379 protein-coding genes, 1 tRNA gene, 8 pseudogenes and 2 riboswitches are annotated in these 403528 nt (G+C 43.1%); of the genes and pseudogenes, 320 read left to right on the top strand and 68 right to left on the bottom strand.

Annotation, left to right across the window (positions count from 1 at the left end; translation table 11 throughout):
- The 9 genes and pseudogenes from PGY05_RS01935 to PGY05_RS01895 form a co-directional block, all read left to right on the top strand.
- Positions 1-1200, top strand: a 1200-nt coding sequence (locus PGY05_RS01935) for an ROK family protein (RefSeq protein ID WP_330672916.1), incomplete at its 5' end; no start/stop codon positions are given.
- Between the two features lie 388 nt (positions 1201-1588).
- A complete protein-coding gene (locus PGY05_RS01930) occupies positions 1589-2617 on the top strand; it encodes a zinc-dependent alcohol dehydrogenase (protein ID WP_270475230.1) in 1029 nt (342 codons plus the stop codon).
- 9 nt (positions 2618-2626) lie between these two features.
- A pseudogene (locus PGY05_RS16635) lies at positions 2627-3018 on the top strand (VOC family protein).
- A gap of 18 nt (positions 3019-3036) precedes the next feature.
- Positions 3037-4401 carry an MFS transporter gene (locus tag PGY05_RS01920; RefSeq protein WP_118219730.1) on the top strand — a complete coding sequence of 455 codons (1365 nt, stop codon included), beginning with the start codon at positions 3037-3039 and terminating at the stop codon, positions 4399-4401.
- On the top strand, positions 4385-5365 hold the full coding sequence (locus PGY05_RS01915; protein ID WP_270475229.1) for a carbohydrate kinase family protein: 981 nt from the start codon (positions 4385-4387) through the stop codon (positions 5363-5365). The genes PGY05_RS01920 and PGY05_RS01915 overlap by 17 nt, the downstream gene beginning before the upstream one ends.
- 263 nt (positions 5366-5628) lie before the next feature.
- Positions 5629-5802, top strand: coding sequence for a hypothetical protein (locus PGY05_RS01910; RefSeq protein ID WP_021739259.1), 174 nt, complete (start codon positions 5629-5631; stop codon positions 5800-5802).
- 218 nt (positions 5803-6020) lie between these two features.
- The gene (locus tag PGY05_RS01905; protein WP_270475228.1) at positions 6021-7019 is read left to right on the top strand and encodes an aldo/keto reductase; all 999 of its coding nucleotides are present in this window, start codon (positions 6021-6023) and stop codon (positions 7017-7019) included.
- Between the two features lie 84 nt (positions 7020-7103).
- Positions 7104-8051, top strand: coding sequence for a hypothetical protein (locus tag PGY05_RS01900; RefSeq protein WP_270475227.1), 948 nt, complete (start codon positions 7104-7106; stop codon positions 8049-8051).
- A 30-nt stretch (positions 8052-8081) separates the two neighbouring features.
- Positions 8082-9404: an MATE family efflux transporter gene (locus PGY05_RS01895; protein WP_117823773.1), complete on the top strand. Its 1323-nt coding sequence runs from the start codon at positions 8082-8084 to the stop codon at positions 9402-9404.
- 40 nt (positions 9405-9444) lie between these two features.
- On the opposite strand, the gene PGY05_RS01890 is transcribed toward PGY05_RS01895, so the two are convergent.
- Positions 9445-10335 (bottom strand): AraC family transcriptional regulator, encoded by an 891-nt coding sequence (locus PGY05_RS01890; RefSeq protein WP_270475226.1) that lies wholly within the window; start codon positions 10333-10335, stop codon positions 9445-9447.
- Positions 10336-10493: 158 nt separating this feature from the next.
- On the opposite strand from PGY05_RS01890, the gene PGY05_RS01885 reads away from it, so the two are divergent.
- Complete coding sequence (locus PGY05_RS01885; RefSeq protein ID WP_270475225.1) at positions 10494-12179, top strand: alpha-glucosidase; 1686 nt, start codon at positions 10494-10496, stop codon at positions 12177-12179.
- Here the strand turns inward: PGY05_RS01885 and PGY05_RS01880 are convergent, their stop codons facing one another.
- Positions 12180-12461, bottom strand: a complete 282-nt coding sequence (locus tag PGY05_RS01880; protein WP_270475224.1) for a hypothetical protein — start codon at positions 12459-12461, stop codon at positions 12180-12182. It abuts the gene before it with no gap.
- A 267-nt stretch (positions 12462-12728) separates the two neighbouring features.
- Between PGY05_RS01880 and PGY05_RS01875 the strand changes: the two genes are divergently transcribed.
- The 10 genes from PGY05_RS01875 to PGY05_RS01825 all read left to right on the top strand — a co-directional run bounded on the left by PGY05_RS01875 (position 12729) and on the right by PGY05_RS01825 (position 24017).
- Positions 12729-13718, top strand: coding sequence for a guanosine polyphosphate pyrophosphohydrolase (locus PGY05_RS01875; RefSeq protein ID WP_118199213.1), 990 nt, complete (start codon positions 12729-12731; stop codon positions 13716-13718).
- A gap of 134 nt (positions 13719-13852) precedes the next feature.
- Positions 13853-15016, top strand: a complete 1164-nt coding sequence (gene rlmD, locus PGY05_RS01870) for a 23S rRNA (uracil(1939)-C(5))-methyltransferase RlmD (protein WP_117556469.1) — start codon at positions 13853-13855, stop codon at positions 15014-15016.
- A 309-nt stretch (positions 15017-15325) separates the two neighbouring features.
- Positions 15326-17248: an ABC transporter substrate-binding protein gene (locus PGY05_RS01865; RefSeq protein WP_270205943.1), complete on the top strand. Its 1923-nt coding sequence runs from the start codon at positions 15326-15328 to the stop codon at positions 17246-17248.
- A gap of 204 nt (positions 17249-17452) precedes the next feature.
- The gene (locus tag PGY05_RS01860; RefSeq protein ID WP_008369366.1) at positions 17453-18433 is read left to right on the top strand and encodes an ABC transporter permease; all 981 of its coding nucleotides are present in this window, start codon (positions 17453-17455) and stop codon (positions 18431-18433) included.
- Between the two features lie 11 nt (positions 18434-18444).
- Positions 18445-20202 (top strand): ABC transporter permease subunit, encoded by a 1758-nt coding sequence (locus PGY05_RS01855; protein ID WP_270205944.1) that lies wholly within the window; start codon positions 18445-18447, stop codon positions 20200-20202.
- Positions 20203-20210: 8 nt separating this feature from the next.
- The gene (locus PGY05_RS01850; protein ID WP_117556475.1) at positions 20211-21206 is read left to right on the top strand and encodes an ABC transporter ATP-binding protein; all 996 of its coding nucleotides are present in this window, start codon (positions 20211-20213) and stop codon (positions 21204-21206) included.
- Complete coding sequence (locus tag PGY05_RS16540; RefSeq protein ID WP_117823777.1) at positions 21196-22668, top strand: ABC transporter ATP-binding protein; 1473 nt, start codon at positions 21196-21198, stop codon at positions 22666-22668. Before PGY05_RS01850 ends, PGY05_RS16540 begins: the two co-directional genes overlap by 11 nt.
- A gap of 18 nt (positions 22669-22686) precedes the next feature.
- Positions 22687-22899, top strand: a complete 213-nt coding sequence (locus PGY05_RS01835) for a hypothetical protein (protein WP_008369357.1) — start codon at positions 22687-22689, stop codon at positions 22897-22899.
- A 31-nt stretch (positions 22900-22930) separates the two neighbouring features.
- Positions 22931-23608: a GntR family transcriptional regulator gene (locus tag PGY05_RS01830; RefSeq protein WP_117556479.1), complete on the top strand. Its 678-nt coding sequence runs from the start codon at positions 22931-22933 to the stop codon at positions 23606-23608.
- A 166-nt stretch (positions 23609-23774) separates the two neighbouring features.
- Positions 23775-24017, top strand: a complete 243-nt coding sequence (locus tag PGY05_RS01825; RefSeq protein ID WP_008369354.1) for a hypothetical protein — start codon at positions 23775-23777, stop codon at positions 24015-24017.
- A gap of 194 nt (positions 24018-24211) precedes the next feature.
- Here the strand turns inward: PGY05_RS01825 and PGY05_RS01820 are convergent, their stop codons facing one another.
- Entirely contained in the window at positions 24212-24835 is a 624-nt protein-coding gene (locus PGY05_RS01820) for an HAD family hydrolase (protein ID WP_270205945.1), read from the bottom strand.
- A 53-nt stretch (positions 24836-24888) separates the two neighbouring features.
- On the opposite strand from PGY05_RS01820, the gene PGY05_RS01815 reads away from it, so the two are divergent.
- The 5 genes from PGY05_RS01815 to PGY05_RS01795 all read left to right on the top strand — a co-directional run bounded on the left by PGY05_RS01815 (position 24889) and on the right by PGY05_RS01795 (position 28985).
- A complete protein-coding gene (locus PGY05_RS01815) occupies positions 24889-25074 on the top strand; it encodes a hypothetical protein (RefSeq protein ID WP_147339256.1) in 186 nt (61 codons plus the stop codon).
- Positions 25032-26009: a LacI family DNA-binding transcriptional regulator gene (locus PGY05_RS01810; protein WP_270205946.1), complete on the top strand. Its 978-nt coding sequence runs from the start codon at positions 25032-25034 to the stop codon at positions 26007-26009. The genes PGY05_RS01815 and PGY05_RS01810 overlap by 43 nt, the downstream gene beginning before the upstream one ends.
- Positions 26010-26121: 112 nt before the next feature.
- Entirely contained in the window at positions 26122-26622 is a 501-nt protein-coding gene (ilvN, locus tag PGY05_RS01805; protein ID WP_008369341.1) for an acetolactate synthase small subunit, read from the top strand.
- A 137-nt stretch (positions 26623-26759) separates the two neighbouring features.
- Complete coding sequence (gene ilvC / locus PGY05_RS01800) at positions 26760-27779, top strand: ketol-acid reductoisomerase (protein ID WP_118199207.1); 1020 nt, start codon at positions 26760-26762, stop codon at positions 27777-27779.
- Between the two features lie 564 nt (positions 27780-28343).
- The gene (locus PGY05_RS01795; RefSeq protein WP_008369334.1) at positions 28344-28985 is read left to right on the top strand and encodes an orotate phosphoribosyltransferase; all 642 of its coding nucleotides are present in this window, start codon (positions 28344-28346) and stop codon (positions 28983-28985) included.
- Positions 28986-29134: 149 nt separating this feature from the next.
- Here the strand turns inward: PGY05_RS01795 and rpsT are convergent, their stop codons facing one another.
- Positions 29135-29398: a 30S ribosomal protein S20 gene (gene rpsT / locus PGY05_RS01790; RefSeq protein WP_173688486.1), complete on the bottom strand. Its 264-nt coding sequence runs from the start codon at positions 29396-29398 to the stop codon at positions 29135-29137.
- Between the two features lie 193 nt (positions 29399-29591).
- On the opposite strand from rpsT, the gene gpr reads away from it, so the two are divergent.
- The 106 genes from gpr to greA all read left to right on the top strand — a co-directional run bounded on the left by gpr (position 29592) and on the right by greA (position 138205).
- Positions 29592-30554 (top strand): GPR endopeptidase, encoded by a 963-nt coding sequence (gene gpr, locus PGY05_RS01785; RefSeq protein WP_117823782.1) that lies wholly within the window; start codon positions 29592-29594, stop codon positions 30552-30554.
- 119 nt (positions 30555-30673) lie between these two features.
- Positions 30674-31852 carry a stage II sporulation protein P gene (locus PGY05_RS01780; protein ID WP_270205947.1) on the top strand — a complete coding sequence of 393 codons (1179 nt, stop codon included), beginning with the start codon at positions 30674-30676 and terminating at the stop codon, positions 31850-31852.
- A 228-nt stretch (positions 31853-32080) separates the two neighbouring features.
- Positions 32081-34000, top strand: a complete 1920-nt coding sequence (locus PGY05_RS01775; RefSeq protein ID WP_022220261.1) for a DNA gyrase/topoisomerase IV subunit B — start codon at positions 32081-32083, stop codon at positions 33998-34000.
- 80 nt (positions 34001-34080) lie between these two features.
- Positions 34081-36321: a DNA gyrase/topoisomerase IV subunit A gene (locus PGY05_RS01770; RefSeq protein WP_270205948.1), complete on the top strand. Its 2241-nt coding sequence runs from the start codon at positions 34081-34083 to the stop codon at positions 36319-36321.
- A 9-nt stretch (positions 36322-36330) separates the two neighbouring features.
- Positions 36331-38082 (top strand): molecular chaperone HscC, encoded by a 1752-nt coding sequence (locus PGY05_RS01765; protein ID WP_270475223.1) that lies wholly within the window; start codon positions 36331-36333, stop codon positions 38080-38082.
- Positions 38082-39071, top strand: a complete 990-nt coding sequence (locus tag PGY05_RS01760) for a DnaJ domain-containing protein (protein ID WP_270475222.1) — start codon at positions 38082-38084, stop codon at positions 39069-39071. Before PGY05_RS01765 ends, PGY05_RS01760 begins: the two co-directional genes overlap by 1 nt.
- A gap of 12 nt (positions 39072-39083) precedes the next feature.
- Positions 39084-39644: a hypothetical protein gene (locus PGY05_RS01755; protein WP_008369317.1), complete on the top strand. Its 561-nt coding sequence runs from the start codon at positions 39084-39086 to the stop codon at positions 39642-39644.
- A 129-nt stretch (positions 39645-39773) separates the two neighbouring features.
- A complete protein-coding gene (rimP, locus tag PGY05_RS01750) occupies positions 39774-40241 on the top strand; it encodes a ribosome maturation factor RimP (protein WP_008369315.1) in 468 nt (155 codons plus the stop codon).
- Positions 40242-40260: 19 nt separating this feature from the next.
- Positions 40261-41442: a transcription termination factor NusA gene (gene nusA / locus PGY05_RS01745; protein WP_008369313.1), complete on the top strand. Its 1182-nt coding sequence runs from the start codon at positions 40261-40263 to the stop codon at positions 41440-41442.
- A 38-nt stretch (positions 41443-41480) separates the two neighbouring features.
- Positions 41481-41735: an RNase P modulator RnpM gene (gene rnpM, locus PGY05_RS01740; RefSeq protein WP_334294126.1), complete on the top strand. Its 255-nt coding sequence runs from the start codon at positions 41481-41483 to the stop codon at positions 41733-41735.
- Between the two features lie 10 nt (positions 41736-41745).
- Complete coding sequence (locus PGY05_RS01735; protein WP_117823784.1) at positions 41746-42036, top strand: L7Ae/L30e/S12e/Gadd45 family ribosomal protein; 291 nt, start codon at positions 41746-41748, stop codon at positions 42034-42036.
- 27 nt (positions 42037-42063) lie between these two features.
- Positions 42064-44697 (top strand): translation initiation factor IF-2, encoded by a 2634-nt coding sequence (gene infB / locus PGY05_RS01730; protein WP_270475221.1) that lies wholly within the window; start codon positions 42064-42066, stop codon positions 44695-44697.
- A gap of 13 nt (positions 44698-44710) precedes the next feature.
- Positions 44711-45082, top strand: coding sequence for a 30S ribosome-binding factor RbfA (gene rbfA / locus PGY05_RS01725; protein ID WP_008369305.1), 372 nt, complete (start codon positions 44711-44713; stop codon positions 45080-45082).
- 1 nt (position 45083) lies between these two features.
- Positions 45084-46046 carry a DHH family phosphoesterase gene (locus tag PGY05_RS01720; protein WP_270475220.1) on the top strand — a complete coding sequence of 321 codons (963 nt, stop codon included), beginning with the start codon at positions 45084-45086 and terminating at the stop codon, positions 46044-46046.
- Positions 46043-46969, top strand: a complete 927-nt coding sequence (truB, locus tag PGY05_RS01715) for a tRNA pseudouridine(55) synthase TruB (RefSeq protein ID WP_117556507.1) — start codon at positions 46043-46045, stop codon at positions 46967-46969. The genes PGY05_RS01720 and truB overlap by 4 nt, the downstream gene beginning before the upstream one ends.
- Positions 46970-46985: 16 nt before the next feature.
- The gene (locus PGY05_RS01710; RefSeq protein ID WP_117556509.1) at positions 46986-47918 is read left to right on the top strand and encodes a bifunctional riboflavin kinase/FAD synthetase; all 933 of its coding nucleotides are present in this window, start codon (positions 46986-46988) and stop codon (positions 47916-47918) included.
- Between the two features lie 220 nt (positions 47919-48138).
- Entirely contained in the window at positions 48139-48405 is a 267-nt protein-coding gene (rpsO, locus tag PGY05_RS01705; protein WP_008369295.1) for a 30S ribosomal protein S15, read from the top strand.
- A 329-nt stretch (positions 48406-48734) separates the two neighbouring features.
- A complete protein-coding gene (locus PGY05_RS01700) occupies positions 48735-50822 on the top strand; it encodes a polyribonucleotide nucleotidyltransferase (RefSeq protein WP_008369294.1) in 2088 nt (695 codons plus the stop codon).
- A gap of 104 nt (positions 50823-50926) precedes the next feature.
- On the top strand, positions 50927-51844 hold the full coding sequence (gene spoIIIAA, locus PGY05_RS01695) for a stage III sporulation protein AA (RefSeq protein WP_195249969.1): 918 nt from the start codon (positions 50927-50929) through the stop codon (positions 51842-51844).
- On the top strand, positions 51835-52353 hold the full coding sequence (locus PGY05_RS01690) for a stage III sporulation protein AB (protein ID WP_117823786.1): 519 nt from the start codon (positions 51835-51837) through the stop codon (positions 52351-52353). The genes spoIIIAA and PGY05_RS01690 overlap by 10 nt, the downstream gene beginning before the upstream one ends.
- 13 nt (positions 52354-52366) lie before the next feature.
- Entirely contained in the window at positions 52367-52561 is a 195-nt protein-coding gene (gene spoIIIAC / locus PGY05_RS01685) for a stage III sporulation protein AC (protein ID WP_008369289.1), read from the top strand.
- Between the two features lie 12 nt (positions 52562-52573).
- Positions 52574-52957: a SpoIIIAC/SpoIIIAD family protein gene (locus PGY05_RS01680; protein ID WP_195249970.1), complete on the top strand. Its 384-nt coding sequence runs from the start codon at positions 52574-52576 to the stop codon at positions 52955-52957.
- Positions 52958-52972: 15 nt separating this feature from the next.
- Entirely contained in the window at positions 52973-54187 is a 1215-nt protein-coding gene (locus PGY05_RS01675) for a stage III sporulation protein AE (protein WP_270475219.1), read from the top strand.
- Positions 54188-54197: 10 nt separating this feature from the next.
- On the top strand, positions 54198-54467 hold the full coding sequence (locus tag PGY05_RS01670; protein ID WP_270475218.1) for a stage III sporulation protein AF: 270 nt from the start codon (positions 54198-54200) through the stop codon (positions 54465-54467).
- Positions 54464-55000, top strand: a complete 537-nt coding sequence (locus tag PGY05_RS01665) for a stage III sporulation protein AG (protein WP_270475217.1) — start codon at positions 54464-54466, stop codon at positions 54998-55000. The genes PGY05_RS01670 and PGY05_RS01665 overlap by 4 nt, the downstream gene beginning before the upstream one ends.
- Positions 55001-55026: 26 nt before the next feature.
- Positions 55027-55662, top strand: coding sequence for a SpoIIIAH-like family protein (locus PGY05_RS01660; RefSeq protein WP_008369281.1), 636 nt, complete (start codon positions 55027-55029; stop codon positions 55660-55662).
- Between the two features lie 68 nt (positions 55663-55730).
- Positions 55731-57323 (top strand): peptide chain release factor 3, encoded by a 1593-nt coding sequence (locus tag PGY05_RS01655; RefSeq protein ID WP_270475216.1) that lies wholly within the window; start codon positions 55731-55733, stop codon positions 57321-57323.
- A 113-nt stretch (positions 57324-57436) separates the two neighbouring features.
- Positions 57437-57652 carry a hypothetical protein gene (locus PGY05_RS01650; protein WP_270475215.1) on the top strand — a complete coding sequence of 72 codons (216 nt, stop codon included), beginning with the start codon at positions 57437-57439 and terminating at the stop codon, positions 57650-57652.
- Complete coding sequence (locus tag PGY05_RS01645) at positions 57645-58028, top strand: Asp23/Gls24 family envelope stress response protein (protein ID WP_008369274.1); 384 nt, start codon at positions 57645-57647, stop codon at positions 58026-58028. The genes PGY05_RS01650 and PGY05_RS01645 overlap by 8 nt, the downstream gene beginning before the upstream one ends.
- A 13-nt stretch (positions 58029-58041) precedes the next feature.
- Complete coding sequence (nusB, locus tag PGY05_RS01640) at positions 58042-58434, top strand: transcription antitermination factor NusB (protein ID WP_270475214.1); 393 nt, start codon at positions 58042-58044, stop codon at positions 58432-58434.
- A 12-nt stretch (positions 58435-58446) separates the two neighbouring features.
- On the top strand, positions 58447-59709 hold the full coding sequence (gene xseA, locus PGY05_RS01635; RefSeq protein WP_022220253.1) for an exodeoxyribonuclease VII large subunit: 1263 nt from the start codon (positions 58447-58449) through the stop codon (positions 59707-59709).
- 4 nt (positions 59710-59713) lie between these two features.
- A complete protein-coding gene (gene xseB, locus PGY05_RS01630; RefSeq protein ID WP_008369268.1) occupies positions 59714-59950 on the top strand; it encodes an exodeoxyribonuclease VII small subunit in 237 nt (78 codons plus the stop codon).
- Positions 59940-60830 carry a polyprenyl synthetase family protein gene (locus PGY05_RS01625; RefSeq protein WP_055155885.1) on the top strand — a complete coding sequence of 297 codons (891 nt, stop codon included), beginning with the start codon at positions 59940-59942 and terminating at the stop codon, positions 60828-60830. The genes xseB and PGY05_RS01625 overlap by 11 nt, the downstream gene beginning before the upstream one ends.
- 14 nt (positions 60831-60844) lie before the next feature.
- Positions 60845-62725, top strand: coding sequence for a 1-deoxy-D-xylulose-5-phosphate synthase (gene dxs, locus PGY05_RS01620; protein WP_270475294.1), 1881 nt, complete (start codon positions 60845-60847; stop codon positions 62723-62725).
- A gap of 6 nt (positions 62726-62731) precedes the next feature.
- Positions 62732-63565, top strand: coding sequence for a TlyA family RNA methyltransferase (locus tag PGY05_RS01615; RefSeq protein WP_008369262.1), 834 nt, complete (start codon positions 62732-62734; stop codon positions 63563-63565).
- Between the two features lie 6 nt (positions 63566-63571).
- Positions 63572-64408 (top strand): NAD(+)/NADH kinase, encoded by an 837-nt coding sequence (locus PGY05_RS01610; protein WP_055260777.1) that lies wholly within the window; start codon positions 63572-63574, stop codon positions 64406-64408.
- Between the two features lie 3 nt (positions 64409-64411).
- On the top strand, positions 64412-64864 hold the full coding sequence (argR, locus tag PGY05_RS01605) for an arginine repressor (RefSeq protein WP_008369259.1): 453 nt from the start codon (positions 64412-64414) through the stop codon (positions 64862-64864).
- A gap of 12 nt (positions 64865-64876) precedes the next feature.
- Positions 64877-66553 (top strand): DNA repair protein RecN, encoded by a 1677-nt coding sequence (gene recN / locus PGY05_RS01600; protein ID WP_270475213.1) that lies wholly within the window; start codon positions 64877-64879, stop codon positions 66551-66553.
- A gap of 80 nt (positions 66554-66633) precedes the next feature.
- Positions 66634-67704, top strand: coding sequence for a SpoIVB peptidase (gene spoIVB, locus PGY05_RS01595; RefSeq protein WP_270475212.1), 1071 nt, complete (start codon positions 66634-66636; stop codon positions 67702-67704).
- Between the two features lie 117 nt (positions 67705-67821).
- On the top strand, positions 67822-68607 hold the full coding sequence (spo0A, locus tag PGY05_RS01590; protein ID WP_022220247.1) for a sporulation transcription factor Spo0A: 786 nt from the start codon (positions 67822-67824) through the stop codon (positions 68605-68607).
- A 66-nt stretch (positions 68608-68673) separates the two neighbouring features.
- On the top strand, positions 68674-70110 hold the full coding sequence (glgA, locus tag PGY05_RS01585; protein ID WP_270475211.1) for a glycogen synthase GlgA: 1437 nt from the start codon (positions 68674-68676) through the stop codon (positions 70108-70110).
- Positions 70111-70183: 73 nt separating this feature from the next.
- Positions 70184-71050 (top strand): methylenetetrahydrofolate reductase [NAD(P)H], encoded by an 867-nt coding sequence (gene metF, locus PGY05_RS01580; protein WP_008369248.1) that lies wholly within the window; start codon positions 70184-70186, stop codon positions 71048-71050.
- Positions 71051-71065: 15 nt separating this feature from the next.
- A complete protein-coding gene (locus PGY05_RS01575) occupies positions 71066-71713 on the top strand; it encodes a vitamin B12 dependent-methionine synthase activation domain-containing protein (protein WP_055247079.1) in 648 nt (215 codons plus the stop codon).
- 12 nt (positions 71714-71725) lie between these two features.
- Complete coding sequence (locus PGY05_RS01570) at positions 71726-74152, top strand: homocysteine S-methyltransferase family protein (RefSeq protein ID WP_270475209.1); 2427 nt, start codon at positions 71726-71728, stop codon at positions 74150-74152.
- Positions 74153-74286: 134 nt separating this feature from the next.
- Positions 74287-74418 carry a vanadium nitrogenase gene (locus PGY05_RS01565; RefSeq protein WP_195249974.1) on the top strand — a complete coding sequence of 44 codons (132 nt, stop codon included), beginning with the start codon at positions 74287-74289 and terminating at the stop codon, positions 74416-74418.
- A 118-nt stretch (positions 74419-74536) separates the two neighbouring features.
- Positions 74537-77176, top strand: a complete 2640-nt coding sequence (gene alaS / locus PGY05_RS01560; protein WP_270475208.1) for an alanine--tRNA ligase — start codon at positions 74537-74539, stop codon at positions 77174-77176.
- Between the two features lie 158 nt (positions 77177-77334).
- Positions 77335-77511 carry a 30S ribosomal protein S21 gene (rpsU, locus tag PGY05_RS01555; RefSeq protein WP_004054229.1) on the top strand — a complete coding sequence of 59 codons (177 nt, stop codon included), beginning with the start codon at positions 77335-77337 and terminating at the stop codon, positions 77509-77511.
- A 64-nt stretch (positions 77512-77575) separates the two neighbouring features.
- Positions 77576-78190, top strand: coding sequence for a putative ABC transporter permease (locus PGY05_RS01550; RefSeq protein ID WP_270475207.1), 615 nt, complete (start codon positions 77576-77578; stop codon positions 78188-78190).
- 220 nt (positions 78191-78410) lie between these two features.
- Positions 78411-79652 (top strand): aspartate aminotransferase family protein, encoded by a 1242-nt coding sequence (locus PGY05_RS01545; RefSeq protein WP_055155892.1) that lies wholly within the window; start codon positions 78411-78413, stop codon positions 79650-79652.
- A gap of 98 nt (positions 79653-79750) precedes the next feature.
- On the top strand, positions 79751-80035 hold the full coding sequence (locus PGY05_RS01540; protein ID WP_022219906.1) for a hypothetical protein: 285 nt from the start codon (positions 79751-79753) through the stop codon (positions 80033-80035).
- Positions 80036-80106: 71 nt separating this feature from the next.
- Positions 80107-81363, top strand: a complete 1257-nt coding sequence (locus PGY05_RS01535) for a D-alanyl-D-alanine carboxypeptidase family protein (RefSeq protein WP_022219907.1) — start codon at positions 80107-80109, stop codon at positions 81361-81363.
- 15 nt (positions 81364-81378) lie between these two features.
- Positions 81379-82272: a metallophosphoesterase gene (locus tag PGY05_RS01530; protein WP_270475206.1), complete on the top strand. Its 894-nt coding sequence runs from the start codon at positions 81379-81381 to the stop codon at positions 82270-82272.
- A 32-nt stretch (positions 82273-82304) separates the two neighbouring features.
- Complete coding sequence (locus PGY05_RS01525) at positions 82305-83072, top strand: segregation and condensation protein A (RefSeq protein ID WP_173685147.1); 768 nt, start codon at positions 82305-82307, stop codon at positions 83070-83072.
- 6 nt (positions 83073-83078) lie between these two features.
- Positions 83079-83648, top strand: coding sequence for an SMC-Scp complex subunit ScpB (gene scpB / locus PGY05_RS01520; protein ID WP_055155895.1), 570 nt, complete (start codon positions 83079-83081; stop codon positions 83646-83648).
- A gap of 76 nt (positions 83649-83724) precedes the next feature.
- On the top strand, positions 83725-85125 hold the full coding sequence (locus PGY05_RS01515) for a D-alanyl-D-alanine carboxypeptidase family protein (RefSeq protein ID WP_055260793.1): 1401 nt from the start codon (positions 83725-83727) through the stop codon (positions 85123-85125).
- Positions 85126-85364: 239 nt separating this feature from the next.
- Positions 85365-87353, top strand: coding sequence for a 2-isopropylmalate synthase (locus PGY05_RS01510; protein WP_008369222.1), 1989 nt, complete (start codon positions 85365-85367; stop codon positions 87351-87353).
- A 276-nt stretch (positions 87354-87629) separates the two neighbouring features.
- Positions 87630-89117 (top strand): peptide MFS transporter, encoded by a 1488-nt coding sequence (locus tag PGY05_RS01505; RefSeq protein ID WP_211133453.1) that lies wholly within the window; start codon positions 87630-87632, stop codon positions 89115-89117.
- Positions 89118-89160: 43 nt separating this feature from the next.
- Complete coding sequence (locus PGY05_RS01500; RefSeq protein WP_270475205.1) at positions 89161-90264, top strand: hypothetical protein; 1104 nt, start codon at positions 89161-89163, stop codon at positions 90262-90264.
- Positions 90265-90275: 11 nt separating this feature from the next.
- Positions 90276-91355, top strand: coding sequence for a M24 family metallopeptidase (locus tag PGY05_RS01495; protein WP_270475204.1), 1080 nt, complete (start codon positions 90276-90278; stop codon positions 91353-91355).
- Between the two features lie 489 nt (positions 91356-91844).
- Positions 91845-93083 carry an amidohydrolase family protein gene (locus PGY05_RS01490; protein WP_270475203.1) on the top strand — a complete coding sequence of 413 codons (1239 nt, stop codon included), beginning with the start codon at positions 91845-91847 and terminating at the stop codon, positions 93081-93083.
- Between the two features lie 178 nt (positions 93084-93261).
- Positions 93262-94698 carry an acyl-CoA carboxylase subunit beta gene (locus PGY05_RS01485; protein WP_173685144.1) on the top strand — a complete coding sequence of 479 codons (1437 nt, stop codon included), beginning with the start codon at positions 93262-93264 and terminating at the stop codon, positions 94696-94698.
- A 14-nt stretch (positions 94699-94712) separates the two neighbouring features.
- Entirely contained in the window at positions 94713-95492 is a 780-nt protein-coding gene (locus tag PGY05_RS01480; RefSeq protein ID WP_195255094.1) for an OadG family transporter subunit, read from the top strand.
- Positions 95493-95519: 27 nt separating this feature from the next.
- A complete protein-coding gene (locus PGY05_RS01475) occupies positions 95520-95885 on the top strand; it encodes a biotin/lipoyl-containing protein (RefSeq protein ID WP_008369209.1) in 366 nt (121 codons plus the stop codon).
- A gap of 36 nt (positions 95886-95921) precedes the next feature.
- Positions 95922-97073 carry a sodium ion-translocating decarboxylase subunit beta gene (locus PGY05_RS01470; protein WP_008369207.1) on the top strand — a complete coding sequence of 384 codons (1152 nt, stop codon included), beginning with the start codon at positions 95922-95924 and terminating at the stop codon, positions 97071-97073.
- Positions 97074-97255: 182 nt separating this feature from the next.
- The gene (locus PGY05_RS01465; RefSeq protein WP_175305809.1) at positions 97256-98665 is read left to right on the top strand and encodes an oxaloacetate decarboxylase subunit alpha; all 1410 of its coding nucleotides are present in this window, start codon (positions 97256-97258) and stop codon (positions 98663-98665) included.
- A gap of 183 nt (positions 98666-98848) precedes the next feature.
- Positions 98849-99748 carry a MurR/RpiR family transcriptional regulator gene (locus PGY05_RS01460; RefSeq protein WP_270475202.1) on the top strand — a complete coding sequence of 300 codons (900 nt, stop codon included), beginning with the start codon at positions 98849-98851 and terminating at the stop codon, positions 99746-99748.
- Positions 99745-100977 (top strand): NAD(P)/FAD-dependent oxidoreductase, encoded by a 1233-nt coding sequence (locus PGY05_RS01455; protein WP_118199717.1) that lies wholly within the window; start codon positions 99745-99747, stop codon positions 100975-100977. The genes PGY05_RS01460 and PGY05_RS01455 overlap by 4 nt, the downstream gene beginning before the upstream one ends.
- A 79-nt stretch (positions 100978-101056) precedes the next feature.
- Positions 101057-101713, top strand: coding sequence for a (d)CMP kinase (gene cmk, locus PGY05_RS01450; protein WP_055247106.1), 657 nt, complete (start codon positions 101057-101059; stop codon positions 101711-101713).
- 282 nt (positions 101714-101995) lie between these two features.
- Complete coding sequence (locus tag PGY05_RS01445) at positions 101996-103417, top strand: sugar transferase (protein WP_270475201.1); 1422 nt, start codon at positions 101996-101998, stop codon at positions 103415-103417.
- A gap of 142 nt (positions 103418-103559) precedes the next feature.
- Positions 103560-104690: a glycosyltransferase family 4 protein gene (locus PGY05_RS01440; protein WP_118199407.1), complete on the top strand. Its 1131-nt coding sequence runs from the start codon at positions 103560-103562 to the stop codon at positions 104688-104690.
- Between the two features lie 292 nt (positions 104691-104982).
- On the top strand, positions 104983-106005 hold the full coding sequence (locus PGY05_RS01435) for an acyltransferase family protein (protein ID WP_270475200.1): 1023 nt from the start codon (positions 104983-104985) through the stop codon (positions 106003-106005).
- Between the two features lie 52 nt (positions 106006-106057).
- Positions 106058-107257 carry a glycosyltransferase gene (locus PGY05_RS01430; protein ID WP_270475199.1) on the top strand — a complete coding sequence of 400 codons (1200 nt, stop codon included), beginning with the start codon at positions 106058-106060 and terminating at the stop codon, positions 107255-107257.
- Between the two features lie 25 nt (positions 107258-107282).
- Positions 107283-108473, top strand: coding sequence for a radical SAM protein (locus PGY05_RS01425; RefSeq protein ID WP_270475198.1), 1191 nt, complete (start codon positions 107283-107285; stop codon positions 108471-108473).
- Positions 108474-108487: 14 nt separating this feature from the next.
- The gene (locus PGY05_RS01420; RefSeq protein ID WP_270475197.1) at positions 108488-109369 is read left to right on the top strand and encodes a glycosyltransferase family 2 protein; all 882 of its coding nucleotides are present in this window, start codon (positions 108488-108490) and stop codon (positions 109367-109369) included.
- A 55-nt stretch (positions 109370-109424) separates the two neighbouring features.
- Positions 109425-110537, top strand: coding sequence for a glycosyltransferase (locus PGY05_RS01415; protein WP_270475196.1), 1113 nt, complete (start codon positions 109425-109427; stop codon positions 110535-110537).
- A complete protein-coding gene (locus PGY05_RS01410; RefSeq protein ID WP_270475195.1) occupies positions 110524-111528 on the top strand; it encodes an acyltransferase family protein in 1005 nt (334 codons plus the stop codon). Before PGY05_RS01415 ends, PGY05_RS01410 begins: the two co-directional genes overlap by 14 nt.
- A gap of 4 nt (positions 111529-111532) precedes the next feature.
- Positions 111533-112750: a glycosyltransferase family 4 protein gene (locus tag PGY05_RS01405; protein ID WP_270475194.1), complete on the top strand. Its 1218-nt coding sequence runs from the start codon at positions 111533-111535 to the stop codon at positions 112748-112750.
- Between the two features lie 15 nt (positions 112751-112765).
- Positions 112766-113971: a hypothetical protein gene (locus PGY05_RS01400; protein ID WP_270475192.1), complete on the top strand. Its 1206-nt coding sequence runs from the start codon at positions 112766-112768 to the stop codon at positions 113969-113971.
- Positions 113971-115374 carry an oligosaccharide flippase family protein gene (locus tag PGY05_RS01395; protein WP_270475191.1) on the top strand — a complete coding sequence of 468 codons (1404 nt, stop codon included), beginning with the start codon at positions 113971-113973 and terminating at the stop codon, positions 115372-115374. The genes PGY05_RS01400 and PGY05_RS01395 overlap by 1 nt, the downstream gene beginning before the upstream one ends.
- Before the next feature lie 15 nt (positions 115375-115389).
- Positions 115390-116298, top strand: coding sequence for a capsular polysaccharide synthesis protein (locus tag PGY05_RS01390; protein WP_270475190.1), 909 nt, complete (start codon positions 115390-115392; stop codon positions 116296-116298).
- Complete coding sequence (locus PGY05_RS01385; protein WP_270475189.1) at positions 116295-117197, top strand: sugar phosphate nucleotidyltransferase; 903 nt, start codon at positions 116295-116297, stop codon at positions 117195-117197. The genes PGY05_RS01390 and PGY05_RS01385 overlap by 4 nt, the downstream gene beginning before the upstream one ends.
- 6 nt (positions 117198-117203) lie before the next feature.
- Positions 117204-117815 carry a VanZ family protein gene (locus PGY05_RS01380; RefSeq protein ID WP_270475188.1) on the top strand — a complete coding sequence of 204 codons (612 nt, stop codon included), beginning with the start codon at positions 117204-117206 and terminating at the stop codon, positions 117813-117815.
- Positions 117816-117923: 108 nt separating this feature from the next.
- Positions 117924-118253, top strand: a complete 330-nt coding sequence (locus PGY05_RS01375) for a hypothetical protein (protein WP_270475187.1) — start codon at positions 117924-117926, stop codon at positions 118251-118253.
- A gap of 135 nt (positions 118254-118388) precedes the next feature.
- Positions 118389-118772 carry an SMU1112c/YaeR family gloxylase I-like metalloprotein gene (gloA2, locus tag PGY05_RS01370; RefSeq protein ID WP_117556620.1) on the top strand — a complete coding sequence of 128 codons (384 nt, stop codon included), beginning with the start codon at positions 118389-118391 and terminating at the stop codon, positions 118770-118772.
- Between the two features lie 2 nt (positions 118773-118774).
- Positions 118775-119563, top strand: coding sequence for a hypothetical protein (locus tag PGY05_RS01365; RefSeq protein ID WP_270475186.1), 789 nt, complete (start codon positions 118775-118777; stop codon positions 119561-119563).
- A 51-nt stretch (positions 119564-119614) separates the two neighbouring features.
- On the top strand, positions 119615-119947 hold the full coding sequence (locus PGY05_RS16630; RefSeq protein WP_227120242.1) for a DUF234 domain-containing protein: 333 nt from the start codon (positions 119615-119617) through the stop codon (positions 119945-119947).
- Between the two features lie 401 nt (positions 119948-120348).
- Positions 120349-121011 carry a hypothetical protein gene (locus PGY05_RS01355; RefSeq protein WP_270475185.1) on the top strand — a complete coding sequence of 221 codons (663 nt, stop codon included), beginning with the start codon at positions 120349-120351 and terminating at the stop codon, positions 121009-121011.
- A 29-nt stretch (positions 121012-121040) separates the two neighbouring features.
- Entirely contained in the window at positions 121041-121961 is a 921-nt protein-coding gene (locus tag PGY05_RS01350) for a glycoside hydrolase family 25 protein (RefSeq protein WP_270475184.1), read from the top strand.
- Positions 121962-122058: 97 nt separating this feature from the next.
- Positions 122059-123576 carry a Y-family DNA polymerase gene (locus PGY05_RS01345; protein ID WP_270475183.1) on the top strand — a complete coding sequence of 506 codons (1518 nt, stop codon included), beginning with the start codon at positions 122059-122061 and terminating at the stop codon, positions 123574-123576.
- Positions 123573-123992, top strand: a complete 420-nt coding sequence (locus PGY05_RS01340) for a hypothetical protein (protein WP_270475182.1) — start codon at positions 123573-123575, stop codon at positions 123990-123992. Before PGY05_RS01345 ends, PGY05_RS01340 begins: the two co-directional genes overlap by 4 nt.
- A 73-nt stretch (positions 123993-124065) precedes the next feature.
- On the top strand, positions 124066-125112 hold the full coding sequence (hydE, locus tag PGY05_RS01335; RefSeq protein ID WP_270475181.1) for a [FeFe] hydrogenase H-cluster radical SAM maturase HydE: 1047 nt from the start codon (positions 124066-124068) through the stop codon (positions 125110-125112).
- Between the two features lie 653 nt (positions 125113-125765).
- Positions 125766-127196, top strand: coding sequence for a DUF512 domain-containing protein (locus tag PGY05_RS01330; protein WP_055296706.1), 1431 nt, complete (start codon positions 125766-125768; stop codon positions 127194-127196).
- A 1-nt stretch (position 127197) separates the two neighbouring features.
- The gene (locus PGY05_RS01325; RefSeq protein WP_022220568.1) at positions 127198-127872 is read left to right on the top strand and encodes a YoaK family protein; all 675 of its coding nucleotides are present in this window, start codon (positions 127198-127200) and stop codon (positions 127870-127872) included.
- Positions 127863-128537 (top strand): tRNA (N6-threonylcarbamoyladenosine(37)-N6)-methyltransferase TrmO, encoded by a 675-nt coding sequence (gene tsaA / locus PGY05_RS01320; protein WP_175306051.1) that lies wholly within the window; start codon positions 127863-127865, stop codon positions 128535-128537. The genes PGY05_RS01325 and tsaA overlap by 10 nt, the downstream gene beginning before the upstream one ends.
- Positions 128534-129469 (top strand): tRNA dihydrouridine synthase, encoded by a 936-nt coding sequence (locus tag PGY05_RS01315; protein ID WP_270475179.1) that lies wholly within the window; start codon positions 128534-128536, stop codon positions 129467-129469. Before tsaA ends, PGY05_RS01315 begins: the two co-directional genes overlap by 4 nt.
- 265 nt (positions 129470-129734) lie before the next feature.
- Positions 129735-130256, top strand: a complete 522-nt coding sequence (locus PGY05_RS01310; RefSeq protein WP_008372373.1) for a CarD family transcriptional regulator — start codon at positions 129735-129737, stop codon at positions 130254-130256.
- Positions 130257-130298: 42 nt separating this feature from the next.
- Complete coding sequence (locus PGY05_RS01305) at positions 130299-130430, top strand: hypothetical protein (protein WP_256170983.1); 132 nt, start codon at positions 130299-130301, stop codon at positions 130428-130430.
- A 2-nt stretch (positions 130431-130432) separates the two neighbouring features.
- The gene (locus tag PGY05_RS01300; protein WP_008372369.1) at positions 130433-131161 is read left to right on the top strand and encodes an amino acid kinase family protein; all 729 of its coding nucleotides are present in this window, start codon (positions 130433-130435) and stop codon (positions 131159-131161) included.
- Positions 131162-131172: 11 nt separating this feature from the next.
- Positions 131173-132093 (top strand): DMT family transporter, encoded by a 921-nt coding sequence (locus PGY05_RS01295; RefSeq protein ID WP_270475178.1) that lies wholly within the window; start codon positions 131173-131175, stop codon positions 132091-132093.
- A gap of 419 nt (positions 132094-132512) precedes the next feature.
- Positions 132513-133208, top strand: coding sequence for a UMP kinase (gene pyrH, locus PGY05_RS01290; RefSeq protein ID WP_022220574.1), 696 nt, complete (start codon positions 132513-132515; stop codon positions 133206-133208).
- A 27-nt stretch (positions 133209-133235) separates the two neighbouring features.
- Positions 133236-133787: a ribosome recycling factor gene (gene frr, locus PGY05_RS01285; protein WP_008372365.1), complete on the top strand. Its 552-nt coding sequence runs from the start codon at positions 133236-133238 to the stop codon at positions 133785-133787.
- Positions 133788-133877: 90 nt separating this feature from the next.
- Positions 133878-134597: an isoprenyl transferase gene (locus PGY05_RS01280; RefSeq protein WP_022220575.1), complete on the top strand. Its 720-nt coding sequence runs from the start codon at positions 133878-133880 to the stop codon at positions 134595-134597.
- The gene (locus PGY05_RS01275; RefSeq protein WP_008372362.1) at positions 134590-135387 is read left to right on the top strand and encodes a phosphatidate cytidylyltransferase; all 798 of its coding nucleotides are present in this window, start codon (positions 134590-134592) and stop codon (positions 135385-135387) included. Before PGY05_RS01280 ends, PGY05_RS01275 begins: the two co-directional genes overlap by 8 nt.
- Before the next feature lie 18 nt (positions 135388-135405).
- Positions 135406-136551: a 1-deoxy-D-xylulose-5-phosphate reductoisomerase gene (gene dxr / locus PGY05_RS01270; RefSeq protein WP_022220576.1), complete on the top strand. Its 1146-nt coding sequence runs from the start codon at positions 135406-135408 to the stop codon at positions 136549-136551.
- Between the two features lie 3 nt (positions 136552-136554).
- Positions 136555-137583 (top strand): RIP metalloprotease RseP, encoded by a 1029-nt coding sequence (gene rseP, locus PGY05_RS01265; RefSeq protein ID WP_173685966.1) that lies wholly within the window; start codon positions 136555-136557, stop codon positions 137581-137583.
- Positions 137584-137701: 118 nt separating this feature from the next.
- Positions 137702-138205: a transcription elongation factor GreA gene (greA, locus tag PGY05_RS01260; RefSeq protein WP_008372359.1), complete on the top strand. Its 504-nt coding sequence runs from the start codon at positions 137702-137704 to the stop codon at positions 138203-138205.
- Between the two features lie 57 nt (positions 138206-138262).
- On the opposite strand, the gene PGY05_RS01255 is transcribed toward greA, so the two are convergent.
- Positions 138263-138985, bottom strand: coding sequence for a hypothetical protein (locus PGY05_RS01255; protein WP_270475177.1), 723 nt, complete (start codon positions 138983-138985; stop codon positions 138263-138265).
- A gap of 387 nt (positions 138986-139372) precedes the next feature.
- On the opposite strand from PGY05_RS01255, the gene PGY05_RS01250 reads away from it, so the two are divergent.
- The 15 genes from PGY05_RS01250 to PGY05_RS01180 all read left to right on the top strand — a co-directional run bounded on the left by PGY05_RS01250 (position 139373) and on the right by PGY05_RS01180 (position 153637).
- Positions 139373-140128: a nucleotide-binding protein gene (locus tag PGY05_RS01250; protein ID WP_022220578.1), complete on the top strand. Its 756-nt coding sequence runs from the start codon at positions 139373-139375 to the stop codon at positions 140126-140128.
- 5 nt (positions 140129-140133) lie between these two features.
- Positions 140134-141414, top strand: coding sequence for a nitrogenase component 1 (locus PGY05_RS01245; protein ID WP_270475176.1), 1281 nt, complete (start codon positions 140134-140136; stop codon positions 141412-141414).
- Between the two features lies 1 nt (position 141415).
- The gene (locus PGY05_RS01240) at positions 141416-142456 is read left to right on the top strand and encodes a nitrogenase component 1 (protein WP_055156577.1); all 1041 of its coding nucleotides are present in this window, start codon (positions 141416-141418) and stop codon (positions 142454-142456) included.
- On the top strand, positions 142457-144787 hold the full coding sequence (gene hypF, locus PGY05_RS01235; RefSeq protein WP_195479025.1) for a carbamoyltransferase HypF: 2331 nt from the start codon (positions 142457-142459) through the stop codon (positions 144785-144787). It abuts the gene before it with no gap.
- Positions 144788-145190: 403 nt separating this feature from the next.
- Entirely contained in the window at positions 145191-145400 is a 210-nt protein-coding gene (locus PGY05_RS01230) for a HypC/HybG/HupF family hydrogenase formation chaperone (RefSeq protein ID WP_022220582.1), read from the top strand.
- Positions 145400-146452, top strand: a complete 1053-nt coding sequence (gene hypD, locus PGY05_RS01225) for a hydrogenase formation protein HypD (RefSeq protein WP_022220583.1) — start codon at positions 145400-145402, stop codon at positions 146450-146452. The genes PGY05_RS01230 and hypD overlap by 1 nt, the downstream gene beginning before the upstream one ends.
- Positions 146453-146739: 287 nt before the next feature.
- A complete protein-coding gene (locus PGY05_RS01220; protein WP_270475175.1) occupies positions 146740-146862 on the top strand; it encodes a hypothetical protein in 123 nt (40 codons plus the stop codon).
- Complete coding sequence (hypE, locus tag PGY05_RS01215; RefSeq protein WP_008372341.1) at positions 146852-147871, top strand: hydrogenase expression/formation protein HypE; 1020 nt, start codon at positions 146852-146854, stop codon at positions 147869-147871. Before PGY05_RS01220 ends, hypE begins: the two co-directional genes overlap by 11 nt.
- A 51-nt stretch (positions 147872-147922) precedes the next feature.
- The gene (locus PGY05_RS01210; protein ID WP_008372338.1) at positions 147923-148195 is read left to right on the top strand and encodes a TM1266 family iron-only hydrogenase system putative regulator; all 273 of its coding nucleotides are present in this window, start codon (positions 147923-147925) and stop codon (positions 148193-148195) included.
- Positions 148192-148959 (top strand): nucleotide-binding protein, encoded by a 768-nt coding sequence (locus tag PGY05_RS01205; RefSeq protein ID WP_008372336.1) that lies wholly within the window; start codon positions 148192-148194, stop codon positions 148957-148959. Before PGY05_RS01210 ends, PGY05_RS01205 begins: the two co-directional genes overlap by 4 nt.
- Positions 148953-150293: a nitrogenase component 1 gene (locus PGY05_RS01200; protein ID WP_175305717.1), complete on the top strand. Its 1341-nt coding sequence runs from the start codon at positions 148953-148955 to the stop codon at positions 150291-150293. The genes PGY05_RS01205 and PGY05_RS01200 overlap by 7 nt, the downstream gene beginning before the upstream one ends.
- Positions 150290-151483 carry a nitrogenase component 1 gene (locus tag PGY05_RS01195; RefSeq protein WP_270475174.1) on the top strand — a complete coding sequence of 398 codons (1194 nt, stop codon included), beginning with the start codon at positions 150290-150292 and terminating at the stop codon, positions 151481-151483. Before PGY05_RS01200 ends, PGY05_RS01195 begins: the two co-directional genes overlap by 4 nt.
- Before the next feature lie 228 nt (positions 151484-151711).
- Positions 151712-152404 (top strand): prepilin peptidase, encoded by a 693-nt coding sequence (locus tag PGY05_RS01190; protein WP_008372328.1) that lies wholly within the window; start codon positions 151712-151714, stop codon positions 152402-152404.
- A 67-nt stretch (positions 152405-152471) separates the two neighbouring features.
- A complete protein-coding gene (locus PGY05_RS01185; protein WP_270475173.1) occupies positions 152472-152945 on the top strand; it encodes a transposase in 474 nt (157 codons plus the stop codon).
- A complete protein-coding gene (locus tag PGY05_RS01180; protein ID WP_330672923.1) occupies positions 152924-153637 on the top strand; it encodes an IS3 family transposase in 714 nt (237 codons plus the stop codon). Before PGY05_RS01185 ends, PGY05_RS01180 begins: the two co-directional genes overlap by 22 nt.
- Positions 153638-153796: 159 nt before the next feature.
- On the opposite strand, the gene PGY05_RS01175 is transcribed toward PGY05_RS01180, so the two are convergent.
- Positions 153797-154603: an ABC transporter permease gene (locus PGY05_RS01175; protein WP_270475172.1), complete on the bottom strand. Its 807-nt coding sequence runs from the start codon at positions 154601-154603 to the stop codon at positions 153797-153799.
- Complete coding sequence (locus PGY05_RS01170) at positions 154596-155363, bottom strand: ABC transporter ATP-binding protein (RefSeq protein WP_270475171.1); 768 nt, start codon at positions 155361-155363, stop codon at positions 154596-154598. The genes PGY05_RS01175 and PGY05_RS01170 overlap by 8 nt, the downstream gene beginning before the upstream one ends.
- Before the next feature lie 188 nt (positions 155364-155551).
- Here PGY05_RS01170 and PGY05_RS01165 point away from each other — a divergent pair, with 188 nt between their 5' ends.
- The 12 genes from PGY05_RS01165 to PGY05_RS01110 all read left to right on the top strand — a co-directional run bounded on the left by PGY05_RS01165 (position 155552) and on the right by PGY05_RS01110 (position 169824).
- Complete coding sequence (locus PGY05_RS01165) at positions 155552-156214, top strand: epoxyqueuosine reductase QueH (RefSeq protein ID WP_248005100.1); 663 nt, start codon at positions 155552-155554, stop codon at positions 156212-156214.
- A 76-nt stretch (positions 156215-156290) separates the two neighbouring features.
- On the top strand, positions 156291-157670 hold the full coding sequence (gene argH, locus PGY05_RS01160) for an argininosuccinate lyase (protein WP_008372312.1): 1380 nt from the start codon (positions 156291-156293) through the stop codon (positions 157668-157670).
- A 183-nt stretch (positions 157671-157853) separates the two neighbouring features.
- Complete coding sequence (gene asd / locus PGY05_RS01155; RefSeq protein ID WP_270475170.1) at positions 157854-158939, top strand: aspartate-semialdehyde dehydrogenase; 1086 nt, start codon at positions 157854-157856, stop codon at positions 158937-158939.
- Between the two features lie 100 nt (positions 158940-159039).
- Complete coding sequence (gene ppk1, locus PGY05_RS01150) at positions 159040-161145, top strand: polyphosphate kinase 1 (protein WP_055248284.1); 2106 nt, start codon at positions 159040-159042, stop codon at positions 161143-161145.
- Positions 161146-161260: 115 nt separating this feature from the next.
- Positions 161261-163312, top strand: a complete 2052-nt coding sequence (locus tag PGY05_RS01145; protein ID WP_270475169.1) for a DNA topoisomerase — start codon at positions 161261-161263, stop codon at positions 163310-163312.
- Positions 163309-163980 carry an acyltransferase gene (locus PGY05_RS01140; protein ID WP_008372303.1) on the top strand — a complete coding sequence of 224 codons (672 nt, stop codon included), beginning with the start codon at positions 163309-163311 and terminating at the stop codon, positions 163978-163980. The genes PGY05_RS01145 and PGY05_RS01140 overlap by 4 nt, the downstream gene beginning before the upstream one ends.
- 6 nt (positions 163981-163986) lie before the next feature.
- On the top strand, positions 163987-164790 hold the full coding sequence (locus PGY05_RS01135) for an MBL fold metallo-hydrolase (protein WP_270475168.1): 804 nt from the start codon (positions 163987-163989) through the stop codon (positions 164788-164790).
- A gap of 392 nt (positions 164791-165182) precedes the next feature.
- Positions 165183-166253, top strand: coding sequence for a recombinase RecA (recA, locus tag PGY05_RS01130; protein ID WP_270475292.1), 1071 nt, complete (start codon positions 165183-165185; stop codon positions 166251-166253).
- An 8-nt stretch (positions 166254-166261) separates the two neighbouring features.
- The gene (locus PGY05_RS01125) at positions 166262-166873 is read left to right on the top strand and encodes a regulatory protein RecX (protein WP_055156726.1); all 612 of its coding nucleotides are present in this window, start codon (positions 166262-166264) and stop codon (positions 166871-166873) included.
- Positions 166874-166945: 72 nt separating this feature from the next.
- Positions 166946-168496, top strand: coding sequence for a ribonuclease Y (gene rny / locus PGY05_RS01120; RefSeq protein WP_008372294.1), 1551 nt, complete (start codon positions 166946-166948; stop codon positions 168494-168496).
- A gap of 180 nt (positions 168497-168676) precedes the next feature.
- A complete protein-coding gene (locus tag PGY05_RS01115; protein WP_055248287.1) occupies positions 168677-169216 on the top strand; it encodes an NUDIX hydrolase in 540 nt (179 codons plus the stop codon).
- A gap of 65 nt (positions 169217-169281) precedes the next feature.
- Positions 169282-169824: a hypothetical protein gene (locus tag PGY05_RS01110; protein WP_070101602.1), complete on the top strand. Its 543-nt coding sequence runs from the start codon at positions 169282-169284 to the stop codon at positions 169822-169824.
- 97 nt (positions 169825-169921) lie between these two features.
- Here the strand turns inward: PGY05_RS01110 and PGY05_RS01105 are convergent, their stop codons facing one another.
- The gene (locus tag PGY05_RS01105) at positions 169922-171229 is read right to left on the bottom strand and encodes an oligosaccharide flippase family protein (protein WP_270475167.1); all 1308 of its coding nucleotides are present in this window, start codon (positions 171227-171229) and stop codon (positions 169922-169924) included.
- A 137-nt stretch (positions 171230-171366) separates the two neighbouring features.
- Between PGY05_RS01105 and PGY05_RS01100 the strand changes: the two genes are divergently transcribed.
- The 10 genes from PGY05_RS01100 to PGY05_RS01055 all read left to right on the top strand — a co-directional run bounded on the left by PGY05_RS01100 (position 171367) and on the right by PGY05_RS01055 (position 182252).
- Complete coding sequence (locus tag PGY05_RS01100; protein WP_008372284.1) at positions 171367-171810, top strand: RrF2 family transcriptional regulator; 444 nt, start codon at positions 171367-171369, stop codon at positions 171808-171810.
- A complete protein-coding gene (nifS, locus tag PGY05_RS01095) occupies positions 171803-172987 on the top strand; it encodes a cysteine desulfurase NifS (RefSeq protein ID WP_022220116.1) in 1185 nt (394 codons plus the stop codon). The genes PGY05_RS01100 and nifS overlap by 8 nt, the downstream gene beginning before the upstream one ends.
- A 35-nt stretch (positions 172988-173022) precedes the next feature.
- Positions 173023-173466, top strand: coding sequence for a Fe-S cluster assembly scaffold protein NifU (gene nifU / locus PGY05_RS01090; protein WP_008372281.1), 444 nt, complete (start codon positions 173023-173025; stop codon positions 173464-173466).
- Positions 173467-173489: 23 nt separating this feature from the next.
- Positions 173490-174569: a tRNA 2-thiouridine(34) synthase MnmA gene (gene mnmA / locus PGY05_RS01085; protein WP_173686324.1), complete on the top strand. Its 1080-nt coding sequence runs from the start codon at positions 173490-173492 to the stop codon at positions 174567-174569.
- A gap of 110 nt (positions 174570-174679) precedes the next feature.
- Positions 174680-175483 carry a histidinol-phosphatase HisJ family protein gene (locus PGY05_RS01080; protein WP_055248292.1) on the top strand — a complete coding sequence of 268 codons (804 nt, stop codon included), beginning with the start codon at positions 174680-174682 and terminating at the stop codon, positions 175481-175483.
- Between the two features lie 137 nt (positions 175484-175620).
- Positions 175621-176634: a type I glyceraldehyde-3-phosphate dehydrogenase gene (gap, locus tag PGY05_RS01075; protein ID WP_008372277.1), complete on the top strand. Its 1014-nt coding sequence runs from the start codon at positions 175621-175623 to the stop codon at positions 176632-176634.
- 261 nt (positions 176635-176895) lie between these two features.
- Positions 176896-178089, top strand: coding sequence for a phosphoglycerate kinase (locus PGY05_RS01070; RefSeq protein ID WP_022220114.1), 1194 nt, complete (start codon positions 176896-176898; stop codon positions 178087-178089).
- Between the two features lie 41 nt (positions 178090-178130).
- A complete protein-coding gene (gene tpiA, locus PGY05_RS01065) occupies positions 178131-178880 on the top strand; it encodes a triose-phosphate isomerase (RefSeq protein ID WP_008372272.1) in 750 nt (249 codons plus the stop codon).
- A gap of 149 nt (positions 178881-179029) precedes the next feature.
- Entirely contained in the window at positions 179030-180568 is a 1539-nt protein-coding gene (gene gpmI / locus PGY05_RS01060; protein WP_173685369.1) for a 2,3-bisphosphoglycerate-independent phosphoglycerate mutase, read from the top strand.
- Between the two features lie 379 nt (positions 180569-180947).
- Entirely contained in the window at positions 180948-182252 is a 1305-nt protein-coding gene (locus PGY05_RS01055; RefSeq protein WP_055248298.1) for an aminotransferase, read from the top strand.
- A 585-nt stretch (positions 182253-182837) separates the two neighbouring features.
- Here PGY05_RS01055 and PGY05_RS01050 read toward each other — a convergent pair.
- On the bottom strand, positions 182838-187079 hold the full coding sequence (locus tag PGY05_RS01050; protein ID WP_270475166.1) for a 2-hydroxyacyl-CoA dehydratase: 4242 nt from the start codon (positions 187077-187079) through the stop codon (positions 182838-182840).
- 261 nt (positions 187080-187340) lie between these two features.
- Here PGY05_RS01050 and PGY05_RS01045 point away from each other — a divergent pair, with 261 nt between their 5' ends.
- The 10 genes from PGY05_RS01045 (at position 187341) to PGY05_RS01000 (ending at position 198024) form a co-directional block, all read left to right on the top strand.
- Complete coding sequence (locus PGY05_RS01045; protein ID WP_008372258.1) at positions 187341-188174, top strand: membrane protein; 834 nt, start codon at positions 187341-187343, stop codon at positions 188172-188174.
- A 43-nt stretch (positions 188175-188217) separates the two neighbouring features.
- Positions 188218-189654, top strand: coding sequence for a pyruvate kinase (pyk, locus tag PGY05_RS01040; protein WP_270475165.1), 1437 nt, complete (start codon positions 188218-188220; stop codon positions 189652-189654).
- Positions 189655-189674: 20 nt separating this feature from the next.
- Positions 189675-190976 (top strand): diaminopimelate decarboxylase, encoded by a 1302-nt coding sequence (locus PGY05_RS01035; RefSeq protein ID WP_117823898.1) that lies wholly within the window; start codon positions 189675-189677, stop codon positions 190974-190976.
- A gap of 93 nt (positions 190977-191069) precedes the next feature.
- Positions 191070-191152 (top strand) — tRNA-Leu (locus PGY05_RS01030).
- A gap of 245 nt (positions 191153-191397) precedes the next feature.
- Positions 191398-194022 carry a DNA polymerase I gene (gene polA, locus PGY05_RS01025; protein ID WP_270475291.1) on the top strand — a complete coding sequence of 875 codons (2625 nt, stop codon included), beginning with the start codon at positions 191398-191400 and terminating at the stop codon, positions 194020-194022.
- Between the two features lie 12 nt (positions 194023-194034).
- Entirely contained in the window at positions 194035-194625 is a 591-nt protein-coding gene (coaE, locus tag PGY05_RS01020; RefSeq protein WP_008372230.1) for a dephospho-CoA kinase, read from the top strand.
- A 20-nt stretch (positions 194626-194645) separates the two neighbouring features.
- Positions 194646-195443, top strand: coding sequence for an MBL fold metallo-hydrolase (locus tag PGY05_RS01015; RefSeq protein ID WP_022219875.1), 798 nt, complete (start codon positions 194646-194648; stop codon positions 195441-195443).
- A gap of 42 nt (positions 195444-195485) precedes the next feature.
- Positions 195486-195758, top strand: coding sequence for an ACT domain-containing protein (locus PGY05_RS01010; RefSeq protein WP_022219876.1), 273 nt, complete (start codon positions 195486-195488; stop codon positions 195756-195758).
- Positions 195759-195769: 11 nt separating this feature from the next.
- Positions 195770-197134 (top strand): PFL family protein, encoded by a 1365-nt coding sequence (locus PGY05_RS01005; protein WP_055248324.1) that lies wholly within the window; start codon positions 195770-195772, stop codon positions 197132-197134.
- A gap of 17 nt (positions 197135-197151) precedes the next feature.
- Entirely contained in the window at positions 197152-198024 is an 873-nt protein-coding gene (locus PGY05_RS01000) for a DegV family protein (RefSeq protein ID WP_008372222.1), read from the top strand.
- A gap of 76 nt (positions 198025-198100) precedes the next feature.
- Here the strand turns inward: PGY05_RS01000 and PGY05_RS00995 are convergent, their stop codons facing one another.
- Positions 198101-199399, bottom strand: a complete 1299-nt coding sequence (locus PGY05_RS00995) for a nucleotidyltransferase (RefSeq protein ID WP_215633650.1) — start codon at positions 199397-199399, stop codon at positions 198101-198103.
- A gap of 200 nt (positions 199400-199599) precedes the next feature.
- Here PGY05_RS00995 and PGY05_RS00990 point away from each other — a divergent pair, with 200 nt between their 5' ends.
- From PGY05_RS00990 to PGY05_RS00935, 12 genes are all read left to right on the top strand, one after another.
- Positions 199600-200787, top strand: coding sequence for an acetate kinase (locus tag PGY05_RS00990; RefSeq protein WP_008372212.1), 1188 nt, complete (start codon positions 199600-199602; stop codon positions 200785-200787).
- Positions 200788-200884: 97 nt separating this feature from the next.
- Positions 200885-201412: a YceD family protein gene (locus tag PGY05_RS00985; RefSeq protein WP_055156626.1), complete on the top strand. Its 528-nt coding sequence runs from the start codon at positions 200885-200887 to the stop codon at positions 201410-201412.
- A gap of 3 nt (positions 201413-201415) precedes the next feature.
- Entirely contained in the window at positions 201416-201598 is a 183-nt protein-coding gene (rpmF, locus tag PGY05_RS00980; protein ID WP_008372209.1) for a 50S ribosomal protein L32, read from the top strand.
- A 141-nt stretch (positions 201599-201739) separates the two neighbouring features.
- Positions 201740-202765, top strand: a complete 1026-nt coding sequence (gene plsX / locus PGY05_RS00975; RefSeq protein WP_022219879.1) for a phosphate acyltransferase PlsX — start codon at positions 201740-201742, stop codon at positions 202763-202765.
- Positions 202766-202786: 21 nt separating this feature from the next.
- On the top strand, positions 202787-203017 hold the full coding sequence (gene acpP, locus PGY05_RS00970) for an acyl carrier protein (RefSeq protein WP_008372189.1): 231 nt from the start codon (positions 202787-202789) through the stop codon (positions 203015-203017).
- A 67-nt stretch (positions 203018-203084) separates the two neighbouring features.
- On the top strand, positions 203085-203780 hold the full coding sequence (rnc, locus tag PGY05_RS00965) for a ribonuclease III (RefSeq protein WP_022219880.1): 696 nt from the start codon (positions 203085-203087) through the stop codon (positions 203778-203780).
- A gap of 7 nt (positions 203781-203787) precedes the next feature.
- Entirely contained in the window at positions 203788-207348 is a 3561-nt protein-coding gene (smc, locus tag PGY05_RS00960) for a chromosome segregation protein SMC (protein ID WP_215633648.1), read from the top strand.
- 16 nt (positions 207349-207364) lie between these two features.
- Positions 207365-208318, top strand: a complete 954-nt coding sequence (ftsY, locus tag PGY05_RS00955; protein ID WP_022219882.1) for a signal recognition particle-docking protein FtsY — start codon at positions 207365-207367, stop codon at positions 208316-208318.
- A 4-nt stretch (positions 208319-208322) separates the two neighbouring features.
- Positions 208323-209537, top strand: coding sequence for a threonine ammonia-lyase (gene ilvA / locus PGY05_RS00950; protein ID WP_008372180.1), 1215 nt, complete (start codon positions 208323-208325; stop codon positions 209535-209537).
- A gap of 476 nt (positions 209538-210013) precedes the next feature.
- Entirely contained in the window at positions 210014-211402 is a 1389-nt protein-coding gene (locus tag PGY05_RS00945) for a 2-isopropylmalate synthase (protein ID WP_195250009.1), read from the top strand.
- Between the two features lie 22 nt (positions 211403-211424).
- Positions 211425-212063: a GntR family transcriptional regulator gene (locus tag PGY05_RS00940; RefSeq protein ID WP_195368145.1), complete on the top strand. Its 639-nt coding sequence runs from the start codon at positions 211425-211427 to the stop codon at positions 212061-212063.
- Positions 212064-212082: 19 nt separating this feature from the next.
- Positions 212083-213279 (top strand): NADP-dependent isocitrate dehydrogenase, encoded by a 1197-nt coding sequence (locus PGY05_RS00935; protein WP_211133777.1) that lies wholly within the window; start codon positions 212083-212085, stop codon positions 213277-213279.
- 57 nt (positions 213280-213336) lie between these two features.
- Here PGY05_RS00935 and abc-f read toward each other — a convergent pair whose 3' ends face one another.
- Positions 213337-215244: a ribosomal protection-like ABC-F family protein gene (gene abc-f / locus PGY05_RS00930; RefSeq protein WP_270205072.1), complete on the bottom strand. Its 1908-nt coding sequence runs from the start codon at positions 215242-215244 to the stop codon at positions 213337-213339.
- 158 nt (positions 215245-215402) lie between these two features.
- On the opposite strand from abc-f, the gene PGY05_RS00925 reads away from it, so the two are divergent.
- The 28 genes from PGY05_RS00925 (at position 215403) to PGY05_RS00790 (ending at position 244577) form a co-directional block, all read left to right on the top strand.
- Positions 215403-216050 carry a redox-sensing transcriptional repressor Rex gene (locus tag PGY05_RS00925; protein WP_022219887.1) on the top strand — a complete coding sequence of 216 codons (648 nt, stop codon included), beginning with the start codon at positions 215403-215405 and terminating at the stop codon, positions 216048-216050.
- Between the two features lie 80 nt (positions 216051-216130).
- Positions 216131-217654: an NAD(P)H-hydrate dehydratase gene (locus tag PGY05_RS00920; RefSeq protein ID WP_117556712.1), complete on the top strand. Its 1524-nt coding sequence runs from the start codon at positions 216131-216133 to the stop codon at positions 217652-217654.
- The gene (gene alr, locus PGY05_RS00915) at positions 217651-218814 is read left to right on the top strand and encodes an alanine racemase (RefSeq protein ID WP_118199448.1); all 1164 of its coding nucleotides are present in this window, start codon (positions 217651-217653) and stop codon (positions 218812-218814) included. Before PGY05_RS00920 ends, alr begins: the two co-directional genes overlap by 4 nt.
- A gap of 90 nt (positions 218815-218904) precedes the next feature.
- Positions 218905-219252 (top strand): type II toxin-antitoxin system PemK/MazF family toxin, encoded by a 348-nt coding sequence (locus PGY05_RS00910; protein ID WP_022219890.1) that lies wholly within the window; start codon positions 218905-218907, stop codon positions 219250-219252.
- A 52-nt stretch (positions 219253-219304) separates the two neighbouring features.
- Positions 219305-220117, top strand: coding sequence for a hemolysin family protein (locus tag PGY05_RS00905; RefSeq protein WP_243872203.1), 813 nt, complete (start codon positions 219305-219307; stop codon positions 220115-220117).
- 51 nt (positions 220118-220168) lie between these two features.
- Positions 220169-220903, top strand: a complete 735-nt coding sequence (locus PGY05_RS00900; protein ID WP_022219892.1) for a YebC/PmpR family DNA-binding transcriptional regulator — start codon at positions 220169-220171, stop codon at positions 220901-220903.
- Between the two features lie 23 nt (positions 220904-220926).
- Positions 220927-221688, top strand: coding sequence for a CFI-box-CTERM domain-containing protein (locus PGY05_RS00895; protein WP_195502528.1), 762 nt, complete (start codon positions 220927-220929; stop codon positions 221686-221688).
- Positions 221689-221936: 248 nt separating this feature from the next.
- Positions 221937-222668, top strand: coding sequence for a ClpP family protease (locus PGY05_RS00890; protein WP_055260573.1), 732 nt, complete (start codon positions 221937-221939; stop codon positions 222666-222668).
- A gap of 143 nt (positions 222669-222811) precedes the next feature.
- Positions 222812-225466: an FtsK/SpoIIIE family DNA translocase gene (locus PGY05_RS00885; protein ID WP_195502527.1), complete on the top strand. Its 2655-nt coding sequence runs from the start codon at positions 222812-222814 to the stop codon at positions 225464-225466.
- A 32-nt stretch (positions 225467-225498) separates the two neighbouring features.
- Complete coding sequence (locus tag PGY05_RS00880) at positions 225499-227166, top strand: formate--tetrahydrofolate ligase (RefSeq protein ID WP_055156706.1); 1668 nt, start codon at positions 225499-225501, stop codon at positions 227164-227166.
- A gap of 33 nt (positions 227167-227199) precedes the next feature.
- Positions 227200-228573: a chitobiase/beta-hexosaminidase C-terminal domain-containing protein gene (locus tag PGY05_RS00875; RefSeq protein ID WP_270475163.1), complete on the top strand. Its 1374-nt coding sequence runs from the start codon at positions 227200-227202 to the stop codon at positions 228571-228573.
- Positions 228574-228866: 293 nt separating this feature from the next.
- Positions 228867-230048: an iron-containing alcohol dehydrogenase gene (locus PGY05_RS00870; protein WP_195502525.1), complete on the top strand. Its 1182-nt coding sequence runs from the start codon at positions 228867-228869 to the stop codon at positions 230046-230048.
- 294 nt (positions 230049-230342) lie between these two features.
- Positions 230343-231230, top strand: coding sequence for a sulfide/dihydroorotate dehydrogenase-like FAD/NAD-binding protein (locus tag PGY05_RS00865; RefSeq protein WP_055156711.1), 888 nt, complete (start codon positions 230343-230345; stop codon positions 231228-231230).
- Positions 231230-232615 carry an NADPH-dependent glutamate synthase gene (gltA, locus tag PGY05_RS00860; RefSeq protein WP_117556726.1) on the top strand — a complete coding sequence of 462 codons (1386 nt, stop codon included), beginning with the start codon at positions 231230-231232 and terminating at the stop codon, positions 232613-232615. The genes PGY05_RS00865 and gltA overlap by 1 nt, the downstream gene beginning before the upstream one ends.
- A 254-nt stretch (positions 232616-232869) precedes the next feature.
- Positions 232870-233544: an HAD family hydrolase gene (locus PGY05_RS00855; RefSeq protein WP_270475162.1), complete on the top strand. Its 675-nt coding sequence runs from the start codon at positions 232870-232872 to the stop codon at positions 233542-233544.
- A gap of 20 nt (positions 233545-233564) precedes the next feature.
- Positions 233565-235589 carry a HelD family protein gene (locus tag PGY05_RS00850; protein ID WP_442872491.1) on the top strand — a complete coding sequence of 675 codons (2025 nt, stop codon included), beginning with the start codon at positions 233565-233567 and terminating at the stop codon, positions 235587-235589.
- 39 nt (positions 235590-235628) lie between these two features.
- Positions 235629-236108, top strand: a complete 480-nt coding sequence (gene rlmH, locus PGY05_RS00845; protein WP_022219903.1) for a 23S rRNA (pseudouridine(1915)-N(3))-methyltransferase RlmH — start codon at positions 235629-235631, stop codon at positions 236106-236108.
- Between the two features lie 16 nt (positions 236109-236124).
- Positions 236125-236961: an MBL fold metallo-hydrolase gene (locus tag PGY05_RS00840; RefSeq protein ID WP_270475160.1), complete on the top strand. Its 837-nt coding sequence runs from the start codon at positions 236125-236127 to the stop codon at positions 236959-236961.
- 336 nt (positions 236962-237297) lie between these two features.
- Positions 237298-237513 carry a FeoA family protein gene (locus PGY05_RS00835; protein ID WP_008370804.1) on the top strand — a complete coding sequence of 72 codons (216 nt, stop codon included), beginning with the start codon at positions 237298-237300 and terminating at the stop codon, positions 237511-237513.
- Positions 237514-237702: 189 nt separating this feature from the next.
- A complete protein-coding gene (locus tag PGY05_RS00830; RefSeq protein ID WP_270475159.1) occupies positions 237703-238506 on the top strand; it encodes a hypothetical protein in 804 nt (267 codons plus the stop codon).
- A gap of 55 nt (positions 238507-238561) precedes the next feature.
- Complete coding sequence (yqfC, locus tag PGY05_RS00825) at positions 238562-238849, top strand: sporulation protein YqfC (protein WP_008370801.1); 288 nt, start codon at positions 238562-238564, stop codon at positions 238847-238849.
- 6 nt (positions 238850-238855) lie between these two features.
- Entirely contained in the window at positions 238856-240115 is a 1260-nt protein-coding gene (locus tag PGY05_RS00820; protein ID WP_270475158.1) for a sporulation protein YqfD, read from the top strand.
- A 3-nt stretch (positions 240116-240118) separates the two neighbouring features.
- Positions 240119-241126, top strand: coding sequence for a PhoH family protein (locus tag PGY05_RS00815; RefSeq protein WP_270475157.1), 1008 nt, complete (start codon positions 240119-240121; stop codon positions 241124-241126).
- Entirely contained in the window at positions 241123-241617 is a 495-nt protein-coding gene (gene ybeY, locus PGY05_RS00810; protein ID WP_008370797.1) for an rRNA maturation RNase YbeY, read from the top strand. The genes PGY05_RS00815 and ybeY overlap by 4 nt, the downstream gene beginning before the upstream one ends.
- Before the next feature lie 23 nt (positions 241618-241640).
- Positions 241641-243311 carry a putative polysaccharide biosynthesis protein gene (locus PGY05_RS00805; RefSeq protein WP_270475156.1) on the top strand — a complete coding sequence of 557 codons (1671 nt, stop codon included), beginning with the start codon at positions 241641-241643 and terminating at the stop codon, positions 243309-243311.
- A 95-nt stretch (positions 243312-243406) separates the two neighbouring features.
- Positions 243407-243769, top strand: coding sequence for a hypothetical protein (locus PGY05_RS00800; RefSeq protein ID WP_055296647.1), 363 nt, complete (start codon positions 243407-243409; stop codon positions 243767-243769).
- Between the two features lie 51 nt (positions 243770-243820).
- Entirely contained in the window at positions 243821-244042 is a 222-nt protein-coding gene (locus PGY05_RS00795) for a DUF896 domain-containing protein (RefSeq protein ID WP_055157151.1), read from the top strand.
- Complete coding sequence (locus tag PGY05_RS00790) at positions 244020-244577, top strand: 5-formyltetrahydrofolate cyclo-ligase (protein ID WP_173826136.1); 558 nt, start codon at positions 244020-244022, stop codon at positions 244575-244577. Before PGY05_RS00795 ends, PGY05_RS00790 begins: the two co-directional genes overlap by 23 nt.
- Before the next feature lie 127 nt (positions 244578-244704).
- Here PGY05_RS00790 and PGY05_RS00785 read toward each other — a convergent pair whose 3' ends face one another.
- Positions 244705-245184 carry an S-ribosylhomocysteine lyase gene (locus PGY05_RS00785; protein ID WP_270475155.1) on the bottom strand — a complete coding sequence of 160 codons (480 nt, stop codon included), beginning with the start codon at positions 245182-245184 and terminating at the stop codon, positions 244705-244707.
- A gap of 396 nt (positions 245185-245580) precedes the next feature.
- Between PGY05_RS00785 and PGY05_RS00780 the strand changes: the two genes are divergently transcribed.
- Positions 245581-246213, top strand: coding sequence for a histidine phosphatase family protein (locus tag PGY05_RS00780; RefSeq protein ID WP_118199164.1), 633 nt, complete (start codon positions 245581-245583; stop codon positions 246211-246213).
- A 153-nt stretch (positions 246214-246366) separates the two neighbouring features.
- Here PGY05_RS00780 and PGY05_RS00775 read toward each other — a convergent pair whose 3' ends face one another.
- On the bottom strand, positions 246367-247368 hold the full coding sequence (locus tag PGY05_RS00775; protein WP_270475154.1) for a LacI family DNA-binding transcriptional regulator: 1002 nt from the start codon (positions 247366-247368) through the stop codon (positions 246367-246369).
- 208 nt (positions 247369-247576) lie between these two features.
- Here PGY05_RS00775 and PGY05_RS00770 point away from each other — a divergent pair, with 208 nt between their 5' ends.
- Together PGY05_RS00770 and galT are read left to right on the top strand one after the other, a co-directional pair.
- Complete coding sequence (locus tag PGY05_RS00770) at positions 247577-248860, top strand: galactokinase (protein WP_022220631.1); 1284 nt, start codon at positions 247577-247579, stop codon at positions 248858-248860.
- A gap of 142 nt (positions 248861-249002) precedes the next feature.
- Positions 249003-250493 (top strand): UDP-glucose--hexose-1-phosphate uridylyltransferase, encoded by a 1491-nt coding sequence (gene galT / locus PGY05_RS00765; RefSeq protein ID WP_334304101.1) that lies wholly within the window; start codon positions 249003-249005, stop codon positions 250491-250493.
- 143 nt (positions 250494-250636) lie between these two features.
- Here galT and PGY05_RS00760 read toward each other — a convergent pair whose 3' ends face one another.
- The gene (locus PGY05_RS00760) at positions 250637-252277 is read right to left on the bottom strand and encodes an ABC-F family ATP-binding cassette domain-containing protein (RefSeq protein WP_117558663.1); all 1641 of its coding nucleotides are present in this window, start codon (positions 252275-252277) and stop codon (positions 250637-250639) included.
- Between the two features lie 177 nt (positions 252278-252454).
- Here PGY05_RS00760 and PGY05_RS00755 point away from each other — a divergent pair, with 177 nt between their 5' ends.
- Both PGY05_RS00755 and PGY05_RS00750 read left to right on the top strand, forming a co-directional pair.
- Entirely contained in the window at positions 252455-253312 is an 858-nt protein-coding gene (locus PGY05_RS00755; RefSeq protein ID WP_118219050.1) for a patatin-like phospholipase family protein, read from the top strand.
- Between the two features lie 12 nt (positions 253313-253324).
- Entirely contained in the window at positions 253325-253729 is a 405-nt protein-coding gene (locus PGY05_RS00750; protein ID WP_008370619.1) for a secondary thiamine-phosphate synthase enzyme YjbQ, read from the top strand.
- 1 nt (position 253730) lies between these two features.
- Here the strand turns inward: PGY05_RS00750 and PGY05_RS00745 are convergent, their stop codons facing one another.
- From PGY05_RS00745 to PGY05_RS00735, 3 genes are all read right to left on the bottom strand, one after another.
- Positions 253731-254465 (bottom strand): tRNA pseudouridine synthase A, encoded by a 735-nt coding sequence (locus PGY05_RS00745; RefSeq protein WP_270475152.1) that lies wholly within the window; start codon positions 254463-254465, stop codon positions 253731-253733.
- Positions 254466-254528: 63 nt separating this feature from the next.
- Complete coding sequence (locus PGY05_RS00740) at positions 254529-254831, bottom strand: hypothetical protein (protein WP_195368524.1); 303 nt, start codon at positions 254829-254831, stop codon at positions 254529-254531.
- A 2-nt stretch (positions 254832-254833) separates the two neighbouring features.
- On the bottom strand, positions 254834-254968 hold the full coding sequence (locus tag PGY05_RS00735; protein WP_270475151.1) for a hypothetical protein: 135 nt from the start codon (positions 254966-254968) through the stop codon (positions 254834-254836).
- A gap of 402 nt (positions 254969-255370) precedes the next feature.
- Between PGY05_RS00735 and PGY05_RS00730 the strand changes: the two genes are divergently transcribed.
- A complete protein-coding gene (locus PGY05_RS00730) occupies positions 255371-255502 on the top strand; it encodes a hypothetical protein (protein ID WP_270475150.1) in 132 nt (43 codons plus the stop codon).
- 66 nt (positions 255503-255568) lie between these two features.
- Here the strand turns inward: PGY05_RS00730 and PGY05_RS00725 are convergent, their stop codons facing one another.
- Positions 255569-255847: a hypothetical protein gene (locus tag PGY05_RS00725; RefSeq protein WP_022220624.1), complete on the bottom strand. Its 279-nt coding sequence runs from the start codon at positions 255845-255847 to the stop codon at positions 255569-255571.
- A gap of 135 nt (positions 255848-255982) precedes the next feature.
- Here PGY05_RS00725 and PGY05_RS00720 point away from each other — a divergent pair, with 135 nt between their 5' ends.
- The 18 genes from PGY05_RS00720 (at position 255983) to PGY05_RS00635 (ending at position 268102) form a co-directional block, all read left to right on the top strand.
- Positions 255983-256927, top strand: coding sequence for a S8 family peptidase (locus tag PGY05_RS00720; RefSeq protein WP_270475149.1), 945 nt, complete (start codon positions 255983-255985; stop codon positions 256925-256927).
- Positions 256927-257271 carry a YlxM family DNA-binding protein gene (gene ylxM, locus PGY05_RS00715; protein WP_008370603.1) on the top strand — a complete coding sequence of 115 codons (345 nt, stop codon included), beginning with the start codon at positions 256927-256929 and terminating at the stop codon, positions 257269-257271. The genes PGY05_RS00720 and ylxM overlap by 1 nt, the downstream gene beginning before the upstream one ends.
- Before the next feature lies 1 nt (position 257272).
- Complete coding sequence (gene ffh, locus PGY05_RS00710) at positions 257273-258637, top strand: signal recognition particle protein (RefSeq protein WP_008370602.1); 1365 nt, start codon at positions 257273-257275, stop codon at positions 258635-258637.
- A gap of 79 nt (positions 258638-258716) precedes the next feature.
- The gene (rpsP, locus tag PGY05_RS00705) at positions 258717-258962 is read left to right on the top strand and encodes a 30S ribosomal protein S16 (RefSeq protein ID WP_022220623.1); all 246 of its coding nucleotides are present in this window, start codon (positions 258717-258719) and stop codon (positions 258960-258962) included.
- Positions 258963-258985: 23 nt separating this feature from the next.
- Positions 258986-259216: a KH domain-containing protein gene (locus PGY05_RS00700; RefSeq protein ID WP_008370600.1), complete on the top strand. Its 231-nt coding sequence runs from the start codon at positions 258986-258988 to the stop codon at positions 259214-259216.
- A gap of 179 nt (positions 259217-259395) precedes the next feature.
- Complete coding sequence (gene rimM / locus PGY05_RS00695) at positions 259396-259908, top strand: ribosome maturation factor RimM (RefSeq protein WP_008370599.1); 513 nt, start codon at positions 259396-259398, stop codon at positions 259906-259908.
- A gap of 24 nt (positions 259909-259932) precedes the next feature.
- A complete protein-coding gene (gene trmD, locus PGY05_RS00690) occupies positions 259933-260703 on the top strand; it encodes a tRNA (guanosine(37)-N1)-methyltransferase TrmD (protein ID WP_055157163.1) in 771 nt (256 codons plus the stop codon).
- Between the two features lie 98 nt (positions 260704-260801).
- Positions 260802-261149 (top strand): 50S ribosomal protein L19, encoded by a 348-nt coding sequence (gene rplS / locus PGY05_RS00685; RefSeq protein WP_008370594.1) that lies wholly within the window; start codon positions 260802-260804, stop codon positions 261147-261149.
- 68 nt (positions 261150-261217) lie between these two features.
- Positions 261218-261811, top strand: coding sequence for a signal peptidase I (lepB, locus tag PGY05_RS00680; RefSeq protein WP_008370592.1), 594 nt, complete (start codon positions 261218-261220; stop codon positions 261809-261811).
- Positions 261812-261825: 14 nt separating this feature from the next.
- Positions 261826-262683 carry a ribosome biogenesis GTPase YlqF gene (gene ylqF, locus PGY05_RS00675; protein WP_008370590.1) on the top strand — a complete coding sequence of 286 codons (858 nt, stop codon included), beginning with the start codon at positions 261826-261828 and terminating at the stop codon, positions 262681-262683.
- Positions 262676-263251 (top strand): signal peptidase I, encoded by a 576-nt coding sequence (lepB, locus tag PGY05_RS00670; RefSeq protein WP_270475148.1) that lies wholly within the window; start codon positions 262676-262678, stop codon positions 263249-263251. The genes ylqF and lepB (PGY05_RS00670) overlap by 8 nt, the downstream gene beginning before the upstream one ends.
- Positions 263244-264005: a ribonuclease HII gene (locus tag PGY05_RS00665; RefSeq protein WP_118219058.1), complete on the top strand. Its 762-nt coding sequence runs from the start codon at positions 263244-263246 to the stop codon at positions 264003-264005. The genes lepB (PGY05_RS00670) and PGY05_RS00665 overlap by 8 nt, the downstream gene beginning before the upstream one ends.
- Before the next feature lie 41 nt (positions 264006-264046).
- Positions 264047-264424 (top strand): YraN family protein, encoded by a 378-nt coding sequence (locus PGY05_RS00660; protein WP_022220621.1) that lies wholly within the window; start codon positions 264047-264049, stop codon positions 264422-264424.
- A gap of 61 nt (positions 264425-264485) precedes the next feature.
- Positions 264486-265343, top strand: a complete 858-nt coding sequence (pgeF, locus tag PGY05_RS00655) for a peptidoglycan editing factor PgeF (protein ID WP_270475147.1) — start codon at positions 264486-264488, stop codon at positions 265341-265343.
- A gap of 3 nt (positions 265344-265346) precedes the next feature.
- The gene (locus PGY05_RS00650; RefSeq protein ID WP_195502718.1) at positions 265347-266246 is read left to right on the top strand and encodes a mechanosensitive ion channel family protein; all 900 of its coding nucleotides are present in this window, start codon (positions 265347-265349) and stop codon (positions 266244-266246) included.
- Between the two features lie 155 nt (positions 266247-266401).
- Positions 266402-266977, top strand: a complete 576-nt coding sequence (gene rsmD / locus PGY05_RS00645; protein WP_270223227.1) for a 16S rRNA (guanine(966)-N(2))-methyltransferase RsmD — start codon at positions 266402-266404, stop codon at positions 266975-266977.
- 4 nt (positions 266978-266981) lie between these two features.
- A complete protein-coding gene (coaD, locus tag PGY05_RS00640; protein WP_195502716.1) occupies positions 266982-267461 on the top strand; it encodes a pantetheine-phosphate adenylyltransferase in 480 nt (159 codons plus the stop codon).
- A gap of 29 nt (positions 267462-267490) precedes the next feature.
- A complete protein-coding gene (locus PGY05_RS00635; protein ID WP_008370579.1) occupies positions 267491-268102 on the top strand; it encodes a hypothetical protein in 612 nt (203 codons plus the stop codon).
- Between the two features lie 5 nt (positions 268103-268107).
- Here the strand turns inward: PGY05_RS00635 and PGY05_RS00630 are convergent, their stop codons facing one another.
- Positions 268108-269046 carry a nucleoside recognition domain-containing protein gene (locus PGY05_RS00630; protein ID WP_055248825.1) on the bottom strand — a complete coding sequence of 313 codons (939 nt, stop codon included), beginning with the start codon at positions 269044-269046 and terminating at the stop codon, positions 268108-268110.
- Positions 269047-269134: 88 nt separating this feature from the next.
- Here PGY05_RS00630 and PGY05_RS00625 point away from each other — a divergent pair, with 88 nt between their 5' ends.
- The 18 genes from PGY05_RS00625 (at position 269135) to PGY05_RS00540 (ending at position 289163) form a co-directional block, all read left to right on the top strand.
- Positions 269135-269260, top strand: a complete 126-nt coding sequence (locus PGY05_RS00625) for a hypothetical protein (protein WP_270475296.1) — start codon at positions 269135-269137, stop codon at positions 269258-269260.
- A complete protein-coding gene (locus tag PGY05_RS00620; RefSeq protein ID WP_195502738.1) occupies positions 269226-269984 on the top strand; it encodes a M23 family metallopeptidase in 759 nt (252 codons plus the stop codon). The genes PGY05_RS00625 and PGY05_RS00620 overlap by 35 nt, the downstream gene beginning before the upstream one ends.
- A 38-nt stretch (positions 269985-270022) precedes the next feature.
- Entirely contained in the window at positions 270023-271408 is a 1386-nt protein-coding gene (locus tag PGY05_RS00615; RefSeq protein WP_117824376.1) for an RsmF rRNA methyltransferase first C-terminal domain-containing protein, read from the top strand.
- On the top strand, positions 271405-272109 hold the full coding sequence (locus tag PGY05_RS00610) for a pseudouridine synthase (RefSeq protein WP_270475146.1): 705 nt from the start codon (positions 271405-271407) through the stop codon (positions 272107-272109). The genes PGY05_RS00615 and PGY05_RS00610 overlap by 4 nt, the downstream gene beginning before the upstream one ends.
- Positions 272103-272771 (top strand): HAD family hydrolase, encoded by a 669-nt coding sequence (locus tag PGY05_RS00605; protein WP_055157179.1) that lies wholly within the window; start codon positions 272103-272105, stop codon positions 272769-272771. The genes PGY05_RS00610 and PGY05_RS00605 overlap by 7 nt, the downstream gene beginning before the upstream one ends.
- Positions 272771-274822, top strand: a complete 2052-nt coding sequence (locus PGY05_RS00600) for a YgiQ family radical SAM protein (RefSeq protein WP_195479627.1) — start codon at positions 272771-272773, stop codon at positions 274820-274822. Before PGY05_RS00605 ends, PGY05_RS00600 begins: the two co-directional genes overlap by 1 nt.
- 24 nt (positions 274823-274846) lie before the next feature.
- Positions 274847-275626: an SDR family NAD(P)-dependent oxidoreductase gene (locus tag PGY05_RS00595; RefSeq protein WP_195502714.1), complete on the top strand. Its 780-nt coding sequence runs from the start codon at positions 274847-274849 to the stop codon at positions 275624-275626.
- 12 nt (positions 275627-275638) lie between these two features.
- The gene (locus tag PGY05_RS00590; protein ID WP_055296637.1) at positions 275639-276214 is read left to right on the top strand and encodes a hypothetical protein; all 576 of its coding nucleotides are present in this window, start codon (positions 275639-275641) and stop codon (positions 276212-276214) included.
- Positions 276215-276235: 21 nt separating this feature from the next.
- A complete protein-coding gene (locus PGY05_RS00585) occupies positions 276236-277261 on the top strand; it encodes an RluA family pseudouridine synthase (protein WP_195502712.1) in 1026 nt (341 codons plus the stop codon).
- The gene (locus PGY05_RS00580) at positions 277234-277773 is read left to right on the top strand and encodes a Holliday junction resolvase RecU (RefSeq protein WP_008370565.1); all 540 of its coding nucleotides are present in this window, start codon (positions 277234-277236) and stop codon (positions 277771-277773) included. The genes PGY05_RS00585 and PGY05_RS00580 overlap by 28 nt, the downstream gene beginning before the upstream one ends.
- Positions 277774-277921: 148 nt before the next feature.
- Positions 277922-279160 carry an ATP phosphoribosyltransferase regulatory subunit gene (gene hisZ / locus PGY05_RS00575; RefSeq protein WP_270475145.1) on the top strand — a complete coding sequence of 413 codons (1239 nt, stop codon included), beginning with the start codon at positions 277922-277924 and terminating at the stop codon, positions 279158-279160.
- A 10-nt stretch (positions 279161-279170) separates the two neighbouring features.
- Positions 279171-279827 carry an ATP phosphoribosyltransferase gene (gene hisG / locus PGY05_RS00570; protein ID WP_008370560.1) on the top strand — a complete coding sequence of 219 codons (657 nt, stop codon included), beginning with the start codon at positions 279171-279173 and terminating at the stop codon, positions 279825-279827.
- Positions 279828-279832: 5 nt separating this feature from the next.
- The gene (gene hisD / locus PGY05_RS00565; protein WP_022220613.1) at positions 279833-281131 is read left to right on the top strand and encodes a histidinol dehydrogenase; all 1299 of its coding nucleotides are present in this window, start codon (positions 279833-279835) and stop codon (positions 281129-281131) included.
- A gap of 3 nt (positions 281132-281134) precedes the next feature.
- Entirely contained in the window at positions 281135-281725 is a 591-nt protein-coding gene (gene hisB, locus PGY05_RS00560; protein WP_022220612.1) for an imidazoleglycerol-phosphate dehydratase HisB, read from the top strand.
- Positions 281726-281747: 22 nt separating this feature from the next.
- On the top strand, positions 281748-283031 hold the full coding sequence (gene hisIE / locus PGY05_RS00555; protein ID WP_270475144.1) for a bifunctional phosphoribosyl-AMP cyclohydrolase/phosphoribosyl-ATP diphosphatase HisIE: 1284 nt from the start codon (positions 281748-281750) through the stop codon (positions 283029-283031).
- Positions 283032-283254: 223 nt separating this feature from the next.
- Positions 283255-283554 carry a hypothetical protein gene (locus PGY05_RS00550; protein WP_008370556.1) on the top strand — a complete coding sequence of 100 codons (300 nt, stop codon included), beginning with the start codon at positions 283255-283257 and terminating at the stop codon, positions 283552-283554.
- Positions 283555-283941: 387 nt separating this feature from the next.
- Positions 283942-286569 (top strand): NlpC/P60 family protein, encoded by a 2628-nt coding sequence (locus PGY05_RS00545; RefSeq protein ID WP_270475143.1) that lies wholly within the window; start codon positions 283942-283944, stop codon positions 286567-286569.
- Between the two features lie 272 nt (positions 286570-286841).
- On the top strand, positions 286842-289163 hold the full coding sequence (locus PGY05_RS00540; RefSeq protein ID WP_270475142.1) for a C40 family peptidase: 2322 nt from the start codon (positions 286842-286844) through the stop codon (positions 289161-289163).
- 113 nt (positions 289164-289276) lie between these two features.
- On the opposite strand, the gene PGY05_RS00535 is transcribed toward PGY05_RS00540, so the two are convergent.
- Positions 289277-290158 (bottom strand): AraC family transcriptional regulator, encoded by an 882-nt coding sequence (locus PGY05_RS00535; protein WP_270475141.1) that lies wholly within the window; start codon positions 290156-290158, stop codon positions 289277-289279.
- Positions 290159-290481: 323 nt separating this feature from the next.
- On the opposite strand from PGY05_RS00535, the gene PGY05_RS00530 reads away from it, so the two are divergent.
- From PGY05_RS00530 to PGY05_RS16625, 9 genes and pseudogenes are all read left to right on the top strand, one after another.
- Positions 290482-292086 (top strand): ABC transporter substrate-binding protein, encoded by a 1605-nt coding sequence (locus PGY05_RS00530; RefSeq protein ID WP_270475140.1) that lies wholly within the window; start codon positions 290482-290484, stop codon positions 292084-292086.
- Between the two features lie 84 nt (positions 292087-292170).
- Positions 292171-293133 (top strand): ABC transporter permease, encoded by a 963-nt coding sequence (locus PGY05_RS00525; RefSeq protein ID WP_044998647.1) that lies wholly within the window; start codon positions 292171-292173, stop codon positions 293131-293133.
- Positions 293126-294025: an ABC transporter permease gene (locus tag PGY05_RS00520; protein ID WP_118199185.1), complete on the top strand. Its 900-nt coding sequence runs from the start codon at positions 293126-293128 to the stop codon at positions 294023-294025. The genes PGY05_RS00525 and PGY05_RS00520 overlap by 8 nt, the downstream gene beginning before the upstream one ends.
- A 16-nt stretch (positions 294026-294041) precedes the next feature.
- Positions 294042-295058 (top strand): ABC transporter ATP-binding protein, encoded by a 1017-nt coding sequence (locus PGY05_RS00515; RefSeq protein ID WP_270475139.1) that lies wholly within the window; start codon positions 294042-294044, stop codon positions 295056-295058.
- Positions 295055-296023 carry an ABC transporter ATP-binding protein gene (locus PGY05_RS00510; RefSeq protein WP_173690534.1) on the top strand — a complete coding sequence of 323 codons (969 nt, stop codon included), beginning with the start codon at positions 295055-295057 and terminating at the stop codon, positions 296021-296023. Before PGY05_RS00515 ends, PGY05_RS00510 begins: the two co-directional genes overlap by 4 nt.
- Positions 296024-296058: 35 nt before the next feature.
- Complete coding sequence (locus PGY05_RS00505; RefSeq protein ID WP_211134017.1) at positions 296059-297273, top strand: MalY/PatB family protein; 1215 nt, start codon at positions 296059-296061, stop codon at positions 297271-297273.
- 29 nt (positions 297274-297302) lie between these two features.
- The gene (locus PGY05_RS00500) at positions 297303-298451 is read left to right on the top strand and encodes a double-cubane-cluster-containing anaerobic reductase (RefSeq protein WP_055260543.1); all 1149 of its coding nucleotides are present in this window, start codon (positions 297303-297305) and stop codon (positions 298449-298451) included.
- A gap of 241 nt (positions 298452-298692) precedes the next feature.
- A complete protein-coding gene (locus PGY05_RS00495) occupies positions 298693-299085 on the top strand; it encodes a C-GCAxxG-C-C family protein (protein WP_227084578.1) in 393 nt (130 codons plus the stop codon).
- Between the two features lie 18 nt (positions 299086-299103).
- Positions 299104-299268, top strand: a pseudogene (locus PGY05_RS16625) (transposase); the annotation flags it as partial.
- A 15-nt stretch (positions 299269-299283) separates the two neighbouring features.
- On the opposite strand, the gene PGY05_RS00485 reads toward PGY05_RS16625, so the two are convergent.
- Positions 299284-299646: a transposase gene (locus PGY05_RS00485; RefSeq protein WP_270475138.1), complete on the bottom strand. Its 363-nt coding sequence runs from the start codon at positions 299644-299646 to the stop codon at positions 299284-299286.
- 426 nt (positions 299647-300072) lie between these two features.
- On the opposite strand from PGY05_RS00485, the pseudogene PGY05_RS00480 reads away from it, so the two are divergent.
- The 19 genes and pseudogenes from PGY05_RS00480 to rsfS all read left to right on the top strand — a co-directional run.
- Positions 300073-301011, top strand: a pseudogene (locus PGY05_RS00480) (ketopantoate reductase family protein); the annotation flags it as partial.
- Positions 301012-301014: 3 nt separating this feature from the next.
- Complete coding sequence (locus PGY05_RS16760; protein WP_442872490.1) at positions 301015-301509, top strand: peptidylprolyl isomerase; 495 nt, start codon at positions 301015-301017, stop codon at positions 301507-301509.
- An 86-nt stretch (positions 301510-301595) separates the two neighbouring features.
- Complete coding sequence (locus PGY05_RS00475) at positions 301596-302660, top strand: P1 family peptidase (RefSeq protein WP_008370519.1); 1065 nt, start codon at positions 301596-301598, stop codon at positions 302658-302660.
- A 109-nt stretch (positions 302661-302769) separates the two neighbouring features.
- Positions 302770-302940 carry a hypothetical protein gene (locus PGY05_RS00470; RefSeq protein WP_022220354.1) on the top strand — a complete coding sequence of 57 codons (171 nt, stop codon included), beginning with the start codon at positions 302770-302772 and terminating at the stop codon, positions 302938-302940.
- 409 nt (positions 302941-303349) lie between these two features.
- The gene (locus tag PGY05_RS00465; RefSeq protein WP_173686640.1) at positions 303350-304114 is read left to right on the top strand and encodes a tyrosine-type recombinase/integrase; all 765 of its coding nucleotides are present in this window, start codon (positions 303350-303352) and stop codon (positions 304112-304114) included.
- 522 nt (positions 304115-304636) lie between these two features.
- Positions 304637-306502 carry a TIGR03960 family B12-binding radical SAM protein gene (locus tag PGY05_RS00460; protein WP_270475136.1) on the top strand — a complete coding sequence of 622 codons (1866 nt, stop codon included), beginning with the start codon at positions 304637-304639 and terminating at the stop codon, positions 306500-306502.
- Positions 306486-307193, top strand: a complete 708-nt coding sequence (locus PGY05_RS00455) for a TIGR03936 family radical SAM-associated protein (protein WP_055157215.1) — start codon at positions 306486-306488, stop codon at positions 307191-307193. Before PGY05_RS00460 ends, PGY05_RS00455 begins: the two co-directional genes overlap by 17 nt.
- On the top strand, positions 307194-308384 hold the full coding sequence (locus PGY05_RS00450) for a ribonuclease E/G (RefSeq protein WP_270475135.1): 1191 nt from the start codon (positions 307194-307196) through the stop codon (positions 308382-308384). It abuts the gene before it with no gap.
- On the top strand, positions 308377-308859 hold the full coding sequence (gene ybaK / locus PGY05_RS00445) for a Cys-tRNA(Pro) deacylase (protein WP_008370496.1): 483 nt from the start codon (positions 308377-308379) through the stop codon (positions 308857-308859). Before PGY05_RS00450 ends, ybaK begins: the two co-directional genes overlap by 8 nt.
- A 205-nt stretch (positions 308860-309064) precedes the next feature.
- On the top strand, positions 309065-310384 hold the full coding sequence (locus tag PGY05_RS00440; protein ID WP_173685475.1) for an aspartate kinase: 1320 nt from the start codon (positions 309065-309067) through the stop codon (positions 310382-310384).
- Positions 310385-310473: 89 nt separating this feature from the next.
- Positions 310474-310887, top strand: a complete 414-nt coding sequence (locus tag PGY05_RS00435; protein ID WP_008370486.1) for a CBS domain-containing protein — start codon at positions 310474-310476, stop codon at positions 310885-310887.
- A gap of 118 nt (positions 310888-311005) precedes the next feature.
- On the top strand, positions 311006-311314 hold the full coding sequence (rplU, locus tag PGY05_RS00430) for a 50S ribosomal protein L21 (protein WP_008370484.1): 309 nt from the start codon (positions 311006-311008) through the stop codon (positions 311312-311314).
- 15 nt (positions 311315-311329) lie between these two features.
- The gene (locus tag PGY05_RS00425) at positions 311330-311662 is read left to right on the top strand and encodes a ribosomal-processing cysteine protease Prp (protein ID WP_008370483.1); all 333 of its coding nucleotides are present in this window, start codon (positions 311330-311332) and stop codon (positions 311660-311662) included.
- A 5-nt stretch (positions 311663-311667) separates the two neighbouring features.
- The gene (gene rpmA, locus PGY05_RS00420) at positions 311668-311952 is read left to right on the top strand and encodes a 50S ribosomal protein L27 (RefSeq protein ID WP_008370482.1); all 285 of its coding nucleotides are present in this window, start codon (positions 311668-311670) and stop codon (positions 311950-311952) included.
- Between the two features lie 73 nt (positions 311953-312025).
- Entirely contained in the window at positions 312026-313309 is a 1284-nt protein-coding gene (obgE, locus tag PGY05_RS00415) for a GTPase ObgE (RefSeq protein WP_173685476.1), read from the top strand.
- A gap of 32 nt (positions 313310-313341) precedes the next feature.
- Positions 313342-313632 (top strand): ribosome assembly RNA-binding protein YhbY, encoded by a 291-nt coding sequence (gene yhbY / locus PGY05_RS00410; RefSeq protein WP_008370480.1) that lies wholly within the window; start codon positions 313342-313344, stop codon positions 313630-313632.
- A 17-nt stretch (positions 313633-313649) separates the two neighbouring features.
- Positions 313650-314282 (top strand): nicotinate-nucleotide adenylyltransferase, encoded by a 633-nt coding sequence (nadD, locus tag PGY05_RS00405; RefSeq protein WP_022221033.1) that lies wholly within the window; start codon positions 313650-313652, stop codon positions 314280-314282.
- Entirely contained in the window at positions 314263-314865 is a 603-nt protein-coding gene (gene yqeK / locus PGY05_RS00400) for a bis(5'-nucleosyl)-tetraphosphatase (symmetrical) YqeK (RefSeq protein WP_270475134.1), read from the top strand. The genes nadD and yqeK overlap by 20 nt, the downstream gene beginning before the upstream one ends.
- 8 nt (positions 314866-314873) lie before the next feature.
- Positions 314874-315224, top strand: a complete 351-nt coding sequence (gene rsfS / locus PGY05_RS00395) for a ribosome silencing factor (RefSeq protein WP_270475289.1) — start codon at positions 314874-314876, stop codon at positions 315222-315224.
- A 103-nt stretch (positions 315225-315327) separates the two neighbouring features.
- Here rsfS and PGY05_RS16620 read toward each other — a convergent pair.
- From PGY05_RS16620 to nagB, 4 genes and pseudogenes are all read right to left on the bottom strand, one after another.
- A pseudogene (locus PGY05_RS16620) lies at positions 315328-316800 on the bottom strand (PTS transporter subunit EIIC).
- Positions 316801-316881: 81 nt separating this feature from the next.
- A complete protein-coding gene (locus tag PGY05_RS00385; RefSeq protein WP_055157019.1) occupies positions 316882-317361 on the bottom strand; it encodes a PTS sugar transporter subunit IIA in 480 nt (159 codons plus the stop codon).
- On the bottom strand, positions 317355-318485 hold the full coding sequence (gene nagA / locus PGY05_RS00380) for an N-acetylglucosamine-6-phosphate deacetylase (RefSeq protein ID WP_270475133.1): 1131 nt from the start codon (positions 318483-318485) through the stop codon (positions 317355-317357). Before nagA ends, PGY05_RS00385 begins: the two co-directional genes overlap by 7 nt.
- Positions 318486-318515: 30 nt before the next feature.
- Positions 318516-319247, bottom strand: coding sequence for a glucosamine-6-phosphate deaminase (gene nagB / locus PGY05_RS00375; protein ID WP_055157023.1), 732 nt, complete (start codon positions 319245-319247; stop codon positions 318516-318518).
- Positions 319248-319852: 605 nt separating this feature from the next.
- Here nagB and PGY05_RS00370 point away from each other — a divergent pair.
- The 20 genes and pseudogenes from PGY05_RS00370 (at position 319853) to PGY05_RS00275 (ending at position 346456) form a co-directional block, all read left to right on the top strand.
- Positions 319853-320155 carry a helix-turn-helix domain-containing protein gene (locus PGY05_RS00370; RefSeq protein WP_055248615.1) on the top strand — a complete coding sequence of 101 codons (303 nt, stop codon included), beginning with the start codon at positions 319853-319855 and terminating at the stop codon, positions 320153-320155.
- A 126-nt stretch (positions 320156-320281) separates the two neighbouring features.
- Entirely contained in the window at positions 320282-320797 is a 516-nt protein-coding gene (locus PGY05_RS00365; protein WP_055157119.1) for a hypothetical protein, read from the top strand.
- A 437-nt stretch (positions 320798-321234) separates the two neighbouring features.
- A complete protein-coding gene (locus PGY05_RS00360; protein ID WP_008370447.1) occupies positions 321235-321801 on the top strand; it encodes a TetR/AcrR family transcriptional regulator in 567 nt (188 codons plus the stop codon).
- A gap of 16 nt (positions 321802-321817) precedes the next feature.
- Positions 321818-323230, top strand: a complete 1413-nt coding sequence (locus tag PGY05_RS00355; RefSeq protein WP_055297584.1) for a glycoside-pentoside-hexuronide (GPH):cation symporter — start codon at positions 321818-321820, stop codon at positions 323228-323230.
- A 208-nt stretch (positions 323231-323438) separates the two neighbouring features.
- Positions 323439-324587 carry an ABC transporter ATP-binding protein gene (locus tag PGY05_RS00350; protein WP_055297583.1) on the top strand — a complete coding sequence of 383 codons (1149 nt, stop codon included), beginning with the start codon at positions 323439-323441 and terminating at the stop codon, positions 324585-324587.
- Between the two features lie 2 nt (positions 324588-324589).
- A complete protein-coding gene (locus tag PGY05_RS00345) occupies positions 324590-325453 on the top strand; it encodes a carbohydrate ABC transporter permease (RefSeq protein WP_055260551.1) in 864 nt (287 codons plus the stop codon).
- Positions 325453-326370 carry a carbohydrate ABC transporter permease gene (locus tag PGY05_RS00340; RefSeq protein WP_055248607.1) on the top strand — a complete coding sequence of 306 codons (918 nt, stop codon included), beginning with the start codon at positions 325453-325455 and terminating at the stop codon, positions 326368-326370. The genes PGY05_RS00345 and PGY05_RS00340 overlap by 1 nt, the downstream gene beginning before the upstream one ends.
- Positions 326371-326474: 104 nt before the next feature.
- Positions 326475-327863: an ABC transporter substrate-binding protein gene (locus tag PGY05_RS00335; protein ID WP_270475132.1), complete on the top strand. Its 1389-nt coding sequence runs from the start codon at positions 326475-326477 to the stop codon at positions 327861-327863.
- 21 nt (positions 327864-327884) lie between these two features.
- A complete protein-coding gene (locus PGY05_RS00330; protein WP_173686001.1) occupies positions 327885-328625 on the top strand; it encodes a glycerophosphodiester phosphodiesterase in 741 nt (246 codons plus the stop codon).
- A 4-nt stretch (positions 328626-328629) separates the two neighbouring features.
- Positions 328630-329433: an HAD-IIA family hydrolase gene (locus tag PGY05_RS00325; RefSeq protein WP_270475131.1), complete on the top strand. Its 804-nt coding sequence runs from the start codon at positions 328630-328632 to the stop codon at positions 329431-329433.
- A 150-nt stretch (positions 329434-329583) separates the two neighbouring features.
- A complete protein-coding gene (locus PGY05_RS00320; RefSeq protein ID WP_195413136.1) occupies positions 329584-331104 on the top strand; it encodes a putative DNA modification/repair radical SAM protein in 1521 nt (506 codons plus the stop codon).
- A 53-nt stretch (positions 331105-331157) separates the two neighbouring features.
- The gene (locus tag PGY05_RS00315) at positions 331158-331922 is read left to right on the top strand and encodes a TIGR03915 family putative DNA repair protein (protein ID WP_270475130.1); all 765 of its coding nucleotides are present in this window, start codon (positions 331158-331160) and stop codon (positions 331920-331922) included.
- 226 nt (positions 331923-332148) lie between these two features.
- A riboswitch (cyclic di-GMP riboswitch) is annotated at positions 332149-332224 on the top strand.
- Positions 332206-332463 (top strand): hypothetical protein, encoded by a 258-nt coding sequence (locus PGY05_RS00310; RefSeq protein WP_270475129.1) that lies wholly within the window; start codon positions 332206-332208, stop codon positions 332461-332463. (Overlaps the previous riboswitch by 19 nt.)
- A gap of 72 nt (positions 332464-332535) precedes the next feature.
- On the top strand, positions 332536-333585 hold the full coding sequence (locus PGY05_RS00305) for a GGDEF domain-containing protein (protein WP_270475128.1): 1050 nt from the start codon (positions 332536-332538) through the stop codon (positions 333583-333585).
- Positions 333586-333682: 97 nt separating this feature from the next.
- Positions 333683-335151 (top strand): annotated as a pseudogene (locus PGY05_RS16615) (HD-GYP domain-containing protein).
- Positions 335152-335154: 3 nt separating this feature from the next.
- The gene (locus PGY05_RS00295) at positions 335155-335427 is read left to right on the top strand and encodes a hypothetical protein (protein WP_270475127.1); all 273 of its coding nucleotides are present in this window, start codon (positions 335155-335157) and stop codon (positions 335425-335427) included.
- A 118-nt stretch (positions 335428-335545) separates the two neighbouring features.
- Positions 335546-338374, top strand: coding sequence for an ATP-binding protein (locus PGY05_RS00290; RefSeq protein ID WP_330672892.1), 2829 nt, complete (start codon positions 335546-335548; stop codon positions 338372-338374).
- A 95-nt stretch (positions 338375-338469) separates the two neighbouring features.
- A complete protein-coding gene (locus tag PGY05_RS00285) occupies positions 338470-340542 on the top strand; it encodes a hybrid sensor histidine kinase/response regulator (RefSeq protein WP_270475125.1) in 2073 nt (690 codons plus the stop codon).
- Between the two features lie 236 nt (positions 340543-340778).
- A riboswitch (cyclic di-GMP riboswitch) is annotated at positions 340779-340869 on the top strand.
- Positions 340870-341102: 233 nt separating this feature from the next.
- A complete protein-coding gene (locus PGY05_RS00280) occupies positions 341103-344309 on the top strand; it encodes a hybrid sensor histidine kinase/response regulator (protein ID WP_270475124.1) in 3207 nt (1068 codons plus the stop codon).
- Positions 344310-344533: 224 nt separating this feature from the next.
- Positions 344534-346456, top strand: a complete 1923-nt coding sequence (locus PGY05_RS00275; RefSeq protein ID WP_270475123.1) for a hybrid sensor histidine kinase/response regulator — start codon at positions 344534-344536, stop codon at positions 346454-346456.
- A 444-nt stretch (positions 346457-346900) separates the two neighbouring features.
- On the opposite strand, the gene PGY05_RS00270 is transcribed toward PGY05_RS00275, so the two are convergent.
- Positions 346901-348226 (bottom strand): hypothetical protein, encoded by a 1326-nt coding sequence (locus PGY05_RS00270; RefSeq protein ID WP_270475122.1) that lies wholly within the window; start codon positions 348224-348226, stop codon positions 346901-346903.
- Between the two features lie 155 nt (positions 348227-348381).
- On the opposite strand from PGY05_RS00270, the gene PGY05_RS00265 reads away from it, so the two are divergent.
- From PGY05_RS00265 to PGY05_RS00250, 4 genes are all read left to right on the top strand, one after another.
- On the top strand, positions 348382-349353 hold the full coding sequence (locus PGY05_RS00265; protein ID WP_270475121.1) for a helix-turn-helix transcriptional regulator: 972 nt from the start codon (positions 348382-348384) through the stop codon (positions 349351-349353).
- Positions 349354-349471: 118 nt separating this feature from the next.
- On the top strand, positions 349472-350938 hold the full coding sequence (locus tag PGY05_RS00260) for an RNA-binding domain-containing protein (RefSeq protein WP_270475120.1): 1467 nt from the start codon (positions 349472-349474) through the stop codon (positions 350936-350938).
- Between the two features lie 71 nt (positions 350939-351009).
- Positions 351010-352020, top strand: coding sequence for an O-acetyl-ADP-ribose deacetylase (locus tag PGY05_RS00255; protein WP_270475119.1), 1011 nt, complete (start codon positions 351010-351012; stop codon positions 352018-352020).
- A 161-nt stretch (positions 352021-352181) separates the two neighbouring features.
- Entirely contained in the window at positions 352182-352844 is a 663-nt protein-coding gene (locus PGY05_RS00250) for a vWA domain-containing protein (protein WP_270475118.1), read from the top strand.
- Between the two features lie 62 nt (positions 352845-352906).
- On the opposite strand, the gene PGY05_RS00245 is transcribed toward PGY05_RS00250, so the two are convergent.
- Positions 352907-354760, bottom strand: a complete 1854-nt coding sequence (locus PGY05_RS00245) for an ATP-binding response regulator (protein WP_270475117.1) — start codon at positions 354758-354760, stop codon at positions 352907-352909.
- A 157-nt stretch (positions 354761-354917) separates the two neighbouring features.
- On the opposite strand from PGY05_RS00245, the gene PGY05_RS00240 reads away from it, so the two are divergent.
- Positions 354918-355811, top strand: a complete 894-nt coding sequence (locus PGY05_RS00240) for a NifB/NifX family molybdenum-iron cluster-binding protein (protein WP_173686621.1) — start codon at positions 354918-354920, stop codon at positions 355809-355811.
- Positions 355812-355925: 114 nt separating this feature from the next.
- Positions 355926-357458 (top strand): hypothetical protein, encoded by a 1533-nt coding sequence (locus PGY05_RS00235; protein ID WP_270475116.1) that lies wholly within the window; start codon positions 355926-355928, stop codon positions 357456-357458.
- Positions 357459-357546: 88 nt separating this feature from the next.
- Here the strand turns inward: PGY05_RS00235 and PGY05_RS00230 are convergent, their stop codons facing one another.
- Positions 357547-358401 (bottom strand): LysR family transcriptional regulator, encoded by an 855-nt coding sequence (locus PGY05_RS00230; protein ID WP_022221020.1) that lies wholly within the window; start codon positions 358399-358401, stop codon positions 357547-357549.
- Positions 358402-358553: 152 nt separating this feature from the next.
- On the opposite strand from PGY05_RS00230, the gene PGY05_RS00225 reads away from it, so the two are divergent.
- On the top strand, positions 358554-359948 hold the full coding sequence (locus tag PGY05_RS00225) for an MATE family efflux transporter (protein WP_270475115.1): 1395 nt from the start codon (positions 358554-358556) through the stop codon (positions 359946-359948).
- 80 nt (positions 359949-360028) lie between these two features.
- Complete coding sequence (locus PGY05_RS00220; RefSeq protein ID WP_195369016.1) at positions 360029-360730, top strand: DNA alkylation repair protein; 702 nt, start codon at positions 360029-360031, stop codon at positions 360728-360730.
- A gap of 125 nt (positions 360731-360855) precedes the next feature.
- Here PGY05_RS00220 and PGY05_RS00215 read toward each other — a convergent pair whose 3' ends face one another.
- The 4 genes and pseudogenes from PGY05_RS00215 to PGY05_RS00200 all read right to left on the bottom strand — a co-directional run bounded on the left by PGY05_RS00215 (position 360856) and on the right by PGY05_RS00200 (position 365267).
- Positions 360856-361932 carry a tyrosine-type recombinase/integrase gene (locus PGY05_RS00215; RefSeq protein WP_055157081.1) on the bottom strand — a complete coding sequence of 359 codons (1077 nt, stop codon included), beginning with the start codon at positions 361930-361932 and terminating at the stop codon, positions 360856-360858.
- 175 nt (positions 361933-362107) lie between these two features.
- Positions 362108-363106 (bottom strand): annotated as a pseudogene (locus tag PGY05_RS16610) (Gfo/Idh/MocA family protein); the annotation flags it as partial.
- A gap of 27 nt (positions 363107-363133) precedes the next feature.
- Entirely contained in the window at positions 363134-364504 is a 1371-nt protein-coding gene (locus tag PGY05_RS00205) for a sodium-dependent transporter (protein ID WP_195369014.1), read from the bottom strand.
- A 343-nt stretch (positions 364505-364847) separates the two neighbouring features.
- Positions 364848-365267 (bottom strand): LysM peptidoglycan-binding domain-containing protein, encoded by a 420-nt coding sequence (locus tag PGY05_RS00200; RefSeq protein WP_270475114.1) that lies wholly within the window; start codon positions 365265-365267, stop codon positions 364848-364850.
- A 235-nt stretch (positions 365268-365502) separates the two neighbouring features.
- On the opposite strand from PGY05_RS00200, the gene lexA reads away from it, so the two are divergent.
- On the top strand, positions 365503-366123 hold the full coding sequence (gene lexA / locus PGY05_RS00195; RefSeq protein ID WP_055157087.1) for a transcriptional repressor LexA: 621 nt from the start codon (positions 365503-365505) through the stop codon (positions 366121-366123).
- Between the two features lie 271 nt (positions 366124-366394).
- Here lexA and pepV read toward each other — a convergent pair whose 3' ends face one another.
- The 10 genes from pepV to PGY05_RS00145 all read right to left on the bottom strand — a co-directional run bounded on the left by pepV (position 366395) and on the right by PGY05_RS00145 (position 375074).
- Positions 366395-367762: a dipeptidase PepV gene (gene pepV / locus PGY05_RS00190; protein ID WP_270475113.1), complete on the bottom strand. Its 1368-nt coding sequence runs from the start codon at positions 367760-367762 to the stop codon at positions 366395-366397.
- Between the two features lie 78 nt (positions 367763-367840).
- Positions 367841-368290 (bottom strand): D-aminoacyl-tRNA deacylase, encoded by a 450-nt coding sequence (gene dtd, locus PGY05_RS00185; RefSeq protein WP_055260960.1) that lies wholly within the window; start codon positions 368288-368290, stop codon positions 367841-367843.
- Positions 368291-368433: 143 nt separating this feature from the next.
- Positions 368434-369069, bottom strand: a complete 636-nt coding sequence (locus PGY05_RS00180; protein ID WP_022221014.1) for a cytidylate kinase-like family protein — start codon at positions 369067-369069, stop codon at positions 368434-368436.
- Positions 369070-369152: 83 nt separating this feature from the next.
- Entirely contained in the window at positions 369153-370070 is a 918-nt protein-coding gene (locus PGY05_RS00175; RefSeq protein ID WP_022221013.1) for an RluA family pseudouridine synthase, read from the bottom strand.
- Entirely contained in the window at positions 370060-370587 is a 528-nt protein-coding gene (gene lspA / locus PGY05_RS00170; protein WP_270203678.1) for a signal peptidase II, read from the bottom strand. The genes PGY05_RS00175 and lspA overlap by 11 nt, the downstream gene beginning before the upstream one ends.
- 25 nt (positions 370588-370612) lie before the next feature.
- On the bottom strand, positions 370613-371389 hold the full coding sequence (locus PGY05_RS00165) for a YlmH/Sll1252 family protein (protein WP_270475112.1): 777 nt from the start codon (positions 371387-371389) through the stop codon (positions 370613-370615).
- Between the two features lie 17 nt (positions 371390-371406).
- Positions 371407-371952, bottom strand: coding sequence for a cell division protein SepF (locus tag PGY05_RS00160; RefSeq protein ID WP_008370263.1), 546 nt, complete (start codon positions 371950-371952; stop codon positions 371407-371409).
- 28 nt (positions 371953-371980) lie between these two features.
- Positions 371981-372679 (bottom strand): YggS family pyridoxal phosphate-dependent enzyme, encoded by a 699-nt coding sequence (locus PGY05_RS00155; protein WP_270475111.1) that lies wholly within the window; start codon positions 372677-372679, stop codon positions 371981-371983.
- 17 nt (positions 372680-372696) lie between these two features.
- On the bottom strand, positions 372697-374112 hold the full coding sequence (locus tag PGY05_RS00150) for an HlyD family efflux transporter periplasmic adaptor subunit (protein WP_270475110.1): 1416 nt from the start codon (positions 374110-374112) through the stop codon (positions 372697-372699).
- Positions 374113-374129: 17 nt separating this feature from the next.
- Positions 374130-375074 carry a TIGR01212 family radical SAM protein gene (locus PGY05_RS00145; RefSeq protein WP_055248553.1) on the bottom strand — a complete coding sequence of 315 codons (945 nt, stop codon included), beginning with the start codon at positions 375072-375074 and terminating at the stop codon, positions 374130-374132.
- Positions 375075-375153: 79 nt separating this feature from the next.
- Here PGY05_RS00145 and PGY05_RS00140 point away from each other — a divergent pair, with 79 nt between their 5' ends.
- Positions 375154-375360, top strand: coding sequence for a DUF378 domain-containing protein (locus PGY05_RS00140; protein ID WP_022221010.1), 207 nt, complete (start codon positions 375154-375156; stop codon positions 375358-375360).
- Positions 375361-375482: 122 nt separating this feature from the next.
- Here the strand turns inward: PGY05_RS00140 and PGY05_RS00135 are convergent, their stop codons facing one another.
- The 23 genes and pseudogenes from PGY05_RS00135 to PGY05_RS00030 form a co-directional block, all read right to left on the bottom strand.
- Positions 375483-376469, bottom strand: coding sequence for a D-alanyl-D-alanine carboxypeptidase family protein (locus tag PGY05_RS00135; protein WP_055157101.1), 987 nt, complete (start codon positions 376467-376469; stop codon positions 375483-375485).
- Complete coding sequence (locus PGY05_RS00130) at positions 376453-376848, bottom strand: methylglyoxal synthase (protein ID WP_008370250.1); 396 nt, start codon at positions 376846-376848, stop codon at positions 376453-376455. Before PGY05_RS00130 ends, PGY05_RS00135 begins: the two co-directional genes overlap by 17 nt.
- A 14-nt stretch (positions 376849-376862) precedes the next feature.
- A complete protein-coding gene (locus tag PGY05_RS00125; RefSeq protein WP_195250629.1) occupies positions 376863-377987 on the bottom strand; it encodes an FtsW/RodA/SpoVE family cell cycle protein in 1125 nt (374 codons plus the stop codon).
- The gene (locus PGY05_RS00120) at positions 377984-378214 is read right to left on the bottom strand and encodes a cell division topological specificity factor MinE (RefSeq protein ID WP_022221008.1); all 231 of its coding nucleotides are present in this window, start codon (positions 378212-378214) and stop codon (positions 377984-377986) included. The genes PGY05_RS00125 and PGY05_RS00120 overlap by 4 nt, the downstream gene beginning before the upstream one ends.
- A gap of 11 nt (positions 378215-378225) precedes the next feature.
- Complete coding sequence (gene minD, locus PGY05_RS00115; protein ID WP_008370246.1) at positions 378226-379017, bottom strand: septum site-determining protein MinD; 792 nt, start codon at positions 379015-379017, stop codon at positions 378226-378228.
- A 13-nt stretch (positions 379018-379030) separates the two neighbouring features.
- On the bottom strand, positions 379031-379675 hold the full coding sequence (locus tag PGY05_RS00110; protein WP_022221007.1) for a septum site-determining protein MinC: 645 nt from the start codon (positions 379673-379675) through the stop codon (positions 379031-379033).
- A 19-nt stretch (positions 379676-379694) separates the two neighbouring features.
- On the bottom strand, positions 379695-382535 hold the full coding sequence (locus PGY05_RS00105; RefSeq protein WP_442872489.1) for a penicillin-binding transpeptidase domain-containing protein: 2841 nt from the start codon (positions 382533-382535) through the stop codon (positions 379695-379697).
- Positions 382536-382596: 61 nt separating this feature from the next.
- Positions 382597-383124 (bottom strand): rod shape-determining protein MreD, encoded by a 528-nt coding sequence (gene mreD, locus PGY05_RS00100; RefSeq protein ID WP_172676481.1) that lies wholly within the window; start codon positions 383122-383124, stop codon positions 382597-382599.
- A gap of 2 nt (positions 383125-383126) precedes the next feature.
- On the bottom strand, positions 383127-384014 hold the full coding sequence (mreC, locus tag PGY05_RS00095; protein ID WP_008370236.1) for a rod shape-determining protein MreC: 888 nt from the start codon (positions 384012-384014) through the stop codon (positions 383127-383129).
- The gene (locus PGY05_RS00090; protein WP_008370233.1) at positions 384015-385037 is read right to left on the bottom strand and encodes a rod shape-determining protein; all 1023 of its coding nucleotides are present in this window, start codon (positions 385035-385037) and stop codon (positions 384015-384017) included.
- Between the two features lie 21 nt (positions 385038-385058).
- On the bottom strand, positions 385059-385769 hold the full coding sequence (gene radC, locus PGY05_RS00085) for a RadC family protein (protein ID WP_008370231.1): 711 nt from the start codon (positions 385767-385769) through the stop codon (positions 385059-385061).
- Positions 385770-385835: 66 nt separating this feature from the next.
- Positions 385836-386096 carry a DUF4321 domain-containing protein gene (locus tag PGY05_RS00080; RefSeq protein WP_008370229.1) on the bottom strand — a complete coding sequence of 87 codons (261 nt, stop codon included), beginning with the start codon at positions 386094-386096 and terminating at the stop codon, positions 385836-385838.
- A 105-nt stretch (positions 386097-386201) separates the two neighbouring features.
- Positions 386202-387854 carry an NAD(P)/FAD-dependent oxidoreductase gene (locus PGY05_RS00075; RefSeq protein ID WP_270475108.1) on the bottom strand — a complete coding sequence of 551 codons (1653 nt, stop codon included), beginning with the start codon at positions 387852-387854 and terminating at the stop codon, positions 386202-386204.
- A complete protein-coding gene (locus tag PGY05_RS00070; RefSeq protein ID WP_195250626.1) occupies positions 387847-389082 on the bottom strand; it encodes an NAD(P)/FAD-dependent oxidoreductase in 1236 nt (411 codons plus the stop codon). The genes PGY05_RS00075 and PGY05_RS00070 overlap by 8 nt, the downstream gene beginning before the upstream one ends.
- 1 nt (position 389083) lies before the next feature.
- The gene (locus tag PGY05_RS00065) at positions 389084-390379 is read right to left on the bottom strand and encodes a methionine gamma-lyase family protein (RefSeq protein WP_270475107.1); all 1296 of its coding nucleotides are present in this window, start codon (positions 390377-390379) and stop codon (positions 389084-389086) included.
- Positions 390379-391344 (bottom strand): tRNA (adenosine(37)-N6)-dimethylallyltransferase MiaA, encoded by a 966-nt coding sequence (miaA, locus tag PGY05_RS00060; protein ID WP_270475106.1) that lies wholly within the window; start codon positions 391342-391344, stop codon positions 390379-390381. The genes PGY05_RS00065 and miaA overlap by 1 nt, the downstream gene beginning before the upstream one ends.
- A 9-nt stretch (positions 391345-391353) precedes the next feature.
- Positions 391354-393474 carry a DNA mismatch repair endonuclease MutL gene (mutL, locus tag PGY05_RS00055; RefSeq protein WP_270475105.1) on the bottom strand — a complete coding sequence of 707 codons (2121 nt, stop codon included), beginning with the start codon at positions 393472-393474 and terminating at the stop codon, positions 391354-391356.
- Positions 393475-393507: 33 nt separating this feature from the next.
- Positions 393508-396159: a DNA mismatch repair protein MutS gene (gene mutS / locus PGY05_RS00050; protein WP_330586456.1), complete on the bottom strand. Its 2652-nt coding sequence runs from the start codon at positions 396157-396159 to the stop codon at positions 393508-393510.
- A 17-nt stretch (positions 396160-396176) separates the two neighbouring features.
- Entirely contained in the window at positions 396177-396614 is a 438-nt protein-coding gene (locus PGY05_RS00045) for a tyrosine-type recombinase/integrase (protein ID WP_022221001.1), read from the bottom strand.
- Complete coding sequence (locus tag PGY05_RS00040; protein ID WP_256171318.1) at positions 396605-397336, bottom strand: tyrosine-type recombinase/integrase; 732 nt, start codon at positions 397334-397336, stop codon at positions 396605-396607. Before PGY05_RS00040 ends, PGY05_RS00045 begins: the two co-directional genes overlap by 10 nt.
- Positions 397337-397374: 38 nt before the next feature.
- Positions 397375-397533 carry a hypothetical protein gene (locus PGY05_RS00035; protein ID WP_195255662.1) on the bottom strand — a complete coding sequence of 53 codons (159 nt, stop codon included), beginning with the start codon at positions 397531-397533 and terminating at the stop codon, positions 397375-397377.
- Positions 397534-397645: 112 nt separating this feature from the next.
- Positions 397646-397753, bottom strand: a complete 108-nt coding sequence (locus PGY05_RS16755) for a hypothetical protein (RefSeq protein WP_368281639.1) — start codon at positions 397751-397753, stop codon at positions 397646-397648.
- Between the two features lie 40 nt (positions 397754-397793).
- Positions 397794-398348: pseudogene (locus PGY05_RS00030) on the bottom strand (recombinase family protein); the annotation flags it as partial.
- Between the two features lie 251 nt (positions 398349-398599).
- On the opposite strand from PGY05_RS00030, the gene PGY05_RS00025 reads away from it, so the two are divergent.
- Positions 398600-398905 carry a hypothetical protein gene (locus PGY05_RS00025; protein WP_270475104.1) on the top strand — a complete coding sequence of 102 codons (306 nt, stop codon included), beginning with the start codon at positions 398600-398602 and terminating at the stop codon, positions 398903-398905.
- Positions 398906-399752: 847 nt separating this feature from the next.
- Here PGY05_RS00025 and ftsH read toward each other — a convergent pair.
- From ftsH to PGY05_RS00010, 3 genes and pseudogenes are all read right to left on the bottom strand, one after another.
- Positions 399753-401567, bottom strand: coding sequence for an ATP-dependent zinc metalloprotease FtsH (ftsH, locus tag PGY05_RS00020; protein WP_055248541.1), 1815 nt, complete (start codon positions 401565-401567; stop codon positions 399753-399755).
- Positions 401568-401617: 50 nt separating this feature from the next.
- On the bottom strand, positions 401618-402607 hold the full coding sequence (gene bsh / locus PGY05_RS00015; RefSeq protein ID WP_270475103.1) for a choloylglycine hydrolase: 990 nt from the start codon (positions 402605-402607) through the stop codon (positions 401618-401620).
- Positions 402608-402628: 21 nt separating this feature from the next.
- A pseudogene (locus PGY05_RS00010) lies at positions 402629-402811 on the bottom strand (hypothetical protein); the annotation flags it as partial.
- A gap of 160 nt (positions 402812-402971) precedes the next feature.
- Here PGY05_RS00010 and PGY05_RS00005 point away from each other — a divergent pair.
- On the top strand, positions 402972-403310 hold the full coding sequence (locus PGY05_RS00005; protein WP_055248539.1) for a hypothetical protein: 339 nt from the start codon (positions 402972-402974) through the stop codon (positions 403308-403310).
- Positions 403311-403528: the final 218 nt, after the last annotated feature.

The raw sequence follows: 403528 nt of genomic DNA, 5'->3' as shown, positions 1-403528 counted from the left end.
ATTCTGTCGGAGATTTATTATAAAACATTACTTTACAAGAAGAATAAAAAAGCATATAATTCTTTTATAATATATTTAATAAAAGAGGGTAAGAAAACGGAAAATAAAGATAAAAAAAATATAACAAGAAAAAAAATAATTAATTATGTGCTAAACAATCATGTTACATCCAAGGCGGGAATCGCAAAAGAGTTAAACTTGAGTATGCCGACTGTGTTAGCAAATGTGAATGACTTGTTAGAAAAAAGGGTGTTGGAAGAAACTGGGGAATATGCTTCAACCGGTGGAAGGAAGGCAAAAAGTATAGGGATTAATAAGTCATACTGTCATGCAATGGGAATTTTGATTACAGCGAATCATATAGAAATGGTATTAGTAAATCTTGGAGATGAGATTATAAAAAAAGATCGCATCCGTTTAAAATTTACGGCAGAATTATCCTATTGTACAGAGGTGGCACAAAAGGTCAAAACTTTTCTTGAAGGCGAAGCAGCGAAGGATACACTACTTGGGATTGGAGTGGCGATTCCAGGAATTATTGATCAGAAAGAACGGATTGTTTTAAAATCCCATGCTTTAGGTATAGAGAATTATAGTCTGCGCTTTTTAGAGCAGGCGTTGGAAATTCCAGTATATTTTGAAAACGATGCTAATGCTGCAATGCTTGCAGAAAAAAAGCAAAAGTATCCAAATGCGATATATCTGTCTTTGAACCACACCTTAGGAGGTGCATTCTGCATAGATGGAAAGCTGTTTCGAGGGCAAAACCAGAAAGCAGGGGAGTTTGGTCACATGATACTCGTTCCCGGTGGAAGAAAGTGTTATTGTGGTAAATCAGGATGTGCAGATGCATATTGTGCTGCAAGTGTACTGACACAAGATAACAGGCAGTCACTGGATGCATTTATGGAAAAAATTGAAAGTGGTGATGAAAAAAATTTGCAGACATGGAATGAGTATCTGGATCATCTTGCTGTTTTGATATCAAATCTGCGGATGGCATATGATATGGATATCATACTAGGAGGTGATGTGGGAGGTGTATTGTCAGATTATATGATACCACTGGGAGAAAAAGTGATGGCATATAATGGCTTTGAGCATGATGTTTCATACTTGAAAAATTGTTCGTATAAGAAAGAAGCGTCGGCTGTTGGAGCCGCGAAATACTTTTTTACAAAACATATGGTAGAATTGTAAATTTTTTGAACGAAGATAAGCAGTACACCGCATCTGGTGCGTAGGGTAAGGGGATGTTTAGTCTGTTGGAGTTAAAAGCTCCCACTGACAGATTGCAAAGCGAATGCGGACGTTCGACTTGATATGTGTGAAAAACGAGAAGTTGTGTAAAATTAAAAAAAGATATTATAGTAAAAAACGGAAAGAAAACAGTAACTACGGTTTTCTTTCCGTTTTTTTGCGTGTTAATTGTGAAAAATATACAAAAAATGTGTTTTGAAATTATGAAATATATAAAAATATGAAAAAACATATTGACAAATCGTGTTTGCATGGTAATAATATAATTACTTTGATAAAACATTTTATAAAACACAAAATAAAACAACATGAAAAGGAGGAAACAATTATGTTACAGCAGGTAATGACAAATCCAGGAGAAATTATTTTCAGAGAGGTTCCGGTTCCGGAGGTAAAGGAAAATCAGGTGTTGGTAAAGATTATGAATATTGGTGTTTGTGGATCAGATATTCATGTTTATCATGGAAAACATCCGTTTACAAAATATCCGGTAACACAGGGACATGAGGTTTCCGGTGAGATTACAGAACTTGGAAAAAATGTCACAGAGTTTCATGTGGGACAGAAGGTGACGATAGAGCCTCAGGTATATTGTGGACATTGCTATCCATGTCGTCATGGAAAGTATAATCTCTGTGAGGAATTAAAAGTAATGGGATTTCAGACGACAGGAACAGCATCTGAGTATTTTGCAGTGGATGCATCTAAAGTAACACCTATTCCAGAAGATATGTCCTATGAAGAAGGAGCTATGATCGAACCTCTTGCTGTGGCAGTTCATGGTGTAAAACAGATAGGTGATGTGGCTGGCATGAATATTGCAGTCCTTGGAGCAGGACCGATTGGAAATCTCGTGGCACAGGCAGCAAAAGGAATGGGGGCAGCGAAAGTGATGATCACAGATATTAGTGATCTTAGACTGGAAAAGGCAAAAGAATGCGGAATTGATGTGTGTGTGAATACCCAAAATAAAGACTTCGGTGAGGCAATGATCGAAGCATTTGGACCGGATAAGGCGGATGTAATCTACGACTGTGCTGGAAACAATATCACAATGGGACAGGCAATTAAATATGCAAGAAAAGGAAGCACGATTGTACTGGTGGCTGTTTTTGCAGGAATGGCAGAAGTAGATCTTGCAGTGGCAAATGACCACGAACTTGACATTAAGAGCACGATGATGTACCGCCATGATGATTACATAGATGGAATCAGATTGGTAAATGAGGGCAAAGTTCATTTGAAACCGCTCATCTCAAAGACATTTGCTTTTAAAGATTATCTGAAAGCATACCAGTATATTGATGATAACCGTGAGACAACGATGAAAGTAATTATCAACGTCAGTGAAAAGTAAGGAGTACGTATGGAAAATAAATATGGAATTGTCGGAGTTGCCCATGTCGGGCTTCCGACAAACTATTTACAGAAAACAGTTGAGTTTTATAAGAGTCTTGGATTTGAAGTGATTATGCAGTCTTATAATGAAAAAGCAGGGGAAAAAGTGGCATTTTTTATATAAAAAATTACTGTATAGAGACTTTTGAAAATGGGCAGGCGGCAATGTCAGACGGTGCATACCAACATGTTGCACTTGATGTGGAAGACATCGAAAGTATGTATCAGAAAATCAGCAATGAAAAATACACAATTATTACAGACGGAATCGAAGAACTACCATTTTGGGAAAATGGTGTGAAATTTTTTATGATTAAGGGACCAAATGAGGAAAGAATAGAGTTCTGTCAGAAACTCTGATAAAAATAGGAGGGACATATGGGAAGCGAAAACAAAAATGGAAAAGTACCGCTGATCAGTAAGATTGCATATGGGTTTGGTGATGTTGGATGTAATTTCAGCTGGATGTTCGTCAGTAATTTTCTGATGATATTTTATACAGACGTGTTCGGAATCAGTATGGCGGCTGTGTCAGCACTTATGCTTTTTTCAAGATTCTGGGATGCAATCAATGATCCAATCGTCGGAGGACTTACGGATAAAACAAAATCGAGATGGGGACGGTACCGTCCATGGCTGTTAGTAGCGGCACCAATTACAGCGATTCTTCTTGTTATGACATTCTGGGCAAGACCCGACTGGCCGCAGAATGGAAAGATCATTTATATGGTAATTACATATTGTCTGCTGGTTTTGGGGTATACCTGTGTGAATATTCCATATGGAACCTTGTGTGGTGCTATGACACAGGATATTGATGAACGTGCAAAAATAAATACATCCCGTTCGGTTGCAGCGATGATTGCAATTGGTGTGTTAAATATTATCACAGTTCCACTGCTCAGCAAATTCGGCAGTCATAGTGCAAAGACAGGATATCTGACGGTTGCGGTTATATATGGATGTATTTTTACAGCCTGTCATTTCTTCTGCTTTGCGAAGACGAAAGAGGCAGTGATTACTCCGGAAAAAGAAAAAATTTCTGTAAAGATACAGTTGAAAGCAGTCATGCAGAACAGACCATATCTTCTTGCATTGGCAGGACAGATATTATTTGGATTTACATTGTATGGTAGAAACGCAGATATTCTGTATTACTTTACATATGTGGAAGGGAATGCCTCCTACTACACAACTTATTCGATGTGCATCATTATTCCTTCTATCATCGGGGCAGCCTGTTTTCAACCATTATTCCGCAAGTTGAATAACAAAGGAAGAACAGCATCTCTCTTTGCTTTATTTACAGGAATTTCCATGCTGTCTATGTTTTTCTTCAATGCCAAAGAATCACCGTCTATTTTTTATGCATTATCTGGTCTCACACAGTTTTTTTTCTCTGGATTTAATACCGCAATCTATGCAATTATTCCAGACTGTGTGGAATATGGGGAGTGGAAAACCGGACTTAGAAATGATGGTTTTCAGTATGCATTTATTTCACTTGGAAATAAAATCGGAATGGCAGTTGGAACAGCACTTTTAGCAGGATTACTTGGAAAATATGGTTATATTGCAAATCAGACACAAAATGCAATTGTACTTTCAATTATGAAACATGCATTTACGACGATTCCAGGTGCACTTTGGATTGTGACTGCGGTTGTATTATTTTTCTACCGGTTAAATAAAAAACGTTATAACGAGATTGTGGAGGAACTGAAAAATGGAAGAAAAAGTTGATATCGTGGCATTGGGTGAATTGTTGATTGATTTTACGGAAGCAGGACACAGTCAGGATGGGAGAAAATTGTTCGAACAGAATCCCGGCGGTGCTCCGGCAAATCTTCTAACCGTTGCAAGCCACTTTGGGTATCGCACATCTTTTATTGGAAAAGTTGGAAACGATATGCATGGTAAATTTTTAAAGAAGACATTGCAAAAGGAAGGAATCAATACAGATGCTATTGTTGAAGACCCGGGTTATTTTACAACGTTGGCATTTGTGGAAATCGGTGAAAATGGAGAACGGAATTTTTCTTTTGCAAGAAAACCGGGTGCAGATACACAGTTAAAAAAAGAAGAACTGGATCAGACATTAATTTCAGGTTGTAGAATTTTTCATTTTGGATCATTATCGTTGACAGATGAACCGGCAGAAAGTACAACGATTGAAGCGGTAAAAATGGCAAAAGCAGCGGGTGCACTTATTTCCTATGATCCAAATTATCGCCCGTCTCTTTGGAAGAACAAAGAGCATGCAGTGAAAAAAATGAGATCTGTCATAGAATTGGTAGATGTCATGAAGGTATCGGATGAAGAGAGTACTCTGTTGACAGAGGCGAAAAGTTATGAGCAGGCTGCAGATCAACTCCTTGCTATGGGACCAAAGCTGGTTGCCATTACATTGGGAGAACAGGGCGTTCTTATGGCAACAAAAAGCAGAAAAGAAATCATCAAAGCATTTCAGATACATACGGTCGACACGACTGGGGCAGGTGATTCATTTTGGGGAGGCGTATTATGCAGTCTCCTTTCTATGAATAAGAATGTTGAAAAAATGGAATGGGAAGAAATCAAAAAGTGTGCTGTTTTGGGAAATGCAGTTGCTGGATTATGTGTGCAAAAGAGAGGTGGAATTCCTGCGATTCCGACGAAAGAGGCAGTGTTTGAATTTATGTTCAAAAAGCTTATCAGATGTTTGTAGACAATCTGAAGAAAAGTGCAACAACAAGAGCGTGCATATTTGCAAGCTTTTTTGAAAACTGTCGTTTGGTAAAATCTATTCTATTTTTTAAAGCTTTGCGATAAAATATGTTCTGTGAATCATTCACAGTATTGTATTTTGAGGAGGCTTCATTCATGGTGAGTGAAGTCTCTTTTATTTTGCACTGTATAATGGAAAAAGTTTTGGTTGAACAGCAGTTGGAATAGTGAACGCATGCGTTCACATTTTATAACTAAGAAGTAATGGATTGGAAAGAAAATAATCAAGAACTTATTGTAGTATTATTAACCTTTGATACAGACGAAAAAGGTGGAGATGGTGGGGTCAATCCTAATGCTACATATACCAATTGGCAGTGGCATTTAGTGAAAACAAAAGATAAAAAGAATTGGGAAATAATCAGTTGGGGTTATTAATCGATTCCGGTTTGATGAATTCATGTGGCTTTTGAAATGGTAAAGTGATTTTATTTTACTTATTCCGGAGCGTGGTATATACTAATAGGTAGAGTAAGTAACGCACAGATGTGACAAAATTGTCTTTTTAAATATAGACAGCCTTGTGAGGGGAACGCTGTACGGTTAGGATACTGCATAAAAAGCAGGAAAGAATAACGAAAAACGGAGGAATTAAAATGAAATTTCAAAAGCTTGGCAACACGGACATCGATGTTTCTGTGGTTGCATTAGGTACTTGGGGGCTTGGCGGCGGAAGTGTCTGGACAGACGGAGATTCTACAGTTGAGGACGCGAAGCATCTGCTTGATATTTGTCATGAACATGGCGTGAATTACATCGATACCGCACCGGTGTATGGCACAGGAGTAAGTGAGGAACTGCTTGGTAAGGCACTGAAAGGCAGAAGAAATGATTTTGTTTTGCAGACCAAATGCTCTCTGAACTGGAGAAATGAGGGCGGTAATTTTCATTATGAACGAGACGGTTATACCGTTAACAATGACACCCGCGCATCAGCAGTGAAAAAGGACGTGGAAGACTCTCTGCGAAGAATGGGAACCGATTATCTGGATTCTGTTATCGTACATTATGTCTGCGGCAGCTTTCCGGTGGAGGAAACGGTTGGAGCTTTGGAGAATCTGGTTCGTGAAGGAAAGATTCGCACCTATGGACTTTCTAACAGTCAACCCGCAGATTTAGCTGCATATCAGGAAGCCGGCGGAAAAGTATCCGTTGTACAGGAATTTTTCAGTATTCTCTCTCCTTTCCATGGCAGAGATTATTTTGAACTGTGTAAAAAGTATAACACGGTATTTCAGACCTATGGTGTGTTGGAGGAAGGATTTTTAACTTCTCCTGCCTTTATGGACCGTGAATTTGCAAAAACCGATATCCGCTCCAGAATACCTTGGACAGATCCGGAGAAAAAAGAAGGACTTCGCAGGGCCTTTGAAATCTGGAAACCGCTTTGTGAGGAATATCATTGCAGTTTTGCAACGCTGGTAGAAGCCTGGGCACTATCTCAGTATGACCGAATGAGTCTTCTGGTTGGAATGCGAAAAACTTCCAGTGTGGAAGATACCGTAAAGTGTCTGGATATAAAGTTGCGTGCCGAGGATATCAAATGTATGGAGGAAGCAGTAAAGACAATTCAGGTTGCGGTTCTGGACAAATAGAAAACTGAAAAGGTGGAAGGGATCGGGAGCGTGTATCCGATCCTTTCTTTATCCGAGAATAGATAGCATGAAAGGAAAATAAGTATGAAAGAACCTATGATGGCAGACAGCCATGAAATCACAGTTAGAAACTATAAGCAACCGATGCGAAATCGTCTGATCATGATGCTGATCTGCATTGGAATTGCTCTTACATCATTTTTTGTTGTTTCCAAATGGGCAACTTCTGTCGAATCGTACCGTTGGGTTATCAAAACGCTGAATGGATTGCAGAAAAAAGCACTTGGGCTTTCCGGAACAGCAACCGCTCTTGCAACAGGTGCTGCAGCAATACCGGGAGAAGCCGCAACTCCGATCGCGAATAAGCTGGCAGATGTCGCAGGCTATATGGTGATCGTTTATGCAGTGATCATTGTTGAAAAATACTTACTGACTATCACCGGGTATATTGCATTTAAAATCTTATTTCCTATCGGATGCGTGCTTCTGGCAGCAGGCAACTTTTTGAAAAACGGATGGAAAGAATTTATCTACAGAATCGGAATCAAGAGTATCATTCTGGGTGTTCTTTTGTGGGGACTGGTTCCTACCAGTGCGTGGGTGACGAATATGGTAAATGAAACCTATGCAAAGTCCTATGAAGCTGATTTTACACTGGAAGATACGGAAGAATTATTAGATGAGGGAGATACCTCTGTAAACGCAGACAAGAAGGATGAAGCACAAAAAACGAAAGATAAAAAGTTTTCTTTCAGTGAATTTCTTAATGATGCGAAGGATAAGGTTGATGATGCGATTGATGCGGCAGGTGAAGTCGCTACAGAAAAACTCTCTGCTTTTGAGGATGGATTAAACAGAATTATAGAGGGCGTGGCAGTGCTTCTTGTGACAACCTGTGCCATTCCGGTTCTGGTCATGTTATCATTTACCTGGATTCTGAAGGGAATAATGGGTTTAAAAATTCCATCTATTACTCTTCAGTCAGTGCCAAGGGTTTCTGAAAGGAAAAGAAAGAAAACGGAAGAGAATTAATTTTAAATTTTACCGAAGGAGAGGAATGAGATGACAAAAGATCTGACAACTGGAAAAATCATGCCGATTCTTGTGAATTTCACTGTGCCGCTTGTTTTGGGAAATCTGTTTCAGCTGACTTATAATGCGGTGGACAGCATCATCGTAGGGCATTTTGTGGGGAAAGAAGCGCTGGCGGCAGTTGGTATCTGTAATCCGATCAGTACGCTTATGATACTGTTTTTAAATGGATTATGTATGGGGGCAAGTATCCTCATGGGAATTCAGTATGGGGCAAAGGATTATAAGACTTTGCACAGGCAGATCAGTACAACCATGTTGTCGGGAGTAGTTTTTTCTTTTTTTCTGACTTTATTTTGCGTGGTATTTGCTGTACCGATCCTGCATCTGCTGCAGGTAGATGCATCGATTATGGAGATGACGCGGCAGTATTTACGGATTATTTTTCTGGGATTAATGTTTACCTTTTTGTATAACTTTTTTTCCAGTACCTTAAGAGCTTTGGGAGACAGTGCATCGCCTTTGTATTTCTTAATTATCAGTGCAGTCCTGAATATATTCGGAGATCTGTTTTTTGTCATTGTACTAAAGGCAGGAAGCAATGGATGCGCCATTTCAACAGTGCTTAGTGAGGCGCTGTGCTGCCTGTTCTGTATTATTTATATACAGAAAAAAGTACCGATTCTTCGTCTGGGTAAGAAATGGCTGGTATTCGATTCACGTTTGCTGAAGAAAACAATTGCTTACGGATGGGCATCCGCCATGCAGCAGGCCACCGTGCAAATGGGAAAAATTGCGATCCAGGCGCTGGTTAATACTATGGGAGTTTCCGTGGCTGCAGCTTTTGCGGTGGTCAATCGGATTGATGACTTTGCAATTACACCGGAACAGAATATTGCCCATGCCATGACGGCACTTATGGCGCAGAATAAGGGAGCCGGAAAAAATGACCGCATGCGAGAGGGATTTCGTTGTGGGATGATTCTGGAAATTGTTTATGGAGCAGCTGTTATGGTGATCTGCCAGGTATTTGCCGGAGAACTAATGGCACTTTTCGTAAAAGATGAGGAAGTAATAGGACATGGTGTCATTTATCTGCATCTGATTGCTGTGATGTATATTCTTCCGGCCGTTACGAATGCAATTCAAGGATTCTTCCGTGGAATCGGAGACCTGAAGGTGACACTGATGAGCAGTTTTACCAATATGGCAGTCCGAGTCATTGCAGCAGCACCTATGATTTTGTTGTGGAACTTTGGAATTGAAGCGTTGCCGTATTCCTATCTGGCAGGCTGGGTTGCCATGCTTTTGGTAGAAACGCCTTTGATGATTCGGATTTATCGTAAAAAATAACAGGATTTAAAGAAAATATAAAATCGCTCAGGGAATGAGCTTATACAGAATCCAGTTCTAATCTTTTTATAAAAGTCAGTGGTGTCATATGGTATTTTGCTTTGAATGCTCTGTAAAAATAAGAAAGATTATGAAAGCCAACAGATAAAGACACCTCTAATATGGAGGTGTTACCGTGTTCAAATAACTCTACCGCTTTTTCCAGTCTGATATTGTTAATATACTGAATGCAGGTCATATTCATGTGTTTTTTGAAAAAGCGCATAAAATGATACTCGCTGAAATAACATAGCTTTGCAAGTTCAGGAACCGACAGAGCTTCTGCATAATGCAGATCAATATGATCAAGTACAATTTTTAATTTGTCGGAAGAGTCTGATTCCGTGGAGAATCTTGTGCTGCTGTACTGGAGCAGAAGAAAAAGTGTCTGCAGCAGATAAGATTTTATGGCGAGTTCATATCCAAACATCCGGGTATCGTAAAGGGAGGCAAGCTGTGCAAAAGACTTGCAAAGAGAATCATATGCAGGATGATCCGCGGTAATGAGACAGGGTAAAGATAATTCGTGGTTTACCATGGGCGTAAGGTAGCGGGTAGAACAGATGTCTGCAGTATTTCCTCCCAAAAGATTCATATGGAATACATAGGTTTCCGAACAGAAGTCCTGACTGCTTTTCAGGATAATGGAATGCAGCAGCAGGGGAGGAATAAACAGGATATCCCCGGTACTTGCCTCATATTCAATTAAATCGATCTGGTAGACACAGGAACCTTTTGTTATAAGGGTAAGCTCTGCTTCCTCGTGCCAGTGCATTGTTATGACAGGTGCTTCTTTTGTCAGCTTTGTAATATACTTCTGGATTGGAAAATAAACTTCTCCATGTTTGATATTTTCTTTTTGCTCCGGTATAAGTGAATGTGGCGTTTTCATTTTTTGTCCTCTCTATAATAGCAGTATTGTGTTATATAATGAAAAAATAATGCAAGATTTGTCAAGAATAAGATCTTATAATAGCAGTATAATACAGCTAAAGCAATAACGCAATGGCGAACAAATACTATGATTATATATGAAAGAGGTTGATAAAAATGGGAAAAAAGTGGTGGCATGACAAAGTAGCGTATCAGATTTACCCAAAGAGTTTTCTGGATACAAATGGAGACGGAATCGGAGATCTGAGAGGAATTATTTCTAAACTGGATTATCTGAAAAAATTAGGAATCGATATTATTTGGTTATCACCTATTTATAAATCACCATTTGTAGACCAGGGATATGATATTGCGGATTACTATGCAATTGCAGAAGAATTCGGAACAATGGAAGAATTTGATGAACTGCTGGCAGAAGCAAAAAAACGAGACATGCATATTATTATGGATCTGGTTATTAATCATTGCTCCGATAAACATGAGTGGTTTCAGAAAGCACTTGCTGATCCAGATGGAACGTTTGCGGATTATTTTTATTTCCGCAAGGGAAAAAACGGCAATCCACCGAGCAATTACCGTTCCTATTTTGGAGGAAGCTGTTGGGAAAAGGTACCGGGAACGGACAAATATTATTTTCACATGTTTGCAAAGGAACAGCCGGATCTGAATTGGGAAAATCCGAAGTTACGGCAGGAACTGTACAAAATGATCAACTGGTGGCTGGAAAAAGGTCTCTCCGGTTTTCGAATCGATGCGATCATAAACATTAAGAAGGATCTGAACTTTCCTGATTTTGCACCGGATGGGAAAGATGGTCTGGCAAGCTGCTGGAAGATGGTTGAAAGTGTAGACGGAGTAGGGGAGCTGTTGGAGGATCTGAAAAAATCAACTTTTGAAAAGTATGATGCCTTTACAGTCGGAGAAGTATTTAACATGAAACCGGATGAATTACCGGAATTTATTGGAGAAACCGGTCATTTTTCAACGATATTTGATTTTAGCGCCCATACGCTCACTGATGGAGAACATGGATGGTATGATGCTCCGAAGCTGGAATTTGCGAAATGGAGAGCTGCGATCATTCAGGCACAATTAGAAACACAGAAGTATGGCTTTAAGGCGAATATCATTGAAAATCACGATGAGCCAAGAGGGGCATCCAGATTTTTGCCATCTTATGCTCAGACACCGGACGGAATCAAGATGCTTGGTACCATAAGCCTTCTCCTCAGAGGAATTCCTTTCATTTACCAGGGGCAGGAAATCGGTATGAGAAATGCCAAATGGAACAGCATGGAGGAATTTGATGATATCAGTACAAAAGACCAGTATCATACTGCCCGTGAAGCGGGATTATCGGATCAGGAAGCATTGGAAGTATGCAGCCGTATGAGCCGTGACAATGCAAGAACACCAATGCAATGGACGAACGGGGAAAATGGCGGTTTTACAAAAGGAACTCCATGGTTAAAGGTAAATCCTTTATTTAAAGACGTGAATGTGGAAGCTCAGGAACAGGATCCGGATTCAGTTTTGAATTATTATCGCAAACTGGTTGCACTGCGTAAATCGGATGAACTGAAAGAAGTATTTACCTATGGAAAATTTCTTCCGGAATATGAAAATGTGGACGGAGTCATGGCATTTTACCGTAAAGATGAATCCAAGTGCATTCTTGTGGCTGCTAATTTCGGAAAGGATGCTGCAACAATCAAACTGAAGAGCGAAATCGAAAAAGTATGGTTATCGAACCGTATAGATGGAACGGTAGATTGTGAAAAGGATTCATTGAATTTACGGAGCTGTGAAGTGGTTGTTCTGGAGCTGGAAAACCACAAGTAACTAACTATATAACTCCCGGATCTCTTTTTGAATCAGACGTCCAGCTGCTTTTGAAAGCTGATCAATCTGGCGGATCCTGGTAAATTCTTTTCCGTAAATCTGTTTAGCATTTGTCACTTCGCCATCGTTTCCCATAAAGACGGCGGATACATGAATTCCGTTTTTGTGAAGCGCTCTTACCTCTGCTGCAGTATCCTTGATGGCAGCATGTTCTTCGTAAGCAGATCCGAAAGGAGCATTTGATGTCGGATATTTGATTTTTGATTTGATTGCCGCTATCATTATCTCCTTTGGATGCTACACTCCGGTAACACTATTCAGTAAAACAAAACCAAAAGTAGATTACTGATGATTCTGAAGACATGTGCGTATATGTGGATCATTGCTATGGGGCTTCAGCTTTTATTTTAGAAATATGATAAATCAGGGATTGACCTTGCTGGATTATATGCAGCAGATCAATCCCTGCTTCTATTTAACAAAACGGTATCCAATCCAGCCAGATTCTGCTATACTGTATAAGAAAATCAAATAGAAAGGGTGGAACGTATGATCACATTAAATGACTATTTATATTCAGGTGATACGATTTTTCGGATTTTAAGAAATTATACAGTGGATCTGAAGAAAGAAGCAAAGAAGAATCACAATGAAATAGATCTCATCCATTCCAATTTCCTGATCCAGTTCAGGGAACTGCTTGAACACAATGATTTCCTTACTGCACAGTCGCAGAAAATCAGGGATTTTTATAAATACATGGTACAGGAATATCCTCTGCTTGCTTTTACTTTTAAAGGAAGGATCAAGTCCCTGATCCGCGCAGAGGAAAAATTCAACGGGTATATTGTAGAATATATTTATGATTATTATGAAAAACATCATACCTATCCGCCGGTGCCTGACCTAAGGGAAAAACTGAGCTGTTTTCGGGATATTATCGCATACCGTCTGGTAATTTCTCTTCCAAAATGCCATATCAGGGATGACAAACTGCGAGAAGAAGAGGAAATCAAGTATTTATACAGGATCGCGAATGTTCTTCCGGGGTTTCTGGAGGAAAGAGGATTTACGGCAGAATCTGCAAAAGGGGTGCTTGAAAGTACATCTCCTTTTATGGATGAGGCGGTGAAACCTTATTATCGGGATTATATTTCCAATGGAAGCGGAGGCAGCTATCAATCACTCCACATCACGTTTTATGATAACTGTTCGAGAAGTTACATGGAAGTACAACTGCGGACAAAGAAGATGGATGATATAGCGGAGATTGGAGCGGCAAATCACCAGGCCTACGAGAAGGAACAGGAAAGAGTCAGGGCAAGAAGAGAAGCTATTCCGGAAGGAGAATGCATTTATTTTGATGAGGCATACGAAAGAGGAATGCGGCTTCTGGGGTTGGAACTGAAGGATCTGGAAGTCAATATGTTTGCTGCGGCAAATAATAGTCTCATCAATGACGGATGCGGATTATACAGGGGGAGACTGATCCTGCCGTATGAACATTTATCAAGATTCCAGACGGATCTGAATGATTAAAAGGATTATAATAAGAATGAATACATCAGATACAAAAAAAGCATATTACCATCTCCAGGTCAGAGAAGAGTTGTATCTGGATAATATGCCGGATCTCTTTTGAGAAAAGAATAAAAAAAGAAGAGAGGTAAAAAATGGAAGAAAAGAAAAAACAGACAGAACCGGAAGCCTGTAAAGTGGCAAAAAAATGCGGAGGATGCCAGTATCAGGGAGTGCCATATAAGGAGCAGCTGAAAAAGAAGCAGAAAATGGTGAACGCTCTGTTGTCAAAATACGGAAAAGTAGAACCGATCATCGGAATGGAGAATCCGTATTATTACAGAAATAAAGTACACGCCGTATTCGACAGAGACCGAAAGGGAAATATCGTATCCGGAACCTATGAAGCGAAGACACACCGGGTCGTTCCTGTTGAAAACTGTCTGATCGAAGACAAAAAGAGTCAGGAGATCATCCGGACGATCCGGGGACTTTTGAAATCTTTTAAGATCAAAACCTACGATGAAGATACAGGATATGGCCTGTTCCGTCATGTGCTGATCAGAAGAGGGTTTAAAAGCGGAGAGATTATGGTGGTTCTGGTGCTTGGATCACCAATCCTTCCATCGTCTAATAATTTCGTAAAAGCACTCAGAAAAGAGCATCCGGAGATTACAACGGTTGTCCTTAATATTAACGACAGAAAGACCAGTATGATCCTTGGGGAGAGAGAAAAAGTGTTATATGGGAAAGGATTTATCCGGGATGAACTCTGCGGGTGTACTTTCCGGATTTCACCAAAGTCCTTCTATCAAGTAAATCCGGTGCAGACGGAGATCCTTTATCAGAAAGCGATTGAATTTGCACATCTGACAGGGAAAGAAAGCGTGATCGATGCCTATTGCGGAATCGGAACGATCGGTCTGATCGCATCGGGACATGCAAAAGAAGTAGTCGGTGTGGAACTTAATAAGGATGCCGTGAAGGATGCAATATTAAATGCAAAAGAGAATCAGATCCGGAATGTGAGATTTTTCCAGGGAGATGCCGGGGAGTTTATGGAGGCGATGGCAGCAGAGGGAAATAGTATGGATGTGCTGTTTATGGATCCGCCGAGAGCCGGAAGTGATGAAAAATTTATGGCATCTGCAGTGAAGATGGGACCGGAGAAGATCGTGTACATTTCCTGCAATCCGGAGACACTGGCAAGAGATCTGAAGTATCTGACAAAAAAAGGATATCAGGTAAAAAAGATACAGCCGGTGGAAATGTTTGCGTTTACGGAGCACGTTGAAACCGTCGTACTCTTATCGCGATAACAAAAAGATTGATGAAAAAAGCGGAACAAACGTTCTGCTTTTTTGTTTTTGGTCAAATGTCAACATTTAACAATTTGTTAAAAATGCACAAATTGTAGACTGTTAACAATCTGAATGTGTGTGAATGAAAAACAGATATCGTCCATATATGTAGTAAAATCCGTCCATGAAAGACTTGTTTTTTTGTATACAATAAAAATACGTCGTATTTCACAAAAATGCACAAAAACGAAAACGATAATAGATGTTTAATTGGTAAAATGTTATAATTGTCTTAACACAAAGTTTACATTTATGGAGGAATGCAAAATGAAAAAGAGAATGATAGCCCTCATGCTGGCTGGTATCATGGTATTCTCGGTCACAGCCTGTGGCGGTGGAGGAGCTTCCAGCAAGAACCAGAATAATCAGGATGATGGTGAAAGCAAACAGGTTGGAGTTGAGGTAACCGAAGATATGCAGAGTGCACCGCCGGAAGATGCACCTGTAGGAGGACAGGTTGTAGTTGCAATTTCACCAGGTACCTTATCACCGGATATGTACGACGGATGGACAAATAGTGCAACGAACTCTGGATTTATCGAACTGATGAGTGGTTACGCCCTCGCTGATTACAATCGTGATTATGTTCTTGATTGGGACCCGGTTGTTGTTAAAGATCACGAAGTAATCGAAAACGATGACGGAAGCAAGACATACCGTTTTGAAATCAATGATAACCTGAAATGGAGTGACGGTTCTCCGATCACAGCAAAAGATTATGTATTCAGTCTTCTGCTTCATTCTTCTCCGGAATTTGCAGCCTGTGAAGGTGATGCAACATACGGATGGGCTTTAGTTGGATACAACGATCATGTACAGGGAACAACAAAAGAATTTGCAGGTGTTAACCTTCTTGGGGATTACGAATTTTCTATGACAATCAGTGCAGATCAGCTTCCGAACTACTATGAGATGGCAAATGTTGCCTATGGACCGGAACCGCTTGCAGCAATCGCTCCTGGATGCGACGTGAAAGATGATGGAAACGGAGCATACCTTACAGACGGATTTACAGAAGATCTCATCAGAGAAACCTTGCTGGATCCGGATAAAGGATTCCGTTACAAAGCACCGGTTGTATGCGGACCTTACAAATTAAAGAGTGTTGACCTTACAACTGAAACTGTTGAACTTGAAATCAACGAAGAATACCTTGGAACATATGATGGAACAAAACCACATATCCAGACAATTATTTCCAAACCGGTTGCAGATGAAACAATCCGTGACGAATTTGAAAAAGGAACAATTGATTTCTACTCAGCAGGTACAGGAGAAAAGATCGAAGCTGCTTTAACAAAAGTAGAAGAAGGAAAATTAGATGCAAACTATGGTCTTGTACCGGGAACACGTATCAACGAGATGCGTTATATGTGTGACTTTGGACCGACACAGTTTGAAGAAGTAAGACGTGCAATCGCTTATATCGTAGACCGTGATGAAATCAACAAACAGTTAACAGGCGGATACGGTACAGTGGTAGACTGTTATGCAACAGATGCTACAACAGATTTTGCAGCAATCAAAGATGATATTGAATCTGAACTGATTCACTACTCATATGACCTTGATAAAGCAAAACAGGAACTCATCGATGGTGGTTGGACACTGAACGAAAAAGGTGAAGAGTACAAAGAAGGTACAGACAAATACCGTTATAAAGAAGTAGATGGTGAATTGATGAAATTAAAAGTTGAAGTAGCATGCTGCGAAGATGACTACTCAAAACTTTACAACACAGTAATCCCACCGGAAGCAGAAAAGATCGGTATGGAATACAAATACACATCTATGGACTTTGCTCTTATGATCAACCATTTGAATCGCCAGGGTATCGATGAACCAGAATATAACATTTTCTACAGTAGTATCGGAATTCCGGAAATTCTCTTCTACTGGAACTGCTTCGATGACGATCCGAGTTTAATGGGAAGCTGGAATGTTAACTACATTTCCGATCCGGAATTAAAAGCAATCGGTAAAGAGATGCAGAAAGTTGATTCTGAAGACATTGACGGATTCAGAAAATTATATGGAGAATTCCAGCTGGCATACAACAAAAAACTTCCAAGTCTTCCAATGGGATCAGGAGTTTCTTATATGTTCTTCAATCCGAAGCTTAAGAATTTCGTTCCTAGAGCTCATGTGGGATGGGGAGCAATGGTATTAGATGCATACTTTGAAGAATAAGCATAAAGGATTCATCAGAATAGATCAATTCTATTAACTTTTGATATGCATGACAAAACAGGGAGGACAGAACAAAGGGAAATGTTCTGTCTTCCCGTATCTTTTCTTTATACGAAAACAAAATTATGGTAATGGTTCGGACAGAATCACATGTCATGAATAATTCAGGAATAACTATTTCATCCAGAAGGAGAAAACTACATTATGGCAAAATACATATTGAAAAGACTTGGTTATATTATTATAGTATTCTTCCTGCTTTCCATCTTACTGTTTGGTATTTTTAAAATGGTACCTGGTGACCCTGCCAGACTTATGGTCGAGGGACAAAAGCAGAGTGTTTCACCGGAACAGTATGAGATGCTTTATCAACAGGCAAGAGTACGTCTCGGACTTGATAAACCGATTCCGGTTCAGTATTTAAGCTGGATGGGAAATATCTTACAGGGAGATTTCGGTTACTCTACCGTATATCGTATTCCGGTTAAAGAACTGATCGGACCTCCGATGAAAAATACAATCGCCCTGAACGTTGTATATTATATTTTCCTTTTCGCAATCGGAATTCCGCTGGGAATCAAATGTGCGGTAAAAAAAGACACGGTGTTTGATACATCACTCCAGGTAGCAACTATGATCGGTATCAGTATTCCTTCATTTATTTCGGCGCTGATCTTTATCTACCTGTTTGCAATTAAAATTCCGATCTTTCCAATCAGTGGAATGGTCACAACGGGTGCAAATTTTACAGGCTTCCGTGCATTCTTAGATTATTTATATCATATGGCACTTCCTATTATTGTATGTCTGACAGGTATCGGTGGTCTGATCCGTTATGTCAGAGGAGCTCTTCTTGATGCATTATCTATGGATTATGTAAGAACAGCCCGTGCCAAAGGTCTGAAAGAAAAAACTGTTATTTACAAACATGCGTTCCGTAACGCGATGATCCCGATCACAGGCTGGATCGTAGGCTCTATCGTAGGTATCTTTGGTGGAGCGGTTATCATTGAGACTCTGTTCTCATGGAAAGGTGTCGGAAAACTTCTGATCGATTCCTTGAACCAGCATGACTATACAGTCGCACTGTCCATGCAGATGTTTTACATTTTGTTAGGACTTGCTGCAAACCTGATCACAGACTTATGTTACTGTATCGTTGATCCAAGAATTAAACTCGATTAGGAGGAAGACAAATGTTATTTGGAAAGAAGAAAGAAAAAGAGCAGCGTTCCGTTCTTGAAGAAGAACAGATGCAAAGTCCTTTTCGTACGATTATAAAAAATCTGCTGGAAAACAAACTGGCTATGGGAGGATTGATCGTATTTGTATCAATTTTTGCAATGTGCTTCATCCTTCCGATCTGGTTTCACCAGGATTTAAACTATCAGGATCCAACACAGAAAAATATCGCACCGGGATTTTCATTCCTTTCGGTTCCGTCAGATTTAAAAGATAATGCCGAAGTGATTGAATTTGGTCCGACATATGGTGTAGGAGTAGACAAAGACGGTTACGTTTATGAGTGGGGACAGTTAACGAAAAACCTGAAAAAAATTCCGGCTGATATGGGAAAAGTTGTTGATATCGCAGTTGGTCAGGACCACGTGCTAGCAATCAACGATAAAGGTAACTTATACACCTGGGGCTTCAACCGAATGGGTCTTAATGTGATTCCGACGGAACTGAAAGGCAAAAAGATTGCTGATATTGAAGCAGGATATCAGGTATCCGTTGTTGTAACAGAAGACGGAAAAGTTGTTTCATGGGGAAATACAAGTGCAGTTGATATTTCTACAGCTAATGTAAAGGACGAAAAAGTCAAAGAAGTAAAAGCAAATATTCAGACAGCCATTGCCCTTACAAAGGATGGAAAAGTCATCTCGCTTGCAAAGAAAGAAACTGCTTTAGATAATGTACCGGAAGAGATTCAGGGAAAAGTAGAAAAAATCGCTTTAACAGATAAAGCAGCAGCAGCTGTATTAAAAGATGGTACTGTAAAAGTCTGGGGAAACAACCACGACCATATTTTCTCCGTACCGGAAGAAGTGCAGGGCAAAGCAGTGGATATTTCAGGTGGACGTAACCATCTTGTTGTTGTGACAGAAGATGGAAACGCAGTAGCCTGGGGCGGAAATGAAAACAATCAGGCAAAGGTTCCTGCTAAGGCAACCAATATTGCAAAATTAGCTTCCGGCTATTATCAGAACTGTATTATCAAAGAAGACGGCTCTGTTGTGACATGGGGACTGAAAGGTTACTTACTTGGAACAGATAATCTTGGAAGAAACGTATTTTACCGTATCTTAAAGGGTGGACAGATGACTATGACAGTCGGATTCATCGCTGTTATCATCCAGTTCGCGATCGGTATCTTAGTAGGGGGTATTTCCGGATACTACGGTGGAACTGTGGATATCCTTCTTATGCGTCTGGCAGAGGTTGTCGGATCCCTTCCGTTTATCCCGCTGGCACTGATTCTTTCAGCTTTGATCGGAAATAAAGTATCTGATGTCGGAAGAATCATCATGATCATGTTGATCCTCGGTTTCCTCGGATGGACCGGTATCGCAGGTCTTGTCCGTGCACAGGTGCTTGCAGAACGTAACAAAGAATTCGTTGTCGCTGCAAAAGCACTGGGTGTAAGAGAAAAGAATATTATTTTCCGTCATATCGTACCGAACGTAATGACGATCATTATCGTACAGGCAACAATCTCATTTGCAACCTGTATGCTGACAGAATCCGGATTATCATTCTTAGGATTCGGTGTTGCAGAGCCAATTCCTTCATGGGGAAATATGCTGAACAACTGTCGTTCTTCAGAAGTTATCTCACAGTACTGGTGGAGATGGGTATTTCCGTCAGTTGTATTAGGACTTTGTACTGTAAGTATCAACTTGTTTGGTGACGGACTTCGTAGAGCAGTTGACCCGAAAGCAAATGAAAGGTAGGAATAACGATGGCATATTTATTGGAAGTAGATGATCTACATACATTTTTTAAGACAAAAAAAGGAATTGTAAAAGCGGTCAACGGTGTTTCCTATCGAGTAGAGTCTGGGAAAACATTAGGTATCGTAGGAGAATCCGGAAGTGGAAAGAGTGTATCGGCAATGAGTATCTTAAAACTTTTGGATGGAAACGGATATATCGACAGCGGTACAATTACTTTCAAGGGAAGAAATCTTGCGGAGTGTACAATCAATGATATGTACCAGATTCGTGGAAATGAGATTTCCGTTATTTTCCAGGAACCGATGACAAGTTTGAACCCGGTATATACGATCGAAAAACAGTTAAATGAAGTTTATTTAACCCATCAGAAAATCACAAAAAAAGAAGCAAGTGAGAAATCACTTGAAATGTTAAAAGCTGTTAAGATCCCGAATCCGGAATCTGTTATGAAACAGTTCCCGCATCAGCTGTCAGGTGGAATGCGTCAGAGAGTTATGATCGCCATGGCTCTTGCCTGCGAACCAAGTCTTCTGATCGCTGACGAACCGACTACTGCTTTGGACGTTACCATTCAGGCACAGATCTTAAAGCTGATGAATGAACTGAAAAAGGAAAAAGGGACCTCTATTCTGTTCATTACACATGACCTTGGAGTTATCAACCAGATGGCAGATGAAGTGGCAGTTATGTATTGTGGTCAGGTTGTGGAAATGTGTAAAGCAAGAACTATCTTTGCAAAAGAGACAACCTGTTCACATCCATATACGGAAGGACTTATGACTTCAATTCCACGTCTGGATACACCGGTCGGAGCAAGACTTGAGGCAATTCCGGGAGCAGTACCTCATCCGCTCAATCTTCCGAAGGGATGTAAATTTGCTCCGCGTTGTAAATATGCAACAGAGAAATGTATGAATGAAGAACCAAAATTAGAGTTGGCAGAAGACAATCACTTGATTCGTTGTTTCTACCCGGATAAGGAGGCACGCCATGCCAAATAATGATGAAAAGAAAGTGCTTTTGAAGGTCACGGATCTGAAACAGTGGTTTCCACTTAAGAAAACAAAGTTATTCCAGAAAGAGCAGGAGTATGTAAGAGCCAATGACGGAATTACTTTGAATATTTACGAAGGAGAAACAGTTGGTCTTGTTGGAGAATCCGGATGTGGAAAATCAACATTTGGAAGAACTTTACTTCAGATCTACAAACAGACAGAAGGTAAGACAATGTATTACGGCAGAACTCTTACCGATATGGCACCGCTTTATGTAGACGAAACAATCAAAAATATTTCTTCTGGTAAAAAGAAAATTGCCGAATTAGAAGCGAAGGCAGAAGCATTAAAAGCGGAATATGAAAAAATGGAAGATTCTGCGGAAAAATTCCAGAAACAGGCTGAATGTGAAAATATCCAGAAGAAATGTAATATGGAATTCCTGAATCTTGTTCAGATCATTGGTGGATTCTATAGCTTAGATGACACAAAAGAAGCAGAACAGTTACTGCTTGAAAAATTCAAAGTTGCCAGAGTGATCAGTGGTTTAAATGAAGAAAACCAGATGGAAGGTGTCGATAAGACAAAAGAAATCGCAGAGAAGAAAGTGGAACTTGAAAAAGCGGAGAAGAAGTTAGAAGAACTCCGCAGTAAATATAAAAACGATGAAGCTTTTACAAAATACGAAGCATACCGTGATAATGGAGTAGATCTTGCGAGACTGAAAACACAAGAAATGCGTTTCCTACGTAAAGATATGCAGATGATCTTCCAGGATCCATACTCATCACTGAATCCGCGTATGACAGTTGGACAGATCATCGGAGAAGGTCTTCTTGCACATGGCATTTTTAAGAAAAATGATGAAAAAATGCAGGCGTATGTTATGGAAGTCATGGAAAAATGTGGACTTGCACCATATATGATCCATCGTTATCCACATCAGTTCTCCGGTGGACAGAGACAGAGAATCGGTATTGCACGTGCACTTGCATTGAAACCAAGATTTGTAGTCTGCGATGAGGCGGTTTCCGCACTTGACGTTTCCATTCAGTCGCAGATCGTCAACCTTCTGAAAGATCTCGGAAGCGAAGACAATCTTGCATACTTATTTATTTCACATGGTTTGAGTGTTGTAAAATATATCAGTGACCGAATTGGTGTTATGTACCTTGGAAACATCGTAGAGCTTGCAGAGTCACAGGAAATGTTTGATCACCCTACACATCCATATACAGAAGCGCTGTTATCAGCAATTCCGACGACAGACGTAGATTCTAACAGAGAGATGATCCCGCTTGAAGGAGATATCCCAAGTCCGGTTCATCCGCCGAAAGGATGTAAGTTCCATACAAGATGTAAATACTGTACAGAAATCTGTAAGCATATTACACCGGAACTTGTGGAAATGAGACCTGGACATTTTGTAGCCTGTCATAATCCACTCGGAGTAGAAAAGGATTCATAAAATCAGAAAGGAATTAGCATGAGCTTTTTTGGAGGATACAGCAAACGAGGAAGACAGTTGGAAGAACAGGATAAAAAGTTCCTGGAATTTAAAAAGCAGATGAGTGACCAGAACATTGTTTTTGAAAAGGGAGATTATCTGGCAATGGTTTTGGGGGCATTCTGGGCACTCTGGCCGGCTCTGGCCATTACACTGGCAGTAATTGTGGGGATCAGCCTGTTCTTTTTATAAAAAAACTGCAAAAATCTGAAAGGAAGAATGAATGGATTATACCAGGAAGGCATCAATACAAAGAAAAACTCTTTGGCAGCAAATCGCTGATGTGTTAAGAGAAGACATCATTCGGGGGAAGATCAAACCGGGGGAACGAATTGTAGAAGAAGATATTGCGGAGAAGTTTCATGTAAGCCGGGGACCGGTCAGAGAAGCCCTGCGTCATATCGGGGAGGAAGGATTTGTTGTTTATGAGTCTCATAAAGGCAGTACAGTAAAGACGATTTCCTATGAAGAAATGCAGGAAAAATATCTTGTCCGCTCTACCCTGGAAGTTCTGGCAATCAGGATCATTGCCGGAAAACTTCCGGAAGAAATCGAACGGGAAATGGATGAGTGTCTGGACCAGATGGAAAAAGCTGCGAAAGAAAAAGATGTGTACCACATTATGTGTTATGATGAACAGTTTCATTCATGCATTGTTCGGGCAGCAAAGTGCGAAACCTTATATAAAATATGGGCAATGCTCCGGGAAAGCAATTTGTGCGGATATTATACAATGGGTGTTGAATCCATCATCCCCTTTGATGTACTTCGCTACAATCATGAGATCCTTTTAAAAGGAATAAAAGAATTGCCTGTTGAAAAGACAGCAAAATTGATTGAGGAGCATTATATGATCGTTCCGGAAGTTCTGCATGAAAAACAGTGTAAGAAATCCGAATAGAACGAAGGATAATGTGATTTCAGTTGTTTTAGATCAGGTGGCTAAAAAGACCACCTGACAGTGGCGTTCTACTTCAAAGCTTCGTCACAAAACAGTCTGTGTAAATACTTGCAATTACAAGAAAAAACGAATACAATATAGAAAAAGAGGCAGGTATCAAGCGGAAATGAGACAGATGGAATTTAAAATGGAGCGTCCGGGACTGGTTGAACCCGGACAGATTGTTGATGTGACAGAGGGCGTTGTAGCTGCGTATTTTTATTATACGATTGAGCCGGCTGTGGCAATGAGCGCCAATTATCGTTCATGGCAGAGACTTAAGTCAGGACAGGGAAAGGTGATTGACGTAAAGCAGACACCGCAGGGGTATTATGTGGTGTGTGAATTTGATGAAGAGGATGTGGAATAAAGAAAAGGAAAAATCCACTGGAAAGAATTCAATATAAAAAGATCAGAGAATGATAAAAAATGTGGTTATCAGACTCTGATCTTTTTATATTGTCATGTGTATGGAAGGAAACTACCGGTGGCAGACTCTGCTGATGCTGAATGATGGAAAAAACTGCTATATAATCCTGAACCAGGAACATAAACAGAGAAAATCTACAGTCCAAGAAGAGCAGGAAGTTCCCTGATTGCGCCAATCTGTCTTGGTGGATCCGGAATATCACCAAATCCATACGAAGCATAAATAAAAGGAACGTCTGCTTTCTGGCAGGCATCAAAATCACCTGAAGTATCTCCGACATAAACCACATCCTGCAGATGATTGCGCTCCATCAGAAGACGGATGGATTCATTTTTTGGAACCTGTGTCTGACCAAAGCATAAAAAATCTTTGATATATTTTCCGAGTCCCATCGTTTTTAGAAAAACTTCGATATATCCACACTGGCAGTTGCTGACGATATAAAGGTCGGTTTTCTGAGAAAGGCTTTCCAGTGTCCGCGCAACATCCGGGTAAAGAACACCGTGATCGGTTTCAAGCAGCCGATTTTCATAGTTAAAGCAAAGATAGCCGATCCGGTCACGTTCTTCTTTTGGGCAGGAAGGAAAGAGTGCAAGCGTGATCTCATCCATTGTTTTTCCAAAAAGTGACTTAAGCCAATCTGCTGTAAGTGAGAGGGAAAAATCTGTATTCTCCTCTATCGCCTGATTCCAGGATCTGGCAACTGCTTCGGTTGAGTCCCAGAGTGTGCCGTCTACGTCAAATATAATACCATCCATGATTCAATCTCCTGTATCTGAAAAATTATTTAACAGATTAAGGATAGCACAAGGTGGATATCCGGGCAATGATCTGTAAAATATTTTATCGAAAAGTTACAGGTGATGTCGAAAAAATGCGAATTAGTAAGAAAGAAGAAAAGAAGTGTAAGATAGTAGAAACAGAAAAAACAAAAGAAATAAGTGGGGGAAAGAAATGGCTGAGGGGAAAATCAGGATCAAAGATATTGCAAAAATAGCCGGAGTGAGTGCAACAACTGTATCGAATGTGATCCATGGAAGAACGGAAAAAGTATCAAGAAAGACAAGAAAAAGGATAGAGGAGATCCTGGATGAACAGAAATATGCTCCAAGCATGGGAGCACGTATCCTTTCCGGAAAATCTTCCGGGATGATTGCTGTAGTTGTTGGAAAAAAGCAGGAATGGGAGCAGGAGAGTGAAAAATTAGAAGAAATACTGCGTGAGATCGAGAAGAGTCTGGATGAGAGGGAATACTATATGCTGCTGCATTTTGTAAAAACAGCAGAAGAATTTGTACGATATGCGGCGGTATGGAAACTGGATGGGGTTATCTGTATCTGGCTCAATGAAGAGGAGTGTACAAGAATCCGGCAGATGTGTGCAGTTCCGGTGGCTGCGATATACAGAACAGACCGGATTTACGGAAAAGCCGGTGAGGAAGTCGCAAGATTTCTGTTTAAAAGAGAGAAACAGAGAATCTGGTTTCTGGATGGAACGGAAGAGTACGGAAAAGTGGTATGGCAGGGAATGCAGAAAATATTTTCAAAAAAAGGCTGCTGTCTTGAAGAAGAACAATATCTGGAAATTCCAAAAGACAGGGATCTGCGGAGAATGTTCTATAAAATCCGGCTGGCAGGGCTTGCTTTATCCGCAGATATGCTCGTATTTGCATCTGCCGTACAGGGAGCAGAGGCTGTCGGTTATCTGCATGATCTGGAAATCAAGGTGCCGGAGGAAATTGAAGTGATGGCAGTCGGAAAAGAAGAAACAGCACTCATTTGCCGCCCGCAGCTGACAACAGTCGAATTTGACAAAAAACGATTTGTCCGGCAGGTAATTGAAGAATTATATGTCCAGATGATAAAAGGATATATTTTGACAAAATCTGGAAAAATCAGTGTGAAAACGATAATTAGAGGTTCCTGTAATTGATAAAATCGAATTAAAGTGATAAAATTTTAGAAAGCTACTTGACAAAGGTGGTGTCAATTGCTACAATAAAAAAACAGAACGCACTCTGTTTTGTAAAGTAAAGGAGTATGTTATGAGAAAACAAGCTTATTCAATTTTGGTTTATAACAATCCGGGACTATTAAGCCGTATGGCAGGATTGTTCAGCAGACGGGGGTACAATATTGAAAGTATTACCGCAGGTACAACTGCAGATCCGAGATTTACAAGGATCACGATCGTAGCAAGTGGAGATGAACAGATTCTTTCACAGATCGAGAAGCAGGTTCGCAAGATGGAAGATGTGATCGAGATTAAGCCGTTAAATGACAGCAATTCAGTATGCAGAGAACTGGTTATGATCAAGGTTCGTGCAAATGCATCTGAAAGAGCAGAACTTATTTCACTGGCAGATATTTTCCGTGCGAAGATCGTTGATGTTGAAAAAGACTGTCTGATGATTGAACTGACGGGAACCGAATCAAAGCTGAAAGCGTTTATGGAGCTTCTGGACGGATATGAGATCCTGGAGCTGGCAAGAACCGGTATTACCGGACTGAAGCGCGGAAGCGATGATGTGATCATGTTTGATTAAAGCAGAGAGACGTTTTGAAAAGAGCGACGAGCTCGAAAGCGGCACCTTCAGGGATGCAGCAGTAGTTACATAAGAAAGCTAGGGGCATGGAGCCTTTAACTCTATAGAATTCAATAAGTCATAGGAGGAAATTAAAAATGGCAGCAAGAATTTTTTATCAGGAAGACTGTAATTTATCAGTATTAGAAGGACAGACAATCGCTATCATCGGATATGGTAGCCAGGGACATGCACATGCACTGAACCTGAAAGATTCAGGATGCAATGTCATTATCGGTCTTTACGAAGGAAGCAAATCATGGGCAAAAGCAGAAGCTCAGGGATTTGAAGTATATACAGCAGCAGAAGCTGCAAAGAAAGCTGATATCATCATGGTCCTTATCAACGATGAACTTCAGGCTGATATGTATAAGAAAGACATCGAACCAAACCTTGAGGAAGGTAACATGCTGATGTTCGCTCACGGATTCAACATCCACTTCGGATGCATCACACCTCCGGCATACGTAGATGTAACAATGATCGCTCCAAAAGCACCGGGACATACAGTAAGAAGCGAATACCAGGCAGGAAAAGGAACACCATGTCTGATCGCAGTAGAACAGGATTACACAGGAAAAGCCTGGGACAGAGCACTTGCTTACGGTCTTGCAATCGGTGGAGCAAGAGCAGGACTTCTTGAAACAACATACAGAGTAGAGACAGAAACAGACCTCTTCGGAGAACAGGCTGTACTTTGCGGTGGTGTATGTGCCCTTATGCAGACAGGTTTCGAAACACTTTGCGAAGCAGGATACGATCCAAGAAACGCATACTTCGAATGCATCCATGAAATGAAACTTATCGTAGACCTGATCTACCAGAGCGGATTCGCCGGAATGAGATACTCAATCTCCAACACAGCAGAATACGGTGATTACATCACAGGACCAAAGATCATCACAGAAGATACAAAGAAAGCAATGAAGAAGATCCTCTCAGACATCCAGGACGGAACATTCGCAAAAGAATTCCTTCTCGACATGTCACCAGCAGGACGTCAGGTACACTTCAAAGCAATGAGAAAGAAAGCCGCAGAACATCCATCAGAAGTAGTAGGAGAAGAAATCAGAAAACTCTACAGCTGGAATGGTGAAGACAAACTGATCAATAACTAAGCGATAGGCAACAAGCCGGTCAGCTAAGCGGAAATAGAAGGAGTCCCGGAAAAACATGCTCGCATGCTTTTCCGGGACTCCTTCTATTTCTGATTAGTTAGTTGGCGCCGCCAACGGTCGAACAAGCTCTGCTTGTGAGACTCTGACCGGCTTGTATGTAAATCATTCGACCCACAAACTCACAAACACACCCAGCGGAATCGCGCTATGCGCCAATTCCGCGTCCCCTCAAAACAAAAGTCCCGTCCTTCCACAAACACATCCCAGCCAAACCGCGCTATGCGCCAGTTTGGCGTCCCCCCAAAACAAAAGTCCCGTTCTTCTACAAACACATCCAGCCAAACCGCGCTATGCGCCAATTCCGCGTCCCCCCAAAACAAAAGTCCCGTCCTTCCACAAACACATCCCAGCCAAACCGCGCTATGCGCCAGTTTGGCGTCCCCTCTAAACACCCATCCCGTTCCTCCACCATACTCCCCCAATATACATATTGCACAACCCACCCCTCTGTGCTATACTAAAACCAGTCAAAACCACCAAAACAACTTAAAGGAGGAACTAGAAATGGATGAAAGACTGGAAGACCTTCGCTCCGCTAAAAACCCAAAGGCGCGAATTAAAATTTTAAAAGGACACTTTGCAACAAGTCATTCCCACATCAACACCTACATCGACATGTCAACGGTCAAATCCCGTCACAACAACGCCCGTGAAACTGCAAAAGTTCTTGCAGCAGCTTACCTTTCTAACACAACGGTAGATACCATCGTTTGCATGGAAGAGACAGAAGTGATCGGAACCTTCCTTGCCGAGCAGCTTGCCGATGAGAACCAGTACTCACTCAGCAAAGGAAACAACATTTCCATTATTACCCCGGAGATGTATCAGGACGGACAGATCCTGTTCCGTGACAACAAACAGAGAATGGTTGAGAACAAACAGGTTCTGATCCTTGCAGCGTCCATCACAACCGGTAAATCTGTCAAACAAGCAATCGAGTCTGTTCTCTACTACGGTGGAAGAGTCTGCGGAATCAGCGCAATTTTCAGTTCAGTCAACAAGATTGCAGGAATGGAAGTCAATACGATCTTCACAAGCAGTGATCTTCCGCATTACAGAGCATATTCTCCGGAAGATTGCCCGAAGTGCAGAGAAGGACAGCGGATCGAAGCTATCGTGAACAGCTACGGTTATTCTAAATTATAAGAGAAAATCAGAAGACAAAAAAAGTCTGTACCGAATACAAGCAGCATTTCAGTACAGACTCTTTTTTGAAAGATTTATGAAAACAAAAAAGACAGCCACTGACGGGATGGCTGCCTTTTTATCATTCATTATTTATCTCGAAACCGGAATTAAGCAATTTCGTTAACAGCTTTTGTTAAACGAGAGATCTTTCTTGCGCAAGTATTTTTGTGGTAAACACCCTTGCTTCCTGCTTTGTTGATTACAGAGATTGCTTCTTTTAATGCAGCCTTTGCAGCTTCAACGTCTTTCTTTTCAACAGCAGTTTCAACTTTCTTTACATAAGTTTTCACTTTAGATTTGATTGCTTTATTTCTAGCTGTCTTTGTCTCAGTTACTAAAATTCTCTTTTTTGCGGATTTAATATTAGCCATTTCCGACACCTCCAAATTATCATTTCATAAATTATATAATCATAATATTGAATTCGACGAAAAGTGACACGGAACATCCGTCGAACACACTTATTTATTTTAGGCGAAGAAAGATTGCTTGTCAATACATAATTCCAATTTTTTGCGAAAAACTAAGTGAATAAGACAGAAAATACAGAAATGGGAGAGGACTATGGTTGAAAAGTATAATATCAGGACGGATCTGGCGCTGGAAGAGAAGGAACGGTTTGAATCTGATCATGTTGAGGTCCAGGGTGTGATCTTGACGGAAGAGTATGATGAGGAAAATGAGATCCGCATCACGACCGTGAGGATTGAGACCGAAAACGGAGCAAAAGTGATGGGGAAACCGGTTGGCAGCTATATCACGATCGAGGCACCGGAAATGGCAGTTCCCGATGAAGGATATCATGAGGAGATTTCACAGCAGCTCCGGAAATTCATTGGAGAACTGCTTCCTAAAAGAAAGATGGAAAAGATCCTGGTGGTCGGTCTTGGCAACCGCCAGGTGACACCGGATGCACTTGGTCCTTATGTGGTAGACAACCTGCATATCACAAGGCATATCATTGAAGAGTACGGAAAGTATGCAACAGGGGAAGATGAGGTCTGGTCGGTCAGCGCGATCGTGCCGGGGGTTATGGGGCAGACCGGAATGGAGACTGTGGAGGTGATCCGGGGGGTGGTGGCAGAGACAAAACCGGATATCCTTCTGGTGATCGATGCGTTGGCAGCGAGAAATTCAAAAAGGCTGAACCGGACGATCCAGATTGCGGATACGGGAATCAATCCGGGATCCGGGGTGGGAAATCACCGAAATGCAATCACGGAAAAGACAGTCGGGATCCCGGTGATTGCAATCGGTGTGCCGACTGTAGTGGATGCGGCAACCATTGTAGGCGATACGATGGATAATCTGCTCAGTGCAGTGGAAGTATCTGAATCTTTAAAAGGCATGGCAAGTGTGATCAAAGGATACAGTCCGGCAGAAAAATATGAGCTGATTAAAGAACTGATCGCGCCACATTTAAATGGAATGTTTGTAACACCAAAAGATATTGATGAGACCGTCAGGCGAATCAGTTATACGATTTCGGAGGCACTGAATATGCTTTTTGCGGCTTCAGCGACATAATCAGGCAGTGAGCTGCATATATTATGTCAATATGACACAAAAGGTCCGGGGCAGGATCCAGTCTGGAAAGATATGGTTTTGCTACAGCGATCTTCAGAAACTGGCAGGGAGGCGCGCAGATGAAAAAAGAACAGAGAATTTGTGTGCTTCTTGCCATTATGATTTTGGGAATCTGGGGACTGGAAGCAAAAAGCAGCGGTTCACTGATCCCGAAGTCCTGGAAGATCAGGATGATCCAGAGCGTTCAGGAGAATGCGGAGCGGCTTTATATGCCGGGAGTTACATATACGGAAAAAAAACAAGGGGAAATCCGGGTGACGGAGGCTGTTGTCCACATGGCATCTGCCCTGATTCCTCTTGGCAATTATGTGACTGAACGGGAGGCGGCAGAGCTTCTGACAGAAGATGAGGCTACCTATGCGATTCTTGCAAAAAAGCAGGCAGAAGAAGAAAATTCGGTGGATGAAAATGGACAGCTTATCGGGAAAGACAAAAGTGAAGAGACAAGGCAGGCGTCCGTACCGACGATGGATCTTTCAATGGAGCGGCTAAATGATTTTGAATATCTTGTGAGCAATTTTTATACGGTGGACAGCGTGACTTATATCAATCCTTCGGAGTTGAACGCTTCGGAGCTGCTTGGAAAGGATTTGAGGATCGATCTGAGTACGGGCGGTTCGAAAATCCTGATCTATCACACCCATTCCCAGGAGACATTTGCAGATTCGGACAATGATCCGTCCACCTCAATTGTAGGGATCGGGCGTTATCTGACGGAGATTTTAAATAACAAATACAAGATTCCGACCATGCATCATGAGGGTGTATATGATCTGATCAATGGGAAACTGGACCGGAGCGAGGCCTATGAATTTGCCAAACCTGAGGTGGAACAGATCCTTGCGGAAAATCCGAGTATCGAAGTGGTGATCGATCTGCATAGAGACGGCGTGGCGGATACTACGCATCTGGTGACAGAGATAAATGGGAAACCGACGGCACAGATCATGTTTTTTAACGGACTGAGCCGGACGCGGGTAAACGGAGACCTTGTCGGAATGGCCAATCCATATTTGCAGGATAATCTTGCATTTTCCCTGCAGATGAAGATTGCGGCAGAAACAAAATATCCGGGATTTGCAAGGAGAAACTATCTTCGCGGCTATAAATACAATATGGATCTGATGCCGCGGATGCTTCTTATTGAGGCGGGCGCGCAGACCAACACGGTAGAGGAAATGCGAAATGCCATGGAGGTGCTGGCAGACCTTTTAAATAGTGTGCTGACCGGACGATAGAGGGAGTATTCTTATGACAGAATGGAAACTACAGAAGTTTAACGATATAAAATATGTTATAATGGCAGGGGAGGTCAATTTGGCTTGACAAGAGGATTGAAATTGAGATAGAATTTTTCTTACTGAATTGAAGAAACAGATCAGGGAATCCGGGAAATTGTAAGGAGGCTGCTGCCGCAGGATTTTACCTGGATATTTTAGGATAGATCATAAGAGGAGAGGAAGAAAATGGCAAAAAAGACTACATATGATGCGGAGAGTATTACCATTCTGGAAGGACTGGAAGCCGTCCGGAAAAGACCGGGAATGTATATTGGAAGCGTCAGTACCAAGGGGCTTAACCACCTGGTGTACGAAATTGTAGATAATGCGGTAGATGAGCATCTGGCAGGATTTTGTTCACAGATAGAGGTGACACTGGAAAAGGACGGTTCTGCAACGGTAACAGATAATGGACGCGGTGTGCCGGTAGGTATGCATGCAAAAGGAGTATCGGCGGCCAGAATCGTATATACCACCCTACATGCGGGAGGTAAGTTCGATGATTCGGCATACAAGACAAGTGGCGGTCTGCACGGAGTAGGTTCTTCGGTTGTTAATGCACTATCTACTTATATGGATGTAAAGATCAGTCGTGACGGTGCGGTCCACCACGACCGTTATGAGAGAGGAATTCCGGTGGTAGAACTGGAGGATGGGCTTCTTCCGGTGATCGGAAAGACCAAAAAGACCGGAACCTGTGTCAATTTTCTTCCAGATCCGACAATTTTCGAGAAGACGAGATTTAAAGAGGAAGAGATCAAGAGCCGACTGCATGAGACAGCCTACCTGAATCCGGAACTGACGATTATATTTACAGATAAAAGAAAGACACAGGAAGAGAGGATCGAGTATCATGAACCGGATGGGATCATTGGATTTATCAAGGATCTGAATTCCAAAAAAGAAGTGATCCACGATCCGGTTTACTATAAAGGAGAAGCAGAAGGTATCGAAGTGGAAGTTGCATTCCAGTATGTGAATGAATTTCATGAAAATGTATTAGGTTTCTGCAACAATATTTATAATGCGGAAGGGGGAACCCATCTGACCGGGTTCAAGACGACATTTACGACGATCATGAACCAGTATGCCCGTGAAATTGGTGTGTTAAAGGATAAGGATGCCAACTTTACCGGTGCGGATGTACGGAACGGAATGACGGCGATCGTATCGATCAAGCACCCGGATCCGAGATTTGAGGGACAGACCAAGACAAAGCTGGACAACCAGGATGCGGCAAAAGCGACCGGAAAGGTGACCAGTGATGAGATCCCGCGTTTCTTTGACCGGAATCTGGAGACACTGAAAAAGGTTCTTTCCTGTGCGGAAAAAGCAGCAAAGATCCGTAAGACCGAGGAAAAGGCAAAGACGAATCTTCTGACCAGGCAGAAATATTCTTTTGACAGTAACGGTAAGCTTGCCAACTGTGAGAGCAGGGATGCATCCAAATGTGAAATCTTCATCGTTGAGGGAGATTCTGCGGGAGGAAGCGCAAAGACTGCCCGTGACAGAATGTATCAGGCAATCCTGCCGATCCGTGGAAAGATTCTGAACGTGGAAAAAGCAAGCATCGATAAGGTTCTGGCAAATGCCGAGATCAAGACCATGATCAATGCATTCGGATGTGGATTTTCAGAGGGATACGGTAATGACTTTGATATCACAAAGCTGCGGTATGACAAGATTATCATCATGGCGGATGCGGATGTGGATGGAGCGCATATTTCCACACTGTTGCTGACCTTATTCTACCGGTTTATGCCGGAACTGATATACGAAGGTCATGTCTACGTGGCAATGCCGCCGCTTTATAAGGCAATGCCGAAAAAGGGAGAAGAAGAGTACCTTTACGATGATAAGGCACTGGAGAGATATAGAAAGACACATTCCGACTTTACCCTGCAGCGATACAAAGGTCTGGGTGAAATGGATGCAGAGCAGCTCTGGGAGACAACCCTCAACCCGGAAACTCGAATGATGAAACGGATCGAGATCGAGGATGCACGTATGGCATCCGGTGTAACAGAGATGCTGATGGGAACAGAAGTTCCGCCGCGCCGCGCATTTATTTATGAAAATGCGACAGAGGCAGAACTGGATATTTAAAAACAGATCGGAAAGGCATGGATTTTCAAAAGGGGAAAGTCTGTGCATCAGAAAACATAAACTAGAAGAGGTAAGAGAAAATGGAAGAGTCACAGATCATCCGGACGGAATATTCGGAGCTGATGAAAAAATCATATATTGACTATGCCATGAGTGTTATCATTTCCAGAGCCCTCCCGGATGTCAGGGATGGTTTGAAACCGGTACAGAGAAGAACACTCTATGACATGTATGAGCTGGGAATCCGTTATGACAGACCATATCGTAAATGTGCGCGTATTGTCGGGGATACCATGGGTAAATATCATCCACATGGAGACAGCTCGATCTATGAAGCGCTGGTTGTTATGGCACAGGAATTCAAAAAAGGAATGATCCTGGTAGATGGTCATGGAAACTTCGGCTCCATTGAAGGAGACGGGGCTGCAGCCATGCGTTATACTGAAGCAAGACTGGCGAAAATCACACAGGAGGCATATCTTGCCGATCTGGACAAAGATATCATTGATTTTGTACCGAATTTTGATGAGACAGAAAAAGAGCCGGCAGTTCTTCCGGTAAGAATTCCGAACCTTCTGCTGAACGGTGCGGAAGGAATCGCAGTTGGTATGGCAACCAGTATTCCGACACATAACCTGGGCGAGATTGTGGATGCGGTTAAGGCATACATGAAGAACAATGATATCACGACAAAACAGCTGATGAAGTATATCAAAGGACCGGATTTCCCGACAGGCGGGATCGTCGTCAATAAAGATGATCTGGCAGAAATTTATGAGACTGGAACCGGAAAGATCAAGATTCGTGGAAAAGTAGATGTGGAAGAGATAAAAGGCGGACGGAAGAAGATCGTCATTTCCGAAATCCCGTACACCATGATCGGAGCCGGAATCGGTAAATTTCTGAACGATGTCTGCAATCTGGTGGAGACAAAGAAGACCAGTGACATCGTAGACATTTCCAATCAGTCTTCCAAGGAAGGAATCCGTATTGTAATTGAAGTGAAGCGTGATGCAGATGTGGACAATCTGATCAACATGCTTTATAAAAAGACCAGACTGGAGGATACCTTTGGTGTCAATATGCTTGCGGTAGCCGATGGCAGACCGGAAGTACTGGGACTCAAACGTATCATCGAACATCATGTAGATTTCCAGTTTGAACTTGCAACCAGAAAATACAAGACGCTGCTGAAAAAAGAGCAGGATAAAAAAGAAATCCAGGAGGGTCTGATCAAGGCGTGTGACGTGATCGACCTGATCATTGAGATCCTGCGTGGAAGCTCGTCCATCAGGGATGCAAAAAAATGTCTGACAACAGGTGCGACGGAGAAGATCAAGTTTAAGTCGAAAAGATCTGAGAAGATGGCATCCATGCTCCGGTTTACCGACCGGCAGGCACAGGCAATTCTGGAGATGCGTCTGTACAAGCTGATCGGTCTGGAAATCGAGGCGCTGATGAAGGAGCATGAGACAACGCTTGCAAATATTGCAAAATATGAGGATATTCTGAATAATTATGATTCTATGGCGCAGGTGATCATTGATGATCTGGATGCGCTGAAAAAAGAATATGCCGTGAAGCGTAAAACGAAGATCGAGAATGCAGAAGAAGCTGTGTTTGAGGAAAATAAAGTACAGGAGCAGGAGGTTGTCCTTCTGATGGACCGCTTTGGTTATGCAAAGACGGTGGATGGATCCGTCTATGAACGTAACCGGGAAGCGGCAGATAAGGAGAATAAGTATATTCTGCGCTGTATGAATACCGGCAAGTTGTGTCTTTTTACATCGGATGGCAAGATGCATCAGATCAAAGTGATGGATCTCCCTTATGGAAAATTCAGGGACAAAGGATTTCCAATCGACAATGTAAGTAATTTTGACAGTACAAAAGAAGAAATCGTATATCTATGTGATGACAGAGAACTCTTTTTCTCAAAATTTCTGTTTGTCACGAAGCAGGGAATGATCAAAAAGGTGGCAGGAAGTGAATTCCAGGTAACTAAGCGGACAATCGCGGCAACGAAGCTGCAGGATGAAGATGCACTGGTAAGTATCCGGCCGATCCGGGATGCGCAGGATGTAGTTCTGATGACGGAGAATGGATTTGTGCTCCGTTTCCCGGCGGAAGAAGTTTCGGAGAAGAAAAAGGGTGCAGTTGGTGTGCGCGGTATGAAATTACAGAAAAATGACAGCGTGGAAGAGGTATATCTGTTTGAAGAAGGAACGGAGAGCAAGGTGATCTTCCATGAAAAAGAAGTGACACTGAACCGCTTGAAACGGGCGAAAAGAGATGGAACAGGAACACGAATGAGAAAGTAGGTCGGTCATATGGCAACGGTAGGAATTGATCTTGGAACAACAAACAGTCTGGTAAGCGTGTGGCAGGATGATAAATGCACGTTGATTCCAAATAATCTGGGAGAATATTTAACACCGTCGGTAGTAGGAATTGATGAGAACGGTGAGATGCTGGTAGGGAGAACGGCGAAAGAGCGTCTGATCTCCCATCCGGAAAGTACAGTGGCAAGTTTCAAGCGTTTTATGGGGACGGAGAAGACATTTATGCTTGGAAACAGGCGGTTTACAGCGGCAGATCTGTCGTCCATGGTCCTGCGGCAGCTGAAAGAAGATGCGGAAAAATACCTGGGTGAGCCGGTTGAAGAGGCAGTCATCAGTGTCCCGGCGTATTTTAATGATTTTCAGAGAAATGCGACGAAGATGGCAGGAGAGCTTGCCGGACTTACTGTGGAGCGTCTGGTCAATGAGCCGTCGGCGGCAGCACTTGCCTATCGCTTTGGAAAGACTAAGGAGGATCAGACCTTTCTGGTGTTTGATTTTGGCGGAGGAACTCTGGATATCTCGATCGTAGATGCATTTGACAGTGTGATCGAGATTGTGGCAGTTGCCGGAGACAATCATCTCGGTGGGGATGATGTGAACCGTGCAATTGCGGAAAAATTCCTAAGTGTCAATCGGATTGATGAAGGAAAGATCACTAATGAAGAAAGAGCCAGCCTGATCCGGGAGAGTGAGAAGCTGAAACGTACACTGACTGATGCGCCGGAGGGCGAGATGGAGGTTGTGATCAGCGGACAGATTTACCAGATGAAACTGGATGCGAAAGGACTTCTGGAGGTGTCTGCAAAGCTGCTGGAAGGAATCGGGATTCCGCTGAAACGGGCGATGAACGACAGTGGTTATGGATGGGAGGATATTGACGAGATCATTATGATCGGTGGATCCGGTAAGATGAAGATCGTGCAGAATTATCTGCAGTTTTTGAGTGGTAAAAGACCGCGGTGTGAGATCGATCCGGATGTTGCGGTTGCGGTCGGCGCCGGAATGTATGCCGGAATCAAGGAGCGGCAGCAGGCAGTGCGGGATGTACTTCTTACAGACATTTGTCCGTTTACACTTGGAACCGAGATCATTCATGGAGATACCAAGGGACCGGCGATCATGTCTCCGATCATTGAGCGGAATTCGGTACTTCCGATCAGCCGGGTGGAGCGATACTGGACGGTACATCAGTTCCAGGAATACTGTGATATCACGATTTTACAGGGCGAGCACCGCTATGCAGACCAGAATCTGGAGCTCGGACGGATCCGTGTGCCGGTGCCGCTGGCAAGAAGAGAGGATCAGAGGGAAGCGGTGGATGTCCGATTTACCTATGACATTAACGGAATTCTGGAAGTGGATGTGACCGTGGTGAGCACCAAGGAGCATTTCAGTAAGGTGATCGTCAACAAAAATATCCATCTGACACCAGAGCAGATTGAGGAAAGAAGAAAAGAGTTGCAGAAGATTAAGATCCATCCGAGAGAGCAGGAAAAGAACCGGCTTCTGCTGGAAAGAGGCGACCGTCTTTACGAAGAAAACACCGGAGAAATCCGAAAATATCTGGACAAGATCCTGGCAGATTTTTCAGTTGCATTAAATACACAGGATTTGCGGACGATCGAGAAGGCGTATACAAGGACAAGTGAGCTTCTGGATATTGTGGAGAATACACCGAAGAGATCGGTGCCGGTCAAGATAGAAGCTTATCTGTATGATGAGTGGAGGAGGCAGCAGTGATGAACTGTTTTACGGTACTTGGGATTGAACCAACAACGGAAAAGAAAACGATAAAGCGGGCGTATGCGGCGAAGTCCCGGGAGTTCCACCCGGAAGAACACCCGGAGGAATTCCAGAGGATCCACGATGCCTATGAAGAGGCGCTTGCGTGGGCGGAGCGCAATGCGGGAAGAGGGGAAGAGCCACAGATGCCGGAAGAGCCGCGGCGGATGGAGATGGGAGCAGCGGAGCAGGAAAAAACAGCGGAATCTGAAACATGGAATTATGCAGAGCCGGAGAGAAACCCGGAAGAGGATTACATGGAAAATCCTCAGAAAGAAGATGCACAGTCAGAAGAATCTTCTGCGCAGTATGAAGAACTTCCTGTGCATTCTGACGAAGATTCTGAGGAAAGTTTCCGGGAAGAAGAGGCAGGAGAGCCATCTGTACAGTTAGAGGAAGATTCCCGGACGTGGGACAGTGACTGGACCCGTCAGTTCCAGAATATGGCGGATGCTTCTGAGCGACAAGGCGCGGATGACCGTGAGGTCCGGAAAATCATGGAGCAGTGCATCAGTCTGTATTTGAATGAAAAGGAACGGAATAAGCTGTATCATTGGAAGGATATTCTGGAGGAACCGGCGTATAGAGAATATTTCCGAACAAAAACCTTTGTGGAATCCTGGTATCATTTTCTGGACACCCACCGGATGTTTGATGCGGCGATCTGGCAGTATTTTCAGTGGATCGATGGAAAATTATTTTCAGCTCTTGAAGCAGATGTGATGCCGTTTGCCTATCCGACACAAGAAGAAATCGAAAGAATGCCGCGGCAGGAGACACCGGAACAGACGCAGGAGAGGCGAACACCGGAGCCTGGTTCGGCACTTCCAAAGGTGAAAAAGGAGAAATCCAAAGCGGTGAAGGTACTCTTATATCTTGCGGCGCTTGCGGGAACCGGGATCGGCGGAATGATCCTTGGAATTATAGCAGGTACGATATTAGGGTAAGGAGGACGGAAGATGAAAAAGAAAAAATCCGGAAAAAGAATTTTTGCAATCGTTCTTCTTGTTGTGATTGGAATTGGCGGTTTTTACTTTGGATATGATATCGGAAGAATGGATCACGATGAGGAGAGGATTCGGGCAGAGCTGAAAAAGACGACTGCTGATTCAGAAATATCTATCCGCCCGGTTGCAAAGGGTGGTACTGGAAAAACGGAGATCGAAATCCTGACAGAATGTCTGGAGGATGCGAAGGACAGCCTGGAGAATCTGGAAAAATATAATGAACAGCTGCAGGCACTCGATGGAAAGACACCGGATACAGAAACCGTTGTTTTGATACAGGATCTGGATGATAAGAACGAAAAAGCATATGAAGTACTGAAAGATCTTACGGAAGACCCGGCGGGATACATCGCAGAAAAAGCGGCGGCGCGTGGCGAAGGTGATGAAGTCTGGGCAGATGACTGGGCAGCAGATATCCAGGTTGTAAAATGGCTGAAGGAGAACGACGGAAAGCGTCTTTACAAAGAGAATCAGGCATATATTTTAAAAATCCTTGCATTTCAGGAAAAGTAGTGCTATACTGTATGCAGTTACATAAGAAATCTGGCAGAAGAGTGGACGAAAGTTCACTCTTCTTTTTGCCAGTCATACAACCAAAATCGGACAGATTTTTGGAGCCTGATTAAGAAAGGAAGTTGCAGATTGTCAAAAAAAGAAGTATATGAACAGAAAACAGAAGAGATTCTGAACCCAATCGTGGAAAAGCATGGATTTGATCTCTGGGATGTAGAATATGTAAAAGAGGGCGGAAACTGGTACCTGCGTGCTTATATTGATAAGCCGGGAGGAATTATGGTCGATGACTGTGAGGTTGTAAGCCGGGAACTTTCAGACATTCTGGATGAGAAGGATTTTATCGATGAAGCGTATATTCTGGAAGTGAGTTCGCCGGGACTTGGCAGACCGCTGAAGAAAGAAAAAGACTTTGCAAGAAGCCTGGGAGAAGAAGTAGAGGTTCGTACTTACCGGGCAATCGACAGACAGAAAGAGTTTATTGGAATCTTAAAAGATTATGATAAAGATACAGTTACCATTGAATATGAAGACGGCGAGACGATGACATTTGATAAAGCAGACATCGCACTGATCCGTCTGGCGTTCGATTTCTAGTGACAGGAGGAAGAAGGAAATGAATACCGAATTATTAGAAGCACTTACAATTCTTGAAGAGGAAAAAGATATCAGCAGAGATACTCTGATGGATGCCATTGAGAATTCACTGATCAATGCATGTAAGAATCATTTCGGAAAAGCAGACAATATCAAAGTAATTATGGATAAGGAGACATGCGATTACACTCTGATCCAGGAGAAAACCGTTGTAGAAGAAGTAGAGGACAAAGTAGAACAGATCAGTCTTGCAGATGCGAAGATGATCGATCCTTCTTATGAGATCGGTGACATCGTACAGATCCCGGTTGAGTCCAAATCTTTCGGACGTATCGCAACACAGAATGCAAAGAACCTGATTCTTCAGAAGATCCGCGAAGAAGAAAGAAAAGTTGTATATGATCAGTACTTTGAAAAAGAAAAAGATATCGTGACAGGTGTGGTTCAGAGATATATTGGCAAGAATGTCAGTGTAAACCTTGGAAAAGCAGATGCGATCCTTACTGAGAATGAGCAGGTAAAAGGTGAGAAATTCGAGCCGACAGAGCGTATCAAACTTTACGTTGTAGAGGTGAAGAACACGACAAAAGGACCAAAGATCCTTGTATCAAGAACACATCCGGAACTGGTTAAGCGTCTTTTTGAGGCGGAAGTAACCGAGGTGCGTGATGGTATTGTAGAGATCAAGAGCATCGCAAGAGAAGCAGGTTCCCGTACCAAGATCGCAGTATGGTCTAACGACCCGGATGTAGATCCGGTTGGAGCATGCGTTGGTATGAACGGTGCCAGAGTCGGAGCCGTTGTAAATGAACTCCGCGGTGAAAAGATTGATATCATCAACTGGAGTGATAACCCGGCAATCCTGATCGAGAATGCACTCAGCCCGGCGAAGGTTATTTCTGTAATGGCTGATCCGGATGAGAGAACAGCAAGTGTAATTGTACCGGATTACCAGCTTTCACTTGCAATCGGTAAAGAAGGTCAGAATGCACGTCTTGCAGCAAGACTGACCGGATATAAGATCGATATCAAGAACGAAACACAGGCGATCGAGTCTGGCGAACTTCCGGCAGATTATATGAATATGGCTGAGAATTATGAAGATGATTATCAGGAGGAAGAGTATTCAGACGAAGAATATTCTGCTGATGAAGAATCAGAGGAAGAAGTAGCAGATGATCTTGATCTGTATGAAGAATAGACAGAGGTGATTATTTGAGTACGACCAAAAAGATCCCGATGCGTAAATGCGTGGGATGTCAGGAAATGAAGAATAAAAAAGAAATGCTGCGTGTTCTGAAAACAGCAGAAGGCGAATTCATTCTGGACGCAACCGGACGTAAGAACGGGCGCGGGGCATATCTGTGCTTTTCCGGAAAATGTTTGCAGGAAGCAATAAAGAATAAAGGACTGGAACGTTCTTTCAAACAGGCGATACCAAAAGAGATATACGAAAATCTGGAAAAGGAGCTGGAGCAGCTTGAACATAAATAGAGCATTATCGATGATCAGTCTGGCGACCAAAGCCGGCAAGACAAAGAGCGGGGAATTCATGACAGAAAAAGAAGTCAAGGAAGGACGCGCGCATCTGGTGATTGTGGCAGACGACGCATCGGACAATACAAAAAAGAAATTTCAGAACATGTGTGATTTTTATAAAGTGCCAATATACTTTTTTGAAGATAAAGATACCCTGGGCCATGCGATGGGAAAAGAGTTCCGCGCTTCGCTTGCAGTAACAGATGCAGGGTTTGCAAAAGGAATCAGAAAACATCTGGATATGGAAGAAGAATAATAGGAACTGTATACAGGAGGTAGATTTATGGCAAAATTAAGAGTATATGAACTGGCAGAACAGATGAATAAGACAAACAAAGAAATACTCTCTATATTAAAAGATAAAGGAATTGAGGTGGCAAGTCATATGAGTACACTTTCAGATGAACAGATTGATGCAGTAAAAAGTGAAAAATCTTCTGAAGATACCCCGAAGAAGAAAAATATCGTTCAGGTTTTCAGACCGCAGAACTCACAGGGCGGCGGAAGAGGCCGTAATGGTCAGGGACGCCCGCAGGGCAGTCGAAACGGACAGCGCCCGCAAGGCAATGGAAATGGACAGGGACGCTCACAGGGCAATGGAAACAGACAGGAACGTCCACAGAATGGTAACAGCCAGGGACGCCCGCAGGGTAATGGAAATGGCCAGGGACGTCCGCAGAACGGAAACAGACAGGAACGCCCGCAGGGTAATGGAAATGGCCAGGGACGTCCGCAGAACGGAAACAGACAGGATCGTCCGCAGGGAGAAAACCGTGATAACAGACAGCGCAGAAATCCAAACGGACCAAGAAACGGTCAGGATCAGAGACAGGGACGCCCGGGTGATGGAAGAAGAGATGGCGGATTCCAGAACCGCGGAGACAGAAGAGATAATCGAGATAACCGTGATAACAGAGACGGAAGAGAGATGCGTGATGGCGGACGCCGTGACGACAGAAGAAAATCTAGCCCGTCTATTCCGGCACCTGCAATCGCAGAACAGAAACCAAGCCGCAACAAACCAAAAGATGCGCACAAGAAGAAAGAATATAACAGAAATGAAGAGAACGAAGACAGACTGCAGAAAGGCAAAAAGGGCAAAAACAATAACGCTCAGCCGAAAATGGTAAAACCACAGCCGAAGAAAGAGGTTGTGGAGGAGCAGATCAAGCAAATCACAATTCCGGAAGTACTTACAATCCAGGAACTTGCAGATGCAATGAAGATCCAGCCATCCGTAATCGTTAAGAAACTCTTCATGCAGGGCAAGATTGTAACAGTCAACCAGGAAATTGATTACGAGACAGCTGAAGAAATCGCTCTGGAATTCGATGTGCTCTGTGAAAAAGAAGAAGTAGTCGATGTGATCGAAGAACTTCTGAAAGAAGACGAAGAAGACGAAAAGAAAATGAAGAAACGTCCGCCGGTAGTCTGCGTTATGGGACACGTTGACCACGGTAAAACCTCTCTTCTTGACAAGATCCGTGATACTCATGTCATCGCAGGAGAAGCAGGTGGAATCACACAGCATATCGGTGCTTCAGTTGTGGAAATCAACGGTGAGAAAATCACCTTCCTCGATACACCGGGACATGAAGCATTTACCGCAATGCGTATGCGTGGTGCAAATTCTACCGATATTGCAATCCTGGTTGTTGCAGCAGATGACGGTGTCATGCCGCAGACTGTAGAAGCGATCAACCATGCAAAGGCAGCAGGGATCGAGATCGTAGTTGCGATCAACAAGATCGACAAGCCAAGTGCCAATATCGACCGTGTAAAACAGGAACTGACCGAATATGAACTGATTCCGGAAGACTGGGGCGGAAGCACCATCTGTGTACCGGTATCTGCTCATACAGGAGAAGGAATCAAAGAGCTTCTGGAAATGGTTCTTCTTACCGCAGAAGTGATGGAACTGAAAGCAAATCCGAACCGCCGCGCAAGAGGTCTTGTAATTGAGGCTGAGCTTGACAAAGGAAAAGGACCGGTTGCAACCGTTCTTGTACAGAAGGGTACACTCCGTGTCGGAGATCCGATCGCAGCAGGTTCTGCATATGGTAAAGTACGTGCCATGATGGATGACCAGGGACGCCGTGTAAAAGAAGCAGGTCCTTCTATGCCGGTTGAGATCCTCGGTCTTAATGATGTGCCGAATGCAGGTGAAGTATTTGTTGGCTGCAAGAATGATAAAGATGCAAGAAGCTTTGCAGAGACATTCATCAGTCAGAACAAGATCAAGAAACTGGAAGAAACCAAGTCCAAGATGTCTCTGGATGATCTGTTCAACCAGATCCAGGAAGGCAACTTAAAAGAACTTGGAATCGTTGTAAAAGCAGACGTACAGGGATCTGTAGAAGCGATCAAGCAGAGCCTTGTCAAACTTTCCAATGAAGAAGTCGTTGTTAAGATCATCCATGGTGGTGTTGGTGCGATCAATGAATCTGACGTTACGCTTGCAGCAGCATCCAATGCGATCATTATCGGATTCAATGTACGTCCGGACGCAACTGCAAAGGAAACGGCAGAACGTGAAGGTGTTGATGTGAGACTGTACCGTGTCATCTACAATGCGATCGAAGACGTTGAAGCAGCCATGAAGGGTATGCTTGAGCCTGTATTTGAAGAAAAGGTACTTGGCCATGCCGAAGTACGTCAGACATTCAAGGCTTCCGGAGTCGGAACAATTGCAGGATCTTATGTCCTTGACGGTACATTTGAACGTGACTGCCAGGCAAGAATCGTTCGTGACGGCGTTGTGATCTATGATGGAAAGCTTGCTTCATTAAAGCGTTTCAAAGATGATGTGAAGGAAGTTAAAGCCGGATATGAATGTGGTTTCGTATTTGAACGTTTCAACGATGTCAAAGAAGGAGACCAGGTAGAAGCATTCAAGATGGTGGAAGTTCCTAGATAAAGAAGGGTAGAAAATGAGAAAAAACAGCATTAAGAATACAAGAGTAAACGCAGAGGTACAGCGTGAACTTAGTACTATTCTGCGTGGAGGGATCAAGGATCCGCGTGTTGCACCGATGACTTCGGTTGTAGCGGTAGAGGTTGCTCCGGATCTTAAAACCTGCAAAGCATATATCAGTGTCCTGGGCGATGAAAAAGCCCAGGCTGATACCCTGAAGGGATTACAGAGCGCAGAAGGCTATATCCGCCGCGAACTTGCTCATACACTGAATATGCGTAACACACCGGAGATCAAGTTCGTACTGGATCAGTCCATTGAATATGGTGTCCGGATGTCAAAGAAAATTGATGATGTAACAAGAGATTTACGGGAAGAGGATGATTAGTATGTTATTAGATGCAATTTCAAAAGCCGGGACGATCGCACTTGGCGGACATGTCCGCCCGGATGGGGACTGTGCTGGTTCCTGCATGGGATTGTATAACTATGTCAGAGAGAATTTTCCTGAAAAAGAGATCGATGTTTATCTGGAAGAGCTTCCGAATACACTGAAGTTCATGAAAAATACAGATAAGATCCGGCATGAAGTGACGGAAGAAAAAACCTATGATCTGTTTATCGCACTGGATTGTGGGGATATGGGAAGACTTGGATTTTCGGCAGTCCTTTTCAAAAAAGCGGCAGTAAGATTCTGTGTAGATCATCATGTGAGCAACCAGAGTTTTGCAGACCAGAACTATATCATGCCAGATGCAAGCTCGACAAGTGAGCTGATCTACGATCTGCTGGATTATGGGAAGATGTCTGTGGAGACTGCCGAGTGCCTTTACACAGGAATGGTGCATGATACCGGTGTGTTCCGTTATTCCTGTACCCATCCGTCGACCATGCGCGCAGCAGCAGCACTGATGGAAAAAGGGATCGATTTTACAAAAATAATTACAGAGACTTTTGATGAAAAGACCTATGCACAGAACCAGGTTCTGGGGCGTGCATTGTTGGAAAGCTTTCTTTTTATGGACGGAAGATGTATTGTATCTTACGTTACAAAAGAAGAGATGGATTTCTACCAGGTAAAAGCGAAACATCTGGATGGAATCGTAAGCCAGCTGAAACTCACAAAAGGTATCGATGTTGCAATTTTTATGTATGAGCTTGAACATGGAACTTTTAAGGTAAGTCTGCGATCCAATGAAAAGATAGATGTAAGTGTAGTTGCAAGCTATTTTGGCGGCGGCGGACACGCAAGGGCAGCCGGATTCTCCATGACTGCCACACCACATGATATCATCAACAATCTGGCAAGAAGACTGGAACTTCAGTTTAACAGTGGGAGCGAAGCGGAATGATACATGGCGTACTGAATGTATATAAAGAAAAAGGCTATACGTCCCATGATGTGGTTGCAAAGCTGCGCGGGATCGTAAAGCAGAAAAAGATCGGGCATACCGGAACCCTTGATCCGGATGCCGAAGGAGTACTTCCGGTCTGCTTTGGGAAAGCAACAAAGCTTTGTGACCTGCTGACAGATAAAGATAAAACCTATCAGGCGGTTCTTCTTCTCGGTCAGGTGACGGATACACAGGATACTTCCGGTCAGGTTCTGGAAAAACATAGCACAGAAGATCTGACCAATGAAAAAGTAGAAAATGTGATCCGCAGCTTTGAGGGAGAATACGATCAGATTCCGCCGATGTATTCGGCACTCAAAGTTAACGGGAAAAAGCTTTATGAGCTTGCCAGAGAGGGCCAAGAAGTAGAGCGGAAAGCACGAAGAATCACGATTCATGAGATCCGGATCCTGGAGATCAATCTTCCGGAGGTAAAACTGGAAGTGACCTGTTCAAAGGGAACGTATATCCGTACACTGTGTCATGATATCGGTCAGAAGCTTGGCTGTGGCGGATGCATGAAAGAGCTTTTGAGAACACGTGTAGAGCGGTTTGGACTTGAAGACAGTATCCGGCTCGGTGAAATTGCACAGCTTCAGAAAGAAGGGATTCTGGAGGAGAAGATCATCGCGATAGATGAAATGTTTCCAACGTATGCACAGGTCGTACTGCCACCGAAAACGGCCGCGGCAGTACGGAACGGGAATAGTTTCAGAAAAAGAGATATTTCACAGGAAACAGCATTAAAGGAGTATGAGAACGATGAGAGAGTCCGCGTGTACGATGAATCGCATCAGTTTATTGCGATTTACTGTTACTGCAGGAAAGACGATCTCTTCAAGATTGTAAAAATGTTTTTTGATGGAAATGAAAAAAAGTAATTAAAGAGGAAAGAACATGGACTATATCAGAGGGCTGGAAGCCTATCAGGATTCCAGAGAGGCAGCAATCACACTCGGCAAATTTGATGGAGTTCACAGAGGACATCAGAAGCTGATCAAAAAAGTATGTCAGCTGAAGGCGAAAAAAGGCGTTCGTTCTGTTGTGTTTGCATTTGATATGAATCCGCTTTATGAAAAGCTTGGAAAATCAAGAGAAGGGATCATGTCCAATGAGGAGCGCAGATGTCTTCTGGACGAGAAAGTAGATGTACTGCTGGAATGCCCGTTTTCCGAAGATGTCACAAGTATGTCGGCAGAGGATTTCATCCGGAAGATCCTGATTGAGAAAATTCATGCCCGGTATATTGTGATCGGAACGGATTTCCACTTTGGGCATGACAAGCGTGGTGATGCAAAAATGCTTGCAGAATATGCCGATGTGTATGGATATGAACTTTTTGTGATTGAAAAAGAGATGTACGGAAAACGGGAGATCAGCAGCAGCTATGTCAGGGAAGAGCTTCGGAAGGGAAATATGGAAGCTGTGAATGATATGCTGGGGTATGCATATACTGTACGGGGAAAAGTAGAGCATGGCAGGCAGCTGGGCAGAAAACTGGGATTTCCGACACTTAATGTACATCCGTCAAGGGATAAACTTCTTCCACCGAACGGAGTTTATCTGGATAGTGTGAGGATTGATGGGATCTGGTACAACGGAATCGGTAATGTCGGGTTTAAGCCAACGGTATCCGATGAGAACCGGATGCTGATCGAGAGCAATCTGCTGGATTACAGTGGTGATGCCTACGGAAAAGAGGTAGAGATCCAGCTTTATCATTTTAAGAGACCGGAGCAGAAGTTTGAATCGATAGAAATGATGAAGGCTCAGATCGATCAGGATATTGCTTACGCAAAAGAATTTTTCCGTTATCATCATAAGAAATAACAGAGCCGGTGAAAAAGCTCCGGAAATGCGGTTATTTACAGGCAGCCTGTGAACAGGAATATGAAAACCTGCCAGATGCGGGAAAGATAAAATCCTTCTTGACAGGATTCGGGGCATATGGTACACTAGGCAAGTATGAAAAACCGATGTTCGGCAGATGGAATCTCCAACCACTGCTTAATATCAGGCAATTAACAGTATATTTAGGAGGTAGTGACAAATGATCACAAAAGAAATGAAAGAACAGATTATCAAAGAATACGGAAGAACAGAAGGAGATACAGGATCTCCGGAAGTACAGGTAGCTCTTCTTACAGCAAGAATCAATGATCTTACAGATCACTTCAAAGCTAATCCGAAGGATCACCACTCAAGAAGAGGACTTCTTAAGATGGTTGGACAGAGAAGAGGACTTCTTGCATACCTTAAGAAGAATGACATTGAAAGATATCGTTCACTGATCGAAAGATTAGGTTTAAGAAAGTAAGACGTATTTTACAGGGAGCGAAAGGCATCAGCTGGATGTCTTCGCTCCCTGTTTGTTTACGCAAACAATGAGCCGAACCGGTACAACATGCATCATCCATGCCAATCAGCATAGTGATTGGCAAGGGAGTGACCAATAACCGTGTTTTGCCACATTTTAAAGTTAGTTATATAGAATCTTGCAAGAGATGTAAGGATATGATATAATACAAAAGATTGTGGGTAGAGATTGCGTCCGAGACCACTGAAAAGTATATTTTGAGAAGTGTATTTTTCAGTAGTTTCGGAGATTTTACCCGTCAGATAAACAGATAAAAAAGGAGAACATTTATGTACAAAAAGTTTGAAATGGAACTGGCAGGCCGTACACTCCGCGTAGATGTTGGAAGAGTTGCCAAACAGGCGAACGGCGCAGTACTTATGCATTATGGTGATACAGTTGTGCTTTCAACAGCAACTGCATCCGACAAACCAAGAGAAGGAATTGACTTCTTCCCGCTCAGCGTTGAATACAATGAGAAGCTTTATGCAGTAGGAAAGATCCCGGGAGGATTTAACAAGAGAGAAGGAAAAGCATCAGAAAATGCTGTTCTTACCTGCCGTGTGATCGACCGTCCGATGAGACCGCTTTTCCCGAAGGATTACAGAAATGATGTAACGTTGGAGAACCTGGTTCTCTCTGTTGAACAGGACTGCTCACCGGAGCTTACCGCTATGCTTGGATCAGCGATTGCAACTGCTATTTCTGATATCCCGTTCGATGGTCCGACAGCTTCTACCCAGGTAGGACTTGTTGACGGAGAACTGGTATTCAATCCAACCGCAGAGCAGAAAGAAAAGTCCGACCTTGCACTGACTGTTGCATCTACAAGAGAAAAGGTAATCATGATTGAAGCCGGAGCAAATGAAGTACCGGAAGCTAAGATGCTCGAAGCCATCTTCGCGGCGCATGAAGTGAATCAGAAAGTCATCGCATTCATCGACCAGATCGTTGCAGAATGTGGAAAACCAAAACATGATTATGTAAGCTTTGCAGTACCGGAAGAACTTTTTGAAGCGATTCAGAAGATCGTAACACCGGAAGAGATGGAAGTTGCAGTATTCACAGATGACAAGCAGACAAGAGAAGAAAATATCCGTAAGATCACAGAAAAGCTGGAAGAAGCTTTTGCTGATAACGAAGAATGGCTTGCCAAACTTGGTGAAGCTGTATATCAGTACCAGAAGAAGGTTGTCCGCAAGATGATCCTCAAAGACCACAAGCGTCCGGACGGTCGTGCAATCGAAGAAATCCGTCCACTTGCCGCAGAAATTGACCTGATCCCGAGAGTACATGGTTCTGCTATGTTTACACGTGGACAGACACAGATCTGTACCATCACCACACTGGCTCCGCTTTCAGAAGCACAGAAGGTAGACGGACTGGATGAATCTGAGACATCCAAGAGATATATGCATCACTATAACTTCCCGTCATACTCTGTAGGTGAGACAAGACCTTCCAGAGGACCGGGACGTCGTGAGATCGGACATGGAGCCCTTGCTGAGAGAGCACTGGTACCGGTACTTCCGTCAGAGGAAGAATTCCCGTATGCGATCCGTACCGTATCTGAGACATTTGAATCTAACGGTTCTACTTCTCAGGCAAGTGTATGTGCATCTTCTATGTCACTTATGGCAGCCGGTGTACCAATCAAATCTGCAGTTGCAGGTATCTCATGTGGTCTGGTAACAGGTGCTACTGACGATGATTATCTGGTACTTACAGATATCCAGGGACTGGAAGATTTCTTCGGAGATATGGACTTCAAGGTAGCAGGTACACATAAAGGTATCACAGCGATCCAGATGGATATTAAGATCCACGGACTGACAAGACCGATCATCGAAGAAGCAATTGCACGTACAAGAAAAGCAAGAGTTTACATTCTGGATGAAGTTATGGCTAAGACAATCGCTGAGCCAAGAGCACAGGTTGGCAAGTATGCACCGAAGATCATTCAGATGAATATTGATCCGGCTAAGATCGGTGAAGTTGTAGGTCAGAGAGGAAAGACCATCAACGCAATCATCGAAAAGACAGGCGTTAAGATTGATATCACAGATGAAGGAAGCGTATCTATCTGTGGCGTAGATGCAGACAGCATGGAACAGGCAAGAAAGATGATCGCTACCATCGTAACAGACTTCGAGGCAGGAATGGTTCTTGAAGGTGATGTTGTAAGCATCAAAGAATTCGGCGCATTCATCGAATTTGCACCGGGCAAAGAAGGAATGGTACACATTTCCAAAATCGCTAAGCAGAGAATCGACCATGTAGAAGATGTTCTTTCTATCGGAGATCACGTCAAAGTGGTTTGCCTTGGAAAAGACAAGATGGGACGTTTGAGCTTCAGCATCAAAGATGTTGCAGAATAAAGTTTTATAAAATCAGAAGGACTTTACCAGTATCGGTAGAGTCCTTTTTTAGTTCTATTTTTCTCCTGCCTTCCATATACATTCTTTAAAGAGAGGTGGACAAGATGAGAAGAGAGAAGAAAGATCAAATTCTGGCGGTGCTTCCGGAGAAAATCCGAGGGATTCTGTTGAATCATGGACTGGATTTTGAGAAGATCCAGGAGATCCGGCTTCGGGAAGAGCAGCCGCTTGTAGTGAAAAAAGAGGGAAAGGAAGAACTTTTTACCCATCGGGTGACAAAAGAAGAACTGCGTGAAACGATGGAATATGTATCCAATTATTCCCTGTATGCCTATGAAAATGAACTGCGCCAGGGGTTTCTGACGATTGAAGGAGGGCATCGGGTCGGAATTTCCGGGAAAATTATTTCGGAAAAGGAACAGATCCGGAATTTTCAGTATATTACATCGATCAATATCCGAATCTGCCATGAGATTACAGGTTGTGCGAATAAGCTGTTTCCTGTGATCCTTGAAAAAGGAAGACTTTGCCATACCATGATCATTTCCCCACCAGGTGGAGGAAAGACTACACTTTTGCGGGATCTGGTGCGGCAGATTTCGGATGGGAACCGCTGGGTGGAAGGAAGAAATGTGGGTGTGGTGGATGAACGTTCAGAGATTGGAGGATGCTACCGTGGCGTGCCACAGAACCAGCTTGGGATGCGGACGGATATTCTGGACAACTGCCCGAAAGCAGAAGGAATGATGATGCTGGTGCGGTCCATGGCGCCGGAGGTGATCGCGGCAGATGAGATCGGGACAGCGAAGGATGTAGAGGCGATTGAGTACGCCATGCACTGTGGGGCAACCATGCTGACGACGGTGCATGGTTCCGGTATGGATGAGATCCGTGAAAAGCCACTGGTCAGCAATCTGGTAAAGGAAAGATGCTTTGCCAGATATGTTGTGATGAAATCCGGGAAACATGTAGGAGAAATTGAAGGGATTTATAACGAACGGGGAGAAAAACTATGTATCTGAAAATGGTCGGATGCCTGGGAATTGTGGCGGCGACATCCGGCTATGGATACAGCAGGGGAATGGAATATCAGAGGCAGATCACGGATACCGGAGAGCTGCAAAGAGTGATAAGGCAGCTTGCGGGAGAAATGGAGTATACTTATGCACCACTCGCCCAGGTATGCGCTTCTGTTTCCCGAAGATGCAGTCAGAACTACAGGATCTGGTTGGAACATCTGGCAAAAGAATTGGAGATGCCGTCAAGAAGTCTTGCAATAATCTGGGAGAGGTGCTGCGAAAGTGATCTTGAATGTCTGCTCCTTGGCAGGGAGGAAAGGGTACGTCTGCATGAGCTTGGGAGGCAACTTGGCAGCCTGGATAAGAAGCAGGAAACGCAGATTTTCTTGCAGTATGCAGAATTTCTGGAAGAAAAAAGAGGCGGTCTTTTAAAAGAAATTCAGGAAAAACGGAGGCTTTGCAATCTGCTGGGTGTTACAGCAGGGCTTTTTCTGACAATTTTGATTCTGTAAATAGGAGCGAAACATGAGTGTAAATCTGATATTTAAAATTGCGGCAGTCGGGATTCTGGTTTCTGTCCTGGGACAGGTGCTGAAACACAGCGGAAGAGAAGAACAGGCATTTCTCACAAGCCTTGCAGGACTGCTCCTGGTTTTATTCTGGATCCTTCCTTATATTTCAGATCTGTTTGACGATATCAGACGGCTCTTTGCTCTGTAAAGGAGGGAAAAGATGAGTATCCTTAAGGCAGCCTGCATCGGTATTGCAGGAACTTTCCTGGCATTACAATTTCAAAATACCAGAAAAGAGTATGGGATCTATCTGGGGATTGCGGTCAGCATTTTCCTTTTTTTCGGAATGAGCCAGAATCTGTCGGTGATTCGGGAGACTCTGGAACTGGTTGGCAGCTTTGTAAAGATCGATGCAGTATATCTGACGGCAATGCTGAAAATTCTGGGGGTGACCTATCTGGCGGAATTTGCGGCAGCAATCTGCAAGGATGCCGGTTATCAGACGATCGCCGGGCAGATCGAGGTTTTTGCAAGACTCAGTATACTTGCAATTGGAATGCCGATATTAAAAGCACTGCTTCTTGCAATCCGTGAACTTGGATAGTAAAAGGGAAGAAAAATGAAACATTATTTTCAGAAATATGGCATAGCATACATGATCGGACTTGTAATCTTCGTACTGATACTGCCGGTACAGGTATTTGCGGCAGGGGAAGATTCCTCTTCGGAAAACAGCCGGACAGAAGATAATATGACAGAAACGGATCTGGAAAAAACGCAGGAGGAAACAGAGCAGAAAATCTGGGAGCTGACAGAGGTAAAGGATCTGGATACGGCAATCCGGAAACTGTTCCCGGAAGAAAAACTGCATTTTCAGGATCTTGTTGAGTCTGTGATCCGGCAGGATGAGAACCTGTCTGCTGGACAGATCAGAAACTTTGTGACGGATCAGTTTTTCTATGTGCTGAAGGTCAATAAACCGGTGCTTGCATCTATCATTTTTCTGGTGCTGATCGCAGCGGTTTTTTCCAACTTTTCGGAAGTGTTTCAGAACTGTCAGATCTCACAGACCGCCTTTTTTCTGGTATACCTGTCTGTGATTACAGTCGGCATACGGAATTTTCAGGCAGCAGCCGTAGAGGTACAGCATGGACTCGAAAATCTGATCCTCTTTATGCGAGTACTCTGTCCTGTCTACTTTGTCTGTATGGCAGTCGCAGTGGGAAGTATTTCTGCGATCGCATTTTATAATCTGGCACTTTTCCTGATTTTTCTTGTGGAACTTGTGATTTTGAAATGGATCGTTCCGTTGATCCAGATCGCACTTCTGATGGAAATCTTGAACAATCTGACGGAGGAGGAATTTCTTTCTAAGGCAGCGGAACTTTTGCGACTTGTAATCGGATGGAGTCTGAAAAGTCTGCTTGCCCTGGTGACGGGGATCGGGTTTATCGAGCGGATAATCAGTCCGGCGGCAGATCAGGTGAAAAGGAGTGTCTGGACAAAGGGCGTGGGAATAATTCCAGGAATCGGTGATGTAGTCAGCGGGACAAGCGAAGTCGTGCTTGGAAGTGCGGTTCTTTTAAAAAATGGAGTTGGAATTGCAGGGGCACTGCTTGTAACGGGAGTTGTGATGATCCCGGTCATCAATATGGGAATTCTGACGCTTCTTTACAAAGGAACGGCGGCACTTATCCAGCCGGTGTCTGATAAACGGATCGTGGAGGCCATCAGTTTTACCGGGGAAGGTTATCATATGCTGCTAAAGACGGTGCTTGCGACGGCGGTCCTGTTTCTGGTGACACTTGCAGTTGCGGCATCGGCAGCTTCGTAGGAGGGATAAAATGATACAGCTGGTTTACAGGTGGATGCAGAATCTCGCCGTTTATATGATTCTTGTAACCGCATTTTTGCAGGCACTTCCAGAGAATAGATACCGGAAATATGTTCGTTTTTTCTGCGGACTTCTTCTGACAGTTCTGCTTGCCCAGCCGGTTCTGGACCTTATGGGGGAAGCCGGACAGGTAACGGAGCTGTATCGGACGGCGGAGTATGAGCAGATGATAAAAGAGATGGAGTATGCGGCGGATTTGCTCGAAAAGGGCGGTGAATGAAGATGTTTGAAATCCGTAAAATAAAAAAAGACAAATGGCTGATCATATTGCTTGTCGGACTGCTTCTGGTTGTGATCGCGATGCCTGTTTCCGATATAAAATCAGACCAGACACAGGATGAACAGCAGGTGCAGAAGGCGGAAAATGCATCGGAGGATATTTATACAGATGCACTGGAAACACGGCTGGAAAATGCACTTGCAAAAGTAGAAGGAGTTGGAAATGTAAAGGTGATGATCACTCTGGCTTCTTCCTCGGAAAAGGTAGTGGAAAAGGATCGGGAGATGACAAGTGAGGTGCAGGAAGGGGAGAGCGGAGGAAAAAATACCAGTTCTTCAGAGACGGCAGTTTATGCAAACGGAAATGGAGAAGAAACGCCATATGTGAAACAGGAATTAAGTCCCCGGATAGAAGGTGTTCTCGTAATTGCAGATGGCGGAGATAACGCCATCGTGATTGAAAATATCACAGAGGCTGTGCAGGCATTATTCGGAGTAGACACGCATAAGATAAAAGTAATGAAGCATAACTAAAAAAGAATCTTATAGGAGGAAGGCTAGTGAAAAAAGTATTTAAGAAAAATCAGATTGTGATTGCGGTTCTTGCGGTGATGATCGCTGCGGCAGGATATCTGAACTATTCCGGAAAAATTTTTGGCTCGAAAAACAAAACAGCAGAGACGGGAAGCGAGATGGCAAATAAGGAACTTCTGGATATTTCGGATCAGGACACAGGAGGTGACAGCTCCCTCCAGACAGCGGATAACGATCAGGTGGACGGAAATCCGGGAGAGGCGGTGCTGACAAATGGATCGGTCAGTGCGCTTGTAGCACAGGCAAAAGTGAACCGGGAGCAGGTGCGGGCAAAAAACAAAGAAACCCTGCAGGCGATCATTGATAATGCAGATATCGCAGAAGACCAGAAAGCAGATGCAGTTGCGCAGATGGTGGAGATGACACAGCGCGCCGAACAGGAGGTCGCAATTGAGACTCTGCTTGCCAGCAAAGGCTTTCAGGATGCGGTGGTAAGTCTTACCGAAGAATCCGCAGATGTGGTCGTTGATGTGGCGGATCTGTCGGATGCAAAACGGGCACAGATCGAGGATATTGTCACACGCAAAGCAGAGGTAAATGCTGCAAATGTGGTGATCACACCGATCCATGAAAGTACAAATACGAGTGAATCAGGGGATTGATATTATAGCAAAAATACCATATAATAAGAATTTGAGTGACATTGAGAAAATAGTAGGAGTAGAATAACATGGCAGATTTTACGAATGAGATAAAGAAAAGAAGAACATTTGCGATCATTTCCCATCCGGATGCAGGTAAGACTACCCTGACAGAGAAGTTTCTGTTATATGGTGGGGCAATCAATCAGGCAGGTTCTGTAAAAGGAAAGGCAACAGCGAAACATGCGGTTTCAGACTGGATGGAGATTGAAAAAGAAAGAGGTATTTCGGTAACATCTTCTGTTCTGCAGTTCCAGTATGGCGGTTATTGCATCAATATTCTGGATACACCGGGACATCAGGATTTCTCGGAAGATACTTATCGTACTCTTATGGCGGCCGATTCGGCGGTTATGGTGATCGATGGATCAAAAGGTGTGGAGGCACAGACAAGAAAGCTGTTCAAAGTCTGCGTCATGCGTCATATTCCGATTTTTACATTTATCAATAAAATGGACCGTGAAGCGATGGATACCTTTGAATTACTGGATGATATTGAAAAGGAACTGGGGATCGCTACCTGTCCGATCAACTGGCCGATCGGTTCCGGAAAAGAATTCCGCGGCGTATTTGACCGGAACAGCAGAGAGCTGGAGATTTTCTCAGATACCAAGAAAGGAACCTCGATCGGGGAAGTTGAGAAGGTTTCCATCGACAGTGAGGAAGCAAAGAGCATCGTAAGTGAAGCACAGTTCGCACAGCTGGAAGAAGAGATTGAGCTTCTGGACGGAGCGAGTGCGGAATTTGACCAGGAGATGGTCAGCAAAGGAGAACTCTCTCCGGTATTTTTCGGATCAGCTCTGACCAACTTCGGTGTGGAGACCTTTCTTCAGCATTTCCTTAAAATGACGACTTCGCCGCTTCCGAGAATGTCCGACAAAGGATTGATCGATCCGATGAAAGAAGAAGATTTCTCCGCATTTGTGTTTAAGATCCAGGCAAATATGAATAAGGCACACCGGGACAGAATTGCATTTATGCGTATCTGTTCCGGTGAGTTCAAGGCAGGCATGGATGTCTTCCATATCCAGGGAGGCAGGAAAGTCCGTCTGTCACAGCCACAGCAGATGATGGCGAGTGAACGCCACATGATCGATACCGCTTATGGTGGAGACATCATCGGTGTATTTGATCCTGGTATCTTCTCCATTGGAGATACACTGACCAATTCAGCGGAAAAATTTGCATACGAAGGAATTCCGACTTTCGCACCGGAACATTTTGCCAGAGTACGCCAGGTGGATACGATGAAGAGAAAGCAGTTCATCAAGGGAATCAACGAGATCGCGCAGGAAGGCGCGATCCAGATTTTCCAGGAATTCAACACCGGTATGGAAGAGATCATCGTCGGTGTAGTCGGTGTCCTGCAATTTGATGTATTAAAATACCGTCTGGAAAATGAATATAACGTGGAGATCCGTCTGGAACCACTTCCATACGAACATATCCGCTGGATCGAGAATGAAGAAATCAATATGGACAAGCTGGTCGGCACATCCGATATGAAGAAGATCAAGGACCTGAAAGACAGACCGCTTCTTCTGTTTGTCAACAGCTGGAGCATCCGTATGGTGCTGGAACGAAACGAAGGACTGAAACTTTCCGAATTCGGACGTTCCTAAAAAACTTTCCAATAAGGATCTTTTATGTTACAATGAACGCATAGCGACGAGCGCAGGGAAGGGAAGAAAGTGATCGGCTGCTCGCAGACGAATCACTTTCAGCCCAGACCTATGTGAGTGCAACGAACATCGAGGAAGCGAAAGGTTCCGAGATGAGCGCGAGGAGCGTAAAAAAAGCGCAGTGCTGGGTGGAAAATGATCGGCTGCATGCAGACGAATCATTTTCAAGCCAGACCTATGTGAGTGCAACGAACATCGAGGAACCGAAAGGTTCCGAGATGAGCGCGAGGAGCGGAAGAACCGCAGACAGGAGGACTTATAATGAGTAAAGAAGAGAGAAATACCTATAAGATAGAATCAGATGAGAACCTCGGAGAAGTACAGATTGCTGATGAAGTAGTTGCAATTATCGCAGGACTTGCAGCGATGGAGGTAGAGGGGGTATCTTCCATGGCAGGAAATGCAACCAGAGAACTGATCGCAAAGCTTGGAATGAAGAGCCTTTCCAAAGGAGTAAAGGTAGACGTGCTGGAAGGTATCGTTACCGTATCCCTTGCCCTGAACCTCAAATATGGCAGCAGTATCAAAGATACTACTTTAAAGGTACAAGAAAAAGTAAAGGCAGCAATCGAGAATATGACAGGTCTTACCGTTGCAGACGTAAACATCCGTGTTGCAGGTGTGGACATGCCGGAAGAAGAATAATTGGAGAGAGAACATGCGAAGAAGTAAAGTCAGAGAACATATATTTAAAATGCTCTTCAGCATCGGATTTGATGCGGCTGATGCAGACGAACAGATCGAACTGTATCTGGAACAGTTAGAAGAAGCAAGTGAGGAAGAACGCGGATATATGCGCAAAAAGGTCAAAGATATCGCAGCACATGAAGAAGAAATCGATGCGATGATCAATGAACATACAACCGGTTGGAAAACCGGACGTATGAATAAAGTGGATCTTTCTATTCTTCGTCTTGCCGTATATGAGATGAAGTGGGATGACGAAGTGCCGGTCAAAGTAGCGATCAATGAAGCAGTTGAGCTGGCAAAGAATTTTTCAGGAGATGAGGGACCGGCATTTGTCAACGGTGTACTCGGAAAGCTTGCATAAGAATCAGAAATCATGCGAAATGTATATACTGTAAAACAGGTCAATGCGTACATTAAGAATATGTTTACGCAAGACTTTATGTTGAATCGAATTTATATCAAAGGGGAAGTGTCAAACTGTAAGTACCATACTTCAGGACATCTGTACTTTTCACTGAAAGATGAGTCCGGAACGATTGCCTGTGTTATGTTTGCCGGGCAGCGCAGCGGGCTTTCTTTTCGTATGCAGGAAGGGCAGCAGGTAATCGTGCTTGGAAGCGTCAGCGTCTATGAAAGAGATGGCAGATATCAGGTTTATGCAAAGGAGATCGTACTGGATGGTGCGGGACTTCTTTATGAAAAATTTATAAAGCTCAAAAAAGAGCTGGAAGAAATGGGAATGTTTGCGCCGGAATATAAAAAGCCGATTCCGAAATATGTGCGGACAGTTGGTGTTGTAACGGCACCAACCGGAGCGGCAGTGCGCGATATTATCAACATTACCAGGCGGAGAAATCCATATGTGCAGATTCTTCTGTATCCGGCACTGGTACAGGGGGATGGTGCGTCTGAAAGTGTGGTACGGGGAATCCGTGCACTGGAGGAAGCAAAGGTTGATGTGATGATCGTTGGCAGAGGCGGGGGGTCTATTGAAGATCTGTGGGCATTTAACGAGGAAAAGGTAGCGCGCGCAGTTTTTGAATGCAGTGTACCGGTTATTTCGGCAGTAGGACATGAGACGGACACGACGATCATAGATTATGTAGCGGATCTTCGTGCACCGACGCCTTCTGCTGCGGCAGAGCTTGCAATCTGTAATTACCGGGAACTTCTGGAAACGATCCGGACAGAACGGGAAAGGATGCACCGAAGTATGAGGAGAAAGCTGGAGGTTGCATCACTTCATACAGCGCGGTATGCAGAAAAATTCCGTTACTTAAGTCCGTCAGGGAAACTTAAGTCCATGCGCCAGCAGCTTGCAGACTATGAGGAGCAGATTCCAAAAGCCATGCATCAGCGGTTGGAACAGGAACAGGAGAGGACCCGGAAAGTGCAGGAGATGCTGCCGCTTCTGATGGAGCGGAATCTGCGGGAAAGCCGTCAGCAGCTTGCAATCCGGATCGAACGGATGAAGGGACTTTCTCCGCTTGCCAAGCTGAACCAGGGCTTTTCCTATGTACAGGGATCGGAAGGGACCGTAAAGAAAGTAGCGGATGTAAAAAAAGGAGACTGGCTTCGGATTTATGTGACAGACGGGCAGATCGAGGCACAGGTAACAGATACCAAGAAGGAGTAGGAAAATGGCAGATAAGAAAAACGAGATTGCAGAAGAAATGCCGGAAGAATCTCTGGAAGAGCTTTTTGCAAAGCTGGATCAGGTGGCAAAAGAGCTGGAATCGGGAGATACTTCGCTGGAAGAGTCCTTCGGACTGTATCAGAAGGGTATGGAAATGCTGAAGCTTTGTAATGAGAAGATTGATACAGTAGAGAAAAAAGTGCAGGTGCTGGAAGAGAATGGAGAAATACATGACTTTTAAAGAAGAAATGAAAGAAAGAACAGAAGTGATTGAAAAGCTTCTTGTAAAATATCTGCCGAAAGCAGAAGGTTACCAGAGCCAGATCATGGAGGCGATGGAGTACAGTGTGATGGCAGGCGGAAAGAGACTCCGCCCAATGCTGATGCAGGAGACATACCGCCTTTTCGGAGGAGAAGGAAAAGAAATCGAGCCGTTTATGGCAGCAATGGAGATGATCCATACTTATTCCCTGGTGCACGATGATCTGCCGGCAATGGACAATGACGAGTACCGTAGAGGAAGAAAGACAACGCATATTGTATACGGGGAAGCAATGGGAATTCTTGCCGGGGATGCACTTCTGAACTATGCGTTTGAGACGGCGGTAAAGGCATTTGAAATCGCACCTGAAAAGAGTCTTCTGATTGGAAAAGCTTTAAAAATCCTTGCAGAAAAAGCCGGTATTTACGGGATGATAGGCGGTCAGGTCGTGGATGTGGCTTCCTGCGGTGTGGGACTTGATGAAGGCATGCTGAACTTTATCTATGAACTGAAAACCGGAGCGCTGATCGAAAGTTCGATGATGATCGGAGCACTTCTTGCAGGTGCAGAGGATGCAGAGCTTGAGAAAGTGCAGAAGATCGCATCGGATGTGGGGATTGCTTTCCAGATCCAGGATGACATCCTGGATGTGACAAGTACTACAGAAGAGCTTGGCAAACCGGTCCACAGCGATGAAAAGAATGAAAAAACAACCTATGTTACATTAAAAGGTTTGGAAAAAGCAACCAGAGATGTGGAAGTTATTTCACAGGAAGCACTGGAGCTGCTTTCCGGACTGGACAGAGAAAATGCGTATCTGACACAGCTGATACGGGAACTGATACACAGGAAAAAATAAGCGGGGTGGATGAAGTGTATCTGGAGCAGATTCACGAAGCGAATGATATCAAAAAATTAAATGAACGGGAACTGGCAGGGCTTGCAGAAGAAATCCGTACCTTTCTTGTTGAGAAGATCAGCAAGACAGGAGGGCATCTTGCGTCCAATCTGGGTGTGGTAGAGCTTACCATGGCAATGCATCTCAGTTTTCAGCTTCCGGAGGATAAGATAATCTGGGATGTAGGGCATCAGTCTTATACGCATAAGATTCTGACCGGAAGGAAAGAAGGATTTGATGGTTTGAGAAAATACGGCGGTATGAGTGGTTTCCCGAAGAGGAAAGAAAGTGACTGTGATGCCTTTGATACCGGTCATAGCTCCACTTCGATTTCGGCCGGACTTGGATATGCCAGAGGGAGGGATATCCTGGGACAGGATTATTCTGTGATCTCTGTTATCGGTGATGGATCACTGACCGGAGGAATGGCTTATGAAGCACTGAATAATGCTGCGGAGATGAAGACGAATTTCATCATCGTACTCAACGATAACCATATGTCTATTTCCAAAAATGTCGGTGGAATGTCCAGTTATCTCGGGGAGCTGCGCACTGCCCAGGCCTATACCGACCTGAAGGATACCGTGGAAAATGTACTTGGCAGTATTCCGTTTGGCGGTGAAAAGATGGTGCGGCATATTAAGCGCACCAAGAGCAGCATCAAGCAGCTTTTGGTTCCGGGAATGTTCTTTGAAGATATGGGAATCAAGTATTTAGGACCGGTGGACGGGCATGACCTGAAGGCGCTGTGCCGTGCGTTTACCGAGGCAAAAAGGGTAAAAGGACCGGTGCTTGTCCATGTCCTGACGAAAAAGGGGAAAGGGTATCTCCCGGCAGAAGAAAACCCTTCCCGTTTCCATGGAACAGGTCCGTTTGATATCCAGACAGGAGAGCCGATTTCCAAAAGTGGAAAGGATTCCTGTACAGATGTGTTTTCCAAGGTTATGCTGGATCTGGCAAAAAAAGATGACAGACTGGTAGCAATCACGGCGGCAATGGAAGACGGTACCGGCCTGGCAGCATTTCACAGATACTATCCGGACCGCTTTTTTGATGTGGGGATCGCAGAGGGACATGGCGTGACCTTTGCGGCAGGACTTGCTGCGGCAGGACTGCATCCGGTATTTGCTGTATATTCTTCGTTTTTACAGAGAGGATTTGACCAGATGATCCATGATGTCTGTCTGCAGAAGCTTCCGGTCGTATTTGCTGTGGACAGGGCAGGACTTGTGGGAAGCGACGGGGAGACCCATCAGGGGATCTTTGATCTTTCTTATCTGTCAATGATTCCGAATATGACCGTCCTTTCTCCGAAAAATAAATGGGAACTGGCGGACATGGTGCGGTTTGCGGTGAGACTTGGAGCACCGGCAGCAGTGCGCTATCCAAGAGGCAGCGCATTTGACGGATTCCGTGAATACAGAGCACCGATCGAGTATGGAAAGAGTGAGCCGGTCTATGAAGAAGAGGATATTGCGATCATCAGTGTCGGACATATGTTTGAGCAGGCAGTTCAGGTTCGGAAGCGTTTGAAAGAGATTGGATATAACTGTACCCTGATCAATGCCCGGTTTGTAAAGCCGGTGGATGAGGAGATGCTCCGGAAACTGACGGTGGAACACCGGCTGATCGTGACACTGGAAGAAAATATCCGCAGAGGCGGATTCGGAGAATTTGTGACTGCTTATCTGGCAGGTCTTGAGACAGACGCAGAGGTTCTGAATCTGGCACTGCCGGATGACTATATCGAACACGGAAGTGTAGACCTACTTCGCAGTGAGGTGATGCTGGATATTGAATCCTGCGTGGCCAGGATTATCACTGCATATATAGCAGAAGAGAGCAGGAGGGATTGATAGAGAATGAAAGAACGGTTGGATGTATTACTTGTAAAGAGAAATCTGGCATCCTCCAGAGAAAAGGCAAAAGCGATCATCATGTCCGGCAATGTATTCGTGGACGGGCAGAGAGAGGATAAAGCGGGAACTTCCTTTTCGGAAGAGGTTCAGATCGAAGTCCGTGGACATGCACTTCCGTATGTCAGCCGCGGAGGACTTAAGCTGGAAAAGGCGATGAAGAATTTTGATGTATCCATGGAAGGAAAGGTATGTACCGATGTGGGATCTTCGACAGGAGGATTTACAGACTGCATGCTGCAAAATGGAGCAGTCAAGGTGTTTGCCATCGATGTGGGACATGGTCAGCTGGACTGGAAATTACGTCAGGATGAAAGAGTGGTCTGCATGGAAAAGACCAACATCCGTTATGTACAGCCGGAAGATCTGGGAGAACCGATTGATTTTTCATCGATTGATGTTTCTTTTATTTCGCTGACGAAGGTACTTCTCCCAATCCGCAATTACCTGAAAGAGAACGGAGAGATCGTTGCGTTGATCAAGCCACAGTTTGAAGCCGGACGTGAGAAGGTTGGGAAAAAAGGTGTGGTAAGGGAAAAGAGTACCCATATCGAGGTCATCGAAAAAGTAACCGATTATGCAGTATCGATCGGCTTTGAAGTAGCAGCACTTGAATTTTCACCGATCAAAGGACCGGAAGGGAATATCGAGTATCTGGTACATCTGAAAAAAAGGCCGGAGGAAGAGGCAAGGATTGTGGAGAGCGTAGACATTCGGGGGACTGTCGATGCTGCTTTTGACACACTTGCAAAAAAGGATCCGGCTGAGGAGAAGAAATAAAAAGACATGGAAAAGTTTTACATTATCACGAATGATATGAAGGATGCAAATCGGAAGATCACCGTGAAAATCAAAAAATGCATTGAATCCTACGGGAAGAAATGTTATCTGGAAGAGCAGCCGGAAGAAGGAAATTTTTCAAAGATCAAGATTCCAAAGGATATTGATTGTGTGTTGACGGTAGGCGGAGACGGAACCTTTATCCAGGCATCCAGACGTCTGTTCGGGCGGGATCTTCCGATGCTTGGAATCAATATGGGCACCCTTGGCTATCTGACCGAGGTAGAGGTGCAGAATGTAGAAGAGGCTGTAAAACAGCTCGTAGAGGGCAATTATACGATTGAAGAGAGAATGATGCTGTATGGATCCGCTGCATACCGCAATGTAAGGGATGTGGCACTCAATGATATTGTCATGACAAGATCCGGCAGCATGAAGATTGTTCATTTTAATCTCTATGTTAACGGAGAGTTTCTGAACTCCTATGATGCGGACGGATTGATCGTGTCCACACCAACGGGTTCTACTGCGTACAATCTGTCTGCAGGAGGACCGATCGTGGAGCCGACAGCGTCATTGATCGTTGTGACACCGATCTGCTCGCATGCACTCAATTCCCGCAGTATCGTTTTCGCGGACAAAGATGAGATCGTGATCGAGATTGGTGCAAAACGGGAAAATCAGATCGAGGAAGCAGTGATTGCATATGATGGTGCGGATGAAGTCACGCTTCATACCGGTGACCGGATCCGGATCAAAAAGGCATGGGAGACAGCGAAAATCGTAAAACTCAGCAAAGTGAGCTTTCTGGAAACATTACGTGAAAAGATGAAAGGAAACTAGAAGATGAAAGTAAACCGACATGCCAAAATTGTAGAATTGATCAACAAATATCAGATTGAGACACAGGATGAGCTTGCCGAGTATCTGAATGAAGCGGGATTTAAAGTGACGCAGGCAACGGTATCCAGAGACATCCGCGACTTAAAGCTCACCAAGGTTCCGGCAGAAAACGGCAGGCAGAAATATGCGGTACTCCAGAGTGCACAGAACGGAATGACTGAAAAATATGTGCGCATTTTGCGGGATGGATTCAGCTCTATGGATATGGCTCAGAACATTCTGGTACTGAAAACGGTATCCGGTATGGCGATGGCGGTGGCTGCGGCACTGGATGCGATGAACTGGAATGAGATCGTTGGCTGTATTGCCGGGGATGATACGATCATGTGCGCTGTGCGGACCGTGGATGATACGATTCTACTGATGGAAAAGATCAAGAAACTACTGGAACAATAGACAGGAGAAAGAATGTTACAAAATTTGCATGTAAAAAATCTGGCGCTGATCGATGAGGCGGAAGTGGATTTCTCTGGTGGACTCAATATCCTGACCGGGGAAACCGGTGCCGGAAAATCAATTATCCTGGGGAGTGTCAGTCTTGCCCTGGGCGGAAGATATTCAGCAGATATGCTTCGTAAGGGAGCCGATAAGGGACTTGTAGAACTGACCTTTTATGTGGAAAATCCGGAAACGGTACGGAAGCTGGAAGAGATGGATCTTTCGCCGGACGGAGGGCAGATCATTATCACCAGACGGTTTAACGGAAACCGAAGTGTGAGCCGGATCAATGGAGAGACTGTGACACTGGGGCGGCTAAAGGAAGCAGCCCAGGTTCTGATCGATATTCACGGACAGCATGAGCATCAGTCACTGTTATATAAAAAAAATCATCTGGCAATTCTGGATGCATTTGCAAAAGAAGCCGGAGAATGGAAGAAAAAAGTGGCGGATTCATACAGGGAATACCGCCGGCTGGAAAAAGAACTTAAGGAAGCCGATAAAGACGAGGCTGAGAGAACCAAAGAGATTTCTTTTCTTGAATTTGAGATTGATGAGATTGAAAATGCAGGAATCACTGCGGCAGAATGCCAGTCGGTAGAAGAAGATTACCGGCGGATGATGCAGGGGAAAAGAATCGCAGAGAATCTGGAAGAGGCGTATCTGTATACAGCAGGAGAAGGCGGTATAAGTGCGGCAGAAGCGATCGGACGGGCAGTACGTGCGGCGGCTGTGGCGGCAGAACATGATGACAAATCGGGAGAACTGTATGAACAGCTGGTCGAAGTGGAGAATCTGATCGGGGATTCCGGGCGCGAGCTTCGCTGTTATCTGGACAGTCTTTCCTTTGAACCGGAACAGTTCTATGAGACGGAGAGCCGGCTGAACCAGATCAATCATCTGAAGGTCAAATACGGAGATTCGGCAGAGGCGATCCTGCAGCATAAGGCGGATGACGAGGAGCGCCTCCTGATTTTAAAAAATTATGATGAATATTTAAATGAATTAAAGGGAAAACTGAAAAAATCAGAAGAACGTCTGCAAAAAGAATGCGAGGGTCTGTCGGAGATCCGTAAAAAAGAGGCAAAGCTTTTGCAGGCAAAGATCGCAGAAGGACTTCAGGATCTGAATTTCCTGGATGTCTGCTTTGAAATTCGGTTTTCAAAAACCTCCGGGTACACAGTAGAAGGAACGGATGAGGTGGAATTTATGATTTCCATGAATCCGGGTGAACCGACAAGACCGCTTGCAACTGTGGCATCCGGCGGTGAACTTTCCCGCATCATGCTTGCGATCAAGGCAGTCATGGCGGATAAAGATGAGATCGAGACACTGATCTTTGATGAGATCGATGTGGGGATCAGCGGTCGTACCGCACAGAAGGTTTCCGAGAAGATGTGCCTGATCGGCAGGAAACATCAGGTGATCTGCATTACGCATCTGGCACAGATTGCTGCAATGGCAGATACTCATTACCTGATTGAAAAACGGGTGGAAGATCAGATGACAAAGACCAAGATCCGGCAGCTTGACGGGGAAGAATCTGTGCAGGAGCTGGGAAGGATCCTTGGAGGCGCAAAGATTACGGATGCGGTGCTGGAAAACGCACGGGAGATGAAAATTCTGGCATCCGGTTTGAAAAAATAAGATTGAGCACATACTAGAGGCAGGAGAAAAAATCCTGCCTTATTTTTTGCGGAATTTTAGGGAGGAAAAAGGGGTGTGTAATGTCGGTTAGAAGTTATCGGAAAATGTTAAGTGTGTTATTAGCGGTAATTGTGGTTATAGGAGGCGGCTATTGCTGCAGGGAATGGCGGGCCAAGAAAGCGGAGAGGGAGGCTTCGGTCAGTGAACTTTCGGGAAACCTTCTGATTCCGGGAGGGATGCCGGTTGGGATCTATATGGAGACGGATGGCGTGATGGTGCTGGGGACGCAGGAAATTAAGGGAAAAGATGGGATCGGTGTGAATCCGGCGAAGCATCTGGTGAAGGAGGGAGATTATATTGTCGGAGTTGATTCTGACAGTATTTATAATAAATCTGAGCTTATCGAACGGGTTAAAAAATTATCGAATAAGTCCGTCATCTTACACATTCGTCGAAAAAAAGTGTATATTGATGTACAACTTCATCCGACAAAAGATGAAGGCGGGGCATATAAACTTGGAATCTGGGTGCGTGATAACGCGCAGGGACTCGGCACAATCACTTTTCTGAATGCGGATAGTGAATACGGTGCGTTGGGACATGGAATACATGATGTAGATACCGGCAAACTGATCGAAATGTCAACGGGAAGATTATATGATACCAGCATTCAGAATATTAAAAAAGGTGAGAACGGAAATCCCGGAGGGATGGAAGGGATCATTGTCTACAATCATTACAATATTTTAGGTTCGATTACTACAAACACAGAGACAGGGATTTATGGGAAATTAGACAGGATTGAGAGAATATTTGACAGCAAAGAAGCTTATCCGGCTGTGGCAAAGGAAGAAATTCAGGTTGGAAAGGCGTATATCCGCTGTGCAGTAAGCGGAAAGACAGAAGATTATACAGTCAGAATCACAAAAGTTGACCTGGATGCCAGGGAGGTGAACAAGGGGATTGAAATTCAGGTTACTGACAAACGGTTACTTAAACTGACCGGTGGGATTGTGCAGGGAATGAGTGGAAGCCCCATCATGCAGAATGGAAAGATTATAGGTGCAGTGACACATGTTTTCGTACAGGATGCGACAAAAGGATACGGAATATTTATCGAAAACATGCTGGAAAATCTGAAAAAAGATTGAAATGTGCGAACCTTGTCAGATTTCTGCGACACCATTTGCTTGTATTCGCAGAATACAGAAGGTTATAATAGGTTACATTCCAGTGCAAATTGTCACTTTAAGGAGGGGAAAGGCTTTATGGAAAAACTGAATGTAGCGATTGCTGACGATAACGAAAGAATGTTGAATTTACTAGGAGAAATTGTAGAAAGTGATAAAGATCTCAAACTGGTGGGAAAAGCCAGGAACGGAGAAGATATTTATCACATTATAAGAGATAAACAGCCTGACGTTGTACTTCTTGACCTGATCATGCCGAAAATGGATGGAATCAGTGTGATGGAAATGATAGGCGCAGATAAAACGGTAAAGAAACAGCCGAATTTTATTATTGTAACTGCGATTGGACAGGAGAGGATCACGGAAGATGCCTTCGAAAAAGGAGCAGCCTACTACATCCTGAAACCATTTCGCAATGAAACAATCCTTCAGCGGATCAAAAGCTCCGGACATGCGGAAAAGAGTGTAGCGCCTTACACAGATTATACCGTATATGCGGAACCTTCTGAGGAGGACCTGGAAACACAGGTGACAGAACTGCTCCATGAAATCGGAATCCCGGCACATATAAAAGGGTATCATTATCTGAGGGATTCCATTCTGATGGCGGTTGACGATATGGAAGTTTTAAATGCGATCACAAAGATCCTGTATCCGACAGTCGCGAAAAAGAACCAGACCACATCGAGCCGTGTTGAACGGGCGATCCGCCATGCGATCGAGGTTGCATGGAGCAGGGGAAAGCTGGATACCTTAGAAGCTCTTTTCGGTTACACAGTAAGTAACGGGAAAGGAAAACCGACCAATTCTGAATTTATTGCTCTGGTCGCAGACACGATCAGACTGAAATCAAAGCGCAGATAATTCTTTTCAAACGGATGAAATTGCGGTATAATTATAAATAAGCCGCGAGAGTAAGGAGGGTGTTAAATGAAAAAAGTATTATTTGTGTCATCTGAAGCAGTTCCGTTTATCAAAACAGGAGGATTAGCCGATGTAGTGGGATCACTACCAAAATATTTTGATAAGAACAAATACGATGTACGTGTTATGCTTCCAAAGTATATGTGCATGAAAGACGAATGGAAAGATAAACTTTCTTATAGACTTCATTTCTATATGGATCTGAACTGGAGACAGCAGTATGTAGGGCTTCTTGAACTTCAGTACGAAGGAATCACTTTTTATTTCATAGACAATGAATATTATTTTAATGGTTCGCAGCCATATGGTGATATTGCATACGATATTGAGAAGTTTGCATTCTTTTCAAAAGCAGCCTTAAGTGCACTGCCACTTCTGGATTTCAGACCGGATATCATTCACTGTCATGACTGGCAGACCGGGCTTGTTCCGATTTATCTGGATAATTTCCGCTATAACAATGAGTTTTTCCGTGGAATCAAGACTGTGATCACCATACATAACCTCAAATTCCAGGGTATCTGGGATAAAAAGACGGTTATGGATATCACCGGACTTCCGGCATACTATTTCTCACCGGATAAGCTGGAAGCATATGACGATGCCAACTATCTGAAAGGCGGAATTGTCTACGCTGACCGTGTGACAACGGTAAGCAGCAGTTACGCGGAAGAGATCAAGACACCGTTTTACGGGGAGAAGCTGGAAGGACTGATGCAGGCAAGATCAAACTGCCTGTCAGGAATTGTCAATGGTATTGATTACGGTGATTTTAATCCGGCAACAGATACCAACATTGCAAGAACTTACTCTGTCGAAAACTTCCGCAAGGAGAAAGTGAAAAATAAAATGGCGCTGCAGGAAGAACTCGGACTGGAGAGAGATCCGCACCGTATGATGATAGGTATCGTATCCAGACTGACCGACCAGAAGGGGTTTGACCTGATCGACTGTGTGATGGATGAACTTTGCCAGGATGCGGTTCAGATCGTCGTACTCGGTACCGGAGATGAGAGATACGAGAACATGTTCCGTCATTTCGCATGGAAGTATCCGGATAAGGTATCTGCACAGATCTATTATTCAGAGCCGATGTCTCACAAGATCTATGCATCCTGTGATGCATTCCTGATGCCGTCATTATTTGAACCATGTGGACTGAGCCAGCTGATGAGTCTGAGATATGGTACGGTGCCGATCGTAAGAGAGACAGGCGGACTCAAAGATACTGTAGAAGCTTACAATGAGTACGAGAAGACCGGAACCGGATTCAGCTTCACCAATTACAATGCGCATGAGATGCTTGCAACCGTAAGATATGCAGAACAGATTTACTATGACAAGAAGCGTGACTGGAACAAGATTGTAGAGCGTGGTATGGAAAAAGACTTCTCATGGAAGAATTCAGCCAAGCTTTACGAAGAACTTTACGAAAATATGTAAAATGCATTCTGGTAATTTACCGGAAAATATGGTATCATGAAATGAAAAATTTTACAGAGGAGAAACATTCATTATGAGGATTATAGACAAAATTAAAGCAGACGGAGTACATATTTCCTTTGAAGTGTTTCCACCGAAGACGGATGCGGGCTTTGAATCCGTGTTAAAAGCAACGGATGGGATCGCAGAACTTACCCCGTCATTTATCAGTGTTACCTATGGAGCCGGTGGTGGAACCAGTAAGAATACGGTTAAGATTGCAAGTCATATCAAGAATGACCTGAAGATTCCGGCACTTGCACATCTGACCTGTGTGTCCTCAACCAAGGAAGAGGTACATAAGGTTATCGGACAGCTTCAGAAAGAAGGGATTGAGAATATCCTTGCACTCAGAGGAGATATCCCGCAGGATGGACAGTTTCCGCTTCCGGGACAGTATTCTCATGCCTGTGAACTGATCGAAGACATCAAAAAAATGGGAGACTTCTGCATCGGAGCTGCATGCTATCCGGAAGGACATGTAGAGATGGAACACAAGAAAGATGATATCCGTTATCTCAAAGAAAAGGTAGATTGTGGAGTGGATTTTATTACCACACAGATGTTTTTCAATAATGATATTTTCTATAATTTCCTGTATCGTATCCGTGAACAGGGAATCATGATACCGGTGCTTCCGGGAATCATGCCGATCACAACGAAAAAGCAGCTCGCAAGAAGCTGTGCCCTTTCGGGAACTGCTGTTCCGCAGAGATTCCGTGCGATCGTAGATTATTTTGGAGATGATCCGGCAGCGATGAAGCAGGCGGGAATTGCATATGCGACCGACCAGATCATTGACCTGATCGCAAATGGAGTCCGCAATATCCACGTATATTCGATGAATAAACCGGAAGTAGCTGCTGCAATCATGCAGAACCTTTCAGAAATCGTAAAATAAAGGAACATAAGAAAGATGACAGATGCCAGAACGAAAGAAGCAATTCGTTATCTGGGATATGGAAGACATGCGGTAGATGAACAGACGCTTGCGCTGATCGATGTTTCCTTCGGGGAGCTCGATCAGACTACGCAGGCAAAATCCGTCTATCGCATTTTTGACTGTAAAGTTACAGGAGAAGACCAGGTGACGATCGGAAAAATGAATATTAAAAGCAGAAGTCTCGGAAAGAATCTCAGAGGCTGCAAAGAGGCAGTTGTATTTGGCGCAACACTCGGTACCAGTGTCGATATACTGATGAAACGTTATTCACTGACAGATATGGCGAAATCTGTCGTATTGCAGGCATGCGCAGCTGCATATCTGGAGGAGTACTGTGACGATCTGCAGCTTTCGATCGGAGAAGAGTTAAAAGCACAGAATAAATGGCTCAGACCGAGATTCAGTCCGGGATACGGTGATTTTGATATCCATCATCAGGACGATATCCTACGGATGCTGGATACGGCAAAGAAGATCGGACTTACCATGACAGACAGCTATATGCTCACACCGACAAAATCGGTGACTGCAATCATTGGGATCAGTGATACGCAGGAAAAATGCCACATCAAAGGCTGCGAAGCGTGTGAGAAGAAGGACTGCATTTACAGAAGAAATTAAGGAGCGTAGGGTATGAATATCAGAGAACGTTTGGGAAAAGAACTTTTATTTTTAGATGGAGGAATGGGAACTCTTCTGCAGGCAGAAGGACTTGCACCGGGAGAACTTCCGGAGACCTGGAACATTGAACATCCGGAAAAGGTGGAAGCGATTCACCGCAGATATTACGAAGCAGGAAGTGATGTGGTTCTTGCAAATACCTTTGGCGCTAATGTCTGCAAATTTCATGATGACAGATATACGGTTGAAGAAGTGATCCGTGCAGGGATTGCAAATGCAAAAAGAGCAGGGGAGCAGATTGGAAAAGAGACTTATGTGGCACTGGATATGGGACCGACCGGAAAGCTATTAAAACCAATGGGAGATCTGGATTTTGATGATGCTTATGAAGCATTTGCAGAAGCCGTCCGCTATGGAGAAAAGTACGGTGCAGACCTGATCCATATCGAGACCATGAGTGACACCTATGAAGTAAAGGCAGCCATTCTTGCAGCAAAAGAAAATTCTTCTCTTCCGGTATTTGTAACCATGATCTTTGATGAAAGAGGAAAGCTTCTGACAGGCGGGGATGTCCCTTCTGTTGTGGCAATGCTGGAAGGACTCCGCGTAGATGCACTGGGGCTGAACTGTGGACTTGGGCCGAAACAGATGCTTCCAATCCTGAACGATTTAAGAAGATATACCTCCCTTCCGATCATTGTGAAGCCAAATGCCGGACTTCCGAAGCAGAAGAACGGGGAAACGTATTACGATGTAGAGCCGGATGAGTTTGCCCGGATCATGCAGGAGGTTGTAAAAGGAGGAGCCTGTGTGATCGGCGGATGCTGCGGAACGACACCGGAGCATATTAAAAAGCTGGTAGAAGAATGCAAAGATCTTCCGCTGCGCGAGATCGAGAAAAAGCATGATACGATCGTATCTTCTTATGGACAGGCTGTGATCCTGGATGATATGCCGCGTATCATCGGAGAAAGAATCAACCCGACCGGAAAGAAAAAATTCAAAGAAGCACTGAAAAATGAAGATATGGACTACATTCTGAAAGAAGCGATCACGCAGCAGGATAAGGGCGCGCACATTCTGGATGTCAATGTAGGACTTCCGGATATTGACGAAGTTGCCATGATGGAAAAAGTTGTAAAAGAACTGCAGAGCGTGACCAGTCTTCCACTTCAGATTGACACGGTAGATGGAAAGGCTATGGAACGTGCAATGCGTATCTACAATGGAAAGCCGATGATCAACTCTGTAAACGGAAAGCAGGTTTCTATGGACGAAGTTTTTCCTCTGGTCCGGAAATATGGCGGTGTGGTTGTCGGACTGACCATTGATGAAGAGGGGATTCCGAAGGATGCAGAAGGTCGTGTGCGTGTTGCAGGTAGGATCATCAACGAAGCAGCCAAATACGGAATCGACAAGAAAGATATCGTGATCGATGTGCTGACCATGACCATCAGTTCGGAAAAGGACGGGGCAAAGGTTACCCTGGAAGCATTGAAGAGAGTACGGGAAGAATTCGGGGTCAGAACCGTTCTTGGAGTATCGAATATTTCTTTTGGACTTCCAAGGCGCCCGATCGTCAACAGCTATTTCTATGCGATGGCAATGCAGAACGGACTGACGGCAGGAATCATCAATCCATCCTCAGAAGATATGATGAAAGCTTATCGTTCTTATAATGCACTGATGGGCTTTGATGAAAATTGTACGAATTATATCAGTACTTATGCGGGAACCACAGAGACGGTGACAGTCCAGGCATCGCAGGCAGCTGCAACAGCCGGAAATGCACCAAAAGCTGCAGGCGTTGAGATGACACTCAAATATGCGATCGAGAGAGGGCTGAAAGAAGAGGCGCATCATATCACCCGTGACCTGATCGGTACGAGGGAACCGCTGGATATCATCCAGGAGGAACTGATCCCGGCACTCAATGTAGTCGGTGAAGGTTTTGAAAAGGGAACCGTCTTCCTTCCGCAGCTTCTGATGAGTGCGGATGCTGCGAAGATTGCCTTTGCGGTTATCAAGGATGTGCTTGCTTCATCCGGACAGGAAGAAGAAAAGAAGGAGAAGATCATCCTTGCCACCGTAAAAGGTGATATCCATGATATCGGAAAGAATATAGTGAAAGTTCTTCTTGAAAATTATGGTTTTGATGTGATCGATCTCGGAAAGGATGTGCCGCCGGAGGCAATCGTAGAAAAAGCAGTTGAGGAGAATGTCACTTTGGTAGGCCTAAGTGCGCTGATGACCACAACTGTAGTCAGCATGGAAGAGACGATCAAACTCTTAAGAGAGAAAAAACCGGACTGCAAAGTCATGGTAGGCGGGGCTGTTCTGAACCAGGATTACGCGGATATGATCGGGGCAGATTTCTATGGAAAAGATGCCATGCAGTCCGTACACTATGCGCAGAAATTTTTTGGCATGGTGGAGTAGGAATTGCAAGGCAGATACAAAAGGTCGAAATTGTATGTGAAAATGCTAAAAAAGTTTGGAAAATTTTTTTGTATATGCTATAATATGCATAAATCAAGGAGAAAAGAAAATGATAGCATGGGAGGCATGACAAGATGGCATTTTTTTCAACACTGATCTCTACGGTATTGAAGATGCTCTTTATCGGAGTGTTTGCAGTCGGAGGGGTTTTTGCAGGCAAGAAGCTTCGCGAAAGAAAAGACGCAAAGAATTCAGAGACTAAGTAGAATGGAAAAAAGAAGGAATCGCAGAAAATGCGGTTCCTTTTTAAATTCCATTATATTGACAAGCCATCAAAATCTCTTTATAATTAGAATTTAGCTGATAGAAGCGAGGAGGATAAAGATGAAAGCTTACGGAGTTAACGAACTTAGACGCATGTTTCTTGACTTTTTTGAGAGCAAAGGTCATTTAAAAATGAAAAGCTTTTCGCTGGTGCCGCACAATGATAACAGCCTTCTGCTGATCAATTCAGGAATGGCACCGCTGAAACCATATTTTACAGGACAGGAGATCCCACCGAGACGCCGTGTGACAACCTGTCAGAAATGTATCCGTACAGGAGATATCGAGAACGTAGGAAAGACTGCACGTCACGGTACTTTCTTTGAAATGCTTGGTAACTTCTCATTCGGTGATTACTTTAAGACAGAAGCGATCCACTGGTCATGGGAATTCCTGACAGAAGTGGTTGGACTGGATCCGGATCGTCTGTACCCGTCTGTATATGAAGACGATGATGAGGCATGGAAGATCTGGAACGAAGAGATTGGTATTGCACCGGAGAGAATTTTCCGTTTCGGAAAAGAAGACAACTTCTGGGAGCATGGATCAGGTCCGTGCGGTCCGTGTTCAGAGATTTACTATGACCGTGGAGAAAAATACGGATGCGGTAAACCGGGATGTACAGTAGGCTGCGAATGTGACCGTTATATGGAGATCTGGAACAACGTATTTTCACAGTTCGACAATGATGGACATGGAAACTACAGCGAACTGAAGCAGAAGAATATTGATACCGGTATGGGACTTGAGAGACTTGCATGTATCGTACAGGATGTAGACTCTATGTTCGATATTGATACTTTAAAAGCACTGCGTGACCAGGTATGTGAGATCGCAGGAGTATCTTATGGAGATAATGAAAGCACAGACGTATCTCTGCGTGTAATCACAGACCATGTGCGTTCTGTATCTTTCATGATCTCTGATGGTATTATGCCGTCTAATGAAGGAAGAGGATATGTTCTTCGCCGTCTTCTCCGCCGTGCATGCCGTCACGGAAGACTTCTGAACATTGCACCGGGATTCCTTACAGATCTTGCTGCAACTGTGATCGAAGGCTCTAAAGACGGATATCCGGAGCTGGAAGAAAAGAAAGACTTTATCATGAATGTCATCCGCAAGGAAGAAGAGCAGTTTGAGAAGACCATCGACCAGGGGCTTGTCATTCTGAATGAGATGAAAGAAAAGATGGCAGAAGAAGGAACAAAGACTCTGTCCGGAGAAGATGCGTTCAAATTATATGATACCTATGGATTCCCGATCGATCTTACCAAAGAGATCCTGGAAGAAGAAGGTATAGATATTGATGAAGAGGGATTTAAAGCCGCAATGGAAGTTCAGCGCCAGACTGCAAGAAAAGCACGTAAGGCAACGAACTACATGGGAGCAGATGCAACCGTATACGAATCCATTGATCCGTCTGTAACCTCTAAGTTTGTCGGATACGAGCATCTGGAATATGAATCGAAGATTACGGTACTTACCACAGAAGATGAGATCGTAGACGCTCTTTCTGACGGTGAGAGAGGAACCATCTTTGTAGATGAGACTCCGTTCTACGCAACAAGCGGTGGACAGGAGGCCGACCACGGTGTGATCAAATGCGGTGACGGTGAATTTGTTGTGGAAGATGTGAAGAAGATGCTTGGTGGCAAGATCGGTCATATCGGTTATATGGCAAAGGGTATGATGAAGGTTGGAGATCAGGTTACTCTGACCGTTAATTCGCAGAGACGTGTGCTTTGTGCAAGAAACCACAGTGCGACCCATCTGCTTCAGAAAGCACTCCGTACCGTGCTTGGTACACATGTAGAACAGTCCGGATCTTATGTAGACGACAAGAGACTTCGTTTCGACTTCTCTCATTTCTCGGCAATGACACCGGAAGAACTGCAGAAAGTAGAAGACATGGTAAATGAAAGCATTTCCAGATCTCTGCCGGTTGTCATTAAGAACATGCCGATCGAAGAAGCAAGAAAGACCGGAGCACAGGCTCTGTTCGGTGAGAAATACGGCGACATCGTCCGTGTTGTAAATATGGGAGATTACTCTATTGAGTTCTGCGGTGGTACACATGTTGCCAATACAAGCGAGATCGGAGCATTCAAGATCCTGTCTGAAAGTGGTGTGGCAGCAGGGGTACGCCGTATTGAAGCACTTACATCCAAAGGACTGATGGATTATTATGGAGAACTGGAACAGTTGCTTCATGAAGCAGCCAAGCTCCTGAAAGCAACTCCGGATACTGTATCTGAGAAGATCGCACACCTTCAGGCTGAGAACAAAGAACTTCACAGTGAAGTAGAAAGCCTGAAGAGCAAGCTTGCGAAAGATGCCATGGGTGATGTGATGGATCAGGTAGAAGAAGTAGCCGGCGTAAAAGTGATTGCTGTCAGCGTAGAAGATATGGACATGAACGGACTGCGTGACCTTGGAGACCAGCTCAAGGAGAAGCTCGGAGAAGGCGTGGTCGTGATCGCATCCAGCGCGAACGGCAAGGTAAGCCTGATGGCTACAGCAACAGATGAAGCAATGAAGAAGGGTGCTCACGCAGGCAACCTGATCAAGGCAATCGCTTCCTGTGTAGGTGGTGGCGGCGGTGGACGTCCGAACATGGCACAGGCTGGCGGAAAGAACCCGGCTGGAATCCCGGATGCCCTTGCAAAAGTCAAAGAGGTACTGGCAGAACAGATAAAATAATGCCGGAAAATGACAGATTTATGCATATTTTTCCTATTTTTCAAAAAATTCTTGACTGAGATGAAAAATATGATATAATCTAATGTAGTGCAATAAATATACCCGAACAGTCGTATGATGCACAATACCAGGCTGGAGGGGAGGTTAGGTGTGAGACTATGTCAAATGTAATCGTTAAAGAAAACGAAACGTTAGATAGTGCTTTACGCAGATTCAAAAGAAACTGTGCCAAAGCAGGAATTCAGCAGGAGATTCGCAAAAGAGAACATTACGAAAAACCAAGCGTTAGACGTAAAAAGAAATCTGAAGCTGCTAGAAAACGTAAATATAACTAATATGTGCAGAACAATAATGGAGGGTTTATGATTCATAAACCCTCCATTTTTACAGGAAAATTTTATGTGGTGGAATAGGATAATATTTGGAATAGATGGATATGAGGTTGTGATGTGGTTTCTAACTTACAGCATGATGGGATGGCTGGTGGAATCCATCTATATGTCATTTTGTAATCATAAGATTACGAACAGGGGATTTGCAAAAGGTCCGTTTTGCCCGATTTACGGGTTTGGTGCTCTTACGGTGTTTTTTATATTACGTCCGTATAGCGACAATAGTATACTGCTGTTTTTCCTGGGATCGTTTCTTGCAACGACGTTGGAATTTCTGACGGCACTTGTGATGAAGCGAATTTTCGGTGAGATCTGGTGGGATTACCATGAGAAGCCATTTAACTACAGGGGGATCATCTGTCTGGAGAGTTCGATCGCATGGGGATTCTATACGTTGTTCCTTTTTATGTTCCTGCAGAACATAGTTGCAGCGTTTGTTGCCATGATACCGGTTCGTGCAGGGCGTGTAATTGGCAATCTGATCCTGATTGGATACATTATGGATTTTTCTGCGACAATTTATCGTCAGAAGAAAGAAAATCTTCAGGAAAGCATGGATGAGGAACAAATACAGCAGATTGAACAAGCAAGAGACAAAATGAAAGATAATTTTTTGACATAATTGTTGTTGACAAAACCATAGACTGTGGTCTATACTGTGTCTTGTAAACGACAAGGACGTCATGTACAGTTAGTACATGGCGTCTTTTTGTTTAGCGGTAAATTCCGAAGGGATTTCCTGCTAAACAAAAGGCACATTCTTTTACACATTTTTATTCGAAGTCCGGAACGAATAGCATGAAGTAGTATATGATCAAAAGAAGGAAAGCGAGGAGATTCTTATGAAACTCAAAGACACAGGACTCACAGCAGAAGAATTAAAGGACATTGTAAAAAAATATATGGTAGAAACCTATGCAAGATATGATTTTATCGCAGAACGTGCAGAAGGTATGTATCTCTACGATGAAAAAGGGGTAGCTTACCTCGACTTTTATGGTGGAGTTGCCGTAAATACACCAGGTAACAGAAATCCGAAGGTTGTCGCAGCAGTAAAAGACCAGCTTGATGACATCATGCATACATTCAATTACCCATACACAATTCCACAGGCACTTCTCGCAAAGAAGATCTGTGACACGATCGGAATGGATAAGATTTTCTTCCAGAACTCAGGAACAGAAGCCAACGAATGTATGATCAAGATGGCAAGAAAATACGGCGTTGAAAAATATGGCCCGGAACATTACCATATCGTAACAGCAATCAATGGTTTCCACGGAAGAACATACGGAGCACTTTCCGCAACAGGACAGCCGGATAACGCATGCCAGCTTGGATTCAAACCGATGCTTCCGGGATTCTCTTACGCAGAATATAACAACCTTGAAGATTTCAAGTCAAAAGTAACAGATAACACGATCGCGATCATGATCGAGCCGGTACAGGGCGAAGGTGGTGTACATCCGGCAACACAGGAATTTATCGAAGGACTTCGTAAACTCTGTGATGAAAGAGGTATGCTTCTCCTTCTCGATGAAGTACAGACCGGATGGGGACGTACAGGATCTCCAATGGCATTCATGGGATATGGTGTAAAACCTGACTGTGTAACGATGGCAAAAGCTATGGGAGGCGGAATGCCGATCGGTGCATGCTGTGCAAGCGAAGAAGTAGCTGCAGTATTTACATCAGGAACACATGGCTCTACATACGGTGGACATCCACTTGCATGTGCCGCATCTCTTGCTTCCATTTCTGAAATCCTCGACAAAGATTTAAGTGGAAATGCAAAAGTAATGGGTGAATACATGAAAGAAAAACTTGCAGAGCTTCCACATGTAAAAGAAGCAAGAGGAAAAGGACTTCTGGTAGGATGCGAATACGATATTCCGATCGCTCTTGAAGTAAAATGGGCATGCTTCAGAAGAAGACTTCTGATCACAGCGATCGGCGACAGCGTAAACCGTATGATCCCGCCACTGATCCTTGCAAAAGAACATGTAGATCAGGCAATCGAGATCATGAGAGATGCAATCAACGAAGCTGCTGCAAAATATGAGGCAGATCAGAAGACTGCATAGTATAGACATTCCTCCGACTTATTGATATAATTGTATAAAAAATAGAGTACCGGCACAGAAATCCCCCAGTTTCTGTGCCGGTTTTTGAGGTGAAAAATATGTTAGAAAGAATGCAGCTTTTTCCGCTGAATTTTTATAAAAAAGCGAAATTTAACGGAAGTATGGGAAAAATGAACTATCGCCTGGCGAAAGAAGAAAAAAAGACCGATGAGGAAAATTCAGAAACGATTCTTGTCGGAAGTATCTGGGAAGGACCGTTTATTTATGATAAGATTCCACAGGAAAAGATCACAAAGAGAGAATTCCCATTTGCAGAAGAAGGAATCTGTCAGGCAATGGACTGGTTCAATGAGGAAGGCGAAAAAATGAACCGGGAAGTGTAAAGAAAGGTTCTATTTTCCTGTCAGAAGGCTTATTTATATAGTATCGATGGATGGAAAAAAGGAGTCTTATGATGCGCAAATTTCTGGCAGGTCTGCTTGGCATGGTTCTGTGCGTGCAGACCGTATATGGGATCCCGGTCCGGGCGGCAGATGTTTTCGAGCCGGGAGAAAGACCGAAAGCTATGCAGGATGTGATCCGGCAGGAGGATCCGGAGCAGACGAACAGAGACAATTCGGGCAATCTGACCGGTCTGGAACTATCTGCTGAGTCCGCAGTTATTATGGAAGCTTCCGGAGGTCAGGTTCTCTTAGAAAAAAATGCGGATGAGAAAAAGCCCCCGGCGAGTGTGACAAAGGTTATGACGCTGCTTCTGATCTTTGATGCACTGGCAGACGGAACAATCACGCCGGATACCGAAGTCACAACTTCTGAGTACGCTGCATCGATGGGCGGATCCCAGGTATTTCTGGAAGCTGGTGAGAAGCAGACTGTGGATACAATGATCAAGTGCATTGCTGTGGCAAGTGCCAATGATGCCTGCGTGGCGATGGCAGAAAAGATTGCCGGGAGTGAACCGGCTTTTGTGGAAAAGATGAATCAGAGATCGGCAGGACTTGGAATGACGAATACCCATTTTGTCAACTGTAATGGACTGGACACGGAAGGGCATCTGACGACAGCAAGAGACATTGCACTGATGTCACGGGAACTGATCACGAAGTATCCACAGATCGAGGACTACTCAACGATCTGGATGGAAAATATTACCCACACTACGGCAAAGGGCAGCAGTGAATTCGGACTGAGTAATACCAACAAACTGATCCGGCAGTATGAATACGCAACCGGACTGAAGACCGGATCCACAAGCGGTGCGAAGTTCTGCCTGTCTGCAACGGCAAGAAAAGACGGGGTCAATATGATTGCGGTTGTGATGGCAGAGCCGGATTCTAAGACACGGATAAAGGATGCCATTGCCATGTTAAACTATGGCTTTGGGAAATGCAGTATTTACCAGGATGAAAAGGCACTGGAAAAAATTGTGTATGCCGAAGTGAAACATGGAATGCAAGAGAAGGCAAAGGGAGAGACGCTGGAGGGCTTCCGGTATGTGGATACCAGTGGATCAGATCTGTCTGCCGTGGAAAAAGAGGTACAGATACAGAAACAGACTGCCCCGGTAAAGAAAGGCGACCAGATCGGAGAAGTCATTTACCGGCTGAATGAGAAAACCATCGGAAGCGTTCCGGTTTATGCGACAGAAGGTGTCGGGGAGTTGACATTTGGGGGCGCATTCCTTAAAATTCTGGAAGAAATGATGGTATAACGAAAGAGGGAAGAGATGAAGGTAACAGGGATTATCGTATTGATACTGGTGATTTTTGCAGCAGCAGTTCTTACAGAAGTATGGCGGGAGCTGCACTGCTTCAAGATTACAAGATACCGGATCAGAACCAGTAAAATAAAGGGAGATGCCGGAAAAGTACGGATTGCTTTCTTAAGTGATCTGCATAATCATGTCTATGGAAAAGAGAATGAGGAGCTGCTTTTGGCGATCAGGGAAGCAAAGCCGGATTTGATTTTGGCAGGCGGCGATATGCTGGTCGGGAAAGCCGGAAGAGACTGGACACCGGCAGCGGATTTGATGAAAAAACTTCCACAGATCGCACCGGTCTGGTGCTGTAATGGCAATCATGAGCAGAGAATGCATGAGCAGCAGGAGATTTACGGCAAAGAATATGGATATTATGAGAATGAACTGAAAAAGGCAGGGATTCATGTCCTGGTGAATGGATCAGAAGAGATCCCGGTAAACGGGATGAAGCTGCGCTTATATGGGATGGAGCTTCCATTTGGATGCTATAAAAAAGGATGGAAGGTGTGTCCGCTTACGACTGGCGAGATGGAAGAACGGATTGGCAGTGCAGAGACGGACGCATACTGCATTTTAATGGCACATCATCCGCTTTACGCAGAAACCTACTGGAAGTGGGGAGCAGACCTGGTGCTGTCCGGACATTTACATGGCGGGATTGCCAGACTTCCACTGCTTGGCGGTGTGATCAGTCCGCAGTTCCGTCTGTTTCCACGCTACAGCGGGGACTGTTATGAAAAAGACGGGAAATATATTGTGGTCAGCAAAGGGCTCGGAACCCACACGATCAATTTCCGCTTCTGGAATCCGGCAGAGTTAGTCGTACTTGATATCATCCCGGCTTTCCTGTATAATAAATAAGGTTATCGACAATTTGACTGGAAAGGATATCTATGGGAAAAGGAATACCGGTAAAGCTGCAGGTTTTTGAGGGACCTCTGGATCTGCTCTTACATTTGATCGATAAAAATAAAATAGACATCTACGATATTCCGATCGTAGAGATCACCAACCAGTATATGGAATATATCCAGGCGATGGACAGAGCAGACCTGAATGTCATGAGTGAATTTCTGGTTATGGCGGCGACACTTCTGGACATCAAATGCAAGATGCTTCTTCCAAAGGAAGTCAATGAAGAGGGCGAGGAAGAAGATCCGCGTCAGGAACTGGTAGAGCAGCTTTTGCAGTACAAGATGTACAAATACATGTCTTATGAACTGCGTGACCGCCAGGTGGACGGAGAAAAGCTGTTCTATAAGGGAGCGACCATTCCGGATGAAGTAAAGAAATACGAAGAACCGGTAGATCTGGATACGCTTCTTGACGGGCTGACCCTGACGAAGCTGAATGATATTTTTCAGGATATCCTGAAAAGACAGGCAGATAAGACGGATCCGATCCGAAGTAAGTTCGGCAAGATCGAGAAAGAAGAGGTTACGCTTCCGGAGAAACTGGAATATGTTTATGAGTATGCAAAGGTACATCACAGATTCAGTTTCCGGGATCTCCTGAAAAAGCAGGCATCCAAGGTACAGATCATTGTCACCTTCCTGGCGGTGCTGGAGCTGATGAAGACAGGAGAGATACAGGTATATCAGGAACATACGTTTGATGATATCATCATTACATCGGACGAGGGACTGCGGCAAGGAGTATAGAAGAAAATGAGAACAAAACAGTTGGAGAGTATCATAGAGGCAATCCTGTTCACTATGGGAGATTCGGTCGAGGTGAGTAAGATCGCATCCGCGATCGAGCAGGATGTGCCGACGACGGAGAAACTTATCCATAATATGATGGACAAGTATCAGAAAGAGGAGCGTGGCATCCGGATCATCGAACTGGATCATGCATATCAGCTCTGTAGCAAACCGGAGATGTATGAGTATCTGATCCGGATCGCAAAGCAGCCGAAAAAGTATGTCCTGACAGATGTCATGCTGGAGACGCTTTCAATTATTGCTTACCGTCAGCCGATCACCAAGCTGGAGATTGAGAAGATTCGCGGAGTCAAATCGGATCATGCGGTAAACAAGCTGATCGAGTACAATCTGGTCTGCGAGCTTGGGCGCCTTGATGCACCGGGACGTCCGCTGCTTTTTGGAACAACCGAAGAATTTCTGCGCAGATTCAGTGTGCAGTCTTTAGATGATCTCCCGGGCATTGAACCGGAGAAGCTGGAGACATTCAAAGAAGAAGCGGAAGATGAGGCACAGATCCGGCTGAATATTTAAAATAGAATCCATAGTATAAACGCCCGTCCCTGTTCATAAAATGGAACAGAAAAGAGCAGGAGGGAGACCGGGGCGCATGAAAAAGAAAGAAAAGAAGAGGAATGGAATACCGGCACGGACCAGAAGAGGGATTCTGGCAGCGTGCATGGTATTCTTTTTTAGTTTGCAGATTTTTCAAGGAAAGATGCTATGGAGAGAATCCACAGGAGAAAGTCCGGGTAAGGTCTTATCTGGGAAAGTGCCTGCGGAAGAAAATGAACGGACACAGATAATGGAGACTACGCAGCAAAAGGAACCGGTCTCGGATGCGCAGACTGCACAGGAAAAAGAAACCCGTGAGCAGGAAAGGGAGCAGCTTCTTACCCGGCTCTATGCCCGTTCCGCTGCGCTGGTGGATGCGGACAGCGGCAGGGTCCTGCTCGGAAAAGAAGAGCATGTAATGCGCCCGATGGCAAGTACAACGAAGATCATGACCTGCATTCTTGCGCTGGAAAAGGGAAATCCGAAGGACCTGGTGACAGCCTCTGCAAATGCGGTCGCACAGCCGAAGGTTCATCTGGGAATGCACGAAGGGGAAGCGTTTTATCTGGGGGATCTTCTATATTCCCTGATGCTGGAATCCCATAATGATTCTGCAGTGGCGATCGCGGAACACCTTGCAGGATCCGTTCCGCAATTTGCCGGGTGGATGAATGAAAAGGCAGAAGAGATCGGATGCACTGAGGCACATTTTGTTACGCCAAACGGATTGGATGGAGAGGATGTGGGCGGTGTGCACAGCATTTCAGCTGCAGATCTGGCAAAAATCATGAGCTACTGTGTCCTGCGTTCTCCCAAAGCTGCAGAATTTCTTGCAATCACGCAAATGCCGGTATACAGCTTTTCTGATGCTGAGGGAAAGGGAAATTTTAGCTGCAGCAACCACAATGCATTTCTTCAGATGATGGATGGCGCGATTTCCGGGAAAACAGGGTTTACCGGGGATGCCGGATACTGCTATGTAGGGGCTTTGCAGAGTGAGGGCCGCACATTTGTAGTGGCACTGCTTGCCTGTGGCTGGCCAAACAACAAGAATTATAAATGGACAGATACCAGAAAACTGATGGAGTACGGAATGGCACATTATCGTTATGCTGAGGTGTGGAAAATACCGGAGCTTTCGAAAATACCCGTGGAAAACAGTGTTTCCAAAAATGGTTTGTTTGGAAAAACAGCAGTGGAAGTGGAAATCAAAGGAAAAGAAAGTCCGGGTAAGATTCTGGTCGGAGATGATGATGTGGCAGAAGAAAAGACAGAAGTACCGGAAAAACTGGATGCGCCGGTGAAAAGCGGAACACCGGTCGGACAGATCACGTATCTCTTAAACGGGGAGAAATGGGGGAGCTGCCAGGCTGTTGTAAAAGAAACAGTCAGACGGAGAACATTTACCTGGATAGCCATGAAAATGTGTGAAATGTTTTATCAATTTAATTTTTAAAACACGAGAAGAATAAAATAGATCAAGAAAATTGCTTAAATTCATCAATGGACTTTCGCGATAAGATATGTTAGCATTAGCTAGACAACAAAATAAGACAAGAAAGTTGACGGATATTTGTGAAAAGTCAGGAATTAGGCAAATTGTGTGATTTTTATGAAAAATTTCTTGTTTTTTCATATGAACAGAAGAAAAAGCAGATGCCGCCCTTTCCAATTAAATAAAAGGAGAGAAACAAAATGGAAAATTGTAAAAAATACGAGAGACAATATTTTATGCCTCCGAAATTTGAATATGATTGGGTGAAAAAAGATTATGTAGACGCACCGCCGATCTGGTGCAGCGTTGACCTGCGTGATGGAAACCAGGCACTGATTGAGCCGATGAGTCTGGATGAAAAGCTGGAATTCTTCCAGTTATTGGTCGATGTGGGATTCAAAGAGATCGAAGTCGGATTCCCGGCAGCATCTGAGACAGAGTACCAGTTCATGCGTACCCTGATCGAAAAAGACATGATCCCGGATGACGTGACTGTCCAGGTACTGACACAGGCAAGAGAGCACATCATCAAACGTACCTTCGAAGCTGTACAGGGAGCACCACATGCTGTGATCCACGTGTACAACTCAACCTCTGTTGCACAGAGAGAACAGGTTTTCAAAAAAGACAAAGAACAGGTAAAACAAATCGCCATCGACGGAGCAAAGCTGTTGAAACAGCTTGCTGATCAGACAGAAGGAAATTTTACTTTCGAGTACAGTCCGGAAAGCTTTTCAGGAACAGAGGTGGACTATGCAGTGGATGTCTGCAATGCAGTACTGGATGTATGGCAGCCGACAAAAGACAAAAAAGTAATCATCAACATTCCGACAACCGTAGAAAACGCAATGCCGCATGTATTTGCAGGACAGGTAGAATATGTAGATAAGAATCTGAAATACCGTGATGGCGTGGTACTCAGCCTTCACCCACACAACGACCGTGGATGCGGCGTGGCAACTGCTGAAATGGGTATTCTTGCAGGTGCAGACCGTATCGAAGGAACCTTATTTGGAAATGGAGAACGTACCGGTAACGTGGATATCGTGACACTGGCACTCAATATGTTCTCGCAGGGTGTAGATCCGGGACTGGATTTCACTGACATTCCAAAGATCCGTGAAATCTACGAACGCCTGACCAGAATGCATGTCTATGAAAGACAGCCATATGCAGGAGATCTGGTATTTACCGCATTCTCCGGCTCCCATCAGGATGCCATCGCAAAAGGTATGGCATGGCGTGAAGCGGAAGAAAGAGATCACTGGACCGTACCGTATCTGCCAATCGATCCGAAGGACATCGGAAGAACTTACGATAAAGATGTTATCCGTATCAACAGCCAGTCAGGAAAAGGCGGTGTAAGCTACATTCTGAAGCAGAACTTTGGCATCAGCGTTCCGAAAGAAATGCGTGAAGAAGTCGGCTACATGGTAAAAGATGTATCCGATAAAGCACACAAGGAACTGACTCCGGACTGGGTATACCACATTTTTGAAGATCATTATGTAAATTACAAAGGAATCTTCTCTATCGATGAATGCCACTTCAAACAGGAAGATGGTATTATAGCAGATGCAACCATTTCCCATGCAAATGGAAAACGTGTGGTAACAGCAGGCGGTAACGGACGTCTTGACGCAGTCAGCAATGCGATCAAACAGTACTTTGGTATCAGCTATGAACTGAGCTTCTACGAAGAACATTCCCTGACACGTGGTTCTTCTTCCAAGGCATGTGCTTATGTAGGTGTCATCTGCAATGGAAAGACCTACTGGGGAGTCGGAATTGATGCCGATATCATTAAAGCTTCTATTGAGGCATTGACAGTTGCTGTCAATAAGATCGATGAACTGAAGAATGTGAATGAATGTAAAGATGAAAGAATGGTAGAGATCATGAACTATATCCAGGCAAATTATCTGGATGTATCTTTAGATGATCTGGCAGAAAAATTCTTCCTGTCCAAACCGTATCTTTCTAAATATATCAAAGAAAAATCCGGAATGACTTTCGGGGATATTGTCAAAAAAGTCAGAATGAAAAAGGCACGTGCCCTGTTAAAGAGCAGCAGCATGACCGTTGAAAATATTGCACTGACAGTTGGATATCAGAATGTAGAGCATTTCAACAGACTTTTCAAGAAGGCGTACAATATCACACCGGTACAGTTCCGCAACCAGAAATAAATAATACGAAAAAAGGGCGCAAAAAACGGAAAAAATACGTTTTTTGCGTTCTTTTTTTGTCAATGTTTATGAATGTGAACAAAATTTCATATTTACAGACGAAAATATTGACAAAGTGAACAAAAAAAAGTAAGATACTTGTATGTTCAAAATAAAAAACAAAAGTTAAAAATTATGAAACAAGGAGGAGTGAAGACATCTGAGGATGGGGAAAAATTAACGATTGTTTTTTGTTGAATGAATTGAATACAAAAGGTTATTTTGGAGGGAAAAATAATGAACGAACATGATGAGGCGTTAAGAAAACAAACCGCCTTTTTAGGACAGCCAAAGGGTGTGGGAACCCTGAGCTTTATGCAGCTTTGTAACTCTTTTGCAAACTATGCGATGAGTGCGGTACTGATTTACTACTTATACGCAAATGCACCGGAAGGACTTGGATTCAGCAAGGCAAATGCAGCACAGCTGATCTCTTTATATTCAACAGTTGTCGTACTGACAGGTATCGTCGGAAGCTTTGTCTGCGACCGTATCTTAGGATGCCGGAAGTCTTTATTTATAGCAAGATCACTTTCATTTATTGGATATGTATGCCTTGCATTACCACTTGGCGTTCCTGGCTATGGAATCGCTATGGGATGTCTGGCAATCGGACCGATGTTCGGTGGCAGATGTCTGGATGCTCTTCTTGGAAAATTCTATGATGAATCCGATGGAAGACGTGACAGCGCTTACACGATTTCTTACGTAATTTCCAACATTGGTGCAGCAGCTCCGGTACTTTCTGGTGCAATCGCAGCAGCACTCGGATACCATGCAGCATTCGCGGCATGTGCAGTCCTTGCATTCCTGGGTATCGTTGTATATGCAGTTACATACAAACCGTTCTTCGGTAATATCGGTATTGAACCGGATGATCCGCTTCCGGATGATAAGAAACGTTCTTTCATCACAAAGATGATCATTGTACTTGTTATCTGCGCAGTTGTTCTTGCAACGCTTTTTGCAACAGGAACATTAAGTATTTCTGTATTCTCAAATGTAATCAGTACTGTATCGATCATTATCCCGATCGTATACCTGGTAGTTATTTATAAAAGTAAAAAGACAGAGCCACATGAGAAGAAGAAAATCCTCTGCCTGGTTCCGCCGTTCATCTGTAACGCAGTTACCCTGCTGATCTGGACACAGACAATTTCAATCCTTGCAATCTTCTATGAAGAAAAGGTTAACCGTGTACTGTTCGGAATTGAAGTGCCTGCAGCATCTATGCAGACAATCCCAGCAGTATTTGCAGTTATCATCGGAAGTATCCTGACAGCAGTATGGACAAAACTTGGAAAGAAACAGCCATACGGAACCACAAAGATGGGTATCGGAACAATCTTCTGGGGACTTGGAGCTTTAATCATTGCACTCCTCTATGTAATCTATCCTGGAGATGCAAAAGTCAGTGCATGGTGGATCGTATTATTCTATGCAATCCTGATGCTTGGTGAAGGATTTACCTGCCCGATCGGTTACTCAATCACGGCTGTTGCAGCACCGAAGGCATTCATGACACAGATGATGACAATCTGGTCAATGTCACAGTCTACAGGAGCTGCTCTTAACACGCTGCTCACAAACTTCTACAAAGAAGGAAGCGAAATTCCGTTCTTCGTAGCAATCGGTTTGGGTGTATGTGCAGTCGGTGCGGTTGTAGCAATCTTCAGTAAAAAGCTTGCAGTTGGAATGGGACTGGACAAGAACGCAGAAGCATAAAAGATTAGGAAATAAGTTTATGTTTCAGGAGGATGAAAAATAAATGTCAGAGAATTGTAATTATGCACCGGTCGAAAAAGTCATTCTGATCGATGACAGAAGAATTGAGATTTATTGGGGCGAACAGATGCGCCGTGCTGATAATGAAAACGATTATCTGGTAAAATACAAAGGGGAAGTACAGGAACTGGTACACTGGACCAGTGATATGACATGGGATTATGGTACGGTATACCAGAAAGAATCCATGCGCACCACACTTTCCCTGGTTCATCCGGTTGATCCGGAATGTGCAGGAGAGGTTACCGTACAGGTTGTCGGAAAGCTGACTGATGTAAAAGACAGACCGGCAGACAATGAAAAGGTCTACCAGACCGTGTATCAGCCATATTATGTAGTCCGCAAAAAAGGAACCTCCGGCATTGTAGTAAAAGCCGGAGAAAAAACAACACAGGCTGTAGTGGATAAAGCACTTGCAATTATTGATATGATGCTTGAAAAGATCCCGGAAGTAGCAGAAGAGCTCGTCCGCAGAGGCGCAGAGGTATCTGTGTTCGGACTGCTTGAGAATGCATATGATGTCCCGGAACACAGAATGGGATATCTGCTTGCAACCCGCCACGTGGCAGGTTACGGCGGTGAGATGACGAATCCGGCATCCTCTATTTCAGAGGCAAATGTAATCCGTCTCAGAACCGGAAGATATGCAACCAGTTATCCAAATGAGATGATCCTTGTGCATGAATTCGGACATGCGATCCATCTGGTTGGAATGAATGGTCTGAAAGACCAGACGCTTGCAGACATGATCCGGAAAGTATATCAGCATGCCAGCGACAATGGTTTGTGGCCGGACACTTATGCGATCAGCAATTACGAAGAGTATTTTGCAACCTTAAGTACTGTCTGGTTCAATGTCATGCAGGAAGGTGTTGACGGACGATGGGATGGTATCCGCGGACCGGTCAACACAAGAGAGGAACTGAAGGTCTATGATCCGGAAGGATATGAGCTGATGAAGCACATTTATCCGGAGAAGACACTTCCGGAACCTTGGCATTATAATGTAAACATCTATGATATTGATGGAAAACCATACAAATCATATGATGAAAATATGAAATTCAACTTGGATTTCATTCAGTAGGAGATGGAACAATGAATACACGCATACAGAAAATTGTAGATGCTGTAAAGAAAAATGGTCATGACGGAATTGTGATCAGCAAAGGCAGCGACATCAAGTATCTGACCGGCTTTACCGGAGAATATGGAGTTGCAGTCCTGCTTCTGACAGAACAGAAAAACTATTTTGTAACCGACGGACGGTTTGAATTCCAGGCCGCACAGGAAACAGAAGGATTTGAAGTTGTTGTCTACGGTGAAGGACTGAATTACTTCAGCCAGACCGGTAAATTGGCGGCAGAAGCAGGGGTAAAACAGTGTGCAATCTGTGGAGCAGATCTTACGTTTGATGATTATCAGGATCTGGTAAGTCAGGCGCCTGATACCAAATTCGTTTCCGAAGGGTCTTATGTAGAACCTTTACGTGCGATCAAGACACCGGAAGAAATCGAGACGATCGAACAGGCATGCCGGATTTCAGAGAGATCTTTCTATGCACTGCTTGATGTGATCAAACCGGGAGTTACAGAGATCGATATTGCAAATGAACTGGAATATCAGTTCAGAAGCCGTGGCGGCTCCGGATTCTGCTTCGAGACGATCGTAGCATCTGGTCCGGATAATGGAGCAAACTGTCATGCGACAGCATCCGATAGAAAAATCCAGCTTGGTGATTTTGTGACGATTGATTTCGGGACTTATTATCACGGATACTGCTCGGATATTACCCGTACTGTTGCAGTAGGGAAAGCCAAAGATCCGGAGCTTTACAAGATGTTTGACGTAGTCAGAAAAGCAAAGGATGCTGGTCAGAACAGCCTGAAACCGGGAATGGTTATGGGCGAGCTCAGAGATATCATCGTGAAGGTAGTAGAAGATGCAGGCTATCATATTCCACATGGTCCGGGACACAACTTCGGACTGGATATTCATGAACAGCCGTATATCTGTACCGGCAGTAAAGTGACCCTTCAGCCGGGAATGGTTCATACGATCGAACCTGGAATTTACATTCCGGGAATCGGTGGCGTCCGTCAGGAAGATGATTTCCTGATCACAGAAGATGGATACCGCAGAATTACAAATATTACAGATGCTCTGATCACACTGTAATAAAAATGTTGTCATCCTAAAAAAGTATAAAGAATTGAGGAAATCCTTATCTGGTGGTTTGCCGGATAAGGGTTTTCTTTTTTTGCGGGGACGGTCTGCGAGGGAGAGGTAGTGGGGCAGATTTAGAAAAATATGGGGGTGAAGTCCATTGTGCAAAACATTGCGATGAGCCTCTGAAAGCGAAAATTGTGTCAGCAGAGGCTTCCACAATTTTTGAGTCTCATCTCCATTGCACAATAAGTGCCTTCACCCCTATATTTTTTTAAATCTGCCGCTGTAATCTTTGGACGCAGACCTGGAAATCGCAAAAATTTTAACAGATTTTAACAGATTTTGTTTGAAATGGTTGCGCCTTTTAGGAAAAACAAGTATAATACACTTCAAAATGGTTGCACTTTAAAATATTAAAGAATGAATGCGACGAGAGAGGGGCAGCATGAAATGGCTGCGTGTATTTGAAAAATAAAGGAATAAAAGAGGGACCAAGGGATGATTATCAGTACGAAATATCTGATTACAGGAGATGGAAAGACCGTTCTTACGGATAAGGCAGTCTATATTGGAGAGGACGGCAAGATCGGAAAAATCGCACCAAAAGAAGAGCTGCTGAAGGAATTTCCGCAGGAGGAAGTTAAGGAATATGGTGATGCGACACTTCTTCCGGGACTTATGGATATGCATGCGCATCTTGCATACGGCTATTCCCAGCCGGACAGCTTTAATTATGGGGCACAGCTGATCATGTTATATGCGTTGCAGCATGCGCAGGCTGCATTTGAAAGAGGGATCACCACGGTGCGGGATATGTCTTCAGCACATGGTGTATGCAAGAATCTGAAACTGGCAGAAAAGAAGGGATTTATCGTGATCCCGAGAATCGTGCATACGGATACCGGAATCTGCATGACGGGCGGACATGCCTGGGATGAAGTCGAGGAAGCGGACGGTCCGTGGGCAATCCGCAAAGAAATCCGTAAGCAGGTTCGCGACGGTGCGGAATGGGTGAAGATCCTGACCACCAACCGCGAACCGTATCCGGAGCTTACCCAGGAAGAACTGGATGCGGCGGTGGATGAGTGCCACAGAAGAGGAATCAAGTGTGGCGTGCATGCCGGAACCAATCCGGGGATCCAGATGTGCATTGATGCCGGATTTGACACGATCGAACATGGAACCTTTATGACGCTGGATCATGCAAAGCAGATGGCAGAAAAAGGTATTGCCTGGACACCGACTATCATGGCATATACTTATCTCTATGAACTGTGCAAGGAAAATATCGAGAAAAATGGCGATGCACCGGTCAGTGATTCGGTCATGCAAAAAGAGATGGCAAATTATGAATTCTTTGAACCGGCATACAAAGCGTACCGGGATCATTTTAAAGAATTTTATGATACGGGTGTGACGGTTCTTGCCGGTACCGATATGGTGATGTATCATTCTCCGCTCTTACCGCTTCCGAGAGAACTGCAATATATGGTGGAATACGGAATTACACCGGTGCAGGCAGTACAGGTGGCAACTTCCAATCCGGCAAAGGTTCTGGGTGTGGAAAAAGAACGCGGACTTGTTGCCGAAGGACTGGATGCAGATCTTCTGGTAGTTGGCGGTGACTTAAGCAAGGATATCACCAGATTAAAAGATGTAAAATTTGTTACACTTGGCGGAAAAAGAGTCTTTGAAGACGGCATCCGTTATGTCGGAACAGGGAATATGTTTATGTAAAAAAAAGGCTTCTGCGTTGCAGAGGCTTTTTTACACGTGAAAATTACTTGTCGAAAATTTAACAAAATAAGAGAAAACTTATCAAAAACAGTTGCGTATTGCATAGAAAGCAAGTATAATATACACGGCAGAAAATTTGATTTAATTATTAAATTTATAAAAATGGAGGGCTAGATTTATGAGCAACACAACATCATCAAACCCGGCGAGCTTAAGAATTGCCAATTTGCTCGATGAGGGAAGCTTTGTTGAAATCGGTGGACAGGTAACTGCAAGAGCAACAGATTTCAACATGCAGGAGAAAAAAGCTCCGACAGATGGCGTCATCACAGGTTACGGTGTAATCGATGGAAACCTGGTATATGTATACAGCCAGGACGCATCTGTACTGAACGGAACCATCGGTGAGATGCACGCAAAGAAGATTGCGAACATTTATGATATGGCAATGAAGATGGGCGCACCGGTGATCGGTCTGATTGACTGCGCAGGACTTCGTCTTCAGGAAGCAACTGACGCACTGAACGCATTCGGAAGCTTCTATTACAAACAGGCTATGGCTTCTGGCGTAATTCCACAGATCACAGCAGTATTCGGTAATTGCGGTGGTGGACTGGCAGCGGCAGCAGCGCTTTCTGATTTTACATTCATGGCAGAGAACGGAAAATTATTCGTAAACTCTCCGAACACCATTCCGGGCAACACCGCGGACAAATGCGATACAGCAAGCGCAAAATTCCAGAGTGAAGAATCCGGAATCGTTGACGGCGTAGGAAGCGAAGAAGAAATTCTTGGCGAGATCCGCTCACTCGCAGCAATTCTTCCGGCTAACAACGAAGACAACGATGCATATGATGAATGCACAGATGATCTGAACAGAGTATGTGCAGATCTTGAGAATGCAGCAGAAGATGCAGCACTTGCTCTTTCTATGATCTCTGACAATGGTGTATTCATTGAGACAAAGAAAGCTTATGCAAAAGATATGGTAACAGGATTCATCCGCCTGAACGGAATGACAGTAGGTGCTGTTGCCAACCGCTCAAAAGTATACGATGAAGAAGGCAACACAGCAGAAGAATTCGACGGCACACTCTCAGCAATGGGATGCAAGAAAGCAGCAGCTTTCGTTAAATTCTGTGATGCATTCGGAATTCCGGTACTCACACTTACAAACGTAAAGGGACTTAAGGCAACTGCATGCTCAGAAAAGAACCTTGCAAGAGAGATGGCAGCTCTCACTTATGCATTTGCAGATGCAACTGTACCAAAAGTCAATGTGATCACAGGTAAAGCATTCGGAAGCGCATATGTGACAATGAACAGCAAAGCAATCGGAGCAGACATGGTATACGCATGGCCGGAAGCTGAGATCGGAATGATGGCAGCAGACATGGCAGCGAAGATCATGTACACAGATGCAGATGCAGATACATTAAAAGCAAAGACAGAAGAATACAAAGCACTTCAGTCAAGCCCGCTTTCCGCAGCTGGAAGAGGATATGTAGATACCATCATCGAACCGGCAGATACCAGAAAATATGTGATCGGTGCATTTGAGATGTTATTTACAAAAAGGGAAGAAAGACCATCCAAAAAACACGGAACAATTTAGCGAGGTGAAGCAAAGTGAAGAAAAAGATTAGTTTAGTAGTCGCAGTTCTGGTACTTGTGCTCGGCCTTGCAGGCTGCGGGAATGCCAAGACCGTCAGCTATGACAAAGATACACTGATCCAGTCTTGTGATGCTGTTTTTGATATCATTGAGAGCGGATCCATCACAAGCGACCAGATCACAGAGATGTCAGACTGGAATCAGGGATATCTGATGGCACAGTTTGAAAACCAGACCGGTGTGCAGATGGAAGCAGACACTTTTGCAACTGCACTGGAAGGATGGAAAGCATCCCTGGAAGAATGCGGCGATTATGAAAGCCATAAAGACTATGAATTCGAGGCATCTTCTACAGGTGTTACGGTAACTGCACCGGCAACATTTTCTGACAGAAGTGCAGACCTGGAATTCGTATTCGATGAGAATATGACTCTGGAATCATTTACAGTCAATGCTCATTACGGCATGAGCGAAATCCTTGAAAAAGCGGGACTTAACACATTACTTGGTATGGGAACTGTATTCGTAATGCTTATTTTCATGAGCTTTATCATTTCCCTGATCAAATACGTTCCTGCATTACTTAACGGTACATCCAAGAAGAAAAAAGAAGAAGCTCCGAAGGCAGCACCGGCTCCGGCAGTGGCAGCAGCTGTAGAAGAAGCAGAAGAAATGGATGATACCGAACTTGTTGCAGTTATCGCAGCAGCGATCGCAGCAGCAGAAGGAACTACTACAGACGGATTTGTAGTACGTTCTATCAAGAGAAGAAAATCAAACAAATGGAATGCATAGTGCGAATAGAATCAGGAGGATTTAAAGATGAAAAACTATACAATCACAGTTAACGGCAACGTATATGATGTTACAGTAGAAGAAAACGGAAACGGAGCAGCTGCAGCACCAGTAGCAGCACCAAAGGCAGCTCCGAAAGCAGCACCGAAGGCAGCTCCAAAAGCAGCAGCCGGAGCTGGAAGCATCAAGGTAGAAGCAGGTGCAGCCGGAAAAGTATTTAAGATCGAAGCAAGCGTAGGACAGAAAGTATCCCGCGGTGATGCAGTTCTTATCGTAGAAGCAATGAAGATGGAAATTCCTGTTGTAGCTCCGGAAGACGGAACAGTTGCAAGTATCGATGTAGCAGTAGGTGATGCAGTAGAAGCAGGACAGACACTGGCTACATTGAACTAAGGAGCAACATCCTTTTGAAAAACAGGAGGTTATAACATGGAATATATCACTAACACACTGGGAAACCTCGTGCAGCAGACTGCGTTCCTCAACCTGACTTGGGGTAACTACATTATGATCGCAGTTGCATGTTTTTTCCTTTATCTTGCAATCAAGCATGGGTTTGAACCGCTTCTGCTTGTACCGATTGCATTTGGTATGCTCCTGGTAAATATTTACCCGGATATCATGCTTCATGCAGAAGATTCGGCTAACGGAACGGGCGGACTTTTGTATTACTTCTTCCAGCTGGATGAGTGGTCTATTCTCCCGTCACTTATTTTCATGGGTGTCGGTGCGATGACTGACTTCGGACCGCTCATTGCCAACCCGGCGAGCTTCCTCCTCGGTGCGGCAGCACAGTTTGGTATTTTCGCAGCTTATCTTGGTGCGATGGCTCTTGGTTTCTCTGATAAGGCAGCAGCTGCTATCTCCATCATCGGTGGAGCAGACGGACCGACATCCATCTTCCTTGCAGGTAAGCTCCAGCAGACGGCTCTGATGGGACCGATCGCCGTGGCGGCGTACTCGTACATGTCACTGGTTCCGATCATCCAGCCGCCGATCATGAAACTTCTCACAACAGAGAAGGAAAGAAAGATTAAAATGGGACAGCTTCGTCCGGTTACACAGCTTGAGAAAATTCTGTTCCCGATCATCGTAACCATCGTTGTATGTATGATTCTTCCGACAACAGCTCCTCTGGTAGGTATGCTGATGCTTGGTAATCTGTTCAAAGAATCCGGTGTTGTAAGACAGCTGACAGAGACCGCATCCAACGCAATGATGTACATCGTAGTTATCCTGCTTGGTACATCTGTAGGTGCTACTACAAGTGCAGAGGCATTCTTAAATGTCAGCACATTGAAGATCGTACTACTTGGTCTGATCGCATTCGCATTCGGTACCGCAGCAGGTGTCCTGTTTGGAAAACTGATGTGCGTAGCCACACATGGCAAGGTAAATCCGCTGATTGGTTCAGCCGGAGTATCTGCCGTACCTATGGCAGCCCGTGTATCTCAGAAAGTAGGAGCGGAAGCAGATCCGACCAACTTCCTTCTGATGCATGCAATGGGACCGAACGTAGCCGGAGTTATCGGAACAGCCGTAGCAGCCGGAACATTTATGGCTATTTTCGGAGTAATGTAGCAACAGGAAGCGATTTGCTTGCTTGCAAGGGCAAATCGCGGTTGCTATCGAAATGTCAGACTGTGCCATCAGGCACAGAAGGAAACCGTCAGGTTTCCTTAGCGCTGCGAGCAGCGCGTATCTGACAGTGAGATAACAATCCTGGAGCTTAATAAACCTTATAATAATTGGAGGAAGATATAATGGCAGCAATTGAAAAGAAACCGATTAAGATTACGGAAACAGTTCTGCGTGATGCGCATCAGTCCTTGATCGCAACAAGACTTACCACAGAACAGATGCTTCCGATCGTAGATAAAATGGACAAAGTCGGATACCATTCCGTAGAGTGCTGGGGCGGAGCTACATTTGATGCATCCCTTCGTTTCCTGCATGAAGATCCATGGTCAAGACTTCGTAAATTCCGTGACGGATTCAAGAACACCAAACTTCAGATGCTCTTCCGTGGACAGAACATCCTTGGATACCGTCCATACGCAGATGATGTAGTAGAATACTTCGTTAAAAAATCTGTTGCAAACGGAATCGATATCATTCGTATTTTTGACTGTCTGAATGACCTTAGAAACCTTCAGACAGCAGTAAAAGCAGCTAACGCTGAGAAAGCAGAAGCACAGATCGCGCTTTCTTACACACTTGGAGATGCTTACACATTGGATTACTGGGTAGACATCGCAAAGAGAATCGAAGATATGGGTGCAAACTCTATCTGTATCAAAGATATGGCAGGACTTCTTCTTCCGTACAAGGCAACAGAACTTGTCGGAGCATTAAAAGAAGCTGTTGATATCCCGATCCAGCTGCATACACATTACACATCAGGTGTTGCTTCAATGACATACTTAAAAGCAGTTGAAGCCGGTGTAGACGTGATCGATACCGCTATTTCACCGTTCGCACTTGGAACTTCTCAGCCGGCAACAGAAGTTATGGTTGAGACATTCAAGGGAACACCTTATGATACAGGATTTGACCAGAATCTTCTGGCTGAGATCGCTGATTACTTCCGTCCGATCCGTGACGAAGCACTTGACAGCGGACTTCTAAATCCGAAGAACCTTGGTGTTAACATCAAGACTCTTCTGTACCAGGTACCGGGTGGAATGCTTTCCAACCTTACTTCCCAGCTCAAAGAGCAGGGAGCAGAAGACAAGTTCTACGACGTACTCGAAGAAGTACCGAGAGTTCGTAAAGACCTTGGTGAACCACCGCTGGTTACTCCGTCATCACAGATCGTTGGTACACAGGCAGTATTCAATGTCCTGATGGGCGAACGCTACAAGATGGCAACAAAAGAGACGAAAGACATCCTGAGCGGAAAATACGGTGCAACTGTTAAACCGTTCAACCCGGATGTTGTTAAGAAAGTACTCGGAGACAATCCGGAAGTTATCACATGCCGTCCGGCAGACCTGATCCCGGATGAACTTGCTACTCTTGAAAAAGAGATGGAACAGTACAAAGAGCAGGATGAAGACGTACTCAGCTACGCACTCTTCCCGCAGGTAGCTACAGACTTCTTCAAATACCGCGAGGCACAGGAGAAGAAAGTAGATGCTACAATTGCAAAAGACGGAAGTTATCCGGTATAATAACGACGAACTGACGAAAGCTGTTACAGACAGTATTTTGTGAGCAAAACGTAACCTCAGGAGCCATAAAATTCGAGTTGAATTTTATGGCTCTTTTGCTTATAATAAAAAGGGTTGTGACCTTATTTATAATAGAAGTAAATGATTTTATAAAAAGGCACGTTTCTTATTTGGAGGCAAATTGTGAGCACAAAAAATGAGTTACTGATTAGAATTGATGAGAGATATCCGAAGTTCAGCAAAGGACAGAAGCGGCTTGCGGATTACATCAAAGAAAATTATGATAAAGCAGCCTTCCTGACGGCTGCAAAGATGGGAGAGGCAGTCGGTGTCAGCGAATCAACGGTTGTCCGTTTCGCAACACAGCTTGGATATAAAGGCTATCCCGAATTCCAGAAAGCACTGGGAGAACTGGTGCGTACCAAGCTGAATTCTATCCAGCGTATGGAAGTGACCTACGGACGGATCGACCGGAGCGAGATCCTGGCGACGGTCCTGCAGTCTGATATCGAGAAGATCAAGCAGACATTGGAATCTGTGGACAATCATGCATTTGAGCTGGCGGTGGATACGATCCTTGCGGCAAAAAAGGTTTATGTGATCGGAATCCGAAGCTGTGCACCGCTGGCAAAATTCCTGACTTTCTATCTGAATCTGATCTGTGAGGATGTGATAGAGGTCGATACCAACAGTTCCAGCGAGATTTTTGAGCAGCTGATCCGGATCGGGGAAGAAGATGTGATCATCGGGATCAGTTTTCCGCGATATTCCATGCGTACTTTAAAAGCACTGGAATTTGCCAGCAACCGGAAAGCAAAGGTAATAACCTTGACCGACAGTGTGAATTCACCGATGAATCTCTATTCCTCCTGCAATCTGATCGCCAAGAGTGATATGGCATCTATCGTAGATTCCCTGGTTGCACCGCTCAGTGTGATCAATGCACTGGTGGTTGCACTCTGTATGAAGAAGCAGGATGATGTTATTGAGACACTGGAGACACTGGAGGACATCTGGGACGAATATCAGGTTTATTCCAGAGATGAGCTGGAGCCTGTAGAAGATGAGGTAAGGATCAAATGAGTAAAGTACTGATCGTAGGGGGCGGAGCTGCCGGTATGTTCGCATCGATCTTTGCGGCGAAAAATGGCAATGAAGTCCACGTATTTGAGAAAAATGAAAAACTTGGAAAGAAGCTTTTCATCACGGGAAAAGGCAGATGCAATGTCACCAATGCCTGTGACGTGGATGAACTTTTCCAGAATATGGTATCCAATGAGAAGTTTATGTACAGCAGTTTTTACGGATTTACCAACCAGGATGTGATGGATTTCTTTGAAAATGCAGGATTGCGTCTGAAGACAGAGCGTGGCAACCGTGTATTTCCGCAGTCGGATCATTCTTCGGATGTTATCCGCACACTGGAGGTGGAAATGAAGCGAAATGGAGTACACATCCATCTTTATTCCAATGTAGAAAAGGTTGTGGCAGAGGATGGAAGATTTTCCTATCTTGTCATGGCAGATGGAAGCAAAGAAGAAGGGGATGCCTGCATTATCGCAACCGGTGGTGTCAGCTATCAGACAACAGGTTCCACCGGAGATGGCTATCGCTTTGCAGAAGCGATGGGACACAAGATCACCGAACCTGCACCTTCCCTGGTTCCGATGAATGTCAGAGAAGAGTACATTCCGGCACTGATGGGGCTTTCCCTCCGGAATGTCCAGGCAACGGTCTATGACGGAAAGAAAGAGCTGTACAGTGATTTCGGAGAAATGTTATTCACCCACTTTGGAGTAAGCGGACCACTGATCATCAGTGCGAGTGCCTATGTAGGTAAAATCCTGCAGAAAAAGCATGAGTTAAAGCTGGTCATCGACCTGAAGCCGGCACTTTCCGAAGAGCAGCTGGATGCGAGAGTGCTGCGGGAATTTGATGCAAACCATAATAAACAGTTTAAAAATGCAGTTACCGGACTGTTTCCGGCAAAATTACTTCCGGTCATGATCCACTTAAGTGGCATTGATCCGGAGAAGAAGGTCAATGTGATCACAAAAGAAGAGCGGATGAATTTCGTCCATCTGATCAAGCATTTTACTGTGACATTGACCGGGCTTCGAGATTTCAAAGAGGCAATTATTACACGGGGCGGCGTAAAAGTCAAAGAAGTCAATCCGTCTACGATGGAGTCAAAGCTGGTACAGGGACTGTATTTTGCAGGGGAAGTGCTGGATCTGGATGCACTGACCGGTGGATTCAATCTGCAGATCGCATGGTCGACTGCATATGCGGCAGGAAGTAATATCTGGTAGTTTTTGGATTATAGATATCGCACAGCAATCCAGAGATGGCGTAAACAGGAAAATGTGAGTGAAACAGGGAGGATATAAAATGGGATATAATATCGCAATTGACGGACCGGCAGGTGCCGGAAAGAGCACGATCGCAAAACTGGTTGCAAAGGAACTGGGATTTATCTATGTAGATACCGGGGCAATGTACCGCGGACTTGCCGTACATTTTCTGAAAAAGGGGATCGTACCGGGAGAAGTAGAGAAGATCGAGGCAGCATGCGAGGATGCAAAGGTAGAGCTTGGTTATGAAAATGGTGTGCAGCAGGTCTATTTGAATGGAGAAAACATCACTTCACAGCTTCGTGAGGAAGCGGTTGGAAATATGGCATCCGTAAGCTCTGCAGTACCGGCAGTCCGTGCAAAGCTTCTGGATCTGCAGAGGAATCTTGCAAAAGAAAAAGATGTCGTTATGGATGGAAGAGATATCGGAACCAATGTACTTCCGAATGCGGACGTTAAAGTGTATCTGACTGCAAGTGTAGAATGCCGCGCAATGCGCCGGTTCAAAGAACTGGAAGGAAAAGGAGAAGCCTGTGATTTTGAACAGATCAGGCAGGATATCCAGGAAAGAGACGAGCGCGATATGACAAGAGAGATCGCACCGCTTAAGCAGGCTGAAGATGCAACGCTGATCGACAGCTCTGAGATGGGAATTGACGATGTGGTGAAGGCAATTATTGCACTGACAAAGTAGAAAATCTGTCAGAAATCAGATTGCAGCAGCAAAAAAAGGTGATTGTTGTATGGAAAGGGTAAAAATCTATAATTGAAAATACAATAATCGATAAATAATTAAAAAGTCATTAGTTTTCAGGAAAAAGTAGATAAAACTAATGGCTTTTTTGTGCGGAAAGTCGATAAAATGTCGAAAAAGAGAATTGTACATGGAGATTGCTTTACCTTTTATACGAAATATGTTATAAATGTTAGAGAAGAAAAATTACGATAGTAATGTTTAAGAGGGTTGGGTTCACTTATGTACAGAAAGAAAACTTCCAGTTGGTTAAAACACTGGGATTTTATTTTGTTAGATTTAATATTGTTGGAATTATCTTATTTACTTGCTCACTGGTTATATCATGGGACTGCATATTACAGAGAAGCACCGCTTTATCGGAATGTGTTTTTTGCGATAGCGGCGATCGATCTGGTTGTGGGACTGATGATGGGAAGTTACAAGGGCATCTTAAGAAGAGGGTACTGGTTGGAGACTAAGGCAGTCGCAAAGCACGCAATCATCGTGACCGTGTGTGTGATTGCTTATTTGTTTGCAATGAAAGAGTCGAGCAATTACTCACGAGTTGTTATATTTGCATTCCCAATCATATCGATCTGCGTATTATATATAGGAAGGATTTTGTTGAAAAAATGGCTTTCCAAGCACAGAGGCCCTGCATCAGGGAAAAGAGCGATCCTTCTGATCGGTGGGAAAAAGAATTATAGAGAAATTGTGGAGGCATTTACCAGCAATCCCTACAGTGAGTTTCATGTAATGGGGATTGGAATTATTGATGCAAAAAAAAATGAAATTCCAAATTATCATGGATTCCCGGTATTTTGTGGAGAGAGTGCGATTGAAGATTTTGCACAGTTGAACTGGGTGGATGAAGCACTTTTCAGCATTCCGACAGAGCTTGCGCTTCCGGATAAAATGATCAAAAATTTCGGTATCATGGGAATTACCATACATATCAAGCTGGCAAGAGTTGCGGATGATTCTTCCAACCAGATTGTGGAAAAGCTGGAAGGATATACGGTGCTTTCGACCAGCATCAATATGGTAAGCGCCGGTCAGCTGATCTTCAAAAGGACGATGGATATCTGCGGAGGACTGGTTGGAATGCTACTGACAGGTATCATTTTTATCTTTGTAGCACCAATCATTTATATTAAGTCACCGGGACCGATCTTCTTTAAGCAGGTGCGAATCGGAAAAAATGGCAAAAAATTCAACATTTACAAATTCCGAAGCATGTATATGGATGCAGAAGAGCGGAAGAAAGAGCTGATGGCGCAGAACGATATCAAAGATGGTATGATGTTCAAGATGGATAACGATCCGCGTATCATCAAGGGGATCGGAAACTTTATCCGTGATTACTCTCTGGATGAATTCCCGCAGTTCTGGAATGTACTCATAGGTGATATGAGCCTTGTGGGAACCAGACCGCCAACAGTGGACGAGTGGGAAAAATACGAGATGCATCACCGCTCCAGACTGGCATTCAAGCCGGGACTTACCGGTATGTGGCAGGTCAGCGGAAGAAGTAATATCACAGACTTTGAAGAAGTTGTAAGACTGGATACCGAGTATATTAAAAAGTGGAGTCCGGGGTTGGATATTATGATTCTGTTTAAGACCGTGGCTGTTGTGCTGGGGAAGGTTGGATCGAAGTAGAATTGTTGTAAAAGGTCAATAAAAAGCATACGAAATGCTGAAAAGGCTACTTCTTTTAAGTATGTAGAGTGCAGGAATGTCTACTCAACAAAAGTACATAGATATAAAGGAGTAGAGGGGACAATATTGGTTGGAGAACATTATGAAAGATAAATTTGCAGTGTCCATGTTCGGACAAAAAAGACTGTCCCGTGAGGGCGGGATAGAGATTGTTGTAAAAGAACTGTGCACCAGAATGGCACGAGATGGATGTCGGGTTACCTGTTACAACAGATCTGGTCATCACGTGAGTGGTGCAGAGTATGACAATAAAATTGAATATGATGGAATCCGACAGAAATTTGTTCCAACTATTGAAGGAAAAGGTCTTGCAGCGGTGAGTTCCTCTTTCTTTGCGGCTCTGTACAGTGCTTTTGGAAAATATGATGTGGTACATATCCATGCAGAAGGTCCGGCTTTTTTTTCATGGCTTCCAAAGATGTTTGGAAAGAGGGTTGTGGTTACCATTCATGGTATAGACTGGCAACGGGAAAAATGGAAGTCAGGATTTGGCTCTAAATTCATCCGTCAGGGTGAAAAGAATGCTGTAAAATATGCAGATGAAATCATCGTTCTGAGTAAAGGTGTTCAGGATTATTTCAGAGATACCTATGGAAGGGAGACACATTTCGTTCCGAATGGAGTGAACAGACCAGAAACCCGAGAAGCTGGTTTAATAACAGAAAAATTTGGACTGACGAAAGATTCCTACATATTATTTCTTGGTCGACTGGTACCGGAAAAAGGTATCCGGTATTTGGTTGAAGCGTTCAAGGATGTCAAAACAGATAAAAAGCTGGTCATCGCAGGCGGTTCCAGTGATACAGATTCCTTTATGAAGGAATTGAAAGAACTGGCGAAGGGTGACGATCGGATTCTCTTTACCGGATTTGTGCAGGGAGCGATGCTGGATGAATTATACAGCAACGCTTACATCTATACGCTGCCGTCTGATCTGGAAGGAATGCCATTAAGTCTTCTGGAAGCCATGAGTTATGGAAATGCTTGTCTGGTATCTGATATACCGGAATGTACCGAGGTGGTAGAAGATAAAGCAATCATATTCCGAAAATCCAATATCAAGGACCTGACAGAAAAACTGCAGGACGCATGCGATGATATTCGGAAGGTAGGAAAGTTAAAAGAACAGGCAGCCGACTTTATCTGTGCAAAATACAACTGGGATGAAGTAGTGGACAAAACACTTGCATTGTATGGGGAGAAGAGCCGATGAGAGTATTAATAATAAATAATCTCCTCTAACCGAACGCAGGTAGTGAGATGTACATGGTGAAAACGCCGTAAAAATAGCGTATTTGCGGCACATTTTGAGAGATGGGTAGAGCTGCGAGAGCGGTTTTTATCTCGCTACCTAGGTTCAGTAACAGCAGATGATTTTATCATAAGAACTTTCAGTATCACTACCTGCGTTTGTATGGAGCACTCTGGTTTATGAACAACACATTGGAAGTGCTTCATCTGAACAGAGGTAGTGAAATAAAGTAGAGCACATAAGGAAAAATAACATGAGTAAACAAATTGCAGCAAGAACAAGAGAAAAATGGGTGGATGATGTAAAAGTAATCGCCTGTATATTGGTTGCGGTGGGGCATTTCTTTATGAGTATGGTGCAATCTGGCATTCTGCCAGATAGTAATCTACATGAATGGTTTATTACTACAATTTACTACTTCCATGTGCCGCTGTTCTTTATTTGTAGTGGATACCTTTATCAGAAGTATAGCAAGGTAGACAATGTGGAAAGTTGGCACAGAAATGTAGCTAAAAAAGCGCTGGCGCTCGGCGTACCGTATGCCACTTTTACAACTGCTACTTGGATATTGAAAAAGGTGTTTTCGAGTAGCATTAACAATCAAATTGGTGGTCTGGGAGATACATTGTTCCTTCACCCAACAGCACCGTACTGGTATCTGTACGCATTGTTCTTCATCTTTCTTGTTACGCCGACTTTTAACAGTGTGAAAGCAGTCGCAGTTGGATTGGTAGTTGCATTAGCTGCAAAAGGCCTAATTTTGACTGGGGGGGGGTACGGCGTTTACGCAGTATCAACAGTTCTCATAAACGAAATCTGGTTTGTGCTCGGTATGAGTATTTGTGCATTTAACGTGCAGCTGAAGGGCAGAAAAGTGCAAGGAACGATATGCGGATTGTTGTTTATGATTTTGAGTGTGGTGGTGTATAAGGCGGAAATTAGTGGTGGCGTGATTCCTTTCACAATGGGATTGCTGGCTTGTGTAGCTGTCATCTTGATGATAGCGGGAGTTGAAAGAAGATTTGGCAGAGGTATGGATTTTCTTGCAAAATACACAATGCCGATTTTTCTGATGCACACGATGTTTGCAGCATCGATGAGAGCGGTTTTATTGAAGTTGGGTATCGGAAGTTCTGTGATTCATGTGGTGCTGGGACTAGGAATTAGCTTTGTAGGTCCGATCGTTGTGGCTTGGATTATGAAGAAAACGAAGTGGTTGGAGTTCTTCCTGTATCCGAATAAATTTGTGAAGATAAGAAATTATCAAAAAGTGTGATAGAGGCAGACATGGAATTAAAGAAAATCTACAACAAGGAAAAGAGAGTAATATGCGTATTATCGAGATAAATAAATTTTTATTCAGAAACGGTGGATCAGAAACGTATATATTCAAATTGGGTGAGGCACTGGAGCAGCATGGACATGAGGTTCAGTACTTCGGAATGGAGCATGAAGGTCGCTGCGTGGGCAACCGTGTCAATGCTTATACATCTGATATGGACTTCCACGGCGGCAGTAAACTGAGCAAGCTGACTTACCCGATCAAGACCATCTACAGCAAGGAAGCAAGAGAAAAATTAAGACTGGTACTAGATGACTTTAAGCCGGATGTCTGTCACCTGAACAATTTTAATTACCAGCTGACACCTTCCATCATCCTAGAAATCGTGAAGTGGCGCAAGGAGACCGGAAGAGAGTGTAAGATCATCTTCACAGCACATGACTACCAGCTGGTCTGCCCGAATCACATGCTGAACAATCCGAACACCCACCAGAACTGTGAGAAGTGTCTCGGCGGTCATTTCGTGAACTGCATGAAAGGAAAGTGCATCCACGGTTCCACGGCAAAGTCTGCCATCGGCATGATGGAGGCTGAGTTCTGGAAGTGGAAAGGCACCTACAAGTATATTGACACCATGATCTGCTGCTCGGAGTTCATGAAGACCAAGATGGACAGCAACCCGCTGTTTGCAACGAAGACTGTGGCAATGCACAACTTCATCGATAAGGTGGAGTGGAAGGAAACGGAAAAGAAGGACTACGTCCTTTACTTCGGCCGCTTCTCGGAGGAGAAGGGTATCGGCACGCTCATCAAGGTCTGTAAGGAGCTGCCGGATGTGCAGTTCATCTTTGCCGGTACTGGTCCGCTGGAAGAGAGCATCAAGGGTGTAAGTAACATCAAGAATGTTGGTTTCCAGAAAGGCGAGGCACTGGAAAAGCTCATCCGTGAGGCACGGTTCTCCATCTACCCATCTGAGTGGTATGAGAACTGCCCGTTCTCTGTGATGGAATCCCAGATGTACGGCACGCCGGTGCTGGGAGCGAACATTGGTGGTATCCCGGAGCTGATTCGGGTTGGCAAGACCGGCGAGCTGTTTGAAAGCGGTAACGGGAAAGATTTGAAGAGAAAGATAGAGAAGCTCTGGGGTGATAAGAAGCTGTGTGCGGAGTACAGTGCGAACTGCAAGGACATCAGCTTCGATACCATTGATGAGTATTACGAGAAAATTATGAAAGTTTATAGATAAAAAGAGAGATAGAGGTATTAGAAAAATGGCTAACAATAACGAAAAGAAACTGAATGGTACGGTTATCGTCACTTACCGCTGCAATGCTCGTTGCTCCATGTGCAACCGTTATAAGGCACCTTCCAAGCCGGAAGAGGAAATCAGCATCGAAACCATCAAGAAGTTGCCGAAGATGTACTTTACGAACATCACCGGCGGCGAGCCGTTCATCCGCACCGACTTGAAAGATATCGTGCGTGAACTGTACAAGAAGTCTGATCGTATCGTTATTTCCACGAACGGTTTCTTCACAGATCGTATCGTTGATCTGTGTAAGGAGTTCCCTCAGATCGGTATTCGTATCTCTATCGAGGGTCTGGAGCAGACCAACAATGAGATTCGTGGCCTGCAGAACGGCTACCAGCGTGGTTACGGCACACTGAAGAAGCTGCGTGAAATGGGCATGAAGGATGTCGGCTTCGGTATGACTGTTCAGGACAAGAACGCTCCTGATCTGGTTCCGCTGTACAAGATTTCCAACGAGATGGGCATGGAGTTCGCAACAGCATCTTTACACAACAGCTTTTACTTCGTTGAGGCAAAGAACATCATCCATGACCGCCCTATGGTCGCAAAGAACTTTGAGAATCTGGTCAATGAACTGCTCCGCAGCAACAGCCCAAAGAAGTGGTTCCGCGCTTACTTTAACCATGGTCTGATCAACTACATCTATGGCCAGAAGCGTCTGCTGCCTTGCGACATGAGTTTTGACACCTTCTTCATCGATCCGTATGGCGATGTTATGCCTTGCAATGGCACCAAGGACAAAGAGGTTATGGGCAACCTGAACAACCAGACTTGGGACGAGCTGTGGAACAGCCCGGAAGCAGAGAAAGTTCGTGCAAAGGTTCGTTGCTGCGACCGTGACTGTTGGATGATAGGTAGTGTTTCTCCGGCGATGCATAAGTACATCTGGAAGCCTGCTACTTGGGTTCTGGTACACAAGTTCAAGGCGCTGTTTACCAAGCATCCGTACAGCATGTATGAGCTGAAGATTTGCCGTGATTACCGCGACGGCAAAGTTACTAAAGAGGATTTGGATAAGTGCAGCACCTGTGATATGAACTGCGTGATCAACAACGGTCTGAGTGAAGCTTCTAAGGAGCAGCTGAAGCATAAGACCGGTGAGGAAATCGTGGATGCTGATATCGCAGCACAGCAGATGGAGAATAAATAAGGAAAACAATAACTATGATGATAACAGTTTTAACCCCTACCTTTAATCGGGGGGGGCGATTACAAAGCCTCTGGGATTCACTGCAAAAGCAAACTGTAAAAGATTTTGAGTGGCTTGTAGTTGATGACGGAAGTACTGATGGTACAAAAAATCTAATTACTCAGTTACAAGAAAATAGTGATTTTCCAATACGATATATCTATAAGAGTAATGGAGGAAAACACACGGCTTTAAATGTAGGAATACAGACCATTTGCAGCGAACTTACCTTTATAGTTGATTCAGATGACTATGTGACAGATGATGCAGTTGAGTCGATACTGAAGATTCACAAGAAATACAGGTCACAAAACAATATCTGTGGATATGCATTTCTCAGAGCGTTCCCTGATGGTAAAGTCAATGGCAAGAAGTTTGATATCAATGAAAAAATAGGTTCCTATATCGATGTGCGCGTAAACGGTGATGACACTGGCGCAGATAAGGCAGAGGTGTTCAAAACACATTGCTTGAAAGAATTCCCTTTTCCCGAATATCCGAATGAGAAATTCCTTGGGGAAGATCTTGTTTGGGTTAGAATGGCTAGAAAATATGAGATGGTACATATTAATAAAGCCATTTACGTCGGAAATTATCTTGAAGATGGATTAACCAATAATCGGCGTAAGCATAATATTGCTTCGCCAGTTGGGTGTATGCATCGAGCAGAGGAATTCATGGAGTCCGACTTAAAGACAAGATATAGAATCAAGGGTGGACTACAGTATATTGTATATGGGAGATTTGCGGGAGTCAAGATTTGCGACTTGATTCGCAAATCAAGACATAAAGTTCTTGCAACAGCGTGCATCCCAGGTGGACTGTTCTTGCATTCACGATGGTGTAAAGCACAGTAATTCGATTGATTAAGTAACTAAATGTCTTCTGTCAGTAGATGATAGGAGATATTTAATGGAAGTACTTGTTATTAATCCGATTATGTATACATCGGAAACAAAAAATATAAAAAGAGCTGCATCAATAAAAGACACAATGATGTATGATTTTTGCTTGGCGTTCCATGAAATGGGTCATTCTGTAACGCTGGTTGGAGGAGAGCCGTTCAAGCCGATAAAAAGTGAAACATATCCATTTGAGGTACTGTGGTGGGAGTGCAAGTGTCAAAAAGTCTGCATGCCACACTGCTTGCCGTTTATGCCAGAGACGTATCAGTATGTAAAACAACATCGTACAGAATACGATTTGATTATTACAAGCGAAGTATTCTCACTGAATTCGTTGATGGCATATCGAGCAGCACCAGACAAGACAATTATCTGGCATGAACTTGCAAAGCATAATGCTATTATGAAGAAAATTCCCTCAAAGATCTGGTATGGGGTTATAGCAAGACTCTTCATGCGAAACGCAAAGGTTGTTGCGCGCTCAGTTGAGGCAAGGAACTTTGTGAAGAAATACTGCATGAACACGGATGTAAATGTAATCGATCATGGTGTCAACCTCGATAAGTTTAAAGCATCTACAGAGAAAGATAACAGTTTTGTGGTTTGTTCGCAACTGATTGAGCGAAAGAAAATCGGTGGAATCCTTGAAAAGTTTGCCAAGTATCTGGATCAGTACAATTCCACATGCCAGTTATTCATTATAGGCGAAGGGGAGTTGAAAGAAAAACTTCAGAGGATGGCACAGACTTTGGGAATTGCTCCGAATGTAATTTTCACAGGAAAGATGACACACGATGAACTACTCCCGATTTTGTCTAAGTCAAAGGCGTTGCTTGTTAATACGGTGAAAGACAACAATATGATTTCCATCGTAGAAGCGATTGCAGTTGGAACGCCTATTGTCACAACAGATGTTCCGCTAAATTCCACCTATATCAAAGATTATCAACTTGGCATTGCGAAGAAACAGTGGGATGAATCCGATTTGAATGATGTGGTTTCTAACAGTGAAATGTATATTGAAAACTGCATGAAATACAGATACAAACTTTCTACAAAACAAAGGGTAGAACAATTTTTAGAGATAGAAAGAGAAAGGCTTGACGATGGAAAAAAGTAAAAAACAATATTTTAATGAAATAAATATAATGCGTGGAATGGCTGTGCTTTGTGTCGTCATTGGACATTCTTTTAATCCGACAGAAATGCCGACTATTTTGGGCTTTATAAAAAGTTTTGTTTATTGTTTTCATATGCCAGCTTTTTTCTTTATTAGTGGATTTCTTGAAGGCGAGAAAAGACGTAGCATTAGCGAAAAGAAACAAGCAATCGTAAAAAAAGCTAAGCGGCTGATGGTGCCGTATTTCTTTTTAACAGTGGTCACAGCCGTTCTTAAGCTATTATTTGGTGCATTTGCAAGGAATCCGCTTAATTATTCTACTCTTGCGGTAGATGTTTTAATTGGAAGAAATAATCCGAACGGCGGTCTTTGGTTTCTGTACGCCCTGTTTGTTATTTCTATTTTTGGAATCCTATTTGATACTATAAATCGCACAACTTTAACGGGTACTATGTTTGTACTATATATGCTAAACACTGTTGTATTCAAACAGTCTGGATATGTTGTTGGTTTTTTCCTTAGTTACGCATGGATTTATTTTATGGGTGGTGCTGTGAGAAAGCATCTTTATGAAAAAATAAAGAATTCCGAACTACTGATGTCAGTAAAAGGAATAGTGATAATAGCGGTTGTTTCTGTAGGATATATGATGCTTGCGTTTGTTAGGATCTATAAGTCTCAGTCTTGGATTTTGGCAACCGCAGTAACCGTTATTGGTGTCTTTCTGCTTTTTGTTATTGCCGTGCAGATTGAACATTACCATTGTGGAGAAAAGGTATGGATGGTGCTAGGTGATTATGGAATGGATATATATATGATTGGGTATTATGTGCAGCAAGCGATATTTGTTGTATGTGGCAAAATCTTAGGATTTGATTATTTAGTATATGCTTGGATGATGCTGATTTTTGGATTGATTGCTCCAATTTTTCTGTCTAAATACGTCGTTAGAAAAAATCATATGCTTTCAACACTGATTCTTGGGAGGTGAAATGATGAATTATCTTATTTCTGCATATAGCGTGAATCCTTATAAGGGATCTGAGGATAGTATTGGCTGGAATTGGGTTTTACAGTATGAGAAAAACTATAAAAAAGGCGATAGAATAATCCTTCTTACCAAGAAATTCAACGAGAAGGACACGAGAAGAGGTCTCAAAGAATTTAATATACAACATGTTGAATTGGTTATTGTTGACGTCCCTAATGCACTTAACTGGTTCAGAGAAAAGCATTCCGCTTTTCATCATATGTATTATATTTTATGGCAGCATTGGGCATGGCTTTGGGTTAAACATTCAGAAATCCGTTTTGATGTAATTCATCATGTTACTATGAATGATTACAGGATTCCAAGTGAGATGTATAAAGCTAAAGGTGCAGAGGTGATTTGGGGACCAATGGGTGGTGCACAGGTCACACCTAAGCCATTGAAGGTCTATGAAAAAAATCAACTTGCTGCTGCATTTAGAGAATTTGTTAATAAAAGCTGTTCATGGAATCCATTTTATAGAAATGCCATCAAACAGTATAAGGCTATTTACTGTATTAATAAGGAAACACAAATTCAAATAGAAAAAATAGTTGGAAAAAGTGTTGAATTGCTGCCTGAATTGGCTCTGAGAGAAGAGTATAGAAATATTGATTATTTTAAACGAAATAATCAAACCTGCAAAATAGTTTTTGTTGGAAGGCTAATCGGAAAAAAAGGAATTGCATTTTTAGTCGATGCTTTAAGTTATATGCCAAATGATCTGTCTTGGGAATTGGATATATATGGAGATGGAGCAGATCGAGAAAGTATTGAAAAGAAAATAGAAAATAGTGTTGTTGCAAATCATATAAAACTATTGGGAAATAGACCTTTGAATCAAATTTCGGAAGCTTATAAGACAGCGGATATTTTTGTTCTTCCTAGTTTGAGAGAAACAAGTGGTAATGTATTACTGGAAGCAATGGCATATGCAGTTCCCATTGTAGCATTTGATACTAGCTTTAGCTCTATGTTAAAGGAACATGATTGTGGTATTTTTATAGATACAAACCAAAATATAGAAGAAATAAAGCGAGACTTTTGTTGTGCATTAACTAGACTGATTAAAGATGCTGGGTTGAGAGAACGCCTCGGGTTGAATGGAAAGGACTTTGCAAATGCAAACTTGACTTGGGAACAAAAATTCAAACATATATATATGCGAGATGAGACCAAGTAATAAAGGAGGGTGCGCATGAAAATATATAAAAGCACGGTTTTTCCATTAATAGTAATATTATCTTTAATATCTGCTGTATTTTTAGTAGACTATGTTCCAATTCTGCAATACGCAGATGAGCTTGTGACGATTCTACTGTTGCCATATATGGTCTTAGGAACAATTAAAAGATGCACATACATAGATAAGTGTATTCGAAATATATTTTTTCTTTTTGTATTAATAGGGCTGATCGGAATTGCTAGTACAGTCCTAAATAAAGTGCAGCCAGACAAGTTTGCAGTCTGTTTAGACATGCTTACCTTGTCGAAGATTATTATTTGTCCCGTAGGAATGTATTTTTTATTGAATGAACACAATAGTGAAGAGATAATTAGAATATTAACACCTATGGCAAAGTTCTTCCTTTGGAGTGGACTGGCTTGTGCAGTTATTTCGCAATTTATAAATATTGGAATGACAGAGTATGAGAGAAATGGCATCAAATCGTTTTACTTTATAGTTGGTTTTCAGCACTTGTTTTCAATTTTAGTTCTTTGCGCTTTGTTGATTATTTTGTCGAAAAAATACGATTTGAGGTATATTTTAATTGCAATAGTTCAAATGATACTCACCTTAAAAGGACCGTCAATTATATGGTCAGTATCTATTCTGTTTATATTATACTATTTTAAAAGGGACCGAGAAAAGATTGATAAATGGGTGTATGTTGTGCTACTGCTGTTTTGCATTATTTTCGGACAATTTCAGATACAAAACTATTTTTTAAATGACACAGCACCTAGACTTGTTCTTTTTAATTATGGTTTAAAAACAGCGTTAGCGTATTTTCCATTGGGTAGTGGTTTTGCGACGTATGGAAGTCCTGTTGCAGCAAGTTACTACTCGCCGTTATATCAGCTCTATGGGTTTAATAATAAGTATGGAATGAGTAAAACCGATACCTCTTTTTTAAATGATAATTATTGGCCTACTATAATTGGACAGTTCGGTTTTTTGGGCTTGATTATAGCACTTATAATATTTGTGAACTTTTTTTATTTTGTAATGAAATCGAATTTAAGGAAAGAATTAAAAGCAGTAACAATTTCTTGTTTGTTATTTATTGCAATTCATTCTTTGGGGTCATCTATTTTTACAACAAATGCGACGCTTATATTATTTATAATTATGGTTGTAATAATCAAAATGTATGATACAGAGGTAGAGGAAGGAAGATAATGTCGAAATATTTATATTTAATAAAAAATATAGGTGTATTAACCTTAAGTAACTTGGGGAGTAAGATCCTGGCTTTCCTATTAATTCCTCTGTATACGAGTGTTTTGTCTACAGAGCAATACGGTGTATTCGATTTAGCTCAAACAACTGTATCGCTTTGTATACCTATTTTGTCTATCAATATCAGCAGTGCAGCTTTGAGGTTTGCGTTGGATAAAGATAAAGATAAAAAGGATGTATTTAGCGTTGGTATTCTGTACATATTATTTGCTATTATCATATTTTCGAGCGCCTTTATCTGCAATAAATATGTGGGCGCTCTAAATATATTTGTCGACTATACTGGAATTATTATTTTAATGTTTTTAAGTAACATCATTTATGATTACTTGTCTCAGTATTGCAGAGGTATAGAAAAAATAACTGATATTGCGATTGCCGGCATTATAAGTTCTGTAACGTTATTGGGATCAAATATTATATTTCTTCTTCTCATCAAAGCAGGTTTAGAAGGATATATGTTTGCATATTGCTTGTCTAATATAATTCCATCCTTCTATTTGATTTTAAAACTGAAATTATGGAGTTATTGGAGAAATCCAAATAATAAAAGAAATCTTCAGAAGGAAATGACAGATTACAGTAAACCTCTAGTTGTTGATACGATTTCTTGGTGGATTAATAATGCTTCAGATAGATATATTGTAATGGCATTTTGTGGAGCATCGATAACTGGTATTTATTCTGTTTCATATAAAATACCTTCCTTACTAAATCTTTTTCAAAATATATTTAATCAAGCGTGGTTATTGTCAGCAGTAAAAGAGAATGATGAAACTAAGACTACAGATTTTTATGAAAATGTATATAAAATTTACAATACAGGTATGACTGTTGTTTGTTCGGGGTTACTTGTTTTTAATAAATTGATTGCGAAGATATTGTTTGCCAATGATTTTTATAATGCTTGGAAGTTTGCACCATTTCTAATGATTTCTGTGGTGTTCGGTGGAATGTGTGGTCTACTGGGGGGAATGTTTGCAGCAGTGAAGCAATCTAGAATTAATGCGATGTCTTCATTTTCAGGGGCATGTATCAATATTATGCTGAATATTCCACTAACATTTTCCTTTAATGCATTGGGCGCTTCATTTGCTACGCTAATGTCTTATTTTACAGTTTGGTTTATTAGACTTTATAAATCCTATAAACTGTTTGAATTTACTGTTGAAATAAAAAAAGACGCTCTCAACTATTTTGTACTATTACTGCAGGCGGTAGTGCAAATTGCTGGGCTAAGCTTGTTGAGAGAGACTTTCATTGAAATTATATTATTTGTATTAGTGTTATATTTTTCTAGGAATAATTTTATGTTACTGTTAAATAAACTGCTTAAAAAGTAAAAATGAGGTGTAGGTGTGGACAGTCGAAAAATAAAGAGAGCTCTACAGGAAGGAAATCTGAAATATAGGATAGTTACGGAAATTTTTAATTTATTCGGGTATTCGAACAGAAACATTGCAGGGCTTGAAATAAAAAATAAGGTCTATCAATATTTAGATAAGAACTATAGTTGTAAGATAGGTGAATTCTTATATAAAAAAGCGGAAGAATGTGACGCTAGTGGAGATAAATATATTTGGATTTGCTGGTTTCAAGGAATGGAAAATGCTCCGGAATTAGTTAAAAGATGTTATGCGTCGGTTAAACGGAATATGCCGGATAAAGAGATAATTGTCATCACAAAGGAAAACATGGATCAGTATGTTAACTTCCCGGATCATATTCTAAAAAAATGGAAGAGGGGATTAATTACAGATACGAAAATGTCGGATTTTCTTAGGATGGAGTTGCTGATTCGCTATGGCGGTCTTTGGATGGATAGCACCATTTTTCTATCTGGGCCAATTCCTGATTGGGTCTATGAAAAAGATATTTTCATGTATGCTATTGATGATTCTGAGGATATAACTAGAGTTTATAATAATTATTTTATATATTCCAAAAGAGATTATCCGATTCTTAAAACTTTGAGGGACATTAATTATTACTATTGGGAAAAAGAAAATAAAGTAAGAGACTATTTCCAATGGCACTTATTTACAACACTGGTAATTCCGTACTATAAAGATTTGTTTGAAGACATAGTGTTTATGCCAGATGCAATTTCGCACATGCTTGGAAAGGTCTTCTTTAAGAAATATGAAAAGGGCTATTGGGAAACACTGAAAAAAATAACTCCAATCCATAAGTTATCAAATAAATACCTTATTCCAAAAGATTACTCACAAACATATTATGAGATGTTTAAGGAGGGAAAATTATGAAAACAACATTACTTATCATGGCTGCTGGTATCGGTAGCCGCTTCGGAACAGGAATCAAGCAACTGGAGCCAGTGGATGATGCTGGACATATCATCATGGACTACTCAATCCATGATGCAATCGAGGCTGGCTTCAACCATGTAGTATTTATTATCCGTAAGGATATCGAGAAGGAATTCAAAGAGGTCATCGGAGACCGTATTGCCTCTATTTGCGCTTCTCATGGTGTAACTGTGGATTACGCTTTCCAGGATATCAACGACATCCCGGGAGCTCTGCCAGAAGGCCGGACAAAGCCGTGGGGGACTGGTCAGGCCGTCCTTGCAGCGAAAAATGTGATTGATACCCCGTTTATTGTCATTAATGCTGATGATTACTATGGCAAGGAAGGCTTCAAGGCTATCCATGAGTATCTGGTAAATGGCGGAAAGTCCTGTATGGCTGGCTTTGTGCTGAAGAATACGCTGTCTGATAACGGTGGTGTAACTCGTGGTATCTGCAAGATGGATGAGCAGAACAATCTGACTGAGGTTGTTGAGACAAAGAATATTGTGAAGACCGCAACTGGAGCAGAATCAGACGGAAAAGTGATTGATGTTGATTCTCTGGTATCCATGAATATGTGGGGATTAACTCCTGATTTTTTGGATGTACTGGAAGAAGGATTCAAAGAGTTTTTTGAGAAAGAAGTACCTAGCAATCCTCTGAAAGCAGAGTATCTGATTCCTATCTTTATTGGAGAATTACTGGAGCAGGGGAATATGTCCGTAAAGGTTCTGAAGACCAACGACACATGGTACGGCATGACCTACCATGAAGATGTCGCAGCCGTAAAGGAAAGCTTCAAGAAGATGCTTGAGAATGGCGTGTACAAGGCTGACCTGTTCAGTGATTTGTAAACAACGATGAAAGAAGCGATTGATTTACTCGGAAAGATCCTCACAAACATTCTAACTGCTCTCTATGAGCCGTTTGGATTTTCGCTCCTTCTTTCCTTCCTCGCCATGTTTTTCTACCTGTATGCGTATGAGCCAATACATGCTGGCAAAGGATGGAAGAGTGCAATAGTGACATGGTATCAGAAGTTCAAAGAGAGCGTGTTCTTTCGGAAACTGTTTTTCTTAGCTTTTGTGACTTCGATGATCTTATTCAGAACGCTACTGAACCGGAACTTGTGGATGAATCCGTTGTCCGATGTCATGGGTGGATGGGGCATCTGGGAGACCGTGAATGGCGAACAGAAGCTGACCACCGAGTGCATAGAGAACGTTATCATGATGATGCCGTTTAGTTCGGTAGCAATGTGGACATTCGGAGAGAAGATAGGAAACGGCTGGAAGAAGATACTGCGGGAAAGCGGAAAGATAGCGTTCATCTTCTCGATAAGCATTGAGATGTTGCAATTATTGCTTCGTTTGGGAACGTTTCAGCTATCAGACATCTTCTATAACACAGTCGGGGGAGTGCTAGGCGGGTTATTGTACTGTATAGCGATGAAGGCAAGAAAGCGTCTGTAAAAGAGTATAGTTTTGTGATATACTAAAAAAAGAGACTTTTATGTTGTTCTCATACCTACACAATACTTAATTTAAACGATTATAATTTTGGAAAGAGGTTTGTGTCCTATGCCCAGAACTAAAGGTAGTAAGAATAAGCCCAAAACTGTGACTGCAGATTTTGCAACACAGATTGCAGAAAAGCAGTCCGCAAAGGAAGCACTCACAGCCGAGATCTCATCCATTACCGCTAACATTGACACTTTGAAGGCTGACTTGAAAGAGAAAAAGACTGCTCTGAAGAAGGCCGAAAAAGAAATGGCATCCTTGGAAGCGAAGAAAGCAAAGGCAGATGCTAAGGCCGCAGAGGAAGCAAAGAAGGCTGAAGCAGAGGCTGTGCTGAAGAAGTTGCTGGCAAGCGGCATGAGTGCGGATGAGATCCTCGAAAAGCTGAAATAAACAAGAACCAAAAAAATAAATGCCGTGTGGACAAACTGAACTCCAGGAGTTCACACGGTATTTTTTGAAGGCTGCTGTATAGTTTATAACGAAAATAAAAGAAGAACAAAATTTAAAGAAATGGAGCGTGAGAAAATGAACTTATCAAAAATACATCATATTGCAATTATCGTATCTGACTACGAAGCCGCAAAGAATTTTTATGTGAACAAGCTGGGCTTCTCTGTTATCAGGGAAAACTATCGCCCGGAGCGTAAGGACTGGAAACTGGATCTGCGTGTCAATGAATACACAGAGCTGGAGATTTTCGCTGAGGAAAACCCGCCGAAGCGTGTGAACCGCCCGGAAGCATGTGGGCTGCGTCACCTTGCTTTCTGTGTAGAGAGTGTGGAGCAGACGGTGAATGAGCTGGCGGAGGTAGGTATTGAATGTGAGCCGATTCGTGTTGACGATTATACCGGCAAGAAGATGACTTTCTTCCATGATCCGGATGGTCTGCCGCTGGAGCTGCACGAATAAGCATGGGAAAGAAAAGAGCGTATAAATCTCGGAAGTCCGGTGGAGGCCGAAAGAAGCTGAAGCCAGAGTACGATGCCGGGAAAAATCTGAAAGAGCAGATGGAAAGTGCTGTGGCACTTTATGATTCTGAGATGTCCTTGCAGGCCATCGGCGAAGAACTGGGATTAAATCCAATCAAAGTAAGAAAGCTGCTCATCACGGCCGGTGTGTATGAATCTGAAGTGGCGGAGAAGGTGCAAGCTACCTTTCAAGAATACCGTGAAACACAAGACTACAAAACCTCCATACTCTCAACTGCAAACACTCTGAAACTTTCCAAAGCCTCCGTCACCTCGTATCTGCCATATCGGAAAGGTGTGTACTTCACAAGCACAGCAGAAAAAGGGAAGATCAGTGTCGGAGCAGAGCGGCAGCGGAGATACAGAACAATGAAGCGGTGGAGGGCCGATCCGACAGAAGAAAACTTTTGGGGAGTGGTTCTGGCCTATGCGGGTGTGAAATTCAAAACTTACTCCGGCTTGCCATTCTCTTACCAAATTAAAAAAGGCAGGAACGGCGAGTACACGAAAGAGCTGTGGATCGACCGCCGGGAGAACAGTAAAAGCCTGGCATGGAGTTCAGTGCTGCTGGCGCTGAAGAATATTAAAGGTGAAGTAGTAGAGAGACCCAAAGCTCTGGGCGATATTCGAGGCGTGACCTACATATACGGAATGTTCTATCGGTTCGGGCTAATCGATGTGCCGGATGAGGTAAAGGAGAAGATGGGTCATCCGAAAAACCGCAAAAAATAGGTTGCTATGTACAGAGGTGTGCGGTAATATGTGCCGTAACTGAGGATGTGAATCTTAGTTTGGAAGGATGGCAGCCTTCCTATTGAGCTGAGTGAAATCGGCCAGTGGTGGGGGACAGACCCGAAGAAGAAAAAGCAGATACAGATTGATATCGTCGGAACTCCTGTTGAGGGCAAAGACTATATCATCGGTTCATGCAAATACCGGAATGAGAAAATCGGTGTGGATGAACTCGATTTGATTCGGGATTATGCCTCAGTTTTTGGAAAGGGCAACAACTATCACTACTATATCTTCTCGAAAGGCGGATTCACAGATGGACTTCTTCAGGCACAAGAGCGAGGTGAAGTTCGGCTGATAACGTTGGAAGACCTTTACAAGTAAAAATTCTAATCAACTCTGCTGGTGAAAGCTGGCAGGGTATTTTTATATCCATTTTTAGTCTGTCTGCTCGGTGCAGATGGGCTTTTCTTATGCCTGCGAGGAGGTGGTTACGCAAATAGCATCCAGAATCCAGGGCATTCTCTGGACTTAAATCCAATCAAAATAAGAAAACTGCTCATCACGACAGGTGTGTACTTCCCAAGTACAGCAGCCAAATTATTCTGCTGTTCAAGCAAAGGTAAACGAACTTTTACATTAGTAACCTGATAGAAACAAAAGAGTGACAAACACATCAGAAAGCCTTACAATATAGGAAACACAGTTATCTTGGAACTATCAAAACAGTAATTTGGATTATAAATTACAGTATAATTAAAGATTATGGAGAATAATAAACAGCTATGTCGATTAAAGAACGAGAAGAGTTTTTATTTCAAAAATTAAGAGAAAAAGATGCCAGTATTGTAGCCGATGGAGTGATCTGCGAGCAGGAATTTTTAAATGCCAGATATAAGATCGTATATATCTTAAAAGAAGTAAATGGCGGAAAAAGCTGGGACCTGCGGGATTTTGTTTATGAGGGTGGAAGACCACAGACATGGGATAATATTGCACGCTGGACGGAAGGAATTCTGTCCTGGGAAAAAGAATTTCCGTGGTCTGAGATGGAGATGGACAATGAACAGAGACGCTTGAGGGAGTTGAAGAAAATAGCAGCGGTCAATTTGAAGAAAACTTCTGGTGGACATACTTCAAATAATGGTGAAATTTACAGGGCAGCAGTTGATCATCATGACATTATCAAGGAGCAGATTGATTTGTATAAAGCAGACTTTATTATTTGCTGTGGCACGGAGTATGCTTTTATGGATGCATGTTATAAGGACAGAGAGATTGACTGGAAAATGACTTCAAGGGGAATCTGGTATTTCAGAGATGGCAAATCTGTTGTCATCTCATTTTCGCATCCGGAAGCAAGAGTGAAAGATGCATATTTGTTTTATGCACTGACGGATGCGGTGAAGGAGATTATGCGTTGTGAAAAGTTTGAAGAACAACTATAAGGAGTATAAGAAAAAAGAAAAAGCCTTTTGTGGCGGTTTGGTGTGATAAAAGTGCCGGAAAATACAGTGAAGAAAATGGAGATCAGATGAGAAGAGGAAAATGGATTATTTTCGGAATGTTAGTGGTGCTGCTTGCGGGATGTTCTGGAAAGAAAACAGAAGAAATTTCTGCGGATGCAAAAAATGCGGAAAGTACAGATGAGAAAAATACGCTTGATTTTGTAGATGCACACGGAGAGTGTTATACGGTGGAAATCAATGAAGCAGTTGCGAAGAATCCGTATGATAAAGCACTTTTTGTAAAAAATGAAAATAAGATCAGCTATGAGGATAAGAAATATACTTCAAGGCTGGGCGTAGATGTATCTGTTTTTCAGGGAGATATTGACTGGGAGCAGGTGAAAGCAGCAGGTTATGAGTTCGCAATTTTGCGGATCGGATATCGTGGCTATGGTGAAGAAGGTACGTTAAATGCAGACGAGAAGTTTGAACAGAATATGGAAAATGCCCGAAAAGCTGGAATAGATGTGGGTGTTTATTTTTTCTCGCAGGCGGTAAATGAAGAAGAGGCAAAGGAAGAGGCTGATTTTGTTCTGGAACATTTGAAAGGGCAGGAGCTTCAGATGCCGGTTGTGTACGATCCAGAGCATATTCTGGAAGACGAAGCACGGACGGATGGTGTAACGGGAGAACAATTTACCCAAAATGCGAAGGTATTTTGTAAAGAAATAGAAAAAGCCGGTTATGATGCCATGATTTACAGCAATATGCTGTGGGAAGCGTATGAACTGGATCTGGAAAAGCTGTCGGATTATCCGGTCTGGTATGCCGATTATGAAGAACTTCCGCAGACTCCATATAAGTTCACTATGTGGCAGTATTCCAGCACCGGAAGTGTGGCGGGGATTGAAGGAAATGTGGATCTGAATATCCAACTGCTTAAAAAATAAAAAATTTATAGTTGTAATCTTGTGGTCGGCGAAAAAATATAGTATAATCGAAAAAAAGAACATATGTTCTCGTGAAAAGTGTTAGGAGGTGCGGCGAATGCCGGAGCAGACACGCAGTTATGTAGCAATTGATCTGAAATCTTTCTATGCTTCGGTGGAGTGCAAGGAACGGAATTTGGATCCGCTTACGACGAATCTGGTTGTAGCCGATCCGGAGAGGACAACGAAGACGATTTGTCTTGCTGTTTCTCCTGCGCTGAAAGCATATGGGATTCCGGGAAGGGCAAGACTTTTTGAGGTTGTCCGGAAGGTGAAGGAGATCAACGACGAGCGAAAGCGGAAAAATGGAGGACATGAATTTACCGGGCAATCCTGTGACACCGGGGAATTAAAGGCAGACCGAAGCTTTGCATTGGATTATATCACGGCGGTTCCGAGGATGGCACTCTATATGAAGTACAGCACCCGGATTTATGACATTTACCTGAAGTATGTTGCACCGGAAGACATACATGTCTATTCAATCGATGAGGTTTTTATGGATGTTACCGATTATCTGCATACTTACCGGCTGACACCGGAAGAACTTGCAGGAAAGATAATGCGGGAAATCTATGAGCAGACCGGGATTACGGCGACAGCTGGAATTGGTACGAATTTGTATCTGGCGAAGATTGCGATGGATATCATGGCAAAGCATAGCGAACCGGATGAGAATGGTTTTCGGTTTGCAAGTCTGGATGAGATGAGTTATCGCAGATCTTTGTGGAATCACAGACCGCTTACGGATTTTTGGCGTGTGGGAAGAGGCTATGCGAAAAAGCTGGAACAATGTGGATTGTATACCATGGGAGATATTGCCAGATGTTCGGTTGGAAAAGAGAATGAATTTTATAACGAAGAGCTTTTGTATAAAATGTTCGGTGTGAATGCAGAACTTCTGATCGATCATGCCTGGGGCTGGGAACCGTGTACGATTGCAGATGTAAAAGCGTATCAGCCGGAGCATAACAGTGTTGGTGCAGGACAAGTACTACATTGCCCGTATGATGCCCAAAAGGCGAAAATTGTGGTTAAAGAGATGTTGGATCTTTTGACGCTTGATCTTGTAGAAAAGCATCTGGTTACGGATCAGATCGTGCTGACTGTCGGATATGATATCGAGAATCTGACAAGTGGAAAAGGTTATACAGGGGAGGTGACAGTGGACCGGTATGGAAGAAAGATTCCAAAGCATGCACATGGAACAGCGAATCTACGAGAGTATACAGCTTCTGCGAGAATGATAACCGATGCGGTGATGAAACTGTATGATCGGATTGTGAATCCGCATTTGATGGTGCGGCGGATTTCGATGGCGGCGAATCACGTATTGGATGAAAAGAAAGCGGCAGATAAGACAGAATTCCGGCAACTGGATCTGTTTACTGATTTTACCAGAGGCAATGAAAAGAAGCAGCAGGATGAGAAGCTTGAACGGGAGAAGAAGATGCAGGAGGCAGTGCTTTCGATTAAGAAGAAGTATGGGAAGAATGCAATTCTGAAGGGACTTAATTTTCAGGAAGGAGCCACTACCAAAGAGCGGAATGAGCAGATCGGAGGGCATAAGGCATGACAGGATATGAGGATATCATTCATTTACCGCATCATGTATCGGTCAGACATCCGCAGATGTCAAGGGAGGACAGAGCGGCGCAGTTTGCCCCGTTTGCAGCGCTGACCGGACATAAAGATGCAATCAGGGAGACCGAAAGACTGACCGAGCGGAAACGCAGACTCAGTGAGGATTGCAGACAGATACTGGATCTGTATTTACGGGAAGTATGCCAGAGTCAGGAACCACGGGAAGTGGATTTTGAATATTTTGTACCGGATCAGAAAAAGGAAGGTGGCTCTTACCAGAAGAAGTCCGGTTGTATCCGGAGGATTGACACCTATCTGAATGAAATCGTATTACAGAGTGGAGACCGGATTCCGCTTGATGAAATCGTAGACATTGATGGAGTGATTGCCGCGGCTGACGAAGTGTGATAGAATAAATTTTATAATTTCATGGACAAATGCCCATAAATTCAGAAAAGATACAGAAAACCAGGCAGGGAGAATGGAAAGAATGAAACCAGTTTACGAAAGATTCATCGAAAATCCGGATTTTACGAAACCGGATTTTGTCGAATTGATAAAATGCGCAGAAGATCCGGAGGCAGTCCGGAGACTGAAAGAGGAAGCAGTCCGTATCCGGGAGATTTATTACGGGAAAAAGGTATTTACCAGAGGGCTGATCGAATATACCAATTATTGTAAGAATGACTGCTATTACTGCGGAATCCGCAAGAGTAATACGAATGTAAAGCGCTACCGCCTGACAGAGGATGAGATCATGGCATGCTGTGAGAATGGGTATGAGCTTGGATTCCGGACGTTTGTGCTACAGGGCGGAGAAGATGCTTATTATACGGATGACCGGATGGTAGCGATTATTAAAAAAATCAAGGAGGCATATCCGGAATGTGCGCTGACGCTGTCGATTGGTGAGAAGTCTTATGAGAGTTACAAGAGATTTCGGGAAGCTGGAGCAGATCGTTACCTGCTTCGTCATGAGACGGCGAATGAAGAGCATTACCGGAAGCTACATCCGGAGAAAATGAGTCTCGCAGTCCGGAAAAACTGTCTGTATGATCTGAAGAAGCTTGGTTATCAGGTGGGGGCGGGCATGATGGTTGGTTCACCTTATCAGACGACAGAGGATCTTGCAGAGGATCTGGTATTTCTGAAGGAATTGCAGCCGGAGATGGTGGGGATCGGACCGTTTATCCCACACCACGATACGCAGTTTGCAAAAGAACCGGCAGGAAGTGTGGAGATGACACTGTTTTTGCTCGCTGTGATCCGAATCCTGCTGCCGAAGGTACTTCTTCCGGCAACGACAGCACTTGGGACGATGGATCCGCTTGGAAGAGAGAAAGGGCTGCAGGCAGGAGCCAATGTCGTGATGCCGAACCTTTCTCCGGTGAAGAACCGGAAGCAGTATGAGCTTTATGACAACAAGATCTGTACCGGTGAAGAGGCAGCAGAATGTCGCGGATGTATGGGGAGACGAGTAGCAAGTGTTGGATATGAGCTGGTGACGGAGCGTGGGGATGCAGTGTAGAATCGAACGGATTTTCTGTAAAAAATCACTAAAATCCTGTTTCTGATTTTAAACAGATATTACAAAGAAGAAAATTTATTTTGAAAAATTAAAAGGAATTCGGAGAAAGAAAACATTTTTCGATACATTTCGGTGGATTTCGCAAGCTGTCAAACCGGTATTTTCAGTAGCAAAAGAATCTCCCTTTTTACCACTAGGAAAGCACACCGCAGATATGCTACTATATAGAAGTCGACAATACTTATACGCGTAAGAACAGGAGGAACTTGATTTAGCCGTTTCTAATAAAAGACCGCAAGCCTTTCTTGTAACATGCGGTATCAGAAATAGAATATTTTATTTTGAAGCATATGGAAATTGTATATAGATAACCATATATACAAACCGGACACCGGGGAATGGAACTGTAAAAGGTTTCGTTCCCCGGTGTTTTGTTGGAGAATGAAAGGTATCGTTTGAATTTATGGGTGAATTTTTGTTTCAGGCTTCTGAATTTTATCCCTACCGAAATTTACAGTTTTATGGTATGATGAAAAAGTATGTAATCATTGCAGGAAAAGTCGTTTATGATAAAAATATGAGGATTACATGAAAGAGGAAGCTAGCCTGGAAAAGGTCTTGTTTCCGATTCCGAATTTTGGGAGGAATATAATTTGAGTAAGAAAAATGAGTATCAGGGACATTTGATCCGTGAGGTTTACCCGGATTCAATTGCTGAGGCGATGGAGATCGAGCCGGGAGATGTCCTTCTACGAATAAACAACCAGAAAATAGAGGACGTTTTTGATTATCGTTACATGATCAAGGATGAGTATGTAGAAGTGCTGATCCGCAAGCCGGACGGGGAAGAATGGCTTCTGGAGATTGAGAAAGAGTATGATGATGACCTTGGCGTAGAATTTGAAAATGGTCTGATGAGTGACTACCGTTCCTGCAGCAACAAGTGTATTTTCTGTTTTATCGACCAGATGCCGCCGGGAATGCGTGAGACCTTGTATTTTAAAGATGATGATTCCCGTCTGTCTTTCCTGCAGGGCAACTATATTACCCTGACGAATATGAAGCAGAAAGATGTGGACCGTATTATCGAGATGCAGCTTGCGCCGATCAATATTTCTGTGCAGACAACGAACCCGGAGCTGCGCTGCAAGATGCTCCACAATCGTTTCGCCGGAGAAAAGCTGAAATTCCTGGATGATCTGTATGCCGGACATGTGGAGATGAATGGGCAGATCGTACTGTGCAAGGGAGTTAATGATAAGGATGAGCTGAAGCGTTCTATCGAAGATCTGATGAAGTATCTGCCGTTTATGCGGAGTGTGTCAGTGGTTCCGGCAGGACTTTCCAAATACAGGGAGGGACTTTATCCACTGGAGCTTTTTGATAAAGAAGAAGCGGAAGAGGTCATTGATCTGATCGAGAGCTATCAGAAGAAGGCGTATGACGAGTTTGGACTTCATTTTATCCATGCAAGTGACGAGTGGTATATCCTTGCAGAGCGGGATTTCCCAGAGGAAGGACGTTATGACGGATATATCCAGCTGGAAAATGGTGTTGGTATGATGCGGCTTCTACGGGATGAATTTTACCATGCCTTTGAAGAGCTTCAGGAAAGTGAAGAATATCCAAAGTTAAAAGAAGGGATCGCACGGACATTTACCATTGCGACTGCAAAGCTTGCGTATCCGACAATTCAGGAATTTGCGGACAGGATCACGGAAGCATTTCCAAAAGTAAAGATCACGGTTGCCTGCATCCGTAATGATTTCTTTGGTGAGACGATCACCGTATCCGGTCTGATTACCGGACAGGATCTGGTGGCACAGTTAAAAGAGAGAAAAGAAGCAGGAGAGGATCTGGGAGATACTCTGCAGATTCCAATCAATATGCTGCGAAGCGGAGAAGAGGTCTTTCTGGATGATCTGACGGTGCAGGACGTGGAAGCGGCACTTGGCATGACGGTGAAGGCAGTGGAGTCCGGTGGTAAGGATTTTCTTGACGCGGCACTGAATTTGGATTATCATACAGAACGAAACAATGAGAATTTTGTATACATTAAAGCATACGACAGAGAGGATGAGTAACTTGAAATTTTCAAAACAGATGTCAGAATCAATTAAACTTGGTGTGATCCTTGCGATTGCCGGTGGATTTATGGATGCCTATTCCTATATGTGCAGAGGAAAAGTATTTGCCAATGCACAAACCGGAAATATTCTGCTTCTTGGAATCAATATTTCAGAGAGAAACTGGCATATGGCACTCCACTATCTGGTTCCGGTGCTGGCATTTGCCATTGGAATCGCCCTTGCGGATCTGGTGAAAATACGGACGAAAGATCTGACACTTCTGCACTGGAGACAGATTTCGGTATTCTGTGAGGCAGTGATCCTACTGAGTGTCAGCTTTATCCCACAGGATTTTAATCTGGTGGCGAATGCACTCACGTCCCTTGCATGTGGGATTCAGGTGGAAAGCTTCCGCAAAATCCATGGAAACGGAATTGCAACCACCATGTGCATCGGAAACTTACGAAGTGCGACCCAGCATATGTGCAGTTATGCGAACACGAAGGATAAAGAGTATATCAAGAAAGGACTTTTGTACTATGGAATCATCTTCTTCTTTGTGATCGGTGCAGTTATCGGAAATGCCTGTGTGGAAATGTTTGCTGAAAAGGCACTTCTGATCGCTTCTGCAATTCTGGCAGTTGCTTTTGTGATGATGTTTGTTGATGGAGAAAAAGAACAATGCAAATAAAGCAGATCGCGTATATAAGATCTGATTTTGTGGAGAAATTCGGGATTCCGCGACAGAGTAATCTTGCGGATACCCGGGCAGAAATCCATTTTCTGCCGGAATATCAGAATGCGGATGCACTGCGGGAAATCGAGGCGTATGATTATCTGTGGCTGATCTGGGAATTTTCGGAATCTATCCGGGATACCTGGAGCCCGACAGTACGTCCACCGCGGCTTGGTGGTAACAGACGGGTGGGAGTTTTTGCCACCCGTTCTCCATTTCGCCCGAATCCGATCGGACTTTCTTCAGTAAAGCTTATTGGGGTAGAATTCCGGGAAAAAGAAGGTCCGGTGCTGATCGTGGAAGGTGCGGATCTTCTGGATATGACGCCGATCTACGATATCAAGCCCTACCTTCCATACGTGGATAGCCACCCGGAGGCAAAAGGCGGTTTCGCGGAAGAAAAGAAAGATTATAAATTGGATGTGAATTTCCCGGAAATGTATTTGGAACAGATTCCGGCTGAAAAAAGAGCAGCACTGATTCAGATCCTGGAGCAGGATCCGAGACCTTCTTATCAAAAGGATCCAGTCCGGATTTACGGCATGTCTTACGCGGGAATGGAAATTCATTTCCGGGTAGACAAAGAAACACTTTATGTGACGGAGGTAGAAAGGTCATGAAAATCTATCTGGCGCCAATGGAGGGCATTACAGGTGAGGTATACCGCAGGGCGTATCACACCTTTTTTGAACCAATGGATAAATATTTTACACCATTTTTAAATCCAAACCCGAAAGGCAAATTCAGCAGACAGGAATGGAATGAGATCCTTCCGGAAAATAATGAGGGCATGTATACCGTTCCGCAGATCCTGACCAACCGCGCCGAGGATTTCATCCGCCTGGCCCGGCAGTTGAAAGAATTCGGATATGAAGAAGTCAATCTGAATCTCGGCTGCCCCTCCAAAACAGTCGTCAACCGGAAAAGGGGATCCGGTTTTTTGTTTTATCCCGATGAACTGAATCATTTCCTTGCCGAAGTTTTCGATCAACTCGATATGAAAATCTCTATCAAAACAAGAAGCGGTAAATATGATCAGGAAGAGTTCGAAGAGCTTCTGGATATCTATAACCAATATCCTTTGGAAGAACTGATCCTTCACCCAAGAGTCCAGCAGGATTACTACAAAAACAAACCCGACTGGATTACTTTTGCCTACGCCTGCCGGAACAGCATAAATCCTCTGGTCTACAATGGAGACATTTTTTGTGCGGAAAATTACCAAATCTTCCATCAAAAATTTCCCGAAACAGAATGCATCATGCTCGGAAGAGGAATTCTGATGAACCCATTTCTTCCGGCAGTTATAAAAGGGAAATCTACATTTGATACCAAGAAGATTGCTACATTCTGCGATCATCTTCTTGATGCCTATATCGAAAAATCTCCAGAAGAAAAAAACGCAGTAGTCAAAATGAAAGAACTCTGGTGGTATCTTGGCAAAAACTTTAAAAACAGCGAAGAATATCTGACGCAAATCCGCAAAAGCCAGACCATCCGGGAATACCGGATGGCGGTTGAATGTTTATTGAAAGAGTGCCCATATGAATAAAGCGTATCTTCAAGAAACACCTTCCACTTGGAACAACGGTCAAGCGCCCCTTCCCCGGTTTTATCAATTTCTCGTACTGTGGCAGGACTCTTTTTGGGACGCATCTTGCGACAAAATCCCCCTATTTTCTAGTAAAATTGCATAAAACCACAGGCGTTAGCTTTGACTAAGATTCACAAAAATCTGAAAAACATTAGAATTTAAACTAATTTTCTGATAAAATAAAGAAGTAGAGATTCGGCAAGTTTAAGAAAGAAGGAAGAGAATGTACGAAGTAGGAGATTTGATTGTTTATGGCCGGACAGGAATTTGTGAAGTGACTGAAATTACGACGCTGAAAATGGATGGAGTGCCGAAGGACAAACTGTATTATATTCTGAGACCGGTACGTGAAAAGCGTGGAAAAGTATTTACACCGGTAGACAATGAAAAAATTGTCATGCGAAGAGTCATTTCCAAAGAAGAAGCAGAAGAATTGATCCGTGAGATTCCACAGATCGAAGGACTCTGGATCGGAAGCGAGAAGCAGAGAGAGGAAAAGTACAAGGAATGCATGAAAAGCTGCAAATGTGCAGAATGGGTGCGGATCATCAAGACCCTTTATCAGCGGAAGATGTCCCGCCTGAAGCAGGGAAAGAAGATCACGGCGACTGACGAGCGTTATCTGAGGATGGCAGAAGGCAACTTGTATTCGGAGCTTTCCATAGCACTTGGAATTCCGGAGAGCGGAATGGAAGACTATATCATGAATCAAATAAATGAGACAGAGGAACCGGTGCTTTGCTGATGCAAGGAACCGGTTCTTCCGGGTATAATGGATGTGAAAAAAATGGTGGTAGCAGCGAAAAAGGGTGATTTTACAGAACATTTGCCACTTCCTGTTTTTTGTGAAAAATGGGTTCTTCAAATAGAGATCATTCTATGCTATACTGTTTTAGATAAAACAAAAAATGAGGTGTAATCATGGATAAAGAATTAGAACTTGTGGAGCATAAAGCTTCAATCCTGATAGATGCATTACCATATATCAGAGACTTTAATCAGAAGACAGTAGTTATCGAGTACGGATGTGCCGAGTGGCTCAGCGGAGTGGAAGAGCAGAGACTGATGCAGGATATCGTTCTTTTAAAGAGCGTTGGTATGCGTCCGATCGTGGTACATGCTACCCGTATGGGACTGGACAAATTCCGTGAAAATAAGCGGATTGCCAAGCTCCTTGAACTCTGTGGAGTTAAAGCAATCGGTATCTGCGGCGTGGATACAGAGACGATTGGTCTGATGCTGGACAATGATTATATTCCGGTCATCGTGCCAAATGATATCGACAACGAAAGCGAATATATTGATCCAAGAGAGACTGCACTTGAGATTGCAGAGAAAATGCAGGCGGACAAGCTGGTTTATCTGTCAAAATATCCTGGAATCTACAAAGACGAAGAGAGAAAAGATATTTATTATAAGATTACCGTCCCGGAAGTAGAAAAACTGCGCAAAGAACGTAATTTCCCGAAAGAATTTGACGAGATCATCGGCTATGGTCTTCAGGCATCAAAAAATGGTGTCAACCGTGTACATATTCTGGACGGAAGAATCCGTCACGTTCTTCTGATCGAATTCTTCAGTGTAAACGGAGCCGGAACGATCTTCATTGAAACAGAAGCAAAATTATATCTTCACGAACTTGGCAAATAGGAAACGGCTCGATGAAGAAAATGACAGGAAAGAATACACTGATGCTCTTTTTGACCGCATTTATCTGGGGAACAGCTTTTGTAGCACAGAGCGTGGGGATGGATTATATCGGGCCCTTTACATTTACCTGTGTACGCTCTTTGATCGGTGGGATTTTTCTGATTCCATGTATCTGTTTTCTGGATAAATGGCGTGCGAAAAATGACGGAGTAGAAAGACAGAAAAAAGTAGATAGGAAAGAAGAAAAAAAGAATGTCATCCTGGGTGGAATCTGTTGTGGACTGGCACTTTGTGTGGCAAGTAACCTGCAGCAGATCGGAATACAGTACACAACGGTAGGAAAAGCCGGATTTATTACAGCACTTTATATCGTGCTTGTGCCGATCTTTGGAATTTTTTTGAAAAAGAAAGCCGGAGTGAGAATCTGGATAAGCGTGGCAATTTCTGTCGCAGGCTTGTATTTGCTGTGTATTACCGATAAGCTGGTACTTGCAAAAGGAGACATTCTGGTACTGCTATGTGCGGTTGTATTTACCATCCACATTCTGGTGATCGATTATTTTTCACCAAAAGCAGACGGTGTGCGGATCGCCTGCATCCAGTTCTTTATAACCGGAGTTTTGTCGGCAATTCCAATGTTTTTATTTGAAACACCACGGCTGTCAGATATTTTCGCAGCAGCAGTACCGATACTTTATGCCGGAGTTCTCTCAAGTGGTGTAGCCTATACCCTCCAGATCGTGGCACAAAAAGATGCCGATCCAACCGTGGCATCCCTGATCCTCAGTCTGGAGTCCGTATTCTCTGTCCTCGGAGGCTGGGTGATATTAGGTCAGAAACTAAGTATCCGAGAAATAGCAGGATGCATTCTGATGTTCAGCGCCATCATCCTCGCCCAGTTGCCAGGAAAGCCGGAAAATAAAGAAGCTTAGCTCTAATCAATTGTAGAAATTGTAGTGTCAAAGCAAAACCGATCAGTGAGCCAAAGCTACCGCTTTCCGTTCATTACATTGAGCACACGCCAAAACATTCAAATCAGGGAAAACCAGCAGAATGTACAAATGATTTTATTTCAATTCCAATTGTTGTGCAATGGAGAGAAGACTCAAAAATCATTGAAGCCATTGCTGAAAATGATTTTCGCTTTCAGAGGCTTCTCGGAATGGTTTGCACAACGGAAGTGAAATAAAATCATTTGTACATTCTGCGTCAATCCCTCAATCCATAAAATTTTTGCATTACATACCTCCAATGTAGTAAACTTAGAACTTCCATTTTAAACCCAGGTATGCTATACTAAACCCAGGTATGCGAAAGTATCTTAAAAACCAAGAGACAGGAGCAAAGACAGATGAAAAGAGTTCTTTTAAAATTAAGCGGAGAAGCACTTGCAGGAGACAAAAAGACAGGTTTTGATGAGGCAACATGCATTGGCGTTGCAAAGCAGGTAAAGCAGATCGTAGATCAGGGAATCCAGGTTGCAATCGTAACCGGAGGCGGTAATTTCTGGAGAGGAAGAACCAGTGAGACGATCGACCGTACCAAAGCTGACCAGATTGGAATGCTTGCAACGGTGATGAACTGCATCTATGTATCCGATATTTTCAGACATGTAGGCATGAAGACAGAGGTTTTCACTCCATTTGTCTGTGGAGCATTCACTTCCCTGTTTTCAAAAGATGCAGCAGTGGAAGCACTGAACGAAGGAAAAGTAATCTTTTTCGCAGGTGGCACAGGACATCCGTATTTTTCAACAGATACAGGAGCTGTTCTCCGTGCAATTGAGATTGAAGCAGATGCAATGCTTCTTGCAAAAGCAATTGACGGAATCTATGACAGCGATCCGAAGGTGAATCCGGAAGCGAAGAAGTATGATGAGATTTCTATTCAGGAAATCATCGATAAGAAGCTTATGGCAGTAGATCTGACCGCATCGATCATGTGCCTTGAGAATAAGATGCCGATGCTGGTATTCGGACTGAACGAAGAGAACAGTATCGTAGAGACAATGAGCGGTAATTTCAACGGAACAAAGGTGACTGTATAAGCAGCACCCATTAAGGGAGGATAACATATGAACGAAAAATTAAAAATATACGATGAAAAGATGCAGAAAACCATCCATGCACTGGATACAGAGCTTGCTTCTATCCGTGCAGGACGTGCAAACCCGAATATTCTGAACAAATTAACGGTAGAATATTATGGAACACCGACACCGATCCAGCAGGTAGCGAACATTTCTGTTCCGGAAGCACGTATGATCCAGATCCAGCCATGGGAAAAGAAGATCATCAAAGATATTGAGAAAGCAATCCTGATGTCTGATATCGGAATCAATCCAACAAACGATGGTACTGTTATCCGTCTGGTATTCCCGGAACTGACAGAGGAACGAAGAAAAGAACTGGTGAAAGATGTTAAGAAAAAAGGAGAAGCATCCAAGGTTGCAGTCCGTAACATCCGCCGTGATGGAAATGATGCATTCAAGAAGCTGAAAGGTACAGACGTTTCAGAGGATGAAATTCAGGATCTTGAAGATCAGATCCAGAAGCTGACTGACAAATACATCAAGGAAGTTGATGCAGCAGTCGATGCAAAGTCAAAAGAAGTTATGACAGTATAAGAAGGAAAGATAAGGGGCGGCGAGATGTTTGGCGCCTCTTTTCCTTTTTTATATCAGCAAATTTAGTATCAATCAAGAGAGGGTAAAAAGATGAATGTACCGCAGCATATAGCCATTATCCTTGACGGTAACGGACGATGGGCGAAAGCAAAGGGAATGCCGAGAAACTACGGGCATGTGCAGGGCAGCAAGAATGTGGAAAAGATCTGTGAGGCTGCTTATAAGATGGGTGTCAAATATCTGACGGTCTATGCGTTTTCCACAGAGAACTGGAGTCGGCCGAAGAGTGAAGTGGATGCACTGATGAAGCTTCTTCGTAACTATATGAAAACCTGTCTGAAGACGGCGGAAAAGAACCGGATGCGTGTCCGTGTGATCGGAGATAAGACAGGTCTGGATGAAGATATCCGTACCAGAATTAAGGAACTGGAAGAGGCATCAAAAAATAATGACGGACTGAATTTCCAGATTGCGATCAATTATGGAAGCAGAGATGAGATGATCCGTGCCATGCGAAAAATGACAAAAGACTGTGCAGATGGCAGATTTGCACCGGAAGAGATTACAGAAGAACTGTTTGAAGGATATCTGGATACACATGGGATTCCGGATCCGGATCTTCTGATCCGTACCAGCGGAGAACTCAGACTTTCCAATTATTTGTTATGGCAGCTTGCTTATACAGAATTTTATTTTACAGATGTTCCGTGGCCGGATTTTTCAAAAGAAGAATTAGAAAAAGCAATTGAGCAATATAATAGCAGAGACAGAAGATACGGCGGAATCAAGGAGGACGAAGAAAATGTTTAAGACAAGATTACTCAGCGGAATTGTACTGGTTATCATTGCATTTGCAACGATCTTCCTTGGTGGGGATGTATTGTTTGCAACACTTCTGATCATCAGTCTGATCGGAGTTTCCGAGCTTTACAAGGTTGTAAAGATTGAGAAAGCACCACTCGGAATCGTAGGTTATATAGGTGTAGTTGCATATTATTTTCTGATTCGTGCACAGAAAAAAGAAGATCTGATGATGTTTGCAATCATTTTGCTGATCCTTGTAATGGCAGTTTATGTATTTGCCTTTCCGAAATATGTGTCTGAACAGGTAATGACTGCGTACTTTGGCGTATTTTATGTGGCGATTATGTTATCCTATATTTATCAGACACGTCTGTTGAAAGACGGACTTTTCCTCGTGGGACTTGTATTTTTATGTTCCTGGGGATGTGATACCTGTGCGTACTGTGTGGGTGTACTGATCGGAAAGCATAAGATGGCACCGAAGCTCAGCCCAAAGAAATCTATAGAGGGCGGAATCGGTGGACTTGCAGGCGCAGCACTTCTCGGCGCGCTTTACGCTCTTGCAATCAATAAATGGGGTGGTGCTTCGGCAGGAGTCGGCGAATATGCGCTGATCTGTTTTGTTGGTGGAATCATTTCCATGATCGGGGATCTTGCAGCATCTGCGATCAAGAGAAATCATGAGATCAAGGATTACGGAAAACTGATTCCGGGACACGGTGGAATCCTGGACCGTTTCGACAGCGTGATCTTCACAGCTCCGGTGATTTATTATCTGGCAGTTGCACTGATGTAATCTGACAGGAGGTTTCAAATGAAAAAAATAGCAATATTAGGTTCAACAGGTTCGATCGGAACCCAGACACTTGAGGTGATCCGTGAGAACAAAGATATCGAAGTGACAGGGCTTGCGGCAGGAACAAATGTGGATCTTCTGGAAAAACAGATCCGGGAATTCCAACCAAAACTTGTGGCAATGTGGACAGAAGAGAAGGCAAAGGAACTGAAAAGCCGGATCCGGGATCTGGATGTAAAGGTTGTTTCCGGAATGGATGGACTTCTGGAGATTGCCACGATGGAGGAAAGTGAGATCCTTGTAACGGCGATCGTGGGTATGATCGGCATCCGTCCGACAATTGCAGCGATCAAAGCCGGAAAGGATATTGCCCTTGCAAATAAAGAGACACTGGTTACGGCAGGGCATATCATTATGCCGCTTGCAAAGGAATGTGGTGTAAAGATCCTTCCGGTAGACAGTGAACACAGTGCCATTTTCCAGTCTCTGCAGGGAAGCCATGGAAAGAATGAACTGAAGAAGATCCTGCTTACGGCATCCGGTGGCCCGTTCCGTGGAAAGAAGCAGGAGGATCTTCTGAATATCCGTGTGGAAGATGCTTTAAAGCATCCGAACTGGGCGATGGGACGTAAGATTACGATCGATTCTTCGACCATGGTCAATAAAGGACTGGAAGTGATGGAAGCCAGATGGCTTTTTAATGTGGATATTGATGATGTGCAGGTGGTTGTACAGCCGCAGAGTGTGATCCATTCTATGGTAGAGTATGTGGACGGAGCAGTGATCGCACAGCTTGGTACTCCGGATATGAAGCTGCCGATCCAGTATGCACTTTATTATCCGGAAAGAAGATTTCTTCCGGGAGAACGTGTGGATTTCTGGAGTATCGGACACCTTGATTTTGAAAAGCCGGATATGGATACCTTCTACGGGCTTGCACTTGCTTACGAGGCAGGGCGATGCGGTGGAACACTTCCAACGGTATTTAACGCAGCAAATGAACTTGCAGTCAGCCAGTTCCTGAACCGGGAGATTAAATATCTGGAAATTACAGAGATTATCGAAGACTGCATGAAAGCACATAAGACAATTGCGAATCCGACTGTGGAACAGATTCTGGACACAGAGCAGGAAACGTATGACAGAATCAGAAGCAGGAGGTAGCAAATGGGAATCGTACTGGCGATTTTACTTTTTGGATTCATCGTATTTTTCCATGAACTGGGACATTTTCTTCTGGCGAGGATTAATGGAATCAATGTGTATGAATTCTGGATCGGAATGGGACCGACACTGGCACACAAAAAGATCGGAAATACAGACTACTGTCTGAAAATACTGCCGATCGGCGGTGCGTGTGTGATGGGGGAAGATGAGAAAGAGGATCTGTCAGAGGGAAGCTTCAACAGCAAATCGCCGTGGCGCAGGATCTCGGTCATTGCCGCAGGTCCGGTATTTAACTTTATTCTTGCCTTTATTGGTGCATTCATTATTATCTGCTTTGTTGGTGTAGACAAACCGGTCATAGGAACGGTAAATGCAGGAACGCCTGCAGCTGAGGCAGGGCTTCAGGCAGGGGATGAGATTGTAAAGATCAATGATAAGAACATCCATATTTTCAAGGATATTTCTACTTACAATCAGTTTCATCAGGGACAGACGATGAAGATTGTATACAAAAGAAATGGCGAAAAGAATACGGTTTCCGTTACCCCGGAGAAGAATGACAGTGGATATTATCTGATTGGAATTACGAGCAGCAATTATGTTAAGACCAATGTATTTGAGACTGCTGCATACAGTGCGTATAATGTTAAATACTGGATCAATCTGACGATTGACAGTTTGAAACAGCTTGTGACAGGACGGATCGGAGTGGATCAGTTATCTGGACCGGTGGGCATTGTGAGCGCGGTGGATACCACGTATAAGGAAAGCAAATCTGGTGGAGCACTGTTGATTTTTCTGAATCTTCTGCAGATGACGATCCTGCTTTCAGCGAACCTTGGAGTGATGAATTTACTTCCGCTTCCGGCACTGGATGGAGGTCGTCTGGTATTTCTGATCGTGGAAGTGATCCGCGGAAAGCGGGTGCCTCCGGAAAAAGAAGGGTATGTACATCTGGCAGGAATGGCACTTTTTCTTTGCCTGATGGTATTTGTGATGTATAATGATATCCGGAGAATCTTCTTTTAGGGATATTGGAAAATTTGACGAAGCACTTCGATTGTCTACAATTGAGGTGCTTTGTGTTAGGTGCATTAGTGGATGCATATTTTGATGGAAATTATTTTACAGAAAGAAGGGTGGAAAGATGCGTGAGCAGCTTACAGAAAGTGATGTAAAGAAAATTGAAGAGGAAATCCAGCATCGCAAGCATGTGATCCGTAAGGAAGCCATTGAAGCGGTCAAGGAAGCGCGTGCGCAGGGAGATTTAAGTGAGAACTTTGAATACCATGCAGCAAAAAAATATAAGAACCAGAATGAAAGCCGGATCCGGTATCTGGAAAGAATGCTGAAAAATGCGGAGATTGTATCCGATACTTCCGAAGAAGGTGTTGCCGGAATCAATAACCGTGTGACCGTATATTTTCCGGAGGATGACGAGGAAGAAACCTATAAGCTGGTTACTTCGATTCGTGGGAATTCAATTCATAATTATATCAGTACCGAATCTCCGATCGGAAAGGCAATCTTCGGGCATAAAGCAGGAGAGACTGTGAAGGTGAAGGTTAGCGATGATTATTCGTATGAGCTTGTGATACGGAAGATTGAAGATACGACGGATGATGAGGAGGATAAGATCCGGGCGTTTTAGTTTGAAGGTGGGAGCAGAGTATGTGAGCAAGGGAGCAGAAATTTCCCAAAAGCAATGTCAATGAGAAGAATAAAAACGGATCATGAGATTCCAGGCTCCATACAAAATCCCAGCCCCTGATATAGTCGCAAGGATATAGACCAGAATTGCAGAATTATTTCCGTAGAGTTCACCAATTTTCACAAAGAAAATCTGTTCCATCCGGTAATCTGGATTGATGTAGAAAAGATTAATTTCACCAAAGGGATCCAGAATGTGGTTCAGGTATTCGGCAATGAGGACAAACAGAATATAGAGCAAAGTGATGCGGGAAAAAGAAGGCAGCAGACGGCGTGAAGAAGCGTCAGTCGGCTGTCTTTTAATATTTTTTGGACAGGAAAGAGGAGTCATTGGTACAGATTTCTGTACCAGAAGTATACCGGACAGGATTCCTGTGACAATTAGTAAAATATGCCAGAGATAGGAGTGAACTGTCAGGATCAGAAGCGGATAATGCATTCCACTGGTATCGAAAAAAACGGCAATTCCACCGAGAAGATTATAGGTGGAAAGGAAGCCAAGGATGGTATTTCTGGCAGGTTCTGTGTGAAAAAATGGGTAGAGAACCAGCAGATACATCGGGAGGCTGCAGAGCTGGAATGGGAAGTACCACAGGTTGTAGTGCCCATTATTTATGACGAAGGTCAGGAGTAATTGTTTCAGGATTTCGCTGGTAAGCAGAAAAATGCCGATGAAGAATAAAACTTTTTCTATATAGTGTAGTGAAAATTTTTTTATCATATGGGCTCCTCAAAATTTTGTTTTATAGGTGTAGTATACGCTGCAATAAAGTTTGTTACAAGATTTTATGGGGAATTTGACCAGTTATTCATAGAAAAGCCCTGAAAAAATATAGAAAAATACCATGATAAAACATAGTCAGAATTGACTAACCTATAGGCGTGGAGATATAATTAAAAATAATGATGCAGACGGAGTGGAAGATTCCTATCTGAATGCTGAATGGAGATAATTTTATACAAGAGACTTTGACGGCAAGGTAGATCCGAGCGGGAAACAGTTGGTGATATACGAAGATGTATAGTGGGACTCGTCTACCGTTTTGGGAGGCGGGTTTTTTGTGTATACGATAAATTGCCTGCTTGGTTATAGAAAGGAAAAAGGATTATGTTAAAGGTTGCAATTTATGGAAAGGGCGGTATTGGAAAGTCTACGATTACGTCCAACCTGGCGGCAGCATTTGCGGCGATGGGGAAGAAAGTAATCCAGATTGGATGTGATCCGAAGGCAGATTCTACGATCAATCTGCTTGGCGGCGAGCCGCTCAGACCGGTGATGAATTATATGAGAGAAGAGGATGAAGAACCGGAGGAGCTTTCAGATATTGCAAAAGAAGGCTATGGTGGTGTGCTCTGCATTGAAACAGGTGGACCGACACCGGGACTTGGATGCGCGGGGCGCGGGATTATTGCCACATTCCAGCTGTTAGAAGATTTGCAGTTATTTGAAACATATAAGCCGGATGTTGTACTTTATGACGTTCTTGGTGACGTGGTATGCGGTGGCTTTGCAGCACCGATCCGGGAAGGGTACGCCGAAAAGGTTCTGATCGTAACTTCCGGAGAAAAGATGGCACTTTATGCAGCAAATAATATTTCAAGTGCGGTGAGGAATTTTGAGGACAGAAGCTATGCCAGAGTTTTCGGTATTGTACTGAACCACAGGAATGTGGAAAATGAGACGGAAAAAGTACAGGCATTTTCCGAAAAAAGCGGGATCCCGATCGTCGGGGAAATCCCGAGAAGTGATGAGATCATCCGCTATGAGGATCAGGGAATGACGGTGATCGAAGGGGACAAAGATTCCGCGATCAGTAAGAGATTTTTTGATCTGGCAGAGTTATTACTGAAGAGTGAGGAATAGAAGGTATGGCAAAAGAAGCATATTATTGTACCGTAAAAGAATTAAATAAACTGGGAAGAGATGCGATTCCGGCACAGCTCCGGTCGAATACACACCTGATCTACAGCTCACCGGCAACGCTTGCATTTAACTCACCGGGAGCAGAAGGATTCGGAGTAAAAAGAGCGGGACTTGCTGTGCCGGATTCGATCATGCTGATCGTGGCACCGGGCTGCTGTGGACGAAATACTTCGCTTATCAGCTCCATGAGGGAATATGATAACCGTTTTTTCTATCTGATGATGGACGAGACCGATATCGTAACGGGACGTCATTTGAAAAAGATTCCGAAGGCAGTAGAAGAAATCTGCAATTGCTGTGAAAAGAGACCGTCCGTTGTGATGATTTGTATTACCTGTGTAGATGCTCTTCTTGGGACGGACATGGAGCGTGTGTGCAGAAAAGCGGAAGAAAGAGCCGGACTTCCGGTTCGACCATGTTACATGTACGCGCTGACAAGAGAAGGAAGAAAGCCGCCGATGGTGCATGTACGTCAGTCTTTATATTCCCTTCTGGAGCCAAAGAAGAAAAAAGGAAATGTGGTGAACCTGCTTGGATTTTTCTCGCCGCTGATCGATGAGTGTGAGCTGTATGATCTTTTGCACAGCGCAGGAGTTAAGACCATCCATGAAATCTCCAGATGCAAGGACTATGAGGAATATCAGACCATGTCTGAGGCAAATTTTAATCTGGTACTTCACCCGGAAGTCAGATTTGCGGCAGAGGATTTTCATAACCGTCTGCAGATTCCGTTTATTGAACTCAGGAGACTCTACCAGACAGACAAGATCGCCAGCCAGTATCAGGCATTTGGGAAAGTGCTTGGGGTGACATTTTCTGATGAAGTTTATCGTGAAAAAGCGGAAGAAACCGTGGCGAAATTCAAAGAGAAACGGCCGGATGCAAGCTTTGCGATCGGGGAATGCATGAACGGAGATCCATTTGAAATGGCACTTGCGATGATCAAATATGGATTTAAGGTGCCGGAAATCTATGGAACACTGACAGCAGAGAATTTTATTTACCTGAACCAGTTATCCCAGCTCAGCCCGGAGACGAAGGTATTTTCCAATATGGAACCGACCATGCTGTACTACGATCCGGAAAAGAGCGGCGTGAATATGACCATTGGAAAGGATGCGGGATACTATCATCCGGATCAGCCGAATGTGATCTGGAATCAGGACAGACAGCCTTATGGTTATGCAGGTGTGACACGGTTGTTTGAAACCCTTTTGGAGGTGTAGCATGAGAGGACTTAGAAAATATCTGACACCATTTGCACCGGATCAGTCGGGCGCAGTGTCTGTGTTATATGAACTTGGCGGAATCATCGTCATCTGCGACGCGGGAGGATGCACAGGAAATGTCTGCGGTTTTGACGAGCCGAGATGGTTTGAACGGAAAAGTGCAGTATTCAGCGCAGGACTTCGTGATATGGATGCAATCCTTGGAAGAGATGACCGTCTGGTCGCAAAGCTGGTCGATGCAGCTGATAAGATTGATGCGAATTTTGCGGCGATTGTCGGCACTCCGGTTCCGGCTGTGATCGGAACGGATTACCAGGCACTGAAAAGAATGTGTGAAAAAAAGACCGACCTTCCGATTCTTGCCATTGATACCGACGGAATGGAGCTTTACGATAAAGGGGAAGAAAAAGCGTATCTTGCATTATTTACTGCATTTGCAAAGGAAAAATATGAGGTATGCAAAGAAAAAGTCGGTATCCTTGGAATGACGCCACAGGATGTAAGCGATCTGAAAGCAGCAGATAAAGTAAGAGAGGAACTGAAAAAAGAAGGAAAAGAAGCCATTTGCTATGGAATGGGCGATGGGCTTGAGGCAGTAGAAAGGGCATCGGAAGTTGGCAAAAATATTGTTGTATCTGCGGCAGCACTGGAAGTAGCCAAATATTTGGAAAAGACCTTTGGTACGCCGTATGAGATCGGTTATCCGGCAGCAGGTGAGTTGGTTCCGAATCTGGACTATCAGGGAAAGAAAATCCTTGTGGTACACCAGCAGGTGATGGCGGAAGCAATCCGGCAGGAAATTCTTAAAAGAGAGAATTCGGCAGAGGTGCAGACAGCAACCTGGTTTATGAGGAAAAAAGAGCTTGCCTGTCCGCAGGATGTGTCGTTGCGTGAGGAAGATGATTATATCGATCTTGTGAAAAATGGTGGATTTGATATCATTTTCGCAGATGCATGTATGGAAAAAATGGTTCCGGATTTCCAGGGAATCTTCGTAAATACAAGACATTTTGCAGTGTCAGGGAGACTGTGTGAATAGATGAAAAATGAAGTGACAAAACAGATCCGCGTCTATGGGATTGTGCAAGGCGTAGGATTTCGTCCGACTGTGAGCAGACATGCGGCTACGCATCAGATCCGGGGCAGCGTGTCCAATAAAGGTCCGTATGTGGAAATCTTTGCGCAGGGACCGGAAGAGGCAGTGGATGGATTTATCTCAGATATTGAGAATAAGCCGCCGAAGCGGGCAGCAATTTTGAAAATGAATATTGAGCCGGTAGAAGAAGCAGAAGACTTTACGGAGTTTGCGATCATTGAAAGTGAAAAGACGAAAGGTGAGATTTTTGTCTCACCGGATATTGCAATTTGTGATGAATGCAAGGAAGAAATGTTTGATCCGAAGAACCGTAGATATCTGCATCCATTTATCAACTGTACCTGCTGTGGACCAAGACTTACGATCCTGGATGCCCTTCCGTATGACCGGGAGCGCACCAGCATGAAAGAATTTCCGATGTGTCCGGATTGCGCAAAAGAATATTATGATCCGGCAACCCGGAGATACGATGCACAGCCAGTCTGTTGTAACGAGTGTGGTCCGGAGGTCTACCTGATCGGCAGAGAAGAACGCGGAAGAGATGCGATCATTTACACCAGACGGACCATTGCAGAAGGCGGAATTGTGGCGATTAAGGGGATTGGAGGTTTCCACCTGTGCTGCGATGCGACTAATGAAGAGGCGGTGAAGCGCCTCAGAGAACTGAAAAAACGTCCGGCGAAACCATTTGCAGTTATGGCAAAAGATCTGGAATCTGTGAAAAGAGAATGCCTGGTCAGTGAAGAACAGGAAAAAATTCTGACCGGACATCAAAAACCGATCCTGCTTCTGGACAAAAAAGAAGATGGTGAAGAAACACTTTGCGAAAGTATTGCACCTGGTAATCCAAAGGTTGGAGTAATGTTGCCGTATGCACCGGTACAGCTTCTGCTCTTTACCTATGATGATGGAATCCGGATGCCGTCTTTTTTGGTTATGACCAGTGGAAATACATCCGGTGCACCGATCTGCAGGGAGGACAAAGAAGCGATTCAGGAACTTTCCCGTCTGTGCGACTGTATGCTTTCCCACAACCGGAAAATCCGGATCCGTGCCGATGATTCGGTGATGGATTTTTATAAAAATGAGCCATATATGATCCGCAGATCCAGAGGCTATGCGCCACTTCCGACCATGGTTCAGATGTCGTGGAAAGGGCAGGTACTTGCCACTGGAGGAGAACTGAAAAATACATTCTGTATCGGTGTGGACGGCAGATTTTACCCATCCCCTTATGTGGGAGATCTGGAAGATCTGCGCACCGTGGAAGCTTTAAAAGAAACGATCGGCAGAATGGAAACACTTCTGGAGGTAGAACCAAAGGTTGTGGCATGCGATCTGCATCCGAAATACAATGCGACAGTTGTTGCGGAAGAACTTGGACTTCCGGTTCTGAAGATACAGCACCATTTTGCACATATTCTGTCCTGTATGGCAGAAAATGACTGCGAAGATCCGGTGATCGGCGTTTCCTTTGACGGAACCGGCTATGGAACGGATGGGACCATCTGGGGTGGAGAAATTCTTCGTTGTGATTACAATGGATTTGAAAGACTTGGCAGCATTAAGCCATTCTGGCAGGTAGGTGGAGATCTTTCTGCAAAAGAAGGCTGGCGAATTGCCGGTTCTCTTCTCTATGAAGAATTGCAGGATAAAGAAAAAACGGTCGAATGGATGAAGAAACTGGAGCTTTGCACCGAACCGGAGGCAAAAGTACTGGTGACAATGACCGGACGACACCTGAATGCTGTTCGATCTACCAGTGCCGGCCGTCTCTTTGATGGAGTCAGTGCTATCCTCGGAATCCGGAAAAAATCCACTTTCGAGGGAGAAGCATCTACGGCATTAGAGTTTGCAGCAGAAGCTTACGAAAAAACAATGCAGCATCCATACGAACCCATCATGCTTAAGCCATTTACAGAAACGGCAGAAGACCGCCTGATTCTAAATACCGGCGAATTAGCCAAAAACCTCGCAAAAAAACGTCTTGCCGGGGAAGATACCGGACAACTTGCATACGAGTTCCACCAGGTACTTGCAAGACAGATCATATCCGCAGCCCTTACAGCAAGTCATCAGACCGGAATCCGGAAAGTTGCCCTAAGCGGCGGAGTTTTCCAGAACCGCTTACTACTACGGCTGGTAGAAGAAGGTCTGGTTAAGCAAGGTCTCATCACCCTGCACCATCACCTCATTCCACCAAATGACGGAGGATTGTCACTTGGTCAGGCAGCCTACGCAATGGCATATTTACAAAAGCATGAGATAAAATAAAACCAGACATAAAAATATTTTAAACAGAGTTAATCTAAAAACTATTACAAATTACAATAAAAGAGGAAAAGGACCACCAGGAACAAACAAATCAGGAATTGACAACAAGGCACTGCCTTGTCAATTCCCCCTTTGTCAACACGTTAAATTTTAGGAAGCGCCAGCAGGGAGAGAAAACAATTGGGACCGGCTGCATTTGCAGGAGCCCGAGCGTTCTCTTGGAAACTGCAGTGTTGCGTTATTTACAGAAATCCATCTGTTTGAGCGAAGCGAGTTATGGATTTCTGTAAATGCTCTTAGCAACACGAAGCCTTCCTAGAGAACACCGGACTCCGAAACCGCAGCCGGTCCCAATTGTTTTCTCTCCTTGCGTCCCTTCCCAAAAAAAGGAGGAATTACCCACATGTGTGTTGGATTATCAGCAAAAGTTGTAAAAATCAGTAACGGAACCGCCGTCGTTGACGCAGGCGGTGCAAAAAGAGAGGTTTCATCCAAGCTCTTGGAGAATCTGGAACCAGGTGATTACGTCATGGTCCACGCCGGAGTTGCGATCGCAAAGATCACCGATGAAGATGAAAGCGAGACCGATCAGCTTATGGAGGAACTGCTGTAATGGAAGAACAAAAGAAACGAACAGCCAGAGAGATCATAGAAAATTATGACGGACCGGCAGTGCGGATCATGGAAGTATGCGGAACCCATACCCATGAAATTTTCCGTCTGGGGATCCGAAAACTTTTGCCAAAGCAGGTAGAACTGATCTCAGGACCGGGATGCCCGGTCTGCGTAACACCGGTCAGCTTCATTGATGAAGCAATTTATCTGGCGTTGGAGAAGCAGGTGACGATCTGTACATTTGGTGATCTGGTCCGCGTACCGGGAAGTCAGATGAGCCTTGCCGGAGCAAGAGAAAAAGGAGCAAAGATCCATATCGTTTATTCACCGGCAGATGCGGAAAAATATGCGAAAGATCATCCGGAAGAACAGGTGACATTTTTATCCGTTGGGTTTGAGACAACGACACCTGCAGGATGCCTTTCGGTTAAACAGGCAAAGGAAGATGGAATTTCCAATTATTCTCTTCTGGTTGCCAATAAGACGATGCCGGGAGCCTACGAGGCACTCAAAGGCAGTGCGGATGTATTTTTATATCCGGGACACGTCAATGCAATCACGGGGACTGAACTTTGTGAGGAACTGGTAAAAGAAGGAGTCAGCGGTGTGGTAGCAGGATTTACGGCAAAAGAACTGCTCACAGCACTTGCGGTCGCACTGGTACGCTTCCAGGAAGGAAAGCCGTTCTTCGTAAACTGCTATCCGAGAGTTGTCACCAGAGAAGGAAGCCGTGAGGCACAGAGGCTGGTGAATGAACTGATGGAAGGATGCGACAGCGAGTGGAGAGGTCTTGGAATCATTCCGGGATCCGGTATGCAGCTGAGAGAAGAATGGGAAGCATACGATGCCAGAAAGAAATACAATATGCCAAAGATCGAAGGAAAAGCAAATCCGGCATGCCGCTGCGGAGATGTACTGCAGGGAAAATGCAAACCGTCCGACTGCAAGGTGTTTGGCAAGGTATGTACACCGCAGCACCCGGTAGGAGCCTGCATGGTATCCGGCGAGGGCGCATGCTCGGCTTACTATATGTATGATACCAGGGGATAAAAGTCAGAAGTCTGACGCAAGCTTGCTTGCAGGAAGACTTCTGACCTTTATCTCCGCCAAAACATGAGTAAGTAGCCATTTCGCGAAGAAAAATGAGCGGATTACGAATGTTTTGAGGATTGTGAGAGCACGTAAGTGCGGAACAATCCGGTATCAGGGAAACGAAGGAATGGAACACCGACGCAAGCTTGCTTGCAGGAAGACTTCTGACCTTTATCCCCGCCAAAACATGAGTAAGTAGCCATTTCGCGAAGAAAAATGAGCGGATTACGAATGTTTTGAGGATTGTGAGAGCACGTAAGTGCGGAACAATCCGGTATCAGGGAAACAAAAGAATGGAACACTGGAACAATCCGGTATCATATATACGGAAACGATTAGGAGAGAAGGAAGTTAAAAATGGAAAATAAAATGGACAACCAGACAGTAACTATGGCACACGGAGCCGGCGGAAAGCAGACTTCAGAGCTGATCGATAAAGTATTTGCAGCACATTTTGCCAATCCGGATCTGACTGCGGATGATGCGGCAGTTCTTACACCACCAGTCGGAAAGATGGCAGTATCTACGGATGGATTTATTGTATCTCCGGCATTCTTCCCAGGAGGAAATATCGGAAAGCTTTCCATCTGCGGAACAGTTAATGACCTTGCATGTATGGGAGCAAAACCACTTTATCTGACTTGTGCATTTGTAATTGAAGAAGGATTTCCGATGGAAAAACTGGAAGAGATCGCAGCAGCAATGGAGAAAACGGCAAAAGAAGCCGGTGTCCGTATTGTATCCGGAGATACCAAGGTAGCAGGAAAAGGACAGGTAGACGGTGTATTTATCACAACAACCGGAATGGGACAGATCGAGGACGGCGTAAAAGTCGGAGGAGAACTGGCACAGCCGGGAGACGCGATCATTGTGACCGGAGATGTGGGACGCCATGGTTGTACGATCCTTCTTGCAAGAGAAGACTTCGGAATCGAAGCGGATGTGACCAGTGACTGTGCACCACTATGGCATACTGTAGAAGAAGTGATAAATGCAACACATGATCTGCATGTCATCCGTGATGCGACAAGAGGTGGAGTTGGAACAGTACTTTATGAGATTGCGGGACAAAGTAATGTTGGAATCCGTCTGAATGCTGAAAAAGTTCCGGTTGCACCGGAAGTGAAGGGAGTCTGCGGAATGCTTGGACTGGAGCCACTTTACCTTGCATGTGAAGGAAGAATGGTCATTATGGCACCAAAAGCAGAGGCAGAAAAGATTGTAGAAGTACTGCACAAATGTCCGTATTCACAGAATGCGGCAATTATCGGAGAAGTAACTGCAGAGCAGCCGGGGAAAGTAGTCATGACTACAGAAATCGGAACGCAGGCACTTCTTCCACAGCCGGGCGGAGAATTGCTGCCACGTATCTGCTAAACAATCTGAAATGCGGAATCGGTGACATTTCAAAAAGAAAGGAGACTTTTCATGGACACCAGAGTAGCAGTCATTTCAATTATTGTGGAGAATCCTGCCGCGATTGAGGAACTGAACCATTACCTGCATGAAGCAGGAGAGTATATCATTGGAAGAATGGGAATTCCGTACCGGGAGAAGGGAATTAATATCATCAGCATCGCCATTGATGCACCGCAAGATATGATCAGTGCTTTGTCAGGGAAGATCGGGCGTCTGAATGGGGTATCCACAAAAACGGCGTACTCGAACGTCATTACGAAAGCGGAGGAAAAAGCGGAATGAAAAAGATAGCAGTGTACGGAAAAGGCGGGATCGGAAAATCCACAACTGTATCCAATCTTGCGGTGGCACTTGCCGAAAAAGGATACAAGGTCATGCAGATCGGCTGTGATCCGAAGGCGGATTCGACCATCCAGCTCCGACACGGAAAGGAGATTCCAACCGTACTGGAAATGTTCCAACAGAAGAAACAGAATCTAAAACTGGAAGATATGGTTACGGTTGGCTATGCAGGTGTGGTCTGTGTAGAAGCAGGTGGACCGACACCGGGACTTGGATGTGCAGGACGCGGGATTATCACCGCCCTTGAGAAGCTGGAAGAAACCGGTGCTTATGAGACCTACCAGCCGGATATCGTGTTATATGATGTACTTGGTGATGTAGTCTGCGGTGGCTTTTCCATGCCAATGCGAAAAGGCTATGCGGATCAGGTATTCATCATCACATCCGGTGAAAATATGGCGATCCATGCCGGGGCCAATATTGCAATGGCAGTAGAGAATTTCAGGAACCGGGGATATGCTTCCCTTGGCGGTATTATTTTAAATAAAAGAGAGGTTCCGAGAGAGGAAGAAAAGGTGCGGGAGCTTGCAGGGGATTTTCACACGCAGATCATTGGACAGCTTGACCGGAGCGAACTTGTGATGGAAGCAGAAGAAGCCGGTAAGGTTCTGCTGGAATACGCACCGGATTCTCAGATGGCAGAGGAATACCGGAAGCTGGCAGATCAGATCCTTGCAGTGTGCGGAGAGGAGAGACCATGTTAAAACGGGTAGGACATCCGGTGGATGAAAAAGGCGCGGCAGTAGCCATCAAGGATGCCACATTTCCGGTTCCATTTGCACCGGGGCTTGAATTTAACTCGCCGGTTCACGGCAACTGGAACATCGTACATACCGGAATGCTGATGCCGGAGGCAAGACAGATCTATGTCTGTGCAGATAACTGCATGCGAGGTGTGGTGCTGACAGCGGCGGAAATGAATGCGGCTGACCGGTTTTCCTTTGTGATCGTAAAAGAAGAGAATCTGTTAAATGGAAATCTGGAGGACATCACCATCGAAGGCGTGACGGATGTGCTGAATAAGTTGGAAGAAAAACCGAAAGCAGTTCTTTTATTTACCGTCTGTCTGCATCATTTTCTGGGATGCGATCTGGAACGGGTGTATCAGGAACTGGAAGAGAGGTTCCCAAAGATTACATTTATCCGCTGTTATATGGATCCGATCATGCAGAAGCATGGACCGACACCGGATCAGAAGCTGAGAAAAGCGATTTATGAGCCACTTCCAAAGCGAAAAGCAGATGAAAAAGCTGTGAGTTTTCTCGGCAGTGATTTCGTACTGGAAAAAAATGCAGATCTGAAACGAATCGTCCGGGCACATCAGGGAATCTTCCGGGAACTGCCGGGATGTAAAAGCTGGGAAGACTATCTGGCACTTTCCGAAGGGAAACTTTTTATATCTTCTTATCCACCATCTAAGTATGGTGCGGAAGCGCTTTCAGAGCGTCTGAAACGACCATACCTGTATCTGCCGGGCAGCTTTGATTATGAAGAGATCACAGCACAGCTGGAAAATTTTTGCCAGACAATGGGCTATGGAAAGCTGGAGGAAACGATTTCAGTAGAAGGGGAAATTGATGCCTGTGAAAAGGCACTGGAAAAGGCGCATGAGGTGATCGGAGACACTGCGGTTGCCATTGATTATCTGTACCATCCACGTCCACTGGGACTTGCAAAGCTTCTGCTTACTCATGGCTTCCGGGTAATACGGATCTATCTGGATTCCATCAGTCCGGAAGAAAAAGCAGAATTTGAGTGGCTGAAGGAGCATGCACCGGATCTGCAGTTGATTGCAACGATCCAGGTGAAAATGCGTGTGCTTCCGAGAACATCGGATGAAAAAATACTGGCGATCGGACAGAAGGCGGCATGGTTTACAGGAAGTCCGTATTTTGTCAATATGGTACAGGGCGGCGGCCTTTACGGATTTGACGGGATCCGCAGGACGGCAGAGCTTATGGCCGAAGCATTTACCGAAGAAAAAGACACGGAAGATCTGGTTGTGCGAAAAGGATGGGGGTGTGAAAGCTGTATATGAGACAATCTTATCGAATCATACCAATTTATACATCGGATGTATCCGGTGTGTGTTCTGCACTTTATGAGCTTGGCGGCATGACAGTTATGCACGACCCGTCCGGATGCAATTCGACCTACAACACTCACGATGAGATCCGCTGGTACGATCAGGACAGTCTGATCTATATTTCCGGTCTGACAGAAATTGATGCGATCATGGGAAATGATGAAAAATTTCTGGATGATATCAAAGAGGCAGCAAGGGAGCTGCATCCGAAATTTATTGCCCTTGCAGGATCCCCAATTCCGTATATGAATGGAACCGATTTTCCGGCACTGGCACAGGTACTGGAAGAAGAAACCGGGATTCCTGCATTTGCAGTACCTACGAACGGAATGCATGATTATGTGTATGGGGCAGGAATTGCATTAGAGGAGATCGCGAAAAGATTTACCGGGGAAAAGACAGGACGGATTCAGGCACGCACCGTCAATCTGCTTGGTGTGACACCACTGGACTTTGGATCGGTATCTCATGTAGAGGTGCTGAAAGAGAACCTGAAAGCCTGTGGATGGAAGGTGCTGTCTACCTGGGCAATGGGAGATGAACTGGATGCATTTTTGCAGGCAGGAGAAGCAGAGGTGAATCTGGTGGTATCTTCGGTCGGGCTTCGTGCGGCGAAAGTACTGGAAGAAAAGTTCGGAACCCCGTATGTGGTTGGAACGCCGATTGGCTCTTATACAGAGCGGATTGCGAAAGCACTGGAAGAAAAAGAGCAGATACCATATCGAAAGGATCGGATGCAGGGTGAAATTGAAGAAATCATGGAGCAGAAGGGAAACAGAAATCCGGCATCGGGAGAAGAAATAAAGAAGCCTGAAGTGGCAGGCAGACAAAAGAAAGTGACTCTGATCGGAGAACCGGTGACCATGGAATCTCTGGCAGCAGGGATCGAACAGAAATATGGCTGTCCGGTGGAAGTTCTCTGCCCGCTGGAAAAAACAGAAGGTCTGCTTTGCAGACAGGACAGATGGATCTGTGGGGAAGAAGAAATGGAAGAAGCATTGAAAGATGCAGAAATCATTGTAGCGGATCCATTGTATCAGCCAATCTGCCCGAAGTATTGTATGTTTTATGAACTGCCGCATATTGCATTTTCCGGAAGAATTTATCTGAAAAGGCTTCCGGTGCTGGGACAACTGATTTAGATGCGGTAAAAATGGATCAAATTCTCACAAAAGAGATTGATCCATTTTTTGTTTCCGTTTTTTCTATAACAGGAAATTGCATTTCCTGTTATTAAAAGGTCTCCGGCAGGTTTCAAAATATTGTCATGATCAATTTTGTGACAGAAAAATTAAATAAAGCATTAAAAACAGTACCTTTTTTGCGAAAAAACTGTTATAATTTATAACAAATCATTTAATTATGAGAGGATGTTTGTGGTTTTAGAAATCATATTATGGATAATAAGGTTCTTTTTCGGAGCTGGCATCTTCAGCTTCTTACATATTGTCATCGATAAATTAACATACGGGAAAAGCGCAATATGTGCAAAGAGCAAGAGGATTGCAAGATATTTCTTAGTGGAATTAACAGGTGGAGTATCCATGACCGGTTGTGCAATTGTATATGGTTGCGGGAAAATGGGTGTGATTTCACTAAGAGGCGCAGTTTTTTTTATATATTTGGGAATACTGTTTGTGATTGCCTTGGTTGACTGGCATATACAGATGATTTATGATCGATTTCATATTATGATCTTGATACTTGCGGTTTTGGACTTTATGCTTTATCCGGAGATGGGAATTGCTACAAGACTGACCGGTATGGGAATCATATCAGTGCCGATGCTGGTGCTGGCACTTGCAATTCCAGGGGCTTTCGGAGGCGGAGATATCAAGCTGATGTCGGTAAGCGGATTGCTTATTGGTGGCGCGTCAATGATATGTGCAATGTGTATTGGGATTATAACAGGAGGTGCTTATGTGACACTGATGCTGGTACGAAAGAGGCTGAATAAAACAGATCAGTTTGCGTTTGGACCATTTCTTGCGTTTGGACTTGCAACTGCAATTTTTCTGGGAGATAAGATGGCAGTGTGGTATCTGCAGTTTGGGGCGGTATAGGCAGAAAATGATATGCTACCCTCATATAGGACAATGAAATATAAAAGTCCTATCTGGGGGTATTTTCATGTTCAGAAAGAGTAAGATAGAACCAGTAGAAAAAGTAAAAATAGTCGAACGCTACCTTGCAGGAGAAATTGGCATACGGAAAGCAGGAAAAGAATTGGGAGTTGATCATCATAGTATTCGAAATTGGGTTTCTATTTATCAGTATGATGGATCAACTGGATTACTCAATCAACCGAAAAACAGATCTTATTCAAAAGATTTAAAAATATCTGCTATAAATGATTATCTTAACGGAGAAGGATCTCTTCAGGATATTTGCACAAAATACGGAATTCGTTCACACAGACAGCTTTCCGATTGGATTAAGGTGTATAATTCTGGTGGAATATTAAAAACCTCCACTGGAGGTGCTTACATGAAAAAAGCAAAGAACACTACACTTGATGAGAGATTAAAAATAGTAACAGATTGTCTTGCAAATGATAAGAATTATGGTACAATGGCACTCAAATATCTAAGCATTATCCCATAGATAGACTTTGTAAATATCTTAATGTTACACGTTCTGCGTATTACCGCTGGGTAAAATATCCGAAAAGTAATAATGAACTTCGAAACGAAAGACTATCCACTGAAATCCAAAGGATTCATAACCAGCATCCAGATATGGGATATCGAAGGATTCGTGATGAATTAGATGGACATAAAGGAATCAAAGGAATTCATGTGAATGATAAACGAGTACTTCGTATTTGTAGGAAATACGATATAAAATCAAATATTAAATGGAAACCTAAGAGTTGTACCAGAGGAGACAGAAATCCTGATCACATAGCAAAAAACTATTTACACCGTGAATTTCACGCCGAAAAACCGAATGAAAAGTGGCTTACAGATGTTTCTGAATTTAAATACTACAACGGAATAGAAGTTCATAAAGTTTATCTGAGTGCTATTTTAGATTTATATGATAGAAGGATTGTTTCCTTTAAAATCAGCGATCATAATGATAATCCATTAGTTATGGACACGTTTGATGAGGCTGTTCGTCAGGAGGCAGATGCACACCCATTAGTTCATTCTGATCGAGGCTTTCAATATACAAGCGCACAGTTTTATACTAGATTAAAAAAATATCATATGAAGCAGAGTATGTCTAAAGTTGCCCACTGTATTGACAATGGACCAATGAAATATCATGAGCAATATACAAAAGCAGCATAAAATATCGCCAGCCATAGCATGGCTGACGATACAAAAATTTATTATTTTTTATTGTCCTCTTGACGGGGAGCATACCAGAAATGATCTGAAAAGTATGGTTCCTTTTTGAAAAAGCGAGGGAGAAAGAAGAGACTTTCCCTGTGAAGTTTCTGATAAATATCAGGAAATCTTACATCGGCCCAGATACCATTTTTCAACCAGTCCGATCAGTGCGTACAGCAGCATGGCGATCACGCAGAGAATACAGATACTCATCAGCAGCCAGTCGAGCTTGAAGACCTGACTGCCGTAGATGATCATATAGCCAAGTCCTTCCCTGCCGCCGATAAATTCTCCGATGATCACGCCTACCAGACAAAGTCCGATATTGACCTTCATGGTGCTGATGATCGCCGGAATGCAGCTTGGGATCACTACCTTGGAGAGGGCATGGAGCCGGTTTCCGTGAAGAGTGTAGATGAGCATGATTTTATCTGGGTCTACTTCGGAAAATTCGGAATAGAGGTTCAGTATGCTCCCGAAGATTGCAACAGACATTCCGGCAATGATAATTGTTGTGCGGTTTGCGCCGAGCCAGACAATGAGAAGCGGAGCAAGGGCGGATTTTGGCAGACTGTTCAGGACGACCAGATAAGGCTCCAGGATTTCCGAAAGCTTCCGAAAGAGCCAGAGAAGGACGGTGACAAAAAGGCTGAAGAAGATTACCAGGATAAAACTGACCAGGGTTTCGTAAAGAGTCACTCCGATATGACGGAAAATACTGCCGTCACCGGTCATTTCCAGAAAACACAGGGCAATCCGGGAAGGACTGCTGAAAATGAAAGAGTCGATCAATCCTGTATTTGCCGAAAATTCCCAGAGAAAGAGGAATGTCAGCAAGATGGAGACTCTGGAAACAGCAATGATCCGTTTATGTCTGCGGTGCATATTCAGGTAATGCAGTTGGTTTTTTGAAAGTTCATTCATCCGGGTTCAGCTCCTTCCAGATCAGATTGAAATAAGTCTTAAATTCCGGGGCATTGCGGCGGGCAAGCGGGGAAAGTCCCGGATCAGAAAAGGAAACATTGACCGTCTGCCCAATGGTTGCCGGACGGCTTGTGAGAACAAGGATCCGATCAGCAAGACTGACCGCTTCGGCAAGGTCATGGGTGACAAGGATCGCTGTTTTTTTCTCTTTTTTGATAATCTGCCCGATATCATCACTGACATTTAACCGGGTCTGATAATCCAAGGCAGAAAAGGGTTCATCCAAAAGCATGATATCCGGCTTCAGGACCAGCGTGCGGATCAGCGCGGCTCTCTGGCGCATTCCTCCGGAAAGTTCGGATGGTTTTGCATTTGCAAAGGCATTCAGACCGTATTGTGTAAGAAGGGCTCTTGCCAGCGCGCGGGAACGGGCAGTCAGTGCATGCTGGATCTCGAGACCGAGAAGAACGTTCTGATAGATGGTACGCCACTCAAGAAGTTCATCCTTTTGCAGCATATATCCGATGCAGGAAGTATTGTCCGGATGATAGCTGCCGTTTATTTTGATGAGTCCTTTTTCCGGTGTAAGCAGGCCGGCGATCAGGTGGAGCAGCGTGGATTTTCCGCACCCGGAGGGACCGACCAGAGCAATAAATTCCCCTTCGCGGACCGAAAAGGTGATGTCTTTCAGGGCGTAGGTTTCTCCTTCCAGTGTATGGTAAGCATAATGAACGTTTTTCAGTTCCAGTGCATATTGCATGATAATCCTCCAGATACAGAAACGATCATAAGTCTTTTACTTACAGTTTATGAGAAATAAAAAAAAGCGTGTGTGCATCTGGCTGGAATGGAGCGGAAAAAGAAAAACAGAGCAGAAAAGATATTGTGCGAAGAGAACAGCTGCACTATAATAAGAAACAAATCTGCAATATGAGGAGAGATGAACAGATGCAGAAAAAGAATTACCAGAAAGAACTGGATAAAAAGATAGAACAGATCGTATCGGAAAAGAAGGTTCCACGTCTGTTCCTTCACAGCTGTTGTGCACCATGCAGCAGTTATGTGCTGGAATATCTGTCGGAATATTTTGAGATTACGGTCTTTTATTACAATCCGAATATTTTCCCGGAGGCGGAATTTGAAAAGCGAATCCATGAGCAGGAAAAACTGATCCGGGAGCTTCCGGCGAAGCATACGATCCATTTTCAGGCGGGAAATTATGACAGTGAAAAATTTTACGAGATGGCGAAGGGACTGGAGATGATTCCGGAAGGTGGAGAGCGGTGCTTCAGATGTTATGAGCTCAGACTCCGGGAAGCTGCGAGATTTGCAAAAGAAGGCAGATATGATTATTTCACCACAACCCTTTCCATCAGTCCGCTGAAAAATGCACAGAAGCTGAATGAGATTGGTGAGCGGCTTGCCGGGGAATATGGAGTGGCTTATCTGGTTTCAGATTTTAAAAAGAGAAATGGATATAAGCGTTCAACCGAGCTGTCAAAGATTTACGGACTTTACCGCCAGGACTATTGTGGCTGTATTTATTCCAAAAATCAGAGAGAACGGGAAAAGAAACTTCGGGAGGAAGAGGAAAGTTCTGTGAAAAGTTAAGAGGGGAACTTTACAGAATCCGACATTCTATGGTACACTAAAGCACAGAATTACGTTGAAGAAAAGAGGGAAAGCTATGGCACAGTTATGGGGAGGACGTTTTACGAAAGAAACCGACAAACTGGTTTATAATTTCAATGCGTCCATTTCATTTGATAAACGATTTTATGAGCAGGATATCCAGGGCAGCAAGGCGCATGTTATGATGCTTGCAAAGCAGGGGATCCTGACAGACGATGAGAAGCAGCAGATTCTGGATGGACTGGAAAGCATCCGCAGGGATGTAGAGAGCGGAAAGCTTGAGATTACAGAGGAATACGAAGATATCCACAGTTTTGTAGAGGCAAATCTGATCGACCGGATCGGGGATGCAGGAAAGAAGCTGCATACCGGAAGAAGCCGTAATGACCAGGTTGCACTGGATATGAAGCTTTATACAAGAAGTGAGATCACCGCACTGCAGGGACTGGTTGTGGATATGCTCCGCGAACTTCTTGCGATCATGAAGGACAACACCGAGACGATCATGCCTGGATTTACCCATCTGCAGAAAGCGCAGCCGATCACACTGGCACACCATATGGGTGCTTATTTTGAAATGTTCAAAAGAGACCATATGCGTCTGAAAGATATTTACAAAAGAATGAATACCTGTCCGCTTGGATCCGGAGCACTTGCAGGAACTACTTATGATCTGGACAGAGCATACACCGCAGAGCTTCTCGGATTTGACGGACCGACACTGAACAGTATGGATTCGGTATCGGACCGTGATTATCTGATCGAGCTGATGAGTGCTCTATCTACGATTATGATGCATTTAAGCCGCTTCTCAGAAGAAGTGATCATCTGGAATTCCAATGAATACCAGTTTGTCGATATCGATGACAGCTACAGCACCGGAAGCAGTATCATGCCACAGAAGAAGAATCCGGATATTGCGGAACTTGTTCGTGGAAAGACAGGACGTGTATACGGTGCACTGACTTCGATCCTGACTACAATGAAAGGAATTCCGCTTGCTTACAATAAAGATATGCAGGAGGACAAAGAGCTGGTATTTGATGCCATCGATACCGTGAAAGGATGCCTGGCTTTATTTACCGGAATGCTTGCAACCATGAAGTTCAACAAAGAACGTATGCTGGAAAGCTGCAGACATGGATTTACCAATGCAACAGATGCAGCTGACTATCTGGTAAATCACGGGGTACCGTTCCGTGATGCACATGGAATCGTAGGAAAGCTGGTACTTTATTGCATCGATAAGAAGATTGCGTTAGATGATATGTCACTGGAAGAATATAAGGAGATCTCTCCGGTATTTGAAGAAGATATTTATGATGCAATCAGCATGGAAACCTGTGTCAATAAGAGAAATACGATCGGTGCACCTGGACCGGAAGCTATGAAAAAGGTGATCGCGCTTCACGAAGCGTATCTGGAAGAGTGCTAATCGTTATAAGGAAAATGAGCATTGCTGGTCACAGGTACTGGGAACAGTAACATGAGCGTTAATAAGTAGACATAGTTTTTCAATTGTCAGGGTTGAAAAATGTCGGAAAATGCGCTATGATATACAAATCACGCGTACAAATGTGCGTATCAAAAAGACAAAACAGGAAATGAGGACATAAAAATGGATCAGAAATTAAGAGTAGGTATTCTTGGTGCAACAGGAATGGTAGGGCAGAGATTTATCTCTCTGCTGGAAAATCATCCGTGGTTTGAGGTAGTAACACTGGCTGCAAGCCCGCGTTCCGCAGGAAAGACATATGAAGAAGCAGTCGGAGACCGCTGGAAAATGGACACTCCGATGCCGGAAGCAGTCAAGAAGATCGTTGTACATAATGTCAACGAGGTAGAAGAAGTTGCAAAGACAGTTGACTTTGTATTCAGTGCAGTTGATATGTCAAAAGATGAGATTCGTGCGATCGAGGAAGCATACGCAAAGACAGAGACACCGGTTGTATCTAATAACAGTGCCCACAGATGGACACCGGATGTACCGATGGTAATCCCGGAAGTAAACCCGGAACATTTTGCGGTCATCGAAGACCAGAAAAAGCGTCTTGGAACTACAAGAGGATTTATCGCAGTAAAACCAAACTGTTCGATCCAGAGCTATGCGCCTTGCCTTGCAGCATGGAAAGAATTCGGACCGAAAGAACTGGTTGTTACAACCTACCAGGCAATTTCAGGTGCAGGAAAGACCTTTAAAGACTGGCCGGAAATGATAGAAAATATCATTCCATTCATTGGTGGAGAAGAAGAAAAGAGCGAGCAGGAACCGCTTCGTGTTCTCGGCAGAGTTGAAAATGGACAGATCGTAAAAGCAGATTCTCCGAAGATCACATGCCAGTGTGTACGTGTACCGGTTCTTAATGGACATACTGCTGCCGTATTTATCAATTTTGAAAAGAAACCAACCAAAGAGCAGCTGATCGAAAAACTGGAAAGTTTCAAAGGCTTCCCGCAGGAAGCAGAGCTTCCGAGTGCACCGAAGCAGTTCATCCGCTATATGACAGAAGACAACCGTCCGCAGGTGAAACTGGATGTAGATTATGAGAACGGAATGGGAATTTCTATCGGACGACTCAGAGAAGATTCCCTTTACGATTATAAATTTATCGGACTTTCCCACAATACAGTCCGCGGTGCGGCAGGAGGAGCTGTTCTCTGTGCTGAGACACTGACTGCAAAAGGTTTTATCACAAAGAAATAGCTTTTGCAGGAAAGTTTAAAAGAAGTTAACTTTTCTTTCTTCTGATTCAGTGGTAGAATGAAATTATACCAGTGTAAAGGAAGAGTGAAGGTGGGCTAATATGAAAAAAGAAATGCAGAACTATACACAGAACAGAGAACTGTCCTGGCTGAAGTTCAATCAGAGGGTACTGGAGGAAGCAAAGGATTCTTCAGTACCCCTTCTTGAAAGAATGAAGTTTGTATCTATTTTTACAAGCAACCTGGATGAATTTTTTATGATCCGCGTAGGAAGCCTGTATGATATGTCGCTTACGGATAACAGCACGATCGACAGCCGTTCGGGGATGAATCCGAAAGAGCAGCTGGATGCTATCTTTGCGGCTGTAGCACCATTGTATAAAGAGCGGGACAAGACTTACTCGGAGATCAAGAAGCTGCTGAATCCATACGGTGTCTGTGGACTATCGATAAAAGAGCTGGAGCAGCAGGAAAAGAAGTATGTGAAAAAGTACTTCAAAGACCAGATCCTACCGATCCTGTCTCCACAGATCGTGGATGCCAATCATCCATTCCCACATCTGCTCAATAAGGAACTGTATGTGATCGCAAGTCTGAAGCAGAATGGAACTTCCATGATTGGAATCGTACCGGTTCCACAGTTTGTGTCAGATATTTTATATCTTCCGGGCCATGATATCCGTTATATCCGTATGGAAAAGGTGATCATGGAATATCTGGATGTGGTGTTCGACAAATACGAGGTATCGAACAAGAATTATATCTGCGTGACAAGGAATGCAGATGTGTCGCCGGACGATGAGGCACTGGAGATCAATGATGATTTCCGCCTGCTGATGCAGGAAACCCTTCACAAGCGCCGCAGAATGGCAGTAGTCCGCATGGAGACAGCGGAGCCGCTGGATAAGGAACTGGAAAAGTATTTCTGTGACAAATTTAAGATCACACCGGCACAGATCTACCGGACCAAGATGCCGATGAAGCTGGATTATATTTTTTCGATTATGGATAAGGTTCCGGCATCGCTGAAACGTTCTCTGATCGACGAACCGTTTACTCCGCAGCCATCCCGCTATCTGACGGATGGAAAAGTGATTCCGCAGGTAAAGAAAAAAGATATACTTCTTTCTTATCCGTATGAGAGTATGGATCCGTTTCTGCGTATGATCAAGGAAGCGGCTTATGATCCGACCGTTCTAACGATCAGGATCACAATCTACCGTCTGGCAAAGAAGGCACGGCTGGTAGAGTACTTATGTGCAGCGGCCGAGAACGGCAAAGAGGTTACGGTTTTGATCGAGCTGAGAGCCAGATTCGATGAACAGAACAATATTGACTGGTCCGAACGTCTGGAAGAAGCAGGATGCCGTGTGATTTACGGATTTGAAGGTTATAAGGTGCATTCCAAGATCTGTCTGATCACTTACCGGAACCGCAACAATATTGAATATATTACGCAGGTGGGAACCGGAAACTACAATGAAAAGACAGCGACGATGTATACGGATGTGTCGCTGATCACAGCGGATAAGGGAATCGGAGAGGATGCAGCCGTCTTCTTTAAGAATATGTCCATTGGCAATCTCAATGGAAGCTATCAGCACATTATTGTTTCACCGACCAGTCTGAAACCAAAGGTGCTTTCACTGATGGACGAGGAGATCAAAAAGGGAACGAACGGACGGATCATCATGAAGATGAATTCTGTGACGGATGTAGATTTTATCCAGAAGGTTTCCGAGGCATCAAATGCAGGGGTGAAGGTGGATCTGATCGTCCGTGGAATCTGCTGTATTCTTCCGGGAGTCAAAGGGTACACAGAGAATCTCCGTGTGACCAGTATTGTCGGACGTTATCTTGAGCATCCGCGTATTTTCCTTTTTGGAACCGGAGCGGATCAGAAAATCTATATCGGTTCCGCAGATATGATGACGCGTAATACGGAAAAACGCGTGGAAGTGGCATGTCCGGTTTACGATGAAACTATCAGGAAACAGCTGACACATATGCTGAAGATCATGCTTGCGGACAATGTAAAAGCGCGGGAATTAAAGAGTGACGGCAAATACTACATGAAAGAAAAAGGAACTTCAAAAGTCAATTCCCAGGAATATTTTATGCGTGAAGCAATCACCGTCAGACATCCGGAAGGACGGACAAAACAAAGCTTCGTTGATAAAATCCGGAAGATTTTTCGAAGAAAATAATTTGTTTTATGTTCTGAATATGATATGATAAAAAAGTGGAGCTGGTATCAGCTTCACTTTTTAAACGCTGTGAGAGTTGCTATAGCGTGAAAATACAGGAGTACAAAATTATTATATGGGTAAATCGGTATATATTGCAGAAAAGCCGAGTGTGGCACAGGAATTTGCCAAGGCACTGCATTTGAATTTGAAAAGAAAAGACGGATATCTGGAATCAGATGAGGCGATCGTAACCTGGTGTGTTGGTCATCTTGTCACGATGAGTTATCCGGAAGTATATGATGAAAAGTATAAGAGATGGTCTTTGCAGACACTGCCATTCATTCCGCAGGAATTTCTCTATGAGGTGATACCGGGAGTAAAGAAGCAGTTTGAGATCGTAAAAGGAATACTGACCAGGAAGGACGTAGACCGGATTTATGTCTGTACCGACTCGGGAAGAGAAGGAGAATACATTTACCGTCTGGTGGAACAGATGGCAGGCGTAAAAGGGAAAGAACGCCGGCGTGTGTGGATCGATTCCCAGACGGAGGAAGAGATCCTCAGAGGAATCCGTGAGGCGAAGGATTTGTCAGAATACGATAATCTGTCAGCTTCGGCTTATCTCCGTGCGAAGGAAGATTATCTGATGGGAATCAACTTTTCCAGACTTCTGACACTCAAATATGGAAACAGCATTTCAAATTATCTTGGGAATAAATACACGGTTGTATCTGTCGGACGTGTGATGACCTGTGTCCTTGGAATGGTCGTAAGGCGGGAACGGGAGATCCGTGAATTTGTTAAAACGCCGTTCTATCGTGTGATCGAATCGGTAAATGTAGACGGACATACTTTTACCGGTGAGTGGCGTGCAGTGAAAGGTTCGGCTTATTTTGAGTCTCCAAAGCTCTACAAAGAGAATGGATTTAAAGAGAAAGAGGAGGCCAAAAAGCTGATAGCTGTTTTGAAAGAGGGAACATCCCCTCTTACCTGCCGGATTGTATCCATCGAAAAGAAAAAAGAGAAAAAGAATCCGCCACTTCTGTTTAACCTTGCAGAACTTCAGAACGAATGCTCCAAACGGTTCAAGATCAGTCCGGATGAAACGCTCCGTATTGTGCAGGAGCTTTACGAGAAGAAGCTTGTCACCTATCCGAGAACAGACGCCAGAGTGCTTTCGACGGCAGTATCAAAGGAGATCACAAAGAACCTGAACGGGCTGAGTAAATACCAGATGGCTGCACCATATATGCAGGATATTCTGCATTACGGAGCATATAAAAATCTGGCAAAGACGCGTTATGTCAATGACAAGCAGATCACGGATCATTATGCGATCATCCCGACAGGACAGGGACTTTCAGCATTGAATTCGGTATCTGCAACGGCTCATCATGTGTATGATGTGATCGTCCGGAGGTTTCTGAGTATCTTCTATCCTCCGGCAGTTTATCAGAAAGTGGCGTTGGTAACACAGATCGGAAAAGAACAGTTTTTCTCCAACTTCCGTGTACTTGCGGAAGAAGGATATCTGAAGGTGGCAGGGTTCCCTGCACCAAAGAAAAATGCAAATGGAAATGACGCGGAAGGAGATGGAAGTGATAACAATGTGGATCTGGATGCCGCATTTTTTGCATCCATCCAGAAGCTAAAAAAAGGTGATATCCTGGATGTGAAATCACTGGATATCAAAGAGGGAGAAACTTCACCGCCGAAGAGATACAATTCCGGTTCCATGATCCTTGCGATGGAAAATGCAGGTCAGCTGATCGAGGATGAGGAACTTCGTGCGCAGATCAAAGGAAGCGGGATCGGAACCAGTGCGACCAGGGCGGAGATCCTGAAAAAGCTCTTCAATATCAAATATCTGGCACTGAATAAAAAGACGCAGGTGATCACACCGACGCTTCTTGGAGAAATGATCTATGATGTGGTGTTGAATTCTATCCGTTCACTTCTGAATCCGGAGCTGACGGCAAGCTGGGAAAAGGGGCTTAACTATGTGGCAGAGGGAGAAATTACATCGGATGAATATATGACAAAACTGGATCATTTTATTGTCAGCAGAACCAACGGAGTACTGGGACTGAATAACCAGTATCAGTTAAGAAGCTGCTATGACAGGGCAGCAGCATTTTATAAAAAAGAAACCAAAGGCAGAGCATCGAAAGGAAAGAAAAAATGAAAGAAATGACGGTTAAAGAAATGTATACGCTGGAAGAGACAATCGCAAAGGATTTGTTTGAAGGAGTGACCTACCCGTGGGAAGTACTTCCGAAAATCAGCAGTTTTATCCTGGAACTGGGTGCGTCTCTTCCGGAAGAAGAGTATGAAAAACGTGGAGAAAATGTGTGGGTTGCCAGATCCGCAAAGGTTGCGCCGACTGCATTTATCGGCGGTCCGGCGATCATCGGAAAGGACGCAGAGGTAAGACACTGTGCGTTTATCCGTGGAAATGCGATCGTAGGAGAAGGTGCAGTTGTCGGAAATTCTACCGAGCTGAAAAATGTGGTCCTCTTCAATAAAGTACAGGTTCCACATTATAATTATGTGGGGGATTCAATCCTTGGATACAAGTCACATATGGGAGCAGGTTCTATCACATCTAATGTGAAATCCGATAAAAAACTGGTGGTTGTAAAGACGCCGGAAGGAAATATCGAGACCGGTATGAAAAAGTTCGGCGCGATGCTGGGTGACCATGTAGAAGTTGGATGTGGAACCATTCTGAACCCGGGAAGTGTAGTAGGACCGCATACCAATATTTATCCACTTTCTTCGGTGAGAGGATTTGTGCCGGGAGGAAGTATTTACAAATGTGCAGGTGAAGTAGTTGAAATGAGACAGGAGTAATGTCGGATGAAGCTTACAATACTTGGAACGGGAAATGCAACAGTAACGGAATGCTATAATACATGTTTTGCCCTCTCGGATGGAAACAGGCATTTTCTGGTGGATACCGGCGGCGGAAACCGTATTTTAAAGGTGTTAAAAGACACCGGGATCCAGCTGGAAGACATTCACGATATTTTTATTACCCATGAACATATCGATCATCTTCTGGGCGTGATCTGGCTGATACGGATGATCGGGCAGAAGAAGATCGGCCAGGGAAAATATGAGGGGAATCTGCGGATCTACTGCCATGAAGAGCTGGCAAGATCAATCCGCATGATCGCAGAACTTACGATCCAGAAAAAGGTGACGAAATATTTTGATGACCGGATTCTTTTTGTGCCGGTGCATCACGGAGAGACAAAGGAAATCCTTGGCTGTTCGGTCACCTTTTTCGATATTTTTTCCACGAAGGCAAAGCAGTTCGGGTTTACGATGCTGCTTCCGAACGGAGTGAAGTTTACCTGCTGCGGTGACGAACCGTACAATGAGAAAGATTATGAATTTGTGAAAGGCAGCGACTGGCTGACCCATGAGGCGTTCTGCCTGTATGGAGAAGCAGATAAGTTCAAGCCTTATGAAAAGCACCACAGTACTGTGAAAGAAGCATGTCAGCTTGCCGAGGAGCTTCAGATTCCGCATCTGATCCTGTATCATACGGAAGAGATGCATCTTAAGGAGAGGAAAGAGCTTTATACGCGGGAAGGACGGGAGTACTATCACGGGAAGTTGTTTGTGCCGGATGATCTTGAGGTGTTTGAGCTTTAGATTGCAGGACGGGCGGTCTGCGGGAAAATAGAAGACGGACGCGCTTTTAATAAAATAAACCGGACAGATTTAGTTGTGCAGGGCATTCCGATGAGCCTCCGAATGCGAAATTATGTCAGCAATGGCTTCCGAGAAGAAGTGTTCTGGTTGTGGGGGAAGGGGAAGATGTGGTATGATGGGGGAGTCAGAAGCTTTGAGGATCTGGGCGAGAAAGGTTTTCGGGAGGGGTTCGGTTTCTTCTCCGGGGAAGGTGAGACGTGTGGATCTGATTTAAAAATGTAGTTGACAAACCAGAACATATGTACTAATATAGAACCAGAACAAACATTCGTTCGATGGAGAGCGTGGGCGAAGAATCTGGGATAAGGAGATTAATGATGGCGAATAATACAATGAATGATGAGAATAAAAAGAAAGCATTAGACGCAGCAATTGCAAAGCTTGAGAAAGATTTTGGTAAGGGAGCAGTTATGAAACTGGGTGATCCGGCGGCACAGGTGCATGTTGAGACGGTTCCGACCGGTTCTCTGAGTCTGGATCTGGCACTTGGTGTTGGCGGCGTTCCGAAAGGACGTATTATTGAAATTTATGGACCTGAATCAAGTGGTAAGACGACAGTTGCATTACATATGATCGCAGAAGTACAGAAAAGAGGCGGCATTGCGGGATTTATCGATGCAGAGCATGCACTGGATCCGGTATATGCGAAGAATATCGGTGTAGATATTGATGAACTTTACATTTCACAGCCAGACAGCGGAGATCAGGCATTGGAGATCACTGAGACAATGGTACGTTCCGGTGCGATTGACATTATCGTAGTCGATTCTGTTGCAGCACTTGTTCCGAAGCAGGAGATTGAGGGTGATATGGGTGATACACATGTAGGTCTGCAGGCAAGACTGATGTCACAGGCACTCAGAAAGCTGACACCGGTTATCAGTAAATCAAACTGTGTTGTAATCTTTATCAACCAGCTGCGTGAGAAGGTTGGCGTTATGTTCGGTAATCCGGAGACAACAACGGGTGGACGGGCACTGAAGTTCTATTCATCTGTCCGTATGGATGTCCGCAGAACTGAGACTCTGAAGCAGGGCGGAGAGATGGTTGGTAACCATGTCCGCGTGAAGATCGTGAAGAATAAAATTGCACCTCCGTTCAAGGAAGCAGAATTTGATATCATGTTCGGAAAAGGAATTTCCAGAGAAGGAGATATCCTGGATCTTGCGACGAAGATTGATCTGGTCAATAAGAGTGGTGCATGGTATGCATACAACGGAGAAAAGATCGGTCAGGGACGTGAGAATGCAAAGTCTTATCTGGCAGCACATCCGGAGATTATGGAAGAGATTGAAGAAAAAGTCCGTGCGCATTACGGAATCGGTGCAGAAGGGCAGGAAGTAGAAGAACCGGCACAGGCTGCTCCGGCAGATGCTGAAGAAGTGATGGATGAGGAAGAATAAAACATATGATGAGAATTACCCGAATCGAGCCAGTTACAAAGACAAAGTATCGGGTATCTGTTGATGAGCAGTTCGCCTTTGTGGTTTACAAAGGCGAACTGTCCCGTTTTCACCTGAAAGAAGAGTGTGAATTGACAGAGGATACTTATGCAAAGATCAAAGAAGTCCTTTTGAAGCGGGCAAAGCTTCGTGCGATGCACCTGCTGAATGACATGGCAAGAACTGAATCCCAGCTCAGAGATAAATTAAAGCTGGGCGGCTATCCATCGGAGATCACCGAAGCGGCGATTGCCTATGTGAAATCATTTGGATATATCAATGATGACGCCTACATTCGGAACTTTATAGACAGCAGGAAAGATAAAAAGAGCAGACGGGAGATTTATGCCCTTCTGAGACAGAAGGGCGTGGATATGAACCGGGCAGAAGAGATCATGGAAGAGATGTATGAAGAGCATTCCGATCAGGAAGCAATCCGGGAGCTTCTTCGCAAAAAACACTGGGACTTTGCCTGTACAGATCCGAAAGAAAAGCAGAAAATATATGGATATTTGGTGCGGAAAGGATTTCGTTACGAAGATATCCGTCAAGTAATACAAGTTTGCGATTGGAATGCTTGACATATTTGTGAAAACAGTATAGAATTTAAGTGTTGTATTTGTACAATGAAAACTAAATAAGGAGGTGCTCCTGTGCTGATACCTATAATTATTGCTGTAGTTGTTACGCTTATAGTAGTAATGCCGGTTACTTATTTTGTTACTGTTTCCAAGTTGAAGAACGATGCAAATTCTAAAATTGGGAACGCTGATGTAAAAGCAAGAGAAATTATTGATGATGCTTTGAAGACAGCAGAGACAAAGAAGAAGGAAGCACTTTTGGAAGTAAAGGAAGAGTCCATCAAGACAAAGAATGAACTTGAAAAAGAGACTAAGGAACGCAGAGCTGAACTTCAGCGTTATGAAAAGCGTGTACTTTCAAAAGAAGAATCTCTGGATAAGAGATCTGCGGCAATTGAGCAGAGAGAGACTGCATTTACTGCAAAAGAGACAGCGATGAAGCAGCGGGAGGCTGAAGTTGAAGAACTCAGCCAGAAAAGAGTACAGGAACTAGAAAGAATCTCAGGACTTACCTCCGAACAGGCAAAGGATTATCTATTAAAAACTGTTGAAGAAGATGTGAAACATGACACTGCCAAGATGGTGAAAGAGCTTGAAACACGTGCAAAGGAAGAGGCTGACAAGAAGGCGAAAGAGTATGTTGTCACCGCAATCCAGAGATGTGCGGCAGATCATGTGGCTGAAACTACGATCTCGGTAGTTCAGCTTCCAAGTGACGAGATGAAGGGTAGAATTATCGGACGAGAGGGACGGAATATCCGTACTCTTGAGACACTGACAGGAGTAGAGCTTATTATTGATGATACTCCGGAGGCAGTTGTTCTTTCCGGATTTGATCCAATCCGAAGAGAAGTGGCAAGAATTGCACTGGAGCGTTTGATCGTAGATGGACGAATCCATCCTGCAAGAATCGAAGAGATGGTTGAAAAAGCGCAGAAAGAAGTAGAGACTATGATGCGCGAAGAAGGAGAGGCAGCAGCACTTGAAGTTGGTGTACACGGCATCCATCCAGAACTGATTCGTCTTCTTGGACGTATGAAGTTCAGAACGAGCTACGGTCAGAATGCACTGAAGCATTCAATCGAGGTTGCTCAGCTATCCGGATTGCTTGCGGGCGAGATCGGACTGGATGTCCGTATCGCAAAGCGTGCAGGTCTTTTACATGACATCGGTAAATCGATCGATCACGATGTAGAAGGTTCACATGTTCAGATTGGTGTAGACCTTTGTAGAAAATACAAAGAGTCGCCGCTTATTATCAACGCGGTAGAAGCACATCATGGTGATGTAGAACCACAGTCTCTGATTGCAGGCGTTGTTCAGGCAGCAGATGCGATTTCGGCTGCAAGACCAGGTGCAAGAAGAGAAACCTTGGAGACATACACAAACAGATTAAAACAGTTAGAAGATATTACCAACCAATTTAAAGGGGTTGAGAAGTCATTTGCTATTCAGGCGGGTAGAGAGATTCGCGTAATGGTAGTTCCAGAACAAGTATCTGATGATGATATGGTATTGCTGGCAAGAGATATTTCAAAACAGATTGAATATGAATTGGAATATCCAGGTCAGATTAAGGTAAATGTAATCCGGGAATCCCGTGTTACAGATTATGCTAAATAACACGATAATCAGAAAACGACAGCCGTCCAAAAGATTCGGTCTTTTGGATGGCTGTATTTAATTTACGCGAGCAACGAGCCAAAGTCCGCGTTTGCACGAGACCTTGGCGACTGCCGCGATAACTTGAGAAACTCGCGGAGCGTGTTTCTCATAGTTGTGTGAAAAGGAAGTGGAAAACGGATGAAAAAAGAAATCAAACGTGTAAAAAGAGAAAGGGTATATCAGGGAACAATTGTTGATGTATACAAAGATTATATGGAGTTTTCCAATGGAAATCATGAGGTGTGGGACTATATCCACCACAAAGGGGCTGCTGCTGTGATTCCTGTGATGGATGATGGCAGACTCCTGATGGTAAGACAGTACCGGAATGCACTGGACCGCTTTACACTGGAGCTTCCAGCAGGAGGGCTGGACCAAGCAGATGAACCGGGACGAGACTGTTCGGCAAGAGAATTGGAAGAAGAGACCGGATATCGCAGTGATGATCTGGAATGGCTGATCACGCTTCGAACAACTGTAGCACTTTGCAACGAAAAAATCGAAGTTTATGTGGCACGAAACCTGATCCGTACCCATCAGCATCTGGATGAGAATGAATTTGTGAATGTAGAGGCACATACGGTTGAAGAATTGAAGCAGATGATCTTTGAAGGAAAGATTGAAGATTCCAAGACTGTAGCTGCTATCCTTGCCTATGATGCAAAGTATAACAGATAAAGTGAACGCATAATTAACAACTCCGGTCATATAATGAACTATGTGAAATTATTGGAGGCCGGAATGTGGAATTTTATCGGAAGAAATATCAGCTGCCCATGCTATATCTGATTGGTTTTGGAACGGGTATCTTATATGCTAATTTTATTGCAAAAAATTATGTTACGATGACTGGAATTTTCCATGAATATTTTCTGAATCAATATACACAGGTGAAAATCATAAATGAAGATTACCTGTGGTACCTGCTCAGATGGAGAGTGATGCCTCTGGCGTTAGCGGTCTGTGTGGCAAATCTGGGATTTCGCAGACTGACAGCAGCCGGAATCCTCCTTTGGACAGGCTTTGCAGCCGGGATACTGTCTGTGGCGGCAGTTTTAAGGATGGGCCTTTGCGGAATGCTGCTGTGTATTGCCGGTATTTTCCCGCAATATATTTTTTATGTACCGGCATATCTTCTATTGATCCGGTATTATTATCGTTATCCGCAAAGTGAATGGAATGGAACAAAAACAGGATTTACTGTTATGATGATCGTGGCGGGAATTTTGTCTGAGGTGTATTTAAACCCTGGGATTGTCCGTTGGTTTGTGAAGGTTCTTACATAGCAGGAATGTGTTCAGCCACATTTTAGCGTCAGGTGATAGAAAATGGCAGAAAGCCCTCTTACTGAACAATTCGGTAAAGAGGACTTTCTGCCGTTTTTTATCGCCCTTGTTTTATCAGGAGAAACATGCAGCAGCCAAATGTAAGAAGCTGGCTTGCAAGCAGTGCCCACAGATAGCCAAGAATCCCGAACTGCGGAATCAGAAATAGAACACCACAGATTCGTACTGCCAGGGTGAACAGATTGATCAGAAAAGTTTTTCCGGCAAGATCCAGACCATTTAACACACTGATCAGTGCGGTGTTACTATAGAGAAAAGGACAGATAAATGCTAGTGTTAAGATATAATTTCCGGCTTCTGGTGTATGAAAGATCCGTCTGCTGATAAAGCCGGATGCGGTAAAGAAAAATAGCAGGCAGGCAAAACCAAGAAACAGGCAGAAAAAAATAACTTTCCGTAAAAGCTGCGGAAGAGCATGCTTTTTCTGAGCATCCGGCATACTGGCAACTTCGGGGAGGAGCATTGTGGAGATGGAATTGGTGAGGGCAGATGGAAATAAAATGCAGGGAAGGGCAATTCCGGTCAGAATTCCGTAGGTGCTAAGAGAAGCGGAGATACTCATTCCATACTTTTGCAGGGCAAGTGGAATAGAAATTGCTTCCAGACTCTGAAAAAGATTCAGAAGGACTCTGCTTGCGGTCAGTGGAAGGGCAGAAAAAAGCAGGGGAGGAACAGCAGAAAGAGCCGGCTCCCGGTGTGGGGAGAAAGGTTGCCCGGCAATTCTGAGCTTATGGATGCAAAGAAAAGCGGCTGCAATTTCACCACCGACAATTCCGAGGACAGCAATTGCGACAGATGGTGTAAAAGCGGTATGAGCATCGGCTGTATAGAGGAAGATAACAAAAAAGATCCGGACCAGCTGTTCAAATAATTGGGAGAGGGCAGGAAGCCGAATCTGCTTGAGCCCCAGAAAGTAACCACAGCTGCAACTGTGCAGAGCTGCAAATGGAAGTGCATATGCTATCAGGAAGATGAGAGAGGCGCATCGGGGATCACCAAGTATGACTGTGGTGAGGAAAACAGCATTTTTCTGCAACAGAAAAAGACAGCAGATGGAAAGAAAAAGAGAACAAAGCAGTGCTGCTTTCAGGTAAGAATAAGCTTTTGCAGACTGCTTTTTTGCAGAAGAGGCGGCAACCAGGCGCGCCAGAGCCGTCTCGATCCCTGCTGAAGTTGCAGCATAAGCAAGTGTGTAGACAGGGAAAATCAGCTGATACAGACCGATTTCTTCTGCAGGGAAAGATCTGCTGAGAAAAATACGGTAAAAAAATCCCATTACACGGGTGAGAATGCCGACTACAGTAAGGATAAAAGTTCCTTTCAGGAGAAAATGTTTTTGTGACATAGCAGCTCCAAAGGCATTTTTGTTTTAAAATATATGCAAGAAAGAGCCTTGACAGAACATAACAGAGGTGATATCCTCAATTTGCAAGAAATCCTAGTAAAACAGTGGGATATAAAAAATAAAGAGAAGGTGATGGATTGAAGATCTCAACGAAGGGTCGTTATGGTTTGCGCGCCTTTATCGATCTTGCGTGTTATGGCGCAGAAGAACCGGTTTCCATCAGCAGTATATCAGCCAGGCAGGAGATATCGGAACGATATCTGGAACAGCTCATGGCGAAGCTGAAAAAGGCAGGTCTTGTCAAGAGTATCCGTGGAGCGGGAGGAGGATATCGGCTGGCAAAGGATGCGGCGGAAGTTTCTGTTGGTGATGTACTCAGAGCACTTGAAGGAGACTTGGAACCTGCGACTTGTGCAGCACTTCATTCGGAAGACAGTTGCGAGATCCAGGGAAGCTGTATCACGAAATATGTCTGGAAGAAAGTCAATGAAAGCATGGCACAGACGGTAGACAGTATTATGATAAATACCCTTGTGGAAATGAATAAAGAAGTAAAGAAAGAAGGACAAAAAGATGAGTAAATTAATTTATTTGGATAACGCAGCAACAACAAAAACTGCACCAGAAGTTCTGGAAGCAATGCTGCCATATTTTACAGAGCAGTATGGCAATCCTTCTGCGATCTACAGTTTCGCATCCCATAACAAAGATGTTGTGGCAGAACAGAGAGAAAGAATCGCAAACGCACTCGGTGCAAAGAGCAACGAAATTTATTTTACAGCCGGCGGATCAGAGTCTGATAACTGGGCACTCAAAGCAACCGCTGAGGCTTATCAGAATAAAGGAAAACATATTATCACAACCAAGATCGAACATCATGCGATCCTGCATACAGCAGCTTATTTGGAAGAACGTGGGTTTGAAGTGACTTATCTTGATGTGGATGAATACGGAAAAGTAAATCCGGCAGATGTGGAAGCAGCAATCCGCCCGGATACCATCCTGATCTCTGTAATGTATGCAAACAACGAGATCGGAACAATTGAACCGATCAAAGAGATCGGTGAGATCGCTCACAAACATGGTATCCTGTTCCACACAGACGCCGTACAGGCTTTCGGACAGGTCCCGATCAATGTAGATGAATGTCATATTGATATGTTAAGTGCCAGCGGACACAAGCTGAACGGACCAAAAGGAATCGGATTCCTCTATATCAGAAAAGGCGTGAAGATCCGTTCCTTCGTTCATGGTGGGGCACAGGAAAGAAAACGTCGTGCAGGTACAGAAAATGTTCCGGGTATTGTTGGAATCGGTACAGCAACAAAACGTGCTATCGCTACGATGGAAGAACGTACAGCAAAAGAGCGCGAGATGAGAGATTATCTGATCAAACGTGTGATGGAAGAAATCCCGTACACCAAGCTGAACGGACATCCGACAGACCGTCTGCCAAATAACGCAAACTTCTGCTTCCGTTTCATTGAGGGCGAATCTATGCTGATCCGTCTTGATATGGCAGGAATTTGTGGATCCAGTGGATCTGCATGTACATCCGGATCTCTTGATCCATCCCATGTACTTCTTGCAATCGGACTGCCGCACGAGATTGCGCATGGATCTCTGCGCCTGACTCTGAATGAAGAGATCACAAAAGAAGACATTGATTATGTAGTAGATCAGCTTAAGACAATTGTAAGCGATTTACGCGGAATGTCACCGCTTTATGAAGATTTTGCAAAAAAACAGAATAAATAATTCGATAGAAAATACAGCTTTAGGAGGAATTTACAATGTATACAGAGAAAGTAATGGATCATTTTCAGCATCCACGTAATATGGGAGAAATCGAGAACGCAAGCGGAGTGGGTACTGTTGGTAACGCCAAATGTGGTGATATCATGAGAATCTACCTTGATATTGATGATAACGGAATTATTAATGATGTAAAATTTAAGACATTCGGATGTGGCGCGGCTGTTGCAACAAGCAGTATGGCGACAGAACTTGTAAAGGGAAAACATATTTCAGAAGCAATGCAGGTAACAAACAAAGCCGTTATGGAAGCACTTGACGGACTGCCGCCGGTTAAGGTACACTGTTCTTTACTGGCAGAGGAGGCAATCCATGCAGCGCTGTGGGATTATGCAGAGAAGCACGGGATCAAGATCGAAGGACTCCAGAAGCCGAAGAACGATATCAGTGAAGGTGAAGAAGCAGAAGAGGAAGAGTATTAGAATTTTCTGCAGGAGAAAAGAGAATGGCAAAAAAGAAAGTGGTAGTCGGAATGTCAGGTGGTGTCGACTCATCGGTAGCGGCATATCTTCTAAAAGAACAGGGATATGATGTGATCGGTGTGACGATGCAGATCTGGCAGGACGAAGAATCGAAAATACAGGAAGAAAACGGCGGATGCTGTGGACTCAGCGCGGTAGATGATGCCAGAAAAGTTGCGGCACAGATCGGCATTCCGTATTATGTGATGAATTTCAAGAAGGATTTTCAGGAGAAGGTAATCGATTATTTTGTGGATGAATATTTGCATGGCCGGACACCAAATCCGTGCATTGCGTGTAACCGTTATGTAAAATGGGAATCTCTTCTTACACGGAGCATGGAGATCGGAGCAGACTATATTGCAACAGGTCACTATGCGAGAGTAGAACAGTTGCCGAACGGACGCTATGCAATCCGGCATTCGGCAACCTGGTCAAAAGACCAGACCTATGCGCTTTATAATCTTACCCAGGATCAGCTGAGAAGAACGCTGATGCCTGTTGGTGAATACGAAAAAGACCAGATCCGCGAGATCGCAAAAGAGATCGGATTGCAGATTGCGAACAAACCGGACAGTCAGGATATCTGTTTTGTATCCGATGACGATTATGCATCTTTTATTGAAGAAGAAAGTGACCAGAAAATCCCGGAAGGTAATTTCGTAACACCGGATGGAAAGATCTTGGGACGGCATAAAGGAATCATCCACTATACGATCGGACAGAGAAAAGGACTTGGGCTTTCTCTTGGGTATCAGGCATTCGTGCTTGAGATCCGTCCGGATACGAATGAAGTTGTGATAGGGACGAATGAAGATCTGATGACGACGCGGGTCCGTGCAAATAAGCTGAACTTTATGACAGTAGAGGATCTGGAAGGTGAGATGCGCGTATTTGCCAAAATCAGATACAACCATAAAGGGGACTGGTGCACAGTCCGCAAAACGGGAGAAGATGAGATAGAGTGCATCTTTGAGACACCGCAGAGAGCGGTTACACCGGGGCAGGCACTGGTACTGTATGATGGAGATTATGTACTTGGAGGCGGAACAATTCTGGGATAGCTCAGAATTGTTCTGTTTTTTGGTATATTGGGACCGTACTGCAATCCAACAAATGATTTGCGTGAATGCCGGGTGGATTTACACATGAAGAATGACAAGGAGGGCAAAATATGAGAGCGGACTGCCATATGCACACTTATTTTTCCGGAGATTCAGAGGCAAAACCGGAAGATATGGTTCTTGCAGCAATCGATAAAGGACTGGAAGCAATCTGTTTTACGGATCATGAAGATATTGATTATTTTTGTGATGATATTGAATTTGTGTTTGATCCGGAAACCTATTTTAAAGAGCTTGGAGCACTGAAGGAAAAGTATAAAGAGAAGCTGGATATCCGGATCGGTGTGGAGTTTGGACTTCAGCCACACCTTGCGAAGAAAGCAAAAGCATTTACCGCGGCAAATCCGTATGATTTTGTGATCGGATCCATGCATGTGGTTGGTGGGAAGGATCCTTATTATCCTGAGTTCTTTGAGGGGATTTCGGACGAAGAGGCCTACCGGATGGCACTTCGGGAGACAATAGCCGATATCAGGGCTGTAGCGGATTTTGATGTGCTCGGACATCTGGATTATGTGGTACGTTATGGAAAACATCGGGAACAGGAATATTCTTACGGCAGATTTGCGGATGAAATAGATGAAATCCTGCGGTATCTTATCGAACACGGGAAAGGACTGGAAGTCAATACGGCAGGACTGAAGTATGGCCTTCCTTTTGCACACCCGCATCCGGATGTGTTAAAAAGATACAAAAAGCTGGGGGGAGAGATCATCACCGTCGGCGCAGATGCACATAAACCAGAGCATGTAGGGTATGATTTTAACATAGTTGACAATATTCTCGAAGCATGTGGTTTTAAATATTATGCAGAATTCATAAAAAGGGCCCCGGTTTTCAGAAAAATAAAGTGAAAAAAGGGGATTGAATTTTTGTTCTGAATTTAGTACAATAAATTACAGTTGATAAATCTTAAACAATGATAAGATTTATCAAGAAAAATGTAACTGTTATATACAGTAATACAATTTATCTTTAGGAGGACTAAATCATGGCAGTAAAAGTAGCAATCAATGGATTTGGACGTATTGGACGTCTTGCATTCAGACAGATGTTTGGAGCAGAGGGATTTGAGATCGTAGCAATCAACGACCTTACATCTCCTAAGATGCTGGCTCACTTATTAAAATATGATTCAACACAGGGAAAATATGAATTAGCTGATAAAGTATCTGCTGGAGAAGACTCCATCACAGTAGACGGAAAAGAAATCAAAATCTACGCTAAAGCTAATGCAGCTGAACTTCCATGGGGAGAAATCGGAGTAGATGTAGTTCTTGAATGTACAGGATTCTACACATCTAAAGCAAAAGCTCAGGCACATATCGATGCAGGTGCTAAACACGTTATCATTTCTGCACCGGCAGGAAATGATCTTCCTACAATCGTTTACAATGTAAACCATACACAGCTTACAAAAGATGACGCAATCATTTCTGCAGCTTCTTGTACAACAAACTGTCTTGCACCAATGGCTAAGGCTCTTAATGATCTTGTACCGATCAAATCTGGTATCATGTGCACAATCCATGCTTACACAGGTGATCAGATGACTCTTGACGGACCACAGAGAAAAGGTGATCTGAGAAGATCTCGTGCAGCAGCAGTAAACATCGTTCCTAACAGCACAGGAGCAGCTAAAGCAATCGGACTTGTTATTCCGGAACTTAACGGAAAACTTATCGGATCTGCACAGCGTGTACCAACCCCTACAGGATCTACAACAATCCTTACAGCAGTAGTTGAAGGTGAAGTTACTGTAGAACAGATCAACGCAGCTATGAAAGCAGCTTCTAACGAATCATTCGGATACAACGAAGATCAGATCGTTTCTAGCGATATCGTAGGAATGAGATTTGGTTCTCTCTTCGATTCTACTCAGACAATGGTACTTCCGCTTGACAACGGAACAACAGAAGTACAGGTTGTTTCTTGGTATGACAATGAAAACTCTTACACAAGCCAGATGGTAAGAACAATCAAACACTTCGGAACATTACTTTAATCCGTAACGTTTGTTTGGACAGGCTGAATTGATTCTTACTGGAATATTCCAGAGTTAGACTCAAGCAAGGGTCCGGTCTACATGGACCGGGCTCTTTTATTTAACAGGAAATTCTGATGGAGCTTCCTGCTAAATAAAAGGCACTATGTGCCCAAGATGTGTATTCGTGTGAAAACGCAGATTGTCGCAAGCAACTGCGCTCAGCACGGAAATGTGCCCGGCACATTCCATTTAAACGAAATGTAAACAGGAGGCAGGATTATGCTTAACAAAAAATCTGTAGATGATATCAATGTAAAAGGGAAAAAAGTCCTTGTAAGATGCGATTTTAACGTACCGCTGATCGATGGAAAGATCACAGACGAGAACCGTCTTGTTGCAGCACTTCCTACAATCAAGAAACTGATCGCTGACGGAGGAAAAGTAATCCTCTGCTCACATCTTGGTAAACCGAAGGGAGAACCGAAACCGGAGCTTTCTCTTGCACCGGTTGCAGTAAGACTTTCAGAACTTCTCGGACAGGAAGTAAAATTCGCAGCAGATCCTGAAGTAGTAGGACCAAATGCAAAAGCAGCAGTTGAAGCTATGAAAGATGGAGAGGTAATCCTTCTTGAAAATACACGTTACAGAGCAGAAGAAACAAAGAACGGAGATGAATTCTCTAAGGAACTCGCTTCTCTTTGTGATGTATTCGTAAACGATGCATTCGGAACAGCTCATCGTGCACACTGCTCTAACGTTGGTGTTACCAAATATGTTGATACAGCAGTTGTAGGATATCTTATGCAGAAAGAAATCGATTTCCTTGGAAATGCAGTAAACAATCCGGAAAGACCGTTCGTTGCAATCCTTGGTGGAGCTAAAGTTTCAAGCAAGATTTCTGTAATCGAAAACCTGATCGATAAAGTAGACACTCTGATCATTGGTGGAGGTATGTCTTATACATTCAGCAAAGCACAGGGCGGAACCGTTGGAAAATCTCTTCTTGAAGAAGATTACTGTGAATATGCACTGAACATGATTCAGAAAGCTAAAGACAAAGGCGTAAAACTCCTTCTTCCGGTAGACAACGTAATTGCAGATGATTTTTCAAATGATGCAAATATCAAAGTTGTTAAAGCTGGCGAAATTCCGGAAGGATGGGAAGGACTTGACATCGGACCAGAGACAATCAAGATCTATGCTGACGCTGTAAAAGATGCAAAGACAGTTGTATGGAACGGACCTATGGGTGCATTCGAGATGCCGAACTTTGCAAAAGGAACAGAAGAAGTCGCAAAAGCACTTGCTGAGACAGATGCAGTAACAATCATCGGTGGTGGTGATTCGGCAGCAGCAGTTAACCAGCTCGGATACGGCGACAAGATGACTCACATCTCTACGGGTGGCGGAGCTTCCCTTGAATTCCTTGAAGGTAAGGAACTGCCAGGTGTAGCAGCTGCTAACGATAAATAAGCAGCGTCTGTAATTAAGATAAAATAAGGGAGATTATTGCAATGGCAAGAAAGAAAATTATTGCAGGTAACTGGAAAATGAATATGACACCTTCAGAGGCAGTAGAGCTTGTGAATACACTCAAATCTCTGGTTGTGACAGAAGAGGCTGATGTGGTATTCTGCGTACCGGCAATCGATATCATTCCGGTTGTAGAAGCTGCAAAAGGAAGCAACATCCAGGTTGGAGCAGAGAATATGTACTTTGAAGAAAAAGGTGCATACACAGGAGAAATCTCTCCGAACATGCTTACAGATGCTGGTGTTAAATATGTTGTTCTCGGACACTCTGAAAGAAGAGAATACTTCGCAGAGACAAACGAGACTGTGAACAAAAAGATGCTGAAAGCATTTGAACACGGACTTACACCGATCATGTGCTGTGGAGAAACTCTTGAACAGCGTGAACAGGGTGTGACAATGGACTTCATCCGTCAGCAGGTTAAAGTTGGATTCCAGAATGTAACAGCAGATCAGGCTAAGACAGCAGTTATCGCTTATGAGCCAATCTGGGCAATCGGAACCGGTAAGACAGCTACAACAGAGCAGGCTCAGGAGGTTTGCAAAGCTATCCGTGAATGTATCGCTGAAGTTTATGATGAAGCTACAGCAGAAGCAATCCGCATTCAGTACGGCGGATCTGTAAATGCAGCTACAGCACCGGAATTATTCGCTCAGCCGGATATCGATGGTGGACTTGTAGGTGGTGCTTCTTTAAAACCGGATTTTGGTAAGATTGTAAACTGGAAATAGTCAATTATACCAAGGCGCAGGCAGAAATGCCTGCGTTTTTCAGCTGTCAAAGTTTTAACAAGTGCTTGCAAGCATATATAAAATCATGTACAATATTTAACTGAAAGAGAAATCAAACGCTTTAAGACAAAATGAAGGAGTGTAAGACGATGAGTAAAAAACCAACAGTTTTGATGATCTTAGACGGTTACGGTCTGAGAGATGAAAAGAAAGGCAACGGTATTGCAGAGGCAAACACACCGGTTATGGATAAATTAATGGCTGAATATCCGTTTGTAAAAGGAAATGCAAGCGGACTTGCTGTAGGACTTCCGGACGGTCAGATGGGTAACTCGGAAGTAGGTCATATGAATATGGGTGCAGGACGTATCATTTACCAGGAACTCACCAAGATCACAAAAGCAATCGATGATGGCGATTTCTTTGAAAATAAGGCACTTCTTGCAGCCTGTGAAAATGCGAAGAAGAACGGTACAGCTCTTCATCTGATGGGACTGGTATCTGATGGTGGTGTACACAGTCATATTACACATATTTATGGAATTTTGGAACTTGCAAAGAGACAGGGGCTGGACAAAGTATATGTTCACTGCTTCCTTGACGGACGTGATACACCTCCGGCATCTGGAAAAGAATATGTTGAACAGTTAGAAGCAAAGATGAAAGAAATCGGTGTAGGTGAAGTTGCAAGTGTTTCCGGACGTTACTATGCAATGGACCGTGACAACCGTTGGGACCGTGTAGAAAAAGCATATGCAGCACTTACACGCGGCGAAGGTGACACAGCAGCATCAGCAACAGAAGGAATCCAGGCTTCTTACGACAAAGAAGTAACTGACGAATTCGTAGTACCATTTGTAGTGACAAAAAACGGTACACCGGTTGCAACTGTAAAAGACGGAGATTCTGTGATCTTCTTTAATTTCCGCCCGGATCGAGCAAGAGAAATCACCAGAACATTCTGTGCGGATGATTTTGACGGATTTGCCAGAGGAGAACGTATCAAGACAACTTATGTATGTTTTACAGAGTATGATGAGACAATTCCAAATAAAATGGTTGCATTTGTAAAAGAAGGCATCACGAATACATTTGGCGAATTTCTTGCAGCAAACAATATGACACAGGCAAGAATCGCCGAGACAGAGAAATATGCACATGTTACCTTCTTCTTTAATGGTGGAGTAGAAGAACCGAACAAGGGAGAGGACAGAATCCTTGTCAAATCGCCTAAGGTTGCAACTTACGATCTGAAGCCGGAGATGAGTGCATATGAAGTATGTGACAAGCTTGTAGACGCAATCAAGGCTGATAAGTACGATGTGATCGTAATCAACTTTGCAAACCCGGATATGGTTGGTCATACCGGTGTAGAAGCAGCAGTAATTAAAGCAATTGAAGCTGTTGATGAATGTGTAGGAAAAGCAGTTGATGCAGTGAAAGAAGTTGGTGGACAGATGTTTATCTGCGCTGACCACGGAAATGCAGAACAGCTGATCGATGAAGAGACAGGAGAACCATTTACCGCTCATACAACGAACCCGGTTCCGTTCATTCTTGTAAATGCAGATCCTGCATATAAGCTTCGTGAAGGCGGATGCCTTGCAGACATCGCTCCGACGCTGATCGAGCTGATGGGAATGCAGCAGCCAGCAGATATGACTGGAAAATCATTATTAGTAAAATAGTAAATATATTTGCCCGGAATCATGAAAATGGTTCCGGGTGTTTTGTTGTCAGAAGAGCAAAACATACTGCAGGAGAAAAGAAAATATGCTGCATATAAATCTGATCTACTCTTTTTGAAAAGCATTAAAATGGAAAAATGCATGAAATGAAAAACAAAAATTCAAAAAAACACATTTAAATCAACAAAAATCACGATATGTCATATTTATATGCAAGAATTGGTTGACGAAAAATCATTTTTCCTATATACTTACTACTTGTAGTGAGTTTTGATGTTGTCAAAACAGCTGAAAGAAACTGCAGATGGCAGATTTCGGAAGTATAAAGTACGGCAGGAAACACACAATGATTAGTTGATGATTATGGGAGGTTTTCAAGATGACTGCATATAGAGATATGAGTAGAGAAGAACTGCTTGAATTAAAGAGCAGACTGGAAAAAGAATTTGAAGATGTTAAAGGAAAAGGTCTGAAACTGGATATGTCCAGAGGTAAACCGTCCAAAGCACAGCTTGATCTTTCTATGGGGATGATGGATGTACTTAAGAGCACATCAGATCTTGTCTGCGAAGAAGGAGTAGATTGCCGTAACTATGGAGTGATCGATGGAATCAAAGAAGCAAAACAGCTTCTTTCTGATATGATGGAAGTACCGAAGGACAATATTATCATCTTTGGTAACTCCAGCCTGAACGTAATGTATGATACTGTTGCAAGAGCGATGACACATGGTATCATGGGAAGCACCCCTTGGGCAAAGCTTGACAAGATAAAATTCCTGTGCCCGGTACCTGGATATGACAGACATTTTGCAATCACCGAACATTTTGGAATTGAGATGATCAATATTCCAATGACGTCGGATGGACCGGATATGGATCTGGTAGAGCAGTATGTGGAGAATGATCCGGCTGTAAAAGGTATCTGGTGTGTACCGAAATATTCTAACCCACAGGGAATCACTTATTCTGATGAAACCGTACACCGTTTTGCAAAATTAAATCCAGCGGCAGAAGATTTCCGTATTTTCTGGGATAATGCATATGGAATCCATCATTTGTATGAGGATAAACAGGATTATCTGATCGAGATTTTGATGGAATGTAAAAAAGAAGGACATCCGAACATGGTTTACAAATTCGGTTCTACTTCCAAGATCAGCTTCCCGGGTTCTGGTATTGCAGCAATTGCAGCATCTGATGAAAACCTTGCGGAAATCCGCAAGATGATGTCCGTACAGACCATCGGTCATGATAAATTAAACCAGCTCAGACATGCGCGTTTCTTCGGTGATATCCATGGAATGGTTCAGCATATGAAGAAACATGCAGATATCTTAAGACCGAAATTTGACACCGTATTAAGTGTACTGGAAAGTGAGCTTGGCGGACTTGAGATTGGTTCCTGGATAGCACCGCGAGGAGGATACTTCATTTCCTTCGATGCGTTGGATGGATGTGCCAAAGCAATCGTAGCAAAAGCAAAAGAAGCCGGACTGATCATGACAAAAGCGGGAGCAACCTTCCCATACGGAAAGGATCCAAAAGACAGCAATATCCGAATTGCACCGTCCTTCCCGACACCAGAAGAACTGGAAGTTGCAGCACAGGTATTCGTACTCAGCGTAAAACTGGTAAGTATTGATAAAATTCTTGGCGAAAAAGTAGAAGTCGAAGAAGCTTAATATATGTGAGAAACAGTGGATTTTCCCGAAAAGGAGTCCACTGTTTTTTTTAATAAAGGTTGTGTGGTCGATTTTACAAAAGAAAGTCCTCCAATTCCATTGTGCAAACCATTCCGATGAGCCTCTTAGAGCGGAAATCATGTTCAGCAAAGGCTTCCATGATTTCTGAGTCTCCTCTCCATTGCACAAAAGTGAATTGCAGGACTTTCTTTTGTAAAATCGACCGTTTAACTGTACTGGTAAAAATGACGGTGCTGAATTCGGAGAGAAAAAACTGTAAAGAAAGATATTACACTAATCTTCCCTTCCGACTGCAATTCCCTAAATCCTAGTCCTCACCACCCAAAAAACTTTCGCATATGTAAAACAAAGTTACCAATATACAGACCAGAGGAAACAAAGTACTCCCTCACATGAATTTGCACTACGGAGTTCAAGACTCAGGAATCGTGGAAGCCTTTGCTGAACACGATTCCTGCCTTAAGAGGCTTGAACGAAGTGGTTAGTGCAACTGAATGTGAGGGAGTACTTTGTTTCCTCTGGTCGTCTTATTGCAACCAAATATATTTTACATATCCCAAATTTCTACATCTTCTTCTGCGCAGTCGAAAGCATCAGTTTGATGCGGTTCAGCTGGTTTACTTCGCTTGCTCCCGGATCATAATCGATTGCAACGATGTTGGATTCCGGATGACGGCGGCGCAGTTCTTTAATAACACCTTTTCCGACTACGTGGTTTGGCAGACAGGCGAAAGGCTGTGTGCAGACAATGTTTGGTGCACCGCTGTGGATCAGCTCCAGCATTTCTCCGGTAAGGAACCATCCTTCACCGGTCTGGTTTCCAAGAGAAACAATTTCTTTTGCCATCGAAGCCAGGCGTTCAATATGTGATGGTGGATCGAAGCGTTTACTTGCTTTTAATGCATCAACGGCAGGCTTGCGGAACCATTCCAGAGCCTTGATTCCGAGATTACCCATGCGAGCGGTTGATTTCTTCATGCCGAGATGTTCTGCTTTAAAGTTTGTATTGTAGAAGCAGTAGAGCAGGAAGTCGGTCAGATCCGGAACCACGGCTTCGGCACCTTCCTGTTCAAGAAGATCTACCAGGTAGTTATTGGCAGCTGGAAGGAATTTAACAAGGATTTCTCCGACAACTCCGACACGTGGCTTTTTGACATCTTTTAATGGAAGAGAATCAAAATCTTCTACGATCTGGCGGCAGAGACGCTTAAACTCGTGTCTGCTTGGATAACCTTTCTTGATAAATTCGATAACTGTCTTTTCCCATTTCTTATGCATGGTATTGGCGGAGCCTGGAACAGCTTCATATGGGCGGACACGGTACAGGCAGCGCATGAAGAGATCACCAAATATCAGACCATACACACCTTTCAGTACAAGTGGAAGGGTGATCTTGAATCCAGGATTGCTTTCAAGCCCGCTTAAGTTGATTGAAATAACAGGGATATGTCCGTAACCGGCTTTTTTAAGAGCACGGCGGATAAATCCGATATAGTTGGAAGCACGGCATCCGCCACCGGTCTGCGAAATAATGACAGCCAGGTGGTCGGTGTCATATTTGCCGGAAAGGATAGCCTCCATGATCTGTCCAACTACCATCAGAGACGGGTAGCAGGCATCATTGTTTACATATTTAAGGCCCATGTTAACTGCATGCTTGTTATCATTTTTCAGTACTTCCAGTTTGTAGCCTGCTTCCTGGAAGGCTGGCTCAATCAGTGAAAAGTGGATCGGTGACATCTGTGGACACAAAATGGTATAGGTTGCCTTCATTTCCTGTGTAAAAGGAATTTTTTCGATATTTGCCGGACGAATGGTGCGCTCCATATGCTTCTGCTCGCGGACGCGGATGGCGGCGAGAAGAGAACGGATACGGATACGTGCAGCACCCAGGTTATTAACCTCATCAATCTTAAGAGAGGTATAAATCTTGTCGGAACCGGTCAGAATATCTGCAACAGCATCGGTTGTTACGGCATCAAGACCGCATCCGAAAGAGTTCAGCTGGATCAGATCCAGATCATCTCTTGTCTTTACAAAATTGGCTGCTGCGTACAGTCGGGAATGATACATCCACTGATCCATAACAATCAGCGGACGTTCTACCGGATTCAGATGGGAGATAGAATCTTCCGTCAGAACGGCAAGTCCGTAGGAGGTGATCATCTCCGGGATACCGTGGTTGACCTCCGGATCGTAATGGTATGGACGACCGGCAAGTACAATGCCGCGGGTTCCTGTCTTTTCCATGTAAGCGAGTGTTTCTTCACCTTTTTTGCGGATGTCCTGACGGCATGCAGCAAGTTCTTCCCATGCAGCATGAGCGGCATTTTTGATTTCTTCTGCTGGAAGATTCTTTGCAGAAGTAAATTCACGGACCAGTCCGTCTGTGATTGTCTTTTCGCTTGTGAGGGCGAGGAATGGATTCATGAAATCTACTTCACCGTGTACGATCGGATCCATATTGTTCTTGATGTTCTCCGCGTATGAGGTGACGATCGGGCAGTTATAATGATTGTCGGCATCGGCAAATTCACCACGTTCGTATGGTATACAAGGGTAGAAGATAAAGTCTGCACCCTGGTTGATCAGCCACTGTACATGTCCGTGCGCCAGCTTTGCCGGATAACACTCGGATTCGCTCGGAATAGATTCAATACCAAGTTCATAAATCTTATGTGTAGAAGCAGGAGAGAGTAACACATGATATCCCAGTTTTGTGAAGAAAGTAAACCAGAACGGATAGTTCTCATACATGTTGAGAACTCTTGGAATACCAACCGTTCCACGTTTTGCTTCGGATGGATCTAATGGCGTGTAACCAAAATAACGTTCATTTTTATAAGCGAAAAGGTTTGGCACATCACTCTTTGCTTTCTCTTTTCCAAGACCGCGCTCACAACGGTTTCCGGAAATAAAACGACGTCCGCCACTGAATTTGTTGATGGTCAGACGACAGTTGTTGGTACAGCCGTTACATTTTGCCATTGAGGTTGTATAGGTAAGTTCATTGATTTCATCAATGGAAAGCATGGTTGTATTTTTACATTCTTTGAAACCATAGCGTTCTCTTGCAATCAGTGCAGCCCCAAAAGCACCCATGATTCCTGCAATATCCGGACGGATTGCCTGGCATCCGGCGATGGTCTCAAAGCTTCTGAGTACGGCATCATTGTAGAATGTACCACCCTGTACAACAATTTTTTTACCAAGCTCAGATGCATCGGATACCTTGATAACCTTGAAAAGAGCATTTTTGATAACCGAATAAGCAAGTCCGGCTGAAATATCGGATACTTCAGCACCTTCTTTTTGCGCCTGTTTTACCTTTGAGTTCATAAATACGGTACAACGGGTACCGAGGTCAATCGGATGTTTCGCAAAAAGTGCTTCATGTGCAAAATCCTCTACGGTGTAGTTCAGGGATTTGGCAAAAGTCTCGATAAAGGAACCGCATCCGGAAGAACATGCTTCGTTGAGCTGTACGCTGTCTACAGTCTGATTCTTGATCTTGATACATTTCATATCCTGACCACCGATATCGAGGATACAGTCTACATCCGGTTCGAAGAAAGAAGCGGCGTAATAGTGAGATACGGTTTCAACTTCGCCTTCATCCAGAAGAAGTGCGGCTTTAATGAGCGCTTCTCCGTAACCGGTTGAGCAGGAGTGAACGATCTGTACGCCTTCCGGAAGCTGGCTGTAAATATCCTTGATCGCACCGATGGTCGTACCAAGAGGATCACCGTCATTGCCATGGTAGAAGGAGTACAAAAGAGTACCGTCTTCTCCGACCAGAGCGGCTTTCGTGGTGGTAGAACCGGCATCGATTCCAAGGTAGGCATTACCACGGTAGCTGGCAAGATCACCAACCGGCACCTGATGCTTTGCATGGCGGTTCTTAAATTCATTGTAATCTGCTTCACTGGAAAAGAGTGGCTGCATACGCTCAACTTCAAAGTCCATTTCAATATGGGCATCCAGCTTTTTCTGCATCTCACCAAGAGAGGTGACTACATCTTTTTTAGAGTTCAGCGCAGAGCCGACGGCTGCAAAAAGATGGGAATACTTTGGTGCGATAATGTGTTCGTCATCCAGCTTGAGAGTACGGATAAACGCTTCTCTCAGTTCAGAGAGGAAATGAAGCGGTCCACCGAGGAAAGCAACATGTCCGCGGATTGGTTTTCCGCAGGCAAGGCCACTGATGGTTTGGTTGACGACTGCCTGGAAAATAGAAGCAGACAGGTCTTCTTTGGTAGCACCGTCATTGATCAGCGGCTGGATATCTGTCTTGGCAAATACGCCGCAGCGGGCTGCAATCGTATAAAGTGCTTTGTAATTTTTGGCATATTCGTTCAGACCGGTTGCATCTGTCTGGAGAAGGGACGCCATCTGGTCGATGAAAGATCCGGTACCTCCGGCGCAGATTCCGTTCATACGCTGCTCAATATTTCCATTTTCAAAATAGATGATCTTGGCATCTTCGCCGCCCAGCTCGATCGCCACATCGGTCTGTGGTGCATAATCCTGAAGAGCGGTGGAAACGGCAACAACCTCCTGGACAAAAGGTACGCCAAGATGCTTTGCCAGAGTAAGACCACCTGATCCGGTAATCATTGGAGATACCTTGATCTGACCGAGCTTGTAGATAGCACGACCAAGCAGATCAGAAAGGGTTTCCTGAATATTGGCGAAGTGACGCTCGTAATCAGAAAACAGAACATCATTATTACTGTCCAGAACTGCGATTTTAACAGTTGTAGAACCGATGTCAATCCCCAGGGTATGTAATTCTGTCTGATTCATGATTTAACTACTCCTTATTACAATTAAAAAATTTGTCTGTGTTATTACCTATTAAATGTAGTTCGCAGAGAACTACAGTATCTTACATTATACGACAGAACCAACGAAAATACAAACAGAAGTTGTGTATGGCATTGTAGAAAAAAGTGCCTGGAAGTGAACAAAAGATGTAAATTATGTGAAAAGAGAGTAAAGAGGTGGAATGGAATTGACAAAGTAAAAAGCAGACGATAAAATAACATACGTGGAAGGAGATTTTGAATGAAGAACTGGTTAGATAAAATGGAGCGCAGGTTCGGGCGCTATGCAATTAGAAATCTTACGATGTATCTGCTTGCAGGCTATGCGATCGGATATCTTTTGAGTTTTACGATGCCACAGCTTCTTACCTATTTTACACTGGAACCGGCACTGATTTTGAAAGGGCAGGTGTGGCGACTTCTAAGCTGGGTGATCATCCCGCCGAATGACAATATTATTTTTGTTATCTTTATGATGCTGTTATACTATTCCCTTGGTAATACGCTGGAAAGCTACTGGGGGGCATTTCGTTACAATGTTTACATTTTTTCAGGAATATTATTTACAGTTATTGGAGCTTTTATTGTGAATGGACTGATCGGAGGCATTACCGGATTTGGAAGCCTTTACAGTACTTACTATATCAATATGTCCATTTTCCTTGCATGTGCATCCATCATGCCGGATTATCAGCTTTTGCTTTACGGCATTATCCCGATCAAGATGAAGTGGCTTGCAATTCTGGATGTGGTTCTGCTTGCGGTAGACGCAGTGCAGGGCGGTCTGATCATACGGATCGTGATCATCGCATCCCTTTTGAATTTTATTATTTTCTTTTTCTGCAACCGGAATCTGCGTGGACACAGTCCGAAACAGGCTGCCCGCAGAAAGAAATTCCAGAAGCAGATAAGCCGTCCGCAGAATCAGTATGCAGGCGGTGCAAAGCACAGATGTGCAGTGTGCGGTCGTACTGAACTTGACGATCCGACACTGGAGTTCCGTTATTGTTCAAAGTGTAACGGGAATTATGAATATTGCCAGGACCATCTTTTCACACACGAACATGTGAAGTAGAGTTCTAACATAGAATCAAATTGAATAATAAGAGGAGGAAACAATGAAAAAAACCAAGATTGTTTGTACAATGGGACCAAACACCAACGACAGAGAAATGATGAGAAAGCTGATCCAGAATGGAATGAATGTGGCACGTTTCAATTTCTCACATGGTGATCATGAAGAACAGAAGTTCAGAATGGATATGCTCAAAGAGCTTCGTGAAGAAGAACATGCAAACACTGCAATCCTTCTGGATACAAAGGGACCGGAAATTCGTACAGGAATCCTGAAAGACGGAAAGAAGATTACTTTAAAAGAAGGAGAAACCTTCACTCTGACAACAGAAGATATCGTAGGAGATAATAAGAGAGTATCTATCACATATAAGGGACTGGTACAGGATATTTATAAAGGCTGTACTATTCTGATCGACGATGGCCTGATCGGACTTCGTGTAGAGAGCAAGACAGAGACAGAGATTGTCTGTTCTGTAGTAAATGGTGGAGAACTTGGCGAAAGAAAAGGTGTTAACGTACCGAACGTAGCCATTCGTCTTCCGGCTATTACAGAAAAAGATAAGGATGATATCCGTTTCGGTGTAGAGCAGGATATTGACTTTATCGCAGCATCATTTGTAAGAAATGCAGAGTGTGTACTTGAGATTAAGGCATACTTAAAAGAACTCGGCGCTCCGTATATTCCAATCATTGCAAAGGTAGAGAACGCAGAAGGCATTGAGAATATTGATGAGATCATCCGTGCGGCTGATGGTATCATGGTGGCGCGTGGAGATCTTGGTGTAGAGATTCCGGCAGAGGAAGTGCCGCATCTCCAGAAAATGATCATCCAGAAATGTAATGACAACTTTAAGACTGTTATTACTGCAACACAGATGCTGGATTCTATGATGCGTAATCCGCGTCCGACAAGAGCAGAAGTGACGGACGTTGCCAATGCGGTATACGACGGAACAGATGCAGTTATGCTTTCCGGAGAGACAGCACAGGGAAAATACCCTCTGGAAGCACTCCAGATGATGGTTCATATTGTAGAGACGACAGAGGGACATCTGGACTATGATTCCATTCTTGTTAAAGCCGGAGATCATCTGAAGTCAGGTGTGTCCAGTGCAATAGGATATGCTTCTGTACTTGCGGCAGCGAACCTGAATGCAAGATGCATCATCACTCCATCTGTATCCGGTGCAACAACAAGGGTTGTATCCAACCTTCGTCCGAGACAGGAAATCCTTGGAATTACACCGAACGAACGTACCCTTCGCCGGATGTCGATCTACTGGGGCGTAAGAGGATTGAAGTCTCTGGAATTCCATACAACAGATGATATCTGCAGTGGGGCAATTGATCTTGCACAGGCAAAGAAATGCGTGGACAGTGGAGATATTGTTGTCCTGACAGCTGGTATTCCTTCACCGAGCGTACAGCGTGAAAAGGGTTCTGTAAGTAATATGATGCGTATTGCAACCATCGACTAGACGAAAGAGAGATGAACAGAATGAAAAAAGAACCATTCGTAACAAAGACACAGTTAGATGAAATCGTAAAAGAATATCCGACTCCGTTTCATCTTTATGATGAAAAAGGGATTCGTGAAAATGTAAAAGCACTCAAAGAAGCATTTGCATGGAACAAAGGATATAAAGAATATTTTGCAGTAAAGGCAACTCCAAACCCATATATCCTCAATATTTTAAAAGAATATGGATGCGGATGTGACTGCTCTTCCTATACAGAGCTTTTAATGTCTGAGTCTGTCGGACAGGTTGGAGAAAATATTATGTTTTCTTCCAATGATACACCGGCAGAGGAATTTGCACTTGCTGATAAGCTCGGCGCGATCATCAACCTGGACGATATCACACACATTGATTTTCTGGAAAAGACAATCGGAAAGATTCCGGAGACGATCAGTTGCCGTTATAATCCGGGTGGACTTTTCAAAATTTCCAACAGCATTATGGATAATCCGGGAGATGCCAAATACGGTATGACAACTGAACAGATTTTTGAGGCATTCAAGATCCTGAAGTCCAAAGGCGCAAAAGAGTTCGGTATCCATGCATTCCTTGCAAGTAATACTGTAACTAATGAATATTATCCGACACTTGCACGTACTTTGTTTGAAGTAGCAGTTAAGCTTCAGAAGGAGACCGGTGTACATATCAAGTTCATCAACCTTTCCGGTGGTGTGGGAATCCCTTACAAACCGGATCAGGAACCGAACGATATCAAGGTGATCGGTGAAGGTGTAAGAAAAGTGTACGAAGAGGTTCTTGTTCCGGCTGGAATGGGCGATGTGGCGATTTACACAGAGCTTGGCCGTTTTATGCTTGGACCTTATGGATGCCTTGTGACAAAAGCAATCCATGAAAAGCATACGCACAAAGAGTACATCGGTGTAGATGCATGTGCCGCAAACCTGATGCGTCCGGCTATGTATGGCGCCTACCATCACATCACTGTCGTGGGAAAAGAAAATGAACCATGCGATCATACTTACGATGTGACTGGTTCTCTGTGCGAGAATAATGATAAATTTGCAATCGACCGTCAGCTTCCGAAGATTGACATGGGAGATCTGCTTGTGATCCATGATACCGGAGCACATGGATTCTCTATGGGATATAATTACAACGGACGTCTTCGTTCCGCAGAAGTTCTTCTGAAAGAGGACGGAGGTACACAGCTGATCCGCAGAGCAGAGACTCCGATGGATTACTTTGCAACTTTCGACTGCTTCCCGGTTTATGAGGAACTTAAGAAGAATACGGAAGAAGCGGATAAGCTTGGAAAATAATTTCAAATAGTTTATTTTGAAAAAATACTTGCGAACCGAAGATAAGTATGATATGATTATTTTCGGTTCGTGATTAAAAAACATGAATTTTATGCCGGCATGTCGGAATGGCAGACGAGGCAGACTCAAAATCTGTTGCGGGTGACCGCGTGCGGGTTCAAGTCCCGCTGCCGGCAGTTGATAATTAACTGGAATTGAATAAAAGATATGAGAAGTACATTGCGATGATTCGTGATGTATTTTTTCGTATATACACAATTATTGTGGCACATTTCGTGTATCTGTAATTTTAATGAGGATCTTTTTTACCCCTTCATGTATTGAAAATATCAAAAAAAAATGTCATAATGAGATGTTGTATATTTGAACGAATAGATAGAAAAGATAGAAGTAAGTGATGAGACTTACAGAGAGGCAGTTGATTATGAGCAAAATCGTATTGATAGACGGACACAGTATTCTGAACAGGGCGTTTTTCGGACTTCCGGATCTGACAAATGCGGAAGGACTCCATACGAATGCAATATATGGATTCTTAAATATTATGTTCAAGATCCTGGAGGAGGAAAAGCCGGAGTATCTGACCGTTGCATTTGATGTGCATGCGCCGACTTTCCGCCATAAGATGTTTGAGGCGTATAAGGGGACGAGAAAGCCGATGGCAGAAGAACTCAGACAGCAGGTACCGTTGATGAAGGAAGTTCTGCATGCTATGGGAATCCGGACGATCGAGCAGGAAGGGCTGGAGGCAGATGACCTTCTTGGAACGCTGTCCAAAAGATGCGAGCGAATGGGGATGGAAGTGGTCATTATTTCCGGAGACAGAGATCTTCTCCAGCTTGCTACAGACCATGTTGAGATCCGGATTCCGAAGACAAAACGGACCGGAACTGAGATCGAGAATTATTATGCAGTGGACGTAAAAGAAAAATACCAGGTGACACCGACAGAATTTATCGATGTGAAAGCATTGATGGGAGATACTTCAGATAATATCCCAGGGGTGCCGGGAGTCGGAGAAAAGACGGCGACCAAGATTATTGTAGAATACGGATCTATTGAAAATGCCTACAAGCATGCATCCGAACTGAAGCCGCCGAGAGCATCGAAAAATCTGGTGGAATACTGGGATCAGGCACAAATGAGTAAGGTGCTGGCGACAATCGATGTAGACGCGGATTTTGCTTATGAACTAGAAGAGGCGAAGCTTGGAAATCTTTATACAGAGGAAGCTTATGTCTATTTCCAGAGACTGCAGTTCAAGAATCTGCTGAATCGTTTTGATGTGCAGAGTGAGAATTCGATTGAAGATGCATTTGTGATCGCTGTGGGAAAAGAAGAAATTCAGAAAATCTTTGCGGAGGCAGAAAAAGCGCAGACAGTGGGAGTCGTTCTTTACAAAGACACCAGAAATGTACTTCCGCTGTTTGCAGGAAATGCTGAGATAGGTGGAATTGGAATTTCGTTTGGAAAAGAGAAGATCTACTGTATTCCGGCAGGAAATGGATACAGCATGGAGGAACTTTTGGAGGCACTTGTACATGTGGCAAAGCATGCCGGACGGTTTGTGGTGTTTGATCTGAAGTCATCCCTGCCTTATCTGAAAGGATTAGAAGGAGCAGCAGAGGAGAAGTGCTTTGACAGTATTGTGGCAGCTTACCTCCTGAATCCGTTGAAAAATGATTATGGATTTGAAGATGTGGCACAGGAGCATCTTGGATTGATGATCGATCCGAAGACAGAACTGGAAAAAATGGTCTGTTATGAAGCCTATGCTGCATTTGCGTCATCGGAAGTTTTGGAAGAAAAGCTGAAAAAAGAGGAAATGTGGAAGCTTTTTACAGAAATAGAGATGCCGCTTGTATTTACTCTGCTCCACATGGAGCAGAATGGGGTGCGTGTAGAAGCAGAAGAACTGAAAAGCTATGGAGAACAGCTTGGCGGAAAAATCGTACAGTTGGAAAAGGAAATTTATGAGCTTGCCGGGGAAGAATTTAATATCAATTCACCAAAGCAGCTGGGCGTGGTCCTTTTTGAACATCTGTCCCTCCCAAATGGAAAGAAGACGAAAACAGGATATTCGACGGCAGCAGACGTACTGGATAAGCTGGCACCGGATTATCCGATCGTGGCAAAAATCCTGGAATATCGTCAGCTTGCCAAGCTGAAATCGACTTATGCAGATGGGCTTGCCGTGTTTATTCATGAAGATGATCACCGGATCCATGGAAAATTCAATCAGACAGTCACAGCGACCGGACGTATCAGCAGTACAGAGCCAAACCTGCAGAATATCCCGGCGAGGGTAGAACTTGGACGGCTGATCCGTAAAGTATTTGTGCCGGAAGAGGGATATGTGTTTGTAGATGCTGATTATTCGCAGATAGAACTGCGTGTGCTGGCACATTGCTCCGGAGATGCAGCACTGATCGAAGCATACCGGGAGGCAAAGGACATTCACCGGATCACAGCTTCTCAGGTGTTTCATACTCCGTTTGATGAAGTGACCGATCTGCAGAGGCGAAATGCAAAAGCAGTCAACTTTGGTATTGTTTATGGGATCAGTTCTTTTGGACTGAGCCAGGATTTAAGTATTACGAGAAAAGAAGCGGCCGAATATATTGACCGTTATTTTGAAACCTATCCGGGCATCAAGAAATTTTTGGATGATGCAGTTGCTCATGCAAAAGAACAGGGATATGTTGTGACCTTATTTGGCAGAAGAAGACCGGTTCCGGAGCTGTCTTCCAGCAATTTTATGCAGAGACAATTCGGGGAACGTGTGGCAATGAATTCTCCGATCCAGGGAACGGCTGCAGATATCATGAAAATCGCAATGATCGCTGTGGACAAAGAGCTTCGCATGAGAAACATGAAATCCAGGCTGGTTCTGCAGGTACACGACGAACTTCTGATCGAGACATGGAAGGAAGAGGAAGAGGAAGTGCGGGAGATTCTGAAAGAAGGCATGATGCATGCGGCAGATCTTTCCGTTCCGCTTGAAATTGACATGCATAGTGGAAAAAACTGGTATGAGGCAAAATAGAAGGAAACAGATATGAGAAAAATAGGAATAACAGGAGGCATTGGTTCCGGGAAGAGCAAAGTACTCGACTTTTTAAGTGTAGTGTGCGGTGCGGTGATCTGCCAGTCAGATCTGGTGGCACATCAGGTACAGCTTCCGGGAGAAAAATGTTATCAGAAGGTCGTGGAGACGTTTGGAAAAGAAATTTTAAATCCTGACGGAACGATTGATCGGAAAATTCTCGGCAGAATTGTGTTTGATCAGCCAGAGAAACTGCAAAAGCTTAATGCAATCGTGCATCCGGCGGTCAATGAAAAGATCCGGGAGGAAATGCAGAAGGCGCAGGAAGAGGGAAAAGAGCTTTTTATTCTGGAAGCCGCACTCCTTACGGAACCGGTATATCGTGAGATGTTGGATGAGATCTGGTATATTCATGTGCCACAGGAGATCCGGATGGAGCGACTGAGAAGTTCACGCGGATATTCAGATGAAAAAATGTATGCGGTGTTTGCAAATCAGCCGTCGGAAGAGACATTTACAGCGGTTTCGGATCTTGTGATCGAAAACGGCGGAACCTTTGAAGAAACGGAAAAACAGATAGACTTGGCACTGGGAAGAGGCTAAGAACAGGGAGAAGAAACAAGATGAGATTATGCAGCATTGCCAGTGGCAGCAGCGGAAACTGTATTTATGTGGGGAGCGATCGAACGCATCTGCTTGTAGATACAGGAATCAGCAAAAAACGAATTGAGGAAGGCTTAAAGGAACTTGAAATAAAAGGGAAAGAGCTGGATGGAATCCTGATCACCCATGAACATGCAGATCATATTCAGGGACTTGGTGTATTCAGCAGAAAATATGAGATCCCGATCTATGGAACACCGGGAACGATTCGGGGAATCCGTGATTATAAAAATCTCGGGAAAATGCCGGAAGGACTTTACCATGAAATCCAGGTAGACAAAGAATTTAAGCTGGGTGATATTGACGTGCATCCATTTGCTATTTCCCATGATGCAAATGAACCGAGCGGCTACCGCTTTGAGCAGGATGGAAAGAAGATCGCGGTAGCAACGGATCTTGGAAAATACGATGAATATACGGTAGAGAACCTGAAGGATTTAAATGCGGTCCTTCTGGAATCTAACCATGATATACATATGCTGGAAGTCGGTCCTTATCCGTATTACCTGAAGCAGAGAGTTCTTGGGGACAGAGGACATTTATCAAATGAATTGTCAGGACGGCTTCTTTGTGATATACTACACAATAACTTGCGGAGTGTATTGCTGGGGCATTTGAGCAAGGAGAATAATTACGAAGAACTTGCATATGAGACTGTCAAGCTGGAGGTCACTTTGGGGCAGAACCCGTATAAGGGGGATGATATACCGATCGCAGTTGCAAAAAGGGATCAGGTGTCTGCAGTGATCGAGGTTTAGAAAAAGAAAGTATGCAGAATTAGATTCAGGAGGACAGGCAGAATGAAGAAATGCATTATTACAGTAGTCGGTAAAGATTCGGTCGGAATTATTGCGAAAGTATGTACATACCTGGCAGAGACCAATATCAATATTTTAAATATTTCCCAGACGATCGTGGATGGGTATTTTAATATGATGGCGGTTGCAGATGTGGAAAATTCAAAAAAAGAACTGGATATCGTAGCGGTAGAACTTCGTGATATCGGCTTACAGATCGGTGTCAATATTCATTGTCAGAGAGAAGAGATTTTTGAAAAAATGCACAGAGTGTAAGGAGAACCGCTATGATTAATTTTTACGAAGTAGTAGAAACAAACCAGATGATCGAAGAAGAAAATCTGGATGTAAGAACAATCACATTGGGTATCAGTCTGATGGACTGTATTGACTCAGATCTGGACAGACTGAATGAAAAGATATATAAAAAAATCACAACACTTGCAAAGGATCTTGTATCGACAGGAGAGAAGATCGAAAGTGAATTTGGAATTCCGATCGTTAATAAGCGGATTTCCATTACACCGGTTGCACTTGTTGGCGGTTCAGCCTGCAAAAAGCCAGAGGATTTTGTGACGATCGCAGAGACACTGGATAAAGCAGCAAAGGAAGTCGGTGTAAACTTTATCGGAGGATACTCTGCAATCGTATCCAAGGGAATGACAAAGAGCGATGAACTCCTGATCCGTTCCATTCCGATGGCAATGGCAAAGACAGAGCGTGTATGCAGTTCGGTCAATGTAGGTTCGACAAAGACTGGTATTGATATGGATGCAGTTCGTCTTTGTGGCGAGATTGTAAAAGAAACAGCAGAGGCGACAAAGGACAAGGATTCGATTGGCTGTGCAAAATTTGTAGTTTTATGTAATGCACCGGATGATAACCCGTTTATGGCAGGGGCTTTTTTAGGTGTTACCGAAGGAGATGCCGTGATCAATGTCGGTGTCAGCGGACCTGGTGTTGTAAAAAGAGCGATTGAAAAATGTCGTGGCGAGGGCTTTCAGGAACTTTGTGATACGATCAAGAAGACCGCATTTAAGGTGACAAGGGTTGGTCAGCTTGTAGCCGGAGAAGCTTCCAAAAGGCTTGGTATTCCGTTCGGAATCATTGACCTGTCACTTGCACCGACACCGGCTGTTGGTGATTCAGTAGCGGAGATTCTGGAAGAAATCGGACTTGAGAGAGTTGGCGCACCAGGAACAACAGCAGCACTTGCTATGCTGAACGATCAGGTGAAAAAAGGTGGCGTTATGGCGTCTTCTTATGTAGGAGGTTTAAGCGGAGCTTTTATTCCGGTCAGTGAGGATAAAGGAATGATCGATGCAGTCAATGCCGGATCTCTTTGTATAGAAAAGCTGGAGGCGATGACTTGCGTCTGCTCGGTAGGACTTGATATGATCGCTATTCCGGGTAAGACGAAAGCTACTACGATTTCCGGGATCATTGCGGATGAGATGGCGATCGGAATGGTCAATCAGAAGACAACGGCGGTTCGTGTGATACCTGTAGTTGGAAAGGATGTTGGAGATATGGCAGAGTTTGGTGGTCTTTTGGGATATGCGCCGATCATGCCGGTCAATGAATTTGACTGCAGTGCATTTGTGAATCGAAAGGGAAGAATTCCTGCACCGATACATAGTTTTAAAAATTAGAAAGAGGTAAAGAGAGCATGGGGAAAGTTGCGATTGTAACAGATAGTAACAGTGGAATTACACAGGCAGAAGGAAAGAAGATGGGAATTTACGTACTTCCGATGCCATTCTATATCAATGAGGAGTTGTTTTACGAGGATATCACACTCACGCAGGAGGAGTTTTATGAAAAACTGGCAGGAGATGCAGATATTAAGACTTCCCAACCGGCTCCCGGAGATGTAATGGATATGTGGGACAAGGCGCTGGAGGAATATGATGAGGTTGTACATATTCCGATGTCAGCCGGTCTTAGCAGTTCATGTGAGACTGCAATCATGCTTTCCCAGGACTATGATGGAAAAGTACAGGTCGTAAATAATCACCGGATTTCTGTTACGCAGCGAAGATCGGTGGAAGAGGCGAAAAAGCTTGCAGATGCTGGAAAGAGCGCGGCAGAAATTAAAGAACTGTTAGAAGCGATCCAGTGGGACAGTGATATCTATATTACAGTAGATACTTTAAAATACCTGAAGAAAGGCGGCAGACTTACACCGGCAGCTGCAGCGATTGGAACGGTTCTGAACCTGAAGCCAGTTCTCCGTCTTAAAGGAGAAAAGCTGGATGCGTTTGCGAAGTCAAGAGGATGGAAGAGTGCAAAGAAGACGATGATCAAGACAATTAATGAGATTCGTACTTCAGAATTCGGAGATTGTGATGGAAAAAAAGATCTGTATCTGGATGCAGCTTACACAGGAGACCGCAAGGAGGCACAGGAATGGCTGGATGAGCTTCATGAAGCATTTCCGGAGTTTGAAATCCGGATGGATCCACTGTCGTTGAGTGTGGCATGCCATATCGGACCTGGAGCCAGGGCAGTGACTCTTACCAAAATTCTTCATGTGAACTAAATGAGAAAGAGACTTTTTGTACAAACATGCGTAGTGGTGGTGTGCAAAAAGTCTCTTTTTTGACAAAGGAGAAGGGTTAAATAATTTGCAACTGCTTCTGGTATTCATTTGTAAAAGGTGTGCCAAATTTTTCGGTAATTATGGATTCATACAGGTCTGATGCGAAAATGTCCAGGTTCAGGAGGACCTGGGTGGCGGAGGTGAGATCTCTGGCATCTGCAAGCTTTGTGATCAGAGGGATGGTGGCATACTCTTTGATCTCTTTAAGGATTTGAGTATCTTTTTTTTGAAAACCGAGTACGCGGGCATAAAGGGCGGATGTAGATGACCGCTCTTTTTTTGCTTTGCCGGAAATGTTGCCGGAATCTGCTGCAAAACAGAAAGGAGGCTCATGTCGAAAGGTGTCCTTTTCTATGCCGAGCAGGATGTGCAGCAGGGCGCGGCTGATCCGGGTGTAGGTAAGCTCTCTGGTTTTCAGAAGATCGCAGAAGGAACTCCAGGTAGCAAAATCATTTCTCTGATTGATGATCCGGTTGGCGAGGTCTTTGCTGACATCAAGGTAATCGGTCAGAGAGGAAGCACTCTCACAGAGCAGTCGATACTTTAGCAGGAGCGAAAAATCATCCTGGGTAACCGGAAGTGAGGACTGGTAATTCTTTCGCAGCAGATCTGAAGAAGCGGGCGGAAGTTGTCCTGCGACGGATGAAAAAACATCTTCTGGTAAAGATGGATTCAGAATTCGGTTGCGGATCGCAGTTGCGGAACTGAAGGTTTCGCAGAGGGCAGTATCGTGGTAGCCGGATCCCTCGCGGGGAATCGCGAAAGGCTGGATCGGACTTTTGAAATACCGGAGCGCTTTTAAGTATTCAATCCCAAGGGTATTGTTTGGTGAGGACAGGATTTCGGCAAGGGACGGATCCTTTGTATAGACACTTAGGGCAGTCTGGCGTGCCTGCGGAAACGGTCGGCCTTTTCGCAGCTCATCCTGCAGGAGCTGCCGGTAGACTTCTGGCTCTTCGGAAAGAATCCGGGCAAGCCGATTGAGTTTTTTGATATCGCCACACTCACTGCCAAAGCAGAGATAGGAAATACAACCAAGACTGTTAAAAATAGAAACGGCACCTCTTGCAAACAACTCTGCACTGCCACAGGAAAAAAGGACCGGGAGCTCCAGAATGAGTGATGCACCGCCAAGAAGGGCAGCTTTTGCCCGCAAATGCTTTGGTGCGATAGCAGGGGTGCCACGCTGGACGAAGTCACCACTCATAAGGACAACTGCCGCATCTGCCCCCGTTTTTTGAAGTGCCTGGTCTATATGATACTGATGTCCGTTGTGGAACGGATTATATTCTGCGATGATACCGACGATTTTCATACTTTTAACTAAAATCTCCTTTGTGTTGTTTGTGAAAAGATTATACTATAAAAAGAGTTTTTGTGCAAAAAACATTGTACTGGAAAATATTACGTGAAAAAAATAACATTACTTGTATACAATGTGTGCAAGGAGTATAATTAAGAATAGAGTGTGAGTTCTAATAAAGAAAATTCTAGTACCAGAAGGGAGAAACATCAATGAATGTATTAGTAATCAACTGCGGAAGTTCATCACTGAAGTTCCAGCTCATCAACTCAGAATCGGAGGCGGTTCTCGCAAAAGGTCTTTGCGAAAGAATCGGTATTGACGGAAGACTTACCTATCAGCCGGCAGGTGGAGAGAAGAATGTATCTGAAAAGGCTATGCCTACACATACAGAAGCAATCCAGTTCGTAATCGACGCGCTGACAGATGCAGATACAGGTGTTGTTAAGAGCCTTGACGAAATCGGAGCAGTCGGACATCGTGTTGTTCACGGCGGAGAAAAGTTTGCAAAATCTGTAGTTGTAACACCGGAAGTAAAAGCTGCGATCGCAGAGTGCAATGACCTTGCACCACTTCACAATCCGGCAAACTTAATCGGAATCGAAGCTTGTGAAAGTCTGATGCCGGGCACACCACAGGTTGTTGTATTTGATACTGCTTTTCATCAGACAATGCCTGAGAAAGCTTATATGTATGGACTTCCATATGAATATTATGAAAAATACAAAGTAAGACGTTACGGATTCCACGGAACAAGCCACAGCTTCGTATCTAAGAGAGTAGCTGAGATTGTTGGAAAACCATACAACGCAACAAAGACGATCGTATGCCATCTTGGTAATGGAGCATCTGTTTCAGCAGTGCTTAACGGAGAATCAGTAGATACCTCTATGGGACTTACTCCGTTGGAAGGTCTTGTAATGGGAACACGTTCCGGAGATATTGATCCGGCGATCATGGAATTCATTGCTAAGAAAGAAAACCTTGACATTGCAGGAATTATGAATGTCCTGAACAAGAAATCAGGTGTGGAAGGTGTATCCGGTGTATCCAGCGACTTCCGTGATCTTGAGGCAGCAGCAAAAGCAGGCAACAAGCGTGCAGAACTTGCAATCGACGTATTTGCATACAGAGTAGCAAAATATGTTGGTGCTTACACAGCAGCAATGAACGGTGTTGATAATATCGTATTTACAGCAGGTATCGGTGAGAACTGTGCACTTGTAAGAACAAAAGTCTGCAGCTATCTTGGATATCTTGGAATTACAATCGATGAAGAAGCAAATGGAAAACGTGGAGAAGAGATCGTAATCTCTACACCAGATTCCAAAGTGAAAGTTCTTGTAGTTCCGACAAACGAAGAACTTGCAATTGCAAGAGAGACAGTTGCACTTGTATAACAGAAGAAATTAGAAAAAACCTTAAAATCTGTAAATCATCCTTGACAAAAAGAATTTACATGGTATAATAGTTTAGGTGTGAACAGGAGAAAGAATTATGTTAATTGACCTGTCCGAAGTCTTATCTGAACCGCATAAGTCCATTGACGAAGTGGTCGGCACTGAGATGAAAGAAGTGAAGGTGAACGGAAGCAGATTTCCGGTAAGCCGGACACAGCCTGTGCATATTCATGTCGAGTATGCCGGCGAAAAAAAACTTCATATCAGTTGTGAGACAAGTCTTACGGTAATCATTCCGTGTGACAGATGTCTTACAGATGTACCGACAGATTTCACGCTTTCCTTTGAAAAGCAGGTGAATACAGCTCTGGCAGACGGAGAAGATGATGGTGAATCCGATGAAGCGAATTACATTGACGGATATCATCTTGATGTGGAGCAGCTGCTCTATAACGAGATTTTAGTAGGGTGGCCGATGAAAGTTCTATGTAGCGAAGACTGTAAAGGGATTTGCAGTGTATGTGGTCAGAACTTGAATGAGGGAAGCTGCGACTGCGAAGACACCAGTCTTGACCCTAGAATGTCAGTTATCCGCGATCTTTACAAGAATTTTAAGGAGGTGTAACCTATGTCAATTTGTCCAAAGAATAAATCTTCTAAAGCAAGAAGAGACAAGAGAAGAGCAAACTGGAAAATGAGCGCACCGAATCTGGTGAAATGCAGCAAATGTGGAGAACTTATGATGCCACACAGAGTTTGCAAAGCTTGTGGATCTTACAACAAGAGAGAAATCGTTACTGTAGAAAACTAATTAAAAAAGGCTATAGTACAGGAGTTAGGCGTATTGCTTAACTCCTTTTCTTTTTCCTAATTTTCCTAAATCTGCTAAATATTATTGATTTTTACGGTCATGTCTAGTAGAATTGGTTTAGTAATGCTGGGAGGTAACAGTATGAAAGAAATAACAAAAGTTGTTGTCGATGCAATGGGCGGAGACAACGCACCGCATGAGATCATCAAAGGTGCGGTCGAGGCGGTCGGGAAGTCAGATGCGATCCATGTGATCCTGGTCGGAAAAGAAGATGTCATCAATCAGGAACTTTCCGGGTACACATATAATAAAGAACAGATTTCGGTTGTTCATACATCGGAAGTAATTGAGACAGCAGAACCGCCGGTTATGGCGATCCGCAGAAAGAAAGACTCATCCATTGTGGTAGGTCTTAAGATGGTGAAGGATAAAGAAGCTGACGCTTTTGTTTCAGCAGGAAGTTCCGGTGCGGTTCTTGCCGGGGGACAGCTTCTGGTTGGACGTATCAAAGGGGTGGAAAGGCCACCGCTTGCACCACTGATCCCGACAGAAAAAGGATTCTCCATTTTGATCGACTGTGGGGCGAATGTAGATGCAAGACCTTCACATCTGGTGCAGTTTGCCAAGATGGGTTCGATCTATATGGAACATATTATGGGAGTCAAGAATCCGAAGGTTGCGATCGTCAATATCGGAGCTGAGGAAGAAAAGGGTAATGCCCTGGTCAAGGAGACTTTTCCTATGCTGAAAGAATGTAAGGATATTAACTTTATCGGAAGCATTGAAGCGAGAGAAATCCCTCACGGACAGGCAGATGTTATCGTCTGTGAAGCATTTACCGGCAACGTGATCCTGAAACTCTATGAAGGAGTAGCATCGGTTCTTGTAAGCAAGATTAAAGGTGGTATGAAGCAGAATCTCCGCGGCATGATCGGTGGACTTCTGGTTAAGCCGGTGCTGAAAAAGACTATGAAGGATTTTGACGCAAGTGAGTACGGTGGAGCACCACTGCTTGGACTCACCGGTCTGGTAGTAAAGACACACGGCAGTTCCAAGGCAAAAGAAGTCTGCAATTCAATTTTGCAGTGCGTAACCTTCAAAGAAGAAGGAATCAATGAAAAGATCAAAGAATGTATTCAGGCGGAAGAAAAATCCGCACAGGAATAAGCTCAGAAAGGATTAAGAATTATGGAATTTGAAAAACTGAAAGACATTATTGTTGATGTGATGGGATGTAACCCGGATGAAATTACGATGGACACTACATTTGTAGATGATCTGGGAGCTGATTCGCTTGATATTTTCCAGATTATTATGGGAATTGAAGATGCATTTGATATCGAAATTGAAAATGAAGATGCAGAAAAGATCGCAACAGTAGGTGATGCTGTAGAACAGATCAAGAACGCTGTTAACTAGGGAAAATGATTACAGGGGACATCCCCATTTTTGGGGAGTGTCCTTTTTTAAAATTGGAGGAGCAATCATGAGCAGAAATGTAAAGGAACTGGAAGAAAAAATCGGCTACAATTTCAAGGACAGCCATTTGCTCAGACATGCTGTGACACACAGCTCTTATGTGAATGAAAAGCATATGAAGAAGGCAGACTGTAATGAACGTCTGGAATTCCTTGGAGATGCTGTTCTGGAACTGATTTCAAGCGAATATCTTTTTTTCGAGAACCAGACAATGCCGGAAGGAGAACTGACTAAGTTAAGAGCAAGCATGGTATGCGAGAAGGCACTTGCATTTTGTGCGCGGGATCTGGAACTTGGAAGTTATCTGCTGCTTGGGAAAGGTGAGGACGCGACAGGTGGAAGATTCAGAGAGTCTATTACCTCGGATGCATTGGAAGCACTGATTGGTGCGATTTATCTGGATGGTGGTTTTGCTAATGCGAAAGAGTTTATTTTAAAATATATTTTAAACGACCTGGAAGGGAAACGGCTCTTTTATGATAGCAAGACTATCCTGCAGGAAATGGTACAGGGCGGTCAGGAAAAAGGAATTGTCTACCAGCTGGTAGGAGAAGAGGGACCGGACCACAATAAATCCTTCCGTGTGGAGGTTGTGATCGGCGGAGAAGCCTTTGGATGTGGTATTGGAAGGACCAAAAAGGCTGCCGAACAGGAAGCGGCTTATCAGGCAATCCTGAAGCTGAAAGAAGGAAAGGTACAGTAGGTGAGGCATGTATTTAAAAAGTATTGAAGTACAGGGATTCAAATCTTTTGCAAATAAGATTGTCTTTGAATTTCATAACGGGATCACCGGAATCGTCGGACCGAACGGAAGTGGGAAAAGTAACGTGGCGGATGCCGTCCGCTGGGTACTCGGAGAACAGAAGGTGAAGCAGCTCCGTGGAGGTACGATGCAGGATGTTATTTTTTCCGGTACGGAAAACCGGAAACCCCTCAGCTACGCATCGGTTGCGATTACACTGGATAATTCAGATCACAAACTCCCGGTGGAGTTTGAAGAGGTTAAAGTCACAAGAAAGTTGTACCGTTCGGGGGAAAGTGAATACCTGATCAACGGCAGTGTCTGCAGGCTCAAAGATATCAATGAGATGTTTTATGATACAGGTATCGGAAAAGAAGGATATTCGATCATCGGACAGGGACAGATTGACAAGATCCTGAGCGGTAAGCCGGAAGAGAGACGAGAGCTTTTTGATGAGGCGGCTGGGATTGTCAAATTTAAGCGCCGCAAGGCGTTATCTCTTCGCAAACTGGAAGAAGAGCAGAGCAATCTGGTCCGTGTCAATGATATTTTGGGAGAGTTGGAAAAGCAGTTTGGTCCGCTTCAGAAACAGTCGGAGACAGCGAAGGAATATCTGAAAAAGAGAGAAGAACTGAAGCATTATGACATCAATATGTTCCTGGTGGAGATGAAACGTCTGAAGGGGCAGATCCGGGAAAATGATGAGAAGCTGAAGATTGCGCAGGATGAACTCACTGAAGCCGGCAAAAAGCATGAAGATATGAAGGCACAGTATGAGAAGATTGAGCAGGAAGTAGATGAGATCGACGCCGGAATCGAGCATGCAAAAAGCCAGAGAAATGAGACAACACTTCTGAAGCAGCAGTTGGAAAACCAGATCGAGCTTTTAAAAGAGCAGATCAACAGTGTCCGTATGAATGATGAACACTATGAAAAACGCGCAAACGATATTCAGGCAGAGCTTGCAAACCGTGAAAGGCAGAAATCCGAACTGGAAGAAGAAAAAGCAGAGATCGACAGACATCTTGCAGCAGCATTTGAGAGACAAAAGCAGGCAGGAGAGGAGCTGACTGCCCTGCAGAGCCGGATTGCAGAGATGACAGTGGAGATTGAAAAGAATCAGAACGATATCCGTGAGCTTCTGAATAACCGTGCATCCACGAAGGCAAAGCTGCAGCATTATGAAACGACGCTTGAACAGATCAAGGTACGCCGGGCACTGCTTTACAAACGTCTGGTAGAAGCGGAGAGTGATGTACAGAGGCAACAGGAACTTGCCGCGCAGTATACGGAAGAACTGAAGGCAGTATCAGGGAAGATCACGGATTCTGTAGAACAGATCAAAAACTATGAAACAGAGATTGCCGGACTGCAAAAAGAGATCGGACAGGCAAATGAAAACCTGCGAAACAGGCAGAATGCTTATCACAGGGAGTACTCTCGTCTGGAGTCTCTGAGGAACCTTACGGAGCGTTACGATGGTTATGGGAACAGTATTCGTCGTGTGATGGAGCAGAAAAGCCGTGAGCCGAAAATCCTGGGGGTTGTGGCTGATCTGATCAAAGTAGATAAAAAATATGAGACTGCGGTGGAGATCGCACTTGGAGGCAGTATCCAGAATATTGTTACTGCAGACGAAGAGACTGCAAAAAAAATGATTGGTTATCTGAAGCAGAACCGGTATGGACGTGCAACTTTCCTTCCATTGACAGCGATTCATGGGGGACAGGGATTTGCCAGGGCAGAAGCCCTTCGCGAGCCGGGGGTGATCGGCACGGCGGACAAGCTGGTAACGGTAGAAGATAAATTTACATCTCTTGCAGAGCATCTTCTTGGAAGAACTCTTGTGGCAGACAACATTGATACCGGGATCCGTCTGGCAAGAAAGTATCGTCAGTCCCTGCGTATCGTTACGCTGGAAGGAGATCTGATCAATCCTGGCGGAGCAATGAGTGGTGGAGCATTTAAGAATTCCAGTAATCTGCTCAGCAGAAGACGTGAGATTGAAGAACTGGAAAAGACGGTTGCGCGTCTGAAAACAGAACTCCAGAAATCGGAAGCAGAAGTTGCGGCTGCAAAGGAGAAGCGGACGGCGCTGTATGCAAAGGTGGAAGAGATCCAGCAGGAATTGCAGAATGACTATGTGGTTCAAAATACTGCGAAGATGAATCTGGACCAGGTAAAAAGCCGTCAAAATGCGACCAGAGAAAATTCAGAAGGAATTTATGCGGAGCGCAAGAAACTGGAAGAACAGGTTCATGAGATCGAGGAAAACGAAGAATCAATCAAAATGGAACTGGAGACCAGCCAGCAACTGGAGGACGAGCTGACACGCCAGATGGAAAGCTCACAGAAGTGGCTGGAAAAAGAGCGTGAGACAGAAGCGGCAGAAGTGCGCAAAAATGAAAATATTCACCTCAGTTTTGCTGCATTGGAGCAGAAAAAAGATTTTATCGAGGAGAATTTTGTCCGTATCCGGGAAGAGATGGGAAAATTCCAAGAAGAGCTTGCCGCTTTAAATGCAAGTAAAGGAGAGAATCACGGTGAAATAGAGCAAAAGGAAGCACAGATTACCGAGATCCGGCAGACGATAGAGAATTCAAAGGAATTATTTGAGGAAATCAACAAAGAGATCGAAGAATCGCAGAAAAAGCGGGAAGAACTGAATCAGAAGCATAAGGCATTCCTGAAAAAGCGAGAAGATCTGGCAGCCAATATGGCAGAGCTTGATAAAGAATCCTTCCGGCTTACCAGCAAGAAAGAAGGCTACGAGGAAGCTTTGGAAAAGCAGATCAATTATATGTGGGAAGAGTACGAACTGACGTATAATCATGCACTGGAAATCCGGGATGAGAGTCTGACAGATCCTGCCGAGATGCGAAGGCGGATCCAGGAATTAAAGACGGAGATCCGGAAACTCGGATCGGTGAACGTCAATGCGATCGAAGATTTTAAAAATCTTTCCGAGCGGTATGAATTTATGAAAACGCAGCATGATGATCTGGTAGAGGCAGAAGCAACGCTCAAGAAGATCATTGAAGAACTGGACGAGGCGATGCGCAAGCAGTTTACTGAGCAGTTTGCAAAGATCAGCCAGGAGTTTAATCAGGTGTTTAAACAACTGTTCGGTGGTGGAAAAGGAACTCTGGAACTGATGGATGATGAGGATGTGCTGGAAGCCGGAATTCGGATTATTGCGCAGCCGCCGGGTAAAAAACTTCAGAATATGATGCAGCTTTCCGGTGGAGAAAAGGCGTTGACGGCGATTTCGCTGCTGTTTGCAATCCAGAATCTGAAACCTTCCCCGTTTTGTCTGTTGGATGAGATCGAGGCGGCACTGGATGATTCTAATGTCACGAGATTTGCACAGTATTTGCACAAGCTGACGAAAAATACACAGTTTATCGTCATTACACACCGTCGCGGTACGATGACAGCGGCAGACCGGCTGTATGGGATCACTATGCAGGAAAAAGGGGTATCAACGCTGGTATCTGTGGATCTTCTGGAAGATGAGCTTACAAAGTAGTGGATAGGAGGATATGATGGCAGAAGAAAAAATGGGATTTTTTAAACGTCTGGTAGCAGGACTTAACAAGACGCGCGATAATATCGTGTCTGGAATGGACAGTATTTTTCATGGATTTTCAAAGATAGATGAGGACTTTTATGAGGAACTGGAAGAGGTTCTGATCATGGGAGATCTGGGGGTAAAAGCAACTTACGCGATTCTTGATGATCTTCGTAAAAAAGTAAAAGAACAGCATATCAAAGAGCCGATTGAGTGCAGACAGCTCCTGATCGACAGTATCAAAGAGCAGATGGATGTAGGCGAGACAGCTTATGAATTTGAAAACCAGACTTCTGTTGTTCTGGTGATCGGAGTAAATGGAGTCGGAAAGACGACTACTATCGGAAAACTTGCCGGTAAGATGAGAGGTCAGGGCAAGAAAGTTGTGCTTGCTGCAGCAGATACTTTCCGTGCAGCTGCGGGCGATCAATTAAAGGAATGGGCACATCGTTCGGATGCAGATCTGATCGGCGGACAGGAAGGTGCAGATCCGGCAGCCATCGTTTATGATGCGGTAGCGGCTGCAAAAGCGAGAAAGGCAGATATCCTTCTGGTGGATACAGCCGGAAGACTTCACAATAAAAAGAACCTGATGGAGGAACTGAAGAAGATTAACCGTGTGCTGGAAAGAGAATATCCGGAAGCATACAGGGAAACTTTGGTCGTTCTGGATGCAACGACCGGACAGAATGCACTTTCACAGGCAAAGGAATTCAGTGATGTTGCGGATATTACAGGAATTATCCTGACTAAGATGGATGGAACGGCCAAAGGTGGAATTGCAGTTGCAATTCAGGCAGAGCTTGGAATTCCTGTTAAATATATAGGTGTCGGTGAGACAATCGATGATCTGCAGAAATTCGATTCCGACGAATTTGTACAGGCATTATTTACAACAGAAGAAAAGAAGGAAGAAGGAGAAGAATAATAATATGCTGACATTGGAAAAATTTGAAGAAGCAAGCGAGATCGTAAAACGTGTGACACGTCCGACAAAGCTTATCTACAGTGAGTATCTCAGTAGCCAGACCGGGGGGAAGGTCTATTTGAAACCGGAAAATATGCAGTACACAGGTGCATACAAATTAAGAGGAGCTTATTACAAGATCAGCACACTTTCTGAGGAAGATCGTGCAAAAGGTCTGATCACAGCTTCAGCAGGAAACCATGCGCAGGGTGTGGCATATGCGGCAAAAGCGTTTGGATGTAAGGCGACGATTGTTATGCCAACTGTCACTCCGCTGATCAAGGTAAACCGTACCAAGAGCTATGGCGCCGAGGTTGTTTTACACGGAGATGTCTATGACGATGCCTGTGCAAAGGCCTATGAGCTTGCAGAAGAGTACGGATATACTTTTGTACATCCGTTTGATGATCTGGATGTAGCTACCGGACAGGGAACGATTGCAATGGAAATTGTCCAGGAACTCCCGACCGTTGATTATATCCTTGCACCGATCGGGGGCGGCGGACTGATCACAGGTGTATCTACACTTGCGAAAATGCTGAATCCAAAGATCAAAGTGATCGGTGTGGAACCGGCAGAAGCAGCAAGTATGACTGCTGCAATCGAAGCAGGACATACCGTAACACTTCCAAGTGCCAACACGATCGCAGATGGTACAGCAGTAAAAAAAGTCGGGGAACAGAACCTCCCATACGTCATGGAAAATGTCGACCAGATCGTAACTGTAGAAGACGATGAACTGGTCGGAGCATTCCTTGATATGGTGGAAAACCATAAAATGGTAGTAGAAAACTCCGGTCTTCTTTCCGTTGCTGCTTTAAAACAGCTGGATCTGAAAGGTAAGAAAGTAGTATCTATCTTAAGCGGCGGGAACATGGATGTTATTACCATGTCTTCAGTTGTACAGCACGGACTGATTCAGAGAGACCGTATCTTCTCTGTATCGGTACTTCTTCCGGATAAACCGGGTGAACTGGTAAAAGTGGCACAGACGATTGCAGAAGAGCAGGGAAATGTGATCAAACTGGAACATAATCAGTTTGTAAGTATTAACCGGAATGCGGCTGTGGAGCTTCGTGTGACACTGGAAGCATTTGGAACCGATCATAAGAACCGGATCATTGCGGCATTGGAGGCAGCCGGGTTCAGACCGAAGCTGATCAGTGCGAAGTTATATTAGAATGTTTAAGAGGACAGTCTTATCCCCTGGTGAGGGATGAGGCTGTCTTTTTTTGAAAATAAGGTTGTTAGGCCGGGCGAGAAAAAGAATCTCTTCCAATCCAGGTTGTGCAAACCATTCCGATGAACCTCTGAAGGCGAAAATTATGTCAGCAGAGGCTTCCATAATTTTTGAGTTTCATCTCCATTGCACAAAATAGGATTGGAAGAGATTATTTTTCTCGCCCGGCCAATGAACGGCATTGGTTAAAAGGGCAGGACTGCTTCATAGTGAGGGAGAGGGGATAGAGACTGCAAATGTGATTGGGTGCTTGTTAAAGACGGGAGATATAGATGGAAAAATACGGAAATTTAGCCAATTAGCACTTTAATTGAATGAAATACTGGGTTAAAGTCACGAAATGAGGAAAATGGGGTTGACATCGAAGGTATAGTTGTATACAATAATACAAAAATACAGGTCAGGGAGTGACGGTTATGGAAAATAGGAAGGTTTATCTGGATAAGCATACAAATTTATTGCAACTTGAGGAGCATATGTACCCGCTGGTAGACGTGGACACACCGAATGTGTTCCGGAACCTGTTTCATTATGATGAGATTCCGAAGATTGCGTTTAATGATCGTATTGTACCGCACAGTATGCCGGATGAGATCTGGATCACGGATACGACATTCAGGGATGGACAGCAGTCGAGAGCACCCTATTCAACGGATCAGATTGTAACCATTTTCGATTATATGCACAGGCTTGGAGGTCCGCAGGGGAAGATTCGTCAGAGTGAATTTTTCTTATACAGCAAGAAAGACCGGGATGCTGTATATAAATGTATGGAAAGAGGTTATAAGTTCCCGGAGATCACAAGCTGGATCCGTGCAAATAAAAAGGATTTTGAACTGGTAAAAGATCTGGGAATGAAGGAAACCGGAATCCTGGTAAGCTGTTCGGATTATCATATTTTTTATAAACTGAAGATGACAAGACGAGAGGCGATGGAACATTATCTGTCAGTTGTACGTGAATGTCTGGAGACCGGTGTCAGTCCAAGATGTCATCTGGAAGATATTACCAGATCGGATATTTATGGATTTGTCATTCCATTCTGTCTGGAACTGATGCATCTGATGGAAGAATATCAGATTCCGGTGAAGATCCGTGTCTGTGATACAATGGGATACGGAGTCAACTATCCGGGGGCTGTGATTCCTCGTTCCATTCCGGGTATCATTTACGGACTCAGAGTACATGCAGGTGTACCGAGTGAACTGATCGAATTCCACGGACATAATGATTTTTACAAGGCAGTCAACAATTCAACAACGGCCTGGCTTTATGGAGCATGTGGTGTGAACTGTTCCTTGTTTGGAATCGGTGAACGTACCGGCAATACGCCGCTGGAAGCGATGATTTTTGAATATGCGCAGCTTCGTGGAACGCTGGATGGTATGGATACAACGGTGATTACTGAACTGGCAGAATATTATGAAAAAGAGATTGGATATCAGATTCCGCCGCGTACCCCGTTTGTCGGAAAGAATTTCAATGTAACCCGTGCGGGGATCCATGCAGACGGGCTGTTAAAGAACGAAGAAATCTACAATGTGTTTGATACCGGCAAGTTTCTGAACCGTCCACCGCTGGTTGCTGTGTCAAATACTTCCGGTCTTGCAGGTATTGCACACTGGATAAATACATATTATCACCTGAAAAATGAGAAACAGGTAGACAAGAATTCCATTTTAGTTGTAGAATTGAAGAAGTGGGTTGACGCGGAATATGAATCCGGCCGTGTGACCGTACTCACAGATCAGGAACTAATCCGGGAGATTGAGAGAATCTGTGACGAAAAGGGGATTACAATCTAACGAAATTCAGGAGAGAGATAAAATGGAAGAGTATTCATTGAGAAGTCAGGTTTTTCAGACCATCAGAGATGACATTCTGAAAGGTAAGTATGAAGAAAATGACGAACTCAGGGAAGCAACATTGGGGAAGGAACTTGGAGTTAGCCGTACACCGGTAAGAGAGGCACTTAGACAGCTGGAACTGGAGGGACTGGTGAACATCATCCCAAATAAAGGAGCTTATGTTACCGGTATTTCCGATAAGGATGTACATGATATTTATATGATTCGTTCCATGCTGGAAGGATTATGCGTCCGTTGGGCAACAGAACATATTACACAGGAGCAGCTGGAAGAACTGGATGAGATCATTCTTTTATCCGAGTATCATATGGATAAAGGACATTCCGATCAGCTGACAGAGCTGGATGGAAGATTCCATCAGATTCTGTATGAGGCATCACAGAGCAGGATTCTGGATCATGTGCTTTCAGATTTTCACAAATATGTACAGCTTGCAAGAAGGACTTCCGTTAAGACAGAAGAGCGTGCGATCAAGTCGATTGGTGAGCATAACGAGATCCTGAATGCCATCAAGGCGAAGGATGCGGAAAGAGCCGGCGATCTGGCAACGATCCATATTATGCATGTTATGGAGAACCTGCATATCGAAGAAGAATAGCCAAAAAGGAGACGAAGTTATGAGTAAAATTCAGATGACGACACCGATTGTTGAGATGGACGGAGATGAGATGACCAGAATTCTCTGGAGGATGATAAAAGATGATCTTCTTCTGCCGTATATCGATCTTAAGACAGATTATTATGATCTTGGATTGGAACACCGCAATGAGACAGATGACCAAGTTACAGTTGATTCGGCTAATGCAACAAAGAAGTACAAAGTAGCAGTCAAATGTGCGACCATTACACCGAATGCGGCAAGAGTAAAAGAATATGGACTCAAAGAGATGTGGAAGAGTCCGAACGGAACAATCCGTGCGATTCTGGATGGAACGGTATTTCGTGCTCCGATCGTGGTAAAAGGAATTGAACCATGTGTAAAGAACTGGAAGAAGCCGATCACGATTGCCCGTCATGCTTATGGGGATGTATATAAAGGAACCGAGATGAAGATTCCGGGACCTGGAAAGGCAGAGCTGGTCTACACGGCACCTGACGGAACAGAGACAAGAGAGCTGATCCATAATTTCGATGGAGCAGGTATTATCCAGGGAATGCACAATATCAATGCATCGATTGAAAGTTTTGCAAGAAGCTGTTTTAGTTATGCACTGGATACAAAGCAGGATCTTTGGTTTGCAACAAAAGATACCATTTCCAAAAAATATGACCATACTTTCAAAGATATCTTCCAGGAGATCTTTGATGCGGAGTATAAGAACCTTTTTGACGAAGCGAGAATTGAATATTTCTACACACTGATCGATGATGCGGTAGCCCGTGTAATGAAGTCAGAGGGTGGTTATATCTGGGCATGTAAGAATTATGACGGGGATGTGATGAGTGATATGGTTTCCTCAGCATTTGGTTCACTTGCCATGATGACATCTGTACTGGTATCACCGGAAGGCTTTTATGAATATGAAGCTGCACATGGAACAGTACAGCGTCATTATTATAAACACCTGAAAGGGGAAGAGACTTCAACAAACTCTGTTGCAACAATTTTTGCATGGACAGGAGCTTTGCGCAAGAGAGGAGAACTGGATGGGAACCAGGAACTGATGGATTTTGCAGACCGTTTGGAAAAAGCAACGATTGATACGATTGAAGAGGGTTATATGACAAAGGATCTGGCAATGATCACAACTCTTCCGGAGGTACATGTACTGAACAGTGAAGGGTTTATTAAAGCGATTGCAGAAAGATTATAAAAAGAGCAGGGAATGCATGAAGGGCGTATCTCTGACAGGAAAATGGGAAGAACTGGCTTATTCAGCCAGTTCTTCCCATTTTTCATAGAGTTCTTCGAGTTCTGCTTCGTTTGCTGCTTTTTCTTTTGCCAGTTCCTGGCATTTAACAGAATTCGTATAGACTTCTTCCTGCATCATCAGTTCATCGATTTTGCCATTACGTGTTTCCAGAACACCGATACGTTCTTCTGTTTTCTTCAGGTCGTTCTGCCTTTTACGGAGACGTGCCTGTTCTTCTTTCTGCTCCTGCCAGCTTAGTTTGGATTCGGAAACCTGCGCCGGTGCGTCTTCGGAAGCAGCTGTGGAAACAGCCGGAGTCAGAAGATCTTTTTTCTCCAGATAATAATCATAGTTGCCGATATAATTTACAAAGGTATTGCCGGTCAGTTCCAGAATACGGGTGGCAGTCTGGTTGATGAAATAACGGTCGTGGGATACATAAAGTATCGTACCGGTATAATCGTTCAGAGCCCGCTCAAGAATTTCCTTGGAAGTGATGTCCAGATGATTGGTCGGCTCATCGAGGATCAGAAAATTTGCATTGGAGAGCATCAGCTTTGCCAGAGATACACGTCCCCTTTCACCACCACTTAAATCACCGATCAGCTTGAAAACATCATCTCCGGTAAAAAGAAAAGCCGCAAGCATGTTCCGGATCTGTGTGTTGGTAAGTGTCGGATAATCATCGGAAATTTCTTCAAAGATCGTCTTATCCATATGAAGGACGTGGTGTTCCTGATCGTAGTAACCAATTTCCACATTGGCACCCAGTGTAAAGGAACCGCTGTCTGCCTGGATCACATTGTTCAGAATCTTGAGAAGCGTAGTTTTTCCGGTTCCGTTGTCGCCAATGATGGCTATATGTTCCCCACGCTTGATCTCGAAACTGATATCGGTGAAAAGTGTCTGTGGCGGAAAGGCTTTGCTTAATCCTTTGACAGAAAGGACATCATTGCCACTGACACGGGAAGGCTCCAGCTTCAGATGGATGTCAGTGTTGATCTCCATCGGTTTGTCTACAAGTGTCATCTTGTCCAACATTTTTTCCCGACTTTCGGCACGCTTGATGGATTTCTCACGGTTAAATGAACGGAGCTTTTCGATCACGGCTTCTTGATGTTTGATCTCACGCTGCTGATTCAAGTATTCTTTTAATCTGGCTTCTCTGAGCTGTTCTTTTTTGACAGCAAAATCAGAATAATTGCCCATATAAGTATGAAGCTGTCCCTGCTCGACTTCAATCACCTTTGTAACCACACGGTTCAGGAAATAGCGGTCGTGGGATACGATAAGAACAGCACCCGGATAATTCAGAAGATAGGTTTCCAGCCATGCGATGGAGTTCATATCCAGGTGGTTTGTTGGTTCATCCAGAAGCAGGACGTCAGGCTTGGTAAGAAGGAGTTTGCCAAGAGATACACGGGTCTTCTGACCACCGGATAAAGAATCTACGGGTTTAGTAAATTCTTCTTCTGTAAATCCGAGACCTTTTAGAACGCCGGTAAGCTCACTTTTATAGGCGTAACCGTCTGCGTGCTCAAATGCAGAAGTCAGTCTCTGATAAGTGGCAAGACGTGCTTCAAGAGCATCTCCGGAAAGAGACGGAAGCTCGATCTCGATTGTACGGATCTGCTTTTCCATCTCAATGACTTCGGCTTTTGCCGTGCGGACTTCTTCGTAAATGGTATTGCCGCTTTCCATCTCCTGATGCTGTGCAAGGTAGCCGAGAGTTTTGCCTTTGGTAAGAACAACCGTCCCTGCATCGGGAGAAAGCTGTCCTACGATCATCTTGAGGATCGTGGATTTGCCGGCTCCGTTAATACCTACAAGGGCAGCTTTTTCATGGTTCTCTATATGAAAGGATCCGTCTTTTACGATGACCTGATCCCCAAAACTTTTTGACAGATTATGACATGCCAGTATCATTTTTATATCCTCCTGTTAAAGTGGCAATTATGTTACTGCTCACAGTAACATAATTATAGCTGAAATACGACAAAAAACAACTATAAAATTTGACTTTTTCACTGGATTCTTATATAATTAAAAATAATGAGTCAAAAAATAGGAAGGTGGAAGTGAAAGTGGCATCAAGAGAAATATCTCAGGCAGTAATAAGGAGACTTCCGCGGTATTATCGTTATTTAGGGGAACTACTGGAGAGCGGAGTCGAACGGATATCATCCAATGAATTAAGTAAAAGAATGAAAGTAACTGCTTCACAGATCCGTCAGGATCTGAATAATTTTGGTGGATTTGGACAGCAGGGATATGGCTATAATGTAAAGTATCTTTATACAGAGATAGGTAAGATCCTTGGACTGAACGAGAAACATAAATTCGTTATCATTGGAGCAGGAAATCTTGGACAGGCACTGGCGAACTATGCAGCATTTGAAAATCGGGGATTTGTTTTAAAAGGGCTGTTTGACGTAAACCCAAGACTTGCCGGATTGACGATCCGTGGAGTTGAGATCCGTATGATGGATGAATTGAAGGATTTTGTGAAAGAAAACGATATTGAGATCGGGGTTCTTACGATTCCGAAGACAAAAGCAGTAGAGGTTGCCAATCTCCTGGTAGATAATGGAGTTAAGGCTATCTGGAATTTTGCGCATACAGATCTGAATCTGCCGGATAATATTATTGTGGAGAATGTTCATTTGTCTGAAAGTCTGATGAGATTATCTTATAATATCACCAGATACAATGAAGAACATGAAGGAAAGTAGGCAAAGCAGACCAGAAGGCAGAGGTGCAGGAAAGTTTTTTCCTGCACCTTTTTGAAAATTAAATGTATGGGAGACCGGATATGAAAGAAATACTGACAGCAGATCAGATGAGAAGATCGGATCAGAGAATGATACAGAAGATGCAAGTCCCGTCCCTTGTCCTGATGGAACGGGCGGCACTTCAGTGTGTGGCTGCGATGAAAGCAGAAGACATAGATTTGTCGAAAGCATTGGTCGTGTGTGGAAGTGGCAATAACGGTGGTGACGGATTCGCAATTGCAAGGATGCTCGTAGAAGAAGGAAATCATCCAGATGTAGTATTGGTCGGAAATTATGACCATCGTAGTGAAGAAACAAAAATCCAGATGAAAATTCTGGAAAATCTGGGAATATCTGTAGGAAACAGTTTGCCACAGAAAGAATATAGTGTTATTATAGATGCCGTATTCGGTATTGGTCTATCCCGTGAAATAAAAGGCAGATACGCAGAGGTGATTGATCAGATGAATCGGATGACTGCCTGTAAGGTGGCAGTCGACACTCCTTCAGGGATCCGTTCGGATGATGGAAAAGTGCTTGGAACGGCATTTAAAGCAGATCTTACAGTGACCTTTGCGTTTCAGAAGATGGGACAGATCCTATATCCGGGATGTGAGTATACAGGAAAGCTTGTTACAGCACCGATCGGAATTACCAGACCGGAGTTTTTTGCGGAAGAAGAAATCTGCATGGCACTTGAAAAATCCGATGTGCCGGCAATGCTGCCGCAAAGGAAACCGGATTCTAATAAAGGAACTTATGGAAAGGTTCTGATGATTACCGGAAGCAAAGGAATGTCCGGTGCAGCATATTTAAGTGCCAGGGCAGCATATCTTTCGGGAGCAGGTCTTGTCCGGATTTATACGGAGGAAAGTAACCGGGCAATCTTACAGGAACTTTTACCGGAGGCGGTAATGACGACCTATTCTCAGGATGAGACAGAATCATTTGAAGAACTTCCGGATTTGCTGGAATGGGCGGATGTGCTCTGTATTGGATGCGGACTCGGTATGGGACCGCATTCGGAGGAATTACTGAAAAAGGTGCTTGAGAATAATAAAACCCCGGCTGTTATTGATGCGGACGGACTGAACCTTCTGGCAAAGACCGATGAGTGGGGGATCGAACAGATTCGGATGAATCCTTCCGGATATGTACTTACTCCACATATGAAAGAAATGTCCAGACTGACCGGATACAGCGTACAGGAATTAAAAGACAACAGAAGAGAGCTATTAAGGAAATATACAGAAAAAGTCCATGCTGTCTGTGTACTGAAAGACAGCAGGACACTTGTGAAAGCGCCAGAGGGAAGGCTTATGATCAATACCACCGGTAATGCGGCAATGGCAAAGGCCGGATCGGGAGATGTGCTTGCAGGAATGATCACCGGACTTATGGCACAGCATATGAGACCGGATGATGCCGCTGTGCTTGGCGTTTATCTGCATGGTCTGTGCGGAGATCATGCCAGAAAAGAACTTGGCTCTTACAGTGTGCTTGCGGGTGATCTCTTGAAAATGCTCGGCAGAACACTTAAGGAATTGGAGGATATGACAGAATGAAGAAATACAGCAGACTGCGTGCGGTGATCGATCTGGATGCGGTGATGTATAACATGGAAATGATGCATGCAAATATAGAAAAAGAGACCAAGATGGTCGTGGTCATCAAGACAGATGGTTATGGTCATGGAGCGGTGCCGATTTCAAGAATGCTGGAAGATGTGGACTATGTCTGGGGCTATGCGGTCGCAACTCTGGATGAAGGTGTTGTACTCAGAAAAGCCGGCATTCAGAAGCCGATTCTTTGCCTGGGATGTATTTTCCCGGACCAGCTGGAAGAGATGATCCGTCATGAGATCCGCATGACAACCTACAGCTATGAGCTTGCGAAGCTTGCGGATGAGACCGCATACCGTATGGGGAAGAAGGCATATTTGCACATTAAGATCGATACAGGAATGTCAAGACTTGGCTTTCCGGTAGCGAAAGAAAGTGTAGAGGAGATCCTTAAGATCGGCAGACTTGTTTATACGGATTGCGAAGGAATGTTTACCCATTTTTCAAAGGCAGATGAGACGGATAAGACCACGACACTGGAACAGATCCGTGCTTTTCTGTGGATGAAAGAACATCTTGCAGCAGAAGGTATGGAATTTACTTATTATCACTGTGCAAACAGTGCAAGTATCATTGATATGCCAAAGCTTGGAATGAATCTGGAGAGAGCCGGGATTTCTACCTATGGACTGTATCCGTCAGATGAAGTCAATAAGGAGGCAGTTCCGCTCCGGCCGGCAATGGAGCTGATCGCGCATGTGACTTATGTGAAATGGATTGAAAAGGGTACGGAAGTCAGCTACGGAGGCACCTTTGTTGCCCCGAAAAGGATGCAGATCGCCACGATTCCGACGGGATATGGAGACGGATACCCACGAAGTCTTTCCAACAAAGGATATGTTCTGATCCATGGTCAGAAGGCACCGATCCTTGGCAGAGTCTGTATGGATCAGTTTATGGTAGATGTGACCGGAATTCCGGATGTGAAATTTGGTGACAGGGCAACACTGGTCGGCCACGATGGGGATGCTTATCTTTCAATAGATGAGCTTGCCGGTCTGAGCGGCAGATTTAACTATGAATTTATCTGTGATATCAATAAACGTGTTCCGAGGGAATATCTGCGTGACGGAAAAGTTGTAGAGCAGGTCGATTATTTCTAAAATGCGGGGATGCACTTCGAAAGAGATATGAATACAGCAGGAGAAAGCTGGCAATAATGAAAGTATCTTGATAAGCGGAGTGTGAAAGAAGTGCAGATCAGGCGTGGAGATATTTATTATGCGGATTTAAGTCCGGTAGTCGGTTCGGAGCAGGGCGGTGTGCGCCCGGTTCTTGTCATCCAGAATGATGTCGGGAACCGGCACAGTCCGACCGTTATCTGTGCCGCGATCACTTCAAGGATGAATAAAGCGAAGCTGCCGACACATGTGGAAATCGATGCAAAAAGGTACAGAATCGTCAAGGATTCTGTTGTCCTTCTGGAGCAGATTCGGACTATCGATAAACAGAGACTGAAGGATTACGTGTGCCGGGTAGACAAAGAGCTTATGAGAAAAGTCGATGAAGCGCTGTGCGTCAGCCTGATGCTTCATACATAAAAGAGGAGAAGTATGGAAAGCAATGGAAACGGAAGGTAATTTACTTCAGAAAATGAAAAATGTATTTTCTGACAATGAAGATAAAGAGAAAATTGCAGAAGAAATCATTGAAAAAGTACTGGAAGGCTATGAAAAAGGTGTTCTGACAAGACGTGAGATGAAGATGATCACCAACATTTTTGAATATATGGATTCGGATGCAAAAGATATCATGACGCACCGGAAAAATATCGTAGCACTGGATGGAGAAGAATCTCTGGAAAAAGCACTTACCTTTATGCTGGAGGAGAACAAATCCAGATTCCCGGTTTATGAAGAAGATATTGACAACATTGTGGGGATTCTTCATATCCGGGATGCTATGCAGAGCTACCTGGACGGTCCGGCAAGGAAAAAACCGGTGCACGATCTGAAGGATGCCATCCGTCCGGCAGGATTTATCCCGGAAACAAAGGCGATTGACAAACTGTTTCAACAGATGCAGCAGGACAAGAGCCATATGGTGATCGTGCTGGATGAGTATGGACAGACATCAGGGATCGTTACGATGGAAGATATTGTAGAAGAAATCGTTGGAAATATCCAGGATGAGTATGATGAGGAAGAAGAGCTGATCATCAAACAGGCAGATGGTACATATATCGTGGATGGTATGACACAGCTGGAGGATCTGGAAGAGCTTCTGGGAATCAGTTTCAACGAAGAAGATTACGATACGATCAATGGTTATCTGATCGACTGCCTGGACAGAATTCCTTCGGAAGATGAAGAATGTCAGGTGGAATTCGGAGGCTATCTGTTCCATGTATTGTCAGTTGATAATAATACAATACGCAAAGTCCTTGTCAGTAGGACAAAAAAGTGATAAAATAGTACAATTGAGAATAGTAAAAATACTGAAGAGAGGTAAAAAGTAATGTCAGGACATTCAAAATTTGCGAATATCAAGCATAAAAAAGAAAAAAACGACGCAGCAAAAGGAAAAGTATTCACGAAGATCGGTCGTGAAATCGCTGTAGCAGTCAAAGAAGGAGGCGGAGCTGATCCGGCTAACAACAGCAGACTCCGTGATGCGATTGCAAAGGCAAAAGCAAATAATATGCCAAATGACAATATTGACAGAAGTATCAAAAAAGCAGCCGGAGACGGAGATGCTAACAACTACGAACACATCGTATACGAAGGATACGGACCGAACGGAACTGCAATCATCGTTGATGCACTTACTGATAACCGTAACCGTACTGCTTCTAATGTAAGAAGCGCTTTCACAAAGGGAAAAGGAAATATCGGAACCAGTGGATGTGTTTCTTTCATGTTTGATCAGAAAGGACAGATCATTGTCGATAAAGAAGAATGTGAACTGGATGCAGATGATCTGATGATGCAGGCACTGGATGCAGGAGCAGAAGATTTTTCGGAAGAAGAGGACAGCTTTGAAATTCTTACAGATCCGAATGATTTCAGTGAGGTTCGTCTTGCTCTGGAAGAAGCGGGTATTCCGATGGCAAGCGCAGAAGTTACAATGATTCCACAGACATGGGTAACTTTGGACAACGAAGAAGATATCAAGAACATTCAGAAGACGCTTGATCTTCTTGAAGATGATGATGATGTACAGGAAGTATATCATAACTGGGAAGAAGCATAGGATCGATTCCGGGAGGAACCTGAATGAATCAGAGTATACAGAATGGACTGAATGATCTGTTTGACCAGATTATTCCGATTTCCGGAGATTTCAATAAAAAGACTTATGCGGATTCGTTTAAAAATGCATACGAGAAGTATAAGCCGCTTTTTACTGAGATTGCACAGGAATGCGAGAATTCGGAAGACAGACAGGAAGAGATTGAAGAGATTGCTGCTGTTCTGCCGGATAGAATGCGGAAAGTACTGGAGCAGGAAAGTTCAAAAAGAAAAAAAGAAAATGTACTTATGAAATATAATCTGGGCATGGTTACGTATGTGATCCCGATGTTCCGTTATGGCAGAATGGATGCTTGTGAAGAGATTGTAGACTGCATGATCGAACGCTGGAATGATCATGATTTGGAACTAAAGATCAGTAAATCGGAATTCGAGCAGATCCAGGGAGGCTTCAAATCACGTCTCTGCTATATTACTACAGCCGTATGTGCAAGCCTTGGCAAACCGGATGACTGTTACGAACTGAATCTGATGAGAAGATACAGAGATGAATATCTGGTGAATCAGAAAGGCGGCGAAGAAATTGTTGCCGAGTATTACGATATTGCTCCGACAATCGTAAACCGGATCAACCGGATGGAAAATTCAGAAGATGTATATGCAGATATCTGGAGCCGTTATCTTCACCCATGTGTTTCCATGATCGAATCCGATAATCTGGAGGCATGCCGCAAGATTTATACGGATATGGTATATAGCCTGCGCAGGAAATATTTATTTTCATAATGTTTAAATCAAAGAGAATGTGCCGAGTCGCATTCTCTTTTGCGTATACAGTGAATCAGGTACAGATTTGTGTCGGTACAAGAATCTGCGATTCATTTCTGTGGCGAAAATCCTGCATATTTTCATAAGCATTGTCCATACTAAGCTAAAAAGAACGGAGGAATGCGGCAATGAAAATACAGGAAGAAACGGATGTAAAAGAATACCAGATACGCAAGAAAAAGAGCAGGGAAAAGACTGTAGAAAATATGGAAAATAAAGAAAAGGCAGTCAGAGAGACAGAGCCGGAAACCACAAAGGAAGAAGATGAACATGTTAAAGAAATGGGAATGCTTTCGCTTGACCGACGTCGGAATCATCAGATCGAGCTACTCACGATCATCGGCGAAGTAGAAGGGCATGAGACGGTTTCCGGCAGTACAAAGGCAACCAAGTATGAGCACCTGCTTCCAAAGCTGGCACAGATTGAGAACAGTGTTCAGACTGATGGTGTGCTGATTCTCTTAAATACACTGGGCGGAGATGTGGAGGCGGGACTTGCGATTGCGGAAATGATTGCGTCCTTAAGCAAACCGACAGTATCTCTGGTACTTGGAGGGTGTCATTCTATCGGTGGTCCTCTTGCTGTGTCGGCAGATTATTCTTTTATTGTTCCAAGTGGGACGATGATCATTCACCCGGTGCGGACAAGCGGAATGTTCATCGGTGTGGCACAAAGCCTGCGGAATATTGAAAAGACACAGGACCGGATCACCGGATTCCTTGCAGAGCATTCCGGAATGTCACAGGAGCGGATTGAAGAACTGATGCTGGATTCCACACAGCTTGTCAAAGATGTGGGGACAATGCTGGAAGGAAAACGTGCAGTGGAGGAAGGACTCATTGACGAAGTTGGCGGAATAAGAGATGCATTAAATAAATTGCATGAAATGATTGATGAAAAAATGGAAAATACTGATAAAAATTATGAGATGACATAAGGCGAAGAGGATGCTATAATAAAATAGTATGTACAAGTATACACTTTTGATGACTGATTCCGGATACTATATCTGGGGAGAGAGGAGAAGGAATCGGTCATTTGATTACAAGATAAAGAGTATAAATACAAGGGGGAAGTTTGATGGCTTCAAAGACAACCGGAACAAAGAAAAATGCAAAGCAGAGCACGGCGAAAAAGCGGCAGCCTACGAAGAAGACAAGTGCAAAGTCTGCAAAATCTGCGAAGACAACCAGAAAGAATACCACATCAAAAGCTGTGCCGCAGGAAGAATCATTTCTTGCAACGGAGATTCTGATCTGGGTGACACTTGCGGTAGGGATTCTGCTCACAATCAGCAATTTCGGACTTGCAGGTGCATTTGGAAGAAAGATTGCAGCACTGCAGCAGGGAATGATGGGTTGGATGGCGTATGTATTTCCACTGCTTTTATTTTGTGGAGTCGCGTTTGTGGTTTCCAATAAAGGAAACAGGATCGCATATATTAAGACTGTTGCAGGCGTTGTATTACTGGTTCAGTGCTGTGTGCTCTTTGAACTGATTGATGAAAAAGGCGGATCTGTCGGAAAGGCAATTGCGGTCAGACTGGTGCCGGCAATCGGTAAAGTTGGTACATATGTTGTCGTGATCATTTTAATGGTGATCTGTGTAGTCCTTATCACAGAAAAGTCTATTCTAAAAGGAATGAAGATCGGCGGGGAAAAAGCGTATGACCGTGCCAGAGAGGACATGCAGAAGCGTAAAGAAGAGGCTGAGGAACGCAGGGCAAGACGGGAAGCTATGCGTGTTGATTATCAGGTAAGCGGCGTTTCCTTTAATTCGACAGTTGGAGGAAAAGAGAACGAGGCAGAAAAAGCAGAAGAAAAAGCCGGAAAAGAAGCAAAGGAAAGCACAGAAAAGAAAGCTACCAGACGCAGCCGGAAGGATATGAGCAGCGTGCTTGCCGGTGCAGAAGAAGCGGCTGCAAAGCACATTATGGAACAGACTGGGAAAATTGCACTGGATGATGTAGTGATCAATCGTGCGATGCCCCTTTCTGCTACAGAGCTGATCCCGGATCCGGAACCGGTTCCCCTTGAGCCGGTGAAAGAAAAACTCCCGAAGTTCTTAAAAGGAGCGATGCAGGAAGCAGAAAAAAAGACGGAGTCCGGTAAAGATATACAGACAGATGTGGCTGAAGAAAATTTATCAGCGGTGCAGACAGAAGACGGAATAAAAAGACAGGTCTCCGGAAATTCAAAAGTTAAGGCAGATATCCCAAAAGAGGTGGCTGCTGTTGCAGATACGATTGCAAAAAGTGAGAAACCGGTCAGGGAATACCGCTTTCCACCTCTTAGTCTGTTGAAGCATGGAAGTAAAACCTCCGGAGATTCGGATGCGCATCTGCGGGAGACAGCAGCAAAGCTCCAGAAGACACTTCGAACCTTCGGTGTGAATGTTACAATCACTAATATCAGCTGCGGACCTTCTGTCACACGCTATGAGTTACAGCCTGAGATGGGGGTGAAAGTCAGCAAGATCGTAGGACTTGCGGATGACATCAAGCTGAACCTGGCGGCGGCTGATATCCGTATTGAGGCACCGATCCCGGGAAAAGCAGCGGTCGGCATTGAAGTTCCGAATAAGGAAAATACTGCAGTTATGCTGCGTGATCTTCTGGAATCAGATGAATTTAAGAAAAGTAGATCACGGATCGCATTTGCGACAGGTCGTGACATTTCAGGTAAAGTGGTGGTATCAGATATCGCAAAGATGCCGCATCTGCTTGTCGCAGGAGCTACCGGATCCGGTAAATCTGTCTGTATCAATACGATCATTATGAGTATTATCTACAAAGCAAAACCGGAGGATGTGAAGCTGATCATGGTAGATCCAAAGGTGGTGGAATTAAGTGTATATAATGGAATTCCACATCTGATGATCCCGGTTGTAACGGATCCGAAGAAGGCAGCAGGAGCTTTGAACTGGGCGGTTGCGGAAATGAACAGACGTTATCAGCTTTTTGCCGAGTATAATGTCCGTGATCTGAAAGGTTACAATGATAAAGTCGAGAACATTAAAGATATTGATGATCCGAATAAAGCACAGAAACTTCCACAGATTGTAATCATCGTAGACGAACTTGCAGACCTGATGATGGTTGCACCTGGAGAAGTAGAAGAGGCAATCTGCCGTCTGGCACAGCTTGCGCGTGCGGCAGGACTTCATCTGGTTCTTGCAACGCAGAGACCATCGGTTAATGTCATTACCGGTCTGATTAAGGCGAATATGCCATCAAGAATAGCATTTTCTGTATCATCCGGTGTGGATTCCCGTACCATCATTGATATGAATGGCGCGGAGAAGCTGCTTGGAAAAGGCGATATGTTGTTCTATCCGGCTGGCTATCAGAAGCCGGTACGTGTTCAGGGGGCTTTTGTTTCTGATAAAGAAGTCCAGGCAGTGGTTGATTTCCTAAAAGAGAACAGCGGAGGCGCAGCCTACAGTGAAGAGATCCAGAAGCAGGTGAATAGTAATCAGAATGTATCTGCGGGAGGAGCATCTTCCGAGGACGACAAAGATGTCTACTTTGTAGATGCAGGAAAGTTTATCATTGAAAAAGACAAAGCATCGATCGGAATGCTCCAACGGGTGTTTAAGATCGGGTTTAACCGTGCGGCGCGGATTATGGATCAGCTTGCCGAGGCGGGAGTCGTAGGAGAAGAAGAAGGTACCAAACCAAGAAAAGTACTGATGTCTATGGAACAGTTTGAGCAATACATAGAAGAATCAGTTTAAGAAACGCAGAAGAAAAAAGGGAGGATATAATTATGAAGACAGACATTCAGATCGCACAGGAGGCAGAGATGCTCCATATTCGCGAGGTTGCAGCAAAGGTTGGAATTGAAGAGGAAGACCTTGAGTTTTACGGCAAGTATAAGGCAAAATTATCGGATGAACTGATGGAAAGAGTAAAAGACAGACCAGATGGAAAGCTGGTACTTGTTACTGCAATCAATCCGACTCCGGCGGGAGAGGGGAAGACGACGATTACCGTTGGACTTGGAGAGGCAATGGCAAAGCTCGGTAAAAAAGCTCTGATCGCTCTGCGCGAGCCATCGCTCGGACCTTGCTTTGGAATTAAAGGCGGTGCTGCCGGTGGCGGTTATGCACAGGTTGTACCGATGGAAGATCTGAATCTTCATTTTACCGGAGATTTTCATGCGATCACATCGGCAAATAACCTGCTTGCAGCTCTTCTTGACAACCATATCCAGCAGGGAAATGCTCTTGGAATCGATCCGAGACAGGTTGTGTGGAAACGGTGTGTAGATATGAATGACCGTGTACTGCGTAATGTAGTAGTTGGTCTTGGAAATAAAATGGACGGAATGGTAAGAGAGGATCATTTTGTGATCACGGTTGCGTCCGAAATTATGGCAATTTTATGTCTGGCAGACGATCTGGAAGATCTGAAAAAACGTCTTGGCAGAATCATTGTTGCCTATACATTTTCCGGAGAACCGGTTACAGCTGACCAGCTTCATGCAACTGGTGCAATGACAGCACTGTTAAAGGATGCGATCAAGCCGAATATTATCCAGACTCTGGAACATACACCGGCACTGGTACACGGTGGCCCGTTCGCAAATATTGCACATGGCTGCAACAGTGTACGTGCAACCAAGATGGCGCTTAAGCTGAGTGATATCACGATCACAGAAGCGGGATTCGGTGCGGATCTGGGTGCAGAGAAGTTTATGGATATCAAGTGCCGTATGGCGGGACTGAAACCGGACGCAGTAGTTCTGGTTGCAACGGTACGTGCATTAAAATACAATGGTGGCGTGCCAAAAGACGAACTGAACAAAGAAAATCTGGATGCTCTTGCAAAAGGAATTGTAAATCTTGAAAAGCATATTGAGAACCTGCAGAAATTCGGCGTTCCGGTTGTGGTTACCTTGAATTCATTTGTCAGTGATACTGAAGCAGAATACGAATTTATTCGTAAGTTCTGCGAAGACAGAGGCTGCGAATTTGCCCTTGCAGAAGTATGGGGTAAAGGCGGAGACGGCGGAAAAGAGCTGGCAGAGAAAGTATTACAGACTCTGGAGACAAAAGAAAGCCATTATCATCCGATTTACAGTGATGAGTTATCAATTGCAGAGAAGATCGAGACAATCTGCAAAGAGATTTACGGAGCAAAGAGTGTTGTATATGAACCTGCTGCAAAGAAACAGCTTGCACGAATTGAATCAATGGGCTTTGGCAAGTTCCCGGTATGTATGGCAAAGAACCAGTATTCTCTGTCCGATGATGCGAAGCTTCTTGGACGTCCGGAGAACTTTGATATCCATATCCGTGAAGTCTATGTAAATGCAGGAGCAGGATTTGTTGTTGCTCTTACCGGAGCAATCATGACCATGCCGGGTCTTCCGAAAGTACCTGCAGCAAATGGAATTGATGTAGAAGACGGTAAAATTACCGGATTGTTCTAAAAGAAGTATGATACCAGAAGGAGACGAAAGACAATGAAATGTATGCACTGTGGAGCAGATTTGCCTGAAGATCAGTTGATCTGTCCTAGATGCGGCAGGGAAATACAGATTGTGCCTGATTATAACCCACTTGATGATATGCTGACTGCTCAGTTAAAAGGAGGCATTACACAGACAATGTCGCTTCATCTGGGTGAGCAGGAAAAGCAAGATGTCAGCTATTCTGGTGCGGCAAATCCGGTATATGAAAGACGGGAAAGTGTTGGAGGAGAGACCAGGTGTGTGGGAAATTCGGGAAGTGTTGGTCGTCGCCAGCAGGAAACTGTGACCAGGCGTGGAAGAGATGCGGTGGTCAGACGCAGTGATGTCAGACCGGCTACCGGACGTGTGGGTCAAAGAGAAGATGCGCGGGAACAGACGAGAAGAGCGTATGAAGAAGAACGCAGATTGCGGCGTATGCGGGCAGAAAAGAGAAAAGAGCGCGCCAGAAAAAAACGCCGGAAAATGCTGCTTATGCTACTGGCGGGGTGTATTGTTCTGGCAGGACTCATTTTCTTGTTTTATCAAAATTCATATACCGGAAAAGTAAAGAAAGGATACCGGCTTCTGGCAGCTTCCGAATATGAGAACGCACTCACTGTATTTGAAAAAGCAGCTTCTGGAAGTCCGAAGAAAGCAGAAGCTTATACAGGGATTTCAAAGGTTTATATTGCCAAGGATGATCTGGATCAGGCAGAAGAAGTTTTTACAGACGAGATTGCAAAGCAGTCCGGAAATGCAGAAATTTATCGTGCAGCGGTAGAATTTTATATTGATACCAAACAGGAAGAAAAGGTATCACCGCTTCTGAATGCATGTACCAGTGATACGGTTCTTGAAGCACTGAAGGATTATGTGTCAGGTGAACCGGAGTTTAGTCTGGATGAGACAGAGACATATGATGAAGTGCAGGCACTGGAACTGACCGGAAAAGGAAAAGCGATCTACTATACGACAGACGGTTCAGAGCCGACAACTTCAAGTACGAAATATACGGAACCGATCAAGATCGGTGAAGGTGAGACAACGGTGAAAGCAATTTCTGTTAATAAGAAAGGAATTCCAAGCCTGACAGAAAGTAAAACTTATAAAGTTGAGTTCCCGATTGCAGATGCGCCGGCGGTGACTCCATCGACCGGGCAGTATAACCATGTCCAATCAATCAGTGTAGTTGTACCGGATAAGTATACGGCATATTACACGACGGATGGATCAGATCCGGATCCGGAGAATAATTCTGCGACGCAGGAGTATACCGGGCCGATCGTAATGCCGGCGGGAAGTACGATTTTCAGCTTTGTTCTGCAGGATCAAAAAGGCAGATTAAGTGATGTCACAAGAAGAAATTATGAACTGAATACAGATTAAAACCCGATTTTAAGAAGAGAGTATGCCGAGTCGTCTGCTTGTCAGAGCAGACTGGTAAAGCGTACTCTTTTTCGATTACTTTCATTTGTGGATAACTTGCGTAAATATGTGAAATATATCACAAATCAAATATTTTATGAATAGAGTGTGGATAATATGGCTTATTAAAAATGTATAATTGTATGGAAACAAATACAATTTATTTGTGATAAAATATTGCAAAAAGGATAGAATTGAGATACAATGTGATTGTCAAAAAGATAACATACTTTAAGGGCGAAGGAGTGTTTGAAATGAGCAGATTTACATTACCAAGAGATATCTACCATGGAAAAGGATGTCTTGAAGAACTGAAGAACCTGAAAGGAAAAAAAGCAATCCTGGTTGTCGGAGGAGGTTCCATGAAGCGTCAGGGATTCCTCGACAGAGTTGAGAACTATCTGAAAGAAGCAGGAATGGAAGTAAAGCTTTTTGAAGGTGTTGAGCCAGATCCATCTGTTGAGACTGTTATGAAAGGTGCAGCAGTTATGCAGGAGTTCCAGCCGGACTGGATCGTAGCTATGGGTGGCGGATCACCGATTGATGCTGCAAAAGCAATGTGGGCATTCTATGAATATCCGGATGTTACATTTGAAGATCTCTGTATTCCGTTCAACTTCCCGGAATTAAGAACAAAAGCAAAATTTGCTGCAATTCCGTCAACATCAGGAACAGCAACAGAAGTAACAGCATTCTCCGTTATTACCAACTATCAGACCGGAGTAAAATACCCACTTGCCGATTTTAATATTACACCGGACGTTGCAATTGTAGATCCGGATCTTGTCATGGGTCTCCCGGTAAAGCAGGTTGCTTACACAGGTATGGATGCACTGACACATGCGATCGAAGCTTATGTATCTACCTTGAACTGTCCATTTACAGATCCGCTTGCACTGCAGGCAATCGAGATGGTTCTGGATTACCTTCCGGCATCTTACAAATGTGATGTGATAGCAAGAGAGCAGATGCATTATGCACAGTGTCTTGCAGGAATGGCATTCTCCAATGCACTTCTTGGAATCGTACATTCTATGGCACATAAGACAGGTGCGGCATTTTCAACCGGACACATTCCGCACGGATGCGCAAATGCAATTTATCTTCCATATGTAATTAAGTATAATGCAAAAGATCCGGTCGCTGCAAAACGTTATGCAGAAATCGCACGCAGAATGGGACTTCCGGGTACATCTGAGAAAGCGCTGATCAACAGCCTGTGTGCAAAGATCGATGCATTTAATGTAGAACTGAATATTCCGAAGACACTGAAAGATTTCGGTATTGACGAAGCAGAATTCAAAGAAAAAATTGCAAAGATTTCAGAACTTGCAGTTGGTGATGCATGTACAGGATCCAACCCACGTCCGATCGATCCGGCAGCTATGGAAAAACTTTTCAACTGTACATATTATGGAACAGAAGTAGATTTTTAAAAAAGAGAATACAGTTCTTACAGAGACAGACGGACTCAATATTGACCGTCTGTCTCATTTTTATATCCGGTCAGCAGGTAAAAATTCGTGTCGGCACAAGATTTTATGTAGTTGAAAATTTTGATAACCGGAAGAATTTTGGCAGATTTATAGAAGAAATATTGGTACTTATAGATAAAAAAGATAGTTATATTTATGACATAAATAATTTTTTAACAAATTAAAAAGAAATACTTGCTATTTACTTTGCAATAATTTATCATAAAGAGAGTAAATATTTTAGGAGGCAATGCAATGTACAAGATAAGAAAAGCTGAAAAACTGGCTGATAAGATTTATCTTATGGATGTAGAAGCACCACGTGTGGCAAAGCACTGTGAGCCAGGACAGTTCGTAATTGTCAAGATGGATGACAAGGGGGAAAGAATTCCGCTGACAATCTGCGATTATGACAGAGAAGAAGGAACAATTACCATCGTATTCCAGACAGTAGGAGCATCTACTGAGAAGATGGCACAATTAAAAGCAGGAGACTCTTTCAGAGATTTCACAGGACCGCTCGGATGCCCATCTGAATTGATTTCAGAGGATATTGAGAGTCTGAAGAATAAAAAGATCTTATTTGTAGCCGGTGGTGTTGGTGCAGCCCCTGTATACCCGCAGGTTAAATGGATGCACGCACATGGGATCGATGTAGATGTTATCGTTGGTTCTAAGACAAAAGATATGCTGATTCTCGAAAAAGAGATGGAAGCAGTTGCAGGAAATTATTACCCATGTACAGATGACGGTACATACGGACATGCAGGTATGGTAACAACAAAGATCGAAGCACTTGTTGCAGAAGGTAACAAGTATGATGTCTGTGTTGCAATCGGTCCGATGATCATGATGAAATTCGTATGTCTGCTCACAAAGAAACTCGAAATCCCGACTATCGTCAGCATGAACCCGATCATGGTAGACGGAACAGGTATGTGTGGTGCATGCCGTCTCCACGTAGGCGATGAAATCAAATTTGCATGTGTAGACGGACCGGAATTTGACGGACATCTCGTTAACTTTGATGAAGCAATGAAGAGACAGCAGATGTATAAGACTCAGGAAGGCAGAGCTATGCTGAAATTACAGGAAGGTGACACACATCACGGTGGATGCGGTCATTGCGGAGGTGACGAATAATGGCAGACGTATTAAAGAAAGTACCTGTAAGAGAACAGGATCCGAAGGTACGTGCAACAAATTTTGAAGAAGTATGTTATGGATATAATCAGGAAGAGGCAATGGAAGAAGCAAGCCGTTGTATCAACTGTAAGAATGCTAAATGTATTCAGGGATGTCCTGTAGGAATCAATATTCCTGCATTCGTTCATGAAGTAAAAGAAGGCAATATCGAAGAAGCATATAAGATTATCGGACAGTCTTCTGCACTTCCTGCTGTTTGTGGACGTGTATGTCCGCAGGAATCACAGTGCGAAGGAAAATGTATCCGTGGTATCAAAGGAGAATCTATTTCTATCGGTAAGCTGGAAAGATTCGTTGCTGATTACGCTCTGGAGCATGACATCAAACCGGTTGGAGCTGACAAGAAGAACGGACACAAAGTTGCTGTTATCGGTTCTGGTCCGGCAGGACTTACCTGTGCAGGCGACCTTGCAAAGCTTGGCTATGATGTAACTGTATTTGAAGCACTTCATGAACTCGGTGGAGTACTTGTATATGGTATTCCGGAATTCCGTCTTCCAAAACAGAAAGTCGTTGCAAAAGAGATCGCAAAAGTAAAAGAGCTTGGTGTTCACTTTGAGACAAACGTTGTAATCGGTAAATCTACTACAATCGATATGCTGATTGAAGACGAAGGATTCGAAGCAGTATTTATCGGATCAGGAGCAGGACTTCCAAAATTCATGGGAATCCCGGGGGAAAATGCCAACGGTGTATTTTCTGCAAATGAATACCTGACAAGAAGTAATCTTATGAAAGCATTTGATGATTCTTATGATACACCGATCGCAGCTGGTAAGAAAGTTGCAGTTGTTGGTGGTGGTAACGTAGCAATGGATGCTGCAAGAACAGCACTTCGTCTTGGAGCAGAAGTTCATATCGTATATCGTCGTAGCGAAGAAGAGCTTCCGGCCCGTGTAGAAGAAGTTCATCACGCAAAAGAAGAAGGTGTACAGTTCGACCTACTGACAAACCCGGTAGAAATCCTCGAAGAAGATGGATGGGTAAAAGGAATCAAATGTGTTCGTATGGAACTTGGTGAACCGGACGCATCAGGAAGAAGACGTCCTGTACCGGTTGAAGGTTCTGAATTCGTGATCGATGTTGATACAGTTATCATGTCACTCGGAACATCACCGAACCCGCTGATTTCTTCTACAACAGAAGGACTGGAAGTTAACAAGTGGAAATGTATCGTTGCAGACGAAGAACACGGAAAGACTTCTAAAGAAGGCGTATACGCAGGTGGAGATGCCGTAACAGGTGCAGCTACAGTAATCCTTGCTATGGGAGCCGGAAAAGCTGGTGCAAGAGGTATCGACGAGTATCTTTCAAATAAATAAGGGTTATGACCGCAGTTCCTTTTGATAGGGACTGCGGTTTTTGTATAGGTTGTGTAGATCACTTTGAAAAAATAATCGTTCCAATTCAAGTTGTGCAAAGGGGAGAAAACTGGCGGTTATAAAGGGCGGAGAAACGGACGCTGGTTTGTATGTTTTGGCTGATTTTAAAGGAGGTTTGGAGATTAGGGTTTCTGGACAAGAAGAGTCAAAAATGGTACAATAAAAAAAGTATTATTTTGTGAAAGAGGGTTATTATGAAGTATAAATATATCTTATTTGACTTGGATGGGACGATTACGGAATCGGGACCGGGGATCATGAATTCGGTGGAGTATGCGCTGAATAAAATGAACCGGGAGGTTGGTGATCGGGATACTTTAAAGAAATTTATCGGACCGCCGTTGACGGAATCAATGGAGAAATATTATGGGATGTCTGAGGAAGAGGCACTGCTTGGAGTAAAGTATTACCGGGAATATTATGCGGTGAAAGGCATTTTTGAGAATTCGGTGTATGAAGGGCTTGCGGAGACGCTGGAATCCTTGAAAAATGAAGGATATATACTTGCAGTGGCGACTTCCAAACCGGAAGAGTATGCAAAAAGGATTGCGGACAAATTTGACTTTACAAAATATTTTGCAGGGATTTACGGGGCTACGATGGATGGCTCTCTGATCCGGAAGGCGGATGTGATCCGGTATGCGTTGGATAACCTGGGCGTGGAAAGGGAGAATTACGATCAGGTCGTTATGGTCGGTGACAGAAATAATGATATCTACGGTGCAAAGGAGAATGGGATCCAGGTGATCGGTGTCCTGTATGGATACGGAGATCTTGCGGAGCTTCAAAGTGCCGGTGCAGATTACATTGCAAAGATGCCGGAAGAGATTGCACAAATCATCGGAAGATGTAATCATGAGAGGGTTTGAATATGAGTAATAACGACGCAATGAACAGTGAGATTCGGTTTCTGGAAGAGGTTGAAGAGAAACTGAAGACACGCATTACCGAGATCAACGCATTGTTTCTTGAAGGAGAAAAACAGATTGAGAGCATGCATGATTATTATTGGGAAAACTATACGGAGATGGATGAGTATGGTTATGAAAATTATGATAATCAGCAGGCACTTCTCGGAGAAGTTAATGCGAACAATGAACGTCTGATGAAAAAACAGCGCCTTAAGAAAATGATCGACTCCCCATATTTCGGAAGAGTGGATTTTCTCTTTGAGGGGGAAGAAGAAAGCGAAAGTTTTTACATCGGAATCGGCAATTTTGCGCCTAAGGCAGGAATGACGCCACTGATCTACGACTGGAGGGCGCCAGTGAGCGGTCTTTTTTATGATTATGACAGAGGACAGGCTTCTTATGAAGCACCGGGAGGAACCATTGAAGGGGAGATTACTTCCAAATGGCAGTATAAGATCAAGAAAGGGAAGATGGTTTATGCATTTGAAAGTGACACCAAGATTGATGATGAGATCCTGAAACAGGAGCTTGGAAGTAACGGGGATGTACAACTGAAGAATATTGTCCGTACTATCCAGAAAGAACAGAATGAGATCATTCGGAATGTAAAGGACAAAGTTCTGGTCATTCAGGGAGCCGCAGGAAGTGGGAAAACCTCCGTTGCACTGCACCGGATTGCATATCTTTTGTATCACGACAGGAAAAATTTAAAAGCATCGGATATCCTGATTCTTTCACCGAACAGCGTATTTGCGGATTATATTTCCCACATTCTGCCAGAGCTTGGAGAAGAAAATATCCAGGAAATGAGTTTTGATCTGTTTGCGTACAGAGAATTGAAAGGAATCGTATCGGACTGTGAGGACCGTTATGATTATCTGGAGAAGCTGATCCATTTTCCAAAGATGGGAATCCGGGAGAGCTATTTGAAGAAGCAGTCTGCCGGATTTGTCGGAGAGATGGAAGGCTTTCTGGCAGTTCTGGAAGATCAGCTGATGGATTTTAAGCCGGTTAAGATCCGTACTCTGGAAAAAACCGAAGAGGAGCTAATCCATCTGTTCTATTTCAAATTTCAGGATATTCCGATCCTTGCAAGAATGGATGCGGTGATGGAATATCTGGTGGATGAATACGAGACATTGTATAACCGGAATCTTCCGGAAGATGAGGTAGAAGAGATCCGGGAGAAATTCAACCGGATGTATGTCACCCGTGATATTTACAAAATATATAACTGGTTTTTGGAGGACAGTGGATATGAGACACTGGCAAAAATTCCGTATGAGAACAGAAAACTCCAGTATGAAGACGTATTTCCGGTACTTTATCTCAAATACCGGATGCTTGGAGGAACCAGACATAAGCATATCAAGCATCTGGTGATCGACGAGATGCAGGATTATTCATATTTGCAGTACGTGGTACTGTCCCGGCTGTTTTCCTGCCGGATGACGATCCTTGGCGACCGGGCGCAGACACTGGACAGTCAGATGCAGGATGTACTGACATTCCTGCCGAAGATTTTCGGACGTACGATCCGCAAGATCATCATGAATAAAAGTTACCGGAATACCATTGAAATCGCAGAGTATGCAGCGAAATTTACCGGGGAGAAAGATCTGGAATATCTGGAGCGTCATGGCAAACCAGTGACCGAAAAGACATTTGATTCGGATGAGAAACTGTTAAATGAACTTATCCGGGAGGCAGATGCCGGAATGGATAAATATGAGACCGCCGCAGTTCTGACGGAGACGATGGACGAGGCGTATACAATGACCAGGATGCTTTCAAACCGTGGACTTCCGGTAAACTGTATTGACCGGGACAGCAGTACCTTTGAAAAAGGCGTGACAGTAACGACTTTCTATATGGCAAAGGGACTGGAATTTGATCAGGTATTCGGCGTGTTCCCGAAGAAGGAAAATCCGATGACCGGGCAGGCAAAATACATCTGTGCAACAAGAGCACTGCATGAGCTTTATATGTATGAAAGGGCATAACTGTACAGACTGATACAGCGAAAGAGAGGAAAGAACAGGATGAAGATAACCGTACTGACGGTTGGAAAAATAAAAGAAAAGTATCTGCGGGATGCGATCGCGGAATATACGAAGAGACTGAGCCGCTACTGCAAGCTGGAGATCATTGAGGTGGCGGATGAAAAGACACCGGACAATGCCAGCGAAAATGCAGAGGAAATGATCCGGCAAAAAGAGGCCGAACGTCTTTTGAAATATATCCGTGAGGATGCATATCTTATTACACTGGAGATAGGCGGAAAGCAGCTGACCTCCGAAGAATTTTCAGAGAAAATTGAAAAACTTGGCATTCAGGGAACCAGTCACATTATTTTTGTGATTGGCGGATCCATAGGGATCGGGAAGGCAGTTCTGGAAAAATCGGATTATGCACTTAGTTTTTCAAAAATGACATTTCCGCACCAGCTGATGCGTGTAATCCTGCTAGAGCAAATTTACCGTGGATACCGGATCATGTCGGGAGAACCCTATCACAAATAGAAAAGAGGTTATTCATATGAAGATGGTAGTATTAGTAGAAAACAGTTCCAGATGCAGACTTTGTGCAGAACATGGACTGTCGGTTTATATCGAATATGAGGGAAAGACGTACCTTCTGGATACTGGCGCAACAGCGCTCTTTGCAGAAAATGCAAAGAAGCTGGGGATTGATCTTTCGAAAGTAGATACGGCGTTTTTATCCCATGCACATTATGACCACAGTGGCGGTTTTGAGGAGTTTTTTAAGGAGAATGACAAAGCAGCGGTCTATATGCAGGAGACGTCTGCTGAAAACTGCTTTTACCGGACAGAAGGAAAAGATAAATATATTGGAATTCCGCAGCATCTTCTGGAAAATTATAAAGAGCGGTTCCGTCCGTTAAATGCAGTCTGTGAAGTTGAAAAAGGCGTCTGGGTCGTACCGCATTTTACCGGCGGTTTGGATGAGATGGGACGCAGGGCACACATGTACCGGAAAATCGGTGAAGAGTTTATTGCAGATGATTTTGCACATGAGCAGAGTGTGGTTTTTGAGACGGGAAAAGGACTGGTGATATTTAATAGCTGTTCCCATGGGGGAATTGTCAATATTGTGCGAGAAGTGCAGATGGCACTCGGCGGGCAAAAGGTCTATGCGGTTGTCGGTGGATTCCATATGATGAAGCTTTCGGGCATGGATACACTTGCCATACCAGAGGAAGAGGTTGTGGAAACTGCGCAGGAATTGAAAGGGCTTGGCGTAGAGGAAATCTATACCGGTCACTGTACCGGAAATATTGCATTCAGGATTCTGAAAAAAGAACTTGGCGAAATGGTACATGCACTTGGAACAGGGGAAACGGTGGTATTTTAAATGAAGGAAGCCCCAGGATTTATCATGGGTAATGAGTTGATAGATTCTGGGGCTTTTGTCTTGTTACATTGCTTCTTTTATGAGTATGATTTCAGGTTCGGTCATTGCATAAGCATCTAGAATTTCATCCAGCTCGTCTGCCTTGATCAGATTTTCTTCCAGAACTAGCTTATAGTGAGGGTGATAAAACAGAAGTTGAATTCTGAAAATAATTGTTAAATATGGCTATTGAATGGAATTGTGTATATAATAACTAAAAAACATTGTCGTTGACTAACCAATATGAAAGCGAGTATACTGTAGTAAAATCAAAGGAGAAAAAAAGAAGGTGTAAAAATGCAGGCATTATCAACAGCTGTTCCGGGGAAATGGTACACGATCAAATGGATGTTCGGAGTACCGGAGGTGCTGGAAAAATTAAAGGAATTCAAAATCAAAGAGGGCAGCGAAATCCATGTGATCCAGAATGATGCCAGTGGTATGATGATTATAGCATCTGACCAGAAGCGGTTCGCTATCAGCCAGGATGCCGCCGCGAGAATTCAAGTATAACAAAGAAATGAAAAATCGATCTTACAATCACAGGAAAAGTAGGATCGATTTTTTTGTATATCCGGATCATGAAGGAGCCAGTCTGTTCGATTTTATAAAGTTTTCACAGAATAACGGATTGTTTTCAGCTGCGATTGAAGATATAATACATTTATGTAACAAAATAGAAGCGCGAAAGAGGGAAAACAAATGTTAGAAATTATTTGTCTTATATGGCTTTGGCGTGTGAATGGAAAGCACGCGATAGAAAGAGGACAGAATCCAAAAAAATATCGTGCATTGACACTGGGATTGTGGTTTGGCCTTGAATTTACCGGTACTTTTGTCGGAGCCTGGCTGATGCAGCTTTTGAATGCAGGTGATAATGCATTTTACGGGGCATATGTTTTTGGAATTATCGGAGCTGCAATTGGTGGTTTCACTTCTTACTGGGTTGCAAAAAAAGCACCGATGGGAAATTACAGACCAGAAGACCAGCCAAATGGATGGAATAATCAGTCAGGTGGATGGAATCAGAGCCAGAACGGTTGGGATAATCAGCCAAATGGGTGGAATCAGAGCCAGAACAGCTGGGATAATCAGCAAAATGGATGGAACCAGAATCAGAACGGCTGGAATAATCAGCAAAATGGATGGAACCAGAATCAGAACGATTGGGATAATCAACAGAATGTCTGGGGACAGCCACAGCAGGAACCGGATTGCCTTTTTACTCCGGCAACGATCCGTATTATCGAAGAAGAGGGCGGTTATACCGGCGGGCAGGATGCATTTTTCTTAAATGGCAGACCCATCTGTTCTCTGCGGCCGGGCAGTGAATATACCTTTACAACTTACGCAAAGAAGAATGTACTTACGATTGGAAGACCGACACCGGAATCGTCAGATGAGACAACGGTATTAAAGTTTATTGCCGGAGAAAAAGGTCGGATCGAAATTCATGCATGTGCGGGAAGATTGCTCCCGGGAAAATTCAGCAATTATACAGCATAGGAATATTATGTGGTTCTGAAGCATACACTGTCAACAAAACGGTATATGCGGCAATATGAGACAGAGATCCGAACAAGAAGACGGGACACGAAGGTATCGCATGGCAGATGCAGCAAATTTGCCGAAGGATGTGGTGCTGGGTGTCCCGATTCTGACTCTTACAGGGCATTATGAAGTGAATATAGAGAATTACCGTGGAATTCTGGAATATACCGAACAGCTGATCCGTATAAATGTACGTAGCGGGCAGATTCGCATCACAGGGAAATCACTTGAGATCAACTACTATACAACAACCGATATGAAGATTACCGGAAAGGTAGAGAAAATTGAGTATTCTTAGGAAGGGATGACGAAGATGCTGCGATATATTCTGAATAATCTTGCCGGATACCTACGCATCAGAGTCGAAGGATATTCACCGGAACGTTTTTTAAATCTTTGCTGTTATCATGGGATTTTTCTCTGGAATCTGAGACCGGCAAAAGGGGCATATGAGATGAATATCCGCGTCCGGGATTTCCGCAGACTGCGACCAATGGTCAGGAAGAGCAGGGCAAAGGTACGGATCACCCAGAAAAGAGGAGTCCCGTTTTTTATACATAAATACCGTGGACGGAAGCTTTTTTTTACAGGATCGGTCATCGCAATCTGTCTGATCTTTCTGCTTTCTTCTTTTATATGGAGGATTCAGATTGATGGAAACCTTGCAAGGACAGATGAGGTTTTGCTTTCTTTTCTGACAGAAAAGGGAATTGCCTGTGGAATGGCAAAAAAGAATGTAGACTGTGACCGGATTGAAAAAGATATTCGTATGGAATACGACGATATTATCTGGGTTTCAGCCTATGTTCATGGGAGTTGTCTGAAGATTAAAGTCAGGGAGAATCCTGACCGGAAGGAGCTGCAGACAGAAGCTGAGGCGGAAGCACCGATGGATATTGTGGCAGAAGCGGATGGGATCATTCAGAAGATCATTACACGAAAAGGGAATCCGCTTGTCCGGGAAGGCAGTGAGGTGAAAAAAGGAGAGATCCTTGTGAGTGGAAGTGTGGAAGTAAAGAATGATTCAGATGAGGTGACAGGATACCAGTACCGGGTATCGGATGCAGACATAATAGCACAGACAACGGTTGCGTATACAGATATTCTTAACAGGCTGCATCCGGTATGGAAAGATACCGGCAAGAAGAGCTGGAGGTTCTGGATAGAAACACCGGGAAGGCTGTATCTTTTTGGTAGGCGGGAGCTACCTTACCAGGAATATAATGCGCTGACCTGCAGATATATCCTGTATTTGGAGAGACATTTTCCATTTCCGGTCTCGGTAAGAGTTGAACGGAGCAAAGAGAGCAGAAAAGAGGAGATTTCTTATACAGACAGGGAAGCAAGAGAAATTCTGTCCTATAATTTTGAGAAGTTTTGCGCCCGATTAGAGAAAAAAGGGGTTCAAATTTCAGAGAATGATGTTAAAATATACAGGGAGACGAATCGGTATTCGGCAAAGGGAAAACTGGTTTTATCCGGACCGTTCGGAATTGTACAAAAAGGAACGGTACATGAACTGCCGAAGGCAGATGCAGAAAATATACAGCAGGAAGGAAACTGATTTATGGGAATTCTTGAGACCATGATAGACATACCGGCTGAACATGAAAAAAATGTGTTTGGTCAGTTCGATATATTTGCAAAAAAAATTGAGAGAGCTTTACATGTTACACTGATCGCGCGAAATGGAAAGGTGAAAGTCCTTGGAGAAGAAAAGAATGTAGAGAGGGCGCAGCAGGTATTGTTGCAGCTTACCGAGCTTTCCAGGCGCGGGAACACGATCCAGGAGCAGAATGTAGACTATGCCCTGTCCCTTACGATGGAAGACAGCACGGAAGATATTCTGACAATTGATAAAGACCTGATCTGTCATACACTTCAGGGAAAGCCAATCAAACCAAAGACGCTCGGACAGAAGAAATATGTGGATGCGATCCGGGAAAAGATGATCACCTTTGGCCTTGGCCCTGCCGGAACCGGTAAAACTTATCTGGCGATGGCAATGGCAATCACGGCGTTCAAACGCAATGAAGTGGGGCGTATCATTCTGACACGTCCGGCAATTGAAGCAGGAGAAAAGCTTGGCTTTTTGCCGGGAGATCTGCAGAGCAAGATCGATCCATATTTAAGGCCACTTTATGATGCACTCTATCAGATCATGGGAGCAGAAAGCTTTATCAAGAATTCAGAAAAAGGGCTGATCGAGGTTGCGCCTCTTGCCTATATGCGAGGCAGAACCCTTGACAACGCTTTTATTATTCTGGATGAGGCACAGAATACCACACCGGCGCAGATGAAGATGTTCCTGACACGTATTGGTTTTGGATCCAAAGTCGTGATCACCGGAGACTCTACACAGAAAGACCTTCCGGCAGGACAGACATCCGGACTTGATGTGGCAGTGAGTGTAGTCAAGAATCTGGAAGATATATCGATTTGCCGTCTGACCAGCCGGGATGTTGTCAGACATCCGCTGGTGCAGCGAATTGTTAAAGCGTACGAGGAATACGAGCAAAAGCAGGAACAGAAAAAATCCCACACTAGAGACAGAAAGAAACGAGGAACAAGATGAGACTATTTTTAGAGGATGAGGGAGCATTGGATTTAAAGCTGCCTTATGAAGAACTGGCGACAAAAGTTGCAGATGCAGTCCTGGATTATGAGAAGTGTCCATACGAGGCGCAGGTAGAACTTCTTCTTACGATGAATGAGGAGATCCGACAGATGAACCTGGAATTTCGCGGAATCGACCGTGCAACCGATGTCCTGTCATTTCCGATGACGGAATTCCCGTCACCGGCTGATTATGCATATCTGGATACAGATGACAGTTCATTTGATCCGGAGACCGGAGAACTGATGCTCGGCAATATTGTGATTTCCAAAGAGCGCGCAAAGGAACAGGCAGAAGAATATGGCCATTCGGTAGAACGTGAATTTGCTTTCCTTATTGCGCACAGTATGTTGCACTTGTTAGGTTATGACCATATGGAAGATGAAGAACGGCTCGTGATGGAAAAGAAACAGCGGGAAGTTCTGGAGATGCTGGGAATTACAAGATAGATAAAAGTATGAGGTTTTAACGTATGGGTAAAAAGAAAAAATCAAAGGGCGGCAGTTTTCTGATGCAGGGAAGCATCCTTGCGGCAGCCGGTATTATCACAAAGATCATCGGGGCAGTATACCGGATCCCGATGCTCAATATTATGGGGCTTAAAGGACAGGGCTATTATGATATGGCATTTCAGGTGTATTCTATTGCTCTGATTATTTCGTCTTACAGTCTGCCGGTTGCGGTATCAAAGCTGGTGTCATTCAAAATGGCGGCAGGAGAACGGAAAAATGCATTCAGAGTATTGAAGGCATCGCTGATCATAGCTACGCTATCTGGTGTCACAATCATGGTGATCGTATTTTTTGGAGCAGAGGCGATCGCAGAATATCTGATGGGAGCCAAAATGAGCTGCTATTCTTTGAAGGTGCTTGCTCCCGGACTCCTGATTTGTGCGATTATGGCAGTTTTTCGTGGCTATTTCCAGGGGATGGGAACGATGATCCCGACTGCAATTTCGCAGATCATTGAACAGCTTCTCAATGCGATTGTCAGTGTTGTAGGTGCAGCCGTTCTTCTGGAAAATGGAAAACAGATGGCTAAGGTGCAGGGAAATAACCTTTTAGGACCAGCCTATTCCGCAGCAGGAGGGACACTTGGTACAGTAGCCGGTGCGCTGCTCGGTCTGCTGTTCTTACTGTTCTGCTATGTGGCATTCCGCAAGCCGATGATGCGGCAGATGAAGCGGGACACCTCGAAAGAACTGGATGATTACCGTGCGATTTTCAAACTCCTGATTCTGACGATCGCACCGATCATTTTAAGTACAACAATTTATAACAGTGCAAATGTTATTGACAGTGCAATGTTCAATAAGATCATGGGTGCACAGGGAACTAGTGAGGCGGTCTGTGCAGAGCTTCTTGGTAAATTAGGACAGTATTATACCCTGTTTAACGTACCGCTTGCCGTTGCGAGTGCATTGGGATCATCTGTGATCCCGGGGCTTGTAAGCGCGGCAGAGAATCATGACAGAAGACTGTTGCATAACCGGATTTATACAGTTATCCGTTACACGATGCTGATCGCGATTCCAAGCGCATTTGGATTCTTTGCACTTGGTCAACCGATCATGGATTTCCTGTGGCCGAATGTAGATAATGTAACACAGGGAATTATGCTGAAGATCGGAGCAGTTTCTCTGGTATTTTATTCACTTTCAACCGTTACGAATACAGTGCTTCAGGGTCTGGACCGTATGATGGAACCGGTAAAAAATGCAATGGTATCCCTGATACTACATATTGTATCTCTGTTTATTATGCTTGTTATGTTCAAATGGGGCATTTATGCACTGATTGGAAGTAAGATTGTGTTCTCTTTATGCATGTGTATCATGAATGCACATGATATCCGTGAAGCATGTGGATATCTTCAGGAGAGCCGTAAGACTTTTGTCATTCCGTCTATCGCCGGAGCTGTTATGGCAATTTTGGCATGGGCAGTGCATTTCGTACTTGACACCTTCATCGGAGGAAGAATCGCAACCCTGATCGCCCTCATCGTGGCAGTAGCGGTATACGCAGTCGTTCTCCTTAAAATGGGTGGCATGTCCGAAAAAGAACTCCTCGGTCTCCCAAAAGGTCACCAAATTGTAATAGTCTGCAAAAAATGCCATTTATTAAAAGAACGCAGATATTACTAAGCTGTAGATGATTTGATATCACAACCTAAAAATTCCCCCATAATGAATAAAATCCTCCAAGCAGACCAATACTTGTAGAAAAAGGAGTGTTCCTTATGGAAACAAGATATCATATTGGTCTTTTAACGGGGACTCTTCTGATTCTTGCGATCTTATCTTATGCATATTATGCAGATTATAATTACAGGAAAGAAATTGCAAGGACAGAACAGACGGAGCAGCAGGAAACAGAACAGACAGTCAGCACTCAGGGTGGCGCACACAAAGAAGGGGTGTATTATCTGAAAAACCGCAACGGATATGTGATTGTTTATCTGGACGACCAGACAAGTATTTATGAATATACGAATATCCGTGTCGAAGAGCTTCCGGAAGAACTGCAGAATGAGATCCGGGAGGGAAAGCGGTTAGAGGGAAAAGACAAGCTTTATGGGTTCCTGGAAAATTATTCCAGCTGATTAAAAAGATAACATTATTATATAGGAAAACAAAGAAGGGACAAAAGAAAAATGGAGACAGCAAAAATTGAACGCATTAATGAATTATATAGAAAATCAAAAGCAGAAGGACTGACAGAGGAAGAGAAAAAAGAACAGCAGATTCTCAGACGGGAATATGTAGATGCATTCAAAAGAAATCTTCGTGGACAGCTTAATAACATTTCAATCAAGGAGAAGGATGGATCCATTACAAATCTGGGTGAGAAATATGGACAGAAAAAAGGAAATTAGGGCAAAATTTCTGAAAATGAGACAGGCACTTCCAAAAGAAGAGGTTCGGGAGAAGAGCCTGCGGATCATGAGACGCATTGAAGAGACAGAGACATTTAAAAATGCAGACAACCTTCTTGCGTATATTGATTTTCGTGGAGAGGTGGCAACCGGAACACTGATCGAGAAGGCATGGGAGCTTGGAAAAAAGGTCTATGTGCCACGGGTAGCGGGAAAAGAGATGGAGTTTTATCGGATACATTCTTTTGAGGATCTGGAAAAGGGGGCTTATGGCATCCTGGAGCCGAAAAAAGAATGCCCTGTTTATAAAGCCGGAGAAGGGCAGACTACACTGGCAATCCTGCCGGGAAGTGTTTTTGATGAAAAAAAGAACCGTGTCGGTTATGGCGGTGGATTTTATGATCGTTATTTTGAAAAACGGAAAGATATCTGCCGGATCGCAGCTGCTTATGAAATGCAGATCGTAGAAGAAATTGAGACCGAAGAATTTGATCTTCCGGCAGATTATGTTACAACGGAAGAGAGGTTCTGGTAGAAATTCCGGAAGTGTATCATAGAGAGTTTTGATTGAAAACAGGAATGGGAGCAAACATACAGGAACATTTGAAGAAAATCAATGGATAGTATGTTTGGCTCCCATTTTCAGGTTCATATAGTAAGGCTTATTCAGGATAAACCAGCTGTTTTTCTGTAATATTTTCCAGAACCTCAGTCAGATATCTTTTTGCCATATAATTTGCCATCGGAAGGTTCATGTCCAGATAGTTTCCGCAGTCTTTTGCAGCAGCTCCCGGTACGTCCCCATTGAAGTCTGCGATAAAAGCAAACATTTCTTTCATCAATGGAACGATATCTTTTGATTCATAATCACCTACAAGAAGAAGGTAGAAGCCGGTACGGCATCCCATTGGTCCAAAGTAAAGTGTTTTTGATGCGTAGTCCCTGTGGTTACGAAGGAAGGTTGCACCAAGATGTTCGATGGTGTGAACCTCTGCAGTATTCATAACCGGTTCTTCATTCGGATTGGTCATGCGGATATCAAAGGTTGTAATGACCTGTTCGCCGGCACAATCCTTACGTGAGACGTAAAACCCAGGAACAAGCTTCAAATGGTCTATTGTGAAACTGGTAATTTTCTCCATAATCAAGTATCTCCTTTTTTGTACTACGTTTATTATAAGATACCAGGGTAAAAAGGTCAGAAAGCCGATGCAAGCTTGCTTGCAAGAGGTTTTTTGACATCTTGACCCGCCAAAAACATGAGTAAGTAGCCATTTTTCAAAGAAAAATGAGCGGATTACGAATGTTTTTGAGGATTGCGAGAGTGCAAAGCACGTAGCAATCTGGTATCAAAGGGGTCAAAATATCTTTTGACCCCAACATCATTATAACTGTCATAAAGTTTAATAACAAGCCTTTTGGTGGAAGAAAGGTGAAAAATGTGCTATAATCGTTACTGTTAACTCCCGTGCCAATCGCTATGCTGACTGGCACGGAGGATGCGTGTGTTTTTAATGATAGCAGGAGGAAGCTAAGAGATGAAAATATATATGATCCGTCATGGAGAGACGGACTGGAATAAAAAAAGAAAATTACAGGGACAGGTGGATATTCCGCTGAATGAATTTGGAAAACTACTTGCAAAAGAGACGGCTCCGGCACTCGCAGATGTTCCATTTGCGGTCTGTTACACAAGCCCGCTGAAAAGGGCGGCAGAGACGGCACGGCTCGTCCTGGGGGACAGGGAGGTTCCGATTGTTCCGGATAAGCGGATCCAGGAGATGAGCTTTGGAGAATTTGAGGGACTTTGCTGCAGAGAAGAGGGATGGAATATTCCGGATCCGGGATTTCGCAACTTTTTTAATGCACCGGAAGTGTATCAGCCGCCAAAAGGAGGGGAATCCTTTGAAGAAGTGCGGGCACGTCTGAAAAATTTTCTGGAAGAGCTTTATCAGAAAGAAGAGCTTCAGGATAAAAATGTACTTTTATCCACACATGGTGCAGCACTTTGCGGGATTCTGAGCCTGATGAAAGGTCTGCCGATTTCCGGGTACTGGCAGCAGGGGGTACATAAGAACTGTGCGGTATCAATTGCGGAAGTGAAAGATGGGAAAATAGAAATTTTACAGGAAAATGTGACTTATTATAAAGAGTCAGTGCAGGACTGGTAAAAAGTTATTTGATGTCCTAAAGGCTTTCTGATGAATTGTTTAATAAAAAACTCCCATCCGGAGAAATGTGAGCTAATTATAACTCATTTCTTCTCCGGATGGGAGCTTTTTGATGTTAGATAAAATTCATTGGTATATTTAGACAGATATGAGCTATTTTTCAATCGCTTTACACGAATTTCGGACAATCAGCTTACACGGCAGTTTGATCTTAAGTGCAGGTCCCGGATGCTCCCTCAGGAGATGCTGCAGAATAGAAGCTCCGTACATTCCCATATGATAAGCTGGCGCACTGACCGTTGTCAGCGGTGGAGCAGAAAACTGTGCCATATTGATATCATCAAAGCCTACGATGGAAATATCCTCCGGAACACGGATCCCGTGTTCGGTAAAGGCTTTGATCGCACCAAAAGCGATCGGATCACTTGCTGCAAAGATCGCCGTCGGCAGCTTGCCGCCGTTAATCAGATTGCATGCCATCTCATAACCGGAAGAAATCCGGAAGACACCCTCCTGGATATAAGGCTCATAAATTAGATCGTGTGCATCACAGTAATCAATAAAGACTTTTTTCCGGTAATCCGGATAGAGATGATTTTCGCCGATATATTCTTTTCCGGTAAAAAAACCGATCTCCCGATGCCCGATCCCGGTCAGATAATCCAGAGCCTCTGTAACTGCTTCACCGAAATCCGGAATAATTGTGGAAATCCGGTCATCGTTTACCGGCATATCCAGGAACAGGATGCACGAATTCATCTCATACAGATAAGAAATTTCCTCCTGACTGAATTTGCCGATACAGATCAGACAGTCTACATCCTTCAGAACGTCCATGTAATTGATGTCGCTTTTGTAGGTACGCACGATCTGGATATTGTGTGAGAGGCAGTAATCTTCAATTCCCTGACGGATCAGAAGATAATAATTATCCTCCAGTTCCTGCTGGGAAGAGAACCACTGAATGATCCCAAGGGTAAAAAGTGATTTGACAGAAGGACGTCCGCGCTTTACATAATGCAGCTCTCTTGCAGTATCCAGTACTTTCTGTCGGGTTTCCGGTGAGACATTGAGCGTCTCATCATTATTCAGTATACGTGAAACTGCTGCGGCAGAAACACCGGCAGCAGAAGCAATATCTTTGATTGTTGCCATAAGCGGCCCCCTTGTTAAAAAATTTCTGATTCTTCTATTATAACAGAGGAGTAAAAAAATGGAAAGTGAAAGAATTATGTAGAACTGTACAAAAATTCACTAGTAAATTTATTAAAATATTTAGTAAATATATATTGCAAATTTACTAAATATATTTTATAATACAATTATCAAAGCAGAATCGAAAATGTATTTGGAGGAAATGAAGATGAAACAGCTTACAAAACTTATGGAAGAAATGAAACAGGGCGTGTACCGTGATACATTAAAAGATATTTATATTGATGAAAGTGTGATTGCACATCAGGAAGAACGCTATGTAAAAGCGATGGCAGAGTATCAGAAATTGTATGGGGACAGAGAAGTAGAAGTATACAGCGCACCGGGACGAAGTGAAGTTGGTGGAAATCATACAGATCATCAACACGGAATGGTGCTTGCAACCTCTATTAATCTGGATGCGATCGCAATTGTAAATAAAAATGAAGATATGACCGTCCGTGTGGTATCTGAAGGATATGATATGATCGTTATCGATGCGAATGATGTAGAAAAGGTTGACAAAGAAGAAGGGACATCTATCGGACTGATCCGTGGCGTACTTGCAGGACTGAAAGAACGCGGATACAAGATTGGTGGATTCAATGCTTATGTGACAAGTGATGTGCTGATCGGAGCAGGACTTTCCTCGTCTGCTGCATTTGAAACAATCATTGGAACCATTGTTTCCGGACTTTACAACGATATGCAGATCAGCATGGTAGAGATTGCACAGATTGGTCAGTATTCTGAAAATGTTTACTTTGGAAAGCCAAGTGGTCTGATGGACCAGACAGCCTGCGCGGTTGGTGGACTGATCCACATTGATTTCAAAGATCCAAAGGCTCCGGTTGTAGAAAAAGTAGATGTAGATTTTGAAAATCATGCATGCAGTCTGTGCATCGTAGATACCAAAGGTTCTCATCAGGATCTGACACCGGATTATGCACAGATTCCGGCGGATATGAAAGCTATTGCAACATATTTTGGAAAAGAAGTTCTCCGTGACGTAGATGAAAAAGAATTTTTTGCAGCGATCCCGGCACTCCGCGAGAAGCTTGGAGACCGTCCGGTGCTTCGGGCTATGCATTTCTTCGGTGATAATGCGAGAGTTGCAGCACAGGTTGCATCCCTTCGCGAAGGAAGATTTGAAGATTTCCTTAATATGATAAAAGCATCTGGAGATTCCTCTTTCAAATATCTTCAGAATGTATATACTAACCGTGACGTGCAGAACCAGGCAGTATCCATTGCCCTTGCAGTCAGCGAAAATGTACTCGGAAACCATGGAGTATGCCGTGTGCATGGAGGCGGATTTGCCGGAACCATTCAGGCATTTGTGAAGAATGATTTTGTAGAAGAGTACAGAAAAGCATTGGATGCAGTATTTGGAGAAGGATCCTGCCACGTATTAAAGGTTCGTAAATATGGCGGAATGAAAGTAATCGCGTAAACGAAAATATGCTAGCTGTCAAGGTTAGACATAAATACAGATTTTAGTTTGCTATCTGAATAAATAAAGGATTCGGTGTAAAAATGTGCCGCATTGAAAACGGATGGATATAAGACGAGCAAAAAGATTTGGAGGAAGAAAAATGATCGATCAGGCAATTACAGAACTGGTACAGTATGGATTAGATACGGGGCTTGTAGCACCGGAAGATAAAATATTTGTTACCAATCAGATTTTAGAGGCACTTGGGCTGGAGTCTTACGAGGAGACACTAGGAAGCAGAGGTGCAGAGGAGTTGGAACAGATTCTGAAGGAGATTACAGATTATGCAGTGGAAAAAGAACTGATTGCAGATTCAATCGTGTACCGGGATCTGTTTGATACAAAAATCATGGGAAAACTGGTACCGCTGCCGAGCATGGTAAGCCATAAATTCTATGAACTGTATCAGGAAGGACCGAAAAAGGCGACCGATTATTTTTACAAGCTTAGTCAGGACAGCGATTATATCCGAAGATACCGGATTAAAAAGGATCAGAAATGGATCACAGAGACACCATATGGGGAGATGGAGATCACCATCAATCTGTCCAAACCGGAAAAAGATCCGAAAGCGATCGCGGCAGCAAAAAATGCCGCGCAGAGCGGTTATCCGAAATGCCAGCTGTGTAAGGAAAATGAAGGCTACGCCGGTCGCGTCAATCATCCGGCAAGACAGAATCACCGGATCATTCCGATCAGGATCGATGGAAAAGACTGGGGATTCCAGTATTCACCGTATGTGTATTACAATGAACACTGCATCGTTTTCAACGGAGAGCATGTGCCGATGAAAATTGAGCGTGCAACCTTTGCAAAGCTGTTGGATTTTGTCAGCCAGTTTCCACACTATTTTGTTGGTTCCAATGCAGATCTTCCGATCGTAGGAGGATCGATCCTAAGCCATGATCATTTCCAGGGTGGAAATCATGAATTTGCAATGGCAAAAGCTCCGGTTATTAAAGAATATGTGATTCCGGGGTATGAAGATGTGCGCGCCGGAATGGTAAAATGGCCAATGTCTGTTATCCGTCTGCAGTGCAAAGACAAAGAACGTCTGATCAGCGCAGCTGACCATATTTTAATGTGTTGGAGATCTTATACAGACGAAGCAGCATTTATCTTTGCCGAGACGAACGGAGAACCGCACAACACGATCACTCCGATCGCCAGAATCAGGGATGGGTATTTTGAGCTGGATCTTGTTCTCAGAAATAATATTACGACAGAAGAACATCCGCTTGGCGTTTACCATCCGCATGCAAAATTACATCACATCAAGAAAGAGAATATTGGTCTGATCGAGGTGATGGGACTTGCAGTGCTGCCGTCAAGACTGAAAAGTGAGATGGAACAGCTTGCAGATGCAATCCTTGAAGGAAAGGACATCCGCAGCAATGAAGTGCTTGAAAAGCATGCAGACTGGGTAGAAGAATTCCTTCCAAAATATACAGACATTACGAAAGAAAATATTATGGACATTCTCCATGAGGAAATCGGACAGGTGTTTAACCAGGTGCTGGAAGATGCTGGTGTTTATAAGCAGACAGAAGAAGGCAGGGCAGCATTTGAGCGGTTTGTTGGAAGCCTGTAATATAGAGCAAAAAAAGAATATAAAAAGATAAAAAAGGACTAAAACTTGGGTGTCGGACCGAACTTCAATTGTTCGGGGGGACTACCTGAGTTTTAGTCCTGATTTATTATACATCAGCACAAATGTACCGACAAGATAAATTCTTAGTCATCCTGTTCTTCTGTATTCAGATCCAGGATTGCCTGTCTCTTAGAAGCTCCAATATTATTTTTCAAATATTCATCGTAAGTTGTCATCTTATCGATCATTGAACCATCCGGAAGGATTTCCATAATACGGTTTGCTGTCGTTTCAACGATCTGGTGGTCTCTTGAAGAGAACAGAAGTACGCCAGGGAACTTCTTCATTCCATTGTTGAGTGCAGTGATGGATTCCATATCCAGGTGGTCAGTAGGCTCGTCGAGGATCAGTACGTTGGCACCGGAGATCATCATCTTGGATAACAGACAGCGTACCTTTTCCCCACCGGAAAGAACTTTAACCTTCTTTACACCGTCGTCGCCGGCGAAAAGCATTCTTCCAAGGAAACCTCGTACATAGGTAACATCCTTTTCTTCCGAATACTGAGTCAGCCATTCTACGATGGTATCGTCATTGTCAAATTCTTTTCCACTGTCTTTCGGAAAATATGCCTGTGTAGTGGTGATTCCCCATTTATAAGTACCTTCATCCGGCTCCATTTCTCCGATCAGGATCTGGAAGAGAACAGTTTTGGCAAATTCATTTCCACCGACAAATGCAACTTTGTCGTCCCGGTTCAGTGTGAAGGAAAGATTGTCCAGGATTTTTTCCCCGTTGATGGTTTTGGATAAGCCTTCGACCATCAGAACTTCATTACCGATCTCGCGGTTCGGTTTGAAATCGATGTAAGGGTATTTACGGCTGGATGGGCGGATCTCATCAAGCTGGATCTTTTCCAGGGCGCGCTTACGGGAAGTTGCCTGACGGGACTTGGACGCATTGGCGCTGAACCGGGAAATAAAGTCCTGTAACTCCTTGATCTTTTCTTCTTTTTTCTTGTTGGCTTCTTTCATCTGACGGATCAGCAGCTGGCTGGATTCGTACCAGAAGTCGTAATTACCGGCGTAGAGCTGGATCTTACCGTAATCGATATCGGCAATCTGTGTGCAGACCTTATTCAGGAAATAACGGTCATGGGAAACAACAATAACGGTATTGTCAAAGTTGATCAGGAATTCTTCCAGCCATGCGATCGCATCCAGATCCAGGTGGTTGGTAGGCTCATCCAGAAGAAGAATATCCGGATTACCAAAAAGTGCCTGTGCAAGAAGGACTTTGACCTTCTGTGCACCGGTCAGCTCGCTCATCATATTGTAGTGAAGTTCTGTCTCGATTCCAAGTCCGTTCAGAAGAGATGCGGCATCAGATTCTGCTTCCCATCCGTTCAGGGTTGCAAATTCTGCTTCCAGTTCACTTGCCTTGATCCCGTCCTCGTCTGTGAAATCTTCTTTGGCATAGATCACTTCTTTTTCCTTCATGATCTCGTAAAGACGGGCATTTCCCATGATTACGGTATCGAGAACCGGATACTGGTCGTATTTGAAGTGGTCCTGCTGCAAGAAAGAAAGACGCTCACCTGGTGTGAGGATGACTTCTCCGCTGGTCGGTTCAAGCTGCCCGGAAAGGATCTTAAGAAATGTAGATTTTCCGGCTCCGTTCGCTCCGATCAGACCGTAGCAGTTGCCTTCTGTAAATTTGATATTTACATCTTCAAACAAGGCTTTCTTCCCTACGCGGAGGGTGATATTACTTGTACTAATCATAAAAATTCTCCTTATTCAAATAGAATTATCGTTTCAATTTTTGCATTACGTTCATTATGGTAACATGACTGCACAATTTTCGCAAGAGAATAAGCATTAACATAAGGAAGAATTTGTGGTATACTTATAAATCATACACGAAATATACAGCATGGTAGGACGAAAGGAGCGAGTGTTTTGACAGAAGCAGGACTGGTGTTGGAAGGCGGTGCAACAAGAGGTGTATTTACTTCCGGCGCATTGGATTATTTGATGGAAAAAGATCTGTATTTTTCATACGTGGTCGGTGTATCGGCAGGTTCCTGTAACGCAGTCGATTATGTCTCAAAGCAGATCGGCCGGACAAGGGACTGTATGATCCACAGAGGAAAGGAATACAGCTATTATTACGGACTTAAAGATTTCGTAAAAGAAAGAAGTCTTCTGGATATGGATATGATATTCAATAAATATCCGAATGAACTCTTTCCGTTTGATTTTGATACTTATTTTTCAAATGGAATGACCTGTGAGATCGTGACAACCAATTGTCTTACGGGAAATGCCGAATATATGACCGAAGAGAACGACAGTGACCGGCTGATGAAGATTTGCCGCGCCAGCAGCAGTATGCCACTTGTATGTCCAATCGTAAATATAGACGGGATTCCGTATCTGGATGGTGGACTTGCCGATTCCATTCCGGTAAAGCATGTGCAGGAAAAGGGATTGAAAAAAATAGTTCTCATTTTGACGAGACCGGAAGGCTACCGTAAAAAACCAACTTCCAAAGCGGTCGGTAAGTTATACCGGAAGATGTACAGCAAATATCCGGCACTTGTCCGCACCTGTATCCGAAGACCGGTGATGTATAACCGGACAGAAGAATACATAGAAAAGCTGGAAAAAGAAGGAAATATCTTCGTCCTTCGCCCGGAAATGAAGCCGGTATCCAGACTGGAAAAAGATTATGATAAGCTGATGGCTTTCTACGATCATGGCTATGAAATGATGAAAAAAGAGCTTCCGAGACTCGAAGCTTATCTGGAAAAATAAGGAGGTGTGCATATGCATCTGTACGAACATCAGATTGCGACAAACGCATCGCAGCAAATGACAAAGGTAACAGAAATGGTAAGGGAAGACATCGAAAGAAGCGGTGTAAGAGAAGGAATTGCTGTGATCTTCTCACCACATACGACAGCCGGATTTACGATCAATGAGAATGCAGATCCGGATGTGGTGCATGATATGTTGTGTGGCTTTGAAAAAGTATTTCCGGCAGAACAGTTCTTCTACCAGCATGCAGAAGGAAATTCGCATGCACATATGAAGACGACGGTGGTCGGACCGTCACAGACGCTGATCATCCATGATGGAGAGATCGTCTTTGGCATCTGGCAAGATCTGTATTTCTGCGAGTTTGACGGACCAAGAAACCGTACCTTTTATGTGAAGATCATCGAAGGATAGATTAACGGAGTTGTACATCCGTCAGGGTGAATGCATGCGAAGGACAGGCAGGAGCTGCTGATTCTACACCAGCGAGAGTCAGCGTAGTTCCGTCTGTCTTTTTTTCTTTTCCAGCTGTGAGAATGGTACCGGCAAGAAGCTGCGGCATATGCCGGAGAAAACTATTTGCAGTCAGCTGAATCTGTATCAGTTGGTTTTCGCGGTTAATTTTGATCGTTTCTACAGTGCGCACTGTACTTTTTCTGGTACGTCCGTTTGAAAATGCGGCAAAGTCATGCGTACCGGTAAGAAGCTGCGCTGCCTGCTGCATGGATTCCAGGTCAAGAGACTCGGTTACAACACAGGTGTACGGACGGGAAAATAATGCTGCGGCAGGATCTGTGGCAATCCGGCAGGTATAGGTACAGCTTTTTACCGCGAGAGAAGCCACAAAACGTTCATCTGCGATTTCCAGCGAGGTGACTGCAATATCCGCCGGAAGAGCTGCGTTTAATTTCATTTTTAACAGTTCTGTATTGTCTGAAAAAGATTCTTTTTCTAATTGAAAACTTACAATCTGGTGTGTTGCGTGAACACCCGGTTCCGTCTTTACGGCAGCAAAAAGCTGTGTGGACTGTCCGGTTACATCTCTGATCGCCAGTGTAAGCTTTGATTCGATACTGGTGCTTTTTTTCTTTGTGGAAAAGCCCGGATAGCGGCTTCCGTCGTATTCTATGGTAAGTTTGATCGTTGTCATAAGCGCCTCCTGAAGTGCATTTCTGCCGTTCATTATAGCATTGATTGTCGGGCAAGGCAATTTTTATTGCCTTCCGGATCTTGGTGGCTGTTTTCCTGCCTGTATTGTCCGGATCATCTGCACCATCTGGTCGATCTGTGCCTGCTCCTGTTTGCTTTTCCCTTCTTTGATCGCTGAAAGAATCAGCGAAATCTCATCAGGGGTAAACCGGATTCCCCGTTTATTCGCACCGGTGATCAGTGACATCATCACCGGGACCAGTGCTTTCCCGTTTTTGCCTCCGGCTTTCAACGCTGCTGTCCGGATCAGCTCCTGTTTCAGCGGATCCAGATTCGCAAGATCCGGATGCTCCATCCATTCGTTCATTTTCATCCATCCTTTCTGCCTGAAATCCACTCATCATATCCGTCATATCCTGTGCTGCCTGAAATCCATTCATCATATCTGCCATATTTGCAGGATCTCCAAAGTCCATCTCTTTCATCATTTCCATCATTTGCCATATTCCGGAAAAGGAATCGAACATTTCTCTTTTTTCAGGAGAAAGATAGGGTACAACTGCTTCAAACATGCTGCCCGGATCTTTCTCCTGCTTTCGTAGCCGCCCTCTGCGATTATGATAATAAGGAGGTTGGAAACAGTAAAAGGCATTCATAAGTTCCGTAAGTTTCACATAAATGCCAGCTATACGCTGAACGTGATCGGGCAGATAGGGAAGAATGATTTTGACAAGTTGTAGAAAATCATTCGTGAGAGACTCGTCAAATGGCGTCATGACAAGGGGCGGTTTCTTTTCCATATGTCCTCCACGGTTCAGCGTTATAAATATATATGTAAAGAAGACGGAAAATATGAGATCCACATATAATAAAGCAAAGGAAGAACTAATGGAAGGATTTTGTTAAATGAGCAGCCGGATTATTATTGATGGGAATGCGATCTACGAAGTGGATGAAGAATGTTTGCGAAAGAAAAAGGAAAAGGAGCCGGAAGAGGAACACGAAAAGCAACAGGAGAAGCGCAAAAACAAAACATAAAAAAGGCGGGGATATAATTTGCCCCGCCTCTGGTCTGTCTGAACGAATAAGATCTGAGTTTCGTAACTAGCAGCCACATCCGCCGTTGCCACAGCCGTTTCCACATCCGCATCCATTACCGCATCCGTTGCCGAATCCGTTACCGAATCCGCCACAGCAGCAGAGAAGAAGGATGATCCACAGGCAGCTGTCATTTCCACATCCACATCCGTCGCCATTGCGTCCCCATCCACCACAGCAGCAGAGGAGAAGAATGATCCATACGCAGGAAGACATTCCGCAGCCACATCCACAGTTATCCATAGAATTTCCACATCCGCAGTTTGTTGCACTTAATTCACTCATATTTGATAGCCTCCAGTAAGGTTTCTTTACACTTCATCATATGTAAGGAGGCATGTCAGTGTTTCAAAAAAGTTCTGAAGAAATTGGCATCTGATTTCGGAAAGAATATTCTAATAGAAAAAGGATATTTTAAATATGAAAGATTTGAAACGGAAAATCCACTACTGGTGTTCGGATACAATGCGTAACAAAATCACTGGAAAGGGCGTCGTTTGTGCCGTTCTGGATACAGGGATCACACAGCACCCGGATCTTGCCGGCCGCATCGTGGGATGGAAGGACTGTGTACAGGGGAAGAAAACCATATATGATGACAACGGACACGGAACCCATGTGGCAGGAATTCTTGCCGGAAATGGAAAAAGCGGAAGAGGCCTGTACAGCGGAATGGCACCGGAGGCGCAGATCTTTGCTGTCAAGGTGCTGAATCAGAGAGGTGGTGGAAAAATCCGGGATGTGATAAACGGGATCCGGTACGTGTTGTTAAAACAAAAGGAAATGAAGATCCGGATCGTCAATATTTCGATTGGAACTCTTCCTCATAAGAAGGATCCGGAAGATGAATTGTTCCTGTTCTGGGTAGAACGGCTCTGGGATGCCGGTCTGGTAGTCGTAACGGCGGCAGGAAACAAAGGACCCAAGGAAGGGAGCGTCACGATACCGGGAAACAGCCGGAAGGTGATCACAGTTGGGGCGGATGAAGAACTGGGAAAGAAATATTCCGGCTGTGGGCCGACCGGAGATTGTATTAAAAAACCGGATCTTGCCGTGCCGGGGAATCGGATCTATTCCTGCAATTACCTGTATCCGGTGCGGAGCCCTTATGCCTATATTCCGAAAACCGGGACTTCTATGGCAACTCCGGTAGTGTCCGGGGCAGCGGCTCTGGTTTTGCAGAAATACCCGGATATGTGTAATCTGGAACTTAAATACAGACTGTGGAATTCCTGTGAAAAGGGCAGGTATTATGACCAGAGACAGGGACATGGGAACCTGCATGTAGAAAAACTTCTTGAATGTCAAGAAAAAATACTTGACACCAATGAAAATCTGTTATATGATAGCACAGGTGATAAGTGATGGACGAGATTTTAAAGCAGACATTATTATATGATTTTTATGGTGAGCTTTTGACAAAACATCAGAAAGAGATTTATGAACAGGCAGTTCTTGAAGATTATTCGCTCAGCGAGATTGCAAGAGATGCGGGGATCAGCAGACAGGGTGTTCATGATATGATCCGGCGCTGTAACAAGAGTCTAGAGGATTATGAAGCGAAGCTGCATTTGGTGGAGAAGTTCATGTCTGTGAAAAAAAAAGTCCATGAGATCGATCTGCTTCTTGAGAATTATGAAGAGCAGGACGAAAAAGAATTGATAAAGAAAGTGAAAAAGCTTTCGGGAGAGATCATAGAGGAGTTATAACATGGCATTTGACAGTTTGACAGAAAAACTTCAGAACGTATTCAAGAATTTAAGAAGCAAGGGACGACTTACAGAAGATGATGTAAAAGCGGCTCTGCGTGAAGTTAAGATGGCTCTTCTGGAGGCAGATGTTAACTTCAAAGTTGTCAAAAATTTTGTAAAAAGTGTGCAGGAGCGTGCAGTCGGACAGGATGTGATGAGCGGACTGAATCCGGGACAGATGGTGATCAAGATCGTGAATGACGAGCTGGTGAATCTGATGGGCTCTGAGACAACGGAGATTAAATTCCAGCCGGGAAGCCAGAAGACGGTCATTATGATGATGGGTCTTCAGGGAGCAGGTAAAACAACGACCACAGCAAAGCTTGCAGGAAAGTTCAAGCTGAAAGGTAAGAAGCCTCTTCTGGTAGCATGTGATGTCTACAGACCTGCAGCTATTAAACAGTTGCAGATCAACGGAGAGAAGCAAGGTGTGGAAGTGTTCTCCATGGGAGATAACCAGAAACCGGCAAATATCGCTAAAGCAGCACTGGAGCATGCTGAAAAGAATGGCAACAATGTGATTATTCTGGATACTGCAGGACGTCTTCATATTGATGAAGAGATGATGGAAGAACTGCAGGAGATTAAGAACACGGTCGAGGTTCATCAGAGTATTCTCGTTGTCGATGCAATGACCGGTCAGGACGCCGTGAATGTTGCAGAGAACTTTAATGAGAAGATTGGTATAGATGGAGTAATCGTCACAAAGCTTGACGGCGATACCAGAGGTGGTGCGGCACTTTCAATCAAGGCAGTCACCGGATGCCCGATCCTTTATGTGGGTATGGGTGAGAAATTATCAGATCTGGAGCAGTTTTATCCGGATCGTATGGCTTCCAGAATCCTTGGTATGGGGGATGTACTCAGCCTGATCGAGAAAGCCGGCGAAGAGATCGACGAAGAACAGGCACGTAAGATGACAGAAAAACTCAAAAAGTCGCAGTTTGATTTTGAGGACTATCTGGAAAGTATGAAACAGATGCGCAAGATGGGCGGTCTTGGAAGTATCATGAATATGCTTCCCGGACTTGGCGGCATGGGTGGTCTTGGTAAAGGCAAGATGCCCGATATTGATGCGGATGATGCGGAACAGAAGATGGCAAGAGTCGAAGCAATCATTTATTCCATGACGATCAAGGAACGTCAGAATCCGGACATTATCACTCCGCAGAGAAAGCGAAGAATCGCAGCAGGAGCCGGAGTTGACATTTCGGAAGTCAACAAGATGATGAAGCAGTTCGAGCAGATGCGCAAGATGATGAAGTCTTTCCCGGGAATGATGGGCGGGAAAGGTAAAAAAGGCAAGTTCAAGATGCCTTTCTAAAGGAGATATATTCCGCAGACCATGCGTGATATATAGATAAACTATTATAAATACAAATTGTTTTATGGAGGAAAGTAAAATGGCAGTAAAAATCAGATTAAGAAGAATGGGACAGAAGAAAGCTCCTTTCTATAGAATCGTTGTTTCTGATTCTAGATCACCAAGAGACGGAAAATTCATCGAAGAAATCGGAACATACGATCCAACTCAGGATCCTAGCGTATTCAAAGTAGATGAAGAAGCAGCTAAGAAATGGTTAAACAACGGTGCTCAGCCTACAGAAGTAGTTGGAAAAATCTTTAAGGCAGCAGGTATTGAAAAATAGGTTGCTTCGCGGAGGTGCGAGTGATGAAAAATTTAGTAGAAGTAATTACGAAAGCACTTGTGGACAATCCTGAAGGCGTCGTGGTTACGGAAAAACAGGAAGGCAAGACTACCGTGATCGAAGTACATGTCGCAGATAATGATATGGGAAAGGTGATCGGTAAGCAAGGCCGAATTGCGAAAGCAATCCGTTCCGTTGTAAAGGCAGCCGCGGCCAAAGAAGACAAAAAAGTCGTGGTTGAAATTATGCAATAGCATAAAAATAAAACGCAGGTAAATTTATTTTTATCTGCGTTTTTTATCATGCCTTAGTATGCAAGTGAAGCTGCCAATGACAGATTCACTGTATCTGGGGATGGAGAAAAAGTCGCTTCAAAAGACTAAAACAGAATTTTTCGGTGTAAAGTTTATCTTATGCTAAGAAAGGACAAAGTATGCAACAAAATGATTACCTGCAAGTTGGCGTGATCACATCTACCCACGGAATCAAAGGTGAAGTTAAAGTATTTCCGACAACGGATGATCCAAACCGCTTCCGTGCTCTGAAAGATGTGGTTCTTGATACAGGAAAAGAACAGATTCCCCTTGAAATTGAAGGTGTAAAATTCTTTAAACAGTATGTGATTCTGAAGTTCAAAGGGATCGATAACATAAATGATATTGAAAAATACAGAAAGATGCCGCTTCTTGTATCTCGTGAGAATGCCGTGGAACTGGAAGAGGATGAGTATTACATGGCAGATATCATTGGCATGGATGTCTACACTGAGGACGGTGAAAAATTCGGTGTCCTGGAAGATATTATGGAAACCGGTGCGAATGATGTCTATGTGGTATCGACAGAGGCGCACACAGAGGTGCTTCTTCCGGCAATCCATGACTGTATTCTGGATGTAGATACTGAGAATAGGAAAATGACTGTTCATCTGATGGACGGACTGATTTAAGCGACAGAATAGTAGGAGAACAATATGAGATTTGATATCATGACGCTTTTTCCGGAGATGGTGATGAACGGTCTGGAAACCAGTATTATCGGAAGAGCCGTGAAGAATAAAATTCTTGAGATTGAAGCCTGGAATATCCGGGACTACGCATTTAACAAGCACAGCAGTGTGGATGATTATCCGTATGGCGGCGGCGCAGGAATGCTGATGCAGGCAGAGCCGGTTTACCAGACCTATCTTGCCATTCAGGAAAAAGCAGCCCTCCCGGAAGGAAAGAGACCACGTGTGATTTATCTTTCCCCGCAGGGGAAGCCGTTTAACCAGAAGATGGCAGAAGATTTTGCGAAAGAAGACGAACTGGTGCTTTTGTGCGGACATTACGAAGGAATCGATGAACGTGTGCTGGAGGAGATCGTAACGGATTATGTGTCAGCCGGCGATTATGTACTGACAGGCGGTGAACTTCCGGCAATGATGATCGTGGATGCGGTATCCCGCCTGATCCCGGGTGTTCTGCATAATGATGTATCTGCCGAATTTGAGAGTTTTCAGGACAATCTCCTGGAATATCCGCAGTATTCCAGACCGGAGATCTGGCACGACAGGCAGGTTCCACCAATCCTTTTATCCGGTCATCATGCCAATGTCGAGAAATGGCGCAGAGAGCAGTCAGTGATCCGTACTGCAAAATGGCGTCCGGACCTTCTGGAAGACGCAGAGCTTACCATGAAAGAAAGAGAACTTGCAGAAGAGATTATAGAAAATCGAGAAAAAGACTTGAAAAATGAAGAATAATGTGTTAATATATAGCACGTTGTGATGAAAACAGAGATGGTCCTCTGATACGATAGAAAAGCGTATTAAGAACGTCAAAATATGAAGGAGGTTCACACATGAACGAAATTATTAAGAACATTGAAGCAGCTCAGTTAAAAGAAAATGCTCCGGAATTCCACGTAGGAGATACTGTAAAAGTTTATGGTAAGATCAAAGAAGGAAACCGTGAGAGAATTCAGGTATTCGAAGGTACTGTATTAAAGAGACAGGGCGGCGGAGCAAGAGAAACATTTACAGTAAGAAAGAGCTCTAACGGAATCGGCGTTGAGAAGACATGGCCGCTTCACTCACCAAACGTTGAAAAAGTAGAAGTTGTTCGTAAAGGTAAAGTAAGACGTGCAAAACTGAACTACTTAAGAGATCGTGTAGGTAAGAGAGCAAAAGTTAAAGAATTAGTAAAATAGTAAATGCTTAAAGAGGGACAAATACGACAGGTACTTGTCCCTTTTGCTAATATAGGATATGATAACAGATGAGACATAGAAAAAGAAAAGAACTCAGATTTGACAGAAAGCATAGAAAACATATCAATTTGAAATGGATTCCCGAAGTATTTGGATGGGTATTCCAAATTGTGCTCGTCTGCCTGTGCGCATTTGTGTTTGTGTGGTATTTCGGGCATCAGATCAGTAATATCGGAGAGTCCATGAACCCGGTGATTCGGAATGGGGATGTGGTTTTGGTAAACCGGATCGTATATGATGCCAGTACACCGAAGCGTGGAGACATTATCGTGTTCAAACCAAAGGGGAATGAGAACCTTCATTCCTATATTAAAAGGATTATCGGACTTCCGGGCGAAAGTGTTGAGATCAGGGATGGAGAGATTTATATCAACAACAGAAAGCTGAATGAAAAGTATGAGACTACTGCAATTGCAGATACAGGTATTGCCAGTGAGAAGATCGTTCTCGGTGGAGATGAGTATTTTGTCCTTGGCGACAACCGGGAGAGCAGTGAAGACAGCCGGATGGCTGATATTGGAAATGTAAAGCGTTCCGAGATTGAAGGGAAAGTATGGTTTATCCTTTCCCCGAAAGACCGTTTCGGACTGCTTGGTAAATAGAAGGAGGAAACTGGATGAATTTTCAATGGTATCCGGGGCATATGACAAAGGCCAAAAGGATGATGCAGGAGAATATCAAACTGATCGATCTTGTGATCGAACTGGTTGATGCAAGAGTTCCGATGAGCAGCCGGAATCCGGACATCGATGAACTTGGAAAGAATAAAGCAAGACTGATCCTGCTCAATAAGGCAGATCTTGCAGATGAGAAGCAGACAGAAGAGTGGATCGGCTATTTCCGCGGAAAAGGATATTCGGCAGTTAAGGTTAATTCCCGTAAAGGCGGTGGGATTAAGTCTATTCAGGGAGTAATCCAGGAAGCATGTAAAGAAAAGACAGAGCGTGACCGTAAGAGAGGGATTCTGAACCGTCCGGTCCGTGCGATGGTAGTCGGAATCCCGAATGTCGGAAAGTCTACTTTTATCAATGCACTTGCCGGAAAAGCCTGTGCAAAGACCGGTAACAAACCGGGTGTGACCAAAGGAAAGCAATGGATCCGTCTAAACAAGAACGTAGAGCTTCTCGATACACCGGGAATTCTCTGGCCGAAGTTTGAGGACCAGCAGGTGGGACTGCGCCTTGCATTTATCGGGTCGATCAAGGATGAGATCATGAATCTGGAAGAGCTTGCGGCGGAGCTGATCAGCTTTATGCAGGATGCTTATCCGGGTGTTCTTGCTGAGAAATATACGATCAACGAAAAGCAGAACAGCTACAGTGTATTGGAAGCAATTGCTGAGAGCCGCCATTGTCTGGTGCGTGGAAATGAATTAGATACCGCAAAAGCAGCTGGTATGCTGTTGGATGATTTCCGAAATGGAAGACTCGGAAGGATCACACTTGAATTTGTAAAGGAGTATACAAATGAGTAAGGAAGACAACAAGGAAGAAGCCCCGGAGCAGGAGCAGAGTATATGGAGATCACTGGGAGGAACTCTTCTGTATCTTCTGGTCATTGTTCTGCTGACATGGGTGATCGTCACCTTTGTCGGACAGCGCACAAAAGTAGACGGTCATTCAATGGAGCCGACACTTTCAGACGGAGATAACCTGATCGTGGATAAGCTCAGCTACCGCCTCCGCGATCCGGAAAGATATGATATTATTGTATTCCCTTACCAGCATGCAGAGAATACCTATTATATCAAACGTATCATTGGACTGCCCGGTGAGACTGTGCAGGTGATCGATGGATATATGTATATTAATGGCAAAAAGCTGGATGAACATTATGGTGCAGAGGTGATGGAAGATCCGGGAATTGCAGCAGAGCCGATTAAACTGGGAGATGATGAATATTTTGTCCTGGGAGATAACCGGAATCACAGCTCGGATAGTCGTGTAGCAAGTGTGGGTGTACTTACCCGTGATATGCTGATCGGGCGTGCCTGGGTAAGAATTTATCCGTTCAACAAAATCGGAGTGATAAAGCATGAGTAAAGAAAGTATCAAAGAGATCGACAGCCGTTTAAAAATGGCAGAGGATGCCGAAAGGGAGCAGCTGATGAAGGTCTATGCGCCGGATGACAGAGCTGGTGTGCAAAAGCTTCTGGAAAAGTACAGAAAGCAGAAGGAAAAGCTGCTTGCCGAAAAAGAGCGCCTTGCGAAAATGCGTCAGTACGAAGAAAAATATGCTGACTATGCGTTTATCTGTGGAATTGACGAGGTGGGAAGGGGACCACTTGCGGGTCCGGTGGTTGCAGGAGCCGTGATCCTGCCCAAAGAGTGCGAGATCCTTTATATAAATGATTCCAAGAAGCTTTCCGCAGCAAAAAGAGATGAGCTTTATGATGAGATCATGGACAAAGCAGTTGCGGTAGGTCTCGGGATGGCTTCCCCTGCAAGGATTGACGAGATCAATATTCTGCAGGCAACTTACGAAGCCATGCGTCAGGCGATTGGCAATTTGAAAGTCAAGCCGGATCTGCTTTTAAATGATGCAGTTACCATTCCGGAGGTTGTGATTCCACAGGTTCCAATCATCAAGGGAGATGCGAAAAGCGTATCAATCGCTGCAGCAAGTATTGTGGCAAAGGTAACAAGAGATCGTCTGATGGAAGAGTATGATAAGGTACTTCCGGGATATGGATTCGCGTCCAACAAAGGTTATGGATCAGCAGAACATATCAAAGCGCTTCAGACGCTTGGACCGACACCGATCCACAGAAGAAGTTTTATCGGACACTTCGTATAAAAATCCGTCAGAACAGGTAGAAGATCAGATCCAAAAGGCGATTGGAGAATGAAAAAAACCGGCGAAGGACCGGTACAAAATATGAAAAAATAGCAGGTGAATTTCTGGAAAAGCAAGGATATCGGATACTGGAGTATAATTTCCGCTGCCGTTATGCGGAGATTGACATTGTTGCAAAAGACGGAGAATATCTGGTCTTTTGTGAGGTGAAATTTCGCAAAACAGGAGGGCTTTCGGCTGCTCTGGAGGCGGTATCTGTGCCCAAACAGATGCGCCTGTCCGGAGCGGCCGTTTATTATCTGATGAAGAACGGCTGCACAGAGATACCATGCCGCTTCGATGTAATAGGAATCGCGGGGAATAAGATTTCTTTGCGGAAAAATGCATTTGAGTACTGCGGAGATTTTGGAATTGTATGAGTTATGATACCGGGGAAAGGCAAATGGCTGCCTGCAGATATCACAATACGGGAGAGTACAGATGAAAATAGGATTAAAATATAAAAACGAGGAGCATATCTTTGACGAATGCATAAGTGCTGGTGTACCATTTCTCAAATATCCGATCCTTGAAAAGGAAGGGCTTGTAGAACATGGAATTTCGACCAGACTTGGAGGAGTGAGTGAAGGTTTCCTGGGAAGCATGAACCTGAGCTATACCAGAGGGGATGATCCCGCGCATGTGGACGAGAATTACAGAAGAATAGCAGCTGCAATCGGCGTGAAGCCGGAGCATATGGTCTGCACGCATCAGACCCATACGACGAACGTACGGATTGTGACAAGAGAAGATGCTGGCAAAGGTGTTACAAGAGAAAAAGATTACACAGATGTAGATGGACTGATCACAAATATACCGGGGATCTGTCTGGTGACATTTTACGCGGACTGTGTACCGCTTCTGTTTCTGGATCCGGTGAAAAAGGTGGTAGCATCCAGCCATTCCGGCTGGAGAGGCACCGTGAACCGGATGGGACAGGTGACGGTTGAAAAGATGCAGAAAGAATTCAATTGTGATCCAAAGAATATCCTTGCCTGTGTGGGACCGTCCATCTGTCAGGAATGCTATGAAGTCAGTGAAGATGTGATCGATATGTTCCGCGCAAATTTCAGAGAGTCTGAATATGACCGTCTGTTCTATGCCAAGGAGAATGGAAAGTTCCAGCTGGATCTCTGGAAGGCAAATGAACTGGTTCTCACAGATGCAGGGATCAGACCGGAACATATGGCGGTTACTAATGTGTGTACCTGTTGCAACCCGGAGCTTTTATTTTCCCATCGCGCATCCAAAGGAAAGAGGGGGAATCTTGCAGCATTTATTGCACTGAAGGAGGGATAAAACATGCTTTTGACACAGACAGCCGCAGGAAGTGAGGTAGAGGCGACCGTGCAGGATACGGTGGATACAATCACCGGATTTAACAAATTCATTCAGGAGAAAGGTCCGGACCTGATTGCGTTTGGAATCCGGATTCTGATGGCGCTGCTCATATTCATCATCTGCCATAAGGTGATCAACTGGATCCGCAAGATTACGCGGGCATCCATGGAACGCGCCAATTCGGATACCGGTGCAAGACAGTTTGTGGATTCTCTGTTGAAATACGGACTTCATATTCTGCTGTTTCTGGCAATTATCAATTCGCTCGGTGTAGAATCTGCATCGATTGCAGCAACGGTTGCATCGGCAGGCGTGGCAGTTGGTCTTGCCCTGCAGGGAAGTCTTTCCAACCTTGCCGGTGGGATGCTGATTTTATTTTTGAAGCCTTTTGTTGTCGGGGATTATATTATAGAAGACAGCCATGGCAATGAAGGAACGGTCAAAGAGATCCAGATCTTCTACACTAAGCTTGCCACCATTGACAACAAGACGATCATTGTGCCGAATGGAACACTTGCCAACACAAGCCTTACCAATGTGACGGACAAAGATTACCGTCAGCTGGATCTGAAGGTGGATATTGCATATGAAGCGGATCTGCGCCTTGCCAAGAAACTGCTGCAGGGACTTGTAAAAAATGATCCGTCCGTCATCCAGAGTATGGAACATAATGTCTTTGTAAATGAGCTTGGGAGCAGTTCAGTGGTGCTTGGTGTCCGTGCATGGGTAAAAAGTGAAGAGTATTGGCCGACAAGATGGCGGATGCTGGAAAATATCAAGTTGACACTGGATGAAAATCATATTGATATTCCATATCAGCAGATCACTGTCCATCAGGCACATATGGAGTTGGAAAAGTAGAGCTTTGTATCTGAAAAAAGACAGATATAAAAAATGTATCTGGTAAAATACAAGCGGGGAAATTGACAAAATAATCACAAATAAGTATAATATGTTGTCAGGGTTAAAAGACAAAACACCCTATGTTTTGAAATGATGGAGTAGTTTCTGACATCATAAATCAGGAGAACGATAAGATGAGAGTCATAGCAGGGAAAGCCAGAAGAATACCACTTGTGACGGTAAAAGGAATGGAGACACGTCCGACAACCGACAGAACCAAAGAAACCTTATTCAATATGATCGCACACGGACTCTGCGACTGTACATTTCTGGATCTTTTTTCCGGAAGCGGGGCAATCGGGATTGAGGCGATCAGCCGAGGTGTAAAAAAGGCGGTTTTTGTGGAAAACAATCCGAATGCAATCCAGTGCATTATGGAGAATCTGAAAAAGACACAGCTTGCAGACCAGGCGGAAGTAATCCGGGAGGATGTGTTTTCGGCACTTCGCAGGCTGGATGGAAGAGAAAAATTCGATTATGTGTTTATGGATCCACCATACAACCATATGCTGGAAAAAGAGGTGCTTACTTATCTTGCAAAATCAGACTTGCTGGAAAAGGATGCACTGATCATCGTGGAAGCATCTTTGGCGACTGATTTTTCTTATTTGGAGGAACTTGGTTTTTTAATGATCAAACAAAAGAAATACAAGACCAATATGCATGTATTTATATCTGTGGAGGAGTAGACTCATGATAAGAGCGATTTATCCGGGAAGCTTTGACCCGGTAACTTTCGGACATCTGGATATTATTACCCGGAGTAGTAAAATTGTAGACGAACTTATAATCGGAGTATTGATGAATAAAGCAAAAACCCCGTTGTTTTCTGTAGAAGAACGTGTTAAAATGTTAAAGGAAGTGACAAAAGATCTCGACAACGTGAAAGTAGTGCCTTTCGACGGGCTGCTTGTAGAATTTGCAAGACAGCAAAAGGCACGTCTTGTGATTCGCGGACTGCGTGCGATCACAGATTTTGAATATGAGATCCAGATGTCACAGACGAATCATAAGCTTGAACCGGAAGTAGAAACCATGTTCCTTACAACCAATCTCAAGTATTCTTACCTTAGCTCTACAATCGTAAGAGAAGTCGCAGCTTTCGGAGGGGATATTTCCCAGTTCGTGCCGGAGACTGTCGCCAAAAGTATAAAAGAAAAGATGTCACAGTAGGTCTGTGACAAGAAGGAGAGTGCAAAATTATGAGCAGCCGTATTGAGCAGATTATTGAAGAAATTGAAGAGTACATTGACAGCTGTAAGTTTCAGCCATTATCAACTACAAAGATTATCGTGAATAAAGACCAGATCGATGAACTTCTCCGTGAACTTCGTATGAAGACACCTGATGAGATCAAGCGTTATCAGAAGATCATTGCGAACAAGGATGCGATCCTTGCGGATGCACAACAGAAAGCAGAAAGCATGATTGAAGAAGCACATGCACAGACAAGTGAACTGGTAAGCGAGCATGAGATCATGCAGCAGGCATACGCACAGGCAAACGAGATCGTTATGGCAGCAACAGACCAGGCACAGCAGATTCTGGATAATGCGACTAATGATGCCAACGATATCCGTATCGGGGCAGTGCAGTATACAGATGATCTTCTTGCCAATGCTGAAAGCATCATCGGTCATACACTGAACAGTTACACAAGCAAGTATGACAGTCTGGTAACATCCCTTCAGGAATGTTATGATGTTGTCCGTAACAACCGTGCAGAACTGGAAGTTCCGGATAAGTCCTCACGCGGACTGGAAGCAGAATTCGGCGGAGAAGCCGGACAGACGGATCAGGGACAGAGGGAATAAGTTCTTTATCCGAACAATTTCATATAGCAAAAAGCGAACAGGCTGGTTACCATTGCGGTAATCAGCTTTTCTGCTATATAGCGAGGAAAAGACCAGTTCTGGGATCGGATCATGCATTTTGTCTGGAAAAGCGCGCAGACTCCTCCAAAAGAACAGTGCGCCATAACGAGAAGAAACCGCAGTTCAGAAGTAAGGTCCAGCTGACAGAGCATGCGGATTCCCCCGGTCAGTTCCACTCCGGGAAGAAGCAACAATTTCCAGAAGAAATTCTGAAAGGAAAGTTTTGCCATAAAAGAAATGAGCACTGAAAAAACGATCATATATCCGCCGATTTTCGTGATGGAATCACATGCTGACAGAATACTTTCGTCAAGAGCCTCGGAAAAAGGAAGAAATTGTCTGGGATCAGCCTGTTCTTCTACGACCGCAAAAGGATTCCGTGGCAGATACCATCTGCGGAACAAAAAGGAGCAGCACAGTGCGGCAAGGATAGGAAAAAGCAGACAGATCTGCGCCATTTCAGGCTGCTTGAGGCTCTGTACTGCCACATACCCGGTCAGAAACGCAGGACTGACATTGTTACAGAAGGAAAGCAGATATTCTCCTTCAGCAGAAGAAATTTCCCCTTTATCAGTCAGGTCAGAGCAGGATTTTGCCCCTACTGGAAAGCCACAGAGAAATCCACAGACCACCGAAAAAGAAGCATTTTCAGAAATGCCAAGAAAAGGCTTCAGAATCGGAGAAAGGGTATGGTTGATCAGGGAAATGCTCTCTGTGCGGATCATAAGACCGGTTATAAGAAGAAAAGGAAAGAGCACCGGAAGCACCTGCCTATACCAGAGCAGCAGTCCGTTTGCGGCACCTGTGGCAACGGTTTCCGGGGAAAAAAGCATCAGAAGGAAAAGTCCGATCAGAAAAAACACAGACAGTTTTTTTGTTTTCATCGTGTATACCTGTCGTATTCTTTTGCAATAGTTTATGAAAAAACGCAGACAGATATACCGGGGCACATGTGCATAGAAGAGATTCAGTGTGAATAGAATAAAAGAAAAATGGAGAAATCTTGAAAAAAAGACTGGAACGCAGATCGCTTCTGCTCCTTTTTTTATTGCTGATTTTTTGCGTGGCAGCAAGCATACAGATCAACGAGAAAGCTAAAAAAAACCGGTTGAACCTAAAAACAGGAAGCACAGAAGAATTCAGAAAGCTTGGGATGAAGGAGGCGTTTTTTCAGGTTCTTGCGAAGACAGATCATGAAAAAAGAGGAAGACTTTATGCCATTTATTTTCTGGAAAACAGCCTGTTTCCACAGGATAACGAAAAAGAGCTGTTTGAAAAATGGTCGGAAAAAGAAGAGTGGAAATCTTTTGAAAAGATCTGTACAGCTCTTTGGAATGATATCCGCTATTTTCCTGTTCCGGAATCACCGAAACATCCACAGTATCAGGTATCTTTTGTGGACAGCTGGATGGGAGAGCGCACCTACGGAGGGAAAAGGGGACATGAAGGCTGTGATCTGATGGCATCGAAAGATATCCCCGGTCTCTATCCGGTTGTGAGTATGACAGATGGGGTAGTATCGGTAAGAGGCTGGCTGGAAAAGGGAGGATACAGGATCGGGATTACCGCACCGTCCGGTGCATATTTCTATTATGCACATCTGGACTCTTATGGAAGTTATCAGGAGGGGGACGAGGTGAAGGCAGGGGATATCATTGGATTTATGGGAAATACAGGATATGGTCCGGAGGGGACGAAAGGGATGTTTGCCACGCATCTGCATCTGGGGATTTATCTGTATCCGGACGGCAAAGAAACCAGTTACAATCCCTATTGGATTTTAAGACTTGCCGGGGAGAAAAAACTTTCCTGTTCTTTCTAACTATGCTATACTTAAATGATATGGAGGACGAAAGAATGATAAATTTACCAAATGAATTTGAAGAGAAGATGAAGGCACTCCTCGGAGATGAATTTGAGGATTATATAAAATGTTATGACGAGCCGAGATATTACGGACTTCGTGTGAATACGGAGAAGATTTCTGTGGAGGATTTTGTGAAGATCTGTCCGTTTGAGATCACACCGATCCCGTGGATCGACAACGGTTTTTATTATGATGGAGAAAAGATATCTCCTGCGAAGCATCCGTATTATTTTGCAGGACTTTACTACCTGCAGGAGCCGAGTGCGATGACACCGGCGAACCGTCTTCCGGTAGAACCGGGGGACCGGGTACTGGATGTCTGTGCCGCACCCGGTGGAAAGGCAACCGAGCTTGGAGCGAAGCTTCAGAACGAAGGTGTTCTGGTCGCAAATGATATCAGCAGCTCCAGAGCAAGAGGACTCTTAAAGAATCTGGAAGTTTTCGGGATCGGCAATATGCTGGTCATGAGTGAAGAACCTGGGCGACTGGAACGCTATTTCAGCGGTTATTTTGACAAGATCCTGATCGATGCGCCGTGTTCGGGGGAAGGGATGTTCCGTAAGGATAAGAAGATGGTACGCGCCTGGGAAGAACATGGACCGGAATTTTTCTCGAAGCTGCAGAGAAGCATTATCACCCAGGCGGCAAGAATGTTAAAGCCGGGTGGCATGATGCTGTATTCAACCTGTACGTTTGATCCACTGGAGAATGAGGGGACGATCGAATATCTGCTCGGTGAATATCCGGAATTCGAGATTCAGGAAATCGCAGGATATGAAGGATTTGCACCGGGCAGGCCGGAAGTAACCAAGTCAAAGGATCCGGATTTTGCTAAGACTGTCCGTATTTTTCCACATCATATGAAAGGGGAGGGACATTACCTCGCACTGCTGAAAAAGAGTGAGGATGCAATCTGCCCGTCTTCCCCGGTCGCAGAGCAGAAAGCGAAGAAAATCCCGGCAGAGCTGGAGGAATTCTTCCGTGATGTAAAGTGGGATCTAAAGCCGTGGAGACTGGATATCCATGGAGAGCGCGTGTACTATATGCCGGAGAATCTTCCGGAACTGAAAGGCGCAAGATTTTTAAGAAGCGGACTTCTCCTTGGTGAACTGAAGAAAAAGCGTTTTGAACCGAGCCAGGCACTGGCGATGAACCTGAAAATGGAAGAGTACGCGCATACTTTGAACCTGTCTTCTGATGATGACCGACTGATGCGTTATCTGAAAGGTGAGACTATCGATGTGGAGGATCTGATTCCGGCTAAGGCAAAAGGCTGGCATCTGGTCTGTACAGACGGTTTCCCGCTTGGATGGGGAAAAGTCACGAACGGAACTTTGAAGAACAAATATCTGCCTGGATGGAGGAATCAGTCTGCATGATGCGCATAGACAAATATCTTGCCGAGATGGGGCAGGGAACCAGAAGTGAAATCAAAAAGCTGATCCGCAGCGGACGTGTTATGGTTGATGGAGAGACGGTGAAAAAACCGGAACTTAAAATCGATGAGACCACACAGAAAGTAAGTCTTGACGGAAAACAGATTGGATACGCTAAAAAAGAGTATTATATGCTCCATAAACCTGCAGGTGTTATTTCCGCAACAAAAGATGACCGGGACAAGACAGTTCTGGATCTGATCACAGATAAAAAAAGAAATGATCTGTTCCCGGTAGGACGTCTGGATAAGGACACGGAAGGACTTCTTCTGATCACCAATGACGGAGAACTGGCACACCGCCTGCTTTCCCCAAAAAAGCATGTGGATAAGGTGTATTATGCGAAAGTACAGGGAAAGGTAGATGAATCTGATGTGAAAGCATTTGCAGATGGAGTGGATATCGGAGACGATACGCCGACTAAAAGCGCAGATCTTCGAATCCTAAAAAGTGAGGAAGAGTCGGAAATCGAGCTTACGATCACTGAAGGACGTTTCCATCAGGTGAAGCGGATGTTTCATGCAGTCGGCAAAGAGGTAATCTATCTGAAGCGGCTTTCTATGGGAAGCCTTGCTCTGGATAAGACACTTACAAAGGGAGAATACCGGTCACTGACCGAAGAGGAGATAAAAAAATTATGTTAGAGCATACTAAAGCTGTCATTTTTGATCTGGATGGGACTCTGGTAGATTCCATGTGGGTGTGGACAGCGATAGATGAAGATTATATCAGAAAATATCATCTGAATCCGCCGGAAGATTTTCATGAGGCAATGGAAGGGATGAGCTATACCGAGACAGCGCAGTACTTTTTGAAGATTTTTCCGGAGCTTCCGCATACTGTGGAGGAGATCAAAAAAGAATGGTATGATATGTCTGTGGATAAATATACAAAAGAGGTCACACTAAAGCCAGGGGTAAAGGAATTTCTGGAGATGCTGAAAGAGAAAGGGATCCGGACAGGAATCGCAACCAGCAATGACCGGAAACTGGTGGAAGAATTTTTAAAGGCAAGGCAGATCACCCATCTTTTCGATACGATCTGTACAAGCTGCGAAGTGAATAAAGGGAAACCGGCACCGGATGTTTATCTGAAGGCGGCTGGGCAGCTGGGTGCAGAGCCTTCTGCCTGCCTGGTATTTGAAGATGTTCCGATGGGAATCCTCGCCGGGAAAAATGCAGGAATGCGTGTGTGCGCGGTGGACGACTGGTTTTCACGCCCACAGGATGCGAAAAAGCGGGAACTTGCCGACTATTTTATTCACAGCTATGAAGACATTACCAATCAGACATACGAGGTATTATAATGAATCATGGATTTTTACCGATCAGCAGGAAAGAGATGGAAGAACGGGGGTGGAATCAGGTAGACTTTGTCTATGTAAGCGGAGATGCCTATGTAGACCACCCGTCTTTTGGACATGCGATCATCACCCGCCTTTTAGAGGCACATGGCTTCCGCGTGGGGATCATTGCACAGCCTGACTGGAAGGATAAAGAAAGTATTACAGAATTTGGAGAGCCGCGGCTTGGATTTATGGTGTCGGCGGGAAATATGGATTCCATGGTCAACCATTATTCTGTATCAAAGAAAAGACGGCAGCAGGATTCTTATACACCGGGCGGAGTGATGGGAAAGAGACCGGATTATGCAGCAGTTGTGTACGGCAATCTGATCCGTCAGACATATAAGAAGACACCAATCATTCTGGGTGGTATCGAGGCGAGTCTTAGAAGACTTGCACATTATGATTACTGGTCCAACCAGCTTAAGCGTTCCATTCTTCTGGATTCGGGTGCAGACCTGGTTTCCTATGGAATGGGCGAACGCTCGATCATTGAGATTGCAGAGGCACTGGATGCCGGACTGGATATCAAGGACATTACCTATATCGATGGAACGGTCTGCAAGGTCAAGAATCTGGACAGTGTGTATGATGCAGAGATTCTGGAACCGTATGAAGAGATGAAAAAAGATAAGCTTCTGTACGCCAAAAGCTTTTACAGACAGTACTGCAACACAGATCCATTTTCTGGAAAGCGGCTGGTTGAGCCCTATTCGGATCATCTGTATGTGGTACAGAACCCTCCGGCAAAACCGCTGACCCAGCAGGAGATGGATGATGTCTACGCACTTCCTTACATGCGGACCTATCATCCATCTTATGAGACGGCAGGTGGAGTTCCGGCAATCCGGGAGATCAAATTCAGTCTGATCAGCAACAGGGGATGTTTTGGAGGCTGCAGTTTTTGTGCACTGACATTCCATCAGGGAAGGATCATTCAGACACGAAGTAAGGAATCACTGATCGCTGAAGCAAAGACATTTCCGGAAGATCCGGAATTCAAAGGATATATTCATGATGTAGGCGGACCGACCGCGAACTTCCGTGCACCGGCATGTAAGAAACAGTTAAAATACGGGGCCTGTACGAACAAACAGTGTCTTTTTCCAAAGCCGTGTAAAAATCTGATCGCAGATCATAAAGAATACTTAAGCATTCTCAGGGATCTCAGAAAGATACCTGGAGTCAAAAAAGTATTTATCCGTTCCGGTATCCGGTTTGACTATCTGCTGGCGGATCCGGATGACACGTTTTTCAAAGAACTGTGTCAATATCATGTCAGCGGTCAGCTGAAAGTTGCACCGGAGCATGTAGCAGACCCGGTTCTTCAGATGATGGGCAAGCCGGAAAATGCAGTTTATGAACGTTTTACCCACAAATACGAAGAGATCAATAAAAGGCTTGGACTTAAACAGTACCTGGTTCCATATCTGATGTCGTCCCATCCGGGTTCTACTATGAAAGAAGCGGTAAAGCTTGCCGAATACCTGCGGGATCTCGGTTATATGCCGGAGCAGGTACAGGATTTCTACCCGACACCGTCTACGATTTCCACTTGTATGTATTATACCGGTGTAGATCCGCGGACGATGAAGCCGGTGTATGTGCCGAAGAATCCGCATGAAAAAGCAATGCAGAGAGCACTGATCCAGTACCGGAATCCGAAGAATTATGATCTGGTCATGGAGGCACTGCGAATCGCAGACCGTATGGATCTGGTAGGATTCGATGAAAAATGTCTGATCCGTCCGAGAAAACTGCATTCTGAAAAAATGCAGGAGAAGAATGGATACAGCGGAAGAAACCATGGCGGAACTCATGGCGGCACGGACCGAAAGAGCAAAAACCCGAATGGAAATAACAAAAATCCAGGAAAGACAAACGGAAATTATAAAAATTCAAATGCAGGGCATAAGAATACAAAACCTGCATTTACAGGAAACGGCAGAGGTGAGTCCTCGTTAAGACCGCAGAAAAAGAAATCCATCCGTAATGTACACAAACGGAAGTAGTCACAGGAGAAAGGAGAACCGCTTATGAAGATTGCGATTGTTACCGGGGCATCCTCCGGCATGGGAAAAGAATTTGTCAGACAGATTGAACGTTTTTACAGGGAACTGGATGAAATCTGGGTGATCGCCCGCAGTGAAAAGAAGCTGGAAGAGATTAAGAAAAGCCACAAGATCTATATCCGGATCTTTGCAGGGGACATGGAAGAGGATCTGGTATACAAGCAGGTGAAAAACCGGCTGGAGAATCAGAATCCTGATATCCGTATGCTGGTCAATGCAGCAGGATTCGGAAAGACCGGGACAGTAGAGGAGATTGCAAAGGAAGACAAGAAACTTCAGCTCCGCATGATCGACCTGAACTGCCGGGGACTGACCGAAATGACCTGTACCTGTCTGCCCTGGATGCATAAAGGAACCAGGATCATCAACCTGGCAAGCGCAGCAGCTTTTTGCCCGCAGGCAAAATTCGCAGTTTATGCAGCGACAAAGTCGTATGTACTGAGCTTTTCAAGAAGCCTTGCAGCTGAACTTAAGGAAAAAGGAATCTTCGTCACAGCGGTCTGCCCGGGACCTGTGGACACCCCGTTTTTTGAAGTGTCAGGGAAGTTGCCCGGTGGCATGAAAGAGGCTGTGATGGCAGATCCGGTACAGGTTGTAAAGCAGGCGCTCATTGATGCCAAATACAAAAAAGAGGTTTCTGTATATGGCACGGCAATGAAAGGGGCAGAAGCTGCAACCAAAGTACTTCCGCATGGAATGATCTTAAAAGCCATGTCAATGATGGAGAAAATAACGAAGGAGTAAGCGAAAGACAAGATGAAGATACAAAAAGGAGATGCAGGTTATCTGCGCAGAAGAAAACGATTATTGATACTGGAAGCTGTTGTCTCTTTTGGACTGGTTGCTGCACTGGTGATCGCCGGTTATGTGACAACAAAGACAAAGCTCAATCTGCTCACTGTAGTAGCGGTACTCGGATGTCTTCCGGCAAGCCGGATCCTGGTCAATCTGATCATGGTCATGCCGCATGATTCCATTGATGAGGCAACTGAGCTTGAAATCTCGGCTGTCACCGAAGAACTTACCGTTGCATACGATCTTGTGATCACCAGTGAGAAAAAGGCAATGCCGATAGCAGCTGTTGCAATTTACAACAATACGATCTGCGGCTATGTGCCGGTGAAAAAAGTGGATGTGGACTATGCCGCAAAGCATATCAAATCCATTATGAAGCAGAACCAGTTCGACAAGGTGGTGGTCAAGCTTTTCCATGATTATAAAGCATTTCTGACCCGCGCCGAGGGAATGAACAACATTGCTTCTGTAGAACAGCAGGATACAAGAAAACACGAAGAGATGATCAAAGGACTCCTTCTGGACATTTCACTGTAGAAGGCAGGAGGAATTAAAAGCATGCAGAAAATAACCGTTTCGTCAAATGAAGCAGGACAGCGTCTGGACAAGCTTCTTGGAAAATATTTAAGTAATGCGCCGATGAGCTTTGTTTACAAGATGCTGCGGAAAAAGAACATCAAGTTAAACGGGAAAAAAGCGCAGGGAAATGAAAAACTGACAAAAGGAGACCAGGTTGAAGTATTTCTCTCAGATGATACCTGGCAGAAATTCGCAGGGGCACCGGGAGCAGAAAAGCAGCTTCCGGCAGATCTTGCACGGGCAATGGAAAGCAGCATCCGGCTGTCGGTAATCTATGAGGATCCGGATATTTTGATCCTGAACAAACCATCAGGCATGCTTTCCCAGAAAGCAGCACCGTCTGACCTTTCCCTGAATGAATATATGATCGCTTATCTGCTGAAAAAAGGCGATCTGAAACCAGCTGAGCTTGCTACTTTCCGCCCATCTGTCTGTAACCGCCTGGATCGGAATACCAGTGGTCTTGTAACCGCAGGGAAAAGCCTTGCGGGATTACAGCAGCTCAGCGAGATTTTAAGAGACAGGACCGTGAAAAAATATTATCTCACGATCGTGGATGGGGTGATAAAAGACCGTCAGAAGATCGAAGGATATCTTCTGAAAAATGAGATGACCAATCAGGTGAAAATTCTGAAAGAAGCAAAAGGCGAGGCAAAGCCGATAGCCACAGAGTATATTCCGCTTGCGGATAATGGTCAGCAGACGATTCTGAAGGTGCATCTGATCACGGGACGGACCCATCAGATCCGTGCACATCTGTCTTCGACCGGTCATCCGATCATCGGGGATAGCAAGTATGGTAATCCAAAGGTTAATTCTATTTTCAGGAAAAAATATGCGTTAAAATATCAACTTTTACATGCATGGAAAATGCAGTTCCCGAAAAGAGAGGATGCGCTTGCAAAGGTATCGGAAAAGGAGGTTACCGCGCCTCTTCCGGAAGGATTTACAACCATCATAAAAGGAGAAGGATTAGAATGGGAACCTGGAATTCAAGAGGGCTAAGAGGTTCAACCCTGGAGGATTTTATTAACCGGACGAATGAACGCTATCAGCAGCAGGGACTGGCGCTCATTCAGAAAATCCCGACACCGATCACTCCGGTACGAATGGACAAAGATCACCGCCAGATCACGCTGGCCTATTTTGACCAGCGCAGTACGGTCGATTATATTGGAGCAGTACAGGGAATTCCCGTATGTTTTGACGCAAAAGAGTGCAGTATGGATACCTTTCCACTACACAATATCCATGAACACCAGATGAACTTTATGCGGGATTTTGAAAAACAGGATGGAATTTCCTTTTTTCTTATCTATTACAGTACAAAAAACCTGCTTTATTACATGCGTTTTGAAGAAATAGAAGTGTTTTGGGAGCGGATGAAGCAGGGCGGACGGAAAAGCGTACGCTTTGAAGAACTGGATGAGGAATATTTTATGCAGCTAAGGCAGGGCGTATTCGTTCCGTATCTGGAGATGCTCCAGAAGGATCTGGATCACCGGGAAGAAAGATAAGAAGCATGGAAAAGAGATTAGCAGGATAGAACTTCTGAGTATGCAGGCTTGACAAGCCGCGTCAAAGTTCGTATAATACAACAAGGTCACATTTTAATATGGTAACATGCTAAAGTGACAAATAAACAAAAAAGAGGAGTTACAATCTATGGAGCAGTTATTACATACACCCGAAGGGGTCCGAGACATTTATCACGAAGAATGCGCCAAAAAGCTGGCACTTCAGAACCGACTTCATAAGACTCTGCATTTGTACGGATATCATGATATCCAGACTCCTATGTATGAATATTTTGATGTATTCAGAAAAGAGATCGGAACCATTCCTTCAAGGGAATTATATAAATTTTTTGACAGAGACGGCAACACACTGGTGTTAAGACCGGATATCACTCCGCAGATCGCACGTGCGACGGCAACTTTATTTAAGGATGATGAGCTCCCGGCAAGGCTTTGTTATATGGGGAATACATTTATCAATCATTCCAGTTATCAGGGACGATTAAAGGAAAGTACCCAGATGGGCGCGGAGATGATCGGACTGGATGCGGCGGATGCTGATGCGGAGATGCTGGCACTTGTCATTGACTGCCTGAAGAATGCCGGACTGGAAGAATTTCAGATCAGTATAGGAAATGTAGACTTTTTCCAGAGTCTGATCGAGGAATCCGAGATTGATGATGAGACAGAAGAACGTCTGCGTGAGTTGATTAACAACCGGAACTTTTTCGGTGCAGATGAACTTTTAGAAGAGGCTGATGCAAAACCGGTGTCAAGAAAAGCATTTTCTGCACTTTCAGAGATGGTCGGTGGTGTGGAGATCCTGGAGGAGGCGAAAAAGGTAGCGCCAAGCAAAAAAGCGATGAAAGCAATCCGGCGTCTCGAAAAAATCTACGCGATCTTATCTGTCTACAAAATGGAACAGTATATTACGTTTGATCTGAGCATGAGCGGAATTTACGGATATTATACCGGTATTATCTTCCGGGGATACACTTTTGGGACCGGGGATGCCATTGTAAAAGGCGGACGTTATGACCACCTGGTTGAAAAGTTTGGAAAAGAAGAGCCGGCGATCGGTTTTGCGATCGTAGTAGATGAACTGATGAGCGCACTTTCCCGCCAGAAGATCCAGATCTCAAGTGGCGAGAAGAGTTCCCTGATTTTATATGATAAAGAACGGTTGAAGGATGCAATCCAGCTTGCCATGGAATTCAGAGGGAAGGACAAAAATACCCAGATCCTTCAGAAAGCATCGGATAAGTCGCTGGAATTCTATGTGGATTATGGAAAACGCAATCTTGCAGGAAGCATGCTGTATCTTCGCAGCAAAGGAGATGTGCAGATGGTGAACCTGATGACCGGCGAAGAGAAAATTGTAGGGTAGGGGTGAGACGATGAAAGACACAAGATATTTGACATTTGCGCTCTGTAAGGGGCGGCTCGCAAAACAGACACTGGAGCTTCTGGAAGAACTGGGGATCACCTGTGAGGAAATGAAAGATAAAAATTCCAGAAAGCTGATTTTTGTGAATGAAGAATTAAAACTCAAATTTTTCTTATCGAAGGGACCGGATGTACCGACCTATGTAGAATATGGTGCGGCGGACATCGGCGTGGTCGGAAAAGACACGATTCTGGAAGCGGGAAAGAAAGTACATGAGGTACTGGATCTTGGTTTTGGTAAATGCAGGATGTGCGTATGCGGACCGGCAGATGCGAAAAAATATCTGGAGAATCACGAACTGATCCGTGTGGCAACAAAATATCCGAATATTGCAAAGGATTATTTTTATAATACCAGACACCAGACGGTAGAGATTATCAAATTGAACGGTTCGATTGAACTTGCACCGATCGTTGGCCTTTCAGAGGTGATCGTGGATATCGTGGAAACCGGATCCACCCTGAAGGAGAACGGACTTGTAGTTCTCGATGAGGTTTGCCCGTTATCAGCGCGTATGATCGTAAACCCGGTCAGCATGCGTCTGGAAAATGACAGGATCAAGGAACTTCTTTATAAACTCAGAAGTATATTAAAAAGGGAGGCTTAATGCACATGAGAATACAAAAGCTGAACAGCGATACAAAGAAAAATCTGCTGGAAGATCTGCTGAAAAGAAGTCCGAACAATTATGGACAGTATGAGGCAAGCGTAAAAGAAATTTTAGATAAAGTAAAAGAAGAAAAAGATGCGGCAGTTTTTGCATACACTGCCAAATTTGATGGGGCAGAGCTTACTGCAGATACGATTGAAGTCACAGATGCAGAAATTGAAGAAGCATATGCGCAGGTTGATGATACACTTCTTACAGTCATCCGCAAAGCAAAAGACAATATCGAAAGTTATCATGCAAAACAGCGTCAGAACAGCTGGTTTGACAGTAAACCGGACGGAACCATTCTTGGGCAGAAGATCACTCCGCTTCACAGAGTCGGCGTGTATGTGCCGGGAGGAAAGGCAGTTTATCCGTCTTCGGTACTGATGAATGTGATGCCGGCAAAGGTTGCCGGTGTGGATGAGATCATCATGGTAACGCCTCCTGGAAAAAATGGAAAAGTAAGTCCGAATACACTGGTTGCAGCCAAAGAAGCCGGTGTGGATAAGATCTACAAGGTCGGCGGTGCACAGGCAATTGCAGCCCTTGCTTACGGAACAGAGAGTATCCCGAAGGTTGACAAGATCGTAGGACCTGGAAATATCTATGTAGCACTTGCAAAGAAAGCAGTTTACGGTCATGTCAGCATTGATTCCATTGCAGGACCAAGTGAAATCCTGGTTGTGGCAGATGAGACAGCTAATCCGAGATATGTTGCGGCAGACCTGCTTTCCCAGGCAGAGCATGATGAACTTGCTTCCGCAATTCTTGTTACGACAAGTGAAAAGCTGGCACATGAGGTATCCGATCAGGTAGATGGTTTCTTAAAAGAACTTTCAAGAGCAGAGATCATTTCCAAATCTCTGGATAATTACGGATATATTCTGCTTGCCGATACGATGGAAGATGTGATCGACGTGGCAAATGAGATCGCATCCGAGCATTTGGAAATCCAGACAAAAAATCCATTTGAAGTGATGACCAAGATCCGCAATGCAGGAGCTATCTTTATCGGAGAATATGCAAGCGAGCCACTGGGCGATTATTTCGCCGGACCAAACCATATCCTTCCGACCAACGGAACCGCTAAATTCTTTTCCCCGCTTTCTGTAGACGATTTCATTAAGAAATCCAGTATCATCTCTTATTCAAGAGAAGCACTGCAGAAGGTACATAAGGATATCGAAAGCTTTGCAAAAGCGGAACAGCTGACTGCGCATGCCAATTCGATCCATGTACGTTTTGAAGAGGAGGACTAAAAGATGGAGAGCAGAGTTGCATCCTGCAGTCGTGTGACAAAAGAGACACAGATCGAAATGACACTGAATCTGGACGGAACAGGAAAGACTGACATTTCTACTGGTATCGGCTTCTTTGACCATATGCTTTCCGGCTTTGCAAGACATGGACTTTTTGATCTGACTGTCAAAGTTACCGGAGACCTGGAGGTAGACAGCCACCACACGATCGAGGATACCGGAATCGTGCTGGGGCAGACCATTGCAAAAGCACTGGGAGATAAAAAAGGAATCAAGCGGTATGGACATTTTATGCTTCCGATGGATGAGGTGCTGGTGCTTTCGGCAATCGACCTTTCCGGAAGACCATATCTGAATTTTGACGCCACATTTACCTGTGACAAATTAGGAGAACTGGACACGGAGATGGTAAAAGAATTTTTCTATGCTGTTTCCTACAGCGGTGCAATGAACCTGCACCTGAAAGTCCTGGATGGCGGCAACAACCATCATATGGCAGAGGCGTTATTTAAAGCATTTGGAAAAGCGCTTGATATGGCTGTATCCGAAGAACCACGGATGAAAGAAGTGTGGTCTACAAAAGGCAGTCTGTAAAAAGATAAAAGGAGTTTCTCGTATGAGTTATAAAAGATTGATTCCCTGCATTTTTATCCTTGGAGGGAAGGCGGTAAAATGGTTTGATGACCCGACAGTTGTATCTGAAGATGTGATCGCGCTGGCAAAAGAGTACAGCGATAACGGGGCGGATGAACTTCTGGTATTTGACCTGTCAAATACGGACCAGGATCATGATGAGTCCATTGAACTGATGAAAAAGATCAACCGCGTGATTCGGATTCCGATGGTTGCCGGAGGAAATGTAAAGCGGCAGGAGGATGTCAAGAAAATCCTCTACACCGGTGCAAAGCGTGCCATGCTGAATTTTTCAAAGCCGGATTCACAGAAACTGATCGAAGAGGTGGCAAAGCGGTTTGGAAAAGAGAAGATCGCGGTGTCACTGAATGACTTTGATGCATTATTTAAGCAGCAGCATCTGATCCAGACTTATAGTAGCCAGATTGTATTTATGCACCGTCTGGATCTGAATTCCGTTGTAAATATTACGGATATTCCGTGTGTGGTTGTGACCGATACACTGGAAAAGGAAGAGCTTTTTAAGATCCTGGAATGCCCGGGTGTGAAAGGACTTTCTGGAATGTATGTGAGTCAGAGAGAAATCAATTGTGCTGATTTCAAAGAAGAGTGCAGCCAGAAAGGAATTCGTATGACATCCTTTGAGAGTCTGATGGATTTTTCCGAATTTAAATTAAATTCCGATGGATTACTTCCGGTTGTCACACAGCATTATAAGACGTCCGAAGTGCTGATGGTGGCATACATGAATCAGGAGGCATTTGAAAAAACAGTGAAAACCGGACGGATGACCTATTTCAGCCGGAGCAGACAGAGTCTCTGGACAAAAGGCGAGACATCCGGACATTTTCAGTATGTCAAATCCCTGACCATCGACTGTGACAAAGATACCCTGCTTGCAAAAGTCGATCAGGTAGGAGCGGCATGTCATACCGGCAATCCGACCTGCTTCTTCCAGCCAATCGTAGGGGATCAGTATGAAGAAATCAATACGCAGCAGGTATTTGAGAGCGTGTATCATACGATCATGGATCGCAAAGAGCATCCAAAGGAAGGATCTTACACGAACTATCTGTTTGAAAAAGGTATTGATAAAATTCTGAAGAAGGTTGGAGAAGAGGCTGCCGAGATCATCATTGCAGCGAAGAATCCGAACCCGGAAGAACTCAAATATGAGATGTGCGACTTCCTGTATCATATGATGGTGTTGATGGCAGAACGCGGGATCACCTGTGATGACATCATGGAAGAGATGGCAAAACGGTAAAAATAGCATATTTGAAAAAAAGAGGGACATATACTGAGGTAGAGGTATATGTCCTTTTTGTTTGCCTGAAATTGGGAAAGAACTTTCTGGTAAATGAAAAGAACTACCTGCCAAAGATGCGCACTCGCGCAAAGAAGAATGTTGCAAGTAACTGCGTTCGGCGTAGAATGCACCGAGGCACATTCATTTTAATTGGATGCTTTAGCAGAAGGGAGAGATTGGAATGAACGAATCACAGGAACGCCGCGAGGAGTTGCTTAGGATGTCACGTCAAAAATGGAGAAAAGGCAGTATCCCGGCGGTGCATCCAAGGTATCAGCATGTATACAGGGGATTATATGGAGAACATTCTTCAGAAGAAAATGGCGGAAGCAGTTTCTTTGCGCGGATGTTTATCAGTTTCCTTATCTTTGGGATGTTTGTGGCGGCAGATTATACAGGAGAGAAAATCTGGAAATATACGCCCTCACAGATCGTGTCACAGATTGAGTACCAACCGGATATTATGACTGGGAACTGGTAAGAGAAGATAGAAAAGCAGTTCTATGGAGGAGACGGACTCATAGAAAAAGGTGTAGAAAATAAATTCCGCAATATCGGAGAGCTTGCAAAGAAGGGAATGCGTGAAACGGATAAGACGATCATCCAGATCATAACAAGGTAACATATTGACAAAGTAATATGAACTGGAACCATAAATGTAGAAATTGTGTATTTTTACTAAAAAAACACCACATATGGTTAAATTTGTGCTATAATTAAAAATAATCAAACAAAAGATGAATGGAACTCCTAAATTTAATGTTTTATACATTTTATTAATGCAATTGTTAATGCGAAGAAGAATTTTTTGAAAACTTCAAAAATTAACATACAACTTATAGCCTATTTACGAGAGGAGGATCAATTATTGAAGTTTAGGAACAAATTTATAGCAAAAAGGATCGGGACAAAGACACTGGCAAGTCTTCTGGCATTTGGAATGGCTCTTGGTTCGCCAATGGCGGTATTTGCCGATGATGGAGAAACGGCCGTTGTGGCAGAGAATACAGTGCAGGCAAAAAAGACAGATGGATCAGAAGTATTTGTGAGTGTATCTGATTATGTACGGGGAATGATGGAAAGAGGAGCAGTCAGGCTGAATGATGAAACCGGCTATCTGGAAGATACCTCGACTGGTCAGAAAGTGGATCCGGAGACAGGAGAACGCCTGACAGAGACACCGGATGTTCCGGAGACACCAGTCATACCGGACACCCCTGGAAATCAAGAAAATCCAGAGTTACCGGGAACCCCGGAGAATCCAGAAAACCCAGAGGTTCCGGAAAAACCGGACACTCCGGAAACTCCAGAGACACCGGAAAAACCAGAAACTCCAGAAAAGCCGGACACTCCGGAAACTCCAGGGACACCGGAAAAACCAGAAACTCCAGAAAAGCCGGATACTCCGGGAACTCCAGAGACACCGGAAAAACCAGGCACTCCGGAAAATCCGGATAGCCCGGATTCCGGCAAATCCGATTCCAAAGATCCGATTCAGACACCGAATACTGATAAGGCAGATTCTTCCGAAGATCGGAAAGATACAAAGACCGACCCAATTCCGGGAAGTGAGATTGACCATACACAGGAGATCAGCAAAGCAGAAGAAGCAGCCGATCAGAACGAATCAAAAACTGCAGTCAGTAATTCTGAACTGATCAGCCGTCAGCAGATTGTGAAGCAGCCAGAGATGGTAGAGGATTTCCGTTTCTGGACTGTGGCAAGAAAATATGCATTTGCCAGAACAGCGATTAATGTACGAGAGGAAATTCCGGAAGCTGCAGATGGCAGGGCAGATACTTCCGAGGAAGCCAAAGAAGCAGAGCTTGAAGCGGCAAAAAAAGATGCAAAAGAGCTGAGAGCCGGATTTGATATAGAGAATCAAAAATACAACACGAAAAAAGTGAAACGTACAAAAACGGCAAAAGGTGTAAAAAAATCTACACAGATCAAACTGACCGGACTCAACATTTTTTCATCAGCGAAATTAAAAACAGAGGCGCCGAATCAGACCAATCTGAAAGCTGGAAAAAGAGCTGAAGCAGCAAGACAGGCTGAGAAGGATCTGCAGAAGCAGAAAGAAGAACAGGCGGCAAAAGTGACTGCTGACCTGGCAGCACAGCAGATGGAAGAAAAGGTCCGTTCGGTCGGAACGATTTCGCAGGACGGGCTTCTTTATATTTTGAAAGAAGAAGACAATGGCTGGTTGTATGTGGAATCCGGTAATGTCAGGGGATTTGTAAAGGCGTCTGAAATTTATACGGAAGATGCGGCACAGGAACTTCTGGATGTCTATCAGACACAGGCCAGGTTAAAAGCTTCCAAAGAAAACAAAGACTATACCGGAATCGAGGGAACCGCAAAGACGGCACAGGCACTGGTAGAGGCTAAAGATAATCAGGCATATACCTATCTCCGTGCGACGGTGAACCAGACGGTTGCAGATAAAGAACCGGCACTGGTAAGCGATCAGCTAGATACCGATAAAAAAGGAATCCTGAATATTCAGGAGGAGAAGAATGCGGATTCCAGAGTTGTCGGAACAATGACAGCAGGAGAGCTCTGCTACATTCTTGCAGATGAAGATTCAGACTGGGTTTATGTAGAATCCGGAGATGTCAGAGGCTTTGCGGAAAAGAAGTATTTGAAATCAGATGCTGAAACCAAAGCACAGGTGACAGAAAGAGGAGCTGATTCCTATTCGGTAGCAGATGAAAACATGGATCCGGAAGATAATAAGGCTCTTTATTATACGCTGACTTCTACAAAAGAAGGAACGCCGAGTGGTGAGATCCGCCAGTCGATGATTGAATATGCATCCCAGTTTGTCGGTAATCCTTATGTGTGGGGCGGAACCAGTCTGACAAATGGGGCGGACTGTTCCGGATTTGTACAGCAGATCTACAAGGCTTACGGATATGATCTTCCGCGTGTTGCCGAGGATCAGAGCCAGTATGGAACCAAAATTCCAGTAGAAGACGCACAGCCGGGAGACCTGATCTTCTATGCAAAGAACGGTTATGTATATCATGTTGTGATGTATGCTGGAGATGGAAAGACCATCGAAGCTGCAAATGAAGATGTTGGAATCATTTACGGAACTGTTTATAACAAAGATGCAGTATGGGCAACCCGGATCCTGGACGATCATTATACTGTTGCAGGTGGCGGAATCGGAACAGTCAATGCGACAGAAGAGATGTACGGCGCAGATCTTGGCAATTTTACGATTACATATTACTGTGCATGTGAAATCTGCTGTAACAAAGCGGACGGGATCACAGCAACCGGAACTCCGGTCATTGAGGGACAGACCATTGCGGTGGATCCGAGTGTGATCCCTTACGGAACAAAAGTCATCATCGGCGGACATATATTTACTGCTGAAGACTGTGGTGGTGCGATCAAGAAAAACCACATTGATGTCTATGTAAACAGCCATGAAGAAGCACTTGCTCTCGGCGTGACGAATGCAGAAGTATATCTGGTTAAATAAAAATTAAGCGAAGGATAATTTGTTCTTTCGGAGTTTATCTAAAACCATAAAAACAGGGAAATGTTCTGACGTAAAATATGTCAGGACATTTCCTTTTTTTCATTTTACTAAAATATTTTCCGAAAGAAATTACTCTCTGAGTTTGAAAAATTTTATCAGAAATATTTTTAATGAAATATGGACGGTTTTGTCAAAGAGTAGTAAAATAAAAATGTCGCGTTTCGACTAAAAGGACTGCATTTTACAGAATTTGTAAAAAGGAGCAACAGATTTTGAAATATAGAAATATACAGGTAGCAAAAATGACAGGAGTAAAAATTCTAGCAGGATTACTTGTTTTCGGACTTACTTTCAGCGCTCCGGCAACAGCTTGGGCGGCAGATGGCGGTCTTACAGAGGTTACTTCTAATGGATCAGAAAATGGAGAAAAATTACAGGCAAAATCCATTGATGGGCGTGATACACTTACAGAAGTATCAGATCTTGTCCTGGAGATGATTCATAATGAAGAAATCAGATACAATGAAGAGACTGGATATCTGGAAGATACCGGTCTGCGTGATGCAGCGAAAACAGGATGGAAGGTTGATCCGATAACAGGAGATGAAGTAGAAGTAATCCCGGCTAATCCAGATGTGCCGGTTACGCCGGAGCAACCGACAGATCCGGTCAATCCGGATACACCACAGCAGCCTTCAGATGGCAATGTGAACAATGAACAGCAGCCTTCGGAAGACCAGACAGAAGACTCAGAAGAAAACAAAGCGCAGGAGCAGGAAAAAAATGCGCAGGATAGTGAACACAAGATGACCAATGAAGAACTGGTCAAGAGACAGCAGATCGTCAGTCTTCCGGAATACGAAGAAGATTTCCGTTTCTGGACAGTTGCGAGAAAATATGCATTTGCAAAGACAAAGATCAGCATACGTGAGGCAATTCCGGAGGATATCAGTGGAGCCGTTGATACTGATCGGACAGAAAGTGATATTCAGGAAGCAACAGCTGATGCTAAAAAACTGTTTCATAAGGAAACTTCTGTAAAGGCGAAGAAATCAAAGACGAAATCTTCTGCGAAAAAGACGAAAACAGCAAAGAAAGTACAGCTTAATACATTTTCTGCCGAGACATTAAAAAACACAGCAGACACTTCGGGAAAGAAGTCATCCTTAAACTCAGATACTGCTACAGCATTGCAGGATGATACTTTAAATGCATCCCCAGCATCCCGGCAGTTGACCGAAAAGGTGCGTTCTGTCGGAGAAATTTCACAGGATGGACTTTTCTACATTCTGAAAGAAGAAAAGAATGGATGGCTGTATGTAGAATCCGGAAAGGTCAGAGGATTTGTAAAAGAATCCGAGCTTTATATCGGAGATGCCGCACAGGTACTGCTGAGTGGATACCAGAAGCAGGCAAAAAAGGCTGCAAAAAAAGCCAAGATTGCATACACTGGAATCGAAGGAACAGCATCCCTTGCAAAAGAAACGGTTCCGGCAAATGAAAATCAGGCATTTACCCATGTACGTGCAACCGTAAATCAGACACTGGCTACGAAAAAATATGCACTGGCAGATGCATCAAAGTCGGATGGAACTGTAGCAATCCAGGAAGAGGCAAATGGACAGTCACGTGTGATCGGAACCATGTCCCAGGGTAATCTGTGTTATATCCTTGCGGATGCAGAGAAAGACTGGATCTATGTGGAGTCCGGGGATGTCCGAGGGTTTGTATCTAAAGAGGCTGTTCAGACTGGGGATGAAGTAAAAGCGCAGGTAGAAGCAGCAGGCGAAGGTGCTTACCAGACAGCTACAGAACTGATCGCACCGGAAGATAACCGGGCACTTTATTATAGCTATGCTTCTGTAAAGCCGGGAACACCGGGGAATGCGATCCGCCAGGCAATGCTGGATTTTGCCGCACAGTTCATTGGCAATCCTTATGTATGGGGCGGTACAAGCCTGACAGAAGGGGCGGACTGCTCCGGATTTGTACAGCAGATTTATAAGACTTTTGGCTATAATCTGCCAAGAGTAGCCGAAGATCAGAGCCAGTATGGAACCAAGATTCCGGTTGAAGACGCACAGCCGGGGGATTTGATTTTCTATGCAAAAGATGGTTATGTCCATCATGTTGTGATGTATGCAGGAGACGGAAAGACCATCGAAGCTGCAAATGAAGACCAGGGAATCATTTCCGGAACGGTATATATTCCGGAAGCTGTCTGGGCAACCAGAATCCTGGAAGAAAATTATAATCTGGAAGGCACGGATGTGAACGAACAGAACGCTACAGCCGAACAGTATGGAGACAGTATTGGAGAGTATACCATTGATTATTATTGTTCCTGCGAGACTTGCCGTGCGAAGGCAAGCAAAGTCAAAGCAACCGGAACTCCGGTTGTTGAAGGGCAGACCATTGCGGTTGACCCGGATGAGATTCCGTATGGAACAAAGGTGATCATTGACGGACATGTATTTACTGCTGAAGATTACGATACTTCCGGCAAAGAAAAACATATCAGTATCTATGTCAATGAGCATGAGACTGCACAGAAGCTGAATGAGAAGAAGGCAGAAGTACATCTGGTGAAATAAAGACAATCAAAAAAAGAAATATTAAACAAGAAAAACTTCGGATCACTGGCGAAAATCCAGAATATCCGAAGTTTTTTGCATGTCTACACTATTCAGACAAGTCATTCTCCCGGCTAATGTTTGATCTTTTTCAGTTTTTCATTGTCTGCCTGACATTCGGTCGGGGAAATATGATACATTTTCTTAAAAGCACGAAAAAATGAAGAATAGTCTCCAAAACCGGACTGGACAGCAACCGTTTTAAGCGGAACATCCTGCCGGATCAGCGAGACCGCAAGTGCCAGCCGTTTCTTTAAAATATACTGATGACAGGTCGTATTCAGTTGTTTCTGAAAAAATTTGTTCAGACTGCTCTTGCTCATGTGGAAAGTACGCGCCAGATCCTCCACACCGATTTCTTTCAGAAAATGCTGATCCAGATAGCGGACGATCTGATTGGTCTGATCGGATTCGATCTCAATAAATTCGTTGGAATATTTCAGGGCATAGTTAATGACTTTTACCAGAAGACAGGTGGATGCACCACAGGCATAGGTTTCAGAAAGCTCCCCATAAGAAGCATATTCCCGGTAAAAGGTTTCAAATTCTTCCTCAAAATTACACAGCTTATTGGTAGTATGAAGAAGATGAGGTGTGTCAATATTGAAAACAGATTCCTTAAGGGCCGGAAGCTGGCTTTTCAGATTGGAAATATATGATTTTTCCAGCCATACAGTGATAAAATCATAATAGTTTGCAACGAGATCACTGGAAGTAAAGTAGTGTGGAATATCCGGTGGAATAACCAGAATATCGCCATTTGTAATAAAATGCCGTTTCCGGCCGATGCGGAACAGAAAATCTCCGCTTTTACAAAAGCTGATCTCATAAAATCCGCTTTTGATCATGGAAAGATCTTCCATCAGATATCCTTTGTGGTGCGTGCATTTTACATGGCGCAGCTGGCATTTGCCGGACAGCTGCATTTCAGGGCTTTGCTCATATAATTTTTTCATTTATAAACCTTTCATGTTGAATAAAATTTAACAAATCTTTTGTAATCATTATACAATACACATTGCAAAAAAGGTAAAAGAAATTGTAAAAAAGTTATATTTTTTACTATAGATAAAAGCAATAAATTGTTAAAAGATACAAAAATAACGGGAAATCAGCGTTTTCTGGAATTATTGATAAACGATATCAATAAGTACAAAAATTGATAGAAAAAAGCAATTTGCAAAGAAAAAAACATTTTGGTAGTATTTTTGAAGAGTTGTTAACGAGGGGATACACAGACAGAACAACTTAAGGAAAATACAATGGAGGAAAAAGGAAAATGAAAAGAAGAGCACTCGCATTATTGTGTGCAGGAATTTTAGCAGTCGGTATGCTTGCCGGATGTGGTGGAAGTTCTGACAAGAAAGACAGCAGCGCAAAGACAGAAGACACGAAGAAAGAGGCAAAAAGTGATGGGACTTTTACAGTTGCATTGAATTATATGCCAACATCTCTGGAGCCAAGTACAGCCAGTGATGACCAGACCTCTCTGGTTCGTCCGATCTTTGAACCATTATTTGTAGAAACAAAGGATGGAATCGAATATTATCTGGCAGATAAGCTTGATATTTCAGAAGATGCCAAAACATACACCATTCATCTGAATGAGAAAGCAAACTGGAGCGATGGCGAACCGGTTACTGTAGATGATATCTTATTTACAATGAATTATGCCGGAAGAAATTCTGGTGGAAAATCTTCTTATAATACAATCAATAAACAGGAAGTTGTATTTAACAAAAAAGATGATAAGACACTGGAAATTGTCCTTCCTGAACCATATGCAACTTATACAGCAGCAATTGGCAGAATGATGATTTATCCGTCACACGCATTTGACAATGATTATACAAAAGTAGAAGGAAGCGGATACTTTAATTCCACAGATATGGCTACTTCCGGAGCTTACACGGTAGCAGAGATCAATGATGACAGTATCGTATATACTGCACGTGATGATTATTACAGAGAAACACCGAGCGTTAAGAAAGTTGTTATGAAGACGATCGGTTCCGGAAGCACCAAACAGGTTGCATTTGAAAACGGAGAAATCTCTTACATGAGAATTACAACTCCGGAAGAACTGAAAAAATATGAAGGTGACGATAATTACAATATCAGCTCCTTCTCAGAAGCAAGACTGAATTACCTGCAGATCAATCCTTACGGACCTGCAAAAGACAAACTTACAGAAGATGCAAGAAAAGCGATCTTCCTTGCAATCAATGCAGATGAGATCATCGATACCGCATATGGAAGTGACGAACTTGCAACGGTTGCAAACAGTCTTCTGACACCAGATCAGTCTCTTTACAACAAAGACTGCAAAGGTTACGAGCAGGATCTTGAAGAAGCAAAGAAACTTGCCAAATCTTCAGGAATCGAAGGAACAACTCTGAAATATGTTTACAATGCAGACCGTCCGAACATGGAAGAAGTTGCAACAGTTCTTCAGCAGCAGCTCGCAGAAATCGGCGTAACGCTTGATGTAGAAGGTCTGGATTCCAACGCATTCTTCCAGAGATTCTTCGCAATTATGTTCCAGTCAGGGGAAGAAGATCAGTGGGATCTTGGTACAAATGGATGGGATTCTGAGCGTGGAAGCAGTCTTGGACAGGCTTACAGCTACATCAACAGCAGCTCCAAAGCATGGGGATTCAGTGATGAAGCCGGACAGCTTGCAGCAAAGGTAAACGCAGCAGCAGACAAAGAAGAAGCAAAGCAGCTTGCAAATGATCTGCAGGATCTGACTTTATCAGAATACTGGGAATACCCACTTACTTACACCAATTATGTGATGGTATCTCAGAAAAATGTAACAGGGCTGGATGCAGTACCGGTTGTTCCGGAATTCGTTGATTACCTGAAGATCAAAGTAGACTAATTATATCGTATTTTAGCAGACGAAGAGGGGCTGAAGCACAAGATGACCTTTGTGCCGGTCCCTCTTTTAAAGGAGAAAAGAAATATGGCAAAATATTTCGTAAAGAAAGGGATTCAGCTGATTATTGTCACGATTTTGATTTCTTTTTTCTCATTTGCCGTGATCTATGCAGCACCGGGAGATATTTCCGGTATGTATTTGAATGAACAGATGTCAGATGAGGAAAAAGAAGCAATCAGAGAGAATCTCGGACTTAACAAAAGTATGCCGGAGCAGTATTGGGGATGGGCAAAAGAAGTGCTGAAAGGAGATTTCGGAATTTCTCTTGCAAACCATACTTCCGTATCTGAGCAGATCATCAAGCGTCTTCCGGCAACCCTGCAGCTGATGGGAGCCGCATTGGTTCTTTCTGTGCTTCTGGCAATCCCACTCGGACTCTGGTCGGGATACCGCAAGAATACCTGGATTGATAATATCATCAGTGGACTTTCCTATATTGGTATGTCGATTCCGTCTTTCTGGCTTGGAATGGTGCTGATTATTGTGTTTGCAGCAAAGCTTCATATTCTTCCGTCATCGGGGATGCATTCAGTGGGAAATGAATCGTTCCTGGATACGGTGAAGCATATGATCATGCCATGTATCACCCTGAGCCTTTCCAACCTGGCAGTCTTTATCCGCTATATCCGTTCTAATACGATCGGACAGCTTGGAGAAGAATACGTTCTTGCAGCAAAAGCAAAAGGAACGACAGGTGGAAAACTTTTAAAAAGACATATTTTGAAAAATACACTGCTTCCGATCATCACATTGCTTGGAATGAATCTGGCATCCATAGTCTGTGGATCGTTTATCATTGAAAGTGTTTTTGGATGGCCGGGAATAGGTACCCTTGCAATGACTGCGATCGGTGTCCGTGATTATCCGGTGATTATGGCATACGTCATGTTGTCCGGAATTATTCTGGTTGTCGGTAACTTTATTGCAGATATTCTGTATGCATTTGCAGATCCGAGAATCAAGAGGGAGGATATGGCAAATGACTGATACTAGATTTAAACGAATTGAAAAAAAGAAAACCCAGGAGTTGATTTCATATGATCACAGTGTGTGGAAAGATATCAAAAAAGAGCTTTTTTCCAATAAGATTGCACTGGTGAGTATCATCATTCTCCTGATCATTATCATAGCTTCCATTCTGGCACCGCTTAGTCCATATGATCCGAATAAGATCAATGTTGCTGAAAAACTGCAGGGAATCTCTGCAAAGCATATTTTCGGGACAGATGAATACGGAAGAGACTATTTTACCAGAGCACTTTACGGAGGACGTATTTCTCTTACGGTTGGTTTTTGTTCGATGATCATGACTGTAATCCTCGGAACGGCAATCGGTATTACTTCTGGATATTTTGGTGGAAAAGTGGATATGTTCCTGATGCGCTTCACCGATATTTTCCTGGCACTTCCGAGTATGCTTCTGATGGTTGTACTGAATACGATCTTGCGTCCGGGCCTGTTTACTCTGATCGCGGTACTCAGTCTTTTTTCCTGGGCACAGGTGGCGAGAATTACAAGGGCGGAAACCATGTCTGTCAAAGAAAGAGATTATGTGACCGCCGCAAGGAATCTGGGAGCCGGAAGTTTCCGGATTGCAGTGGAACATATTGTACCGAATATTATGGGACCGGTCATCGTAGCGGCAAGCCTTGGAATTGCCAATGCGATTCTGATGGAGTCGTCCTTAAGTTTCCTTGGACTTGGAGTACAGATTCCAAGAGCTTCCTGGGGAAGTATGCTGCAGAGTGCGCAGGGACATATTCTGGATGCACCGAGACTTGCGGTATTTCCGGGAGTTCTGATTCTGTGTACAGTACTGAGTTTCAATTTACTTGGTGATGTCCTTAGAACCGCACTGGAACCAAAGATTGTAAAGTAAGCCTGGAGGATAGAAGATGGAAAAATTATTGGAAGTAGAGAATTTATCTGTATCCTATTTTACATATGCAGGCGAAGTACAGTCTGTAAGAGGAATTTCATTTGATGTAAAAAAAGGAAAGACAACTGCATTGGTAGGTGAATCAGGATGTGGAAAATCCGTAACTGCCAAATCCCTGATGGGACTGATCGAGAAACCGGGAAAGGTAAAGCCGGAAAGTAAGATCATTTACCAGGGAAAAGAGCTTACCGGGTATACGGAAAAAGAGTGGAATACCTTCCGTGGAAAAGAATGCTCGATGGTTTTCCAGGATGCACTGGTATCCTTAAATCCGACGATGAAGGTTGGAAAGCAGATTGCAGAAAATCTGAAGAATCACGAGAGTAGTCTTTCGAAGGAAGAAATTTATCAGAAATCGTTGGAAATGCTGAAGCAGACCGGGGTTCCGGATCCGGAAGGGTGTATGAACAAATATCCCCATGAGTTATCCGGTGGAATGCGTCAGAGAGTGATGATTGCCTGCGCTATGGTGACACATCCGCAGCTTTTGATCGCAGACGAGCCGACAACAGCACTGGATGTGACAATACAGGCACAGATCATTGCGCTGATGGAAGAGTTGCAGGAAAAGCTTGGTATGTCCATCATTATTATCACACATGATCTTGGAGTGGTTGCAGATATGGCTGATGAGATCATCGTCATGTATGCCGGAGAAATCGTGGAAAGAGGAACGGCAAAGGATATCTTTTATCACCAGCAGCACCCGTATACATGGGCACTTCTCCAGTCCGTTCCGCGGATCGATGATGAAGACAAAACAATTTTAAATACCATTGAGGGAAATATACCGGATATGATCTACCCGCCAAAAGGCTGCAGTTTTTGCACGCGCTGTCCATATGCAATGAAAATCTGTGAAGAAGAAAAACCGAAAGTTACGCACATTACGGATGAGCACAGCGTTGCGTGCTGGCTGATGGATCCACGTGCTGACAGAAGCGGTGTTCCGTTCGGGAGGACAGACGCATGATAGAAAAAGAAGTTGTATTAGAAGTAAAAAATCTGAAAAAATATTTTCCGGCAAGTCATAAACGTGTTTTAAAGGCAGTTGATGACGTGTCTTTTACGATTCATAAAGGAGAAACTTTCGGAATCGTAGGAGAATCAGGATGTGGAAAGACGACTTGCGGGAAAACCTGTACCGGAATCCTTACGAAGACAGACGGACAGGTGTTGTATCAGGGAAAAGATGTGCATCAGATGAGTAAAGCAGAGAGAAATGCATTTACACAGAAGGTGCAGACCATTTTCCAGGATCCGTATGCTTCGCTGGATCCACACCAGAAAGTGTATCAGATCGTAAGTGAAGGGATGCGGATCCATCATCTGACAAAAAGTAAAGAAGAAGAGCAGAAACGGGTGATGGAACTTCTAGAGATGGTTGGCTTAAATGCCGAGCATGCTACCAGAAATGTCCATGAATTTTCCGGTGGACAGCGCCAGAGAATCGGAATTGCAAGGGCACTTGCAGTTAACCCGGAATTTCTGTTCTGTGATGAACCGATTTCAGCACTTGACGTATCTATCCAGGCGCAGATCATGAACCTCCTGATGACCTTGCAGAAAGAACGGCATCTGACGATGCTGTTTATCGCCCATGACCTTGCCATGGTAAAGCATATTTCCGATAATATCGGAGTGATGTATCTTGGAAAGCTGGTGGAAATTTCACCGGCTGCGGAATTATATGAAAAGCCGTATCATCCGTACACGCAGGCACTTCTGGAGTCAATTCCGATCGCCGATCCGGATCTGGCAAAAAGCCGGGGACGTCATTTTCTCACCGGAGATGTGCCAAGCCCGATCGATCCACCAAAAGGCTGCCGTTTCTGCGGAAGATGTAGCAAATGCATGGATATCTGCCTGGAAGTCCGTCCGGAATTAAAAGAAGTATCCAAAGGTCACCAGGTGGCATGTCACCTGTATGATGACTAAAAGAAAAAAATGTATGTAACAGAGGAGAAAGAAAAATGAAGTACGATTTTACAAGTATTATTGACCGTAAAGGAAAAGATGCCCTTGCAGTGGATATCCTTCCAAATATGCTTGGGCCGGGGAAAAAAGTAGAAGTAAGAGAAGGGCTGGATTACATTCCGATGTGGGTTGCGGACATGAATTTTCCGGCACTCCCGAAGATCACCGAAGCGATCATTGAAAGAGCGAAACATCCGACCTATGGATATTTTATTACCAGAGATGAGTATTACAACAGCATCATCAAGTGGCATGAAGAACGGAATCATGTGACCGGACTGAAAAAAGAACATATCGGTTATGAGAATGGAGTTTTAGGCGGCGTGGCAAGTGCACTTCACGCGGTCTGCTCACAGGGTGATAATGTCCTTGTCCATGCACCGACTTACATAGGATTTACCGGCACACTGAATAATAATGGCTACCATATCATCCACAGTCCGCTGAAAAAGGACGAAGAAGGCATCTGGCGGATGGACTTTGAGGATATGGAAGAGAAGATCGTGAAAAACAAGATCCATGCAGCCATTTTCTGTTCACCGCACAATCCGACCGGTCGTGTATGGGAGCGCTGGGAAATCGAGAAAGCAATGGAAATCTATAAAAAATACGATGTGACTGTCATTTCCGATGAAATCTGGTCCGATATTATTTTATATGGAAACGAGCATATTCCAACCCAGTCTGTATCTGAAGATGCAAGAAACAGAACGATTGCTTTATACGCACCGTCAAAGACCTTCAACCTTGCCGGACTGATCGGAAGCTATCATATTATATACAACAAACGCCTGAAAGACAGAGTTTTAAAAGAGTCCTCCCTCTGCCATTACAATTCGATGAATGTGCTGTCCATGCATGCACTGATGGGTGCGTATACACCGGAAGGACAGGAATGGGTAGGCGAGCTTCGAGAAGTGATCGGGGAAAATGTCGCTTATGCATGTGATTATATCGACAAACATTTTGAAGGCGTTTCCGTAACCAGACCGCAGGGAACCTATATGCTGTTTGTTAACTGTGAAGAATGGTGCAAGGCACATAATAAAAGCCTGGAAGACGTTCTGAAGATGGGATATGAAGCAGGTGTGTTCTGGCAGAACGGAAAGCCATTCCATGGTGAATGGTATATTCGTATGAACCTTGCACTGCCGACATCCAGAGTGAAAGAAGCATTTGACCGTCTGGATAAATATGTATTCAATGCTTAAAATGCATACAATAAAGGAGGAAAATAAAAATGGAATTAGTAAAAGAGCTGCCGGAGATTTTTGAAGAATTTGCAGAGCAGAGACAGAGATCTTTCCTGGTAATGAAAGAAGTAAAGGACAAAGGAATTCCGGTTGTAGGTGCGTACTGTACCTACTTCCCACAGGAAATCGCAATGGCTATGGGAGCAGTTACCGTAGGACTTTGCTCTACATCCGATGAAACGATCCCGATCGCAGAAAAGGATCTGCCGAAGAATCTATGCCCGATGGTAAAGGCAAGTTACGGTTTTGCCGTATCTGACAAATGTCCATTCTTCTATTTCTCAGACGTGGTAGTCGGAGAGACAACCTGTGATGGAAAGAAAAAGATGTACGAACTGATGAAAGAATTCAAAAATGTCTATATCATGGAACTTCCAAACTCACAGAGAGAAGATTCCCTGGAACTGTGGACAAAAGAGATCATCCGTTTCAAAGAATATCTGGAAAAGACATTTAATGTAGAGATCACAGAAGAAAAAGTGCGCCATGCTGTTCATGTATCCAACCAGGGACGTATTGCACTGAAGAAATTCTACGAAGTTATGAAAAATGATCCGGCTCCGATGAACGGTTCCCAGCTGTTCGGTGTTCTCTATGGAAGCCAGTTCAAATTCGACAAAGAAAAGATGCCGGCAGAAATTGATGCTCTTCGTGAAAAGCTGATGAAAGAATACGAAGAAGGGGAAAAACCAGAGAGAAAGAAACGCATCCTTTTAACCGGATGTCCAAGCAGCGGTGCACCGATGAAGGTTGTAAAAGCCATCGAAGAACACGGTGGAAATGTTGTAGTCTATGAAAACTGTGGAGGTGCAAAATCTGTTGACCGTCTCATCGATGAAGATGCAGAGGACATCTACAAAGCAATTGCAGAGAGATATCTTGCAATCGGATGTTCCGTTATGACACCAGATAACAACCGTATTGAACTGATGGGAAGACTCCTTGAAGAGTATAATATCGAGGGTGTAGTAGAAATGACACTTCAGGCATGTCATACTTACAATATTGAGGCAAAGAGCATTGAGAAATTTGTAAAATCTAAAGGACTTCCGTATATCCATGTAGAGACCGATTATTCTCAGGCAGATATCGGACAGCTGGATACACGAATTGCTGCATTTTTAGAGATGATCTAGGATTCAGAATGTATCAAATTTAAAAGAATGTGTCCCGGTATTCTGAAAAAGTGGATGGGATTCTAACAGATTTATGTTATAATAGGAATTAACAGGCAGGGAACAGGCATCAGTCTGTTCCCTGTGTATATTTACAGGTATATGGAGAATATACCGGAATTTTTTCAGAGAGCAGCTAAGACTGAGACGAAGCCTTTGAAAAAATTTTACCAGATTGAATAAAATAAGAGAGGTACTGAATATGACAATCGAAGAACGCGCAGCAAAAGCTGCAGATTTAAAAACTGCCGGAGCATGCAACTGTTCCCAGGCAGTGGTAAAAGTATTTGAAGATAAGCTTTCATTGGACGATGAGACACTGATGAAATTAACCGCAGGCTATGCAGCTGGAATGGGATGTCTGGAAGCAACCTGCGGGGCACTCATAGGAGCTGTGATGACCGCCGGAGTCCTGACAGACGGAGCCGGAACGCCTCGTTATTCCAAAGAAATCCTTGCAAAGTTTCAGCAAAAATGCGGAGCAACGATCTGTAGGGAGTTGAAGGGCGTCGGCACAGGAAAGGTACTCTGTGAATGTCCGGAATGCGTAAGAAATGCGGTGCTTGCACTAGGAGAAGTAATGGGGATTGAATAAAAGGATAGGGATTTCTCCGCCAAATTCAAATCAGAATTAGTGATTGAACTGCTCAAAGGAGAAAAAGACTTAAATACAATCGCAACCGAAAACAATATTCAGCCGAATCTTCTCCGAAACTGGAAGAAGGAGTTCCTCGATAAAGCATCCGTAGTTTTTGATGACACACGAGAGGATAATCTGAAAGAAAAACTCGCTTTAGAGCGCAAGGAAAAAGCTGAATATGCGAAAAAAGTTGGTCTGCTCACCAAGAGGTGGTTTATTATTTTGCGACAGAAAAAGAGAATCAAAAAATATCAGAAAGGGCGTGTGAAAAAACGAGAGTTTTTTCATGCGTCCTTCTCTACAAATATAAATGGCGATTGTAAAGTTCACCTGTTTTGTTTTATCATTGTTTTTCATTTGTTTTATTACATGTGTTGTTATTAATTCACAATAGTTATACAAAAGTAATCGCGCATATATTTCTTGTTTAATAAAATCTGGTTTTCGTGCATGGAAACTTGTTAATCCTATGGCATATTTTAATTCTCTGAATGAAGTTTCTATTCCCCATCTCAAATAAAAGTTTTGAAATCAATTTTCCGTTTTCGAGAGAAATCGACATTGGGGTTTCGAAGAAATAAACATGGATTGTTAGCTAATTCCGAAATATGATTCTTTAGAGAATCTGAAACTTGATTAATATAATTGCTCATATTCGTTACCTCCTTGCAATCAAGATGTTCTTAATTACAAAGGCCCTAGCATCATTTCTGATGCTAAGATCTTGATTGGTCATCTTAACTTAATGACATTGCCTTGTGGAGTCTCTTTTTTTTCTGCAAAAACATGAAGATATTTGTTCCTGTTATAATAAAAAATCTTTGTTGTAAAGATTGGAGTCGCAAGTTAATATATGATACATATGGCGGAATGAAGAGATCTATTTTCTGTAAAAAAGTATAATGAGAATATGAGTATCCGTAAAACGAAAGGAGATAGAAGATGAAGATAAAATCAGTTGCAGTTTTAGGTGCAGGGGCGGTAGGCTCCTATGTGATCTGGGGACTTTCACAGAAACCGGAAGTCCGGCTTGGCGTGATTGCCGAGGGAGAAAGAGCGGATCGTCTAAGGAAAAATGGATGTGCGAATAATGGCAGGATTTACCATCCGGAGGTGTGGTCACCAGAAGAAGCACATAATGTGGATCTGCTGGTGGTTGCTTTGAAATACGGTTCACTGGAAGGTACATTGAAGAGTATACAAAAAACAACGGGTGGACATACAGTGGTCATGAGCCTGATGAATGGAGTCGACAGTGAAGAAATAATCGGAAGAACAGTGGGCACGGAGCATGTCTTACCGGCACTGATCAAAGTGGCTTCACACAAAGAGGATGATGGTTATCATTTTGATCCGCCGACCACACTGGAAATTATTTTTGGAGAGCCATCTGCACCGTTTGACAGTGAGCGTGTGAGAGCGGTGGAAGCGTTGTTTACAGATACTGGGATTCATTTCCGGTCGACCGAGTACATTCAGGAGGAGATATGGTGTAAATTTCGCCTGAATGTATACAACAATCTGCCGCAGGCAATTCTGGGGACAAGCGTTGGATGTTACCGCGACAGTGTCCACATAAAAGCAATCAGTGATGGATTAAAGAGAGAACTGGAAATGGTAGCGAAGGCAAAAGGAATCGATATGAGTAAAACAGGAAGTTCATCCGGACGCGAAAGCGTAGTTCCTCCGACAGCCAGATATTCTACCTTACAGGATCTGGATGCCGGACGTCATACGGAAATCGATATGTTCTCCGGTGCGCTTGTGCGGATGGGAAAGGAGCTTGGAATCCCTATGCCGTACAATGAATATACTTATCATATGATCAAAGCGCTGGAAGAGAAAAATGATGGTAAATTCAATTATACCGGGAATCAAAAACCAATCATCGAAATAACTGTAAATGAGAATGCTGTGATACACTTTGAACTCTGGCCGGAAATCGCACCGATTGCCTGCGGAAGTGTTATGCAGCTCGCAGAGAAGAAAATATTTGACAGAAGAGCCATTGAACGTCTGGAACCGGGATTTGTCCTCCAGCCACTGTTTTTTGATGGTGTTGATCCACAGATCGATATCATGGTCGAACCGGAATTTAAAACCAATCCTGAAAATGCCAAAATTGTTTTTGAACGGGGGATTGTTGCCATGGCAGGAGATCCAGAGAACAGTTCTGGCAGCCAGTACTATATCACTCTTGCTGCTTCTGAGAGATTGAATGGTAATTTCACTGTAATCGGAAAAGTGATCGATGGCTGGGATGAGATTGAACGACTGGAACATGTAGAAGTAGAAGAAGCCATTGAACCGCAGTCAGGATTTGTCTATCACAGACCGGTAAAAACCGAGATGATCACGAAAGTCAGTCGCATAAAATAAAAAATAAATCCTTCAATAACGGAGATGTGTTATACTATAACCAGCATGTATTGAAAAATACAACATAATCCAAGGAGGAAACCAAAATGGGGAAAAAACGGATTCGGGACTTTGGGATTGTACCCGGAAGAGTAAAAACAGGAGAAAGGAATGCGATTACGGACGTGCCAGGTGTACGGGTAGGGCATTGTACGGTGAAGACAGAAGAAAATCATACCGGTGTAACCGTGATCGTTCCTGGACCGGACAATGCATTTGCCAAGCACTATACGGCAGCTGCATACATTCATAATGGATTTGGAAAAAGTGCTGGCGTGGTGCAGGTAGAGGAACTGGGGACCCTCGAGACACCCATTGCTCTTACCAATACCTTAAATGTCGGAAAGGTTTTGGATGCAATGGTTGATGTCGTGATCGAACAGAGCCGTAAGGACGGAATTGAGCCACAGAGTATCAATCCGGTTGTTGGCGAGTGCAATGACTGCCGGATCAATCATATCCAGAAACGGGCGATTGGCGAAAAGGAAGTGCGTGAGGCTTTTGCGGCAGCATCAGAAGAATTCGAAGAAGGTGATGTAGGTGCTGGTGCCGGTACGACCTGCTATGGCATGAAGGGGGGAATCGGTTCTGCATCCCGCGTGATCACGATTGGTGAAAAAGAATACACCATTGGTGTTCTGGTTCAGTCAAACTTTGGTGCAACGGAAGATTTTGTACTGAACGGAGAAGCTGTTGGTCCGAAGATTCTGGAATGGAAGCAGGAAAAGAGTGATATGGCTGCATCTGAAGAAGATAAAGGTTCTATTATGAGTATTCTGGCTACAGACCTTCCAGTGACAAGTCGTCAGCTCAAACGGATTCTGAAAAGAACTGGTGTTGGTATCGCACGAACCGGCGGTTACACAGGTCATGGCAGCGGAGAGGTTATGATCGGATTTACGACTGCAAACAGAATCCCATCCGGTTATGAGGAGGAACTTGTGCAAATATCAGCAATTCCGGAAAATATAATCGACCGTGCTTTCCTTGCTGCGGCAGAAGCAGAGCAGGAGGCAATCTTGAATTCCATGACCGCCGCAGAGCAGATACGTGGAATTGCAGGTGAACTGTATTACAGTCTTGCAGAATACCTTGAAGATAGAGAAAGCTAAAGACTGTACAAAAGAATAAGTGTAATATCTAAATCCAAACCTGGTTACAATCCTTGAAAATGACTATCATTTCCCAAAAGCATCTAATCTTGCGGAGGAGGCAAATACGATGTGTAATTTAAGTGAAGGAATTTACGAAAAAGGCATAGAAGAAGGTATAAGCAAAATTGTACAGTCTGGATTACGAAAAGGATTAACTTGTGAATTCATTGCAGATAAATTCGATATTCCGATCGAAACTGTTAAGCAAATTGCAGAAGAAATGCCTTGTACTATGTAACAGTAAAAGAGATTCCCTTGTGGAGCAATGTCATTAAGTTAAGAATTTTGACATAATTATAAAACACATCATATTTGCAATTGTTTGATAAATATGATGTGTTTTTTCTTTTGTCTATTTTGCAGCACAACAAAAAGACAGATTGTTTATCTGTCAAAAAAATAGCATATTCCACATTCGTAAATTATCGGAACGTGATATATAACCACTTGCTAAAATCGATATCGCCACGCATATACATAACGAACATTGAATCCTCTGATTTAATCAAATTTATGGATTCTATTGCTTCGAACCCTTTGCGTTGCAACGCTTATGCCGTTATTAGTTCTTCTTTTAAAACAGCAAAGGAGTTTAACATAATAGCGCAAACCCGGCACCTTACGCTGTTCAAACAATCCGTTCAAAGATGCGACAGAAAAAAAGAACGGAGACCAAACGCAAAACTTTTTCATTACAGCAATTACAAAATATTTTACTAACCTGCAAAAAAGAAGAACCTAATTACTATCTGTTAATGTTGATTTGTTCTACAACTGGCATCCGGATAAGTGAAGCACTTGGTCTTCAATTTGAAAACGTAGATTTTTCCAATCGTCAATTACATATTATCTGGCAAAAAGGACGAACTATTTACGGAGATGGCTGGGAATCTCAAATGGCTACAAGTCAATTGATCCAAACAAAAACATCTTCTTCTGTAAGGAACGTTGAAATACCCCAGTTCGTTTTAGATGAAATTATTTTGGCAAAAAATAAGTATGATTACTTGAATCAAAATGATGTAAATTTTCATTATACACCTGATTTTGTTGTTGTGAATTCAAACGGAAGACCATTATCAAGAGATTCCAAAATCAGTCACGCATTCAAACATGTCCTTGAATTATGTGATATAAATCCTGATGATTATTGCTGGCATGACTTACGGCACACATATGCCACATTATTGAAAAAGAATATTAATAATTTAAAAGTAATCTCTAAATTATTAGGACATTCAACTGTAGATATGACTGAAGACGTTTATATTGACGATCAAAGAGACATAATTGATACAAGCAGCATTATGACAAAATATGTCGATTCACTATATGACAAAATTCATATGAGCGATAAAAGCGAAGAACTTGATATGTCAAAAATAAGTGATGCCTTTCTAAAAATAAGATAGTGCCCGTCAATATAATTATATAATCGTGTGTTGTATCATATGGTCTTACATGGTAACAGAACTATAGTTTTTGTTGCATAATGCCATAAAACAAGCATTATTTTAATTTTTTAAATTATTTCAGATTTTCCAACAATGAAAGGGAATACTGCAAAACATATACGGTTTGCAATGTGTTTTCCAGGACATTGTTTTGTTGTTTATTGACTAGATTCGTAATTATGTATAAAATACATTTTAATGAATAATTATTCAATGTATATGTCATATCATTGCGTAACAGGCAACAAAAATCTTATAAAAGATCAAGCTGTTACATATAATCTCATACAGTCTTTTACAGTACAGAAACTACACTTTCTGTTACTTAATAGCAAAAACAGGCTGTTTTCACCTCATTTATTTTGCAATTTTCTGAAATAAATGGTATAGTTGTAAAGTTAAAAAATTGTAAATATTGCTTGTATTTACGGCGTGAATCGTTATAGAATTAAGAGCAAAAGAACTAAAAACGGAGGAAAAATGAGGAAATTAGCATTAGATGATGATATTTTACTGAATATAGAGAAACCTGCCCGCTACATTGGACACGAAGTCAATTCGGTAATGAAAGATAAAAATGCGGTGGATATAAGGTTTGCAATGTGTTTTCCGGAGGTATATGAGGTTGGTATGTCCCATCTGGGAATCCAGATTCTGTACGATATGTTCAACCGCCGGGAGGATACCTGGTGCGAGAGAGTCTACTCTCCATGGATTGATCTGGACAAGATCATGCGTGAAAAACATATCCCGCTCTTTGCCCTGGAATCTCAGGACCCGGTGAAGGAGTTTGACTTTCTTGGCATCACATTACAGTTTGAGATGTGTTACACCAACGTGCTTCAGGTACTGGATTTGTCTGGTATCCCACTTCACAGTGCGGACAGAACTTTAGAAGATCCGTTTGTAATTGGTGGAGGACCGTGCGTGTATAATCCAGAACCACTGGCAGAATTTTTCGATATGTTCTATATCGGAGAGGGCGAAGTGGTTTATGATGAACTTCTGGAAGCATACAAAAAGTGGAAGAGAGCCGGAAAAAGCCGGAAAGAATTTCTGGAAATGGCAGCAGAGATCGAGGGAATTTACGTTCCTTCTTTTTATGATGTCACTTACAAAGAAGACGGCACGATCGAATCTTTCCTGCCAAACAATCCGCATGCAAAGGGAAAAATCAAACGAGTAGTTGCGGCAGATATGAGCCAGACAACTTATCCGTTAAAGCCGGTTGTTCCGTTTATCAAAGTAACCCAGGACAGAGCTGTTCTGGAGATTCAGCGCGGCTGTATCCGTGGATGTCGTTTCTGTCAGGCGGGAATGGTTTACCGTCCGACACGTCCGCGTGATATCAATATGCTCAAAGAGACGGCACGTGCAATGCTGAAAAATACGGGACATGAAGAGATCACCTTAAGTTCTTTAAGTTCCAGTGATTACAACGAACTGGAAGAGATCGTCACCTTCCTGATCGATGAGTTCCACACACAGGGCGTCAACATTTCCCTGCCGTCCCTTCGTATCGATGCATTTTCTTTGGATGTTATGAGCAAGGTGCAGGATGTGCGTAAGAGCAGTCTGACCTTCGCCCCGGAAGCCGGAACACAGAGGATGCGTAATGTAATCAACAAAGGTCTGACGGAAGACGACATTTTAAATGGTGCAGGACAGGCTTTTGAAGGTGGATGGACGAAGGTCAAGCTCTATTTCATGCTTGGACTTCCGACCGAAACCCAGGAAGATATGGAAGGAATTGCTGTTCTTGCAGATAAAGTAGCACGCCGGTATTATGAAATTCCGAAGGATCAGAGAAATGGAAAATGTCAGATCACGGCAAGTAGTTCCTTCTTTGTACCGAAACCATTTTCACCGCTTCAGTGGGCGACCATGCAGCCGATGGAAGAATATATCCGCCGTGCAGGAATTGTACAGGAAGCATTCCGCAACCAGCTGAACCGCAAGAGTCTGCGCTACAACTGGCATACCGCCGAAGTAACCGTTCTGGAAGGCGTCTTTGCCCGCGGTGACCGGAAGGTCGGAAAGGTTCTGGAAGAGGCTTACCGTCTTGGCTGTATTTACGATGCGTGGGATGAGTATTTTGATTATGATAAATGGCTGCAGGCCTTTGAAAATACAGGTGTAGACATGGATTTCTATAATCTCAGAAAGCGTGAATTAGATGAAATCTTCCCATGGGATTTCATCAATTGTGGCGTGACAAAATCTTTCCTTATAAAAGAATGGAAGAATGCAATGGAAGGGAATGTAACCCCGAACTGCCGTGCAAAATGTTCCGGCTGTGGGGCAGCAAGTTACGGAGGAGGTGTCTGCTTTGAAGGCAAGAATTAAATTTCGGAAAAATGGAGTGATGAAGTTCATCGGACACCTGGATATCATGCGGTATTTCCAGAAAGCGATTCGCCGTGCCGAGATTCCGATCGCATTTACCAGTGGTTACAGCCCGCATATGATCATGTCTTTCGCTAATCCACTTGGCGTAGGGCTTACCAGTGACGGGGAATATTTTGATATCGAATTGACCGAGTCAATCGCCAGCAAAGAAGCGGTCAGACGGCTGAATGAACAGATGGTAGACGGCATGGAGATCGTCAGCTTTGTGCAGATCCCGGATGATAAGAAAAGCAAAGGAATGTCAATCGTAGCAGGTGCCGACTATTTATCTTCGGTAAAAAATGGCAGCCTGCCGGAAGATCTTGCTGAAAAGCTGGAAGCTTTTTATGCGCAGAATGAAATCTGTGTGGTCAAAAAGACGAAAAAGAGTGAAAAAGAAGTGGACATTCGTCCGATGATCTACAAGCTGGAATGCCGGGACGGAAAGATTTATATGCGTGTGGCAGCAGGAAGTGTCCAGAACTTAAAGCCGGAGCTGGTCACAGAAGCGTTTGTCCGCTATCTTGGTATGGATGCGGAGGAAGTGACCTTTACCCACCACAGACTGGAAACTTTTGCGGAATCCGAAGACACGGAGGGCAAGATGATTCTGGTTCCACTGGATGCGCTTGGAACGGAGATTGTATAGATGGAACGAAAAGTACTCCTTACGGAATGCATGAACCGCCGGGTGCTTGCACTTTTAGAGGATGAGAAAATAACGGAATTTCACTTTGGAAGTAGCGGAGAAAAAAAGAGCTGCCACCTGGGTGAAATTTATGTCGGAAGAGTACGGAAAATCCTTCCGAATATCGGTGGCGCATTTGTTGAAATTGCAAATGGTGAGCAATGCTATTTTGCGCTGGATGGAAAATATACCCCGGTTTTCACCAATAAGATTGGAAAGAAGCCACTTGTGATCGGTGATGAACTTCTGGTTCAGGTGGAGAAAGAAGCAGTGAAAACCAAGCAGCCTGTCGTGACCGGGAACTTAAATTTCACCGGGCAGTATGTAGTACTGACTTCCGGCAATCGTACCATTGGTGTATCCGGTAAAATCCACGGTGTCAGGAAAGAAGAACTGCAAAAGCTGGGACAGGACTATATAGACTGTGATTTCGGATTGATTTTCCGGACAAATTGTGTGGAAGTAGAAGAAACACAGATCCGTGCCGAAATTGACAAACTGGCAGAGAACTATCACAGAATCGTAGAATATGGCAAGATGCGGACCTGCTTCAGCTGTCTGCAGAGTGCACCGGATCCGTGCGTACAGGCACTCCGGGATATTTACAAAAAAGATTTGACGGAAATTATTGTAGAGGAAACGGTAGAAGATGGAGTTTTGTATAAAGAAGTTCAGACTTATCTGGAAACGGAAATGCCAGATGAACTTCCGCTTCTCCGTGCGTATACGGATTCGTCTTATCCACTTGTAAAATGCTATAACCTGGAAGGGACGATCCGAGAAGCCAGACAAGAACGGGTATGGATGAAATCCGGGGCTTATCTGGTGATCCAGCCAACCGAGGCGCTGACTGTAATCGATGTCAATTCCGGAAAATGTCTGAAAAAGAATTCTCATTTTCCGGAGATCAACCGGGAGGCAGCAAGAGAAGCAGTCCGCCAGATCCGGCTCCGCAATATTTCCGGTATCATTATTATTGATTTTATCAACATGAAATCAGCAGAAGAGAAGAAAGAACTTCTTGCGTATCTGCAGCTGGAATTAAAGAAGGACCCAAATCCGGGAAATGTGATTGGAATGACGAAACTGCAGCTGGTGGAAATTACACGAAAGAAAATCCGAAAAACACTGGAGGAAAGTTTACATGGGTAAAAAAGAAGTCAAAACAAATGCAATGCGAATTTTAGACAGAAAGAAAATTTCTTACGAATATCAGACCTATGAATGCGATGAATTCACGGATGGAATTGAAACTGCCGACAAGCTGAATCTGCCTCACGAACAGGTTTACAAGACCATTGTCACAACAGGGAAAAGTGGCGAACATTATGTTTTCGTTCTTCCGATCGAAGCAGAAATTGATTTTAAGAAGGCTGCAAAAGCGGTTGGTGAAAAATCTATTGAAATGCTTCATTTAAAGGAGTTAACACCGCTTACCGGCTATGTGCGTGGTGGATGCACTTCGATCGGAATGAAAAAGCATTTTCCGACGGTCATTGATGCAAGTGCACAGCAGTTTGAGAAAGTCTATGTAAGTGCCGGAAGAATCGGTGCACAACTGACACTTGCACCGGAAGATTTGAGAAAAGCAGCGGATGCTACATTTGCAGATGTAATTCATGCATAGAAAGTTTTCAAAAAAAGAAATTCTATTAGACAAAATGCAAGATTTTCAACAGATTCCAAAAGAAAATCTTGCATTTTTCACGTCAGCGTAATAAAGTAATAACTACATAAGTGTAGAAACATCTGCCCGGTGTTTCTACAGAAAATGCAGGTTTGCCATGTGCAGATCAGAATACATGAATTGAGAGATGGAGGAATACCAACAGATGATTAAGGTAGTGAAATTCGGCGGAAGTTCTCTTGCCGATGCAGTACAGATTAAAAAGGCAGGAAAGATCGTTCTTTCAGAGGAATCAAGACGTTACGTTGTACCGTCTGCTCCGGGAAAGCGTTTTTCCGACGACACCAAGGTAACAGATATGCTGTATCGTTGTTACGGCGCAGCTGTAAAAGAGAAGAAATTTACAGAATTACTCGCTGACATTCAGAAGAGATATCAGGAAATCATTGAAGGGCTTGGAATCACTCTTTCTCTTGACGAAGAATTTGCCACCATCCGTGATAATTTTGCAAAGAAGATTGGAAGAGATTATGCTGCTTCCCGTGGAGAATATTTAAACGGACGTGTAATCGCAGCTTATCTTGGATATGAGTTTATCGATGCGGCAGAAGTGATCAAGTTCGATGAAAATGGGAACTTCCTTTCAGAAGAAACTAACCAGGTACTTACAGACAGACTTTCAAAAGTAGAGCGTGCCGTGATTCCTGGATTCTACGGAGCACGTCCGGACGGAACGATCCAGACATTTTCCCGCGGCGGATCTGATGTAACAGGATCGATCGTTGCAAGAGCCACACATGCTGATATGTATGAGAACTGGACAGACGTATCCGGATTCCTCATTGCAGATCCACGTATCATCAAGAATCCAAAAGGAATCGAAGCAATTACTTACAAAGAGTTGCGTGAACTTTCTTATATGGGTGCCAGCGTATTACATGAAGATGCAATCTTCCCGGTTCGTAAAGAAGGAATCCCGATCAACATCCGTAATACAAACGCACCGGAAGAAAAGGGTACTCTGATCGTAGAAGGAACCTGCCGAAAGCCGAAGTATACAATTACCGGTATTGCAGGAAAGCGTGGATTTGCTTCTATTACAATTGAAAAAGCAATGATGAACTCAGAAGTCGGATTTGGTCGCAAGGTTCTTGGTGTATTTGAAGATGAAGGAATTTCTTTTGAACATATGCCGTCAGGAATTGATACTATGACTATCTTCGTTCATCAGGATGAATTTGAAGAACATGAGCAGAAAGTGCTTGCGGGCATCCACCGTGCCGTGAATCCGGATGACATCGAACTGGAATCCGATCTTGCACTGATCGCTGTTGTTGGACGTGGAATGCGTCAGACACGCGGTACAGCCGGAAGAATTTTCTCTGCACTGGCACATGCACATGTCAATGTAAAAATGATCGATCAGGGATCCAGCGAGTTAAATATTATCATCGGTGTGAGAGAGCACGACTTTGAAGCAGCAATCAAAGCAATTTATGATATTTTTGTTAACACTCAGCTGTAAATCTTCAATTCGATCCTTAAATATGGTATAGTACAGGTGTTGGGGAAAACTCCCCTGTACAGAATATTCATACAAGAGAGGATACGAAAATGAATATATTATTTTTCCTGAAGCCAAAAGCAGAAGTGGCATTTGTATATGACTACCACACGCTCAGACAGGCAATGGAAATCATGGAGTACCACAAATACTCATCCATTCCGATGATCAACCGGGAAGGTAAATACGTCGGTACAATCACCGAAGGAGACCTGCTCTGGGGACTTAAGAAGCTGAACATCCTGAATCTGAAAGAAGCAGAAGACATTGCAATCACGAAGATTGCAAGAAGAGCAGATTACCGGCCGGTAAGTGCCGATTCCAATATGGAGGATCTGATGGAAAAAGCGATGGATCAGAACTTTGTTCCGGTCATTGATGACCAGCAGAATTTCATAGGAATCATCACAAGAAAAGACATTATCGGATATTGTTATGAAAAAATTAAAAAAATCGCAAATTAGGGGTTGACTTTGTGTGGCATGCCACTGTATAATACAGAGGTATGCCGCACAACGAGGTTATAAGTCCTGATTTGATCAGACACCGTAGTTGGCGAGTAATGATAATAGGAGGTGCCATATGTACGCAATTATAGCAACAGGTGGTAAACAGTACAAAGTAGCCGAAGGCGATATCATTAAAGTAGAAAAGCTTGGTGTGGAAGCCGGACAGTCTTATACTTTTGACCAGGTTCTCGCAGTAAGTGGTGACGAGCTTAAAGTTGGAACACCAGTAGTAGAAGGTGCAACAGTTGAAGCATCTGTAATTGGTGACGGAAAAGCTAAAAAAGTTATCGTTTACAAGTATAAGAGAAAAACAGGTTACCACAAGAAAAACGGACACAGACAGCAGTATACAGCAGTTAAGATCGAAAAGATCAACGCGTAAGAAGCTGGTGGTTATATGATACGAGTAACCATTTATAAAAATGAAAAGCATCAATGTGTAGGTTTCAAAGCACATGGTCATGCAGGATTCAGTGAAGAAGGACAGGATATTGTCTGCGCAGCTGTTTCCGTACTTACGATCAATACTTTGAATGCCATTGAGAAATTTGCGGATGACCGTACAAGCCTTGTATCCGATGAATCCAAAGGACTCATTGACTATCGACTTAAAGGTAATCCGACTCGCGAAGCAAAGCTTTTGCTTGACGCGATGGTTCTTGGTCTGGAAGAGATTGCAGAAGATGAGAACTACAGAGAATATATGGATTTGACATACGAGGAGGTGTAACAACCATGATGAAATTAAACCTTCAGTTTTTCGCTCATAAAAAAGGAGTTGGTTCTACAAAGAACGGTCGTGACTCTGAATCTAAGAGACTTGGAGCAAAAAGAGCAGACGGACAGTTTGTAAAAGCTGGTAACATCCTTTACAGACAGCGCGGAACAAAGATTCATCCAGGAATCAATGTAGGTCGCGGTGGTGACGATACATTATTTGCACTGGTTGACGGTGTTGTTCGTTTTGAAAGAAAAGGAAGAGATAAGAAACAGGTTTCTATCTATCCAGTAGCTGAATAAGCAGATTTAACAGAGGCTTCAAACTTTTTTGGTTTGAAGCCTTGTTTTTAGCCATAAATAAGGAGGACATATTATGTTTGCAGACAGAGCAAAAATATATATCCGATCCGGAAAGGGCGGCGACGGTCACGTCAGCTTTCGCAGGGAATTATATGTTCCGAATGGCGGTCCGGACGGAGGCGACGGCGGTCGCGGCGGTGATGTAATCTTTGAAGTGGACAAAGGTCTTAACACACTGGTAGATTTCCGTCACAAAACAAAATATAAAGCACAGGACGGAGAGGAAGGCGGCAAAAAGCGCTGTCATGGTAAGGATGCAAAGGATCTGATCCTGAAAGTTCCTGAAGGGACAGTTATCCGTGAAGCAGAGACCAATAAAGTCATTGCCGATATGTCGGGCGAGAATCAGCGTCAGGTCATCTTAAAAGGTGGTAAGGGCGGTCTTGGAAATATGCATTTTGCAACCTCTACTATGCAGGTTCCGAAGTATGCACAGCCTGGAAAGCCTGCACAGGAACTCTGGGTGAATCTGGAACTTAAGGTGATCGCAGACGTTGGGCTTGTCGGTTTCCCGAATGTTGGTAAATCCACATTCCTTTCCCGTGTAACCAATGCGCAGCCAAAGATTGCAAATTATCATTTCACAACACTCAGCCCGAACCTTGGAGTTGTAGATCTGGAAGGTGCAAAGGGATTTGTTATTGCAGATATTCCGGGACTGATTGAAGGAGCATCAGAAGGTGTCGGACTTGGACATGAATTTTTGCGTCATGTTGAACGTACCAAGATGATGATCCATGTTGTGGATGCGGCAGGTATCGAAGGACGTGATCCGGTTGAAGACATTTACAAGATCAACGCTGAACTGGAAGCCTATAACAAAGAAATTTCCATGCGTCCACAGGTCATTGCAGCAAATAAGGTTGACCTGATCTATTCCGAAGATGAAGATCCGATCCAGAGACTGAGAGATGAGTTCGAGCCAAAAGGAATCAAGGTATTCCCGATTTCCGGTGTGACCGGAGAAGGACTTTCTGATCTTCTTTACTATGTAAATAATGAACTTCAGAAGTTGGATGACAAGCCGATCGTATTTGAACAGGAATATTTCCCGGAAGAAGAGATCATCCACATGGATCTTCCATATACCGTGGAAAAAGAAGACGATATATTTGTAGTAGAGGGACCAAAGATCGAAAAGATGCTTGGTTACACCAATCTGGATTCCGAGAAGGGATTTGCTTTCTTCCAGAAATTCCTGAAAGAAACCGGTATCCTTGAGCAGCTTGAAAATGCAGGTGTTCAGGAAGGCGATACTATCCGTATGTACGGTCTTCAGTTTGAATATTACCGTTAGAAAAGAACATAATTTCAGAAAGGAGAAGTTTTATGACTTCCAAACAGAGAGCTTATTTAAAGAGCCTTGCGATGACAATGGATCCGATCCTTCAGATCGGTAAATCCAGCGTAACACCGGAACTTACCGCAGCTGTTGCAGAAGCGCTTGAAGCAAGAGAACTGATCAAGCTTCACGTTCTTCAGAACTGTGGAGATGATCTGCGTGGAATGGCAGAGATCCTTGCAGAGCGTACACGTTCCCAGGTGGTACAGGTTATCGGAAGAAAAATCGTTCTTTATAAAGAGGGAAAAGACGACAAGAAGAAAATCGTTCTTCCTTAATGAGTGGAGTATAGATTATGAGAATCGGTATTATGGGCGGAACATTTGATCCCATCCACAACGGGCATCTGATGCTTGGTGAATATGCATACCAGCAGTTCCATCTGGATGAAGTGTGGTATATGCCAAACGGCAATCCGCCCCATAAATCAAATCCGGAAATACGAAAAGATTTACAGGACCGTGCCGAAATGACACGCCTTGCAATTGAAGAGATCCCGTATTTCCGGCTTTGTACCTATGAAATGGATCGAAAGGAAACTTCGTACTCCTATCAGACAATGGAGTATTTTAAAGAGACTTATCCGCAGGATGAATTTTATTTTATCATCGGTGCGGATTCTCTTTTCAATCTGGAAACCTGGAAATGTCCGGAAAGACTTCTGAAAACAGCGGTCATCCTGGCAGCATATCGGGATGATGCAGGAGCGCCGAAAGAAATGCGCCGTCAGATCACATATTTGAAAGAAAAGTATGCATGTGATATCCGGCTTCTCCGTACCCCTGTGATGCCGGTTTCTTCCAGTGAGATCCGGCAGATGATCCGAGGAGGAGAGACAGAAGATCTTCCGATTCCGAAAAAGGTTGCAGATTATATAGATTTGAACAGATTATATCAGGTGAGTGAACATGACGGAAACAATACTTAAGATGCAGAAAAAAGTAAAACGGTACCTGGATAAAAACCGTTATGATCATACGATCGGTGTGATGCATACGGCAGGCTGCCTTGCCATGCGTTATGGTGCCAATCTGGAGCAGGCTTTGACGGCAGGACTTTTACATGACTGTGCAAAATGTGTGCCGGCAGATGAAAAGATTAAGCTCTGCGAGAAAAATCATATCGAAATTTCCGATGCAGAGTACAAAAATCCGGGACTTCTGCACGCAAAGCTGGGCGCATTTTTTGCCCGGGAAAAATATGGAATAGAAAATGAAGAGATTCTACGATCGATCGAGTCTCATACAACCGGTCGTCCGAATATGTCTCTGCTTGATAAGATCATTTATATCGCAGATTATATTGAGCCTGGAAGAGATGTTGCACCAAATCTTCCGGAAGTACGTGCGCTTGCATTTGTAGATATCGATGCATGTCTTTACCGTATTCTGGAAGATACACTTGCATATCTTGCCGAAAAAGGTGCAACGTTAGATCCTGCGACAGAAGAGACATTTTTATATTATAAGAACCTGAAAAACAGTGATTCCGAAAAGGAGGACAAAAACTGATGCAGACAATCGAGCAGTCAAGAGAGATGGCAAAACTTGCCTGCGAAGCACTCGCTGACAAAAAAGGCGAAGATATCCGTGTAATTGACATTGCAGGAATCTCTGTGCTTGCAGATTATTTTATCATTGCAAACGGAACCAACGAAAGCCAGGTAAGAGCACTGGTTGACAATGTAGAAGAGACACTCGGAAAAGCAGGATACGAAGTCAAACAGCGTGAAGGCTATGGCCTTGGAAGCTGGGTGCTTCTTGACTTTGGCGATATTATCGTACATGTATTCGACAGAGAGAACCGTCTGTTCTACGATCTGGAAAGAATCTGGAGCGATGGCAAACAGGTGGATCCGGAAGAATTATAAAAGAATTCAAAATGAGAATGTGCTTCGGCACATTCTTTTTTTTAATGTAAAAAGCAGGGCATGCGCCCTGCTTTTCTGGTACAATTATTCAAGATATATAAGCTTATTCACAAAGTCTTGAGAATGCATCCGCAACAAACTGTACTTTAGTTCCAACAATAACCTGTACAGAAGTTTTTCCAGGTCTAATAACACCTGCAACACCTGCAGATTTGATCACTTTGTCGTTAACTGCAGTCATATCTTTTACTTCCAGTCTCAGTCTTGTTACACAGTTGTCGATGCTTGCAATGTTTTCCTTTCCGCCGCAACCTTCAAGAATCTTTGCTGCGATAGCTGTGAAGTCATCACTTGCCAGTTCTACATTTTTTTCTGCTTCCAGATCGTCATCATCTTCTCTACCCGGTGTCTTCAGATCAAATTTCTTGATCGCGAAGAGGAATACGAAATAGAAAACTAAGAATGCTGCGATTCCAAGAGGAATGATGAGCCATATCTTAGCTGCTGCCGGAAGAGAAGCAGAGAAGAATAAGTCCATCGCACCTGCTGAGAATGAGAATCCTGCACGGAATCCAAGAGCAACCGTGATCATTGTGAAGATACCGTAAAGTGCTGCATAAATTACATAAAGTACCGGTGCAAGGAACATGAATCCGAATTCGAACGGTTCAGTTACACCACAGATGAATGCACAAATAGCTGCAGAAGCTACAAGTCCGATTGCAACTTTCTTTTTCGCCGGTTTTGCACATTTTACCATAGCAAGAGCTGCACCAGGGATACCAAACATCATACATGGGAAGAATCCTGACATGTACATTCCAAGACTCCATGATACGTCTGCAGATGTTTCACCAGCCCAGAAGTGCTGTAAGTCACCAAGACCGATCGTATCAAACCAGAATACATTGTTCAGTGCGTGATGTAATCCGGTAGGAATGAGCAGACGGTTGAGGAATGCATAGATACCGGCTCCTACAACATCCAGTCCAACGATTCCTTTTCCAATAGCAACAAGTGCTCCGAAAAGTAATGGCCATACGAATAATCAAACAACAGATGCAAGAATAGAAACAACTCCGGCAATAATTGCTACACAGCGTTTTCCACTGAAGAAAGACAACCAGTCCGGAAGCTTTGTGCTTTTGAATTTGTTGTAGCACACAGATCCGATGATACCTGCAAGAATACCGATAAACGGGTTTGCGATTTTGTCGAAGGCAAGTGTCTTTGTTGCACTGTCTGCGATAGAAGGCATGATCGTTGTAACAAATCCTGTTGAAAGAAGTGTTGTCATCATAAGCCATGAAGCAAGAGCAGCGATACCACCTGTACCATCATTTTTTTCAGACATACCGACACCGACACCGATTGCAAAAAGAATTGCCATGTTGTCGATCAAAGCTCCACCTGCTTTTACTAAAAACAGACCGATCAGATTTACTGCACCCTGGATGTCTCCACCCTGCATCGTAGCCGGACATAACCTGTATCCAATACCCATGAGGATACCACAGATCGGAAGAATAGCTACCGGGAGCATTAACGCTTTACCAAGTTTTTGTAAGAATTTCATGTTTTTCCTCCTTAGAAATAAAATAAAAGTATACACTAAACTGGACCATTCCAGTTAGCTTCGATTGAAAAAGCACAGATCCTAGGATAATTTAAGCACAGCATCCTCCAGTGTGACTTCGCCTTTCTTCTGAAGGGCTATTTTCCCATAAGTATCTGTATTACAGATGAGTACCGGAGTAATGGTATTTAATCCGGCTGCCTGGATCTTATCCAGATCAACTTCCATCAGGAGATCTCCCTGTTTTACCTTGTCACCTGCAACAACATGGGGGGTAAAAGGTTCTCCTTTCAGTGTAACGGTATCAAGACCGATATGGATCAGAATCTCTGTTCCCTGGGTGCTTGTCATAGTAACGGCGTGAAGAGTATCAAATACCATACTCACTTCCCCATCTGCCGGTGCATAGACCTTTCCCTCGGAAGGAATGACTGCAAATCCGTCTCCTAATATTTTATCCGCAAAAGTCGAATCCGGAACTTCTGTGATCGGTACGACTTTTCCGTTACACGGGGAGTGGAGTAGATTCCCCTTATTTTTTCCTTTAAATAAACCTAACATGTGATCTCCTTTCCATCTACATAGACGCTTACTATATTCAAATCTTTATCTAAAAGCACAAAATCTGCTTTCTTACCAGCGGAGATACTTCCGACCTCATGGAAAATTCCGATTTCTTTTGCCGGATTTTCAGATGCGCACATGACTGCTGTTTCAAACGGAAGGCCGACTTTCTTAACCACAAAACGCACACAGTCCATAAGATTCGTAGCAGAACCAGCAATTGTTCCATCATGCAGGGTAGCAAGATTGCCTTTTACCTTTACCGGCTGTCCGCCAAGGGTGTAATCTCCATCATTCAGACCAGTTGCTCGCATACTGTCACTGATCAGGATCATACGCTTCGCACCAAACATGGCAAAGGTTGCGCGGATCACAGAGGGATGAATATGTACACCGTCGCAGATCAGCTCTGCATGGCATGTTTCAGAATCCCTGACTGCACCGATCACGCCCGGATTTCTATGATTCAATGGTGGCATTGCATTGTACAAATGGGTTGCATGGGAAGCACCACGCTGAATGGCTTCTTTTGCAGTATCATAATCCGATGCGGTATGCGCAAGGGATATAACCACCTCATCCTTTGCTTTCTCGATAAATTCCATGGCTCCCGGTTCTTCCGGTGCAAGATCCACCAGTTTGATCAGTCCCTTTGCCGCCTTTTGAAGCCGGCAGAAATATTCATAATCACAATGCAGGATATTTTCTTCTGCCTGGGCACCTTTTTTGGAAGCACTGATAAATGGTCCTTCCATATTGATACCGACCAGGTGTGCACCGCCATTGTAGGCGTAATCACCTGCATTTTTCATGACATTTAAAAGCTCGTCTTTAGCAATTGTCATGGTAGCCGGACAGACAGAAGTCACACCGATGGACGCTTCATATCTCGTAATGATATCCAGTGCTTCTTTTGTACCGTCGCACATGTCTGCTCCCATGCATCCGTGAAAATGAATGTCCACAAGTCCCGGAATCATATAAAGTCCCTGGGCATCCACGATCTGGGCATCCTGTTCCGAAAAATCCGAAAAACTTACAAATCTGCCATTTTCTACAACTGCATTCCTGTTCACAAAAGTATGATCTTCTGTATAAATTGACGCATTTTTAATGATCATTTTCAAAGCCTCCGTTCCTTGCAGACATGATTATAAAGGAAGTTTGCTAAGTGCAGCTTCGTCAGCTACTAAAGTAACATCATTGTGCAGCTGTAAAACAGAAGCAGGAACCTTCGGTGTGATCGGACCAAAGAAAGCATCTCTTACGATTTCTGCTTTATCTTCGCCACTTGCAACGATCAGGATTTTCTTTGCCTGCATGATCGTCTTGATTCCCATTGTATAAGCCTGCTTCGGAACATCGTCAGCTGAAGCAAAGAAACGTTTGTTTGCTTCGATGGTAGACTGAGTCAGATTTACACAATGAACCTGCTTGTCAAAAGCTTCCCCCGGTTCGTTGAATCCGATATGACCGTTATGACCGATTCCGAGAAGCTGAAGATCTACGCCGCCTAAAGACTGGATCAGATCGGTATATTCCTGGCATTCTTTTTGAGAATCCGGTTCCATTCCGTTTGGAAGGTGTGTATTCTCAGCTGGAATATTCACATGATCAAATAGGTTCTGATGCATGAAATAGTAGTAGCTCTGATCGTTGTCACGGCTAAGTCCTTTATATTCATCAAGGTTTACCGTCATAACTTCTGAGAAATCAAGATCACCTTTGTTATACCATTCCACCAACTGCTTATAAAGACCGATCGGAGTAGATCCGGTTGCAAGCCCAAGAACACAATTTGGTTTCATAATAACCTGTGCAGAAACAATGTTGGCAGCCTTGCGGCTCATGTCTACGTAATCTTTCGCTTTGTAAATTCTCATTTTTATCCTCTCTCCATTCCATAAATATTAACCGCCACGATTCTTTATACAATTTGCATATATCACAGCAAGTTGTATTAGTACATATACACATCCTAACCAATGTGCTCACTTTTTTCTACAAAAAATTTAGCGTTTTACCGAATTACATTGAAATTGGTGAATATTCTTCTAGTTAAATTCATGATGTTATTATAACAAAAAAATCAAGATTACCCATGTAAAAAACTACGTGAAGTATATAAAAAACAACAAAAACAACAAATATACATAAAAATGTTATCCTTGCTTTTCATATCTTATGGGGATATTGCTGGACAATCTTTGTTTCTAACGGTTTTAAGGATTTCTACTCATTTTGGTTTCCAGGAAAAAGCTGTTTTTATAAACTTCTGATTGAATAAAATCCATTTCCGAAGCAAGGACAGAAAGGGGCTGTTCTACGATCTGGAAAGAATCTGGAGCGATGGCAAACAGGTGGATCCGGAATATCTGTAAATATATTTTCTGATGTTTTAGAGACTGATACTGGTGATCCGATGCTTTCTGTGTTATAATATATAAGTTATCAGGGAACTTGATTCTGAATCATGGAGGCACAAAGTATGGAACCCATGTATTTGTCAATCCAGCCGAAAAAGACTGGAGAACGCATAAGAAAGCTACTCTTGGAAAAAGGATATACAATTCGGGAAATCCAGGGAGCTTTTGGATTTGAAAATCCGCAGGCCATTTATAAATGGCTTTCCGGAAAATCGTTACCCAGTATAGACAATTTCATTATTTTAAGTAGATTATTACATACTTCGATTGAAGATATCCTCGTCATTGACGGGGATATTTCTCATTTCTATGGAGTTTTAAACTGTTGGTTGAATGACAAACAGCTATCATATAATTATAATTAAATCAGAAGTTGAGGAACAGATATTATTTATATGGTGTTCGAGGATTGCGGAAATTGCATAGCAATGGAGCAATCCGGTTACATCATTTATATTGTAAGCAAGAGAACAGTATGGGAGGCAAAAATCATGAAGAAAATTACATCAGCTTATGCAAACAAGATGTTGAGAAGCCTTGAGGAAGATAAAGCATTCTGGGTAAACAAGGAGGCAGCATCCAGTACCTATGTGGCTGCGGTCAATGAGGAGCCGGTCATTCCGGAATATGATTATATGACCATTGCAAATACAATTGACGAGATCGACAGGAAGATTGTTACTATCAAACATACATTGAACCTGACAAATGCCACCGCAAAAGTGCAGGTTGGCAATCAGGAGATGAGCATTGACAGCATTTTGATCCGAATGGCGCAGCTTAACAAAAGAAAAGCTGTTCTTGACGATATGCGCAAGCGGCTTCCGAAAATGCGTGTGTATAGTAATTCCTTCAGTTCATCCGGATCGGTACCGGAATATAAATATATCAACTATGATCTGGAAGTAATCCGTCAGGAATACGATCGTATTTCCAATACAATTATGGAAATGCAGATTGCACTGGATCGCTACAATCAGACAGTGTTGTTTGATGTGGATATCTAAGTAAGAATTTCCGTACAGGGTATATCTTCAACAAAGCTTATAGACGGTTGGTTATGGTTCAATGTCATCGTTTATTGGTTATTTGTTATCAGGTTATGTGTTCTTGTTCATAGAAACATTTTTGGAAAAGTATACAATTTAAATTTTTAAATCACCCTGTAAAAAACCTGTGTCAGTTCACAGTGCAGAGGTACGGTTTCAAGCACGCAACAGCTGTGGAAGCAATTCCGCAACTGTTTTTAAAATAAAAAAAATTGCAACCAAGAGAGTTTTAAATCAAAATATATCCGCCAGAAAAAGAATTCGCTCCATATTAAAAAGTTACCAAAAACAAGAAACTATTTTTGTGAATTTAGTTGCTTGTTTTTTTGTGCGCAAAGATGCTACAATCAAGGAAACTATTACAAGAGAAATAGTTTCCACAAGGAGATGATGATGTGTCAGATAAAAATTTAAAAGGCAATATTCTCGAAGCAACCATCAAGGCATTTCAGAAAAAAGGGTTAAAATTTACAATGGATGATCTTGCATCTCTTCTGGGAATCAGCAAAAAAACAATCTATACTGTTTTCCCTGACAAAAATTCATTGGTTCTGGAGATGGTTGATTATTGTTTTTCCTCGATCAAAGAAAGTGAACAAAAAGTTCTTCAAGATCTGAGTCTGGATACGGTTGGTAAAATCAGAGCAATTCTTGGTGTGTTACCGGAAGGGTATCGGGAGCTTGATCTCAGACAGCTTTATCAGTTAAAGGAGAGGTATCCCGAAGTTTATGAAAAAGTAAAATCCCGTCTGGAAACCGGGTGGGAGAGTACGATTTCATTACTGGAACAGGGCATCACAGAAGGAAAAATTCGAAATATCCAGATTCCAATTTTAAAAACCATGATGGAAGCCACATTAGAACAGTTTTTTCAGAGAGACGTGCTGGTCCAGAATGGAATTTCTTATCATGAGGCATTAGATGAAGTCGTATCCATTCTGATCGATGGCATTACAATCTGACAAGGGGGAATTTATTATGGGAGAAGTACAGAAACTAAAAGGAAAAGAAAAGTTTGCCTACGGAATCGGGGCTGTAGGGAAAGATATGGTCTATATGCTGTCAGCGTCCTATGTCCTTTATTATTATCAGGACATCATGGGTGTCAGTGCTGTGGCAATGGGGGTGATCCTGTTTATCGCCCGAATTTTTGATGCATTTAATGATCCGATCATGGGAATCATCGTAGCAAAGACGAAAACCAGATGGGGCAAGTTCCGACCGTGGCTCTTTATCGGTACACTGACAAATGCCATTGTTTTGTATCTGATGTTTGCTGCACCGCCCTCTCTTTCAGGCAGAGGACTGGTTGCTTATGCGGCTATAACCTACATACTCTGGGGCGTAACTTATACGATGATGGACATTCCATACTGGTCCATGATTCCTGCTTTTACCGAAAGCGGAAAAGAGCGCGAAAATCTTTCTGCAATGGCACGTTCCTGTGCCGGCGTTGGTTCTGCAATTATCACGATCATCACCGTACTTTCCGTATCCACGCTTGGCAAACTGGCAGGCGGGGAAAGTGCATCGGAAATTGAACGGCTTGGATATCGCTATTTTGCACTGATCATTGCGGTTTTGTTTTTCATTTTTATCACGATTACCTGTCTTTCTATTAAAGAAAAATCTTCGGTAAATATGGAAACAGCAACGGTAAAAGAAATGTTCCGGGCACTGTTTCGCAATGACCAGGCACTGACCATGGTTGTGGCAATTGTTATGATCAATACCGCATTATATATTACATCGAATCTGGTCATTTACTTTTTCAAATATGATTTCAGTCCGGAAGCATGGCAGAGCAATTATACGCTTTTTAATACCTTTGGCGGTGCATTCCAGATCCTTGCGATGATGATTTTGTTTCCGCTGTTCCGGAAATTTATGAATACGATAAATCTTTTTTATGTCAGCTTTTCTATGGCATTTGCAGGATATCTGATCCTTCTTGTGATTGCATTCTCCGGAAGTACCGGTGTCTATCTGCTTCTGGTTCCGGCATTCCTTATTATGTCGGCAATTGGTATGCTGAATGTTATTGTGACGATTTTCCTTGCAAATACGGTAGATTACGGGGAATTGAAAAATAACCGGCGTGACGAATCGGTAATCTTTTCGATGCAGACCTTTGTGGTAAAGCTGGCATCTGGCGTGGCTGCACTTGCGGCTTCGATCGTTATTCAGATCTTCCAGATCAAGAAGGATGAAACGGCAGAAGTACTGACGGTAATCGCACCGGCTTCCAGGCTGGGACTTCGGATGTGTATGACGATCATTCCGATTCTTGTATTGCTGATCGGATTACTTGTGTTCCGAAAACATTACATATTAACAGATGAAAAGACAGAAGAAATATCCAGAACACTGGAAGAACGGAAGAGAGCATAATATTTATACCTATAATTTTATAACGAAATTTTAGTGGGACAGTTTGCGGACTGTCTCATTTTTTTACATTTGTATATAATAATATACGTCCATTTAACATTTCTTTAGCAGAAATATGATAGCACTTTCAGAAGCAGAAATGTTACGATATTTCACGGACATAAGAGCAAGAACGAAGCCACATTCGTGGCTATGAAGGAGGAAAAAGATGGCAGAAATTGCGTTAAGAAATGTCTGCAAGCAATTTGATTCCACACATTATGGTGTAAAAGATTTTACCTTAGACATTCATGATAAAGAATTTGTGATTTTCGTAGGACCTTCCGGCTGTGGAAAATCTACAACACTTAGATTGATTGCAGGATTGGAAGACATTACGGATGGAGAACTCTGGATTGATGGAGAACTCTGCAATTACCTGGAGTCAAAGGAAAGAGATATGTCGATGGTTTTTCAGAACTATGCATTATATCCAAACATGACCGTTTATGGAAATATTGCATACTCGCTGAAAATCCGTAAGGTTCCCAAAAAAACAATTGATCAAAAAGTCAGAGAAGTAGCAAGAATCCTTGAGATTGAATCTCTGCTTGACAGAAAACCGGCGGCATTATCCGGCGGGCAAAAGCAGCGTGTTGCGATTGGCGCGGCAATCATAAGACAGCCAAAAGCATTTCTTATGGATGAACCACTTTCCAATCTTGATGCAAAGCTTCGGGCGCAGATGCGTGTTGAATTGCAAAAGTTACATAAACAGTTAGATACCACCATCATTTATGTTACACACGATCAGACAGAAGCAATGACGCTTGGGACAAAAATCGTTGTCATGAAAGACGGTCTGATCCAGCAGGTAGATACCCCGCAGAACATTTACGATCATCCGGTAAATAAATTTGTCGCAGGATTTGTAGGTGCACCGACCATGAATTTTATCGAATGCGAAGTGGAAAAAGAATTTGATAAGACAGTCCTGTTATTTGCAACAACAGGACCAGTAAAAAAAGTATATCCAGCTGGGCGTAATGAAGAAATTCTCCGGAAAGAATACCTGGGAAAACGTGTGACCCTGGGAATCAGACCGGAAGATATCTATGAATACGAAGAAGCAAAAGCCAGCGGATTTGCAAAAAACAGTGCCGGAATACGGGAAACCGTCGTTACCAGAGAAATGCTTGGAGCAGAAGTATTCCTGTATTTTGATGAACAGCACAGAACGCATGCTGTAAGGCTGGAGCCATCCAACCAGACAAAAGTAGGTGAAACGGTAGATCTGTATTTTGATCCAAATCGGATTCACATATTTGATACAGAAACAGAGGAAAATATTCTGAATCTATATAGGAAAGGATATTAAGAATGAAAAAAGAAAAGAATCTAAAAATTACACCGTACCTTTATCTGGTGCCAAGTATTCTGATCTTTGCAGTATTTTTGTTCTACCCATTTGTAAAGACAGTTTACTTAAGCCTTTTTATGACAAACAAAATGGGACAGGCAAAAATCTTTGTAGGTCTTCAGAATTATATAGATCTGCTTAGTTCAGAATCCTTTAGAAACAGTTTAAAAGTTACATTGGTCTTTGTTGTCATCGTTGTACTCGGCGGAATGCTCCTGGGATTGATTGCTGCAGTTCTTTGTAACAAAGCTTTTCCAGGAATCCGCGTATTCAGTACCGCTTACGCGCTTCCGATGGCGATCGCATCAAGCTCGGCAGCCATGATTTTCCAGATCATGCTCCATCCGGCAGTCGGAATTGTAAATAAGCTTCTCGGACTTGATATCAACTGGCTGAACGATCCAAACACCGCACTTTACTGTGTCGCGATCCTTACCGCCTGGTTAAATAGCGGAATCAATTTTCTGTATTTTTCGGCAGGACTCGGAAATATTGACGAAACCATTTATGAAAGAGCGTCGGTCGACGGTGCAAGCGGGGTTCAGCAATTTTTCAGCCTGACACTTCCGGGACTGTCACCGATCATGTTTTACACCGTTGTTGTAAACATCATTCAGGCATTCCAGTCATTCGGACAGATCAAGATCCTGACAGAAGGCGGACCGAATGAATCCACAAACGTAATCGTATACTCGATTTACAGAGATGCATTCTTTAACTATCGTTTTGGAAGTGCATCCGCACAGTCTGTTATCTTATTTGTCATTATCATGCTTGTAACATTGGTGATGTTCCGCATTGAGAAGAAGGGAGTAAATTACTAATGAGTCAGTTAAATAGTATGGCAATTCCGATGGAAGGAAAATATTCAAAAAGTGAACTTCTGGAATTAAAAAATAAAATGAACGCCAAGGCACTGGCGAAAAGAAGAAGTAAGACAGCACTGCGCCTTGCGGCAAATATCATTTTCGCAATCCTTGTACTGCTTCCGCTTTTATACGCGGTCAGCATTGCGCTGATGCCATCCAATGAATTATTTACAACGGATCTGAATCTTTTTCCGAAGCATCCGACACTGCAGAACTTTAAGGAGGCATTTACAACTGTTCCGCTTCTCCGGTTCATTTTAAATTCATTTATCATGGCAGGATGTATTACCATCGGACAGATTATTTCCTGTTCCCTTGCCGCATTTGCATTTTCCTTCCTGGAATTTAAGGGAAAAGGAATCCTTTTTGCAATTGTTATGGCAACCATGATGGTTCCTGGCGAAGCAACGATCATTTCCAATTATCTGACCGTCGGAAGCTGGGGGATTCTTGATACGTATGCGGTACTGATCATTCCGTATCTGACATCGGCGATGGGAATCTTTTTGTTCCGTCAGTTCTATATGACATTCCCGATGTCCCTGTATGAATCAGCAAAACTGGACGGATGCAGTAATTTGAAATTCATTATTAAGATTCTGATCCCGCTGACCAAGTCAGCAATCGGAGCTATGGCAGTTTATACTTTTATCAATGCATGGAATATGTATATGTGGCCACTTCTTGTAACCGGTTCCAACAACATGCGAACCGTACAGATCGGTATCAGTATGCTTGACAGTGTGGATTCACAGTCCATTACCCTGATGATCGCAGGTGTTGTCATGATCATCATTCCATCGATTTCGATTTTTATTATCGGACAGAAGCAACTGATCCGGGGAATGTTCTCAGGAGCTGTAAAGGGTTAATTCCTATACTGGAAACGGGAAAACATTCATTCCCGATCCTATATATGTGTAAATATTACACACAATTTCATCCAATTAGAAGAGATCACAACAGGAGGAAAATTATGAAGAAAAAAACAGTTTCATTATTACTTGTAGCAGCAATGGCTGTCGGAATGCTTGCAGGATGCGGTGGTGGAAAATCTTCCATCAGCCAGGATGGCTCATCCGATGCAGCAGAAGGCAATGAAAAAGCAGAAATGGCAGATGCAAAGGATGTAGACGGAACAACCATTACTTTCTGGCATTCTATGGGTGGAGTCAATGGACAGGCAATCGATACACTTGTCAAAAAATTTAATGATGAAAATGAATATGGAATTACTGTAGAAGCACAGTATCAGGGAGAATATGATGATTCTCTGAACAAATTAAAGAGCGCACAGATCGGAAATATGGGTGCAGATCTGGTACAGGTCTATGAAATCGGTACCCGTTTTATGATCGAATCCGGCTGGACAGTGCCAATGCAGGAAATGATCGATGCAGATAATTATGATGTATCCGAGATCGAACCGAACCTTGCTGCATATTATACGATTGATAATCAATTATATTCGATGCCTTTTAACTCATCTACCCCAATTATGTATTATAATAAAGATATGTTCGACAAAGCCGGTATTACAGAAATCCCGGACAGCCTGGAAGCAATCGATGAGATTGGCGATCAGTTAATGAGCAAAGGCGGTGCCGGAGAAGTAATGTCTCTTGGTATTTACGGATGGTTCTTCGAGCAGTTTATCGGAAAACAGGGTCTGGACTATGCCAATAACGGAAATGGGCGTGAAAAGGCCGCAACAGCAGTTGACTTTGACAAAAACGGTGCAGCCAAGAATATCCTGACCGCATGGCAGAAACTCAACAAAGACGGTTATGCTCCAATCGTCGGAAAAGGTGGTGATGCAGGACTTGCAGATTTCTCAGCCGGAAAGTCCGCAATCACACTTGGTTCTACAGCTTCATTAAAACAGATCCTGCAGGATGTAAACGGAAAATTTGAAGTGGGAACTGCATATTTCCCGAAGGTATCTTCAAGTGATGAAGGCGGAGTATCCATCGGTGGGGCTTCTCTGTGGGCACTGAACAATAAAGATCCAAAGAAACTCCGTGCAACATGGGAATTCGTAAAATTCCTGATCTCTCCGGAATCACAGGCATACTGGAATGCACAGACAGGATATTTCCCGGTTACCACAAAATCACACGATGAACAGACATTCAAAGATAATATCGCGCAGTATCCTCAGTTCCAGACAGCAATCGATCAGCTCCATGATTCTTCACCGGAATATTGCGGTGCGCTTTTAAGTGTATTCCCGGAAGCAAGAGCAACTGTTGAGTCTGAAATCGAAAGTATGCTGAATGGAAAAGAAGATGTCGACACAGCAGTACAGAAAATGTCAGATTCGATCAACAAAGCGATCACTGACTACAATACTGTAAATAATTAAAAAGAATCGAGGCAGTAAACATTGAGCAAAACAAAAATATTTGCACACAGAGGTGCAAGCGGATATGCACCGGAAAACACGTTGGAAGCATTTGCACTGGCAATCACACAGGGTGCTGACGGAATCGAGCTTGACGTACAGCTTACAAAGGATGGAATCCCGGTTGTGATCCATGATGAAACCATCGACAGAGTTACAGAAAAAAAGGGATGGGTCAAGGATTATACCTTAAAAAAGTTAAAAGAGCTTACAGTACTGAAAAACAAATTCCCGGAGTATTCCGCAGCAAAGATCCCAACCCTGGAAGAAGTACTGGATGCGGTAAAAGCATCCGGTATCCAGGTCAATATTGAGCTGAAAACAGGAATTTACTGGTATCCGGAAATCGAGCAGAAGGTTGCGGATCTTGTAAAAAAAGCCGGAATGGAAGAGCGGGTGATTTATTCTTCCTTTAACCATTACAGCATCCAGCAGATGAAGAAAATTGTGCCGGAAGCAGAAACCGCTTATCTGTACAGTGATGTGATCCTGAATGTTGCAGAGTATGCGAAGAATACAAAAGTAGACGGACTGCATCCGGCAGTATATCATGTAAAAATGGCAGATTTCCTGAAAGAATATCTGGGCAGCAATCTGAATGTCCGTGTCTGGACAGTCAATGAAAAAGCGGATATGAAATGGCTGATCGATGCAGGAGTAACTGCAATTATCACCAATTATCCAGACATGGCAGTGCAGATCAAAAAAGAAGCGGAAGTATAAGATCATGCTGGAAAATAAAAAACTTTTTCTGCTGGATATAGATGGTACGATCTGTAAAGGGAATCAGCTTGTTGAAGGATCCGCAGATTTCCTGAAAGACATCAAGGCAAATGGCGGGCAGTTTGTATTTATCACAAACAATGCAACCAAGAGCATCGATGATTATATCAGATTTTTTCAGGTTCTTGGAATCCACACCGATTACACCAATTTCCTGACAGCATCCTATGTAACCATTGATTATCTGAAGAAAAATCATGCCGGAGAACTGATCTATGTGCTGGGAACCCGGTCCTTTATCCGGGAACTCAAAAAAAATAAAATCCACGTAACAAGCGATTGCGAGGATGAAGGAATTACCTGCGTTGTGGTTTCTTATGATAATCAGCTGACGTATGAAAAATTATCTGATACATGTAAGCTGCTGAGTACAAAAAATGTGGATTATCTTGCAACAAATCCAGACTATGTATGTCCGATTGAATTTGGATTTGTACCAGACTGTGGCTCCATCTGTGAAATGCTTGCACATGCGGTAAAGCGAATGCCGTATTTTATTGGTAAGCCGCAGCCTGAAATGGTAGAACTTGCATTGCAGCGGAATCATTACCGGAAAGAAGAGACTTTAATCGTTGGAGACCGCCTGTATACGGATATCTTATGTGGATATCATGCCGGTGTTGAGACGGTACTTGTATTATCCGGTGAGGCAACAAAAGAAGAAGCGAAGGCATACGAACATCAACCGGATTACGTGATGTCATCCGTTTATGAGTTGCATGAAGCATGGATCAAAAGTATTTCTTAAATAAAAGAAAATATGTTTACTAAAACAGGGTATGTATGGCAAATGAAGCTGTACATACCCTGTCTGTATATTCAGGTCAATTCTTGATTGCCTCTGTTTTAACTGTAAAAAACACTTGCATAGGCGAACATATGTTTGTATAATAGAAATATGAATACAGAAATGACAAATGAACATTATACAATACAGGAAAAATTACATATTCTTGCTGATGCTGCAAAGTATGATGTCGCATGTACATCAAGCGGCTCAAGTCGCCGGGGACAGAAAGGAGAACTCGGTAATGCCGTTTCATGTGGAATTTGTCACAGCTTTGCGGCAGACGGAAGATGTATTTCTTTACTTAAGATCTTAATGACCAATCATTGTGTCTACAATTGCAAATACTGCATTAACCGTGCGAGCAATGATGTAAAAAGAGCTACGTTTACTCCGGAAGAGATCTGTAATCTTACAGTCGAATTTTATAAACGGAATTATATAGAAGGACTTTTCCTAAGTTCCGGTATTTTGAAAAATCCAACCTATACGATGGAAAAGATGTGCGAGACACTGTTACTTCTCCGCACCAAATATCATTTTAACGGCTACATTCATGTGAAGACGATTCCGGGGGCTTCAGATGAATTACTTGCGGCTGCCGGTTATCTGGCAGACCGTGTCAGCGTGAATCTGGAACTGCCAACTTCTGAGGGACTTCGTAAGTTGGCACCGAACAAGACTATGCAGACAATCCTAAGTCCGATGGGTAAGGTGCAGAATACCATTGCCGCACATCGCATGGCAATCGGAAAATCATCATATATGGAAAGAAGCCGTGGAAATCAATTCCTGCATAACGGAATTTTTTCTGATACTTCCAAACAACAGTTCCAAAGGAAACTGGATAGCAGGGCAGCGCTACAGAGAGGAACCGATGTATCCAAGACTTCTGCACAGTCAAATCCTGCGCTATTGGATTCTTCCTTCACCTGGAATCAGGCATATCAACTTGCACCACATGATATGTCCAGATTAAAACGCAGCTTTGCACCGGCAGGACAAAGCACCCAGATGATCATCGGAGCGACAGGCGAAAGCGATTATACCTTATTACAGACCACGCAGCAGCTTTATCAGGGATTTGATCTGAAACGTGTCTTTTATTCGGCATATATCCCGCTGAATGAAGATCCTGTTCTGCCTGAGATTGGAACTCCACCGCCGCTTTTGCGTGAACACAGGCTTTATCAGGCAGACTGGCTGCTCCGGTTTTACGGATTTCAGGCAGATGAACTTTTAACCATAGAGAAACCGAATTTTAACGAACTTCTGGATCCAAAGTGTGATTGGGCATTACGCCATCTGGAATTATTTCCCGTTGAAGTAGAAACGGCAAGCTATGCAGAACTCCTCCGCGTACCCGGAGTCGGACCGAAATCAGCCAGCCGTATTGTAAATGCACGAAGATATGGCAGAATGGATTTCACAAGTCTGAAGAAAATGGGAGTTGTGCTGAAAAGAGCGCACTATTTCATCACCTGTGGCGGAAAACAGATGTATCACACACCACTTGAAGAGACTTATATCACAAGACAACTGGTCAGCGTAGACCGGAAGGAATCCTGGGAAATGGCTCATGCAAATGAAGGCTTCTCACAGATGACACTTGCTGATTTTGGAATTGGATAGTTACATCATTAGGGCAGAAAATACTTATAGCAATATGAGAAAGCAGGAAATTTATGAAGATATATACTTGCAAGGACCGGTTAGAAGACATCATGACATGCATCTATGATGCATGGGCAGATGCTTTGCTAATCGGTCATGATCAGATACAGTTGAAAAAAGAACCGATTTTCCAGACAACATTATTGGACGAATATATCCATGTAGATGGGGTCAGCTTCAAAGCAGAAAAAGTCACCCGGTCTATCCGCAGAGATATTTCTTCCAGAGCATATCTGTATGTATATTACGCATCCCTTTCAGCAGAAGAAGATGCACTGCAGGCAATCTATAATTTTCTGCGGGTTGGATTTGCAATAGGAGCAGATGTACTTGAATATTATACGAACCCACATGTGATGCGGATTATGGAATTATATCGTAATGTTGGAAATGAAAGCCATCATTTCCGTGAATTCGCCCGGTTTCAAAGTCTCGACGGGCGTGTGTATGTCAGCCATCTGGAACCCAAAAGTGATGTGATCATGCTGGTTGGAAGACATTTCGCAGACCGTATGCCATCGGAATATTGGATGATCGTTGACGATAACCGGAAGACCGTCTGTGTCCATCCAAAAGACGGAGAAAATTATCTTCGTTATCTAACGGACGGAGAGTTTGAGGCACTTCGGAAAACAGAAGAGTACGAAGATGAATACACTGGGATGTGGAAGACATTTTTCCATACGATCGGGATCAAAGAGCGGGAGAATTATGTCTGTCAGAGGAATCTTTTTCCGATCTGGAAGAGAAAGCATGCTGTGGAATTTAAAGAATAATCGCAGAAATTAAAAAGCAACAAAGAATAACTCTGGTTAAAAATCATGAGCAGGAAACAGTGATGTCAATGCTGCGTGGACTTCAGAAGTAGAAGAACAGTTCGAGTATATGTATCGGCTGTTCTTTTTTGGCTTTTAAGCGTAAAAACGGTAATGTTTTTCTTGTACATAGTCGAGCATTAGAGTATAATAAACTCAGTTTTTTTCATATGTTTAAAAGCTATAATAAGAAAAACGGCAAAACAGATGAAAGTTTGCGACGCAAAGCTATAGGGCCTGTAAAATGGTAGCCAGTTGCCACGTTAAAGATGCATTGTCTGCAATGACAATGCTCTTTTTTGGTTTGGTTGTTCTGGTGAATATAGGCATTCGTGCAGATAGCAGTCAAAGGGATTTGACAAGGTCAAGAGCTGAATTAAACGCAGTAACGTATGCAGATCATATGAAGGCTGATATCGTGAGAGGAATTGATATTACAAATTTGGCAAAACCTTTGGATATTGAAAAGATGAAAAAGACTATTAAAAGTATTTGTTCCTAATATAGGGAGAAAGTAAATGAATAGCATAGTTATTGAAATGAATATTATTTGAGATTCGGGATAAATGGTGAAATGCAGACAAACAAGAAAAATAAAAATATGATAGGTATTATACAGAGTTTCCTTATATTGATATTAGTGGTTCTTATTATTTTTATGATGATTCAGATTAGCAGGCTGCAGGGGACAGCACGCGTAATAAATTATGCGGGTCTGGTACGTGGAGCTACACAGCGCGAAGTAAAATTAGAAATTACAGAAAACCAAAATGATGAATTAATTAAATATTTGGATGACATTCTTCTTGGATTGAGATATCAGGATGGACATTATAATCTGGTAAAACTCAATGACGAAGAATATCAGGGGAAATTGAAAATCCAGAGTGATTACTGGGATAAATTGAAAACAGAAATTGAAGCAGTAAGAAACAAGGGATACGAAAATACAGACATTGTTAATATGAGTGAAATATATTTTACGATGGCAGATGAAACTGTCTCTGCCGCAGAAAGCTATTCAGAAAAGATCGCTATAAAGATTCGTACTATAGAGCTTTTGTCGGCACTTGATATGTTGATTCTGGTAATATTGGTTATTATGCAGACTCTAAAGGCAATGCAGATGGCAATGCAAAACAGATTGCTGGAACAGAAAGCATTCGTAGATGCCCATACTGGGCTGCCAAATAAAAATGCCTGTAATGAGCTTCTTAATAAAAAAGATATAATTACAGGTTCTACAGCATGCATAATGTTTGATTTAAATAATCTAAAAACTGTAAATGATACAATGGGACATTCCGCAGGAGATCAGTTAATATTGAATTTCTCAAAGTTTTTGCGAAGTGTTATTCCAGAAAAGGATTTTGTTGGAAGATATGGCGGAGATGAGTTTATAGCAGTCATTTATCATACAAATGAGGCGGAAATTAAGGAAATATTAAAAGGTTTGTACAGAGAAAAAGATAGATTAAATAGTTATGAAAATCAAATACCAATCGACTATGCATGCGGATGGGCATTATCCTCCGATAATATGTCGTGTACAATGCAGATGTTATTGGATGATGCAGATGCTAATATGTATAAAAATAAACAGTTATGCAAGAAATATAATTAGCATTCTTAAGGAAAGTGATTAAAAAACTATCGATAGGAAGTGCCTTTTTTAATTTATAGGATTTCTAAAGACCACAAGAATAAAGGAAATAGAAAATATGAATAAAAGACAAAAAATACTGATTGCCGATGATGCAAAGTTTAACAGGGATATATTGAAAGAATTTCTTGGAGAAACCTATGATTATCTGGAAGCTGAAAATGGAAATCAGGTAATCCAGATGCTAGGAGAAAATATTGGAATTGATCTGATGCTTTTAGATATCAATATGCCACAGATGAATGGTTTTGAAGTCTTGGAAATAATGAAAAGAAGCCAGTGTATTGATGAAACTCCAGTTATTATGATCTCTGCTGAAGAATCTGTTGATGCTATGCGTAAAGCATATGAAATGGGAATTACAGATTATATTACACGACCTTTTGATTCTGTTATTGTAAAGAAAAGAGTCCAGAATACCCTAGAACTTTATGCGAACCAAAAGCGTCTGATCAATGTGGTTGTTGACCAGGTTTATGAAAAAGAAGAAAACAATGATATTATGCTCAGGATTCTGAGCAATGTATTAGGGGCACGCAACAGTGAGAGCAGCGAACATATTTTACATATCCGTACTGCGACGAAAATGATGCTGAGACAACTGTTAAAAACAACGGATGCTTATCATCTAACGGAGAACGATATTGCTATAATCACAACCGCTTCTTCACTTCATGATATTGGTAAAATACGCATTCCGGAAGACTGACCGATGAAGAATTTAAAATTATGAAAACTCATAGTGAGATTGGAGCATCCATGATCTGGGATATGCATTTTTTACAAGATCATCCACTGGTACATACCGCATGGGAAATCTGCAGATGGCATCATGAAAGATGGGATGGAAAGGGTTACCCGGATGGTCTGAAAGGTGAAGAAATACCAATTTCTGCACAGGTGGTGTCTATTGTGGATGTTTATGATGCTCTTACCAGTGAACGATGTTATAAGAAAGCATTTGAGCATGATACCGCAATCAAGATGATTCTGGACGGGCAATGCGGGCAGTTCAATCCGGTTCTTCTTAAGTGCCTGAAAGAACTAAGCCTTCAGTTTTCCAAGATGTATACGAATGAAACGAATGATAATAAACAGTATTATGAAGCACAGCGGCTCTCTGACGAAATACTAAAGGAAAAGTCTTTACCCCGTAAAAATTATTCGCAGCATGTCATTAAGCTCATGCAGGAAAAGATAGAGTTTTTTAAAATGGACAGTGGCAAAATTTCCATTGAGTATAATGCAATTTCAGGTCGGGTGATTATAATTAACGGAAACCGGCAGATACTGTGTCAGAGAGATGATCCGAAGTTTGATATATTCAAACTGTTCGAAGTAAGCAGTGAAGATATTCAACATATCAGAGCGTTACTGGACCAGACATCAATACAGAATACAGAAATCTCATTGCAGTTAATGGCAAAGGTGGAAAATAAAAGGCAGATGTATGATCTGAAACTGCATACCTTATGGTCTACTTTAAAGAAAGATGGATATATAGGAATTGTCGGATATCTCTCTTGATTGGTGAATAAAATGGGAGGCACGATTTCTGTTACCAGCGAAGTGGGAAAGGGATCTACTTTTGTAGTTGAATTGCCTTTTGAGATGGGAGCTGCACCAGAAAAATCTAAGAAAGAAGAGGCGGATAAAGAGAATAGCATTCACGGTTTAAATCTCATGTTAGTAGAGGATAATAAGTTGAATGCCGAGGTTGCAGAAATACTTTTAGAAGATGAAGGTGCAATAATTACAATGGTTAATGATGGACAGCAGAAGCTGTCGCAAAGATATTTATAAAAATGTTGTGGGGGTATTGAACATTAATGAATGTAAAACTAAAATCTGGAAGCAAGCAAGCGACTGTAGCCTGGAGGGTGGGAGAAAGATGAAGAAGTGCAAATTAGTACAGAATATAATGAATTTCAAATTTTGTTACATTATATTTTGCACAATTATATGTTTTATTGTTTTATCCGTTCCTACATTTGCCAAAGAAAACTCTGACAATGTTATCCGGGTAGGATCTTTTGAAGAAACTTATAATACCGTCAATGAAAAGGGGGAAAGAAGTGGATATGGTTATGAGTATCTTCAAGATATTGCAGGTTATGCAGGATGGACATATAAATACATAACAAGTGATTGGAAAAACTGCTTTACACAGTTGGAAAATGGAGAGATTGATATTCTTGGTGGCATTTCCTATACAGACGAACGTGCTGAAAATATGCTTTTTTCCGATATGCCTATGGGGGAAGAGAAATATTACATCTATACGGATGCATCCAATATGGATCTTACAGCAGGAAATTTGGATTCTTTTGAGGGAAAAAATATTGGTGTGTTTAAAGATAATATAACGGAGGATGTGCTTAACGAATGGGAGTTAAAGTATGGTCTGCATACGCAGCATGTCAATGTTTCTAATACCGCAGAAGTTATGGACAAACTGTCGAAACATGAAATTGACTGCTTCGTTTCGGTAGAAGAACCCCGTTGGGAAGAATCGGAGATTTCGCCGATTACAAGTATTGGAGAGACAGAAATCTATTTCGCTATAAATCCCAAACGTCCGGATATCAAAGAAGCACTGGATAGTGCTATGCGCAGAATCAAGGATGACAACCCATTTTACACAGATGATCTCTACAGGCGTTATCTTTCTGCACAGAGCAGCTCCTTTCTTTCAAAAGAAGAAAGGGAGTGGATCGGGCAGCATGGAGCAATCCGGATAGGGTATCTGAATCAGGATGGAGGTATCAGCAGTGTAGATCCATCAACAGGCAAATTGACAGGTGTTATTACAGATTATGTGGATCTTGCAGAAAATTGTCTGCAAGGTCAGACTCTGGAATTTAAATTAAATGGATATGAGACAAGAAGTGAACTGCTTCAGGCATTGCAGGATGGAAAAATAGACCTGATTTTTCATACAAACCAGAATCCATACTTTGCAGAAACAAATGGATTTGCTTTGTCGGATACGCTATTGACTCTCAATATGGCAGCAATTACGGCAAAGGATTCTTTTGATGAAAATAAAGAGAATACAGTTGCCGTTGAAAAAGATGATTTTGCATTGAAAGCATATCTTTCATACAATTATCCGCAATGGAAGGTTGTGGAATATGAGACATCAGATGCAGCAATAAAAGCAATGCAAAAAGGGGAGACGGATTGTATTGTAAGCAATTCAGGTACTGTTTCAGACTATTTGAAAAATAATAAGCTTCATAGTGTTTTCCTGACAAAAGAAGCTGATGTTCCATTTGCTATTCAGCAGGGAGAACCGGTTCTTTTGTCCATTCTGAATAAAACACTGACATCTATGCCTACAACTCAATTTTCAGGTGCAGTAGTTTCGTATAATGCTTCCTCACGAAAAGTTACAGCGAAGGATTTTATTCAGGACAATTTACTGACAGTTTCACTTATCGCTGGAATTTCTTTTTTCGTTGTTCTGTGTATAATTCTTGATTCTTTGAAAAAATCAAAACGTGCGGAAGAAAAATCCAAGAAGTCTGCTGAGCAGGCATTGAAGCTGAATCAGGAGCTTGAAGAAAAACGGCAGGAATTACAAAATGCACTTGTAGAAGCACAGAGTGCCAATAAGGCTAAGACTTCCTTTTTAAATAACATGTCTCATGACATCAGGACACCAATCAATGGCATTATGGGCATGCTTACAATTCTTGAAAAAAGCGGAAATGATGGTGAGCGGGCAAAAGATTGCCTGAATAAAATAAATGAATCTTCGAAACTGCTATTATCATTGGTAAATGATGTTTTGGATATGGCAAAGTTAGAATCGGATACCGTGGTTTTTAGTGATGAATCCATCAATCTGGATCAGGTATGTCAGGAAATCACGGAGTCACTATCTTTTCAGGCAGAAGAAAAAGGACTTCATGTTATAGGAGAACATGATGATTACAGTGGTATATATGTTTGGAGCAATGCAGTTCATCTGAAAAAAGTATTGACGAATCTGTTTACAAACAGTATGAAGTACAATAAGGTGAATGGTTCTATTTACATGAGTATGAGAACGATTGAAAGATCAGAAGATCACATGACATGTGAATTTAAAATAAAAGATAATGGAATTGGAATGTCAGAAGAATTTATAAAAAATGAATTGTTTACTCCATTTGTACAGGCAGATAATTCCCCACGTTCTGATTATAATGGGACAGGTCTGGGAATGCCCATTGTGAAACAACTTGTAGAAAAGATGGGCGGAACCATAACAGTTGAAAGTAAGCTGGGTGAAGGGAGCTGTTTTACTGTAGTACTTCCATTTGAAATTGATACGAATGCACGACCGGAAGAAAAAGAAGATTTCAATGCAGATCTATCAGGTGTCCGGATATTATTGGCTGAAGATAATGAGCTGAATGCGGAAATAGCAGAATTTATGCTGATGGAAAATGGGGCTGAAGTAGAAACAGTGAAAAATGGGTTAGAAGCTGTTCAGCACTTTGAAGCCTGCGAATCAGGAACATACGATGTTATTTTAATGGATGTCATGATGCCGGTGATGGATGGGCTTACTGCCACAAAAACAATAAGATCCCTGGAACGGCAGGATGCAAAAACAATCCCTATCATTGCTATGACTGCAAATGCATTTAGGGAAGATGCAGAAAAGTGTATGGAAGCAGGAATGAATGCACATTTGTCAAAGCCGATTGTGATTGAGGAAGTTATAAAAACGATTTTAAGGTATGTTCATAATGATTAGCAGGATAGAACCGGAGAGAAGCCGGGGATACCGGAATCAATGGAAAAAGTAACAGAAGTATAATTCTTACTAGAAGATTGACGAGGAGAAGTTGTATGAGTCAGGATATTATTAATAATCGTTTTTTTGAAGAGTCGGTATTTGCTATTGCCGATGGATACTGCGTGATTAATCTCACAAAGAGTATCGTACGTGGTTCCATGTATCAGGTAGTTAATGGAAAAAAATATAATCTGAATAAACAATTAGGTTTGCCGGAAAATTCAAGCTTACAGAGTCTGGTAGATGCATGGGCATTGACTATACCAGAGGAAGGTCTTAAAGATTTTCTGCACGAGTTTGACAGAGAACGATTATTAAATCGGTTTGAAAATGGTGAACGGCATATATCGTTCCGATACTGGACCAGGACTGCTACTTTTGAGCCCATGCTTGCAGAAGATCATATGGCTCTGTACCGTGAAGAGGAAACTGGAGATGTCATTGCAGTTAATTATGTTCTTGACCGTACAGAACATTATCGCTTAGAGGAAAAAGAGCGGGCACTGGAAAAATCAAACAGAGAGTATGCGAAGCTTCTGGAAGAAGAGAAAAAGCATACAGCTATGATCGAGGAATTGACAAAAAAACTGCAAAGTCAGCTGGAGTTATTTACCGTATCCATCCCCGGCGGCGTCAAAATCAGCAATGATGACCCGGAATACTCTTTCAAATATGTTTCAGAACAATTTGCAAACATGCTCGGTTACGCAACACCAAAGGAACTGTTGGATGCTTCTGGCGGTAATATTATCGGCCTTGCTCATCCAGATGACGTGATGGTCGGACTTGCAGATGCATTAAATCAATATACTCATTCTGATCATTATGCTACTATTTACCGGATACGCTGTAAGGACGGCACATACAAATACATCGAGGATCGTGGACAGAAAGTAATACAGGAAGACGGAACCATTGAACATTGGAATCTCATGCTGGATAAAAATGACTTCATGCATAAATCAATTGCCTTGGAAAGTGAAAAGAAAGCAAATAAAAGCAAGTCTGATTTTCTCTCCAGGATGTCTCACGATATGAGAACCCCGCTGAATGGAATTATCGGATTGCTGAAGATTGCTGAGAAACATTTTAATGACAGGGAATTGGTCCTGGATAATTTCAGAAAAATGCAGGTAGCTGCAGACTATCTATTGTCTCTTATTAACGATATCCTTCAGATGAGCAAAATTGAAGATGGAAATGTACCTCTGACGCAGGAAATCATCAACTTTGAGGAATTAAGTCAGGATGTTCTGACTATCATAGAACAGCGGGCAAAAGACAGAGGAATCCAGATGCAGTTCCGTGCAAAAAAGGAAGGGTTTCAATATCCTTTTATTTATGGAAGTCCGGTACATTTAAGACAGATATTTCTTAATATTTATGGAAACTGTATTAAGTATAACCGGATTGGCGGCAAGATAATAACAGTGTCAGATTATACAGAAGCTGTTGACGGAATTACGACATATGAGTGGACCATAACTGATACTGGCATTGGTATGAGCAGGGAATACCAGGAGCATATATTTGAGCCGTTTTCGCAGGAAAAAGAGGATGCAAGAAGTACACAGCAGGGAATTGGACTGGGAATGGCGATTGTAAAAGGTCTGATTGAAAAGATGGGTGGAACTATTGAAGTTAAAAGCGAAGAAGGCATTGGCTCAACCTTTATCATCAGGATTCCGTTTAAACTTGCTCCCGCACCAGATACAGTAAAGAAAACAGCGGCACAGATGGATATCAGCGGATTAAACTTATTGCTGGTGGAGGATAATGAACTGAATACAGAAATTGCGGAAACGCTGTTGTCTGATGAAGGTGCAAATCTGACAGTTGCAGAAGATGGACTGCAGGCGGTCAGAATGTTCCAGGAGAAACCGGAAGGTTATTTTGACGCAATTCTGATGGATATCATGATGCCTGTAATGGATGGGATTACTGCGACAAAAACAATCCGGTCACTGAAACATCCAGATGCTGAGACGATCCCGATTATTGCCATGACAGCAAATGCATTCAGAGAAGATAAAGAAAAGTGTCTGGCAGCAGGAATGAATGCTCACTTGGCAAAGCCTATAAAAATTGAAAACATAAAGAGAATTTTGTGTGAATATTGTGTGTAGTGGTTGCAACTTCTCAAATCCGTAGACCTATTTTTCACGTTCTGTAGGATATTATAACGTAAATGTAAAACTGGCAGGTATTTTTGCTGAATAAGACAGCAAATTAGAAGATAGCGGTTTGGCGAGCCGATCGATAACTGACAATGCAGGCTGGCATACGCAAAATACACAGATTTTCTATCCAACATTATTGACGTGTAAAAATTTTTATGGTATTTTTATTTCTAAAAAAGAGATTATTTTAAAGGCAAACCTGTTGAAAGGCAGGAGCGCAAAGCCAGAAGGGACTAAAGCCAGAAAGCTTGACCATGTCAGCCGGTTGCCACTGTTTCCATATCATCATAATATATGGAAAAGATGTTTGAACAGAAGAGATTCCGATACCTTTTATACTATATAGATGTGTCATTTTAGAGAAATATAGTAAGGACACTGGCAGATTTTGGCAAGTGTCCTTTTTGCATGCAAAAATGGGTAACAAAACTAGCAGGGACAGGTTTTCTGTATACAGATAAAAGCAAGATGAAGAAGGCATAAGACGGAGAAAGGATTTTTATAAAATGAGAAATTATGAAGACAAAATATATTCCTTAGGTGAGACTGTAACGGGGCAGACACAGGCCATGTCACAGGCCGTACAGAAAACACTGGAAAGTAATGGCGGGGTAGGTATAATGACAGGATCTTATGACCAAAACCTGTCTATTTTGTCTGTGGATAATCTGCTGTTGCATAGTACAGGATATACATTCGATACTTTCATGGAACAGACAAAAGGCTCATTGAGAAACTTCTTTTATGACGAGGAAGATATACTGGAGCGAGACCGTTTTTTGCAGCTTCACGGAACAGGGGAAGCACAGATCCTTGCAGCAGACGGTACAGTGAAAAATGTACGGCTTTGTAAAGAGGATGCGACAGATGAGGCGGGCAGACAGATCTGGGTTATGTCCGTACAGGTCAACTGGGATCATGTAAATTTGGCACTGCTAAATGAGGCTATCTGTTCTGGCTTCTGGTATTTTGACTGTGACGAAAACAGTGAGATTGTGAATGCAAACTGGAGTCATGAATTCCGAAAAATGCTTGGCTATCATGACACTCTGGACTTTCCGAATAAACTGGAATCCTGGTCAGATCTTCTGCATCCACAGGATAAAGAAAGAGTAATGGTGCAGCTTCAGGCGGCAATTAAGGATAAGACGAACCAGATAAAATACCAGGTAGAGTATCGTATGAGAATGAAGGATAATCAATACCAGTGGTTTCGGGCATCGGCAGAAGTAATACGCCGTCTGGATGGTTCTGCCAGCAGGATTGCCGGGATTTTTATTAACATTGATGGGGAGAAAAAAGAAATCATGCAGGCACAAAAATCTGCTGCTTTCCACCGGGCTTTTACGAAAGCAGATTTGTGCGAGTATTATGTGAATCTGGAAGCGAATACTTTTGATACCTTTAAGGTTGAACCGTCCCTGATGACCGTCTTTGAACAGAGTCATACGTGGGATGAATTGATCCGGCATTTTGTGGATTCCTATGTTGTGGAGACAGATAAGAAGGCGGTATCCTCTTTTTACGACCGTGGTTATATTGCAGAAAGGCTGAAGGGTCTGGAAACCGAATTGGCTTTAGAGTGCCGTATCACTCTGAATGGAGAAGAACGATGGGTCCGCAATGTGGTCATACGTGGCGAAATAGAGGATTCAGAATATGCCATGATCTTTCTGCGAGATATCACAGAGGCAAAGGTAGAGAGCGCACGGCATCTGCAGATGGCAGCGGATAATGCTTCCATGGAGCAGCTGATTCAGAGTATTGTGCGTCTGGTTGACCGCTTTGTTGTCTGTGATCTGGAAAATGACAGATATGAATTCTACAATCTGAATGGCCAGATGATATATAAACCTCTGGGATTTTATCATGATTTTCAGATGCAGGTTCTTGAAAAATATAAGACACTGGAACCATTGGAAGCTATAGATATCCTGATAGCCCCGGATAATATTCGGAAAAAACTGAAAAGTGAAAATGATATTTATAAGTTTGAATATTGCAGCCTGGATGAAAAGACTTATAAAATCGCTTCTTATATTCCCTTGGAATGGAAGAATGGAAAGCTGGAAAAGGTATTGCTGGCATCCATGGATGTGACACAGGAGAAGAAAGCAGAGATTGAATCCCGTCAGGCACTGAAAGAGGCTTACCGGTCCGCAGAAAATGCAAATCGTGCGAAAACAGAATTCCTTTCCAATATGTCCCATGATATCCGGACACCAATGAATGCGATTGTGGGTCTGACAGCAATTGCAGGAGCAAATGTTGAGAGCCAGGACAGAGTCATTGAATGCCTCAGCAAGATCACAGAATCAAGCCGCCATCTGCTGGGGCTGATCAATGAAGTATTGGATATGGCACGTATTGAAAGTGGAAAAATGACACTGGCACAGGAAGATTTCAATCTGTCAGAGCTGGTAGATAATCTTATTACACTTACGAAACCGGTGCTTGATGAACATAAACATAATTTTGATATACACATCAATCATATTGAACATGAGGCTGTCTGTGGTGACAGCTTGAGGATTCAGCAGGTATTTTTGAATCTGATGAGTAATGCGATCAAGTATACACCGGATGGTGGAAATATTATTTTTTCCATAGAGGAAAAACCCAATGGATTTTCAGAACTTGGATGCTATGAATTTACGATTGAGGATAATGGAATCGGTATGTCACTGGAATTCCAGAAAATCATGTTTGATCCTTTCAGCCGTGCAGATGACCAACGGACAACCAGAGTTCAGGGAACCGGTCTTGGAATGGCAATCAGCAGAAATATTGTGAACCTGATGAATGGCACTATTAAAGTGGACAGTACCTTACATAAGGGAACTAAAATCACAGTAACAATTTATCTGGAGCTTCAGGAACAAGAAAAAGAACAGGACAAAAATCTGATGAATCTGCCGGTTCTGGTAGTGGATGATGATAAGACATGCTGTGAAAGTACAGTTGCCACACTGAAGGAAATCGGTATTATGGGTGAATGGGTTCTCTCCGGCAGGGAAGCGGTTGAGCGCTGTTATGCACGGCATGAGTTGAAAGATGATTACTTTGCTGTTATTTTAGACTGGAAGATGCCGGAGATGGATGGTATAGAGACTGCCAGACAGATCCGGAAACGGATTGGGAAAGAGATCACCATCATTGTATTGACATCCTATGAATTCAGCGAAATTGAAGAAGAAGCAAAAGTTGCAGGTGTAGATGCTTTTATTGCAAAACCGCTGTTCCGTTCCCGGCTGACGGCAACATTACGGCAGTTTACTTCAGGCAGAAAAGAAAAAACAGCAAGAAATTATCTGGAGAAGCTGTCAGAATCAGACTACACGGGAAAAAGGATTCTGCTGGTTGAGGATAATGAGTTGAACAGAGAAATTGCTGGTGAAATTTTGCAGATGACAGGTGCAAAAGTGGAAATGGCAGAAAATGGAAAAATCGCAGTTGAGAAAGTGGAAGCTTCTCCGAAAGGTTCGTATGATCTTGTTTTTATGGATATCCAAATGCCTGTCATGAATGGTTATGAGGCAACTGCAGCAATCAGGAGCCTTCCGGGTGAAAATGGAAAACTGCCTATTGTTGCCATGACTGCCAATGCTTTTGCAGAAGATGTACAGCTGGCCAAAAATACAGGCATGAATGGACATATCGCGAAACCGCTGGATATGAATAAGCTGAATGATGTTCTGGAAAACTGGCTGTAATTGCCTTCCTGGATGCATGGGAAAAGCAGCTAGGAAACATAGAGAGGGTTTTGTTATGACAGAAACCCACAGAATACCGTATGTGTGATGGCAGTTGGCACAGGATGCTTTTTACTATAAAAAAAGGGATGAGTCTGGAAATGTAACCCATATTTGCAAAATACGTGAAGAGTTGAGGCGTTTTTGTATTAAACTAAAATTAGGGAAAAGACATGTGAAATACGATGATGAAAAATAACTATATAAAACAAAAAAGAAAAGATCAAAATCCGGTAAATCATTGGAAAATTTTTGAGGGACGGTTGGTATTCCTTCTGGCAATGGTGATTTTGTTTGTTGTTGCATATACTTTTATTTTACAACAAGCATATACCCAAACTGCTCTGAAAACAGAAATTGAACGAGATATTTCCAGTGCAGATGCGGTTCATAAGCTGGTAAATAACAGACTGGGACGAAAAGATTTTAATGAAATAAAAAGTAAAGCTGATGAGAATACAGAACTATTCAAGAATATGTCGACATATATGAATGAAATCAGAACGTTGAATTCTACGAGATATATTTACACAGCAACCAGAAATGAAGACGGTAGATTGATTTACGTTGTAGACGGACTGGATCCATCGGCTGGTGACGTCAGACATCCAGGAGATCCGATTGAAAAGGAGATGGTTCCTTATATAGAAAAAGCACTTTCTGGAAAAACAGTATATTCTCAGGATATTGTTGATACAACATGGGGACCTATTTTTACAGCCTGTTATCCTGTGACAGCGGAAGATGAATCTAATGAAGTGATAGGTGCTTTCTGCATAGAAATGGATATGCAGAAAGCGTATGGAATGGTTGAGAAGACGAATAAGTTAAGTATTGCACTGGGATGCATTACAGCGTGTATTTTGTTAATATTATGTACATGTGGATATTCTGTATATAAGAAGCAAAAAGAAAATGAGCAGAAACAGCAAAAACTGTTGCAGGAAGCTGCAAGACTGGCCGATTCAGCTAATAAAGCAAAATCAACATTTCTGTTTAATATGTCTCATGATATTCGTACCCCTATGAATGCAATCATTGGATATGCAGAATTGGGAGAGAAACATTTAAAGGAGCCAACTATATTAGAGGATTACTTTGAAAAAATATTATTGTGCGGAAAGAAAATGCTGCATTTGATTGATAACATTCTTGAATTAGCACGAATCGAAAACAACCACGCAACGCTGGATGAGACAATAACAGATGTTTCTAAAAACTTTGATTTATGTATTGATATGTTTAGGAAACCGATAGAAGAAAAACATCAAACACTGAGAGTCAATAAGAACATTCGATATCCATACCTGTATATGGATGATGCAAGATCATCTGAAATTACGATTAACATTTTGAGTAATGCTGTGAAATACACGGGTGAAGGCGGTAACATAAGCTGTACATTGAACCAATATCCCGGCGAAAAAGAAGGTTGGAGTGTATTAGAGCTTATTATAGCAGACAACGGAATCGGAATGTCAGAAGAATTCCAAAAACATATTTTTGAATCATTTTCACAGGAACGATCTTCGTCAGACAGCGGAATAGAAGGTAGCGGACTTGGCATGGGAATCGTGAAGAAACTGGTGGATTTAATGAATGGCAAGATCACAGTTCAGAGCAAACCGGGAGCAGGTTCTACTTTTACAATCACGCTTCCATTAAAAATAGCAAATGAGGAAGAAAGGAATCCGAAACATGCAGACGGTCAGTTGAATATCAAAAAACTGGAAGGAAAAAGGGTTCTTCTGGTAGAAGATAATGACTTGAACGCAGAAATTGCAACGGAACTTTTGACGGAAGAGGGAATCATGATAGAAAGAGCGGAGAACGGCGTTGCATGTATTGATATGCTTAACAAAGCAAAGCAAAATTACTACAGTCTGATTCTGATGGATATTCAGATGCCGATTATGAACGGATATGAAGCATCCAGGAGAATTCGAGAGCTGAAAGACGGTAACAAATCGCAGATTCCAATTATTGCAATGACAGCAAATGCGTTTGAAGAAGATAAGAAGATGGCTTTTGCAAGTGGCATGAATGATCATGTTGCAAAACCAATAGATATGAATGTATTATTGCCGACTATTATGAAATATATGTAAAGGAAGAAAGAAGGACACTGATTTTGCAGTCAGTGTTCTTCTTACATATCAGTCGACTAAAGAAAAACATTTTATAGTTATACATTATCTCGTTGAGAAGGGTAAATCTGTGAACTTTGTTCACTAAGCAGAGCAGTGAAATTTTGACGAATGATATTTAAAGTCTTTTGCTTTTTCAGTAATTCTTGTAATCAATAAGAAGATTATTCAAGAAAAACAGGGAAAAGATAAGCCGGAGAGAGGAGCTGATTTTGGTGTGAGATAATTGAAAAAGGAATGGAAGTTACTGTTTTGGTAGCTTTCATTCCTTTTTTGACGTGAGAGAAGAGTTATTTTTGATTAAAAGATCAAGAAAATTTAAATCCACGAATAGCCCCTTTACTAAACTGGAAATATCCTCCATGATCTTCAATTGAAGAAAAACAAGAGGATATTTCCAATCTATTATTTCTTCCCAAAAACAACCCTACTAAACATCTTCCCATCAACTTTCGCATAATATGCCAGTTTCGCATATCCCAGTACATATCCAATACAATGCGCCCGTGGAAATACATACCGGTAATTTTTCGCAACATTCTTTATTCCTTCAGGAATCTCTAGCTGCATCCATTCTTCATCATGCTTTACGGACACTGCATATCCTTTTCGAATACACTCAAAAGCTTCATAGGCTTTAACACAGTCAACTCCATTTTCAATCATATAATCATAAAAATCTTCCCGCGTGAAACATGGATATATTTTAAAGTCATTTGTTGTGGTCATTTCAATAAATTTATCAACATCAAAATAACCCTGCTGCCCATTTTGCCATCTAAAAGTGCTGTGAATACCTGATTCTAAAGTCACCATATCCCGATACGTTTTCGGTTTTACTTTCTGAAAGAGCATTTGTAAATCTTTACTCGGAACTGCTGTGTTACATACATTGCTCCAGGTAATCTCTCTTAATTCTTTATTCCCAATTTCATTCGCGTAAATGCCAGTTTGTCTCTGTAACTCAGTTAATTCATCCAAAATTTCTACAGTTAATAATCGAACAGGTTTGATTGCATGTTCCTGCAATTCCAAAATCCCTCCAGTAATACAAATATCTCCGTTTTCCAGATAAGAAATCAAATCTGTATAATCCTGAATTGTATTTCCGGAAGGCAAGACAGCATAACCAACCAAATCAACACCAATCATTCTTTCATCAAACTGTGTTGAATTAAACTGAAACATTCCCCATCGCACGACTTCCTGATCTGGATATATTTTCTCTAAAACTCTTCGTGCAAATGCCAGGAATTCAGAATTTACGTTATATTCAAACGAAATAGATTTTTTACCATCTATTCCCCAGACGGTTTCCAGAGACAGGTTGTATCCGTCTGCCCACATTTTTGTATTACAACAAGGACATTTTCTGGAGGGAAGATCAATTCCAAATAAATGTGTATCTACTTTTTCATAATATCCACATTCCGTACAATAATAGTGCGTTGAAAGAGGATTAAACGAATGATTTCCGAGAAGATAACACAAAATTGAACCTGAAACAGTTCCGCGCATATTTATAAGTGTATTGCTTTTTTTTGCCGCTTCTGACAGACAGCGGAAAATCTCAAAATCATCGATATGGTCTGAGTTTTCTAAAAACGTAAGCTCTTGTAAATAACGTTTCTGGATAGTTTCTGGCACTTCATTTGGATATTTTTCTACAAGTTTTTCCTGGCTGAATTTTTTTACATTTTCAAATGCATTTTGAATAACTGGTAATTTCATAAGCGACCTCCAATTTATTTTTAAGATGTGGTCAGTATAACAAATCTGAAATACCTTTTATATTCCAATAGCTGTACCAAAAATAGCACAGCTATTAGTTGTTTTGAACAGAAAAAAAAGTTATAATATAGAAAAGGCAATCGGAGTGTACAATTATGATAGCACCAAAAGCAACCATTTTATGTTTATATGAGATTCTGAAAAAGTATACCGATGAATCCCATATTCTGTCAGCCGAAAAAATTCATGAAAAATTAAAATCGATTTACGATGTTGACATGGAGCGAAGAGCAATCTATCGAAATATAGAAGCATTACGCAGTATGGGAATTGAAATCGCAGGATATCAGGATAACCGGGAAGGATATTTCCTAATTGACCGTGAATTTGAGCTTTCAGAGATAAGACTTTTATGTGATGCAGTTGCTGCTTCTGATATGATAAAAGAATCTTCCAGCAAAATAATTATAAAAAAACTTCTTGAATCACAAAGTATTTTTCAAAGCAGAATGCTACAAAAAACTGTTTTCGTAAAATCAGAAAAGAAGATTCTAAGCAAACAGCTGTTTTATAACATCGATGCGTTAAATGTAGCAATCAATCAAGGATGTAAAGTAAGTGCAAAACTGCTGAAATATGGAGTTAATCAGGAATTAGAAGAAGTCATAAATAGCAATATTATTATTAGTCCATACGTTACTATTTGGGCTGAAGGGAATTACTATATCCTTGGAAAGAGGGAATATTCTGAAGAATTAGAACATTTTCGAATTGATCATTTAAAGGATATCACGATACTGGAAAGAGGCATTGATATGATCTTTGGCGGTTTAAATCCAGGTCAGTATGCCGAGAAAAAGATCTTTCAAAAAGGAGAATCAAAAGCATCCTACGAAATAGAATGTGCTTTCGGATTATGGCAGGAAATTGCTGAAACCTTCGGGAAAAATGCAACCGTATTAAAAAAGGATAAAGAAAATATTACAGTAAAAATTAATACAATACCATCCGTTATACATTCATGGGTAATGACTCACATCAATCAATGTGAAATTATTGGGCCTAAAAGTTTCCGGGACAAAATCCAAAATGAAATTATGGATGCGTATAGAAAATATTGTATGTAGTCCTGATATGTATAAAAATATACATGATTAGTTTTCGAAAATACTTGATAATAGTACAACAATATGTTTTAGATCAGTAGATGAAATTTAAGCATTAATTATAGAATGAGGTGACCAAATGGAAATAAAAGAAGTACAATCCATTCTTACAATTGGTGAAACTGTAGCGGTTGAATTTAAACGCTGTGGAAATGGAATTGAAAATGATACCTATGAGACAGTTTGCTCATTTCTGAACAGATTTGGCGGAGACCTTTTCATGGGAATATTAGATGATGGGACTGTAGTAGGAATACCAGAAAAAGCAGCTCCTGATATGGTAAAAAACTTTATTAAGGTTATTAGTAATCCTACATTGTTCTCACCAACGATATATTTGGTACCGGAAATTATAAAATATGATGAAAGTCATACGATCATTCATGTTCATATTCCGCCTAGTGCAGAGGTTCACAGCTTCAAAAAAGTCATCTATGACCGTGTGGATGATGCGGATGTAAAAATAACATCTACCAGTGCAATTGCACAGATGTATATTCGTAAGCAGAATATTTTTACAGAAAAGAAAATCTATCCTTATGCAAAAATGGAAGATTTGAGATTAGATCTGCTGCCAAAGATTCGTATTATGGCACAGAATCATGCAGGTGGTCAGCATCCCTGGACAACTATGGATGATCAGGAACTTTTGAAAAGTGCAGGATTATACGGTAGAGATATCGTTACCGGAGAAGAGGGTTTCAATTTAGCAGCAATTATGCTGTTAGGAAAAGACGATGTAATTTTAAATGTTGCACCGACTTATGTGACCGATGCACTTGTGCGAAAAGTTAATGTAGATCGTTACGATGATCGGGAAATTATTAAGACAAACCTAATTGAAAGTTATAGCCAGCTCCTTGATTTTGGAAGAAAAAACTTGCCAGACAAGTTCTTCCTTGAAGATACAGTAAACAAAAGTCTCCGGAATACAATTGTCAGAGAAATGATCAGTAATACGTTGATGCACCGTGAATTTACAAGCAGTTATACAGCAAAGTTTGTGATTGAGAAAGATCGAATGTATGTGGAAAATGCGAATCGTGCAACAAAGGAAGGTTTCATCACAGTAGATAATCTGGAACCAAATCCAAAAAATCCTCTTATAGCATCGTTTTTCAGGAATATCGGTTATGCTGACCAGCTTGGATCTGGAGTAAGAAAATTATTCAAATACAGCAAATATTATTCAGGGAAAGATCCTTTGTTTGTGGAAGACGATGTATTCCGGATTATTGTTCCATTGGATGATGCATATTCGTTTGATTATGGAATAGAAGCTGGAAGCAGTAAAGTAATTGAAATTAATAATGCCGATAAAATGCCGATAAATGCCGATAAAACGCCGGTAAATAGTTTGTCGGCACAGCAAAATTCAATTATTCAATTTGCGAAAGAAACAGGATCGATTAAATCTCGGCAAGTAGAAGAATTACTTGGAGTAAAGCAACGTCGAGCAAGAAGAATTCTTGGAGAACTGGTCAATATGGGAATTTTGGAACGTCAAGGTGCATATAAAAGCACTGTATATGTTTTGAAAAATTAAAAAAGGCACCTGCTTATCATTACTATAAAAGTAAAATCATCAAACACTAACCTAAAGGAGCACACCAACCCATGCCATTACAAATCGTCAGAAATGATATCACAAAAATGCCCGTAGACGCCATCGTCAATGCCGCAAATTCCTCCTTGCTCGGCGGCGGTGGAGTGGATGGCTGCATTCACCGTGCAGCAGGGCCAAAGCTTTTAGCGGAATGCCGCACATTAGGCGGCTGTCAGACCGGAGATGCAAAGATTACAAACGCCTATGATCTGCCTTGCAATTATGTCATTCACGCAGTAGGTCCTATATGGAGAGGCGGACAGTTTCATGAGCGGGAGCTGCTTACTTCCTGCTATGAAAATTCCTTAGCACTTGCAAAAGAAAAACATTGTGAAACCATAGCATTTCCACTGATTTCTTCCGGAATTTACGGCTATCCGAAAGCTCAGGCGCTGAAGGTTGCAATCGACGCGATCAGCGCATTTCTTATGGAAAATGATATGACGGTATACATCGTCATTTTTGATAAAGCAGCCTATCGGATCAGCAGCAAACTGTTTTCTGATATTGCATCTTATATCGATGATCATTATGTAGAAACACACATTAACAAAACATCCGAAGCAATGAGGCGCCAGAAGCAGTTCCAGGAAATGGATCTCTGTGAAAGCATATCTTTACCAGAGCCATCAAATGTACCGTTAAGTAAGGCTGCAACTTTGGAAGATGCCTTGCAGCAAATGGATGAAAGCTTTTCTGAAATGCTGCTTCGGAAGATTGATGAAAGTGGAATGACCGATTCTCAGTGTTATAAGAAAGCCAATATTGACCGGAAATTATTTTCCAAGATTAAAAATGACAAGTACTACAAACCATCCAAACCGACCGTTCTTGCATTTGCGTTGGCACTTGAGCTTCCGCTTCCGGAAATTCGGGATATGCTGATGAAAGCAGGATTTGCCCTGTCTCATTCCAGCAAATTTGACGTAATCGTTGAATATTTTATCTTAAAGCAAAATTATAATATTTACGAAATCAATGAAGCACTATTTGCCTTTGACCAAAGCCTGATTGGAGGCTAAGAAGAAAATAATTTTGCACACAGCGTTGTTCGCCTGATATGATTCTGTAGAAATTTTCTGATCCATAAAAAGTGTCGCTTTTCATGCGACCATTTCCCCTGAAAATGGCAGTATCCTATAGTTACAAACAAAATAAGCCATTATTTAGGAGGAAATTTAGTATGAGAAAAAATCTGACAGAAGTTGTATTTATTTTAGATCGCAGCGGATCCATGAGCGGACTGGAAATGGATACCATAGGCGGCTTCAATTCTATGATTGAAAAGCAGAAAAGAGAGGCAGGGCAGGCGCTGATTTCTACCGTGCTTTTTAACAATAACAGTAAAGTCCTTTATGACAGAGTAGAGGTGCAGAAGATTCCCTCTATGACAGAAGACGATTATTCTGTGTACGGCTGTACGGCTCTCCTGGATGCGATCGGCGGTGCTATCCATCACATTGGAAATGTCCACAAATATGCGCGCACGGAAGATGTACCGGAGCATACCATTTTTATCATCATGACTGATGGAATGGAAAATGCAAGCCACATTTATCGCATTGATAAAGTAAAGCAGATGATCGAACGACAAAAAGAAAAATATGGATGGGAATTTCTCTTTCTTGGCGCAAATATTGATGCGATTGAAACAGCCAGTCATTTTGGAATTGACGCCGATAAAGCTGCCAATTATCAATGTGACTGCGAAGGAACTGCATTGAATTATGAAGTATTAAATGATGCCATATCTGCTGTTCGGTGCAATGCAGCGCTTGATTCTAGTTGGAAAAAGCGGATTGATAAAGATTACAAAAAACGCAGGCAACATAGCCGCGTAGATTGATGAAACACACAAAGAGCAGGGGATGAACTTTCCAAAGTTCTTTCCCTACTCTTTCCATTCATTTATTCCATCACTTCTCCGATCACCTTCATCATCTCATCCACCCGGAACGGTTTCATAATAAACCCATCCATCCCGGCATCCAGCGCATGTTTCCGGTCTTCCTCAAATGCATTTGCAGTCATGGCAATGATTGGAATCTGTGCCTTCTTCACATCTGCAAGCTGACGGATTTTCTGTGTCGCTTCGTATCCATTCATCCGTGGCATCTGTACATCCATCAGGATAAACTGATATGTGCCTGCTTCCTTATCTTGAATTTCTTCCACACAGGCGCATCCATCCGGAACCCAGTTCACAAGAATTCCTTTATTTTTCAAAACTTCCATGGCAATTTCTGCATTTAATTCATTATCTTCCACCAAAAGTACATGCATTCCGTCAAGACCTATTTTGTATTCCTTTGCTTTATCTGATTGATGAAGCTGATTTTCCGTTGCAATCCGAAGGGGAAGTGAAATCTGTATTTTGGTTCCCTGACCGGAATTACTTTGGATTATCACATCACCATGCATCAGATCTACCAGTTTCTTCACAATCGCAAGTCCAAGCCCTGTTCCTTCAGTCTTGCTCTCGGTAGAAGTCCGCTCTCTTTCAAATACCTCAAACGCATGTTTCTGAAATTCTTCAGTCATACCGATTCCGGTATCCTTTATCGTGAATTTGTATTCGGCAAATCCAGGTGCGATCATTCTCTGGACGCAGCTAAATGTGATCGTTCCTCCCGCTGGGGTAAATTTAACTGCATTATTCAGTACATTTACCAGAACCTGCTGCAGTTTTGTCACATCACACCATACCAGTGGATTTTCTATTTGATCCTCAACTTTGAAATCAATCATTCCCTTTTGGATGCTGTATTCGAGCATCATTTTCAGATTTTCTTCCATTTGCTTCAGGTCAGTTACCATCTCCACAATTTCTGCCTTTCCACTTTCGATTTTAGACAGATCCAACACATCATTGATGATCTTCAGAAGAATCTCACCAGATGCCTGAATTTTGGAAATTGCATTTTTTACAATTTCTTCATCATCCGGATGTTCTGCAATGATATCAGAAAATCCAATGATCGCATTCATCGGGGTACGGATATCATGGGACATATTTGCAAGGAAAGCATTCTTTACCTCACCGGCTACTTTCGCTTTCCGTGTCGATTCTTTTTCCAGTTCCAATGCTTTGGACAGTCTTTTCCGGTGTTCAAACTCCATCTGATCTTGCTGGTGCTCCACCATGAACAGGTAGGAGAGCAGTGCTCCGATTACCAGGCAGTACGGTTGAAACGGATACGCCCCATAAAGTGGAATGATATAGGTATTTGCCAGAATTCCAATCAGTGGGACTGCTGAAAACAGTGCCGATTTTATGAGATATCTGACACCCTTTGTATTGTTCATGAATAAAATAAAGAATGTCTGTGCAAATGTATAAACGTAATAAAACAGATTGAGTACGGCAAACACTCCGAAAAATGTACCGCGTATATAGGTCCGGTTCCGTGAAAATCTCCAGACAATTCCCGTCGGAACTGAGAGAAGCACCATCAGAACCAGGAGAATGAACGGAATCATTTCCGCAAATCTTTGCTTCTTTGAACGGTTAATCCCCATATAACTTTGCATAAACAAATGCCACACATATGGCATGATTACATAAACCAGATAAAAGAAAAACACAACCAGCTTAAACTGCAAAAAGTTTCCTGACTTGCCTAAGAGTTCTTTCATAAACAATGCATCCATTAACACATAAAGCTCTACCATGCCAATAAAGATCATCGTATATTTTTTACTCGGGCTCCATGTAATATAATACCGGATCCTTAAAAAGATGATCGTCAGTATTATCATCATAAATATTGTGTTGCTCAAATAAATACTACTCATTTTCCAGTCCCTTTTTCTTTCGTTTTGTCTCATTATTTCTTTCATTATTGTATACTTTTTCTATGCGTTTCGCAATCCATATGTTATACTATTGAGTAAAGGTATCTCAAGGAGGATTTTACAAATGAAAATAGCAGTAACATACGAAGGCGGATCTATTTTCCAGCACTTCGGAAAGACAGAAACTTTTAAAATGTATGAGGTAGAAGACGGAAAGATCACTTCCATGCAGATTGTTCATGCTGGTGGTGCCGGACACAGTGCGCTTGCAGGATTCCTTTCTGAGCAGAGTGCAAATGTTCTGATCTGTGGCGGTATCGGAGAAGGTGCACAAGAAGCGCTGAAAGAAGCCGGTATCAAAGTTATATCCGGTGCAGCAGGAGAAGTAGATGCGGCAGTGAATGCCTATCTTGCAGGAGAACTGGAATCTGCAGGTACAAATTGTGACCATCACCACGAAGAAGGTCATTCCTGCTGTGGACAGCATGAAGAAACAGCAACAGAAGAAGCTTCTGCTGAAGAAGAACATTCCTGTGGCGGACACTGCAGTGGATGCAGCGGATGTGGTGGCGCACCTGTGCCGGATTTTGAAGGTCCGAATGTCGGAAAGACCTGCCGTACCCATTACAGAGGTACCTTTGATGATGGTACCCAGTTTGATTCTTCCTATGACCGCGGAGAGCCATTGGAATTTGTGTGCGGAGCCGGACAGATGATCCATGGTTACGATAAAGCCGTTGCAACAATGAAAGTAGGACAGACCATCAACATCCATCTGATGCCGGAAGAAGCTTACGGCATGCCGGATCCACGCGCCATTTTTACGCTGGAAATCGCACAGCTTCCCGGATCAGAAGATCTGGAAGTCGGTGCACATGCATATCTGACCAACCAGTACGGACAGCCATTCCCGGTAACCGTAACCGAAAAGACAGAAACCAACATCACATTTGATGCCAACCATGAGATGGCTGGAAAAGAACTGAACTTCCAGATCGAACTGGTAGAAGTAAAATAGTAAATATGAAAAGTGATTTAAGCGCCCCTTTTATTTCGTCATAAAGGAGGCGCTTAAATACTAAGATTATATTTTTGGAAATCGATAATTAGACAACGGAAAGGAGATTTGCCCGTGCTAGATTCAGAATTAAAAACATATCCATGGAATCCAACCGTAAAAAAGAAAGCCCGCCACGTGTTTATGCTGAGATGGTTGATCGTCATCCTGGCTGCCGCTGCAATCTTTTTTCTGACCTATCAGAAACTCACTACCAATGTCTGGGGACTTACGGCTTTCCTTTGCCAGCTTCTTGCCGTTATCGAACTTGCTTTCGGGCTCCAGTTTGTAGAAGCCGGATGGAGCAGAAAAATATCGAGTAGAATGCCACTGGACGAACACTATGAGTATGCGCTTTATATGTATCATATACAATCTGTCCGCGATCTTGCTACGAATAACCGCATGCTACTCCTGATTGCAAGCCTTGAAATCCAGCTTGGGAAATACGATCATGCTACACAGACAATTACACAGATTTCTGTTGGAAAATGCACACCGGTCCAGTTAAAACAGTTGTATTATATGCAGATCTTACTGGCAGCAGAAGTGGGAGATACTGATACAAAAAATCAATTTTTAACCCGTTATACAGGAATTCCTGACACAAACGGTGAATATCCATCTGAAGCAGAACTTACCACCTGGATTGAAGCAGAAGAAATGGACAGACTTATTTCTGCATTAAAAAAATTCACTCCGACAAGAAAAGAGCATATCCTGCGTACTTGTCTGATTACAATCGTTCTGGCATACAGTACCTTTTTCTACGGTGCATGGTATGGTATCAATAAAAGCGCAGGATATGCAATCCGCTATTATTTTGCTGAAATATCCGTCATCTGCGTTTCCGTCACCTTGTCCTGCCTGCTGATCTGGGGCATGATCTGTCTGTATAAAAAGCAAAAAAGTCTCCTTAATAGGAAAGCAGCCAGACGAATAATTGCCGTTTCTTATGCCGCACTGACTCTTTTCTTACTTTCTCTGATTGGTTACAGCTTTTTAATTGTGAGCTTTGGCGTAGAAGGAACGGAAACCGTAACCGGTCAAGATCAGCATTATATTTATCTTTCCGTACAGCCTGATTACGGCATCGCTACACAGTACCGAACTGATAACCTGATTTATATGCAAAAAACGGGTTTGTTTTTGCCGAATACAGACACTTTAACAGAATCCTCTGTACCGGATTCTGACCTGAATGATTCGGAAACACAAGATAGTAGTACCACTGATTCTACCGAAAATTCTCCGGCACAGGAATCCCAGAAGGCTTCACCGCTTCAGGACGAAATGCGTGCTGTGTATCAATATATCCAACAACAGAATCCCCTTCCGGATATGAATTTCACTTACACGGCAAATGCAAAGGGAGAAAATTACGCGATCCTCTCTGAGACAACAGAAGAGAAGGATGGCACAACAGTAAATGTCAATTACTGTCTGTATGATAACGGTTCTAAGTCAGATGAAAATAATAATACTTTCGAAGAATTGGTTCTGGAAAAGGTATATCCGGATGGTGGATATGAGACAGAACTGGTTGATTTCTATCTGGTAAATCCGGAGACTTTGGAAGTTATAGATGAGCAGAAATCAAGCTGGTAATTCTATTTATCCTATTTAAAAAATACTTACCAAATGATAAAATAAAGTAAAGAGCAGAGTCATTCGAAAGTATCTCTGCTCTTTTACTTTATATTTTCTCCTCAAATAATGTCAGAAAATCCTGTAATTCCGCCGGCATCCTGCCTTTCCTCCATGCAAGAAGAATTTCAGTTGTAAGATCAGCTCCAGTAATATCATATGCTTTTAATTTATTAGTGAGCTTCAGCATAGACTCCGGAAGAATCGCAATTCCCAATCCCTTTTCTGCCATCGTCATTGCAGTGCGGGCATCCTCACAGGCAAAATAAATATCACAGACCAGTCCGGCACCCTCAAATGCAGCAAGCATATATTTGCGGTAGCGATGGGAGAGGATTAAGGGTTGTTCGGAAAGTTCCCGCAGACTGATGGATGTATGTCCCTGCAACAGAGGGTGATCAGGAACTGCCATCACAAGCAGCTTCTCCCGGGAAAGAGACTTGGTTTCACAGCCATTTAACACAATTGGTGTGCGGAGTGTAGTCAGATCGATCATTCCATTTTCCAGCTGATCTTTCAGTGTAAATGTAGATCCTTCATGTACATCAAAATGAATTTGAGGATATTTTTTTGCAAAGTAAAGCAGATATTCGGACATCATCGATACAGTGGATGGTGTGATCCCTATGTGCAGGGTAGCTGCCTGACCGGATTTGACAACCTCCTGTTTGGTCAGATCTGCAAGCATCAGAAGATTACCGGCCTGCTCATAAAGCGTCTTTCCGGCATCTGTAAGCGTAATTTTCTTTGTACCTCGCAAAAAGAGTGATACCTGTAATTCTTCCTCCAGCATCTTCATCTGATAGCTCAGCGGTGGCTGGGTCATGTGAAGAACTCTTGCTGCACCGCTGATCGTTCCGGCATCTACGATCGCACGAAAATATTCCAACTGTCTGATTTCCATAAAAATGTAATTCATCTCCTGATTATTTAAAAATGAAAATATATTATCCATATGATTTTTATTGAATTATCATATAAAAACAATAATTTACATATATATTACATCATGTTAGAATTAAAAAGCAAGAAAAATAAAAAGGAATGAATTTACAAATGAAACGAGTCGATTTTGAAAATGGAACGATAACCAGTAATATCCTTGGAGCATCACTCCCGATGCTGGTTGCCCAGATTTTAAGTTTACTTTATAACATTGTAGACCGGATTTATATTGCACGTATCCCGCACATCGGAACTGCAGCACTTGGTGCAGTCGGTCTTTGTTTCCCGGTAATTGTCATCATTACCGCATTCAGCAATCTATTCGGAAGCGGCGGTGCACCATTATTTTCGATTGAGCGCGGCAAAAATGAGCCACAGGAAGCGAAAAAAATTATGAATATTTCTTTTTCCATGGTCTGTATCTGTGCCATTGTACTCATGGTAATTGGCTTTTTATTTGCCCGCCCGATCCTGGTACTGTTTGGTGCCTCAAAAGACGCTCTAATCTATGCATATCCGTACCTGATGCTTTACCTGATCGGAACTCTGCCTTCTATGATTGCAACCGGTATGAACCCGTTTATCAATGCACAGGGATATTCAACCATCGGCATGCTTTCAGTTACCATAGGGGCAGTAACGAACCTGCTGCTTGACCCGTTGTTTATTTTTGTGTTCGGGCTTGGCGTGCGCGGTGCCGCAATTGCAACGGTCATTTCTCAGACACTTTCTGCTGCATTTGTCTTTTTCTTTCTTACAAAGAAAGCAGAACTGAAAGTGAGGCTCCTCAAAAAAAAGGAACTTGCCAACTGTACAGCTTATGCAAAAAATATTGTAAGCCTGGGAACTGCCGGATTTATCATGCAGTTGACAAACAGTCTGGTAACGATTGTCTGCAACAATGTACTTTCCGTCACAGGCGGAGATATCTACATTTCTGTTATGACCATCGTATCCAGTGTCAGACAGCTTGTAGAAACTCCGATTTATGCAATCAACGAAGGAACTTCGCCAATCCTGAGTTACAATTATGGTGCAAGACGCCCATGCCGTGTAAGAAAAGCCGGTGCCATGATGGCACTTATGATTCTCGGATACACAGCTGTGATGTGGAGTATTATCATCATCGCGCCGAAAACCCTGATCGGAATTTTCAGTTCAGATGCTACGTTGATGAAAGATGCAGTTCCTGCCCTGAAGCAGTATTTTGCAGCGTTTATCTGCATGGATATGCAATACATTGGCCAAACGGTCTTTAAATCCCTGAATAAGAAGAAGCAAGCAATCTTTTTCTCACTACTTCGGAAGGTATTTATCGTCGTGCCTCTGACATATCTAATGCCGTATGCCCTGCATATGGGAACAGACGGCGTATTTCTCGCTGAGCCGGTTGCTAACGTCATTGGTGGAGGATTATGCTTCATCACCATGTTACTTACCGTATTGCCGGAATTAAAGCGTATGGAGCGGAAGAATGCGCTCTATGAGACAGGCACGATCTTATAAATGCTTAAACCACTGTCAAGCTGTAGCAAATTTCGTTATACCGAATTATAAATCTACAATATTTCAGGAGAAAATGACAAATGAGCAGTAGAGAAGTAATAGAAAATGTACAAGCAGATCTCTTTGCAATACAGGATCTTTCTTATCGGGATTTTCAGGCAAAACTGATGCCGACAGTCAATAAGGAAACCGTCATCGGTGTGCGGACTCCTTCTTTGCGCGCATACGCAAAAAAATTCGGTAAAACAGACAATGTTTCTGCATTTCTTGAAGTGCTTCCACATAAATATTATGAAGAAAACAACCTTCATGGACTGCTGATTGAACAGATTAAAGACTATCCATCCTGTATTGCCGCACTGGACCGTTTTCTCCCGTATATAGATAACTGGGCAACCTGTGATATGATCGCGCTCCGGACAGTAAAAAATCATCTGGACATATTTATCCAGGAAGTCTGTCGCTGGATAGCATCGGATCACCCTTATATCGTCCGTTTTGGAATTGGAATGCTGATGCGGTATTATCTGGATGAACAGTTTAAACCGGAATATCCCAAAAAGGTAGCCGAAGTTAAATCAGACGAATATTATGTAAACATGATGCGTGCCTGGTATTTTGCTACCGCTCTTGCAAAGCAGTATGACCAGATCATTCCTTATCTGGAAGAGAAAAGGCTGGACACCTGGACACATAATAAGACGATTCAGAAAGCAATTGAAAGCTACCGGATCACGCCGGAACAGAAGATCTATTTAAGGACATTAAGAGTAAAAAAATAATAAAATGCCATCATCATATCAGTCACATCGATGAAATGATGATGGTATTTTATTATTCACCAATTTATCATTTGTAAAAATTTATCCATATTAGGATGGATATTATTTAACCGTACTTTGACAATTTACGGTTCCCGCAATTTTACCACATTTGCAGCACTACGTCGTCTGTCTTCATCGATTGCAGCGTAGTGCTTTTTCGTTGTATTGACATCTTTGTGCCCCAGAACATCCGCTACCAGGTAAATATCCCCCGTTTCCTTATAAAGGGCAGTACCATAGGTACTTCTGAGCTTATGTGGCGTGATTCTTTTATTTGTAATCTGACTGGCATACTTTTTAACCATATTTTCAACCGCCTGTACACCGATCCGGCGCCTTTGGGTTGATAAAAACAGAGCATTTTCATAGCCAGCAAGGGGCGTTACCGCTTTACGGTATGTCTCCAGATAATTGCGAAGTGCTTTTTCCACCTCTTCACCAAAATAAACAACCATCTGGCTTCCACCTTTTCGTGTCACCATGACCCCATTATTGTTGAAATCCACATCTGACAGGTCCAGTCCAACTAACTCCGATACTCGAATACCTGTTCCAAGTAGAAGAGTAATGATCGCAATATCACGTTCTTTCGTCTTATTATAATAGGAGAGTGCCTGACCGGTTAATTTGGAACCACAGGATTCCACATAATCCAAAAGCTTTGCAACCTCATCGGTATCCAAACGTATGATCGCCTTATCATGTAGCTTCGGCATATCTACAAATAAGGTCGGATTTTTCTGAATTATCTGTCTTTTAAAGAAATAATTATAAAAGCTGCGTAATGCAGACATTTTGCGGAATAAGCCGCGTTCAGAGTTTGTGACCTGTTTGGTTTCTTTGGTATGAACATCTGTAGTATCATAGACCTTCAGATATTCCAGATATTCCTCAATATCAACCGGCTGAATAGCTTCCAGATCCTGTACCTGAAAGTCCTTAATTGAGTGATGTTTATAAACAGGATTTTCTTCAATTAAAAACTGAAAGAACAAACGGATGTCATATGCATACGATATTCGTGTCTTTGGTGATGTGGTTGGTTCAATGGCACGAAAATAATCACGTGCAAAGTCAGGCATGGTGTTTAAAACACCACGAAGACGAATAGTATTATCAATATAAGTTTCTTCCTGGTATGTTTTTGTATCAGATGGCATGATTCTAAGAACCTCCTAAATTCCATAAATTTCCCCGATATATGTATGATTATAGCATGTTTTCGGAAGATTTGTCTATATCTTTTGGAAAAATCGGTATTTGTCGTATAGATTGGTTATTCAAAATACTGCTGTCCCAAGACAACTTTTTGCCAGGGACAGCTGATTATAATTACTAGCACGGTCTGTTTCCTTTTTCAAATGGATATTCAATCCCCCAGTCTTTTCTAAGTCCATCCATCTGTTCCATGATGCGAATACTTTCTTCATGCGGCATTTCCATACATTCAAGTTTTCCTTCTCGGATAGCCTTCATAGAAGCGCGTACTTCATATTCAAACCCAGTGATCTGTTCTGGCATTGTAATTTCCCTTACAAATTCCCGATCCGGTGTGTATACTTTTACCGCTGTAATATCATTAATATTTTCCGCAATCAGATACCCCTTGGTCCCATATATCATACCATATTGTTCTGTACCGGTAAGTGCACTACTTTGTATAGAAGCCATCGATCCATTTTTGTATTTCAGAATAATGGAATTCTGTGCATCCACTCCACTGTCAAATTTTACGCAGGAAGAAAGCGTTTCTTCAACATCATCGCCTAAAACCATGCTTGCAAAATTCAGTGGGTAAATACCTACATCTAATAGCGCTCCACCGGCAAGCTTCGGATCGATCAGACGTTCTTTTGTATGCATATCATATCCGAGATTTGCTGAAATCCCCTTTATTTCTCCGATTTCACCACTTGCAATAATATCATCGATTATTTTACGGGATGGAAGGTATCTTGTCCAAATTGCCTCCGTAATAAAGACTTCTTTTTCCTTTGCGAGAGCAAATACTTCTTTTGCTCCAACAGCATTTACAGTAAATGGTTTTTCACAAAGTACCGGTTTTCCATGATTGATACAAAGTTTGGCATGTTCTATATGAAACGGATGTGGTGTCGCGATATAAATCAACTCTACTTCCGGATCACTTACCAGTTCTTCGTATGAGCCATATGCCTTTTCAAATCCCCATTCTTTGGCAAATTTCTGCGCTCTGTCAAGATTTCTTGCAGCAATGGCATATGCAGCCGCATCGTCCATACCGTCCAGTGTTTTCGCCATATTTGCTGCAATTCGCCCAGCACCGATAATTCCAACTTTCATCTGTTCCATTTCTTTACACTCCTTTTTTCACATATTATTCTACATGGAAATCCATCCAAATGCATTCGCCACAGAACTGATCAAAATAATCAGAACAAAGATTGGACACAGATATTTAATCATAACAGCAAAAATCTTCTTTCTGCGGAATGTACTTTCTCCATGAATAATCTCTTCTTCTATCTTCTTTACCCCAACAACTCTAGCTACCAAAAGACTTGTCATCAGTGCCGCGATCGGCATCATTACCGAATTAGTCAGGAAATCAAAGAAATCCAGGAACTGCATACCAATAATTTTCACAAATGCAAGTGGTCCATATCCAAGTGAAGATAAACTTCCTAATACTATCATGATCACACCAACAAGCACAGTAGACTTTTTACGACTCCAGCCGATTTCATCTTCAAATGTAGAGACTGCACTCTCTGTCAATGCGATTGAGCTTGTCAGCGCAGCAAAAAGAACAAGCAGAAAGAACAGAATTCCAATTGCTGTTCCCAATCCCATATTCTCAAACACCTTTGGTATTGTAATAAACATCAGTGCCGGCCCTGCCTGTAACGTATCCGGATTTCCACCTGAAAACGCAAATACGGCTGGGATGATCATAAGTCCTGCCATAATTGCAATCGCTGTATCAAATACTTCTACATTTCTTGTAGAATCTTCAATCGAAATATCTTTCTTCATATAAGAACCAAATGTGATCAAAATTCCCATAGCGATCGATAGGGAATAAAACATCTGTCCCATAGCAGCTACCACAGACATCCATGAAAAATTCTTTGGATTTGGCACCAGAAAATACTTCACGCCTTCCATTGCACCTGGTCGTGTTACTGAGTAAATGGTAATGATCAGCGAAAGCACGATCAAAATCGGCATCATAAACTTTGAAACACGCTCAATTCCATTCCGAACACCTGCATAAATAATAATCAATGTAATCAGACAGAATATGATAAAACAGATTTCTGTAGAAAATCCATTTGAAATAAACTCTGAAAAATATCCATCTTGAGCCAGACTACTGCTGTTCCCTTTTACATATTCCAAAAGGTACTTGATAACCCATCCTCCAATTACAGAATAATATGGTACAATCAGAACCGGAATAATCGCATTAATCCATCCACCAAAAGAAATCCATTTTGACTTTCCGAAAGATTTGAACGCACCTACCGGACTTTTTCTTGTCATACGGCCAATTGCTGATTCAGCAATTATCATCGTATAACCGAAAGTAAGAGCTAACAGAATATAAATAAGCAGAAAAATTCCTCCGCCATATTTTGCCGCAAGATAAGGAAACCTCCAGATATTTCCAAGACCTACAGAAGCTCCTGCTGCTGACAGTACATATCCTAATTTGCCAGAAAATGTACTCCTTTTTTTATGATTATCCATAACAAAATCTCCTCTTTTATTCTAAAATTAAATACACCTGTTTGATTTTATCATGATAATCCTTTAAAGTCACTAGTAAAATCAAGTATAACCTTAAAAATATAAAATAAGTTTTGTCTTATAATTCATCCATACATTCCGTGTATTCTTTTAAAACCTGTTCCAGTAATAATTTCTTAGTATAAAATTAAAAAGTCCGGAAAGACTAAGACGGGGTGAGCGATGGGATCTTGGTTAGAGACCTTAAGAATGTCTTAGTCTTTTAGACTTTTATAAAAAATAGAGTGTATATAATGTGCTATCAGGCAGATTATTCGCTGCTACCTGACAGCACAGATGGTCTTTAATAAACAGAATCATCTCCATAATACGAAACAACCAGATAGTCTCCTTCCTGGAGATTATTCCTGTCTTTTAAACTTAAATGATTTGCTTCTGCCAGCTCATCCATATATTCATATATGGAATCTTCGGTTCGTCTGTATCTTTGCGCAATGCTCCAGAGTGAATCCCCTTTTTCAAGCTGGACACTTTTATAATATCTCTCTCCGGAAGGTTCTTCAGCTTTGCTATCGTGCGCACTGGAGAAAAAGCTTCCAAATCCAAAACTCAGTGACATAACCATCACCAGAACCGCAATCCCTGTCACAAACCGTCTGATAGAATTCGTCTTACGGTGCTTTGCATAATGACAGTGCTTCTGTCCTTTTGCTCCTGCATGATATCGATCCGCATACATATCTTTTCTTTTCTCTGATCGCATGATAAATTCCTCCCTTTTCTTCTGTAATCTTTTCAGTTCTCCTATATACCAGAAAGCATGTTCCCGAACAACTGTTCTGTTACCAATATACAGCAAGAACATACGTTTGTCAATATGCAAATCGAACGTATTTTCTAAACATTTGTTTGCTATTTTTTCTTCTGTATGATATGATAATTTTAATAGTTCAGATAATACTTCAAATTGATATAGATACAGATTTAGGAGGTCTTTTATGAGTAAAGGTAATATTAGCAAGAAACAGGAAGAGATACTTGAATATATTAAGTCCCAGATCCTGCAACGTGGTTTTCCACCGGCTGTACGTGAGATCTGTGATGCTGTGAATCTGAAGTCAACTTCTTCTGTACACTCTCATCTTGAGACTCTTGAGAAGAATGGATACATACGACGTGACCCAACCAAACCACGTGCAATCGAGATTCTGGATGATTCATTTAATCTCACAAGACGTGAGATGGTTCAGATTCCGATCGTAGGCCATGTAGCTGCAGGAGAACCGGTTCTTGCACAGGAGAATATTGAAGATTACTATCCTGTTCCTACTGAATATATTTCATCAAATAAAGAACTCTTTATGTTGAAAGTTCAGGGTGAAAGTATGATAAATGCCGGTATACTGGATGGAGATTATGTCATTGTGGAAAAGCAGGCAACTGCAGAGAACGGTGACATGGTTGTTGCTCTGATTGATGACGGTGCAACGGTAAAGACGTTTTACCGAGAAGAAGGTGTGATCCGTCTTCAACCGGAGAATGATGCAATGGAACCATTTATCCTTGAAGATGTTACGATTTTAGGGAAAGTTGCTGCTGTTATGCGCTTCTTCCGTTAATTTTAAAAAACAGGTGAGTACACTTGCAGAAGCATCTCAGATAGAAGTGCTTTGCAAGTAATCACCTGTTTTTTATATATGTTCTTCTCCATATCCCTTTTTCTCTTACTATCATAAATATTTTTTCAAATGCATCAAAAAAGCCGGATAAGATGTACAGGTATTCTTAACCTGTCATCTTATCCGGCTTTTGTTCCATTGAACAGCTCACCCTTCGATGCTCGTATCTATATATGACATATTCAGATGATTCAGTCAGTACTGTTTTCTACTATTTTTTTGCAAGTTCGTACATTGCTGCTGCCGTAATCTGCAGTGCACGGAGAAGCTTTTCTACTTCCACATGTTCATCTGGCTGATGGATCACGTCTGCTTCACCCGGAAATACCGGTCCGAATGCAACCATGTTCGGGAATTTCTTTGCGTAAGTTCCACCACCGATTGCAAGTGGTTCCAAGTGCTCGCCAGTCTCTTCTTCATATACATGAACGAGCTTTGTCACCAGTTCAGAGTCTTTTGGTACATAGAGAATTTTGTGGTTATTTTTCCGGAGCACATCGAATGTGTAACTGTTGATATGATTGATCAGTGTATCATCAACAACTTTCGGATCTGCATTTTTTGGATAACGGACATCTAATGTAAAATAGGTCTCTTCTCCATCATAATAAACAATACCAAGGTTTACGGTTGTCTCACCAGTTTCTTCATCCACATAATGTACTCCCAGTGATTCTCCATTTGTCTCCGCTCCGATCTCTTTCAGAAGAAATTCCATCAGTTGCTGGAATTCTCCACCAAATTCATTCTCTTTCACTGCATTCAAAAGAAGAATTGCTGCATTTACACCAAGATGCGGGGTACTTCCATGTGCACTTCTTCCCACCGCTTCAACGATTGTTTTTCCGTTTTCATGCGTCACAGTGATTCCTTCTGTCTCTGCTACCTTAATGTCTCCTTTTACGATCAGTTTACAAGTTGGAATCACGACATTGTCAGCAATTCCACCACCAAAATATTCCACTTCGATATGACCTTTGTCATAAACCTTAGAACCGCCTTTGATGCCGGTCGTTCCTTTTTCACAGAAAATAACCGGAAAATCTGCATCCGGAGTAAATCCGATCGTCGGCATCTCATATCCGTTCTCTACGTAATACGCCGCGCATGAAGAGCCACATTCTTCATCAGATCCAAAAATAACACGGATTCTACGGTTAATTGGAAGATTCAGGTCACGGATCGCCTTCAATGCGTAAATTGATCCAATGATCGGTCCCTTATCATCCAGACATCCTCTTCCCCAAAGAATTCCATCGTGGATCTCGGCACCATAGGCAGGATAAGTCCAACCGGTATCGCCAGCCGGTACAACGTCTACATGACCAAGAACGCCTACCATCTCTTTTCCTTCTCCATATTCTACCCAGCCTATACGATTGTCTGCCTGCCCAACCTTGAAGCCAAGCTTGCGGCCAAGTTCAAGGGCATTTTCCAGAGCAGCCTTCGGTCCCGGACCATATGGCGCGTCTGGCTGTGCCTCACCACGCACGCTTTCAATTCTCATGTTCTGTTGGATTCCAGCAAGAATTTCATCCTTCATCTCCATAATCCTGCTGTTTAATGCTTCATAACTCATTATTACATTCCCCACTTTCTTGTGTATTCCATCTGTATTCTATTATACACGATACATCTTTAGAAACCAAATAATAATTTAACAAATCTGCTCCGAATCCAGCACGATCGTAAATGGACCGTCATTTAAAAGAGATACCTTCATATCCGCGCCAAAGTTTCCTCTTTCCACAACAGGGATCACTTTCTTACATTCTTCAATAATATATTCATACAGTTCATTTGCCATATCCGGTGCACCTGCCTCAATAAAACTTGGGCGGAATCCTTTTTTACAGTTTGCATATAAGGTAAATTGGGAAATCAGAAGAAGTTCTCCATCCACATCCTTCAGGGCAAGATTGGTCTTTCCGTTCTCATCTTCAAAAATGCGAAGTCCTGTCAACTTCTTTACCATTTTGTCTGCAATCACCCTGGTATCATCCTGTGCCACTCCGATCAGCACCATAAATCCTTTTCCAATCTTTCCGATCACTTCTCCTTCTACCGCAACCTCGGCATGTGTTACTCTCTGAATTACAAATTTCATGTTTTCTTGTCTCCTCTTTCTTCTCTTTATTTGACACTATAATGCCTGTGTTCCGAAATTATCAGAACATAAGTATTTTGCTACAGGTCTAAAAAACGGGGGATTTTTATTTCCCCCGTCTTATAACATTATAATCGCTGTTCTTACTCTTCCAAGCTTGCCTCTAATTCAAGAAAATCTTTGATAGCTTTCACACATCCGTCAACACCAAACTTGGAACTGTTTATACAAATATCATAACTTTCGGCATCGCCCCATTTTTTGTTGGTATAATAATTGTAATAGCTTGCCCTGCGTTTATCTGTCTTATGTATCAGATCTTTTGCTTTGTTATCTGTCAGTTCATTCAGCTTTGCTACATTTTTAATCCTGTCTTCCAGATCTGCATGAATGAATACACTTAGTACATCATCCCGCTCTTCCAGTGCATAATCCGCACATCTTCCTACCAGTACACACGGTCCCTCCTCCGCAATCTTTTTGATCGCATCAAACTGCGCAAGGAAAATCTTGTGATTTAGTGGCATTTCATTGACAGAACCGGATGCAAATCCCATAGAATATGTATCCATTACCAATGAATAGAGAAAACTGTTCGTCGGTTTTTCATCATGTGTCTCAAAAAGCTCTTTGCATATCTTACTGTCCTTTGCTGCCCGTGACAACAATTCTTTATCATAAAACTCAATTCCCAGTTCATCTGCCAGACGTTTTCCAATCTCGCGTCCTCCGCTTCCAAACTGACGACCTATTGTTATAATTGTATGTGTTTTACTCATAAACGTCACGCTCCTTTGCAGGTCATTATTCCATGATTATCCTATACATATTATATAACAATTCATAATAAATGTATAGATTTTCATGACATTTTGCGTAGTTTTTTCAATAAATTTTCAAAATATTCCGGAAGTGGGGCATCAAATTCCATATATTTTCCGGTTCTCGGATGGATAATTCCAAGAATTTTCGCATGAAGTGTCTGCCCCTGTAGTGTCCACGGACATTTTGCCGGACCATATACACAGTCTCCAAGCAACGGATGATGGATACTTGCCATATGCACACGGATCTGATGTGTGCGACCGGTTTCGAGCTCACAGGCAATATAAGTATAATCGCCAAACCGCTCCAGAACCCGGTAGTGTGTCACTGCATTTCTGCCGTTTTTCTCATTGATACTCATTTTCTTCCGGTCAATCGGATGGCGTCCGATCGGCGCATTCACAGTACCGGAATCCTCTTTGATATTACCGTGTACAATCGCATGATAAATCCGCTTAATGCTGTGCTCTTTTAACTGTTCTGCAAGGATCTGGTGTGCGGTATCATTTTTACATACCAGAAGAGAACCGGTAGTATCCATATCGATCCGGTGTACGATTCCCGGACGCATTACACCGTTGATTCCTGAAAGCCGGTCTTTGCAATGATACATGATCGCATTGACCAGGGTTCCGGTATAATGACCTGCTGCCGGGTGCACTACCATACCTTTCGGCTTATTAACCACCAGGATATCATCATCCTCATAGAGAATATCCAATGGTATATTTTCCGGCAGGATATCCGGTTCCGTCAAATCCGGTATCGTAATCTGAATTTGATCTCCTTTTGCAACCTTATAGTTAGATTTGATTACTGTAGAATTTACCTTTACATTTTTTTCTTTTATCAGTTTTTGAATATAAGAACGGGAAAGCTCCGGCACTTTCTCTGTGAGAAATTTGTCGATTCTCTCCCCTGCATTTTCTTCACTCTGAAATTCTTTAATCTGCATGTTTCTGCTCCTGTCTGCGCGAATAAATAGAAAAATCTTCGTCCTTATAATAAAAAAAGATCAGCAGAACCAGAACGATAAACGTCACAGTCACATAAATATCCGCCACATTGAAAATCGGAAAATCAATCAGTGAAAAATAAAAAAAGTCAACCACATATCCTCTGGTCAGACGGTCAATAAAATTCCCGATTGCTCCGGCTGTCAGAACGATCATACAGATTCTGAGTGGCAGATATCTTTTTTCTACCGGAGTTCTGCCATAAAACCAGCTCACAATAACAAGGATCACAACGGTCATGATGACAAAGAACCATCGCTGGTTCTGAAAAATCCCAAATGCAGCTCCTCTGTTTTCAAGATAATGCAATTCAAAAACATTATTCCACAACACAAATGCAGACTGATCCTTCAAATGTGCAATTGCCAGAAGCTTTGTATACTGATCCAGAAGCACCAGGATTACGACTCCAAGTGCTGCAAAAATATATTGTTTTAACCCTGGTCTGTTCTTCATATGCTCTCCTTTACTGCTAATGCCATTAGATATACTTTCGGATTGTAACATAATAACGTCCTTTTTTTGTCTCGGAAAGAACTCCTTCGTACTGAAAACGTCCCATCTGTCTTACGGAAATGATATCGTTGTCCTTTACATAATATCCATTACTGGTAATCAGCTTTCCGTTTACATATACACGCCCAGCCTCAATCAATGCAGTAAGTTTACTTCTGGACGAAGAAAAAGCCAGGGAAAGAAGGGAATCCAGGCGTACTGATGCAACAGTCCCCTTAATCTCTTCGTACTTTGGCTCCCATTTAAAATCTGCATTTTCTACTTCTACGGCACGAACAGTTGTATGACGTACCCTGGTCAGTTCTTTTACAAGAAACTCCGTCAGTTCCTGATGTACAAAAACATAAGCTTCCTTATCGTGAATCAGAATATCTCCCGTCTTTGCCCGTGTGATCCCAAGGTTCAGAAGTGCACCCAGATAATCTCTGTGTGATAATTCCTCAGCAAATTTCGGCTGTAGCGGACTGATCTTCAGAATGCGGATCGGGTATGTACTGCGGATACTTTCCTCATCCATATACATATAAAAAGCATCAGGTAGAAATGCTGCCATCTGACGCTCTGACGGATCATACCCGCCAAAGGTCCTGTATGGAACAGGGAAAGAATCCTTCGGCGTAGTATGTAATATATTCAGTTCATTCAGGTTCAGGAAATCGGAATACATAATGATTCCTCTCTGATAAGCATTGTTAGACAACTCAATCAGACGTTTACGAAGTAAAGTCTCTTCTTTTTCCATACCCTGTCTTCTTTCTTCTAGTAACGGTTCTGGATCGGCACATCGAACGAAGTATTCAGAAGATCCTGCATATCGCCGGAAATATCAACATTTGCCGGTGTTACCAGAAAAATATAACTTGAAATCTTCTGAAGATTACCATCAATTGCAAAAGCAGATCCTGATGTGAAATCAATAATTCTCTGCGCGATCTCAAGATCCATACCTTCCAGATTCAAAATAACAGTTCTTCCCGCGAGAAGAGTCTCTGTAATCTCACGTGTATCATCCATTGCGTTTGGTTTGATTACACAAACTTCCATTGCAGGAGCATTTCTGCGTGTAGAAGGCTGGCGCATCGGGGTGACTTTATTTGAACGACCTGATTTTTTAAGCTGATAATCTTCCTCTTCTTCTTCGTAAGCAGCCGGTTTATCTTTCTTTCCAAAAATATTCTTTTTTGGCTTCTCTTCTTCATATGACTCATCTTCAAAATCGTCATCTTCATCGTAGAAATCATCATCATACTCATCATCGTCGCCGTTTAATTTCATAACGTCTAAAAACTTATCTAATACTCCCATTTTTCTTATACACTCCTATCTGTGGTATCTAAATCTGATGAGCATAATTTCGCTCGCCAAAAATTGCTGTCCCTATCCGAACCATGGTGGCTCCCTCTTCTATAGCAACTTCAAAATCATTGGTCATCCCCATTGAAAGAATACTCATGTTAACATTATCAACTTTTTCCTTTGCAATGTCAACAGATAATTTTCGTAAGTTTGCAAAATGTATACGATTTTCTTCCGGGTTTTCTACAAACGGAGCAATTGTCATCAATCCTTGTACTTTTATGTGTTGAAATCTGATAATTTCATGAATAAAATCCATAACTTCCTCTGGCATCAGACCGAATTTTGTATCTTCTTTTGCCATGTTTACTTCGAGAAGCACATTTACAACAATACCTTTTTTCGCTGCTTCTTTATCAATTGTTTCCGCAAGACGAATAGAATCAACAGAATGGATCAGCTCTGCCTTATCGATGATATATTTTACTTTGTTGCGTTGCAGATGACCAATCATCTGCCAGTGAATATCCTTTGGCATTATGTCATATTTTTCATCCAGTTCCTGCACTTTATTTTCACCAAAATAACGGCAACCGTAAGCATACGCTTCTTCCAGCATTTCTACCGGTTTGGTCTTGCTGACAGCAATCAGTGTTACATCCTCCCGTTTTCTGCCGGAGCGTTCGCATGCAGCGCATACACGCGCTTCCACATCTTTTAAGTTTTCTGTGATCATTTCTTTCACTCCATTTCTTATTGACTTACTATCTGATTATCCCGAACAGAATCTCCGTTCAGGGCAATATGATCATAATTGGAAAGACTATAGCTGTTTCCTTCTGCAATAATATAGTATTCATCACTCTCACTCAGGATCTGAACCTGCTTGAATACAGCATAGCCTTTATTGACATTATAAACTCCTTTGATGCTTTCGGTTTTCAAAAGATCCATCGTATCGGAAGATTCCGGCAACAAAAGAATATCTCCTTTTTTCAGATTCTCTGTATCCAGATATGCAATACCCGATTCCGTATCCTCGTTAATGATCGTCACCGGAATAAATTCCGTTGTCGTCTTTCCTTTTTTGGTCGTCTGCCTGTAGACACCTTCGTTCTGAGAAGCTCCGCCGCTCGTGATATAATCTATCGGAACAGCATAACAGTCTTTCTCCGTTACCGAGGTTTTCGGAATCTTAAGCCCGGACTCGTCTTCCAGGATCAGTTCAATATTCACGAACCGTTCATCTGCATACCGGATCATAGAATCCTTAAAAGTAATATTGGCATAAATATCATTTTTCTTTTCCGTAAGTCGCATAGTTCCCCACAGGTCCTTATTATCCTTCAGGAATCTGACCTCAACAGAAAGTGAATCTTCCCCGTTCATTTTTTTCTGGAAGGTTTGTGCCAGATCAGAGGTCAGGCGTACCGTTACCGTCCACTCTTCATCTGTGACCAGGCGATATACCGGCTGCCCTGCATCAATCTTCTGGTTGCCTGAAAGCTCTGTGACACTGTAATTTGCCTTATCAAACATCTCATCCGTGATATTATCTGTCGTCAGATTTTCATAGCCATCTACCGAAAGCTCCACGATTCCGTCATCCGGGCTTTGAAATGCATCTACATTTCCGGACTGCAGAATAGAATTCAGCTGTGCAACCCTGCTCTGTGTCGTATTGTTCTGTAAGATCGCTGTTACTTCACTTTTCAGATTTGATGCCGTCTTAAACTCCTCCGGTGAATAGGATTCATTAAATCCCTGTGCCTTCAGCAGAATACTGTTCCATTCATCTGCATTCAGGGAAACTTCTTCATTGCTGTCCTGATCCTTCTGTGTCTCGAGCTTGGAAGACGTAATGGTGTAAATATTGGTTCCAAGTGCAACCTTCTGTGCATCGTCTACAAAATAATTGACATATCCGCTTTTTTCAGCATTCACCACCGTTTCTTTTCTGAGAACCATTCCGGTAAGATTCCTGTCTTTTAAAATGCTTCCTTCCCGTACCTCATATACACTCACTCTGTCTTTTGTAAAATAGATCAGAACGGTAAAAACAAGATACACAAAAATAATTCCAAACAGAATCGTACCAATATTTAAATGTCCTTTTCGTTTATATTTCTGGAGGCTGACGACCTCCGTATTCTTCTTTTTCCCAGCCAAAAATCAAGCCTCCAAATCTATTCGGATTTTAACAGGCACAGTGCCGCACCATTCAGATAATCACAGCACCTGCCCTGATACCTGCCTTCCTCTTCCATCTTCTGCAGCAGTTCGTCCCTCAGCCTCCACCAGCTGCATCCCCAGTTACAGAACACCGCATCTTTCTCAGGAATTCTTGAAAACATTCGTTCTACTGCCACGGTTTCCGGAATCTGTTCAAGAAACGTAATCACTCTTTCAAAATATTCTTCCTTTGAACATACCGTTATTTTACCATTTTCATACCAATCGCACAACCGTGTATTTCTGGCAATATAAAGCGAATGCAGTTTCACAATATCCACACCAAGCGCAGTAAGGATTCTTGCAGTCTCTTTTGCATCCGCTGCCGTATCTCCCGGAAGATTAAGAATCACATGGGTACAGATTGAAATACCAGTATATCTTTTAATCCGCAGTACTGCATCGATAAATTCTGCAAGACCATGTCCCCTGTCGATCATCTGCAGTGTATGATAATTTGCTGTCTGTAATCCAAGTTCTACATTCATCTGAATTCCGGTCATCGCGCGGATATCTCTCATAATATCAAGATACTCAGCCGAAACACAATCCGGTCTTGTGGAAACAGATATCTCCACGACACCCGGAATCCTGGTAGCCTCCATCAGATAACTGCGAAATCTGTCCGGAGGAAGAAAGGTATTGGTATAATTCTGAAAATATGCAATATATTTGTTGGCATGGTATTTTCTTGTAATCATCTGTCTGGTCCGTGTCAACTGTTCTGTGACAGAAACTGTAGCCGCCATTGCCTCAAATCCGGTTCCTGCACCGGCACAGAATGCACATCCATCTCCGTCAAGACGGTTCGGACATGTGACCGGAAGGTTCACCGGAAGCTTGTATACTTTTTCACCATATTTGTTTTTCAGGTAATCCGAATATTTATAATATAACATATTTTTCCTCTCATTTATGAATAATCACAAAGTTTTAACACATACTAACCGTATAGAATCGTATAAGGAGGATATTTACATGAAATGGTTTGATAATACAGCACTCACCGTCGTGATCATCGGTGCTGTGAACTGGCTTCTGATCGGTATATTCCGTCTGGATCTTATTGCCTGGCTTTTTGGAAACATGTCATGGCTCTCACGTATCGTCTACACGATCGTCGGACTGTGTGGACTCTACCTGATCAGTCTTTTTGGTAGAATCGGATCCATGTCCGAATCTTAATACGCCCAGGTAATGTACCTGATACCATCTCGGTGTATTTTCTACATGCTTGAAAAAAAGAAAGGGGCTCCCAGACAAGAGATGCCCCTTTTTGTGTATACGATAAGATTCACACACCACATTTACTGCTGACCAGACGGGATTGCCTCGATCAATGATGTCATATCCTCATACAGAACCGGTTTTTCTGAGGCTCCCATAACAATCGATATGTATGGATTGTCACTGGAATCTTTTTCCATCAGAATCAGACAATATCCTGCTTCATCCGTTGTCCCGGTCTTCCCGCCTACGATCGTAACATTCTCCGGCACATCCACCTCTCCCTGCGCATAGAGATTGGTCGGTGTAAACAACGCCTCCTGACTGTTACCGTCCACATCTGTATAATATGCGGTATATGCTTCACTCTGTATGATATTTACAAAATCTTCATGCTTTATGCACTCATTAAATATCAGATAAAGGTCATACGCTGTTGTATAATGATTGTCATCATGCAGTCCGTGCGGATTCATAAAATGAGTCCCGTTCGCCATCAATTCCTGGGCTCTGCGGTTCATCATATTAACAAACGCTTCTTCTGATCCACCTACATATTCCGCGATTGCAGTTGCTGCATCATTTCCAGAATACAAAAGAAGAGCTCCCAAAAGATCCCTGAGTGTCCAGACTTCTCCTTTCGCAAGGCCGCACACCTGTGCATCTGCCGGAAAACTGGATGCATCTGCGTTTCCACTGATCGTCACCTGGTCATCCAAATTTGCATTCTCAATAGCGAGAAGTGCCGTCATGATCTTGGTTGTACTGGCAGGATACAGTCGTTCATGCGCTTTATAAGAATATAATACACGTTCTCCTGTAAGATCAAATAATGCAGCACTGTGCAATTCGGTATCTTCTGTATATCCCTCTAACGCCACATCATTTTGTGCTACACACAGCTCCTCTGCATAAAGCTTTCCCTGGTATAAATCCTGATTATAATTTTTAAGTTCATATGCTGTCACAGGTGTTGCTCCTTTTCCTCCGATGCAACCACCTGTAAACAGACTTATCGATGCCACACATACCAGTGCGGCACTTTTTGCTCTACTTATACATCTCACGCCAATCCAAGTCTCCTCTGTCTAATGCAAGTATAATGATTTCTGCCGTTGCAAGATTGGTAGCCATCGGGATGTTGTGCATGTCACAAAGACGAATGACATCATTTACATCCGGTTCATGTGGCTTTGGATTCTGTGGATCCCGAAGAAAGATCAGAGCATCAATTCCATTCTGTGCAATCTGCGCACCGAGCTGTTGTTTGCCGCCCAGCGGTCCCGCAAGATATTTGTGAATAGAAAGATTAGTAACTTCTTCGATCAGCCGGCCGGTTGTACCGGTCGCATACAACTCATGCTTGCTCAAAATCCCACGATATGCAATACAGAAATTCTGCATCAGTGTTTTCTTAGAGTCATGCGCAATAAGTCCGATATTCATTTTCTCAGCTCCTTTTACTGATATTTTTTAGGCTGAAGCCCTATATTTAATACAATGCCAATTCCCATATATAAGCTGATAAGCGAAGTCAGTCCGTAACTAACAAACGGAAGGGGAATTCCTGTATTTGGTAAGATCCCTGTTGCCACGCCGATATTGATAAACGACTGAAATCCTATCTGCGCGGCTACACCGCAGCAAATAATCCGCCCCGCCAGATCTTGTGCCCTGAGTCCTATCAATATGCATTGTACTACAATCAATAATAACAGACCAATCACGATACAGCAACCCACAAAACCTAATTCTTCACCTACAATTGCAAAAATAAAGTCTGTCTGTGGCTCAGAAATAAAATTTCCATTCTTCACGGATGTGGTTGTATTATTATTCAGTCCTTTACCGGTAAGCTGTCCGGAACCAATCGCCATAATTGCATTATTCTGCTGGTAAGCTTCATCACTTGCATATTTCTGCGGTTCCAGCCATGCCAGAATACGCTTTTGCTGATAATCGTGCAGAAATGGCTGATTCGGCTGTACAACAATACTGATAAAAATAATCGTAACCGGAACCAGAATCGCAATCAGGGTTCCGATAAATCGATAACTCAGTCCCGCCAGATACATCATAGCACAAAAGACAAGCGCTATGGATAAGGTTGTTGAAAGGTCTGGCTGAAGAACGATCAGGATCAGTGTTGGTGCAATCAGTCCTACTGCTTTCAGGATGGTTGCAGCACTGCTCAGATCATCCTCATGATTCATCAGAAATTTTGCAAAGAATACGACAACCAGTATTTTGCTGAGCTCTGATGGCTGAAAATTCGTCACTCCGATATCGATCCACCGCTGTGCACCATTTACATTGGTTCCAAACAGCTTTACACATACCAGTGCAATGATATTGATCCCGTATAAAATCCAGTAAAAGTTCAGAAGCCATACATAGTCTATCATCGAAAGAATGATCATCAGGATCACTCCGGCGACAAGTCCTATGATCTGTCTTCCCTGTACTGCCTGCTTTGCACTTCCGATTACCATAACTCCGATAATCGATATAGCAATAACAGAAATGACCAGACCGAATTTCACATCTTTTAAATGATAAGGTTTTGTCTTTTTTGGTAATCTCACGATTTTTCTCCTGTCAAGTTGATTCTAATCTGTGAACGTGTTATTTCCACTTTAAAATTATCTTCGGTTATCTTCATGTATTTTCCGATTGTGTGGTATAATTCTCCGCACAAAAGTTCATAAGTATCTGGCTGACACTGCACCCGGTCCGAAACAAGAAGGCTTTTCAAACGTTCTTTTGCAATGCGGACAGATGAATGGTGCATACCTCTTTCAAATACATGCATGATACATCCTCCTAATTTCTTTTAAACATATGGGAAAGTTTGTAAAACAAACTTTCCTGTTTATCCAGATCGAGAAATGGCACTTCTTCACCGGTTATACGCCGGCAGATATTGGTATATGCTTTTCCTGCCAGCGAATCCATATCTACAACCGCCTCTCCCTGGTTCGTTCCGATCACGACCTGTTCATCATCCGGAATTGCTCCGATCAGATCGATAGGAAGAATCTCTGTCACATCTTCTACTGACATCATCTCTCCTCTTTTCACCATATCCATCCTGATACGGTTAATAATAAGATTCAGTTTTTTCATGTGATTCTGCTCCAGCAGCCCAATGATGCGGTCAGCATCACGAATGGAGGATACTTCTGGCGTTGTCACAACAAATGCTCTGTCAGCTCCGGCAATCGCATTCTGGAATCCCTGCTCAATCCCTGCCGGACAATCCAGTAAAACGTAATCAAATTCATCTCGAAGCTCATTTGTAAGCTTGATCATCTGCTCCGGTGTGATCGCTGACTTATCCTTTGTCTGTGCCGATGGCAGCAGATACAGATTTTCATGACGCTTATCACTGATCATCGCCTGCTTCAAACGGCAGCCACCTTCGATCACATCGACCAGATTATATACGATCCGGTTTTCAAGTCCCATGACAACATCCAGATTCCGAAGACCCAGATCCGTATCGATCACCAGTACCTTTTTCCCGAGCCTTGAAAGTCCGGCACCTATATTTGCTGTCGTTGTTGTTTTTCCGACACCGCCTTTTCCCGATGTCACTACAATAATTTCACCCATTTTTCAGATCCTCCTACCACTCTAAATTCTCCAGTGGATCGATATAAATGCGCTTGCCGTCAAGACGGGCGATACTTGGTCTTACGGTTTCGTCCTGAAGATATGTATGTGTTGATACAATATCTGCAATCTTCATTACATGCGGTCTCATCGACAACGCCGTAATAAACGCATTCCGATCTCCTGTTGCCCCGGCATGTACCGTTCCCCTTACAGCACCCAGCACAACAATATTGCCCTTGGATACTACGGTTGCACCAAACTCTACATCGCCAAGTATAATAATACTCTGTTCTGTCTCCAGTACCTGCCTTTGTCTGAGCGTACCTTTGTAGAACTGACCTTCTTTTCTGGTTAAACTGTTAAGAGAGTCTTCTACTACTTTTTTGTATAATCTTTCTGTATTTTCATTAGCATCAAAAATACAGACAATATGGATATGAGCGACATCAGTGATCAGACCAATGACCTCTTCTTCCTGTGGTTTTGTAAGAATCCGCCCTTCAAACGTAACCGCCATGGTCGCATCTTTGAAAAAGCGGGCAGATTCGGTAAATTTTTCTCTCAATTCCTTCAGAATCTCTGTATACTCTGCATCAGGATCCATATGAACAATCAGACCGTATTTATTACTTTTAATGATGACTTTCTGTTTCATACCTGTGATCCCCCTCAATCTAGTCTCCATGTGTCGATGATGAACCTGCTGCCGATGCATGCCCTGTAATCAGCTCATCACGGCTTGTCTCTCCATAATAATAGCGCATCAGGTCTCTTCCAATCTCTGACGGATATAAAGATTCATAACCATTTTTGATACGGATCGCAAATGCGACTTCCGGGTCGTCACTTGGCGCATAGCCAACAAACAGACCGTGATCCGGATGTGTATTACTCTGCTGTGCCGTACCGGTTTTACCTGACATTGTAATATTTCCCAGCGAAGAATATGTACTGTTGCTGGTAACAACCGCCCGCATTCCCGACTGAACAGCATCCCATGTATTTCCGGAAACACCCTCTATCTGGTTCAGCACATTCGGTTCGTAAGTTTTTGTTACCTTACCATCCTTATTTTCCACATGATCCAGAAGGGAAAGATTATAAACAGTTCCTCTGTTTGCAATTGCTGTAACATATCTTGCAAGCTGAGTTGTCGTATAGTTATTAGTACCCTGACCGATTGCAGAACGTACAGAGTCCTGATCAGATACCTGAGGTGACGATTCCGGAATTTCGATTCCTGTTGTCTGGTTCAGTCCAAACATAGTCGCATATTTCAGAAGCGTCTCACATCCCTGGTCAGAAGAATATCCCGACTCGCTGCTCTTTGCATTACTGAGCATCTGGTTTGTAAGTCCCAGACGGTATCCAACTTCATAGAAGAACATATTACAGGAATGCTGGATCGCACTCGTCACATTCAGACTTCCATGCGACCCCGGATAAATCCAGCATCGTGGACTCGGTGAAATTTTCTCATAGAGTCCGCCGCAGCTGATATACGTACTGGTATCAATGACATCTTCTGTCAGTCCGGCAACAGCAACCAGTGGTTTGTAAGTAGATCCCGGTGCCGTCTTCTCCTGCGTCGCATTATTATATAACGGTGCTGACTGATCATTTAAAAGCTTTGTATAATAGCCTGAATCCATGGTATTTGCAAGCCGGTTATTATCATATCCCGGATAGGATACACAGGCAAGAAGCTGTCCGGTCTTCGTGTCAGTTACTACAACCGATCCGGTAGATGGTTCCAGTCCAAGCTGTCCCGGTGTGATTTCCAGATCTTCAATCTTGGAATACATGAAATCATAGGCGGTCATTGTACCATCCGCAAGCTTATTATAAACATCTGCATCATAATCCAGAATTCCCTGCTCATAAAGCATCATACCAATCTGGCTTCCTGTGATTTCTTCATTGCGTATCATATATTTGTAGATCAGTTTGTCAAATCCGGAATCCTTAGGAAGATTTGCACTGATATACGCCAGAATCCCCTGATATACTTCATTCTGATCCGAATACTCACTGTCACTGTTCATATAATCAGTCAGTTTTGATGTATCGATCCAGTTCTTGGAGATCGCATAATTCAGATAAGTATAGAGACTGATGCTCTCATCATTTTCCCACGCAATATATGTAGAATCATTGGTATCAATCGAATCTTTCTGAATGATTGCTGCATTCTGGGTAAGTACAGTACTGATAATATAACTGAGATATGCCTGCATATCCTCATCACAGTCTTTATATGCCGGCGCACCTGAATCACTCAGCTGTGCCATCACATCTGCAAGCACTGCCTCCTTTTTGGAGGAAAATGACGCATACACACTTTTCTCAGTCTCCCCGGCATCCGCAGCCTCAAAATGTCCCACATTCAGAATCTCATTGGAAATAAATGCATTGTAAACATCACCAATCGGTATCTTCACATCACTTCCCTCTTCTGCCTGTGTACGGTCATAGGTCAGAGACGTAGTCAGATTGGAAAGGATGATTCCGGCAAGCTTTTCTTCCAGGAGATCATAAGCTGCCTTTTGCAGATTGGCATCAATAGAAAGATAGACATCATTTCCTGCTTTTGCCTTTTTCCCCTGCTTGGACTCAATGACCTTTCCCACACTGTTAACATAAAGTTTGATTTCACCTTTTTCACCTTGAAGTGTTTTATCCAGTGTCTGCTCCAGCCCTGCTTTTCCAACCACATCCGTAAGAGAATACGAGTCCGACTCCTTTTCATCCAACGCATCATATTCATCTTGTGAAATTACGCCCGTATAACCAAGAATAGACGCAAAATATTTGCTGTCCGGGTAATAACGGATTGAATCCTCTTCAATATTAACTCCCTGAAGAGTATCCAGGTTCTCCATAATAGCAGCTGTTGTACTTTCACTGACATCACTTGCAATCGTTGTAGCCACATACTTCTGATAGCGATTCAGTCCCATGGAATACCGGATTGTTACCAGCTTCAGGATTTCTTCTTTGGACAGCTTCTGTTCGTCCAGCCCATAACCGTAGGTATCATCTGTACAGAGATAATGCATCAGATCTGCCGCACTGTATGCCTTCTGCTTGTTACTGAGCTTATCAATGGTTGCTTTTCCAAACACATCCGCAAGGAACCGCAGACGCTGCACCTCGCTTGTCATGGAATAAGCATATTCTCCATTATCATTGAGAATAATTTTGAAATCATTGACAATAGAATCTCCATTCGATTCAACAATACTGATCACTTTCTCAATTGTTGCATTGATGATTTTATTTTTCTCTTTGACCGTATCATAGTCACCGTTGTCTTCAATCGTGACGGAATATGCGAGCTTGTTATCTGCCAGAACCACTCCGTTCCGGTCCAGGATACGACCTCTGGTTCCCTGTACCTCTTTTGTTTTCTGGATCTGAAGCTTATAGTCATCCAGATATGCCTGTCCGTTTACGATCTGTAAAACAAACACACGCTGTATCAAAATTGTAGAAAGCACAATAAACACAAGCATCAGCACAAACACTCTAGATTTTACCAAGTCGATAAACCATCTTTTCAGACGATCCAATAAATCAAACAAATCTGCTAGCACTCCTTTTTTCTTCTTCTTCAAGTCTTCGGTTAATATGCAGAATGATCTGATACAGAACAAGTGTAACCAGAATCGTGTAAACCAGTTCCGGCATGATCACATGTCTCAGATAATGCAAAAAATGGAAATCACTTTTTAACATGAATAAAAGGACATAAATCACCATACCATATAGAAACTCGCTGCCGGCAATAAGTGCCAACGGGAGTTTGATGTCTTCGTCATAAAATACTCTCTGGAAAAATCCGTTGCCATATCCGATCAGCATATAGATCAGCGCATAAAATCCAAGCAGATTTCCACCTAGTATATCTTTTAAAAGTCCACAGAAAAAGCCGATGATCATTCCTTCTTTTTGTCCCCTCATAAATCCAAATGAGGACGTCACGATAATCAGGAGATTCGGAATAATCGAGGCAAACGCCAGCTTTTGAAACACCGTTGTCTCCAGAAGAAAACAGACAGTGATCAACACAGCACAGATCAGGATCCTTTTAATCTTTTTCATGTCTATTCGCCTCCGTTATCGCTTCCACTTTCACCTTTTCCATCGATCAGATCCTGCTTTGTTGTTGTAATAACAAGAACTTCCTGTAATTCCTTAAAATCCGTAGCAGGAATGATATATCCGGATCTTGTCAGGTTATTGGAATCTACATTTACCTCTGAAATATATCCAACCAGAAGTCCCTGCAAATATTTGCTGCTGATATTCGATGTTACAACCTGTTCTCCGACCGCCACTTCATTTTCATTATTGGCAAGCTGTTCAAATTTTAAAAGTCCGTCCTGCACCGTCTGCAGATCTCCGCTTACAATACATTTGTCAAAGGTTGTCAGGATCATGGCACTTACATTTTTATCATCGATAATCGAACTTACTGTTGCCCAGTTCGGTCCGACTTCTGTGACGATCCCAACCAGTCCGGTTCCAGATAGGACATTCATATCTTCCCTGATCCCATCATTGCTTCCCTTATCAATCGTAAATTTCGAAAACCAGTTGCTATTCTCGCTGGCGATTACATTCGCAGCAACTTTCGGATAATCCGCTGTATTCTGATCCATCTTATATAGTTCTTTATACCTTTCCAGCGTTGCTGAATTCTGCTGCAATCGGTTATTCTCAGTCGTCATCTCTTCCAGGCGGGATTTCAGTTCTTTGTTTTCTTTTTTTATTTCCTGAAGTGTTGCAAAATTCTCTGAAACATCGCCGATCCACATCCCGACACGGTTGATTCCTTTCTGCATCGGCACGATCGTGTAACCTGCTGCCCAGGAAAGCGGTCCTTTCCCGGACTCTGCAAATCCGGAAAGTCCCATCAATACAATACATATGATAGCAAGGATCAGCAACCAGTATTTATTTGATGTTGAAAATTGATTCTTTCTTTTCATCTATCTTATCCACCTATAATTTTCATCCAACATTGAGTACGAAAGTTTTTTAAGTTCTTTTGAATTGATCATCCGTCGCAGCCCTTCTACTGCACACAGATCCGGCTTAGCAGCCACATGCACCGGATATCCAGTCACAGCTTCTATGTACCGGTCAAGCCCCGGTAGCCTGGAAACACCACCCGTCAGACAGATTCCATTCTTTCTGATTGAACGGGCTACCTCCGGTGGGGTCCGTTCAATCAACTGACCAATCTGCGAAGTACAGGTTTCCAGAGATTCTTTCATCGCAGCCCGTACCGCACTGCTTGGGATTTCCTGGTATCTTGGTACACCAACAACCAGATTACGTCCGGCAACCACCATGGAAGCTTTTCCGTTTCCGCCAAGCACTCCAAAACGTTTTCTGAGAGCCTCGGCTGTCTGTCTTCCGATCAGAAAATCATAATTCCGGCGGACCATATTCTGAACTGCCACATCAAATGTCATACCACCAATCTTAAGCATTTTATTAAGTACCATGCCACCTGAACCTACTACAGATAATTCGGTTGTAGCCGCACCAAAATCAACGATCAGCATCCCTTTTGTCTTCCGGACATCAATTCCCATTCCGATACACTGCGCAACACCGCGTTCTACAATACTCACTTCTTTTGCTTTCGCCGTTGAATGAACAACCAGATCAAAAAACGCCCGTTTTTCAACTTCTGTGACATCCGTAGGTACTGCGATCAGATATTCTGATCCTCTTGTAAAACGGCGCTCTTTCTTCAGCAGATTCTGAAGAAGATACTGCATATCCGTAAATCTGCTGATTACGCCTTCTTTCATCGGAAACACCACTTCAATATTTCCCGGTGTTCTCTCGAACATCGCATATGCTTCATCGCCGACAGCCAAGATCTCTTTTCCGTCCACAATAGCAATTACATTCTTCTCTTTCCACGTACTGTCCTGCTTTTTATCATACACCTTGATCTCATAAGTCCCGAGATCAAGACCGTAAATATTTCGCGCCATAATCTAAAGTTCCTTTCCATACTACTTTTCCTTAAGCAGCTTCTGCTCTGCGAGTGATACATAGCAGTTATCACCAATAATGATATGATCCAGAAGTTCAATTCCAAGAAGGCTTCCGCCCTCCCGGATTCGCTGTGTCACAAGAATATCTTCCCTGCTCGGCATCGGATCACCACTTGGATGATTGTGCAACAATATAATATAGACTGCGTTCTTTTGCAATGCCTCTATAAAAAGCTCTCTCGGGGAAATTACGGACATATTTACTGTCCCTCTCGAAATTTCGCTTTCTCCGATCAGTCTGGAACGCGTATTCAGCATCAGCAGTTTCAAATGCTCCTGCCTGTAATAGCGCATATCTTCCATATAATATGCTGCAATTGTATCCGGTCTTGAAAAATCCAGATCTTCTCTGGCTGAAAGCTGGGACATTCTCTTGGAAAGTTCACAAAGGCATAAGATCTGAATAGCCTTTACTCTTCCGATTCCACTGATTTTCAGCAGTTCTTCTTTTGTCCAGCTTTGAAGATGGGCTTTGGCTTGTGGCTGTGTACCTTCTCCGGGATAAAAAAGCTTCCTGGCAAGATCCAGTGCACTCTCTCCCTTTGTTCCAGTCCTTAACAAAACAGCGAGCAATTCAATATCTGTTAAACTGCCCGCCCCAAAGCGTTCACATTTTTCATATGGCCGCTCTTCTGATAACATTTCTCGAATGGTATTTTTTTGATTCATCCTTTTGCAGGATTTGTTGATTCACACCAGACTCTCCACCCTTGTATATGGGATGCTTTATACATCCTATAAGAAACGATAAATGAATATGGAGATAATCACTCCAATAATGCTTGCGATCGTGATCTTAATCGTAAGACCAAACGTAATAACGACAAGTCCGAGGTTCAAAACAATCGGTGTCTCTACCCCGAAAGTCTGTCCATAAGAAAGCCAGCTAAGTGCTGGAACCCCTTCTGCAAGCACACCGATAAAGCCACCCAGAACAATTCCTGCCAAAATCAGCAGAAATAACGCCCAGGCATTCTTACTTCCGGCTCCTCTCATCTGTACTCCTCCTCTTTTGAATCACAAACTGGTATCATTTTAGCATATTTTAAAAAACGTGTATAGACTTTTTAAATATTATTTTTTTCTTAACACAGCTGTTTTCTATAAAAACGGTGCATATTTTTGTCGAATTTTCTCTGCGATTTTAATACCGTCTGCTGCCGCCGACGTAATCCCGCCGGCATATCCTGCGCCCTCTCCGCAAGGATAAAGTCCTCCAATCACGCTTTCCAGCGAATGATTATCTCTTACGATCCGTACCGGCGAAGAGGTTCTGCTCTCCACTCCGGAAAGAATGGAAAGAGGATGCGAAAAACCTCGAATTTTCTTATTAAAATCTTCCATTCCATCCACCAGCGCGCTACTGATCTTTGCCGGAAAAATCCCCGCCAGGTCTGTCTCTTCATACGCACCCTTCATACATGGCTCATGTCCCTGATACCAGACTTCCGCTTCGGTCTTTTCCTTTTCTTTTCCGGTCACACTCCGGTAAAAATCCCCGTATCTCTGTACCGGAATTTTTCCTTTTCCTGCTTTGTAAGCTGCCTTTTCCAGTTCTCTCTGGAATGCAATTCCGGCAAGCGGATGGTCGCTTTCAAAATCCTCCGGTGTAACCGTCACAACGATTGCGCTGTTGGCATTGCGGCTGTCACGGGCATGATAGCTCATTCCGTTGACCGCAAGATATCCCTCCTCCGAAGACGCATTAACCACATAGCCTCCCGGACACATACAGAACGAATATACACCTCTTCCATCCGGCAGTTTTGCAGTCAGCTTATAGGCTGCTGCCGGAAGAGATGCCTTTGCATCCCCATACTGGGAATGATTGATCAGCTCCTGCGGGTGTTCTGCACGTACACCAACCGCAAAGGATTTTGCCTCCATCGGAACCTTTTTCCCGAAGAGCATCGCAAAGGTCTCCCGCGCACTGTGTCCCGGTGCCAGAACCAGCGTCTCCGTCTGTATTTCTTCTTTTTCTTTTTTCAGAAGATCTTCATATACGATTCCTCTGATCCGCCTTGTATTTTCTGTAAAAAGGACCTCTGTCATCTGTGTATGGAAATGGATTTCACCACCCCACACAAGGATTTTCTCCCGCATATTTCTGATCACAGTCCGTAGAATATCCGTTCCAATGTGTGGTTTATTCACATAAAGAATGTCTTTTGGTGCTCCGTTTTCCACGAAAATCTCCAGCACCTTACGATTGCGCCCCACCGGATCCTTGATCAGTGTATTTAGTTTTCCGTCTGAAAACGTCCCTGCTCCGCCTTCTCCAAACTGCACATTAGAATCCGGTTTCAGCACCCCCGTCTTCCAGAACTCCTCAACATCTTTCTGTCGCTCTTCTACCGGTGCCCCCTGTTCCAGAAGAACCGGCTGATACCCATATTCTGCAAGAAAATACGCACAGAAAAGTCCGGCAGGACCGCATCCGACAACTACCGGACGTGACTTCAATTTTTCGTTGCCTCCTGCCGGAAAAACATATGGCATTGCTTCATGGAGTTGCACATTGCCTGCACGCTTTTTTCGGGTAAGCATCTTCAAAAGCTGTTTTTCATTGTCCGCTTTTACATCCACAGTATAGACATAGAACAGATCCGGCTTCTTTCTGGCATCCAGAGACTGCTTGATAATCTCATAGCTCTGTACCGCTTCTGTCCTGCACATCAGTGTGTGCACAATCTTTTTCTTCAAATCCTCTTCCGTATGCGTAACCGGAAGCTTCAGCTGACTGACTCTAAGCATTTGCCGCTCCTTTCCCTGCCAGATAACCACTGGTCCATGCCCACTGCAGATTGTAACCTCCGCAGATTCCATCTACATCCAGAATTTCTCCTGCAAAATAAAGTCCTTTTACAAGCTTCGACTCCATCGTGTCCGGATCAATTTCGCTTGTATCTACACCACCCGCACAGATCTGCGCCTGTTCAAACGGATTTGTCTTATCAATATAAGTCCGGAAATGCTTACAGATCCGGCAAAGTCTTTCCAGATTCTCTTCACCAAGGTCATGCACCGGCATTGTTCCCGAAATTCCAATTCTCTTAAGCAGCGCACCGGCAAGCTTTTTGTGGAATAACCCATTAAAATACTGTTCCATCACAAGACCATCCAGCCTTATCTTCCGTTCCTTTAACATCTGCAAAAATTCTACATCTCCAAAATCCGGCATAAAATCCAGTTCTGCAAAAACTTCTTTCTTTTCATACAGACCTCTCGCCGCATAACGGCTGATCTGAAAGACCGGGATCCCGGAAATACCATAATCCGTAAGCTGCAGCTCGCCGATATCAGAAGCCGTTTCTGTTCCATCGATAAAAACCGTTACTTTTCCATGAGTACGCACGCCTGCGACTTGCCGGTACAGCTTTTCCCTGCACCGGAGCTGTACCAGAGCCGGGACAACTGGAACCAGCTTATGTCCCAGCATTTTTGCCAGGTCATATCCACTTCCGTCACTCCCTAACTTTGCAGCTGCCTTTGATCCGGCCGCAAGGATCACAGCCTCACCGGAAATCATTCCTTTTTTCCCATCTTTTGAAAAACTGATCTGAAAACCATTTTTCTTTGGTATAATCCCAAATACGCGAACTCCGGTATGAATCCGGATCTTTGCCAGTTTCAGCGCAGACTCCAGCGCTTCCCTCACTGCCGAGGCTTGCTCGGACCAGGGATACAGATAGCCATTTTTATCCTTCGGATAAATTCCAAGATTTTTAAAAAAAGACGTTGTCTCAGGCTCAGAAAATTTTCCGATTGATTTCCATGCAAATCCGCTATTGTCGCTTCGATAGCAGGATGGATCCTGAAAACGATTGGTAAAGTTACATCTGCCATTACCCGTCGACAGTATTTTTCTGCCAATTATTTCATTCTGTTCCAGAAGCAGTACATCTGCGCCGTTCTGCGCCGCCGTAAGTGCAGCCATACTGCCAGCTGCTCCGCCGCCGATGATGATGACTCTTTTTTTCATTCTATAATTCCTTTACAATTCCTTTTTCATATAACTTCTGAAGAGACATTAAAATACCAAGTTTTGCATGCGCCCAGGTGAGACCTCCCTGAAAATATACTGCATACGGTTCTTTGATCGGTCCATCTGCACTCAGTTCGATGGACGATCCCTGTACAAATGCCCCTGCCGCCATAATCACATCACTGTCATATCCCGGCATTGCCCACGGTTCCGGTGTTACATAACTGTCAACCGGTGCTGCCGCCTGGATTCCCTGACAGAATGCGATTACACCTTCCGCACTTCCAAGTGTTACCGCCTGAATGATATCGTGGCGTTCCTCTTTTCCGTCCGGTACAACTGCATAACCAAGCTTTTCATATACATTCGCCGCAAAAATAGCACCTTTTAACGCACCTGCAACAACAGTCGGTGCAAGGAAAAGTCCCTGATAAAACGACTGCATCACACCAAGTGAAGCACCCACTTCTTTTCCAAGTCCAGGAGAAGTAAGGCGGTAAGCACACTGCTCGATCAGATCCTTTCTTCCAGCCACATAGCCACCGATCGGGGCAAGTCCGCCGCCCGGATTCTTGATCAGGGAACCGACAACCAGATCCGCACCCACATCACTTGGCTCCTTTTCTTCTACGAATTCACCATAGCAGTTATCCACCATACAGATGACTTCCGGTTTGATCTTCTTGACAAATGCAATTGCTTCCCCAATTTGATCCACAGAAAAACTCGGTCTTGTCTGATATCCTTTGGAACGCTGAATCGTGATCAGCTTTGTTTTCTCGCCAATTGCTTTTTCAATCGAATCAAAGTCAAAGCTTCCGTCCGACAGCAGGTCCACCTGGTTATAGATTACTCCATATTCTGCAAGGGAACCTGTGGATTGGCGGATTCCAATGACCTCTTCCAGTGTGTCATAAGGCTTTCCTGCGATGGAAAGCAGTTCATCACCAGGTCTTAAATTTGCAGAAAGTGTTAAAGCAAGTGCATGGGTTCCACAGGTAATCTGTGGCCTTACCAGCGCATCTTCAGTATGAAAGACATTTGCATACACCTTTTCCAGCGTATCTCTTCCGAAATCATTGTATCCATAGCCAGATGCATAGTTAAAGCATTCTGCATTCACCCTTGCTTCCTGCATGGCATGAATGACCTTCAGCTGGTTCAACTCTGCCATCTTATCGATCTTATCAAAACGTTCTTTCAGTGTTTTTTCAATTTTTTCTCCAAAGTCATGAACTTCCGGTGAAATTCCGGTCTGTTCATATAATTTCTGTATTTTCTGACTGATATCCATTAGTCTGTAATCTCCTTTTCTTTCAGTATCGCAAGCATTGCCTGCAAAATCTTCTCTTCATCGTATCCGAATTCCTCTTTCTGGATCCAGTTCACATCCCGCTCTCTGCGGAACCAGGTCAACTGACGTTTTGCAAAATGACGGGTATCCCTTTTCAGGATCGTTACCGCTTCTTCAAGTGAATTCTTTCCATCCAGATAATCCAGAATTTCCTTATATCCAAGTCCCTGCATTGAAACCATTTCCCTTGTGCATCCTCTGGTCTTTAAAGCAGTCACCTCATCTACAAGCCCCTGCTCCACCATTATATCCACACGACGATCAATCCGCTCATACAAACGGCTACGCACATCATTCAGAACAAAATACGCAAACTGATACGGGGAATCCTTCTCCCGTTCTGCTTCATTATGTTCGGAAATCTTTGTTCCTGTCTCATGATAATATTCCAGAGCACGAATCACCCGTTTTACATTATTTGCATGAATTGCATCTGCCGACTTTGGATCCGCTTCCCGTAGCCTGTCATGGAGCGCCTGCGCACCATGCTCCTTTGCATACGTTTCCAGCTTCTTTCGATAGGCAGTGTTTTCTTCTCCCTTTTCAAAATCAATGTCATACAAAAGCGCCTGGATATAAAATCCCGTGCCACCTACAACAATCGGAATACGTCCTCTCTTATAGATCTCTACCATTGCATCTTTTGCCATCTTCTGAAAAACAGTTACATTAAATTCCTCTTCCGGATTAAGCACATCGATCAGATAATGTTTCACACCTTTCATCTCTTCCGGCAAAATCTTCGCGGAACCAATATCCATGTGCCGGTATACCTGAATCGAATCCGCCGAAATGATCTCTCCTCCAATTGCTTTTGCAAGGCCAATCGACGCAGCCGTCTTTCCGACAGCAGTCGGGCCTGTCAATATGATCAGTGGCTTTTTCTTCTCTGTCATCTGTGTCATGTTCTTCTCCTACACAATACGCTTAAATTTCTTTTCCAGTTCCCGCTTTGTCATCGCAATGATCGTTGGTCTGCCATGCGGACAATGATACGGATTATCCAGGGACAACAGTTCATTGATCAGTTCATCCATTTCTGCATAGGACAGCTTCATATTTCCTTTGACAGCCGCCTTGCAGGACATGGACGCAATCTTCTCATCAATCAGCTCTGGTTCCAGACTGGTCGATAACCCATCCGACAGGGAATCCAACATTTCAAGAAGCAGTTCCTTTTTGGCGATTCCAAACAGATTATCCGGAATTGCGCGAACTGCGTACTCGTCACCACCAAATGGCTCAATTTCAAACCCGATTGCCGTAAAGCGGTCTTTAAATGTCTCCAGCACATCAATCTCCTGCATAGAAAGGCTCAGGATGATCGGTGGGCTCAAGTATTGTGAAGTATACTCTCTCTTCTTCATTCCTGCAAGGGCCCTTTCATAAAGGACTCTTTCATGTGCGGCATGCTGGTCTATAATATAGAGGCTGTCACGATACTGGATCAGCCAGTAGGTTTCAAAGACCTGTCCGATGATCCGGTATTCCTGTCTTGCCTCTTTCTTTAAAATCTGCTCTTCAAACAAATCTAACTGTTTTACTTTTTTTTCTTTCAAATCCTTTAAAAACAGATTTGACTCTGTTTTTTCTGGATCACGCTCTGTTTTTTCTTTACTTTTATCAGAATACGCTCTGTTTTCTGTTCCTTTATTCTGGATATCTACAGCCGGATTTTCATCTAATGCAGCCATCTTTGACTCTTTAGCACCGATATTCTTCTCTTGCTCTTCTTTTGCTTCTGCAAGATGACTGGCATAAACCCGCTCCCTCATCTTCTGCATAAAATAATCCAGCTTTTCGTCACCGGTTGAGACTGTCTTTTCTGTACTTATCTGTGTCTGAAGTTCTGCTGACGGCATCTCTGACTGCGACCAGGATTCCGCTCGCTCTGCCCCCTCCTGAACGGAACTCTTTCGCATCTTGGGTGAAGTGCCATCTGTCCGATATGGATTCCCCGCATCTCTTATAACAGTTTTCTTTTCCTGTCTTTTTTCAGACATTCCCGGTACTTTGATCTCAGACATTTCCACTTCCGGAATCAACTCCGGCTCATGCAGTCCCTTACTGATTGCCTCATAAAGCAGATTGTAAATCCCCTGCTGGTTACTGAACCTAAGTTCCATCTTGGATGGATGCACATTTACATCAATTTTTTCCGGATTAATCTCAATCTGGAATGCAACAAACGGATAACGATGCTGCATCGTAAAATCTTTGTATCCATCTTCAATCGCTTTTGCAAGAATACTGTTCCTTACATAACGCCCGTTGACAAAATAATTTTCAAAATTTCGGTTTCCACGGTTAATCACTGGCTTTCCCAGATATCCGGACAGCCTTACACCATCTTTTTCAAATTCCAGTGGGATCAGATTGTTCGCAATTTCCCGTCCGTAAATATGGTAAATGACATCTTTCATCTTCCCGTTCCCGGAAGTATGCAGCTTTACCTGTCCATTGTTGATAAACCGAAAGGAAATATCCGGATGCGAAAGGGCAAGTCTGGTCAGCAGATCACTGATATGGCTTGCCTCTGTCATCGGCGTCTTCAGGAATTTGCGTCTGGCAGGTGTATTGAAAAACAGCTGACGCACCAGGAAGGTCGTCCCATCCGGCGCTCCGGTCTCCTCCGGCGTTCTTCCTTTTCCGCCTTCTATGATATATTTTGTCCCAAATACGTCTTCTCTTGTCTTTGTGATCAGTTCCACTCTTGCAACTGCCGAAATACTCGACAACGCTTCTCCGCGGAACCCAAGAGAAGACAAATGTGTCAGATCCTCTGCACTGCGGATTTTGCTGGTCGAATGGCGCAGAAATGCATTTTCCACGTCCTGTTTCGCGATCCCACAACCATTATCCGTAATTCGTATCAGAGAAATCCCGCCCTCTTCAATCTCCACAGTCACCGCTGTAGATCCTGCGTCAATCGCATTTTCCACCAGCTCTTTCACAACAGAAGCCGGGCGTTCAATCACTTCCCCGGCTGCTATCTTATCAATTGTAATCTGATCCAGCAATTCTATATGCGGCATTCGATTCTTCTTTCCTTTCTCTTATGGATCAGCCTACCATCTGTTCCGCAGCTTATTCTGCAGCTGATACAGTTTGTTCATGGCATCCATTGGCGTCATATGGCTGATATCCAGTTCCTTTAACTCATTTAACACATCATCATCTTTTACGGTATCAAACAGAGAAAACTGTGTCAAATCCACTTCATCCAGCTTCTTCTGCGTTTTTTTCTTCGTCTCACTTCCCTGTACCGCAATATCCTTTACTTTTCCGGTAATATCCGCTGTCACCAGCTCTTCTACGATCTCTTTGGCGCGGTTAATGACCGGATCCGGCACTCCTGCAAGCTTTGCGACCTGGATACCATAACTCTTGTCTGCTCCACCCTTTACGATCTTACGCAGGAATACGATATCATCACCTTTCTCCTTGACCGCAATACAATAGTTGTTGACATTGCTAATCTTGCCTTCCAGCTCGGTAAGCTCATGATAGTGGGTTGCAAATAAGGTCTTTGCCCCAAGAAGCTTGCTGTTGCTGATATACTCGACAACCGCCCAAGCAATACTCAACCCATCAAAGGTACTGGTTCCTCTTCCAATCTCATCCAAGATCAGAAGGCTCTTGCTTGTCGCATTTCGCAGAATATTTGCCACTTCGTTCATCTCCACCATGAAGGTGCTCTGTCCGCTTGCCAGGTCATCTGACGCTCCCACACGGGTAAAAATGCGGTCCACAAGTCCAATATTTGCTGAAGACGCCGGCACAAAGGATCCCAGCTGTGCCATCAGTACGATCAGCGCAGCCTGACGCATATAGGTGGATTTTCCAGCCATGTTTGGTCCGGTAATGATGGAAATGCGCTGTTTTTTATCATCCAGATAAGTATCGTTGGCAATAAACATATCATTCGGGATCATCTTTTCCACCACCGGATGTCGCCCATCACGAATGTCGATCACGCCCTTTTCATTGATCTTTGGCCGTACATAGTTGTTGCGCTCGGCAACCAGTGCAAGAGAAGCTATCACATCCAGCTTTGCAACTGCCTTTGCTGTTCTCTGTATCCTGGTTAACTCTGCTGCGATAGTATTTCTCACCTCACAGTAAAGCTCATATTCCAGTGCACAGAGTTTATCCTCTGCTCCCAGAATCGTATCTTCCAGCTCTTTCAGTTCTGGAATGATATAACGCTCCGCATTGGCAAGGGTCTGCTTTCTTGTATAATAATCCGGAACCAGATCTTTGAACGAATTGGTAACTTCCAGATAATAACCGAATACTTTATTATAACGGATCCGCAGGTTTTTAATCCCGGTCTTTTCCCGTTCCTTGGTCTCCAGATCAGCAAGCCAGTTCTTTCCTTCGGATTTTGCTTTTCGAAGACGATCCACTTCTTCATTATAACCGTCTTTGATGATTCCGCCTTCTTTCATGGCAAGCGGCGGTTCTTCCTGAATCGCCCGTCCAACCAGATCACAAAGTTCTTCCAGCGGATCCAGTTCTTCATAAATTTCTTTTAAAAGGTCACTCTCCATATCCTTTAATATGCATTTAACCGACGGGAGCATGGAAAGGGAACTCTGAAATGCAATCAAGTCTCTTGGATTTGCTGACTGATAGGTGATTTTCCCGACCAGACGCTCCAGATCGTACACCGGATTCAAATATTCCCGGATTTCTTCTCTGCAAATAGCATTGTCCTTCAATTCCGCAACTGCATCCAGCCTTTTGACAATGGATTCCTTGTCGATCAACGGCTGTTCTACATATTTCCGAAGGGTTCTCGCCCCCATTGCCGTCTTTGTCTTATCCAGTACCCACAGAAGGGATCCTCTTTTCTGCTTTTCACGCAAAGTCTCAACCAACTCCAGATTACGCCTTGTAGCACTGTCCAGAACCATATAATTACCCGTTGCATAACGTGTCAGACGGCTCATGTGAGACAGGGAATTCTTCTGCGTCTCTTCCAGATACTTTAAAAGCGCACCGGACGCGATCATCCCACATTCATAGTCCGAAAGTCCAATCCCTTCAAGAGAAGCTACCTTAAAATGCTCCTGCAAAGTTTCCCGGCAGAGTGCATCATCAAAATACCATGCTTCCAGTGAATAAATTGCCATATGCAGACGGTTTTTCAGATCATCCAAATCCAGTCCACTCATGTAAAATGCTTCATTGCAGACAATCTCAGACGGCATAAATTTGTAAAGCTCATCCATCAGTTTTGTCTGGGAATCCAGTTCTGTTACCAGATATTCCCCGGTTGTAACATCCGCAACCGAAAGTCCGTACCGGTCTGCCATATAGACAATACACATAATGTAATTGTTCTTTGTTTCATCCAGTCCCTGAGTATCCAGGTTGGTTCCAGGTGTTACTACACGGATAACTTCCCGTTTTACAATTCCTTTTGCTGTTTTCGGATCTTCTACCTGCTCACAGATTGCTACCTTATAGCCTTTTGATACCAGACGGTTCAGATAACTGTCAACTGCATGGTACGGGATTCCGCACATCGGTGCCCGTTCCTCCAGTCCGCAATTCTTTCCAGTCAGAGTAATTTCCAGCTCTTTTGATGCTGTGAGAGCATCGTCGAAAAACATTTCATAAAAATCTCCTAAGCGGTAAAAAAGGATACAATCCTTGTATTCCTCTTTTGTCTGCATATATTGCTTCATCATCGGTGTTAATTCATTACTCATATCAAAATCTCCTTATTTTATAAGGGTTTCAGCGTTTGTGGTATGCTAATTTGACCATCTTTTGACCAAATTTGTAAATCCTGATCAATTGTTGCATTTGAACGGAATGAATAATTATGCATATAACCTGTATATTTATTAAACTCGCTGTTAATAAATACGGAGTCCGGATGTGTATAATGTTTCATCATATCAATATCATTATGTCCGGAAATAAGCATTATAGACGCTGGATCCATATGAGATTCATAACACAATGTAATAAACGTATGGCGGAATAAATGAGGATGAATATTGGAAATATGATATTCCCTATTTTCTGTTAGTGCCTGTTGTTTTTCATGATTATTCATTATGGAAGTTATCCGTCGGCACTCTTTTTCTGCCTGTGTCGGCATAAAACAATTTCCCTCTTGTGTCGTAAAAATCAATTGAGGATAATCATTTAATAACAAATTTTTAATCCCCCACTTTTTTTGTACTTTCTTTTGTCAGCAAGCTGTTTTTCGCGCCAACTATATAACGCATCAACTGCCGCCTTGAATAGAGGGATTTTTCTTATACTTGCGGTTCTTTTTGGAGATGTAATTTGCTTGATGTAATAAGGTCTATCTAGTTTGTTCCCGTTGTCATCGTAATAAACAGGGACAATATTGATTGTTTTATACACATGGAGATAGTTGTTTTGAAAGTCAACATCTTTCCATTCCAATGCACACGCCTCTCCAATCCGCATTCCTGTAAAAAGAAGCAGCATATATAATTCGTAATATCGAGTATCTCTTGCTACATCAAAAAACCTTATGATTTCGTCGTTTGTCATGCGTTTCAAATTCTGTCCTGCTATTTTGACCGGTTTGAAGTTTTTATTCGTTATTTCCGGATAAACAATCCCTCTGCATGGATTGAATAAAAGCATTTTTCCGATTACAGCTCTTTCAAGACAGCTGGATACGACAGAAACAGTAGAACGGATAGTGGATTTTTTATAGCCTTTGTTAGCTAGTTCAATAACCATATTTTGAACATGCGTGATTTGAATATCTGCTAATTTCATATAGCCTATATATTTTATACACCGATTATACGAATCGATATAATTCCGAATTGTTGTTTTTTTTATCCTATTTACGATATAGAGTTCCATCCATTTTTCAAACCACTGATTTAGAGTTATTTTGTGTGTGTCTATATCTAATCCGTATTTTGTTTTTTCTAATAATTTTCCCTTTTCTTTTTAACTTCTTTTAAAGTATGACCATATAGGCATATCGGTTTCTTTCCTCCTCCAAGTGATATGCGTGTTTGATAACGCCCATCTTTTCGTTGGGTAAACCCTTTTCCTAATTCTTTGCCTGTTAGATCTTTTTCCATGACGATCACCTGTCTTTTCTTGACCCATGGACAGGTACTTCATCCGTTTAATAGTATCAAATTTTAATGAGCTTTTCAAGAAGCTCTTTTTGGGTACTATAGGATAAAATACTCAATGCCGCACTTGATAGTCAATCCATTTTTCTAATTTTTTTTTGTGAATTAAAGTTCTTTTTCCTATTCGCACCATCATTTTTTGCTCATAAGCTAAAGAACGCATTGTTTTTTCGGACACTCCTGTTAACTTGCAGGCTTCTTTTACTGATAAAAGAAGTTTTGGATACCTGCTTTTGGTCAGGTGAAGTACGTGTATCCATGCCCAGAAGTCTCTGAACAATTTCAAAATCACGGTCACTCACCAGTGGCTCATGATTTTTCTCAATCCGGATCCAGTCATCTTCCGGTTTCACATAAGTCTGCTTCACTTTATGGTTCGGTGTTGTCCTTTTTCCCTGCACAAGATTTCCGATATAAACCTCGTTTTCCAGTATCCTACGGACTGTAACAGAACTCCAAAGTGCCTGCTCTTTCTGCCGGAAGCCAGTTTCATAATGACTGCCGCTGCTGATTTTATATTCAAATGGTGAAAGAATACCCAGTTCATTTAAACGATTAGCGATCGCATCCTGACTCATTCCCCGTAGCTTCATCTTAAAAATATCCTGTACTACACTGCCTGCAGATGGGTCAATCTCTAATTTATGCTTATCTGTCTTTGTCTTCCTGTATCCAAATGCTACAAACGGAGTCACGCATTCCCCTTTTTCCCTCTTAATCTCAAGATTACTCCTGATCTTAATAGAAATGTCACGGCACGTATGTTACAACCGGCAATCGAGAAGGATTTGAACGTTGGGCAAAACTAAATAATCTAAAAGAGACAGCCCGCACCTTCAACTATCTTTCCGAAAATAATCTGCTGAATTATGAAGATTTCCAGCAGCATATTTCTGACGTTGATGCTTCTGTTAAAGCGGCTGAACAGAGAATAATACAAATTAACAGTGCGCTAAGCACACAGAAAATCATTCAAAAGCACTGCGATTCTTACCGACTCTGCCGTAAAGTGATTGAAGATTGCAAATCTGCCAAAAACCCAAAAGTATACCGCACCAAACATCAGGCAGAATACCAGCTCCACGATTCACTAAAAAAAGAGCTTCAGGATCTCGGTATTACCAAAATCCCAAGCTCTAATAAAATCCAGAAGCAGATTGAAAATCTTAAATCTGAACAGACTTCTACTGTTCGGGAAAAACAGGAATTACAGAAAAAGCTGAAAACTCTGGAAATCATTCAGCAGAATTTCACAGCACTGCTCAATGCTCCGGAGATACAAATTCCTGTATCAGGGAAAGAGCCAACTCTTTAAAAAGAAGAGGTACCTATGTAACGGTGCCTCTTCCCTTTCCATCTAATCTGTTTTATTGCTCTACCCTATCACCCTTAATATGCTGGTGGAAGATGTATTCCATGTGGAAGATTGAGCTGGGTATTTTATCCAGCTCAATCTTCCGCTCCCTGTAAATGAGAATTTGTCCGCTCCTTTATATAAAATAATTCCATTTTTCAGAACTACTAACTATTTTTCTTCAGCCCCTAAAATTAAATGATCAGAACACTCTGTTGGTTGCGACACTCTACATGTATTTTTTATAAATCCTTTAATAAAGATATGATCAATAGGTGATGCTGGAGTAGTCAATTTAGTATTAATTGGGGAAATCAATGCTCGTATGATTCTGTATAATTTCTGTGAATTAGTGACTTCTCACGCTGTGGTAAAAACATCTAAAAATACCAAACACGTCTATAAAATTAATTTCGCCACCGCAGTAAACATATGCAGGGCATATCTCAAACACGGCGGTGATGAAACAGAGACCATGCTTCTCATACAAAAGTATCTGACACCTGTCAGGTACAATCGAAAATATCCTATCCACCTCAGTCCAAAGAGAAATAGGGATTTCATGTATCGGGTTGCATAAATCTCGTTACCTTTATACTGCGTTATGAGGCAGATATGCAATCTGTCTTTTTGTCATACACAAAAAATGATTTGAACTCATCATACACCTGCTTTCTACGCATTAGTGCACCTAAAAAATACAGCATTTCTTAACTGAACAGTATTTTCAATGCATGAACGCATATGATATACTGTTTTCATCATAAAAAACCTTATCTAAATGACATTGATTATCTAATTAACTACATTATTTTCTGTCTAAAATATCCATAAATTCGTCACCTGTAATTGTTTCCTTCTCATACAGGTACATAGCCAGTTCGTCCAGTTTTTCCCTGTTTTCGGAAAGGATTTTTCTTGCTTTTTCATGCTCTGCTTTTACGAGCTGCACGACTTTTTCATCAATTTCCTTCTGGGTATCTGTGGAACAGGAAAGAGACGTATCGCCGCCAAGATACTGGTTGGTCACGGTTTCCATTGCCACCATGTCGAATTCATCTGTCATGCCGTAGCGGGTGATCATCGCTCTTGCAATTTTTGTTGCCTGTTCGATATCATTGGAGGCTCCTGTCGTGATCTCACCAAATACGATCTCCTCTGCCGCACGTCCGCCTGTAAATGTAACAATCTTATTCTCAAGTTCTTTTTTCGTCATCAGATATTTATCACCCTGCTCAACCTGCATAGTGTAGCCGAGTGCACCTGAGGTACGCGGGATGATCGTAATCTTCTGGACCGGTGCTGAATGACTCTGCAATGCAGCTACCAGAGCGTGTCCTATCTCATGATATGCAACAACCTTCTTCTCCTGATCTGAAAGAACCGCATTCTTCTTCTGATATCCTGCAATAACCACTTCTATACTTTCTTCGAGATCAGATTCATTTACAACGGTCCTTCCACTACGGACAGCACGTAATGCTGCTTCATTTATAATATTGGCAAGCTCCGCACCGGATGCACCGGATGCCATACGTGCAATCGTATGCAGGTCAACATCATCAGATGCTTTTATCTTCTTTGCATGAACCTTTAAAATTGCTTCACGTCCTGCAAGATCCGGCAGTTCAACCGGCACACGCCTGTCAAAACGTCCCGGACGTGTAAGTGCCGGATCTAACGACTCCGGACGGTTCGTTGCAGCAAGAATGATGACACCATTATTTCCTTCAAATCCATCCATCTCTGTAAGAAGCTGATTTAAGGTCTGCTCCCTCTCATCATTTCCGCCCATTTGTCCGTCACGCTTTTTACCAATGGCATCAATTTCATCAATAAACACGATACATGGTGCCTTTTCCTTTGCCTGTCTGAAAAGATCTCGAACCTTGGAAGCTCCCATACCGACAAACATCTCTACGAATTCTGATCCGGACATTGAGAAAAATGGTACATTTGATTCACCCGCAACTGCTTTTGCAAGCATTGTTTTACCAGTTCCCGGAGGTCCTACAAGAAGGACACCTTTTGGCATAGACGCACCTACATCGGTATACTTCTTCGGATTGTGAAGATAATCAACGATCTCTGAAAGGTTTTCTTTCGCCTCATCTTCTCCTGCAACGTCTGAAAAACGGATTCCCTCACTGGATTGCACATAAATCTTCGCATTGCTTTTTCCCATTCCAAAAGCCATCGAATTTTTTCCTCCGGCATGCTCCATCAGTTTCTTCGCCATATAATTTCCCAGTGCGATAAAAAGGATCAATGGCAAAACCCCGGTCAGCAGGAAGCTGATGATCGGTGACATCTGCTTATCGATATCTTTTGCGAATACTGCTCCACATTCATATAGCCTGTCCGTCAGGTTCGGATCGTTCATCAGACCTGTTTTATAAATATTTTTTTGATCTTTATCTGTAAAGATGATCTGATTGTCCTTAACTTCTACTTCACCGATATTCTTCTTCTCGATCATGCTCATAAAAGTTCCATAATCCGTTTCCTTTACCTGATGCTCCATAAGGATTGGTGTGACAACCAGATTAAATACGATCAGCACTATTAACACAATCCCATAATAATATGCCAGTGGTTTTTTCGGTGTTTTAACTTCTTTCATGGTCTTTCCTCCTGTTGTTCTGCGATATGCTTTCTCCGTGCATTTTCGTATTATTTATTCTGCCATCTGACTTCGCCCTTGGACAGAAGCGGATAACAGATCAGCTGATCTGAATCCAGATTTTCCGCATGCATGTCAACCGCTGTGATCTGATGATTATCATAAGTCGTATAATAATAAATACCTTTTGCTGTATTACAACAGGACGTGTATATCGTGATCTCATATTTGCCTTCTGTCACCTCACAACATCCACGCTGCTGATCTACAGATCCTAAGATATGGAAGAACTGGCTTACACTCTCACCCTCTTCTTCACCGGAGATCGAATTTAATTTTGTAAAGGCAACTTTCACAAATCTTGACTGGCTGGAAAGATCTCCAGGTATTCCCATTCCACCCATTCCTCTGCTATATGCATCAAGCTGTAATACTCCTGCAAAAGTACTCTCCGGCTGTTTTCTGGATACTCCGGCATAATTATTCAGTGCAAACATCTGACCCAGGAATGATGGATTATTGGTAAGCACTCCTACCGGATTATCATATACATGCAGCCCATCCTTCATAGACTCAACAACGATACAGGCGTCTTTGTCTGCAATGATCCAGTGAAGCTGTGCTGTCGGCAGCTGTTCACTGAATGCTGTGCCTGTCAGTCTCATTGCTACCAGCTTCTCTCTCGCCTCTGCTACAGTAGCACACTGTGTAAGGATCCATGGGATGAACTCGAACTGTGCCACCTGGCTGACTTCTGTTTCATCTTCCGGCAAAGCCTCTTCATATGCCGCATTGCCGACAAAATTAAGACCTGCCATTCCAAGGCCTTTTTCATTAACAGCATCATAATAAAGCGGATAACCTCCTGCAACAAATGCCATTCCGATCAAAGCATAATGGCTTTTTATCTTCCCGGCAAACCGGAAATCAAATTCGTAATTTCTTGGCGTTATCGTAATCTGTTCCCCATAGGAAAATTCATAATCAAGCGTTCTACCCATATAAAAATCTTTTGTTTTGTAAGTTGCTGCTGTACACATATCGAACACCTCTTCTTTCTGCTATAATAGTCCTGCAAACAATCTCATAAACAACTGTCCGATCCGTAAATATGCACTCCGTCCTGTGCGGTACTTTTCGGTCACTTCCCTGCATTCATTCATTGTTGCTCCAAGATCATCTCTTATATCCAAAACTGTCTGACTATCCGCCATAAAACAACCATTTTCAAAGTGATTATAAAGCAATGCCATTCAGTTAAGCATCATTTTAGTGGTTTTCTGTCATAGAAAGCCACTGTTTTTATGCCTAAAAACTTTAAAAATATTACAAAAAACAGTTGACAAGTAAGCCAATATATGTTGCGCAAGCCTTGATTATAAACATATTTCAAGGAGGCTCATTATGGCTGATTTTTTCTTATCTAATTTAAAATCCACACTCGACAACTGCATCACAGAACTCGATGAAATTCACTCCATGTTCTGCCGTAATCCGGAAAGTGATTTTACCAGGAACCGCAAACTTTCTTTCCGCGAGTATATTCAGTTTATGCTCCAGATGCAGAGTAAATCCGTTTCAAATGCAGTAAACATATGCAGGGCATATCTCAAACACGGCGGTGATGAAACAGAGACCATGCTTCTCATACAAAAGTATCTGACACCTGTCAGGTACAATCGAAAATATCCTATCCACCTCAGTCCAAAGAGAAATAGGGATTTCATGTATCGGGTTACATAAATCTCGTTACTATTATACTGCATTATGAGGCAGATATGCAATCTGTCTTTTTGTCATAAAAAACCTTATCTAAATGACATTGAATGATTTATTTTCTATCTAAAATTTTATTAAACCGACTAAAGACTCCATAGTTTGTGTGTTTGACTTACTGTTTATATCTATCTTCTCCTAAATATTTTTCTAGTCATTGCAATATAAAATTGCTTATACAGTCT

It is taken from the genome of Coprococcus sp. AF51-11b1, from assembly GCF_027682785.1.
GTDB lineage: Bacteria > Bacillota > Clostridia > Lachnospirales > Lachnospiraceae > Allocoprococcus > Allocoprococcus comes.
This window is presented reverse-complemented; position numbering and strand designations above follow the sequence as displayed.

What these genes read in the sequence shown, in the direction of transcription:
- PGY05_RS00985 (WP_055156626.1), top strand. Translation starts at nt 200,885, where the DNA reads ATGTTAATTGACCTGTCCGAAGTCTTATCTGAACCGCATAAGTCCATT.
- PGY05_RS01125 (WP_055156726.1), top strand. Translation starts at nt 166,262, where the DNA reads ATGAGAATTACCCGAATCGAGCCAGTTACAAAGACAAAGTATCGGGTA.
- plsX (WP_022219879.1), top strand. Translation starts at nt 201,740, where the DNA reads ATGAAAGAAATAACAAAAGTTGTTGTCGATGCAATGGGCGGAGACAAC.
- mutS (WP_330586456.1), bottom strand. Translation starts at nt 396,159, where the DNA reads ATGAGTAATGAATTAACACCGATGATGAAGCAATATATGCAGACAAAA.
- pepV (WP_270475113.1), bottom strand. Translation starts at nt 367,762, where the DNA reads ATGAGTTATGAAGCATTAAACAGCAGGATTATGGAGATGAAGGATGAA.
- PGY05_RS00250 (WP_270475118.1), top strand. Translation starts at nt 352,182, where the DNA reads ATGAGAAAAAATCTGACAGAAGTTGTATTTATTTTAGATCGCAGCGGA.
- tpiA (WP_008372272.1), top strand. Translation starts at nt 178,131, where the DNA reads ATGGCAAGAAAGAAAATTATTGCAGGTAACTGGAAAATGAATATGACA.
- PGY05_RS00885 (WP_195502527.1), top strand. Translation starts at nt 222,812, where the DNA reads ATGGCTTCAAAGACAACCGGAACAAAGAAAAATGCAAAGCAGAGCACG.
- argR (WP_008369259.1), top strand. Translation starts at nt 64,412, where the DNA reads ATGAAAGTAAACCGACATGCCAAAATTGTAGAATTGATCAACAAATAT.
- pyrH (WP_022220574.1), top strand. Translation starts at nt 132,513, where the DNA reads ATGAAAAGAGTTCTTTTAAAATTAAGCGGAGAAGCACTTGCAGGAGAC.
- PGY05_RS01530 (WP_270475206.1), top strand. Translation starts at nt 81,379, where the DNA reads ATGAAGGTAACAGGGATTATCGTATTGATACTGGTGATTTTTGCAGCA.
- PGY05_RS00080 (WP_008370229.1), bottom strand. Translation starts at nt 386,096, where the DNA reads ATGAGAGGAGCCGGAAGTAAGAATGCCTGGGCGTTATTTCTGCTGATT.
- PGY05_RS01910 (WP_021739259.1), top strand. Translation starts at nt 5,629, where the DNA reads ATGGATTGGAAAGAAAATAATCAAGAACTTATTGTAGTATTATTAACC.
- rlmD (WP_117556469.1), top strand. Translation starts at nt 13,853, where the DNA reads ATGGAAGAAAAGAAAAAACAGACAGAACCGGAAGCCTGTAAAGTGGCA.
- PGY05_RS01525 (WP_173685147.1), top strand. Translation starts at nt 82,305, where the DNA reads ATGGGAAAAGGAATACCGGTAAAGCTGCAGGTTTTTGAGGGACCTCTG.
- PGY05_RS01395 (WP_270475191.1), top strand. Translation starts at nt 113,971, where the DNA reads ATGTCGAAATATTTATATTTAATAAAAAATATAGGTGTATTAACCTTA.
- hypF (WP_195479025.1), top strand. Translation starts at nt 142,457, where the DNA reads ATGAAAAATGAAGTGACAAAACAGATCCGCGTCTATGGGATTGTGCAA.
- PGY05_RS00090 (WP_008370233.1), bottom strand. Translation starts at nt 385,037, where the DNA reads ATGGCGCGAAATATTTACGGTCTTGATCTCGGGACTTATGAGATCAAG.
- PGY05_RS00880 (WP_055156706.1), top strand. Translation starts at nt 225,499, where the DNA reads ATGAAGACAGACATTCAGATCGCACAGGAGGCAGAGATGCTCCATATT.
- PGY05_RS01545 (WP_055155892.1), top strand. Translation starts at nt 78,411, where the DNA reads ATGAAACTCAAAGACACAGGACTCACAGCAGAAGAATTAAAGGACATT.
- PGY05_RS01795 (WP_008369334.1), top strand. Translation starts at nt 28,344, where the DNA reads ATGGATGAAAGACTGGAAGACCTTCGCTCCGCTAAAAACCCAAAGGCG.
- xseA (WP_022220253.1), top strand. Translation starts at nt 58,447, where the DNA reads ATGCGAAATGTATATACTGTAAAACAGGTCAATGCGTACATTAAGAAT.
- PGY05_RS01455 (WP_118199717.1), top strand. Translation starts at nt 99,745, where the DNA reads ATGAGTAAAGTACTGATCGTAGGGGGCGGAGCTGCCGGTATGTTCGCA.
- PGY05_RS00155 (WP_270475111.1), bottom strand. Translation starts at nt 372,679, where the DNA reads ATGATCACAGAAAACTTAAAAGATGTGGAAGCGCGTGTATGCGCTGCA.
- PGY05_RS00890 (WP_055260573.1), top strand. Translation starts at nt 221,937, where the DNA reads ATGGAAAATAAAGAAAAGGCAGTCAGAGAGACAGAGCCGGAAACCACA.
- PGY05_RS00335 (WP_270475132.1), top strand. Translation starts at nt 326,475, where the DNA reads ATGAAGAAAAAAACAGTTTCATTATTACTTGTAGCAGCAATGGCTGTC.
- PGY05_RS00245 (WP_270475117.1), bottom strand. Translation starts at nt 354,760, where the DNA reads ATGATGATAATACTGACGATCATCTTTTTAAGGATCCGGTATTATATT.
- spoIIIAA (WP_195249969.1), top strand. Translation starts at nt 50,927, where the DNA reads ATGAGAAGAGAGAAGAAAGATCAAATTCTGGCGGTGCTTCCGGAGAAA.
- PGY05_RS00160 (WP_008370263.1), bottom strand. Translation starts at nt 371,952, where the DNA reads ATGGGAGTATTAGATAAGTTTTTAGACGTTATGAAATTAAACGGCGAC.
- PGY05_RS01860 (WP_008369366.1), top strand. Translation starts at nt 17,453, where the DNA reads ATGGCAAAATACATATTGAAAAGACTTGGTTATATTATTATAGTATTC.
- PGY05_RS01830 (WP_117556479.1), top strand. Translation starts at nt 22,931, where the DNA reads ATGGATTATACCAGGAAGGCATCAATACAAAGAAAAACTCTTTGGCAG.
- PGY05_RS01380 (WP_270475188.1), top strand. Translation starts at nt 117,204, where the DNA reads ATGAAAGAAGCGATTGATTTACTCGGAAAGATCCTCACAAACATTCTA.
- PGY05_RS01210 (WP_008372338.1), top strand. Translation starts at nt 147,923, where the DNA reads ATGGACACCAGAGTAGCAGTCATTTCAATTATTGTGGAGAATCCTGCC.
- PGY05_RS01770 (WP_270205948.1), top strand. Translation starts at nt 34,081, where the DNA reads ATGGAAGAGTCACAGATCATCCGGACGGAATATTCGGAGCTGATGAAA.
- PGY05_RS01920 (WP_118219730.1), top strand. Translation starts at nt 3,037, where the DNA reads ATGGGAAGCGAAAACAAAAATGGAAAAGTACCGCTGATCAGTAAGATT.
- PGY05_RS01735 (WP_117823784.1), top strand. Translation starts at nt 41,746, where the DNA reads ATGATCAGTCTGGCGACCAAAGCCGGCAAGACAAAGAGCGGGGAATTC.
- PGY05_RS01855 (WP_270205944.1), top strand. Translation starts at nt 18,445, where the DNA reads ATGTTATTTGGAAAGAAGAAAGAAAAAGAGCAGCGTTCCGTTCTTGAA.
- PGY05_RS00200 (WP_270475114.1), bottom strand. Translation starts at nt 365,267, where the DNA reads ATGCGATCAGAGAAAAGAAAAGATATGTATGCGGATCGATATCATGCA.
- PGY05_RS00585 (WP_195502712.1), top strand. Translation starts at nt 276,236, where the DNA reads ATGCAGAAAATAACCGTTTCGTCAAATGAAGCAGGACAGCGTCTGGAC.
- PGY05_RS00510 (WP_173690534.1), top strand. Translation starts at nt 295,055, where the DNA reads ATGATAGAAAAAGAAGTTGTATTAGAAGTAAAAAATCTGAAAAAATAT.
- PGY05_RS00530 (WP_270475140.1), top strand. Translation starts at nt 290,482, where the DNA reads ATGAAAAGAAGAGCACTCGCATTATTGTGTGCAGGAATTTTAGCAGTC.
- rpsU (WP_004054229.1), top strand. Translation starts at nt 77,335, where the DNA reads ATGTCAAATGTAATCGTTAAAGAAAACGAAACGTTAGATAGTGCTTTA.
- PGY05_RS00900 (WP_022219892.1), top strand. Translation starts at nt 220,169, where the DNA reads ATGTCAGGACATTCAAAATTTGCGAATATCAAGCATAAAAAAGAAAAA.
- metF (WP_008369248.1), top strand. Translation starts at nt 70,184, where the DNA reads ATGAGGATTATAGACAAAATTAAAGCAGACGGAGTACATATTTCCTTT.
- PGY05_RS01010 (WP_022219876.1), top strand. Translation starts at nt 195,486, where the DNA reads ATGAAGAAATGCATTATTACAGTAGTCGGTAAAGATTCGGTCGGAATT.
- PGY05_RS00835 (WP_008370804.1), top strand. Translation starts at nt 237,298, where the DNA reads ATGCAGGCATTATCAACAGCTGTTCCGGGGAAATGGTACACGATCAAA.
- recN (WP_270475213.1), top strand. Translation starts at nt 64,877, where the DNA reads ATGTTACAAAATTTGCATGTAAAAAATCTGGCGCTGATCGATGAGGCG.
- PGY05_RS00475 (WP_008370519.1), top strand. Translation starts at nt 301,596, where the DNA reads ATGGGGAAAAAACGGATTCGGGACTTTGGGATTGTACCCGGAAGAGTA.
- PGY05_RS01550 (WP_270475207.1), top strand. Translation starts at nt 77,576, where the DNA reads ATGTGGTGGAATAGGATAATATTTGGAATAGATGGATATGAGGTTGTG.
- PGY05_RS01200 (WP_175305717.1), top strand. Translation starts at nt 148,953, where the DNA reads ATGTTAAAACGGGTAGGACATCCGGTGGATGAAAAAGGCGCGGCAGTA.
- PGY05_RS01050 (WP_270475166.1), bottom strand. Translation starts at nt 187,079, where the DNA reads ATGAATCAGACAGAATTACATACCCTGGGGATTGACATCGGTTCTACA.
- mnmA (WP_173686324.1), top strand. Translation starts at nt 173,490, where the DNA reads ATGGCAAAAAAGAAAGTGGTAGTCGGAATGTCAGGTGGTGTCGACTCA.
- PGY05_RS01315 (WP_270475179.1), top strand. Translation starts at nt 128,534, where the DNA reads ATGAAAATCTATCTGGCGCCAATGGAGGGCATTACAGGTGAGGTATAC.
- PGY05_RS01485 (WP_173685144.1), top strand. Translation starts at nt 93,262, where the DNA reads ATGAGCAACACAACATCATCAAACCCGGCGAGCTTAAGAATTGCCAAT.
- PGY05_RS00120 (WP_022221008.1), bottom strand. Translation starts at nt 378,214, where the DNA reads ATGCATGTATTTGAAAGAGGTATGCACCATTCATCTGTCCGCATTGCA.
- hisD (WP_022220613.1), top strand. Translation starts at nt 279,833, where the DNA reads ATGAGAATACAAAAGCTGAACAGCGATACAAAGAAAAATCTGCTGGAA.
- PGY05_RS01170 (WP_270475171.1), bottom strand. Translation starts at nt 155,363, where the DNA reads ATGCAATATGCACTGGAACTGAAAAACGTTCATTATGCTTACCATACA.
- PGY05_RS00790 (WP_173826136.1), top strand. Translation starts at nt 244,020, where the DNA reads ATGGACAGAAAAAAGGAAATTAGGGCAAAATTTCTGAAAATGAGACAG.
- PGY05_RS00580 (WP_008370565.1), top strand. Translation starts at nt 277,234, where the DNA reads ATGGGAACCTGGAATTCAAGAGGGCTAAGAGGTTCAACCCTGGAGGAT.
- PGY05_RS00720 (WP_270475149.1), top strand. Translation starts at nt 255,983, where the DNA reads ATGAAAGATTTGAAACGGAAAATCCACTACTGGTGTTCGGATACAATG.
- PGY05_RS01405 (WP_270475194.1), top strand. Translation starts at nt 111,533, where the DNA reads ATGAATTATCTTATTTCTGCATATAGCGTGAATCCTTATAAGGGATCT.
- gloA2 (WP_117556620.1), top strand. Translation starts at nt 118,389, where the DNA reads ATGAACTTATCAAAAATACATCATATTGCAATTATCGTATCTGACTAC.
- PGY05_RS01675 (WP_270475219.1), top strand. Translation starts at nt 52,973, where the DNA reads ATGAAACATTATTTTCAGAAATATGGCATAGCATACATGATCGGACTT.
- smc (WP_215633648.1), top strand. Translation starts at nt 203,788, where the DNA reads ATGTATTTAAAAAGTATTGAAGTACAGGGATTCAAATCTTTTGCAAAT.
- PGY05_RS01345 (WP_270475183.1), top strand. Translation starts at nt 122,059, where the DNA reads ATGCCGGAGCAGACACGCAGTTATGTAGCAATTGATCTGAAATCTTTC.
- rpsO (WP_008369295.1), top strand. Translation starts at nt 48,139, where the DNA reads ATGATCACAAAAGAAATGAAAGAACAGATTATCAAAGAATACGGAAGA.
- ffh (WP_008370602.1), top strand. Translation starts at nt 257,273, where the DNA reads ATGGCATTTGACAGTTTGACAGAAAAACTTCAGAACGTATTCAAGAAT.
- PGY05_RS00525 (WP_044998647.1), top strand. Translation starts at nt 292,171, where the DNA reads ATGGCAAAATATTTCGTAAAGAAAGGGATTCAGCTGATTATTGTCACG.
- PGY05_RS00600 (WP_195479627.1), top strand. Translation starts at nt 272,771, where the DNA reads ATGAATCATGGATTTTTACCGATCAGCAGGAAAGAGATGGAAGAACGG.
- PGY05_RS00805 (WP_270475156.1), top strand. Translation starts at nt 241,641, where the DNA reads ATGGGTAAAAAGAAAAAATCAAAGGGCGGCAGTTTTCTGATGCAGGGA.
- PGY05_RS00855 (WP_270475162.1), top strand. Translation starts at nt 232,870, where the DNA reads ATGAAGTATAAATATATCTTATTTGACTTGGATGGGACGATTACGGAA.
- PGY05_RS01420 (WP_270475197.1), top strand. Translation starts at nt 108,488, where the DNA reads ATGATGATAACAGTTTTAACCCCTACCTTTAATCGGGGGGGGCGATTA.
- PGY05_RS00105 (WP_442872489.1), bottom strand. Translation starts at nt 382,535, where the DNA reads ATGCTTGTGTTTATTGTGCTTTCTACAATTTTGATACAGCGTGTGTTT.
- yhbY (WP_008370480.1), top strand. Translation starts at nt 313,342, where the DNA reads ATGACTTCCAAACAGAGAGCTTATTTAAAGAGCCTTGCGATGACAATG.
- spoIVB (WP_270475212.1), top strand. Translation starts at nt 66,634, where the DNA reads ATGTCGGTTAGAAGTTATCGGAAAATGTTAAGTGTGTTATTAGCGGTA.
- PGY05_RS00815 (WP_270475157.1), top strand. Translation starts at nt 240,119, where the DNA reads ATGGGAATTCTTGAGACCATGATAGACATACCGGCTGAACATGAAAAA.
- rnc (WP_022219880.1), top strand. Translation starts at nt 203,085, where the DNA reads ATGAGCAGAAATGTAAAGGAACTGGAAGAAAAAATCGGCTACAATTTC.
- PGY05_RS00450 (WP_270475135.1), top strand. Translation starts at nt 307,194, where the DNA reads ATGGAACGAAAAGTACTCCTTACGGAATGCATGAACCGCCGGGTGCTT.
- PGY05_RS01195 (WP_270475174.1), top strand. Translation starts at nt 150,290, where the DNA reads ATGAGACAATCTTATCGAATCATACCAATTTATACATCGGATGTATCC.
- PGY05_RS01610 (WP_055260777.1), top strand. Translation starts at nt 63,572, where the DNA reads ATGGAAAAGTTTTACATTATCACGAATGATATGAAGGATGCAAATCGG.
- gltA (WP_117556726.1), top strand. Translation starts at nt 231,230, where the DNA reads ATGGCAGACGTATTAAAGAAAGTACCTGTAAGAGAACAGGATCCGAAG.
- PGY05_RS00735 (WP_270475151.1), bottom strand. Translation starts at nt 254,968, where the DNA reads ATGGCAAATGATGGAAATGATGAAAGAGATGGACTTTGGAGATCCTGC.
- PGY05_RS00830 (WP_270475159.1), top strand. Translation starts at nt 237,703, where the DNA reads ATGTTAGAAATTATTTGTCTTATATGGCTTTGGCGTGTGAATGGAAAG.
- hisG (WP_008370560.1), top strand. Translation starts at nt 279,171, where the DNA reads ATGAAAGACACAAGATATTTGACATTTGCGCTCTGTAAGGGGCGGCTC.
- rpsP (WP_022220623.1), top strand. Translation starts at nt 258,717, where the DNA reads ATGGCAGTAAAAATCAGATTAAGAAGAATGGGACAGAAGAAAGCTCCT.
- lspA (WP_270203678.1), bottom strand. Translation starts at nt 370,587, where the DNA reads ATGAAGAACAGACCAGGGTTAAAACAATATATTTTTGCAGCACTTGGA.
- pyk (WP_270475165.1), top strand. Translation starts at nt 188,218, where the DNA reads ATGAAAAAAACCAAGATTGTTTGTACAATGGGACCAAACACCAACGAC.
- PGY05_RS01510 (WP_008369222.1), top strand. Translation starts at nt 85,365, where the DNA reads ATGGAAAATTGTAAAAAATACGAGAGACAATATTTTATGCCTCCGAAA.
- PGY05_RS01540 (WP_022219906.1), top strand. Translation starts at nt 79,751, where the DNA reads ATGTTAGAAAGAATGCAGCTTTTTCCGCTGAATTTTTATAAAAAAGCG.
- PGY05_RS00350 (WP_055297583.1), top strand. Translation starts at nt 323,439, where the DNA reads ATGGCAGAAATTGCGTTAAGAAATGTCTGCAAGCAATTTGATTCCACA.
- PGY05_RS00370 (WP_055248615.1), top strand. Translation starts at nt 319,853, where the DNA reads ATGGAACCCATGTATTTGTCAATCCAGCCGAAAAAGACTGGAGAACGC.
- PGY05_RS01015 (WP_022219875.1), top strand. Translation starts at nt 194,646, where the DNA reads ATGAGATTATGCAGCATTGCCAGTGGCAGCAGCGGAAACTGTATTTAT.
- PGY05_RS01880 (WP_270475224.1), bottom strand. Translation starts at nt 12,461, where the DNA reads ATGATAGCGGCAATCAAATCAAAAATCAAATATCCGACATCAAATGCT.
- PGY05_RS00840 (WP_270475160.1), top strand. Translation starts at nt 236,125, where the DNA reads ATGAAGATGGTAGTATTAGTAGAAAACAGTTCCAGATGCAGACTTTGT.
- PGY05_RS00425 (WP_008370483.1), top strand. Translation starts at nt 311,330, where the DNA reads ATGATACGAGTAACCATTTATAAAAATGAAAAGCATCAATGTGTAGGT.
- PGY05_RS00465 (WP_173686640.1), top strand. Translation starts at nt 303,350, where the DNA reads ATGCGACAGAAAAAAAGAACGGAGACCAAACGCAAAACTTTTTCATTA.
- PGY05_RS01175 (WP_270475172.1), bottom strand. Translation starts at nt 154,603, where the DNA reads ATGAATGAACTTTCAAAAAACCAACTGCATTACCTGAATATGCACCGC.
- PGY05_RS01825 (WP_008369354.1), top strand. Translation starts at nt 23,775, where the DNA reads ATGAGACAGATGGAATTTAAAATGGAGCGTCCGGGACTGGTTGAACCC.
- PGY05_RS01680 (WP_195249970.1), top strand. Translation starts at nt 52,574, where the DNA reads ATGAGTATCCTTAAGGCAGCCTGCATCGGTATTGCAGGAACTTTCCTG.
- xseB (WP_008369268.1), top strand. Translation starts at nt 59,714, where the DNA reads ATGGCAGATAAGAAAAACGAGATTGCAGAAGAAATGCCGGAAGAATCT.
- infB (WP_270475221.1), top strand. Translation starts at nt 42,064, where the DNA reads ATGGCAAAATTAAGAGTATATGAACTGGCAGAACAGATGAATAAGACA.
- PGY05_RS00005 (WP_055248539.1), top strand. Translation starts at nt 402,972, where the DNA reads ATGGCTGATTTTTTCTTATCTAATTTAAAATCCACACTCGACAACTGC.
- PGY05_RS00290 (WP_330672892.1), top strand. Translation starts at nt 335,546, where the DNA reads ATGAATTTCAAATTTTGTTACATTATATTTTGCACAATTATATGTTTT.
- PGY05_RS01305 (WP_256170983.1), top strand. Translation starts at nt 130,299, where the DNA reads ATGGTGGTAGCAGCGAAAAAGGGTGATTTTACAGAACATTTGCCACTT.
- PGY05_RS00940 (WP_195368145.1), top strand. Translation starts at nt 211,425, where the DNA reads ATGGAAGAGTATTCATTGAGAAGTCAGGTTTTTCAGACCATCAGAGAT.
- PGY05_RS01070 (WP_022220114.1), top strand. Translation starts at nt 176,896, where the DNA reads ATGCTTAACAAAAAATCTGTAGATGATATCAATGTAAAAGGGAAAAAA.
- radC (WP_008370231.1), bottom strand. Translation starts at nt 385,769, where the DNA reads ATGAATCAAAAAAATACCATTCGAGAAATGTTATCAGAAGAGCGGCCA.
- PGY05_RS00650 (WP_195502718.1), top strand. Translation starts at nt 265,347, where the DNA reads ATGCTTTTGACACAGACAGCCGCAGGAAGTGAGGTAGAGGCGACCGTG.
- PGY05_RS00740 (WP_195368524.1), bottom strand. Translation starts at nt 254,831, where the DNA reads ATGAACGAATGGATGGAGCATCCGGATCTTGCGAATCTGGATCCGCTG.
- PGY05_RS00500 (WP_055260543.1), top strand. Translation starts at nt 297,303, where the DNA reads ATGGAATTAGTAAAAGAGCTGCCGGAGATTTTTGAAGAATTTGCAGAG.
- rlmH (WP_022219903.1), top strand. Translation starts at nt 235,629, where the DNA reads ATGAAGATAACCGTACTGACGGTTGGAAAAATAAAAGAAAAGTATCTG.
- PGY05_RS01280 (WP_022220575.1), top strand. Translation starts at nt 133,878, where the DNA reads ATGAATGTACCGCAGCATATAGCCATTATCCTTGACGGTAACGGACGA.
- PGY05_RS01165 (WP_248005100.1), top strand. Translation starts at nt 155,552, where the DNA reads ATGCAGAAAAAGAATTACCAGAAAGAACTGGATAAAAAGATAGAACAG.
- galT (WP_334304101.1), top strand. Translation starts at nt 249,003, where the DNA reads ATGATCGATCAGGCAATTACAGAACTGGTACAGTATGGATTAGATACG.
- PGY05_RS00865 (WP_055156711.1), top strand. Translation starts at nt 230,343, where the DNA reads ATGTACAAGATAAGAAAAGCTGAAAAACTGGCTGATAAGATTTATCTT.
- PGY05_RS00385 (WP_055157019.1), bottom strand. Translation starts at nt 317,361, where the DNA reads ATGTTAGGTTTATTTAAAGGAAAAAATAAGGGGAATCTACTCCACTCC.
- PGY05_RS01905 (WP_270475228.1), top strand. Translation starts at nt 6,021, where the DNA reads ATGAAATTTCAAAAGCTTGGCAACACGGACATCGATGTTTCTGTGGTT.
- PGY05_RS01850 (WP_117556475.1), top strand. Translation starts at nt 20,211, where the DNA reads ATGGCATATTTATTGGAAGTAGATGATCTACATACATTTTTTAAGACA.
- asd (WP_270475170.1), top strand. Translation starts at nt 157,854, where the DNA reads ATGGATCAGAAATTAAGAGTAGGTATTCTTGGTGCAACAGGAATGGTA.
- PGY05_RS01445 (WP_270475201.1), top strand. Translation starts at nt 101,996, where the DNA reads ATGTACAGAAAGAAAACTTCCAGTTGGTTAAAACACTGGGATTTTATT.
- ftsH (WP_055248541.1), bottom strand. Translation starts at nt 401,567, where the DNA reads ATGAAAGAAGTTAAAACACCGAAAAAACCACTGGCATATTATTATGGG.
- PGY05_RS01765 (WP_270475223.1), top strand. Translation starts at nt 36,331, where the DNA reads ATGGCAACGGTAGGAATTGATCTTGGAACAACAAACAGTCTGGTAAGC.
- PGY05_RS01760 (WP_270475222.1), top strand. Translation starts at nt 38,082, where the DNA reads ATGAACTGTTTTACGGTACTTGGGATTGAACCAACAACGGAAAAGAAA.
- PGY05_RS01430 (WP_270475199.1), top strand. Translation starts at nt 106,058, where the DNA reads ATGCGTATTATCGAGATAAATAAATTTTTATTCAGAAACGGTGGATCA.
- hisIE (WP_270475144.1), top strand. Translation starts at nt 281,748, where the DNA reads ATGAGTTATAAAAGATTGATTCCCTGCATTTTTATCCTTGGAGGGAAG.
- PGY05_RS00905 (WP_243872203.1), top strand. Translation starts at nt 219,305, where the DNA reads ATGAAAAATGTATTTTCTGACAATGAAGATAAAGAGAAAATTGCAGAA.
- PGY05_RS01355 (WP_270475185.1), top strand. Translation starts at nt 120,349, where the DNA reads ATGTCGATTAAAGAACGAGAAGAGTTTTTATTTCAAAAATTAAGAGAA.
- truB (WP_117556507.1), top strand. Translation starts at nt 46,043, where the DNA reads ATGATACATGGCGTACTGAATGTATATAAAGAAAAAGGCTATACGTCC.
- PGY05_RS01250 (WP_022220578.1), top strand. Translation starts at nt 139,373, where the DNA reads ATGTTAAAGGTTGCAATTTATGGAAAGGGCGGTATTGGAAAGTCTACG.
- PGY05_RS01300 (WP_008372369.1), top strand. Translation starts at nt 130,433, where the DNA reads ATGGATAAAGAATTAGAACTTGTGGAGCATAAAGCTTCAATCCTGATA.
- PGY05_RS00700 (WP_008370600.1), top strand. Translation starts at nt 258,986, where the DNA reads ATGAAAAATTTAGTAGAAGTAATTACGAAAGCACTTGTGGACAATCCT.
- PGY05_RS16540 (WP_117823777.1), top strand. Translation starts at nt 21,196, where the DNA reads ATGCCAAATAATGATGAAAAGAAAGTGCTTTTGAAGGTCACGGATCTG.
- PGY05_RS01005 (WP_055248324.1), top strand. Translation starts at nt 195,770, where the DNA reads ATGATTAATTTTTACGAAGTAGTAGAAACAAACCAGATGATCGAAGAA.
- PGY05_RS01775 (WP_022220261.1), top strand. Translation starts at nt 32,081, where the DNA reads ATGGCAAAAAAGACTACATATGATGCGGAGAGTATTACCATTCTGGAA.
- PGY05_RS01615 (WP_008369262.1), top strand. Translation starts at nt 62,732, where the DNA reads ATGAAAGAACGGTTGGATGTATTACTTGTAAAGAGAAATCTGGCATCC.
- alaS (WP_270475208.1), top strand. Translation starts at nt 74,537, where the DNA reads ATGAAAGCTTACGGAGTTAACGAACTTAGACGCATGTTTCTTGACTTT.
- PGY05_RS01365 (WP_270475186.1), top strand. Translation starts at nt 118,775, where the DNA reads ATGGGAAAGAAAAGAGCGTATAAATCTCGGAAGTCCGGTGGAGGCCGA.
- rseP (WP_173685966.1), top strand. Translation starts at nt 136,555, where the DNA reads ATGGGAATCGTACTGGCGATTTTACTTTTTGGATTCATCGTATTTTTC.
- PGY05_RS00550 (WP_008370556.1), top strand. Translation starts at nt 283,255, where the DNA reads ATGAACGAATCACAGGAACGCCGCGAGGAGTTGCTTAGGATGTCACGT.
- nagB (WP_055157023.1), bottom strand. Translation starts at nt 319,247, where the DNA reads ATGAGAATTTACAAAGCGAAAGATTACGTAGACATGAGCCGCAAGGCT.
- PGY05_RS01465 (WP_175305809.1), top strand. Translation starts at nt 97,256, where the DNA reads ATGGCAGCAATTGAAAAGAAACCGATTAAGATTACGGAAACAGTTCTG.
- ilvN (WP_008369341.1), top strand. Translation starts at nt 26,122, where the DNA reads ATGAGAAAACAAGCTTATTCAATTTTGGTTTATAACAATCCGGGACTA.
- rimM (WP_008370599.1), top strand. Translation starts at nt 259,396, where the DNA reads ATGCAACAAAATGATTACCTGCAAGTTGGCGTGATCACATCTACCCAC.
- PGY05_RS01275 (WP_008372362.1), top strand. Translation starts at nt 134,590, where the DNA reads ATGTTTAAGACAAGATTACTCAGCGGAATTGTACTGGTTATCATTGCA.
- PGY05_RS00665 (WP_118219058.1), top strand. Translation starts at nt 263,244, where the DNA reads ATGAGTAAAGAAAGTATCAAAGAGATCGACAGCCGTTTAAAAATGGCA.
- PGY05_RS00110 (WP_022221007.1), bottom strand. Translation starts at nt 379,675, where the DNA reads ATGAAACAGAAAGTCATCATTAAAAGTAATAAATACGGTCTGATTGTT.
- PGY05_RS01310 (WP_008372373.1), top strand. Translation starts at nt 129,735, where the DNA reads ATGTACGAAGTAGGAGATTTGATTGTTTATGGCCGGACAGGAATTTGT.
- cmk (WP_055247106.1), top strand. Translation starts at nt 101,057, where the DNA reads ATGGGATATAATATCGCAATTGACGGACCGGCAGGTGCCGGAAAGAGC.
- PGY05_RS00230 (WP_022221020.1), bottom strand. Translation starts at nt 358,401, where the DNA reads ATGGAAATCAGACAGTTGGAATATTTTCGTGCGATCGTAGATGCCGGA.
- PGY05_RS01495 (WP_270475204.1), top strand. Translation starts at nt 90,276, where the DNA reads ATGAATACACGCATACAGAAAATTGTAGATGCTGTAAAGAAAAATGGT.
- PGY05_RS01105 (WP_270475167.1), bottom strand. Translation starts at nt 171,229, where the DNA reads ATGTCACAAAAACATTTTCTCCTGAAAGGAACTTTTATCCTTACTGTA.
- PGY05_RS00070 (WP_195250626.1), bottom strand. Translation starts at nt 389,082, where the DNA reads ATGAAAAAAAGAGTCATCATCATCGGCGGCGGAGCAGCTGGCAGTATG.
- PGY05_RS01385 (WP_270475189.1), top strand. Translation starts at nt 116,295, where the DNA reads ATGAAAACAACATTACTTATCATGGCTGCTGGTATCGGTAGCCGCTTC.
- obgE (WP_173685476.1), top strand. Translation starts at nt 312,026, where the DNA reads ATGTTTGCAGACAGAGCAAAAATATATATCCGATCCGGAAAGGGCGGC.
- PGY05_RS01535 (WP_022219907.1), top strand. Translation starts at nt 80,107, where the DNA reads ATGCGCAAATTTCTGGCAGGTCTGCTTGGCATGGTTCTGTGCGTGCAG.
- PGY05_RS00635 (WP_008370579.1), top strand. Translation starts at nt 267,491, where the DNA reads ATGAGCAGCCGTATTGAGCAGATTATTGAAGAAATTGAAGAGTACATT.
- dtd (WP_055260960.1), bottom strand. Translation starts at nt 368,290, where the DNA reads ATGAAATTTGTAATTCAGAGAGTAACACATGCCGAGGTTGCGGTAGAA.
- rpmF (WP_008372209.1), top strand. Translation starts at nt 201,416, where the DNA reads ATGTCAATTTGTCCAAAGAATAAATCTTCTAAAGCAAGAAGAGACAAG.
- rplS (WP_008370594.1), top strand. Translation starts at nt 260,802, where the DNA reads ATGAACGAAATTATTAAGAACATTGAAGCAGCTCAGTTAAAAGAAAAT.
- recA (WP_270475292.1), top strand. Translation starts at nt 165,183, where the DNA reads ATGAATGATGAGAATAAAAAGAAAGCATTAGACGCAGCAATTGCAAAG.
- PGY05_RS01035 (WP_117823898.1), top strand. Translation starts at nt 189,675, where the DNA reads ATGAAAAAAGAACCATTCGTAACAAAGACACAGTTAGATGAAATCGTA.
- PGY05_RS01835 (WP_008369357.1), top strand. Translation starts at nt 22,687, where the DNA reads ATGAGCTTTTTTGGAGGATACAGCAAACGAGGAAGACAGTTGGAAGAA.
- PGY05_RS00310 (WP_270475129.1), top strand. Translation starts at nt 332,206, where the DNA reads ATGGTAGCCAGTTGCCACGTTAAAGATGCATTGTCTGCAATGACAATG.
- PGY05_RS01780 (WP_270205947.1), top strand. Translation starts at nt 30,674, where the DNA reads ATGAAAAAAGAACAGAGAATTTGTGTGCTTCTTGCCATTATGATTTTG.
- pgeF (WP_270475147.1), top strand. Translation starts at nt 264,486, where the DNA reads ATGAAAATAGGATTAAAATATAAAAACGAGGAGCATATCTTTGACGAA.
- PGY05_RS00345 (WP_055260551.1), top strand. Translation starts at nt 324,590, where the DNA reads ATGAAAAAAGAAAAGAATCTAAAAATTACACCGTACCTTTATCTGGTG.
- PGY05_RS00175 (WP_022221013.1), bottom strand. Translation starts at nt 370,070, where the DNA reads ATGCAGATTAAAGAATTTCAGAGTGAAGAAAATGCAGGGGAGAGAATC.
- PGY05_RS00935 (WP_211133777.1), top strand. Translation starts at nt 212,083, where the DNA reads ATGAGTAAAATTCAGATGACGACACCGATTGTTGAGATGGACGGAGAT.
- PGY05_RS00260 (WP_270475120.1), top strand. Translation starts at nt 349,472, where the DNA reads ATGGAAATAAAAGAAGTACAATCCATTCTTACAATTGGTGAAACTGTA.
- PGY05_RS00785 (WP_270475155.1), bottom strand. Translation starts at nt 245,184, where the DNA reads ATGGAGAAAATTACCAGTTTCACAATAGACCATTTGAAGCTTGTTCCT.
- dxr (WP_022220576.1), top strand. Translation starts at nt 135,406, where the DNA reads ATGAAAAAAATAGCAATATTAGGTTCAACAGGTTCGATCGGAACCCAG.
- PGY05_RS00895 (WP_195502528.1), top strand. Translation starts at nt 220,927, where the DNA reads ATGAATCAGAGTATACAGAATGGACTGAATGATCTGTTTGACCAGATT.
- PGY05_RS01135 (WP_270475168.1), top strand. Translation starts at nt 163,987, where the DNA reads ATGAAGCTTACAATACTTGGAACGGGAAATGCAACAGTAACGGAATGC.
- PGY05_RS01570 (WP_270475209.1), top strand. Translation starts at nt 71,726, where the DNA reads ATGAATATCAGAGAACGTTTGGGAAAAGAACTTTTATTTTTAGATGGA.
- coaD (WP_195502716.1), top strand. Translation starts at nt 266,982, where the DNA reads ATGATAAGAGCGATTTATCCGGGAAGCTTTGACCCGGTAACTTTCGGA.
- PGY05_RS01435 (WP_270475200.1), top strand. Translation starts at nt 104,983, where the DNA reads ATGAGTAAACAAATTGCAGCAAGAACAAGAGAAAAATGGGTGGATGAT.
- PGY05_RS00795 (WP_055157151.1), top strand. Translation starts at nt 243,821, where the DNA reads ATGGAGACAGCAAAAATTGAACGCATTAATGAATTATATAGAAAATCA.
- ppk1 (WP_055248284.1), top strand. Translation starts at nt 159,040, where the DNA reads ATGAAAAAAGAAATGCAGAACTATACACAGAACAGAGAACTGTCCTGG.
- frr (WP_008372365.1), top strand. Translation starts at nt 133,236, where the DNA reads ATGAACGAAAAATTAAAAATATACGATGAAAAGATGCAGAAAACCATC.
- PGY05_RS00320 (WP_195413136.1), top strand. Translation starts at nt 329,584, where the DNA reads ATGAATACAGAAATGACAAATGAACATTATACAATACAGGAAAAATTA.
- PGY05_RS01665 (WP_270475217.1), top strand. Translation starts at nt 54,464, where the DNA reads ATGAAGATGTTTGAAATCCGTAAAATAAAAAAAGACAAATGGCTGATC.
- PGY05_RS00520 (WP_118199185.1), top strand. Translation starts at nt 293,126, where the DNA reads ATGACTGATACTAGATTTAAACGAATTGAAAAAAAGAAAACCCAGGAG.
- PGY05_RS01885 (WP_270475225.1), top strand. Translation starts at nt 10,494, where the DNA reads ATGGGAAAAAAGTGGTGGCATGACAAAGTAGCGTATCAGATTTACCCA.
- rplU (WP_008370484.1), top strand. Translation starts at nt 311,006, where the DNA reads ATGTACGCAATTATAGCAACAGGTGGTAAACAGTACAAAGTAGCCGAA.
- PGY05_RS01340 (WP_270475182.1), top strand. Translation starts at nt 123,573, where the DNA reads ATGACAGGATATGAGGATATCATTCATTTACCGCATCATGTATCGGTC.
- lepB (WP_270475148.1), top strand. Translation starts at nt 262,676, where the DNA reads ATGAGTAAGGAAGACAACAAGGAAGAAGCCCCGGAGCAGGAGCAGAGT.
- PGY05_RS00440 (WP_173685475.1), top strand. Translation starts at nt 309,065, where the DNA reads ATGATTAAGGTAGTGAAATTCGGCGGAAGTTCTCTTGCCGATGCAGTA.
- PGY05_RS00325 (WP_270475131.1), top strand. Translation starts at nt 328,630, where the DNA reads ATGCTGGAAAATAAAAAACTTTTTCTGCTGGATATAGATGGTACGATC.
- glgA (WP_270475211.1), top strand. Translation starts at nt 68,674, where the DNA reads ATGAAAAAAGTATTATTTGTGTCATCTGAAGCAGTTCCGTTTATCAAA.
- mreD (WP_172676481.1), bottom strand. Translation starts at nt 383,124, where the DNA reads ATGAAAAAGATTAAAAGGATCCTGATCTGTGCTGTGTTGATCACTGTC.
- PGY05_RS01185 (WP_270475173.1), top strand. Translation starts at nt 152,472, where the DNA reads ATGTTCAGAAAGAGTAAGATAGAACCAGTAGAAAAAGTAAAAATAGTC.
- PGY05_RS00820 (WP_270475158.1), top strand. Translation starts at nt 238,856, where the DNA reads ATGACGAAGATGCTGCGATATATTCTGAATAATCTTGCCGGATACCTA.
- ilvA (WP_008372180.1), top strand. Translation starts at nt 208,323, where the DNA reads ATGCTGACATTGGAAAAATTTGAAGAAGCAAGCGAGATCGTAAAACGT.
- PGY05_RS00180 (WP_022221014.1), bottom strand. Translation starts at nt 369,069, where the DNA reads ATGAGTAAAACACATACAATTATAACAATAGGTCGTCAGTTTGGAAGC.
- PGY05_RS00435 (WP_008370486.1), top strand. Translation starts at nt 310,474, where the DNA reads ATGAATATATTATTTTTCCTGAAGCCAAAAGCAGAAGTGGCATTTGTA.
- nusB (WP_270475214.1), top strand. Translation starts at nt 58,042, where the DNA reads ATGCGAAGAAGTAAAGTCAGAGAACATATATTTAAAATGCTCTTCAGC.
- PGY05_RS00240 (WP_173686621.1), top strand. Translation starts at nt 354,918, where the DNA reads ATGAAAATAGCAGTAACATACGAAGGCGGATCTATTTTCCAGCACTTC.
- PGY05_RS01505 (WP_211133453.1), top strand. Translation starts at nt 87,630, where the DNA reads ATGAACGAACATGATGAGGCGTTAAGAAAACAAACCGCCTTTTTAGGA.
- rpmA (WP_008370482.1), top strand. Translation starts at nt 311,668, where the DNA reads ATGATGAAATTAAACCTTCAGTTTTTCGCTCATAAAAAAGGAGTTGGT.
- PGY05_RS00800 (WP_055296647.1), top strand. Translation starts at nt 243,407, where the DNA reads ATGGAAACAAGATATCATATTGGTCTTTTAACGGGGACTCTTCTGATT.
- PGY05_RS00065 (WP_270475107.1), bottom strand. Translation starts at nt 390,379, where the DNA reads ATGGATATCAGTCAGAAAATACAGAAATTATATGAACAGACCGGAATT.
- PGY05_RS01415 (WP_270475196.1), top strand. Translation starts at nt 109,425, where the DNA reads ATGGAAGTACTTGTTATTAATCCGATTATGTATACATCGGAAACAAAA.
- mutL (WP_270475105.1), bottom strand. Translation starts at nt 393,474, where the DNA reads ATGCCGCATATAGAATTGCTGGATCAGATTACAATTGATAAGATAGCA.
- PGY05_RS00630 (WP_055248825.1), bottom strand. Translation starts at nt 269,046, where the DNA reads ATGAAAACAAAAAAACTGTCTGTGTTTTTTCTGATCGGACTTTTCCTT.
- PGY05_RS00945 (WP_195250009.1), top strand. Translation starts at nt 210,014, where the DNA reads ATGGAAAATAGGAAGGTTTATCTGGATAAGCATACAAATTTATTGCAA.
- PGY05_RS01865 (WP_270205943.1), top strand. Translation starts at nt 15,326, where the DNA reads ATGAAAAAGAGAATGATAGCCCTCATGCTGGCTGGTATCATGGTATTC.
- PGY05_RS00470 (WP_022220354.1), top strand. Translation starts at nt 302,770, where the DNA reads ATGTGTAATTTAAGTGAAGGAATTTACGAAAAAGGCATAGAAGAAGGT.
- PGY05_RS00920 (WP_117556712.1), top strand. Translation starts at nt 216,131, where the DNA reads ATGAAAGAAATACTGACAGCAGATCAGATGAGAAGATCGGATCAGAGA.
- PGY05_RS00255 (WP_270475119.1), top strand. Translation starts at nt 351,010, where the DNA reads ATGCCATTACAAATCGTCAGAAATGATATCACAAAAATGCCCGTAGAC.
- PGY05_RS01140 (WP_008372303.1), top strand. Translation starts at nt 163,309, where the DNA reads ATGAAAGAAATGACGGTTAAAGAAATGTATACGCTGGAAGAGACAATC.
- PGY05_RS01190 (WP_008372328.1), top strand. Translation starts at nt 151,712, where the DNA reads ATGTTTGTGGTTTTAGAAATCATATTATGGATAATAAGGTTCTTTTTC.
- yqeK (WP_270475134.1), top strand. Translation starts at nt 314,263, where the DNA reads ATGACGGAAACAATACTTAAGATGCAGAAAAAAGTAAAACGGTACCTG.
- PGY05_RS01655 (WP_270475216.1), top strand. Translation starts at nt 55,731, where the DNA reads ATGGCAGATTTTACGAATGAGATAAAGAAAAGAAGAACATTTGCGATC.
- PGY05_RS00780 (WP_118199164.1), top strand. Translation starts at nt 245,581, where the DNA reads ATGAAAATATATATGATCCGTCATGGAGAGACGGACTGGAATAAAAAA.
- acpP (WP_008372189.1), top strand. Translation starts at nt 202,787, where the DNA reads ATGGAATTTGAAAAACTGAAAGACATTATTGTTGATGTGATGGGATGT.
- yqfC (WP_008370801.1), top strand. Translation starts at nt 238,562, where the DNA reads ATGAGACAGAGATCCGAACAAGAAGACGGGACACGAAGGTATCGCATG.
- PGY05_RS01755 (WP_008369317.1), top strand. Translation starts at nt 39,084, where the DNA reads ATGAAAAAGAAAAAATCCGGAAAAAGAATTTTTGCAATCGTTCTTCTT.
- PGY05_RS01470 (WP_008369207.1), top strand. Translation starts at nt 95,922, where the DNA reads ATGGAATATATCACTAACACACTGGGAAACCTCGTGCAGCAGACTGCG.
- PGY05_RS00140 (WP_022221010.1), top strand. Translation starts at nt 375,154, where the DNA reads ATGAAATGGTTTGATAATACAGCACTCACCGTCGTGATCATCGGTGCT.
- PGY05_RS00515 (WP_270475139.1), top strand. Translation starts at nt 294,042, where the DNA reads ATGGAAAAATTATTGGAAGTAGAGAATTTATCTGTATCCTATTTTACA.
- rnpM (WP_334294126.1), top strand. Translation starts at nt 41,481, where the DNA reads ATGCGTAAATGCGTGGGATGTCAGGAAATGAAGAATAAAAAAGAAATG.
- ybeY (WP_008370797.1), top strand. Translation starts at nt 241,123, where the DNA reads ATGAGACTATTTTTAGAGGATGAGGGAGCATTGGATTTAAAGCTGCCT.
- PGY05_RS01515 (WP_055260793.1), top strand. Translation starts at nt 83,725, where the DNA reads ATGAAAAAGAAAGAAAAGAAGAGGAATGGAATACCGGCACGGACCAGA.
- PGY05_RS00505 (WP_211134017.1), top strand. Translation starts at nt 296,059, where the DNA reads ATGAAGTACGATTTTACAAGTATTATTGACCGTAAAGGAAAAGATGCC.
- ylqF (WP_008370590.1), top strand. Translation starts at nt 261,826, where the DNA reads ATGAATTTTCAATGGTATCCGGGGCATATGACAAAGGCCAAAAGGATG.
- PGY05_RS01490 (WP_270475203.1), top strand. Translation starts at nt 91,845, where the DNA reads ATGATTATCAGTACGAAATATCTGATTACAGGAGATGGAAAGACCGTT.
- PGY05_RS01400 (WP_270475192.1), top strand. Translation starts at nt 112,766, where the DNA reads ATGAAAATATATAAAAGCACGGTTTTTCCATTAATAGTAATATTATCT.
- PGY05_RS00770 (WP_022220631.1), top strand. Translation starts at nt 247,577, where the DNA reads ATGAAACAGCTTACAAAACTTATGGAAGAAATGAAACAGGGCGTGTAC.
- PGY05_RS01440 (WP_118199407.1), top strand. Translation starts at nt 103,560, where the DNA reads ATGAAAGATAAATTTGCAGTGTCCATGTTCGGACAAAAAAGACTGTCC.
- PGY05_RS00035 (WP_195255662.1), bottom strand. Translation starts at nt 397,533, where the DNA reads ATGGAAAAAGATCTAACAGGCAAAGAATTAGGAAAAGGGTTTACCCAA.
- PGY05_RS16755 (WP_368281639.1), bottom strand. Translation starts at nt 397,753, where the DNA reads ATGCGTTCTTTAGCTTATGAGCAAAAAATGATGGTGCGAATAGGAAAA.
- PGY05_RS00265 (WP_270475121.1), top strand. Translation starts at nt 348,382, where the DNA reads ATGATAGCACCAAAAGCAACCATTTTATGTTTATATGAGATTCTGAAA.
- PGY05_RS00990 (WP_008372212.1), top strand. Translation starts at nt 199,600, where the DNA reads ATGAATGTATTAGTAATCAACTGCGGAAGTTCATCACTGAAGTTCCAG.
- PGY05_RS01000 (WP_008372222.1), top strand. Translation starts at nt 197,152, where the DNA reads ATGGGGAAAGTTGCGATTGTAACAGATAGTAACAGTGGAATTACACAG.
- PGY05_RS01475 (WP_008369209.1), top strand. Translation starts at nt 95,520, where the DNA reads ATGAAAAACTATACAATCACAGTTAACGGCAACGTATATGATGTTACA.
- PGY05_RS01565 (WP_195249974.1), top strand. Translation starts at nt 74,287, where the DNA reads ATGGCATTTTTTTCAACACTGATCTCTACGGTATTGAAGATGCTCTTT.
- PGY05_RS01930 (WP_270475230.1), top strand. Translation starts at nt 1,589, where the DNA reads ATGTTACAGCAGGTAATGACAAATCCAGGAGAAATTATTTTCAGAGAG.
- PGY05_RS01295 (WP_270475178.1), top strand. Translation starts at nt 131,173, where the DNA reads ATGAAGAAAATGACAGGAAAGAATACACTGATGCTCTTTTTGACCGCA.
- PGY05_RS01045 (WP_008372258.1), top strand. Translation starts at nt 187,341, where the DNA reads ATGAAGAACTGGTTAGATAAAATGGAGCGCAGGTTCGGGCGCTATGCA.
- PGY05_RS01255 (WP_270475177.1), bottom strand. Translation starts at nt 138,985, where the DNA reads ATGATAAAAAAATTTTCACTACACTATATAGAAAAAGTTTTATTCTTC.
- rpsT (WP_173688486.1), bottom strand. Translation starts at nt 29,398, where the DNA reads ATGGCTAATATTAAATCCGCAAAAAAGAGAATTTTAGTAACTGAGACA.
- lexA (WP_055157087.1), top strand. Translation starts at nt 365,503, where the DNA reads ATGAGTAAAGGTAATATTAGCAAGAAACAGGAAGAGATACTTGAATAT.
- PGY05_RS01425 (WP_270475198.1), top strand. Translation starts at nt 107,283, where the DNA reads ATGGCTAACAATAACGAAAAGAAACTGAATGGTACGGTTATCGTCACT.
- spo0A (WP_022220247.1), top strand. Translation starts at nt 67,822, where the DNA reads ATGGAAAAACTGAATGTAGCGATTGCTGACGATAACGAAAGAATGTTG.
- PGY05_RS00610 (WP_270475146.1), top strand. Translation starts at nt 271,405, where the DNA reads ATGATGCGCATAGACAAATATCTTGCCGAGATGGGGCAGGGAACCAGA.
- PGY05_RS01145 (WP_270475169.1), top strand. Translation starts at nt 161,261, where the DNA reads ATGGGTAAATCGGTATATATTGCAGAAAAGCCGAGTGTGGCACAGGAA.
- PGY05_RS00205 (WP_195369014.1), bottom strand. Translation starts at nt 364,504, where the DNA reads ATGGATAATCATAAAAAAAGGAGTACATTTTCTGGCAAATTAGGATAT.
- PGY05_RS00870 (WP_195502525.1), top strand. Translation starts at nt 228,867, where the DNA reads ATGAGCAGATTTACATTACCAAGAGATATCTACCATGGAAAAGGATGT.
- PGY05_RS00355 (WP_055297584.1), top strand. Translation starts at nt 321,818, where the DNA reads ATGGGAGAAGTACAGAAACTAAAAGGAAAAGAAAAGTTTGCCTACGGA.
- ftsY (WP_022219882.1), top strand. Translation starts at nt 207,365, where the DNA reads ATGGCAGAAGAAAAAATGGGATTTTTTAAACGTCTGGTAGCAGGACTT.
- PGY05_RS01625 (WP_055155885.1), top strand. Translation starts at nt 59,940, where the DNA reads ATGACTTTTAAAGAAGAAATGAAAGAAAGAACAGAAGTGATTGAAAAG.
- PGY05_RS00775 (WP_270475154.1), bottom strand. Translation starts at nt 247,368, where the DNA reads ATGGCAACAATCAAAGATATTGCTTCTGCTGCCGGTGTTTCTGCCGCA.
- PGY05_RS01700 (WP_008369294.1), top strand. Translation starts at nt 48,735, where the DNA reads ATGTACAAAAAGTTTGAAATGGAACTGGCAGGCCGTACACTCCGCGTA.
- ybaK (WP_008370496.1), top strand. Translation starts at nt 308,377, where the DNA reads ATGGGTAAAAAAGAAGTCAAAACAAATGCAATGCGAATTTTAGACAGA.
- PGY05_RS00495 (WP_227084578.1), top strand. Translation starts at nt 298,693, where the DNA reads ATGACAATCGAAGAACGCGCAGCAAAAGCTGCAGATTTAAAAACTGCC.
- nadD (WP_022221033.1), top strand. Translation starts at nt 313,650, where the DNA reads ATGAGAATCGGTATTATGGGCGGAACATTTGATCCCATCCACAACGGG.
- alr (WP_118199448.1), top strand. Translation starts at nt 217,651, where the DNA reads ATGAAGAAATACAGCAGACTGCGTGCGGTGATCGATCTGGATGCGGTG.
- nusA (WP_008369313.1), top strand. Translation starts at nt 40,261, where the DNA reads ATGAATACCGAATTATTAGAAGCACTTACAATTCTTGAAGAGGAAAAA.
- PGY05_RS00215 (WP_055157081.1), bottom strand. Translation starts at nt 361,932, where the DNA reads ATGCCATCTGATACAAAAACATACCAGGAAGAAACTTATATTGATAAT.
- PGY05_RS01080 (WP_055248292.1), top strand. Translation starts at nt 174,680, where the DNA reads ATGAGAGCGGACTGCCATATGCACACTTATTTTTCCGGAGATTCAGAG.
- PGY05_RS00590 (WP_055296637.1), top strand. Translation starts at nt 275,639, where the DNA reads ATGAAGATACAAAAAGGAGATGCAGGTTATCTGCGCAGAAGAAAACGA.
- ilvC (WP_118199207.1), top strand. Translation starts at nt 26,760, where the DNA reads ATGGCAGCAAGAATTTTTTATCAGGAAGACTGTAATTTATCAGTATTA.
- hypE (WP_008372341.1), top strand. Translation starts at nt 146,852, where the DNA reads ATGGAAAATAAAATGGACAACCAGACAGTAACTATGGCACACGGAGCC.
- PGY05_RS01890 (WP_270475226.1), bottom strand. Translation starts at nt 10,335, where the DNA reads ATGAAAACGCCACATTCACTTATACCGGAGCAAAAAGAAAATATCAAA.
- gpmI (WP_173685369.1), top strand. Translation starts at nt 179,030, where the DNA reads ATGAGTAAAAAACCAACAGTTTTGATGATCTTAGACGGTTACGGTCTG.
- spoIIIAC (WP_008369289.1), top strand. Translation starts at nt 52,367, where the DNA reads ATGAGTGTAAATCTGATATTTAAAATTGCGGCAGTCGGGATTCTGGTT.
- PGY05_RS00165 (WP_270475112.1), bottom strand. Translation starts at nt 371,389, where the DNA reads ATGGAAAAAGAAGAGACTTTACTTCGTAAACGTCTGATTGAGTTGTCT.
- nifU (WP_008372281.1), top strand. Translation starts at nt 173,023, where the DNA reads ATGTATACAGAGAAAGTAATGGATCATTTTCAGCATCCACGTAATATG.
- PGY05_RS01810 (WP_270205946.1), top strand. Translation starts at nt 25,032, where the DNA reads ATGGCTGAGGGGAAAATCAGGATCAAAGATATTGCAAAAATAGCCGGA.
- hydE (WP_270475181.1), top strand. Translation starts at nt 124,066, where the DNA reads ATGGAAAGAATGAAACCAGTTTACGAAAGATTCATCGAAAATCCGGAT.
- hisB (WP_022220612.1), top strand. Translation starts at nt 281,135, where the DNA reads ATGGAGAGCAGAGTTGCATCCTGCAGTCGTGTGACAAAAGAGACACAG.
- PGY05_RS00760 (WP_117558663.1), bottom strand. Translation starts at nt 252,277, where the DNA reads ATGATTAGTACAAGTAATATCACCCTCCGCGTAGGGAAGAAAGCCTTG.
- lepB (WP_008370592.1), top strand. Translation starts at nt 261,218, where the DNA reads ATGAGACATAGAAAAAGAAAAGAACTCAGATTTGACAGAAAGCATAGA.
- PGY05_RS00285 (WP_270475125.1), top strand. Translation starts at nt 338,470, where the DNA reads ATGAGTCAGGATATTATTAATAATCGTTTTTTTGAAGAGTCGGTATTT.
- tsaA (WP_175306051.1), top strand. Translation starts at nt 127,863, where the DNA reads ATGCAAATAAAGCAGATCGCGTATATAAGATCTGATTTTGTGGAGAAA.
- PGY05_RS01205 (WP_008372336.1), top strand. Translation starts at nt 148,192, where the DNA reads ATGAAAAAGATAGCAGTGTACGGAAAAGGCGGGATCGGAAAATCCACA.
- nagA (WP_270475133.1), bottom strand. Translation starts at nt 318,485, where the DNA reads ATGATCATTAAAAATGCGTCAATTTATACAGAAGATCATACTTTTGTG.
- hisZ (WP_270475145.1), top strand. Translation starts at nt 277,922, where the DNA reads ATGGAGCAGTTATTACATACACCCGAAGGGGTCCGAGACATTTATCAC.
- PGY05_RS00460 (WP_270475136.1), top strand. Translation starts at nt 304,637, where the DNA reads ATGAGGAAATTAGCATTAGATGATGATATTTTACTGAATATAGAGAAA.
- rbfA (WP_008369305.1), top strand. Translation starts at nt 44,711, where the DNA reads ATGAGAAAAAACAGCATTAAGAATACAAGAGTAAACGCAGAGGTACAG.
- PGY05_RS01875 (WP_118199213.1), top strand. Translation starts at nt 12,729, where the DNA reads ATGATCACATTAAATGACTATTTATATTCAGGTGATACGATTTTTCGG.
- PGY05_RS01670 (WP_270475218.1), top strand. Translation starts at nt 54,198, where the DNA reads ATGATACAGCTGGTTTACAGGTGGATGCAGAATCTCGCCGTTTATATG.
- PGY05_RS01915 (WP_270475229.1), top strand. Translation starts at nt 4,385, where the DNA reads ATGGAAGAAAAAGTTGATATCGTGGCATTGGGTGAATTGTTGATTGAT.
- PGY05_RS00850 (WP_442872491.1), top strand. Translation starts at nt 233,565, where the DNA reads ATGAACAGTGAGATTCGGTTTCTGGAAGAGGTTGAAGAGAAACTGAAG.
- PGY05_RS01055 (WP_055248298.1), top strand. Translation starts at nt 180,948, where the DNA reads ATGACTGCATATAGAGATATGAGTAGAGAAGAACTGCTTGAATTAAAG.
- gpr (WP_117823782.1), top strand. Translation starts at nt 29,592, where the DNA reads ATGGTTGAAAAGTATAATATCAGGACGGATCTGGCGCTGGAAGAGAAG.
- PGY05_RS00365 (WP_055157119.1), top strand. Translation starts at nt 320,282, where the DNA reads ATGAAGAAAATTACATCAGCTTATGCAAACAAGATGTTGAGAAGCCTT.
- trmD (WP_055157163.1), top strand. Translation starts at nt 259,933, where the DNA reads ATGAGATTTGATATCATGACGCTTTTTCCGGAGATGGTGATGAACGGT.
- PGY05_RS01410 (WP_270475195.1), top strand. Translation starts at nt 110,524, where the DNA reads ATGGAAAAAAGTAAAAAACAATATTTTAATGAAATAAATATAATGCGT.
- abc-f (WP_270205072.1), bottom strand. Translation starts at nt 215,244, where the DNA reads ATGATACTGGCATGTCATAATCTGTCAAAAAGTTTTGGGGATCAGGTC.
- bsh (WP_270475103.1), bottom strand. Translation starts at nt 402,607, where the DNA reads ATGTGTACAGCAGCAACTTACAAAACAAAAGATTTTTATATGGGTAGA.
- PGY05_RS00535 (WP_270475141.1), bottom strand. Translation starts at nt 290,158, where the DNA reads ATGAAAAAATTATATGAGCAAAGCCCTGAAATGCAGCTGTCCGGCAAA.
- argH (WP_008372312.1), top strand. Translation starts at nt 156,291, where the DNA reads ATGGCACAGTTATGGGGAGGACGTTTTACGAAAGAAACCGACAAACTG.
- PGY05_RS01115 (WP_055248287.1), top strand. Translation starts at nt 168,677, where the DNA reads ATGAAAAAAGAAATCAAACGTGTAAAAAGAGAAAGGGTATATCAGGGA.
- PGY05_RS01240 (WP_055156577.1), top strand. Translation starts at nt 141,416, where the DNA reads ATGAGAGGACTTAGAAAATATCTGACACCATTTGCACCGGATCAGTCG.
- PGY05_RS01575 (WP_055247079.1), top strand. Translation starts at nt 71,066, where the DNA reads ATGACAGATGCCAGAACGAAAGAAGCAATTCGTTATCTGGGATATGGA.
- PGY05_RS00130 (WP_008370250.1), bottom strand. Translation starts at nt 376,848, where the DNA reads ATGAATATCGGACTTATTGCGCATGACTCTAAGAAAACACTGATGCAG.
- PGY05_RS00340 (WP_055248607.1), top strand. Translation starts at nt 325,453, where the DNA reads ATGAGTCAGTTAAATAGTATGGCAATTCCGATGGAAGGAAAATATTCA.
- PGY05_RS01895 (WP_117823773.1), top strand. Translation starts at nt 8,082, where the DNA reads ATGACAAAAGATCTGACAACTGGAAAAATCATGCCGATTCTTGTGAAT.
- PGY05_RS00275 (WP_270475123.1), top strand. Translation starts at nt 344,534, where the DNA reads ATGATGAAAAATAACTATATAAAACAAAAAAGAAAAGATCAAAATCCG.
- PGY05_RS01500 (WP_270475205.1), top strand. Translation starts at nt 89,161, where the DNA reads ATGTCAGAGAATTGTAATTATGCACCGGTCGAAAAAGTCATTCTGATC.
- PGY05_RS00875 (WP_270475163.1), top strand. Translation starts at nt 227,200, where the DNA reads ATGAAATGTATGCACTGTGGAGCAGATTTGCCTGAAGATCAGTTGATC.
- ylxM (WP_008370603.1), top strand. Translation starts at nt 256,927, where the DNA reads ATGGACGAGATTTTAAAGCAGACATTATTATATGATTTTTATGGTGAG.
- PGY05_RS01690 (WP_117823786.1), top strand. Translation starts at nt 51,835, where the DNA reads ATGTATCTGAAAATGGTCGGATGCCTGGGAATTGTGGCGGCGACATCC.
- PGY05_RS01375 (WP_270475187.1), top strand. Translation starts at nt 117,924, where the DNA reads ATGCCCAGAACTAAAGGTAGTAAGAATAAGCCCAAAACTGTGACTGCA.
- miaA (WP_270475106.1), bottom strand. Translation starts at nt 391,344, where the DNA reads ATGACACAGATGACAGAGAAGAAAAAGCCACTGATCATATTGACAGGC.
- PGY05_RS00220 (WP_195369016.1), top strand. Translation starts at nt 360,029, where the DNA reads ATGAGCAGTAGAGAAGTAATAGAAAATGTACAAGCAGATCTCTTTGCA.
- PGY05_RS01230 (WP_022220582.1), top strand. Translation starts at nt 145,191, where the DNA reads ATGTGTGTTGGATTATCAGCAAAAGTTGTAAAAATCAGTAACGGAACC.
- PGY05_RS01245 (WP_270475176.1), top strand. Translation starts at nt 140,134, where the DNA reads ATGGCAAAAGAAGCATATTATTGTACCGTAAAAGAATTAAATAAACTG.
- coaE (WP_008372230.1), top strand. Translation starts at nt 194,035, where the DNA reads ATGAGAAAAATAGGAATAACAGGAGGCATTGGTTCCGGGAAGAGCAAA.
- hypD (WP_022220583.1), top strand. Translation starts at nt 145,400, where the DNA reads ATGGAAGAACAAAAGAAACGAACAGCCAGAGAGATCATAGAAAATTAT.
- PGY05_RS00595 (WP_195502714.1), top strand. Translation starts at nt 274,847, where the DNA reads ATGAAGATTGCGATTGTTACCGGGGCATCCTCCGGCATGGGAAAAGAA.
- PGY05_RS00075 (WP_270475108.1), bottom strand. Translation starts at nt 387,854, where the DNA reads ATGCTTAGAGTCAGTCAGCTGAAGCTTCCGGTTACGCATACGGAAGAG.
- PGY05_RS01710 (WP_117556509.1), top strand. Translation starts at nt 46,986, where the DNA reads ATGGACTATATCAGAGGGCTGGAAGCCTATCAGGATTCCAGAGAGGCA.
- PGY05_RS00750 (WP_008370619.1), top strand. Translation starts at nt 253,325, where the DNA reads ATGCATCTGTACGAACATCAGATTGCGACAAACGCATCGCAGCAAATG.
- PGY05_RS00730 (WP_270475150.1), top strand. Translation starts at nt 255,371, where the DNA reads ATGAGCAGCCGGATTATTATTGATGGGAATGCGATCTACGAAGTGGAT.
- greA (WP_008372359.1), top strand. Translation starts at nt 137,702, where the DNA reads ATGCGTGAGCAGCTTACAGAAAGTGATGTAAAGAAAATTGAAGAGGAA.
- PGY05_RS01900 (WP_270475227.1), top strand. Translation starts at nt 7,104, where the DNA reads ATGAAAGAACCTATGATGGCAGACAGCCATGAAATCACAGTTAGAAAC.
- PGY05_RS01645 (WP_008369274.1), top strand. Translation starts at nt 57,645, where the DNA reads ATGAGTAAAGAAGAGAGAAATACCTATAAGATAGAATCAGATGAGAAC.
- PGY05_RS00280 (WP_270475124.1), top strand. Translation starts at nt 341,103, where the DNA reads ATGAGAAATTATGAAGACAAAATATATTCCTTAGGTGAGACTGTAACG.
- gap (WP_008372277.1), top strand. Translation starts at nt 175,621, where the DNA reads ATGGCAGTAAAAGTAGCAATCAATGGATTTGGACGTATTGGACGTCTT.
- PGY05_RS00315 (WP_270475130.1), top strand. Translation starts at nt 331,158, where the DNA reads ATGAAGATATATACTTGCAAGGACCGGTTAGAAGACATCATGACATGC.
- PGY05_RS00145 (WP_055248553.1), bottom strand. Translation starts at nt 375,074, where the DNA reads ATGTTATATTATAAATATTCGGATTACCTGAAAAACAAATATGGTGAA.
- PGY05_RS00605 (WP_055157179.1), top strand. Translation starts at nt 272,103, where the DNA reads ATGTTAGAGCATACTAAAGCTGTCATTTTTGATCTGGATGGGACTCTG.
- PGY05_RS01820 (WP_270205945.1), bottom strand. Translation starts at nt 24,835, where the DNA reads ATGGATGGTATTATATTTGACGTAGACGGCACACTCTGGGACTCAACC.
- nifS (WP_022220116.1), top strand. Translation starts at nt 171,803, where the DNA reads ATGAGTAAATTAATTTATTTGGATAACGCAGCAACAACAAAAACTGCA.
- PGY05_RS00725 (WP_022220624.1), bottom strand. Translation starts at nt 255,847, where the DNA reads ATGAGTGAATTAAGTGCAACAAACTGCGGATGTGGAAATTCTATGGAT.
- PGY05_RS00745 (WP_270475152.1), bottom strand. Translation starts at nt 254,465, where the DNA reads ATGACAACGATCAAACTTACCATAGAATACGACGGAAGCCGCTATCCG.
- scpB (WP_055155895.1), top strand. Translation starts at nt 83,079, where the DNA reads ATGAGAACAAAACAGTTGGAGAGTATCATAGAGGCAATCCTGTTCACT.
- PGY05_RS01720 (WP_270475220.1), top strand. Translation starts at nt 45,084, where the DNA reads ATGTTATTAGATGCAATTTCAAAAGCCGGGACGATCGCACTTGGCGGA.
- mreC (WP_008370236.1), bottom strand. Translation starts at nt 384,014, where the DNA reads ATGAAAAGAAAGAATCAATTTTCAACATCAAATAAATACTGGTTGCTG.
- PGY05_RS00270 (WP_270475122.1), bottom strand. Translation starts at nt 348,226, where the DNA reads ATGAAATTACCAGTTATTCAAAATGCATTTGAAAATGTAAAAAAATTC.
- PGY05_RS00225 (WP_270475115.1), top strand. Translation starts at nt 358,554, where the DNA reads ATGAAACGAGTCGATTTTGAAAATGGAACGATAACCAGTAATATCCTT.
- minD (WP_008370246.1), bottom strand. Translation starts at nt 379,017, where the DNA reads ATGGGTGAAATTATTGTAGTGACATCGGGAAAAGGCGGTGTCGGAAAA.
- PGY05_RS00995 (WP_215633650.1), bottom strand. Translation starts at nt 199,399, where the DNA reads ATGAAAATCGTCGGTATCATCGCAGAATATAATCCGTTCCACAACGGA.
- PGY05_RS00305 (WP_270475128.1), top strand. Translation starts at nt 332,536, where the DNA reads ATGCAGACAAACAAGAAAAATAAAAATATGATAGGTATTATACAGAGT.